This is a genomic window from Streptomyces sp. NPDC092369 (assembly GCF_044755245.1).
In the GTDB taxonomy this organism is placed as follows: Bacteria; Actinomycetota; Actinomycetes; order Streptomycetales; family Streptomycetaceae; genus Streptomyces.
Genome location: NZ_JBIVQP010000001.1, coordinates 1,451,617 through 1,912,989, shown reverse-complemented (window position 1 = coordinate 1,912,989; position 461,373 = coordinate 1,451,617). Strand labels below are relative to the sequence as shown.

At 71.3% G+C, this 461,373-nt stretch carries 388 protein-coding genes and 6 pseudogenes (2 of these 394 cut by a window edge); 210 read left to right on the top strand and 184 right to left on the bottom strand.

From position 1 onward, the window contains the following. The 4 genes from ACIQI8_RS08340 to zapE form a co-directional block, all read right to left on the bottom strand. A protein-coding gene (locus ACIQI8_RS08340) for a SulP family inorganic anion transporter (protein WP_402346141.1) crosses the window boundary here: on the bottom strand, positions 1-504 show its 5' portion. Its footprint begins 963 nt before the window's first position; 504 of the gene's 1,467 nt are visible here — the first part of the coding sequence; it begins with the start codon at positions 502-504; the stop codon falls past the left edge of the window. 8 nt (positions 505-512) lie between these two features. Beyond that, a complete protein-coding gene (locus ACIQI8_RS08335; RefSeq protein WP_402346139.1) occupies positions 513-1,091 on the bottom strand; it encodes a carbonic anhydrase in 579 nt (192 codons plus the stop codon). A gap of 150 nt (positions 1,092-1,241) precedes the next feature. After that, positions 1,242-1,634 carry a hypothetical protein gene (locus ACIQI8_RS08330; RefSeq protein WP_402346138.1) on the bottom strand — a complete coding sequence of 131 codons (393 nt, stop codon included), beginning with the start codon at positions 1,632-1,634 and terminating at the stop codon, positions 1,242-1,244. Between the two features lie 173 nt (positions 1,635-1,807). Then, positions 1,808-2,914 (bottom strand): cell division protein ZapE, encoded by a 1,107-nt coding sequence (gene zapE / locus ACIQI8_RS08325; RefSeq protein WP_402346136.1) that lies wholly within the window; start codon positions 2,912-2,914, stop codon positions 1,808-1,810. Between the two features lie 37 nt (positions 2,915-2,951). Here zapE and ACIQI8_RS08320 point away from each other — a divergent pair, with 37 nt between their 5' ends. The 4 genes from ACIQI8_RS08320 (at position 2,952) to msrB (ending at position 6,775) form a co-directional block, all read left to right on the top strand. After that, positions 2,952-3,917, top strand: a complete 966-nt coding sequence (locus ACIQI8_RS08320) for a pyrimidine reductase family protein (protein WP_402346134.1) — start codon at positions 2,952-2,954, stop codon at positions 3,915-3,917. Positions 3,918-4,051: 134 nt separating this feature from the next. Then, positions 4,052-4,525 carry an indole-3-glycerol phosphate synthase gene (locus ACIQI8_RS08315; protein WP_402346132.1) on the top strand — a complete coding sequence of 158 codons (474 nt, stop codon included), beginning with the start codon at positions 4,052-4,054 and terminating at the stop codon, positions 4,523-4,525. A gap of 440 nt (positions 4,526-4,965) precedes the next feature. Next, the gene (gene murC / locus ACIQI8_RS08310) at positions 4,966-6,354 is read left to right on the top strand and encodes a UDP-N-acetylmuramate--L-alanine ligase (RefSeq protein ID WP_402346130.1); all 1,389 of its coding nucleotides are present in this window, start codon (positions 4,966-4,968) and stop codon (positions 6,352-6,354) included. A 13-nt stretch (positions 6,355-6,367) separates the two neighbouring features. Next, the gene (gene msrB / locus ACIQI8_RS08305; RefSeq protein WP_401721549.1) at positions 6,368-6,775 is read left to right on the top strand and encodes a peptide-methionine (R)-S-oxide reductase MsrB; all 408 of its coding nucleotides are present in this window, start codon (positions 6,368-6,370) and stop codon (positions 6,773-6,775) included. A gap of 428 nt (positions 6,776-7,203) precedes the next feature. Here msrB and ACIQI8_RS08300 read toward each other — a convergent pair whose 3' ends face one another. Continuing rightward, on the bottom strand, positions 7,204-7,659 hold the full coding sequence (locus tag ACIQI8_RS08300) for a hypothetical protein (protein WP_402346128.1): 456 nt from the start codon (positions 7,657-7,659) through the stop codon (positions 7,204-7,206). 469 nt (positions 7,660-8,128) lie between these two features. On the opposite strand from ACIQI8_RS08300, the pseudogene ACIQI8_RS08295 reads away from it, so the two are divergent. From ACIQI8_RS08295 to ACIQI8_RS08265, 7 genes and pseudogenes are all read left to right on the top strand, one after another. Continuing rightward, positions 8,129-8,348 (top strand): annotated as a pseudogene (locus tag ACIQI8_RS08295) (IS5/IS1182 family transposase); the annotation flags it as partial. Between the two features lie 415 nt (positions 8,349-8,763). Then, entirely contained in the window at positions 8,764-9,102 is a 339-nt protein-coding gene (locus ACIQI8_RS08290) for a DUF6461 domain-containing protein (RefSeq protein ID WP_402346126.1), read from the top strand. A 418-nt stretch (positions 9,103-9,520) separates the two neighbouring features. Then, a complete protein-coding gene (locus tag ACIQI8_RS08285) occupies positions 9,521-10,009 on the top strand; it encodes a hypothetical protein (protein WP_402346124.1) in 489 nt (162 codons plus the stop codon). Positions 10,010-10,045: 36 nt separating this feature from the next. Further along, positions 10,046-10,870, top strand: coding sequence for a sensor histidine kinase (locus ACIQI8_RS08280; protein ID WP_402346122.1), 825 nt, complete (start codon positions 10,046-10,048; stop codon positions 10,868-10,870). Further along, positions 10,867-11,565: a response regulator gene (locus tag ACIQI8_RS08275; protein ID WP_402346120.1), complete on the top strand. Its 699-nt coding sequence runs from the start codon at positions 10,867-10,869 to the stop codon at positions 11,563-11,565. Before ACIQI8_RS08280 ends, ACIQI8_RS08275 begins: the two co-directional genes overlap by 4 nt. Before the next feature lie 73 nt (positions 11,566-11,638). Next, positions 11,639-12,181, top strand: coding sequence for a hypothetical protein (locus ACIQI8_RS08270; RefSeq protein WP_402346118.1), 543 nt, complete (start codon positions 11,639-11,641; stop codon positions 12,179-12,181). 440 nt (positions 12,182-12,621) lie between these two features. After that, the gene (locus ACIQI8_RS08265; RefSeq protein WP_402346116.1) at positions 12,622-13,662 is read left to right on the top strand and encodes an alpha/beta fold hydrolase; all 1,041 of its coding nucleotides are present in this window, start codon (positions 12,622-12,624) and stop codon (positions 13,660-13,662) included. Positions 13,663-13,727: 65 nt separating this feature from the next. Here ACIQI8_RS08265 and ACIQI8_RS08260 read toward each other — a convergent pair whose 3' ends face one another. After that, positions 13,728-14,948: a metallophosphoesterase gene (locus ACIQI8_RS08260; RefSeq protein WP_402346114.1), complete on the bottom strand. Its 1,221-nt coding sequence runs from the start codon at positions 14,946-14,948 to the stop codon at positions 13,728-13,730. 365 nt (positions 14,949-15,313) lie between these two features. On the opposite strand from ACIQI8_RS08260, the gene ACIQI8_RS08255 reads away from it, so the two are divergent. From ACIQI8_RS08255 to ACIQI8_RS08245, 3 genes are all read left to right on the top strand, one after another. After that, a complete protein-coding gene (locus ACIQI8_RS08255; RefSeq protein ID WP_402346112.1) occupies positions 15,314-15,700 on the top strand; it encodes a hypothetical protein in 387 nt (128 codons plus the stop codon). A 165-nt stretch (positions 15,701-15,865) separates the two neighbouring features. Then, positions 15,866-18,058, top strand: a complete 2,193-nt coding sequence (locus tag ACIQI8_RS08250; RefSeq protein ID WP_402346758.1) for a glycoside hydrolase domain-containing protein — start codon at positions 15,866-15,868, stop codon at positions 18,056-18,058. A gap of 49 nt (positions 18,059-18,107) precedes the next feature. Continuing rightward, a complete protein-coding gene (locus ACIQI8_RS08245) occupies positions 18,108-18,761 on the top strand; it encodes a hypothetical protein (protein WP_402346111.1) in 654 nt (217 codons plus the stop codon). A gap of 58 nt (positions 18,762-18,819) precedes the next feature. On the opposite strand, the gene ACIQI8_RS08240 is transcribed toward ACIQI8_RS08245, so the two are convergent. Next, complete coding sequence (locus ACIQI8_RS08240; RefSeq protein ID WP_402346108.1) at positions 18,820-19,266, bottom strand: anthrone oxygenase family protein; 447 nt, start codon at positions 19,264-19,266, stop codon at positions 18,820-18,822. A gap of 90 nt (positions 19,267-19,356) precedes the next feature. On the opposite strand from ACIQI8_RS08240, the gene ACIQI8_RS08235 reads away from it, so the two are divergent. Both ACIQI8_RS08235 and ACIQI8_RS08230 read left to right on the top strand, forming a co-directional pair. Beyond that, positions 19,357-19,935, top strand: coding sequence for a TetR/AcrR family transcriptional regulator (locus ACIQI8_RS08235; RefSeq protein ID WP_402346106.1), 579 nt, complete (start codon positions 19,357-19,359; stop codon positions 19,933-19,935). Positions 19,936-20,091: 156 nt separating this feature from the next. Then, on the top strand, positions 20,092-21,081 hold the full coding sequence (locus ACIQI8_RS08230) for an Ig-like domain-containing protein (protein WP_402346105.1): 990 nt from the start codon (positions 20,092-20,094) through the stop codon (positions 21,079-21,081). 24 nt (positions 21,082-21,105) lie between these two features. Here ACIQI8_RS08230 and ACIQI8_RS08225 read toward each other — a convergent pair whose 3' ends face one another. After that, the gene (locus tag ACIQI8_RS08225) at positions 21,106-22,044 is read right to left on the bottom strand and encodes a thaumatin family protein (RefSeq protein WP_402346104.1); all 939 of its coding nucleotides are present in this window, start codon (positions 22,042-22,044) and stop codon (positions 21,106-21,108) included. 321 nt (positions 22,045-22,365) lie between these two features. Between ACIQI8_RS08225 and ACIQI8_RS08220 the strand changes: the two genes are divergently transcribed. Both ACIQI8_RS08220 and ACIQI8_RS08215 read left to right on the top strand, forming a co-directional pair. After that, a complete protein-coding gene (locus ACIQI8_RS08220; RefSeq protein ID WP_402346102.1) occupies positions 22,366-24,345 on the top strand; it encodes a sigma-70 family RNA polymerase sigma factor in 1,980 nt (659 codons plus the stop codon). A 31-nt stretch (positions 24,346-24,376) separates the two neighbouring features. Continuing rightward, positions 24,377-24,610: a CU044_2847 family protein gene (locus ACIQI8_RS08215; protein WP_402346100.1), complete on the top strand. Its 234-nt coding sequence runs from the start codon at positions 24,377-24,379 to the stop codon at positions 24,608-24,610. A gap of 191 nt (positions 24,611-24,801) precedes the next feature. Here ACIQI8_RS08215 and ACIQI8_RS08210 read toward each other — a convergent pair whose 3' ends face one another. After that, positions 24,802-25,941: a YbhN family protein gene (locus ACIQI8_RS08210; protein WP_402346098.1), complete on the bottom strand. Its 1,140-nt coding sequence runs from the start codon at positions 25,939-25,941 to the stop codon at positions 24,802-24,804. Positions 25,942-26,323: 382 nt separating this feature from the next. On the opposite strand from ACIQI8_RS08210, the gene ACIQI8_RS08205 reads away from it, so the two are divergent. Both ACIQI8_RS08205 and ACIQI8_RS08200 read left to right on the top strand, forming a co-directional pair. Further along, complete coding sequence (locus ACIQI8_RS08205) at positions 26,324-27,811, top strand: glycoside hydrolase family 3 N-terminal domain-containing protein (protein ID WP_402346756.1); 1,488 nt, start codon at positions 26,324-26,326, stop codon at positions 27,809-27,811. A gap of 97 nt (positions 27,812-27,908) precedes the next feature. Next, the gene (locus tag ACIQI8_RS08200; RefSeq protein ID WP_402346095.1) at positions 27,909-28,994 is read left to right on the top strand and encodes an N-acetylglucosamine kinase; all 1,086 of its coding nucleotides are present in this window, start codon (positions 27,909-27,911) and stop codon (positions 28,992-28,994) included. A gap of 27 nt (positions 28,995-29,021) precedes the next feature. On the opposite strand, the gene ACIQI8_RS08195 is transcribed toward ACIQI8_RS08200, so the two are convergent. Further along, positions 29,022-30,014, bottom strand: a complete 993-nt coding sequence (locus ACIQI8_RS08195; protein WP_402346094.1) for an NEW3 domain-containing protein — start codon at positions 30,012-30,014, stop codon at positions 29,022-29,024. A gap of 110 nt (positions 30,015-30,124) precedes the next feature. Beyond that, positions 30,125-31,009, bottom strand: a complete 885-nt coding sequence (locus ACIQI8_RS08190) for a MurR/RpiR family transcriptional regulator (RefSeq protein ID WP_402346092.1) — start codon at positions 31,007-31,009, stop codon at positions 30,125-30,127. Positions 31,010-31,169: 160 nt separating this feature from the next. On the opposite strand from ACIQI8_RS08190, the gene ACIQI8_RS08185 reads away from it, so the two are divergent. Continuing rightward, positions 31,170-31,934, top strand: coding sequence for a sugar isomerase domain-containing protein (locus ACIQI8_RS08185; protein WP_402346090.1), 765 nt, complete (start codon positions 31,170-31,172; stop codon positions 31,932-31,934). Between the two features lie 16 nt (positions 31,935-31,950). Here ACIQI8_RS08185 and ACIQI8_RS08180 read toward each other — a convergent pair whose 3' ends face one another. The 7 genes from ACIQI8_RS08180 to ACIQI8_RS08150 all read right to left on the bottom strand — a co-directional run bounded on the left by ACIQI8_RS08180 (position 31,951) and on the right by ACIQI8_RS08150 (position 49,189). Next, positions 31,951-33,057: a class I SAM-dependent methyltransferase gene (locus ACIQI8_RS08180; protein WP_402346088.1), complete on the bottom strand. Its 1,107-nt coding sequence runs from the start codon at positions 33,055-33,057 to the stop codon at positions 31,951-31,953. After that, positions 33,054-34,310 carry a glycosyltransferase gene (locus ACIQI8_RS08175; RefSeq protein WP_402346086.1) on the bottom strand — a complete coding sequence of 419 codons (1,257 nt, stop codon included), beginning with the start codon at positions 34,308-34,310 and terminating at the stop codon, positions 33,054-33,056. The genes ACIQI8_RS08180 and ACIQI8_RS08175 overlap by 4 nt, the downstream gene beginning before the upstream one ends. Beyond that, positions 34,307-35,134, bottom strand: coding sequence for an alpha/beta fold hydrolase (locus ACIQI8_RS08170; protein WP_402346084.1), 828 nt, complete (start codon positions 35,132-35,134; stop codon positions 34,307-34,309). Before ACIQI8_RS08170 ends, ACIQI8_RS08175 begins: the two co-directional genes overlap by 4 nt. Positions 35,135-35,137: 3 nt before the next feature. Further along, positions 35,138-35,479, bottom strand: coding sequence for an acyl carrier protein (locus ACIQI8_RS08165; protein WP_402346083.1), 342 nt, complete (start codon positions 35,477-35,479; stop codon positions 35,138-35,140). After that, a complete protein-coding gene (locus ACIQI8_RS08160; protein ID WP_402346081.1) occupies positions 35,476-40,113 on the bottom strand; it encodes a type I polyketide synthase in 4,638 nt (1,545 codons plus the stop codon). Before ACIQI8_RS08160 ends, ACIQI8_RS08165 begins: the two co-directional genes overlap by 4 nt. A gap of 1 nt (position 40,114) precedes the next feature. Beyond that, the gene (locus ACIQI8_RS08155; RefSeq protein WP_402346080.1) at positions 40,115-47,320 is read right to left on the bottom strand and encodes an SDR family oxidoreductase; all 7,206 of its coding nucleotides are present in this window, start codon (positions 47,318-47,320) and stop codon (positions 40,115-40,117) included. Between the two features lie 456 nt (positions 47,321-47,776). Continuing rightward, positions 47,777-49,189, bottom strand: a complete 1,413-nt coding sequence (locus ACIQI8_RS08150) for a hypothetical protein (RefSeq protein WP_402346078.1) — start codon at positions 49,187-49,189, stop codon at positions 47,777-47,779. Between the two features lie 113 nt (positions 49,190-49,302). On the opposite strand from ACIQI8_RS08150, the gene ACIQI8_RS08145 reads away from it, so the two are divergent. Then, the gene (locus ACIQI8_RS08145) at positions 49,303-50,547 is read left to right on the top strand and encodes a molybdopterin-dependent oxidoreductase (protein WP_402346076.1); all 1,245 of its coding nucleotides are present in this window, start codon (positions 49,303-49,305) and stop codon (positions 50,545-50,547) included. A gap of 52 nt (positions 50,548-50,599) precedes the next feature. Then, complete coding sequence (locus ACIQI8_RS08140; RefSeq protein ID WP_402346075.1) at positions 50,600-51,124, top strand: hypothetical protein; 525 nt, start codon at positions 50,600-50,602, stop codon at positions 51,122-51,124. On the opposite strand, the gene ACIQI8_RS08135 is transcribed toward ACIQI8_RS08140, so the two are convergent. Genes ACIQI8_RS08135 through ACIQI8_RS08125 form a run of 3 tightly spaced genes read right to left on the bottom strand, consistent with a single transcriptional unit; the run spans position 51,058 to position 53,104 of the window. Then, positions 51,058-51,762, bottom strand: coding sequence for a class I SAM-dependent methyltransferase (locus ACIQI8_RS08135; protein WP_402346073.1), 705 nt, complete (start codon positions 51,760-51,762; stop codon positions 51,058-51,060). The genes ACIQI8_RS08140 and ACIQI8_RS08135 overlap by 67 nt on opposite strands. Positions 51,763-51,767: 5 nt before the next feature. Further along, positions 51,768-52,385: a DUF2064 domain-containing protein gene (locus ACIQI8_RS08130; protein ID WP_402346072.1), complete on the bottom strand. Its 618-nt coding sequence runs from the start codon at positions 52,383-52,385 to the stop codon at positions 51,768-51,770. After that, entirely contained in the window at positions 52,382-53,104 is a 723-nt protein-coding gene (locus ACIQI8_RS08125) for a glycosyltransferase family 2 protein (RefSeq protein ID WP_402346070.1), read from the bottom strand. Before ACIQI8_RS08125 ends, ACIQI8_RS08130 begins: the two co-directional genes overlap by 4 nt. 111 nt (positions 53,105-53,215) lie before the next feature. Here ACIQI8_RS08125 and ACIQI8_RS08120 point away from each other — a divergent pair, with 111 nt between their 5' ends. Together ACIQI8_RS08120 and ACIQI8_RS08115 are read left to right on the top strand one after the other, a co-directional pair. Continuing rightward, positions 53,216-53,965: a response regulator transcription factor gene (locus ACIQI8_RS08120; protein WP_402346068.1), complete on the top strand. Its 750-nt coding sequence runs from the start codon at positions 53,216-53,218 to the stop codon at positions 53,963-53,965. A 3-nt stretch (positions 53,966-53,968) separates the two neighbouring features. Then, on the top strand, positions 53,969-55,087 hold the full coding sequence (locus ACIQI8_RS08115) for a sensor histidine kinase (RefSeq protein WP_402346066.1): 1,119 nt from the start codon (positions 53,969-53,971) through the stop codon (positions 55,085-55,087). 33 nt (positions 55,088-55,120) lie between these two features. Here ACIQI8_RS08115 and ACIQI8_RS08110 read toward each other — a convergent pair whose 3' ends face one another. From ACIQI8_RS08110 to ACIQI8_RS08100, 3 genes are read right to left on the bottom strand one after another with little or no spacing between them, the layout of a single operon-like run. Continuing rightward, positions 55,121-56,113, bottom strand: a complete 993-nt coding sequence (locus ACIQI8_RS08110) for an NAD-dependent epimerase/dehydratase family protein (protein WP_402346064.1) — start codon at positions 56,111-56,113, stop codon at positions 55,121-55,123. A 52-nt stretch (positions 56,114-56,165) separates the two neighbouring features. After that, on the bottom strand, positions 56,166-57,626 hold the full coding sequence (locus ACIQI8_RS08105) for a sensor histidine kinase (RefSeq protein ID WP_402346062.1): 1,461 nt from the start codon (positions 57,624-57,626) through the stop codon (positions 56,166-56,168). Beyond that, the gene (locus ACIQI8_RS08100) at positions 57,623-58,312 is read right to left on the bottom strand and encodes a response regulator transcription factor (protein WP_185146008.1); all 690 of its coding nucleotides are present in this window, start codon (positions 58,310-58,312) and stop codon (positions 57,623-57,625) included. Before ACIQI8_RS08100 ends, ACIQI8_RS08105 begins: the two co-directional genes overlap by 4 nt. A 153-nt stretch (positions 58,313-58,465) precedes the next feature. Here ACIQI8_RS08100 and ACIQI8_RS08095 point away from each other — a divergent pair, with 153 nt between their 5' ends. Genes ACIQI8_RS08095 through ACIQI8_RS08085 form a run of 3 tightly spaced genes read left to right on the top strand, consistent with a single transcriptional unit; the run spans position 58,466 to position 61,312 of the window. Further along, the gene (locus ACIQI8_RS08095) at positions 58,466-59,803 is read left to right on the top strand and encodes a ferric reductase-like transmembrane domain-containing protein (RefSeq protein WP_402346059.1); all 1,338 of its coding nucleotides are present in this window, start codon (positions 58,466-58,468) and stop codon (positions 59,801-59,803) included. A gap of 20 nt (positions 59,804-59,823) precedes the next feature. After that, the gene (locus tag ACIQI8_RS08090) at positions 59,824-60,555 is read left to right on the top strand and encodes an FMN-binding protein (protein ID WP_402346058.1); all 732 of its coding nucleotides are present in this window, start codon (positions 59,824-59,826) and stop codon (positions 60,553-60,555) included. A 1-nt stretch (position 60,556) separates the two neighbouring features. Then, positions 60,557-61,312, top strand: a complete 756-nt coding sequence (locus ACIQI8_RS08085; RefSeq protein WP_402346056.1) for an FAD:protein FMN transferase — start codon at positions 60,557-60,559, stop codon at positions 61,310-61,312. Positions 61,313-61,375: 63 nt separating this feature from the next. Here the strand turns inward: ACIQI8_RS08085 and ACIQI8_RS08080 are convergent, their stop codons facing one another. Beyond that, entirely contained in the window at positions 61,376-63,463 is a 2,088-nt protein-coding gene (locus ACIQI8_RS08080) for an ArnT family glycosyltransferase (RefSeq protein WP_402346054.1), read from the bottom strand. 279 nt (positions 63,464-63,742) lie between these two features. Between ACIQI8_RS08080 and ACIQI8_RS08075 the strand changes: the two genes are divergently transcribed. The 3 genes from ACIQI8_RS08075 to ACIQI8_RS08065 are packed head-to-tail and all read left to right on the top strand — an operon-like array spanning position 63,743 to position 66,251. Then, a complete protein-coding gene (locus ACIQI8_RS08075) occupies positions 63,743-64,873 on the top strand; it encodes an ABC transporter ATP-binding protein (protein ID WP_402346052.1) in 1,131 nt (376 codons plus the stop codon). Further along, a complete protein-coding gene (locus ACIQI8_RS08070) occupies positions 64,870-65,586 on the top strand; it encodes an ABC transporter permease (RefSeq protein ID WP_402346050.1) in 717 nt (238 codons plus the stop codon). The genes ACIQI8_RS08075 and ACIQI8_RS08070 overlap by 4 nt, the downstream gene beginning before the upstream one ends. Further along, a complete protein-coding gene (locus ACIQI8_RS08065; protein WP_402346048.1) occupies positions 65,583-66,251 on the top strand; it encodes an ABC transporter permease in 669 nt (222 codons plus the stop codon). The genes ACIQI8_RS08070 and ACIQI8_RS08065 overlap by 4 nt, the downstream gene beginning before the upstream one ends. 60 nt (positions 66,252-66,311) lie before the next feature. On the opposite strand, the gene ACIQI8_RS08060 is transcribed toward ACIQI8_RS08065, so the two are convergent. The 4 genes from ACIQI8_RS08060 to ACIQI8_RS08045 are packed head-to-tail and all read right to left on the bottom strand — an operon-like array spanning position 66,312 to position 70,601. Further along, positions 66,312-66,914 (bottom strand): GTP-binding protein, encoded by a 603-nt coding sequence (locus ACIQI8_RS08060; RefSeq protein WP_402346046.1) that lies wholly within the window; start codon positions 66,912-66,914, stop codon positions 66,312-66,314. Continuing rightward, complete coding sequence (locus ACIQI8_RS08055) at positions 66,901-67,344, bottom strand: DUF742 domain-containing protein (RefSeq protein ID WP_402346044.1); 444 nt, start codon at positions 67,342-67,344, stop codon at positions 66,901-66,903. The genes ACIQI8_RS08060 and ACIQI8_RS08055 overlap by 14 nt, the downstream gene beginning before the upstream one ends. Before the next feature lie 39 nt (positions 67,345-67,383). Then, a complete protein-coding gene (locus ACIQI8_RS08050; RefSeq protein WP_123996961.1) occupies positions 67,384-67,860 on the bottom strand; it encodes a roadblock/LC7 domain-containing protein in 477 nt (158 codons plus the stop codon). Next, a complete protein-coding gene (locus ACIQI8_RS08045; protein WP_402346043.1) occupies positions 67,857-70,601 on the bottom strand; it encodes an ATP-binding protein in 2,745 nt (914 codons plus the stop codon). Before ACIQI8_RS08045 ends, ACIQI8_RS08050 begins: the two co-directional genes overlap by 4 nt. 382 nt (positions 70,602-70,983) lie before the next feature. Here ACIQI8_RS08045 and ACIQI8_RS08040 point away from each other — a divergent pair, with 382 nt between their 5' ends. Then, on the top strand, positions 70,984-71,940 hold the full coding sequence (locus tag ACIQI8_RS08040) for an ABC transporter substrate-binding protein (protein WP_402346041.1): 957 nt from the start codon (positions 70,984-70,986) through the stop codon (positions 71,938-71,940). Positions 71,941-72,037: 97 nt separating this feature from the next. Here the strand turns inward: ACIQI8_RS08040 and ACIQI8_RS08035 are convergent. The 6 genes and pseudogenes from ACIQI8_RS08035 to ACIQI8_RS08010 all read right to left on the bottom strand — a co-directional run. Next, positions 72,038-73,447: pseudogene (locus ACIQI8_RS08035) on the bottom strand (glycoside hydrolase family 43 protein); the annotation flags it as partial. Between the two features lie 114 nt (positions 73,448-73,561). Beyond that, positions 73,562-74,527 carry an ROK family protein gene (locus tag ACIQI8_RS08030; RefSeq protein ID WP_402346039.1) on the bottom strand — a complete coding sequence of 322 codons (966 nt, stop codon included), beginning with the start codon at positions 74,525-74,527 and terminating at the stop codon, positions 73,562-73,564. Next, positions 74,524-76,266 (bottom strand): dipeptide ABC transporter ATP-binding protein, encoded by a 1,743-nt coding sequence (locus ACIQI8_RS08025; protein WP_402346038.1) that lies wholly within the window; start codon positions 76,264-76,266, stop codon positions 74,524-74,526. The genes ACIQI8_RS08030 and ACIQI8_RS08025 overlap by 4 nt, the downstream gene beginning before the upstream one ends. After that, entirely contained in the window at positions 76,263-77,144 is an 882-nt protein-coding gene (locus ACIQI8_RS08020; RefSeq protein ID WP_402346036.1) for an ABC transporter permease, read from the bottom strand. Before ACIQI8_RS08020 ends, ACIQI8_RS08025 begins: the two co-directional genes overlap by 4 nt. Then, positions 77,141-78,100, bottom strand: coding sequence for an ABC transporter permease (locus ACIQI8_RS08015; RefSeq protein WP_402346034.1), 960 nt, complete (start codon positions 78,098-78,100; stop codon positions 77,141-77,143). Before ACIQI8_RS08015 ends, ACIQI8_RS08020 begins: the two co-directional genes overlap by 4 nt. Before the next feature lie 3 nt (positions 78,101-78,103). Beyond that, a complete protein-coding gene (locus tag ACIQI8_RS08010; RefSeq protein ID WP_402346032.1) occupies positions 78,104-79,861 on the bottom strand; it encodes a peptide ABC transporter substrate-binding protein in 1,758 nt (585 codons plus the stop codon). A 182-nt stretch (positions 79,862-80,043) separates the two neighbouring features. Here ACIQI8_RS08010 and ACIQI8_RS08005 point away from each other — a divergent pair, with 182 nt between their 5' ends. Together ACIQI8_RS08005 and ACIQI8_RS08000 are read left to right on the top strand one after the other, a co-directional pair. Next, positions 80,044-81,243, top strand: a complete 1,200-nt coding sequence (locus tag ACIQI8_RS08005; RefSeq protein ID WP_402346030.1) for an ROK family protein — start codon at positions 80,044-80,046, stop codon at positions 81,241-81,243. Positions 81,244-81,317: 74 nt separating this feature from the next. Further along, the gene (locus ACIQI8_RS08000) at positions 81,318-82,826 is read left to right on the top strand and encodes a M81 family metallopeptidase (protein ID WP_402346028.1); all 1,509 of its coding nucleotides are present in this window, start codon (positions 81,318-81,320) and stop codon (positions 82,824-82,826) included. Here ACIQI8_RS08000 and ACIQI8_RS07995 read toward each other — a convergent pair. The 8 genes from ACIQI8_RS07995 to ACIQI8_RS07960 form a co-directional block, all read right to left on the bottom strand. Next, complete coding sequence (locus ACIQI8_RS07995; RefSeq protein WP_402346026.1) at positions 82,807-83,418, bottom strand: GTP-binding protein; 612 nt, start codon at positions 83,416-83,418, stop codon at positions 82,807-82,809. The genes ACIQI8_RS08000 and ACIQI8_RS07995 overlap by 20 nt on opposite strands. Next, on the bottom strand, positions 83,405-83,761 hold the full coding sequence (locus tag ACIQI8_RS07990) for a DUF742 domain-containing protein (protein ID WP_402346024.1): 357 nt from the start codon (positions 83,759-83,761) through the stop codon (positions 83,405-83,407). Before ACIQI8_RS07990 ends, ACIQI8_RS07995 begins: the two co-directional genes overlap by 14 nt. Position 83,762: 1 nt before the next feature. Then, complete coding sequence (locus ACIQI8_RS07985; protein ID WP_123996945.1) at positions 83,763-84,194, bottom strand: roadblock/LC7 domain-containing protein; 432 nt, start codon at positions 84,192-84,194, stop codon at positions 83,763-83,765. A gap of 14 nt (positions 84,195-84,208) precedes the next feature. Further along, positions 84,209-86,599 (bottom strand): nitrate- and nitrite sensing domain-containing protein, encoded by a 2,391-nt coding sequence (locus ACIQI8_RS07980; protein ID WP_402346022.1) that lies wholly within the window; start codon positions 86,597-86,599, stop codon positions 84,209-84,211. Positions 86,600-86,730: 131 nt separating this feature from the next. Continuing rightward, entirely contained in the window at positions 86,731-87,732 is a 1,002-nt protein-coding gene (locus ACIQI8_RS07975; protein WP_402346020.1) for a substrate-binding domain-containing protein, read from the bottom strand. Positions 87,733-87,956: 224 nt separating this feature from the next. Further along, the gene (locus ACIQI8_RS07970) at positions 87,957-88,775 is read right to left on the bottom strand and encodes an SAM-dependent methyltransferase (protein ID WP_402346018.1); all 819 of its coding nucleotides are present in this window, start codon (positions 88,773-88,775) and stop codon (positions 87,957-87,959) included. Positions 88,776-88,980: 205 nt separating this feature from the next. Further along, positions 88,981-89,412, bottom strand: coding sequence for a DUF6114 domain-containing protein (locus ACIQI8_RS07965; protein ID WP_402346016.1), 432 nt, complete (start codon positions 89,410-89,412; stop codon positions 88,981-88,983). Then, entirely contained in the window at positions 89,412-90,065 is a 654-nt protein-coding gene (locus ACIQI8_RS07960) for a DUF6230 family protein (protein WP_402346014.1), read from the bottom strand. Before ACIQI8_RS07960 ends, ACIQI8_RS07965 begins: the two co-directional genes overlap by 1 nt. Before the next feature lie 647 nt (positions 90,066-90,712). Between ACIQI8_RS07960 and ACIQI8_RS07955 the strand changes: the two genes are divergently transcribed. Next, positions 90,713-91,369, top strand: a complete 657-nt coding sequence (locus ACIQI8_RS07955; RefSeq protein ID WP_402346013.1) for a Tat pathway signal sequence domain protein — start codon at positions 90,713-90,715, stop codon at positions 91,367-91,369. 33 nt (positions 91,370-91,402) lie between these two features. Here the strand turns inward: ACIQI8_RS07955 and ACIQI8_RS07950 are convergent, their stop codons facing one another. Next, entirely contained in the window at positions 91,403-92,335 is a 933-nt protein-coding gene (locus ACIQI8_RS07950; protein ID WP_402346011.1) for a lytic polysaccharide monooxygenase, read from the bottom strand. 388 nt (positions 92,336-92,723) lie between these two features. On the opposite strand from ACIQI8_RS07950, the gene ACIQI8_RS07945 reads away from it, so the two are divergent. From ACIQI8_RS07945 to ACIQI8_RS07910, 8 genes are all read left to right on the top strand, one after another. After that, a complete protein-coding gene (locus tag ACIQI8_RS07945; RefSeq protein WP_402346009.1) occupies positions 92,724-93,371 on the top strand; it encodes a ScbR family autoregulator-binding transcription factor in 648 nt (215 codons plus the stop codon). 22 nt (positions 93,372-93,393) lie between these two features. Next, positions 93,394-94,572 carry a damage-control phosphatase ARMT1 family protein gene (locus tag ACIQI8_RS07940; protein WP_402346007.1) on the top strand — a complete coding sequence of 393 codons (1,179 nt, stop codon included), beginning with the start codon at positions 93,394-93,396 and terminating at the stop codon, positions 94,570-94,572. Positions 94,573-94,723: 151 nt separating this feature from the next. Next, complete coding sequence (locus ACIQI8_RS07935; RefSeq protein ID WP_402346005.1) at positions 94,724-95,587, top strand: TIGR03619 family F420-dependent LLM class oxidoreductase; 864 nt, start codon at positions 94,724-94,726, stop codon at positions 95,585-95,587. A 157-nt stretch (positions 95,588-95,744) separates the two neighbouring features. Beyond that, complete coding sequence (gene cyc2, locus ACIQI8_RS07930) at positions 95,745-97,910, top strand: germacradienol/geosmin synthase Cyc2 (RefSeq protein ID WP_402346004.1); 2,166 nt, start codon at positions 95,745-95,747, stop codon at positions 97,908-97,910. A gap of 156 nt (positions 97,911-98,066) precedes the next feature. After that, complete coding sequence (locus ACIQI8_RS07925) at positions 98,067-98,699, top strand: PDZ domain-containing protein (protein WP_402346002.1); 633 nt, start codon at positions 98,067-98,069, stop codon at positions 98,697-98,699. Between the two features lie 100 nt (positions 98,700-98,799). Further along, positions 98,800-99,435, top strand: a complete 636-nt coding sequence (locus ACIQI8_RS07920) for a LysE family translocator (RefSeq protein ID WP_402346000.1) — start codon at positions 98,800-98,802, stop codon at positions 99,433-99,435. A 117-nt stretch (positions 99,436-99,552) separates the two neighbouring features. Next, positions 99,553-100,680 carry an aminopeptidase P family protein gene (locus ACIQI8_RS07915; RefSeq protein WP_402345998.1) on the top strand — a complete coding sequence of 376 codons (1,128 nt, stop codon included), beginning with the start codon at positions 99,553-99,555 and terminating at the stop codon, positions 100,678-100,680. Between the two features lie 50 nt (positions 100,681-100,730). After that, positions 100,731-101,684 carry an aminoglycoside phosphotransferase family protein gene (locus ACIQI8_RS07910; RefSeq protein ID WP_402345997.1) on the top strand — a complete coding sequence of 318 codons (954 nt, stop codon included), beginning with the start codon at positions 100,731-100,733 and terminating at the stop codon, positions 101,682-101,684. Between the two features lie 67 nt (positions 101,685-101,751). On the opposite strand, the gene treZ is transcribed toward ACIQI8_RS07910, so the two are convergent. Further along, a complete protein-coding gene (treZ, locus tag ACIQI8_RS07905) occupies positions 101,752-103,497 on the bottom strand; it encodes a malto-oligosyltrehalose trehalohydrolase (protein WP_402345995.1) in 1,746 nt (581 codons plus the stop codon). Positions 103,498-103,670: 173 nt separating this feature from the next. Between treZ and ACIQI8_RS07900 the strand changes: the two genes are divergently transcribed. The 3 genes from ACIQI8_RS07900 to ACIQI8_RS07890 all read left to right on the top strand — a co-directional run bounded on the left by ACIQI8_RS07900 (position 103,671) and on the right by ACIQI8_RS07890 (position 106,214). Then, positions 103,671-104,222, top strand: coding sequence for an FHA domain-containing protein (locus tag ACIQI8_RS07900; RefSeq protein WP_123996929.1), 552 nt, complete (start codon positions 103,671-103,673; stop codon positions 104,220-104,222). A 214-nt stretch (positions 104,223-104,436) separates the two neighbouring features. Continuing rightward, entirely contained in the window at positions 104,437-105,801 is a 1,365-nt protein-coding gene (locus ACIQI8_RS07895) for a M14 family zinc carboxypeptidase (protein WP_402345993.1), read from the top strand. Next, positions 105,798-106,214 carry an SSI family serine proteinase inhibitor gene (locus ACIQI8_RS07890; protein ID WP_402345991.1) on the top strand — a complete coding sequence of 139 codons (417 nt, stop codon included), beginning with the start codon at positions 105,798-105,800 and terminating at the stop codon, positions 106,212-106,214. Before ACIQI8_RS07895 ends, ACIQI8_RS07890 begins: the two co-directional genes overlap by 4 nt. A gap of 45 nt (positions 106,215-106,259) precedes the next feature. On the opposite strand, the gene ACIQI8_RS07885 is transcribed toward ACIQI8_RS07890, so the two are convergent. From ACIQI8_RS07885 to glgX, 3 genes are all read right to left on the bottom strand, one after another. Then, positions 106,260-107,510 (bottom strand): M14 family zinc carboxypeptidase, encoded by a 1,251-nt coding sequence (locus ACIQI8_RS07885; RefSeq protein WP_402345989.1) that lies wholly within the window; start codon positions 107,508-107,510, stop codon positions 106,260-106,262. Positions 107,511-108,594: 1,084 nt separating this feature from the next. After that, positions 108,595-110,949, bottom strand: coding sequence for a malto-oligosyltrehalose synthase (gene treY / locus ACIQI8_RS07880; RefSeq protein WP_402345987.1), 2,355 nt, complete (start codon positions 110,947-110,949; stop codon positions 108,595-108,597). A 115-nt stretch (positions 110,950-111,064) separates the two neighbouring features. Next, positions 111,065-113,173 carry a glycogen debranching protein GlgX gene (gene glgX / locus ACIQI8_RS07875; protein WP_402345985.1) on the bottom strand — a complete coding sequence of 703 codons (2,109 nt, stop codon included), beginning with the start codon at positions 113,171-113,173 and terminating at the stop codon, positions 111,065-111,067. Positions 113,174-113,356: 183 nt separating this feature from the next. Here glgX and ACIQI8_RS07870 point away from each other — a divergent pair, with 183 nt between their 5' ends. The 4 genes from ACIQI8_RS07870 (at position 113,357) to ACIQI8_RS07855 (ending at position 117,728) form a co-directional block, all read left to right on the top strand. Beyond that, positions 113,357-114,169: a Tat pathway signal sequence domain protein gene (locus ACIQI8_RS07870; protein WP_402345983.1), complete on the top strand. Its 813-nt coding sequence runs from the start codon at positions 113,357-113,359 to the stop codon at positions 114,167-114,169. A gap of 65 nt (positions 114,170-114,234) precedes the next feature. Beyond that, positions 114,235-115,554, top strand: coding sequence for a copper amine oxidase (locus ACIQI8_RS07865; RefSeq protein WP_402345981.1), 1,320 nt, complete (start codon positions 114,235-114,237; stop codon positions 115,552-115,554). Between the two features lie 103 nt (positions 115,555-115,657). Next, positions 115,658-116,896, top strand: coding sequence for an SAV2148 family HEPN domain-containing protein (locus tag ACIQI8_RS07860; protein WP_402346754.1), 1,239 nt, complete (start codon positions 115,658-115,660; stop codon positions 116,894-116,896). 109 nt (positions 116,897-117,005) lie between these two features. Beyond that, a complete protein-coding gene (locus tag ACIQI8_RS07855; protein WP_402345980.1) occupies positions 117,006-117,728 on the top strand; it encodes a 3'-5' exonuclease in 723 nt (240 codons plus the stop codon). Positions 117,729-117,789: 61 nt separating this feature from the next. Here the strand turns inward: ACIQI8_RS07855 and ACIQI8_RS07850 are convergent, their stop codons facing one another. Beyond that, positions 117,790-118,662, bottom strand: a complete 873-nt coding sequence (locus ACIQI8_RS07850) for a phosphotransferase enzyme family protein (RefSeq protein ID WP_402345978.1) — start codon at positions 118,660-118,662, stop codon at positions 117,790-117,792. Positions 118,663-118,855: 193 nt separating this feature from the next. Between ACIQI8_RS07850 and ACIQI8_RS07845 the strand changes: the two genes are divergently transcribed. The 5 genes and pseudogenes from ACIQI8_RS07845 to mgt all read left to right on the top strand — a co-directional run bounded on the left by ACIQI8_RS07845 (position 118,856) and on the right by mgt (position 124,190). Then, entirely contained in the window at positions 118,856-119,764 is a 909-nt protein-coding gene (locus tag ACIQI8_RS07845) for a carbohydrate ABC transporter permease (protein WP_402345976.1), read from the top strand. Beyond that, positions 119,761-120,594, top strand: coding sequence for a carbohydrate ABC transporter permease (locus tag ACIQI8_RS07840; RefSeq protein WP_402345975.1), 834 nt, complete (start codon positions 119,761-119,763; stop codon positions 120,592-120,594). The genes ACIQI8_RS07845 and ACIQI8_RS07840 overlap by 4 nt, the downstream gene beginning before the upstream one ends. Continuing rightward, the gene (locus tag ACIQI8_RS07835) at positions 120,594-121,898 is read left to right on the top strand and encodes an ABC transporter substrate-binding protein (protein ID WP_402345973.1); all 1,305 of its coding nucleotides are present in this window, start codon (positions 120,594-120,596) and stop codon (positions 121,896-121,898) included. Before ACIQI8_RS07840 ends, ACIQI8_RS07835 begins: the two co-directional genes overlap by 1 nt. A 263-nt stretch (positions 121,899-122,161) precedes the next feature. Beyond that, entirely contained in the window at positions 122,162-122,941 is a 780-nt protein-coding gene (gene erm / locus ACIQI8_RS07830; protein ID WP_402345971.1) for an ErmE/ErmH/ErmO/ErmR family 23S rRNA (adenine(2058)-N(6))-methyltransferase, read from the top strand. Beyond that, a pseudogene (gene mgt / locus ACIQI8_RS07825) lies at positions 122,942-124,190 on the top strand (macrolide-inactivating glycosyltransferase). It abuts the gene before it with no gap. Between the two features lie 71 nt (positions 124,191-124,261). Here mgt and ACIQI8_RS07820 read toward each other — a convergent pair. Beyond that, positions 124,262-126,523: an MMPL family transporter gene (locus ACIQI8_RS07820; protein WP_402345969.1), complete on the bottom strand. Its 2,262-nt coding sequence runs from the start codon at positions 126,521-126,523 to the stop codon at positions 124,262-124,264. 418 nt (positions 126,524-126,941) lie between these two features. Between ACIQI8_RS07820 and ACIQI8_RS07815 the strand changes: the two genes are divergently transcribed. From ACIQI8_RS07815 to ACIQI8_RS07800, 4 genes are all read left to right on the top strand, one after another. After that, complete coding sequence (locus tag ACIQI8_RS07815) at positions 126,942-127,496, top strand: DUF1697 domain-containing protein (protein ID WP_402345968.1); 555 nt, start codon at positions 126,942-126,944, stop codon at positions 127,494-127,496. A 70-nt stretch (positions 127,497-127,566) separates the two neighbouring features. Beyond that, entirely contained in the window at positions 127,567-128,589 is a 1,023-nt protein-coding gene (locus tag ACIQI8_RS07810; RefSeq protein WP_402345966.1) for a ketopantoate reductase family protein, read from the top strand. Between the two features lie 67 nt (positions 128,590-128,656). Continuing rightward, positions 128,657-129,286: a DsbA family protein gene (locus ACIQI8_RS07805; RefSeq protein ID WP_402345964.1), complete on the top strand. Its 630-nt coding sequence runs from the start codon at positions 128,657-128,659 to the stop codon at positions 129,284-129,286. Positions 129,287-129,410: 124 nt separating this feature from the next. Then, entirely contained in the window at positions 129,411-132,017 is a 2,607-nt protein-coding gene (locus ACIQI8_RS07800) for a fibronectin type III domain-containing protein (RefSeq protein ID WP_402345962.1), read from the top strand. Positions 132,018-132,131: 114 nt separating this feature from the next. Here the strand turns inward: ACIQI8_RS07800 and ACIQI8_RS07795 are convergent, their stop codons facing one another. The 21 genes from ACIQI8_RS07795 to ACIQI8_RS07695 form a co-directional block, all read right to left on the bottom strand. Further along, positions 132,132-132,869: a sirohydrochlorin chelatase gene (locus ACIQI8_RS07795; protein WP_402345960.1), complete on the bottom strand. Its 738-nt coding sequence runs from the start codon at positions 132,867-132,869 to the stop codon at positions 132,132-132,134. An 8-nt stretch (positions 132,870-132,877) separates the two neighbouring features. Next, positions 132,878-133,768, bottom strand: coding sequence for an ABC transporter permease (locus tag ACIQI8_RS07790; protein ID WP_402345959.1), 891 nt, complete (start codon positions 133,766-133,768; stop codon positions 132,878-132,880). After that, complete coding sequence (locus ACIQI8_RS07785) at positions 133,755-134,540, bottom strand: ABC transporter ATP-binding protein (RefSeq protein WP_402345957.1); 786 nt, start codon at positions 134,538-134,540, stop codon at positions 133,755-133,757. Before ACIQI8_RS07785 ends, ACIQI8_RS07790 begins: the two co-directional genes overlap by 14 nt. 31 nt (positions 134,541-134,571) lie before the next feature. Continuing rightward, entirely contained in the window at positions 134,572-135,684 is a 1,113-nt protein-coding gene (locus tag ACIQI8_RS07780; protein WP_402345956.1) for an aliphatic sulfonate ABC transporter substrate-binding protein, read from the bottom strand. 235 nt (positions 135,685-135,919) lie between these two features. After that, positions 135,920-137,257, bottom strand: a complete 1,338-nt coding sequence (locus ACIQI8_RS07775) for a sulfate adenylyltransferase subunit 1 (protein WP_402345954.1) — start codon at positions 137,255-137,257, stop codon at positions 135,920-135,922. A gap of 2 nt (positions 137,258-137,259) precedes the next feature. After that, positions 137,260-138,195, bottom strand: coding sequence for a sulfate adenylyltransferase subunit CysD (gene cysD / locus ACIQI8_RS07770; RefSeq protein ID WP_402345952.1), 936 nt, complete (start codon positions 138,193-138,195; stop codon positions 137,260-137,262). Beyond that, entirely contained in the window at positions 138,192-138,761 is a 570-nt protein-coding gene (gene cysC, locus ACIQI8_RS07765) for an adenylyl-sulfate kinase (RefSeq protein WP_402345950.1), read from the bottom strand. Before cysC ends, cysD begins: the two co-directional genes overlap by 4 nt. A 2-nt stretch (positions 138,762-138,763) precedes the next feature. Further along, positions 138,764-139,474, bottom strand: a complete 711-nt coding sequence (locus tag ACIQI8_RS07760) for a phosphoadenylyl-sulfate reductase (RefSeq protein ID WP_402345948.1) — start codon at positions 139,472-139,474, stop codon at positions 138,764-138,766. Beyond that, positions 139,471-139,650 carry a hypothetical protein gene (locus tag ACIQI8_RS07755; RefSeq protein WP_123996898.1) on the bottom strand — a complete coding sequence of 60 codons (180 nt, stop codon included), beginning with the start codon at positions 139,648-139,650 and terminating at the stop codon, positions 139,471-139,473. Before ACIQI8_RS07755 ends, ACIQI8_RS07760 begins: the two co-directional genes overlap by 4 nt. Beyond that, positions 139,647-141,344 carry a nitrite/sulfite reductase gene (locus ACIQI8_RS07750; protein WP_402345945.1) on the bottom strand — a complete coding sequence of 566 codons (1,698 nt, stop codon included), beginning with the start codon at positions 141,342-141,344 and terminating at the stop codon, positions 139,647-139,649. Before ACIQI8_RS07750 ends, ACIQI8_RS07755 begins: the two co-directional genes overlap by 4 nt. A gap of 123 nt (positions 141,345-141,467) precedes the next feature. After that, positions 141,468-141,551 carry a putative leader peptide gene (locus ACIQI8_RS07745; protein WP_309474722.1) on the bottom strand — a complete coding sequence of 28 codons (84 nt, stop codon included), beginning with the start codon at positions 141,549-141,551 and terminating at the stop codon, positions 141,468-141,470. A gap of 127 nt (positions 141,552-141,678) precedes the next feature. Further along, positions 141,679-142,251, bottom strand: coding sequence for a GNAT family N-acetyltransferase (locus ACIQI8_RS07740; RefSeq protein WP_402345943.1), 573 nt, complete (start codon positions 142,249-142,251; stop codon positions 141,679-141,681). Between the two features lie 37 nt (positions 142,252-142,288). Continuing rightward, complete coding sequence (locus ACIQI8_RS07735; protein ID WP_402345941.1) at positions 142,289-143,566, bottom strand: hypothetical protein; 1,278 nt, start codon at positions 143,564-143,566, stop codon at positions 142,289-142,291. A 185-nt stretch (positions 143,567-143,751) separates the two neighbouring features. Beyond that, complete coding sequence (locus tag ACIQI8_RS07730) at positions 143,752-145,041, bottom strand: GAF domain-containing protein (RefSeq protein ID WP_402345939.1); 1,290 nt, start codon at positions 145,039-145,041, stop codon at positions 143,752-143,754. A 296-nt stretch (positions 145,042-145,337) separates the two neighbouring features. Next, on the bottom strand, positions 145,338-146,972 hold the full coding sequence (locus ACIQI8_RS07725) for an acyl-CoA dehydrogenase family protein (RefSeq protein ID WP_402345937.1): 1,635 nt from the start codon (positions 146,970-146,972) through the stop codon (positions 145,338-145,340). Positions 146,973-147,037: 65 nt separating this feature from the next. After that, a complete protein-coding gene (sbnA, locus tag ACIQI8_RS07720; protein WP_402345935.1) occupies positions 147,038-148,027 on the bottom strand; it encodes a 2,3-diaminopropionate biosynthesis protein SbnA in 990 nt (329 codons plus the stop codon). Between the two features lie 35 nt (positions 148,028-148,062). After that, positions 148,063-149,091: a 2,3-diaminopropionate biosynthesis protein SbnB gene (gene sbnB, locus ACIQI8_RS07715; RefSeq protein ID WP_402345933.1), complete on the bottom strand. Its 1,029-nt coding sequence runs from the start codon at positions 149,089-149,091 to the stop codon at positions 148,063-148,065. Next, the gene (locus ACIQI8_RS07710; protein WP_402345932.1) at positions 149,088-150,080 is read right to left on the bottom strand and encodes a TauD/TfdA family dioxygenase; all 993 of its coding nucleotides are present in this window, start codon (positions 150,078-150,080) and stop codon (positions 149,088-149,090) included. The genes sbnB and ACIQI8_RS07710 overlap by 4 nt, the downstream gene beginning before the upstream one ends. 15 nt (positions 150,081-150,095) lie before the next feature. Beyond that, positions 150,096-152,177, bottom strand: coding sequence for an amino acid adenylation domain-containing protein (locus ACIQI8_RS07705; protein ID WP_402345930.1), 2,082 nt, complete (start codon positions 152,175-152,177; stop codon positions 150,096-150,098). Next, complete coding sequence (locus ACIQI8_RS07700) at positions 152,174-154,693, bottom strand: Pls/PosA family non-ribosomal peptide synthetase (RefSeq protein WP_402345928.1); 2,520 nt, start codon at positions 154,691-154,693, stop codon at positions 152,174-152,176. Before ACIQI8_RS07700 ends, ACIQI8_RS07705 begins: the two co-directional genes overlap by 4 nt. A gap of 30 nt (positions 154,694-154,723) precedes the next feature. Beyond that, the gene (locus ACIQI8_RS07695; RefSeq protein ID WP_402345926.1) at positions 154,724-155,965 is read right to left on the bottom strand and encodes a heparan-alpha-glucosaminide N-acetyltransferase domain-containing protein; all 1,242 of its coding nucleotides are present in this window, start codon (positions 155,963-155,965) and stop codon (positions 154,724-154,726) included. 498 nt (positions 155,966-156,463) lie between these two features. Between ACIQI8_RS07695 and ACIQI8_RS07690 the strand changes: the two genes are divergently transcribed. Next, positions 156,464-157,606: a YihY/virulence factor BrkB family protein gene (locus tag ACIQI8_RS07690; RefSeq protein ID WP_402345924.1), complete on the top strand. Its 1,143-nt coding sequence runs from the start codon at positions 156,464-156,466 to the stop codon at positions 157,604-157,606. A gap of 58 nt (positions 157,607-157,664) precedes the next feature. On the opposite strand, the gene ACIQI8_RS07685 is transcribed toward ACIQI8_RS07690, so the two are convergent. Continuing rightward, complete coding sequence (locus ACIQI8_RS07685; protein WP_402345923.1) at positions 157,665-158,510, bottom strand: NAD(P)H-binding protein; 846 nt, start codon at positions 158,508-158,510, stop codon at positions 157,665-157,667. A gap of 81 nt (positions 158,511-158,591) precedes the next feature. Here ACIQI8_RS07685 and ACIQI8_RS07680 point away from each other — a divergent pair, with 81 nt between their 5' ends. Both ACIQI8_RS07680 and ACIQI8_RS07675 read left to right on the top strand, forming a co-directional pair. After that, positions 158,592-159,557, top strand: a complete 966-nt coding sequence (locus tag ACIQI8_RS07680) for a cupin domain-containing protein (protein ID WP_402345921.1) — start codon at positions 158,592-158,594, stop codon at positions 159,555-159,557. Positions 159,558-159,733: 176 nt separating this feature from the next. After that, a complete protein-coding gene (locus ACIQI8_RS07675) occupies positions 159,734-160,414 on the top strand; it encodes a helix-turn-helix domain-containing protein (RefSeq protein WP_402345920.1) in 681 nt (226 codons plus the stop codon). 17 nt (positions 160,415-160,431) lie between these two features. Here ACIQI8_RS07675 and ACIQI8_RS07670 read toward each other — a convergent pair whose 3' ends face one another. The 5 genes from ACIQI8_RS07670 to ACIQI8_RS07650 form a co-directional block, all read right to left on the bottom strand. Next, positions 160,432-160,827, bottom strand: a complete 396-nt coding sequence (locus tag ACIQI8_RS07670; RefSeq protein WP_402345918.1) for a VOC family protein — start codon at positions 160,825-160,827, stop codon at positions 160,432-160,434. Positions 160,828-160,902: 75 nt separating this feature from the next. Beyond that, positions 160,903-161,532: a VOC family protein gene (locus tag ACIQI8_RS07665; RefSeq protein ID WP_402345916.1), complete on the bottom strand. Its 630-nt coding sequence runs from the start codon at positions 161,530-161,532 to the stop codon at positions 160,903-160,905. 65 nt (positions 161,533-161,597) lie between these two features. Further along, a complete protein-coding gene (locus ACIQI8_RS07660; RefSeq protein ID WP_402345915.1) occupies positions 161,598-162,623 on the bottom strand; it encodes a DUF5954 family protein in 1,026 nt (341 codons plus the stop codon). A gap of 144 nt (positions 162,624-162,767) precedes the next feature. Then, entirely contained in the window at positions 162,768-163,787 is a 1,020-nt protein-coding gene (locus ACIQI8_RS07655; RefSeq protein WP_402346751.1) for a LacI family DNA-binding transcriptional regulator, read from the bottom strand. A gap of 611 nt (positions 163,788-164,398) precedes the next feature. Then, entirely contained in the window at positions 164,399-165,409 is a 1,011-nt protein-coding gene (locus tag ACIQI8_RS07650) for a hydroxyacid dehydrogenase (RefSeq protein ID WP_402345914.1), read from the bottom strand. Between the two features lie 251 nt (positions 165,410-165,660). On the opposite strand from ACIQI8_RS07650, the gene ACIQI8_RS07645 reads away from it, so the two are divergent. Then, positions 165,661-167,253 (top strand): carboxylesterase/lipase family protein, encoded by a 1,593-nt coding sequence (locus ACIQI8_RS07645; RefSeq protein WP_402345912.1) that lies wholly within the window; start codon positions 165,661-165,663, stop codon positions 167,251-167,253. On the opposite strand, the gene ACIQI8_RS07640 is transcribed toward ACIQI8_RS07645, so the two are convergent. The 4 genes and pseudogenes from ACIQI8_RS07640 to ACIQI8_RS07625 all read right to left on the bottom strand — a co-directional run bounded on the left by ACIQI8_RS07640 (position 167,135) and on the right by ACIQI8_RS07625 (position 172,540). Next, positions 167,135-169,045: a glycoside hydrolase family 127 protein gene (locus ACIQI8_RS07640; RefSeq protein WP_402345910.1), complete on the bottom strand. Its 1,911-nt coding sequence runs from the start codon at positions 169,043-169,045 to the stop codon at positions 167,135-167,137. The genes ACIQI8_RS07645 and ACIQI8_RS07640 overlap by 119 nt on opposite strands. Positions 169,046-169,206: 161 nt before the next feature. Continuing rightward, a pseudogene (locus tag ACIQI8_RS07635) lies at positions 169,207-169,359 on the bottom strand (substrate-binding domain-containing protein); the annotation flags it as partial. A gap of 5 nt (positions 169,360-169,364) precedes the next feature. Continuing rightward, a complete protein-coding gene (mmuM, locus tag ACIQI8_RS07630) occupies positions 169,365-170,312 on the bottom strand; it encodes a homocysteine S-methyltransferase (RefSeq protein ID WP_402345909.1) in 948 nt (315 codons plus the stop codon). 98 nt (positions 170,313-170,410) lie between these two features. Continuing rightward, on the bottom strand, positions 170,411-172,540 hold the full coding sequence (locus ACIQI8_RS07625) for an autotransporter (protein ID WP_402346749.1): 2,130 nt from the start codon (positions 172,538-172,540) through the stop codon (positions 170,411-170,413). 196 nt (positions 172,541-172,736) lie between these two features. Here ACIQI8_RS07625 and ACIQI8_RS07620 point away from each other — a divergent pair, with 196 nt between their 5' ends. Both ACIQI8_RS07620 and ACIQI8_RS07615 read left to right on the top strand, forming a co-directional pair. Further along, positions 172,737-173,831: a family 43 glycosylhydrolase gene (locus ACIQI8_RS07620; protein WP_402345907.1), complete on the top strand. Its 1,095-nt coding sequence runs from the start codon at positions 172,737-172,739 to the stop codon at positions 173,829-173,831. Position 173,832: 1 nt separating this feature from the next. After that, a complete protein-coding gene (locus ACIQI8_RS07615) occupies positions 173,833-175,242 on the top strand; it encodes an RICIN domain-containing protein (protein WP_402345905.1) in 1,410 nt (469 codons plus the stop codon). A 2-nt stretch (positions 175,243-175,244) separates the two neighbouring features. On the opposite strand, the gene ACIQI8_RS07610 is transcribed toward ACIQI8_RS07615, so the two are convergent. Continuing rightward, a complete protein-coding gene (locus ACIQI8_RS07610; protein ID WP_402345903.1) occupies positions 175,245-176,912 on the bottom strand; it encodes a rhamnogalacturonan lyase B N-terminal domain-containing protein in 1,668 nt (555 codons plus the stop codon). A 187-nt stretch (positions 176,913-177,099) separates the two neighbouring features. On the opposite strand from ACIQI8_RS07610, the gene ACIQI8_RS07605 reads away from it, so the two are divergent. The 4 genes and pseudogenes from ACIQI8_RS07605 to ACIQI8_RS07590 all read left to right on the top strand — a co-directional run bounded on the left by ACIQI8_RS07605 (position 177,100) and on the right by ACIQI8_RS07590 (position 180,892). After that, positions 177,100-178,143, top strand: coding sequence for a GDSL-type esterase/lipase family protein (locus ACIQI8_RS07605; protein WP_402345901.1), 1,044 nt, complete (start codon positions 177,100-177,102; stop codon positions 178,141-178,143). 202 nt (positions 178,144-178,345) lie between these two features. Next, positions 178,346-180,085, top strand: coding sequence for a DUF2264 domain-containing protein (locus tag ACIQI8_RS07600; protein WP_402345899.1), 1,740 nt, complete (start codon positions 178,346-178,348; stop codon positions 180,083-180,085). 56 nt (positions 180,086-180,141) lie between these two features. Beyond that, a pseudogene (locus tag ACIQI8_RS07595) lies at positions 180,142-180,401 on the top strand (VOC family protein). Between the two features lie 62 nt (positions 180,402-180,463). Beyond that, positions 180,464-180,892, top strand: a complete 429-nt coding sequence (locus ACIQI8_RS07590; protein ID WP_402345897.1) for an NUDIX hydrolase — start codon at positions 180,464-180,466, stop codon at positions 180,890-180,892. A 12-nt stretch (positions 180,893-180,904) separates the two neighbouring features. Here ACIQI8_RS07590 and ACIQI8_RS07585 read toward each other — a convergent pair whose 3' ends face one another. Next, on the bottom strand, positions 180,905-181,636 hold the full coding sequence (locus tag ACIQI8_RS07585; RefSeq protein WP_402345895.1) for a hypothetical protein: 732 nt from the start codon (positions 181,634-181,636) through the stop codon (positions 180,905-180,907). A gap of 79 nt (positions 181,637-181,715) precedes the next feature. Between ACIQI8_RS07585 and ACIQI8_RS07580 the strand changes: the two genes are divergently transcribed. Beyond that, entirely contained in the window at positions 181,716-183,461 is a 1,746-nt protein-coding gene (locus ACIQI8_RS07580; RefSeq protein WP_402345893.1) for a PHP domain-containing protein, read from the top strand. Next, a complete protein-coding gene (locus ACIQI8_RS07575) occupies positions 183,458-183,973 on the top strand; it encodes a hypothetical protein (RefSeq protein WP_402345891.1) in 516 nt (171 codons plus the stop codon). The genes ACIQI8_RS07580 and ACIQI8_RS07575 overlap by 4 nt, the downstream gene beginning before the upstream one ends. A gap of 45 nt (positions 183,974-184,018) precedes the next feature. Here the strand turns inward: ACIQI8_RS07575 and ACIQI8_RS07570 are convergent, their stop codons facing one another. The 11 genes from ACIQI8_RS07570 to ACIQI8_RS07520 all read right to left on the bottom strand — a co-directional run bounded on the left by ACIQI8_RS07570 (position 184,019) and on the right by ACIQI8_RS07520 (position 198,515). Further along, positions 184,019-184,819, bottom strand: a complete 801-nt coding sequence (locus tag ACIQI8_RS07570; RefSeq protein WP_402345889.1) for an ABC transporter permease — start codon at positions 184,817-184,819, stop codon at positions 184,019-184,021. Between the two features lie 5 nt (positions 184,820-184,824). Beyond that, positions 184,825-185,628: an ABC transporter permease gene (locus ACIQI8_RS07565; protein WP_402345887.1), complete on the bottom strand. Its 804-nt coding sequence runs from the start codon at positions 185,626-185,628 to the stop codon at positions 184,825-184,827. A 1-nt stretch (position 185,629) separates the two neighbouring features. Then, on the bottom strand, positions 185,630-186,631 hold the full coding sequence (locus tag ACIQI8_RS07560) for an ATP-binding cassette domain-containing protein (RefSeq protein WP_402345885.1): 1,002 nt from the start codon (positions 186,629-186,631) through the stop codon (positions 185,630-185,632). Beyond that, positions 186,628-187,803 (bottom strand): MFS transporter, encoded by a 1,176-nt coding sequence (locus tag ACIQI8_RS07555; protein ID WP_402345883.1) that lies wholly within the window; start codon positions 187,801-187,803, stop codon positions 186,628-186,630. Before ACIQI8_RS07555 ends, ACIQI8_RS07560 begins: the two co-directional genes overlap by 4 nt. Then, positions 187,800-190,676, bottom strand: coding sequence for a glycoside hydrolase family 2 TIM barrel-domain containing protein (locus ACIQI8_RS07550; RefSeq protein WP_402345881.1), 2,877 nt, complete (start codon positions 190,674-190,676; stop codon positions 187,800-187,802). The genes ACIQI8_RS07555 and ACIQI8_RS07550 overlap by 4 nt, the downstream gene beginning before the upstream one ends. Positions 190,677-190,710: 34 nt before the next feature. Further along, entirely contained in the window at positions 190,711-191,577 is an 867-nt protein-coding gene (locus tag ACIQI8_RS07545) for a carbohydrate ABC transporter permease (protein WP_402345879.1), read from the bottom strand. Next, positions 191,574-192,542, bottom strand: coding sequence for a carbohydrate ABC transporter permease (locus ACIQI8_RS07540; protein WP_402345877.1), 969 nt, complete (start codon positions 192,540-192,542; stop codon positions 191,574-191,576). Before ACIQI8_RS07540 ends, ACIQI8_RS07545 begins: the two co-directional genes overlap by 4 nt. Before the next feature lie 20 nt (positions 192,543-192,562). Further along, positions 192,563-193,828 carry an ABC transporter substrate-binding protein gene (locus tag ACIQI8_RS07535; RefSeq protein WP_402345876.1) on the bottom strand — a complete coding sequence of 422 codons (1,266 nt, stop codon included), beginning with the start codon at positions 193,826-193,828 and terminating at the stop codon, positions 192,563-192,565. 169 nt (positions 193,829-193,997) lie between these two features. Next, positions 193,998-195,857 carry a glycoside hydrolase gene (locus tag ACIQI8_RS07530; protein WP_402346747.1) on the bottom strand — a complete coding sequence of 620 codons (1,860 nt, stop codon included), beginning with the start codon at positions 195,855-195,857 and terminating at the stop codon, positions 193,998-194,000. An 11-nt stretch (positions 195,858-195,868) separates the two neighbouring features. Then, positions 195,869-197,116, bottom strand: a complete 1,248-nt coding sequence (locus ACIQI8_RS07525; protein ID WP_402345874.1) for an ROK family transcriptional regulator — start codon at positions 197,114-197,116, stop codon at positions 195,869-195,871. Positions 197,117-197,270: 154 nt separating this feature from the next. Continuing rightward, a complete protein-coding gene (locus tag ACIQI8_RS07520; protein ID WP_402345872.1) occupies positions 197,271-198,515 on the bottom strand; it encodes an FAD-binding protein in 1,245 nt (414 codons plus the stop codon). Between the two features lie 186 nt (positions 198,516-198,701). Between ACIQI8_RS07520 and ACIQI8_RS07515 the strand changes: the two genes are divergently transcribed. From ACIQI8_RS07515 to ACIQI8_RS07505, 3 genes are all read left to right on the top strand, one after another. After that, a complete protein-coding gene (locus ACIQI8_RS07515) occupies positions 198,702-199,388 on the top strand; it encodes a pyridoxamine 5'-phosphate oxidase family protein (protein ID WP_402345870.1) in 687 nt (228 codons plus the stop codon). Positions 199,389-199,458: 70 nt separating this feature from the next. After that, positions 199,459-200,799 carry a radical SAM protein gene (locus ACIQI8_RS07510; protein WP_402345868.1) on the top strand — a complete coding sequence of 447 codons (1,341 nt, stop codon included), beginning with the start codon at positions 199,459-199,461 and terminating at the stop codon, positions 200,797-200,799. A 279-nt stretch (positions 200,800-201,078) separates the two neighbouring features. Then, on the top strand, positions 201,079-202,572 hold the full coding sequence (locus ACIQI8_RS07505; protein ID WP_402345866.1) for a cellulose binding domain-containing protein: 1,494 nt from the start codon (positions 201,079-201,081) through the stop codon (positions 202,570-202,572). 28 nt (positions 202,573-202,600) lie between these two features. On the opposite strand, the gene ACIQI8_RS07500 is transcribed toward ACIQI8_RS07505, so the two are convergent. Next, positions 202,601-205,549, bottom strand: coding sequence for a SpoIIE family protein phosphatase (locus ACIQI8_RS07500; protein ID WP_402345864.1), 2,949 nt, complete (start codon positions 205,547-205,549; stop codon positions 202,601-202,603). A 330-nt stretch (positions 205,550-205,879) separates the two neighbouring features. On the opposite strand from ACIQI8_RS07500, the gene rutA reads away from it, so the two are divergent. The 6 genes from rutA (at position 205,880) to ACIQI8_RS07470 (ending at position 212,524) form a co-directional block, all read left to right on the top strand. Beyond that, positions 205,880-206,953: a pyrimidine utilization protein A gene (gene rutA / locus ACIQI8_RS07495; RefSeq protein ID WP_402345862.1), complete on the top strand. Its 1,074-nt coding sequence runs from the start codon at positions 205,880-205,882 to the stop codon at positions 206,951-206,953. A gap of 103 nt (positions 206,954-207,056) precedes the next feature. Beyond that, a complete protein-coding gene (locus ACIQI8_RS07490; protein ID WP_402345860.1) occupies positions 207,057-208,553 on the top strand; it encodes an MFS transporter in 1,497 nt (498 codons plus the stop codon). After that, the gene (locus ACIQI8_RS07485) at positions 208,550-209,176 is read left to right on the top strand and encodes an isochorismatase family protein (RefSeq protein ID WP_402345859.1); all 627 of its coding nucleotides are present in this window, start codon (positions 208,550-208,552) and stop codon (positions 209,174-209,176) included. Before ACIQI8_RS07490 ends, ACIQI8_RS07485 begins: the two co-directional genes overlap by 4 nt. 233 nt (positions 209,177-209,409) lie before the next feature. After that, on the top strand, positions 209,410-210,519 hold the full coding sequence (rsgA, locus tag ACIQI8_RS07480; protein ID WP_402345857.1) for a ribosome small subunit-dependent GTPase A: 1,110 nt from the start codon (positions 209,410-209,412) through the stop codon (positions 210,517-210,519). A gap of 113 nt (positions 210,520-210,632) precedes the next feature. Next, entirely contained in the window at positions 210,633-212,036 is a 1,404-nt protein-coding gene (locus tag ACIQI8_RS07475; protein ID WP_402346745.1) for a bifunctional transcriptional activator/DNA repair enzyme AdaA, read from the top strand. After that, on the top strand, positions 212,033-212,524 hold the full coding sequence (locus tag ACIQI8_RS07470) for a methylated-DNA--[protein]-cysteine S-methyltransferase (protein WP_402345855.1): 492 nt from the start codon (positions 212,033-212,035) through the stop codon (positions 212,522-212,524). Before ACIQI8_RS07475 ends, ACIQI8_RS07470 begins: the two co-directional genes overlap by 4 nt. On the opposite strand, the gene ACIQI8_RS07465 is transcribed toward ACIQI8_RS07470, so the two are convergent. From ACIQI8_RS07465 to ACIQI8_RS07455, 3 genes are all read right to left on the bottom strand, one after another. After that, positions 212,521-212,904, bottom strand: a complete 384-nt coding sequence (locus ACIQI8_RS07465; RefSeq protein ID WP_402345853.1) for a PPOX class F420-dependent oxidoreductase — start codon at positions 212,902-212,904, stop codon at positions 212,521-212,523. The genes ACIQI8_RS07470 and ACIQI8_RS07465 overlap by 4 nt on opposite strands. Positions 212,905-212,993: 89 nt before the next feature. Next, the gene (locus tag ACIQI8_RS07460) at positions 212,994-213,476 is read right to left on the bottom strand and encodes a DUF456 domain-containing protein (RefSeq protein ID WP_402345851.1); all 483 of its coding nucleotides are present in this window, start codon (positions 213,474-213,476) and stop codon (positions 212,994-212,996) included. 91 nt (positions 213,477-213,567) lie between these two features. After that, entirely contained in the window at positions 213,568-214,557 is a 990-nt protein-coding gene (locus ACIQI8_RS07455; RefSeq protein ID WP_402345849.1) for a helix-turn-helix domain-containing protein, read from the bottom strand. 452 nt (positions 214,558-215,009) lie between these two features. Here ACIQI8_RS07455 and ACIQI8_RS07450 point away from each other — a divergent pair, with 452 nt between their 5' ends. Continuing rightward, a complete protein-coding gene (locus ACIQI8_RS07450; RefSeq protein WP_402345847.1) occupies positions 215,010-216,539 on the top strand; it encodes a protein phosphatase 2C domain-containing protein in 1,530 nt (509 codons plus the stop codon). Positions 216,540-216,622: 83 nt separating this feature from the next. Next, complete coding sequence (locus tag ACIQI8_RS07445; protein ID WP_402345845.1) at positions 216,623-218,365, top strand: pyruvate dehydrogenase; 1,743 nt, start codon at positions 216,623-216,625, stop codon at positions 218,363-218,365. An 18-nt stretch (positions 218,366-218,383) separates the two neighbouring features. Here ACIQI8_RS07445 and ACIQI8_RS07440 read toward each other — a convergent pair whose 3' ends face one another. Continuing rightward, positions 218,384-219,676, bottom strand: a complete 1,293-nt coding sequence (locus ACIQI8_RS07440) for a helix-turn-helix domain-containing protein (RefSeq protein WP_402345843.1) — start codon at positions 219,674-219,676, stop codon at positions 218,384-218,386. 230 nt (positions 219,677-219,906) lie between these two features. Between ACIQI8_RS07440 and ACIQI8_RS07435 the strand changes: the two genes are divergently transcribed. Together ACIQI8_RS07435 and ACIQI8_RS07430 are read left to right on the top strand one after the other, a co-directional pair. Further along, positions 219,907-220,521 carry a hypothetical protein gene (locus ACIQI8_RS07435; RefSeq protein WP_402345841.1) on the top strand — a complete coding sequence of 205 codons (615 nt, stop codon included), beginning with the start codon at positions 219,907-219,909 and terminating at the stop codon, positions 220,519-220,521. Positions 220,522-220,649: 128 nt separating this feature from the next. Next, positions 220,650-221,120: a hypothetical protein gene (locus tag ACIQI8_RS07430; protein WP_402345839.1), complete on the top strand. Its 471-nt coding sequence runs from the start codon at positions 220,650-220,652 to the stop codon at positions 221,118-221,120. A 12-nt stretch (positions 221,121-221,132) separates the two neighbouring features. Here the strand turns inward: ACIQI8_RS07430 and ACIQI8_RS07425 are convergent, their stop codons facing one another. Further along, complete coding sequence (locus ACIQI8_RS07425; RefSeq protein ID WP_402345838.1) at positions 221,133-224,141, bottom strand: alpha-mannosidase; 3,009 nt, start codon at positions 224,139-224,141, stop codon at positions 221,133-221,135. Between the two features lie 271 nt (positions 224,142-224,412). Between ACIQI8_RS07425 and ACIQI8_RS07420 the strand changes: the two genes are divergently transcribed. Next, a complete protein-coding gene (locus tag ACIQI8_RS07420; protein ID WP_402346743.1) occupies positions 224,413-224,814 on the top strand; it encodes an ATP-binding protein in 402 nt (133 codons plus the stop codon). A gap of 92 nt (positions 224,815-224,906) precedes the next feature. On the opposite strand, the gene ACIQI8_RS07415 is transcribed toward ACIQI8_RS07420, so the two are convergent. Beyond that, entirely contained in the window at positions 224,907-225,953 is a 1,047-nt protein-coding gene (locus tag ACIQI8_RS07415; RefSeq protein ID WP_402345836.1) for a DUF2637 domain-containing protein, read from the bottom strand. A gap of 303 nt (positions 225,954-226,256) precedes the next feature. Then, positions 226,257-227,102 carry a (2Fe-2S)-binding protein gene (locus ACIQI8_RS07410; protein ID WP_402345834.1) on the bottom strand — a complete coding sequence of 282 codons (846 nt, stop codon included), beginning with the start codon at positions 227,100-227,102 and terminating at the stop codon, positions 226,257-226,259. A gap of 157 nt (positions 227,103-227,259) precedes the next feature. On the opposite strand from ACIQI8_RS07410, the gene ACIQI8_RS07405 reads away from it, so the two are divergent. Beyond that, entirely contained in the window at positions 227,260-228,057 is a 798-nt protein-coding gene (locus tag ACIQI8_RS07405) for a GntR family transcriptional regulator (RefSeq protein WP_402345832.1), read from the top strand. Between the two features lie 129 nt (positions 228,058-228,186). Here ACIQI8_RS07405 and ACIQI8_RS07400 read toward each other — a convergent pair whose 3' ends face one another. Further along, entirely contained in the window at positions 228,187-228,969 is a 783-nt protein-coding gene (locus tag ACIQI8_RS07400) for a hypothetical protein (protein WP_402345830.1), read from the bottom strand. 137 nt (positions 228,970-229,106) lie between these two features. After that, positions 229,107-230,777 (bottom strand): PucR family transcriptional regulator, encoded by a 1,671-nt coding sequence (locus ACIQI8_RS07395; RefSeq protein ID WP_402345828.1) that lies wholly within the window; start codon positions 230,775-230,777, stop codon positions 229,107-229,109. A 301-nt stretch (positions 230,778-231,078) separates the two neighbouring features. Between ACIQI8_RS07395 and ACIQI8_RS07390 the strand changes: the two genes are divergently transcribed. The 5 genes from ACIQI8_RS07390 (at position 231,079) to ACIQI8_RS07370 (ending at position 237,766) form a co-directional block, all read left to right on the top strand. Then, positions 231,079-231,969, top strand: coding sequence for an FAD binding domain-containing protein (locus ACIQI8_RS07390; protein WP_402345826.1), 891 nt, complete (start codon positions 231,079-231,081; stop codon positions 231,967-231,969). Continuing rightward, complete coding sequence (locus tag ACIQI8_RS07385; RefSeq protein ID WP_402345824.1) at positions 231,969-232,553, top strand: (2Fe-2S)-binding protein; 585 nt, start codon at positions 231,969-231,971, stop codon at positions 232,551-232,553. The genes ACIQI8_RS07390 and ACIQI8_RS07385 overlap by 1 nt, the downstream gene beginning before the upstream one ends. A 1-nt stretch (position 232,554) precedes the next feature. Next, positions 232,555-234,951, top strand: coding sequence for a xanthine dehydrogenase family protein molybdopterin-binding subunit (locus ACIQI8_RS07380; protein ID WP_402345823.1), 2,397 nt, complete (start codon positions 232,555-232,557; stop codon positions 234,949-234,951). A gap of 157 nt (positions 234,952-235,108) precedes the next feature. Then, positions 235,109-236,566 carry an NCS2 family permease gene (locus ACIQI8_RS07375; protein WP_402345821.1) on the top strand — a complete coding sequence of 486 codons (1,458 nt, stop codon included), beginning with the start codon at positions 235,109-235,111 and terminating at the stop codon, positions 236,564-236,566. Between the two features lie 48 nt (positions 236,567-236,614). Beyond that, positions 236,615-237,766, top strand: coding sequence for an XdhC family protein (locus tag ACIQI8_RS07370; RefSeq protein WP_402345819.1), 1,152 nt, complete (start codon positions 236,615-236,617; stop codon positions 237,764-237,766). A 36-nt stretch (positions 237,767-237,802) separates the two neighbouring features. On the opposite strand, the gene ACIQI8_RS07365 is transcribed toward ACIQI8_RS07370, so the two are convergent. Then, positions 237,803-240,052 carry a PQQ-binding-like beta-propeller repeat protein gene (locus ACIQI8_RS07365; protein ID WP_402345817.1) on the bottom strand — a complete coding sequence of 750 codons (2,250 nt, stop codon included), beginning with the start codon at positions 240,050-240,052 and terminating at the stop codon, positions 237,803-237,805. Positions 240,053-240,170: 118 nt separating this feature from the next. Beyond that, positions 240,171-240,611: an SRPBCC family protein gene (locus ACIQI8_RS07360; RefSeq protein ID WP_402345815.1), complete on the bottom strand. Its 441-nt coding sequence runs from the start codon at positions 240,609-240,611 to the stop codon at positions 240,171-240,173. 355 nt (positions 240,612-240,966) lie between these two features. Here ACIQI8_RS07360 and urtA point away from each other — a divergent pair, with 355 nt between their 5' ends. The 5 genes from urtA to urtE all read left to right on the top strand — a co-directional run bounded on the left by urtA (position 240,967) and on the right by urtE (position 245,812). Further along, on the top strand, positions 240,967-242,220 hold the full coding sequence (gene urtA, locus ACIQI8_RS07355; RefSeq protein ID WP_402345813.1) for an urea ABC transporter substrate-binding protein: 1,254 nt from the start codon (positions 240,967-240,969) through the stop codon (positions 242,218-242,220). A 74-nt stretch (positions 242,221-242,294) separates the two neighbouring features. Beyond that, a complete protein-coding gene (gene urtB / locus ACIQI8_RS07350; protein ID WP_124001598.1) occupies positions 242,295-243,179 on the top strand; it encodes an urea ABC transporter permease subunit UrtB in 885 nt (294 codons plus the stop codon). Further along, the gene (gene urtC, locus ACIQI8_RS07345; protein WP_402345811.1) at positions 243,176-244,285 is read left to right on the top strand and encodes an urea ABC transporter permease subunit UrtC; all 1,110 of its coding nucleotides are present in this window, start codon (positions 243,176-243,178) and stop codon (positions 244,283-244,285) included. The genes urtB and urtC overlap by 4 nt, the downstream gene beginning before the upstream one ends. Beyond that, positions 244,282-245,085: an urea ABC transporter ATP-binding protein UrtD gene (gene urtD, locus ACIQI8_RS07340; protein WP_402345809.1), complete on the top strand. Its 804-nt coding sequence runs from the start codon at positions 244,282-244,284 to the stop codon at positions 245,083-245,085. The genes urtC and urtD overlap by 4 nt, the downstream gene beginning before the upstream one ends. A gap of 4 nt (positions 245,086-245,089) precedes the next feature. Beyond that, positions 245,090-245,812 (top strand): urea ABC transporter ATP-binding subunit UrtE, encoded by a 723-nt coding sequence (gene urtE / locus ACIQI8_RS07335; RefSeq protein ID WP_402345807.1) that lies wholly within the window; start codon positions 245,090-245,092, stop codon positions 245,810-245,812. 25 nt (positions 245,813-245,837) lie between these two features. Here urtE and ACIQI8_RS07330 read toward each other — a convergent pair whose 3' ends face one another. Continuing rightward, on the bottom strand, positions 245,838-246,317 hold the full coding sequence (locus ACIQI8_RS07330) for an Lrp/AsnC family transcriptional regulator (protein ID WP_402345805.1): 480 nt from the start codon (positions 246,315-246,317) through the stop codon (positions 245,838-245,840). 79 nt (positions 246,318-246,396) lie between these two features. Between ACIQI8_RS07330 and ACIQI8_RS07325 the strand changes: the two genes are divergently transcribed. Next, complete coding sequence (locus ACIQI8_RS07325; protein ID WP_402345803.1) at positions 246,397-247,464, top strand: Glu/Leu/Phe/Val dehydrogenase dimerization domain-containing protein; 1,068 nt, start codon at positions 246,397-246,399, stop codon at positions 247,462-247,464. 36 nt (positions 247,465-247,500) lie between these two features. Here the strand turns inward: ACIQI8_RS07325 and ACIQI8_RS07320 are convergent, their stop codons facing one another. Genes ACIQI8_RS07320 through ACIQI8_RS07310 form a run of 3 tightly spaced genes read right to left on the bottom strand, consistent with a single transcriptional unit; the run spans position 247,501 to position 250,789 of the window. Continuing rightward, positions 247,501-249,072, bottom strand: coding sequence for an FAD-dependent oxidoreductase (locus ACIQI8_RS07320; protein ID WP_402345801.1), 1,572 nt, complete (start codon positions 249,070-249,072; stop codon positions 247,501-247,503). Between the two features lie 35 nt (positions 249,073-249,107). Then, complete coding sequence (locus ACIQI8_RS07315; RefSeq protein WP_402345800.1) at positions 249,108-250,142, bottom strand: amidohydrolase family protein; 1,035 nt, start codon at positions 250,140-250,142, stop codon at positions 249,108-249,110. Continuing rightward, positions 250,139-250,789, bottom strand: coding sequence for a TetR/AcrR family transcriptional regulator (locus tag ACIQI8_RS07310; protein WP_402345798.1), 651 nt, complete (start codon positions 250,787-250,789; stop codon positions 250,139-250,141). Before ACIQI8_RS07310 ends, ACIQI8_RS07315 begins: the two co-directional genes overlap by 4 nt. Positions 250,790-250,933: 144 nt before the next feature. Between ACIQI8_RS07310 and ACIQI8_RS07305 the strand changes: the two genes are divergently transcribed. The 4 genes from ACIQI8_RS07305 (at position 250,934) to ACIQI8_RS07290 (ending at position 256,395) form a co-directional block, all read left to right on the top strand. Beyond that, positions 250,934-252,502 (top strand): bifunctional 3-(3-hydroxy-phenyl)propionate/3-hydroxycinnamic acid hydroxylase, encoded by a 1,569-nt coding sequence (locus tag ACIQI8_RS07305; RefSeq protein WP_402345796.1) that lies wholly within the window; start codon positions 250,934-250,936, stop codon positions 252,500-252,502. Positions 252,503-252,510: 8 nt separating this feature from the next. Then, entirely contained in the window at positions 252,511-253,383 is an 873-nt protein-coding gene (locus ACIQI8_RS07300; RefSeq protein ID WP_402345794.1) for an alpha/beta fold hydrolase, read from the top strand. Next, positions 253,380-254,393, top strand: coding sequence for a VOC family protein (locus ACIQI8_RS07295; RefSeq protein ID WP_402345792.1), 1,014 nt, complete (start codon positions 253,380-253,382; stop codon positions 254,391-254,393). The genes ACIQI8_RS07300 and ACIQI8_RS07295 overlap by 4 nt, the downstream gene beginning before the upstream one ends. A gap of 382 nt (positions 254,394-254,775) precedes the next feature. Beyond that, positions 254,776-256,395, top strand: a complete 1,620-nt coding sequence (locus ACIQI8_RS07290) for a purple acid phosphatase family protein (RefSeq protein ID WP_402345790.1) — start codon at positions 254,776-254,778, stop codon at positions 256,393-256,395. A gap of 4 nt (positions 256,396-256,399) precedes the next feature. Here ACIQI8_RS07290 and ACIQI8_RS07285 read toward each other — a convergent pair whose 3' ends face one another. Continuing rightward, positions 256,400-257,251: a helix-turn-helix domain-containing protein gene (locus ACIQI8_RS07285; RefSeq protein WP_402345789.1), complete on the bottom strand. Its 852-nt coding sequence runs from the start codon at positions 257,249-257,251 to the stop codon at positions 256,400-256,402. A 192-nt stretch (positions 257,252-257,443) separates the two neighbouring features. Here ACIQI8_RS07285 and ACIQI8_RS07280 point away from each other — a divergent pair, with 192 nt between their 5' ends. Continuing rightward, positions 257,444-258,169, top strand: a complete 726-nt coding sequence (locus ACIQI8_RS07280; protein WP_402345787.1) for an alpha/beta fold hydrolase — start codon at positions 257,444-257,446, stop codon at positions 258,167-258,169. A gap of 66 nt (positions 258,170-258,235) precedes the next feature. Here ACIQI8_RS07280 and ACIQI8_RS07275 read toward each other — a convergent pair whose 3' ends face one another. Together ACIQI8_RS07275 and ACIQI8_RS07270 are read right to left on the bottom strand one after the other, a co-directional pair. Further along, the gene (locus ACIQI8_RS07275; RefSeq protein WP_402345785.1) at positions 258,236-259,237 is read right to left on the bottom strand and encodes a LacI family DNA-binding transcriptional regulator; all 1,002 of its coding nucleotides are present in this window, start codon (positions 259,235-259,237) and stop codon (positions 258,236-258,238) included. An 84-nt stretch (positions 259,238-259,321) separates the two neighbouring features. Then, positions 259,322-259,522: pseudogene (locus ACIQI8_RS07270) on the bottom strand (family 1 glycosylhydrolase); the annotation flags it as partial. Between the two features lie 299 nt (positions 259,523-259,821). On the opposite strand from ACIQI8_RS07270, the gene ACIQI8_RS07265 reads away from it, so the two are divergent. Both ACIQI8_RS07265 and ACIQI8_RS07260 read left to right on the top strand, forming a co-directional pair. Beyond that, positions 259,822-262,074: a glycoside hydrolase family 9 protein gene (locus ACIQI8_RS07265; RefSeq protein WP_402345783.1), complete on the top strand. Its 2,253-nt coding sequence runs from the start codon at positions 259,822-259,824 to the stop codon at positions 262,072-262,074. 16 nt (positions 262,075-262,090) lie between these two features. After that, positions 262,091-263,047, top strand: coding sequence for a glycoside hydrolase family 6 protein (locus ACIQI8_RS07260; protein ID WP_402345782.1), 957 nt, complete (start codon positions 262,091-262,093; stop codon positions 263,045-263,047). Between the two features lie 34 nt (positions 263,048-263,081). On the opposite strand, the gene ACIQI8_RS07255 is transcribed toward ACIQI8_RS07260, so the two are convergent. Both ACIQI8_RS07255 and ACIQI8_RS07250 read right to left on the bottom strand, forming a co-directional pair. Beyond that, on the bottom strand, positions 263,082-265,043 hold the full coding sequence (locus tag ACIQI8_RS07255; RefSeq protein WP_402345780.1) for a DUF2264 domain-containing protein: 1,962 nt from the start codon (positions 265,041-265,043) through the stop codon (positions 263,082-263,084). After that, positions 265,040-266,074: a LacI family DNA-binding transcriptional regulator gene (locus ACIQI8_RS07250; RefSeq protein ID WP_402345778.1), complete on the bottom strand. Its 1,035-nt coding sequence runs from the start codon at positions 266,072-266,074 to the stop codon at positions 265,040-265,042. Before ACIQI8_RS07250 ends, ACIQI8_RS07255 begins: the two co-directional genes overlap by 4 nt. Positions 266,075-266,331: 257 nt before the next feature. Here ACIQI8_RS07250 and ACIQI8_RS07245 point away from each other — a divergent pair, with 257 nt between their 5' ends. Genes ACIQI8_RS07245 through ACIQI8_RS07235 form a run of 3 tightly spaced genes read left to right on the top strand, consistent with a single transcriptional unit; the run spans position 266,332 to position 269,706 of the window. After that, positions 266,332-267,819, top strand: a complete 1,488-nt coding sequence (locus ACIQI8_RS07245; RefSeq protein WP_402345776.1) for an ABC transporter substrate-binding protein — start codon at positions 266,332-266,334, stop codon at positions 267,817-267,819. Positions 267,820-267,828: 9 nt separating this feature from the next. After that, positions 267,829-268,824 (top strand): carbohydrate ABC transporter permease, encoded by a 996-nt coding sequence (locus ACIQI8_RS07240; protein WP_402345774.1) that lies wholly within the window; start codon positions 267,829-267,831, stop codon positions 268,822-268,824. A gap of 12 nt (positions 268,825-268,836) precedes the next feature. Continuing rightward, complete coding sequence (locus tag ACIQI8_RS07235; RefSeq protein WP_402345773.1) at positions 268,837-269,706, top strand: carbohydrate ABC transporter permease; 870 nt, start codon at positions 268,837-268,839, stop codon at positions 269,704-269,706. 179 nt (positions 269,707-269,885) lie between these two features. Here ACIQI8_RS07235 and ACIQI8_RS07230 read toward each other — a convergent pair whose 3' ends face one another. Together ACIQI8_RS07230 and ACIQI8_RS07225 are read right to left on the bottom strand one after the other, a co-directional pair. Continuing rightward, the gene (locus tag ACIQI8_RS07230) at positions 269,886-271,154 is read right to left on the bottom strand and encodes a hypothetical protein (protein WP_402345771.1); all 1,269 of its coding nucleotides are present in this window, start codon (positions 271,152-271,154) and stop codon (positions 269,886-269,888) included. Further along, complete coding sequence (locus ACIQI8_RS07225; RefSeq protein WP_402345769.1) at positions 271,151-272,392, bottom strand: glycosyltransferase; 1,242 nt, start codon at positions 272,390-272,392, stop codon at positions 271,151-271,153. Before ACIQI8_RS07225 ends, ACIQI8_RS07230 begins: the two co-directional genes overlap by 4 nt. Before the next feature lie 215 nt (positions 272,393-272,607). Between ACIQI8_RS07225 and ACIQI8_RS07220 the strand changes: the two genes are divergently transcribed. Further along, positions 272,608-272,871, top strand: coding sequence for a hypothetical protein (locus ACIQI8_RS07220; protein ID WP_402345767.1), 264 nt, complete (start codon positions 272,608-272,610; stop codon positions 272,869-272,871). Positions 272,872-273,075: 204 nt separating this feature from the next. Here ACIQI8_RS07220 and ACIQI8_RS07215 read toward each other — a convergent pair whose 3' ends face one another. Next, positions 273,076-273,582, bottom strand: a complete 507-nt coding sequence (locus ACIQI8_RS07215; RefSeq protein WP_402345765.1) for a SigE family RNA polymerase sigma factor — start codon at positions 273,580-273,582, stop codon at positions 273,076-273,078. A 272-nt stretch (positions 273,583-273,854) separates the two neighbouring features. On the opposite strand from ACIQI8_RS07215, the gene ACIQI8_RS07210 reads away from it, so the two are divergent. From ACIQI8_RS07210 to ACIQI8_RS07200, 3 genes are all read left to right on the top strand, one after another. Further along, a complete protein-coding gene (locus tag ACIQI8_RS07210; RefSeq protein ID WP_402345763.1) occupies positions 273,855-276,641 on the top strand; it encodes a carbohydrate-binding protein in 2,787 nt (928 codons plus the stop codon). Between the two features lie 236 nt (positions 276,642-276,877). Next, positions 276,878-280,438, top strand: a complete 3,561-nt coding sequence (locus ACIQI8_RS07205; protein WP_402345761.1) for a choice-of-anchor D domain-containing protein — start codon at positions 276,878-276,880, stop codon at positions 280,436-280,438. Positions 280,439-280,542: 104 nt separating this feature from the next. Further along, positions 280,543-282,516: a discoidin domain-containing protein gene (locus tag ACIQI8_RS07200; protein WP_402345758.1), complete on the top strand. Its 1,974-nt coding sequence runs from the start codon at positions 280,543-280,545 to the stop codon at positions 282,514-282,516. Between the two features lie 48 nt (positions 282,517-282,564). On the opposite strand, the gene ACIQI8_RS07195 is transcribed toward ACIQI8_RS07200, so the two are convergent. Next, a complete protein-coding gene (locus ACIQI8_RS07195) occupies positions 282,565-283,725 on the bottom strand; it encodes a magnesium and cobalt transport protein CorA (protein WP_402345756.1) in 1,161 nt (386 codons plus the stop codon). Between the two features lie 197 nt (positions 283,726-283,922). On the opposite strand from ACIQI8_RS07195, the gene ACIQI8_RS07190 reads away from it, so the two are divergent. Further along, the gene (locus ACIQI8_RS07190; protein WP_402345754.1) at positions 283,923-285,041 is read left to right on the top strand and encodes a winged helix DNA-binding domain-containing protein; all 1,119 of its coding nucleotides are present in this window, start codon (positions 283,923-283,925) and stop codon (positions 285,039-285,041) included. Positions 285,042-285,058: 17 nt separating this feature from the next. On the opposite strand, the gene ACIQI8_RS07185 is transcribed toward ACIQI8_RS07190, so the two are convergent. The 4 genes from ACIQI8_RS07185 to ACIQI8_RS07170 all read right to left on the bottom strand — a co-directional run bounded on the left by ACIQI8_RS07185 (position 285,059) and on the right by ACIQI8_RS07170 (position 290,818). Next, entirely contained in the window at positions 285,059-285,706 is a 648-nt protein-coding gene (locus ACIQI8_RS07185) for a LysE family translocator (RefSeq protein ID WP_402345752.1), read from the bottom strand. A gap of 175 nt (positions 285,707-285,881) precedes the next feature. Further along, the gene (locus ACIQI8_RS07180) at positions 285,882-286,673 is read right to left on the bottom strand and encodes a S1 family peptidase (RefSeq protein WP_402345750.1); all 792 of its coding nucleotides are present in this window, start codon (positions 286,671-286,673) and stop codon (positions 285,882-285,884) included. A 204-nt stretch (positions 286,674-286,877) separates the two neighbouring features. Then, positions 286,878-289,760: an AAA family ATPase gene (locus tag ACIQI8_RS07175; protein ID WP_402345748.1), complete on the bottom strand. Its 2,883-nt coding sequence runs from the start codon at positions 289,758-289,760 to the stop codon at positions 286,878-286,880. A 221-nt stretch (positions 289,761-289,981) separates the two neighbouring features. Beyond that, on the bottom strand, positions 289,982-290,818 hold the full coding sequence (locus tag ACIQI8_RS07170; RefSeq protein WP_402345746.1) for a response regulator transcription factor: 837 nt from the start codon (positions 290,816-290,818) through the stop codon (positions 289,982-289,984). Between the two features lie 116 nt (positions 290,819-290,934). Between ACIQI8_RS07170 and ACIQI8_RS07165 the strand changes: the two genes are divergently transcribed. Continuing rightward, entirely contained in the window at positions 290,935-292,608 is a 1,674-nt protein-coding gene (locus ACIQI8_RS07165) for an AMP-binding protein (RefSeq protein ID WP_402345745.1), read from the top strand. Next, positions 292,605-294,203 (top strand): AMP-binding protein, encoded by a 1,599-nt coding sequence (locus ACIQI8_RS07160; protein ID WP_402345743.1) that lies wholly within the window; start codon positions 292,605-292,607, stop codon positions 294,201-294,203. Before ACIQI8_RS07165 ends, ACIQI8_RS07160 begins: the two co-directional genes overlap by 4 nt. A gap of 22 nt (positions 294,204-294,225) precedes the next feature. Here the strand turns inward: ACIQI8_RS07160 and ACIQI8_RS07155 are convergent, their stop codons facing one another. Next, positions 294,226-294,942, bottom strand: coding sequence for a hypothetical protein (locus tag ACIQI8_RS07155; protein WP_402345741.1), 717 nt, complete (start codon positions 294,940-294,942; stop codon positions 294,226-294,228). 241 nt (positions 294,943-295,183) lie between these two features. Here ACIQI8_RS07155 and gcl point away from each other — a divergent pair, with 241 nt between their 5' ends. Further along, positions 295,184-296,968 carry a glyoxylate carboligase gene (gcl, locus tag ACIQI8_RS07150; protein WP_402345739.1) on the top strand — a complete coding sequence of 595 codons (1,785 nt, stop codon included), beginning with the start codon at positions 295,184-295,186 and terminating at the stop codon, positions 296,966-296,968. 205 nt (positions 296,969-297,173) lie between these two features. On the opposite strand, the gene ACIQI8_RS07145 is transcribed toward gcl, so the two are convergent. The 4 genes from ACIQI8_RS07145 to ACIQI8_RS07130 form a co-directional block, all read right to left on the bottom strand. Beyond that, positions 297,174-297,413 carry a hypothetical protein gene (locus tag ACIQI8_RS07145; protein WP_402345737.1) on the bottom strand — a complete coding sequence of 80 codons (240 nt, stop codon included), beginning with the start codon at positions 297,411-297,413 and terminating at the stop codon, positions 297,174-297,176. Positions 297,414-297,837: 424 nt separating this feature from the next. Then, positions 297,838-298,752 (bottom strand): 2-hydroxy-3-oxopropionate reductase, encoded by a 915-nt coding sequence (locus tag ACIQI8_RS07140; protein ID WP_402345735.1) that lies wholly within the window; start codon positions 298,750-298,752, stop codon positions 297,838-297,840. Between the two features lie 39 nt (positions 298,753-298,791). Next, the gene (locus ACIQI8_RS07135; RefSeq protein ID WP_402345733.1) at positions 298,792-299,640 is read right to left on the bottom strand and encodes a TIM barrel protein; all 849 of its coding nucleotides are present in this window, start codon (positions 299,638-299,640) and stop codon (positions 298,792-298,794) included. Between the two features lie 184 nt (positions 299,641-299,824). Next, positions 299,825-300,706: a helix-turn-helix domain-containing protein gene (locus tag ACIQI8_RS07130; RefSeq protein WP_402345731.1), complete on the bottom strand. Its 882-nt coding sequence runs from the start codon at positions 300,704-300,706 to the stop codon at positions 299,825-299,827. Positions 300,707-300,887: 181 nt separating this feature from the next. Here ACIQI8_RS07130 and ACIQI8_RS07125 point away from each other — a divergent pair, with 181 nt between their 5' ends. The 8 genes from ACIQI8_RS07125 to ACIQI8_RS07090 all read left to right on the top strand — a co-directional run bounded on the left by ACIQI8_RS07125 (position 300,888) and on the right by ACIQI8_RS07090 (position 308,037). Next, complete coding sequence (locus ACIQI8_RS07125) at positions 300,888-302,327, top strand: MFS transporter (RefSeq protein ID WP_402345729.1); 1,440 nt, start codon at positions 300,888-300,890, stop codon at positions 302,325-302,327. Between the two features lie 91 nt (positions 302,328-302,418). Further along, a complete protein-coding gene (locus ACIQI8_RS07120) occupies positions 302,419-302,670 on the top strand; it encodes a hypothetical protein (protein WP_124001641.1) in 252 nt (83 codons plus the stop codon). Further along, the gene (locus tag ACIQI8_RS07115; protein ID WP_402345727.1) at positions 302,667-303,035 is read left to right on the top strand and encodes a helix-turn-helix domain-containing protein; all 369 of its coding nucleotides are present in this window, start codon (positions 302,667-302,669) and stop codon (positions 303,033-303,035) included. The genes ACIQI8_RS07120 and ACIQI8_RS07115 overlap by 4 nt, the downstream gene beginning before the upstream one ends. Positions 303,036-303,157: 122 nt before the next feature. Beyond that, positions 303,158-303,673, top strand: coding sequence for a 2-oxo-4-hydroxy-4-carboxy-5-ureidoimidazoline decarboxylase (uraD, locus tag ACIQI8_RS07110; protein ID WP_402345725.1), 516 nt, complete (start codon positions 303,158-303,160; stop codon positions 303,671-303,673). Further along, positions 303,670-304,071: a hydroxyisourate hydrolase gene (gene uraH, locus ACIQI8_RS07105; protein ID WP_402345723.1), complete on the top strand. Its 402-nt coding sequence runs from the start codon at positions 303,670-303,672 to the stop codon at positions 304,069-304,071. The genes uraD and uraH overlap by 4 nt, the downstream gene beginning before the upstream one ends. 6 nt (positions 304,072-304,077) lie before the next feature. Then, positions 304,078-304,986 carry a factor-independent urate hydroxylase gene (pucL, locus tag ACIQI8_RS07100; RefSeq protein ID WP_402345721.1) on the top strand — a complete coding sequence of 303 codons (909 nt, stop codon included), beginning with the start codon at positions 304,078-304,080 and terminating at the stop codon, positions 304,984-304,986. 48 nt (positions 304,987-305,034) lie between these two features. Continuing rightward, the gene (locus tag ACIQI8_RS07095) at positions 305,035-306,408 is read left to right on the top strand and encodes an 8-oxoguanine deaminase (protein ID WP_402345719.1); all 1,374 of its coding nucleotides are present in this window, start codon (positions 305,035-305,037) and stop codon (positions 306,406-306,408) included. 225 nt (positions 306,409-306,633) lie between these two features. Next, positions 306,634-308,037, top strand: coding sequence for a nucleobase:cation symporter-2 family protein (locus ACIQI8_RS07090; RefSeq protein ID WP_402345717.1), 1,404 nt, complete (start codon positions 306,634-306,636; stop codon positions 308,035-308,037). A 23-nt stretch (positions 308,038-308,060) separates the two neighbouring features. Here the strand turns inward: ACIQI8_RS07090 and ACIQI8_RS07085 are convergent, their stop codons facing one another. Together ACIQI8_RS07085 and ACIQI8_RS07080 are read right to left on the bottom strand one after the other, a co-directional pair. Then, the gene (locus ACIQI8_RS07085; protein WP_402345715.1) at positions 308,061-308,675 is read right to left on the bottom strand and encodes a 3'-5' exoribonuclease domain-containing protein; all 615 of its coding nucleotides are present in this window, start codon (positions 308,673-308,675) and stop codon (positions 308,061-308,063) included. 44 nt (positions 308,676-308,719) lie between these two features. Next, complete coding sequence (locus ACIQI8_RS07080) at positions 308,720-309,520, bottom strand: helix-turn-helix domain-containing protein (RefSeq protein ID WP_402345713.1); 801 nt, start codon at positions 309,518-309,520, stop codon at positions 308,720-308,722. A 96-nt stretch (positions 309,521-309,616) separates the two neighbouring features. Here ACIQI8_RS07080 and ACIQI8_RS07075 point away from each other — a divergent pair, with 96 nt between their 5' ends. Beyond that, positions 309,617-310,513, top strand: coding sequence for an NAD(P)H-binding protein (locus tag ACIQI8_RS07075; RefSeq protein WP_402345711.1), 897 nt, complete (start codon positions 309,617-309,619; stop codon positions 310,511-310,513). An 87-nt stretch (positions 310,514-310,600) separates the two neighbouring features. Here ACIQI8_RS07075 and ACIQI8_RS07070 read toward each other — a convergent pair whose 3' ends face one another. Then, positions 310,601-312,031, bottom strand: a complete 1,431-nt coding sequence (locus tag ACIQI8_RS07070; protein WP_402345709.1) for an MFS transporter — start codon at positions 312,029-312,031, stop codon at positions 310,601-310,603. 96 nt (positions 312,032-312,127) lie between these two features. Between ACIQI8_RS07070 and ACIQI8_RS07065 the strand changes: the two genes are divergently transcribed. Together ACIQI8_RS07065 and ACIQI8_RS07060 are read left to right on the top strand one after the other, a co-directional pair. Continuing rightward, complete coding sequence (locus ACIQI8_RS07065) at positions 312,128-312,529, top strand: winged helix-turn-helix transcriptional regulator (protein WP_402345707.1); 402 nt, start codon at positions 312,128-312,130, stop codon at positions 312,527-312,529. Between the two features lie 70 nt (positions 312,530-312,599). After that, positions 312,600-313,205 (top strand): GNAT family N-acetyltransferase, encoded by a 606-nt coding sequence (locus ACIQI8_RS07060; RefSeq protein ID WP_402345705.1) that lies wholly within the window; start codon positions 312,600-312,602, stop codon positions 313,203-313,205. On the opposite strand, the gene ACIQI8_RS07055 is transcribed toward ACIQI8_RS07060, so the two are convergent. The 5 genes from ACIQI8_RS07055 to ACIQI8_RS07035 all read right to left on the bottom strand — a co-directional run bounded on the left by ACIQI8_RS07055 (position 313,188) and on the right by ACIQI8_RS07035 (position 318,729). Next, a complete protein-coding gene (locus tag ACIQI8_RS07055) occupies positions 313,188-313,829 on the bottom strand; it encodes a hypothetical protein (protein WP_402345704.1) in 642 nt (213 codons plus the stop codon). The two genes, ACIQI8_RS07060 and ACIQI8_RS07055, sit on opposite strands and share 18 nt — an antisense overlap. A gap of 97 nt (positions 313,830-313,926) precedes the next feature. After that, positions 313,927-314,526, bottom strand: coding sequence for a histidine phosphatase family protein (locus ACIQI8_RS07050; protein ID WP_402345702.1), 600 nt, complete (start codon positions 314,524-314,526; stop codon positions 313,927-313,929). Positions 314,527-314,632: 106 nt separating this feature from the next. After that, the gene (locus ACIQI8_RS07045; protein ID WP_402345700.1) at positions 314,633-315,046 is read right to left on the bottom strand and encodes a hypothetical protein; all 414 of its coding nucleotides are present in this window, start codon (positions 315,044-315,046) and stop codon (positions 314,633-314,635) included. A gap of 25 nt (positions 315,047-315,071) precedes the next feature. Beyond that, positions 315,072-317,420 (bottom strand): hypothetical protein, encoded by a 2,349-nt coding sequence (locus tag ACIQI8_RS07040; protein ID WP_402345698.1) that lies wholly within the window; start codon positions 317,418-317,420, stop codon positions 315,072-315,074. A gap of 100 nt (positions 317,421-317,520) precedes the next feature. After that, the gene (locus ACIQI8_RS07035; RefSeq protein ID WP_402345696.1) at positions 317,521-318,729 is read right to left on the bottom strand and encodes a pyridoxal phosphate-dependent aminotransferase; all 1,209 of its coding nucleotides are present in this window, start codon (positions 318,727-318,729) and stop codon (positions 317,521-317,523) included. Positions 318,730-318,816: 87 nt separating this feature from the next. On the opposite strand from ACIQI8_RS07035, the gene ACIQI8_RS07030 reads away from it, so the two are divergent. Beyond that, positions 318,817-319,458: a winged helix-turn-helix transcriptional regulator gene (locus tag ACIQI8_RS07030; RefSeq protein WP_402345693.1), complete on the top strand. Its 642-nt coding sequence runs from the start codon at positions 318,817-318,819 to the stop codon at positions 319,456-319,458. 88 nt (positions 319,459-319,546) lie between these two features. Here ACIQI8_RS07030 and ACIQI8_RS07025 read toward each other — a convergent pair whose 3' ends face one another. From ACIQI8_RS07025 to ACIQI8_RS07015, 3 genes are read right to left on the bottom strand one after another with little or no spacing between them, the layout of a single operon-like run. Beyond that, entirely contained in the window at positions 319,547-320,356 is an 810-nt protein-coding gene (locus ACIQI8_RS07025) for a hypothetical protein (RefSeq protein ID WP_402345691.1), read from the bottom strand. Beyond that, positions 320,356-321,621 carry a VWA domain-containing protein gene (locus tag ACIQI8_RS07020; protein ID WP_401718165.1) on the bottom strand — a complete coding sequence of 422 codons (1,266 nt, stop codon included), beginning with the start codon at positions 321,619-321,621 and terminating at the stop codon, positions 320,356-320,358. The genes ACIQI8_RS07025 and ACIQI8_RS07020 overlap by 1 nt, the downstream gene beginning before the upstream one ends. A 44-nt stretch (positions 321,622-321,665) precedes the next feature. Then, positions 321,666-323,165 carry an IucA/IucC family protein gene (locus tag ACIQI8_RS07015; protein WP_402345689.1) on the bottom strand — a complete coding sequence of 500 codons (1,500 nt, stop codon included), beginning with the start codon at positions 323,163-323,165 and terminating at the stop codon, positions 321,666-321,668. Between the two features lie 93 nt (positions 323,166-323,258). Here ACIQI8_RS07015 and ACIQI8_RS07010 point away from each other — a divergent pair, with 93 nt between their 5' ends. From ACIQI8_RS07010 to ACIQI8_RS07000, 3 genes are all read left to right on the top strand, one after another. After that, positions 323,259-324,878 (top strand): IucA/IucC family protein, encoded by a 1,620-nt coding sequence (locus ACIQI8_RS07010; RefSeq protein WP_402345687.1) that lies wholly within the window; start codon positions 323,259-323,261, stop codon positions 324,876-324,878. Positions 324,879-325,038: 160 nt separating this feature from the next. Further along, positions 325,039-325,944 (top strand): HipA family kinase, encoded by a 906-nt coding sequence (locus ACIQI8_RS07005; RefSeq protein ID WP_402345685.1) that lies wholly within the window; start codon positions 325,039-325,041, stop codon positions 325,942-325,944. After that, positions 325,941-326,219, top strand: coding sequence for a SelT/SelW/SelH family protein (locus tag ACIQI8_RS07000; RefSeq protein WP_124001663.1), 279 nt, complete (start codon positions 325,941-325,943; stop codon positions 326,217-326,219). Before ACIQI8_RS07005 ends, ACIQI8_RS07000 begins: the two co-directional genes overlap by 4 nt. A 47-nt stretch (positions 326,220-326,266) precedes the next feature. Here the strand turns inward: ACIQI8_RS07000 and aceB are convergent, their stop codons facing one another. Next, positions 326,267-327,889 carry a malate synthase A gene (gene aceB / locus ACIQI8_RS06995; RefSeq protein ID WP_402345683.1) on the bottom strand — a complete coding sequence of 541 codons (1,623 nt, stop codon included), beginning with the start codon at positions 327,887-327,889 and terminating at the stop codon, positions 326,267-326,269. A 146-nt stretch (positions 327,890-328,035) separates the two neighbouring features. Continuing rightward, positions 328,036-328,653, bottom strand: coding sequence for an NTP transferase domain-containing protein (locus ACIQI8_RS06990; protein WP_402345681.1), 618 nt, complete (start codon positions 328,651-328,653; stop codon positions 328,036-328,038). 240 nt (positions 328,654-328,893) lie between these two features. Between ACIQI8_RS06990 and ACIQI8_RS06985 the strand changes: the two genes are divergently transcribed. Beyond that, positions 328,894-329,187, top strand: coding sequence for a DUF5955 family protein (locus ACIQI8_RS06985; RefSeq protein WP_402345679.1), 294 nt, complete (start codon positions 328,894-328,896; stop codon positions 329,185-329,187). A gap of 55 nt (positions 329,188-329,242) precedes the next feature. On the opposite strand, the gene ACIQI8_RS06980 is transcribed toward ACIQI8_RS06985, so the two are convergent. Continuing rightward, positions 329,243-330,076, bottom strand: a complete 834-nt coding sequence (locus tag ACIQI8_RS06980; RefSeq protein WP_402345677.1) for a helix-turn-helix transcriptional regulator — start codon at positions 330,074-330,076, stop codon at positions 329,243-329,245. Between the two features lie 115 nt (positions 330,077-330,191). On the opposite strand from ACIQI8_RS06980, the gene ACIQI8_RS06975 reads away from it, so the two are divergent. Then, positions 330,192-331,256 carry an aldo/keto reductase gene (locus ACIQI8_RS06975; protein ID WP_402345675.1) on the top strand — a complete coding sequence of 355 codons (1,065 nt, stop codon included), beginning with the start codon at positions 330,192-330,194 and terminating at the stop codon, positions 331,254-331,256. A 61-nt stretch (positions 331,257-331,317) separates the two neighbouring features. Here ACIQI8_RS06975 and ACIQI8_RS06970 read toward each other — a convergent pair whose 3' ends face one another. Both ACIQI8_RS06970 and ACIQI8_RS06965 read right to left on the bottom strand, forming a co-directional pair. Further along, a complete protein-coding gene (locus ACIQI8_RS06970) occupies positions 331,318-332,019 on the bottom strand; it encodes a DUF6304 family protein (RefSeq protein ID WP_402345673.1) in 702 nt (233 codons plus the stop codon). Next, entirely contained in the window at positions 332,016-332,810 is a 795-nt protein-coding gene (locus tag ACIQI8_RS06965) for an IclR family transcriptional regulator (RefSeq protein WP_402345671.1), read from the bottom strand. The genes ACIQI8_RS06970 and ACIQI8_RS06965 overlap by 4 nt, the downstream gene beginning before the upstream one ends. 270 nt (positions 332,811-333,080) lie before the next feature. On the opposite strand from ACIQI8_RS06965, the gene allB reads away from it, so the two are divergent. Both allB and alc read left to right on the top strand, forming a co-directional pair. Continuing rightward, on the top strand, positions 333,081-334,418 hold the full coding sequence (allB, locus tag ACIQI8_RS06960; protein ID WP_402345669.1) for an allantoinase AllB: 1,338 nt from the start codon (positions 333,081-333,083) through the stop codon (positions 334,416-334,418). 46 nt (positions 334,419-334,464) lie between these two features. Next, positions 334,465-335,622, top strand: coding sequence for an allantoicase (gene alc / locus ACIQI8_RS06955; protein ID WP_402345668.1), 1,158 nt, complete (start codon positions 334,465-334,467; stop codon positions 335,620-335,622). Between the two features lie 32 nt (positions 335,623-335,654). On the opposite strand, the gene ACIQI8_RS06950 is transcribed toward alc, so the two are convergent. Beyond that, complete coding sequence (locus tag ACIQI8_RS06950; protein ID WP_402345666.1) at positions 335,655-336,434, bottom strand: 3-oxoacyl-ACP reductase family protein; 780 nt, start codon at positions 336,432-336,434, stop codon at positions 335,655-335,657. Positions 336,435-336,588: 154 nt separating this feature from the next. On the opposite strand from ACIQI8_RS06950, the gene ACIQI8_RS06945 reads away from it, so the two are divergent. From ACIQI8_RS06945 to ACIQI8_RS06935, 3 genes are all read left to right on the top strand, one after another. Then, positions 336,589-337,404 carry an AIM24 family protein gene (locus ACIQI8_RS06945; protein WP_402345664.1) on the top strand — a complete coding sequence of 272 codons (816 nt, stop codon included), beginning with the start codon at positions 336,589-336,591 and terminating at the stop codon, positions 337,402-337,404. Positions 337,405-337,478: 74 nt separating this feature from the next. Next, entirely contained in the window at positions 337,479-338,105 is a 627-nt protein-coding gene (locus ACIQI8_RS06940) for a dihydrofolate reductase family protein (protein ID WP_402345662.1), read from the top strand. 157 nt (positions 338,106-338,262) lie between these two features. After that, positions 338,263-338,658, top strand: a complete 396-nt coding sequence (locus tag ACIQI8_RS06935; protein ID WP_402345660.1) for a ribonuclease domain-containing protein — start codon at positions 338,263-338,265, stop codon at positions 338,656-338,658. Positions 338,659-338,721: 63 nt separating this feature from the next. On the opposite strand, the gene ACIQI8_RS06930 is transcribed toward ACIQI8_RS06935, so the two are convergent. Then, positions 338,722-338,922 carry a hypothetical protein gene (locus tag ACIQI8_RS06930; RefSeq protein WP_402345658.1) on the bottom strand — a complete coding sequence of 67 codons (201 nt, stop codon included), beginning with the start codon at positions 338,920-338,922 and terminating at the stop codon, positions 338,722-338,724. 169 nt (positions 338,923-339,091) lie between these two features. On the opposite strand from ACIQI8_RS06930, the gene ACIQI8_RS06925 reads away from it, so the two are divergent. The 3 genes from ACIQI8_RS06925 (at position 339,092) to ACIQI8_RS06915 (ending at position 342,539) form a co-directional block, all read left to right on the top strand. Further along, positions 339,092-340,351: a sensor histidine kinase gene (locus ACIQI8_RS06925; protein ID WP_402345656.1), complete on the top strand. Its 1,260-nt coding sequence runs from the start codon at positions 339,092-339,094 to the stop codon at positions 340,349-340,351. A gap of 250 nt (positions 340,352-340,601) precedes the next feature. Further along, positions 340,602-341,282, top strand: coding sequence for a response regulator (locus ACIQI8_RS06920; protein WP_402345654.1), 681 nt, complete (start codon positions 340,602-340,604; stop codon positions 341,280-341,282). A 72-nt stretch (positions 341,283-341,354) separates the two neighbouring features. Further along, positions 341,355-342,539, top strand: coding sequence for a cytochrome P450 (locus ACIQI8_RS06915; RefSeq protein ID WP_402345652.1), 1,185 nt, complete (start codon positions 341,355-341,357; stop codon positions 342,537-342,539). Positions 342,540-342,634: 95 nt separating this feature from the next. On the opposite strand, the gene ACIQI8_RS06910 is transcribed toward ACIQI8_RS06915, so the two are convergent. Next, entirely contained in the window at positions 342,635-343,657 is a 1,023-nt protein-coding gene (locus ACIQI8_RS06910) for a Gfo/Idh/MocA family oxidoreductase (protein WP_402345650.1), read from the bottom strand. 130 nt (positions 343,658-343,787) lie between these two features. On the opposite strand from ACIQI8_RS06910, the gene ACIQI8_RS06905 reads away from it, so the two are divergent. From ACIQI8_RS06905 to ACIQI8_RS06870, 8 genes are all read left to right on the top strand, one after another. Continuing rightward, on the top strand, positions 343,788-344,525 hold the full coding sequence (locus ACIQI8_RS06905) for a GntR family transcriptional regulator (protein ID WP_124002276.1): 738 nt from the start codon (positions 343,788-343,790) through the stop codon (positions 344,523-344,525). Between the two features lie 186 nt (positions 344,526-344,711). Continuing rightward, the gene (locus tag ACIQI8_RS06900; RefSeq protein ID WP_124001679.1) at positions 344,712-345,860 is read left to right on the top strand and encodes an ROK family glucokinase; all 1,149 of its coding nucleotides are present in this window, start codon (positions 344,712-344,714) and stop codon (positions 345,858-345,860) included. Next, a complete protein-coding gene (locus ACIQI8_RS06895) occupies positions 345,857-346,450 on the top strand; it encodes a sugar kinase (RefSeq protein ID WP_402345649.1) in 594 nt (197 codons plus the stop codon). The genes ACIQI8_RS06900 and ACIQI8_RS06895 overlap by 4 nt, the downstream gene beginning before the upstream one ends. A 98-nt stretch (positions 346,451-346,548) precedes the next feature. After that, positions 346,549-349,365, top strand: a complete 2,817-nt coding sequence (locus ACIQI8_RS06890; RefSeq protein ID WP_402345647.1) for an SNF2-related protein — start codon at positions 346,549-346,551, stop codon at positions 349,363-349,365. Further along, complete coding sequence (locus ACIQI8_RS06885) at positions 349,362-351,395, top strand: SWIM zinc finger family protein (protein WP_402345645.1); 2,034 nt, start codon at positions 349,362-349,364, stop codon at positions 351,393-351,395. Before ACIQI8_RS06890 ends, ACIQI8_RS06885 begins: the two co-directional genes overlap by 4 nt. Before the next feature lie 119 nt (positions 351,396-351,514). Beyond that, entirely contained in the window at positions 351,515-352,819 is a 1,305-nt protein-coding gene (gene pcaC / locus ACIQI8_RS06880) for a 4-carboxymuconolactone decarboxylase (RefSeq protein ID WP_402345643.1), read from the top strand. 105 nt (positions 352,820-352,924) lie between these two features. After that, positions 352,925-353,560 (top strand): MBL fold metallo-hydrolase, encoded by a 636-nt coding sequence (locus ACIQI8_RS06875; RefSeq protein WP_402345641.1) that lies wholly within the window; start codon positions 352,925-352,927, stop codon positions 353,558-353,560. 37 nt (positions 353,561-353,597) lie between these two features. Beyond that, positions 353,598-354,380 carry an exodeoxyribonuclease III gene (locus ACIQI8_RS06870; RefSeq protein WP_402345639.1) on the top strand — a complete coding sequence of 261 codons (783 nt, stop codon included), beginning with the start codon at positions 353,598-353,600 and terminating at the stop codon, positions 354,378-354,380. A 50-nt stretch (positions 354,381-354,430) separates the two neighbouring features. Here the strand turns inward: ACIQI8_RS06870 and ACIQI8_RS06865 are convergent, their stop codons facing one another. Beyond that, positions 354,431-356,218: a GDSL-type esterase/lipase family protein gene (locus ACIQI8_RS06865; protein ID WP_402345638.1), complete on the bottom strand. Its 1,788-nt coding sequence runs from the start codon at positions 356,216-356,218 to the stop codon at positions 354,431-354,433. 176 nt (positions 356,219-356,394) lie between these two features. On the opposite strand from ACIQI8_RS06865, the gene ACIQI8_RS06860 reads away from it, so the two are divergent. From ACIQI8_RS06860 to ACIQI8_RS06840, 5 genes are all read left to right on the top strand, one after another. Beyond that, on the top strand, positions 356,395-356,802 hold the full coding sequence (locus ACIQI8_RS06860) for a DUF6278 family protein (protein ID WP_402345636.1): 408 nt from the start codon (positions 356,395-356,397) through the stop codon (positions 356,800-356,802). 126 nt (positions 356,803-356,928) lie between these two features. Continuing rightward, complete coding sequence (locus ACIQI8_RS06855) at positions 356,929-357,672, top strand: amino acid ABC transporter ATP-binding protein (RefSeq protein WP_402345634.1); 744 nt, start codon at positions 356,929-356,931, stop codon at positions 357,670-357,672. A 17-nt stretch (positions 357,673-357,689) separates the two neighbouring features. Then, positions 357,690-358,604, top strand: coding sequence for a glutamate ABC transporter substrate-binding protein (locus tag ACIQI8_RS06850; protein ID WP_402345632.1), 915 nt, complete (start codon positions 357,690-357,692; stop codon positions 358,602-358,604). Continuing rightward, positions 358,601-359,245, top strand: coding sequence for an amino acid ABC transporter permease (locus tag ACIQI8_RS06845; protein WP_402345630.1), 645 nt, complete (start codon positions 358,601-358,603; stop codon positions 359,243-359,245). Before ACIQI8_RS06850 ends, ACIQI8_RS06845 begins: the two co-directional genes overlap by 4 nt. Beyond that, a complete protein-coding gene (locus ACIQI8_RS06840; protein WP_402345629.1) occupies positions 359,242-360,120 on the top strand; it encodes an amino acid ABC transporter permease in 879 nt (292 codons plus the stop codon). Before ACIQI8_RS06845 ends, ACIQI8_RS06840 begins: the two co-directional genes overlap by 4 nt. Before the next feature lie 46 nt (positions 360,121-360,166). Here the strand turns inward: ACIQI8_RS06840 and ACIQI8_RS06835 are convergent, their stop codons facing one another. Continuing rightward, the gene (locus ACIQI8_RS06835; protein ID WP_402345628.1) at positions 360,167-361,732 is read right to left on the bottom strand and encodes an alpha/beta fold hydrolase; all 1,566 of its coding nucleotides are present in this window, start codon (positions 361,730-361,732) and stop codon (positions 360,167-360,169) included. A gap of 116 nt (positions 361,733-361,848) precedes the next feature. After that, the gene (locus ACIQI8_RS06830) at positions 361,849-362,607 is read right to left on the bottom strand and encodes a hypothetical protein (RefSeq protein WP_402345626.1); all 759 of its coding nucleotides are present in this window, start codon (positions 362,605-362,607) and stop codon (positions 361,849-361,851) included. Between the two features lie 129 nt (positions 362,608-362,736). On the opposite strand from ACIQI8_RS06830, the gene ggt reads away from it, so the two are divergent. Beyond that, positions 362,737-364,536: a gamma-glutamyltransferase gene (gene ggt / locus ACIQI8_RS06825; protein ID WP_402345624.1), complete on the top strand. Its 1,800-nt coding sequence runs from the start codon at positions 362,737-362,739 to the stop codon at positions 364,534-364,536. A 97-nt stretch (positions 364,537-364,633) separates the two neighbouring features. On the opposite strand, the gene ACIQI8_RS06820 is transcribed toward ggt, so the two are convergent. Further along, complete coding sequence (locus ACIQI8_RS06820) at positions 364,634-365,410, bottom strand: sporulation protein (RefSeq protein ID WP_402345622.1); 777 nt, start codon at positions 365,408-365,410, stop codon at positions 364,634-364,636. A 63-nt stretch (positions 365,411-365,473) separates the two neighbouring features. Next, positions 365,474-366,241: a type I methionyl aminopeptidase gene (gene map / locus ACIQI8_RS06815; RefSeq protein WP_402345620.1), complete on the bottom strand. Its 768-nt coding sequence runs from the start codon at positions 366,239-366,241 to the stop codon at positions 365,474-365,476. Between the two features lie 32 nt (positions 366,242-366,273). Between map and ACIQI8_RS06810 the strand changes: the two genes are divergently transcribed. The 9 genes from ACIQI8_RS06810 (at position 366,274) to ACIQI8_RS06770 (ending at position 377,568) form a co-directional block, all read left to right on the top strand. Next, positions 366,274-366,525 carry a helix-turn-helix transcriptional regulator gene (locus tag ACIQI8_RS06810; protein ID WP_124001697.1) on the top strand — a complete coding sequence of 84 codons (252 nt, stop codon included), beginning with the start codon at positions 366,274-366,276 and terminating at the stop codon, positions 366,523-366,525. Between the two features lie 169 nt (positions 366,526-366,694). After that, positions 366,695-368,377 carry a hypothetical protein gene (locus tag ACIQI8_RS06805; protein WP_402345618.1) on the top strand — a complete coding sequence of 561 codons (1,683 nt, stop codon included), beginning with the start codon at positions 366,695-366,697 and terminating at the stop codon, positions 368,375-368,377. Positions 368,378-368,556: 179 nt separating this feature from the next. After that, positions 368,557-369,399, top strand: coding sequence for a nitrilase-related carbon-nitrogen hydrolase (locus tag ACIQI8_RS06800; RefSeq protein ID WP_124001699.1), 843 nt, complete (start codon positions 368,557-368,559; stop codon positions 369,397-369,399). Beyond that, the gene (locus tag ACIQI8_RS06795) at positions 369,396-370,682 is read left to right on the top strand and encodes an aspartate aminotransferase family protein (protein ID WP_402345616.1); all 1,287 of its coding nucleotides are present in this window, start codon (positions 369,396-369,398) and stop codon (positions 370,680-370,682) included. Before ACIQI8_RS06800 ends, ACIQI8_RS06795 begins: the two co-directional genes overlap by 4 nt. A gap of 53 nt (positions 370,683-370,735) precedes the next feature. Continuing rightward, positions 370,736-372,301, top strand: a complete 1,566-nt coding sequence (locus ACIQI8_RS06790; protein WP_402345614.1) for a PucR family transcriptional regulator — start codon at positions 370,736-370,738, stop codon at positions 372,299-372,301. 155 nt (positions 372,302-372,456) lie between these two features. Further along, positions 372,457-373,299 (top strand): nitrilase-related carbon-nitrogen hydrolase, encoded by an 843-nt coding sequence (locus tag ACIQI8_RS06785; RefSeq protein WP_402345612.1) that lies wholly within the window; start codon positions 372,457-372,459, stop codon positions 373,297-373,299. Positions 373,300-373,423: 124 nt separating this feature from the next. Beyond that, positions 373,424-374,827, top strand: coding sequence for a dihydropyrimidinase (gene hydA, locus ACIQI8_RS06780; protein ID WP_402345610.1), 1,404 nt, complete (start codon positions 373,424-373,426; stop codon positions 374,825-374,827). An 11-nt stretch (positions 374,828-374,838) separates the two neighbouring features. After that, on the top strand, positions 374,839-375,858 hold the full coding sequence (locus tag ACIQI8_RS06775) for a TIGR03842 family LLM class F420-dependent oxidoreductase (protein ID WP_402345608.1): 1,020 nt from the start codon (positions 374,839-374,841) through the stop codon (positions 375,856-375,858). A gap of 165 nt (positions 375,859-376,023) precedes the next feature. Beyond that, positions 376,024-377,568 carry an NCS1 family nucleobase:cation symporter-1 gene (locus ACIQI8_RS06770; RefSeq protein ID WP_402345606.1) on the top strand — a complete coding sequence of 515 codons (1,545 nt, stop codon included), beginning with the start codon at positions 376,024-376,026 and terminating at the stop codon, positions 377,566-377,568. Between the two features lie 48 nt (positions 377,569-377,616). Here the strand turns inward: ACIQI8_RS06770 and ACIQI8_RS06765 are convergent, their stop codons facing one another. The 3 genes from ACIQI8_RS06765 to ACIQI8_RS06755 form a co-directional block, all read right to left on the bottom strand. Beyond that, a complete protein-coding gene (locus tag ACIQI8_RS06765; protein ID WP_402345605.1) occupies positions 377,617-378,294 on the bottom strand; it encodes a hypothetical protein in 678 nt (225 codons plus the stop codon). A 143-nt stretch (positions 378,295-378,437) separates the two neighbouring features. After that, entirely contained in the window at positions 378,438-379,034 is a 597-nt protein-coding gene (locus tag ACIQI8_RS06760) for a class I SAM-dependent methyltransferase (RefSeq protein WP_402345603.1), read from the bottom strand. Continuing rightward, positions 379,034-380,032 (bottom strand): carboxymuconolactone decarboxylase family protein, encoded by a 999-nt coding sequence (locus ACIQI8_RS06755; RefSeq protein WP_402345601.1) that lies wholly within the window; start codon positions 380,030-380,032, stop codon positions 379,034-379,036. Before ACIQI8_RS06755 ends, ACIQI8_RS06760 begins: the two co-directional genes overlap by 1 nt. Before the next feature lie 165 nt (positions 380,033-380,197). Between ACIQI8_RS06755 and ACIQI8_RS06750 the strand changes: the two genes are divergently transcribed. Genes ACIQI8_RS06750 through ACIQI8_RS06740 form a run of 3 tightly spaced genes read left to right on the top strand, consistent with a single transcriptional unit; the run spans position 380,198 to position 382,828 of the window. Continuing rightward, positions 380,198-381,304 (top strand): sensor histidine kinase, encoded by a 1,107-nt coding sequence (locus ACIQI8_RS06750; protein WP_402345600.1) that lies wholly within the window; start codon positions 380,198-380,200, stop codon positions 381,302-381,304. Further along, positions 381,301-381,963 carry a response regulator transcription factor gene (locus ACIQI8_RS06745; protein WP_124001709.1) on the top strand — a complete coding sequence of 221 codons (663 nt, stop codon included), beginning with the start codon at positions 381,301-381,303 and terminating at the stop codon, positions 381,961-381,963. The genes ACIQI8_RS06750 and ACIQI8_RS06745 overlap by 4 nt, the downstream gene beginning before the upstream one ends. Before the next feature lie 40 nt (positions 381,964-382,003). Further along, on the top strand, positions 382,004-382,828 hold the full coding sequence (locus tag ACIQI8_RS06740) for a class I SAM-dependent methyltransferase (RefSeq protein WP_402345598.1): 825 nt from the start codon (positions 382,004-382,006) through the stop codon (positions 382,826-382,828). A gap of 4 nt (positions 382,829-382,832) precedes the next feature. Here ACIQI8_RS06740 and ACIQI8_RS06735 read toward each other — a convergent pair whose 3' ends face one another. Beyond that, a complete protein-coding gene (locus ACIQI8_RS06735; protein ID WP_402345596.1) occupies positions 382,833-382,979 on the bottom strand; it encodes a hypothetical protein in 147 nt (48 codons plus the stop codon). 282 nt (positions 382,980-383,261) lie between these two features. On the opposite strand from ACIQI8_RS06735, the gene ACIQI8_RS06730 reads away from it, so the two are divergent. From ACIQI8_RS06730 to ACIQI8_RS06690, 9 genes are all read left to right on the top strand, one after another. Next, positions 383,262-385,094, top strand: a complete 1,833-nt coding sequence (locus ACIQI8_RS06730; protein WP_402345594.1) for a gamma-glutamyltransferase family protein — start codon at positions 383,262-383,264, stop codon at positions 385,092-385,094. A gap of 142 nt (positions 385,095-385,236) precedes the next feature. Further along, positions 385,237-386,082, top strand: coding sequence for an inositol monophosphatase family protein (locus tag ACIQI8_RS06725; RefSeq protein WP_402345592.1), 846 nt, complete (start codon positions 385,237-385,239; stop codon positions 386,080-386,082). 194 nt (positions 386,083-386,276) lie between these two features. Next, positions 386,277-387,689: a phytoene desaturase family protein gene (locus ACIQI8_RS06720; protein WP_402345590.1), complete on the top strand. Its 1,413-nt coding sequence runs from the start codon at positions 386,277-386,279 to the stop codon at positions 387,687-387,689. A gap of 20 nt (positions 387,690-387,709) precedes the next feature. Continuing rightward, positions 387,710-388,222: an O-acetyl-ADP-ribose deacetylase gene (locus tag ACIQI8_RS06715; RefSeq protein ID WP_402345588.1), complete on the top strand. Its 513-nt coding sequence runs from the start codon at positions 387,710-387,712 to the stop codon at positions 388,220-388,222. Between the two features lie 38 nt (positions 388,223-388,260). Beyond that, the gene (locus ACIQI8_RS06710) at positions 388,261-389,085 is read left to right on the top strand and encodes an alpha/beta fold hydrolase (protein ID WP_402345586.1); all 825 of its coding nucleotides are present in this window, start codon (positions 388,261-388,263) and stop codon (positions 389,083-389,085) included. 164 nt (positions 389,086-389,249) lie between these two features. Continuing rightward, positions 389,250-389,720, top strand: coding sequence for a hypothetical protein (locus ACIQI8_RS06705; protein WP_402345584.1), 471 nt, complete (start codon positions 389,250-389,252; stop codon positions 389,718-389,720). A gap of 142 nt (positions 389,721-389,862) precedes the next feature. Further along, positions 389,863-391,347, top strand: coding sequence for an AlkA N-terminal domain-containing protein (locus ACIQI8_RS06700; protein WP_402345582.1), 1,485 nt, complete (start codon positions 389,863-389,865; stop codon positions 391,345-391,347). 15 nt (positions 391,348-391,362) lie between these two features. Next, complete coding sequence (locus ACIQI8_RS06695; RefSeq protein ID WP_402345580.1) at positions 391,363-391,863, top strand: methylated-DNA--[protein]-cysteine S-methyltransferase; 501 nt, start codon at positions 391,363-391,365, stop codon at positions 391,861-391,863. Between the two features lie 70 nt (positions 391,864-391,933). Beyond that, positions 391,934-392,581 (top strand): dihydrofolate reductase family protein, encoded by a 648-nt coding sequence (locus ACIQI8_RS06690; RefSeq protein ID WP_402345578.1) that lies wholly within the window; start codon positions 391,934-391,936, stop codon positions 392,579-392,581. Positions 392,582-392,602: 21 nt separating this feature from the next. On the opposite strand, the gene ACIQI8_RS06685 is transcribed toward ACIQI8_RS06690, so the two are convergent. From ACIQI8_RS06685 to ACIQI8_RS06675, 3 genes are all read right to left on the bottom strand, one after another. Then, the gene (locus ACIQI8_RS06685) at positions 392,603-393,337 is read right to left on the bottom strand and encodes an SIR2 family NAD-dependent protein deacylase (RefSeq protein ID WP_402345576.1); all 735 of its coding nucleotides are present in this window, start codon (positions 393,335-393,337) and stop codon (positions 392,603-392,605) included. A gap of 96 nt (positions 393,338-393,433) precedes the next feature. After that, positions 393,434-393,925, bottom strand: a complete 492-nt coding sequence (locus tag ACIQI8_RS06680) for an NUDIX domain-containing protein (RefSeq protein ID WP_402345574.1) — start codon at positions 393,923-393,925, stop codon at positions 393,434-393,436. 105 nt (positions 393,926-394,030) lie between these two features. Next, on the bottom strand, positions 394,031-395,104 hold the full coding sequence (locus ACIQI8_RS06675; RefSeq protein WP_402345572.1) for an ADP-ribosylglycohydrolase family protein: 1,074 nt from the start codon (positions 395,102-395,104) through the stop codon (positions 394,031-394,033). A gap of 212 nt (positions 395,105-395,316) precedes the next feature. Here ACIQI8_RS06675 and ACIQI8_RS06670 point away from each other — a divergent pair, with 212 nt between their 5' ends. Continuing rightward, positions 395,317-396,435, top strand: coding sequence for a glycerate kinase (locus tag ACIQI8_RS06670; protein ID WP_402346741.1), 1,119 nt, complete (start codon positions 395,317-395,319; stop codon positions 396,433-396,435). 85 nt (positions 396,436-396,520) lie between these two features. Here the strand turns inward: ACIQI8_RS06670 and ACIQI8_RS06665 are convergent, their stop codons facing one another. Further along, the gene (locus tag ACIQI8_RS06665; RefSeq protein ID WP_402345570.1) at positions 396,521-397,717 is read right to left on the bottom strand and encodes a PucR family transcriptional regulator; all 1,197 of its coding nucleotides are present in this window, start codon (positions 397,715-397,717) and stop codon (positions 396,521-396,523) included. Positions 397,718-397,895: 178 nt separating this feature from the next. Between ACIQI8_RS06665 and ACIQI8_RS06660 the strand changes: the two genes are divergently transcribed. From ACIQI8_RS06660 to ACIQI8_RS06640, 5 genes are all read left to right on the top strand, one after another. After that, positions 397,896-398,714 carry an ABC transporter ATP-binding protein gene (locus ACIQI8_RS06660; protein ID WP_402345569.1) on the top strand — a complete coding sequence of 273 codons (819 nt, stop codon included), beginning with the start codon at positions 397,896-397,898 and terminating at the stop codon, positions 398,712-398,714. Between the two features lie 92 nt (positions 398,715-398,806). Next, the gene (locus ACIQI8_RS06655) at positions 398,807-399,610 is read left to right on the top strand and encodes an ABC transporter ATP-binding protein (RefSeq protein WP_402346739.1); all 804 of its coding nucleotides are present in this window, start codon (positions 398,807-398,809) and stop codon (positions 399,608-399,610) included. After that, positions 399,607-400,497, top strand: coding sequence for a branched-chain amino acid ABC transporter permease (locus ACIQI8_RS06650; RefSeq protein ID WP_402345567.1), 891 nt, complete (start codon positions 399,607-399,609; stop codon positions 400,495-400,497). The genes ACIQI8_RS06655 and ACIQI8_RS06650 overlap by 4 nt, the downstream gene beginning before the upstream one ends. Next, positions 400,490-401,575: a branched-chain amino acid ABC transporter permease gene (locus ACIQI8_RS06645; protein WP_402345565.1), complete on the top strand. Its 1,086-nt coding sequence runs from the start codon at positions 400,490-400,492 to the stop codon at positions 401,573-401,575. The genes ACIQI8_RS06650 and ACIQI8_RS06645 overlap by 8 nt, the downstream gene beginning before the upstream one ends. Beyond that, positions 401,572-402,843, top strand: a complete 1,272-nt coding sequence (locus tag ACIQI8_RS06640) for an ABC transporter substrate-binding protein (protein ID WP_402345563.1) — start codon at positions 401,572-401,574, stop codon at positions 402,841-402,843. Before ACIQI8_RS06645 ends, ACIQI8_RS06640 begins: the two co-directional genes overlap by 4 nt. 94 nt (positions 402,844-402,937) lie before the next feature. Here ACIQI8_RS06640 and pssA read toward each other — a convergent pair whose 3' ends face one another. From pssA to ACIQI8_RS06595, 9 genes are all read right to left on the bottom strand, one after another. Further along, positions 402,938-403,720 carry a CDP-diacylglycerol--serine O-phosphatidyltransferase gene (gene pssA, locus ACIQI8_RS06635; RefSeq protein ID WP_402346737.1) on the bottom strand — a complete coding sequence of 261 codons (783 nt, stop codon included), beginning with the start codon at positions 403,718-403,720 and terminating at the stop codon, positions 402,938-402,940. Between the two features lie 58 nt (positions 403,721-403,778). Further along, entirely contained in the window at positions 403,779-404,435 is a 657-nt protein-coding gene (locus ACIQI8_RS06630) for a phosphatidylserine decarboxylase (protein ID WP_124002280.1), read from the bottom strand. A 170-nt stretch (positions 404,436-404,605) separates the two neighbouring features. After that, positions 404,606-405,811 carry an acyl-CoA dehydrogenase family protein gene (locus ACIQI8_RS06625; RefSeq protein WP_402345561.1) on the bottom strand — a complete coding sequence of 402 codons (1,206 nt, stop codon included), beginning with the start codon at positions 405,809-405,811 and terminating at the stop codon, positions 404,606-404,608. A gap of 2 nt (positions 405,812-405,813) precedes the next feature. Beyond that, a complete protein-coding gene (locus tag ACIQI8_RS06620) occupies positions 405,814-406,341 on the bottom strand; it encodes a MaoC family dehydratase (RefSeq protein ID WP_402346735.1) in 528 nt (175 codons plus the stop codon). 2 nt (positions 406,342-406,343) lie between these two features. Continuing rightward, a complete protein-coding gene (locus tag ACIQI8_RS06615; RefSeq protein WP_402345559.1) occupies positions 406,344-407,315 on the bottom strand; it encodes an HpcH/HpaI aldolase/citrate lyase family protein in 972 nt (323 codons plus the stop codon). Then, positions 407,312-409,363 (bottom strand): protein meaA, encoded by a 2,052-nt coding sequence (locus ACIQI8_RS06610; RefSeq protein WP_402345557.1) that lies wholly within the window; start codon positions 409,361-409,363, stop codon positions 407,312-407,314. The genes ACIQI8_RS06615 and ACIQI8_RS06610 overlap by 4 nt, the downstream gene beginning before the upstream one ends. Before the next feature lie 8 nt (positions 409,364-409,371). Next, entirely contained in the window at positions 409,372-410,715 is a 1,344-nt protein-coding gene (gene ccrA, locus ACIQI8_RS06605) for a crotonyl-CoA carboxylase/reductase (protein WP_402345555.1), read from the bottom strand. Positions 410,716-411,112: 397 nt separating this feature from the next. Next, positions 411,113-411,925, bottom strand: a complete 813-nt coding sequence (locus ACIQI8_RS06600) for a TetR family transcriptional regulator (protein ID WP_402345553.1) — start codon at positions 411,923-411,925, stop codon at positions 411,113-411,115. A 160-nt stretch (positions 411,926-412,085) separates the two neighbouring features. Next, a complete protein-coding gene (locus ACIQI8_RS06595) occupies positions 412,086-413,891 on the bottom strand; it encodes a 3-hydroxyacyl-CoA dehydrogenase family protein (protein ID WP_402345551.1) in 1,806 nt (601 codons plus the stop codon). Positions 413,892-414,280: 389 nt separating this feature from the next. Between ACIQI8_RS06595 and ACIQI8_RS06590 the strand changes: the two genes are divergently transcribed. Then, positions 414,281-414,856, top strand: a complete 576-nt coding sequence (locus ACIQI8_RS06590) for an adenylosuccinate lyase (RefSeq protein WP_402345549.1) — start codon at positions 414,281-414,283, stop codon at positions 414,854-414,856. On the opposite strand, the gene ACIQI8_RS06585 is transcribed toward ACIQI8_RS06590, so the two are convergent. From ACIQI8_RS06585 to ACIQI8_RS06570, 4 genes are all read right to left on the bottom strand, one after another. Then, positions 414,780-415,400, bottom strand: a complete 621-nt coding sequence (locus tag ACIQI8_RS06585) for a GNAT family N-acetyltransferase (RefSeq protein ID WP_402345547.1) — start codon at positions 415,398-415,400, stop codon at positions 414,780-414,782. The genes ACIQI8_RS06590 and ACIQI8_RS06585 overlap by 77 nt on opposite strands. Next, positions 415,397-415,795: a RidA family protein gene (locus ACIQI8_RS06580; RefSeq protein WP_402345544.1), complete on the bottom strand. Its 399-nt coding sequence runs from the start codon at positions 415,793-415,795 to the stop codon at positions 415,397-415,399. Before ACIQI8_RS06580 ends, ACIQI8_RS06585 begins: the two co-directional genes overlap by 4 nt. An 80-nt stretch (positions 415,796-415,875) precedes the next feature. Beyond that, positions 415,876-417,453 carry an alpha/beta hydrolase gene (locus ACIQI8_RS06575; RefSeq protein WP_402345542.1) on the bottom strand — a complete coding sequence of 526 codons (1,578 nt, stop codon included), beginning with the start codon at positions 417,451-417,453 and terminating at the stop codon, positions 415,876-415,878. A gap of 135 nt (positions 417,454-417,588) precedes the next feature. Then, positions 417,589-418,632, bottom strand: a complete 1,044-nt coding sequence (locus ACIQI8_RS06570; protein WP_402345540.1) for an Rv2578c family radical SAM protein — start codon at positions 418,630-418,632, stop codon at positions 417,589-417,591. A gap of 166 nt (positions 418,633-418,798) precedes the next feature. On the opposite strand from ACIQI8_RS06570, the gene ACIQI8_RS06565 reads away from it, so the two are divergent. From ACIQI8_RS06565 to ACIQI8_RS06510, 12 genes are all read left to right on the top strand, one after another. After that, positions 418,799-419,242, top strand: a complete 444-nt coding sequence (locus ACIQI8_RS06565; RefSeq protein ID WP_124001738.1) for an SRPBCC family protein — start codon at positions 418,799-418,801, stop codon at positions 419,240-419,242. A 180-nt stretch (positions 419,243-419,422) separates the two neighbouring features. Next, complete coding sequence (locus tag ACIQI8_RS06560) at positions 419,423-421,807, top strand: MFS transporter (protein WP_402345538.1); 2,385 nt, start codon at positions 419,423-419,425, stop codon at positions 421,805-421,807. Between the two features lie 207 nt (positions 421,808-422,014). Then, positions 422,015-424,513: a SpoIIE family protein phosphatase gene (locus ACIQI8_RS06555; protein WP_402345536.1), complete on the top strand. Its 2,499-nt coding sequence runs from the start codon at positions 422,015-422,017 to the stop codon at positions 424,511-424,513. Between the two features lie 156 nt (positions 424,514-424,669). Then, entirely contained in the window at positions 424,670-425,395 is a 726-nt protein-coding gene (locus ACIQI8_RS06550; RefSeq protein ID WP_402345534.1) for a class I SAM-dependent methyltransferase, read from the top strand. 192 nt (positions 425,396-425,587) lie between these two features. Continuing rightward, a complete protein-coding gene (locus ACIQI8_RS06545) occupies positions 425,588-426,538 on the top strand; it encodes an SMP-30/gluconolactonase/LRE family protein (protein WP_402345532.1) in 951 nt (316 codons plus the stop codon). A 222-nt stretch (positions 426,539-426,760) separates the two neighbouring features. After that, on the top strand, positions 426,761-427,174 hold the full coding sequence (locus ACIQI8_RS06540) for a DUF6069 family protein (RefSeq protein ID WP_402345530.1): 414 nt from the start codon (positions 426,761-426,763) through the stop codon (positions 427,172-427,174). Between the two features lie 128 nt (positions 427,175-427,302). Next, on the top strand, positions 427,303-428,136 hold the full coding sequence (locus ACIQI8_RS06535) for a M55 family metallopeptidase (RefSeq protein WP_402345528.1): 834 nt from the start codon (positions 427,303-427,305) through the stop codon (positions 428,134-428,136). Beyond that, entirely contained in the window at positions 428,129-429,433 is a 1,305-nt protein-coding gene (locus tag ACIQI8_RS06530; protein ID WP_402345526.1) for a M20/M25/M40 family metallo-hydrolase, read from the top strand. The genes ACIQI8_RS06535 and ACIQI8_RS06530 overlap by 8 nt, the downstream gene beginning before the upstream one ends. A 16-nt stretch (positions 429,434-429,449) precedes the next feature. Next, a complete protein-coding gene (locus ACIQI8_RS06525) occupies positions 429,450-431,402 on the top strand; it encodes an LpqB family beta-propeller domain-containing protein (protein WP_402345524.1) in 1,953 nt (650 codons plus the stop codon). Continuing rightward, positions 431,399-432,322, top strand: coding sequence for an LD-carboxypeptidase (locus ACIQI8_RS06520; RefSeq protein ID WP_402345522.1), 924 nt, complete (start codon positions 431,399-431,401; stop codon positions 432,320-432,322). The genes ACIQI8_RS06525 and ACIQI8_RS06520 overlap by 4 nt, the downstream gene beginning before the upstream one ends. A 129-nt stretch (positions 432,323-432,451) precedes the next feature. Beyond that, positions 432,452-432,697, top strand: coding sequence for a DUF1049 domain-containing protein (locus ACIQI8_RS06515; protein WP_402345520.1), 246 nt, complete (start codon positions 432,452-432,454; stop codon positions 432,695-432,697). 19 nt (positions 432,698-432,716) lie between these two features. Then, positions 432,717-433,304 (top strand): GNAT family N-acetyltransferase, encoded by a 588-nt coding sequence (locus ACIQI8_RS06510; protein WP_402345518.1) that lies wholly within the window; start codon positions 432,717-432,719, stop codon positions 433,302-433,304. Here ACIQI8_RS06510 and ACIQI8_RS06505 read toward each other — a convergent pair. Beyond that, entirely contained in the window at positions 433,276-433,623 is a 348-nt protein-coding gene (locus tag ACIQI8_RS06505; RefSeq protein WP_402345516.1) for a DUF6204 family protein, read from the bottom strand. The genes ACIQI8_RS06510 and ACIQI8_RS06505 overlap by 29 nt on opposite strands. Positions 433,624-433,791: 168 nt before the next feature. On the opposite strand from ACIQI8_RS06505, the gene ACIQI8_RS06500 reads away from it, so the two are divergent. Beyond that, positions 433,792-435,720 (top strand): DUF5107 domain-containing protein, encoded by a 1,929-nt coding sequence (locus ACIQI8_RS06500; protein ID WP_402345514.1) that lies wholly within the window; start codon positions 433,792-433,794, stop codon positions 435,718-435,720. Between the two features lie 162 nt (positions 435,721-435,882). Here the strand turns inward: ACIQI8_RS06500 and ACIQI8_RS06495 are convergent, their stop codons facing one another. Further along, a complete protein-coding gene (locus tag ACIQI8_RS06495) occupies positions 435,883-436,230 on the bottom strand; it encodes a VOC family protein (protein ID WP_402345512.1) in 348 nt (115 codons plus the stop codon). A gap of 221 nt (positions 436,231-436,451) precedes the next feature. Here ACIQI8_RS06495 and ACIQI8_RS06490 point away from each other — a divergent pair, with 221 nt between their 5' ends. Both ACIQI8_RS06490 and ligD read left to right on the top strand, forming a co-directional pair. Continuing rightward, the gene (locus tag ACIQI8_RS06490; protein WP_402345510.1) at positions 436,452-438,320 is read left to right on the top strand and encodes a transketolase; all 1,869 of its coding nucleotides are present in this window, start codon (positions 436,452-436,454) and stop codon (positions 438,318-438,320) included. Then, positions 438,317-439,252, top strand: coding sequence for a non-homologous end-joining DNA ligase (ligD, locus tag ACIQI8_RS06485; protein WP_402345508.1), 936 nt, complete (start codon positions 438,317-438,319; stop codon positions 439,250-439,252). Before ACIQI8_RS06490 ends, ligD begins: the two co-directional genes overlap by 4 nt. A gap of 61 nt (positions 439,253-439,313) precedes the next feature. Here the strand turns inward: ligD and ACIQI8_RS06480 are convergent, their stop codons facing one another. From ACIQI8_RS06480 to ACIQI8_RS06470, 3 genes are all read right to left on the bottom strand, one after another. Then, complete coding sequence (locus tag ACIQI8_RS06480) at positions 439,314-439,484, bottom strand: hydrophobic protein (RefSeq protein WP_402345506.1); 171 nt, start codon at positions 439,482-439,484, stop codon at positions 439,314-439,316. Between the two features lie 42 nt (positions 439,485-439,526). After that, positions 439,527-440,348 carry a class I SAM-dependent methyltransferase gene (locus ACIQI8_RS06475; RefSeq protein ID WP_402345504.1) on the bottom strand — a complete coding sequence of 274 codons (822 nt, stop codon included), beginning with the start codon at positions 440,346-440,348 and terminating at the stop codon, positions 439,527-439,529. Positions 440,349-440,471: 123 nt separating this feature from the next. Beyond that, entirely contained in the window at positions 440,472-441,965 is a 1,494-nt protein-coding gene (locus ACIQI8_RS06470; RefSeq protein ID WP_402345502.1) for a bifunctional phosphatase PAP2/diacylglycerol kinase family protein, read from the bottom strand. A gap of 69 nt (positions 441,966-442,034) precedes the next feature. On the opposite strand from ACIQI8_RS06470, the gene ACIQI8_RS06465 reads away from it, so the two are divergent. The 3 genes from ACIQI8_RS06465 to ACIQI8_RS06455 all read left to right on the top strand — a co-directional run bounded on the left by ACIQI8_RS06465 (position 442,035) and on the right by ACIQI8_RS06455 (position 444,763). Then, the gene (locus ACIQI8_RS06465; RefSeq protein WP_402345500.1) at positions 442,035-442,682 is read left to right on the top strand and encodes a histidine phosphatase family protein; all 648 of its coding nucleotides are present in this window, start codon (positions 442,035-442,037) and stop codon (positions 442,680-442,682) included. 75 nt (positions 442,683-442,757) lie between these two features. Beyond that, on the top strand, positions 442,758-444,377 hold the full coding sequence (locus tag ACIQI8_RS06460) for an ABC-F family ATP-binding cassette domain-containing protein (protein WP_402345498.1): 1,620 nt from the start codon (positions 442,758-442,760) through the stop codon (positions 444,375-444,377). A gap of 155 nt (positions 444,378-444,532) precedes the next feature. After that, positions 444,533-444,763 (top strand): DUF6158 family protein, encoded by a 231-nt coding sequence (locus tag ACIQI8_RS06455; RefSeq protein WP_402345497.1) that lies wholly within the window; start codon positions 444,533-444,535, stop codon positions 444,761-444,763. Position 444,764: 1 nt separating this feature from the next. Here ACIQI8_RS06455 and ACIQI8_RS06450 read toward each other — a convergent pair whose 3' ends face one another. After that, positions 444,765-445,157, bottom strand: a complete 393-nt coding sequence (locus ACIQI8_RS06450) for a DUF2795 domain-containing protein (RefSeq protein WP_402345495.1) — start codon at positions 445,155-445,157, stop codon at positions 444,765-444,767. Between the two features lie 231 nt (positions 445,158-445,388). On the opposite strand from ACIQI8_RS06450, the gene ACIQI8_RS06445 reads away from it, so the two are divergent. The 4 genes from ACIQI8_RS06445 to ACIQI8_RS06430 all read left to right on the top strand — a co-directional run bounded on the left by ACIQI8_RS06445 (position 445,389) and on the right by ACIQI8_RS06430 (position 449,690). Then, complete coding sequence (locus ACIQI8_RS06445; protein ID WP_402345493.1) at positions 445,389-446,183, top strand: RNA polymerase sigma factor SigF; 795 nt, start codon at positions 445,389-445,391, stop codon at positions 446,181-446,183. Positions 446,184-446,401: 218 nt separating this feature from the next. Then, positions 446,402-447,073, top strand: a complete 672-nt coding sequence (locus ACIQI8_RS06440; RefSeq protein ID WP_402345491.1) for a hypothetical protein — start codon at positions 446,402-446,404, stop codon at positions 447,071-447,073. 293 nt (positions 447,074-447,366) lie between these two features. Further along, positions 447,367-448,614, top strand: a complete 1,248-nt coding sequence (locus ACIQI8_RS06435; RefSeq protein WP_402346733.1) for an aminotransferase class I/II-fold pyridoxal phosphate-dependent enzyme — start codon at positions 447,367-447,369, stop codon at positions 448,612-448,614. After that, a complete protein-coding gene (locus ACIQI8_RS06430; RefSeq protein WP_402345490.1) occupies positions 448,611-449,690 on the top strand; it encodes an MBL fold metallo-hydrolase in 1,080 nt (359 codons plus the stop codon). The genes ACIQI8_RS06435 and ACIQI8_RS06430 overlap by 4 nt, the downstream gene beginning before the upstream one ends. A 29-nt stretch (positions 449,691-449,719) precedes the next feature. Here the strand turns inward: ACIQI8_RS06430 and ACIQI8_RS06425 are convergent, their stop codons facing one another. Then, positions 449,720-450,346: a DedA family protein gene (locus ACIQI8_RS06425; RefSeq protein WP_402345488.1), complete on the bottom strand. Its 627-nt coding sequence runs from the start codon at positions 450,344-450,346 to the stop codon at positions 449,720-449,722. Beyond that, positions 450,343-451,116: an MBL fold metallo-hydrolase gene (locus ACIQI8_RS06420; protein WP_402345486.1), complete on the bottom strand. Its 774-nt coding sequence runs from the start codon at positions 451,114-451,116 to the stop codon at positions 450,343-450,345. Before ACIQI8_RS06420 ends, ACIQI8_RS06425 begins: the two co-directional genes overlap by 4 nt. Before the next feature lie 83 nt (positions 451,117-451,199). Here ACIQI8_RS06420 and ACIQI8_RS06415 point away from each other — a divergent pair, with 83 nt between their 5' ends. The 6 genes from ACIQI8_RS06415 (at position 451,200) to dnaK (ending at position 459,312) form a co-directional block, all read left to right on the top strand. Continuing rightward, positions 451,200-451,601 carry a hypothetical protein gene (locus ACIQI8_RS06415; RefSeq protein WP_402345484.1) on the top strand — a complete coding sequence of 134 codons (402 nt, stop codon included), beginning with the start codon at positions 451,200-451,202 and terminating at the stop codon, positions 451,599-451,601. Positions 451,602-451,743: 142 nt separating this feature from the next. Beyond that, complete coding sequence (locus ACIQI8_RS06410; protein ID WP_402346731.1) at positions 451,744-453,762, top strand: phage holin family protein; 2,019 nt, start codon at positions 451,744-451,746, stop codon at positions 453,760-453,762. Between the two features lie 120 nt (positions 453,763-453,882). Beyond that, positions 453,883-454,944: an ATP-binding protein gene (locus ACIQI8_RS06405; protein WP_402345482.1), complete on the top strand. Its 1,062-nt coding sequence runs from the start codon at positions 453,883-453,885 to the stop codon at positions 454,942-454,944. A 62-nt stretch (positions 454,945-455,006) separates the two neighbouring features. Next, positions 455,007-456,740, top strand: coding sequence for a hypothetical protein (locus ACIQI8_RS06400; RefSeq protein WP_402346729.1), 1,734 nt, complete (start codon positions 455,007-455,009; stop codon positions 456,738-456,740). Positions 456,741-456,861: 121 nt separating this feature from the next. Further along, positions 456,862-457,290, top strand: a complete 429-nt coding sequence (locus ACIQI8_RS06395) for an OsmC family protein (RefSeq protein ID WP_402345480.1) — start codon at positions 456,862-456,864, stop codon at positions 457,288-457,290. 141 nt (positions 457,291-457,431) lie between these two features. Continuing rightward, positions 457,432-459,312 (top strand): molecular chaperone DnaK, encoded by a 1,881-nt coding sequence (gene dnaK / locus ACIQI8_RS06390; protein WP_402345478.1) that lies wholly within the window; start codon positions 457,432-457,434, stop codon positions 459,310-459,312. Positions 459,313-459,316: 4 nt separating this feature from the next. Here dnaK and narJ read toward each other — a convergent pair whose 3' ends face one another. From narJ to ACIQI8_RS06375, 3 genes are all read right to left on the bottom strand, one after another. Beyond that, positions 459,317-459,799 (bottom strand): nitrate reductase molybdenum cofactor assembly chaperone, encoded by a 483-nt coding sequence (narJ, locus tag ACIQI8_RS06385; protein WP_402345476.1) that lies wholly within the window; start codon positions 459,797-459,799, stop codon positions 459,317-459,319. Positions 459,800-459,945: 146 nt separating this feature from the next. Further along, on the bottom strand, positions 459,946-460,761 hold the full coding sequence (locus ACIQI8_RS06380) for an SAM-dependent methyltransferase (protein WP_402345474.1): 816 nt from the start codon (positions 460,759-460,761) through the stop codon (positions 459,946-459,948). A gap of 112 nt (positions 460,762-460,873) precedes the next feature. Further along, positions 460,874-461,373: the 3' portion of a helix-turn-helix domain-containing protein gene (locus ACIQI8_RS06375; RefSeq protein ID WP_402345472.1), read on the bottom strand. It continues 364 nt past the right edge of the window; 500 of the gene's 864 nt are visible here — the last part of the coding sequence; its start codon lies beyond the right edge, outside the window; it ends in the stop codon at positions 460,874-460,876.

The window sequence follows — 461,373 nt, the reverse complement described above, 5'->3', positions numbered from 1 at the left end:
CGAGGCCAGGGCGTCGGTGCGGCCGAGGGCGTCGAGGAGTGCTCCGGGGAGCCGGGCTATCTTGTCGAGCCCCGAGGCGGGGGCCTTCGCGTCGGCCATCGCGTACAGCTGCCCGGCGATCAGGACGAGTCCGATGCCGGCCAGCATGCCCTCGACGACCGAGACCGAGATGGCCCTGAAGTAACGCCCCAACTTCAGGACACCCATGGCGATCTGGAGGATGCCGGTCGTGAGCACGATGACCCCGAGAGCCGGCAGCCCGAACTCCCGCACCGCCTCGAAGACCAGCACGGTCAGGCCGGCGGCGGGACCGGACACCTGGAGGCTGCTGCCCCGCATGAGTCCGGTGACGATCCCGCCCACGATGCCGGTGACCAGGCCCAGTTCGGCCGGGACACCGGAGGCGACGGCCACGCCCACGCAGAGCGGGAGCGCGACCAGGAAGACGACCAGCGAGGCGGCGAAGTCCTGCCGCAGATAAGGGTGTTTCGTCGTCAGTGACATGGGCGTGCTCACAGGGCCGCGAAGGTGTCGGACTGCGGGTCGTGCGCCAGGACGGCGCCCGTGTGGACCTCGTAGTACCAGGCGTGCAACGACAGTTGACGGCCCTTCAGCTTCTTGTCGAGGTACGGGTAGGAGCGCAGTCGCAGCAGCTGCGTCAGGACGTGGCTCTGCACGCCCTCCGCGACGGCCGGGTCCTCGACCGCTCCCGAGGGGCGCGGGGTGGCATGCGCGAGCCAGTCGCGCACGGCCGGTACGGCGGTCAGGTCGTCGCCGCGCACCAGGGCGCCGACGGCGCCGCAGTGCGAGTGGCCGCAGACGACGATGTCGCGGACGCCGAGCACCTCCACGGCGTACTCGATGGTGGCCGCCTCGCTGGTGGGGTGCTCGGAGGCGTACGGCGGAACGATGTTGCCCGCGGTGCGCAGTTCGAAGAGCTCGCCGGGACGGGCGCCCGTGATCAGGGCCGGGACGACCCGGGAGTCGGAGCAGGTGATGAACAGCACCTGCGGAGACTGGCCCTCGGCGAGTTTTGCGAACTCCTCAGGGCGTTGTCCGAACGTGCGGGCGTTGTCGATGAGGGGCTGCATGATGGGGTGACTCCTCCTGGCGCGCGGCGGCGCGTCGGTGTGGGGGCAGGACAGAGAAGTGCGCGGACGGACGCGTCGATCGGACGGAAGTGTCGTTCCGACGGATTCAGCCGCAGACAGATGTGTGTGAGTGGGGGGACTGCTCTGCTGTCAGCAGCGGAAGACCTGAAGTGCCGCTGGGGAGTGGGCGGTCGAGGGTCTCGACGTACGCGGCGCCCGGAGTACGACCGGGGGGTGCTCGGCCGCCGGGTCCTGAACCAGCAGCGGGCGTTCGGGGTCTTCCGGTGTGACGTCGACCGCTCGGTGGCGGTCGCGGGTGCGCAGGGGACCGGTCGGGTCCCCCGGGTGATCGCAGTGTCGGAACGTGATCGTCTTGTCGCGAAGTGCCTTGCCGGAGAGGTTGGTTCCGGGTGGAGCCTTGGCCTCGACATGACGGATCGTGTGCGCGGATGCGAAGGAAGCGGTGGGCGCGAAGAACTGGAGGGCGAGCAGGACGGCGGCGAGGGCCGCGATGACGGTCCTGGTCGTCGTACCTCGGAACATGCGCCCCCCTCCGGACACTTCACGCCTCTTGTGCAGACCAAAGCCTGGTCAATGGATGGTCAAGAAACACGGTAACCCTGCGAAGTCGTTTGCAGGGTTAACTTAACGTTTCGAGCTGAAGAGAGCCTGAAATGTGCCGGTGCCTGGCGTGATCAGGCCGGTTTAGGTTGCGGTCAGCGGGCTTCGACCAGCGACTTGCCGTCGCGGGCCAGCGCGGTGAGCCGGGAGATCGCCCGGAAGTACTTCTTGCGGTAACCGCCGTTCAGCATCTCCTCGTTGAACAGCCGGTCGAACGGCTGCCCCGAGGCCAGCACCGGGACCTCGCGGTCGTAGAGCCGGTCCGCGAGCACGACGAGCCGCAGCGCCGTCGACTGGTCGGGGACGGCCTGCACGTCGGTCAGGCAGACCGCCCTGAGCCCGTCGGTCAGCGCGCCGTACCGGCTCGGGTGGACCTTGGCCAAGTGGGCCAGCAGGTGCGGGAAGTCGTCGAGCGAGGCGCCCTCGGTGGCGTACGCGGCCTTCGTCACCTGCTCGTCCGAGAACGGTGTCGGCGCCGCCGGCAGACCGCGGTGGCGGTAGTCCTCGCCGTCGATGCGCAGGGAGCGGAAGCGGGCGGCCAGGCCCTGGATCTCGCGCAGGAAGTCGACGGAGGCGAACCGGCCCTCGCCGAGCTTGCCGGGCAGGGTGTTGGAGGTGGCGGCGAGCGCGACGCCCGCGTCCACGAGCCTGCCCAGCAGGGTGGATACGAGCACGGTGTCACCGGGGTCGTCGAGCTCGAACTCGTCGATGCACAGCAGCCGGTGGCCGGAGAGGGTCTGGACGGTCTGCTGGAAACCGAGGGCGCCGACCAGGTTGGTCAGCTCGACGAAGGTGCCGAACGCCTTGAGGGCCGGCTCGGCCGGGGTGGCGTGCCAGAGGGAGGCGAGCAGGTGGGTCTTGCCGACGCCGTAGCCGCCGTCCAGATAGACACCTCGGGGTCCGGCCGGGGTCTTCGGCGCCTTGGCCTTCCCGAACCCCAGGAACCCGCGCTTGCCGCCACCCACGGAGGGCGCTCCGCCGAGCCCGGCCGCGAAGCCCTCAAGGACTCGTACGGCCTCGGTCTGGCTCGGCTGGTTCGGGTCCGGCATGTACGTGCTGAAGCGGACCGAGTCGAAGCGCGGCGGCGGCACCATCTCGGCGACCAGCCGCTCCGCGGGGACATGCGGAGCGCGGGCGCACAGGGACAGCGGGGCCGGGTCGGCTATCGGGCCGATACCGGGAGCGGCAGGGGAGGACGACACGGTTCACCATGGTAGGCGCCGTGCCACACTGCACGACATGCGACGCCTGTTCCCTGTGACCGACGAGACAACGACGAGTGCCTCCGGCGGTGGGGTGGGACGGGGCGAAGGGGCGCCCGGAGCTTCCGGCGGACCCGGTGGTCCGCCCGGAGGAAACCTCGTCGACCGGGAGGGGAGCCTCGCGGACCGGGAGGGGAGCCTCGCGGACCAGGAGGGGAGCCCTGCGGCACGGGAAGGGAGCCCCGCGGAACGGGAACAGGCCCTCGCCGACCGGGAATGGACCCTCGCCGAGCTCTCCGCTGCCTACGCCTATCCCGAGCCGCCCGCCGACGGGCCCACCGTGCCCTACCTGCGGGGCAACATGGTGTCCACGCTCGACGGGGCCGCACAGCACGACGGGCGGTCGCAGGGGATCTCCAGCGCGGCCGACATGCGCATCTTCGGCACACTGCGCGGCCTCGCGGATGTCGTCGTGGTCGGTGCTGAAACGGTACGCCAGGAGGGTTACCGGCCCGCACGCGCGCGTGACGACTTCGCGGCGGCGCGTGAGGCGGCCGGACAGGGCCCGGCGCCGGCCATCGCCGTGGTCACCGCGAGCCTGGACCTCGACTTCTCCCTCCCGCTGTTCACCTCGCCCCTGGTGCCGACGCTCGTCCTCACGGGCGCCTCGGCCGCCCCGGACCGGGTCGCCGCCGCCGAGAAGGCCGGTGCCCGGGTGGTGATCGCCGGCGACGGCGTCGGCGTGGACCCCGCCCGTGCCGTACGCGCGCTCGGCGAACTCGGCCACACGCGACTGCTGACGGAGGGCGGTCCCCGGCTGCTGGGTCAGATGATCGCCGCCGGAGTCCTCGACGAGCTGTGCCTCACCGTGTCGCCGCTACTCACGGCGGGGGACGCCCAGCGCATCGCGGGCGGCCCGTCCGTCGCGGTTCCACAACGATTCGCACTGGTGTCCCTGCTGACCGAAGAAGGCTTCCTTTTCGGCCGCTACCAGCGCACTTGAAATTCGTTCAACGGTATCGCCGCTCCCGAAATCGGCGGAATCTACCGTTCCGCTTAGTGTTCGGCGGGCACACTGAATCTCGCAAGTCCCCGTGACACCACGGGGCAGGATGGTTTCCGCAGAAGGGGCGCCCGGTGTTCACAAGCGTATTGATGATCGAGAAAGCCCTGACGTCCGCCGACGTGGAGTTCGTCACCTCGCTGCACGGTGACGAGCAGGTCGCCTTTCATGTGCTGCTCCAGCCCCGCGGCGACCAGGCGGACCGCCTGCTGCGGGCCATCGACGACGTAGCGCTCGGCGAGCTGGACGAGGCCGCCCGGGAGAACGAGGTACCCGAGGGCGAGGCCGCGAAGGACTTCGGCGAGCGGGCCCTGGAGGTGTCGCTGCAGGCGCTGCACGCGGCCGGCAACGCGGCCGAGGGCCGGATCGTCGAGGACCACCCGCTGGACGCCCTCAGGGCCCTGGTGGAGGAGATCGGCGCGGACGAGGTGCTGGTGCTGACGGACCCCCACTACGTGGAGGAGTTCTTCCACCGGGACTGGGCGTCCAGGGCGCGGCACAAGGTGGGTGTGCCGGTGCTGAAGCTGTTCTCGCACAGCAAGGCGTGAGGGTGGGCGGGAGGGCGGGTGCGGCACGGGCTGGACGGCGGGCGTGACATCCGGGGGAGGGGGGATGTCGGGTGTGGCGTCGGTGGGACGTCGGGCGTGGCACCCGGGGGGATGTCGGGTGTGGCAGCGGTTGGACGGCGAGTGTGGCTCCGGGGAGATGCTCGGTGTGGCATCGGGGGGGCGGCGAGCGTGACACCGGGAGATGTTCGGTGTGGCATCGGCGGGACGCTGGGTGTGGCACTGGCGGGGTGCTGGGCGTGGCACCGGCCGGACTACGGCTGGACGCCGTGCGTGACACCGGTCGGACCACGGCTGGACGCCGTGCGTGATATCGGCCCGACTCCGGGCGGGACTCCCGGCGGACGTCACTGATTGTCAGCGGCACGGCATAGGCTTGGCCGCTGAACGTCAGCCTCAGCAGCACGCACAGGGAGACACGCATGGCACCCGGCCTTCCCACCGCCCTGGACCGACCGCACTTCATCGGCATCGGCGGCGCCGGGATGTCGGGGATCGCGAAGATCCTCGCGCAGCGCGGGGCCCAGGTGGCGGGCAGCGACGCGAAGGAGTCGGCGACCGCCGAGGCCCTGCGCGCGCTGGGCGTGACGGTGCACATCGGGCACGCGCGCGAGCACCTCGCCGACGACGCGAGCAGCGTGGTCGTCTCCTCGGCGATCCGTGAGGACAACCCGGAGCTGGCCCGCGCCGCCGAGCTGGGCATCCCGGTGGTGCACCGCTCGGACGCGCTGGCCGCCCTGATGGAGGGCCTGCGCCCGATCGCGGTCGCCGGCACCCACGGCAAGACGACCACGACGTCCATGCTGGCGGTGTCGCTGGGCGAGTTGGGCCTGCGGCCGTCGTACGCGATCGGCGGCGACCTCGACGCCCCCGGCTCCAACGCGCTGCACGGCGAGGGCGAGATCTTCGTCGCCGAGGCGGACGAATCGGACCGCAGCTTCCACAAGTACGCCCCCGAGGTCGCGATCGTCCTGAACGTGGAGCTGGACCACCACGCCAACTACGCCTCGATCGACGAGATCCACGAGTCCTTCGAGACCTTCGCCGGACGCATCGTCCCCGGCGGCACCCTGGTGATCTCCGCGGACCACGAGGGCGCGCGCGAGCTGACCCGCAGGCTCGCGGGCGCGGTGCGGACGGTGACGTACGGAGAGGCGCCGGACGCGGACGTACGCGTCCTGTCCGTCGTCCCCCAGGGCCTCAAGAGCGAGGTCACCGTCCTCCTGGACGGCGAGGAGCTGACCTTCACGGTCTCCGTCCCCGGCCGCCACTACGCGCACAACGCGGTGGCCGCCCTCGCCGCGGGCGCCGCCCTCGGCGTCCCGGCCGCCGAACTGGCCCCCGCGCTGGCCGCGTACACCGGCGTGAAGCGCCGCCTCCAGCTGAAGGGCGAGGCGGCCGGCGTCCAGGTCATCGACTCCTACGCCCACCACCCGACGGAGATGACGGCGGACCTGGAGGCCATGCGGGCGGCGGTCGGTGACGCCCGCATCCTGGTCGTCTTCCAGCCGCACCTCTTCTCCCGCACCCAGGAGCTCGGCAAGGAGATGGGCCAGTCCCTCTCCCTGGCCGACGCCTCGGTCGTCCTCGACATCTATCCCGCGCGCGAGGACCCGATCCCCGGCGTGACGAGCGACCTGATCATCGAGGCGGCCCGGGCGGCGGGCGCGGACGTGACGCCGGTCCACGACAAGGCGGACGTCCCCGAGGCCGTCGCGGGAATGGCGAAGCCCGGTGATCTCGTTCTCACCATGGGCGCGGGTGACGTGACGGACCTCGGCCCGCTGATCCTGGACCGTCTCGCGAAGTAAGGGGCTGAGCTTCATGTCGTACGACGTCGAAAAGCCGGACGAGGAATGGCGCGCGGAGCTGAACCCCGCGGAGTACGCGGTGCTACGGCAGGCCGCCACGGAACCGGCGTTCACCGGCGAGTACACCGACTCCAAGACCAAGGGCGTCTACTCCTGTCGCGCCTGCGGCGCCGAACTCTTCACCTCGAACGAGAAGTTCGAGTCCCACTGCGGCTGGCCGTCGTTCTTCGACCCCAAGGACACCGACGCGGTCGAACTGATCGAGGACCGCACTCACGGCATGGTCCGCACCGAGGTCCGGTGCGCCCGCTGCGGCTCGCACCTCGGGCACGTCTTCGAGGGCGAGGGCTACGCGACGCCGACCGACCAGCGGTACTGCATCAACAGCATCTCGCTGCGGCTGACGCCCGACGAGGGCTGAGGCGGGACCGCAGGTTCGAGCCCTGGCGCTCGCCGGACCTCGGTCGTCGGACCGCTCGCGCGCCGTTGCCACCCCCGCGTCCGGTCACGACGCCAAGACGGCGCGCCTGCGCCGGCCGGCAGCGCTGCTACCTCACGTAGAGGTGGCCGCCGGTGGTGGTCGCGGCCGGGCTGGAGGTGCCAGCGAAGAGGTAGCGGTAGCAACCGTCGGCGGTGGCCTTCACAGTGGCTTCAGGTGGTCAGTGGTGATGGCCGCGAGGGTGGTGTAGGTAGTGATGTTACTGGCGGCAGTTTGAGCTCCTGACTGTTGTGGCCTGTGTACGTGTTGGTGGTCCAGTTCGCGCAGGTCAGAGCACCGGTGACGGTGGGGTTCTGCCCTTTGGGGCGATCGGGGCGGCCAGGTCGATCAGGAGCGATTCGGGCGGACGATCACGTGCTGCTTCGTTCGCCGCATACCAGGGCCTCAGCCTCGGCTTCGGCCTTCGGTAGCTCCTCGTCGATACCGCATTTGAACAGCCCTGACTCGGTAGCTGACGACCAGGTGGTGAGGACGCCGCGAACGGATTCACCGGTATGCGTGCCACAGCCGTAGACGAAAGACGCCTCGACCGTGTCGATACCGACGGCGGCCACCAGGACCCCGTCGAACTTCCCGGACGAGGTCTTGAGGGTCTTGTCACCCTTGCTCAGGGTGAAGGTGGTTCCGGCCTTCGCCAGATCGAGTCCGGTCTTGTCCGCGAGGGCGGCGACGGCCGCCTGTGGATCGACCACGTCGTTGGTGCGAGATGGCGTGACGGCTGCCGTCAGGGTGCGGACCGGCACCAGATCGAACGTTGACGTGACGGTTTCGCCCTCTGGGATGTGCAGCTCCTGGGGGTCGGACACGGCGGCCAACGTCTCCCGCTTGGTGATCTTGCCCCAGTGGAACTTCCCCGCAGGGCACGCCCAGTTTGAAGGATGGGCACGGCTCGTCTTCGATGTAGCACTCGCCGACGGACGCGTCTGTGATGCCTCGGCCGTGCACGACGCTGTCGCCAGGACGGCCGCAAGGACGGCGGCACCGCGAAGTGGTCTATTCATGGTCAGCATCCATTGTTGATGGCGATCTTAGCCAGGGCATCCTGCGGTCTCTTGTCGCAGCGGTAGGCTTCCGGCGATATCGCCACCGCCGTCAGTGAACTCACCCATCTTGTGGCGGACCGTGTACTCGGTGCCGAGGTGGATTGGCCTTGATGGCCATATAGGGCAGGGGAGTTGAGCGCTCGGTTCGGTGTGGGGACGTCGCCGTGGATCGTGTGTCGGATGAGCTGTGGGATCACCTGAAGGCCCTGCTGCCGCCGGCCCCGGTTTCGGCTCGGGTGTGACGTGCTGGTGCCGTCTGAGGGACTGGAACGAGGCCGGAGTCTGGCAGCAACTGCACGAGGTCCTGCTCGCCGAACTCAATGCCGCGTCCCGGCGGGACTGGTCCGCTTCGTGGTCGACTCCTCCCGCGTCAGGGCCCAATAGGGAGGGGGCAGCACACGGTCCCGTCGCCAGTCGACCGGGGCCGTGCCGACTCGAAACACCACCTCATCCGGACACGGCACTCCGCTCGCGGTCCTGTTGACCGTCATCGAGCGGCTGGGCCCTGTTGCCGTGCAGATCTGCCCTGGAAAGGATCCAGTGTCCTACCAGATGGCAACACCATGCTGCAGTTCATACCTGTAATGACTCTTTGGCCGAGCAGGCCCACGACCAGAGGCCTGCTCTTGGACCTGGCGCAGATCGACTGGCCGTCCTTGTGACGACGTCGCGCGGCTGTGCGGGCTTGTAAGTGGTTTCCTCTACGGTGCCCGCTATGACGCACTGGATACACGGCCCGCTCCCCCACCACGAGGAGATTAACGTCGTCTTCTTTCGGGGAATCTCGCTGGACGCGCTCACGCAAGACTCCTCGGCCAGCGGCGAAAGCCACTCGCCTACGGCAAGGGCACCGATTGGGGGTTGGTGATGCACGACATGCTCAGCTGGGAGAGCGGTGACTACGACCTTGCCCATTATGGGCAGTTGTGCGCGGCCGGCGGTGAGCTCGCCGTATTCGAGACCGAGCCATGCCTCGTCAAAGCCCATGGCCCCTCGTTCCAGTACCTCCGCGATGGGCGACTGATCACCGCTTTCAGCTTCGAGACTCCGTACTACCGGGCAGGCGAGGAGCCAGACCTGTTGCTGCCCGCCCTCACCGCGGCGAACCTGATCGACCCGGCGGATCTTGACAGGGACGACAACGAGGAACGGACTGTGCAGGCAATCACCGGTTTCCTCTCATTGCCCGAACTCGAAATGCCCTGACCGCGGGACGCTGGCCGCCCTGCCTGACGCGGCCCCGACCGATCAGCGGTACTGCATCAACCATCTCGCTGCCGCTGAAGCCTGAGGAGGGCTGAGAAGCACGTAAGTTGGCACCTGGTCACGCCGGTTGCTCGTTCTTGCCGGACCTGGCGATTGCTCACTGGTCCGCCGACTTCAGCGGATGAAGCAGGTCGGGCCGGTCACCGAGAGCGGCAAAGGACGTGCCGCAGCCACGTATACGCACGCCACCCTGCGCCGTCAGCCGTCAGCCGTCAGCCGTCAGCCGTCAGCCGTCAGCCGTCAGCCGTCAGCCGTCAGCGCACCGCGTCGGTCGTGCTCACCGTAGCCATGGTTACGTGTGAGACTCGCGGTGCGCGGGCGGCGGGAGTCGGCCGATGGCGAACGGAGCGGGGGAGTGGTGAGTATGTGGCCCGACGCGATCCGGTCCGCGGCCGGTCCCGGTCGCCGCCGGATCTTCGATCGTGGTGACGTGATCGGCGCGGGCGCGCTGGTCGCCTGCGTGGTGGTCTCGGTGATCGCGGCTGACGGGACGGCGCTGAAGGTCGTTGTCGCCGTGCTCGGACTCTGCGCGGAGCTGGGCATGGTGCTCAGTGGCCGGGCCCTGCCGACGCCGCTGACCTGGTTCGGCGTCGCGCTGACCATCGGGACCGGCTTCGCCATCATGGCTCTCGTGCCCGACGGGCTCGGCGAGGTTCCCGTGCTGGCCGCCGCCGCCGTGCTGCCGATGTCCATCCCGGCCGGGCCTGTGCGCAACGCCTGCGTCGCGCTGCTGGCGGTCGGCTTCGGCGTCGCGGTCATGGTGATCTTCGGCAGCGTGGCAGGTCTGCTGTCGGCCGTCGGCGTGTGGCTGCTCGCCGACCGTTCGATCGAGCACGCCGCACTCTAGGCGGAACGGGACCGCGCGGTCGCGCTGCTGGCCGAGGTGGAGGCGTCCCGCGCGTCCCGCCAGGAGGCGGCGGCCCTCGAGGAGCGCAGGCGGATCGCCCACGAGATGCACGACGTGCTCGCGCACAGCCTCGCCGGGCTGTCCATGCAGGTACAGGCGGTCAGGGCGATCGCGCGGCGTGACGGTGCTCCGGCGACGCTGACCGGGCCGCTGGACCGCGCCGCCGAGCTCGCGCGCGACGGAGTGCAGGAGGCCCGCGCGGCGGTGGGTGCGCTGCGTTCCGTACCGCTCCGAGGCATCGCCGATATCGACGGCCTGACCAGGGGTTTCCCGGGCGAGGCGCGGCTGCGCGTCAGCGGTCGGGCCGGTCGACTCACACCCGAGGCCGGGCACGCGGTGTACCGGGCGGTGCAGGAGGCCATGACGAACGCGGCGCGGTACGCGACCGGCAGTGCCATCGACGTGGACCTGGTGTGGGAGGGCTCCGAGATGCGCGCTGTCGTGCGGGACCGTGGGCTGCCGGCCGGTCGTGGCCCGTCGGGCGTGCAGGGCAGCGGCACGGGGCTGCGCGGCATGGCCGAGCGGATCGAGGCCGTCGGCGGCTCGTTGACCGCCGGACCCGCGCCCGAGGGACCGGGCTGGCGGATCGCGCTCCGTGTGCCGGTCGTGGAGGACGATGAGGCAGTGGCGGACACCGCTGCCGAAGATGTGGCCGCAGCGGGCGGCGCTGTCGCGAGCGGCACCGACGCACCCGGCACTGTCGCGAGCGACACCGACGCACCCGGCGCTGTCGCGGGCGGCACCGACGCACCCGGCACTGACGCCGGCGGCATTGCGGCAGACGGGAAGGCGGACGCGTGACGATTCGAGTGCTGGTCGCGGACGACCAGGCGGTGGTGCGGGACGGGGTGGTGCTGCTGCTGACCTCGGCGGAGGACATCGAGGTGGTCGGGCAGGCCGGCGACGGGAACGAGGCGGTGCGGCTCGCCGTGGCGGAGCGGCCCGATGTCGCCCTCGTCGACCTGCGGATGCCCGGGCTCGACGGCGCGCAGGTGACGGCCGAGATACTGGCTGCGGGCATGGAGACCCGGGTGCTGATCCTGACGACGTACGCCGACGACGACGCGGTGATGCCCGCGCTGCGGGCCGGCGCGCTCGGCTACCTGACCAAGGACGCGACCGGCGAGGCGGTGCTGACCGCGGTCCGGGACGTGGCGGCCGGTCGGACCGTCCTCGACCCGGCCGTGCAGCGGCGGCTCGTGCAGCTCGTCGTGACGGAGCCCAAGGCGCCCGCCCCCTCGCCCGCCACCGCGCTCGCGTCCTCGCCGGCGGCGCTTCCTCCCGAGGCCGAAGGGCTGACCAGGCGGGAGGTCGACGTCGTCCGGCTCCTGGCGAAGGGGCTGAACAACCGGCAGGTGGCGCACGAGATGGTCGTCAGCCTGGCGACGGTGAAAACGCACCTCAACCACGTCCTGGCCAAGCTGGCGCTTGAGGACCGCGGCGCGCTGATCGCCTGGGCCTGGCGCTTCGGCCTGGTCGACAACACCGAGCAATAGGGGTGCGGACTTCAACCCGGGTTACACCCCAGGGTTGAAGGAGTTCGAGGCGCGTCGGCAGATGCTCTTAGACATGACAACGACCGACTGGTTCATCGACATCGCGCTCCTGCTCATCGTTCTTCGCCAGCTGCGCGAGGAGCGGCTGACCACCCGCACCATCCTGCTCCCGCTCGGCATGATCGCCTGGGCCGCCAGCGACTACCTGACCGACATCCCGACCGCCGGCAACGACGTGCCGCTGGCCGTGCTCTTCGCGGTCACCGGGGTCGTCTTCGGCCTCGCCGGCGGTCTCCTCACCCGCGTCCGGCACGCCGGCGGGCACGTGCTGATCAAGGCCTCCCGCGGCGCGGCCGCACTCTGGATCATCAGCATGGGCTTCCGCCTGGGCTTCGCGGTGTGGTCCACGCATCCCTCCGGCGCCGCGCACCTGACCAGCTTCTCCGCCGCGCACGACATCACCAGCGGGCAGGCCTGGGTCGTCGCCCTGCTCCTGATGGCGGTCGGCGAGGTCGTCGTCCGTCTGGGCACGATCATCGTCCGCGGCCAGCTGCTGCAGGCCCGGGCCGAGCGCAACCCGGACAAGCCGGCCCACCGCCCGGGCGCCTACGTCTGAGCGGCGAAACAGTCAGCGGCACGGTGCTCGCCCCGAAAACAGGCCACGGCACGGCGCTCGACCCGAGTAGCAGCCAGCGGTACGGCGCTCAACCCGAGAACAGGCCGCTGTACGGCACTCGCCCCGAGTAACAGCCAGCGGTACGGCGCTCGCCTCGCGAAACAATCGGCGTCACGGCGCTCCACCCACGAAGCAGTCGGCGGTACGGCGCTCGCCCCACGAAGTAGCCAGCGGTACGGCGCTCGCCCCACGAAGTAGCCAGCGGTACGGCGCTCGCCCCACGAAGCAGCCGACGGCACCGCGCTCGCCCCGCGAAGCCGCCAACGGCACCGCGCCCGCCCCGAGAAACAGCCAGCGGCACCACACCCGACCCGCGCACCGAATCCACAGCTCGTCCTGCTCAACACCCCACCCCCCCATGATCAGCACGGAGGTCCCTCATGTCCGCATCGCACCGCACCCCGCGTGCCCGCACCCTGCCTCGGCTGGCCGTGGCCGTGGCCGTGGCCACGGTGGCCCTCGGAGCGGTCGCCTGTTCGTCCGGCGGCGGGCACGCGACCACCGCTTCGAGCGGCAGGCCGAGTACGCGGGCCACGGCGACGACCGCTACCCCGGCGGCGTCGACCGTCGTGCGGAACTCCGCCCTGAGCGGCCCGGGCGCGTTCCTCGGGCCGGTGCGCCGGCTCCCGGTCGACGGCATCGAGATCGGCTACCGCCAGTTCGGCTCCGGCCCCGACCTCGTCATGGTCATGGGCGACACCGGCACCATGAGCGACTGGACGGTCGATTTGCTGAGCCGGCTCGGCCAGCACTACCACGTCACGATCTTCGACAATCGCGGCGTCGGCTACACGACCGACGACACCTCGGTCCCCGACACCATCCCGCTCATGGCGGACGACACCGTGGGTCTGATCAAGGCGCTGGATCTGCGGGACCCCGCCTTGCTCGGCTGGTCGATGGGCGGCGAGATCGGCCTGACGGTCGCAGCGCTCCATCCGGGTGCGATCAGCGCGCTCGTGAGCACCGGCGGCGACCTCGGCGGCAGCCGGGCCGTCAACACGCCGCCCGCCGTGGCCAAGGAGCTCAACAGCCCCAAGACCACAGGGCCGCAGCTGCTGGACCTGCTCTTCCCCGCCGACGCCACCGCCGCACGGGCCGCGTACATCAAGCAGCTCGGTCTGATCCCGCCGGAGAAGGTCGGCAACGAGACGCTGCTGCGCCAGTACCAGGCGGGACAGGCCTACGAGTCCTTCGAGGGCACCTGGGACAAGCTGCCCGACAGCACCATCCCGATGCTGATCACCAACGGCTCCCTCGACGAGATCACCCCGCCCCGGAACGCGAGCATCATCACTCACCGGGCCAAGCACGCCAAGCAGTTCATGTTCCCTCACGCCGGACACGCGATGCTCGTCCAGGACTCAGGCCGGTTCGTCTCCCTGGTGGTTCGGTTCACCAAGGAGTCGGGCATCGACTGACACACCCCTTGCGGGAGACGCGCGGAACTCGCGGATACGAGCGATGGGTGCTGCCCCGTCCACCCTTACGCCGAGGTGGGCGAGTGGGGGGAGCGGAGCACGAGCAGGGTGATCTCGCTCGGGGCGAAGACGCGGAACGGTGGGCCCCAGAAGCCGGTGCCGCGGCTGGTGTAGAGGTGGGTGCGGGTGCCGTGCCGGCTGAGGCCGGCGAGGGCGGGCTGGTCGAGGCGGACCAGGTGGTGGAAGGGCCAGATCTGGCCGCCGTGGGTGTGGCCGGAGAGCTGGAGGTCGATGCCGGCGGCCGCCGCCCGGTCGACGAACTTGGGCTGGTGCGCCAGGAGCAGGACGGGCAGGTCGGGGTCGGCGCCGGTCAGGGCCGCGGCGAGGTTCGCGCGGTGGCCCGCCAGGCCGGAGGACTCGGCGGTGACGTCGTCCACGCCGGCCACCACGAGGGTGTCGCCGCCGCGTTCGAGCAGCAGATGGCGGTTGCGCAGCGGCTCCCAGCCCAGCTCGCTCATCAGGTCGACCCAGCCCTGGGCCTCGCTGTAGTACTCGTGGTTGCCGGTGACGTACACCCGGGCCTGGGTGGCTCGCACGGTGCCGAGGGGAACGGCCTGGGCGCGGCGGCGTTCGGCCGTGCCGTCCGCGATGTCGCCGGTGTGGCAGACCAGGTCGGCTTCCAGGGTGTTCACCGTCTCGCACACGCGCGCCGACCAGCGGGCGCGGTCGAGTGGGCCGTAGTGGGTGTCGGTGATGAGGGCGACACGGGTACCGTCCAATCCGGCACCCAGGCGCGGGAGTCGGACGTCGAGCCGGCGCACGCGTGGCACTCGGCGGGCCTCGGCGTATCCCCAGGCGAGCAGGACGGCGGTGGTGCCGAGGACGGCCCAGGTGACGATCCGGGCCCGGTCCTGGCTCTCGCCGACGTCGGCCACGGTCAGGGCGAGCCGCAGGAGGATGCCGAGCAGGACGGACCAGGTGAACAGGACCCAGCTGGCGCCCAGCAGGGTGTCACCGACGATCGCCGCCCAGTCCTGCTGGCGCCGGCCGTGGCCGCGCCCCATCGCGAGCGGCATGCCGACGAGGCCGAGGACGAACAGGGCGGTGCCGGCGAGCGTGACGGGCAGCGGCCAGTGCTGGCCGGCGTAGAGGAGCACCCCGCACGGCACGGCCCACAGCAAGACGGGGGCGATCAGGGGGAGGTAGCGCATCACGCGGCGCAGTCGGCTCCGGCGCGGAGCCTGCGCCTCGCTGTCGGCGGGTCGGGTGTCGCTGGTGTCCGTCACGCTCGTCCTCTCTGACCAGGCTGCCCTCTCGCGCACTGTATCCGGTCGTTCCCGGGCGGGCCGGGCGGGCGTTCATGGGCGGGGGCCCGTGGCAGGCGGTTGCCCTGACATGTGTCAGGACCTCAACTCCCGCTGTCTGGCTAGGGTCTGTCCACGTCGCCGGCTGCAGGTCAACGCCGTTGCCTCTGGGACCAGGGGAACACATGAGTCGCTCCTCATGTGTTCCGGGCCGGCTACGGCAGCAACTTCCAAACCGTCGAATTCCGGACCGTCGAACCCTATGTCCGGAGCGGTATGCGGCGACAGCCGTCCGGTGTGGCTGCCGTGCGTGCACCGACCGTCAACACCTCAAGGAGAAGTCACTGATGATCCGTTCCCTGAAGGCCGCCGCCGTGGCCACGGCATCCACCGTCGTCGCCACCGCCGGCCTCGTCGTCGGTGCGGCGGGCGCCGCGCACGCCACCGGTCACGGCGAGGGCTTCTACGGAGTCTGGGCCTCCGGCGTCAACGTCCGTGCCGGCGGCGGGGAGCAGTGCTACCTGTACCCGTCGGCCGCCAACTGTCCGGACGTGCAGACCACGGTGAGCAGTCCGGCCCAGGTGTATGTGTACTGCCAGCAGGAGGGCGCGCAGAGTGTCGGCGGCAACCCGTACTGGGTGTGGGTCCTCACCGCGAGCGGCCACCGCGGCTACATGGCCAGTTACTACGTGGACAACGCCTCCGACTGGATCGACGGCGTCCCGAGCTGCTGACGCGGCGTCACAAGTCCCGGTCGACACAGAGCAGTTCGCGAGCGACTGCCGGTAGGCCGGGGGACAGGGTCCGGACGGATGTCACGGGCGACGGCGGGACGGGCGGCTACGGGGGTGCGGCCCGTCCACTGCCGATGAGTGAAAGGACACAGCGTGGCCGACCAGATGGTCATCGAGGCACAGAAGTTCATCAACTCCTACAACGTGGCCGGAATCCCGAAGGTCGAGGAGAACGGCCGCACCGGTTGGCCCGTCATGTTCGCGCTCACCCGGGCGCTCCAGTACGAGTTGGGCATCGGCTCCCTGTCCGACAGCTTCGGCCCGACGACGCTCGCCACTCTGCAGTCCCGGTACTCCGTCATCAACGCGGGCACCCGGCACGAGAAGATCCTCAAGGTGCTGCAGTCCGCGCTGTACTGCAAGGGGTACGACGGCGGCGGCATCGACGGCACCTACAACGGCTCCGTGGCAGCCGCTGTCCGCGAGTTGACGCAGAACATGGGCGTCGACGGCGTATTCCCCGACGGCGTGGTGCCCAAGGTGTTCAAGGCGCTGCTCACCATGGACGCCTATGTCGTCGTCGAGGGCGGCAGCGAGCTGACCCGTGCGGTGCAGCAGTGGATGAACGGCCGCTATGTCGGCCGCCGCAACTTCTTCGTCGTGCCGTGCGACGGTCACTTCTCCCGGGACGTGCAGAAGGCACTCATGTTCGCGATCCAGTTCGAGATCGGCATGAGTGACGACGTGGCCAACGGGGTCTTCGGCCCCGGCACCCAGCAGGGCATCAGGAACAACCCCCTCTCGGAGGGCTCGTCGGGGACATGGGTGAGCCTCTTCACCGCCGCCATGATCTTCAACAAGCGTGGCGGGGTGTTCTTCGACAGTCACTTCGACGCCGACCTGGCGACCCGCGTGCGCAGCTTCCAGAACTTCGCGAAGCTCCCGGTCACCGGTCAAGGGGACTTCCAGACCTGGGCCTCGCTGCTGGTGTCCACCGGTGACGCCACCCGCAGGGGGACCGCGGCCGACTGCGTCACCGAGGTCACCGACGCGCGGGCGGCGGCGCTCAGGGACGCGGGATACCGGATCGTGGGCCGCTACCTGTCCAACGTCCCGGGCTCCTCACTCGACAAGAACATCAAGTCCGGCGAGCTGGGCCGGATGGCCGCCTACGGTCTGAGCTGTTTCCCGATCTACCAGACCTGGGGCGGGGAGGCCGCCTACTTCCGCCGCGAGCAGGGAGTCGCCGACGCCTTCGCCGCCATCGAGCGAGCCAAGCACTACGGCTTCAAACCCGGCACCCGTATCTACTTCGCCGTCGACTTCGACGCACTCGACCACGAGGTCACCGACAACATCCTTCCCCACTTCCGTGCGATCCGGGACGTCGTCGACGAGCACGGCCAGGGGTACTTGGCGGGCATCTACGGACCGCGCAACGTGTGCAGCCGTGTCGCCGCCGCGGGTTACACCTCGGCCAGTTTCGTCTGCGACATGTCCACCGGGTTCTCCGGGAACCTCGGCTATCCGCTGCCCAACGACTGGGCCTTCGACCAGATCTCCACGATCCCGGTCGGAGCGGGCAGCGGCCTCATCGAGATCGACAACGACATCGTGTCCGGGCGTGACGCCGGCCAGAACACCTACAACCCCGAGCAGATCACCGCCGACCTGGACGTCAACATGGACATGTCCCGGCGCAACTCCCTGCTCGCGGACGTCCAGTCGTACCTCCTCAACACCATGGGTGTGCCGGAGGAGGGCGGGAGCCAGGGCGCCCAGGCGCTCACGTACCGGTCGACCACGCAGGCGTTCGACATTCTGATGGGCTTCGACGGGCTGGTCACCCAGCTCGCGCGCACCCTCCGCATGCGCAAGGCCATCATCCAGAGCCCACTGCTGTGGGAGACACGCATGTACAACAGCCTGGATGTCATCGGCGACGAAGCGGTCATCGATCACTACGACGGGACCGGACTGAGCCCCAAGAACGACGCCAGCACCGGCCTCGCGCAGATCTTCGCCGCCACCGCCATCCGCGGGCGCAACCACTGCGTCCGGGCCGGTCTGATCGGCGGCACCATCATGGACGCCGCCAACGAGGGCGACCTGTGGAACGTCTGGCAGAAACTGCACAACGACAACAACTACAACGTCAGTACGCTGCCGGCGGTTCTGATCGAGGGGGCGGCCGACGTCGGCGTACCCCAGCCGTCCATGGTCACCAGCGAGGAGCAGACCCGGCTCACGCTCGCCCGGTACAACGGCGAGGGTCAGCGAGCTCAGGACTACGGCACCGCGATGCTCGGTCTGCACCGGGTGTTCGAGAAGTACAACGCGCCCCTGCGCGGCCTGTGACGTCGCCGACCGCCACCCATCGCACCTCCCACTCTCAGACGGGACCGGCATGACCCTCTCCTCCTCGCACCCGCCGCGCCGTCGCGTACTGCGCACCGGACTCGGCCTGACCGCAGCGGCCGGCCTGACGACGTTCGTGGCTCCCTCTCCGGCGTCCGCGTCCGCGCGGTCCGCCGAGGAGGGCCCGCGCGCCCTCCCCACCAGCGCCAACGGCTGGCCGATGGAGCCGGAGGCCGATGCCTCGGGAGGCATCTGGACCCGCCAGGTGCCGGGCAGTTCGGTCTCCGTGGCCCTCCGTATCGGTGAAGCGGCCACCGTGCTCGTCCACGTCGTCCGCCGCTACCACTACGAGGTCGACACCCTCGTCCACGGCGAGGTGATCGGTTTCCGCCCGGCGGACAGTGCCTTGAAGGGTTACGCGACCAACCACGCCTCGGGGACCGCGGTCGCGATCCGCCCCACCTGGTACCCGGACGGCGTCAAGGGCGGTCTCTTCCCCCACCAGCTGGCCGCCGTCCGCGACATCCTCAAGGAGTGCCAGGGAGTGGTCGCCTGGGGAGGGGACTTCCGCCGCCCGAACGAGTCCCACTTCCAGATCGACGTACCTCCCTCGGACCCGCGCCTGGAGCGGCTCGCGGCCAGGATCCGCCGCTGGGAGGACAGCCCCGGCCAGGGCGCGGGGACGCTCGCGCTGGGCGCCTGACACATACACGGCGGAGCTTGCGCGGACACGACCATCGCTGCGCGGTGGGCCCGTGGGCTCAGGCGAGTGCCGTCGCCAGCAAGGCGAACGCGGTGACGATGACGGCGACGCGGACGTAGTGGAAGCGGTCCCAGCGGTTCACCTGGTCCTTCCAGTCCGCGGGGCGGTTCTCGGGGGTCCACGTCTTGCTCCGGTTGTTGATCGGGACGAGCAGCAGGACCGACATGACCACGCTGACGATCAGCAGCGCGCCGGCGGTGACGACCAGTCCGGCGCCGTCGTGGTGGCGTCCGGCGACGGCCCAGACCGCGACGAGGACGAGCGAGCCGACGTACCAGACCGGCATGACGGCGCCGAGCATCCGGCCCCCGTGGGCGCGGCCGAGTTGGGCGCTGTCGTCGGGGAGGGCGTCGAGGATCCGGTTGATGACGAAGGCGACGGAGAACTCCACGCCCACCATCAGGCCGACGATCACGGTGGTGACGATCTCAAGCGCGTTCAGCATGACTGCCTCTCTGGAATCTAGTGTTGCTAGGTGATGTGGCAACGCTAGACCTACTGCCGCTTGATTGTCTAGCAGTGCTAGGATCGACTTATGTCGGTACAGGAACGCAAGGAACGCGAACGGGCGGTGCGTGAGAGCCTCATCGTGGCGACGGCCCGCGAACTCGCCGAGCGGCAGGGCTGGGACGCGGTCACCACCCGCCGGCTCGCCGAGCGCATCGAGTACAGCCAGCCCGTCCTCTACAGCCATTTCCGCGGCAAGCGGGAGATCATCGGCGCTGTCGCCCTGGAAGGCGCCGCCGAGATGGCCGCGGCGCTGCGGGCGGCGGCCTCCGGCGCGGAGGGCCCGCGCGCCCGCGTCACCGCCCTCGCCCGCGCCTACCTCGACTTCGCCGGGCGCAACCCGGCGGTCTACGACGCCATGTTCCAGCTCGACGGCGGTCTGGCGTTCGCGCAGGAGGAGACGCCGGAGCCGTTGAAGGACGCCTTCGCCGCGCTGCTGGAGACTCTCGGCGAGGTCGCGGGGGAAGGCGTCCACCCGGGGCTGTTCACCGAGCTGTTCTGGGCGTCCCTGCACGGCCTGGCCACCCTGACCCGAGCGGGACGGCTACCGCCGGGAGACGCCGAGCGGAGGACGGAACTTCTGGTGGACCGGTTGGCCGTGCTCTGAGCCCACTGCCTCGGCGATGAGCGCCCGGCGACCGTGACGCGTACAGAGTCTTGAGACACGTTTTACGTGGTACCTGAAACTGCGGGGTACGCCCCGACCGTCTGACAGGGAGCCGGGTCTGTCAGGGCCGAAGAGCGAGAGAGAGTGGGGCACGCCGTGGGACGGCGCAAGGGCAGCATAGGGATCGCACTCATAACGGGTGTGGTGCTGGTGGGCGCGAGTGCCTGCGGTGGGGGCGGCAGTGACAAGGCGAGCGGGGGCGGGGACGCGAAGGCGTCGGGCAAGGCGAGCGTGAGTGCCTCGCCGTCGGCGACGAAACCGGCCGGGCCGCCGATGCTGCTCGACACGATCACCCCGCAGACCGGGACCACCGTCGGCGTGGCCATGCCGATCTCGGTGATCTTCACCAACCCGGTCGCCGAGAAGGCCCGGGCCGGCGTCGAGAAGCACCTGAAGGTGAGCGCCTCGCAGCCGGTGGCCGGCGCCTGGCACTGGATGGGCGACCGGCGTGCCGACTGGCGCCCGAAGACGTACTGGCCCTCCGGTACGACGGTGAAGATCGACGCCGACATGAAGGGCGTCAGCAACGGCAACGGACGCTACGGCGTGCACGGCTACACGCACACCTTCAAGATCGGTGACGATGTGCGCGCGGACGTCTCCGTGACCGGCCACACCATGAAGGTGACCCGCAACGGCTCCCTGGTGCGCACGCTGTCGATCAACGCGGGCAGCGCCGAGTACCCGACGTGGAACGGCACGATGGCCGTCATCGACAAGCAGAAGAAGGTCCACATGACCTCCTGCAGCGTCGGCATCAGCTGCGACAAGGGCAGCCCCAACTACTACGACCTGACGCTGCCCTGGGACGTCCACCTGACCCAGTCCGGCACGTACGTGCACTACTCGACCGGCGACCCGAACCCGGGCAGCGGCAGCGCCCGCGGCTCGCACGGCTGCGTCCACCTGTCCATGGCGGACGCCAAGTGGTTCTACGGCCAGGTCAAGCAGGGCGACCCGGTCACCATCACCGGCTCGCCCCGCGCCAAGGCCCCGGCCGACAACGGCTACGCCGACTTCAACCTGAGCTGGGACCAGTGGCTCGCGGGCAGCGCCTCCGGGGAGAGCACGACCGCGACCCTGTGACGCGGTGAAGGGGCGGCCGGCCGCTTACGAGCCGGTCGTCCCGAAGGTCACCTTGTAGTAGCAGGCCCCCTTGCAGGGCATCGTCGCCCCGTCGTCGAAAGCGTACGAATAGGCGTACGGGGCGGCCCGCTTGAAGACCTGCGTGTAGTCGACCGGCCACTTCGACGGGACGCAGTTCTCGCGGCCGGCCCAGGCGCCGCGACAGCAGTACGTGTCGCCTCCGAACGCCGCGCACGGCGGCTTGCAGCCGACGACCTGGCCGCTGCGGACCTCCCGCATCGCGGTGGGGCAGGCCACGTCCGTGGTGCACACGCCCTTGTAGCAGCCCGAAGAACTGACCGGGTCGGTGGTCGTGGTGTGCGAGATGTTGATGTACATCGGCAGGTTCGAACCGTCGACCATGCTCACGTCGTAGAAGTCCATCCCCGCGTACGCGTCGAAGGTGAACTCACCCAGTGTGGTGGGCGGGTTGGCGCCGCTGCACACGCTGGTGCAGTCGCCGGTCGCGCAGTACCCCGCGGCCGTCCCGGTACAGCCCGTGCGGCCCCAGACGCGCCCGCCCCAGTTGTTCGCCACGGTCACCGACATGCTCTGGCCCGGGGCCAGCCTGCGGCCCTGCGGGTAGACGGCGGTGTTGGTGACGACCGCCCACACCGTCTTCGGGGTCCGGTTGACGACCGTGATCAACCGCTTGCCCGCCGGTGCCGACGACGGCTGCCCGGCCGGTCCGTCCGCCCCGGCGACCGGCTTGCGCGTGCTCTTCCCCGACGCACCGGCCTTGACCGACGGCGAGGCCGAGACCGAGGCGGACGCAGACGGCGAAGGGGAGGCGGCGGGGCTGTGGCCCGGCGAGGACGGCGAAGGGCCGCGCGGTCCGGACGGGAGCGCGGCGGCGTCCCGGCGGTCCGCCGTGGGGGAGCCGCCGTTTCCGTCCGGCGCCCACGCGCCATACGCGATCAGCACCGTGACGGTCGTCGCGAAGGCCGCTGCCCCGGCGTACCACCACCGGAGCCGGCGGGGTGATCGTGCGCCGTGTCGTCTGCGTCCTCGTGCCATTACCGCGCCCTTCCCAGTGCTCCCTGAATGCGTCCCTGCCTATCGGTGACCTGGTCCACGGCGGCCCGACAACATAAATTGCGAAGCCGATCGGCCGATTTTCTGTTGTACGCGGTTGCGTCGGCGGTCTCCGTTCCAGGGAGCGCGCTCCTCAAGTCCTGTTCCGGAAGTCCGGTTCGGGCCTGGGAAGCCGCCGCAGCCGGACCACACGCGGAGGAACAGACCCACATGCCCAAGTTCCACAGGAGTGGACCCGACTCCGCCGTGGTGACGGCCGCAGGCGCGGGCGACAGACAGGCCCTGGACGCCTTGGTCACGCAGTGCCTGCCGCTGGTCTACAACATCGTCGGCCGGGCCCTGAACGGTCACGCCGATGTCGATGACGTCGTACAGGAGACGCTGTTGCGCATGGTGCGGGGGCTGCCGAAACTGCGGGACCCGTCGGCGTTCCGGTCGTGGCTGGTGGCCATCACGATCCGACAGGTGCGGGACCGCGAACAGTCGCGGGCCACCGACCGCGACCGCAGGGCGCACCTGGAGGACGCCGAGGCGATCACCGATCCCGCGCTCGACTTCGCCGGACTGACCATCCTGCGGCTGGGGCTGACCGAGCAGCGCCGCGAGGTCGCCGAGGCCACGCGCTGGCTGGACGCGGACGACCAGGAACTGCTGTCCCTGTGGTGGCTGGAGGAGACCGGCGAGCTGGAGCGCGCCGAACTCGCGGGCGCGCTCGGGCTGTCCGACCGGCACGCGGCGGTCCGGGTGCAGCGCATGAAGAAGCAGATGGAGATATCCCGGGTCGTGGTACGGGCGCTCGCGGCCACCCCGCGCTGTGCCGAGCTGGACGAGACGGCCGCCCTGTGGGACGGCACGCCGAGCGCCCTGTGGCGCAAGCGGTTCGCCCGGCACATCCGCGCCTGCGGAGTCTGCGAGGGCCTGGACGACGGGCTGCTCCCGATGGACCGCCTGCTGAGCGGCCTCCCGCTGCTGGCCGTCCCCGCCACCCTCGACCCGTCCCGCGTGCTGGTCACCGTCATCGGCCGGCCGGCCGACCCGGGTGCCGGTTCCTCGTCCGGTACGGGGTCCGACGGCGGTTCCTCGTCCGGCTCCGGCACCTCGTCCGCGCACTCCGCGCACCGGGCGGGAGCCGGCCGCGGCCATCGGGCGGCGCGCGGAAGCCACGGGCGCCGCGCGGCTCGTACGGGCCTGCGTGCCGCCCGCGGCCAGGTGATCGGCGGCTCGGCGGCGGTCGCGGTCCTCGCGGTGGCCGCGTTGGTGGCGGCCCGGCTGACCGGGGACACCGCCGCCCCGGCCGCGGAGTCGGCACCGCCCAGCCCGGTGGCCGTCACGTCACCCAGCCCGACTCCGTCCCCTTCGCTCTCCCCGTCCGCGAGCCCCAGCAAGTCCCCGACCCGCAAGCCCAAGCCGAGCCCGTCCAGGCACACCGCCGCCGCCCCCGTGCACATCGCCTCCGGCGCCAAGAAGGGCGTGGGTGTGTGGACCTTCAACGGGGTGAGTCAGGCGCTCGGCGCGAGCGGGGCGAGCTGGTACTACACCTGGAACACCCAGCATCAAGGGGTCACGACACCGTCGTCGGCCTCCTTCGTGCCCATGATCTGGGGCGCGGACTCCGTCACCGACAGCGCGCTGGCCCAGGCCAAGGCGAACGGTCCCTATCTCCTGGGCTTCAACGAACCGGACATGGCCCAGCAGTCGAACATGTCGGTCGAGCAGGCGCTGGGTCTGTGGCCCAAGCTCATGGCGGCCGGCCAGACCCTGGGCAGCCCGGCGGTCGCCTACGGCGGGGACACGGCGGGTGGCTGGCTGGACCGGTTCATGTCCGGGGCGAAGGCGAAGGGGTACCGGGTCGACTTCATCACCCTGCACTGGTACGGCGGTGACTTCCGCACCCCACAGGCCGTGGACCAGCTGAAGTCCTACCTGGCGGCGGTGTACGCCCGCTACCACAAGCCGATCTGGCTCACCGAGTACGCGCTGATCGACTTCTCCCAGGGGACCCGCTTCCCCTCCGCGCAACAGCAGGCGGACTTCGTCACCGCGTCCACCAAGGCGCTCGACGACCTGTCCTACGTGCAGCGTTACGCCTGGTTCGGACTGGGCGCGGACCCGTCGAAGCCGAGCAGCGGGCTGTTCACGAACGGCACGACGACGACGTTGGCGGGACGCGCCTTCCAGGCCGCCGACTGACCTGGAAATGACCTGAGACCGACTCACTCCCGTGGCCCGTGCCACCGGCTCGTTCGAATCCGCGCTGGAAGGGGTGCGCAGAGCGGCGGCCTCGACGCTGAGCCGGATGAGCAGTCTGCCCCAGCGCCCGGACGAGATCACCGTCGAGTTCGGCATCCAGCTCGACGCGGAGGTCGGTGCCGTCCTCGCCCGCACAGGGGCACAGGGACACATCCAGGTACAGGTGACGTGGCGCCGGAAGGAAGACGACGGCCAAGGCGATTGACCCGCAGCGGCGGCGGACGGCCGATCCCCGTCCTGCGTCCCCCGTGCGCTGGGCAACTTGGCCGAAGGCAGCGGTCGTTCAGGCCGCTCGGTCGGTGAAGGCGTCGCCGAGCAGGACCACGGTGAAGGCGCGGTTGCGCGGCGCGGAGCCGGATATCTGCGTGCGGCGCTGGACCGTGCCGTCGGACCCGCTCACAGCACCTTCCGCTGGACGAGCGCCGACAGCACCAACGCGCCCGGCAGCAGCGGCAGCCAGACCGTCAGGACCCGGTAGCCGATGAGGCTGGCCGCGGCGAGGTCCACGGGGGCGCCGAGCGCGGTGAGGGTGAAGACCATCGCCGCGTCGATGGGACCGATGCCGCCCGGCGCGGGCACGGCGCCGACCGCGGTGCTCGCGACCAGGAACGCGAAGGTGACCTGCGCCCAGGTCAGGGTGAGGCCCAAGGAGGAGCCCACGCACATGATCACGGTCGCTTGGAGCACCGGCGCGGCGGCCGCCCCGCCCCAGAGGGCGATGATGCGGGAGGGACGGGTGTGCAGCGTGCGTACGTCGGTGAGGGCGGTGCGTACGCCGTCCAGCAGCGGGCGGCGCAGCGGTCGTACGGTCGTCACCAGGACGACCGCGGTGCCGAGGCCCAGCGTCGCGCTCCCCGTGACCAGGAACAACGTCCGTTTGTCCGGGACCAGTTCGCCCAGGCCCAGCAGATCGGGGTAGGCCACCAGGAAGCCGAGCAGCACCATCGTCTTCGCGATCGGCCTGACCAGGGAGTACAGGGCGAGGGAGGCGGTGGCCCGGGCGAAGGGGATGCCGCGGCCCAGCAGGAAGCGCAGGGTGACGGCGTGGGCGCCGAGGCTCGCCGGCAGTACGTGGTTGGCGGCGCCCGCGGCGAACTGCGACGCGATCAGCAGACCGGTCGGGAGCTTCTCCGGCAGGGCGCCCTGCCGTACGCAGGAGGCGGACAGCCAGCCCAGGCAGGTGAAGAAGAACGCGGCCAGCAGCCACCAGGGGTCGGCGGAACCCAGCCGGGTGGTGCCGTCGTACAGGGTCCGCCAGTCGGCCACCACCCAGGCGGCTATCAGGAGGACGGGGAGCAGGACGAGGGTGCGGCGGGCCGCGCGCGCCCAGGAGCGGGGCAGGCGAGGGAGGGACAGGAACGAGGGGAGGGACGGGAGGGGCGGGGGAGCGAGGGCGGGGGCGGTGGTGCCGGTGGGGGCGCTGGCGACCGCCGGGACGAGAGTTGCGGCGGGGCAGGTGGCCGGGGCGGGGAGCGGCCTCGTGGCGAGCGGGTCGGAGGGGGCGGTGGGTGTGGCGTCGAGCGGCAGCGGGGTCACGGCGCACGTCGTCCTTCCACGTCACTCCCGCGCGCCGCGGGGGCGGCGTGCGAGCGGGACGGATACGGGGCGAGGCAGGAGGGGACGGCCGAACCGTTCCCATCCGGCGTGACGCCATGGTGTCCGGAAACCGACGCGCCGCGGGCGCGTACACGTACGAGTCTTCCCACACCGCCCGGATCCCACCCGCCCCGGCCGGGCCGCCGGTCCCGCGGCCGTCCGGTCGGTGGTCCGGCCCTCCCGTCACCAGGGCACACCCCGGTGACACGGCCACCGCCGGACACGAAACGCAGGCCGTCGAGTCGGTGAATCAAACAATCCTAAGGCATGTTGACTTTCGGCTGAGCGAGCCAGAAGAATTCCGAGGGTGACCTCCGAGCGCGTGTCCGTCGGTCAGGCCTCCGACCCGGCCCTGTCCTCCGTCTCCTCCGACCTGGACGAGGCGGTCCACAGCTGTCTGGTCGCCGGCTTCGAGGGCACCACCACCTTCCCCGACACCCTCAAGCGCCTCATCGACCGCGGCCTCGGCGGGGTCATCCTGTTCACCCGGAACATCCGCGACGCCCAGCAGGTCCGCGAACTCACCGACTCGCTGCGCGCCCTGCGCCCGGACCTGATGATCGCCATCGACAACGAGGGCGGCGGCATCGGCCACCTGGTGAAGGCCGGCGCACCCGAGGTCCCCGGCTCCTACGCCCTCGGCGTCGCCGACGACCCGGATCTGACCGCCCGCTGCGCCGACGCGCTCGCCGGCCACCTGGCCACCCTCGGCATCACCGCCTCCTACGCTCCGGTCGCCGACCTCCAGTTCCGCCCGGACAACCCGATCGTGCGCACCCGCTCCTTCGGCGCCGCCCCCGACCTCGCCGCCCGGCATCTGCGCGCCTGGATCACCGCCACCGAGGCCCGGGGCATCGCCTCCTGCGCCAAGCACTTCCCCGGCCACGGCGGCACCGTGACCGACAGCCACCACGGCCTCGCCGTCGACCCGCGGCCGTACGACGACCTCTGGGCCGATCTCGCGCCGTTCCGCGCGGCGGTCGCCGCCGGGGTGCCGATGCTGATGAGCGCGCACGTCGTGTTCCCCGCCCTCGACGCCAACCGACCCGCCACGCTCAGCCGCCGCATCCTGCGCGACCTGCTCCGGGACGACATCGGCTTCGACGGGGTCCTGGTCAGTGACGCCCTGGAGATGAGGGCGATCGCCGGCCGCTACGGCGAGGCGGCCGGCGCGCGCATAGCCCTCGCCGTGGGCGCCGACCAGGTCGTTGTCGCCGTACCCGACCTGGAGGTCACGCTGGCCTGCCGGGACGCGGTGCTCGACGCCCTGCACACCCGGCGGCTGACCGAGGAGCGGGTCTTCGAGGCCGCGGGGCGGGTACGGAAGCTGGCCGACCGGTACGCGGGACCGGCCGCCGTCGCGGTCGCCGGCTGGGACTCCGGCGCCGGCCTCGCGGCGGCGCGCAAGGCCGTACGCAGCCGCTCCCTGCCGGCTCCCGTACGCGGCGCGCACCTCGTCGACCTCTTCCCGACCCCGCACCCCGCGCTCACCTGGGGCGGCGAGGACCTGCTCACCGAACTCCGCCCGCTCGACCCCACGGCGACCGGTACGGCGGTCACCGGCGAACCGTGCGACCCCGCCGACCTCGTCGACGGCATCCTGCGCGTGGTCGGCACCTCACCCCTGATCGTGGCGACTTGCGACGCCGGCCTGCACCCCTGGCAGACCCACCTGCGCGACGGCCTCCTGTCCCGCCGCCCGGACGCCCTGCGCGTGGACACCGGCCTTCCCGAGGGCGGCGCCCTCTGTTCCTACGGACGCGGCCGGGTCAACCTGCGGGCGACGGCGGAGGTGTTGGCGGGGAGGTAGGGCGAGACCCGCCCGATGTCTGCCGTGAGGGTCGGATACCTGGCCTGGAGGATCGGGTACTTGTCCCGGCTGAATGCATGAACCACCATGGCCGCTGATGACCAACGATTTCAACCAGAGCGAACCGGCGCTCGTCGTCGGCCTGGACGCCGGCGGCACCCGCACCCGGGCGGTCCTCGCCGACGCGGCCGACGGCCGTCCCCTCGGCGAGGGCGCCGCCGGTCCCGGCAACGCCCTGACCGTCCCGCTGCCCGAACTCACCGACCATCTCGTCGAGGCCGTGGCCCAAGCGGTACCGGAGGCCGCGCGGGGGCGAGTGGTCGCCGTGGCCGGCGGTTTCGCGGGCGCGACCGGCGCCTCGGCGGACGACCTGGGCCACCGCAACGCCCAGACCGCCCTCACGGTCGCCCTCCGGCGGCTGGGCATCTTCGCCGGCCCGCCCGCCATCCGCAGCGACATCGAGGCCGCCTTCGCCTCCGCCCCCGGCACCCCGGCCGACGGCCTCGCCCTGGTCGCGGGCACGGGAGCGGTCGCCTTGCGCATCACCGACCGCAACTGCACGGCCACCGTCGACGGCGACGGCTGGCTCCTCGGCGACGACGGCAGCGGCTTCTGGATCGGCCGCGCGGCGGTACGGGCCGCGTTGCGGATGGCGGACGGGAGGGGAGAGGGGACGGCCCTTGCGGGGTTGGTGGGACGGGAGTTGGGGTTGCCGCAGGGGGCGTTGCCGGAGGAGGCGTTGAGTGAAGAAGCCTTGCCGGAGGAGGCGTTGAGTGGAGAAGCCTTGCCGGAGGAGGCGCCCGCGTCTGCCACCCCTGCCCCCTGGTCCCGCCCCCGCCGAGAGGCCTACCGCATGCATCTGCTGCCCGTCGTCATGGCCGGGCCGCCGATCCGGCTCGCCCGTCTCGCGCCGTTGGTCGTCGAGGCGGCCCGGGGCAAGGACGCCGTGGCGCTGGCGATCCTCGACGAGGCCGCCGATCAACTCACCGCCACCGTACGGGCGTTGGAGCCGCGGCCCGGTGAACGGGTCGTGGCGACCGGTGGCCTCCTCGGTCCCGACGGACCCCTCACCGATCTCCTCGCCGCCCGGCTCAACCCGCTCGGCCTGACCCTGGACTGGGTTGCCGACGGCTGCCGGGGTGCCGTGGCCCTGGCCCGGCTGGAGTACGGACGCCGGTCGTGAAGCGGGCGTCGGCCGGCCGCTCCGAGGTCAGGGGGTCACCTCCAGGTCGACGGCCTCGGTGCAGGCGACCCGTCCGTGCCAGGCGGCCTTCGCCAACAGCCAGTAGGAGCCCGGCGCGACGACCCCGCCGTCCACGTCGACGAAAGCCTCCAGCCGCTCACCGCCGGGCACGGTGAAGTCCTGGCGGCCCGGTGCGCCTCCGGGCCAGGTCCCCCACGCGGACACCGCCCACAGGGTGCCCTCGACCGGACCGCGGGTGGTGTTGCGCAGGGTCACCGGAACGCGGACCCGCTCGCCCGCCCGCACGCTGATCCGGTCAACTCCCAGCTCCATCAGCAGAGTTGGCGCGGCGTGGCGCTCGCCCGGAACGTCGAGCGCCACGACATCCTCGTAGTCCCGCCCCTCGTGGGACAGGCGTGCGGTGAGCCGGTGCCGGCCGGGTACGGGGGACGGCGGTGGCGTCACCTCGACCTCGGCGAGCGTGCGGCCGCCGGGGTCGAGTGCGTGCGGCAGCAAGGTGGGCTCGGCGGGCCGGCCGGGCGGGACGCCGACCGTGACGAGGCCCGAGACCGGCGCGCCGGTGGGCTCCGAGGAGACCCGGACGGTCGCGGTGGCCGGGCCGCCGGACGTGGTGAGCGCCCCCGGCGAGAAGCGCACGGCCACCGGCGGGTCGAAGGTGCGGTGCGGCAGGCCGGCCGGGTCGGGTTCGGCGGCCGTTCTCAAGGGCTCGGCCACCGTGAACTGGACCGCGTGCCGGGCGACTTGGGCTCCGCTGACGGCAGTGAGCGTGACCTCGCCGCGGTCGCCCGGCGCGAGACCGTCGACGCTCACGGCTATCTCGACGCACACCCTGCCGTCCTCGCCCGGGGTGGCGACGCCGTCCCCGGATACCCCCGGGCCCTCGACCGTGCACAGGACCGTCCGGCCCGGGACGTCCTCGATCTCGGCGACCACCACCTGGTGCGGGTGCTCGGCGGTCCCGACGAAGAGCTCGGTCGACTCGGCGGCCGTGACACGCATGGGTCTCCTACGAGGAAGCTCGGCGAAGCCCCATCCTGGCACCGCCGGGATGGTTCAAACAACCATCTTCACGTTTCCTCGGTGGTTCATCCACGCAGTCTCGGCCGGACTCACCTCGTCCGGCGGGACTTCACGGCGTGCTGCGGGGTGATGTGGTCGGTCAGCGCCAGGGAGGCGCTCGCGCGCTGGTAGGAGAGCTGGGCGACCCGGACGTACAGGCAGTCGATGAGCATCAGGACCGAGTGCCGGCCGCCGATGCTGCCGGTGCGGAAGCTGGTCTCCGAGGTGGCCGAGACGAGTCGGATGTCGGCGGCCCGGGCCAGCGGCGAGCGCGGGTCCGTGGTCAGCGCGATGGCGGTGGCACCTCGCTCCTTGGCCATCTCGAACGGTTCGATCGTCTCGCGGGTCGCCCCCGAGTGGGAGATGCCGATGGCCACGTCCGCGGGGGTGAGCAGGGCCGCGGAGGTGGCCGCCGCGTGCACCTCGGTCCAGCCGCGCACCGCGCAGCCGATCCGGAACAGCCGGGTCTCCGTCTCCTGCGCCACCGCGCCGCTGCCGCCCACGCCGTACACGTCGATCCGGCGCGCGCGGGCCAGGGCCTGGGCCGCGCGCTCGATCGCGTCGAGGTCGATCCGGTCGATCGTCTGCTGGATGGCGCGCAGGTCGGCCGCGCCGACCACCTGGACGACCCGCTCCAGGTCGTCGTCCGGGGAGATGTCGGGGCCGATCTCCGCGGAGCCCCAGTCGGAGACCTCGCCCCGGCCGCGCTCCTGGGCCAGTTCGATCAGCAGATGCTGGTAGGAGTCGAGCCCGACGGCGCGGCAGAAACGGGTCACCGTGGCCTGCGAGGTACCGGTCCGGCGGCCCAGCTCGGCGGCCGAACAATGGGTCACGGCGGCGGGATCCTCAAGGATCAGCTCACCGACCTTCCGGAGCGATCCGGCCAGCCGCGGCAGCTCGGTGCGGATCAGTGTGGTGACGTCCGTCGAGGGCATGAAGGGAAGGTATCAGCCACCGATGAGAAGGCAGTTTGAATACCAGGACCCGACAGTGCCGCCGACATCGGCTCATTGCCCCGGATCCCGGACATGTGATTTATTGATTCACTAGATGGGTCATACACGAGGTGGTTCGATCCACCAGTGGGGAGGTCGCGTGTCCGTCGAGTCCGTGAGCGCCGAGGGCTTCGCGCGCGAGGGCCTGGCCGTCCTCCAGGACCTCGCCCGGTCCGCACACGACGAGGTGACACGCGCCGCCGAACTGATCGCCGACTGCGTGCGCGGCGACGGCGTCATCCAGGCCTTCGGCACCGGCCACTCCCAGGCGATGGTCCTCGAACTCGCGGGCCGCGCGGGCGGGTTGGTGCCCACCAACCGGCTGAGCATCGCCGACCTCGTCCTCTACGGCGGTGAGGACCCCGGCGTCCTGGACGACCCGCTCCTGGAGCGCCGCGCGGGTGTCGCCGAGCGGATCTACCGGCTCGCCGCTCCACGCCCCCAGGACCTCTTCGTCGTCATCTCCAACTCCGGCGTGAACAACGTGATCGTCGAAACCGCCCTGCTGGCCAAGGAGCAGGGCCACCGCCTCCTGGCCATCACCTCGCTCGCCCACACCCGCGCCGTCCCGGCCGGCCACGCCAGCGGCAAGAAGCTCGCCGACCTCGCCGACGTCGTCCTCGACAACCGGGCCCCGCGCGGTGACGCTCTCCTCGACCTCCCCGGCGGCGGCGCCGTCTGCGCCCTGTCCACGCTCACCGGCGTGATGCTGATCCAGATGGCGGTCGCCGAGGCATCCCGCCAACTCCTCGCCACCGGCGACCGCCCGCCCGTCTACGTCTCGGCCAATGTGCCCGGCGGCTTCGAGGGCAACCTGGAGCTGGAGAAGCGGTACGCCGGCCGGATCCGACGCACCGCGAGCTGACAGTGCCCCGACGGGCTCAGTCCCGGCGAGCCACCAACCGGTAGGCGTTCGACAGCCGCAGCCTGCCCGAGAGCGGCTTCACGGCGAACCGGTCCAGGAGCGTGCCCAGCAAGAACGCCGGGATGCCGGCGATCAGGACGGCGGTCCGCACACAGCGCCGAACCGCGGACGGCGGCTTTGCGTGCCAGGGCACGTCGTCGGGCACGGCCGCGTCCAGACCCAGCCATACGGCGGCCAGCAGATCGACCGGATCGTGGGGCTCGGCGTGCTGCTCCGCGACCACCGTGAAGCCCAACTCCGCCAGTCGGCCCCGCAGGTTCGCCACCGGGACGAAGTGCAGGTGCTGCGGCTGGAGCCAGGGCAGCCACCAGCGGCCGAGCAACCGGGCCAACCGGCTTTCCGGGTCCGGCACTTCGATCAACAGGTGGCCACCGGGACGGATCACCCGGTGCGCGGCCCTGAGCTCCAGGTCGGGCTGCGTGCTGTGCTCCAGGTAGTGGAACATGCTCAAGACGTCGTAGTGGCCCGAGAACTCCGGCGCCAGTTCGGGGAAGCTCCCGCGGTATCCGCGCTCCACCCGCCCTTCCCGCTCGGCGAGTTCGGCGCCGTCCGTGAAGTCGAGACCGTCGAAGGCGGTGTCCGGGTAGACCGTGCGGGCGGACTCGCAGAAGTGGCCGTGACCCGTCCCGACGTCCAGCCAGTTCTTGGGGGTCGGCGAGTGCGCGAGAAGCGACCGCGCGCGCTCCTCGTACATCTTCGTCCGGCCCCCGAAGGTGGTGCCGACCTGCTTCTCGCCCAGGCCGTCGTAGAAGTCCCGGTAGTAGAACTCCAGCCCCGCCTCGCTCAGTCGGGGGTTCTGGAAGGTGTGCCGGCAGCTCTGGCAGTGGTCCAGGACGAAGGCACCGGGCTTGTGCTGGAGCAGGTCCGTGGTGCGCAGCCGGGTCTTCAGCTCCACCGAGTCGCACCAGGGGCAGGTGGTGCGGCGGGGTTCGAAGAAGCGGGCTGTGCCGTCCGCGAGGTCGGCCTGGTAGGCCGGGCGCAGGGCGGCGACCTGTTCGGTGCGCGAGGGGGCAGCGGGTTCGGGTGGCGTCGGTGCTTCGGGTGGCTCGGGGGTGCTGCTCACTGGTCCTCCTTCGAAGGACGCGCCGGCTGTTCCGGCTCAGGACGCGCCAGTCGTTCCAGGTGGGTGGCCGCCGTCGCGGTGCCGCCGGCCGCGCGGAAGGCCGTGGCGATCCGGTCCGCGGCCACGCGGTGTTCCGGCTCGTGCAGCACCGCGTCGATCGCCGCGCCCAGCCTCACCGCGGTCACCCGGCCGAAACGGACCCGGACCCCGGCTCCCGCGGCGGTGACCTGACCCGCGATGACCGGCTGGTCGTCACGGATCGGTGCCACGACGAGCGGGACCCCGTGCCACAGGGCCTCACAGACCGTGTTGTGCCCGGCGTGGCAGACGACCGCGTCGACCCTTTCGAGCAGCGGGAGTTGGGGGACGGAGGGGACGACCAGTACGTCCTTGTCGTCGGTGGGGTCGCCGTGGGTGGCGTTGTCGAGGGCGGTACCGGCGTCGGGTCCCGTGAGCGTGCCGCCCGGGTCCACGATCACCGACTGCACCCGGTCCGCCCGCGCCCGCAGCGCGGTCAGGCACTCGGCGAGGAAACGTCCGCCGACGTCGGTGTTGGCGGTGCCCAGGGTGACCAGGACCCGGTCGCGGGAGGGGTCGAGCCAGTCCCAGGGGAAACCGGGTGCCGCCGGGCGGGACGCGATCGACGGGCCGACCCAGCGGATGCTCTCGCCCTCCAACGCCTCGGGACCGGCCAACTCCCTTGTGCTGAAGGCGAGTACGAGGTGCGGGGAGAACCGGGGGTCGGAGCTTCCCACCGGGTCGCCGACGCGGACGCGCAGGGCGTGGATCTCGTCGTCCAGCCAGCGCCTGACCTTGGGCAAACCCGCCAGCGCGTCGGTGAGTTCGGCCGACGTGGTCGCCGAGGTGGCCCACGGGACGCCGAGCCGCTCGGCCACCAGGCCGCCGGCCAGGGTCTGTTGGTCGGCGACGACCGCGTCCGGCGCGAACTTCGCGACAGCGGCCTCCACTCCGGGCGCCATCTCGACGGCCAGCGGCACCAGGAACCGTTCCCACAGGAACTTCAGCGCCTCCGGGCCGCGCAGCTCCGGCGGCCGTGAACCGTCACCCGAGCCCAGCATCGGTCCCGCGCACGGGTACACCCGGACGCCGTCCCCCGCCAGCCGCCGGACCAGAGCGGGATCGGCGCAGGCCCACGCCGACTCGTGGCCCCGGGCGGCGAGTTCGGCGGCCACACCGACGGTCGGGTTGATGTGCCCCACCAGGGGCGGCACGACGAACAGGAATCTGCTCACCGGACGGCCGCCGGGCTGCTCGCACGGGTCCGCTCGGTGGCGTCCCGGATGTGCTCCAGCACGTGGTCGCCCACCGCACCCGCCGCCTCCACCAGCACCGAGTGCTCGTGCCCCGGCAGGACGACCGTCCGGCAGTCGGGCAGCAGGCCCTCCAGCCACGGGGTCAGCAGCGCGAGTCCCGAGTCGGCGCCGAACACCCCGAGCACCGGGCAGCTCACCGCACCGATCTGATCCTCCGTCAGCACGCGGCTGGCGGCGATGTCCTGCGCGAGGCTGGTCTCACGGGCCAGCCGGGCCGCGCTCTTGGCCAGCCGGGCGGTGTTGTGGCTGCGGTTGACGGCGATCCACGCGAGCGCGTCGGCCTCGTTGAACGCCAGCTCGTGCAGCACCTGTTGGAGGACCTCGTCCATCTTCTCCGACCAGGTCGCGGTCGCCGGCTGGGACTCGATGAGGGAGACGCTCGCCGCCCGCTGAGGGTGGCGGGCCGCGTAGCCGAAGGCGATGGTGCCGCCGTAGGAGTTGCCGACCAGGTGCACTGGGCCCGTCACCTCCAGGGTGTCGAGCAAGGCCTCCAGGTCGTCGAGGTTGTCGTCGAGGGTGTAGCCGCTCGCCGGGCGCTCGCTGCGGCCGTGGCCGCGCAGGTCGTACATGACGACGTCGAGGCCGGCCGCCGCGAACGGCGGCCCGATCGTGAAGTAGTAGCTGGCCAGGCTGTCGGTGAGCAGGCCGTGGACCAGGACCACCGTGGCGTTCGGGGCGCCGCCTTCGCGGGGTCCCATTCTCTGTACGTGCATGCGGAGTTGACCGGTGTCGACCAGTGCCATGACTCAGCCCGCCTCCGCCGACTTCAGGCTCTGCACCACGTACTCGACCAGCCGGCCGACGGTGAGCTCGATGATCTCGTCGAACTCCATGTCGGCCAGGAACTCAGCGAAGTTGACCCGCCTGCCGTACTTCTCCTGCAAGAGCCCGGCGAGCGTCACCAGGTCGATGCTCTCCAGCTCCAGATCGCGGTTGAACGTGGTCGTCATGCCGATCTCGACGTCGTCGAGGCCGTACTCGTCCTCCAGCAGGCGCGCCAGCATGCCGGTGATGTCGGCGAGAACCGCGTCCTCGTCCGTGGGGGTGGACTCTTCCGTGGCGGTGGAAGGGGCGGTGGGATCGGTCATCGGTCGTACGACTCCTCTGCGTGCTGCGGGCCCGTGGTCCAGGCCACGACGTAGTCCCGGTCGGGCAGTGCGGGGGGATTGCCGGTGCGTTCGAGGTGCACGGTGTACGCGCGTTCGAGCCGCCCCGAGACCAACAGCCGCTCTGTGTCGGTGACTTCGAGGATCTCGAAGTCCCGGGGGCGTCCGCCGAAGCCGGTGCCCTCGGCCTTGGCGACCGCCTCCTTGGCGGCCCAGAAGCGGGTGAACCACAGGGCTTCGGACTCGCCCGTGTCGGCGCATACGGCGTGCAGGAGCCGCAGTTCGGCCGGGCCGAGTGCGGTGGTGACGGTCGACGGGTCGCGCTCCACGACCTCTTCGAGGTCGATGCCGGGGCCGGGACCTGGCGTGTGCGGCCGTACGATCGCGACCGCCGACTCGGCTCGGTGCGCCAAGGAGACGTCCAGCGCGGGCAGTTCACGTCCGTGCAGGCCGGTGACGTAGGGGCGGCCCAGGTCGTCGTTGTGCACCCGGATCTCCGCCGGGAAGACGGGCCCCTCGCCCTGGTCCCACAGCCACTGCCGTACCGCGTCCTTGAGCGCGATCCGCCCGAGCAGCCACTGCCTGCGGCCGCGCGGGGCGTGCTCGGCGTACTGCGAACGCTCCGCGCCGCTCAGTGAGTTGCGCATGATCAGGTCGCGCGAGGCGAGGTCGGGCCAGCGCTCGTGCAGCAGACTCCAGCCGCCGGGGCGCGCTTCGGAGAGGGTGTTGCGGTCCGGGAAGCGCTCGACGGGACGGGTCTTGGGGTCGTTGTCGAAGCGCCGGTCCTGCCAGCCGGTCAACTCCGCCCAGACCTGCCCGCCGACGCTCAGCCGGATGTCGGCTTCGAGGACGGCGGCGGTCAGGGAGGTGATCGAGACCACGCACTCCACGTCCGTGCCGGGGCGCGGATGAGGACCGTAGAAGCGCATCTCGCGCATCTGGACCGGGAAGACCACCGTGCGGTTCTTGCGGGTCGCCATGATCCAGTAGCCGAGGATCTGGCCGACGTTGTCGAGGAGCGCACCGGGGGCCGGCGGGGTCGTGATGACCCCGCGGACGTGATGGTCGCCGATGCCGGTCAGTTCGGTGACGCCCTGGAACGCCGGGCCGTGGAACATCCAGCGTTCGCCGTAGAGCTGGGCGGCGGTGTGCTCGGGGGTGCGGTCCCCGCCGGGGTGGGGGTGGTGCGCGGGGGCGGCCGGGTAGGCGGGGGCCAGTTCCACGACGGCTCGGGCGCCGGGGCCGAAGGTGACGGCGAGGCGGTTGGGGCCGTCGGGGGTGACGGTCACCGGCACGTCGACGGGGGGTGTCGCCGTCAGCCACTGGTCGAAGCGTGCGCCGTGGACCGCGACCGCCCGCATGCCGGGAGCGGTTGCCTCGGCCGCGTCCATGATGTGCTGCACGATCGTCGTCGCGGGCACGACCGGCCACCGGTCGGCGACGTCGGGCCAGCCGGGACGCTGCGGGAAGAAGCAGTGGTCGAGCAGGTAGGGCATGGCGTCGGGGGAGACGTGGAGGCTGGTGCGGTGGCCGGTGGGCGGGGGTGTCCGGACATGGTGGCCCTTGGTGGGCGGGGGCGCCTGGACGCGGTGGTCGTTGGTGGGCGGGGCGAATGACGTGGGTGCGGGTGAAGACGAGGACGCGTGACCGACGCTCGCCGTGATCAGCGCGGCGGCGGTGTCGGCGGTGTCGCGGAGGAGGGCGGAGAGTTCGGCGGCGACGGGGGAGTCGGCGACGAGGGCTTCGAGGGTGGGGGAGGTGCCGACTGACGTCTGGGGAGGGGGAGTTGCCGCCGCGGGTGCGGGCGCGATGGTCATCGGCCGTAGCTCCGCGTGGAGTTCCGTGAGGGTTGCGGCATCGAACGACACCAGCGCCCCGCCCAGGTCGAGGTGGATGGGTGGACGGCCGGTTCGTGTACGCCCCAGAGCTGTATGTCCCTGAGATGTACGTCCCTGAGGTGTAAGTCCCCGCGCTGGCAGGTCCGGTGCGATCTCCGCCCCCGTTGTCCACAACGCGGTCGCCACTCGGCGGAGTTGGGCGAGGCCCGTGCGGTGGGGCGAGTTGGCGGCGACGACCAGATGGTCGCGGGAGCCGAGGGTGTCGCCGACCAGGGAGCCTAGCTGACCGGTGCCGACCTGGACGAAGACGCGGTGGCCGGCGGTGTACAGCCCCTCGACGAGCTGCCGGAACCGGACCGGCTCCAGCAGATGCCGGACGAACAGCGCCCGGATGGCGGCCTCGTCCTCGGGGAACGGTGACGCGGTCGTCCCCGACCACAGGGGGACCGTCGGCGCGTGGAGCCGGAAGCGGTCGGTGGCCTCCTCGATGGGACCGAGGTACGGCTTCAACATGGGGGTGTGGAAGCCGGACTGGAACGGCAGCACCTGACTCAGCACACCCTCCGCCCGGAAGGCCCGAACGAACTCCGTCACGGCCTCGACCGGGCCGCACACCATCGACTGGCCCGGCGCGTTTTCGTGCGAGAGGACGACACCGGCGGCCGCCCACTTCCCGTCCAGCGCGGCGAGGACCCGTTCGGCGGACGTGCCGATCGCGCCGAACGCCAGCCCCGGGACGGTCAGTTGGTCCGGGTCGAAGGAGTCCATGAAGGCGCCGACCTCGTCCCCCGCGTACACCCCGGCCGCCACCATCGCGGTCCACTCGCCCACGCTGTGCCCGGCGACCGCGTCAGGGACCACACCCATGCGGCGCAGGGCGGCGTCGAGAAGCCGGCCGACGGAGACGACACCCAGGCCGTGCCGGCCCACGTCCCCGACCCGTGCCGGGCCCGCCGAACGGATCGGCGGCAGCCCGAAGTGGTCGGCCACGTCGTCGACTTGCGGGTCGAAGTCGCCCTCCAGGCCGGGGAAGAGGAAGGCGGTCGTGCCGGTCAGCGGGCGCGGCGCGAACCACACATCACTGCGCCCCTGCCAGGCCCGCCCCTTGGCGACCGCGCGCCGGGCCAGCGCGAGTCGCTTCGCGGTCGGGTCGACGATGCCGAGCCGCGCGCCGCCCGCCGTGGTCGAGGGGCGCGCGGTGTCGAGGCCCGCGGCCAGTACGGCACTGTCGTCGGCGTCGAGCAGAGCGGCGAGGTTTTCGGGGGTGTCTGCGGCGAGGGCGAGGACGCGCTCGGGTTCGGTGACGGTCACCGGACGTGACTGTCCCGGTCGTACCGCACCCGGCGCCTCCTCCAGCACCACGTGTGCGTTGATCCCGCCGAACCCGAACGCGTTGACGGCCGCCCGTCGCACCGGACGCTCGGCCGAGGTCTCCCAGGGCGTCGCCTTCTCCAGCGGGCGGAAGCGGGTCGCCATGAGTGCGGGGTGCGGGTCGTCGCAGTGCAGGGTCGGCAGGAGCATGCCGTGGTGCACGGCGAGGGCCGCCTTGATCAGGCCGGCGACTCCGGCGGCGGGCATGGTGTGGCCGATCATCGACTTCACCGAGCCGATGACCGCGTCGCCCTCGCCCCGACCGGCTGGCTCGCCCCGCCCCGATCTCCCGCTGCGGCCGAACACCTCCGCCAGAGTGGCCAGTTCGGCGCCGTCACCGGCGGGTGTCGCCGTGCCGTGGGCCTCCAGGAGGCCGATCGAACCGGGCTCCGCCGGATCGAGACCCGCCGCCCGCCACGCCTGGCGTACGGCGTGGGTCTGGCCGGCCGAGTCGGGGTTGAAGAGGCTCGCCGCGCGGCCGTCGCTCGCGACCCCGGTGCCCCGGATCACGGCGTAGATCCGGTCGCCGTCGCGTTCGGCGTCGGCGAGACGCTTGAGGACGACCACGCCGGTGCCCTCGCCGATGAGGATGCCGTCGGCGCCCCGGTGGAAGGGCCGGATGCGCTGACTCGGGGAGAGGGCGCGCAGTTGGGAGAAGACGCTCCAGAGCGTGATGTCGTGGCAGTGGTGGACGCCTCCGGCCAGCATCAAGTCGCAGCGGCCGGAGTCGAGTTCGGTCACCGCCTGGTCGACGGCGACCAGCGAGGACGCGCAGGCCGCGTCCACCGTGTACGCCGGACCGCGCAGGTCGAGACGGTTGGCGACCCGGGAGGCGGCCAGGTTGGGCACCAGGCCGATGGCCGACTCGGGGCTGTCCGGGCCGAGCCGCTCGGTGAACGCCGTCCGCACCCGGGCGAGTTGGCCGGGTGTCAGGTCGGGCAGCAACTCGCCCAGCGTGCGCACGAGTTGCCCCGCCGTACGCACCCGCTGGTCGAGCCGGACCAGGCCGGGGGTCAGATAGCCGCCCCGGCCCAGGATGATCCCGACGCGGTCGCGGTCGGGCAGCCGGTCCTCGCCGCCCGCGTCGGCGACGGCCTGCGCTGCCACCTTCAGCGCGATCAGCTGGTCCGGCTCGGTCCCGGCCACCGAGTTCGGCATGATCCCGAACCGGGTGACCTCGACCTCCGCCAGCGAGTCGACGAACCCGCCGCGCCGGCAGTACACCTGGTCGGCGACGGCCGGACCGCCGGCGGAGCCCGGCCGGTAGTACGCGTCCGCGTCCCACCTGCCGTCCGGCACGTCCGTGATGGCGTCGGTGCCGTCCAGCAGATTGCGCCAGTAGGTGTCCAGGTCCGGGGCGCCCGGCAGCAGCACCGACATGCCCACGATGGCCACGGGGCTGGTCATGTCACCAGCCCGACGCGGTGTAGACGACGGAGCGGGCCGACTCCTCGCCCCAGGCGAGTTCGCGCAGCAGCGCCGCGGTGCCCTCCTCCGGGTCGATCAGGCCGATCCCGCGCCGGGCGTACTCGCGGCCCAACTCCGGTGTCACCATGCCGTGATGACCGCCGGTGGGCGCCCACGGCCCCCAGTGCACGGTCAGCGCGCGCCGCCCGGTGCGGGCCGCCCACGCGGTACCGAGGCTCTCCAGCGCGTCGTTGGCGGCGGCGTAGTCGACCTGTCCGCGGTTGCCGAGGACGGCCGAGATGCTGCCGAACAGCACGGCGAAGGCAGGGCCGTTGGGGAGTTCGGCCAGGGCGGAGAGCAGGGTCTCGGCGCCCTCCGTCTTGGTGCCGTAGACCCGCCCGAAGGACTCGGCGGTCTTCTCCGCGATCAGCCGGTCCTCGATCACCCCGGCCGCGTAGACGACCCCGTCGAGGCGGCCGTGCTCGGCGTGGATCTCCTTCACCGCCTGGAGGGCGCCGTCGGGTTCGCGGAAGTCGACGGAGTGGTAGCGCGCCGGGCTGCCGAGCGCGGCGAGTTCCGCAAGGGTGGCCGTGATCTCCCGCTGGGCCAGGAGGAGTTCGGCGGCGCGGTTGATGTCGGCGGGGGAGCGGCCGCCCTGGGCGGCGAGGGCCGCGCGCAGTTCGGCGGGGGTGCCGGCGGCGGCGGTCGCCGGGTCCTCGGGTCCGACCGGGGCGGGTGTACGGCCGAGCAGTTCGATCCGGCACCTGGAGGCCCCGGCGAGTGCGGCGGCGAATTTCGCGGTGATGCCCCGCGCGCCGCCGACCAGCAGCACCACCGCGTCCCGGTCGAGGCCGAGCGCGGCGGCCTCGGCGGCGCCGTCACCGGCCGGTCCGGCCCCGTTGGTGGCGAGCGCCCCGAGCGGCACCTCGGTCAGCTCCAGGCCGTGCCGCCCGGACGCCCCGCGCACCACCACGGGGGCGTCGTCGGCGGCGGTCAGCTCGCCGATGACCGCGTCCGCCACGGCGGCCGGGGCGAGGTCGTCGACGTCGACGATCCGCGCGCGGGTCTCCGGGTACTCCCGGGCGACCGTGCGGAACACCCCGTGCAGGCCCGCGGCGCGGAGGTGCGGCTCGGCGGGGCGTACCGCCAGCAGGTGGCGTGGCGCGCGGCGCAGGACCGCTTGGAGGACGGAGAACGCCTCGGGCAGCACCGGAGGCCGGGCGCTCGCGAGCGGGTCGAGGAACAGGACGCCGTCCACGGTCCCGTCGGCCTCGGTGAGCAGGTGGTCGGCGGCGAGCGGGGTGACCTCGGCTCCGTGCGCGGCGAGCCGGGCGGCGACCGCACGGGCCACGGCCGCGGTGTCGTCGTCACCGAGGATGACGAACCGTTTCCCGGAGAGTGCAAGGGAGTTGGGGCCGACGGAAGCGCCCTCGCCGGCGGGGGCGCTTCCGTGGTCGGGGAGGAGAATGGGCCGGAGCACGAAGCGCCGGGGAGCCACGCCGGCGACGTCCGGGGTGTCCGGCGCGGTCGGAGTGGCGGGGGCACTCGGGGTGTCAGGGGCCGCCGCCGGCTGCTCGGGCGCCGTCGTCGTGGGTCCGCTCAGACGCGCCGCCAGCCAGTCCGTCACCGCGGCCGCCGTGCGGGCCTTCGCCAGGTCCTCCAGCTCGGAGTCGTCCAGCGCGGTCACGTCCGTTCCGGCGCCGATGCCCAGCCGCTTCGCCAACTCGCCCGCTATCTCGGCCCGTTTGATCGAGTCGATGCTGAGGTCCGCCTCCAGGTCGAGGTCGGGCTCGATCATGTCGACGGGGTAGCCGGTCCGTTCGCTGATGATCTCCAGAACGACAGCGAGCACGTCGGCCTCGCCGAGGGCGTCGGTGGCGGGCGCGAATTCCTGCGCGGCCACGGGGAGTTGAGGCAGGGGCGCCGTCTGCGGGACGGCGGCGACGGCTGCCGGAACCGGTGCGCTGGTGGCTCCCGGTACCCACTCCATGGGTGGGGCCGCGGGCGCGGGAACCCACTGACCCGGGGCCGTCGCACCGAAGTACGTCAGCAGGACGTCCCGTTGTGCGGCCACCATCTCCCGGCTGGTGCGCAGGAATTCGGCGATCAGCTCGTCCCGGTTGACCGGGGCGGGGCCCGGCTGGTTCGTCGTCACGGTCGTCTCCACAACGCGTCGAGCCGGTGCGAGCGCACCGGGAAGGGTGTCTCCTGCGGCCGTACGGACCAACTGGCCGTCGACCGTCCAGCCGGGGCGCCTGGGCGCGGTCGCCCGGGTCGCGTCGACGGCGTCACGCCCCTGGAACAGCCATCCGGTGCGCACCGGCACGCCGGCGACGGCCAGTTGGGCCAGCGCGTCGAGCCAGCCGCGCAGCCCGCTGCCGGGCCGGGGCTCGCACGCGACGACCTGATGCGGGCGGTCGCCGAGGATCTGGCCGACCAGTCGGGTCAGTACCGTCCCGGGCCCCGCCTCCACGAAGATCCGCGCCCCGGCCTCGTACATCGCCTCGATCTGCGCGACGAAACGGACCGGCGCGCCGATCTGGGCGGCGAGTTCGGCGCGGATCGCGTCGGCGTCACCGGCGTAGGGGGCGGCGGTGCGGTTGGACCACACCGGGAACTCCGGCGCGTGCACGGGCCGGGCCGCGAGCGCCTGCGCGAACCGCTCGCCCGCGTCCGCCACCAGGGGGCTGTGGAAGGCACAGGCCACGGAGATGCGCTTGGCGCCGAGACCGGCCTCGCGCAGCAGTCGTACGGCGGCGGTGACCGCGTCGGTCGGGCCCGAAATGACTGTCTGGCTGGGCGAGTTGTGGTTGGCGAGGACGACCGACTCGGGGGCGCCGGCCGCCCGCAGAGCCGCCGCGACCTCCTCGGCGCCGGCGGCGACCGCGGCCATGGTGCCGGGGTCGTCCCCGCCGGTGGCCGCGAGGATCGCCGCCGCGCGCTCGGCGCTCAGCTCCAGCAGCGCCTCGGGCTCGATCACGCCGGCCGCGCACAGGGCGGCCAGCTCGCCGTAACTGTGCCCGGCCGCCATGTCGGGCCGCACGCCCGCCGCCCCGAGCAGGGCGTACGCGGCGAGCGAGGTGATGCCGAGGGCCGGCTGGGCGACCCGGGTGTCGGTCAGGTCGGCCTGCGCACGGTCCTGTGCGGCGTCGTCGAACGCGGCCGGCGGATAGAGCGCGGCGGCGTGGTCGCGGCCGAGCTGCAGGTAGTACTGCAGCTCGGGAAAGGCGACGAAGACGTCCGCGAGCATCCCGGGACGCTGGCTGCCCTGACCGGGGAAGAGGAAGGCGACTTTGCCGGGCGACTCCGGGGCAGGCTGTACGCCGGATTCCGTTCCGCTCCTCGCACCGCGCTCCGCGCCGAGCCCCGCGAAGCGCTCCACGCCGGCTTCCGGTCCCTGCTCCGCGCCGGGTGCCGACACGCGCCCCGCGCCGGAAGTCGCGGCGCCGCTCACGCCGGCTTCCGCTCCCTGCTCCGCGCCGGGTACCGACACGCGCCCCGCGCCGGAAGTCGCGCCGCCGCTCACGCCGGCTTCCGCGACGCTCCCCACGCCGGTCTCCGCGTCGCCCCCCACGATGGCGGCCGCCAGATGAATGCCCGCCCCCGGATCGTGCTCACCGGCCAGCGCCCGCCGCAGCTGCGTCACCAGTCCCTCGACGTCCGTCGCGACCACGGCCGCGTGGACGGGGTCGTGGCGTGCGTCCGATCTGCGGGACGCGGCGAGTGCGAGATCCCGTAGGCGCCACGGCAGTCGGCCGTCGGTGCCGGAGGACTCCGCGGTCTTCAGGAGAATCTCCATGCCGCGTCGGGCGGCCGCCTGGTCCGTGCCGCGGAAGGTGAACAGCTCGGCCGGCCAGGCGTTGAGGCCATGGGCCGGCGGTACGGCGTCGGCGTGGGCCTCGATCACGGCGTGGAAGTTCGTGCCGCCGAAGCCGAACGCGCTCAGTCCCGCGATCCGTTCACCGGCCGGCGCCGCCCAGGGACGGGCCTCGGTGTGGAAGACGAAGGGGCTCTCGCCCTCCCGCCAGGCCGCGTTGGGCCGCCGTACGTGCAGCGTGGGCGGCTTGACCCCGGTGTACAGGGACAGCACGGTCTTGATCAGTCCCGCGAGCCCCGCGGCACACTTGGTGTGCCCGATCTGCGACTTGACCGAGCCGAGCGCGCAACTGCCGGGCGCGGCACCGGACTCGGTGAACACCTCGCTGAGGATGGTGAGTTCGGTACGGTCGCCGACCACGGTCCCGGTGCCGTGCGCCTCGACGAGACCGACCTCGGCCGGCGAGACACCCGCGTTGCGGTACGCCCGCTGCAGCGCGGCCCGCTGTCCCTCCGGGCGCGGTGCGGTGAGGCCCAGTGAGCGGCCGTCGCTGGAGCTGCCGACTCCCTTGACCACGCCGTAGATCCGGTCGCCATCGCGCTCGGCGTCCGCCAGCCGCTTCAGGACGACGCACGCGACGCCCTCGCCGAGCGCGATGCCGTCGGCGGAACTGTCGAAGGCCCGGGAGCGGCCGGTGGGGGAGAGGGCGTGCACGGATGAGAAGAGCACGTAGTCGTTGATGCCGTTGTGCAGGTCGGCGCCGCCGCACAGCACGACGTCGCTGGTGCCGCCCACGAGTTCCTTGCAGGCCACGTCCAGCGCGGCCAGCGAGGACGCGCAGGCCGCGTCCACCGTGTAGTTGGCGCCGCCGAGGTCGAGCCGGTTGGCGATCCGGCCGGAGACAACGTTGGCAAGCATCCCCGGGAAGGAGTCCTCGGTGAGGTCCGGCAGCTGCTCGGCCAGCCCGTCGGGGACCTTGCCGTAGTACGAGGGCAGTACGGCCCGCAGGGTGGTCGCGTTGGAGAGGTCGCTGCCCGCCTCCGCGCCGAACACCACCGAGGTGCGGGCCCGGTCGAACTCCCGTCCCCGCTCGCCGTATCCGGCGTCCTCCAGTGCGCGCCGGGCCGCTTCGAGGGCCAGCAGCTGCACCGGCTCGATGTTGCCGAGGGAGGTCGGCGGGATGCCGTAGCGCAGCGGGTCGAAGGGGATCTCGGGCAGGAAGCCGCCCCACTTGGACGGGGTGGCGCCGGTGCCGTCCTCGGACCAGTGCACGGCGGGGTCCCAGCGGGTGGCCGGCACCTCGCCCACCGCGTCGTGGCCGCCCAGGACGTTGGCCCAGAAGGAGGCGAGGTCGGGTGCTCCCGGGAACATGCAGGCCATGCCGACGACCGCGACATCGAGCGGCTCGGGCACGTCCTCCTCGGCCAAGTCCGCTTCCCCGCCCAGGAGTTCACGCGACCTGCCCGCGTAGAACTCGGCGGCGCCCGCCGTCACCGAGCGGTGCAGCGCGCCGACGGTCGTGGTCGCCGAGCGCAGCACGGCCACCTCGCCGGCCATGAACATCCCCTCGGCGAGCTGGCGTTCCTCGTCGACAGGCGCCAACCGACCGCTCTCGTCCCGCTCGACGCCCTTGCTCGCGATGCGCAGGCGGCCGACGTTGAGCCGCTCCAGCTCCTCCCACATCCGCCGGTCGGGCACACCCCGCTCCCGCAGCCGGTCCCCCAACTCCCGGAACCCGTCGCTGAACGGGCTCCGTACGCAGCGGGTCGCATGGCCGGGCGCGGTCTCCAGCAGGGCGGTCCCGGTCGCCCCTACGACCTGTTCCTGGAACAGGGGCCGGATCGCCCCGCGCGCCACCGCCTCCTCGGTGAAGAGGTAGGCGGTGCCCATCAGGACGCCGACGGCCGCGCCGCGTGCCGTCAGTGGAGCGGCGAGTGCGGCCACCATCGCGGCGGACCGCTCGTCGTGCACACCGCCCGCGAAGAACACCTCCAGGCCCTCGGCCTCGGGGAAGTCCTCCAGTACGGCGAGTTGGGCCTCCCAGAGCGGAAAGCTGTTGCGGGGGCCGACGTGGCCGCCGCATTCCGAGCCCTCGAAGACGAACCGGCGGACGCCCGCCTCAAGGAACTGCCGCAGCAGTCCCGGTGAGGGCACGTGCAGGAAGGTGCGGATCCCGGCGCTCTCCAGCGCCTCGGCCTGCGAGGGCCGGCCGCCGGCGATGATCGCGTGCGTGGGCCGGAGTCGGCGTACGGCTTCGAGCTGGGCGTTCCTGGTCTCCTCGGGCGCGAAGCCGAGCACTCCGACGCCCCAGGGGCGACCGGCCACGGCGTCCCGGGTCTCGGTGAGCATCGCCTGCGTCTGCTCGCCGTTCGCCAACGCCAGCGCGATGAACGGCAGTCCGTCCCCTTCGGCGACCGCGGCGGCGAACCCCGCCTGGTCGCTGACCCGGGTCATCGGGCCCTGGGCGATGGGCAGTTCGGTTCCGAGGGCCTGGCTCATGGGGGAGTCGTGGCGCAGTGCCAGGGCGGGCCCGTCGTCCCGCACGGCCTCCCGCACGGCGGCGGTCAGCCCGCGGACCACACCGCCGACGTCCCCCCACCGCTCGGCGAACCGGGCTGCCAGGAAGCCGTCTTGGCCCACGGGGAGGAGCTGGGTGCGGAGATCCTGGGCGCCGAGGGAGCGGGCCACCTCGACCGGGTCCTCGGTACGCACCTTCGGGGCGTCGGGTCCCCGCCGGTGCAGCACCCGGTGACCGGCCACGACCGTCGTCTCGGAGCCGTCCATCGAACGCAGCGCCGCGGCTGCCGCCTCGGGCAGCCCGGACTCGGCCAGCAGCGCGAGCTGACTGTCGAGCACGACCCCGGCCGCCCCGCCGGCCACCGCCGCGGCGGCCGTACGGGGACCGATGCCCCCGCAGGCCCAGACCGGGACGTCCACGCGGGGGTCGGCCAGCACCTGCTGCAGGAGCACGAAGGTGCTCAACTCGCCGACGCGCCCTCCGCTTTCACTGCCACGGGCGATCAGCCCGTGCGCTCCGGAGCGGACCGCGTCCAGGGCCTGGTCCAGGTCGGTGACCTCGACGAGTACGCGATGACTCCCGGCGAGATCCACGGTCCCTAAGGGGGCGTCGGCGGCCAGGATCACGGTCGTCGGGCCGTCCGTGATCTCACCGGCCCGGATCCGGCAGCCGGCCCCGATGCGCACCCCGTAGGGCCCGGGCACCCAGCGGCGCAACCGTGCCAGGGCCTCTCTCGTTCTTCGGTCACCCGCGCCCAGATCCAGTACGCCCAGACCGCCGGCGCGGCTGATCGCCGCGGCGAGTCGGGCGTCCGGTTCACGCAGCGGCGTGATTCCAATGATCAGGTCTTCGGCGCGCAGGGCAGACGTCATGATTCTCCGAATGAACGGCGAAACTGCACGGTGGGGGGAAACGGCCTACGAGCGGCGAACCGGTGCGAAAGGGGACGCCGTTATGCGTGGAAAGTCGTGTGGATAACTAGTGAAAAGCTAGCCCTACGGTTACCCATGGGTCAACAACGCCTACGTGCCTGATCGGCGTCTCGCCTTGATCCAGCCAGTCGCGCCAGCTCATCCCAAACATCCGAAAATCCGGCCATTCCGCGACCAAATTCCCCCGAGCCGCGCTCGCATTCACTCGCGTCACATGCCTCCGAAACGTTACGGACAGGGAGCGGAGCCCACGTAAACATTTCGTATCGCGGTCGGCGTGTGAGTTGTGCGCGGAATTGTTCCTCGCTGAATTCCGTCCATCCGCAGCCAAAAGCCGCTGTTGTAATGTCAGTCGACTACGGCGGAATGTCAGCGCTTTCTCCCCGGCCGCGTTTCTCACCAGCCCGTCAGCAACAGGTGATTGACGAGCAGCGCGAGCACTGCCTGTCCGGCCAGCCACGCACGCGGCGCCGTCAGGAACGCGCCGGCCGGCAGCAGCCACAGGGCGAAGGGCAACCAGATCCGCTCCGTCTCCGCCTTGCTCATACCGGACAGGTCCGCGACGAGCAGGGCGAGCAGTGCGGCGGCGACGAGGAACGCGAGGCGCGCGGCGGACGTCCGGCCGGGGCGCAGGAGGGTCGCCCCGGTACGGCGCAGGCCGGCCGCCGTCGTCGGGCCCACGATGATCGCCGTACCGGCCAGGTTCGCCCACACCCAGTAGCCGTACGGGCGCACCCCACCCGCGCCTTGGTGATAGCGGGTGACCAACAGGCGGTACGCCTCCCACCAGTTGAAGCCCAGTGCGGTGAACACGACGGGTGCGACGGCGAGTCCGGCCAGGACGAAGGGCAGCGGGCGGGCGCGGACGTGGCCCAGGAGAAGCACGGCCGCCGCGATCAGGGCGAAGAGGGTGAGACCGTACGAGAGATAGGCGCTCAGGCCGAAGAGCAGACCGGACGCGAGGCCGGTCCCTCGCGGCCGGTGTCCCGTGACCGCCAGCCCGAGCAGCGCGAGTGCCCACGCGGCGACGGCCGCGAAGTAGCCGTCCGCCGAGGTGCCCACCCATACCGCGGCCGGTGCCAGTACGAGGAAGGGGGCCGCGCGCCGGGCCAGCTCCTCGTCGGCCAGGGCGCGTACGGTGACCAGGACCGCGACCGCCGCGGTGGTGCCGACGGTGATGACGAAGGCGCCGGCCCAGCCACCGCCGCCCAGTCCGATCCGGTCCAGCAGGACGAAGGTGAGGGTGGCGCCCGGCGGGTGCCCGGCGACGTGCGCGGGCCAGTTGTCGGGCGAGTCGATGAGGATGTGACGGGTGAAGTCCCGCAGGGCGTACGGGATGTCGTGGAAGCTGCCGACGGAGCGCAGGTACTCGTTCCGCGTCGTCAGCTGCTCGGCGACACCCCGGTACCAGCCGTCCACCAGAGCCAGGGACCACGTCCACGCCGACCCCGCCGCCCAGACCGCGAGAAGCAGCGGGCGCCAGGGGAGCCGGGCGGCGAGCGCGGGGCCGTAGGCGACGACGCCGACCGCGACGGCGATGGCGGCCGGGGTGCCCGGGCCCACGTGCGGGTCCCAGTCCGCCAGCAGGGGCGGCCAGTTGACGTGAAGGGAGCCGTCGCGGTGCTGGATCGCGCGGCCGACGAGAACGGCGGCAAGGACTAGGAGGACCGCGGCGAGGACAGCGTAGAGATCACGACGGACATCGCGACGGCTGTGGCGACGGTCATCACGGCCGAGGTCGCGGTGCGGGGTATGGGCCGGGGGTCGGCGAAGGACGCGGGACAGGCCGGGGAGAAGGTCGCGGTACACGCGGGAACGCTAGGCCGCCGCGGCCCGTCCGAGGCGCTGACGTGGGCGGACGTCAGACTTTCGTCATGATTCGCAGACCCTCTCAAGGGTGGTCGCGGACCTACCGTCGGGGCATGCCACGCTCTCCCTTCTCGCCCGCGTTCTGGCGCAGCCCGTTGCGCGGACCCCGGTTCACCTCGCTGCTCGGCCTCGTCCTGCTCGGCGGGATCACGGTGCTGTTCGTGACGGGACTGCTGTCGTACGCCGCCTACAACCCGGACCTGTCGCCGGTGAACGACAAGACCCCGGGCAAGGGGCTGCTCGGCTTCTACCTGTTCGCCTGGCCGACCGACCCGCACTGGCTGTACCGGCTCACCCAAGGTGTCCACGTCACCCTCGGGATCACGCTGATCCCCGTCCTGCTGGCCAAGCTGTGGTCGGTCGTGCCCAAGCTGTTCACGCTGCCACCGGCCCGCTCCCTGGCCCATGCCCTGGAACGCCTCTCGCTGTTGCTCCTCGTCGGCGGCGGCCTGTTCGAGTTCGTCACCGGCGTCCTGAACGTCCAGCTCGACTACATCTTCCCCGGCTCCTTCTACACCCTGCACTTCTACGGAGCCTGGGTGTTCTTCGCCGCGTTCGTCGCGCACGCCGTGCTGAAGACGCCGGTGGCCCTGCGGAATCTGCGCGAACTGCGCCGGCCGGGCGGACCGGGCGAACTACGGGGCGACGGCAACGAGTTGACCTCCCCGAACCCCGGTCCCACCACCGTGTCCCGCCGCGGAGCGGTCGCGTTCGTCGGGGGCGGCTCGCTGCTGCTGTTCGCTACGACGGTGGGGCGGAGCTTCGACGGGCTGCGGTGGAGCGCGATCCTCGCCCCGCACGGTGGCGCCGAACCCGGGAACGGACCCGGCGCCTTCCAGATCAACAAGACGGCCGCGTACGCCGGGATCAGCGCGGCCGAGAGGAGCGAGGAGGCCTGGCGGCTGGTCGTGACGGGGCGTGGTGGCACCGTCCGGCTCAGCCGGGCCGAGTTGCTCCGGCATCCCCTGCACAGCGCCGCGCTGCCCATCGCCTGCGTCGAGGGCTGGGCGACCTCCGACCAACTGTGGCGCGGGGTACGGCTGCGGGACCTCGCCGCCCTGGTCGGGCACGACGAGCCGACCGACGTCTTCGTCGAGTCGCTGCAGATGCACGGTTCGTTCCGCCGGGCGGCCCTGCGCGCCAACCAGGTGGCCGACCCGCGCTCCCTGCTCGCCCTCTTCGTCAACGGAGCGGAACTGACCCCCGACCACGGTCACCCGGCGCGGATCATCGTGCCCGCGGCGCCCGGAGTGCTCAACACCAAGTGGGTGGGCCGGTTGACCTTCGGAGACCTGTGATGCCGACGACTTGCCGGCGACCCGCGACGCGACCGACCTCAGGAGTTCTGTGATGCGCCCCCGGTTCCAGTTCGGCACCCCCTTCCGCCCCCGACTGCGGCCAGGCAGCCCCTTGCGCTTGCGCCTCCCGCTCGGCAGCCCCTTCCAACTCCTGCTGCTGGCCTGCTCGTTCGCGCTCGCCGCCTACGCGGTGGTGCGACTCCTCGACCGCGACTGGTTCGACGTCGCGCTGTGGATCGTCGGTGCGGCCCTGCTCCACGACCTGGTCCTGCTGCCGCTGTACGCGGCGGCGGACCGCGCGCTCGTGCGGGTGGCGGGCCGGCACCGGAGCGCGGTGATGTACGTCCGGGTGCCCGCCGCCCTGTCCGGGCTCCTTCTGCTGGTGTGGTTCCCGCTCATCGGCGGCGAGGTGGCGGGGCGTTACACCGCCGCCACCGGCCTGTCCGCCGACGGCTTCGCGACCCGCTGGCTGCTGCTGACGGCGGCGCTGTTCGGCGGCTCGGCCCTGCTCTACGTCCTGCGCTGCACCGTGCGGCTGCGCAGGGCGACGAAGGAGCGGCCGTCGGCCGACCACTGATCGACGGCACGCCAGCCCGCGCGGTCCCCGAGCCGCAGCAGGGCCGGCGTGCCGAGCCGTGCCCACGGGAAGGCGGTGCCGACCGTTCCGCGGGCGTCGGTGACGCGTACGTGGATCTGCTCGTCGACGTCCAGTCCCGCCACCGTCTCGACGATCAACAGGCCGCCGGGGGCGAGAAGTCGGGCGGTGCGGTCGAGCAGGGCGCGCGGGTCGCCGCCGATGCCGACGTTCCCGTCGATCAGCAGCGCGGTGCCCCAGCGGCCCTCAGCGGGCAGTGGTTCGAAGACCGACCGGTGCAGGGCCTGGCCGCCGAGGGCGACCGTGCGGGCCACGGCCGCCTCGCTCACGTCGATGCCGAGCACCCGCCGGCCCCGTCCGGCCAAAGCCGCCACCAGCCGCCCCGGCCCGCAGCCGACGTCCAGCACCGCGCCCTCGCACCGCCGCAGCACCTCCAGGTCGGCCGCGTCGGCGTCAGCGCACCACCGCTCGACCTCCAACGGCAGCAACCAGCCATCGGCCCGCCGCAGGAAGAGCGGGCCCCGACCGCTGCGCAGGGCGTCGGAGTACGGATCCGCGGACCAGGGCCGCCCCTCGACCGAGCCGCCCTGCCGGACGCTCCGCTCGGCCACCTTCGCCACCCCGCTCACCTGACCCCCGCCCCGCTCAACTCGGTCCATCGCGCGGCGAATCGACTCCCGGCCGCCGCTCCCGCCACGACCTCCGCGTCGTACGCGGTGTCCACATCGCGCAGGCACGGCAGCTCCCGTACCCGCAGGCCCGCCAGCCGGGCCCGTTGGGCGGCGCCGGTGTGCGGGGTCGACATGGGGACGCCGAGGAGGAGGGCGGGGTCGGGGGCGGCCAGGCCCAGGGACCAGAAGCCGCCGTCCTCGGCCGGTCCGAAGTACGCGTCGCAGTCGGCGAAGTCGACGGTGAGGAGGTCCGGGGTGATCTGGGGAGTGTCCATGCCGACGAGGAGGGCCGGGCCGGTGCAGCCGGCGAAGGCCGCGGCGAGCCGGACGTCGAGGCCGCCTTCGCACTGCGGTACCACCTCGAAGCCGGGCGGCAGCCAGGGGCCGGGCGCGCCGTCGAGGACCAGGACCCGGCGGTCGGCCGGGGTGCGCGCCACGGTGTCGAGGGTGTCCGCCAGCGCCGCCTCGGCGAGGGACGCGGCCTCCTCCGGGGTGAACGGCGGGGTCAGTCGCGTCTTGACCCGGCCGGGGCGGGGTTCCTTGGCGATGACGAGGAGCGTGGTCGTGGTCATCGCAGGGCTCCCTCGTCGGCGGGACGCTCGGCCAGTACGCGGTTCATGTCCCGTACCGCCTGCCAGGTGCCGCGCCAGGTCCCGGTCACCTTCGAGGCGCCCAGGCGCGGGCGGTAGGGGACGTCGTACTCGGCGACCCGCCAGCCCGACTCGGCGGCGCGCACGACCATCTGGAGCGGGTAGCCGCTGCGGCGGTCGGTGAGGCCGAGGGCGAGGAGGGGTTCGCGGCGGGCCGCGCGCAGAGGACCCAGGTCGTGCAGGCGCAACCCGGTGCGGCGGCGCAGGAGTTGGGCCAGAGCGAGGTTGCCTGCCCGGGCGTGCGGCGGCCAGCTGCCGCGGCCCTGCGGTCGGCGCCGGCCCAGGACCAGATCGGCCTCACCGGATCGGATCCGGTCCACGAAGGGCACCAGGTCGGCCGGGTCGAGGGACGCGTCGCAGTCGCAGAAGCAGACGATGTCCGCCGTGGCGGCCAGCAGGCCCGCGTGGCAGGCGGCGCCGAAACCGCGCCGCTCCTCACGCACGACGGTCGCGCCGAGCGCGCGGGCGAGGTCGGCCGAACCGTCCGTGGAGCCGTTGTCCACGACGAGGGCGCGCCAGCCGGCCGGCACCCGCGCCAGGACGTCGGGCAGCGCCTCGGCCTCGTCGAGACACGGGAGCACGACGTCGACGCCGGAAGGCGCCGTGGCCGGGAAGGGAGAAGGGGAGGGGGTGGTCGTCACGGACTCACCCTACGAATGGGAAACGGGCATTTTGGACTTCGGATCCTTACGAAACACGGACGTCAGAGGCCTGCGGCGGCATCGGCGTGTGCCGGGTGCGAGGCTGGCGGCATGGAGCAGCAGCAGCCGTACGCACCGGACGGGGCGAGGGTCCTCGTCGTGGACGACGATCCCACCGTCGCCGAGGTCGTCTCCGGATACCTCGACCGGGCCGGATACGTGGTCGACCGGGCCGGCGACGGCCCCGACGCGCTGGCCAGGGCCGCCGCGCACTGGCCGGATCTCGTCGTCCTCGATCTGATGCTGCCCGGCATGGACGGCCTGGAGGTGTGCCGGCGGATGCGGGGGCAGGGGCCCGTGCCGGTCATCATGCTCACCGCGCGCGGCGACGAGGACGACCGCATCCTCGGTCTGGAGGTCGGCGCCGACGACTACGTCACCAAGCCCTTCAGCCCCCGCGAACTGGTGCTGCGCGTCGAGTCCGTCCTGCGCCGCGCCCGGCCCGTGTCGGCGCCGCGCGGCCCGTTGCGCGCGGCCGGTCTCTCACTCGACCCGGCGGCCCGTCGCGCCGACAAGGACGGCGCCGAACTCGCCCTCACCATCCGGGAGTTCGACCTCCTCGCCTTCTTCCTGCGGCATCCCGGGCGCGTCTACAGCCGGGAGGACCTGATGCGGGAGGTGTGGGGGTGGGACTTCGGCGACCTGTCGACCGTGACGGTCCACGTCCGGCGCCTGCGCGGCAAGGTCGAGGACGATCCGGCCCGGCCGCGCCTGATCCAGACGGTGTGGGGCGTCGGCTATCGGTTCGACGCGTCGGGGCAGGATGCCGCAGGGCCCGACGCCGCCGGACAGGAGGCCTGAGCCATGCGTGACACCGTCCTCATAGCTCTCTTCGCCTTCCTCGGCGCCGCCGCGGCCGGTCTCCTCGGGGCCGGCGTACTCCTGCTGATCCGGCGGCGCTCGGTCGTCGCGCACCTCGCCGTGGTGGCCGCCGTCGCCGTCACCGCGATGCTCGCGGGCACGCTGGCCGTCGCGCAGGCGATGTTCCTCTCCAGCCATGACCTGAGCGTCGTCACGACGGTCGTCGCCATGGCCACCGTGGTCTCCCTGGCCACCGCGCTGCTGCTCGGCCGCTGGGTCGTCGGCCGCAGCAAGGCCCTCGCGCTCGCCGCCCGCTCCTTCGGCGACGGCGGCGACTTCACCACCCCCGAGGGCCCGGCGACCGCCGAACTCGCCGCCCTCAGCAGGGAGTTGGAGAGCACCAGCGCCCGCCTCGCCGAGTCCCGGGAACGCGAACGCGCCCTGGAGTCCTCCCGGCGCGAACTCGTCGCCTGGATCTCCCACGACCTGCGCACCCCGCTGGCCGGGCTGCGCGCGATGTCCGAGGCCCTGGAGGACGGCGTCGCCGCCGACCCCGACCGCTACCTGCGCCAGATCCGTACCGAGGTCGAGCGCCTCAACGACATGGTCGGCGACCTCTTCGAACTCTCCCGTATCCACGCGGGGGCGCTGGCGCTGAGCCCCAGTCGGATCTCCCTGTTCGACCTCGTCGGGGACGCCCTCGCCGGGGCCGACGCACTGGCCAGCGAGCACGGTGTACGGCTGATCGGGGACCGGGTCGAGCCCGTGCCGGTGGAGGTGGACGGCAAGGAGATGAGTCGCGTGCTGGGCAATCTGCTCATCAACGCGATCCGGCGCACCCCGGCCGACGGCACGGTCGCGGTGGCCGCCGAACGCTCCCCGGAAGGTGTGGTGTTGTCCGTCACGGACGGCTGCGGAGGCATCCCGGAGGAGGACCTCCCCCGCGTCTTCGACACCGGATGGCGCGGCACTCACGCCCGAACTCCCCCTGCGGGGGCGGGCCTTGGCCTCGCCATCGTGCGGGGCATCGTGGAAGCCCACCAAGGCCGGGCCACCGTACGGAACATTCCCGGGGGATGCCGCTTCGAGGTGACACTGCCGGTTCCCGTGCCGGAGGGGTGAGCCGCCCACCTCGTCCCACCCCCTGTACTCCCTTCACTCCGCCGCCGCGAACTCCCGCATCCCCTCCTCGAACCCCACCCCCGCCTTCCACCCCAACTCCGTCCGCAGCCGCGTCGAGTCGGCCGCGATGTGCCGTACGTCGCCGAGCCGGTACTCCCCGGTGACCACCGGCTCCGGGCCGCCGTGCGCGGCGGCCAGCGCGCGGGCCATCTCGCCGACCGTGTGCGGCTCGCCGCTGCCGGTGTTGTAGACCGTCAGCGCACCTTCGGCCGAACTCGCCTCCAGCGCGGCCACGTTGGCCGCCGCCACATCCCGTACGTGCACGAAGTCCCGCAGCTGGCGCCCGTCCTCGAAGACGCGCGGCGCCTCGCCGCGGGCCAGCGACGAGCGGAAGAAGGAGGCGACGCCCGCGTACGGGGTGTCGCGGGGCATGCCGGGTCCGTACACGTTGTGATAGCGCAGCGACACCGCCGAGGCACCGGGGGTGGCACGGGCCCACGCCGCCGCCAGGTGCTCCTGGGTCAGCTTGGTCGTCGCGTACACGTTCCGCGGGTCGACCGGGGCGTCCTCCGCGACCAGTCCGCGCGAGAGGTCCGCCCCGCAGGTGGGACAGGGCGGTTCGAAGCGGCCGGCGTCGAGGTCGGCGACCGCACGCGGGCCGGGCCGGACGACCCCGTGCGCGGAGCAGACGTACCGCCCCTCGCCGTACACGACCATCGACCCGGCGAGCACGAGGCGCCGTACGCCCGACTCGGCCATCGCGGTGAGCAGCACGGCGGTGCCGAGGTCGTTGCGGGAGACGTACTGTGCGGCGTCCGCGAAACCGGTGCCGAGGCCGACCATCGCCGCCTGGTGGCAGACCGCGTCGACGCCTGACAGGGCGCGGCGGACGGCGTCCGGGTCCCGTACGTCGTGGGCGGGGTCGGCGCGGTCGTCGTACACGACGGGCTCGTGCCCGTGTGCCTGAAGTGCCCGCACGACATGGGACCCGATGAACCCGGCACCGCCGGTGACCAGTACACGCATGCGTCCACGCTAGGGCGCCGACCCGGCTCGGCGAGGGCTCACGCCCCGTACGTCACGGGTCCGTAAGACCTGCCGTGCCGCCGAGCGGGAGCCGGACGGTGAACACCGTTCCGCCCGGCCCGCCGCCCAGCTCGATCGTCCCGCCGTGCGCCCGGATCAGCGCGTTCGCGACCGACAGGCCCAGGCCGCTGCCGCCCCGGTCGCGGCTGCGGGCTTTGTCCACGCGGTAGAAGCGGTCGAAGACGCGTTCCCGGTCGGCGGCCGGGATGCCGGGGCCCGCGTCCGTGACCCGGACCACCGCGCCGGAGCCTTCGGCCGCGACCGAGATCGAGACGGGTGTGCCGACGGGTGTGTGGACGGCCGCGTTGGTGAGGAGGTTGTCCAGGACCTGGCGGACGCGTTGCGGGTCCAGGCGCAGCCGGAGCGACTCGGGACCCTTCTCGACCGTCAGCGGATGGTCGGAGTGGCTCGCGCGGAACGCGTCCGACGCCTCCTCGACCAGTTCCACCAGGTCCGCGTCCCGCATCCGCAGCGGGGCCTCGACCTCCGCCGCGTCGAGGCGGGCGAGCAGCAGCAGGTCGTCCAGGAGCACGCCCATGCGGGCGGCCTCGGCACGCAGCCGGGCCAGGTGCTTGTCGCGTTCCTCGGGGGCGTTGGCGGCGGCGTACTGGAAGAGGTCCGCGTAGCCCCGTACCGACATGAGAGGGGTGCGCAGCTCGTGGGAGGCGTCGGCGACGAAGCGGCGCAGGCGCTGTTCCGCCTCCGCGCGGACCGCGAGGGAGTCGTCGATGTGCTCCAGCATCGTGTTGAAGGCCGTACGCAGCTCCTCGACCTCCGGGCCGCCGCCCCGCTCGTCCGCGCGCAGCGGCAGCCGCGCCGCCGACTCGGTCAGGTCGTGCGAGGCGATGCCGTGCGCGGTGTGCGCCATGTCGCTCAGCGGCTGCAGACCGCGCCGCAGCAGCCGGCGGCCGAACACCACCAGGGCCAGCAGCGCGGCCCCGAAGGCGACCACCTGGATGACGACCAGCTGCTGGACGGTGTCGTAGATGTTGTCCATCGGCGCCCCACTGACCAGCACCACCCCGGGCTGCACCTCGCAGGCGCGCAGCCGGTACTCGCCCTCGCCCGTGATGTTCCGGGTGCGCAGCAGTTCCGACTTGGCGGAGGCCTGCGCCTTGGCCAGGGCGGTCAGGTCCTTTATGTCCGCGGGCAGGTCCGAGCTGTCCTCGGGCTTGCGCAGCACCGGGTCGCCGTCCTTGACGTCGTACACCGCGTAGTACCAGCGGTAGTACTTCTTGCCCTCCAGGGTGCCCTTCGCCGCGATGTTCTTGGACTGGGCGGTCTGCGCGAGGCCGAGCTGGTCGTCGAGCTGGGCCGACAGATAGTCCCGCATGTACATCGTCAGGCTCGTGCCGACGACGGCGAACGCCACCAGGGCCAGCGCCCCGAGCCCGAGCGCGAGGCGGGTACCGAGCCGCAGCCTCCCGTACGTCCGGCGCAGCCGCCCGATCACTCCGCGACCTGCCGGACCACGTACCCGAACCCCCGCACGGTGTGGATCAGCGGCTCACCGGTGTCGTCGAGCTTGCGGCGCAGCCGGCTGACGACCAGCTCGACGACGTTCGAGCGGCCCCCGAAGCCGTACTCCCACACATGGTCGAGGATCTGCGCCTTGGTCATCACGGTCGGCGACTTGCGCATCAGGAAGCGCAGCACCTCGTACTCGGTCGGGGTGAGCGTGAGCAGCTTGTCGCCCCGCCGCACCTCGCGGGTGTCCTCGTCCATCGTCAGGTCGGCGACCTGGAGGACCGAGCGCTGGAACCCGGGCCCGGCGCTGCGCCGCAGCACGGTCCGCAGCCGGGCCATCAGCTCCTCCACCGCGAACGGCTTGACCAGGTAGTCGTCACCGCCCCGGGTCAGCCCGGCCACCCGGTCGGCGACCGCGTCCCGCGCGGTCAGGAACACCACCGGCACCATCGTCCCCGAGCCGCGCAGCCGGTCGAGCACGCCGAAGCCGTCCAGGTCCGGCAGCATCAGGTCGAGCACCACGATGTCCGGATGGAACTCGGCGGCCCGCCGCAACGCCTCCTCACCGGAGTTCGCGGTGACCGCCTCCCAGCCCTCGTAGCGGGCGACCGTCGCGACGAGGTCGGCGATCGGCGGGTCGTCGTCCACGACGAGGAGTCGTACTTTTTCCACCCGCACATAGTGCGCCACTCAGGCCTGAATGCCACGGCCGGTGTCCTCGGGCGACCGTATCGATAAGTACTTGAAAGTTGTCCGACAGTAAAACGACAGCTCCCGCCAGCCAAGCTTCGGGTATCCAGGTCCCGATCTAGGAGCTGCCGTCCCGTGACGACCGTCCAATCGCCCCCCGCGCCCCCCACGGCGATACGGCCCAGGGTGGTGGCGCGCACGAGCCTGTACGCCGTGCTGGCCGCGAACGTGGCCGTGGTCGCCTACTTCTTCGCCCAAGCAGGCTTCGCCTCCAACGCGCTGATCGTGATCGGCCGGATCGCCGGCCTCTACGGCGCCCTCCTCATGGCCTTCCAGCTGGTCCTCGTGGCCCGGCTGCCCTGGCTCGACCGCCGCATCGGCATGGACCGGCTGACGTCCTGGCACCGCTGGACCGGCTTCGGCATCCTGTGGACGCTGCTGGCGCACGTCGTCTTCATCACCTTCGGCTACGCGGACGGCACCGGCGTCGGCCCGATCAGCGAGATCATCGACCTGGCCCGGACGACCGAGGGCGTCTTCCGCGCGGTCGTCGCCTTCGGCATCATCCTCGTGGTCGGCGCGGTCTCCGCCCGCTACGCCCGCCGCCGCCTCGCCTACGAGACCTGGCACTTCATCCACCTCTACACCTACGTCGCCGTGGTGCTCGCCTTCACCCACCAGGTCGCGGTCGGTACGACGTTCACGTCCTCGTCCGCCGCGACCACGTACTGGTACGGGGTCTGGGGCGTCGCCCTCGGCTCGGTGGTCCTGGGCCGCGTGGTCCTGCCGCTGTGGCGCAACGCCCGCCACCAGTTCCGCGTCGCGGCGGTCGTGCCCGAGTCCCCCAACGTCGTCTCGATCACCATCACCGGCAAGGACCTCGACAAACTGCCCGCGCAGGCCGGCCAGTTCTTCCTGTGGCGCTTCCTGACCCGGGACCGCTGGTGGCAGGCCAACCCCTTCTCCCTCTCCGCCGCCCCCGACGGCCGCAGCCTGCGCCTCACCGCCAAGGCGGCCGGCGAGGGCAGCGCCGCCCTGCGCCACCTGAAGGTCGGCACGCGCGTCTTCGCCGAGGGCCCCTACGGCGCCTTCACCACCCTGCACCGCACCAAGGCGGAGTCCCTGCTCATCGCCGGCGGCGTCGGCGTCACCCCGATCCGGGCCCTGCTGGAAGACCTGGAGGGCCACGCCGTCGTCCTGTACCGCGTCGCCTCCGACCGCGACGCCGTCCTCTACGACGAACTGCGCGACCTCGCCCTCGCCAAGGGCGCCGAACTCCACCTGGTCACCGGACCGCCCGTACCCGACAAGCTGGCGCCGCGCGAACTGGCCCGGCTGGTCCCGGACATCGGCGACCGGGACGTCTTCCTGTGCGGACCGCCCCCGATGATGAACGCGGTGCTGCGCAGCCTCGGCGACCTGGGCGTGCCCAAGCAGCAGATCCACTTCGAGCGCTTCAGCCTGGCCGGTTGAGAGAGACTGAGAGAGCCATCGTGAAGCGAGCCATACCCGTCGTCGTCCTGAGCATCGCCGGTCTCGTCCCGGTCTGGCGCTACGAGCCGTCCCTCGGCACGACGACCACCGAAGCGAGCGAGCCCGCCTCGACCCCGTCCGCCTCTTCGGGCACCTCGTCCTCCGGCGCGGTCGTCAAGGGCACGCTGGTGAACACCGAGAAGGGTCCCGTCCAGGTCCAGGTGGCCTTCGACGGCGACAAGATCACCGCCGTGAAGATGCTTCAGCAGCCGAACCATCCGCAGACCACGGCCGCCGTGCCGGTGCTGGTCTCGGAGACGCTGGAGGCACAGAGCGCGGACATCGACACGGTGTCCGGGGCGACGATCACCAGCGGCGCCTACAAGGAGTCCCTCCAGGCCGCGATCGACGCGCAGGACGAGGCGGTGTCGGCGTCCCCGTCGGCGTCCGACTCCCCGTCGGCCTCGCCCTCTTCGTCCCCTGCGTCCGTCTCGCAGACCCTCTCCGGTTCGACCGTGAAAACGGACAAGGGTCCCGTGCAGGTCCAGGTGACCCTTGAGGGCGACAAGATCACCGCCGTGAAGATGCTCCAGCAGCCGAACCACCCGCAGACCACGGCCGCCGTACCGCAGTTGATCTCGCAGACGCTGGAGAAGCAGAGCGCGGACATCGACACGGTGTCCGGCGCGACGATCACCAGCGACGGCTACAAGGAGTCCCTCCAGGCCGCCCTCGACGCGAAGGCGGGCTGAGATGCGCCGAGTCGACCATGTCATGGGCTTCCCGGTGTCGCTCCGCATCGATGAAGAGGCCGACGGGGAGGGCGAGTTCGAGGCCGCAGCCGATGCCCTCTTCGCCTGGCTGCGCGAAGTCGACGCCCGCTTCAGCCCGTTCAGGGCGGACAGTGAGGTGTCCCGTTACGACCGCGGTGAGGTGGAGCGCCACGAACTCAGCGCCGACCTCGACGAGATCCTCGCCCTGTGCGAGCACTACCGCCTCGCCACGGGAGGCGCCTTCGACGTCCGGCTGCCCGGCCGCGCCCTCGACCCCTGCGCGGTCGTCAAGGGCTGGTCCGTGCAGCGGGCGGCGGAGCTGCTGACGTCCGCCGGCGCCCGGAGGTTCTGCCTCAACGCCGGGGGAGACGTGGTCGCGTCCGGCGGGCCCTGGCGGGTGGGGGTACGGCACCCCGAGCACGCCGACCGGCTGTGCACCGTCCTGGAGCTGACCGACGGCGCGGTCGCCACCTCCGCCCGCTACGAGCGCGGCGACCACATCATCGACGGCCGCACGGGGCGTCCCGCGACCGGTCTGCTCAGCCTGACCGTCGTCGCCGGCACCCTCACGGAGGCCGACTCGGTCGCCACGGCGGCCTTCGCGATGGGCACGGAAGGCATCGACTGGGCGGCCTCGCTGGACGGTTGCGAGGTGTTCGCGGTCACCGCCGACCGGGGGGTGCTGCGCACGCCCGGCTTCCCGAGCGTCGCGAAGGAGCGCGCCGCGGCGGCCTAGCAGGCGTACGAGCAAGGGCGGGCCGCCGGGTTCTCAACCGGCGGCCCGCCCTTGGCCGTTGTGTCAGCCGACGTCGGAGGCGTCCAGGCGGTACAGCCCGCTGTAGTCGCTCACCGCCGTGCCGTGCTCCTTGACCCAGGTGGAGATCTCGGAGTTGGTGCCCTGTCCGCCGTCACTGCTGACGACGATGTAGTGCAACGTGCCCGACTTCACCAGGCTCTTGAGCTTGGCCAGGGTCATCGCGTTGTCGGAACCGGACCAGCCGCCCATGGAGATCACGGGCTGGCCGGACTCCAGGATGATCGAGGACGCGGTCTGGTCGGTGGCCACGGCCACCAGCCAAGTGGCGCCGTCCTGATGCTTCTTGAGGTACGTGATCTCCGCGGAGGAGACCTGCGAACCACCTCCCATGCCGCCGCCGGTCGCGTCCTCCGTGCCCGAAGTGCTGCCGGACTCCGCCTCGGACGACGAGCCGCCGCTAGAAGACCCGCTTCCCGACGGAGGCGTCCCCGTCGACTGGCCGCCCGAGCCGCTCTTCGCGCTCGAACCGCTGCCGCCGGGACCGCCGTTGCCGCTGGGCCGCTGGCCGCCGCCATTGCCACCGCCGCCGCCCATCCCGCCACCTGTGCTCGGACCGGCCGTCGGGTTGGTGCCGTTGGTGCTGGAGGTCGCCGCCGACACCGAGTACGCGGCGGGCCCGGCGAGCAGCGCCACGATCGCCGCCAGTGCCGCGATCCCCATGAGCCGCCGGCGCTTCGTGAACCGCCCGACCAGCAGGCCGGTCACCGCGGCCGCACCGGCGACCCCGGCCACGACCTCCGCGACCGTGTACAGCGTCCCGGAGCCGGAGACCCGCTGGAGCAGGACGATCGCCCAGACCGAACTCGCCGCGATCGCTGCGGGCAGCACCCAGGCCCACTTCGCCGCCGAGCCTTCCTTGAAGGCGCGGTACAGCATGACCCCGCCGGCGCCGGCCAGTGCCGCGATGCCGGGCGCCATGGCGGTGACGTAGTAGGGGTGGAACGTGCCCTCGGCGAGGGCGAAGGTCAGGTAGTGCAGGACGAACCAGCCACCCCACAGCAGCAGGGCCGCCCGCTTGGCGTCCGTGCGGGGCGCGCGGCCGCGCAGCACCAGGCCGCCGATGAGGGCGATCGCCGCGAAGGGGATCAGCCAGGAGATCTGGCCGCCCATGATGCTGTTGAACAGCCGGTGGAGCCCCGACTCGCCGCCGAAGCTCGCGCCGTTGCCCTGCGAGCCGACCGACGAACTCGCCCCGAAGATACGGCCGAAGCCGTTGTAGCCGATGACCAGGTCCCAGACGGTGTTGTCGGTCGAGCCGCCGATGTAGGGGCGGGAGGAGGCGGGGATCAGGTCGACGACCACCATCCACCAGGCGCTGGAGGCGATCAACGCCACTGTGCCGACGGCGAGGTTGCGGATGCGGCGGCCCAGGGAGATGCGCGTGGCCCACAGATGGACGAGGAAGAACGCGGGCAGGACGACGTACGCCTGCATCATCTTCGTGTTGAACGCGAAGCCGATCGCGACCCCGGACCACACCAGCGGCATCAGCCTGCCGGTGCGGACGGCCTTCATCAGGGCGGCCGCGCCCAGCAGCATCAGGAAGACGAGGATCGGGTCGGGGTTGGTGTCACGGTTGATGGCGACCGTGATCGGGGTGAGGGTGAGCACGAGCGCGGAGATCGTGCCCGCCACGACGCCGAAGTCACGCTTGACCATGCGGTACAGGAGGGCGACCGAGCCCGTGCCGACCGCGACCATCGGCAGCATCAACTGCCAGGTGCCGTAGCCGAACACGCGGGCCGACAGGCCCATCACCCACAGCGCGAACGGCGGTTTGTCGACTGTGATGAAGCTGCCGGAGTCCAGCGCGCCGAAGAAGAACGCCTTCCAGCTTTTGGTGCCGGAGTAGACGGCCGCGTCGTAGAAGGTGTTGCCGGTGATCGAGGAGAGGTTCCACGCGTACAGCGCCGTGGCCAGGATCAGGATCGCCCACAGGGCGGGGCGGGCCCAGCGCGGGTCCTCGGGAGCGCCGAGGAACAGCCTGCGGACACGGGTGGCCGGCGGAGTGGTGGCCCGGTGGCGGCTCCGGTCTGCCGGAGGCGCGGGCGGCGGGGCGAGGGTCGTCATGCCGGTGACCATCCGGCCCGCTTCTGGGGGATCCCTGAGCGACCCCTGAGCGGAGCGTGAGAATCAGGGAACTCACAGGCAGGACACAGTGCGGTGACGGCGGGCTCCAGGAATCCGGCCCCGCGGCGAGGGCGCCGACCCTTTTCGTAACGGGCGGATGAATCTCGTCCGCTCCAGGCGATACGCCGAAACCCGGACGGTTTAGACTCTCCCGGCAACGGCCTGTGACCGTTGGCCAAAGCGGGCATTTTCTGCCAGTCCCGAAGGGTATTCGGCGTTTTGATACGGATAGATTCAGTCACCAAGCGGTACCCGGACGGCACGGTGGCGGTCGATCGCCTCTCCTTGGAGATACCCGACCGCTCGATCACCGTCCTCGTCGGACCTTCGGGCTGCGGCAAGACCACGACCCTGCGCATGATCAACCGGATGATCGAGCCGACCGAGGGCACCATCCTCATCGACGGCAAAGACGTCATGAAACAGCCGGTCAACACCCTGCGCCGGTCGATGGGCTACGTGATCCAGAACGCGGGGCTCTTCCAGCACCGCACGATCATCGACAACATAGCGACCGTGCCCCGGCTGCTCGGCTGGAGCAAGGACAAGGCCCGGGAGCGGGCCCGCGAGCTGATGGGCCGGGTCGGCCTCGACGCCTCGCTCGCCAAGCGCTACCCCTACCAGCTCTCCGGCGGCCAGCAGCAGCGCGTAGGCGTGGCCAGGGCGCTCGCCGCGGATCCGCCGGTGCTCCTCATGGACGAGCCCTTCTCGGCCGTCGACCCCGTGGTCCGCAAGGGTCTGCAGGACGAACTCCTGCGCATCCAGGAGGAGTTGGGCAAGACCATCGTCTTCGTCACGCACGACATCGACGAGGCCGTCAAGATCGGCACGATGGTCGCCGTGATGCGCACCGGTGGAAAGCTCGCCCAGTTCGCACCGCCCGCCGAGCTGCTGTCCAGCCCCGCCGACCCGTTCGTCGAGGACTTCCTCGGCGCGGACCGCGGCATCCGCCGGCTCTCCTTCTTCTCCTCCGCCGGCCTGGACCTGCTGACCACGCCGATCGTGGCCGTCGACGCCACCGCCGAGCAGATCGCCGCCCGCACCACCCCGGAGGCGCCCTACCTCCTGGTCACCGACCTGGACGGCAAGCCGCTCGGCTGGAGCGAGCCGGGCGCGCTGGCCGCGGGCCGGATCGACCCCGCGCGCCTGGTGTCGCACGGCCGGCCCTTCGTGCACGGCAAGGAGTCGCTGCGCGCCGCCCTCGACGGCGCGGTGCTCTCGCCGACCGGCTGGGCCGTCGCGGTCGACACCGAGGGCCGGGCGGCCGGCGTCGTCTCGCAGCAGACCATCGGCGAGGCCATCCGCGCCGCCCACGCCGAGGGCCGCGCCGACGCCAAGGTCGCCGGATGAACGGCTTCTTCGACATACCCAGCGACCTCCAGAACACCTACTGGGGCCTGGTCGGACTGCATCTGCGCGAGGCCCTGATCCCGGTCCTGGCCGGCCTGCTCGTGGCGCTGCCGATCGCCCAGCTGTGTGTGCGGCTGCGCTGGCTGTACCCGCCGGTGCTGTGGATCACGACCGTGCTCTACGCGATCCCCTCGCTCGCCTTCTTCGTCGTCCTGATCGACTACACCGGCCAGACCGAGACCACGGTGATGATCCCGCTGGCCGTCTACAGCCTGGTCGTGTTCGTGCCGGCGATCGTCGACGGCGTCCGCTCGGTGCCGCAGGAGACCCTCGACGCGGCCACCGCCATGGGCCTGGGACCGATCCGCCGCTACGTCCAGGTACAGCTGCCGATCGCCGCGCCCGCGATCATCGCGGGCCTGCGGGTGGCGACCGTGTCGAGCATCTCGCTGGTCAGCGTCGGCATGCTGATCGGCAACCAGGGCGGCCTCGGCAACCTGCTCAACGACGGCATGATCTACCACCAGCCGCGCCTGATCTGGCTGTCCGTCATCGGCACCGCCGTGCTCGCGATCCTCGCGGACGCCCTCCTGGTCGTCATCCGGCTGGTCATCACGCCCTGGATGCCGCGCGGCGGCCGCAGGACACGCCCCGTCGACGAACCGGCCCGGCCCGAACCGGCCGTGCCCGCCCTGGAGGACGCGGTCCGGTGAACGTACTGCACTACGTCAGCGACTTCTTCAGCAACAGCGCCCACTGGCACGGCTACGACGGCATCCCCACCCGGCTGCGCGAGCACATCCAGTACTCGCTGACCGCCCTCGCCATCGCCGCCGCCATCGGCCTGCCCATCGGCCTGCTCACCGGCCACACCGGGCGCGGCGGCAACTCCCTGGCGCTCATCGCCACCGCCGCCCGCGCCCTGCCCAGCTTCGGTCTGCTGGTGCTGATGTTCGTGCTGCTCGGCCTCGGACATCTGCCCGTGATGATCCCGCTGGTCGTCCTCGCCGTCCCGCCGATCCTGGTGACGACGTACGAGGCGATGCGGTCCGTCGACCCCTCCCCGGTGGACGCTGCGCGCGGCATGGGCATGGCGGAGCCGCGGATCCTGTTCCAGGTCGAACTCCCCGTCGCGCTCCCGCTGATCCTCAGCGGACTGCGCTCGGCGGCCATCCAGATCGTCTCGACGGCCACCATCGCCGCCTACGTCAGCCTGGGCGGCCTCGGCCGCTACATCGTCGACGGCCTCTACCAGCGCAACTACGAGAAGGTCGTCGGCGGCGCCACCCTGGTGGCGATCCTCGCCCTGATCACGCTCGGACTGTTCTGGGCGATCAACCGCTTCACGGTCTCCGCGGGCGTACGCCGCGGCGCCTGACGGCACACGAAGCGGGCCTGGAGCGGACGTACCGTCCGCTCCAGGCCCGCTCTCGTGCTGCTACGCCTGCGAACGCGCCAGCGCCAGTTCCAGTACGACGAGCAGGGCGTCGCGGACCGAGCCGCGCTCACGGGCGTCGAAGACCACCACCGGGACGGGATCGGCGACGTCGAGGGCCCAGCGGACCTCCTCCAGCGTGTGCTCGATCTTCCCGTCGAAGGCGTTGACCGCGACCGCGAACGGGATCTGCCGGTGCTCGAAGTAGTCGACGGCCGCGTAGCAGTCGTCGAGGCGGCGGGTGTCGACGATGACGAGTCCGCCGACCGCGCCCTCCACGATGTCGTCCCACATGAACCCGAACCGCTCCTGCCCGGGCGTGCCGAACAGGTACAGCTTCAGGGTCGGGTCGATGGTGAGACAGCCGAAGTCCATGGCGACCGTGGTGGTGGTCTTGCGCGGGGTGTGGCTGAGGTCGTCCACCCCCGCGGCGACCTCGGTGATGGCGGCCTCGGTGGTCAGCGGCTCGATCTCGGAGATCGCGCCGACGGCGGTGGTCTTGCCCACGCCGAAACCGCCGGCGATCACCATCTTCACCGGGAGCGGCGGACGTACGGCGGCCACCGGAGCGGCCGTGCCGCGCGTGGCCGGTTCAGTCGGTGTCACGGACTGCCCCTCGGGAGTCGGGTATGGCGCGCAGGGCGTCGATGACCCTGCGCAGGACGGTGGCGTCATGGGTGACGCCGGAGTCGGGAACGTGCACCGCCAGCTGCCCGGCGGCACGCAGGTCCTCGGCGAGGACCCGGACGACGTTGAGGTGCAGCCGCAGCCGGGCCGCCAGTTCCGCGATGGACTGGGGCACCCGGCAGGCGGCGACGATGTCGTGCTGCTCGAAGGAGAGCGAGTCGAGCACCGCGAGCCCCTCGGCGGTGGCCACCACCTGGGTCTCCACGGGCACCGGACGGCCGACCGCCGCGGTGGGCGCCACCCGCCCCGCGGTGACCAGGAACGGCCGTACGGCGGAGGCGGGGCCGACCGGGGCCGGCCCCGGTCGCTGCGTACCGTCCTCGCCGGCCGGTGCACGGCCGTCCGTCATCAGCTGTCGTCCTCCTCTTCGGACCGGTCGGCGACCGGGTCAGCGCTTCGACGGGACGCCGACGGTGTTCTTCAGTTCGAGCACGAGCTGGGGGCTGAGCGCGGCCCCGGCCCGGTTGGCGAACAGCGTCATCTCGTAGGCGATGTTGCCGAGCTTGGCCTCCTTGTCGGCGACCACGCCGAGCACGGCGCCGCTGCCGATCGCGGAGACGATGACGTGTCCGCCCTCCAGGTCGATGATGACCTTGTTCAGGCCGCCCAGACCGTAGTTGCCGGAGGCTCCGGCGGCCAGGCTGGTGATGCCCGAGACGATGGCCGCCAGCCGCTCGGAGTGGGCCCGCTCGCGCAGCTCCGACACGGCGATCAGCAGCCCGTCGGAGGAGACGGCGATGGCGTCCACGACGCCCGCGGTCTCGGTGGCGAATCGGTTGAGCAGCCAGTTGAAGTCTGCTGCGGCGGCCTGCAGATCGGTCGGCGTGGTGCTTCCCGTCGGAGTGTCACCTGTCGACGTACTCACTGCTCCGCTCCTTCCGGGAGGTGGTTCTGGTCTTGCGGATCGGGGGTCGTGCGTACGCCGGTCCCGGCGCCGGTGCTGTCGCGGTTGGCCCGCTCCACCGCCGCCTCGAACTCGTCGAGCGAGTCACGGACGGCGTCCGCGTCGGCGGGCCGGGGGGCCTGCCGTGCCGACTGCTGGGCGTCGGCGGTGGTGTGCAGCGTCGCCCCGCGGACACGGCGGCGCAGCGGGCGCGTCGCGCCGTCCTCGGCGGACACCGTTGTCGGCGCCGGGGCTGTCTCGGTACGGGCCTTGGGAATGAACGGCGGGTCGGGCTCCGTCGCCTCCCGCTTGGGAACGCGACGGGGGAGCGGGTCCGGCCGCCCGTCGGTCGGGGCGTGATCCGACAATCCGGTGTCCTCCTCGACGCCGGTTGGCTGCCGCCGGCCTGACACGTGATCGACGGCCGAGTCGTCCTGGACGGCCCAGCTGGGAGTGGTGGCCGACGCCGGCGCGGCGCCGTCGCGGGCGGCCGAGGAGCCGTCCCGCTCGGTGGCGCCACCGACGCCGCTGCCGGGCCCGACCGCGTCCCACGCGGCCCGCACGGGGGTGGCCGCCGTCGAGTCCCGCTCGGGCGCACCGAGAGCGGTCGCGGACTCGGGTGCGACGGCGTCGGTGGAACCCACCGGGCCGCTGTCGATCCCGGCCCATGCGTCCCGGCCGCCGCCTGCCGACTGCAGGTCCTTGGCCGCCGAACCGCCGGAGGCCATCGTTCCGACGGGGCTCATCGTCAGCAGCAGGGACGAGGGGACCGTCACCTCGGCCGTGACGCCGCCGCCCGGGGTGCGGGAGAGGGTGACGCCGACGTCCCAGCGGCGGGCCAGCGTGCCGACCACGAACAGGCCGAGGACCTTCGTCGGTACGAGGTCCAGGCGCTCGCGGCGGATCAGCCGGGCGTTCTCCTCGGCGAGCCGCTCGCCGCTCATGCCCAGACCGTGGTCCGCGATGACGATCGAGGCGCCCGAGCCGTCCTCGACGGACGCGTCCCGTACGGCCACCTCGACCGGGCTGCCGGCCGGCGAGAACGACACCGCGTTCTCCAGGAGCTCGGCCACCATCAGGGTCAGGTCGCCGATGATGTCCGGCTCCACCATGATCTCGGTGCGGGCCTGCAGCCGTACCCGCTGGAAGCCCTCGATCTGACCGAGCGCGGCACGTACGACGTTGGTGAGCTCGGTCGGCCCGGAGTCCAGGACCGTCTCGCGGATGCCGGCCAGCAGCATCAGGGAGTCGGCGTTGCGGCGTAGACGCACGGCGATGTGGTCGATGGAGTAGAGGCGTTCCAGCAGCGCCGGATCCGTCTCGCCGCGCTCCACCGCGTCGATCAGGGCCAGCTGGCGGGTGGTGAGGTTGCTGACCCGGCGGCCGACGTTGCCGAACATCTCGGCGACGTTGCGGCGGCTGAGCACCTGACGCTCCAGAAGGGCGATCGAGGTGGTCTGCACCCGGTTGAACACCTCGGCCAGCGTGCCGATCTCGTCGTTCGCCGTCACCGGCATCTCGCGCAGCATCGGCGGCCCGGAGTCCTCGGTGTCGTCGTCGGCCACCCGGGCCAGCTCGCGCCCGGCCACCTCGGCGACCTCCTGCGCGGCGCCGGTCAGGGCCATCACCGGACGGACCACCGAGCGGCGTACCACCACGGAGAAGGCGATCCACAGGACGAAGCCGATCAGACCGATGCCGAGCAGCAGCGCCGCGCGCAGCGAGGCGTCGCCGGAGGCCTCGTCGGCCCGGTCGGCGATGTCACCGATGAGCGAGGCGGTGATCTTCAGCCGGGTCGCGGACTGGTCGCGGTAGTCGGGGTAGTCGGCCAGCGCGGCCGACAGCGCCTTGCCGATCTGCACCGGCGACTGCGCCGACAGCCCGCTCGGGTCGATCTGCAGCTCGGCGTAGTGCTGGGTGATCGTCGCCTGCGCGGAGTTGTGCTCGATGCCGCCCAGCCGGTCGGTCTGCTCCTCCGAGGCGAACCGCGCGAAGCGCTCCGCCTGGTGGCTGTAGAGCTCGTAGGCGCCGACCGCGTTGATGAACTCGATCAGCGCGTTGGTGTCGCCGGTGCGCGCGGAGAACACGCTGGTCTCGAAGGAGCTGTGGGCGGCGTCGGCGCGCAGCAGCGAGTCCAGCAGGTTGCCGGTGAAGGTCGCGGCGAGCGACTCGTTGCGGTCCAGGCCCAGGCCGTCGATCAGACCCTTGGAGGCGTTGGTGTACGCCGGGTCGATGTTGTCGGCGGGCAGATAGCCCTGCTCGATCGTCTCGCGCAGGCTGGTCAGGCCCTCGACCTCGCGCAGCGCCTGTGCCTCGGTGCTCGGCAGCTGGTCGCCGAAGGCGTCGCGCACCTTCTCGACCTGCTGGGACACCGCCTGCTGCGCGGTCCGGTACCCGGACAGCGAGGGCTTGGCGCCCCCGTCCACGGCCTCGAACCGCACGGAGAGGAGGATGGCCTGCTGGTGCTCGGCCTCCACCCGGTCCACCAGCGTGGCGACCTGGGCGCTGTTGCGGACCAGCCGCGCCGCATCGGACGCGGAGGTCGACTGGCCCACCTGGTCGACGACGAGATAGGCGAGCAGGACGGCCACCACGGCGAGTGGAATGCCGACCAGGAGGTTGAGTTTGCGCCTGAACGGCCACCGGTCGGCGAAGCTCCGAATACCGCCCCTCGACGGCGGCGGGGCCTGCCGGGCGGGCGCGTCCACTTCGGTCGTGGACACCGGTCCTCCTTCGTGCATGTTCTCATCGGGCGCGTCGATGCGCGTGACCGATTCTGATCGATGGGCCGGACCCCGGAAATGGTGCCGAAGACACCGAAGCGGCCCCCGCACACCGCTGTGACCGACGCCAACTGCCGTGAGACTACCGCCTCTTTGAACGATCAAGGGTGTCGCCCTACGTCAAGAATCCGTTACAAAGAGCCTCCGGTTCCTCACCTGTCCGTTCGCCGTTCCTTCACAGACGATCACGCATTGAGGCGTAAGCGATCACGCATTGAGTCCAATCGGTGACCAGGCTGCTCTTGACTGAGTGAGAACAGGCTGGATTGGATCAGTTGCAGCGCTCGCTTCACACCAATCCCCAGAGTCCGGAACGGGAATCGTGACTTCCAACGCCCCACGCAGCAGGTCCTTCAGGATTCATCCCGCGGCCGCCGTAGCGCTCGCCGCCACCACGGCCCTGCTGGCGGGATGTTCCTCTTCTTCCGACGACAAGTCCGACCCCCTGGCCGGGGACAAGTCCGACGGCAAGACCGTCGTCGTCGGATCCAACAACTTCGCCGAGAGCATCCTGATCGCCGACATCTACGGCGAGGCGCTCAAGGCGAAGGGCATCAAGGTCACCTACAAGCCGAACATCGGCAGCCGTGAGACCACCTACGGCCTGCTGAAGAACGGCTCCATCACCGTGCTGCCCGAGTACAACGGCGCACTGCTGGCCTACCTCGACCCGAAGGCCACCCCGAAGACGGTGGAGGCCACCACGGCCGCCATCGACGCCAAGCTCGACACCAAGCTGACGCTGCTCGACCCGGCCTCGGCGCAGGACAAGGACTCGGTCACGGTCAACGCGGCCACCGCGAAGAAGTACAACCTGACCGCCGAGTCCAGCATCGCGGACCTCAAGGACATCGCGAAGGACCTGTCGATCGGTGCCTCGCCGGAGTTCCAGACCCGCCAGCAGGGCCTGGTCGGCCTGAAGTCGGTGTATGGCCTGGAGTTCAAGTCCTTCAAGGCGCTGGACGCGGGCGGCCCGCTGACCCAGGCGGCGCTGACGAAGAACACCGTCCAGGCGGCGGACCTCTTCACCACGGACCCGACCATCATCAAGGAGAAGCACGTCGTCCTCCAGGACCCGGAGAACCTCTTCGGCTTCGAGAACGTGCAGCCCTTGGTATACAAGAGCGGCCTGTCCTCGGACGGCGTCGCCGCGCTCAACGCGGTCTCGGCCAAGCTCGACACCAAGGCCCTGCTCGACCTGGACTCGCAGGTCCAGCTCGACAACAAGGACCCGCTGGACGTCGCGAAGGCCTGGCTGAAGACGGTCGGCCTGGGCTGACCCCCGGACCTTCGAGGCGGGCGTCCCTCTCCGGGCCTTTCCGGGAGGGGCGCCCGCCTTCGTCGTGCCGCCTGCGCAGTACCGACGTCTCGTGTCCGTAGCCGACGTAGAAGGTCGCGTCCTGCTGCTCGGTCGACGTCGAGATCGGGTCGATGCGCAGGACGTAGTTGGAGTGCCGGATGTAGCGGGTCGGGTTGTTGTACGAGCGGAACGACGCCCAGCTCGCGTCGGCGAGGCCCGCCGTGCGGTAGAAGGTCGCGTCCCCCGCGAACGTCGACGTGCCGTCGTTCACGTCGAGTCGGAGCGCGTAGTCGTAGTGCCGCAGATACCTGGTCGGGTAGTTCACCGACTGGAAGGACACCCCCGAACTGTCGGCGAGACCGGGGACCAGCTTCCACTGGGAGTCGGCGTACGGATCGAAGGCGTACTCGTCCATCCGGCCGATGTAGTTGCTGTGCCGGACGTACCGGGCCGGGTAGTTGTAGGACTTCAGCCGGTTCCAGGCGGGTGTGCCCCACTTGGCGACCAGATTGCTGTACTGGGCCGTGGTGATCGGCTGGATGCCGCAGTGCTTGGAGTTCAGGGGCTGGGTGTACGTCTTCTGGTCGAGCGCGGTCCAGGTGCCGGCGGCCAGGCTGCTGGTCTGCCAGGCGTAGAAGACGCCGTTCGGCGACCAGGTGTCGCCCCACAGGTACCAAGTCGGGCCGGATGTGAGGGACTTGACCACCGTCGGGGCCTCGGTGCCGTTGTGCGAGACGGCGGTGCTGAACTCGGTGAAGCTGCCCGGGTCCAGTGAGGTGGAGCGGGCGCCGACCAGGGTCGAGTTCTTCTTGAAGTACAGGTAGTTGTAGCCGCCCACGCCGACGGCCATGTCCCCGTCGATGACGTCGTATCCGGGGTCGAAGAAGACCTGCGGGGAACCGGCGGTCACGAAGTCGGTGGTGTAGTTCACCATGATCACGTTGTGACCGCTGGAGTTGACGGCCGAGTAGATCACCGCGTACTGCCCCCGCCCCGCGTCCCAGAACGCCTCCGGCGCCCAGGCGTGGGTGTCCAGGTCGTGCACCTTCATGCGCCGGTAGCCGGTGAAGGTACGCAGGTCGGGGGAGTCCCAGACATGGAGGTACTGGCTGACGTACGTCCAGTCGGTGCCGTTGAGGTCGGTGGCGAGGACCACGAAGGTGCCGTCCTGCTTGCGCAGGATGAAGGGGTCGCGCAGACCGAGGGAGCCGGCGGTCGGCGTGGCCACGGGCGCGTTCTGGTTGAGCGGGGTCCACTGCAGACCGTCGGTGCTGATGGCGAGATGCAGGCCGTAGTTGGCGGCGAGCATGTCCGGCGACTCGGTGAAGTAGGCCATCACGTACGCCGAGTCGGCGGCGTGGGCGGTGCCGGCGCCGAGCGTCAGGGCGCCGGTGGCGGCGAGCGGCACGGTCGCGGCCATACCGAGGAACAGGCGGCGGGAGGGGCGCGGACCGGGGTGGGGACCAGGGTGCGGTCTGGCGTTCATCGGCTCTCCAGAGGCGTGCGGGGGCGCGGGGGTGCCCGAATGTCGATATATCGAACAAGGTTCGATAAACCGATCAGAAGGTAGGGATGTGACGCGTGAGCGTCAATCGCCCGGTCACGCTTGGCTGGATTCGACCGCCCGCTCCCCGTCCGCCGCCCCCACCGCGCCCAGCTCCGCCCATGCCCGGGCCGCCGCCCCGACCGCCACGGCGTCACCGCCGAGGGCGGCGGGCAGCACCCGCAGGGCACGGCCGCTGACGGGCGGCTCGACGGTCAGCGTCCGCTGCACGGCGGGCTCAAGCAGTGACCACGACCGGCTGACACCGCCGCCGATCACGCACGTGGTGATGTCCAGCAGACCCGCCGTGACCAGCAGCGCCCGGGCCACACCGGCACCCGCCGCCGCGTAGACGGCGAGGGCGTCCGCCTCGCCCCGGCCCGCCGCTTCGGCGACCTCGTGGGCGGTCACATCCCGGCCGGTGCGCTCGCGGTACCGGGCGGCGATCGAGCGGCCCGACGCCAGCGTCTCCAGGTGGCCGCGCCCGCCGCAGGTGCACGGCAACTCGCCGAACCCGGGCACATGCCCGATCTCGCCGGCCGCCCCGTGCGGGCCCTCGTAAAGGGCGCCATCCAGCCACAGCGCCCCACCGACCCCGGTGCCCAAGGTCATGCCGAGCACATACGGTTCGCCGGCGACCGCACCGGCCGCCGCCTCGCCGCGAAGGAACGCGTTGACGTCGTTGTCGAGGAACGCCGGTACGCCCAGGGCACCTTCGACCGTCGCCGTCACCTCGAACCCGGCCCAGTCCCGGAAGGAGTCGCTGGCGACCAGGATCCGCCCGGCCCGCACGTCCACCAGCCCGGCCGCTCCGACGCCAACTCCGAGTACCCGCCCAGGAGTTCGCTCAAGCAGCAGCCGTACGGCGTCCAGTGCGGCGCCGACCATCGCCGCCCCGCCCCGGTCCGCGGGGGTGGGCACCTCCAGGCGGTCGGAGATGCCGAAGTCTGCGGCGCACAGCACGACTTGGGTCGTCGTGCCGCCGATGTCGACGCCCGCGACCACCTCGGGAGTGCGCGTCACGCGGTGACCCCCGTCCGCAGGGCTGCCCGGCGGCGGCGCTGCACGACCGGGTCCGGCACGGGCACGGCCGCGATGAGCCGGCGCGTGTACTCCGTCTTCGGACGCAGCAGCGTGGTCATGGTCGGCCCCTGTTCCTCGACGCGTCCGGCCCGCATGACGACGACCCGCTGGGCGAACTGCTGGACCACCGCGAGGTCGTGCGACACGAAGAGACACGCGAACCCGAGTTCGCCCTGCAACTCCGCGATCACCTCAAGGACCGTCCGCTGCACACTCACGTCCAGCGCGCTGGTCGGCTCGTCCGCGACCAGCAGCCGCGGTTGCAGCACCAACGCCCGCGCGAGGCTGACCCGTTGCCGCTGCCCGCCGGACAGTTCACGGGGTCCGCGCCCCGCCAACTCCCGCGGCAGCCGCACCCGTTCCAGCACCTCCGCGACCAGCGCCCGCCGCTCGGCCGCCGACAGACCCCGGCGGTGCATCCGCAACGGCTCGGCCACGCACTCCCCGACACTCATCCGGGCGTCCAGCGAGGCCACCGGGTCCTGGAGCACCACACCGACTCCGGACAGCAGGGCCCGCCGCGCACGCCCCCGCATCCGCCCGAGCTCCCGCCCGAACAGCGACACCGTCCCGCCACTCGGCGCGACCAGCCCGAGCGCCACCCTCGCCGCCGTCGACTTGCCGGACCCCGACTCACCCACCAGCCCGACCGTCTCGCCGGGCCGCACGGTGAGCGACACGTCCTGAAGGGCCTGCACGGCTCCAGGACCACGCCCGAACCGCACGGAGACGCCTCGGAGTTCGACCACGGCGTCCCCCTCCGGGACCGGCGGCTCGGCCTTCGCGACCACCGGCGCACCGACCACCTCCCGGGGCACATCCGAGGCCGTCGCCGTCTCCACGGCCGATTCCGCCACCACCGGCACCTCCACGGCCAGTCGCGGAACGGCCGCCAACAGCCGCTGCGTGTACTCGTGTCGCGGGTGCAACAGCACCTGCTCCACCGGCCCGCTCTCCACGACCTCGCCGCTCAGCATGACGGCGACCCGGTCGGCGAAGTCGGCGACGACGCCCATGTTGTGCGTCACCAGCAGCACGCCGGTACCGGAGTCGGCCGCCAACGCCCGCAGCAGATCCAGGATCTCGGCCTGCACGGTCACGTCGAGCGCGGTCGTCGGCTCGTCCGCGATCAGCAGACCCGGCGAGTTGGCGATCGCCATCGCGATGACGACCCGCTGCCGCTGTCCGCCCGACAGCTGGAACGGAAACGCAGACGCTCGCCGCTCCGGCTCGGGAATCCCGACCCTGCGCAGGAGTCCGACGGCCTCGCGGGCGGCCTCGGCACGGGAGACGGCCCGGTGATTGCGTACGACTTCGGCGATCTGCGCACCGACCCGGGTCAGCGGATCGAGCGCGGTGGCCGGTTCCTGGAACACCATCGACGCGGTACGGCCGCGCAGCCGGGACAGTTCGACCTCACCGGCTCCGACCACCTGCGTGCCGTCGACCGAGATCCGCCCCGACGCACGGGCGTTGGACGGCAGCAGCCCCATCGCCGCGAGCGCCACCGTCGACTTCCCGGACCCGGACTCGCCGACCAACGCCAGTGTCTCGCCGGGCCGGACGTGCAACGACACCTCGCGCACGGCGGGCACGTCACCGGTGTCGGTGGCGAAGGTGACCCCGAGATCCTCGACCTCCAGGATGTTCGCCACCTTCGGCCCCTCTGTTTCCCTCACCCTCGGCCCCTCACGTCGAAGGCGTCGCGCAGCCCGTCGCCGATCGCGTTGAACGCGCACACGACGAGGATGATCGCGAGACCCGGCGGAACGATCAGCCACCAGCGCCCGGAGTACGCCGCCGTCAGTCCGGCGGACAGCATGCCGCCCCAGTCGGTCTTCGGCGGCTGGACGCCCAGGCCGAGATACGAGACGTAGGCGACGAGCAGGATCGCGTCGGCGACCTGGAAAGTGGCCGCCACGACGATCGTCGACACCGAGTTCGGCAGGATGTGCCGCCGGATGGCCCGGCCGTGGGTGCCGCCGGTCGCGCGCAACGTCAACACGTAGTCCCGGCTCTTGAGCGTGAGCGTCTCCGCCCGCACGAGCCGGGACGGCACCAGCCACGACACCAGACCGAGCACGATGATCAGACCGAGCGTGTCCGGGGTCGTGATCGCGGAGACGACCAGCAGGATGAACAACGCGGGAATGGCGATACCGGCGTCCACGATCCGCATCATCACCGCGTCCAGCCAACCGCCGGCATACCCGGCGGTGGCGCCCCACAGCGTGCCGATGACGGTGGCCAGGATCCCGGCCGCCAGCCCGACGAGCATCGAGACCTTCCCGCCGTACATCAACCGCCCGAGCTCGTCGTGCCCGACGGCGTCCGTCCCGAGCCAATGCGAGCCGCCCGGACCGAGGTTGACCTGCGTGAGGTCCGTGTGGGTCTGGTCGGTGGAGTAGAGGAGAGGGCCCACGAAACAGAACAGAAGGAAGAGGACGACCACGGTGAGCCCGGCGACGGCCAGCTTGTTGCGCGTGAACCGTCGCAGCGACAGGCGGTAGTTGGCCACCGGCTCGGCCGTGGGCGTGGTCTGCAGTACGGCTGTCATACCTGGCCCGCCTTCACTCGGGGATCGACGATCCGTTGGACGACATCCGCCAGCAGTGTTCCGACGACCGTCGCCACGGAGATGACCAGCACGCACCCCAGCAGCACCGGATAGTCGGAGGACTGCGCCGCGCTCCAGAACAGCAGCCCCATCCCCGGGTAGTTGAAGAGCTGCTCCACCACCAGCGCCCCGCCGAACAGCACCGGCACGTAGTACCCGAGCATCGCGATCACCGGCGTCAGCGAGTTGCGGAACACATGCCGGAAGAGAATCGCCCCCTGCCGAGCCCCACCGGCCCGCGCGGTGCGGACGTAGTCCTCGGAGAGGTTCTCCAGCGTCGAGGCCCGCATGTACCGACTGAAGACGGCCACCATGGACGCGGCCCCCGTGACCACCGGCAGCACGAGCCCCACCGGATCCGCGAACACGTCGGCCAGCGTGTCCCCTTGGGGCGCCTGGGAGGGGAACCAGTGCAGGGTCTGCGTGAAGACCAGCACCAGGATCAGCCCCAGGAAGTACACGGGCGTCGAGTACGCGACGAAGCTCAAGGTCGTGATCACGTAGTCCGCCGGCTTGTTGCGCCGCACCGCCTGCCACATGCCGAGCGGAATCGCGAGCAGCAGCCCGGCCAGCGCGGACAGCACCGTCAACACCAGTGTCTTCGGGAGCCGTTGCTCGATGAGCTTGGAGACCGCCTCGTTGAGCGTGTAGGACGTGCCGAGGTCACCGTGCAGCAGGGTGCCGAGATAGTGGACGTACTGGACGGGCAACGAGCGGTCCAGCTCCTGTTCGTGGTTGAAGGACGCGATCTGCTGGGCGGTCGCCTGCGGGCCGAGGATCCCGCGTGCGGGACCCCCGGGCAGCGCGTGCAGCAGGCAGAAGACCACGACCGTGACGATGAGGATCACCACGAGGGACTGGAGCACCCGCCGGGCCAGGTAGCCGAGAGTCTCCATGCCTCAGCTGGTCCACTTCCACTGCGCCGGGTGGAAGTTGGCGAGCGAGTCCTGCGAGAAGCCGCCCAGGCCCTTCTTCATCACCGAGATCTGGTAGTCGGGCTCCGGCAGCCAGATCACCGGCAGATCCTTGGCGAGCGCCGCGCTGTACTCCTGGACGGCCTGGTTCGAACTCGACGTCGTGGACGCGGAGATGAGCTGGTCGACCGCCGTGTTGGAGTAGTTGCCGAAGTTCGAGCCGCCCTTGGTCTGGAAGAGCGAGTCGCCGGTCGGGAAGGCGTTGAAGTACCAACTGCCCATCGTGCCGAAGAAGGACAGCTGCCACTTGCAGATCGACTGGCCCGCCGTGCACTGCGGGGTCTGCGAGAGCACCGAGTTGACGGGCGCGGTCTTGATGGAGAACTTGATGCCGGTCTTCGCGAGCGAGGACTGGATCGCGCTCATCATGTTGTCGGTCACCGTCGAGCCCGACTGCGACAGCACCTGCATCTGGAACTTCGTGCCCTTGGCCACCCCTTCACCGCACTGCGAGGCGCCGGTCCCCGGGCCGGTGCAGGTCATGACCCCGCCCTGCTCGGTCCAACCGTGCCCGGTCAGCAGGGACTTGGCGGCCGACGTCGAGAACGGGTACGGGTTGGCCTTCTGCGTCGACGACACGAAGTCGGACGTCTGGGCCTGCGGGACCGGCCCGTAGCCGGGCACCGCCGTGCCGTTGAAGACGACTTTCGCCAACGTGGTCTGGTCGATGGAGCGTTGGACCGCCTGGCGGGCGTACAGCTGCTTGAACACCGCGCCCATCGACGGGTTGTTGAAGTTGTACGGCATGTACGTGATCGCCCAGCCGGACCACGGCTTCACCTCGTAGCCCTGGGCGGTGAAGCTGTCCTTCTGGTCGAGGTCGGTCGCCTCGATGTAGCCGTAGTCCACGGTCCCCGACCGCAGCGCGTTCTTCTCGGCGTCCGCCGTGGTGAAGGGGAGCAGGTTCACCGTGGGGATACCGGGCTTCTCGCCGCCGTCGTACTTCTTGTTCGCGGTGAGCACGACCTTGCCGGCCGTCGAGAAGGACTTCACGGTGTAGGGGCCGTCGGTCGTCTTCCACAGGGCGTTGGAGGCGTAACCGCCTATGTTCTTCGCCGCGTTGTTCAGGTACGTCCAGTCCTGCTTGGCGTCCCCCGCCTTGTCCCAGACGTGCTGGGGCAGGGGGTTGATCGCGCTCAACTCGTTGGCCAGCATCCACTGCGGGTTGTAGGCCTTGTCGAAGGTGATCGTGAAGTGGCGGGCGTCCACCGTCTTGAAGGACGTCCAGTTGTCCGGCGCCTTGCCCGGGTTGTAGCCCGCCCACTCGGACTTGTTCGCCTTGATGAGGTCGAACCAGAACTTCACGTCGGCGGAGGTGATTGGCTTGCCGTCGCTCCAGTGCCGGTCGCCCAGCGTGATCGTGACGCTCTTGTTGTCGGCGGCGAAGTCGGCGGCCGTGGCCACCGACCCCTTCTTGTTCCAGCCGATGGTGCCGGTGGAGCCGTCGTAGGCGACGAGCGGTTCCCACAGCGTGTTCGCGATGGAGATGTTGTTGGTGTTGAGGTGCGCGGCCGTGCCGATCGGCAGGATCCAGTTCGGCGTGAAGTTGGCCGGCAGCGCGTAGTTGATCGAGTCGTGCGACCCGGAGGACGACGTACCGCTCGACCCGGAACAGCCCGCGAGCAGCAGCGTGCCCGCGCTGAGGGCGGCTCCGGTGAGGAGTCTCGTGCGAGCAGGGGACATGGCTCTCCTCGAAGGCAAAGGGTCTGAGGGGCGGAGTGAGCCCAGTGAACGACTCGTGGGGGCGAAGAAACAGGCGTGCCGCTGTAAAAAGCCTGTTACTGCTGTTCTGAAAAAACCCTTGAGGGTGCCCGTGAGGCTTACTCTCGACGCCCCGGCCGTCGAGATCGGAAGTTACTTCGCTCATGGTTGAAAAAAGCCCTGCGCCCCGGCGTCACGCAGCGGGCTTCTCCTCACTGGCCGAGCGGGTCCTCGAACTCCTCGCCTCCGGACAGGCCGCGACCCGCACGGAGTTGGCCGGTCTGCTCGGTGCCGCGCCTTCGACGATCTCGTTCACGGTGGGCCAGCTGCTCGACCACGGGCTCGTCGCCGAGGAGGGCACGGTGGCCTCCGCGGGCGGGCGCCCCCGCAAGGTGCTGCGGCTCGGCGGCAGCGACGGCTTCGCGGTGGCGGCCGAACTCGGCGGCCGGCACGCGCACGTGGGTGTCGTACTGCCGGGCGGCGGGATCACCGACGTCTCCACCGTGCCGTTCCCGACGGCGGACGGACCCGAGGCGGCGCTGCCGGGACTCGCCGAGACGCTGGAGGCGCTCGCCGACAAGCACGGACGGTCCCTGCTGCGGGGCGTCGGCCTCTCCCTGCCGGGCCCGGTCGACGTGGACCAGGGCGTCGTCACCCTCCCGTCCCGGATGCCCGGCTGGAACCGCTTCCCCGTCCGCGCCTGGCTGGACGACCGCTTCGGCGTGCCCGCGGCCATCGAGAACGACGCCAACTGCATGGCCGTCGGCGAGCACACCGTCCAGCCCGTCGGACGCCGTCAGTCGATCATGGTCAAGACCGGCACCGCGATCGGCGCCGGCGTCATCGCCGACGGCCGCCTCTACCGGGGCGGCACCGGCGCGGCAGGCGAGATCACCCACGTCCGGGTCGAGGCCGCCCACGACATCCCCTGCTCGTGCGGGAACACCGGCTGCCTGGAGACGGTCGCCTCGGGCGCGGCCCTGGTCCGCATCCTGCGCGAACGGGGACTGCCGGTCACCTCCACCGAGGACGTCGTACGCCTCGCCTCCGACGCCGACCCGGAGGCGACCCGCGCGGTCCGCCAGGCCGGCCGCTACCTCGGACAAGTGCTGGCCGCCAACGTCAACTTCTTCAACCCGGATGCCGTGTACCTGGGCGGCATCCTCTCCACCCTGGAGCCGTTCGTGGCGGCAGTCCGCAGCCAACTCTACGAAGGCTGCCACCCGTTGGTAACGGAACACCTGGTGATCGACCGGGCCAGCCTCGGCGCGGACGCGGGCCTGGTAGGCGCGGGCCAGTTCGCCCTCCAACGCTCCTTGGCCCAGGCCCTTCAGAAGGTGACTGGCCAATCAGCGCTGCAGTGACCTACTTAGGGGCGCGGGGAACTGCGCGACCAGCCACGACGAACCAGCAGTCAACACGCGACCTGGAGCCCCCTTTGCCTTCTTCTCTTCCTGTCATCGCCATCGCAGGCCTCGGCATCGAATCCTCAACCTTCTCACCAGCCCGCACCGACGCCCCCGCCTTCCACCCACAGCGGGGCCAGGACGTCCTCACCCGTTACCCCTTCCTGAACCCGGGTACCGAACTCCGCACCGCCGCCGAGTGGCGCGTCGCCCTCGTCGGCAAGGCACTCCCCGGCGGCACGGTGACGGCGTCCGCATACGCCGACCTGACGGCCGAACTACTGAACCGACTGCGGGAGTTGGGGCCGATCGACGGCCTCTGGTACGACATCCACGGCGCCATGACGGTCGAGGGCGTGGACGATGCCGAGGCCGAACTCCTCGCCCGGATACGGGAGGTGATCGGCCCGGACGTCATCGTCTCCACCTCCATGGACCTGCACGGCAACGTCTCCCGCGAACTCGTCCACCGCAGCGACCTGATCACCTGCTACCGCATGGCCCCGCACGAGGACGCCATGGACACCAAGGAACGCGCCGCCCGCAATCTCGTCGACCTCCTGACGAGCGGCGCGCCCCGGCCGGTCAAGGCCTGGGTGCCGGTACCGGTGTTGCTGGCCGGCGAGCAGACCTCGACCCGGATCGAGCCCGCGAAGAGCGTGTACGCGGCGGTCGAGGAGGTGGAGGCGGCCGAGGGCGTGACGGACGCGGCGATCTGGGTCGGCTACGCCTGGGCCGACGAGCCGCGCAACCGGGCGGCGGTCGTGGTCACCGGACCGGACGAGGCGGCCGTCGCGGCGGGCGCCGAACGCCTGGCCCGCGGCTTCTGGGAGGCGCGGCGCGACTTCGCGTTCGTCGCCCCGACCGGCACCCTGGACGAGTGCCTCGACGCGGCCCTCGCCTCCGCCGCCCGCCCCTACTTCGTCAGCGACACGGGCGACAACCCGACGGCGGGTGGCGCGGGAGACGTGACGTGGGGCCTCCAACACCTGCTGTCCCGCCCGGAGTTCAAGGACGACACCGGCCCGGTGGCGATCTACGCTTCCCTGCCGGGCCCCGCCGCCGTCGACACGGCCGAGCGGGCCGGCATCGGGGCGACGGTCACCGTCACCGCGGGCGCGGAGGTCGACGACCGCCACGCCGGACCGTTGACCCTCACCGGTGTGGTGCACGCGATCCGGCACGGCGACCGGGACGCCGGGACGGAGGTCGTGCTGAAGGTCGGCAGCGTGCACGTGATCCTGACCCGGCTGCGCAAGCCGTACCACCACGAACACGACTTCACGGACCTGGATCTGAGCCCTCGTCAGGCGGACCTCGTCGTCGTCAAGATCGGCTACCTGGAGCCCGAGCTGTTCGCGATGGCCGCGGACTGGAAGATGGCCCTCACCCCGGGCGGCGTCGACCAGGACCTGACCCGCCTGGGCCACCACCGCATCCGCCGCCCGATGTTCCCCTTCGACCCGGAGATGCCCGAGCCCGACCTCACGGCCCGTCTCGTCGCGCCGTCCGATCAGCCCCTCACGGGCCCTGACGAGTGAGCCGGCCGGTCCCGTCCGACCCCGACGCGGTGGCGATCAACTGGTCGATCAGCGCGATCAACACGTCCCGGCACGACCCGCGTTCCCGCGCGTCGCACAGCAGTACCTGCACATGGTCCGGCAGGGCCAGGGAGTCGCGGATCTCCTCGGCCGGGTAGGGGTGGCTGCCGTGGAAGCCGTTGACGCCGACGACGAAGGGGATGCCCCGGCGTTCGAAGAAGTCGATGGCGGCGAAGCTGGACTCGGGGCGGCGGACGTCGATCAGGACGACCGCGCCGAGGGCGCCGATGGCCAGGTCGTTCCACATGAACCAGAAGCGCTGCTGACCCGGGGTGCCGAACAGGTACAGGACCAGTTCCTGGCTGATGGTGATGCGGCCGAAGTCCAGGGCCACGGTGGTGGCCGTCTTCTCCTCGATGCCGTCGAGATCGTCGATGTGCAGGCCCGCCGAGGTCAGCGGCTCCTCGGTGCGCAGCGGGACGATCTCGCTGACCGCGCCGACCATGGTGGTCTTGCCGACGCCGAATCCCCCGGCGATCAGGATCTTGACCGTGTCGGGTGCCGTCCGGGTGGTGACGTCAGAGCCGGCCAAGGCCGTCCCTCACTTTCTGCAGCAGGTCCAGGTCCGGGGTCCGGGAGACGGGGTGCGGCGGGCGGGCGGTGATCCAGCCCTCCTCCAGCAGGTCGCAGAGCATGATCACGACCACGCTCACCGGCAGGTCGAGCAGGGCCGCGAGCTCCGCGACGGCGATCGGCTCGACGCACCGGCGCAGGATGCGCTGGTGCTCGGGCTGTGACCGGATGGCCCAGGTCGGCGGCGGGTCCACCGTGGTCACGGTCGTGATGAGGGTGAAGTCGGCGCGGCTGGGCGAGGTCCGCCCGCCGGTCAGCGTGAACGGCCGTACCAGCCGGCCCGCCGTGTCGCCTCCGCTCACCTCACGCGCCGGTGTCGGCGGTGGGCCCGATGCCCGCCCGCGGGGCCGCGCTGAGGTGCTCGCCGATCTTCTTCACCAGCATGTTCATCTGGTACGCCACCACACCGACGTCCGCGCCCTGGCTGGTGAGCACGACCAGGTGGGCGCCCGGCCCGGCCGCGGTCAGGATCAGGTAGCTGTGCGCCATCTCGATCAGCGCCTGCCGCACCGGGCCGCCGCGGAAGTCCATGGAGACGCCCTTGCTCAGGCTCATCAGCCCCGACGCGGTCGCCGCGAGGCGTTCGGCGTCGTCGCGCAGGAACCCGGTCGACTTGCTGACCACCAGCCCGTCCTCGGAGAGGACCACGGCGTGGTTCACCTCGGCGACCCGGTCCACAAGACCGGTCAGCAGCTGGTCCAGTTGAGTGTGCGTGGCGGGAATCGGGCGTGTCATGGCGGTGTCCTTCGTCAGCTGTCGGCGGCGGGCGGAGTCGAGGTGACAGGGGTGCCGCCTGCCGGGACATGGGCACCCGGCGGCGGGGACGGTTCCTCCCGGTCGTACCGCTCCTCGGTGTCGTCGTCACGTGCCTGGAGCGTGCCGCGCTGGAAACCGGCGAGCGAGGACGCGGCGCGATCGGCGGTGAACTCGTCGCCGTCTGCGTCCTCTTCGGCGGGCGCGGCCTCCTCGCGCAGCTCGGCGGCCAGACTCGTCTGCGGGACCCGGCGGGGGAGCGGTGTCAGCCCCTCGGCGCGGACGACGGCCGACGGCGCACCGCGCGCCGGAGCGGGACGGGGCTCCCGTACCCCCTCCGAGGGGCTCTCCTCGGCATGGCTGTGGCTCTCCTCCCGGGCGTCGTCCCGCTCCGGGGCCTTCCGCGGGGCGGGCACGGCCGGTGCGTCGGACGTGCCGGGTGCGGCGGTGTCCTCGGGTACGTCCTGTACGACGATGTCGTGCGGGAGCAGCACGATCGCCGTCGTGCCGCCGTACGGCGAGGGGCGCAGGGTGACCTGGATGCCGTGCTGGGTCGCGAGGCGGGCGATGACGAACATGCCCAGGCGCAGGTCGTCGGCGAGCGCCACCACGTCGAACTGCGGCGGCTGCCCCAACTGGGCGTTGAGAGAGGCGTATTCCTCCTCCGACATGCCCAGGCCCCGGTCCTCCACCTCGACGGCCAGGCCCTTGGCGACCAGGGCGGCGCGGACGCCGACCGGGGCCGGCGCGGGCGAGTACACGGTCGCGTTGTCGATCAGCTCGGCCAGCAGGTGGATCACGTCGGCCACCGCCGGCGGCGCGAGGTACACGTCCTCGTCGGTGTGCACCTCCACCCGCTGGTACTCGGCGACCTCACCGACGGCGCTGCGCAGGATGTCGATCAGTGCGACCGGCTCCCGCCAGCTGCGGCGCGGCTGCTCACCGCTGATGATGACCAGGTTCTCCTCGTACCGGCGCAACTGGCTGGCCGTGGAGTCCAGTTCGTACAGGCCCTTGAGGACGTCGGGGTCGTTGTGCCGGCGCTCCAGGGTGTCCAGCTTGGTGAGCTGGAGGTTGACCAGGTTCTGGCTCTGCCGGGCGATGCCCAGGATGACCTTCTGGAACCCGCGCCGGGTGTCGGCGAGTTCGACGGCTGTGTGCACCGCCGTGCGCTGCGCCTTGTTGAACGCCCGTGCCACCTGGCCGAGTTCGTCGTCGCCGTAGTCGAGTGGCGGGGTCGCGAGGTCCGCGTCGACGGTCTCGCCGCGGTCCAGGCGGGCCACCACGTCCGGCAGCCGCTCCTCGGCCAGGCTCAGGGTGGCCTCCCGCAGACCGCGCAGGCGGCGGGAGAGCGAGCGGGTGATCCGCCAGGACATGATCACGCACAGCAGCAGCGCGACCAGGCCGCCCAGGCTCAGTGAGGCGGCGGTGATCAGCAGGCTGTCCGCCTTGTCGGAGCTGCGGTCGAGGAGTCCGGTCGTCTGACGCTGGATCAGCTTCCCGTACTCGTCGCCGACCTCGATCAGCGCGGCCCGCCACTGCTTCGCCTCGTCGGGCAGCGCCACGTTCCCGTCGGCGCCCTTGGGCCGGGCCGCGAGCACGCGGTCCTCGATGCTCTGGAGGGTCCGCCACGAAGGGCTCTGCAGGATCCTCTCGGTCTCCGTCTTCGCGCTGCCGCGCAGCGAGGGGACGATCTGGTCCGAGACCAGCCACCGGCGGGTGTTGACGACCTTGGTGAACACGCTCCATGACGCGGCGTCGAAGTGCCCGGTCGGGAAGGCCAGGGTGAGCTGCGCGTCCTCCTGGGAGACCATCTCCGCCGCGTGCTCCAGCGCGATCAGCGGTCCGGCCTGCGAGGTGAGGTCGCCGTCGTCGACCTGGGAGAGCTCCTGGAAGGCGTGGATCTGGTCGTCGATGATCGAGCTGTACTGGTCGAGGGACTGCGCGGCGGTGATGTCCGCCGGCTTGTCGACCTGACCGCGGTAGTACTCCAGGCTGCCCACCGAACCCAGGACCGAGTAGAGCCGGTCCGAGATGCGTGAGGGCGCGTTCTGGATCGCGTCGGACTGGCGGACCAGCTTGGCGACCGCCCGGTCGGTCTCCGCGCGCTGCTTGTCCAGCGCCTCCCGGGAACCCGCCGGCGCACCGGCCAGCCACACGGCCGACAGACTGCGCTCCCGCTGCAGCGCGAGCGTCGCGTCGGTGCCCATCGCGCCGGTGGAGCGGCTCAGGTCCGTCTGTCCGCGCAGCCGCAACCCCTCGGCGAACATCTGGGTCGTCGTCACGCCCCACACGGCGGCGAGCGTGACGCTCGGCACCAGGGCCAGAAGGATCAGGGAGAGACGTATGGAGCCGAGACGGCGCCGGGCACCTGTCCGTGGAGACATCGTCGTCCTAGGCGATCAGCGGGGCGGGAACGGGAAAGGGGACAAGGGGTGTTCAGGATGCTATCCGCACAAGTGACCGCACGTGGCGCAGGTCACCGAATCGGAGCCGACAACCGGAACGGATGTGTCCGTCAACGGGTGCCCGCGGCCGCGAGCTTCGCCACCGAGGCCACGTTGGTCTTGGTCACGAACGCCGGGCCGGTCAGTACGGGCGACACCCCGCCGCCGCTGACGTTGCCGTTGGTCCTGTAGAGCCACAGCGAATCCACCGCAAGATAGCCCTGCAGATACGGCTGTTGATCCACCGCGAACTGAACGGAGCCGCTCTGCACGGCTTTCACCAGGTCGCTGTTGAGATCGAAGGTCGCGACATGGGCCCTGCTGCCCGCCGACTTCACGGACTTGACCGCGGTGAGCGCGAACTGCGCGCCGTTGGCGATGACTTCGTCGATCGTCGGGTCCTGCCGCAGCCTGGCCGTGATCATGGCCTCGGTCGCGTCGAAGTCGGTGCCCTCGACGTAGAGCATGTCGGTCTGGCCGGCGAAGGTCTTCTTCACACCGGCGCAGCGCGCCTCCAGGGCCACGTTGCCGCGCTCGTGGATGACGCACAGGGCGTGCTTGGCCTTGAGGTCGTCCAGTTTGTCGCCGACCGCCCGGCCCGCCACGCTCTCGTCCTGGCCGAAGTACTCCAGCAGTCCCACCGACTGCCAGGCGTCGATACCGGAGTTGAGGCCGACCACGGGGATGCCTGCCGCCTTCGCCTCGGCCACCGCGCCCGTCATGGCCTGCGGCTTGGCGAGGGTCAGCGCGATGCCGTCGACCTTGTCGCGCACCGCGTCCCGCACCAGTTCGGCCTGGCCCGTCGGGTCGGGGTCGCTGGCGTAGGTCAGTTGGACGCCGTCCTTCGCGGCGGCCGTCTCCGCACCCTTGCGCACCAGGTCCCAGAAGGCGTCGCCCTTGCCGCCGTGCGTCACCAGGGCGACCTTGAGCCCGGCGCCCGCCTTGCCGGCGGAGTCCGTGCCGGAGTCCGACCCGCCGCCGGAGGAGCAGCCAGCCACGAGCAGCCCGACCACGGCCGCCAGGACGGCGGCGCGGGGGAGCCTGTGGGACGCGGGGGGTGGGGGAGTGTTCATGAGGGTGCGGCACCTCGCTGTGCGCAGAGCTGGAGGAACGGCGAGAAGGAGCCTTCCGGACGGCGTCCTTGCGCGTACGCCGACCGGGTGACTCTCGCTCGCCGGAGCCAATCGTGTGTGACCACCGGTAGTCAAGTGAGCAGCCACTTGGAGTGAGTTGTCGACGCCCCATCGTGATGGTGTTCCGGCCGGCGGGACAGTGCGGGTTCCAGGTGGCGGGAACATCACGGCTTACGGGCCACGGCCCCGTACATCGCGATGTCCTCGTCGCGGATCCCGCCGTCGTCCGTGTCGTCCGGGTGCCACTTGTGGACCTGGACGACGCCCGGGTCGACGAGTTCGAGCCCGGCGAAGAACTCGTTCGCCTCGGTGAACGTGCGCAACCGCATCGGCATGCCGCGGGCCGCGTACTCGCGGGCGACCCGGCCGACCTCGGCGGGCGCGAACTCGGCCGTGCCGATGGACATCGCGAGGTAACTGCCGGACGGGAGCGGCTCCATGAGGCGGCGGACGATGCCGACGGCGTCGTCCTCGTCGAGCAGGAAGTGGACGATCGCGACGACGGTGAGGGCGACCGGCTCGGTCAGGTCGAGGGTGTCGCGGAAGGCGGGCGCGTCCAGGACCGCCGCCGGGTCGCGCATGTCCGCCTCGATGTACGCCGTGCGGCCCTCGGGGGTGCCGGCGAGCAGGTCGCGGGAGAGTTCGAGGACGAGCGGGTCGTTGTCGACGTGGACGACCCGGGACGACGGGGCCGCCGCCTGGGCGATCTCGTGGATGTTCGGCGAGGTGGGCAGGCCGGTGCCGATGTCCAGGAACTGGCGGACACCTGCCTCCGCGGTCAGCCGGTGCACGGCGCGGTTCAGCCAGTCGCGGTTGGCGCGCATGTGGATCGGCAGGGCGGGCCACTCGCGGCACATGGCGTCGGCCGCCTCCCGGTCCGGCGGGTAGTGGTCCTTGCCGCCGAGGACGCAGTCGTAGATCCGCGCGGCGTGCGCGGTCCCGGTGTCGATGCGGCCGGGCGGTGGGGCACTGTCGTCGGACACGGCGTTCGCTCCTCTCGTCGGGGGCCGGCTCTCTCGGGTACTTCGTCAACTCCCGCACATCGCAAACCACTTGAGCCTCACCGGACCCGGACCGGAGCGGCTCGACGGGCATGCCTGAGGGACCCTCGGCGAAGAGGGCCCGTGGGAGCGCGCGACCGGCGGGCCCACGGACGTGGACCCGCAGTCGGGGGAGCGGCCTAGGGGGTTACAGCTGGACCGCCGCCTTCGCCGCCCGTGCCTCTTTCCTGCGGCGCCGGCGGCTGACGCGGGGTTCCTGGTCCGGGAGCCAGCCGAAGATCATGCTGGCGCCGACCACCCCGAGGAGCAGGCCGATGAAGAAGCCGCCCAGGTTCGAGGTGACCCAGCTGCCCAGGGCGGCCAGGATGCCGACGATCGAGTAGAACAGGCGCTGGGCGGGGCTGAAGAGCGTCAGCAGCCCGCACAGCATCATCAGCGCGGGCAGCAGGTAGCCGGTCAGGCCCTGCATGCCGATGTGCATGGCGACCTTCAGCGAGATCTTCTCGGTGGCCAGGATCTCGGCGCCGCCCAGGGTGAGCAGCAGCCCGCCCCAGTACGGCCGGGCGGCCCGCCAACCTTGGAAGGCGGACCGCACGTCCTGTATCGAACGGCCCTTCATCAGCAACCCGTGTCGCTGAAGCTGAGCTTCAGGCCCGGCAGCTTGAACACCCCGGCCGTGGTGGCGTAGTTGGTCTGCCGCAGGTTGGCGATGTGCACGGTGTCGGCCTGCTGGCTGAAGACGCCCTTCTTGCCCTGCACCCCGGCCTTGTTCAGCGTGCTGGCGTCGTTGCCGATCTCGATGTTGTTGAAGGCCGCGTCGCCCGACAGCTCGGTCGAGTCGGTGGTGAGATCGCTCGCGGTGACCTTGGTCGCACCGGAACCCGCCTTGATGAGCAGGTTGATGCCGCCGAGGTCGACGCTCTGGCAGAGGCTGTCGAGCGTCGCGTTCTTGATCGCGGACGTGACGATCAGCACCTGACCGCCGGTGTCACCCGCGTTGGGGCTGTTCTCGATCATGTTGTCGAGGTCGCCGAACTGCTCGAAGCCGGTGCCGTCCAGTGACTTGGCGGTGACCGTGAAGGGCATGCCGGAGATCGAGAACTGCACGCCGAGGGCACCCTCGGCGGTGAGGATCGCGAGGCCGGCGGTGACCGCGACGGCGGGAACCGCCAGCACGGCGGCGCGGCGCAACCGGACCCGGCCGCGTCTGGCGGGTTCGGTCGGGGAACCGCTTTCTGGGTTCTCCGGGGTGTTGTCGGCGGACGTGGCCATTTCTGCTCCCATGTGCATAGTCAGTGCGGGTTGGGCATCACGGCACGTTGTCCTGGCGCGGACAGCGGCTGCGGCGCACGCTCCTCACTGCTCCCGGTGGGCGCAAGGGCTTACTCGTACTCCGCAGTAGCCGCCGAGGAAGTTACCGGTGGTTACATCCCGTGGCAAGGGAGTTGTGCAAAAAGAGTGTTGGTTATGTGTCATCTGTGCGTCACGTCATGATGCGCCCCCTCGCCGCTTCTTGAACGAACGTCAACTCCCGTACGGACTATTGACGTTGACGGACCGCCAGGTCTAGAACTGCCCCTGGCTTCCCCCGGATCCGTGGCGCCGGATCCCGCCGCGCGGCACTGCCCGCGTCTCCCGGAACCCTCCTGTCCAGCACGGGCACATCCCCCCTGAGTCCGTGTCGGACGCTCTTCCCGCCCGGCCCCGCCGACGGCCCTCCCCACGGGTCTTCGGCGGGAGGCCGGCCGGTCGTCGTCGCCGGTCCGTCGCGTACGGAGAAGGCGTTACGGACCGGCGACGACGGACGCCCGTCGGCGTCCGCCCACCCCCGATCCCCAGGAAGCTCCCTCGAGCTCCGAGGAAGCTCCCTCGGTCCCCCCAACCCCTTGAGCCCCACTCCTGGAAAGAGGCACGCCCGCATGCGCACTCGCACCCTCATCACCCTCGTCGGAGCCGTCGCCGCCCTCTCGATCCCGGCGGCCGTCGTGCCCGCCTCGGCGGCCGACACCCCCGTCCTGACCACCGGCTCCCTCGGCGGCACCCCCGTCGCCGTCGGCGACGTGCTGACCGCGCCGCTGGCCAGCGGCACCACCGCCACGCTCTACTCGAGCGCGACCGGCACCAGCGGCATCAAGTGCACGTCGTCCCAGCTCACCGCCACCGTCACCGACAACCCGACGGCGCCCGGCACGGCCACCGAGTCGGCCACCGCGCAGACCTTCGCCACCAGCAGCTGCACCAGCAACGTCCTGGGCGTGCTCGGCGTCAGCAGCATCACGGTCGACAACCTGCCCTACAACACCACCGTGGCCTCGGACGGCACCCTGACCGTGACCCCGGCCGCCGGCTCCACCATCCAGACCACGGTCAAGCTGACCACCCTGCTGGGCAGCATCACCTGCGTCTACCAGGCCCCGAGCCTGACCGGCACGACGAGCAACGCCGACGCCAGCATCGCCTTCGCCAACCAGGCGTTCACCAAGACGTCGGGCTCGTCGCTCTGCTTCAGCGCCGGCTACTTCACCGCCAAGTACGCCCCGGTCACCTCCAACGGCGCGACCGTCTACGTCAACTGACGGTCCGTCAATGAGCTTGCGCCGGCGCTGGCTTCAGCGTCGGCGCAGGCGCAGTGCCAGGGCGGCGCCGCCGGTGAGCACCAGCACGGCGGCGGCGCCGCCTGCCACCATGGGCGCGGACGGGCTGGAGTCGGCGGTGGGCGTGGAGGCGAGCGGAGTGCTGTCGGGCGTCGACGCGGCCGGTGCATCCGCGGTCGTGGGCGTGGGACTCGCCTGCGAGGGACGCGGACTGGCCGTCGGCGAAGGGGACTTGCTCGCGGGCTTCCTCGTGCTCTGCCCGCTTCCTCCGGTCGACGACGTGGCCTTCGTGCCCGTACCGCCGGACTTGGCCGCCGGGAACACCACGTCGGAGCAGGAATAGTAGGTGTCCGACGTGCTGGTGTTCTGCCAGATCGTATACAGGACGTGGTGTCCGGTCCGGTCCGCCGGCAGCTTCGCGGTGATGCGGTAGGCGCCGTTGGTCAGGGCCGGGTCGGTGACCGCGGCGAACGGCTGGTCCGGAATCTCGGACCAGGTCAGCGGCTTGCCCGGGTCGTAACCGGGCTTGGTCAGATACAGCTTGAAGGTGCCGGTGTGCGGGATGGTCGAGGCGTACTTCATCGTCATCGTCGCGCCGGGCTTCAACTGGGTCGAGGGCCAGTCGGAGCGGGTCAGGTCGAGGCCCTTGTAGGCGGGCAGGCCGCCGCTGCACAGCTTGCCGTCCGGAATCGTCTGCCGGTCCCGGCCGTTGACGTCCGCCACGCGCAGGTTGTCCCACAGCGTGAAGGGCGCGCCGTTCGCGGCGATCGCCGCCCGGCAGGCCGAGGTGCCCGCCGAACCGCCGTCGGGGGAGCAGGCGTACACCCGGCTGACCGGATCCGTCGGGGCGCCGTGCGCCTGCGCGGGGCCCGCCGCCCACAGGGGCAGCAGGAACGGGGTCACGAGGGCCGCCGCCAGGGCGGTGCGGTGTGCGGTCATCCGGGGCATCCGGAACGTCTCCTCGGCCGGCATGGGAACGGGGTGCTCCCGTGGAGTACGGGAAAAGGGGGCGGCGCGTTCATCGTGTGACACCGGGCGCGAAGAGGGGCGATACCGGTCAACAGGACCGGACCGGCGCCCAGTCGGCGCCGCATTGAAAACCAACCGGTCGCCTCGTACTCTTGGCGGTCAACGGCATGGGAACCCATCCGTCCGGTTTGTCGGCAACGAGTACCGAGGTGACACGTGTCGTCGAACCCCGACGGACGAGCCGCCCGTCCGGGTCGACGATCTTGAGGTGCGCAGGTCGGGGCCGTCGTACGGTGAGCTATCGTGTACGGGGAGTGAAGAACAAACGGCATGACCCGTTCTTTCCAGTCCCAGGAGTGTTCAGTCGATGCCGAGGCAGTTACGCGCCGAGCAGACCCGAGCGACGATCATCGCAGCCGCCGCCGACCTGTTCGACCGGCACGGCTATGAATCGACCAGCCTCAGCGACATCGTCGAACACGCCCAAGTCACCAAAGGCGCCCTCTACTTCCACTTCGCCGCGAAGGAAGATCTCGCGCACGCCATCATGGAGCTCCAGTCCAGGGTCTCGCGCGAGGTGGCGAGCGAGCTGGAGGGCCGGGGCTACTCGTCGCTGGAATCCCTGATCCGCTTCACGTTCGGCGTCGCGCGCCTGTCCGTGGAGGACCCCGTCCCGCGCGCCGGACTCCGGCTCGCCACCGGGGTCGTCGCCATGCCGCCACCCCTCACGCACCCCTTCACCGAGTGGCGCGACCTGGCCGCCCGCAAGCTGCACAGCGCGGTCAAGGAGTCCGACGTCCACCCGGACATCGACGTCGAGGCCGTCGCCCACGCCCTCGTCAGCTGGTTCGTCGGCACCCGCGTGGTCGGCCGCTCCCTCGAACCCGTCGCCCGCCAGCCCCGCCGGGTCGCCGAGATGTGGCACGTGATGATCCGCGGCCTGGTCCCGGTCACCCGCCGCGCCCGCTATCTGAGCCTCGCCTCGCGCCTGGAGCGGGAGATCCGCCCCGCCTGACCCGCGCGATACGGTGAGGCGCATGCCCCCCACCCCGTCCGCGCCCGTGCTCCTGGCCGACGAACCCGGATCGTTCCCGCACAGCGTGCTCGCCGAGCGCCACCCCGCGATCATCCGGCAGGTGCGAGAGGCCTTCCCGTACGGCCCCGCCCAGCACCGCGCGCTCGACGCGCTCCTGGAGAACTGCACCAAGGGCGTCATCGAACCCCTCCCCGCCGACGCGACCGACCGGGAACGCTGGACGGCCTGGGGTCTGCCCGAGTACCTCGGCCGGTCCTGGTTCGACGTGCCGTGGCTGTGGTCGGAGAGCTGGTTCTACCGCCGACTCCTCGACGCCGTCGGCTACTTCACCCCGGGACCCTGGCAGGGCATCGACCCGTTCCGCCCCTTCAAGCTGGCCGAACTGGACGGCCCGGAGACGGACGAGGAGCTCGCCGCCCTCGACGACCTCGCGGACAAGCCGGCCGACGAGCGCGGACGCGCCCTGCTGCACGGCTCCCTCTGGGGCAACCGCGCCGACCTCGGCTTCCGCCTCTCCGACGCGAGCGCGGCCGACGCGGAGGTCGCCCCCGCACTGGTCGCCGACGACAGCGACGCCTTCTGGTCGCTGCTCCCGCCCGCAGGCACCGGCACGCTGCACCTGATCGCCGACAACGCGGGCCGCGAACTCATCCCCGACCTCCTGCTCATCGCCCACCTCCTTGAGGAGGGGCGCGTACGGGGAGCCGTCCTGCACCTCAAGCCGTATCCGTACTACGTCTCGGACGCCACGACCACCGACTTCGTCGACGCCCTGCGCAAGTTGACCGGCGCGAGCGGCGCCGCCGCCGGCCACGGCCGCACCCTGTGGTCCGCGACGGCCGACGGCACCCTCACCGTCCGCGCCCACCCCTTCGCCGCCGCGCCCCTGCCCTTCTCGTCGATGCCCGACGACCTGCGCGCCGAACTCGCCGGCGCCGAGCTGACCGTGGTCAAGGGCGACCTCAACTACCGCCGCCTGGTGGGCGATCGCCGCTGGCCGCCGACCACCCCCTTCCCGGACGTGACCGCGTACTTCCCCGGCCCGGTGGCCGCCCTGCGCACCCTCAAGTCCGATGTCATCACCGGCCTGACCGCCGAGACGGAGGCCGCGCTGGTGGCGGCCGAGGGACAGCGCTGGCGGACCGGCGGCACCCACGCGCTGCTCCAGGTGCGCGTCTGACGTCATGTCAGCAGGCCCTGGGGGAACGCGTATGCGACCGAGATGACGTGGTGCGCGCGCTCAGGTCGCAGAATCCGCACGGGCGCGGACGCGGGCTCTAGCGTGGTCGGTTCAGGAACCGGCACCGCACACCGAGGGAGTACCGAACGACATGCTGCGTATCGGAGTGGCACCGCACCGCCTGTGGCCCGCGCGGGAGGAGGAGGTCGACGGGGTCCTGGCGACCGCCCGCACGGCCGAGGAACTGGGCTTCGACCACGTCTTCGCGAGCGGCCACGCTGTGGCGGGCGACTCCGGCGTGACCCCGGACCCGCTGGTGACGCTGGCCGCCGTGGCCGGGGCCACCGAGCGCATCGGCCTGGTCACCAGCATCCTCGTCCTGCCGCTCTACAACACGATCGTCCTCGCCCACCAGGCCGCCACCCTCGACCGGCTCTCCGGCGGCCGGTTCACCCTGGGCGTCGGCACCGGCTGGGACGCGTCCGAGTTCGCGGCCGTCGGCGTCCCGTTCGCCGGGCGGGGCCGCCGGATGGACGAACAGCTGGGCACCGTGAGGAAGTTGTGGCGCGGTGAGGGCGAGGCGCGGCTCGGGGTGCTGCCGCGCACCGAGGGCGGTCCGCAGGTGTGGGTCGGCGGGGGAAGCGACGCGGCGCTGCGCAGGGCGCTGCGGTACGGCGACGCCTGGCACGGGGCCGGACTCGACGCCGCCGGACTCACCGCCGTACGGGAGCGCCTCGACGGGCTCGCCGAGGGGACAGGGCGCGACCCGGGGACGCTCGCGCTGACCACGGGTGCCTTCCTGGTGCCGCCTGGTTTCGCGCCGTCCGTCCCGGTGCCCGGCCGGCCGCTGGGCGGCGCGGACCCGAGCGCCGAGAGCGTGCGCGACGAACTCGGGGCGCTGGCCGAGGCCGGGCTCGCCGCGTGCTCGCTGTGGCTGCTGGTGTCCACTGACGAGCTGCCGGACGCGCTCGGCTGGGTCGCCGACGAGATCCTTCCGCACTTCGCCAAGGACTGAGGTGGTCGACGCGCGCGTGTGCGGTGGCGGCACGCGCGCGTGAAGGTGAACGCCACAAGAGGGCGTCCTGGCACTCGACTTCGCCCTGATTCACGCGATGGTGTGATCATGTGCCGCCGCGCGGATGCCCCCGGAGGGGCGCGGGTAGGGCCCGGCCATGACGCAGCAGCCCTTTGAACTCCCGCACTTCTACATGCCGTATCCCGCGCGGCTCAACCCGCATGTCGACGAGGCGCGCGCCCACTCGACCGCGTGGGCGCGCGAGATGGGCATGCTGGAGGGGTCCGGGGTCTGGGAGCAGTCCGACCTCGACGCGCACGACTACGGCCTGCTGTGCGCCTACACCCATCCCGAGTGCGACGGCCCCGCCCTTTCGCTGATCACCGACTGGTACGTGTGGGTCTTCTTCTTCGACGACCACTTCCTGGAGATCTTCAAGCGCACCCAGGACCGCGCCGGCGGCAAGGCCTATCTGGACCGGCTCCCGCTGTTCATGCCGATGGACCTGTCCACGCCGATGCCCGAGCCGCAGAACCCGGTCGAGGCCGGCCTCGCCGACCTGTGGACGCGTACGGTGCCGGCCATGTCGCAGGAGTGGCGGCGCCGCTTCTCGATCGCCACCGAGCACCTCCTCAACGAGTCCCTGTGGGAGCTGTCCAACATCAACGAGGGCCGGATCTCCAACCCGGTCGAGTACATCGAGATGCGCCGCAAGGTGGGCGGGGCGCCCTGGTCGGCGGGGCTGGTGGAGTACGCCACCGCCGAGGTGCCCGCCTCCGTCGCGGGGGCCAGGCCCCTGCGGGTGCTGATGGAGACGTTCTCCGACGCCGTGCACCTGCGCAACGACCTGTTCTCCTACCAGCGCGAGGTCGAGGACGAGGGCGAGTTGAGCAACGGCGTGCTCGTCCTGGAGACGTTCTTCGGCTGCACCACCCAGGAGGCCGCCGAGATCGTCAACGACGTACTGACCTCACGCCTGCACCAGTTCGAGCACACCGCGCTCACCGAGGTGCCCGCCGTCGCCCTGGAGAAAGGTCTCACCCCGGTCGAGGTGGCCGCGGTCGCCAAGTACACGCAGGGCCTTCAGGACTGGCAGTCCGGCGGCCACGAATGGCACATGCGCTCCAGCCGCTACATGAACGCACGCGCGCGTGCCACCACCCCCTGGCAGGCCCCGACCGGCCCCGGCACCTCGGCCGTCGACGTCGGCGCGCTGCTCGCGGCGGCCGGCGCGGAGCGGCTGCGCGCGTACACGCACGTGCCGTACCAGAAGGTCGGCCCGTCCCTGCTGCCCGACTTCCACATGCCCTTCGAGGTCGAGCTGAATCCGCACCTGGACGCCGCCCGGCCCCGGCTCGCCGCGTGGACGCACGCCATGGGCATGCTGGAGGAAGGCGTGTGGGACGAGGACCGGCTCGCCGCCGCCGATCTGCCGCTGTGCGCGGCGGGCCTCGACCCGGACGCCACGGCCGACTCCCTCGACCTGAGCTCGGCGTGGCTCGCCTGGGGGACCTACGGCGACGACTACTACCCGCTCGTCTTCGGCCACCGCCGCGACCTGGCTGCCGCCCGGCTGACCACGCTGCGCCTGTCGGACTGCATGCCCGTCGACGGGGAGCCGGTCCCGGTCCCGCTCAACGGCATGGAGCGCGGCCTGATCGACCTGTGGGCGCGCACGACGGCACAGATGTCCCCCGCGCAGCGACGCACCCTCAAGGACGCGGTCGACAAGATGACCGAGAGTTGGGTGTGGGAGCTGTCCAACCAGATCCAGAACCGCATCCCCGACCCGGTCGACTACCTGGAGATGCGCCGCTCCACCTTCGGCTCCGACCTCACCGCGGGCCTGTGCCGCATGGGCCACGGCCCCGCCGTCCCGCCCGAGGTCTACCTCAGCGGCCCCGTCCGCTCCCTGGAGAACGCGGCCTTCGACTACGCGTGCCTGGTCAACGACGTCTTCTCCTACCAGAAGGAGATCGAGTACGAGGGCGAGATCCACAACGCGATCCTCGTCGTGCAGAACTTCTTCGGCATCGACTACCCGACCGCCCTGTCCGTCGTCCACGACCTCATGACCCAGCGCATGGAACAGTTCCAGCACGTCGCCGAGCACGAACTGCCGGTCATGTACGACGACTTCGACCTCTCCGAGGAGGCACGCGAGGTCATGCGGGGCTATGTGGCGGACCTGCGGAACTGGCTGGCCGGCATCCTCAACTGGCACCAGAAGGTGGACCGTTACAAGGCGGAGTACCTGGCCCGCCGCACCCACACCTTCCTGCCGGACCAGGTGCCGGCGCCGGTGTCGTTGCCGGTCGGCTGAGAACACCGGCCCGATCCATCCCTGTTCGCGCCCGCACCCGGACACCGGGTGCGGGCGCGAACCGTATTTTCCGGGTCAGTCTCACTCTTTCGTGGCATGTCGGCCGCCGGTGCCCCGGGTAGATCCCTCCCGGAGGCCGAACCACGGAGGCGATCCATGGCACAGACCGCGTTGCGTCCCAAGCCCATGCCAGGCCAGGAGCCCGGCGGCGGCGCCCCGACCGACCCCGCCCGGCGCCCGCACGCCGCGCGCCGGCGCGGGCGCCGGCTCAGGGCCCTGCTGTTCGCCCTGTTCGTCGGCACGATCCTGGTGCTGTCCGGGGTCGGCCTCGGCACCGTCGGCGCCACCGTCATCGGCATGAGCAAACTCGCCGACATGCAGCGCGAGGCGGCCCAGCATGCGCCGAAGCCCCAGGCGGGCGCGGTCTCCGCACCCCCGGCATCGGGGACGGCACCGGGCTCGTCGGTGACCTCCGACTCCGCGCACGCCTCGGACCCGCCCTCGGCCCCGTCGCGGACCACTCCCGCCGCCACGCTCGGCGTCGAGGCCGTGGACGCCGAGAAGACCGGCGCCCTGGTCGTCGGCGTCCATGTGCCCGGCCCCGGCTACTCGGCGGGCCTGATCCGCGGCGACGTACTCCTCAACGTCGACAAGACCCGTATCGACTCGGCCGCCGACCTCGCCCGAGCCGTCGCCGACGCCCGCCCCGGCCATGAGGTGACCCTGACGGTCCGTCATCAGAGCGGCAACTACCAGCAGTTGACGACCGTACCGGGCATCGTCACCTGACCACCCGGCGGCGGAGGCGAGCCGCCGCGCACGGGCGGCCATGTGCGGGGACCGGGAAATTCGGTGGTCCGGCCCCCGGACGCGGGCCACGATGAGCGCCATGCTGAGCACCCTCCTCGCCTTCCTCGGCGCCTGCACCCTGATCGCGGCCTCACCGGGCCCCAGCACCGTGCTGATCATCAAGCAGTCCCTGCGCAGCCGACGCTCCGGTTTCCTCACCGTGCTCGGCAACGAGACCGGCGTCTTCGTCTGGGGTGTCGCCGCCGCGTTCGGCCTGAGCGCCCTGCTCGCGGCCTCCCGGATGGCCTACGACGTGATGCGGATCGTCGGCGCGGTGGTCCTGGTCGGCTTCGGCGTCCAGGCGCTGCGCCAGGCGCGCCGGGCGAAGGGGACGGCACAGGAGGCGACGGAGGGCGAGTCGTGGGAGGGGGTAGGGGAGAGCGGTTGGGCCGCCTACCGTCGTGGGCTGCTGCTCAACCTCGCCAACCCCAAGGCGGCCGTCTTCGCCCTCTCCTTCCTGCCGCAGTTCGTGCCCCAGGGCGCCCCCCACCTGCTCACGACGGTGGGTCTGGCCGCGCTCTGGGCGGTCTACGAGGTCGGCTACTACGGCCTGTACGTGTGGTTCGTGGGCCGGCTGCGGACCCTGCTGTCCCGCGCGGGAGTGCGCCGGCGTCTGGAGCAGGTCTCCGGCGGTGTGCTGCTGCTCCTGGGCGTCCGCCTCGCCCTGGAGGGCTGACGGCATGCCCGTCGGGCGGGTGCGAGACCCGCGAACCGGCTCGCGCGACCCCCTGTGTCCGGGCAGGATGCTCCCCGTAGGCCCCAGTGGTTCCCGCACCCGTCCAGGGAGGCCCGGATGACCGGCAGCACGCCCGCGCCCTTCACCGCCGACGACTACCGGGCCCGCATGGAGCGCGCCGCCCGGACCGCGGCCGAGGCCGGTCTCGCCGGGCTCCTGGTGGCCCCCGGGCCCGACATGGTGTGGCTCACCGGCTACGCGCCCACGGCGATCACGGAACGTCTCACCCTGCTGGTCCTCGCCCCCGGCCGGGCTCCCGTCCTGGTCGTCCCCACCCTGGAGGCCCCGGACGCGGCCAAGGCCCCGGGTGCGCCCGCGCTGAACCTGCGCGACTGGACCGACGGCAAGGACCCCTACGCCGCCACCGCCGCCCTGCTCGACTCCACCGGCCGCTTCGGCGTCAGCGACAACGCCTGGGCGATGCACCTGCTCGGCCTCCAGCGGACCCTGCCCGGCACCACGTACGCGGCCCTCACCGATGCCCTGCCGATGCTCCGGGCCGTCAAGGACGCGGCGGAACTGGAACTGATGGCAGCCGCGGGCGCGGCTGCCGACGCAACGTTCGAGGAGATCCGGAAGGTTCCCTTCGGCGGCCGCAAGGAGTCCGAGGTCGGCGCCGACCTCGCCGACCTGCTGCTCGGCTTCGGCCACTCCCAGGTCGACTTCACCATCGTCGCCTCGGGTCCCAACGGCGCCGACCCGCACCATGAGGTCGGCGAGCGCGTCATCGAGCGGGGCGACATGGTCGTCCTCGACTTCGGCGGCCTCAAGGACGGCTACGGCTCCGACACCTCCCGCACGGTCCACGTCGGCGAACCCACCGACGAGGAGCGCCGGGTGCACGACCTGGTGCGCGCGGCCCAGGAGGCGGGCTTCCGGGCGGTGCGTCCCGGCGTCGCCTGCCAGGAGGTCGACCGGGCCGCCCGCGCGGTCATCGCGGACGCCGGGTACGGCGAGTACTTCATCCACCGCACCGGGCACGGCATCGGCGTCACCACGCACGAGCCGCCGTACATGATCGAGGGCGAACAGCAGCCCCTCGTACCCGGGATGTGCTTCTCCGTGGAGCCCGGCGTCTATCTGCCGGGCCGGTTCGGCGTGCGCATCGAGGACATCGTCACGGTCACCGAGGACGGCGGCCGGCGGCTCAACAACACCGATCGCGAACTGGTCGTGGTGGACTGACCGGCCGCGTGGACAGCCCCCGCACACCCCCGAGCGACAACGGCGCGAGCATGACCCACACTTCGACACCCCCGCCCACCGCGGACACCGTCCGCCGACTGGTCCGTTCCCTGCTCAAGGACGGCACGGACAGCGGCACGGGCCCCGCCGTGCGGCCCGTCGCCGAGGGCGGCGGGCACTTCACCTGGTGGGTCGGCACCCGCCATGTGCTGCGTCTGGCCCCCGACCGCGAGGCCACCGTCCGCCAGCGCCGCGAACTGCGCCTGCGCGACCTCGTGCGCCCGCACCTGCCCGTCGCGGTGCCGACCAGCGTGGCGCACGGGGAGTGGTCGCCCGGGCTGACGTACACGCTCGACACCCTGGTGCCCGGCGGCACGGCGGGCGAGCACGACGTGTCCGCCGTCGGCGAGGCCGATCTCGCCGGACTGCTGACGGGGCTGCGCGAGGTGCCCGCGCGGCAGGCCGAGGTGTTCGGGGTGCCGCGCGTCGCGCCGCGCTCCCTGGAGGCGCTGCGCCGGATGGCGGTGCAGGACGCCGAACGCCTGGGCGCCGCCGACGAGTTCGACCCGGCACGGCTGCACCAACTGCCCCCGCAGGCCGCCGTCCAGCTGGCTGCGGCCCAGAGCGGCGGCGCCGTCCTCGTCCACCACGCCCTCCGGGGCGAGCACCTCGTGGTCAGCGCCGACGGCCGGGTGCGCGGTGTCCTGGACTGGACCGACGCGGCCCTCGGCGACCCCGCCGAGGACATCGCCGGACTCGCCGTCGCCGTCGGCTCACCCGCCGCCGTCCGCGCCGCGACCCTCGCCGGCTACGGCGCCCGCCCCTGTCTGCGCGGCCTGTGGCTGGCCCGCTGCGACACCGTGATCCGCCTCGCCGCGGCCGTGAAGGGCAAGGACACCGCCTCCTTGCCTCTGCTCGCGCTGCAACTCCGGCACGCCTGGGAGGCGATCCTGCTGGAACGCGTCACGGAACTGCGGGAGGACGGCTCGGACGGGGAGTTCTGACCCGAGGGGCGGGCTCGGACGAGGATTCCGAGGGGCCCGGCGCCCCCCGGCCCTGTCTCCGGCGCACTTACCCCTGCAACAGCACCACAGCCGACTCCCCGGGCAGATTCAGCACCCCGTCCGCGCCCGGCGCCTCGACCGGCTCCCAGGCGGCGAGCACGCGCGCCCGGCGCGGGCCCAGCGGGATCGCCGCGGGCTCCTTGGCGAGGTTCACGGCCACCCGTACGTCCCCGCGCCGGAAGGCGAGCCAGCGTTCGCCCTCGTCGTACGCCACCTTGGTGTCGGCGAGGTCCGGGTCGGTGAGGTCGGGCTGCTCCCGGCGCAGGGCGAGCAGGCGGCGGTACCAGGCCAGTACGCGCGCGTGCGGCTCGTCGTCGAGTTCGCTCCAGTCGAGGACGGAGCGGTCGCGGGTCGCCGGGTCCTGCGGGTCGGGCACGTCCTCCGCGGCCCACCCGTGCGGCGCGAACTCCCGCCGCCTGCCCCGCCGTACGGCATCCGCGAGCTCGGGGTCGGTGTGGTCGGTGAAGAACTGCCAGGGCGTGCCGGCCGCCCACTCCTCGCCCATGAACAGCATCGGTGTGAAGGGCGCGGTCAGCGTGAGGGTGGCCGCGCAGGCGAGCAGGCCGGGGGAGAGAGCGGCGGACAGACGGTCGCCCTGGGCGCGGTTGCCGACCTGGTCGTGCGTCTGGGTGTAGCCCAGCAGACGGTGGGCCGCCACGCGTACCCGGTCCAGGGGGCGTCCGTGGTGACGGCCGCGGAAGCTGGACCAGGTGTTGTCGTGGAAGTAGCCGCCGGTGAGCGTCTTGGCGACCGCGGCCAGCGGGGCGCGCGCGAAGTCGGCGTAGTAGCCCTGCGATTCACCGGTCAGCGCGGTGTGCAGGGAGTGGTGGAAGTCGTCGTTCCACTGCGCGTGCAGCCCGAGGCCGCCCTCCGCGCGCGGGGTGATCAGCCGCGGGTCGTTCAGGTCGGTCTCGGCGATCAGGAACAGCGGCCGGCCGAGGTCGACGGCGAGGGCGTCGACGGCGGTGGACAGTTCCTCCAGGAAGTGGACCGCGCGCGTGTCCGCCAGCGCGTGCACCGCGTCCAGGCGCAGCCCGTCGATCCGGTGGTCGCGCAGCCAGGAAAGGGCGCTGCCCAGCAGATAGGCCCGCACCTCGTCCGAACCCGGCGCGTCCAGGTTCACGGCCGAACCCCACGGCGTGTGGTGCGTGTCCGTGAAGTACGGCCCGAACGCCGGCAGGTAGTTGCCGGAGGGACCGAGGTGATTGTGCACGACGTCCAGGACGACGCCCAGGCCCAGTTCGTGCGCCCGGTCGACGAACCGTTTCAGCGCCTCGGGACCGCCGTACGGCTCGTGCACCGCCCACAGCGACACACCCTCGTAGCCCCAGCCGTTCCGGCCGGGGAAGGGGCACAGAGGCATCAACTCCACGTGCGTGACGCCCAGTTCGGCGAGATGCTCAAGCCGCCCGGCCGCCGCGTCCAGGGTGCCCTCGGGCGTGTACGTGCCCACGTGCAGCTCGTACAGGACCGCGCCCGGCAGCGGCCGTCCGGCCCACTCGGCGCGCCACTCGTAGCTGCCCTGGTCGACGACCGCGCTCAGCCCGTCGGGGCCGTCCGGCTGCCGTCGCGAGCGCGGGTCCGGCAGCACCGGGCCGTCGTCCAGCGCGTATCCGTAGCGCGTGCCGTCCCGCGCCTCCGCCTCGCCCCGCCACCAGCCCTCGCGCCCCGGATCGCGCTCCAACGCGCGCGTGGCGCCGTCGCAATGGAGCGTCACACGATCGGCCTGCGGTGCCCACACCTCGAACTGCACGGACGGTTCCCCTTCGTCTGCTCACCGGGATGTAGCCACACCATCGTGCTTCAAACGCGATCAATCCGCTTTTGGAACCGCCCTTTTGCGGTGGGTGTCGTCAGGTACGCACGCGTGGTGACCGTTTTCTCGTTTTCTGGACACCCGGAGTTCGCTGCCCGACAATCACGAACGTGACGTCGTCCTTCGAGTTCAACACGTACCCCGCGCGGCTGTCCGACGCGGAGCGCGACAAGGCGCTGAAGGTGCTCCGTGACGGCGTCGCCATGGGACGGCTGTCGCACGACACGTTCATCCGCCGGATGGAGGTCGCGCTGGCCGCCCGTCGCTCCGACGAACTGGCCGCGCTCACCGCCGATCTGCCCACCGAGAGCCGCGTCTCGCGCCTGGTGTTCGGCACCGTGGAGGCCGTCTCCGGCTTCACCGTACGGCTGCGCAGGGCCTGGCAGGCCGAGCGGCTGCCCAAGCTGCTGCTGCCCCACCCGGCGAGCGGCTACCCGCTGCGCATCGGCCGCGACCCGGCGAACGGACTGCGCCTGACCCACGAGACGGTCTCCCGGGTGCACGCCGAACTCAGCCGGCAGGGCGGCATGTGGGTGCTGCGGGACCTCGGTTCGACCAACGGCACGACGGTGAACGGACGGCGCGTCATCGGTGCCGCCGTCGTCCGCGAGGGCGACCAGATCGGGTTCGGACGGATGACGTACCGGCTCGCCGTCGACTGACCGCTTCCGCCCCGCTCCACGACGACCTTCGTCCGCTGGTCCCTCCCGCAGGTCCACGACCGTCGGCTTCCGGCCAGCTTTGGCCTGGGCATGACAGGCTGTCGACCTCTCGCGCGGGCCCGAATCCCTTTCCCGGCAGCGGTGTTGACGTACCTCCCCGGCCGTGACTGACTGTGCGTACACCATGCACATCCGGTGAATCGACGGCACCACTATGTGGAGGTGTGCCCTGGTACCCCTCCTCCGCTACCCGACCGTCGACGAACTCGGCGCGCGGGCGGCGGCTCTGGTCGCCCGGCGTCCCCAGGACGCCCGGCTGCGCAGGGTAGGCACCTCACGCGCGGGCACCCCCCTGTGGCTCCTTTCGGTCGGACACGGCGTCAGACAGGCCCTCGTCGTCGCCGGCCCGCACGCCAACGAACCTGTCGGCGGCGCCACCGTGCTGCGCCTCGCCGAACGCGCCCTCGCCGACCCCCGCCTCACCGAGGGCGCCGACGCCACCTGGAACCTGCTGCTCTGCCTCGACCCCGACGGACTGCGCCGCAACGAGGGCTGGCTGCCGGGCCCGTACACACTGGGCCGGTACTTCCGGAACTTCTTCCGGCCCGGCTTCATGGAACAGCCCGAGTGGCTGCCCGACGGAGCGGCCGGCGCCGCCCTGCCGGAGACCCGCACCCTCCTCGACCTCCAGGACGAACTGCGGCCCTTTCTGCAGTGCTCCCTGCACGGCGTCGACGTCGGCGGCGGCTTCGTCGAACTCACCCACGACCTGCCCGGCCTCGCGCGCCGCGTCGCGCACACCGCCGCCCGACTCGGCGTACCGCGCGAACTGGGCCCGTACGACACCCTGTACTGGCCCAGCCTCGGGCCCGCCGTCTACCGCATCCCGCCGCCCCAGCCCGGCGACCTGGCCGCCGCCATCACCGAGGCGGCCGTCGAGTCGACCTGGTTCCACCCCTACCGGCACGGGACCGTGACAGCCGTCGTCGAGGCGCCCATGTGGGCCGTGGACGCCGTGGCGGACGGTTCGCCGCCCGCCGACGGGACCGCCGTCCTGCGCACGGTCAGCCACACCCTGCGCCACGACGCCCGGCGCCTGGCGGACCTCCTCGCCCGCATCCGCCCGCACCTCGCGGGCGTGCCGGACGCGGCACGCCTGCTCGCCCCGGTGGACGACTATTTACTGGTCTGCCCCGGCCTCGCCGACACCTGGGACCCCGACATCACCGCCGGTGCCCGCCCGTTGCCGCCGCTCAGCACCGCCCACCTGGCCGCGCTGCGCATCGCGGGACGGCGCCTGGCGCTGCGCACCGCGGGACTGCTGCACCAACTCGTCACGCGGGCAGGACGCGACCAGGCCCGGGTACGGGCGGACCTCGACCGCCTGATCGACGAGTGGTGCGCCGACTACCGGGACGGGTGCGGGGCGCGCTGGATCCCGGTCTCGCGCCAGGTCGAGTACCAGTCGCGGGTCGTGCTCGCCGCGTTCGAACTCGCCGGACGCCAGGCGTCCGCGCGCTCCCGTTCGGGTGAGCCGGGGTGGGGATCCGAGGCCGCCGTGCCGATGCATCGGGAATGACTGCATCTGCTTCGACCGCGACCCGGTGTGGGCTGTCGGTGGCCGCTCTCCTGCTCCTCGCCTGTGCGGCCCCCGCGGTGGCGGCGCCCACGGACGCCTTCCCCGGCAACCACCTCTACCTCACCGTCACCAAAGGTGACGCCCGTTCCAGCGACACCCGCGGCACCCTGCTGCTGTGCGACCCGCCCCAGGGCCATCACCAGGCGGCCGAGGCCTGCGCCGAACTCGCGGCGGCGGACGGCGACATCACCGCGATCCCGGCGAAGGACGTCTTCTGCTCGATGGTCTACGCGCCGGTCAGCGTGCACGCGCGCGGGGAGTGGCGGGGCCGCCCTGTCGAGTACGCGCAGACCTTCTCCAACGCGTGCGTGATGGCGGCACGGACGGGATCGGTGTTCGCGCTGGACGGTTGAGAGCAGGGGGCGCCGCCACGGCGACGAGCTGTACGCGTGCGTGGTTCACCCGGCCCGCTCGCGCGCGTACAGCGCCGCCGCCACGACCGTGCGGGACTGGTGCTCGATCTGGTGCTCCAGCGGCACCCAGCGGGCGCGGAAGCGGTCCGCGAACGCGTCGCTCCAGATCGCCACGAGCCGGTCCAGGCGCGGTGCCGCGACGTCGTCGGTCTCCCGCAGGACCCGCAGCAGCATGGCGGCGGCGCGCAGCGGCAGCCGCCGGGCGAAGGCGTCCACACTGCCGACGTACGCCATCGTGTTGTCGGCAGGCGGTGTGTGCATCCAGTCGGCGGCCAGGCCCGGTATCAGCTCCAGCGCCCACCTGGCGGCCCGCAGCAGCGGCCCGTCGACACCCGCCAGCCGCGGCAGCGCCTCGGCGAGCACCCGGTCGACCTGCCTGCCGTCCCGCAGCAGCCGGCGCCCCAGTTGACGGATCGCCGCGGCCGGCGCGGGATGCGGGGCCGCGTCGTCCACCAGGTCGCTCGCCCACATCGGCACCTCGACCACCGCGGTCAGGCCGCCGTGGCGATGGGCGTGGTACCAGGTGCTGTGCCGTGCGTCGTCCGGCATGCTCGGGTACGCGGCGCCCGCGCCGGGTGAGGGCATCACGTGCACGCCGGGTCCGGAGGCCGACCAGCCGGCCGCGTCCGAGGCGCCGGTCTCCACCGGGATGTGCAGTTCGGCCGCGGACTTGGCGAACGGTTCGGCGAGCCCCGGCAGGTCCTTGGTCAACTGGACCCAGCTGCCGCCCAGATCGGTGCCGTGCAGGGTCACCTGGAGGTAGGGGCGCAGCTCGTCGATGACCCGGGTCAGCGTCCGGGTCTCGGGCGGCAGCCGGTCCGGCGGCAGCACCGAAGGCGCCCACTCCGGCTGTTCCTCGGCGGCCGGCCGGAAGAAACCGCGGTGGTACTCGTAGAGGCTGCGCGGTGCGGGTGTGACGTGCAGGCTCGCCCCGTCGGGGTCCGCGCAGAGCAGGAAGTGCCAGGACGTGCCGGAGCGCAACTCCCGTTCCTCCAGCACGCGTTCGGCGAGCGCGCGGACGGTGGCACCGCCGGTGGGTTCGTTGGCGTGGGCCCCGGCGACGACGAGTACGGCGCGTCGGGCATGGCCCACGGACAGCAGGTGGAGGGGCCTGCCCGCGCGGGAGACGCCCACTTGTCGCAGCGCGCAGAGGGCCGGCCGGCGTGCGGCCAAATCCTGCGCGAATACTAAGAGTTGGGCCAGGGTGGGGTAGCGCAGCTGCGGCAGGAGACTCACCCCCGTCACGTCCGCCCGGCTTCGCATTCGCAGTACCCCACGGCGGTTCGGGGCCTGTCAAGGACGGCACGGGGGAGGCTCCAGGGGGCGCCCAGAGGCATTTACCGCCAGCGGGAAGGGACGTTGCTGCCAGCGGGGGTGCGGTGCCCGAGAGCCCGGGGGCGTGGGCACCGGCGTGCGGGCGTCGGAGCCCACCGGGTGGGTGCCGAACACCCGGTCGCCGGCCGCCATTTGGTGAACGGCGAGTGGACCGGCCGATTCCGCCGCCGCCCGGCACCGGGAGTGCCGCGGGACGGGGGCGGGCGGCGGCGGGACGGTGGCCGGACGGTGGCGGGGAGCCCGGGCGTGCACCGGCCGTCGCCGCCCGGCACCGCGCGCCGGCCGCCCGGCGCCGGCACCGGGAGCGCGCGCGGACACGAGCCGGTGGCCGGTACGACGTACGGGCGCGCCGCGAGGTTCCGCGCGCGGATCCGCCCGGGCTGCCGACGGCCACGACGGGGGCACGCTGGACCACCCCGCGGCCGCGCGGGTCGGCGGGCTGCCGCAGCCAAACGTCCGGCGGGCCGCCCGCAGTCGCGCCGTCCGGCGGGCCGCCCGCAGTCGCACCGTACGGCGGACTGCCCGCAGTCGCACCGTACGGCGGACTGCCCGCAGTCGCACCGTACGGCGGGCCGCCCGCAGTCGCACCGTACGGCGGGCCGCCCGCAGTCGCACCGTACGGCGGACCGCCCGCAGTCGCACCGGTCGGCGGGCTGCCCACAGCCATGTCCTTCGGCGGGCTGCCGCAGCCAAACGGTCCGCCGGGCTGCCGCAGCTAAACGGTCCGGCTGGCTGCCGCAGCCGCTCCGGTCTGCGGGCCGCCCGCAGCCGCACAGGTCGGCGGACCGCTCGGAGCCGCACCGGTCAGTGGACCGCCAGCAGCCGCACCGCCCGGCGGGCCGCCCGCAGCCCCACCGGTCAACGGACCGCCCGCAGCCGCCCGGGGCGCCCCGGACCGCCCGCGGCCGTCATGCGCCACCTACGGCGGCGAGCCGAAGCGGATCGAGGCCGGGTGCCCGACCGGCCGTACCTCTTCTCCCCCTCCTCAGGCGTCCCCCACCCGCTCCAGCAGCGCCACCGGCAGTCGCTCGAAAAGGTCCTCCACGCGTGCGTGCCCCGTGAACTCCCGGTCCGGGGCCAGGGCATCGGCCCAGCGGCCAGGCGGCAGCGCGAGGGCGGTGTCGCGCCAGCCGCCCGCCTCCGCGAGGCGCAGGGACAGACGGGTCACGGCCGTCACGGTCTCTCCGGAGCGCGTGAACGCCACGCAGTGGGCCGCCGCCGGGCCCTCGGCCTCCAGGGGCGTGTAGGTCGCCGTGTCGCCGAAGGCGCCCGGCCTGCGGGCGCGCAGCCGCAGCGCCGCCGCCGTCACCGCGTCCTTCTCGCCGGGGTCCGTCGCCGGGAACGGCACCGGGCGCCGGTTGTCCGGGTCCACCAGGGCCCGGTACTCGCTCTCCGTGCCCTGGTAGAGGTCCGGCACCCCCGGCATCGTCAGGTGGACCAGGGCGGTGCCCAGCACGTTCGCCCGGATGTGCGGCGCCAGTGCGCGGCGCAGGGCGACGACCTGCTCACCGGGCGGCCCGCACGGGCCCGCCGCGACGAACGCCGCCACGGCCTCCTCGTAGGCCGGCTCCTGCTCGGTCCAGCTCGTGTGCAGCCCGGCCTCTCGTACGTGCTTCAGCAGGGCCTGTCCGACGCGGTCCGCGTCCGTCTCGCCGAGCCCGAACACCGTCTGCCAGGCCGCCCACGCGAGCTGCGGGTCCGGCACGCCGTCGCCCGCCGCGGTCACCTCGGCCACGAGGTCCGCCCAGCGCTGCGGGCCCTCGGTGAGCACGGCCAGCGCGGCCCGCACATCGGAGCTGCGCTTGGCGTCGTGCGTCGACAGGGCGGTCCCGGTCAGCGGCCAGTCGCGCTGCACGCGCGCGCAGTACGCGTGGAAGTCCGCCACGGACACCGCCGGGCTGCCCGGATCGCCGCCCACCTCGGTCGCCGACAGCAGCGGTACGTAGCGGTAGAACGCCGTGTCCTCAACGGACTTGGCGCGCAGCGCCGAGGAGGTCTGCGCGAACCGGACCTGGAACTCGGTGAGCGCGGGCCCCTCACCGGCCCGCCCCAGCACCAGGTCGTGCACCACGTCGACCGCTCCCGCCTCCTCCGGGACGACGAAGGCGAGCTTGGCCTCGGCGGCGGCCTCCTCGGTGACGACGGCCGCCGCGTCACCGGAGGTGTAGGGCCGGTAGACCTCCATGCGCACCAGCAGCTCCTGCAGCGCCGTGCGCAGTGCCCAGGGCGCCCGGTCGCGCAGCGCGGGATCCGGCGAGGTCGCGCACAGCCGGGCGGTCACCCGGGTCAGCCGGTCCATCTCGGCGGCCAGCTCGTGCGTGAGCACCCGGTAGGCGGCCCGCCGCACGGTCGCCGCCCAGTCGCCGCCCCGGTCCGGCTGCGGAGCCGCGAACCGGCGGTACTGGCCCAGCAGTTCACCGAACCCGGCCGGGTCGGTGAAGACGCCGTCGACGTGCCGCAGGGCGTCGTAGCCGGTGGTCCCTGCGACCGGCCAGGAGGCGGGCAGGGTCTCCCCGTCCGCCAGGATCTTCTCCACCACGGTCCAGCGCCCGCCGGTCGCCTCGTGCAGCCGGTCCAGATACGCGTCGGGGTCGGCGAGCCCGTCGGGATGGTCGACGCGCAGCCCGTCGATCACGCCCTCGCGCAGCAGCTGGAGGGTCTTGGCGTGCGTGGCCTCGAACACCTCCGGGTCCTCGACCCGCACCCCGATGAGCTCCGAGATGCTGAAGAAACGCCGGTAGTTGAGCTCGGTGCGGGCCAGCCGCCACCACACCGGGCGGTACCACTGCGCGTCGACGAGCTGCGGCAGCGGGAGCTCTTCGGTCCCCTCGCGCAGCGGGAACTCCTGGTCGTAGTAGCGCAGTACGCCGTCCTCGACCCGCAGGTCCGCCAGGGCCTGCCCGAGCGGCTGCCCGAGCACCGGCAGCAGCATCTGGCCGCCCTGCGCCTCCCAGTCGATGTCGAACCAGCGCGCGTAGGGCGACTTGGGACCCTCCCGCAGCACCTCCCACAGGGCGTGGTTGTGGCGCGGGAGCGCCGCCATGTGGTTCGGCACGATGTCCACCACCAGGCCGACGCCGTGCTCCCGCGCGGTGCGCGCCAGGGCGCGCAGCCCCTCCTCGCCGCCCAGTTCCTCGCGCACGCGCGCGTGGTCCACGACGTCGTAGCCGTGCGCCGAGCCCGGCACGGACTCCAGCACCGGCGACAGGTGCAGGTGCGAGACGCCGAGCGAGGCCAGGTACGGCACGGCCGCCGCGGCGGCCGCGAAGGGGAACTCGGGCTGCAGCTGGAGTCGGTAGGTGGCCGTGGGCACCGCGGGGTCGGGTCGCTCAGGTGTCATGCAGACCTACGTACCCGCCCCGCCGCCTTTCGTGTCATCGCGACCGCCATGCGTGTGCCCGCCCGGCCGACGGGTGGCGGGTGCACGCCGTCGGCCAGGGGGCGCCGGCCGGGTCCTAGACCGGCCGTCGCAGCACCGTCATGCTCCGGTCCACCAACGTCAGCCGGTCCCCGGCCTGCACTTTCTTCTCGCCGTCGGGAGGCATCCCGTCCGAGCGGGCGGTGTCGACCACCACCTGCCACTGCCGGCCGTGATTGACCGGGATCACGAACTCCAGCGTCTTCGGCGAGGCGTTGAACATCAGCAGGAACGAGTCGTCGCCGATCCGCTCACCGCGCGCGCTGGGTTCGGAGATCGCGTTGCCGTTCAGGAACACCGTCAGCGCCGAGGCCCGGGCCGAGTCCCAGTCGCGCTGGATCATCTCCTCGCCCTCGGGCGTGAACCAGGCGATGTCCGACAGCTCGTCGTGGGTGCCCTCCACGGGCCGGCCGTGGAAGAAGCGCCGCCTGCGGAAGACCGGGTGGTCCTTGCGCAGCCACACCATCGCGCGCGTGAAGGCCAGCAGTTCGCTGTCCTCGGTGGGCCACTCCACCCAGGCGACCTCATTGTCCTGGCAGTAGGCGTTGTTGTTGCCCCCTTGCGTGCGCGCGAACTCGTCGCCGTGGCTGATCATCGGGACGCCCTGGGAGAGCATCAGTGTGGCCACGAAGTTGCGCATCTGGCGGGCCCGCAGCCCCTGGACCTCGGGATCGTCGGTCTCGCCCTCCACCCCGCAGTTCCAGGACCGGTTGTGGCTCTCGCCGTCCCGGTTGTCCTCGCCGTTGGCGTCGTTGTGCTTGTCGTTGTAGGAGACCAGGTCGTGCAGGGTGAAACCGTCGTGACAGGTCACGAAGTTGATCGAGGCCAGCGGGCGCCGGCCGTCGTCCTGGTAGAGGTCCGAGGAGCCCGTCAGCCGGGACGCGAACTCCGCGAGCGTGCGCTGCTCGCCGCGCCACATGTCCCGCACGGTGTCGCGGTACTTGCCGTTCCACTCGGTCCACAGCGGCGGGAAGTTGCCCACCTGGTAGCCGCCCTCGCCCACGTCCCACGGCTCGGCGATCAGCTTCACCTGGGAGACCACCGGGTCCTGCTGCACCAGATCGAAGAACGACGACAGCCGGTCCACCTCGTGGAACTGGCGGGCCAGGGTGGCCGCGAGGTCGAAGCGGAAGCCGTCGACGTGCATCTCGGTGACCCAGTACCGCAGCGAGTCCATGATCAGCTGGAGCACGTGCGGGGACCGCATGAGCAGGGAGTTCCCGGTGCCCGTGGTGTCCATGTAGTAGCGGGGATCGTCCGTGAGGCGGTAGTACGACGGGTTGTCCAGGCCGCGGAAGGACAGCGTCGGGCCCAGATGGTTGCCCTCCGCCGTGTGGTTGTAGACCACGTCCAGGATGACCTCGATACCGGCCTCGTGCAGCGCCCGCACCGCCGACTTGAACTCCAGCACCTGCTGGCCGCGGTCGCCCCAGGAGGCGTACGCGTTGTGCGGGGCGAAGAAGCCGATCGTGTTGTAGCCCCAGTAGTTGTTGAGGCCCATGTCCACCAGGCGGTGGTCGTTGACGAACTGGTGGACCGGCATCAGCTCCAGGGCCGTGACGCCCAGCTCGGTCAGGTGCTCGATGATCGCCGGGTGCGCGAGCGCCGCGTAGGTGCCGCGCAGTTCCTCCGGCAGCCCCGGGTGGCGCATGGTGAGGCCCTTCACATGGGCCTCGTAGAGCACCGTCTCGTGGTAGCCGTGGCGCGGACGACGGTCGTCGCCCCAGTCGAAGTAGGGGTTGACCACGACGGAGGTCATCGTGTGCGGCGCCGAGTCGAGGTCGTTGCGCTCCTCGGGGGCGCCGAAGTGGTAGCCGTACACCTCCTCGCCCCAGCCGATCGAGCCGCTGATCGCCTTCGCGTACGGGTCGAGCAGCAGCTTCGCCGAGTTGCAGCGCAGACCGCGCTCGGGGGCGTACGGGCCGTGCGCCCGGAAGCCGTAACGCTGTCCGGGCATGATGCCGGGCACGTACGCGTGGCGCACGAAAGCGTCGCTCTCGCGCAGTTCCACCGCCGTCTCCGAGCCGTCGTCGTGCAGCAGACACAGCTCTACTCGGTCCGCGGCTTCCGTGAAGACCGCGAAATTGGTGCCGGCGCCGTCATACGTGGCACCGAGCGGATATGCCTCGCCAGGCCAGACCTGCATGGTCACGACTCTTTCAGGTGGAGCGCGCCGTCGGAGGCGCCTTGGTCATCAGTCTCCCCGAAAGTGATGGAACCACCTATGACTTACGTCCCTCTTACCGATCGACCAGTGGGCATACGCGGTATGCCGAACAAGTGGGGCAGACACGTACTCCCTGTGACCAAGGGGGAGTAGGGGGAAGAAGTGCGCAATATAGTGCACCGCCATCTGGGCAAGGTGGTGGCCGGTGCGGCCATCGCGGTCGCCGGCACCGCCGTGATGATCGGGATCACCCTGCCGGGCACGGCCGGGGCCGACGAAACCGGAACCGGCAAGAGCGCCGGTAGCCAGGCCGCGCAACAGGCAGGGCAGGACGGGGCGGTTCAGCCCGGCGTCGTCCAGCAGGCGCCGGCCGAGGGCGACAAGGGCACGGGCGGCGACCCGCTCACCGACGACGAGACCGAGCGGGCCGAGCAGATCGCCGCCAACCGGCAGTTGCTCAACTCCACCGAGAACGTGACCGGTCAGCGCGGTCCGCAGCGGCTCACCGTGGATCTCGCCGACCCCGAGAACAACGAGACGGACGACGCGGACGCGCCGCGGCGCGCCGATGTCACGTTCTACGACTACAAGGACGACACGCTCGTCACCAAGACCGTCAACCTCGACACGGGCAAGGTCGAACAGACCGGCACCCAGCACGGCGTCCAGCCTCCGCTGAGCCGCGCCGAGAACGTCGAGGCGGGCAGGCTGCTGATCGCCGATCCGCTCGGCGCGGGCCTGAAGGCCGACTACAAGGACGCCACCGGCAACGAACTCACCTCCCCGGACCAGCTGTTGTTCAACGGCGCGGTGTACCGGGCCACTCCGGGCGCCCAGCCCGCCGCGCTCGACCAGTGCGGCGAACACCGGTGCGTGCGGCTGTTCCCGAAGGTGAAGAACGGGCCCTGGATCGACGCTCGTGAGCTCGTGATCGACCTGAGCGCCCGCAAGGTCGCCCGCCTCGACCGCGGCTGAGTCCCGCCCGCCGAACACCATCCACTTGTCCAACTGACACCTCCTGCAAGGGGAGTTACCTCGTCATGCGCGTGAACAGACTCAGTCGCGCCCGCACCCGTACGGCCATCGGCCTCTCGGTGGCCGCGCTGGCGGCCGGGGCGACCACCGGCGCCGGACCGGCCGTCGCCCAGCCGAAGGCGGCCCCCGCGGCGGCCGCCGAGTGCAGTGCCGCCTACAAGATCGAGCAGAAGCTCTCCACCGGCACCACCTGGCGGATGTGCTACCGCTACGACAGCAAGGCCGGCCTGGTCCTGGACAACGTGTCCTACCAGCCCAAGGGCGAGACCAAGCCGATCAAGGTCCTCAACAGCGCCCGCCTCGCCCAGATCGACGTCCCCTACGACGACGGCAGCGTCGAGTACGACGACCTCACCGGCTTCGGCTTCGCCCAGGGCCTGGTGAACCTGGCGCCCGGCGAGTGCCCCGGCGGCACCATCAAGACCATCAAGGTCCCCGACGCCTGGGACCCGCAGCACCCGAACGTCAAGGGCCTGTGCACCACCACGCGTTCGCGCGGCCACGCCTACCGTATGCAGGGCAACAGCGCCAACCAGGTCTACCAGGCCCAGGGCAAGGACCTGCTCGTCTACACGGTCAACCAGGTCGGCTGGTACGAGTACATGACCGAGTGGCGCTTCCAGGACGACGGCACCATCAACATGAACGTCGGCGCCACCGGCAGCCTCTCCTACGAGGACTACGATGCCGGCGACGGCCGCGGCTGGCCCATCGGCAAGGGCGCCAAGGCATTCGCCACCAGCCACGCCCACAACGTCTTCTGGCGGCTCGACTTCGGCCTGGACGGCTCCTCCAAGGGCAAGGTCGAGCAGTACGACTCGGCCGTCACCGCGCCCGCGCCCGGCCGGCAGGCCCCGAGCACCAAGACCACCCGCACCAGCGTCACCAAGGAGCTGGCGGGCGACGCCAAGACCTATCGCTGGTGGCGCATGGTCAGCGCGACCGGCAAGAACAAGGACAACCACGCGCGCTCGTACGAGATAGTGCCGGGCACCACGACCAAGTACCCGGGGCGCAGCTTCACCAAGCACGACGTGTACTTCACCCAGTACAACAAGTGCGAGCAGTACGCCAGCAACAACCCGGGCAACTGCCCTGCTCCGGCGGGCAAGTCGGTGGACAAGTGGGTCAACGGGCAGACCCTCACCCACCCGATCGTCTGGATGAACGTGGGCTTCCACCACATCGCCCGGGACGAGGACCAGCAGCCCATGCCGATCCACTGGCAGGGCTTCTCGATCTCCCCGCGCGACGTCACGGCTATGAATCCGCTCACTCCCGACGCCCTCGCGTCACAGAACGGCCACTGGCGACCGAGTAGTTGAGAAACGACCCTGTCCAAGCGGCTGCACCGCCGACCGCTCCCGGAGTACCCTTCCTTGATCGTTGACACGGAGAGTGCTCGGGGGAGCGGAAGGCGGTGCGCGGGTGGGCTCGGGAGGGCTGGAGCTGCCCCCTGGTGACGAGGGTCACGAGGGGAACTCCACAGACGTCCCGCCCGGCACGGTGTCCCTGGCCAGGCCCATGGAGACGAGTTCCATCGGGCCGGAGCTGGACTGGGACGCCGACGCCTGGCGCGAGGTGCGTACGCGCGCCCAGCGAGCCGGCCGGGCCTACATCTGGCTGAACCTCGTCGAACAGCGGCTGCGAGCTGTCGTGGCCGCTGTTCTGCGTCCCATCTACGAACCCGTCCACGCCGACGACTGGGTGGTCGCCGCCGCCGGACCGGCCGGCCAGGAGTGGGTCCAGCGGGCCGTCGCCGTCCGCGAAGTCAGCCGCCGCAAGGGCTACTTGCTCGACCCTGCCGACGACAACGTCCTCAGCTTCCTCACCCTGCCCCAGCTGCGTGAGCTGATGGTGCAGCACTGGCCGTGCTTCGAGCCCTACATAGACGACCGCCGGGACGTCGAACTCGCTCTGGATGAGCTGGAGGTGACCCGCAACGTCGTCTCCCGCAACCGGGCCCTGTCCGAGGCCGTCCTCAACCAGGCCGAGCGGGCCTCGGCGAAGCTCCTTGACGTCCTCGGCGCCGGCGGGGACGTGCCGTCCGCGCGCCGGCTGCCCGTGGACGCGGTCGAGGACCTGGTCGGCGACCGGTACGCGGACGTGGTCGCCGTGCACACCGACCGGGTGCGGCTGTTGCGCCAGTTCCCCGCCGAGGACATCTTCGGCGGCGCCCGCCGGCTGGACGCCGTCGGCATCGGCCTCAACCTCCTCGTGCAGAACTTCTCCGGGCGCCGGCTGGTGCGCCTGGCCGAGGCCGGCTGCCGGGTGCGACTGCTCTTCCTCAACCCGGCCTCCAGCGCGGTCAAGCGGCGCGAGCGCGAACTGGGCATGAAACGCGGCGAGTTGAGCCGCGCGGTCGAGATGAACATCCTGCACATGCGCCGGGTCCGCTCCCGGCTGCGCGACCCGGGCGCCTTCGAGATCCAGGTCTACGACGAGACCCCGCGCTTCACGGCCTACCTCGTGGACGGCGACGGCGCCGACGGGATAGCGGTCGTCCAGTCCTATCTGCGGCGCTCCCGAGGCATGGAGGGCCCCGTGCTCGTCCTGCGCAACGGGAACCGGGTGGTCAAGTCGGGCGATGTGGACGACACCGGCCTCTTCCCGACCTACCGCGAGGAGTTCGAGACGTCCTGGGCGGATTCGCGGCCCGTGTCCTGAAGTGTCGTGCACACCTCCCGGTAAGCGGAAGGCGGTCCTCTGATTGTCAGTGGCACATGGGATCGTGGAGACCACTGGGGGAAAGCACCACCAAGAAGGGGGGCCGCCGATGGGCTGGCACCAGGAGCTGCTGGTCGGCTTCGATCTGGAGACGACCGGGACCGATCCGCGCCGGGCGCGCATCGTCACCGGTGCCGTGATCGAGGTCAGGGCGGGCGAGGTCGCCGGGCACCGCGAGTGGCTCGCCGACCCGGGCGTGGAGATCCCGGCGGACGCGGTCGCCGTGCACGGGATCAGCAACGAACGGGCGGCCGGCGAGGGCCGCCCCGCCGACCAGGTGGCGGACGCCATCGCGAACGTCCTTACGGGGTACTGGAAGACGGGTGTCCCGGTCGTCGCGTACAACGCGGCCTTCGACCTGAGCCTGCTCTCCGCCGAACTGCGCAGGTACGCCCTGCCGTCCCTGCGCGACCGCCTGGGCGGTGTCGACCCGGCCCCGGTCATCGACCCGTACACCATCGACCGCTGGGTCGACCGCTACCGCCGCGGCAAGCGCAACCTGGAGGCGGTCTGCACGGAGTACGGCGTCCCGCTCGACTCCGCCCATGACGCCTCGGCCGACGCGCTGGCCGCGGCCCGGCTGGCCGGCGCCATAGCCGACCGCCACCCCAAGATCGCGACCCTCGGCCCGGCGGAGCTGCACCGCCGTCAGATCGAGTGGTACGCCGAGTGGGCGGCGGACTTCCAGAGCTTCCTGCGCGGCAAGGGCGACGAGACGGCGGTGGTCGACGGCGTCTGGCCACTGCGCGAGCCGGCCGACGAGACCGTCTGAACAGCCCTGCCCCACAAGGCTCTAGAAGGGTCCAGAAGGACTCAGCAGGGCTGAGCAAGGCTCAGAACGGATACCAGCGCACCGACTCGTCCCCGTCCCGCAGTGACGCCACCCGGCGTTCGAACTCGGCCCGTGCCGTGGGGTTGCTCGGCGCGTGCTGGGCGACCCAGGCGCAGCTGGCCGTCTCGCGGGCGCCCCGCAGCACCGAGCAGCCCTCCCACTCGCGCACGTCCCAGCCGTACGCCTCGGTGAAGGAGTCGTAGGCCTCGGCCGGCAGGCCGTAGCGGTCGCGGGAGAGGGCCATCACCACCAGGTCGTGCTCACGCAGATCGGCGGAGAAGGTCTCCAGGTCGACCAGGACCGGCCCGTCCGGGCCGACGTGCACATTGCGGGGCAGCGCGTCGCCGTGGATCGGGCCGGGCGGCAACTGCGGGGTGAGCGCGGCCGATGCCGACGCGAAACCGTCCCGGCGCTCGCGCAGATACGCCGCGTCCGCCGGGTCGATCGCGTCGCCCGCGAGCCGCAGCCAGCGCTCCACTCCGCCCAGCAGCTCGCGGGGCGGGAGTGGGAGGGAGCCGGGGGCGGGTGAGGGGAGGGCGTGGACGAGGCGTAGCAGTTCGGCCAAATCCCGGGGCTCGGCGGGGCGTACGGGATCGGGCATGCGGTGCCACACGGTCACCGGATGACCCTCGACCAGCAGCGGCTTCGGCTGTGCCGCGCGCACCGCCGGTACGCCCGACTCGGCGAGCCACAGCGCGATATCCAGTTCGCGGCGCGCCCGGTCCAGGAGTTCGGCGTCGCGGCCCACCTTGACAACCAGGTCACCGGCGGCGAACACCGCGTTCTCACCGAGGGCGAGGAGCCGCGCGTCCCGCGCCGGGCCGGGCAGTACGTCCGCCGCGGCCAGTACGTCCCGCGCCCGTGCCTCGTCCATCGTCCGCCTCCGTGCTCGACCTCGCGTTGGGGTCGGGTTCTCGCCATCGGACGTTCAGTCTCGCATCCATACAGGTGAGACCTGGTGCGTACGCCCTTGACGAGGTGGTTCGCCTTCACGACCATGACCGGGTTTGGCCACGCCGAACAAGGGAGAGCCGGACAAAGGAGAGTCGAGCAAAGGGGAAGATTCCGTGGCGCTGGTGTCGAATGCCGGGAGACCGACCGCGCGCCCCGGCGAACGCACCGCATGGTTCCTCGTGCTGCCCGCCTTGCTGCCGATCCTCGTGCTCAGCGTCGGACCCCTGCTCTACGGAATCCTGCTGGCCTTCACCGACGCCCAGTCGGGCCGGACCCGGTCCACCCAGTGGATCGGCGGTCTCAACTTCCAGGACCTGCTGCACGACACCCTGTTCTGGGAGTCCTTCCGGATCGGGCTGGTGTGGGCCGTCGGGGTGACCGTGCCGCAGTTCCTGCTCGCGCTCGGCCTCGCCCTGCTGCTCAACCAGGACCTGCGGCTGCGTTGGCTGGCCCGCGCCCTCGCCATCGTCCCCTGGGCCATGCCCGAGGTCGTCGTCGGCATCATGTGGCGGCTCGTCTACAACCCGGACGCGGGCGTCCTCAACGAGACCCTGAGCGACCTCGGCCTCGGTGACGGCCGGGACTGGCTCAGCGGCCTGGGCACCGCCCTGCCCGCGGTGATCGTCGTAGGCGTCTGGGCGGGCATGCCGCAGACCACGGTCGCACTGCTCGCCGGGCTGCAGAACACCCCGCGCGAACTCCACGAGGCGGCGGCGGTCGACGGCGCCGGTGCCTGGCGCCGCTTCCGCACGGTCACCTGGCCCGCCCTCAGACCGATCGCCCTCGCCATCACCGCCCTCAACCTGATCTGGAACTTCAACTCCTTCGCCCTGGTCTACGTGCTGACCAGCGGCGGCCCCGGCGGCCGCACCCGGCTGCCCATGCTGTTCGCCTACGAAGAGGCCTTCCGCTACGGGCAGTTCGGCTACGCGGCGGCCATGGGCTGCGTGATGGTGGCCGCGATCTCGGTGCTGCTCGCCCTCTTCCTGGTGGGCCGCCTCAGGGGAGGCGACGACACATGAGGACCCGGACCAGCGCCCGAGTCGGCCAGTACGCGGCCCTGCTCGCCTATCTCGTCTTCCTCGCCTTCCCCTTCCTCTGGCTCATCTCCACCGCCTTCAAGTCCCCGCGCGAGCTGGGCAGTCTGCACCCCACCTGGATCCCCGACCACCCCACCCTGGACAACTTCCGCCAGGCCTTCGACGAACAGCCCCTGCTGCACGCGGCGTTCAACTCCCTGCTCGCCGCGGCCGGTGCCGCGCTGGTCGCCGTGGTCATCGCGACCCCGCTGGCCTACGTCATGGCGCGGCAGCGCGGACCGCTCACCCGGGCCGCGACCGGCTGGGTGGTGGTCAGCCAGGCCTTCCCGCTCGTCCTGGTGATCATCCCGCTCTTCCTGGTGCTGAAGAACCTGCGCCTGATCGACTCCCTGGTCGGACTGATCCTCGTCTACGTCGTCTGGGCGCTGCCGTTCTCGCTGTGGATGCTGGCCGGTTATGTCCGGGCGGTCCCGGCCGAGTTGGAGGAGGCGGCCGCGGTCGACGGGGCCGGGCGGCTGCGCACGCTGGTGTCGGTGGTGGCGCCGCTGCTCATGCCCGGGATCGTGGCGACCGCGCTGTTCGCCTTCGTCACCGCGTGGAACGAGTTCTTCTTCGCGCTGGTCCTGCTGAAGACCTCCGACAAACAGACCCTGCCGGTGGTGCTCACCCACTTCATCGGCGCCGAGGGCGTGGCGGACCTCGGCCCGCTCGCGGCGGCGGCCTTCCTCGCGACCCTGCCCTCACTGGTCGTCTTCGCGGTCATCCAACGCCGGATCACCGGCGGCATGCTCACCGGGGCGGTGAAGAACTGATGCGCGGCAGGACAACCGGCATCCTCCCCGCGGTCACGGCTCTCCTGACCGCGCTGGCCCTCCTGCTGGCCGGCTGCACGAGCGGGGGCGGTGACTCGGCCGACGGGCGTATCACCCTCCGCTTCCAGTCCCTGGCCTGGCAGGAGGAGTCGGTCAAGGCCAACAAGGAGCTGGTCGCGGAGTGGAACAGGACCCACCCGGACGTCAAGGTCGAGTACGTCCAGGGCAGTTGGGACAGCGTCCACGACCAGCTCCTCACCTCCTTCGAGGGCGGTGAGGCGCCCGACATCATCCATGACGCCTCCGACGACCTGGCCGACTTCGCCTACGGCGGCTACCTCGCCGATCTGCGAGAGCTGCTGCCCGAGCGGCTGAAGTCCGACATCCCGCAGCGGAGTTGGGAGACGGCGACCTTCGGTAAGGGCGTCTACGGCGTGCCGTTCCTCCAGGAGCCGCGCGTGCTGATCGCCAACGCGACCTGGCTGAAGGAGTCGGGCGTACGCATCCCGACTCCCGAACACCCGTGGAGCTGGACGGAGTTCAGAGAGGTCACCCGTCAGCTCAGCGGGGACGGGAAGTACGGCGTCGCCTGGCCGCTGAAGGAGCCCGTCTCCGCCACGCTCAACCTGTCCCTGTCGAGCGGCGGACAGCTCTTCCACCGGGGCGCCGACGGCAAGGTGACCGTCCGGTTCGAGCCGAGCGACGAGGTGGTGCCGCGTACGGTGCACGACCAGGTGAACACCGATGACAGCGCGCCGAGTTCGACCCTCGGCAGTGGCGGCTCGGACACCCTGCCCGGGTTCTTCGGCGGCAGGTACGCGATGGTCCCGCTCGGCTTCTCCTACCGCCAGCAGATCGTGCAGCAGGCACCCAAGGGCTTCACATGGCAGGTGCTGCCCGCCCCGGCCGGCGCCGGCGGACTGACTCAGGGCGTCAGCCCGCAGACCCTGTCCATCGCCGAGGACAGCCCGCACAAGAAGGAGGCCGCGCAGTTCATCGACTTCCTGCTGCGGCCCAAGAACATGGTGCGCCTCGCCCTCGGCGACTGGATGCTGCCCACCGGCACCCAGGCCCTCAAGGCCCCGGCCCTGCACACCGCCGAGAACGGCTGGGCCACGGGCACGGCCCTGGCGCGGTACCTGCGCCCGGCGCCCGCGCAGTCCGTGCGGGGCTATCCGGAGTGGAAGGACAAAGTGGCGACGCCCGCGTTCCAGGAGTACTACAGCGGGGCGATCGGCCTGGACGAGCTGCGTGAACGGCTGGAGAAGGACGGGAACCTGGTGCTCACCCGCTATCAGCGTTGACGCGGATATTCCCGTTGCCCGGGCCGTGGGGACCCCATAGCGTGCCGTCCATGGCGGCCTTCAACGCGATTTTCGACTCCGGTCTCGGCCGGGGCTGCACGCATGCGATCCGCATGCGTCGCGGCTCCGGTGCCCTGACCGGCCCGGGCGCCCGCGCCCGCTGACTTCACCGCCGACCCCCAGGGGTCCGTGATTCCTCCTGTCTTCCGGTCAGGGCCTTCGGCTGCCCTTTCCCCTTTCACGGAAGACAAGGACCGCAGGCCATGGCCCGCCCCACCCGGACTTCTCGCGCGCTCTCGCAGAACTTCCTCGCCGACCGCGCCACCGCCGAGTACGTCGCCCGCCTCGCCGTCCCGCGCGGACGACAGGTACCCCTGCTGCTCGAAGTGGGGGCAGGGAAAGGCGCGTTGACCGCGTGTCTCGTGCCCCGCTGCCGGGAGCTGCACGCCCACGAGATCGACCCCCGACTCGTGCGCGAGCTCCGCACCCGCTTCTCCGCCACGCCCCAAGTGCGCGTGGTCGCCGGGGACTTCACGGCCACCCGGCCCCCACGGACGCCCTTCGCCGTCGCCGGGAACGTGCCCTTCTCCCGTACCGCCGCCATCGTCGACTGGTGTCTGCGGGCACCCGCCCTCACCGACGCCACGCTGCTCACCCAGCTCGAATACGCCCGCAAACGCACCGGCGACTACGGCAGTTGGACCCTGCTCACCGTCCGCAGCTGGCCGCGCTTCGAATGGCGCCTGGTCGGTCGCGTCGCACGGACCCGGTTCCGGCCGGTGCCGCGCGTCGACGGGGGGATCGTCCGGATCGAGCGGCGCCGTATCCCGTTGCTCGAACCGGCCGCGCACGAGAGCTGGCGGCACCTGGTCGAGCTGGGCTTCTCGGGCGTCGGCGGCTCGTTGCACGCCTCGCTGCGGCGGGCCCGTCCCCGGCGCCGGGTCGATGCCGCGTTCCGGGCCGCGGGGCTGGATCCGCGGGTGCTGGTGGGGGAGGTGTCGCCCGGGAGGTGGCTGCGGCTGCACGAGGTGCTGGAGAAATGAATAGACGATACGTATCGTCTCGCTTATGGTCACTCCCATGACCGACCGCCCTCGCCCCGCCCACATCGCCATGTTCTCCATCGCCGCCCACGGCCACGTGAACCCGAGTCTCGAAGTGATCCGTGAGCTCGTCGCCCGTGGCCATCGGGTCACCTACGCGATCCCACCGGCGTTCGTGGAGAAGGTCGCCGAGACCGGTGCCGAGCCCAAGGTGTGGCACTCCACGCTGCCGGGGCCCGACGCCGATCCGGCGGACTGGGGCAGCGCCCTCCTCGACCACGTCGAGCTATTCCTGAACGACGCGATCCAGGCGCTGCCCCAACTGATCGAGGCCTACGACGGTGACGAGCCGGACCTCGTCGTGCACGACATCACGGCGTACCCCGCGATGGTCCTCGCCCACCGCTGGGGCGTACCCGCGATCTCGCTCTCACCCAACCTCGTGGCCTGGGAGGGCTACGAGGAGGAGGTCGCCGAGCCGATGTGGGCCGAGCCGAGGAGGACCGAGCGTGGCCAGGCCTACTACGCCCGCTTCCGGGCCTGGCTGGAGGAGAACGGGATCACCGAGCACCCGGACCCGTTCGTGGGGCGCCCCGCCCGTTCGATCGTCCTGATCCCCAGGGCGCTGCAGCCGAACGCCGACCGGGTCGACGAGTCGGTGTACTCCTTCGTCGGCGCCTGCCAGGGCGACCGCGCGGCCGAGGGGGAGTGGCGGCGGCCGGCGGATGCCGACAAGGTGGCGCTCGTGTCGCTCGGGTCGAGCTTCACCGACCGGCCCGACTTCTACCGGGCCTGTGTCGAGGCGTTCGGCGGGCTGCCGGGCTGGCACCTCGTCCTGCAGATCGGCCGGCACGTGGACCCCGCGGTCCTCGGTGACGTACCGGCGAACGTGGAAGTCCACTCGTGGGTCCCGCAGTTGGCGATCCTCAAGCAGGCCGACCTGTTCGTGACGCACGCCGGAGCGGGTGGCAGCCAGGAGGGGCTGGCCACCGCCACCCCGATGATCGCCGTACCGCAGGCCGTCGACCAGTTCGGCAACGCGGACATGCTCACGTCCCTCGGTGTGGCCCGCCGTCTGCCCACGGAGGAGGCGACGCCCGAAGCACTGCGCACGGCCGCCCTGTCCCTGGTCGACGACCCCGAAGTGGCCCGCCGACTCAAGGAGATCCAGACCGACATGTCCCAAGAAGGGGGTACCCGAAGGGCGGTGGACCTGATCGAGGCCGAACTGCCCGCCGTACGCGCATAGGAGAGGGCCCGCTGGCTCCCCCGGGATGCCAACGGGCCCTCCGTGTGCGGGGGTTCGGACCCCGCGGAGGGTCAGACCCTGACCCGCTCGCCCTCGTCGTCCCGCGCCACCGGCGGCGCCGCGAGTTCGGCGGACTCGTCGTGCGTGAGGTCGGGCAGCCGGTTCATCCACTTCGGGAAGTACCAGTTGCGCTCGCCCAGCAGGGCCATCACCGCGGGGAGCAGCACGCCCCGGATGATCGTCGCGTCGATGAGCACCGCGGCCGCCAGGCCGACACCCATCTGCTTCATGGACTGCATGGACAGCGTCCCGAAGATCGCGAACACGGCGACCATGATGACCGCGGCGCTGGTCACGACACCGGCCGTGGTGACCACACCGTGCTGGATCGCGTCCCGCGTGGTGCGCCCGCGCAGCCGCGCCTCGCGGATCCGCGAGACCACGAACACGTGGTAGTCCATCGACAGGCCGAACAGGATCACGAAGAGGAACAGCGGCAGCCAGGTGATGATCGCGCCGACCCCCTCCGCGCCCACCAGGGACGCGCCCCAGCCGTGCTGGAAGACGGCCACGAGGATGCCGTAGGCGGCGCCCACCGACAGCAGGTTGAGCACGATCGAGGTGATCGCGATCGTCAGCGACCGGAACGACAGCAGCATCAGCGCGAAGGCGAAGACCACCACGAACACGAAGACCGGGACGACGGCGCCGCCGAGCTGGTCGTTGAAGTCCTGCGAGCCGGCGACCTGTCCGGTGATCGGCGCCTGGACGCCGTCCACCTTGCCCAGGGTCGCGGGCCGTACCTCGTCGCGCAGCTTCGTCAGGCTCGCGCCCGCCTTGTCCAGATCGGAGCCGCCGACCAGCGGGACGTAGACGTAGGCGATGTTCTGCGCGTTGTGCAGCTTGATCTCGACCGGGCCGCGCGAGGCGCCCGAACTGATCGCCCGCGCACGGAAGTCGGCGAGCGCGGACTTCACCGCGGGTGCGTTGATGTCCTTCGCCTTGACGACCACCTCGGCCGGCTCGGAGCCGCCCGGGAAGGCGTCGTTGACGCGGTTGTACGTCTGCACGATCGGCAGCGAGTCCCCGAACTCCTGGTCCAGCGTGAGGTTCTGGGTCTTCATGCCGAGCGCCGGCGCCGCGATCGCCAGCAGCGCGCCGGCCGCGACCAGCACCGCCACCAGCGGCTTGGCGAGCACCCCGCGCAGGACGGCGGTCCAGAACCGGCTCTCCCCGCCCGTGCGGGCGGCCCGGCGCTCCATGGCCTTGCGCAGGAAGGGGATACGGCCCTTCTCGACCCGCTCACCCAGCAGCGAGAGCACCGCGGGCAGCACCGTCACGGAGCCGACCATGGCGACCGCCACGACCATCAGCGAGGCCAGGCCCATCGCCTCGAACTCGGCGAGCCCGGTGAAGAGCATGCCCGCCATCGCCACGCACACCGTGACACCGGAGACGATGATCGCGCGGCCGCTGGTGGCGGCGGCGATCCGCAGGGCCGTGCCGGCGTCGTGGCCGGCGGCGCGCTCCTCGCGCTCACGGCGCAGATAGAACAGGCAGTAGTCGACGCCGACGGCCAGACCGACCAGCAGCATCACGGAGTTGGCGGTGTCGCTCATCGGCATCACATGGCTGACGACGCCCATCAGACCCATCGTCGCCACGATCGCGGTGATCGCCAGAGCTACCGGCAGCAGAGCGGCCACCAGCGCGCCGAAGGCGATGAGCAGAATGCCGAGGGCCACCGGCACCGCGGAGAGTTCGGCCTTCTTGAAGTCGTCCCCGAAGGCGTCGTCGAAGGTCTTCTGCATGCTCGCGCCGCCGATCTCCTCGATCCGCAGCGTCTCGTGCTCCTTCTGCACCCCCTCGACGGCCTTCAGCACCGGCTCCACCCGCTCGCCCGCGGTCTCGGAGTCGCCGCGCATGTCGAACTGCACCAGCGCGCTGCGCCCGTCCTTGGAGATGGTGTCCGTGTCGTACGGCGACGTCACGTCCGTGGCCTTGCCGGTCCCCTCGACCGCCTTGACGACCGCGTCGACAGCGGCCCGGAAGCGGGCGTCCGTCGCCTTGACCCCGCCGCCCTTCGCCTGGACGAGAACCGTCTCACTGGCCGGCTCGTCGATCCCCGCGTCCTCGATGATCTTCGCTGCGGTGTGTGTCTCCCCCTTGAGCTGGTCGCTGTCCTTGACGTCGACCCGCCCCGCGGCCGAACCGAGCCCCATCGCCAGGACGACGAACAGCACCCATATGCCGATCGCCGCCCAACGGTGCCGAGCGCTCCAGCCACCGGCTCGGGCCGCTACGCCCCGCACCCGCGATTCTCCGTTCCCCATGACGGGCTTGCCCCCTCGTCACGGTGACGACCCCTGCCGCCACCTGTCCTTTCGAAGGTATGGGCCGGGTAAACGCATCTCATCGTGCTCGCCGGTGAGGTGTTCCGGCCGGGGTCCTCCCCACGACCCACCGGTAAACCCCCGGGTGTCACCGTCTGGGAGGACAAGGGGCCCCTACATCTATCCGGGGTGGGGGCCCGGCATCAAGGGCGCGGACCGCCGGGGTGTCCGGTCCGTCGGGCAGGATCCGGTTTGTGATTACGAAACCTCATTGAACAAGTCACAGCTGGGTGGAGGTGTTGCCCCCGGCCCGCCCATCGACGAGAGTTTCGCGCAGCCCGCTCGCGTACTCCGCCCGCGCGGCCTCGGCCGTCGTGCCCACCCCCACGGGGCACGACGGCCGTCTTATGGTGTGCGCATGACGACGACGTACGCGGCGCTGCTGCGCGGGATCAACGTGGGTGGCAGGAAGAAGCTCCCGATGGCCGAGCTGCGTCAGCTCATGGACGGCCTCGGCCACGACGGCGTACGCACCCATCTGCAGAGCGGCCAGGCGGTCTTCACCACCGCCCACGGCGACGAGGAGTCGTTGGCGGCGGAGCTCACGGAGGCGATCGAGAAGCAGTTCGGCTTCCCGGTGGACGTGATCGTGCGCGACCACACCTACCTGGCGGCGATCGCGGAGGCCTGTCCCTTCCCGGCCGCGGACCTCGAACCCAAGCAACTCCACGTCACGTACTTCTCCGCCCCCGTCGACGCCGACCGCTTCGCGGAGATCGGCCGGGACACCTACCTCCCGGAGGAGTTCCGCCTCGGCGACCGCGCCCTGTACCTCTACGCCCCCGACGGTCTCGGCCGCTCCAAGCTCGCCGAACATCTCGCCAAGCCCCGCATCAACAAAGGCCTGATCGCCACGACCCGCAACTGGAACACCGTGGCCAAGCTGGTGGAGCTCACCTCACCGGCGGCCTGACCGGGTCGGACCGATCGGTCTTTCACGAACCTTTGATGAGCGCTACACATTGCTGTGCGAGGCTCGTGCCATGCGCTACATCATCATCGGAGCAGGTGCCGTCGGCGGTGCGATCGGCGGACGCCTGGCGGGGGCCGGACACGAGGTCGCCCTGGTCGCGCGGGGCGCCCACCTCGCGGCCCTGCGGGACGGCGGCCTGCGACTGCGGGTTCCGGACGGCGAGTTCACGTACCGCCTGCCGGCCGTCGAGGGGCCCGACGGACTCGGTGAACTGCGCGCCGACGACGTCCTGATCCTCGCCGTCAAGGCCCAGGACACGGTCGCCGCCCTCGCGGCCTGGGGACCGGCACCGGTCGCCGGCGGCGGCACGGCGGCCGAGCGCCTGCCCCTGTTCTGCGCCCAGAACGGCGTCGAGGGCCAGCGCCTGGCCCTCCGGGTCTTCCGGCACGTGTACGGCGTCTGCGTCTGGCTGCCGGCCACCTTCCTGGAACCCGGCTCCGTCTCCGCGGGCGGCGCCCCTCTCACCGGCATTCTCCACCTCGGCCGCCACCCGCACGGCACCGACGAGACCATCCGCCTGGTCGCCGCCGACCTGGAGAAGTCCCACTTCGAGGCCCCGGTCGTCCCGGACGTCTCCCGCTGGCAGTACGCCAAACTCCTGGGCAACCTCGGCAACGCGCTGGAGGCGGTCGCCGGCCCGGTCACCGGCGAGGAGGCGCAGGCACTCTACGAGCGGGTCCGCGCCGAGGGCGAGTCCGTGCTGGACGCCGCCGGAATCCCGTACGCGAGCCTCGAGGAACAGCGAGCCCTGCGCGGCCACAAGGTGGACCTGGTCCCCTTGGAAGGCGCCCCGCGCGGAGGCGGCTCGACCTGGCAGTCCCTCACCCGAGGCACGGGCACGATCGAGGCGGACTACCTCAACGGCGAGATCGTCCTCCTGGGCCGGTTGCACGGCGTCCCGACACCGCTCAGTGACCTGCTCCAGCGGCTCGCCAACACCTTCGCGCGCGAGCGCCGCGCGGCGGGATCGATGCCGATCGGGGAACTGGTCCGGCGGGCCGACGAGGCTGTCGCGTCTGTGCAAGGTCCCTGAGTGGACCAGTAAATATTCGATCGATTGGTTCAGTACGCCGATCCAATCGCCGCCTAGTGTCGACGGCATGACGACCAACGCATCCGCCGCCACAGTCACCCGTGTCGACTTCTGGTTCGACTCCGCCTGCCCCTTCGCCTGGATCACCTCCCGCTGGCTGCTGGAGGTCGAGCGCGCGCGTCCGCTCGACCTCCGCTTCCATGCCATGAGCCTGTATCTGCACAATGCCGGCAACGAACTCCCCGACTGGTACCGGGAGTTGGTCGACAAGTCCATCGGCCCCGTCCGGGTCGCCGTGGCCGCCGCCGAGCGGCACGGGGAGAAGGTCCTGCGCGATCTGTACACCGCGTTCGGCACCCGCATCCACGAGGACAAGGCCGAGGACTTCGACGCGGTGATCGCCGACTCCCTCGCCGAACTGGGTCTCCCCGCCGACCTGGCCGCCGCCGCGCGCGACGCGGCGTACGACGACGCCGTGCGCCGCAGCCACGAGGCCGGCGTCGAGCCCGACTCCGGCGGCTACGTGGGCACGCCCACCATCCATGTCGACGGAACGGTGTGGTTCGGCCCCGTCCTGCGCGCGATCCCGCGAGGACCCCGCGCGGCCGAACTCTTCGACAGCTTCCGCGTCCTGGCCGGCGACCCCGACTTCTTCGAGCTCAAGCGCACACGCACGGGATCACTTCGCTTCGACTGATCGGATGAATCAAGTTACGGAGGGAGACGGTCTCACCATTTTCTGCCTCCTTCATTGACCGTGCCCCACAAATGCTCCTACCTTTCCCGGCGTTGGGTTCAGGCTGATCCCACGGGAGGGGTATATGCCCACGCACCGAAGAGCCGCCCTCGTCACCCTTGTCACCGCTGTACTGGCCCTCGGGGTCCCGGGTCTCGCGGTCCCGGCCCAGGCCGCGGCCCCCGACCTCTACGTCTCACCGACCGGCGACGACCACGCCGACGGCAGCGCACGACATCCCGTCCGCACCCTGCAGCGCGCCCGCGACCTGGTCCGCACCCGGGCCGGCCGGCTGAGGTCCGACCTCACGGTCCACCTCGCCTCCGGCACCTACCGCCAGTCGGGTCCGCTCACCCTCGACGCCCGCGACTCCGGCACGAACGGCCACCGGGTGATCTGGCAGGGCACCGGAGACACCGAGGTCAGCGGCGGCCGCCAGGTCGTCGGCTGGCGCCAGGTCCCGGACCGCAAGGGGCTGTGGTCCGCCCCCGCACCCCAAGGACTCACCGATACACGGCAGTTGTACGTCGACGGAGTGCGCGCCCAGCGCGCCCGTGGCGCCGTACCCGTCCAACTGACGCAGACGGCGGCCGGCTACACCGCCTCCTCCGACACCATCGCCCACTGGAAGCACCCCGCGGACGCCGAGTTCGTCTACACCAGCGGCGAGGCCCTGTGGAACATCGAGCGCAACGGCCTCGGCCAGTGGACCGAACCGCGCTGCCGGATCGCCTCGGCCGAGGGCACCACGATCACGATGGTCCAGCCCTGCTGGGACAACTCCAACAAGCGGGTCGAGTTCCCCGACATCCCCGGGCGCACGGTCGGCATGGTCGGCCCGGGGCATCTGACGAACAGCGGAAAGGCGACGTACGTCGAGAACGCCTACGAACTCCTCGACCAGCCCGGCGAGTGGTACCTCGACCGGAGTGCCCACAAGGTCTACTACCTGCCCCGCGAGGGCGAGAACCTGGCCCGCGCCGACGTCGAGGCCGCCGCGGCCGAGCAACTCGTCGACGGGCGGGGCACGGCCGACGCGCCCGTGCACGACCTCGCCTTCCGCGGCATCCGGTTCAGCTACGCGACCTGGCTGACGCCCTCCCGGCCCGAGGGCTTCTCCGAGATCCAGGCCGGCTACACCGTCACCGGTGACCAGGGCTGGGCCACACAGGGCCTGTGCCAGTACGTCGAGGGCGGCACATGCCCGTTCGCGTCCTGGACCAAGATGCCCGGCAACGTGTCCTTCGCGTACGGGCAGCGCATCGAGTTCGCCGACGACGTCTTCGCCCACCTCGGCGCCGCTGGACTGGACTTGGGCACCGGGAGCGAGGACTCCTCGGTCCGGGCAAGCATCTTCACCGACATCTCCGGCAACGGCCTGGAGATCGGCGGAGTGGACGGCCGCACGCCGGCCTCGGGCGTGCAGGTGACGAACAACCACCTCTACGGCCTGCCCCGCGAGTACCACGGCGGTGTCGCCGTCCTCAACGGCTACACCCAGCACAACACCATCGCCCACAACCAGATCGACCACGTCGGCTACTCGGCGATCTCGATGGGCTGGGGCGGCTGGCCCGACAAGATAGGGGACCCGGCCACTCCCAACGCGAGCCACGACAACACCGTGCGGGACAACCTCGTCCACGACTACATGCAGATGCTCGACGACGGTGGAGGCATCTACACCCAAGGGCTGACGGGGACATCCATGACGGACGGCGAGAAGGTCACCGGAAACGTCATCCACGACCAGTGGGGCCTGGGCAAGAACGTCTACACCGACAACGGCTGCACCTACGAGACCGTCGAGGGCAACGTCCTCTACCACGCCTCCTACGCCAACGTCGCCTCCCGCCACACGGACTACCGCGACGCCCTCGGCAACAACGACCCGACCCTCGTCAAGGACAACTGGTGGGAGGAGGGCACGGCCGACGGTGACAACAAGGGGCTGGTGACGACGGGCAACAAGACCATGGCCGCCCTGTCCGACGTGCCGTCGCAGATCCTCGACAACGCCGGACTCGAACCCGCCTACCGGGGGTTGCTCGACCGCCGGATCGCAGCGGCGTCCGTCCCCGAGGCGCCGTCCCGGGTCGGGACCAGCACGGCGGGCACGGACGCGCTGTACGTCACCTTCAACCCGACCTTCGCCGACGGGGGTTCGCCGGTGCGTTCGTACACGGCACGGGTGTACGACGCCTCGGGCACACCGGTGGCCCGACAGGACGTGCAGGCAGCCGAGTTCAAGCGGATGGCGCTGGTACGCGTCGATGAACTGCCGTCGTCCGGCGGCCCGTTCACGGTGACGGTCGCGGCGAACAACGCGTACGGCAGCAGCGCCCCGTCCCTCGCCTCGCTGCCGCTGACTCCCACGGCGGCGGTCGCCCTGCCCGGCGCACCCACAAGTCCCAAGCTGCGCACGGCGTCCACGGCGGCCACCCTCGCCTGGACCCCGCCCACCGCGATCGGGGACGCGAAGATCACCGGCTACCGGGTGACCGTCTCCGACGGCCGTGACCCGATCGACGTCACCGGCCGGGACGTCCTGGTCACCCAGCCCTCCGCCAAGAGCATGTTCCGGGTGATCGGCGGCCTGAAGCCCGCGACCTCGTACACCGTGACGGTCGTCGCGGTGACAGCGGCGGGCACCGGGCCGACGGCCACGGTCAAGGCGACCACCAGGTCCTGAAGCCACCAGGTCCGGCAGCCGACACCCCGTCCCGCCGTGCCCCGAGCACGGCGGGACGGCACGACCCGGCTCGCGCACAGGACGGACAGGGCGGTAGGGACCGGCCCCGCTCGATCAGGCGCCGACGGCCGCCAGCCGCGGCACCCGAGCCGCGTCGTACCGCTCCAGCAGCACCCGGGCCACCTCCGGCGCCGGACCGAGCACATCGGCGAGTACGTCCGCCTCCGCCGCGCCCCGCGCGATGCGGTCCGGCAGGAAGCCGGGGGCGAGAACGTAGGGGGCGACGGCCACCCGCGCACAGCCCGACGCCCTGAGTTCCCGTACCGCGTCCTCGGTCCGGGGAAGGGACGCGGAGGCGAACGCCGGCCGCACGGCGCGCCAACCGGTGTCCCGCCACTCCCGCGCGATGTCCGCGATCACCGCGATCGCCTCCGGGTCGCTGGACCCCGCCGAGGCCAGCACGACCCCGGTCGAGGACCTGTCGGCGGGCGTCAACCCCGCCTCGTACAGACGCCGTTCGAGGGCGGCGAGGAGCAGGGGGGACGGGCCCAGCACCTCCGCCTGCCGAATCCGCAACCGCGCCGGCGCGGACCCCAGCACCGCCGGGATGTCGGACTTCGCGTGGAACGCCCGTGTCAGCAGCAGCGGCAGGGCCACGACGTCACGCACACCCTCCGCGTCCAGTGACTCCAACACCCCTTGAACAGACGGGATGTTGAAGTCCAGGAAGCCGGTCTCCACCCGCACCCCCGGCCGCGCCGCCCGTACCCGCCGTACCAGGGCGTGCACGGTCGCCGCATGCCGTGGGTCACGGCTGCCGTGGGCGATGACGAGGAGGACCGGGGAGCGCATGGCGTTGTTCAGCCCTTCACCAGCAGGCCTCGGCTGCGCAGTACCCACCGCTCCAGCGGACTGAAGATCAGCAGGTCGATCGCGATGCCGACGAACAGGATGAGCAGGATCGCCTCGAACACCATCGCCATGTCGCTCGCGGTGCGCGCGTTCTCCAGCAACTGGCCCAGACCCACGCCCAGATCGGGGAAACTGGCGATGATCTCGGCCGCCATCAGCGAGCGCCAGGAGAACGCCCAGCCCTGCTTGAGACCGGCCACATAGCCGGGCAGCGCGGCCGGCAGGGTGACATGCCAGATGCCCTTGAGCCCGGTCGCGCCCATGGTGCGGCCCGCGCGCAGGAACAGCGGCGGCACCTGATCGACGCCGGAGACAAGGCCGTTGGCGATCGAGGGGACCGCGCCCAGCAGGATCACCGCGTACATCATCGAGTTGTTCAGGCCCAGCCAGATCACGGCCGGCGGCACCCACGCCACCGACGGCAGGGACTGGAGCCCGGACAGGATCGGACCGATGGCCGCGCGGATGAACTTCACCCGCGCCACGAGCAGGCCCAGCGGGGTGCCGATGAGCAGCGCGAAGAAGAAGCCGAGCAGACCGCGCGAGACGCTGGTCCAGATGTAGCCGAGCAGATCGCCCGCGAGCCAGGCCTCCTTGAAGGCGCTGCCCACGGCGCCGGGGGAGGGCAGCTTGGAGGGGTCGTCCACGATCGGGTACAGGATGAACCAGACGGCGAGGACCACCCCGAGCGCGATGATCGGCGGCAGGATCTTGTTGACGAAGGTCTGCCGGAAGGTCGGGCGGCCGGTGGTCGCGGTCTCCAGTGCGTCCAGGCCCGCCTCGACGCTGCCGTTGCCGGCGCCGGCGTCCTGGACCGGTGTCGTCTCAGTGCTGGCCATGACGGCGGATCTCCCCACGCAGGACATCGGTGATCTCAAGGGACAGTTCGGCCACGGGCGCGTCCTCGATGCGGCGCGGCTGGGGGATGTCGACCGTCCACTCGCGCGCGATCCGGCCGGGCCGGGAGGAGAGCAGGATCACCCGCTGCGCGAGCCGCACCGCCTCACGCACGTTGTGGGTGACGAACAGGACGGAGATCCCGGTCTCCGCCCAGATCCGGGTGATCTCGTCGTGCATCACGTCCCGCGTGATGGCGTCGAGCGCGGCGAACGGCTCGTCCATCAGCAGCAGGTTGCTCTGCTGCGCCAACGAGCGGGCCAGCGCCACGCGTTGGCGCATACCGCCGGACAGTTCGTGCACGCGCTTGCCGTACGCGTCCGTCAGCCGGACCAGTTCGAGCAGTTCCTCGGCCCTGCCGCGCCGCTCCGGCTTGGGAACTCCCCTGAGCTTCAGGGCGAGTTCGATGTTCTTGCCCGCGGTCAGCCACGGGAAGAGGGCGTGCTCCTGGAACATCAGGGCCGGGCGGCCCTCCGTCGTGATGGAGCCGCCGGTGGGCCGGTCGAGGCCCGCCACCAGGTTCAGCAGCGTGGACTTGCCGCAGCCCGAGGCGCCCAGGAGGGTGACGAACTCGCCCGGAGCGACATCGATGCTGATGTCGTCCAGCACGAGCTGCTGCCCGCCCGGCGTCGCGAAGGACTTCGAGACATGCTCAAGGCGTGCGGCGTACTCGACGGACTCGTCGGCCTTGGCGAGTGTCGTGGTCGTGGCCATGGTCGTCACCTCCTGGGACTCGTCGGGTACGTCAGCTGGTGCCGAGACCGGCGGCGTCGACCGGGCTCTCACCCGCGGCCTTGAGGACCTTGTTCAGGAGCGTGAGGTCGTAGATGCCGTCCAGGTTCGGCTTCTCCAGCAGACCGGCCTTGACCGCGTGCTCCGCCTCGGAGTTGAGGGTGGAGGCCAGCGGGTCGTTGGTGATCTGGATCGACTTCCACGCCGGGTCCAGGACGTCGGCGGGCAGCGCCTTGCCGGAGTCGATCTCCAGCTGCTTGTTCGCCGAGGCCTTCGCCGCGTCCGGGTTGGCGTTGATCCACTTGTTGGTCTCGACGGAGGCCTTCAGCACGGCCTCGACGGCCTTGGGGTGCGCCTTGAGGAACTTCTGCGACACGATGATGTTCGTGATCACGAACTTCTTGTCCGGCCACAGGTCCGACTCGTCGAGGAGCACCTTGGCGCCCTCGGCGACCAGCTTGGACGCGGTCGGCTCCGGCACCCAGGCGCCGTCGATGGAACCGGCCTTGTAGGCGTCCGGCGTGATCTTGTTGTCGGTGCGGACGACGGTGACGTCACCCTTGCCGCTCTGCGCGTCGACCTTCCAGCCCTGGTCGGCGGCCCAGTTGAGGAACGCCACGTCCTGCGTGTTGCCCAGCTGGGGCGTCGCGATCTTCTTGCCCTTGACGTCCTTCAGGGACTTGATCTTCTTCGGGTTGACGACCAGCTTCACGCCGCCCGAGGCCGAACCGCCGATGATCTTCAGGCTCTTGCCGTTGGACTTGGTGTAGCCGTTGATCGACGGCGAGGGGCCGATCCAGCCGATGTCGATGGAGCCCGCGTTCAGCGCCTCGATCTCCGAGGGGCCCGCGTTGAAGATGGCGGGCGCGACCTTGGTGGCGCCCAGCTCCTTCTGGAAGAAGCCCTTCTGCACGCCCACGAGCGCGGTGGCGTGGGTCAGGTTGCCGAAGTAGCCGATCTTGACGGAGTCGAGGCCGTCGATCTTCTTGGACCCGGCGGCGACCTTGGTGCCCGAGGTGTCGTCCTTGGAGTCCGACCCGTAGCCGCAGGCGGCGAGCGCCAGCAGGGGAAGTGCGGCGACCACGGCGATGCCGCGGCGGAGGAATGGTGAGCGGTTGGCAGGCACGGGAGGCGTTCCTCTCGTTGGCCCGGCGGGTCACGGTCTCTCAGGTCGTGGCCGGGAAGTTCGGCGGGGGTCTTCGTCGTGTCCGGGACGTCGGGTGGGGGGATTGGGCGCGCAAGCGGTGCGCGTACGTCAGCGCACACATCGCGCGACTCCGCCCTGCCCGCTGCCGAGGGCGCCGCTGCCGACGCGGCCGCCCTCCTTGGCGAACGTGGAGTAGAAGTCGGGGGAGTTCATGTCAGAAGTCCCAACTGTCGTCGTCGTTCTCGTTCTTGACCGGTTCCGGGGACGCGAACGACTCGCCGACCATGCCGGCGGTGAGCGTGGTGCCGTCGTTCGGGTCGATCAGGATGAACGAGCCCGTGCGCCGGGAGTCGGCGTAGGAGTCCACCGGCAGGGGTTCCGCGGTGCGGATCTTCACCCGGCCGATGTCGTTGGCGACGAGCTGTCCCGGGTGCGGGTGCAGGGACAGGTCGTCGAGCGTGAGACGGGACGGGATGTCCTTGACGATCGCCTTGACCGTGCGGGTGCCGTGCTTGAGCAGCACCCGGTGGCCGACGGTGAGCGGCTGGTCGGCGACATGGCACACGGTCGCCTCGACGTCCTGCGTGGTCGCCGGGGCGTCCTTGCTGGGCACGATCAGGTCGCCGCGCGAGATGTCGATGTCGTCCTCCAGCAGGAGGGTCACCGACTGCGTGGTCCAGGCGGCGTCGACCGGCTCGCCGAGCAGGTCGATGGCGGCGATCCGGGAGGCACGGCCCGAGGGCAGTACGGTGACGGGCTCGCCGACGTGGAAGCTGCCGGCGGCGATCTGGCCCGCGTAGCCCCGGTAGTCCGGGTGCTCGGCGGTCTGCGGCCGGATCACGTACTGCACGGGCAGCCGGGCGTGGCAGTGGCTCAGGTCGTGGGCGACCGGCACTGTCTCCAGGTGCTCCAGGACCGTCGGGCCGCCGTACCAGTCCATGTTCGCGGACGGCTCCACCACGTTGTCACCGGCGAGCGCCGAGATCGGGATCGCGGTGACCTCCGGGACGCCCAACTCGTGGGCGTACGCCGTGAATTCCTCGGCGATCGCGGCGAAGACGGACTCCTTGTACTCGACCAGGTCCATCTTGTTGACGGCGAGCACCGCGTGCGGGACACGCAGCAGGGCCGCGATCGCCGCGTGCCGGCGGGTCTGCTCCACCACGCCGTTGCGCGCGTCCACCAGGATCACCGTCAGCTCGGCCGTGGAGGCACCGGTGACCATGTTGCGGGTGTACTGCACGTGGCCGGGGGTGTCGGCGAGGATGAACCGCCGCTTGGGGGTGGCGAAGTAGCGGTAGGCGACGTCGATGGTGATGCCCTGCTCGCGCTCGGCGCGCAGCCCGTCGGTCAGCAGCGCGAGGTCCGGGCCCTCGGCGCCGCGGCTCGCCGAGGCACGCTCCACGGCCTCCAGCTGATCGGTGAGGATCGACTTGGAGTCGTGCAACAGGCGCCCGACGAGCGTCGACTTGCCGTCGTCGACGGAACCGGCCGTCGCGAACCGCAGCAGGGTCGTCTCGGTGAGTCCCGTGATCTCCGTGGTGGTGCTCATGCTTAGAAGTACCCCTCGCGCTTGCGGTCTTCCATCGCGGCCTCGGACAGCTTGTCGTCGGCCCGGGTCGCGCCGCGCTCGGTCAGCCGGGAGGCGGTGATCTCGGCGATGACGGTGTCCAGCGTGGTCGCGTCGGAGTCGACGGCGCCCGTGCAGGACATGTCACCGACGGTCCGGTAGCGCACGAGCCGCTTCTCGACGGTCTCGCTCGCGCGCGGCCCGCCCCACTCGCCCGCGGTCAGCCACATACCGGCCCGCTGGAACACCTCGCGCTCGTGCGCGAAGTAGATCTGCGGCAGCTCGATGCCCTCACGGGCGATGTACTGCCAGACGTCCAGTTCGGTCCAGTTGGAGAGCGGGAAGACGCGGACGTGTTCGCCGGGCGCGTGGCGGCCGTTGTACAGGTTCCACAGCTCGGGCCGCTGCCGGCGCGGATCCCACTGCGAGAACTCGTCCCGCAGGCTGAACACCCGCTCCTTGGCCCGGGCCTTCTCCTCGTCCCGCCGCCCGCCACCGAAGACCGCGTCGAACTTCTCGGCCTGGATCTTCTCGGTCAACGGCAGCGTCTGGAGCGGATTACGGGTTCCGTCGGGACGCTCCTTGAGCACGCCCCGGTCGATGTAGTCCTGCACGGAGGCCACATGCAGCCGCAGCCCGTGCTTCTCGACCGTGCGGTCCCGGTATTCGAGGACCTCGGGGAAGTTGTGCCCGGTGTCGACGTGCAGCAGCGAGAAGGGAATCGGCGCGGGCGCGAACGCCTTCAGCGCCAGGTGCAGCATGACGATGGAGTCCTTGCCGCCGGAGAAGAGGATCACCGGGCGCTCGAACTCGCCGGCCACCTCGCGGAAGATGTGCACCGCCTCGGACTCCAGCGCGTCCAGGTGGGAGAGGGCGTACGGACTGGCCGTACCGTCCTCCGTCGTGGCGACGGTCGTCATGCCAGGCCCCTCTCGGTGAGCAGCGCGTGGAGTGCGGCCGCGGACTCCTGGACGGTCTGGTGCTGGGACTCGATGCGCAGGTCGGGCGACTCGGGCGCCTCATAGGGGTCGTCGACCCCGGTGAGCCCGCTGAGTTCACCCGCCGCCTGCTTGGCGTACAGACCCTTCACGTCGCGCTCGGAGCACACCTCGACCGGGGTCGCCACATGCACCTCCAGGTACGCGGCACCGCTCTCCTGGTGGCGCTTGCGCACCTCCTCGCGGCTGTCCGCATAGGGCGCGATGACCGGGACCAGCGCCTTCACGCCGTTACGGGCGAGCAGTTCGGCGAGGAAGCCGATCCGCTGCACGTTGGTGTGCCGGTCCGCGCGGGAGAAGCCGAGGCCCGCGGAGATGAACTCGCGGATCTCGTCCCCGTCGAGCACCTCGACGCGGTGGCCCTCCTCGCGCAGCCGGCCGGCCAGCTCGTAGGCGATGGTGGTCTTGCCGGCGCTCGGCAGACCCGTGAGCCAGACGGTGGCTCCGGTCGTCACGTGTGTCTCCTGTATCTCCTGAGTGGTCGTCATGGTCAGCCGTGCAGCCCGCACTCGGTCTTGTTGCGGCCCGCCCAGCGCCCGGCCCGGGCGTCCTCGCCCTCAAGGACGCGGCGCGTGCAGGGGGCGCAGCCGACGGACGCGTAGCCGTCCATCAGCAACGGGTTGGTCAGTACGCCGTGTTCGGCGACGTAGGCGTCCACGTCGTCCTGGGTCCAGCGGGCGATCGGCGAGACCTTGACCTTCTGCCGCTTCTCGTCCCAGCCGACGACCGGGGTGTTCGCCCGGGTCGGGGACTCGTCGCGGCGCAGTCCGGTCGCCCAGGCCGTGTACGCGGTCAGGCCCTGCTCCAGGGGCTGGACCTTGCGCAGCTTGCAGCACAGGTCCGGGTCGCGGTCGTGCAGCCTGGGGCCGTACTCCGCGTCCTGCTCGGCGACCGTCCGACGCGGGGTGAGCGTGATGACGTTGACGTCCATCACGGCCTCGACCGCGTCGCGGGTGCCGATGGTCTCGGGGAAGTGGTAGCCGGTGTCGAGGAACACGACGTCCACGCCGGGCCTGGCCCGGGAGGCGAGGTGGGCGACCACCGCGTCCTCCATGGAGGAGGTCACGCAGAACCGCTTGCCGAAGGTGTCGACGGCCCACTGGAGGATCTCCAGCGCGGAGGCGTCCTCCAGGTCGCGGCCCGCCTGCTCGGCAAGGGCCTTCAAGTCGTCGGTCGTGCGGTCTTCCTGAACGGTGGTCATATCTCGTCCCCTCCCGTTTCGGTGCGCTGAAGCCCTCGGGACAGCAGCCCGAGGAACTTCAACTGGAAGGCTCGATTGCACGCTCCGCATTCCCACGCGCCGTGGCCCTGCTCGCTGGGACGCAGGTCCTCGTCGCCGCAGTAGGGGCAGTAGAAGGGGGCCGCCCGCTCGCTCACGACAGGGCCTCCTCGGAGGCGCGGGTGGCCCAGGTCGCGAACCGCTCGCCGTCCTCGCGCTCGGCCTGGAACCGCTTCAGGACGCGCTCGACGTAGTCGGTCAGCTCCTCCGAAGTCACCTTCAGACCACGGACCTTGCGGCCGAACCCGGCCTCCAGACCGAGCGCGCCGCCGAGGTGCACCTGGAAGCCCTCGACCTGCTCGCCCTTGTCGTTGAGGACCAACTGGCCCTTGAGACCGATGTCCGCGACCTGGATGCGGGCGCAGGCGTTCGGGCAGCCGTTGATGTTGATGGTGATCGGCTCGTCGAACTCCGGGATGCGGCGCTCCAGTTCGTCGATCAGCGCGGCGCCGCGCGCCTTGGTCTCGACGATGGCGAGCTTGCAGTACTCGATGCCGGTGCAGGCCATGGTGCCGCGCCGGAAGGAGGAGGGCCTGGCGGTCAGGTCGAGCGCGGCGAGGCCCTCGACCAGCGAGTCGACCTGGCCCTCCTCGACGTCGAGCACGATCATCTTCTGCTCGACGGTGGTACGGACCCGGCCCGAGCCGTGCGCCTCGGCCAGCTCGGCGATCTTCGTGAGCGTGGCGCCGTCGATCCGGCCGACACGCGGCGCGAAACCGACGTAGAAACGTCCGTCCTGCTGGCGGTGGACGCCGACGTGGTCGCGCCAGCGGGCCACCGGCTGGGCGGGCGCGGGGCCGTCGACGAGCTTGCGCTTCAGGTACTCGTCCTCAAGGACCTGGCGGAACTTCTCCTGGCCCCAGTCGGCGACGAGGAACTTCAGGCGGGCGCGGGTGCGCAGGCGCCGGTAGCCGTAGTCGCGGAAGATGCCGATGACGCCGGCCCAGACGTCAGGGACCTCGTCCAGGGGGACCCAGGCGCCGAGCCGGACGCCGATCTTCGGGTTGGTGGACAGGCCGCCGCCGACCCACAGGTCGAAGCCGGGACCGTGCTCGGGGTGCTCGACGCCGACGAACGCGATGTCGTTGATCTCGTGGGCCACGTCCAGGAGCGGGGAGCCGGAGACCGCGGTCTTGAACTTGCGCGGCAGGTTGGAGAATTCCTTGGTGCCGATGTAGCGGCTGTGGATCTCGTCGATGGCCGGGGTGCCGTCGATGATCTCGTCCTCGGCGATGCCGGCGACGGGCGAGCCGAGGATCACGCGGGGCGTGTCACCGCAGGCCTCGGTGGTGGAGAGACCGACCGCCTCCAGGCGGTTCCAGATCTCGGGCACGTCCTCGATGCGGATCCAGTGGTACTGCACGTTCTGCCGGTCGGTGAGGTCGGCCGTGCCGCGCGCGAACTCCTGCGAGATCTCGCCGATCACCCGCAGCTGCTCCGTGGTCAGCCGGCCGCCGTCGATGCGGACGCGCAGCATGAAGTACTTGTCGTCCAGCTCCTCCGGCTCCAGGATCGCGGTCTTGCCGCCGTCGATCCCGGGCTTGCGCTGGGTGTAGAGACCCCACCAGCGCATCCGGCCACGCAGGTCGTTCGGGTCGATCGAGTCGAAGCCGCGCTTGGAATAGATCGTCTCAATGCGTGTCCGCACATTGAGACCGTCGTCGTCCTTCTTGAACTGCTCGTTGCCGTTGAGCGGGGTGAAGTGTCCCGCTGCCCACTGACCCTCACCGCGGTGACGGCTCACCTTGCGGCGGGGCGCTGCGGCGGCAGGGTTCTGCGGGGTGGCGGCCATGTTTCTGGGTCCTCCGGGACAGACGGGAGCGGCTCTTACCTGCGGGTACGGGCGCATGCGTGTACGTGCGCGTCGTTGCGCGGGGTGAGGCGTATGCAGGAGATGTCGGTGTCGCTGCGGCTCTCAGCTCACCGGACAGATGGCGCTGGACATGCGGCCGAGATCGACGTGCCGCCGACTCACCAAGGCAATTCCAGTTCCGGACATGACGGAAGCGTGTCATGGCGATCTGGACACAGTCCAGCTTCGTCCGACATGCGGACACCCTGGTCTCGAAGTGCGAGACGCGGGTGTCATCGGTCACATGCGCCGCACGCGGTCTTGTCCGCGCAGGTCAGGCGGGGTATGCCCCGGGCCAGGGACCCGGCGTGGCCACCTCCCGCTCCTCCTCGACCTTGGTGTCGAAGAGCGTGAAGCCCCGGCGGAGATAGTTGTCCATGGCGTGCTCCCCGTCCTTGCTGCATGTATGCAGCCAGACCCGCTTGGTCGGGGGGATTCCCGGCCAGCGGTCCGCGAGATCCCAGGCGCGGGCGGCGCCGTGCGCCAGCAGGTGACCGCCGATCCGCCGGCCCCGGAAGGCGGGGATCAGCCCGAAGTAGGCGATCTCCACGACCCCGTCGTCCTGCGGGTCCAGCTCCACGTACCCGGCGGGCGTCCCGCGCTCGTACGCGACCCACGTCTCCACGCCCGGCCGGTCCAGATACTGCTCCCAGCGCGCGTACGGCCAGCCGAGCCGGTCGATCCAGCGGATGTCGCCGCCGACGGAGGCGTACAGGAAGCGGCTGAACTCGGGGGAGGGCAGCTCGGAGCGGACGATCCGCACGTCCCCGTCCGGCGCGGCGGCCGGCAGCAGGTCGGTCGGGGCGGTCTGCTCCAGGGACCAGGTGGTCACGGGGAAGGTGCTCATGCCCGTCAGGGAATCATCCGGCCCGGAGACTTGTCGATTACCGGCCGGCGGATTTGTCGATCGAGGACAGCGGCAGCGCGTACAGCATCCGGCCGGACTGGGACCAGACCTCGCCGGTCTCCGCCCAGTAGGAGAGGGAACCCCCTCTGCCGCTCCAGCACTGGTGCGAGGCGTCCGAGCCGCACTCGGTGGTCTTCGCCTCGTCCGCGTCCTGCCGCCAGAGCGTGCCGTGGTCGCCCGCGGTGCCCGCCGCACGGTCCAGGTACCAGGTCGAGCCGTGCGAGAGGACGCCCGCGACGTCGGTCACCTTCGTCTCGTAGGCCGCGTCCGCGACCGCGTGCCCGGCCGAGTCCGTGGCCAGCAGCCCGGCCCGCGCCGGGTCCGAGCTGAACGCGTAGCGCCACAGCCGGGTGCGCAGATCGTCGTCCGCGGGCACCCGCTCGCTCGCGACCAGACTGTCCGGCACGGTGCTGCGGTCCAGGGAGATCGCCGTGGGACGGGGCGACCCGCTGCCCAGCGTGTACGAGCCGACCGCCGGCAGTACGTACCTGTAGCCGTACGCCGCCCAGCCGCCCCGCACCTTGCCGACCTTGCGGCTGTCGACGGTGGCCCGCTGCACGCGGCGCATGTCGTACGCGTAGAGGCCGGTGGCGGTGGTGACCAGCAGCTTGCCCTGGTACCAGACCATGCCGGAGACCGCGGAGGGCAGCCCTCGGTAGTCGCGTCCGCCGTCCACCGGGACCACGAGGACCGCCCAGGTGTACGTCAGATGCGCGGGATCGTCGGCGTTCACGAAGGCGACCCGGGCGATGCCGGAGCCCTTGCCCCGCGCGGTGTCGTGGCTCCAGCCGGACAGGATCACCCGGTCCCCGCCCCAGCGGCCGTCGTCGTCCGCGTCCCCTGAGGTGGTGACCGCACCGGCCTGCCAGCCGTCGGTGTCGGCGCTGTCCCAGCAGTACGCGCGCGTGGCCGCCGGTTCGACGGGCAGGGCGCCGCGCTCGGAGGTGGTGCAGTCGGCCGCCTCGCGCAGGGTGCGGTCGCTGTCGTCGAGGACCGCGCGGACGCCGACCGGCTTGCCCATGGCGGCGGAGAGGCGGTCGAGGGTGCCCTGCGGGACCAGGTGTTCCTGCAGCCCGAGGTCGGCTCCCTTGGCGTCGGTGGCCAGCGGCTTCAGGCCGCCGGGGCTGTCACTGACGGTGGCCTGTGAAGCGCTGATCATGGTGGCGGCCGCGGTGAGGGCGAGCGCGGTCCCGGCGAGGAAGCCGCGCACCGCCTGGCCGCGCCTTTGCCTGCGGTGTCTGCCGCGTTGCTTCATCGAACCTCCCGAGGCGAGCCAACTGCGGCTGTTGGTCCGAGCGTTGACCAAGGAGCAGGTGGGGTGGCCCGTAGGGGGATGCTACGGCAGGCGAGGGTCACGGGGGACGAAGACCCTGCAAATATGCGGAAGATGCCGTCGCTCGGGCACGCACGGTGACGGAACGGGCATATTCGCGGGTGTATTCAGTGGGTCCCCGTCGGAGTCCGTCCCGCCGTCAGCGCGGGGGCCGTCGAGTACGGCAGCAGGTCCAGCGGGTCGTCGGGGACGAGCACCTCGACCTCGGCCTGCTCGCGGAACCGGTACGGGCGATGCTCCAACAGGCCCCCGAGATACCGGCGTACCCGTGACATCTCGGCCCGCACGGTCACCGTGCGGCCCGCGTCGCCGAACACGTCCTCGGCCAGGCCCGCCGCACTGCGCCCGGCGCGGTGCAGCGCCAGCAGATAGAGCAACTCGGCGTGCCGGGGACTCAGTTCGCGGCTCCATGACCCCGCGCACTCCGTCACCGTCACCGTCCAGCGGCGCGGGCGGGTCAGATCCAGCACGATCCGGGTGGCGCGGCGCGGCGTCGGTTCGTCGGACGCCCTGATCAGCCAGCCGCCGGCCAGCGGCTCCACCGAGCACGGCCCCAGCGGCGGCAGCCATCGGCGGCCCGGCGCCAGGGACTTGGGCAGCGTGATCCGGGTGGGGGCCGGCAGTCCGGTCACCGCTGCGGTCCAGCCGTCCCGGTCCACCACCAGGGCCCGCCCCGACAGCCGGGCCAGCACCGGGGCCGCCACCGCGCGCAGCCGCTCCAGCGACGTGAGATGCAGTTCGCGCAGCCGGGCCTCGGCGAGCTTGGCCACCGAGTCGACCCAGGCGAGTGTGGCCGGGTGCATCGTCTCCAGCGGTCCGCTGACGTCCACGACCCCCAGCAGCCGCCCGTCGCGCGGGTCGGTGATGGGGGCGCCGGTACAGGTCCAGGTGGCCAGCGAGCGCACGAAGTGCTCGGAGGCGAAGACCTGTACGGGCCGGCGCACCACCGCCGGGGTGCCCACGCCGTTGGTGCCGACGACCTCCTCGCGCCAGTCGGCGCCGACCTCGAAGCCCAGTCCGTCGGCCCGGCGCAGCACCGGTGTGCTGCCCTCCCGCCACAGCACCCGGCCGTCCGGGCCCGCCACCACCATGATGTGGTGGGCGACGTCCGCGACCGACAACAGCCCCTCCCGCAGCACCGGCAGCACATGGCGCAGCTCCGACGACTCCCGCCGGCGCCGCACCTCGTCGGCGGAGAGCACCCCGGCCCGCAGGTCGCGTTCGGGATCGACACCGCTGCGCAGGGTGCGCCCCCAGGACTGCTCGATCACCGGTCGCGGCGCGACGGGCGCGCGCTGCCCGGCGAGTGTGGCGGAGCGGACCTCGCTGAGCACACGCGCCGCGCGCGTGGTGTCGACCGCGGCGAGCTGGGTGACGTCCGTCGGCGAGAGCGCCACGGGACCTCCAGGGAGAAGGGGTCGGAACCGCCGGGACACCGTCGCGATTCGGCCACGGAGCCGGCAGTCCGTTGACTGACCGTCTCATAGTGTCGTTCCCGTCCCAAGGACGTGCACGGTCCAGCCACAGAAAGCAGCAAGTTGCAACCCTCTGCAACCCTGGTGAACTGCCAAACCCTGGTTGAAACTTGAGCAACGCCGTCCCGAGCGGCGTGCCAGGCCTGTCTACGGGCCACTGGGCGGGGGTGGTGCCGTGTCGGCGCAGCACCACCCCCGCGTCCGGCCCTCCGTGCAGGTCAGGGCCGTGGCCGGGCCCGTTCCACCACCGACGCGAGGTCGAGCGTGGACGGCAGTGTCCCGAAGGTCGCGCCCCCGTCATGGCCCAACCGTGCGGCGCAGAAGGCGTCCGCGACCTCGGATGGCGCGAACCGGACCAGCAGTGACCCCTGCAGCACCAGTGCGAGCCGCTCCACCAGCCGTCGCGCCCGCCCCTCGATGCCCTGCAGATCGGCGAGTTCGGTCAGCACGCCCTTGATCGCGCCGTCCAGCCGGTGGTCCGCGCCGCGCGCCCGGCCGACCTCCTGGAGGTACGCGTCCAGCGCGGCCGGCTCCCGGCGCAGCGCCCGCAGCACGTCCAGCGCCTGGACGTTGCCCGCCCCCTCCCACACCGAGTTGAGCGGCGACTCGCGCACCAGCCGGGGCAGTCCGGACTCCTCGACATAGCCGTTGCCGCCCAGACACTCTGCCGCTTCGACCGCGACCGGCGAACACCGTTTGGTCACCCAGTACTTGGCGGCCGGCACCGCGATCCGCAGCAGCGCCCGTTCCTGCTCGCCCCCGTCGTCGTAGGCCGCCGCGAGCCGCAGGGCGAGGGTGGTGGCCGCCTCGGACTCCAGCGCGAGGTCGGCCAGCACATTGCGCATCAGCGGCTGGTCGACGAGCTTGGCGCCGAACACCTCGCGGTGGCCGCAGTGATGGACCGCCTGCGCGACGGCCTGCCGCATCAGCCCTGCCGACCCGATCACGCAGTCCAGCCGGGTCGCCGTCACCATGTCGATGATCGTGCGCACCCCCTGCCCCTCCGCACCGACCCTCCGCGCCCAGGTCCCGTCGAACTCGACCTCGCCCGAAGCGTTCGACCGGTTGCCCAGCTTGTCCTTGAGCCGCTGGAGCAGGAACACGTTGCGGGTGCCGTCCGCCAGCACGCGCGGCACCAGGAAGCAGGTCAGCCCGCCCGGAGCCTGGGCGAGCACCAGGAAACCGTCCGACATGGGCGCCGAGCAGAACCACTTGTGCCCGGTCAGCTCGTAGGTCCCGTCCTCGTCGAGCGGCCGTGCGGCAGTGGTGTTCGCCCGCACATCGCTCCCACCCTGCTTCTCCGTCATCCCCATCCCGAACAGCGCCCCGGCTTTCAGGTGGGCGGGGCGCAGCTCGCGGTCGTAGATGGTCGACGTCAGCCGCGGCTCCCACTCCGCGGCCAGTTCCGGGTCGGTGCGCAGGGCGGGCACCGCCGCGTGAGTCATCGACAGGGGGCAGCAGTTGCCGGCCTCGACCTGCGTCCACACCAGGAACGCGGCGGCCCGGCGGACGTGGCCGCCGGGCCGGTTCCAGGCGGCCGTCAGCCCCGCCGCGACGCCCTTGCCGAGCAGCCGGTGCCAGGCCGGATGGAACTCCACCTCGTCGATCCGATGCCCGTGCCGGTCGTGCGTACGCAGCCGCGGCGTGTTCTCGTCGGCCTGAACCCCCCACTCCTGCACCTGCGTCGACCCGGCCGCCCGCCCGAGGGCGGCCAGTTCGTCACCGGCCTCCTCGGACAGCTCCGGATCGAGATGCCGCTCGACCGCCTCCGTCAGGACGCGGTCGGCGGAGTAGACGTCGTACCCGGTCAGAGGCGGGGACTGGTTGGTCACGGTGTGGGTGGTACGTGCCATGCCCGCGAACCTACCCCGCACGGACCCGCACGGACGCACCGGCCGGGCCCGTGCTCGTCTCCCGGTCAGGCCGGGTGGGCCATCGCCACCGCCTCCTCCGTGTCGAGCGTCTCGGCCGTCTCCGGCGCCGGGATCTGCCAGTCCTCGTGGTAGACGGTGTCGAGGTAGCGTTCGCCGAGGTCGGGGGCGATGGCCACCGAGGTGAGGCCGGCGCGGCCGTTGCGGGCCAGCCACTGGCCGGCGCCGCTGACGACCGTGCCCGTCGAACCGCCGAACAGGAAGCCGCGGGCGGCGAGTCGACGGCAGGCGAGCACGGTGTCGGTCTCCTCGACGCGGACCACGTCGTTGACGTAGGTCTCGTCGAGCATGGGCGGCGGGACGCTGGTGCCGAGTCCGGGGATCATCCGCGGGCCCGCCGGGCCGCCGAAACTGACCGAGCCGACGCTGTCGACGGCGACGATGTGCACCCGGCGCCGCCACTGCCAGAACCAGCGGGCGCAGCCCATCAGGGTCCCGGTCGTGCCGGCCCCGACGAACAGGACGTCCAGGTCCGGGAAGCGGCGGGCGATAGCGGGCGCGGTGGTGCGGAAGTGTGCCCGCCAATTGCCCTGGTTGGTGTACTGGTTGAGCCACACGTACCGGTCGTCGGACGCGCACAGCGCCCGTACGTACGCGATCCGCGCGCCCAGGAACCCCCCGTGCACGTCCGGTTCCCTGATGACGTGCACCCGGGTGCCGAGCGCCTCCATCAGCCGGATCGTCGGCAGGTTGCAGCGCGAGTCGGTCACGCACAGGAACCGGTGGCCCCGGCTCGCGGCGATCACGCTCAGGGCGACCCCCAGGTTCCCGGACGACGACTCGACGAGCACCGAGCCGGGCCGCAACAGGCCCTGCCGCTCGGCGGCGTCGACCATCTCGGTCGCCGCCTTCAGCTTGACGGAGCCGGCGAAGTTGAATCCCTCGCACTTCAGGTAGAGCGGCAGCCCCAGCGCCGCCCGCAGGTCGACATAGAGCTCGTCCTCGTTGAACTGTGCAGGTTCAGAAATTACGGGCATGACGCCCCCCTCCTCATGCGCCACGTGCGTGGCCGTCAGCCGTACCGGCGCAGCTCGTGGAAGAACCCGTCGACGACGTGCAGCCCGCCCCTTCGGGCCACTTCGTCATGGACGTACCTGCCGACCGCGAGGTCGAGCACCCCCAGTCCGAACGGCGAGAACACCACCGTCCGGTCACCCGGGACGGTGGCCCGCCCGGTCAGTACGTCGTTCAGCGTCCCGTCCAGGAACTCCCGCCCGCCGGTGAGCTGTTCGGCCAGGTGCGGGGACGTCTCGGCCTTCAGACAGTGCTCGACATCGTCGACGAAGTTCGCCGAGTCGAGCAGGATCTTCGGGTCGAGGTCCCGCAGCGACACATGCAGCACCAGCGGATGGTGGGCGAACCAGGACGGGTCGTGGATGTACGGCGCGGACGCGACGGTCGCGAAGACCACCAGGTCCGAGGAGCGGATCAGGGACTCCGGGTCGTCGTGCACGGTGATCCGGCCCCCGGCTCCCGACCGTTCGAGGTAGCCGCTGAACCCCGCCGCGCTGTCGGCGTTCAGGTCGTGCACACCGGTCTCCTCGAACTCCCAGCCGGTGCCGGTGAGATGAGTGTGCACATAGCGCGCGATGAGCCCCGTGCCGATGAAACCGACCCGCGTCGGACGCGTCCGCGTCCGGCTCAGCCGGTCCGCGGCCAGCGCCGCCGAGGACGCCGTCCGCGTCGCGCTGATCACCGAACTCTCCAGACAGGCGAACGGATAGCCCGTCTCGGGGTCGTTCAGGATCAGCACCGCCGACGCCCGCGGCAGCCCCGACTTGGTGTTCTCCGGAAAACTGGAGATCCACTTCAGCCCGTCCACCGGCAACGGCCCGCCCAGCGAGGCGGGCAGCGCGATGATCCGGGACGAGGGACGGTCCGGGAAGCGCAGGAAGTACGACGGCGGGTTCACCGAGTCGCCCTCCCCGTGCAGCCGGTACACGGCCTCCACGAGTTCGCCGATCTCGGACTCCCGTCCGCTCAACGCCTGTTGGACCTGCTCGCCTGAGATGACGGCGAAGTCCGGTGCGGCCGTGCTCATCCGGCGCTCACCTCGCACTCGGCGCGCCCCACCGGGTTCCCGAACGCGACCAGCACCTCGCGCGGCCCGTCGAACGGCTCCCGCCCGTGCGCGGTACGGAGGTTGTCCACCAGCAGCAGATCCCCCGAGCGCCACGGCTCGCGCACGGTGTGCGCCGCGTAGACCTCGTTGATCTCCCGCACCACGTCCTCGCCGATCGGATCGCCGTCGCCGAAGCGGGTGTTGAACGGCAGCCCGTCGGACCCGTACTCGTCCACCAGGTATTCGCGCACTTCGGGTTCCATGGTCCACTCGCTGAGGAAGGCGATCTGGTTGAACCAGCTGCGCCGCCCGCTCACCGGATGGCGCAGCACCGCACCGCGCCGCTGCCGGGTGCGCAGCGAGCCGTCGCCCTGCCAGGCGAACTCGATGCCCTGGGCCCGGCAGTAGCGCTCGATCGCGCCGCGGTCGTCGGTGCCGAAGGCCTCCTGGACCGAGGCCCCGATCTCGTCGTTGTACGAGCGGGTCAGCAGCCAGCCCTCCCGCTCGAACCGCTCGACCAGCGCGGCGGGCAGGTCCCGCAGCACCGCCGACGCGTCGGCGACCGCGGTCGCGCCGCCGGACTCGGGCGCCTCCAGACAGGCGAACAGCAGCAGGCCGGGGAACTCCAGGCCGTAGCTGACCTCGTGGTGCATGCACATCTGCTGGTTCGGCGGCCACTTGGTCGACGAGTACACGCCGTCCGCGTAGCCGCGCCGGGGCGCGAAGGGCTCCCGGTCGGACATCAGCCGGTCGGCCAGCCGGCGCGCGACGGCCTCGGTCGCGTCGGGGTCGGCGAGCCCCAGCCCGCGCACCAGCACACAGCCGTGCTCAAGGAGGACGGCGTGCAGCGCGTCCCGGTGGGCGGCGACCCAATTGGCGGGGTGGAGATCGGACTTGGCGTGCAGCAGCGGTGGAGCGCCGGGCGCGAGTTCCAGGCCCGGAAGCGTGGCTTGAGACGTGTACGACATTGCGGGTTGTCCCTTTCAGTGGTGCTGGTCGAGCAGCCCGGCCAGGTCCGCGAGGACCGGGTGACGGGTGACGTCCTTGAGGGTGATCGCCCGGTCCAGGACGATCGCGAGCTTCACGGCGGACATCGAGGTGCCGCCGCGGTCGAAGAAGTGGTCCCGGCGGCCGATCCGCTGCTCCGGGATGCCCAGCACCTCGGCCCAGGCCGCGGCCAGCCGCCGCTCACCGGGCGTGCCCGGGGTGCCGGACCCGGAGTCGTCGAGGTCCGCGGCGAGCGCGGTCAGCGACTTGCGGTCGGTCTTGCCGTTGGCGGTCAGCGGCAGCGTCTCCCGCCAGTGCACGAGGGACGGGACCATGTAGGCCGGGAGCGAGGCCCCCAGTACCTCCCGTACCTTCTCGGCGTCCACCGGGTACGGCCCGGTGCAGAACGCGACCAGGCGCACCCCGCCCACGACCACCACCGCGCCGTCCCGCACGCCGGGCACCCGCAGCAGCGCGTTCTCGACCTCGCCGAGTTCCACGCGGAAGCCGCGGATCTTCACCTGGCTGTCGCGCCGGCCGAGGAACTCCAGCTTCCCGTCGGGCCGCCAGCGCCCGTGGTCGCCGCTGCGGTACAGCCGCTCGCCGGGCCGGTAGGGGTCCTCGGTGAAGGCGGCCCGGGTGCGCTCGGGGTCGTTGACGTAGCCGCGCCCGACGCAGACCCCGGAGAAGACGATCTCGCCGGGCGCGCCCAGCGGTACGGGCACCAGGTCCTCGTCGACGACGTACACCCGCACATTGCGGATCGGTCGCCCCAGCGGCACCCGGTCCCCGGCCGGCACCTCGTGCATGACCTCGTGGTTGGTGTCGTCCGAAGTCTCCGTCAGGCCATAGGCGTTGACGAGCCGGATGCCGGGCATCGCGGTGAACCAGCGCTGCACCAGCTCCTGCTTGACCGCCTCGCCGGTGACCGACACACAGCGCAGGTCCGGCAGTTCGCGCGGTCGCTGCTCCAACTCCGCGAGCACGGCCTCCAGATACGACGGCACGATCTGCACCACGTTCACCCGGCCGCGCGCGATCGTGTCCACGAAGGCCGACACGTCGAGGATCGTGTCCTGCCCGACCAGCAGCGTGCGCCCGCCGACCAGCAGCGCCGAGACCAGCTGCCACAGGGAGATGTCGAAGCACTGCGGTGCCGTCTGCGCGACCGTGCCCCCGCCCTCGAAGCCCAGGTCCTCGATCTTGGCCAGGACGTGGTTGACGAACCCGGCGTGCTCGCACATCGCACCCTTGGGCTCGCCCGTGGAGCCGGAGGTGAAGTAGATGTACGCGGCCTGGTCCGCGGTGACGGGCACGCCCAGATCACCGTCGGCGTGGTCCTCCGCGTACGCCGTCTCCACGAACAGCCGGTCCAGCGCCGCCAGGTTGGTGTCGCTGCCCCGCTCGGTGAGGACGAGGCCGCAGCCGGCCCGGCCGAGAGTGCGGGCGATGCGGTCGGCCGGGAAGTGCGGCTCGACCGGCAGATACACCCCGCCCGCCTTCAGGACGGCCAAGACCGACGCGAGCCAGTCCAGGTTGCGCTCCATCACGACGGCGACCACGCCCTCGCGCTCCAGACCACGGGCGAGCAGCGCCCGACCGACTTGGTTGGCCCGGGAGTTGAGCTCCCGGTACGTCCACTGCCGGTCGCCCTGCACGGCGGCGACGGCGTCCGGGTGGGCGGCGACCCGCTCCTCGAACAGCTCGTGCACCCGCCGGTCCGGCAGTTCCCGGACGGGTCCCGCCAACTCGTCGAGCTGGAACCGGAGTTCCTTCTCCGACAGCAGCGTGGGCCGGTCGGGTTCGGCGAGCGCGGTCAGGTGGTAGCCGGCGACCCGCGCGGCGGCCTCGGCGTCCAGGACGTCGGTGCGGTAGCGCAGCCGCAGTACGCCGTCCGCGACGCTCACGTCCAGGTCGTGGTCCTCGGCGCCCGGCTCACCGGTCAGCGCGGCCAGCACCTTGGCGTGCGCGGACGCGAGCGCCCTCGGCCCGATCGGCTGTCCCGGCGGCAGCGGGACCTCGTACTCCGCCGTGCCCGGCACCGGAGCCAGCGTCCAGTGCGGGATCGGTTCCCTCATGTCTTTCCCCCCTTGGCGGGCACCCCGTTGCGGGACGCCCCGTTCACAGGCACCGCTCGCGCGGACCCCCCTGTCACCGGCGCCGCCGTCACGGGCACCGCCGGATTCCCGCCCCAGGCCGCGCCCGCCGGCATCTCCTCGCCCTTCATCAGGAAGGAGTCGGGTGCCAGCAGGGCGCCGTCGCCCATCGAGACGCCGTAGTGCACCAGCGCGCCGGTGCCGAGCGTGCAGCCGGCGCCGATGGTGATGCGCTCGGACTTGTAGGTGCCGTCCTCCTGGGAATGGGCCTGCACCTTGGTGTGCGCGGCGAGCGTGCAGTCGTCGCCGATCGCGGTCAGCGTGCGCTCGGTGATGTAGGCGCCGTCGTCGAAGACCCGACGGCCCATGCGGACGCCCAGCAGCCGCCAGACGAAGCTCTTGAACGGCGTCCCGTTGAAGACGACCAGGTGGTTGTCCGGCACCTTCCACAGGCGCTCCTGCCACCAGAACCACGGGTCGTAGATCGAGCACAGCGTCGGCTCCAACGCCCGGAACCGCCCGATCAGCCGCTCCACCAGCACGTAGTAGCCGGTGCTGAACACCAGGCCCACCACGAGCGAGGCGCCGATCAGCAGCCCGCCGAGCGCACCGCCGGCGCCGTAGAGGTCGACGGCGGCGAAGCCGAGGACCGTCATCGCGAACCAGTGCAGCCAGCGCACGAACAGGAACAGGCCCATGGAGCGCAGGTTGTAGCGGTTCTTCGCGGCCAGCCGGCGCGCCAGCTCGGGCCCCTCGCGCAGGTGGTCGAAGCGGGAATCCCGCTCCACCGAACGCGGGATCTCGAAGGAGGGCGAGCCCAACAGGCCCACGCCCTCGCGGAGTTCGCCGTCCAGCGGGACCATCACCTTGGTCGCCAGCAGGCAGTTGTCGCCGGTGCGGCCGCCGCTGGGGTAGGCGATGTTGTTGCCGAGGAAGTTGTGCGGTCCGATCGTCGCCCGGCTGACCCGGAAGGAGGTCGCGGAGAAGTCGGCGTTCACGATCGACAGACCGTCCGCGACCATCGTGCCGCTGCCCACGGTCGCCAGGTACGGCGTCTCGTGCGACACCTCCGTACCGAAGTTGGAGCCGGTCTGCTCCACGTGCGAGAGGTCGTAGCCGATGGCCCGCAGGTAATGGACGATGTACGAGCTGTCACCGCACAGCCACTTGAAGAACTTGATGTTGGTCATGCGGGCGATCGCGCGCTGCACCGAGTAGTGGAAGCCGTAGAGCGGATAGACGCGGTCCGGGCGCAGGAACGGCTTCAGCAGGCGCGGGATCAGGGACACGGCGGCGAGGCCGACGACGAGGGAGCCCACGAACAGGCCGACGGACAGACCCAGTGCCTCGCTGTAGAACTCGGCCGAGTCCAGCTGCTGGCTGGTCGGGTCGAGCAGGGTGTCCAGGGCGGGCACCAGGGTGAGCAGCAGATACGAGCCTCCGACCGCGAGCGGGACGTACACGAACAGCGTCTGTAGCAGACCGCCGAGCCCGAACAGGGTGCGGCGCAGGGTGGTGCAGCGGGCCGGGGGTACGCGGACGTAGTCGACGTCCGTGCGGACGGCCGGGGAACCGTGCCAGTGCTCGCCCGCCGGGACCGCGGCGCCGCCGTACAGGGCGGAGGAGTGGCCGAGTTGGGCGCCGTCGCCCATCGTCGTGCTGATCTCCAGGACGGTCTTCTCGCCGATGTACACGTCGCTGCCGAGGGTCACCCGACCGGTGCGGATGCGGCCGGCCTCCGCGCGGTAACAGAGGACGTACGAGTCCTTGCGGATCACCGAGCCGGCGCCGACCGTCAGCAGGTCGGTGCAGACCGGCACCGAGTGGGACAGGATCGTCACGCCCTTGCCGATGCGCGCGCCCAGCGCCCGCAGGTACAGCACGTACAGCGGGCTGCCGGTGAACAGGATCAGCGGGTTGGCGTGCAGCAGCGCCTTGACGGTCCAGAAGCGGACGTAGGCCAGGCTCCAGACCGGGAACTCCGTCTCCTTCCAGCGGCCCACCAGCAGCCACTTCGCGACCACCGGCAGCACGCACGCGCCGGCGAACACCGCGGCGCCGAAGACCAGCGACCGCAGGTAGACCGAGACCACGGCGTCGGTGGCGGAGATCCACTCGTAGCCCTTGCCCAACACCAGTCCGGCGAGCAGACAGTAGGCGGCGAAGACGAGCAACTGGAGCGTGCCGCACAGGAGATAGCGCGGGGTGGAGCCGAGCGGAGTCGTCGGGACCGCGATCTCCGCGGTCGGCGCGGCGGCCGGTGCGGTGTCGAGGGCCGCGGCCAGGCGGCGGATGGTGGGATGACCGTAGACGTCCTTCATCGAGACCGACGGGAGGTCGTCCCGCTTCCTGACGCGGGCACAGAAGTGGGCCATGACCAGGGAGTTGGCGCCGAGATCGTCGAAGAAGTGGCTGTCGACCGGTATGTGTTCCTTGCGTACCACCCCGGCCAGCACCTCCGCGAGGACGCTCTCGGTGACGGTGTCGGTTTTTCCCACCACGTGTGCTCCTTACTGGTTTTACATGCTTTACGAGCTTTGTGAGCTCTGCGGTTCCGCCGACGGCCGGGTAACTTGGCGCGCCTTTCCGGCGATCACCGCGATGCCCGCTTCCAGCGGTCCGCGGCCCACCACGCGCCGCCAGCAGACGGCGAAGAGCAGGGAGCCGAGGGCGAGCAGGCCGTAGAGGAGGTCGGGGGAGTCGCCGAGGGCGCCCGTGGCGAGGAGCAGGACGTGGGCGCAGTAGAGGGTGAGCGGCATGGTGCCCGCCGCGGTGAGGGGACCGAGCAGCCGGCGGGTGGGGGTGAGCCGGGTCAGCAGCAGGGCGGCGCCGACCAGGGCGCACGCCGAACCGAGGGTCTGGAGCAGGTCGAACGGTGAGGTCGAGTGCGGGGCGCGGGAGATGAGCGACCACCACGTGGCGTCGTCGCCGGTGTCCCACAGCACTTCGGGCCGCGCCTCACGCCAGGGCGTGTCCGGGAACTCGGCCCGCCACAGGTGCCACAGGCCGTCGAATCGGGTGAGCCAGGCGGTGGCGGTGAGCCAGGCGCCGGCCGCCAGTGCCAGCCCGCCCAGGAGCAGCCGTCGTGCGATCCGTACGGACGTCAGGTCCAGCCGGCCTACGGCGAGTCCCGCGCACAGATACGTCATCCATGCGAGCACCGGGTAGTTGCCGTGCACCAGCAGGAACGAGAGCAGCCCGAGCGGATCGGTGAACAGGTCGGTGAAAACGGGATCGCCCTCGAAGGCCGGTTCGGGCAGCACACCGCGCAGGAGGTGCACGGCGACGGGACCGGCCAGGGCCAGGGTGAGGGAGAGCGCCGCCAGGGTGCGGGGGCGCAGGCGCAGTAAGGGGACCGACAACAAGAACAGCAGGGCGTAGAACGCGAGGATCACGTCCACGCCGAGGTCCGCGGCCCGCGAGGCATAGCCCAGCAGGAGCCCGGTGAGCCCGATCAGCGCCGCCCGGGCGGCGACCGCCGCGTACTGCGGGCGCCCCACGACCGGCCGGCGCCCGCCGGTGGTGAACGCCAGGCCCACCCCGGCCAGCAGCGCGAACGTGGCCGCCGAGCGGCCGCCCGCGAACATCCAGGCCGGGGTGGGCGAACCGTCCGACGCGAAGGCGCCGTACACGTGTACGGAGAACATCCCGAGCAGCGCGAGGCCGCGGGCGGTGTCGACCCCGACGATCCGCGGCGCGGCGGCGTGCGCGCCGTCCGGCGGTGACTGTGGCGGCGGTGGTGTGCGTGTCAACGGATACGGAACAGGCATACGAATTCCCCGAGAAGGAGTACGAAGGAATTCGCTCCGCTGTTCAGGGCAGGGCGGAATTCCGGAAGATTGGGAAAGGGTGGGATTCGAGTTCGAAATGATGCGGGTGTGCGTCGAGTGGTCGCGTGAAAATGGCGCAGGGCAGCACGGCGCGATCCGCATGGATCCCATGCGGACCACGGGTAACGCGACTGGATCGGGTCCTGGTCAGAGACCCTCGATGTCCCCCGTGTCGTGTGCGTCTGAGTCGTCCTCAGCGAACGCAACGAATGCAAGGCGAATTCTTTCGGAAACTTCACGAATGGTTCAAGGGGGTTTCAGCCATTGGCTGGTTTAAGACCCTCGGGAATTCGTGATCAAGTCGCCGACGTGTGGCGTTTACAGAAAGGGCCGATTGGGCGAGTGAACAAACCGGCCATCACGGGCATGACAGAAAATTCGTTCGTTTCCGTCGGGCCGGGGATGAGTGCACTCAGCCACGGCGGATACCTTTAGGTCGTGCAGCCAGCAAGTGACTCCCCGCAACGGCCCTCCGGTCGTCTCCACCGGGTGCGTGCCCTCTATCGGAACGTCTCGAAGCGCAGGACCGCCTGGCTGCTGCTCAAGGACACCGTCAACTCGTGCATGGAGTACCGGATCCTCGGTCTCGCGGCCGAGGCCGCGTTCTTCACCCTGCTGTCCGTGCCACCGCTGCTGCTCAGCCTCATCGGCCTGCTCGGCTACGTCGACGACTGGACCGGCACCGACACCATCACCAGCCTCGAGAACAACATCCTGGAGGCGTCCCGGACCGTCCTGTCCGACAAGGGCGTGGCCGAGATCGCCCAGCCGATCCTGCACGACGTGGTGAAGGGCGGCCGGCCCGACGTCATCTCCGTCGGCTTCCTCTTCGCCCTGTGGTCGGGCTCCCGCGCGGTGAACGTCTTCATCGACACCATCACCGTCATGTACGGCCTCGACGGCGTCCGCGGCATCGTCAAGACCCGCGTGATGTCGTTCCTGCTGTTCATCGTGGGCCTGCTGATCGGCTCGGTCGCGCTGCCGCTGATGGTGGCGGGACCCGACGCGGTGGTCGGGATCGTGCCGTGGTCGGAGACGCTCGTCCAAGTCCTGTACTGGCCCGTGGTGATCGTCCTGTCCGTCGTCTTCCTGACGACGCTCTACCACGTGTCCGTCCCCGTGCGCTCGCCCTGGATCGAGGACGTGCCCGGCGCCCTGGTGGCGCTGGCCATGTGGGTGCTCGGCAGCTTCCTGCTGCGCATCTACATCACCGGCACCATCGAGGGCGCCACGATCTACGGCTCGCTCGCCGCGGCCGTCGCCGTGCTGCTGTGGATCGGCGTGTCCGCGTTCGCCGTCCTGGTCGGGGCCGCGGTCAACGCGGCGATCGACCGGATCTGGCCGACCGCCGCCACGGCCGCGGCGCGCGCCTCCAACGAGCGGCTGCGCGAGGCCCAGGTCGCCGAGTACGCGGCTCGCGCCGCCACCCACCGCGACCCCGACCAGGACCCCGAGGACCCGGACATGCCCTCGGAGTTCCCCGAACGCTGGTCCCGCTTCCTGCCCCCCGAGGACGTGACCTCCCGCCTGCGCACCCACGCGAAGAGCACGCATCCACCACGCAAGCGCGAGGGGTCTTGAGCGGTCGGTCGGCTCAGAGTTCGTCGGCCCAGAGTCCGTCGGCTCGGAGTCCTTCGGCTCAGGCCTTCCAAGTGCCGGCCGCCGCGGCCTCCCGTGCGAAGTCCGCGAAGTCGCGCGGCTCGCGCCCGAGGATCTCCTGGACGCCGCCCGACAGACGGGAGTTGCGGCCGTCCAGCAGCGTGCCGAACAGCTCCACCAGGAACTCCACCTCCGGCTCCGGCACCCCGAACCCGGCCAGCCGCGCCCCGTACTCGCGCGGTGACACCGCCCGGTACGTCAGCTCACGCCCCGTCGCCCGCGCGATCTCGGTGACCCCGTCCCCGAAGGTCAGCAGCCGCGGCCCCGAGATCTCGATCTCCTGCCCCACGTACCGCCCGCCCGCCGTCAGCACCGCCAACACCACGTCCGCGATGTCCCGCACGTCGATGAACGGCTCCCGCACCTCACCACCGGGAAACACCAACTCCCCGCTCCGGCGCAGCTCCTCGACCAACGGCCCCTCGCTGAAGTTCTGCGCGAACCACGCGGCCCGTACGACCGTCCACTCCGCCCCGGACTCCCGCAGCGCCTCCTCCGTGGGCCGCGCCTGGTCCTCGCCACGCGACGACAACAACACCAGCCGCCGCACGCCCAGTTCCACCGCCTCGCGCGCCAACAGCTCGACGTCCCGGGCCGCGTCCGGCGAACCCACATCCGACGGATAGGCCAGATAGGCCGCGTCCGCGCCCCGCAACGTGCTCGCCCACGTCGACCGGTCCTGCCAGTCGAACCCCTGCGCCCGCGACGCCCCCCGCACCGTCAGCCCCGCCGCCTCCGCGGCCTGCGCCACCCGGCTCCCGGTCCGCCCGGAGGCGCCCGTCACCACGACCGTCATTGCCTGCTCGTTCCGCGTGTCCTCTGTCATACCGGCCAGTCAACTGGCGCACTTCACAAGGAACCATCGCTGAACGGCTCATTCCCATAATCGCGCGTCTACGCTGACTTCATGGACGCACTCGCAGGCCTGCTGGAGGGTCCACGCGCGCGTGGCGCCTTCATGATCCGTGCGTGCTTCGACCCGCCCTGGGCGATCCGGGTCGAGGACCGCGCCCCGCTCACCGTGATGCTGGTGGTGCGCGGCGACGCCTGGATCACCCCGGACACCGGACCTCCGTTGCGGCTGCACGCCGGCGACCTCGCCATCGCCCGCGGCCCCGACCCGTACACCTGCGCCGACGACCCCGCCACGCCCCCGCAGGCACTGATCCTGCCGGGCGCGGAGTGCTCCTACCCCGACGGCCGCCCCCTCCAGGGCTCGATGGACCTGGGGGTACGCACCTGGGGCGACAACCTCGGCGGTTCCACCGTCATGCTGATCGGTACGTACCTGATGCAGGGCGAGATCAGCGGGCGCCTGCTCGACGCGCTGCCCCCGCTGCTCTCCCTCCCCGGCGACGTCTGGGAGTGCCCGCTCACCGCGCTCCTCATGGAGGAGATCGGCCGCGACGAGCCGGGCCAGGAGGTCGTCCTGGACCGCCTCCTCGACCTGCTGGTCATCGCCGCGCTCAGGGCCTGGTTCTCCCGCCCCGAGGCCGCGGCACCCGCCTGGTACCAGGCACTCGCGGACCCCGTGGTCGGCCGCGTCCTGCGGCTCCTCCAGGACGACCCCGCCCACCCGTGGACGGTCGCGTCCCTCGCCGCCAAGGCCGGCGTCTCCCGCGCGGCCCTGGCCCGCCGCTTCTCCGAGCTGGTCGGCGAGCCCCCGATGACCTACCTGACCGGCTGGCGCCTGGCCCTGGCCGCCGACCGCCTGCGCGCCTCCGACGCCACCCTCGACAGCATCGCCCGCCAGGTCGGCTACGGCAGCGCCTTCGCCCTGTCCAGCGCCTTCAAACGGGTCTACGGCGTCAGTCCCCAGGAACACCGGGCCCGCGCGGCGGAGGACGCACCACTGATCGGCGCCGGGTCCTGATCCCGGGAGTGGCTTGACCGACGGGTAGCTGGAACGGCCGTCCCACCTGACCGGCGCGGCGCGTGGGCGGGCGGGCCGCCTCCGGGCAGGGGGTCGGGTCAGGTGCTGCCTTCCCGGCCGCGGGTCCGCCCCGTTCGTCGCCGCCCGCCCATGGCACCAGGCGTAGCCTGGCCCCCGTGTACACGGAACGGGCATCCGCGCTGACCGGCGCGGTCGTCTGGACGAACACGCCGTCCCCGGCCGCACCGGGGCGGGTGCTGCCCGACGGCTGCATGGACCTGCTGTGGCACGAGGGCCGGCTCCTGGTCGCGGGGCCCGACACCCGGGGATACGTCACCGAGGGCGCACCCAGCACCTGGGCGGGCGTCCGCTTCTACCCCGGTACGGCGCCCGCGCTCCTGGGCGTGCCCGCGCACGAACTGCGCGACCGGCGCGTGGAGCTCACCGACCTGTGGCCGACCGCCCGCGCGCACCGGCTCACCGCACGCGTGAACGCGGCGCCCGACCCGGCACACGGCCTCGACGAGGCGGCCCTGCGCCTGGCGGCGGACGCCGAAGCCCCCGACCCGCTCCTCGGCCACCTCGTCACGGCGCTCGACGCGGGCCGGCCCATCGCCGCCACCGCCGACGAACTCGGCCTGGGCGCCCGCCAGTTGCACCGCCGCGCCCGGTCCGCCTTCGGCTACGGCCCCAAGACACTGGCCCGGGTCCTGCGGCTGCAACGCGCCCTGCGGCTGGCCCGCCGGGGCATGCCGTTCGCGGAAACCGCGGCCGAGGCCGGCTTCGCCGACCAGGCCCATCTGGCGCGGGACGTCAAGGAGTTGGCGGGCCTGCCACTGGGCGAGCTACTGAAATAGGGTCCGCGAGAGCGGGTCTACCGAGGCAGCGGCGCGAACAGATCGACGCCGTTTCCGTCCGGGTCGTGCACCGTCGCGTACCGCTGCCCCCAGACCGCGTCCCACGGCTTGAGCTCCCCGTGGTACCCGGCGCCGACCAACTCCTCGTACACCGAGTCGACTTCGGCGGGCCCCGCGCACAGGAAGGCGAGCGCGACCCGCCCACCCCCGGTCGGCGCCCGCCATCCGGCATGGAATGACCGGACGGTCTCCTCCGTGTCCAGGGCCAGCTTCAGCCCACCGGGCAACTCGGCCTCGACATGGGGCAACTCCTCGGCCCCGTCCGGAAAGACGAGCCCGAGCCGACGGTAGAAGGCGAGCGAGGCGGCCAGGTCGGAGACGACAAGGCCGATCACAGAGAATTGTGGAGTCATGCGATCACCGTAGGCAGGTCACGGGCGCCTGGTCTTGAAGGAATCGGACACGCCGACTCGACCTCGGCCCTGCCCTCAGAACGTGACCGGCCCCCGAGGCGTGTCCACGGTGAACGAGATACCGAACGGACCCTCGGACAGCGCGAGTTCCGCCTCCACCGCCGCCAGCAGCGGCCGGATCTCGTCCGGGTCGGGGGCCGTCGCGGACAGCGTCAGCAGGGGAGTGGCGGGCAGGGAGGACGCCGTCGGGTGGTCGGATTCCTGCCAGTCGATGAGGAACGGGACCAGCCCTGACGGATGCGCGGTGTCGCCGTCGGTCAGCCGCCACTCCAGCAGCGTGCCGTCGGGCCGGCGCCGGCTCATCGAGTGGACGCGGCCGGGATCGTAGCCACGCGCCCGCGCACCCGCGACCGCCGCGTCGAGGTCGGCCGGGCTGATCGCCCAGGTCACCGTCCGCGCGACGGCCAACGCGTCGACGTCGAACGGGCGGGGACCGCTCGGCTCCGGCTGCTCCGGGTCGGGCCCGATGATCTCCAGATAGCTGCGCCCGCCCAGCGACACAAGGTAGTTGCGGGTGCCGAAGCCGACATGGACACCGCCGGGCGCGGGCGCCACACCGGTGCGCCGCGTGAAGTCGGCGACCGTCGCGGCCAGATCGGGGGTAGCGAGGACGAGATGGTCCAGTCGCGCGGGAATGGCGTTCATCGCAGCCGAGGCTACGGGCAGCGGTGGCCTGAATGGAACACCTGTGTGGCGGGGAGCGGAGGCTTCTAATCGCCGTGCGTGAGCGTGCCGTCCTCCGACATCCTCGGGTGCAGCTTCATGGGGCCGTACGCGTCCACGTCCGAAGGGCGAGGCGACTCCGGGCCCCTGGGTCCGGTGCGGAGGATGCGTTCCACACGGCAGATCCGGAAGAGACGGTCGTCGACGCGGAACTCGTTCGCACGCCCGAGGGCGCGGAACTCCTCGGCCGCCGCCGCGTACCTGGCCCTGGTCCTGTCGTCGAGGCTGTACAGCAGCGCCCACACCTCGGCCAGACCGTCGTACAGCATCTGGCGGGCCGCGTGCGGGGTCGGTGCCAGCACGCCGAGCGGTCGCCAGCCACCCTCCCGCTCGACCCGCTCGACCACCCCGAAACCGGTGGGGAGCAGGACCGGCTCCGGGTGGGTGGCGACGGACTTCTCGGAGTCCGTGCGGACCTCGACGGGGAAGTGGGCGCCCGTGTACGTGAAGGCGCGCAGCCCGAGTTGGATCGCCCCCGCGGACGGGCCCTCGGCGAGCCCCGGATCGATCGTGAAGCCGATGTCCCGCAGCTTGTGGTCGCGCGCCTGCCGGTCCCACAGCCGGATCGTCGGCTCGGGATCGGTGGGCCGCGGCGGCTCCGGACCATCGTCGCCGATCCGCGCGAACTCGTCCCCGCGCACGACGCGGTAGCGCACCCCGCAAGCCGTCACCTCGTCCGCCCGCTCGCGCTCCAACACGGCGACGCCCGCCAGCAGTTCACGCCGTACGGCCCGGTCGTCGGTGTGGTCCTTCGCGGTGAAGAACAGATACGACTGCAACCCGTCCCGCGCCATCTGCGGCACCCGGTCCACGACCGGCTTCAGCACCCGCCACTGGGGACCCACCGCCGGATCCTGGGCGGCGATCCCGAACACCGGTCCCCGCAGGGCGAGTCGGGGATAGCGCCGCGCCCCCTCCATCGCGTCGGCCTCGCGCACCCAGGCGGCGGGGTCGTCCCGACGGATCAACTCCTCGTGGAGCGCGTCGATCTGTTGCTGCCAGTCATCGGACATGAACGCATTGTGCCGAGCCTGCCGGGCACAGGCACCCGAACCGACGCAACTTCCACCGAGGTTGGAAAGGAAGCAGGCACAGGAGCCGGAAAGGAGGTAATGGCCTCGCCGACATCACACGTGCCGACTGAAGTCGCCGCCGGGCTACGCCGCTGGGCGAGCCGTGCTGCTCCGCTCCACCAACCGCGTCGACAACTCCGTACGCGTGCTCTCCGGGCGCTCGCCCTGCATCATGCGGACCAGCAGCCGCAGGGCCGTCGCCGCCATCTCGGCCAGCGGCTGGCGGACCGTGGTGAGGGCCGGGGCGATCCAGCGGGACTCGGGCAGATCGTCGAAACCGACCACGCTGACGTCGTCCGGCACGCTCAACCCCCGTTCCGCCAGGGCCTCGTAGACACCCAGCGCCATCCGGTCCGAGCACACGAACACCGCCGTCGGCGGCTCGCGCAGATCGAGCAGCTCCAGCATCCGGCGCCGGGCCACGCTCTCGTCGAAGCCGGCGTGCCGGACGTACTCCGCGCGGTGGCGCACCCCGGCCGCCGCGAGCGCCGAACGGTAACCGGCCACCCGCGCGCCGGAGCACATCTTGCGCGGGTGGCCCGCGACGACCGCGATGCGCTCATGGCCGAGGGCCAGCAGATGCTCGGTCGCGGTGACCCCGCCCTGCCAGTTGGCCGCGCCCACCGACACCACGCCCGGCGGCGGTTCGAGCACCGGGTCGATCAACACGAACGGGATCCGGCGCTGTTCGAGCCAGGAGTACTGGGCGGGCGTCAACTCGGCCAGATCGAAGAGCACTCCGGACGAGCCGCGCACGACGAGCTTGTCCAGCCAGCCGCGTTCCGGATGCCCCGACCTGGTCCGGTTCAGGGCCGCCGAGACCACGACCTCCAGGCCCGCGTCGTGCGCCGCCGCTTCCACGCCGTGCAGCACCGCCCCCGACCAGGAGGTGTCGAGCGCGTGGACCACGAGGTCGACCAGACCGGGCACCTTCGTCGTGTCGAAGCGGGGTCTGCGCACGTAACCGAGCCGGTCGAGCGCCTCCGTCACCCGCCGACGCGTCTCGGGCGCCACATCCTCCCGCCCGTTGACCACCTTGGACGCGGTCGGCACGGACACCCCCGCCTCGCGGGCCACGACCGCGAGCGTCGGCCCGGCGGCCACGCTCGCATTCCCCGTACGGACCATCGGGAACCACCTCTCCGGCCCGCCCGAGGGCCAGCGAAAATTTCGACCAGCGACGAAGCGGTAAGCGCTTCCTACCCTAGGTTCACCGCAAGGCGCCGGGAAGAGGTTGGACTTCGCAGGCTTGGAACGTCCCTGACTTTCGAAACTTCGAACAGGCCGGCTACCGACAGTTGAGCCGAAACCCGGCGAAGTCGGCGGTGAACGGAACCCGTATCCCATCCAAAACCCGGTCCCCCCAATCCACCACAGGCCAACGGCAAGGGCCCACCAACGGTTTGTGTGCCAACGCGCCGGCCGCGAGGGAGCCGTAGGGGCGCGCCGGTGTCGAGAGATCGAACGCGCGGAGGCGCGAAGCGCTGAGCACGATCGAGCTCTCGACACCGGCATAGAGCGCCCCGAAGGCGACCGAGCAAGAAATTCGGCACGGCACATCTAGAAGTCACAGCCAAATGCCGTGCACGCAAACCCTGTTCAGTCCCCCTCGCCCAACTCACCTCACCCTCACCCTCACGCCCACCCAAGCCGCCCTCGCCCAACTCACCTCACCTCAAGCCACCCTCACCCACCTAACCCTCCCTCAGCTCACCTCAAGCCACCCGAACCAAATCCGCATACCGCACCTCATGCCCCAACCCCACCCCCTCCGCCACCCGCTCCAACTCCTCCACCACGATCAGCCCGAGCCGCTCCAGCTCGTTCCCGAGGGACCCGGCGATATGAGGCGTGAGAAAGACATTGGGCAGCCGGTACAAGGGCGACTCCCCCGGCAGCGGCTCAGGCTCCGTCACATCGAGCACCCCGCACAACCGCCCGGAAACCAACTCCTCCACCAGCGCGTCGGGATCGACCAACGCCCCCCGAGACGTATTGATCAGCACACCCCCGTCCCGGATCAACGCGAGCCGAGACGCGTCGAGCATCCGATACGTCTCCGGGATGTCCGGCGCATGCAGCGTCACGATGTCGCTCCGCCGCAACAGCTCCTCCAACCCCACCGACTCGGCCCCCAACTCCGCGGCCTCACTCACCCCCACATACGGGTCGTACAGCAGCACCGAGAAGTTGAACGGCCGCAACAGCTCCAGCAACCGCCGCCCCACCCGCGAAGCCCCGATGACCCCGACCCGCCGCCCGACATTGCCCGTGCCCGCGGTCTCCGCATGCGAGGGAAACCGGTGCTCCGCGCGGAACCGCTCCCGGTGGGCGAACGCGTCCTTCCCGGTGAGCAGGATCATCGCCAGCGTGTACTCCGCGACCGGCAGCGCGTTGCCGGCCACCGCGCTGGAGACGGTGATCCCGCGTTCCCACACCGCGTCCCCGACGAGTGAGCGGACGGAGCCGGCGGCGTGCAGGACGGTGCGGAGTCGCGGCGCGGCGGCCAGCACATCGGCGTCGAGGCGGGGGCAGCCCCAGCCGGTGATCAGGACCTCGGCGTCGGCGAGGGCGCCGGCCGCCGCCGGGTCGGTGAAGTCCCGTACCACGAGCGTGGGGTCGAGGTCGGCGGCGTGCGTCAGCCGGGCCATGAGCGGCGGCGGGAAGAGCAGGGGAAGGTGCACCGGATCCATCGCGAACACGGCCCTGGGCTGCGGGTTGGGCATGACTCTCCTGACCACGAGATCTGAGCACGGGGGCAGAAACATTTTCAGAAAGCGCCTTCTATCGTAGATCGCCGTAGGTCTCCCGAGAAGGACCGGTCAATCACTCGGGCTCGCCCACCGACCGGTTGCCAGATACGGGCCGCGTGTACGCCAAGTAGCCCTCCGGCCGTGCTCTGCACCGGAATACCCGAGCGATCTGTGGTGCTCTGTTGTTCACGGTGCGGTAGCGCGGTGGGAAGGCTGGTGGGCAGATGACAGCAGTCAGGGCAGAGGTGCAGGCGGACCCCGTGGTGAGCACGCCGTACGGGGCCGTGCGCGGCCGGTACGAGCGCGGGACCGCGGTCTTCCGGGGCATCCCCTACGCGGCGCCCCCCTTCGGTCCCCGCCGGTTCCGGCCGCCCGTGCCGCCCGAGCCCTGGGACGGGGTGCGGGACGCGGGCGCCTTCGGGCCGACGGCGCCGAAACCGCCGTACTCCGAAGCCTTCGCGAAGCTGCTCGCCGACCCGGTCGTGCCCGGCGACGACTGCCTGAACCTCAACGTCTGGACCCCGGAGCCGGGCCCGGGAGCCAGACTCCCGGTGCTCGTATGGCTGCATGGCGGCGCCCTGACCAGGGGTTCCTCGGCTGTGCCGGTGTACGACGGGCACACCTTCGCGCGGGACGGCGTGGTCTTCGTGTCGGTGAACTACCGGCTGGGTGTGGAGGGCTACGGGCTGTTCCCGGACGCCCCCGCCAACCCCGGACTGCGTGACCAGCTGGCCGCGCTGGAGTGGGTGCACCGGGCGATCGGCGCGTTCGGCGGCGACCCGGACCGGATCACGCTCGCCGGACAGTCGGCCGGAGCCATCAGCATCGGCGCCCTGCTCGCCGCCCCGCAGGCGCGGGGCCTGATGCGGCGGGCGGTCCTGCAGAGCGGGCCGCCCGAGGCGTTCGACCGGGACAAGGTACGGCGGATGGTGCGCCGTATGGCCACCCGGCTGAAGATCCCCGCCACCGCCGCGGCCTTCGCCGAGGTCGACCGTGAGCTGCTGCTGCGCGTCCAGGCCGACGTCGGCCGACTCAGCAGTCCCGTGCTCGGCGGCCCCACCTTCGGGCTCGTCGTCGACGGCGACCTCGTCCCGCGCGACCCGCTGGAGGCGCTCGTCGACGGCGACGCCTCGAAGGGCGTCGACCTGATGCTGGGCTGGACCCGCGACGAGTACCGCCTCTGGCTGGTCCCCGGCGGGCTCCTGGAGCGTGTCGACCGGCTCGGCGCGGTCGCCCTGGCCGGGGCCATGGCCCGTTGCCACTGCGCGGCCGAGGTGCCGCGCGGCTACCGCGCCCTGCACCCGGAGGCCGGCACCGCCGAGATCGTCGGCCAGCTCGTCACCGACCACCTGCTGCGCCTCCCGCTGCACCGCCTGGCCGAGGCCCGCCCCGAGCGGTCGTACGTCTACGAGTTCGCCTGGCCCTCCGGCCTGCCCGACCTCGGCTCCTGCCACGGCCTGGAGCTGGGCTTCGTCTTCGACACCGGGGACGTGCCCGAGTCCCGCAAACTGGCCGGCGACCACGCCCCGCAGGCGCTGGCCGACGCCATGCACGGCGCGTGGGTGCGGTTCGCGACCGACGGGGACCCCGGCTGGCAGCGCTGGGACGACTCCCACCCGGTGCGGATCTTCGACGCGGGCGAGCCGCACACCGCGTACGGGCCGCGCGACGCCGAGTTCGCCCTGTGGGCGGCCGACCTCACTCCCGCGGAATCCACACCCGCATCGGTCCCGCCCCTCGGTTCGCCCACACGTGGTACGGAACTGCGGTCAGTGGTACGACGTCTGCGCCTCCCCGGCTCCGTCCGTCGGCCGTGACCACGGTGACCCCACCCAGCAGCTCCGGCTCGTGCCGGACGCCGAGGTGGGTGTCGTGCGGGAGCGTGAGCTCCTCGAACGGGATGCCGGCCCGCTGGTCCTCGCCCTCCAGGCAGTGCACCAGCGGGCCGCGCTCGATCGCGACACAGCCGCGTACGCCGTCCACGCGCGGGTCGGGCCGGGTCAGCCGGGGGCTCAGGTCGAGGTCGACGGTGAGCGTGTCCCCGGGGTGCCAGCGCCGGCGCAGCCGCAGCCAGCCCGGCACCGTCTCGGCAGGCGAGTCCCCGTTCGGGGCGGTCGCCGTGAAGTCCGGGCACCAGGACGGGATGCGCAGCGACAGCGTCCAGTCGGCGTCGGCGGGCGCCGCCTCGACGGTCACCTCGATGCGGCCCCGCCAGGGATAGTCGGTCTCGACCCGGACCCGGCCGCCGCCGGCCTCGTACACACCCGTCGCGTACTGGTGCAGCTGCAGTCCCTCGGCGTCGCCGCTCGCCATGTAGTGGGGGAGCGAGGCCAGCAGCCGCATCACGTTGGGCGGGCAGCAGGCGCAGCGGAACCAGGGTGTGCGGCGCACCGAGTCGTCACCGCCGAACTCCTCGTGCGCTTCCCGGACTTGGAGCGGATTGACGTACAGCCAGCTGTCGCCGTCCAGGCCCACGCCGGACAGGAATCCGTTGAACAGCGTCCGCTCGACCAGGTCCGAGTACTTCGCCTCGCCCGTCAGCAGTGCCATCCGCCACGACCACTGGACGGAGGCGATCGCGGCGCAGGTCTCGGCGTAGGCGCGGTCCGAGGGCAGTTCGTACGGGTCACCGAAGGACTCCCGGTCGCAACGCGCGCCGAGCCCGCCGGTGAGGTAGGTCTTGGTGCCCGCCATCGCGGCCCAGATCCGCTCCAGCGCGGCCCGCAGCCCCGCGTCCCCGGTCTCCACCGCCAGATCGGTCGCGCCCGCCAGCAGATACAGCTGCCGTACGGCATGACCGGTGACCGTCGTCGCCTCGCGCACCGGGACGTGGTCCTGCCAGTAACCGGCGCCCGGGTCGCGGCCGGGACCCTCGCTCAACAGGCCCTGTCCGCGCCGCTCGACGAAGTAGGCGGCCAGGTCGAGCCAGCGCTGCTCCTCGGTCTCCCGGTACAGCTCGATCAACGCGGTCTCGATCTCGGGGTGACCGCACACCCCGTCGATCGCCCGGTCCGGCCCGAAGAGCGCGTCGACGAGAACCGCGAACCGCACGCCGATGGCGAGGAGTTCGAACTTCCCGGTCGCCCGGTGGTGTGCCACGGCCGCCTGGAGGAGATGGCCCGCGCAGTACAACTCGTGCCCCCAGCGCAGGTCCTGCCACCGCTGCTCGGGCCGGGCGAGCCGGTAGTACGTCTGCAGATAGCCGTCGGCTTCCTGGGCGCCGGCCAGCAGGCCGATCAACTCGTCGACGCACGCGGTCAGTTCGGCTGCGTCGTGGTCCTCGTAGTCCTCGTGGGTCTCGTGGTTTTCGTGGTTTTCGTGGTCTTTCTCGGACCGGTCGGCGAGTTGCCAGGAGGCGGCCTCCAGCCACTTGTGCACATCCGAGTCCTGGAAGGGGTAGTCGCCGACGAAGGTGCCCTTGCCGTCGGCGGCGGCCCGGAAGTTGGCGAGGTTCCCGGCCGCCTCCAGCCGCGCGAGGCCCTTCGGAATGCTCGCCTCGGCGTTGGTGCGGCGCCGCGCGGCCCAGAAGCCGCCCGTGATCCGCGCCGCGGAGGCCGGGCGCAAGGCGGTGTGCGCGCGGCCGGTGGGACGGATCGGGCCAGTGCTCATACTGGGCGCTCCGGGATGAGAAGCCGTTTTCCGACGGCGCGAGCCTAGGAAACGGGGACGATGCGGACAAGGGGGCGCTCGGGGCGAGGGGGTTGTACAAGCCGCCTGCTTCGAGCTGCTCGCCGCCGCCCCGGGACTGCCCCGGGACTGCTCCGAGGCTGTTACTCCTTGCGCGGGGCCACCGCACCGCGCACCACCACGTGCGTGCCCAACAGCAGGTGTTCGTCAGGGGTTTCGGGCGTCCGACCCAGGGCCGTGCGGACGGCCGGACGGCCCAACTCCTCGTAGGGGACATGGACCGTTGTCAGCGCGGGGTCGCCTACGCCCCCGCCAGCACCTTCCTGATCCCCGAGATCCCCTCCGGGCCCACCCGGCAGCACCCGCCGATCAACCGGGCGCCCGCGTCCCGCCAGCCCGTGACCTGCTCCGGCGCGAAGGTGGCGCGGCCGTTCCAGGCGCGGGCCTCGGCGTCCCAGGTCTCTCCGCTGTTGGGATAGGCGACGACGGGCTTGCCGGTGACGCGGGCGGCGGTGGCGACGGCGTTGTCGACGTCCTCGGGGGTACAGCAGTTCACGCCGACCGCGATCACCTGGTCGCTGTCGGCGGCCAGGGCGAACGCCTCCTCCAGGGGCTGACCCGCCCGCGTACGGTCGCCCGCGATCGAGTACGACAGCCAGACGGGTACGTCGAAGTCGCGCACCGCCCCGAGCAGCGCCTCGGCCTCGACGGTGTCCGGGATCGTCTCCAGAGCCAGCACGTCGGGACCGACGGCGGCCAGCGCCTCCAGGCGGGGCCGGTGGAAGTCCGCGAGCTCGGCCACGCTCAGCCCGTACCGGCCCCGGTACTCGGAGCCGTCCGCGAGCATCGCGCCGTACGGGCCGACCGAAGCCGCCACGTAGAGGGGCCGGTCGACCCCCCGCCGCCACGCCTCGGTCGCCGCGTCCAGTGCCAACTCCACACTCAGCCCGATGAGTTCGAGCGCCTTGTCGCGCTTGACCCGGCGCCGCGCGAAGCCCTCGACGGTGGCCTGGTAGCTGGCGGTGATCGCCACGTCCGCGCCCGCCTCGAAGTAGGCGAGGTGCGCTTCGGTGATCGCCTCGGGCGAGTCGGCCAGCAGCCGCGCCGACCACAACTCGTCGCTCAGGTCGTGCCCGGCGGACCTCAGCTGGTTGGACATACCGCCGTCGAGCACGAGCGGCCCGGCCGCGACCGAGTCGGCGAACGAGCGGGAGAGATGGGCAGGCGGGAACGGGGCGTCGCTGGTCATGCCCCGACGCTAGCCGAAGGGGCGCGCGAGGGCGGAGTCCGTCCGATGACTGAACAAATCGCCCAGTATGTGGGACGTCGGGAGCGGGGCTTCGTCACCTACTCGTGCGGAGCCGCATGCCGACCGCCCCCGCCGCCCCGGTGCCCTCCGCGCCGCACCGCCGGTATCGCCAGTCCGATGAGCAGGCCCACCGCGAGGACGTAGGGCCACCAACCGAGCCTGGAGTTGGCGGTGTTGGTGGTGTGGAGGGTGACTGCGGCGGTCGGGGTGCCGGAGGTCGTGTCGGGGTGGTTCGCCGACCGTGCGGGAGTGGCCGTGGTCGCGGTGAGGACGACGTCGTTGCCGTCGCCGGCCTCGTAGCTGATGCGGTAGGTCGTGTCGGCGAGTTTCAGGCGGGCGCCCTCCTTGAGGCCCTTGAAGGCGCCCGTCGTCTTCGCCGTGCCGGTGTTGTTCAGGACGGTGATCGTGCGGGTGGGTGCGGTGCCGGCCGCCGAGAGGTCGAGGTCGCCGGTCAGTCGGACGGAGCCGCCTACCGTCAACGGGTGTTGCGCGAGGACCAGTTCGCCCTTCGCGCTCTGCGTGTAGTCACCGGCCACGGTGACCCCGCCCGCGACCACACCGTCGTTGGTCACCGCTCCCTTCACCGTGCCCTTGCCGCTCAGCGTGGTCTCCACCCGTAGCCCGGCAGGGCCCGGGTCGAGGCGTGCGTCCGTCGACGTGAGCCGAATCGCCGTGCTGTGGGCGAGAGTCGCCCCGCCGCGCAGCGCCAGGGTGCCCTTGGTGACCGTCGTCTTCCCGGTGTACGTCACCGCGCTGCCCGTCAGCGTGGTCGTCGCCGTGCCCGACTGGACGAGCGAGCCGGAGCCGCCGATCCGGGACAGGGAGACGGCGGTGGAGGCGTTGCGTACGACCACGGTTCCGTTGTTCACCACCCGGCGGCGGTCCGTCCCCGTCAGCAGGGAGCCGTCGCCCTGGGCCGAGGTGCCGAGCCCCAGCCGGAGTGTCGCCCCCTTCTCGACGGTGGTCGAGCCGTCGTAGTACTGCTTCGCCGCGAAGGTCACGTCGTTCCCGCGCGTCCCCGCGATGACGACGTCCCCGGCGCCGGGCGCGGCCAGCGTGTTGTGGTAGCGGCCGCCGCCGATCGGCGCACCCAGCGTCACCCGGCCGTTGTAGTCGAAGGTCAGCCTGGAGCGGCGCCCGCTCGCCTCGTGCAGGTTGATGTAGACGGTGTCCTTCGTGCCCGGCATGAAGATCTGGTGCGTCGTGCCGTCGCCCCAGTGCACGTCCGCGCCCTCGATGTTGGTGCCGCGCTTGTTCAACTGATGGGCGACGGCAGTCCAGTTGAGGTTCGGGTCGCTGAGTGAGGGGTTGGTGTCGCCGCCCCCGTCGCTGTAGCTGTACTGGCCGGTGAGCACGACCTTGCTGCCCGGCCGGGTGCGGACGTTGACGTCACTGCCGTACGCGCGCTGGTAGAAGTTCTGGCGCAGGGTGATCGTCCGGTGGAGCGGGGTGTCGATGATCCAGGAGCCCTGGTTGAGGATCGCGCGGGCGTTGGGCAGGGCCACCGGGTACTCGGGACGGCCGACAGCCATGCCGGTGCCGTTGTCGATCACTCCTGAGAACGGGTGGGTTCCGGCGAGGTCGAGGGTGCCCCACATGTCGCGCGGCTGGGTGACCAGGCCCGAGCCGCTGATGGTGCCGATGTTGAAGGTGCGGGTCAGCGACAACCGCAGGGTCCCGTCGACCCGGACGTTGAGCTGATTGAGCCGGTAGCCGGGGGTGCTGTACGGGAAGTGCCCGATGAGGCCGGTGCCGCCGCCCGTGCCGTACTGGAGGGTCGCCCCGCGCTGCACCGTGATCGCCGGCGGGTCCGGGTGGGTGACCGTGGTGTACGGGTGGTTGCCGCCCCGCGTCTTCACGACCTGCCGCTGCCGCGCCTTCGGGAGCGTGAAGTCGCTGTCCTTGGTCAGCACCAACGTCCCGCTGCCGCGCACGGTGAGCGTGCCCTCACCGCGCAGGACACCGTCGTACGTCGTCGTCCCGGACGGCACGGTGACCACCGTGTCGCCGGTCAGCGAGACGTCCCGGTCGGCCAGGACGTCGGCGGTCACGTCCCGGGGACCGGAACCGGTACCGGCCGCCGCGGCCGGGGGAGCGGTGGCGAGAAGGGCGGCGATCGCGGCGAGGGCGCCGGCGGCTGCTGCTGTCGTGTGGATATGGCTGCGCACGGGAGTGGAGACGGGTCGGGGCACCCCGGGATAACAGAAAACTCGGCCCGAGATGAAAGAGCGGGGGAAAGCGCTCTCTCTTTGTCTCGTCGGACCCGTTGACCTCGCGGTGCCACCCCCTTACCTTTTCGGCGTTCGAGCCGTTCGTAATGACAGATGGCGTTCGCCATCTCGAACGTTCCCGAGAGGCAGCCGTATGAGCCGCAACGACGACCTGCCCCATGCCCCCGGCCGAAGGTCGGTGCACGCCCCGAGCCGAAGGCTGATGCTCAAGGGAGCCGCCCTGGCCGCGGGCGCCCTGGCCATCCCTTCGACCCCGGCGACCGCGTCCCCGAAAGCAGCCCCCTTCGTGAACCCGCTCGTCCGCCAACGTGCCGACCCGTACATCCACCGGCACGCCGACGGCCACTACTACTTCACCGCCACCGTCCCCGAGTACGACCGCATAGTGCTGCGCCGCTCCCGCACCCTCAACGGCCTTGCCACCGCCGCCGAGTCGGTGATCTGGACCAAGCACGCGACCGGTGTGATGGGCGCCCACATCTGGGCGCCAGAGATCCATCGCATCGGCGGCAAGTGGTACGTCTACTTCGCCTCAGCGCCCGCCGAGAGCGTCTGGGACATCCGCATCTGGGTCCTGGAGAACGCCAACCCCGATCCCTTCCGGGGCACTTGGCAGGAGAAGGGCCAGCTCAAGACGGCCTGGGAGACCTTCTCCCTGGACGCCACCACCTTCACCCACCGGGGCACCCGCTATCTCGCCTGGGCCCAGCACGAGCCCGGCATGGACAACAACACCGCCCTGTGGCTGTCGAGGATGGCCAACCCGTGGACCCTGACAGGTCCTCAAATACGCCTGTCCACACCGGAGTACGACTGGGAGACCGTCGGTTACAAGGTCAACGAGGGCCCGGCCGTCATCGCCCGCCAGGGCCGCCTGTTCCTGTCGTACTCGGCCAGCGCCACCGACTGGCACTACTGCATGGGCCTGTTGACCGTGGACGCGAACGCCGACCTCATGGACCCCGCGAACTGGTCCAAGTCGCCGACCCCAGTCTTCACCAGCAACGACACCACCCGGCAGTACGGCCCAGGCCACAACTGCTTCACGGTCGCCGAGGACGGCCGCAGCGACGTCCTCGTCTACCACGCCCGCCAGTACAAGGAGATCACCGGCGACCCCCTGAACGACCCCAACCGCCACACCCGGATCCAGAAGCTCGGCTGGCACCCGGACGGCACCCCCGACTTCGGCGTCCCCGTGGCAGACACGGTGAAGGAGAGTGTGTGAGATGAGACGTGCGTACGCCGTTCTGCTCGCCCTGGTCTGCGCCCTCGCCGCCGCCCTGGTGACGGCGGGCCCGGCCCAGGCCGCCGCACAGACCGTCCCCAACGGCACCCAGTTCACCGACACGTCGGGCAACGTCGTGCACGCCCACGGCGGCGGGGTCATCAAGGTCGGCTCCTACTACTACTGGTTCGGCGAGGACCGCAACGCCGACAACACCTTCAAGTACGTGGACGCCTACCGCTCCACCGACCTGAAGACCTGGGAGTTCAGGAACCACGTCCTGACCCAGTCCAGCGCCTCAGAGCTCGGCACCGCCTACATCGAGCGGCCCAAGGTCATCTACAACGCCTCCACCGGCAAGTTCGTCATGTGGATGCACAAGGAGAACGGCGTCGACTACAGCGAGGCCCGCGCGGCCGTCGCCGTCTCCGACACCGTCGACGGTGGCTACACCTACCAGGGCAGCTTCCGGCCGCTCGGCCAGTACATGTCCCGGGACATCACCACCTACGTCGACACCGACGGCACGGCCTACATGGTCTCCGCCGCCAACGAGAACTACGACCTGCACATCTACAAGCTCAACTCCGCCTACACCGGCATCGACAGCCTGGTCGCCAACCCCTGGGCGGGCGGCCACCGCGAGGCCCCGGCTCTCTTCAAGCGGGGCAGCGTCTACTTCATGCTGACCTCGGGGGCGACCGGCTGGAGCGCCAACCAGCAGCAGTACGCCACCGCCACCAGCCTCGCCGGCCCCTGGACGTCCTTCACGAACGTCGGCGACTCCACGGCGTACAACTCGCAGACCGCCTACGTCCTGCCGGTGACCGGCACTTCGGGCACCTCGTACCTGTACATGGGCGACCGCTGGGGCAACTCCTTCGGCGGCACCGTCAACGACTCCCGTTACGTCTGGCTGCCGTTGACCTTCCCGACCTCCACCACGATGTCCATGTCCTGGTACCCGGAGGTCACCGTCGACACCACCGCCGGGACGATCAGCGGGACGAGCGCCACCTACAACACCCTGATCGCCCGCAACAGTTCGAAGTGCGCGGACGTCCCGAGCCAGTCCCTGTGGCAGGGCGTCGCGATCAGCCAGTACACCTGCAACAGCGGAACCAACCAGAAGTGGTGGTTCAAGGACCTCGGCACCGGCTACTACGAACTCGTCGGCCGGGGCAGCTCCTTGTGCCTCCAGGAGAACGCCACGAACGTCACGCAGGAGAACTGCACCGGAGCCACCACCCAGCAGTGGAGCCTGACGACGTCGGGCAGTTACGTCCTCGTCAAGGCCCGCGCCAGCGGCGAGTGCCTGGACGTGTCCGGCGCGTCCACCGCCAACTCCGCCGCGATCATCACCTACACGTGCGGCGGAGCGACCAACCAGCAGTGGACACGCGGGACCTGACGTCACGCCAGCAGGTCGATCGCGTCGATCGCCGTGCCCGCGCTGAGGAAGGACGTCGAACCCGAGCCACTCGCCACATAGATCTTCAGCGTGTTGTACGCGCCGGTGTCCGTCAGCCAGGCGGACGCCGGGACGTTGTAGGTGAACGTGTGGTTGTTGCCCCGGTAGGAGCCCACGGTCAGCGACCGGGTGCTCGGCTGGGTGGGCGGAGAGGGGACGGCGGAGGTCCAGGTGTCGTTGACGACGACCTGCGGCCGGCCGTTGGCGTAGGCGGTCGTCACACCGATGCGCAGGGTGTGCGCGGCGGCGGCCTGCGCCGCGGTCAGCTTGAAGTAGACGACGATCCCGCTGTTGACGTCCTTCCAGAGGTAGCAGGGGAACGCCGAGGTCTCGCTGCCGCTGCCGATGACGACATTGCCGGTCCAGGCCGCGGCCCGGACGTCGGACGGATGGGCGTACGTCATCAGGGCCGCGTTCTTGAAGCCGCCCGGCGTGCCGTCCCAGTCGTTGATCCGCCAGATCGCGCTCGCGTTGGACGGGTCGTTCGAGGACGGGATCGCGATGGTGTTCAGCGTGGTCGTGCTCCCGGCGGTTACCGTCACCGACCCGGTGTAGACGGCGAGTTCACCCTTGAAGACAGTCAACGTGTACGTCCCCGGCAGGACTCCGCCGACGGTGAAGTAGCCGTCCGAGGAGCGGGCCGAACCCCAGTACTGGGCAGCCGAGTTGGCGAGCCCGACCGTGTACGCGTACGCCGTGTTCCGGCCGCTGATCCCGACGCCCGCGACCCGGCCCCGGCCGCTCGCGGCGACGTAACCGGAGATACCGAGCGCATCGGCCCAGGAGGTGGTGAGGTTGGCGTGGTACAGCGCGGAGGAGGGCGCGCCGCCGTCCGTGAAGGCGATGACGTACGGGCCCTGGAGACCGAAGCGCTGGGCCTCCGTCTGGTTCTCGCCGTAGTACAGGATCTCGTACAGACCGCCGCCGTCGGCGCTCTGGTGGCGCAGCAGGGAGCGGTAGAACGGGCCGCCGGAGGCCTTCTCGTGGTTGGAGCGGACGACGTAGAGGCCGACGCTGCCGGTGCTCCAGCCGATGTAGTCGTAGTCGGCGACCCGCAGTTTCGAGTAGTGCTTGGAGCGGGTCTGGCCGTCGGACTTCTCGAAGACGTCCGAGGCCTCGATGGTGGTCGGCGCGTAAGTGTAGGAATCCGGCTCGTCGTTGAGGAACAGGCCGGCCTTGACGCGCACGATGTAGCGGGTCGCGCTGACCGAGGTGTCGGCCTTGTTGGTCCACAGGTAGACGTTGTTCTCGCCGCTGCGGGCCGCGTAGTAGTGCTTCAGCGTGCCGTGCGTGACGGAGATCAGGATGGTCGTGCCGGACTGTGCGAGGGTCACCGTGGAGGCGCCGAGGCCGGACTCGACATGCGAGTTCATGCCGCCGTAGCCCTGGTACTCGGTGCCCTTGTAGACCAGCGAGGTCAGGTCGCCGGTCGTCTTGCTGACCTTGAACACGAGGCTCGCGCCGGTGTCGACGACGTAGTTCGAGCCGTCGTCGGTGTAGCCGAAACTCGCGGCCGAGGCTGTCTTGGCGAGCGCCGCCGTACCGGCAACGGCAGCCGTACCGAGGACGAAGGTGCGGCGACGGACCGGTCTGTTCACAGAACCGGACATGGGGGTGCCTCCTTCGGGAGGTGGGGGTGCGGGTGCTTTGGAGGGTGACAGTTGAATCGATTTCGCGAAAGGGCTTTCACAGCCCGGGGGTTGGCAATGCTGTGAAACATGGCAGGGGACTAGAAAGCGCTTGTCCAGAGCGGTACGGTCCACCGCCAGGCCTTGTCGTCGGACGGAGGAGCCACGGATGAGACGTTTCACCATCGCCCTGCTGGCCGCGGTGACCCTGAGCACCGCCCTGTCGACCGCACCCGCACAGGCCCACGACCGCACGCCCCCGCTCGGCATCGCCAACTGCACCGCGACCGCCTGCCACTTCGACGTCGCGCCCGGCACCTACGACGTCATGGTCCGTCTCGGCGGCGAGGCGGCGGCGAGTACGGCCGTCACCGGTGAGACCCGGCGCGCCCTGCTCCCCGAGACGGCCACCGCCGCCGGGCAGACCGTGACCCGCGGCTTCACCGTGAACGTCCGCACCCCCGAGGGCGAACCGACCGGCCCCGACGGCACGCCCGGCCTCGACCTCGTCCTCGGCGGCACGGCCCCGGCACTCGCCGACATCCGCGTCACGCCCGCCCGGCACGCCCGGCAGATCCTCCTGGTCGGCGACTCCACCGTCTGCGACCAGCCCGGCGACCCCTACTCCGGCTGGGGTCAGCAACTGCCCCAATACCTGCGCGCGGGCCTGTCCGTGGCCAACTACGCGGACTCCGGCGAGAGTACGGTTACCTACCTGGGGAACCCGCAACTGTGGGGCACGGTGCGGTCGTTGATCCGCCCCGGCGACCTCGTCCTGATCCAACTCGCCCACAATGACAAGACGACCGACGAGGCGACGTACCGCGCCAACTTGGAGACACTGGTGGCGGGCGTACGGGAGAGGGGTGGACGGCCGGTGCTGGTGACACCTGTCGTGCGGCGCTGGTTCAATGCGGACGGCACCCTGAACAACGACACGGCGCTACTGGTCAACGGGCTCGGCGTGAACCATCCTGCCGTCATCCGCTCGATAGCGGACGAACAGGACGTTCCGCTGATCGATCTGACGGACAGGACGAAGACTCTGGTCGAATCCCTCGGCGTGGAGGGCTCCAAGGCGATCTACTTGTACAACGAGAAGAGAGACAACACCCACACCTCCGTGCACGGCGCCACCGTGTACGCGGGCCTGGTGCGCGACGAACTCGTCGCACGGCATCTGGTGCCCGCGGCCCTGGTGCGGGTGGGATGAAACCCTGGGGCGTCCCGACCGGAACCGGGGCGCCCCAGGCCTCGACCGCCGCCCCCGCGCGGCGAGTCCCGGCGCGGCGCGCAGGGCCCGAGTGCGAGGCCCTGCGCGCGGAGCCGTAGAGAGAGCCGCCGTAGAGAGCCGTAGCGGAGAACCTTCGTGGACGACCGTCGTAGTTCGTAGCCAACCGTCGTAGAGAGAGCCGATGCAGCCGCCCACCGAAGACCGCGCCCTCAGCCCGCGCACCGGCTACACCCGCGCCCACTGGGAGGCCGCCGCCGATGCCCTGCTCGCCGCGGTCGAGCCGTACGCGGTCGAGGGCGGCGCGCTCTACGACCTGCCCGGCGAGCACACCAGTTGGTCCGGCCGGCTCTCCGACGGCCTTGAGGGCTACGCCCGTACGCTGCTGCTGGCGGCCTTCCGCCGGGACGAGACGGTCCTGCAGCGGTACGCCGACGGACTCGCGGCCGGCGTGGGGGGCGTCTGGCCCCGTATCGAGGACCGCAGCCAGCCCCTGGTCGAGGCCGCGTCCATCGCCCTCGCCCTGCGCCTGACCCGCCCCCTGCTGTGGGACCGGCTCGACGACGGCGTACGGCAGCGGGCGGCGGCCTGGCTCGGCGACGCGCTGAGCGCCGAACCCTGGCCCTGCAACTGGGAGTTGTTCCCGGTCACCGTCGGCGGCTTCCTCCAGGAGATCGGCCACGAGCCCGACGAGTCCCGCAAGGCGATCGACCGCGGCCTGGAGCGCATCGAGGAGTGGTACGTCGGCGACGGCTGGTACACCGACGGCGACGGCCGAAAGTTCGACTACTACAACGGCTGGGCGATGCACCTCTACCCGGTCCTGCACGCCTGGCTGGCCGACGACCCCCGCCTGCTCGCCCACTACGGCGACCGCCTCTCCCGCCATCTCGCCGACTACGCCCGCCTGTTCGGCGCCGACGGCGCCCCCATGCACCAGGGCCGCTCCCTCACCTACCGCTTCGCGACGACGGCCCCGCTGTGGCTGGGCGCACTGGTCGGCCGTACGCCGTTGCCGCCGGGCGAGACACGGCGGCTGGCGTCGGGCGCGTTGAAGTACTTCCTGGACCGGGGCGCGGTCGACGAACGGGGCTTGCTGACCCTGGGCTGGCACGGCCCCAACTCAGCTCTGCTGCAGGGCTATTCGGGCCCGGCCTCCCCGTACTGGGCCAGCAAGGGCTTCCTCGGTCTGCTCCTCCCGCCGGACCACGAGGTGTGGACCGCACCGGAGGAGCCGGGCCCGGCGGAACGGGCGGACGCGGTCACCCCGATCGCCCCCGCCAACTGGCTGCTCCAGTCCACCCGTTCGGACGGCCTGGTCCGCCTCCACAACCACGGCAGCGAGGACGTCCGCTACGACCCGTACTACACGCGGCTCGCGTACTCGACGGCGACGGAGCCCTCGTCGTCGTACGACAACAGCGTGATCGTCGGCGACGACCCGAGCCGTACGGAGATCGAACCGCTTGGCGTGGGCGAGGGCTGGGTGGCGTCTCGGCATGTGGCGGGTGGTGGCGCTCGGGTGACCAGCGTCGTGCTGGCGCGGGGGGCCGTGGAGGTGCGGGCGTTTCTGATCTCCGGAGCCGAGATCGGGACCGCGGTGCGGGTCACCGGGTGGGCGGCGGGCGAGGGTCTGTGCTCGCGACTCCTGCCTGTGGTGGGGCTGTCGAGTCCGGAGGCGCTGTCGCCGCCGGACGGTGCCGGCGAACAGGGCGCGCCTGCCGCCGAGTTGACCGGCGTGATCGACACCGAGCCGACGCTCTTCATCGCGCTGGCCGGGCTCACCGCCGATACGGATCCGGCGCCGCCGACGGAAGCGGTCAGGGTCGACGTGACCGGGCCGGACGCGTTCGTCGTCGGCTGGACGGACGGACCTGTGTGTGAAGTGCGGCTGGCGGCTGGGCGGGTCACGGTCTCCGGCTGAACCGGAACGGGCTTCGCGCTCTCCGGGGCTGGCGCAGGTCTTCTCCTCATGGTCACGTGACCATCGACTGCGCCGACGCCCACGCGGTCGCCCGCTCGTCGAGGACGCGGGACTGCTCTTCGTCACCGTCCCGGAGGTCAAGACCGTCAAGAGCCGTCTGCATTTCGACCTCCAGCCCGAGGACCGCACCCGGGAGGAGGTCCAGCGGCTCCTCGGTCCGGGCGCCCCGGTCCTCGACGACCGGCGCACGGTCGACGGCGCGGGGGCACTGACCCAGCGACCTGTCTCACAGCGCTCCGATGGGCCATCCTGGTAGAGTCGAGACTTTCTTGGGTATCAGAACCTTTGGACTCATCACCGGCGAGGGACCGAGGAACCATGGACATGGAGATCCCCGGCGACAGGCGCCTCGCGGCGGCCGTCGTGATGGACGACGACGACCGGGTGCTGCTCGTGCGCCGGAGCGAGAAGGAACGGTTCCTGCCACGGGTGTGGGGTGTTCCCTGCGGCAAGCTGGAGCCGGGGGAGAGTCCCGAGGCCGGTGTGCTGCGCGAGCTGAAGGAAGAGACCGGGCTGCGCGGCGAGGTCGTGGCCCGCATCGGCGAGTCGTCCTTCGTGAGCGAGTACCGCGGGCACGAGATCAAGAACTGGCAGCAGAACTTCCGCGTGCGATTGCTGTCCGACCCCGGCGAGATCAAGCTCCCCGAGGCCGATCAGGACAGCAAGTGGCTCAGCCTCGGGCGGCTGACCGAGGTCGACATCGACGACTACAACCTCGACGTCGTCCGCCAGGCGTTCTCGTACTGACCCCTCGACCGCTCATGTGCTCCTGAGCAGCTCGGCCAACCCCCGCAGCGCCGCCAGATACTCCTCCGTGTCCAACGGCACCTTCGGCACCGCTCCCGGATGCGGCCCCGCCGCCGTGAACACGTCGGTGTGCTCGCGGCGTCCGCTGCCCGTCTCCAGGAACAGCGTCACCGTCGGCTCGTCCGTCTCGCACCAGGCGCGGTGCAGGGTGTGCGCCGGCAGGGCGTAGGAACTGCCCGCCGCGTACTGGCCCACGTGGGTCAGCCGCAGCCGCGCCGGGCCGGTCGGTTCCAGCAGCCAGTCCGCCGAACCCTCCTCCAGGGACTCCTCGTAGCGGGCGGCGGCGATACCCTCTCCGCCGCCGCGCTCGACCTCGTACAACTCCATCGCGAGCCGGCCGAGGACGATGTAAGAGGCCAGCGGCGAGCGGTGGTTGTGGATGTCCTCCTCGCCGATCGCGCCCGATCCGCGGTGCCACAGGTGGGCGCGGAGCATGTGGCGCGGTCCGCCGTCGATCAGCAGGAGCTTGTCGAAGCCGAGGACATGGCGGTACGACAGCCGGGCGCACCACTCCGGATCGCCCTCACCGCAGGCGAGTTCGGCGATCAGCTCCAACAGCCGCTCCCGCGTGCCCAGTTCGGCAACGACCGAGCGGGCCGCGTCGGCCAGCCGGCGCTCCGGCAGCTCCCCGTCCAGCGTCCCGGTCAGTAAGCGCCGTGCCGCCAGAACCTGCCGACCGCCCATGCACTCCAATTCTCCTCACGCGACGTGGTCGCGTCGCGAAGGCAGCCGCTCTGTCAGGCAGCGGCATCGGGAGGGTTCCATGGGGCACGGGCACACACACGGACCGCACCATCACGGTCACGACCACGGGCACGGCCACGGGCACGATCACTCGCACGACGGGGTGACGGCACCGCTGCCCGCCGCCTTCGACACCTCCGTGCCCGACGAGGCCCTGTCCCCCGAGCAGTCCTCGCGCCGCGCGATGCTGCGCCGGGCCGGTCTGCTCGGCGCGGGCCTGGCCGCCGGTGGTGTGCTGGCCGGTGCCGCGGGTGCCGCGCCCGCCTACGCGTCGTCCGCTTCCTCCGCCTCCAACGGCCGCCGCAAGAACGGCTTCCTGTGGCTGGCCGGGGATCACCACATCCACACGCAGTACAGCAGCGACGGCAAGTACCGCGTCGTCGACCAGGTCCGTCAGGGTGCGCGGCACGGCCTGGACTGGATGGTCATCACCGACCACGGCAGCGTGGCGCACGCCAAGATCGGCGTGGACAAGGTGAATCCGGACATCCGCGCCGCCCGTGACGCCTACGACGACACCCTCGTCTTCCAGGGCCTGGAGTGGAACATCCCGGGCGCCGAGCACGGCACGGTGTTCGTGCACCCCGGCACGAACGAGGTGTCCGTCCTCAAGCAGTTCGAGAACGACTACGACGGCAGCGTCAAGAACGCCTCCGGCTCCTCGCCCGCCAACGAGGCCCTCGCGATCGCGGGGCTCGCCTTCCTCGGCGAGCAGGTCAGGCGGCGCAAGGTCAAGGACGCGCTGATGCTCGCCAACCACCCGGCGCGGCGCGGTGTCGACTCCCCGCACGAGATCCGCGCCTGGCGCGACGCGACCTCCGCGGACCACCAGATAGCCGTCGGCTTCGAGGGCGCTCCGGGCCACCAGGCCGCCGGTCTCCCCGCACCGCTCGGCATGGGCCGGGCCCGGGGCATCTACGACAACAACCCCAGCGTCGACTCCTTCGCCGGCTACCCGCCGGAGAGCTACCGCACCTGGGGCGGCTTCGACTGGATGACCGCCACCGTCGGCGGCCTGTGGGACAGCCTGCTCGCCGAGGGCCGGCCCTGGTGGATCACCGCCAACTCCGACTCCCACCAGATCTACGCCGACACCGCGGCCCGTGGCACCGGCGGCAACTTCGACACCGACGGCCGCCACCCGGACCCGATCTACAACGGCCAGATCGACATCACCCAGGGCGACTTCTGGCCCGGCCACTACAGCCGCACGCACGTCGGCTCCGACGGCTTCTCCTACGGCGCCGTCATGGACGGCATCCGCGCCGGCCGCGTCTGGGTCGACCACGGCCAGCTGATCAGCGGCCTCGACGCGCGGCTGTCGGGCGGCAGCCGCTGGGCCACGCTGGGCGGCGCGCTGCACGTCCGCAAGGGCACCCGCGTCACCCTCACCGTGGACGTGGCACTGGCCGGCGGCCCCAACTGGGCAGGTTTCACGCCGTCGTTGGCCCGCGTCGACGTCATCCAGGGCGATGTGACGGGACCGGTCGCGGACAAGGACACCTTCACCGCGCCGACGGCCAAGGTCGTCAAGACGTTCGAGGTGAACAAGTCCACCGGCACCGTCCGGCTCAGCTACGACCTCGGCCGCGTCGACACCCCGCGCTACGTGCGACTGCGCGGCAGCGACGGCAACCGGTCCGCCGCCGGCGCGATGGGCGCGGCGGTCGACCCGGCCGGTCCGGCGATCGACGTCGTCGGCTCGGCCGACCCGTGGAAGGACCTGTGGTTCTACTCCAACCCCGTGTGGGTCCTGCCCTCGTGACCTCGTACGCCTTCACGGTGGACGCCGGCCTGCGCGACCTTCCCGCCGCGGACCACCTGCTCCGCACGCTGGCCGCCGAACTCGCCCTCCCGGAGGGCGTGTTCGGCTGCACGCACCTGGTCCGCGACGACCGCCCACGGGTCGCCGTGTCCCTCACCCTCCCCTCGGAGCCGCTCCTGCGCACCGCCCTTGAGCGGCTCACGGGGGCGGGCCTTGAGGTGACCCCCGGCACCCCGGACGACCTGGGCCGCGCGGTCCTCTTCCCGGGCGCCGGGGCCCTCACCGGCACGCTGACGGTCGCGGACCTGCTGTCCGACTCCGCGATCGACCGGGTCACGGTCCTGGGCTCACCCGACGAACCCGCCCCGGACACCCGCCTGGTGACCCGGGACCACGTCCGCCCGCAATGGACACCGTCCGGGGAACTCGTCCTCACCGCGATGCCTGCGGCGGGCGACGCGCTCGTACCGTTCGAGGTGCCGGATCCGACACCCTGCTGCGCGGACCACTGAACGTGCGGACCACTGAACGTGACGACGCCGGAGCCACCCGCGCCGTTATCCGTTCACCCCCGTGTAGTGGTTCAGGCTCCAGCGCCACAGGAGTCGTGCGGCCAGGTAGCCGACCAGGCCCAGCAGCGGTGACGCCGCCGCCAGCCAGTACGGCGTTCCCGTGGAGTGGCCGTGGCCCGTGAGGACCGCTGCCGGGAAGTAGGCGACGAACGCGAGCGGGAGGCCGAAGGTCAGGAAGCCGCCCACCGCTCTCGGCAGGACGTTGAGCGGGTAGCTGCCGAAGGTGCCGAGGAGTTCCTCCAGCCAGCGGCCCCAGTAGTCCGCGGCCGGGAAGCGCAGGGACGCCGACGCGACCACCGTGAACAGGGCCGCCTCCAGGAGCATCCCGCCCAGCACGGCCGCGATCAGGTACGCGATGCGGCCTGCCGTCCAGTCCAGGTCGCTGCGGCTGATCGCGCCGACCATCAGGCCGGTCGCCACGGTCAGGTCGCCGATCGCGTTGGTCGGGAAGTACTGGAGCTGGATCTGGCGGTACACCGGCATCGGGCGCAGGAGGTACGCGTCGATCTTGCCCTCCTGGATGTGCCGGCCGAGGCCGTGCACTCGCCCGAGGAACAGGACGAACAGGCCGTGCGCCAGCATCCGGGTGGCCGGGATGAGCAGTACGTCCGAGCTGTCCCAGCCGCCCATCCCGGTGAACCGGGTCAGCAGCACGGTCGCGAAGACGATCACCGAGACCTGCCAGATCGCGCCGATCGCGATCATCATCATGAACTCGGTGCGGTACTCCAGCTGGGCACGGAAGTTGAGACGCGTGACGCGCCACATGATCCGGACGGCGTTCATGGGCCTCAACCTCCCTGGGAGACGACACGGCGGGCGGCCCGCCGCCAGAGGAATCTGGTGAGCAGGCCGAGGACGACGACCCAGGCCGCCTGCAGGGCCAGTTGGGCGCCCGCGTCGGACAGCGGGATACGGCCCACGTACAGCGACAACGGCACGCTGAGCGTGGCCTGGAAGGGCAGGAAGGCGCTCAGCGTGAGGAACCAGTCCGGGAAGAACCACAGCGGCGCGTACACCCCGGACAGCAGGTTCTGCGCGAAGATCAGGATGAGGATCGCGGCGTCGTTGCGCAGCGTCCAGAAGCACAACTGGTCGATGAGCAGCATGACGTAGTGCAGGACCCACTGGCCCAGGAGGAGGCTGAGCGCGAACACCCCGGTCACGGCGGCCGACCTGGGCGGTTCGACCACTCCGACCGCCAGGCAGATCACGTAGCCGGTGAACGCCCAGGCGAAGCCGTACAGTTGCTCGCCGAGCGCCCGCAGCGCGTAGTAGCGGTGCGGTGGGAGCGGGCGCAGGTACCAGTAGACGATCGTGCCGTAGTGCAGGTGCTGCACGACCGTGTCCCGGGCCGCGTACTGGTCCAACTCCCGCAGCCGGGAGGCCAGTACGGCCAGCACGGCGTACGTGACCGCCTGGTCGCGGGTCAGGCCTGCCGTCGTGCCGGTGTGCGCGTACAGGCCGTGCCACAGGGACGCGACCAGCACGATCTGCACCGTCAGCCGGAGCACGGCCGCGGTGATCCGGGGCGGTGTGTACAGCTCGCCGAGCGGGGTGACGCGCATCGCGCGCCAGGCGTACAGGCTCGCCATCTCAGACCGCCTCGGCCCGGGCCTGCACGTACGCGGCCCGCATCACGTCCTCCAGGTCCGCCTCGTCGACGGCGACGCCGGTCACCTCGTACCGCTCGATGACCAGCTTCAGCGCCTTGTGAACCGTCGGCGCGGCCGGCCCGTCCGGGCCGAACACCACCTGCGGGCCGTCCCGGCGCACCAGCGCGATGCCAGGGAGCGGGCCGACCGGCGTGTGCGGATCGGCCAGCGTCGCCCGCACCTGCCAGGTCGAGCCGAACCGGCCGCGGATCTCGTCGAGCGTGCCGTCGAGCACCAGCCGCCCGTGGTTGATCAGCACCACCCGCTCGGCGAGCCGCTCGACCTCCGTCATGTCGTGCGTGGTGAGCAGGACGGTCCGCCCGCGCTCCTCCACCTGGTGCCGCAGGAACTCCCGCACCTGTTCCTTCACCACCACGTCCATGCCGATGGTCGGCTCGTCGAGGAAGACGACCATCGGGTCGTGCAGCAGCGCGGCGGCCAGGTCGCAGCGCACCCGCTGGCCGAGGGAGAGATGGCGGACCCGGGTGTCCCAGAAGGCGGACAGTTCGAGGATGTCGTCGAACTCCCGCAGCCGGGCCGCGTGTTCGGCCCTGGGCACCTCGTAGATGTCCCGCAGGATCGCGAACGACTCCCGCACCGGCAGGTCCCACCACAGCTGGGTGCGCTGCCCGAACACCGCGCCGATGTTACGGGCGTTGCGTTCCCGTTCCCGGTACGGCACCACGCCCGCCACCCGGGCCTCGCCGGAGGTGGGCGTGAGGATGCCGGTGAGCATCTTGATGGTGGTGGACTTGCCGGCGCCGTTCGGGCCGAGCAGGGCGAGGAGTTCGCCCCCGGCCACGTCGAAGGTGATGTCGGAGACGGCGTGTTTGACGGCCCGCTCCGGATTGACCAGGGAGCGGAGCGCGCCCGTGAAACCCGGGCGGCGGACGGTGGTGTGGAAGGTGCGGGACAGCCCGCGGACCTCGATGCTGCCGATCACTCGACGAACCTCCGGGTGAGCTGGATCAGCCAGACGGTGGCCGCGAGCGAGGCGGCGGAGAGCGCGGCAAGCAGCCAGGGGACCGCGTGGATGCCCCAGGCCTCGATGCCCACGCCCAGCAGTGGCGGCGCTGCCACTCCGCCGATCATCGACGCGGCGATGACCCAGGCACCGGCACGCCTCGCCTGGGGAAGCGCCCTGTTCAGCCAGGGCAGTCCGGTCGGGAAGACCGGCGCGATGAACAACCCAACACCCGCGTACGCCACGGGCGCCACTCCTTTTGTCAGCGTCAGGAGCAGGCACACCGTCATGCCGGTCGCGCAGATGGTCAGGATGCGCTCGGGGGAGTACGTGAGGGCGAGCGGTACGACGAGGAAGCGGCCCACCGTCATCATCAGCCAGTACACGGAGGTGGCCGAGGCGGCGGCCGTCGCGCTGTGACCGACGGTCTCCAGGTGGGTGGGCTCCCAGCCCCCGACGCCCAACTCGACGGCCACATTGAGGATGTAGAGTGCGAGGAACCCGACGAGGACGCGGGAGAGACCGAGACCGGGTGCCGTCCCGGCGGCAGGCGGTGTCCCGTCGACCACCTCTGTCCGTACGCCACTCGATCCCGGCACGATCAGCGCCACCGCCAGCACCGCGCACGCCCCGAAGGCGTACGGGTACGAGTCCGGCCCCAGCCATGCCACCACCGCCGGACCGAGTACCGCCCCGATGCCGAAGTGGGCGTTCAGGACGTTCAGCATGGCCGTGGAGCGGTCGCCGAAGCCGGCCGCGAACAGGAGGTTGAGGCCGTAGTCGACACCGCCGAAGCCGAGGCCGCCCAGGAAGGCGGCGGCCAGGGCGAGCGGCCAGTTCGGGGCGAGCGCGAAGCCCGCCGCGCCCAGCGCCATCAGGATGTAACTCGCCGACAGCAGGGTTCTGTTGCTGATCCGGGAGTGGATCGCGTTGAAGGCGAGGACGCCCGCGACCCCGCCCGTGAAGTGCAGGCTCAGGCCGAGTCCGGCGCCCGAGGGGGACAGGCCGAACTCCGCGCGCAGGCCCGGGACGGACGGGCCGTACAGCGCCTGGAACATGCCGATGAGGACGAAGCCGACACAGGACGCGACCGCGGCCGGCCGGGTGAACAACCGGCCGGCCGCGGGGGTCCCGAGGGCTGTGTCGCTCAACTGACGTCCGAGAACACGAACGAGAACTCGGCGGGCTCCGCACGCAGGTAGTACTGCGGCAGCGGGCCCGGACCGCAGGACTGCGAACCGATGCCGTGCAGCCCGTGGTCGAGGTTGACCCACACGGTGTCGCCCGGTGTGAGGTCCGGGAGGTGGGTGGCCGCCGCCAGCTGCTCGGTCGTCCAGCGCCTGGCGGTGAAGAAGAACTCCGGGTCGCCGTCGATCCGCAGCCCGCCGATCTCCGCCCACCGGACGTCGGCCCGCGCGCCGTTCTCCTGCGGACGCACGTACGGCGTCTGGAGCTCGTCGACGGTCGCATTCCAACGGGCCAGCCGCGAGGCCGATTTGGTGTCCGGGTAGCCCTCGCCCGGACCGCCGCCGAACCACCGCACCCGGTCCGCCGAACCGTCGATCCCGAAGCGCACGCCGAGCCGCGGCAGCGGCACGGTCCAGTCGCCCTCGGGCCCCACGGACACCGTCAGCCGCAGCCGGTCGCCGTCGGAGGTCCAGCGGTACACCGTGCTCAGACCCACCTCCCAGGCGGCCGGCGCGACCCGGGTACGCACGGTCAGCGCGTCCTCGCCGACCTCCACCGCGTCCAGCCGGTGCCGCATCCGGTGCAGGCCCAACTTGCGCCACAGCAGCCCGTAGCGCGTGTCCGACTGCCACTCGGCGCCGTCGTCGTTGTCCGTCGGCGCCCGCCACACGTCCAGCCGCAGGCCGTTCACCTGCACCCCGCCGATCGTGCGCAACTCGCCCGTGCGCGCGTCGAAGGTGGCCGGGCCGAGGGTGATCAGCCGTTCCCCGACGACAGGTGCGTCGGACGCGGCGATGGACGGCAACGGGCGCGCGGTGACGGCCACTTGGCCCCATGCCACCTCGTGCCCCTTCGGCGCCCAGAGGGTGTCCTCGGCGAGCACCGCCCGTACCGTCCAGCCCGTCTCGGCGCCCCGGCCGTCCGGAGCACCGGGCAGCTTGACGTCCGCGGACTCACCGGCCGCGAGCTCAGGCACGGACAGACTGCCCAACTCGACCGTTTCGCCGTCCACTTGGTAAGACCACTCAAACGCGAACGCGGACAGATCGGCGAAGTCCTGCTTGTTCGTGATCCGTACGGTGCCGTCCGAACCGTCGCCCTCGATGCCGACCGGCTCGATGACCTTCTTGAACTCGACGAGCCCGGGGGAGGGTTGCCGGTCCGGGAAGACGAGGCCGTCGCAGACGAAGTTGCCGTCGTGCAGTTCCTCGCCGAAGTCGCCGCCGTAGGCGAAGTCGTACCGCTCGTCCTTGATGCCGTGGTCGATCCACTCCCAGATGAAGCCGCCCTGGAGCCGCTCGTGCGCCTCGAACAGCCGCTGGTAGTCGGCGATCCCGCCCGGACCGTTGCCCATGGCGTGCCCGTACTCGCACAGGATGAAGGGGAGTCCGCGCCGCTTGTGCGTGCCCCCGTCCAAGTCCTTCCCGATCCGGTCGACTTCCTCGTGAAAGGCGTACATCCGCGAGTACATGTCCGTGTCGCGGCAGTCGATGTCGCCCTCGTAGTGCACGAGCCGTGAGCGGTCACGGTCGTGGATCCACTCGGCCATCGCGGTCAGCCCGCGACCGGTGCCGGCCTCGTTGCCGAGCGACCAGATGACGACCGAGGGGTGGTTCTTGTCCCGCTCGACCATGCGCGCGGCCCGGTCGAGGAGGGCCGGTGTCCAGCGGTCGTCGTCGACGGGGTTGTCGCGCCAGGCCTGCTCCACGAAGCCGTGGGTCTCCAGGTCGCACTCGTCGATCACCCACAGCCCGTACTCGTCGCACAGGTCCAGGAAGGCCGGGTGCGGCGGGTAGTGCGAGGTGCGGACGGCGTTGAGGTTGTGCCGCTTCATCAGCAGCACATCGGCGCGCATGGTCTCCAGGTCGAGGGCGCGGCCTTTCTCGGGGTGCCACTCGTGCCGGTTGACTCCCTTGAAGAGCAGGGGAGTTCCGTTGACCTTGATCAGACCGTTCTCCAGCACGACGGTACGGAAACCGACGCGCAGCGGCACCCGCTCGCCCTCGGTGACCAGCTCACCGTCGTACAGCACCGGGCTCTCGGCGGTCCACGGCCGCACCGCCACCGTGACCGTCTCCCCGGTCGCGACATCGATGTCCAGGCCGGGCACGGACACCCGGCCGTCGACGTCGGAGTCGACACGCAGGGTGCCCTCGCCGCTGACATGGTCGTAGGAGGCGTGCACGAAATAGTCGAGGACACTGCCCGCCGGGCGGTGCAGCAGGGTCACGTCACGGAAAATGCCGGGCAGCCACCACTGGTCCTGGTCCTCCAGGTAGGAACCCGCCGACCACTGGTGCACGCGGACGGCGAGCACGTTGCCGCTCGCCTTCAGCAGATGCCCGACCGCGAACTCGTGCGGCAGCCGGGAGCCCTTGAACTCCCCGATGTCCGTGCCGTTGAGCCAGACCCGGGCACAGGACTCGACGCCGTCGAAGCGCAGCACGACACCGCCCTCGGACAGGTCGGGCCAGTCCGCGGGCAGGTCGAAGACGCGCAGGTGGTCGCCGGTCGGGTTCTCCGTCGGCACGCGGGGCGGGTCGACCGGGAAGGGGTAGAGGTGGTTGGTGTAGATGGGCGAGCCGAACGCGCCGTCGCCCTGGAGGACCCAGTGACCGGGGACCTGGACCTCGGCCCAGTCCCCGGCGTCGAACCCGGGCTCGGCGAACGCGTCGTCCTCGGCGTCGGCGGTCGCCGACACCCGCAGGCTCCACGCGCCGTTCAGGGAGAGGGACGCGGCGTCCGAGGACGCGTACCAGGCGCGGGGCGGGAGGGCGCCGTTGCCGGGCGACACGTCCTCGACGTAGTCGACGGCCGTTGTTGTGCGGAAAGACATCGGACTCCAGGTCTTGGGTCTTGGGACGGGTGTGTCAGCCCTTGATACCGGTCTGCGCGATTCCCTGCACCAGCCAGCGCTGGAGGAAGAGGAAGACGAAGACCAGGGGCAGGATCGAGACGGCGGTGGCCATGAAGATCAGATGGAAGTTGACGGTCTGGTTGGTCATGAACGAGGACAGCGCTATCTGCACGGTCCAGGAACTCGGATCCTGCCCGATGACCAGCGGCCACAGGAAGGCGTTCCAGCCGCCGATGAAGGTGATCGTGGCGATCGCCGCGAAGAAGTTCAGCGAATTGGGTACGACGATCCGCCAGTACGCGCCCCAGTAGCCGAGCCCGTCCACGCGTGCCGCCTCCTCCAGTTCCTTGGGGAACCCCAGGAAGTACTGCCGGAACAGGAAGCAGGTGAAACCACTGAAGAGGCCCGGGATGATGAGGCCCCGGTAGGTGTCGACCCAGCCGAGGGAGGAGACGAGAACGAAGCTCGGCACGAAGGTGACGGCCGTGGGAACCATCAGGGTCGCCAGGACGGCGTAGAAGACCTTGTTGGCGTGCCGGTAGGGGATGCGGGCCAGGCCGTAGCCGGCCAGCGAGCACACCAGGAGGGTGCCGACGGTCATCAGGACGGCGACGACGGTCGAGTTCCACAGGGCGCGGCCGAACTGGACGGTCTGGTCGTCGAAGAGTTCGGAGACGTTGCCCCACTGGAAGGAGGGGAGCAGCTTCCAGTTCTCGCCGGTGATCTCCGGGTCCGTGGAGAGGGCGTTGCGGACGATCAGGTAGAAGGGGATCAGGAAGAGCAGGGCGGCGACGCCGACGGCCAGGTACAGGCCCGTGTTGCCGAGGACGCCGCCGCGCTTCCTGCGGCCCTTGCCGACCTGCGGTGCGGTGGTGGTCACTTGGACTCCTCCCCCCTTCCGAAGCCCAGGATCCGGCCCTGGGCGAGGGTGACGACGCAGATCAGCAGCGACAGGATGACCGCTCCCGCGCTGCCGGCGCCGTAGTCCTGGCTGTTGCCGAGGGCCGTCTTGTAGAGCTCCATGAGCGGGGTCTGGGCCCAGGTGGCCTTGGTGCTGATGATGTTGAAGAACTCGTCGAACGCCTGGTACGCCGCGACGAGCAGCAGCAGGACCACCGCCGTGGAGGTGGCGCGGAGCTGGGGCAGCGTGATGTAACGGAAGGTCTGCCAGCCGGGCTTGGCGCCGTCGATCTCGGCGGCCTCGTACAACTCGGCCGGGATGTTCTGCAGCGCCGCCAGGAACAGGATCATGTAGAAGCCGGCCTGGATCCACAGGCGCAGGGTCACGATGACCAGCCAGTACCAGGGCGGGCTCGGGTTGGCGAGGTAGGCGATGTTGTCGACGCCGAACCAGCCGAGGACCGTGTTCATCAGGCCGAAGCGGACACCGCTGAAGATGGACATCTTCCAGATCAGCGCGGCGGCGACGTAGGAGACGGCGGTCGGCAGGAAGAACACCGACCGGAAGAACGCCCGCATGAACCGCAGTTGGTTCACCAGCAGCGCGAGGCCCAGCGACAGCGCCCAGGTGGTCGGCACGATGAACGCGGCGAACACCGTGAACGTCAGCAGCGACTGGGGGAAGTTGCTGTTGGTCAGGATCTGCTTGTAGTTGTCGAAGCCGATGAAGTGGCTCGGCGTGACGGTGTAGCGGGCGTCGAAGAAGCTGAGCCAGATGCTCCATCCGATGGGGACGAAGACGAAGATCACCAGGCCGATGAGGAACGGGCCGGTGAAGAGCCAGAAGTTCAGGGTGGCGTTGGACCGCAGGCCGCGCCGCGGCCGGGCCTGGGAGGCCTTGGCCGCGGCGGGCTGGGCGACCCCGCGCGTGGTGGTGGTCGACATCTCGGGTTCCGTCCGCCGGCCTATCCGAACAGCTTCTTGAGCTCGACGTTGACCTTCTTGTCGCAGGCGTCGAGCGCGGCCTCCGGGTTGCCGTTCTTGCGGACGGAGTTGGCGATCACGTCGGCGAACGCGGTGAGCATGGTCTGGTCGAAGCCGATGTTGTCGAAGTGCCCGTAGTCGGTGAAGAGCTTGACCCCCTCCGCGGGGAGGCCGGACTTGAGCTTGGTGGCGCCGGCGGCTATCGAGGACCGGGGCGGGATGTGGAAGCCGTAGGACAGCGCCCAGTCCTCCTGGTACTTCTTCTGGTCGATCCACAGCCACTTGACGTACGCCTTGGCCGCCTCGACGTTGTCGCCCTTGGCGTTGACGAACATCGACCAGCCGCCGTTGTAGACCGACTGCTTGCCGCTGCTGCCGATGCTCGGGAAGGGGAAGACGCCGAGGTCGTCGCCGAGCGCCTGCTGCATGGCCGGCATGGACCACATGCCGCCCCACTGGATGGCGCACAGGCCCTGGTTGAGCGAGGACGGGTCCCAGAAGTCGGTCGGGGCGTCCAGGAGCACATGACCGCTGGTGAACAGCTGGCGGAGCTTCTTGAGGCCCTCGACGACGCCGTCCGTGTGGTAGGCGATCTCGTTCTTGTCGTCGAGTGTGTCGGCGCCGGCCGACCAGATGATCGGGTTCTGGATCGCGGTGAAGTCGTTGCCGAGGAAGGCGCCCTTGACCTTGCCGGTGGTGAGCTTGGCGGCGGCCTCCAGCAGCTCGTCCAGCGTGGTCGGGACCTCGACCTTGGCCTTCTCCAGCATCGACTTGCGGTAGTAGAAGAACTGCGGGTCGTCGATCATGCGGACCCCGTAGATCTTTCCGTCCACGGTGTGCGACTTGATGTCGGCCGGGTTGAAGTCGTCCTTGACCGGATCGATGATGTCGCTGAGGTCGGCCACCTGACCGCTCTTGACCAGCTGCAACTGCGGGTGGAACTCGAAGACGTCGGGTGCCTGCTTGGTGAGCAGTGACGAGAACAGCTTGGCCTCGAAGTTGTTGCCGGTGATCCAGTTCGTGGTCACGTCCGCCTTGGAGTACGCCTTCGCGTACCGCTTGATGGCCTGCTCGGTCCCGGCCTCGCCGTACGCGTGGAAGTACTGCACGAGCTGCTCGCCCGAACCGCTCCCGCCCCCACGCCCGTTGTTCCCCCCGCACGCGGCCAGCGTCCCCGCCGCTGCCATGCCCGCGGCGGCCCGGAAGATCGATCGGCGGGACCAGTTGCTGTTGCTCATTGCCGACATGCTGACGTCCTTGTCTGTCGAGTGCGGCTGGGGCTCCACGGCTCAGCGGCCAGGTGGCTGAAATCAGGTGCGGTGCGGGACGTTAACCTTCGGCTAAGCCTTCGGCAAGGGGTTGGACGAAGTCTGTTCGAAGCGTTGCCCACGGTTCGGGATGCCGAACAGGCGAAAGCTAACCGCTCCTGGTCCAGACCTCGTTGGACCCGCCGTTGCAGCTGTAGAGGATCACCTTGCCGCCGTCCCCGGTCGCCTGTCTGCTGACGTCCAGGCACGTGCCGGACGCCTCGCTGAGGACCTGCCCGTTGGCGTTCAGCAGCCAGCGCTGCGAGGCGTCACCGGTGGCGTCCGCGGTCGCCGTGAGGCCACCCGAACTCCCCGCCGTCAGATAGCCGTTCACGCCCTTCAGGCGGCCCTTCGCGTCGTACGACCAGGACTGCCCCACGTCACCGGTGCAGGTACCGATCGTGGCCCCTGAGGCGTCCGCGAGCAGGCACTTGCCGGACTGCTTCCCTACCAGCGCGCCCGTGACCGCCGTACTGCCGTGGCCCTTCTGGTCGAGGACGTACGTCGTGATCGAGCGGGCGGCGAGCGTCGCGTCGACCGTGCCCGAACTCACCGACGGCTTCGCCGCCTTGGCCCAGTCCTCGGTGGCCGAGGTCCGCACGGCCTGTGAAGTCCGCACCGGGGTACGGCTGTTGAAGTGCAGACTCAGGGGCGTGTCCGTGGCGTTGTGGTTGTTGACCACGACCACCCACGTGCCGTCCCGGTCGTACGTCGACACCTCGACGCCGGCCGGCACGCCGGTCACGTTGTGCGCGACCGAGCCGGGTTTCACGAACCGGCTGTACTGGCCCAGCGCGTAGTACCGCTTGGTGAAGTACAGCGACTGGTCGCCGTTGGCCGCGTAGTCGGGGTCGTAGTAGATCAGACCGTCGTTCCAGCCCTCGTCGTTCCTCGTGTACGGGTCGCTGCCGTAGCCGCTCGCGAGCGCCACCCACCACTGGAACGCGGAGTCGTGGGAGCTCGCGAAGTCCTTGTAGATGATCCGGGACATCAGCAGGGCGTTGTCGATGCCCGGGTCGTACTCCTGGTTCCAGCCGGTCGTGCCCTTGCCGAAGCAGCAGATCTCGGTGGCCCAGGAGGTCTTCCCGACCGACTTCGCCGTCTCGTAGACGTTGCCCAACTGGCCGTCGCCGGGGTTGTTGTACGTGTGGTGGGCCAGCTTGTCGACGTACTGCGCGGTGTCCGGCTGGTTGATCCACTGCGGGACCTCGGTGCTGAACTGGACGGTGCTGCTGGACTCGTCGGCGATGATCCCGGTCCGCTGGTGCCGGGCCGTCTGCTCGGCGCCCAACGCCCGCACGATGTCGTCGCGTTGGTCGACGGTGACCTGCATGCCCTCCTGGCCGCAGGAGCCGAAGTCGTTGTCGGGTTCGTTGAAGGGGCTGATGTAGTCGAACCTCGCGCCCTCCTTGGCGAAGTGCGCGGTCACGTCGGCCACGTACTCGGCGAAGTCCCGCACGTTCTCGGCCTTCAACTGCCCGCCGCAGCTCTGCCCGTTGGTCGTCCACCGGGCCGGCGCGCTGTTGACGAAGCCGATCAGGTCCCGGACGCCGTACTTCGCCGCGTACTTCAGGAACGTACGGCCGCCCTTGTCCTTGCTCCAGTCGTAGCTGCCGTCGGAGTTCAGGAAGTCCTCGGCGGCGCGGGCCGGGGTGGTGACCGCGGCTCCGCCACCGCCGATGTTGTAGCGGTACGAACTCAGGTCCAGGCCCTGCTCGGAGAAGAGCAGCTTCGCCACCCGGGCCTGCGCCTTGGGCGAGAAGTGCTGGAGGTCGTTGACCCACCAGGCGCCGGACGCGCCGATGTCGTCGATGGTCTGGGCGGCGTGCGGGGAGACCTGGGCCGACGTGGTGGCGGCCGAGGCGGGCGGGGCCGATACGAGGGGTCCCGCGACGGCGAGTGCGGCCGCCGCCGTCAGCAGGAACGGTCTCCTGGGGTGGGGGCGCGGGTGGGGGTGGGTCATGTGCATCCCTTCCGTCGTCATGAAGGCGGTGCGGTACGACTCCTTGCGGGGGTGGCGCGTTTGGTGCCGGTCCTCTGCCCCACGGACTGCAGCGCCCCTTCGAGCGCGAACGTGGCCGCGCCCAGGCAGACCGGGTCGGTGGGGATGGGGGAGAGGACGATCTCGGTGGCGGCGAACGGGCGGGGCAGCGCGTGCCGGGCGACGGCCTCGCGCACCTCCGCGACCAGGGGTTCGCCCAGGGCGGCCGCGACCCAGCTGCTGAGCACGACCACCTCGGGGTTGAACAGGTTGACCAGGTCGGCCACTCCGGCGCCGAGGTACTTGACGGTGTCGCGGATCGCCTTCACCGCGATCGGGTCCCGCGTGCGCAGTCCCTCGGCCAGCGCGGCGATGGTGGCCGTCTGGTCCTCCGGGTGCAGCAGAGTGCTGTCGGGGCTCAACTCCCGCAGATTCAGCATGATTCCGGACGCGCCGACATAGGCCTCGACGCAACCCTGCTTGCCGCAGCGGCACAGCCGGCCGTCCAGCACGATCGTGGTGTGGCCCCACTCGCCGGCGCTGTTGCTCACGCCCCGGTGCAGCGCGCCGCCCAGGACGAGCCCGGCGCCCACGCCCGTGCCGAGGTTGACCACCACGGCGTCCCCGCGTCCGCGCGCGGCCCCGAACCAGAGCTCGGCCACCGCGGACGCGCGCAGCGGGTTGTCCAGGTAGAGCGGGTAGGCGATGTGCTCGGTGAGCAGGTCGAGCAGCGGCACGTCGTGCCAGTTCCAGTTCGGCGCGTACTCCGAGAAGCCGGTCTCACGGTCGACCTGGCCCGGCACGCTCACCCCGACGCCGAGCACCCGGGCGCCCTCGATGCCGGCCTGCGCGACCACCGAGCCGACGGCGGCGGCGACATGGCTGACCACCTGCTCGGGCAGGCTCTCGCCGGGGCGCATGTCCTCGTCGGCGCGGGCCAGCACGTTCAACGCCAGGTCGAACAGCTCGACATGGACGTACGTCTCCGCGATGTCGACGCCGATCAGCGCGCCCCCGGACGCGTTGACGGCGACCAGGCCCCGGGGCCGGCCGCCCGCCGAGTCCTCGAACCCGACCTCCGTGATCATCCGCAGGTCGAGCAACTCGCCGACCAGGGTGGCGACCGTGGCCAGGCTCAGTCCGGTGGCGGCCGCCAACTCCTGCCGGGAGGTGGGGGAGGCGGCGATGATCTGACGCAGCACCTCGTATCGGTTCGCCGTACGGATGTCACGTGATGTGCGCTTCACCGAGTCTGTCCCCCGTCCCTTCGCTCCTGCGGACCGGGACACGACGGCACCGGCGCGGCGCAAGGCTATGGGCTGCCGACGTCTTTCGACAAGGGGTTAGGAAAGGGGCTTTATAAAGTCTCGGTCCAGGGAGCGGGCCCAAGGGGGCGGAGGCTCAGTCGCCGAGTACGTCCCGCACGAAGGTGTTGGCGAACTTGCCGCCGGGGTCCAGCGTACGGGCCAGCTCCCGGAAGTCGCCGAGCCGGGGGTAGCGCTCGCGCAGCACCCGCGCCTCCGTCGTGAACACCTTGCCCCAGTGCGGCCGGGCGTCGAAGGCGTCCAGCGCCACCTCCACCGCGCGCACCACCGGCAGCACGGCCTCGGTGTCGTCGACCCAGGTGAAGTGCAGGGCCACCGTGTCCCGCCCGTACGCCGGGCTGAGCCACTGCGCGTCGGCGGCCACCGTGCGCACCTCGCAGACCTGCAGCAGGGGCGCGATGGTCGCCCGGATCACGTCCAGCGCGCGCAGCGCGTCGCGGGCGTGCGGCCTCGGCAGCAGGTACTCGGACTGCAGCTCGGAGCCGCTGCTCGGCGTGAACTCCGCCCGGAAATGCGGGAGTCGCTCGTGCCACGGGCCCGGTACGCCGAACTGCTCGGTGCAGTTGCGGGCGGGCATCCCCGGCACCGGGTGCATCTTCTCGGTCGCCGGGGCGGCCCACGGGAAGTCCGCGAGCGGCTGGTCGGAGCGCCGCTTCAGCCACACCTGCCGGAAGCCCGGCGCGCGCCAGTCGGTGAACAGGCTCACGCTGTACGCCGTCGCGGCGACCGTCTCGAAGTCCAGGCCTTCGAGGGGGAGTTCGGTGAACACGTACTGCTCGACGTCGAAGCCCGGCTGCAGGTCGAGAGTGAGGGTGGTGACGACGCCGAGCGCGCCCAGCGAGGTGACGGCGCCGTCGAAGCGGTCGTCGCCGCGTCCGATCGTCACGGTGGAGCCGTCCGCGGTGACGATCTCGACCTCGCGCACGGCCGACGCGAGGGAGCCGTTGGCCACGCCCGAGCCGTGGGTGCCGGTGGCCACCGAACCGGCCACGGAGATGTGCGGCAGGGAGGCCATGTTGGGCAGGGCGAGGCCGTGCGCGTCCACGACCCGGGCCAGTTCCGCGTATCGGACGCCGCCCGAGACCCGTACCGTGCGGGCCGTGGTGTCCACGTCGATCACCGGGGGCAGTCCGGCGGTCGACAGCAGGACGCCGTCGGGACCCGGTTCGGCGATCTCGTTGAAGGAGTGCCCGCTGCCCAGCACGCGCACCCTCGCGCTGTCGGCCACCAGGGCCTTGAGCGCGTCGAGCGAGTGCGGGCGGTGCAGTTCCTTGGCGGCATAGGTGATGTTGCCCGCCCAGTTGGTGACGGTCCCGGTCATCCCGTTGTCCCTCCCCGTGGCATCGAGAGCCACGACCTCACAGGGGAACCTACCTCGCGCGTCCGGGAGTCGCGCAGCGGGTACCCGGCGGGGCTGCGCGACGAATTTCGTTGCGCTGGGCGTTCACGGCAACGGATCACGTCGCCCCCTATCCGTCCGGGGTGCGCTTTCGTTAGCTTTGCGTCCATGACGTCGAGCCCGCCGCCCGCCCTGCCCGCCGCCCTCCCGCAGACCGAGCTGACCCGGCACCGCCGTCTGCGCGAGCAGGGCAGCCTCGACCGGGCGGACCTGGACGCGATCCTGGACGCCGGGTTCGTGTGCCACCTGGGTGTGCTGGTCGAGGGCCGGCCCCTGGTCGTACCGACGGTGTACGGCCGTGACGAGCGGCAGCTCTATCTGCACGGTTCCGTGGCCAGCCGCAGCCTCGCCGCCGGCACGCCGGTCTGCGTCACGGTCACCCATGTCGACGGCCTGGTCCTGGCCCGGTCGGTGTTCGAGCACGGCGTGAACTACCGCAGCGCGATGATCCACGGCGTCCCGCGCAAGATCACCGACCCCGACGAGAAGCTGGCCGGCCTGCGCGCCCTCACCGAACACGCGACACCCGGGCAGTGGACGTACGCCCGCCGCCCGAGCCGCAAGGAACTCGCCGCCACCACCCTGCTCGCCCTGTCCCTGGAGGAGGCATCGGTCAAGATCCGCACGGGCCCGCCGGACGACGGCGAGGGACCTGACGCGGAGCTGGGGATATGGGCGGGCACGCTGCCGCTGACGTCGACGTGGGGTACCCCGGTCGCGGACCCGGCCCTGCCGTCGAACACTCCCGTACCGGAACATATCGCCCGTCGTGGAGGGACCCGGCACGGGGAATGAACGAGCGGGGGCATACCGTGAAGAGTCGTACGCCTGAAGCAGGGCGCCTGAGCCGGGAGGAGATTACGGGATGGGCAGCCGCACCGCGCTGGTCGAGGATCTGATGGAGCGCTTTCCGCATGTGCCGCGGGAAGCCGTCTTCAAGGAGGACCTGCTGCGCGGCGGTGTCGCCTTCGACCCCTCCGCGCTGAGTGACAACGAGGGCGGCGAGGTCAAGCCGAAGTCGTACTTCATCTTCTCCTTCGACCACGGCACGCTGCCGGAGCTGGGCGAGGCCGCGCTGCGCCGGCCCCCGGAGGAGATCATCCTCACGGGCGGCCCCTACGACCTGCGACGGACCGTCGTCTCCGTGCGCGTGAACCCGGCCTCGCCGTACCGCGTCGCCTCCGACGACGACGGTGTCCTCGGGCTGTATCTCGACGGCAAGCGCATCGCCGATGTCGGTGTGCCGCCGATGCCCGAGTACTACCGGCACAAGCTCGCCAACGGGAAGTCCGTGATGGAGGTGGCCCCGACCATCCAGTGGGGCTACCTGATCTACCTCACCGTCTTCCGCGTCTGCCAGTACTTCGGCGCCAAGGAGGAGTGCCAGTACTGCGACATCAACCACAACTGGCGCCAGCACAAGGCGGCCGGGCGGCCGTACACGGGCGTCAAGGACGTGGAGGAGGTGCTGGAGGCGCTCGAGATCATCGACCGCTACGACACCGCGAAGGTGTCCACCGCCTACACCCTCACCGGCGGCGCGATCACCAAGACCGTCGCGGGGCGCGACGAGGCCGACTTCTACGGGCACTACGCCAAGGCCATCGAGGAGCGCTTCCCGGGCCGCTGGATCGGCAAGGTCGTCGCCCAGGCCCTGCCGAAGGACGACGTGCAGCGCTTCAAGGACTACGGCGTGCAGATCTACCACCCCAACTACGAGGTGTGGGACGAGTACCTGTTCAAGCTGCACTGCCCGGGCAAGGAGCGCTACGTCGGCCGCGCCGAGTGGCACAAGCGGATCCTCGACTCGGCGGAGATCTTCGGCGCGCGCAACGTGATCCCCAACTTCGTGGCGGGCGTGGAGATGGCGGAGCCGTTCGGCTTCAAGACCGTCGACGAGGCCATCGCGTCGACCACCGAAGGCCTGCGCTTCTTCATGTCGCAGGGCATCACGCCCCGCTTCACCACCTGGTGCCCCGAGCCCACCACCCCGCTCGGCAAGGCCAACCCGCAGGGTGCCCCGCTGGAGTACCACATCCGGCTGCTGGAGGCCTACCGCGCCACCATGGAGGACTTCGGGCTCCAGTCCCCGCCCGGATACGGCGAACCCGGCCCCGGCCGCGCCGTGTTCTCCGTCAGCTCCTTCATGGACAGCCTGCCGGCCCGCGAGGACAGCACCTCCACGCCGGAGCCGACCCAGGTGTGACTCCCGGGGTCCCGGGGTCCCGGGGGACACGGAGTGGCATCGCATCGATACTTCCTGGCGTTCCTTCCGTATAACTCTCGTAGCAACGAGGAGTGGACGCAGGAGCGGCAGCGGGGGGTGCACCGGCGGTCGTCGTCAGGCGACCGCCGGTAACCGGAATTGAAACGGGCGCTTGTCAGTTGTGTCGAGAACGTGAAAGGCTCGGGCCCTGCCGCGAGGCTCCCCACAACTCCGTTGCCAACATGGTGAGTTGACCTCGCTTGTGGATGCAGGAGACCCATGCCCGACCTGCCGACCCCGAAGGACGCCGCCGAGGCCGCGCTGTTCTCGGAGTGCTGGGACGCCGTGCTGTCCTACGCCGATCTGTGCACCGCGGGCTCCACCGCGGCCACACAGCTGGCCACGGAGGCATTCGCCCTCGGCATACGCGAAGCACGCGCCGCGGAGAGCGGCCATGCCAGGAGCACCGGCCGCCGCGCGCCCAACCTCCCCGTGATTCCCCTGCTGCTGACCGCCGTACGCACCACTGCGGCGGCCTGGGAAGCGGGTGGACAGGGTCACGACCTCGACTCCGATCTGCGGCTGTGGCTCAACTCCGACAACGCCGCGCGCTACACCGGACCGCCGCTGCTGCGCCCGATCGCCCTGCGCGGTCTGCGTGACCTGCAGGAAGCGGACGCCACGCTGCTGTGGCTGGCCGAGGTGGAGGCGCTGCCGCTGCCCGTGGTGGCCCGGCGCCTGGGCCTGGACCCGGCCCTCGTCGCCGACGAACTCGCCCAGGTGCGCGGCCTGTTCCGGGACCGCTGCCACCGCAACCACGTCGACACACCGATGGACGCGCAGTGCCGCAGCTATGTGCGGCTGCTCGACGCGGTCACCCGGTCGCCCACCGCCGACATCCCCGAGGACCTCTCGCACCACCTCGCCCGGTGCGTGGGCTGTGCGGAGGCCGCCGCCTGTCTGCGGCCCACCAGCGGCGGGCTGCCCGTGGCGCTGGCCGGCGGGGTGATCGGCTGGGGCGGCCTGGCCTATCTGGAGCGCCGCCGCCGGGCCGCCGAGGTGCGACTGGGCGTCGGACGCCCGGAGTTGACCGCCGGCTCGGGCGGTGAGCCGCAGGAGGGTGCCAAGCGGGCGAAGGCCGTGCGCAACGGTCTGCTCGTCGCCGCCGTCCTGGTGTCGCTGCTGGCGCTCGCCGTGTCGATGATGCCGATGGGCGGTGGCATGGACGACGACGCGTCGGGCTCCGGCGGCCCCTCGGCCGACACCGGCCCGGTGGCCGCGCCGCAGCCGTCCCGGCCGTCCTCGGTACCGCTCCCGAAGACGGCCTCCCCGACCCCGTCCGCCACCACGACGGCGACGCCGACCGGCCGGGGCAAGAAGGCGGACCCGGACCCGGAGCCCCAGGGCGCCTCCTCGTCCACGGCCGACGACAAGTCGTCCCCGGGCAAGAGCGCCTCGCCCACCTGCGCGTTCGAGTTCGACCTCGTCAACCAGTGGCCCGACGGTTTCCAGGCCACCATCAGCGTCACCACCGGGAAGGCCATCGGCGACTGGCGGGTGGCCTGGTCCTTCAAGGACGGCCAGCGGGTCGGCCAGATGTGGGACGCCAACTTCGCCCAGAACGGCTCCCGGGTCACCGCCACCGCCGCCGACTACAACGAGTCGGTCCCCGCGAACGGCACTCTCTCCTTCGGCTTCATCGCCACCTGGTCGGGCAAGAACTCCCCGCCGTACGACGTCACGCTGAACGGGCAGAGCTGCGCGAAGTCCTGACCTCGCGACACCCTCCGGACGAGGACCGCTAGCGGTCCTCGTCCCCCAGGAGCAGGGCGTCCAGGTCCCCCGTGAAATCACCCGTGTTGAGGAACATCAGGTCCAGGGGGTCGGACGTCGGCTCCGGCCGGTTCTCCGGTGCGAGCAGTGCCTGTTCCGTCCAGATGCACTTGCCCGTGGCCGTGTAGCGCGTGCCCCACCGCTGGGAGAGGGCCGTGATCAGCTGCAGGCCGCGACCGCCCTCGTCCGTGTCCGTCGCACGGCGGATCCGGGGCATCGTCAGACTGCCGTCGAAGACCTCGCAGATCAGCTCGGCGCCGTGCAGGAGCCGTAGCCGCAGCGGGCCCCTGGCGTGGCGGATCACGTTGCCCACCATCTCGCTGGCCAGCAGTTCCGTGGTCGGGATCAGGTCGTCCAGACCCCACAGGACGAGCTGTTCACGCACGTGGCGGCGGGCCTGGCCGGCGGCTCGCGGGTCCTCGGGCAGCGACCAGGACGCCATGCGGTCGCCGGTGAGGGCGTGCAGGCGGGCGACCAGCAGGGCCGCGTCGTCCGTCGTCGCGCTCTCGGCGGGCAGCAGCCCCGCCGTCAGGGTGTCGCAGAGGCGCTCCAGGTCCATGTCCGTGCCCGGATCGGCCTGGTGCGCCTCGTGCAGCAGCCGCGCCAGGTCCGCCATGCCCTCTTCCATCTCGCGCTTGGACGACTCCACCAGGCCGTCGGTGTAGAGCACCAGCAGGCTGCCCTCCGGAACCGTCAACTCGACCGTCTCGAAAGGGGGTTCGGCCGCGCCGAGCGGCGGGTCCGCCTCCAGGGGCGGGAAGTGGACCGTGCCGTCGGGGTGGACCACCGCGGGCGGCGGATGCCCGGCCCGTGCGATGGAGCAGATCCGCGAGGTCGAGTCGTAGAGCGCGTACAGACAGGTCGCGTACGACTCCTCGCCCATGCCGGCGACCAGGTCGTTGAGGTGGCTCATGATCTCGTCGGGCGGGAGTTCCAGGTCGGCCAGGGTGTGGACCGCCGTGCGCAGGCGGCCCATCGTCGCCGCCTCCGGCAGGCCGTGGCCCATCACATCGCCCACCACCAGGGCGACCTGGCCGCCCGAGAGCGGGATGATGTCGTACCAGTCGCCGCCCACGTCCATGCCCTGGCCGGCCGGAAGGTAGCGGGCGGCCGCGGTGCACGCCGGCAGATCGGGCAGGTCCCGGGGGAGCAGACTGCGCTGGAGTTCGCGGGAACGGGTGTGCTCGGCGTCGTAGAGCCGGGCCCGCTCCAGGGCCTGGGCGACGAGGGCGCTGATCGTGGTCAGCAGCGTGCGCTCCTCGTCGGAGAGCCGGCGGGAGCGCTCGAAGGCGACGACGCAGACGCCGAAGGTCTTGCCGGACGCCGTCAGCGGCAGGAACGCCCACGCCTGCTTCTCGGCCCGGTCCGGCCTGCCGGTCAGCGCGGGGTAGCGGGCCGTGTACTCCTCGACCGAGGAGAGGAACAGCGGCAGACCGGACGCGATCACGTCCCAGGACGGCTCACCGGATGTCCGGGAGTGGCCGTCGACGGTGGCGAGGAAGTCCTCGGGGTAGCCGTCCGCTCCCACGGTGTGCAGCCGGTCGCCCTCGACGGCCTGCACCAGGAGACCGGCCGCGGCGAACGGCGGCAGCACCCGGCGGGCGACCGCGGCCACCACGTCCTGCGAGGTCGTCGCCTTGGCCAGGGCCGTCGTCAACTCGCCCATCCGGGCCGCGCGTTCGACCGCGGCGCGCTCGGAGGCGCGGCGCTCCTCCTCGTGCTGCCGCTTCTCGGTGACGTCGGTGAAGTAGAGGGTGCGGCCGTCGGGGCCCGGCACCAGGCGCACGTGGTGGCGCCGGCCGCTGTCACCCATCCGCACGTCGAACCCGACGGACCTCTCCTCGGCGGCGGCCTCCCGGCAGCGGCTCTCCATGCCGGGCACCTCGCGGGTGGCGGGCAGCTCCCACAGCAGCTGCCCGAACAGCTCCTCCTCGGAGAAGCCGAGCGTGCGCTCCGCCTCCAGGTTGGCGAAGGTGATCCGCCACTCGTCGTCCACCGCCAGGAAGCCGTCGCTCATGTGGCGCAGGGCGCGGCCGAGCGCGTCCCGGGCGGACCGGGACTCGTTGCTCTCCCAGCCCACGCCGATCATCCGGTGAGGCTCGCCGTTCTCGTGGTACGTCACCCGCGCGCGGGCCTGCGTCCAGCCGTACGTGCCGTCCAGCCGCCGTACCCGGTACTCGGCCTCGAACACGCCGTGGTCGCGGATCGCCCGGTCCACCGCGTCGAGGGTCGGCGCCAGGTCGTCGGGGTGGACGCACACCATCCAGTTCTCGACCCGCGCGGTGTAGTCCTCCGGCCGGAAGCCGTACAGCTCCATGGCCGCTTCGTCCCACAGCAGTTCGCCGCCCTGGATGTCCCAGTCCCACGAGCCGACGCTGACCTCCTTCAGGGCCTGCCGCAGACGGTCGCGGGAGCCGGTCAGGTCCGTCCGGGAGGGGGTGGAGGGCGGCGCGGCCTGGCTCATCCGCTCCTCGGTCCAGGCGGTCAGATCGTGGAGGAAGTCCCACTGCTTCGCGGTGGGTTCGCCCTGGTCACCGGCCAGGACCGTGAGCGCGCCGATGCTGCGGTCGCCGCCGAACAGCGGCAGGGCGGCCAGGCCGGTGCCGGGCCAGCTGAGATCCGGGGCCGCCGTGTCCTCGGACGTGGACTCCAGCGGCACCCACACGCCACGGCCCTGGTACAGGGCCCGGGCCTGCGCCGACGGGCCCTCCTGGTTGATGATCTCCCAGGAGCGGGCGAGCGCGGGCGGCAGACCGGTCGACGACACCAGCCGGAGCATGGACATGGGGCCGCGCAGGTGAATCGTTCCCCCGAGGGCGCTCAGCTCGCCCACGGCGTGCTGGAGCGCCAGCCGGAAGACCTCGCTCTCCGCCACGCCGGGGTCCACCGTGCCGAGGAGAGCCAGACGCGCGTTCATACCGTGGACTTTACCGTTCCGGCCTCAGGTGACGTACAGCTTCGCATGATTCCCACCAGCGGTCCCGAGCACCGCCGCACGCTCAACTGACGTAAATTCAGGGAGAGTTACCGGCAAGTCACACTGAGATCAAGATCCGTCACGCTGTGTGGCGCGCGCCCTGCCGTGCGGCGGGTCGGACGCCGTGTAGCGCGGCGTTCACGGACCGGGCGGGGGGCGGTAATGATCGACGAATACATTTGAGGGCATCCCGGAATTCCTGGAACTCCGCGATCACGTAAGGGCGTTGTCACCCCGTCAGATCCACCCCACCCGCCAGCGAGGAGCGGTATGGACATCGGCGTCTTCATCCCCATCGGCAACAACGGCTGGCTCATATCGAAGAGTTCACCCCAGTACCTGCCGAGCTTCGAGCTGAACAAGGCCATCGTGCAGAAGGCGGAGGAGCACGGGCTCGACTTCGCGCTGTCGATGATCAAGCTCAAGGGGTTCGGCGGCGAGACGGAGTTCTGGGACCACAACCTGGAGTCGTTCACGCTGATGGCGGGCCTGGCCGCCGTGACCGAGCGCATCAAGCTGTACGCCTCCACCCCGATCCTCGCGCTGGAGCCCGCCATCGTCGCGCGCATGGCGGTGACGATCGACTCGATCGCCCCCGGCCGCTTCGGCATCAACATCGTCACCGGCTGGGCCCCCGGCGAGTACTCCCAGATGGGCCTGTGGCCCGGCGACCAGCACTTCGGCAACCGCTACGCGCGCGCCGCCGAGTACGTCACGGTGATGAAGGAGCTGTGGAGCGAGGGCGTCAGCAACTTCAAGGGCGAGTTCTACCAGATGGACGACTGCGTGCTGTCGCCGCGCCCGACGGACGGGCACATCGACATCGTCGCCGCCGGCCAGAGCAGCACCGGCATGAAGTTCGCCGCCGAGCACGCCCAGTACAACTTCATCCTCGGCAGCGGCGTCAACACCCCGCTCGCGCTCTCGGACACCACGGCCGGTCTCGTCGAGGCGGCCGAGCAGACCGGCCGGGACGTCGGCGCGCTCTCGCTGTTCATGGTCATCGCGGACGAGACCGACGAGGCCGCCCACGCCAAGTGGCAGGACTACCACGACAACGCCGACCACGCGGCGCTGGCGTACATGGCGGGCGAGACGGCCACGGACACCACCTCCGACGGCACCTCGACCGCCCGGACCATCGCGCTGCCCGAAGGCGCGGTGAACTTCAACATGGGCACGCTGGTCGGGTCCTACGAGACCGTCGCGAAACTGCTCGACGAGGTCGCCGAGGTCGAAGGCACCAAGGGGATCATGCTCGTTTTCGACGACTTCCTCGAAGGCCTGGAGAACTTCGGAACGCGCATCCAGCCGCTGATGAAGTCGCGCTCGGTCCCGCGGTGAGAACCGCCCCCGTACCGGACCCGCCGGACGCCTCCCTCGGTGGGCCGGACGTGTGGCCGGCCTGATGCCCGGGGCGGGGTCCGCCGGCCGTGACCCGCGGTGGGTGTTCGCCGCCACCGCCGTGGGCGTGGTCGCCGTGTTCCTGAACATGAGCGGCCTCGCCGTCGCGCTGCCCACGATCGCCCGGGAGTTGGGTGCGGGCCCCGGGCAGGCCGACTGGATCCTGCTCGGCTACATGCTGGTCACCACCGCTCTGATCCTCGTCTTCGGCCGGATCGCCGACCTGGTCGGCCGCCGCAGGCTCTATCTCGCCGGGCTCGTCGTCTTCACCGCCGCGACCGGGCTGGCGGCGCTCGCCCCGACGGCGGAGTTCCTGATCGCGGCCCGGGTCGTGCAGGGGGCCGGGGCCGCCGCCGTGATCACCAACAACACCGCCCTGCTGACCGACGTCTTCCCCGCGCGGAGCCTGGGCCGGGCCCTCGGCTGGAACGTGACCGTGGCCGCGCTGGCCCAGCTCGCCGGACCGCTCGTCGGCGGCGCGGCGACCCAACTCCTCGGCTGGCGCGGGCTGTTCGTCGTCTGCGTGCCGATCGGGCTGCTCGCGATCGTCGCGTCGGCGCTGGTCGTTCCGGTGAGCGCGGGCGGCACCGCCCAGCGGGCCGGCGGCGCCCGCGAACCGTTCGACCTGCCGGGCGCGCTGCTCTCCACGGCGATGCTGACCGCGCTGGTCCTCGCCCTGACGCCCGGCGCCACGGCCACCGTCTCCGGCCGGCTGCCGTGGATCTGCGCCGGCGCGACCCTCGCGCTGTTCACGGCCTTCGTCGTCGTCCAGGCACGGCGGTCGCACCCCCTGGTCGACGTCGCGTTGCTGCGCACCCGGGCGATCGCCCTGGTGCTCGGCGCCGTGCTCGCCAACGCGATCGGCTCCTACGCCGTCGTACTGCTGGCCTCCCTGCACGAGCAGGCGGTCGCCGGCGCCACGTCCCTGCGGGCGGGAGTGTTGGTGACACCGGTCGCGGTCGGCACGCTGACGACCTCGGCCGTCGCCGGTTCCCTGTTCGGCCGCTTCACCCCGCGCGCGCTGACGACGGCGGGCACCGCCATGACGGCGTGCGGACTGCTGGGCTTCTCGCTGACGCTCTCGACGACGGCGGTGCCTTTCCTGGCGGTGGCCCCGTTCCTCTTCCTCGTCGGGGCCGGCACCGGGCTGTTCATGACCCCCAGCACGAGCGCCCTGATGCTCAGCGCGCCGGCGGACCGGCGCGGGATGGCCAACGGCCTGCGGTCGACCACACAGAACGTGGGTTACCTGCTCAGTACGGCGCTCGCGCTCGCGTTCACGACGACCGGGCTGAGCGAACCGGCCCGGCACGCCGCGTACGACGGGACACTGAACACGCTGAACGTCCTCGGGTCGGGCGAGCTGAACCGCTTCGTCGCCAACATCCGCGTCACGGGGTTCGTCCTCACGGGCATCGTGGTGGCGGGCGGAGTGATCTGCCTGGCGTTTCCGCGGTCGCTGCGAGCGCCGCGTACGGCCGACGCGGTCGCCGTCAACGCCCGCCCGGAGTCCGCCACTTCACGAAGGGGATCGCCATGACCGCCTCCCGGCAGCAGGACTACGAGCACGCCGGATTCGGCGGCCGGCTCACCCCCGGCACCTCCCCGGCCCTCCTCCTGGTGGACCCCGCCCGCGCCTACGTCGACCCGGACTGCCCGCTCTACGCGGGGGTCGAACCGGCGGTCGAGGCGATGGGACTCCTGCTGGCCGACGCGCGCCGGGCCGGGATTCCGGTGATCATCACGAGGGTGCTGCTGCGGGCGGACGGCAGTGACGGCGGCCTCTTCTTCCGCAAGGTGCCCGTCCTGCGGGCCTTCGTCGAAGGCAGTCCCTTCGGCGAATTCATCGACGGGCTGGCCCCGACGGCGGACGAACTGACCGTGACGAAGCAGTACCCGAGTGCCTTCTTCGGCACCGGACTTGCCGCTCACCTCACGGCGAACGGCATCGACACCCTGTTCATCGGCGGACTGTCGACGAGCGGCTGCGTCCGCGCCAGCGCGCTGGACGCCATGCAGTACGGGTTCGTGCCCATCGTGGTCGAGGAGGCCGTCGGCGACCGGGACGCCGGCATCCACGCGGCGAACCTCTTCGACATCAAGCACAAGATCGGCGAGGTGTGGCCGATGGGGCGGGTGCGGGAGCATCTCGGTGCGCTGTGATCCGGTGCGCTGCCATGTGGGCCGCTGTAATTCGGTGGCGTCGTGGCCCGAGTGCCCCTAAGGTCGTGCTCGTTCCGATCGTGTCCGTTCACGAGGAAGACCTGGGAGGTGTTGACCGATGACTGCCGTCGCGCCGGGCGCTGCCCGCATCCACGAGTTCATCAAGTCCACCTCCCTGGCAGCCGGCTGACCTCAACTTCGTCGGCCGGGGCCGTCCTTGTGAAGGATCTCCCTTGACTTCCAGCAGTTCCAGCTCCGTTTCCCCTGCTCTCTCCGTGCTCGCTCCCTACGGCTGGGACGAGGCATGGGCGGACGAGTTCGCCCGCTATGACAGCGAGGGCCTCCTGCCCGGGCGGGTCGTCCGCGTCGACCGCGGGCAGTGCGACGTCGTCACCCCCGTCGGTACCGTGCGGGCCGACACCGAGTTCGTCGTCCCCCGCGATCCGATGAAGGTCGTGTGCACGGGGGACTGGGCCGCCGTCGACCCGGAAGGCAGCGATCCGCAGTATGTGCGAGCGCTGCTGCCACGCCGTACCGCCTTCGTCCGTTCCACCTCCTCCAAGCGGTCCGAGGGGCAGATCCTCGCCGCCAACGTCGACCACGCGATCATCGCGGTCTCGCTCGCCGTCGAACTCGACCTCGGCCGCGTGGAACGCTTCCTCGCCCTGGCCTGGGAATCGGGCGCCCAGCCCGTCGTCGTGCTCACCAAGGCCGACCTCGTGCCGGACCCGGTGGGCCTGTCGTACCTCGTCGAGGACGTCGAGTCCACCGCCCCCGGCGTCCCCGTGCTCACGGTCAGCGCCGTACGCGGTGAAGGCCTCGACGTCCTCGTGGCCCTCGTCTCCGGCGGTACGTCCGTGCTGCTCGGCCAGTCCGGCGCGGGCAAGTCCACCCTCGCGAACGCGCTCCTCGGCGACGACGTCATGGACGTACGCGCCACCCGGGACGCGGACGGAAAGGGCCGCCATACGACGACCACCCGCAACCTCCTCTCCCTGCCGGGCGGCGGTGTCCTCATCGACACACCCGGACTCCGGGGCGTCGGCCTCTGGGACGCCGGGACCGGGGTCGGCCAGGTCTTCGCCGAGATCGAGGAACTGTCCGGACGCTGCCGTTTCCAGGACTGCGCGCACGAGAGCGAGCCGGGGTGCGCGGTGCTTGCCGCGCTCGACTCGGGGGAGCTGTCGGTGCGGCGGCTGGAGAGCTATCGGAAGTTGATGCGGGAGAACCAGTGGATCGTGGCCAAGACCGATGCGCGGGTCCGTGCGGAGCTTCGGCGGGAGTGGAAGCGGAAGGGTTCTGACGGGAAGGCGGCGATGGAGGCGAAGCGGGGTCGGTGGTGACCGGGGTTGTCGTGGCCGTCCGGGGGCTGCCGCCCCCAGGCCCCCGCTTTTCCGGCTCGACGTCTGATTTCCGCTAGCCCGGTGGCTCCTCCCGGCGGAGACTTGGACACGTGATGGACGACGACAGCAGGTACGAGGCCGTGCGGAGCAGGGACGGGCGGTTCGACGGGGAGTTCTTCTTCGCCGTGCTGACCACCGGGATCTACTGTCGGCCCAGCTGCCCGGCGGTGACGCCGAAGCGGCGGAACGTGCGGTTCTTCGCCACGGCCGCCGCCGCGCAGGGGTCGGGGTTCCGGGCCTGCCGGCGGTGTCGGCCCGACGCCGTGCCGGGGTCCGCCGACTGGAACGTGCGGGCGGACGTGGTGGGGCGGGCCATGCGGTTGATCGGCGACGGTGTCGTTGACCGCGAAGGGGTCGCCGGGCTCGCCACGCGGCTCGGGTACAGCGCTCGGCAGGTGCAGCGGCAGCTCACCGCCGAGCTCGGTGCCGGGCCCGTCGCGCTTGCCCGGGCCCAGCGGGCGCACACCGCGCGGGTGCTCGTGCAGACCACCGACCTGCCGATCACGGAGATCGCGTTCGCGTCCGGGTTCGCCAGTGTGCGGCAGTTCAACGACACGGTGCGGGCCGTGTACGCGGCCACGCCGAGCGGCCTGCGGGCCGCCGCGCCGCAGACCGGCAGGGGTGGGCCGCGGGTGGCCACCCCGACGGCCGGGATCCCGTTGCGGCTCGCCCATCGCGGGCCCTATCAGGCCGGTGCCGTCTTCGATCTGCTCGCCGCCGAGGCCGTGGCCGGGGTGGAGGACGTCAGTGGGGTGCCGGGGCGGCGCGTGTACCGGCGCACCCTGCGGCTTCCGCACGGCACCGGCATCGTCGCCGTCGACGAACGGGGCGGTACCGTCCGGTCCGCGACCGGCGCTCACCCGGGCGGGTGGCTCGATGCCCGGCTGCACCTCACCGACCCCCGCGACCTGACCACCGCCGTACAGCGGCTGCGGCTGCTGTTCGACCTCGACGCCGATCCGTACGCGGTCGACGAGCGGCTCGGCGGCGACGAGCGGCTCGCGCCCATGGTCGCCGCCCGGCCGGGGATACGGTCGCCCGGTGCCGCCGATCCGGCCGAACTGGCCGTGCGGGCACTCGTCGGGCGGGACGCGGCCGAGCGGCTCGTCCAGCGGTACGGCAAGGCGCTCGACGCGCCCTGCGGCAGCCTCACCCACCTCTTTCCCGAACCGGCGGTCCTCGCCGAGGCCGAACCGCACGGCACCCTGGGCGCGCTCACCGCCGCCCTCGCCGACGGTGCCGTACGCCTCGATGCCGGCGTCGACCGTGACGACGCGGCGGCGGCCCTGCTCGCCCTGCCCGGCATGGACGCGGCCACCGTCGCCACGATCCGGGCCCGCGCCCTCGGCGACCCCGACGTCGCGCCGCCCCTCCTCGACACACCCGACAGCTGGCGCCCCTGGCGCTCGTACGCCTTGCAACACCTGCGTGCCGCAGGGGAGTTGGAGTTCCGATGAGTGACCCCGTGCGCTATGCGTATGTCGACAGCCCCGTCGGCGCGCTGCTGCTCACCGCCGACCCCGACGACGGCGCACTGACCTCCCTCACCGTGCCCGGGCAGAAGAACGGCCGTACGGTCCAGGAGGGTTGGGTGCACACGCCCGACATCTTCCGTGCCGCCGGCGAACAGCTCGCCGCCTACTTCGGTGGTGAACTGAAGGACTTCGAGCTGGAGTTGCGCAGCGACGGGAGTGAGTTCCGGGAGCGGGTGTGGGGGGCTCTCGGGTCGGTGCCGTACGGGGAGACCACGACCTACGGTGAGATCGCCGCGCGAATCGGCGCCTCCCGGGCGGCCGTTCGGGCCGTCGGTGGTGCGATCGGCGCCAATCCCCTGCTCATCGTGCGGCCTTGCCATCGGGTGATCGGCGCCGACGGTTCACTGACCGGGTATGCGGGCGGTCTGGAGCGCAAGACCGCACTGCTGTCCTTGGAGGGCGTGCTCTAGGGCTCCGTGTCCACCTGGTCCAGGCCCCAGCTGTGGATCCGGCGCGGGTGGACGCGGATCACCTCTTCGCTGAAGTGCGGGCCCAACTCGTGCGGGCCGCTGAGGAGTTCGGCGGCGCCGCGGATGTCCACGCCGCGTACCCGCCAGGGGTGCAGGCTCGCGATGTCGTCGACGACCAGGGCTGCCTTCGGGTTCTTCAGGAGGTTGCGCCACTTCTTGGTGGAGCCCATCGCGTAGCCGCCGATCAAGATGGTGCCGTCGTCCTGGAGGAAGAAGCCGACCGGGTTCGCCTGCGGCTGCCCGTGCGGGTCGACGGTGGCCAGTCGGCCCAGCCGCTGCGACCTCAGATACGTACGCTCCGCCTCGCTGAATTCGGTCATGGCAGCAAGCCAAGCACCCGGGGCGGGCCCGCACATCGGCCGCACGGACCAGGACCGTGGGCTTACGCCCCCGCCGGCCGTCCGTGCCGTCAGCCCCAGATCACCGCCCCCAGCCACGCCCCCGCGATCAGCAGGCAGGTGAACAGCTCCGCCAGCACACTGGACCCGCCCGAGCGCATCGCCGTCCGCAGGGCCGCCCGCGCCTCTCCGTGGCCGCCCAGGCGGAGCCGTTCGCCGACGTAGATACCGGCCATGAAGCCGGGTATCGCGCCCAGCACGGGGATCAGGACGAAGCCCAGCAGCGCGCCCGCCCCCGCGTACACGCCCATCCGGGGGGTGGCTCCGCTCGCGCGCAGCCTTCTCGGGGGCAGCATCCAGCGCACCACCTGGCTGAGCAGGAGCGCGATCGTGGCGCCCACCAGGACACCCCATGCCACCGGCTGCGGGTCCTTCAGCGCCCACCACAGAACCGCGGCCCATACGAGCCACGATCCCGGCACCCCGGGCACGAGTACTCCACACAGGCCGAGCAGGAGGACCAGGCCGACCAGCAGGAGGTCCCACACTCCCATCTGACCAGAGTGCCGGAGGGGAGACGAAGCCGCAGATCAGGACCGGCCGGCAAGGGGCGGTCGGGGGTCGGGAGGGCCGGGCGGGCGCGGGTCACAAGGACCCGTCCCTGGTCACCCAGCCCCGCTCGTAGGCGTGCCAGCCCAGCTGCAGGCGGGTCGTCACGCCGGTCAGTTCCATCAGGCGCTTCACCCGGCGCTGCACGGTCCGCAGGCCCAGGTCCAGCTGTTTGGCGACGCTCGCGTCGGTCAGGCCGGCCAGCAGCAGGGACAGCACCTCCAGGTCGGTGGTGTCGGGGCCGTCCGGGGTCTCCTCGGTGACCCCGGACGCGCCGAGGCGCAGCGGCAGCGCGTCCCGCCACACCGACTCGAACAGGCCGGAGAGCAGTTCGAGGAGGCCGCTCGCGTGGACCACCAGCGCGGCGGGTTCCGAGGTGTGCGAGGTGAGCGGCACCAGGGCCGTCGTCCGGTCGGCCACCACCAGCTTGGTCGGGACCCGCTCCACCACCCGGATCCGCTCCTCGCGGGCGAGCGCGGCGGACAGCTCGGTCATGCCGTCCGGCAGGTCGAGGACGGACCGCTCCACCACCACCCGGTAGACCACACCGCGGTCGGTGGCCTGCTCCTCCGCCTCGTTCTCGCCGCCGGAGACGACGGCCGGGTTGCCGGTGACCAGGGCGCAGACCTCCTCGCTCGCGCCGAGCTGGAGCTGCAGGAAGCGCTGGGCGACCGCCGCCGCGCCGATCACCACCTCGACCAGGTCGTGCACGGCGGGCTCGGCCGCCGTCGCCCGGTACTCCTCGGCCAGCAGGGCCGCCGCCAGTTCCGCCTTCTCCAGTTCGTGCCGTTGCTGGGTGAGGAGGGCGCCCAGGGCCACGCCGGGCGGGGCGGCGACCCAGCGGCCCGGTCGGGCCGAGGACTGGGCGGCCAGCCCGTGCCGCTCGAGGCGGCGCAGCGCGCGCTCCGTGTCGTGCTCGCCGAGCGTCAGTCGCCGGGCCAGGGCGGACACGTCGGCGGCGCCCACGGACACCAGTGCGCGGTACGCCGACTCGTGCGTCTCGTCCAGCCCCAGTACTCCCAGCATCAGCTGTCGCCCTCCCCGTCGAACCGGCCTCGCGCGTGCCCGCGTATGGCGGAAAACAGCCATGGCGCAAACCCGCCTCCGCACATCATCGCCGTACCACCCGTCCCTCTGCCAAGGTGGCGCCACCGCGGACGCATTCCTGGATCACAGCTGGTCTTCAGGGTGCGGGGGCACAATCAGGCCGGTCCGGCAGACGCGGAGCGGGACGCGGTCACTCAGAACGTGATCCGGGCCCGAGACGTGTCGTCGGCACGCAGGGGATCCGGGCCCGGGTCACCTCGCTGTCGCCGGGCGGTTCTCCCGTGGGGGGTGGAACCGTCCGGCGGCTCCAACTCGCCACTCCCGCATCACTGTTCGACAGTTCACTCGACACGCCGTTCGATGCGCGATGTCGTACCGGTTTTTGCTGATGCCCCGTTTTCATCCGGCCCGCGCGGTGGACAATTAGGGGCATGAGCCAGCAGGGGGGAAGTCCCACCGGTCACGAGGACGACTGGTGGGGACAGCTGTACGACGACTCCACCGAGGACACGGGCCCGGCGGGCGCCGCCGACTCCCTCGACGACCGTTTCGCGTCGGCGACGGAAGCGGTGACGGACGGTTCCGGTGGGAACGCGGGTGCGAGTGCCGGCGCAGGCGGCAATGGCGGTGCGGACGTCAGCGGCGGTGCCGTGGCGTGGGGTGCCGGCGACCGGGCGGGGACCGGCGTTCCCGCGCAGCGGCCGGCGATCACCGGCACCGACGCCCCGGAGGCTCCTCGCACGGGCCACGTCCAGGACCGCGTTCCATGGGAACCACCGCTCGCCGCACCCCAAGCTCCGGAGCCTGCGGTGGCGGCCCCACCGGCCCCCACCGCACCACCCCCCGAACCCCGCACACCGCCCGGCACCCCGCCGACCCCGCTCGGGCCCCCGCCGGCCGGCTTCATCGCTTCCGTCCAGGACGCCCCACCCGCCCCCTCCACCTCCCCGGTCCTCCGCACCGCCACCCACCTGGACCTCCCGACCCTTCCCCCGCCCCACGTCGACTACGTCGGCTCCGGGCCGCCCACCTACGACGCCGAGCCCACCGCGCTGCCGCCCGCCGATCCGGACGATCTCGACGATCTGGTCGCGGACACCGTGCTGGACGGCGCCCGGTACGGGGCCTGCACGCTGCGGGCCGTGTCCGTGCGCGGGGACTCCGCGCGGTTCCGGGGCGAGCCGCGCCGCGACTCGTTGCTCACCGCGCGGTTCGGCACCGGCGCGGACGCGCTGGTGCTGGTGGCGATGGCGACCGGCGCCCGGGCCACGCCGGGGGCGCACCGGGCCGCCGCCGAGGCCTGCCACTGGATCGGGCGGGCCGTCGGCCGCAGCCACGCCCGGCTCGCCGAGGACATCAGGTCCGGCCGGCGCGGTGACCTGAAGTCGGGGCTGCACCGGCTGACCGACCGCAGCCTCGGTAAGCTCCGGGCGGGCGCCGCCGAGCAGGGCGTCGACCCGGAGGAGTACTCCGCGACCCTGCGCTGTCTGTTGCTGCCGGCGGACCCCGAGTGCCGTACGCGTGTCTTCTTCGGTGTCGGCACGGGCGGGCTGTTCCGGCTCAGGGACGGCGAGTGGCAGGACATCGAACCGCGCGTCACCGATGTCACCGGCGACGCCGTCGTCGGCTTCGGCTCGCTGCCCTCCGAGACGCCCGAGGGCGACCGGCTCACCATGGACCTGGGCATCCCGACCCCGCCGAGCCCGTACGAGCCCGCTCCCGAGCCGCCCCACGAACCCTTCCGCTTCCGCGCCTCGGTGGCCCAATCGGGTGACACGCTCCTGATGTGCACGGGCGGACTGGCCGAGCCGCTGCGGGGCGAACCCGATCTGTGCCGGTATCTGACCGGCCGATGGGCCGGAGGCGGTGCGCCCGGGCTCGCCGCCTTCCTCGCCGACACCCAAGTCAGGGTCAAGGGTTACGCCGACGACCGGACCGCCGCGGCCGTTTGGGAGGCGTGAGGCGTCGGGCTGTGAATTCATGGAACCCAGGGGGACCGGAAAGATCGCGAGATCCAGCGGAGACCTAAGGGGCACCCAGAACCATGGCCAAGCAGAACGTCGCCGAACAGTTTGTCGACATCCTCGTCCGTGCCGGAGTCAAACGCCTCTACGGAGTCGTCGGCGACAGCCTCAACCCCGTCGTCGACGCGATCCGCCGCAACTCCGCCATCGACTGGGTGCACGTGCGCCACGAGGAGACCGCCGCCTTCGCCGCCGGCGCGGAGGCGCAGATCACCGGGAAGCTCGCCGCCTGCGCCGGTTCCTGCGGGCCCGGCAACCTCCACCTCATCAACGGCCTGTACGACGCCCACCGTTCGATGGCGCCCGTCCTCGCCCTCGCCTCGCAGATCCCCTCCAGCGAGATCGGTCTGGGCTACTTCCAGGAGACCCACCCCGACCGGCTGTTCACCGAGTGCAGCCACTACAGCGAGCTGATCTCCAGCCCGAAGCAGATGCCGCGGCTGCTGCAGACCGCGATCCAGCACGCCGTCGGGCAGTCGGGCGTCAGCGTCGTCTCCCTCCCCGGTGACATCGCCGCCGAACCCGCCCCCGACAAGGCCGTCGAGACCGCCCTCGTCACCTCCCGGCCCACCGTCCGGCCGGGCGACGCCGAGATCGACAAGCTCGTCGACCTGATCGACCGGGCCGAGAAGGTCACCCTCTTCTGCGGCAGCGGCACGGCGGGCGCGCACGCCGAGGTGATGGAGTTCGCGGAGAAGATCAAGTCGCCCATCGGCCACGCGCTGCGCGGAAAGGAGTGGATCCAGTACGACAACAAGTTCGACGTCGGCATGAGCGGTCTGCTCGGCTACGGGGCCGCCTACGAGGCCACCCACGAGTGCGACCTGCTGATCCTGCTCGGCACCGACTTCCCCTACAACGCCTTCCTCCCCGACGACGTGACGATCGCTCAGGTCGACGTCAGGCCCGAGCACTTGGGGCGCCGCTCCAAGCTGGACCTGGCCGTGTGGGGCGATGTGAAGGAGACCCTGCGCTGTCTGACCCCGCGGGTGAAGCCCAAGGAGAACCGGCGCTTCCTCGACAAGATGCTCAAGAAGCACGCGGACGCGCTGGAGGGGGTGGTCAAGGCCTACACCCGCAAGGTGGAGAAGCACACCCCGATCCATCCCGAGTACGTGGCGTCCGTACTGGACGAACTCGCCGACGAGGACGCCGTGTTCACGGTCGACACCGGTATGTGCAACGTCTGGGCCGCCCGCTACATCACCCCCAACGGCCGCCGCCGCGTGATCGGTTCGTTCTCCCACGGCTCGATGGCGAACGCGCTGCCCATGGCGATCGGCGCCCAGTTCACCGACCGGGAGCGACAGGTCGTGTCGATGTCCGGGGACGGCGGATTCTCCATGCTGATGGGGGACTTCCTGACGCTGGTGCAGTACGACCTTCCCGTGAAGGTCGTCCTCTTCAACAACTCCTCCCTCGGCATGGTCGAGTTGGAGATGCTGGTCGCCGGGCTGCCCTCCTACGGCACCACCAACAAGAACCCCGACTTCGCGGCCGTCGCCCGCGCCTGCGGTGCCTACGGCGTGCGGGTGGAGAAGCCCAAGGATCTGGCAGGCGCCCTGAAGGACGCCCTCAAGCACAAGGGCCCGGCCCTCGTCGACGTCGTCACCGACCCCAACGCCCTGTCCATCCCGCCGAAGATCAGCGCCGAGATGGTGACCGGCTTCGCCCTGTCCGCCTCGAAGATCGTCCTGGACGGAGGGGTCGGCCGCATGCTCACGATGGCCCGCTCCAACCTGCGCAACGTGCCCCGGCCGTAAGGGCGGTCCGATCGCCGCTCAGTAGCCCACTGTCGGCACCCACGCCCGCGCGCCGGCGTCGTTCGTCCCGTACCAGTAGCGCGGCAGACCCTTGGCGCTGGTGGTACGGAACGGACTGCCGTGGTCGTCGATGCGGACGGTGCCGGTGCGGCCCCCGGAGGACCACTCCAGCTCCAGGTACCAGCTGCAGTCACAGGTCGAGGTCGTCGCGTCGACCAGCAGCACCTCGGGGTCCTGGGCGGACACCTTGTACGGGAACTTCACCGCCGGGATCGGCGACCCGGTGTCGTTGCCCGCCTGGGCATGGGCGACCGGGCGGTCCTTGTCGAGGTTCACGGAGAAGTAGCGGGGGGTGAGCCCGCCGCCGCAGCCCTGGTCCATGGCGTAGTCGATGCCGGCCATCGGGGCGGCGCGGCCGACGACACGGACCCGCAGGCCTTCGAGGACCACCGCGGTCGAGGACCGTCCCTGCACCGTGATCTGCACCTTGGTCAGCCGCCCGTGCACCGCGCCCTGGGTCGCCGCCCACACACCGGCGTCCTGCTGGGCCGGCGGCGGCGGGACCTCGGTGATCGGCTTGTCGATGACGTAGTCGTGACCGCAGGTCCCCTCCCAGATCTGGTCGTCGGCCGTCCAGGTCAACGGCGTACCGCTGCCGCCCGAGGCGGGTCCGCTGGTGCCCTTGCCCGTCGGCCCCTCCTTCCTGGGGGTCGGGGACGCCGAGGACTTCTTGCCGGACGACGGCGACGACGAGGCCGAGCGGCTGGGGGAGGGGCTGCCGCTCGGGGTCGCCGAGCGGGTGGCGGTGCCGGCCTCCGTCGTACGGGAGGTGTCCGGCGTACTGGCCGACTTGGCCGGGGGACGGTCGTCCGACAGAGCGGACAGGCTGCCCAGCGTGAGCATCAGGACGGAGGCCGCGGCGGCGCCGACCAGGATGCGGCGCTTGCGGTACCAGGGGTGGGCCGGCGCGGGGGCGGAGGCCGGCCCGGGCAGCCCGCCCTCGGCGTTCGCGCTCTCCTCCGTGTTCTCGGCCGACGCCGGTTCGGCGGCTCGCGGACGCTGCCGGGCCGCCACCGCGAGCAGCCACAGGCGGTGCAGTTCGTGCCGCTCCTCAGGCGTCGCATCACAGAAGGCGGCGAACCGCTCCACAGGAGCGAAGTCCGTCGGCACCGCTTCGCCCGCGCAGTAGCGGTGCAGCGTGGAGGTGTTCATGTTCAGCCGCCGGGCCAGTGAGCCGTAGCTCCGGTCCGTGCGCGCCTTCAGCCGCCGCAGCAGCGCCGCGAACTCCTCGACGTCGTCCCGAGTCGACACCGTACCCCCGTCATATGTCGGATCCCAGGCTCGGACCCGTATCCCAGGCACTCCATATACCTGCACGTCAGATGGGCTGGGATGGTTCCATCATGACGCATCCGGCGTCGGCGCTTGCGGCCGGCTCCGGTGACGGCCGATGCTCTTGGTGTCGCACCGACCAGGGCCGGACCGACCATCCGCCGCCGGTACGACTCCGACACTCATGCACTCATCCACGGGGGACACCCATGCCCAAGCGCACCAGAGCCGGCGCGCTCACCGTACTCGCCATCGCGGGTCTCGCTCTCGGTACCTCACTCGCCGCACCGGCGAGCGCGGCTCCGAAGGCGCCCGGCTTCCTCGCGGCCAAGGAGCTGCCGCCGCACCCCAGCTCCATCTGGACGGCCGACAAGGTCACCGCCGGTGTGCCGGAGGAGACGGAGTGGGACACCTGCCTGCGGGCCCTGCCGGGCCAGAAGAACGCCTGGCACCGTGACTTCCGGACCGACCTGGACACGAACGCCCGCCAGATCAGCGTCACCCTGGCGAACACCAAGGCCGCCAAGGCCTTGGTCTCGAAGCTGAACAAGGACCTCAAGTCCTGCCCGACGCGGCTCGACGCCGACCCGGACCTCAAGGCCTCCGGCAAGGACTACGGGACGGTGGCCGTCGAAGAGGGCGCCCACGTCTACGGCGTGCACACCGAGGCCTCCTGGGGCGCCAGCGACGTCCGTCTCGTCTCGGTCGGCCGGGACGGGAAGACGGTCACGGTCGTGAACTGGGCCCAGATGGGCGACCTCAAGGACGCGCCCGTGAAGGCCTTCAAGAAGACGACCGTCACGGCGGTCAACAAGCTCCACTGACCGCCGCCACCAGCTGGGGCCGCCCTCCCGCACGGGGGTCGGGCGGGCGGCCCCATACCTCTCATCGCACACAGCACACGACAGCGACGCACGACCAGCGACGCACGACAAAAAACGGGGAAACAGACATGACCAGCAAGAAGAGCATCGCCCGCCGTTCCACCGTGGCCGCCGGCCTCGCCCTGGCCCTCGGCCTCGGCATCACCGCTCAGGCCTCCGCCGGAGCGCCGCGCAGCGTCAGCGGGACGCCGTCCGACAACATCACCCGCATCGCCGACTTCTACGGCGCCTACATCGACGCCGTGACCGACGAGGGCAGCGGCGACCTCGGCGACTCGCTGCGGGGGCACTACCTGACGGCCGCCTACCAGAAGCAGCTGTCCGCCTGGGAGGACAGGGAGCACGCCGACGGCGTCCTGCGCGCCCAGAACGTCCCGCTCTCCTGGAAGGTCACCGACAACGGCTCCACGAAGAAGTACACGGAGGCCGTGGTCACCCTCACCTGGAGCAAGAACAGCACCACCAAGGTCGTCGTCGACATGGCCCGCGACAGCCGCGCGATCTACCACATCGGTGCGAAGGGCCTGGCCAAGAAGTAGGCCGGGAGGGAGTCACTCCGGGCGCAGTCGCAGGGTGAGGATCCGGAACGGCCGCAGTTCGAAGGTCAAGTCGCTTTCGTGCAGCGGCCGTTCCAGCAGGTCCGTCACCTCGGCCCGGGCCACCGGGAACCCGGCGCCGAGCGTGGCCCGCGCCCGGCCGCCCCGGCACTCGTAGAGCCGGACCACGACATCGCCGCTGCGGTCCTCCGCGAGCTTGACCGACTCGACGGTCACGCCCGGGTGGTCGACCCGCACGAGGGGTGCCACGACCGGCGCCTCGGCCACCCGCAGCGGGAGGTTCAGGGCCAGCCCCTCGGCGACCGCGTGCACGACGTCGCCGCCGGGCAACAGGGCATAGGTGAGGCGGTGTCGGCCCAGGTCCGTCTCCGGGTCCGGGCTGTGTGGGGCGCGCAGCAGGGTCAGGCGTACGGTCGTGCCGAGGCCGTCGGCGTGGGGGGTGCGGGTCACGTCGTGGCCGTACGTCGAGTCGTTGAGGACCGCGACGCCGTAGTCCTCCTCGGCGACCCGGATCCAGCGGTGCGCGCAGATCTCGAAACGGGCCGCGTCCCAGGACGTGTTGGCGTGGGTGGGACGGTGGACGTGCCCGAACTGGATCTCCGCGGTGGAGCGTTCGGCGTGCACGTCCAGCGGGAAGGCGGCCTTGAGGACCTTCTCCGACTCCTGCCAGTCGACGTCCGTGACGATGTCCACCCGGCGGCCCGCCGCGGCCAGCCGGATCTCCTGCGTGATCCGCGACGTCCCGAAGGTCCGCGTCACCCGCACCGATGCCAGCAGCGGCCCGTCCGCGACCAGTTCCACCGACTCGACGTCCGTCAGGTCGGTGTGCCGGCGCCGGTAGTGCCGGTCGATGTCCCAGGCGTCCCAGGCGTTGGGGTGGTCGGGATGCAGCTGGAGGAGGTTGCCGGGTCCTGACAGCACCTCGCGGCCGGCGCGCAGGTCCCGGACCGAGGTGAGCAGACCCCGTGCGTCCACGGTGACCCGGAGCCGGGAGTTCTCCAACACGTGGGTGTCGCCGACCCGTTCGGCCCGGACGCTCTCGTCCGCCGTCTCCGGCACCGGCGCGCTGCCCAGCCCCGGCACGGTCACCAGACCGTCGCCCACGACCTCGGTGCGCGCGTACGGCGAGGCGTTGAGGACACTCGGGCCGCCCGATCCCAGCGCGGCCACCGACGCCGCGGTGATCTCCTCGATCTCCGCCAGCACCCGCGTGTACGTCTCCCGTGCCTCCCGGTGCACCCACGCGATCGAGGAGCCGGGCAGGATGTCGTGGAACTGGTGCAGCAGCACCGTCTTCCACAGCCGGTCCAGCGCCTCGTACGGGTAGGCGTACGAGGGATCGCGCACCGCCGCCGTCGCGCACCACAACTCGGCCTCACGCAGGGCGTGTTCCGAGCGCCGGTTGCCCTGCTTGGTCTTGGCCTGGGTGGTGTAGGTGGCCCGGTGCAGCTCCAGATACAGCTCGCCCGACCAGACCGGTGCCTGGGGGCCGTACTCCTCCTCGGCGGCGGCGAAGAAGGCGGACGGCTTGTCGACCGTGACCCGCGGTGAGCCCTCCAGGGAGCGCAACCGCCGTGCCTTCTCCAGCATTTCGCGGGTCGGACCGCCACCGCCGTCGCCCCAGCCGAAGGGGACCAGCGAGCGGGTGGCGCGGCCCTTGTCGGCGAAGTTGCGCTCCGCGTGCGCGAGTTCGCGACCGTGCAGTTGCGAGTTGTACGTGTCGACCGGCGGGAAGTGGGTGAAGACGCGGGTGCCGTCGATGCCCTCCCACCAGAAAGTGTGGTGGGGCATCCGGTTCGACTGGTTCCAGCTCAGTTTCTGGGTCAGGAACCAACGGATTCCGGCCAGTTTCGCGAGCTGCGGGAAGGCGGCCGTGTAGCCGAAGGAGTCCGGCAGCCAGACCTCCTCCGTCTCGGTGCCGAGCTCCTCGGCGAAGAACCGCTTCCCGTGCACGAGTTGGCGGGCCAGTGCCTCGCCGCCGGGCATGTTGGCGTCCGACTCGACCCACATCGAGCCCACCGGTGCCCAGTTGCCCTCCCGCACGGCCTTCCTGATCCGCTCCCAGATGTGCGGCTGGTGCTCCTTCACCCACGCGTACTGCTGGGCCTGCGAGCAGGAGAAGACCAGCTCGGGGTAGTCGACGGCGAGCGCGGTGACGTTGGCGAAGGTGCGCGAGGCCTTGCGGACCGTCTCGCGCAGCGGCCACAGCCAGGCCGAGTCGATGTGCGCGTGCCCGGTCGCGACGACCCGGTGCGCGCTCGCCGACGCCGGCCGCGACAGCACCTCCGCGAGCGCCGCGCGAGCGTCCCGCGCCGTGCCGGACACGTCGTGCAGGTCCAGCGCGTCGAGCATGTCCTCCAGGGCGCGCAGCACCTCGTGGCGCCGCGCCCGGTCCATCGGCAGCTCGTGCATCAGCTCCGAGAGCACCTCGATGTCGAGGCCCAACCGCCACACCTCTTCGTCGAGTACGGCCAGGTCGGCAGCGCGGAATCGGTAGATGGGCGCATCGCCGGCGGTCAGGACGTCGCCCAGATGCGTAGGCTCGAAGCCGTGCAGTACGGCCGGATTGGCGGCCGCCTCCAGGAGCAGATGCACCGGTTCACCTCCGCCCGCCGGGGCGCCGAGGGTCAGGTGGCGGTTGCGCGGGTGAATGCCTTTGAGGGGGACGCCCGCGGCGTCGTACAGCAGTCCCTCCGCCTGGAAACCCGGCCCGTCGCCGGTGAATCCGGGGTCGATCACCGCCTCGACCCGACGTCCCGCCCACTCCTCGGGCACCCGTCCGGCCAGCCGGAACCAACTCGTCGACCAGGGCTTTCCCCACTCCGTCCCGGTCGTGAAGGGCTCGTAGGCGGCCTGCAGCGCCTGGTCCACCGGGACCGGCTCGCCGGGCACATGCCACACGGACAGAGCCAGGGGCACCCGCGCCGCGTACTGCGCGGGCCGCACGAACTGCCGTACCGCGCGCTCCAGTCGGGCCTCAACCAACAGTCGGTCGTCGTGCACGGCGGCTCCCTCCACGCTCGGACGGCTCGGTCCAGGGTGTCATCCACCCGTCGGGCGGGGCCGCATCCGTGGCCGAACACCCGGTCGTCCAGGATTGGACATGACTGGCGCGTGTCCCAGAGGGCATGGATCCCCGTGAACGTGTTCGACAAGGAGGGGAACCGACATCGGCACGCGGGCGGGGGTCATGAAGAGGTACGCACGAGGGGGCGGTCCTGTGGCGATCGGGGCCTCCTCGGCCAGGACAGTGGAGGAAGAGGACGACGGTGCCATGGAAGAGGCGCGGTCGCCACAGCTTCGGCGCCGACTCGGGCGCGCCGATCTGAAGGAAGTGCCCGAGGCACGCCGGGCGTTGCGTGAACTGCTGAGGCAGTGGGGCCGGCCCGGACGATCGGAGATAGCGGAGCTGCTCACCAGCGAGCTCGTCACCAACGCACTCGTCCACACCGACCACGACGCGGTCCTGACGGCCACCGTCGGACCGCACGGACTGCGGGTGGAGGTACGGGACTTCGTGGCTCGCAGGCCGAGGCTGCGGGTACCGAGTGCCGACGAGGGCACGAACGGCAGGGGCCTGATCCTGGTGCAGTCCCTCGCGGACGCCTGGGGTGTGCGGTCGCACGCGGTGGGCAAGGCGGTGTGGTTCGAGCTGGACGATGCCGAGGCCGCCTGAGGTCCGCGGGCACGCGTCCGACGTGTCCGGACACGCGGAAGGGGCGCGACCCGTGGGTCGCGCCCCTTCCGCCGTTGCAAGAGCCCGCTCGGCTAACCGAACTGCTGCTCCAGGTCCTTGAGCTTGCGCTCCAGGGAGTCAAGGCGCGGCAGGGCCATTGTGTCGTCCTCCGCGGTGAGGTCGACGGTCACCTGTTCGGCGCCGGCCTTGCGGACGGGCTGGAGCGAGGGCCGCGTGCGGACGGGCAGGGGCTCGGGCGCCGATATGGCGTTCTCCGCGGGCACCGGGGCGGACACCCGCTCCAGGGCCTCGATCTGGCGCCCGCCGTTGCCGCCGCCGCGGCCGACGAAGCCGCGGTGGCCCCGGCTGATGGCCTTGAGCTGAGCGCGCTCCAGACGGTCCTGCTCCCGGCGGCGCAGCCGGTTCTGCTCCTTCATCCGCTTGTCCTCGCGCACCTCGTCGACCGCCTCGTCGAGACTGCGCACGTTCTCGAGGAGCATCAGCGACCAGGCCTTGTAGGTCTCGCGCGGTGCGCGCAGCCAGCGCACGATACGGATCTGCGGCAGCGGACGCGGCACCAGACCCTGCTCGCGCAGCGCGGCCCGGCGGGTCTGCTTCAGCGCGCGGTCGAACAGCACGGCCGCGGACAGCGACATGCCGGAGAAGAACTGCGGAGCGCCGTCGTGACCCAGACCCCTGGGCGCGTGCACCCAGTTGAACCAGGCCGCGGCACCCGCGAACGTCCACACCAGTATCCGGGAGCCGAGCGCCGCGTCACCGTGGCTGGCCTCGCGCACCGCGAGGACGGAGCAGAACATGGCCGCGCCGTCCAGGCCGAACGGCACCAGGTACTGCCAGCCGCCGGTGAGGCTCAGGTTCTCCTCGCCGAAGCCGACCAGGCCGCGGAAGGAGAGGGCGGCCGCCACCGCCGCACAGCAGAACAGAAGGACGTAGGAGGCGGTGCCGTATATGGCTTCCTTCCGCCTGCGGCGCTCCTCGCTGCGCTCCCACGAGTCGTCTTTCGCGTGCTCCCCGCCGGACCGCTTGCTCCGCGCGAGCACCGCTACCGCCGCCAGCATGCCCAGGAGCAGTACGGCGCCCGGAAGCAACCAGTTCAGCGATATGTCGGTCAGTCTCATCTGGGGTCCCTTGCATTGGGATAGGGCGTAACGCCCGCCATAGTGGCCCAATCCCAACGGCCCTCAGGCGTTTTCGGGGCAAGAGGCCGCCAAGGAAGTGCAAGGGGATGCCCAGGGCGACATTCTGCTCGAACTGCCACTTGAGGGGCGGGAGTTGAGTTCGAATAAGACTACCCGTACGGGTGGTTCCACGGAAAGTTCCTGCGGCAAGTGAGGAAATTGTGAATCCCCTGTAACCCGCCGGAAGCCTCGTTCGCGGGTGATCTTACGGGACGGCTCGCGGGCCCCGTGCCTGAGGGTCCCTCAACTCGCCTGCGGCAGCAGCCTGGTGACCCGCTCGGCGTCACCGGTGCGGGGGCAGGTGACGCAGGTGTCCTCCGGGCGCAGCGTGTAGAACATGCAGCAGCTCGCCCGGTCCCGGGTGGACAGCGACTCCCCGTCGGGGCCGGTGAGTTGACGGAACGCCGCCGAGCCGACGTAGGGCCGGGTGGCCCCCGGCAGCAGCTCCTCCAGCTCGCGCTTGGCCCGCTGCTCCTCGCCGACCAGATGGCCGACGTACCAGAGCCCCTCCACGATCTCGTCGGTCGCCATGCCCCACAGGGCCCGGCCGCGCCGCCGCATGCGCGGGCCGAAACCGGCGAGTACGGGTTCGAGGTGCTCGGCGACGGCGGCCCGCACCTCGGCCCGCAGCGCCTCCTCGTCGGCGACCACCCGGGCGCCGGGCAGGGCCGCCGCCGGATCGCCGGGCAGACAGGCGAAGCCGGCCGCCCGCACCGACAGGCGGCCCATGTCGAGATCCGGCACGGTGCGGTCGTACGAGACGTGGGTCACGGGGTAGCGCGGCACCCGGCGCAGCAGGAACCACGGCACGGTGATCAGGAGGCAGGCCGGCCAGGCGTACCGGTGCAGTCCGAAGCTCGCCACGACATCGGGGCGGGCGCGCTGCCCGTAGTCCCGCACCACCTGGTCGTCGTCCCAGGCCAGGAACGCGTCAAGCCCGGCCCCGCCCGCCGCGAGCGATTCGGCGGCGATCCAGCCGTCGGTCCGCGGGACGGGCTCCCCGGCGGGCCGTTCCACGACCTCCAGACCCGGAAGGACCTCGCTGAGGCGGGCGTACGCGGCAGTGAGCGGCGAGCCGGACACCGGCATGCGAGGACCACCCCATCCGCGATCGTCTAGAGGTAAGGCTTACCTTACCCAAGATCATCGGTGTTTGAACTGACGGCTTGTGCGCTTATGGTGCTTGACGGACGAGTAACATCGCGCCGTTAATGACCCCAAGTACCGAAACGTCCGAGGAGGACCCGTGAGGCAGAGCACGCCGAGCTCCGCGGAGACGGGAATCCCTCGGACCTGGACCGGCGCGACCAGGGTGCCGCCCCAGGCGGGCGCGGCCGACGTGCGACGGGAGCGGGCCGTCGCCGCCGGAGCCACCCGGGGCGAGCACACCCACAGCGAACTGCCGATCCCGGCCCCCCGCCCCGTCCAGCGGGCCTCCGTCCGCGGCCAGATCCTCGACGCCCTGCGCACCGCGCTGGTCGCCGGCGACCTCATACCCGGCGAGGTGTACTCCGCCCCCGCCCTCGGCGACCGCTTCGGCGTATCGGCCACACCGGTCCGCGAGGCGATGCAGCAACTCGCCCAAGAGGGCGCCGTGGAGGTCGTCCCCAACCGAGGCTTCCGAGTCATCGAACGCGGCGCCCGGGAACTGGCCGAACTCGCCGAGATACGCGCCCTCATAGAGGTCCCCGTCATGCTCCGCCTCGCCCGCACGGTCCCGCCGGAACGCTGGTCCGACCTGCGCCCTCTCGCCGAGGCCACGGTCCGCGCGGCCACCTCCGGCTGCCGGGCCACCTACGCGGAGTCCGACCGCACCTTCCACCGCGCGGTCCTCTCCCTCTCCGGCAACGGCCAACTGGTCCAGATCGCCGACGACTTGCACCGCCGAGCCCAATGGCCCCTGGTGGGCGGCCCCCCGACCCGAGGACGAGCCGACCTCCTGGCGGACGCGTCGGAACACACGGTCCTGCTGGAGGCACTGATCGCCAGGGACGTGGAGGCGGTACGGGGCTTGGTGGGCGAGCACTTCACGGGGATGGCTTGAGTGGGCGTGGCCGCCAACGTCCCTAGGGGCGCGGGGCTGTATCGACATGCGGCTCCGCCGCGTGGGCGCAACCAGCCACGACGGCGCCGCACCAAGCACCCAACGCAGCGCGGCACTGCCTCCGAAGCTCTAAGCGCTGGCCGCATCCGGCGCCGGCGGGGCCAACTGCCGCGCCAACCACGTCGGCACCCCACCCAGCAACCGGAACAACCGCCGAGCCTCCTCCCGCAACCGCGAGGCCTCCGGCTCGGACTCGGCATCGGCAAGGGACGCCAACGCAGGCGCGGTCCCCACCAGATACCCCAACTCCTCCCGGATCCTCAGCGATTCGGCGAAGCCGTGCCGCGCCTCGGCCAACTCCCCGTCCCGCAACGAGAGTCCGGCCAGGTGCCGCCAGGTGAACGACAGCAACAACGGATCCCCCAACGCGGTGGCTCCCGCATGCGCCCGCCGATAGGCGGCCCGCGCGGACTGAGGCGACCCGGTCAGATTCTCCGCGAGCAGCCCCCGCCGAAAGTCCAGCAGAGCCCTCCCCTGAGCCCCCGGAGGGATCAGCGCGGCCGCCCGACCCAGCGCGGCCCGCGCCTCGTCGGCCCGGTCCCGCACGGTGTGCAGCGTGGCCGCGTAGGCAAGGTACCCGCGTTCACAAGCGGCGGCGCCCCGCTCCTCGTCGGCATGGGCCAGCGCCTCGGCCGTCCGCAGCGCGTCCTCGGCGTCCTCCCAGCCCTGCTCGGTGTACAGACACCGTTCGACCAGCAGCGACGCCCGCTGCAGCGCGGCCGGCGCCGTGACCGGTTGGAGCAGGGCCGCCGCGTCGGCCCAGCAGGCCCGCGAGCGCAGCCGCCATACCGCGGTCTGGAGGGGATCGTCACCTGCGGTCGTTCCGGTACCAGACATGGCGGTATGCGCCACGTTGCCCTCCCCGAGCACGCCATCGAGCTTTGAGTGGTGGCCGCATCTCAGCACGAATCCAGGTACCGGGCCAAGGGGGTAGGTGAAGGATTTCACAAAGTCGTGGGTGTCGGCGGAGCCCGAGGCCCCGCCGGAGATCAGCTCATCCGCAGTGCCAGGAAGAAATCCAGCTTGTCCTCAAGGCGGGAGAGATCACGGCTCGTCAACTGCTCGATCCGGCCGACGCGGTAGCGCAGCGTGTTGACGTGCAGGTGGAGCCGGGTAGCGCAGCGGGTCCAGGACCCGTCGCAGTCCAGGAAGGCCTCAAGGGTGGGGATCAGCTCGGCGCGGTGGCGGCGGTCGTACTCGCGCAGCGGGTCCAGGAGGCGGGCGGTGAAGGCGCGGCGGACGTCGTCCGGGACGAACGGCAGCAGCAGGACGTGCGAGGCCAGTTCCTGATGACCGGCCGCGCTGACCCGGCCCGGGCGGGCCGCGGCCACCCGGCGGGCGTGCCGGGCCTCCTCCAGAGCGCCGCGCAGTCCCTCCGCCGAGTGCACGGCCGCGCTCACGCCGAGCGTGACCTGTCCGTCGTCGTCGAGACCGGCCGACAGCGGCTGCCGTACGGACTCCAGGAGCGCGTCGGCGACGATCCCGGACTCCGAGCCGTCGTGCTCCGCGGAGACGGCGGGCAGCGGGACCAGGGCGACCGCCTCGTCGCCGGTGTGGGCCACGGCGATGCGGTCGGAGGGCTCGGGCCCGGTGGCGAGCGGGTCGACCAGGATCTCCTCCAGGAGGGCCTGCGCGACCGGTCCCGGCTCGATGTCGGTGCCCGCCCAGTCGACCCGCGCCACGACCACCTGCCAGTGCGGGGCCGCGCCCAGGCCAGGCAGCAGCACCGGGGCCGCGACTCTCAGCCGGGCCGCGATCTCGCCGGGGGCCGCGCCGGCCTGGACGAGTTCGAGGACCTCCTGGGCCAGGCGCCGGCGGACCGTGCGCGCCGCGTCCCGGCGGTCCCGCTCGACCGAGATCAGCTGGGTGACGCCCTGGAGCAGGTCGAGGCGCTCCGCCGGCCAGTCGCCCGCGTCCGCCTCGACGGCCAGCAGCCAGTCCGACAGCACCGTCTCGCGCACGTCCCGGCCGGCCGGCGCGGGGCGGCCGGTGCTGCGGATCGGGAAGAGGCTGTACGTCGCCGGGCCGAGCGTCACCCGGTGGGGGCCGCGGCGGCCGGTGCGGGCGGCGGCGAGCTGCGCGCCGGCGAGCTTGGCGCAGGTGTCCGCGGGCAGCGCGCCGCTCACCTTGGGGCCCGCGATCAGGCGGCCGGTGGGGGACAGGACCCAGGCCCGCAGGTCCAGGTCGGAGCCGAGCAGGTCCAGGACCACGTCCGGGCCGCCGCCCGTCGGGCCCGAGGTCATCATCCGGCGGTGCCGGTCGACGACCGCCGCCAGGTCCCCGGCGCGCTCCCCGCTGACCTGCCGTACGACATGCTCGGTGATCGTCGCGAAGGCGACCGACTCGTGCACCGCGAACAGCGGCAGCCGGTGCCGGGCGCAGGCCGCCACCAGGTCGTCCGGGATGGCTCCGAGCTCCGCCTCGCCGGCCGCCAGGCCCGCCACCCCGGCCTGCGACAGGAGCCGTACGAACGGTTCGGAGTCGGTGGCGTCGTGGCGCCAGGCCAGACCGGTGAGGACCAGCTCGCCGCCGGACAGATAGCGGCTGGGGTCCCTGAGGTCGGTGGTCATGACACCCCGTACGGTGCGATCCAGCTCGTCCGCACCGCCGAGCAGTCTGAGGCCCAACGCATCCGTGTCCAGAAGTGCGCGCAGCCGCATCTCGTCGCCGCCGTTCCGTGTCTCGAAAACTACGATGAATCCTGAGGGGTCGTGGGCGCGGGACCGGGTCCCACGTTTCCACAGGAAATCGGAGAGGTTGCTGATGACCTCTATTCATACGAATCTACAAGATGCCCGCGTTGGCCAGCCAACTCCTTCATGGTTTCGGTGACTGACCCTGGTGGAGTACGGCGCTGTGTACTGAGCCCACTCCGCGTAAACAGCACATGAACGAGCCGGGGCCGCCGCACACGATCTGGCTCATTCCGTACGACCCACGAGACGAAGAAGAGAGCCGGTCATGGACTTCCTTCGCCCCGCCAGCTGGGAGGAGGCGCTCGCCGCGAAGGCCGAGCACCCCACCGCTGTGCCGATTGCGGGCGGCACCGACGTGATGGTCGAGATCAACTTCGACCACCGTCGGCCCGAGTACCTGCTCGACCTGACCCGTGTCGCCGACCTCTACGAGTGGGAGGTCGGCGAGGACAGCGTGCGGCTCGGCGCCTCCGTCCCGTACACGAGGATCATGGAGCACCTGCGGCCCGAGCTGCCGGGGCTCGCCCTCGCCTCGCACACGGTCGCCTCCCCGCAGATCCGCAACCGCGGCGGCGTCGGCGGCAACCTCGGCACCGCCTCCCCGGCCGGCGACGCCCACCCCGCCCTGCTGGCGGCCGGCGCCGAGGTCGAGGCCGAGTCGGTGCGCGGCACCCGACTGATCCCCATCGACGCCTTCTACACCGGCGTGAAGCGCAACGCGCTGGCGCCCGACGAACTGATCCGCGCCGTCCACATCAAGAAGGCGGACGGCCCGCAGCAGTACTCGAAGGTCGGCACCCGCAACGCCATGGTGATCGCCGTGTGCGCCTTCGGCCTCGCCCTGCACCCCAAGACCCGCACGGTCCGCACCGGCATCGGCTCGGCCGCGCCCACCCCGGTGCGTGCGAAGACCGCCGAGGAGTTCCTGAACGCGGCGCTCGACGAGGGCGGCTTCTGGGACAACGGCAAGGTCATCATCCCGTCGCTCGCCAAGCAGTTCGCGGACCTGTGCGCCGCCGCCTGCAACCCGATCGACGACGTCCGGGGCACCGCGAGCTACCGCCGCCACGCGGTCGGCATCATGGCCCGCCGCACCCTGACCTGGACCTGGGAGTCCTACCGCGGCGCCCGCCGCGCCTCGGAGGGAGCTGCGTAATGCGCGTCAACTTCACTGTCAACGGCCGCCCGCAGGAAGCGGACGACGTGTGGGAGGGCGAGTCCCTGCTGTACGTCCTGCGCGAGCGGATGGGCCTGCCCGGCTCCAAGAACGCCTGTGAGCAAGGCGAATGCGGCTCCTGCACGGTCCGCCTGGACGGCGTGCCGGTGTGTTCCTGTCTGGTCGCGGCCGGACAGGCCGAGGGCCGGGACGTGGTGACCGTGGAAGGCCTCGCGGACTTCGCCAAGCAGCGTGCCGAGCACGGGAATTGCGGGACGGGTGCCTGCGGTACGTCACTTGACGAAGCCAAGGGTTGGAACGCGAAGCCGCTGGACTCGCAGACCGGCGAAGGCGTCGAACTCGCCCCCATCCAGCAGGCTTTCATCGACGCCGGCGCCGTCCAGTGCGGCTTCTGCACCCCCGGGCTCCTCGTTGCGGCCGACGAGATGCTGGAGCACAACCCGACTCCGACCGACGCGGACATCCGCGAGGCGCTCTCCGGCAACCTGTGCCGCTGCACCGGCTACGAGAAGATCATGGACGCGGTCCGCCTGGCAGCGGCCCGGCAGGGAGAGGCGGTCTGACATGCCCGTCAAAGGCACCCCCATCGGCACTCCCACCAAGGTCACCCAGGGTTCGAAGACCAAGGGCGGCATCGGTGAGTCCACACTCCGCCCGGACGGCACGCTCAAGGTCACCGGCGAGTTCGCGTACTCCTCGGACATGTGGCACGAGGACATGCTCTGGGGCCAGATCCTGCGCTCCACGGTCGCGCACGCCGAGATCGTCTCCATCGACACCGTCGAGGCGCTGAAGACCCCGGGCGTGTACGCCGTCATGACGTACGACGACCTGCCGACCGACGTGAAGAACTACGGCCTGGAGATCCAGGACACCCCTGTTCTCGCGCACGGCAAGGTCCGCCACCACGGCGAGCCGGTCGCGATCGTCGCCGCCGACCACCCGGAGACCGCACGCCGTGCGGCCGCGAAGATCAAGGTCGAGTACCGCGAACTCCCGGTCATCACCGACGAGTTGTCGGCGACCGCGCCGGACGCGATCCTCGTCCACGAGGGCCGCGACGACCACCACATCGGCCATGTCCCGCACCCGAACATCGTGCACCGCCAGCCGATCGTCCGCGGAGACGTCGAAGCCGCCCGCGAGCGCGCCGACTTCATCGTCGAGGGCGAGTACACCTTCGGTATGCAGGACCAGGCGTTCCTGGGCCCGGAGTCGGGTCTCGCGGTGCCCGCCGAGGACGGCGGCGTCGACCTCTACATCGCCACCCAGTGGCTGCACTCGGACCTCAAGCAGATCGCGCCCGTCCTCGGCCTGCCCGAGGACAAGGTCCGCATGACCCTGTCCGGCGTCGGCGGCGCGTTCGGCGGCCGCGAGGACCTGTCGATGCAGATCCACGCCTGTCTGCTGGCCCTGCGCACCGGCAAACCCGTGAAGATCGTCTACAACCGCTTCGAGTCCTTCTTCGGCCACGTCCACCGCCACCCCGCCAAGCTCCACTACGAGCACGGCGCGACGAAGGACGGCAAGCTCACGCACCTCAAGGCCCGGATCGTCCTGGACGGTGGCGCCTACGCGTCGGCCTCCCCGGCGGTCGTCGGCAACGCCTCCTCGCTCGGCGCCGGCCCCTACGTCATCGACAACGTCGACATCGAGGCCATCGCCCTCTACACCAACAACCCGCCCTGCGGCGCGATGCGCGGCTTCGGCGCGGTCCAGGCGTGCTTCGCCTACGAGGCCCAGATGGACAAGCTCGCCGACAAGGTGGGCATGGACCGGGTCGCGTTCCGTCAGCTCAACGCGATGGAGCAGGGGACGGTGATGCCGACCGGGCAGGTGGTCGACTCCCCGGCGCCCGTCGCCGAACTCCTGCGCCGCGTTCAGGCGATGCCCATGCCTCCGGAGCAGCAGTGGGTCACGGCCGGAGAGGCCGCGGATGTACGGCAGTTGCCGGGCGGCCTGTCCAACACCACGCACGGCGAAGGCGTCGTCCGCGGGGTCGGCTACGCGGTCGGCATCAAGAACGTCGGCTTCTCCGAGGGCTTCGACGACTACTCGACGGCCAAGGTCCGTATGGAAGTCGTCGGCGGTGAACCGGTCGCGACCGTGCACACCGCGATGGCGGAGGTCGGCCAGGGCGGTGTCACCGTCCACGCGCAGATCGCCCGCACCGAGCTGGGCGTCACGCAGGTGACGATCCATCCGGCCGACACCCAGGTGGGCAGCGCCGGTTCGACCTCGGCCTCCCGCCAGACCTACGTCACCGGCGGCGCCGTCAAGAACTCCTGCGAGCTGGTCCGCGAGAAGGTCCTGGAGCTGGGGCGCCGCAAGTTCGGTACGTATCACCCCGCTTGGGCCACCGCGGAACTCCTCCTGGAGGGCGGCAAGGTCGTCACCGACGGCGGCGAGGTCCTCGCCCACCTGGTCGACGTGCTCGACGGAGAGGCCGTCGAGGTCGAGGCGGAGTGGCGGCACCGGCCGACCGAGCCCTTCGACCTCCGTACCGGGCAGGGCTTCGGGCACGTCCAGTACACCTTCGCCGCGCACCGGGCCGTCGTCGAGGTCGACACCGAGCTCGGCCTGGTCAAGGTCATCGAACTGGCCTGCGCCCAGGACGTCGGCAAGGCGCTCAACCCGCTCTCCGTCGTCGGCCAGATCCAGGGCGGCACGACCCAGGGGCTCGGCGTCGCGGTGATGGAGGAGATCATCGTCGACCCGAAGACCGCGAAGGTCAGGAACCCCTCCTTCACGGACTACCTCATCCCGACCATCCTCGACACGCCGACCATCCCGGTCGACGTCCTCGAACTCGCCGACGACCACGCCCCGTACGGGCTGCGTGGCATCGGCGAGGCGCCGACCCTGTCGTCGACGCCGGCGGTCCTGGCCGCCATCCGCAACGCCACCGGTTTGGAACTGAACCGGACGCCGGTACGCCCCGAGCACCTCACGGGCACGTGACCCTCCGGGAGTTGTGACCGGCGCCTATTTTCCTGGGGGATCGTCCCCCGGGTCCCAGCTGTTCGTCCTGGGCCGTCCCCCGGGTCGTGCACATCCCAAATCCCGCTGAACGCAAGGTCGTTCACGGGTGCACCTTTGAACCTTGGGAGACGGCACCATGACCCAGCAGTCCCTTGAGCCCAGGACCACAGCCGAAGACGCGGGCGAAGGCACCCGCGTCCCGGCCGGCAGGTCCTGGCTCGACCGGTACTTCCACATCACCCAACGCGGATCCTCCGTCGCACGCGAAGTGCGCGGCGGCGTCACCACCTTCATGGCGATGGCGTACATCCTCCTGCTCAACCCGCTGATCCTGTCCGGCAAGGACGTGGCGGGGCACACCCTCGGCCAGAACGCGCTCATCACCGCGACCGCGTTCGCCGCGGCCTTCAGCACGCTCCTGATGGGCTTCTTCGGCAAGGTGCCGCTCGCCCTCGCCGCCGGCCTGTCCGTCTCCGGTGTGCTCTCCTCGCAGGTCGCCCCGCAGATGACCTGGCCGCAGGCCATGGGGATGTGCGTGATGTACGGCGTGGTCATCATGCTGCTGGTCGTCACCGGCCTGCGCGAGCTGATCATGAACGCGATCCCGCTCGCGCTGAAACACGCGATCACCATGGGCATCGGCCTGTTCATCGCGCTCATCGGCTTCTACAAGGCCGGCTTCGTGCACCAGGGCAAGGCGACCCCGGTCACCCTGGGCCCGACCGGTGAACTGGCGGGCTGGCCCGTGCTGTTGTTCGCCGTCACCCTCCTCGCGATCTTCATGCTCCAGGCGCGCGGCATCCCGGGCGCCATCCTGATCGGCATCGTCGGCGGCACCGTGCTCGCCGTGATCCTGAACGCGGTCGGCGCCATCGCGCCCAAGCAGTGGGCGAGCGGCGCTCCCGAACTGCACGGCAGCGCGGTCTCCATGCCGGACTTCTCGATCTTCGGCAGGGTCGAGTTCGGCGGCTGGGGGCAGGTCGGCGCGATGACCGTCGGCATGATCGTGTTCACGCTCGTGCTGGCCGGCTTCTTCGACGCGATGGCGACCATCATCGGCGTCGGCACCGAGGCGAAACTGGCGGACGCGCAGGGGCGGATGCCGGGTCTGTCCAAGGCGCTGTTCATCGACGGCGCGGGCGGCGCGATCGGCGGCGTCGCGGGCGCCTCGGGGCAGACCGTGTTCGTCGAGTCGGCGACGGGGATCGGCGAGGGGGCCCGTACCGGACTCGCCTCCGTCGTCACGGGTCTGTTCTTCGCGGCCTGTCTCTTCTTCACCCCGCTCACCGCGATCGTCCCGGGCGAGGTCGCGGCCGCCGCCCTGGTGGTCATCGGCGCCATGATGATGATGAACGCGCGGCACGTGGACTGGTCCGACCGGGCCACCGCTATCCCGGTCTTCCTGACCGTGGTGATCATGCCGTTCACGTACTCGATCACGGCGGGTGTCGCGGCCGGCGTCGTCTCGTACGTCGCCATCAAGATCGCCCAGGGCAAGGCGCGGGAGATCGGTGCTTTCATGTGGGGCCTGACAGTGATCTTCCTGGTCTATTTCGCCCTCAATCCCATTGAGAGCTGGATGGGCGTGCACTAGCGCCCCGCCAACCGCCCGCCACGCAACCGCTGTCAAGGAGACCGAGAGATGCTGGACATCGCCGACGAGTTGAACCGGTGGGTCGAGCGCGGCCGCGACTTCGCCGTGGCCACCGTCGTGGCCGTCGGCGGCAGCGCCCCCCGTCAGCCGGGCGCCGCCCTCGCGGTGGACGCCGACGGCACGGCGATCGGCTCGGTGTCCGGCGGTTGCGTGGAGGGCGCGGTGTACGAGCTGTGCCGACAGGCCCTGGAGGACGGCGAGACCGTCCTGGAGCGCTTCGGCTACAGCGACGAGGACGCCTTCGCCGTCGGTCTGACCTGCGGCGGAGTCATCGACATCCTCGTGACCCCGGTACGGGTCGGCGATCCCGCCCGGCCGGTGGTCGCCGCCGCGCTGGCCGCCGCCGCGAACGGTGAGGCAGCGGCGGTCGCGCGGATCGTCTCCGGCCCCGCGGACCTGGCCGGCCGCGCGCTCGTGGTCCGCCCGGACGGCTCCTACGAGGGTGGCTTCGGCGCCCACCCGGAACTGGACCGCACGGTCGCCGCCGAGGCCGGCGCCTTCCTGGACGCGGGCCGCACCGGCACCCTGGAGATCGGCGAGCAGGGCTCGCGCTGCGGGGCGCCGCTCACGCTCCTCGTCGAGTCCTCGGTGCCGCCACCCCGGATGATCGTCTTCGGCGCGATCGACTTCGCGTCCGCGCTGGTCCGGATCGGCACGTTCCTGGGCTACCGCGTGACGGTGTGCGACGCGCGTCCCGTCTTCGCGACCCGTGCCCGCTTCCCGGAGGCCGACGAGATCGTCGTGGAGTGGCCCCACAGGTACCTGGAGCGGACGCGGGTCGACGGCCGTACCGTCCTGTGCGTGCTCACCCACGACGCCAAGTTCGATGTCCCGCTGCTTCAACTGGCGTTGCGCCTGCCGGTCGCCTACGTCGGCGCGATGGGCTCCCGCCGCACCCACCTCGACCGCAACGAGCGGCTGCGCGAAGTCGGCGTGACCGAGGTCGAGTTGGCGCGGCTGCGCTCGCCCATCGGTCTCGACCTGGGCGCCCGGACGCCGGAGGAGGTGGCGCTGTCGATCGCCTCCGAGATCGTCGCCGACCGGCGCGGCGGCAGCGGGATCTCCCTCACCGGCGCGCACACGCCGATCCACCACGACCCCGCGTCGACGCCACCCCGGCGGATCGGGTCGGTGGCCTGAACGGACCTCACGGGCCAGGGGGTTCGAGCGGGAAGGTCACTTCGCCACGGCCTTCGGCCTGTCCGGGCGCACCGAGAAGGCCGTGTCGCCCGCCACGGCCACGATCGCGTCCTTGACGAGCAGGAGCGAGGGAGTGGTGTCGCTCGCGGAGTCACCGGGGTCCTGGAGCGCGGAGGTGCGCCAACGCACCACGCCGGTACGGGCGTTCAGGGCCAGCAGCCGGCCGTACTGGTTGGCGAGGTACAGCGTGCCGGACTTCGCCGAGTACACCGGCGTCGACAGGTTCTCGGTGTCCGTCTCCCGCTGCCACAGGCGCTTGCCGTCGCTCACCCGCACGGCGGTGACCGTGCCGTTGGGGCGGACGAAGTGGACGACACCCCCGACCAGCGTGGGCGTGCCGCGTGTCGCGCCGGGCAGCGGGATCCGCCGGCCCCCGCCGAGAGGGTCCACCTGCACGAGGGTGGTGTACGGCTGGTCCTCACCGCTGCCGAAGGAACCCTCCGGCAACTGCGGTACCGCGAACAGCGGCCGCCCTTCGGCCATGCCCAGCGGCACGGCCCCCGTGGGCAGGGTGGCGATCTCCTTCGCCGTGCCGTCGACGGGGTCCAGGTGCACCAGGGCGACCTCGCCCTTGGAGGGATCGTCCGCGGGTGTGCACAGGCCGTACGGGGTACCGCCGAGGACCGCCGGGGTGCAGGCGTCGCCGACGCTCGACGAGGCGCGCGTAGTCCACAGCCGACGGCCCCTCTCGTCGTAGGCGACGTACTGCGTCGCCTTCTCGTCCATCGCCACGACCCCGCCGTCGAAGAGGACGGCGTCACGGTCCTCGCTGACCGGGTGGGCCCAGAGCTGGGTGCCGGTCCCCGTGTCCAGGGCGACCAGGCGCCGGGGGATGTAGGTCTCGGTCGAGTCCGGCTTGACGTAGGTGTAGACGTGGCCGTCCCGGACGCCGATGGGGCGCGAGGTCTCGGGGCTGGTGCCCTCGCGCCACTCGACCCGGCCGGAGGCGGCGTTCAGCCGGACGGTCGTGAAGCCGGTGCCCGCGCAGTACACGGCGGTCGAACCGCCCGCCACGCAACCGGACTTGAGTTCGTCGAGGGGGTCGCCCTTCTTCTCGGAGAGCAGGCTCGCCCGCCAGGGGCGCCAGTCGGCGGGCAGGCTCACGGCGGGAGCGGACGGGCTCGCGGAGGCACCCGAGGCGGGCGAGCCGGTCCCACCGCTCGACGCGAGATGCGCCGTGGTGATGCCGATCGCGGTCACGGCCAGGACGGCGCCGAGGCCGAGCAGGACACGCCGGGTCGGACGGCCACGCCCCGCGGACGCACCGGATCCCGTACCCGTCGCGGTGTCCGCCTGGTGGGCCGCCGCTCCGGGACCCGGACGGGAACCACGGCCGGACCCCACCCCCGTCACGCCGTCCGGCACGGTGAGGTGGGAGGCGACGTCGGCCTGGGACTCCGCGGACTCGTCCACCGGCAGCGCCAGCAGGTCGCGGTGGAGTTCGTCCAGACCGGGCCGGGCCGCCGGGTCCTTCTCCAGGCAGCGGGCGGCGAGGGAGCGGAGGGGTTCGCGCACCCCGGCCAACTTCGGCGCCTCGTACATCACTTGATAGCCCGTCAGGTACGGACTTCCGCCCTCGAAGGGGCGGTTCCCGGTGGCCGCGTACACCAGGAGCGAGCCGAGCGAGAAGACGTCCGAGGCGGCGGTGACGTCCTTGGGGGAGGAGAACTGCTCCGGCGACATGAAGGGCGGGGTGCCGATCAGCCGGCCGGTCACGGTGAGGTCCTCGTTGTCGGCGGCGCGCGAGATGCCGAAGTCGATGACGCGCGGACCGTCCTCCGCGATCAGGACGTTGCTCGGCTTCAGGTCCCGGTGCACGACCCCCGCCCGATGGATGTCCCGCAACGCCTCGACCAGGCCCAGCGCGAGGGTGCGCAGCCGGCGCCCGCTCAACGGGCCCTGCTCGGCGACCACTTCGCTCAGCGTGCGGCCGGGCACGTACAGCGTCGCCATCCACGGCTGCTCGGCGTCGGGATCGGCGTCCACGACGGGCGCGGTGAACGCGCCGCTCACCCGTCTCGCCGCCGCGACCTCCTGCCGGAAGCGGGCCCGGAACTCCTCGTCGAGCGCGTACTGCGCGTGCACGACCTTGATCGCGACCTGTCGCCCCGAGGCCGAGAGCCCCAGGTGCACCACGCCCATACCGCCGCTGCCCAGCCGGTCGATCAGGGTGTAGCCGGCTATGGACGCGCCGTCGGACCCGGCACTTCCGGAGCTCAGCGACATGCGCCGGTCACCTTTCCCCACTCCCTGGCCTGGACGGACCGCTCAAGGGGTTCAGACTAGGGCGTCGGTTCACGGGCCCTTGCACCGACCGGGGAACCGACCGGTCGGTCACCTCCGGTCACTCCATCCTGAGCAGTCGGTTGACCGCCCGCCCGAACACGAACCGGGCCGCCCGCACGAGCACCGGGTCGAAGAGCCCAGGCAGCAGCCGCACCCCCAACTCCTCTCGCCACACCACCCGGCTGCGCCCGCCGGGCCCGGGCCGCACCTCGATCTCGGCCCAGCCCCGCACGACCCGCCCCCGCTTCTCCAGCCGGCACAGGCCCGGCTCGTCGTCCGACGGGGGCCGCCACAGCGTGACCTCCATCCGGTCGTCGAAGCCGAGCGGGCCCAGCCCCGAGCGGGCCACGAACACCGTGCCCACGTGCGTCGGTGAGGGGGTGGCCACGGTGACCCGGGTCAGCGGGACCACCTCGCCGTGCCGGGGCCACTCGGTGAGGCGGCGCCATGCCTCGGCCAGCGGGAGGGGTGCCGTGCGTTCGAGCTCGAAGGTGACCACGACACGATCGTAGGGAATCGCGGCTGCTCAACGGCGTGTTCACCGGCCCGTCACGCACTTGGCCCAGCAGCGCAATCATCCACCCGCGGGACTCGGTGAAGTGGATAGTTTCCGCAGGAAGTAATAATTGCCCTTACTGAGATGCCGCCAACCATGCATCTCCAGACGGTTGTTGATTCTTTTGCCGTGCGTCAAGCGCAACGGTTCATCAATCGCCGCGAAACGCGAAGGAAACAGGCCCGGCGCAGTCTGTGGTCCGCGCTTCCGCAGCTCAGGCCGGTGCGTGGGCGGTTCGTATTTCCCTTCCCGAATTTCACGATCTCTTTTCATCCGCCTTCGGGCAAGGAGGTATTGCATGTCCGGCTTCAGCCTCAGCCGACGTGGTCTGCTGGTCGGCGCCTCGGCCGTCGGCGCGTCCGCCGCGCTCAGCGCCTGTGGCGCCAAGACCGGTACGGAGAGCTCGTCCGGCGCCGGTGCCAAGGCCGACACCTCCGGCAGCACCGTCAAGGTGGGCCTGCTGAACTCGCTCTCGGGCACCATGGCCATCAGCGAAGTGACCGTCCACAACGCCCTGCTGCTCGCCGTGAAGGAGATCAACGCGGCCGGCGGTGTGCTGGGCAAGACGCTCAAGCCGATCAGCCAGGACGGCGCCTCCGACTGGCCGACCTTCGCCGAGAAGGCGGAGGCCCTGATCAAGGACGACAAGGTCGTCGCCACCTTCGGCTGCTGGACCTCGGCCAGCCGCAAGGCCGTCAAGCCGGTCTTCGAGCGCTACAGGTCGCTGCTGTTCTACCCGGTGCAGTACGAGGGCCTGGAGCAGTCGCCGTACATCTTCTACGTCGGCGCCACCACCAACCAGCAGATCGTGCCCGCCCTCGACTACCTCAAGAAGCAGGGCCTGACCCGCCTCTACCTGGTCGGCAGCGACTACGTCTTCCCGCGCACCGCCAACAAGATCATCAAGGCCTACGCGAAGGCCAAGGGCATGACCGTGGTCGGCGAGGACTACGCGCCGCTGGGCTCCACCGAGTTCAGCACCATCACCAACAAGGTCAAGAGCGCCGGCGCGGACGCCGTCTTCAACACCCTCAACGGCGACAGCAACGTGGCCTTCTTCAAGGAGTACAAGTCCGCGGGCCTGAGCGCCAAGAGCCTGCCGGTGCTCTCCGTCTCGATCGCCGAGGAAGAGGTCAAGAGCATCGGAACGCAGTACCTGGAAGGCCAGTTGACCGCCTGGAACTACTACGAGACCACTCCCGGCGCCGCCAACACCACGTTCGTGAAGGCCTATCAGGCCGCCTACGGCAAGGACAAGCCGACCTCCGACCCGATGGAGGCCGCCTACATCTCCCTCTACCTGTGGAAGGAGATGGTCGAGAAGGCCGGCTCCTTCGACGTCGCCAAGGTCAAGGCGGCGAGCGACGGCATCCTCCTCGACGCCCCCGAGGGCAAGGTCACCGTCGACGGCGCCACCCAGCACGTCTACAAGACGGCCCGCATCGGCAAGGTCGGCTCCGACGGCCTGATCGAGGAGGTCTGGAACTCCGGCAAGCCGATCAAGCCGGACCCGTACCTGAAGGGCTACTCCTGGGCGAGCAGCCTTTCCTGAGTGTCCGTCAGTTCGCTGTCGCCCGCACCGGCACCCGCACCCCCGTCCCCTCCCGGAGCCCCCGGAGCCGCTTCATGACGGTCGTCCTCAACCAGTCGTTCACCGGCATCAGCATCGGTGCCGTCCTGCTTCTCATCGCCCTCGGCCTCACCCTGACGTTCGGTCAGATGGGCGTGATCAACATGGCCCACGGCGAGTTCATCATGGCCGGCGCCTACACGACGTACGTCCTGCAGAAGTCCATCAGCAGCGCCGGCGCCTCCCTGCTCGTCGCTCTGCCGCTGGCCTTCCTCGTGGCCGGCGCCATGGGCGCACTGCTCGAATGGCTGCTCATCCGGCGCCTGTACACCCGCCCCCTGGACACCCTGCTGGTCACCTGGGGTGTCTCCCTGATGCTCCAGCAGCTGGCCCGGGACGTCTTCGGCGCCCCCAACGTGCAGACGGCCGCGCCCGATCTGCTCACCGGCAACATCTCGGCCGGCGGGGTCACCTTCGCCAACAACCGCCTGTTCATCCTGGGGTTGGCGCTCCTGTGCGTCCTCGGCCTCACGCTCGTCCTGCGGTTCACCCCGCTCGGCCGCCGCATCCGGGCCGTCGTGCAGAACCGCGACCTCGCCGAGGTCTCCGGCATCGCGACCGGCCAGGTCGACCGGATCACCTTCTTCATCGGCTCGGGCCTCGCGGGCGTGGCCGGCGTCGCGCTCACCCTGGTCGGCCCGATCGGTCCGACGATGGGTACCAACTACATCGTCGACGCCTTCCTCGTCGTGGTCGTCGGCGGCATCGGACAGCTCAAGGGCGCCGTCATCACGGCCTTCGCGCTGGGCGTGCTGCAGTCGGTCCTCGAATACTCGACCACGGTCAGCGTCGCCAAGGTCGGCGTGCTGGTGGCGATCGTCGCCTTCCTCCAGTGGCGGCCCCAGGGCCTGTACACCCTGCGCACCCGGAGCCTGGCATGACGACGACCCTCACCCGCCTCCGCGTCCCGGGCGCCTTCCTCCTCGGCGCCGTCCTGCTGCTGGGCGTCGCCCCGCTCGCCCTCTCCGACTTCCGCCTCTCGCTGTTCGCCAAGTACCTCTGCTACGCCATCGTCGCCGTCGGCGTCAGCCTCGCCTGGGGCCGTGGCGGACTGATGGTGCTGGGCCAGGGCGTCTTCTTCGGCCTCGGCGGCTACGCCATGGCCATGCACCTCAAGCTCACCGACGCCGCCGCCAGCGGCGAGAAACTCCCCGACTTCATGCAGCTGTACGGCACTTCGGACGCGCTGCCCTGGTGGTGGGAACCGTTCACCAACCCGCTCTTCGCGCTCGCCATGACCGTGCTGCTGCCCATGGCCGTCGCCGCGGTGCTCGGCTTCTTCGTCTTCCGGCGCCGGGTGAAGGGTGCGTACTTCGCGATCCTCAGCCAGGCGCTCGCCGCCGCCCTGTCGATCTGGCTGATCGGCCAGCAGGCCACCACCGGCGGCACCAACGGACTCACCGACATCCAGGGCTTCTTCGGCTACTCGCTGGACGACCCGGTCAATCAGCGGATGGTGTACTTCGTCATCGCCGCCGTGCTGCTTCTGCTGATGGCCCTGGCCCGCCAGCTGTTCGTCAGCCGTTACGGCGAACTCCTCGTCGCGGTACGGGACTCGGAGGAACGGGTCCGCTTCCTCGGCTACGACCCCGCCAACGTGAAGCTCGTCGCGTACGTCGTCGCGGCCGGCATGGCGGGACTCGCGGGCGCCCTGTTCGTACCGGCCGTCGGCATCATCTCGCCCGCGCTGATCGGGATCGTGCCGTCCATCGGCTTCGTGATCGGCGCGGCCGTCGGCGGCCGGGCCTCGCTGGTCGGCGCGGTGCTCGGCGCGATCGCCGTGGCCTGGGCGCAGAGCACCCTCTCCGACGCCTTCCCGGCCGCGTGGACCTACCTCCAGGGCCTGCTGTTCGTGCTGGCGGTCGGCTTCCTGCCGGGCGGACTCGCGTCCCTGTGGGTGGTCCTGCGCAGGCGGCGCACGCGTCCTGCCATGCCTGTGACCCGTACGGAAGAACCGGTTGCCGTGACGGTGGGGGAGACGGCATGAGCATCGAGGGACTGAAGGGCGAGGGTACGAACGACGGAGGCCTGACCGTTCGCGACCTGCGGGTCACCTTCGACGGCTTCACCGCGGTCGACGGCGTCGACCTCGACATCCGCCCCGGCGACCTGCGTTTCCTCATCGGCCCGAACGGCGCGGGCAAGACGACGCTCGTCGACGCGGTCACCGGCCTGGTGAAGGCGACCGGGTCGGTGCGCTTCGGCGGCGACGAGCTGCTGGGCAAGCCGGTGCACCGGATCGCCCGCCTCGGGATCGGCCGTACGTTCCAAACGGCCACCGTCTTCGAGCAGTTGACGGTGCTGCAGAACCTGGACATCGCCGCCGGCGCCGGGCGCGGACCGCTGACCATGCTGCGGCGGCGTACCGGAATCCCGGAGTCGGTCACCAAGGCGCTGGAGACCACCGGCCTGACCGACCTGCGCGACCGCCCGGCCGGCGTTCTCGCGCACGGCCAGAAACAGTGGCTGGAGATCGGCATGCTGCTCGTGCAGGACGTCCAACTCCTGCTGCTGGACGAGCCGGTGGCGGGCATGAGCCACGAAGAGCGGGAGGCCACAGGCGAGTTGCTGCGCCGGGTCAGCGCCGAGCGCACGGTCGTCGTCATCGAGCACGACATGGACTTCATGCGCTCCTTCGCCCGCAGCGTGAGCGTCCTGCACGCCGGCAAGGTCCTGAGCGAGGGCACGGTGGCCGAGGTGCAGGCCGACGCGAAGGTGCAGGAGGTCTACCTGGGCCGCGCCTCGGAACCGGAACCCGCCGCTGTTTCTGTCACCGAGGAGGCGTGACGCCATGCTGGAGTTGAGCGACGTCCGGGCCGGTTACGACCGCAGCCCCGTCCTGCACGGCGTGACCGTGTCCGTCCCCAAGGACGGTGTCGCGGCCGTCCTCGGTCACAACGGTGCCGGCAAGAGCACGCTGCTGCGCACGGCGATGGGCCTGTTGAAGCCGAAGTCGGGGACCGTGCTGCTGGACGGCGAGGACATCACCCGCCTCGCCCCGCACCAGCGGGTGGCCCGCGGGATGGCCTATGTGCCGCAGGGCCAGCAGTCCTTCCCGCACCTGACCACCGCCGAGAACCTCCAACTCGTCGCCGACGGACGCCTGGGGGTCCCCCCGCGCCGTTCGCGCAGTGGGGGAGGGAAGGAGGCGATCGCGGAGGCCCTCGACCTCTTCCCCGTCCTGCGTGAACTCTCCGGCCGCCGGGCCGGGTTGCTCTCCGGCGGCCAGCGCCAGCAACTCGCCCTCGCCCGCGCCCTGGTGACCCGGCCGAGGCTGCTGCTGCTCGACGAACCGACCGAGGGAATCCAGCCCTCCGTGGTCGCCGAGATAGAGGAGACGATCCTGGCGCTGGCCCGGCGTGGCGGCCTGTCGGTCCTGCTCGTCGAGCAGTACGTGGGGTTCGCCATGCGCGCGGCCGAGCGGTACTACGTGCTCGAAGCGGGCCGGGTCACCTCCACGGGCGAAGGCGGCGCGGAGTCGGAGCGGGCGGTGCGGGAGGCGCTCAGCGTGTGACCTGCTCAGCGAGGACGCGCGGCCCTCAGCGGGTGAGGTCGGCCCCGGGGACCGGCAGCGGCTCCAGAACCGGGTTGGCCAGATGCTGGTAGATGATCATCGTGCGGAAGCTAAGGATCTCGCGGCGGTTGGTGAGCCGGTCGAGCAGGAAGGCGTGCAGGTGCTCGATGTCCTGGACCGCGACATGGACCAGGAAGTCGTCGTTGCCCGCCATCGTGTAGACGGACAGGACTTCGGGCAGCCGGGACACCGACTGCTCGAAGGCCGCCACCACCTCACGGCTCAGCGGCCGGACCGTCGCGGCCACCATCGCCTGCACCCCGCGGTTCAGCGCCGGCAGCGCGACCTGCGCGCGATAGCCCCGGATCACCCCGCGCTGCCGCAGCAGCCGGATGCGCTCCAGACAGGTGGAGGGGGCGATGCCGACCTTCTCCGCGATGGCCCGGTTGGACTGCCGTGCGTCCTCCTGCAGATGCCGCAGGATCGCCGTATCAAGTTCGTCCACGATCGCCTCCGCGTCGGCGTTGCCGAATTTCGTTCGGGATCTTCACCAGGGTCCGGTACATCGCCCTAGCTTCTCGCCCATGACGCAAACATTCGAGCACGAAGAGGTGACCCTCCGCCGAGGCCCCCGCTCAGGGCTCCCGATCATCGTCGCGATCCACTCCCGCGCCCTGGGCCCCGCCGTCGGCGGCTGCCGGATGCGGCGCTACGGCAGTTGGCGCGACGGACTCACCGACGCGCTGCGGCTGTCCGAGGCCATGACCTACAAGTGCGCCGCGTCCGGGCTGGACTTCGGCGGCGCCAAGAGCGTGGTCGCCCTCGACGAGCACACCGAACTCACCCCGGAACTACGGGAGTCGGCTCTGGTCGACCTGGGCGAGGTCATCGCCTCCTTCGGCGGCTCCTATCGCGCGGGCCCCGATGTGGGCACCACGCCCGACGACATGGTCGTGCTGCGCCGCTCCTCCCCGTACGTCTTCTGCCTCCCCGAGGAGCAGGGCGGCACCGGCGACTCCGGTGTCCCGACGGCCGGCGGTGTGCTCGCCGCCCTGCGGGCCGGTGCGGACCACGTCTTCGGGGCGCCGTCCCTCGCCGGCCGCACCGTCCTGGTCAGCGGCTTCGGCTCGGTCGGCAGCCGGGTCGCGGCCGGCCTCGCCGCGGACGGCGCGCGGGTGCTGGTCTCCGACGTGGACCCGGCGAAGCGGGCGGTCGCCGCGCGGTCCGGCCTCGACTGGGTCGACCCCGACGCGGTGCTCGGCACACGGGCGGACGTCCTGGTCCCGGCCGCCGTCGGCGGGGTGCTGAGCCCGCGGACGGCGCCCCTGCTCGATGTACGGCTCGTGATCGGCCCGGCGAACAACCAGCTCACCGACGACTCGGTCGCCGACCTCCTCGCCGAACGGGGCGTCGTGTGGGTGCCGGACTTCGTCGCGAGCGCGGGTGGCGTCGTCCACACCCTCGGCCGCGAGATCGACCGGCTCGACCGGCAGGAGGCGGTACGACGGGTCGAGGGCATCGGGGACACGGTCGCCGTGCTGCTGGACGCGGCCCGCAGGAACGGCACGACGCCGCTGCGCGAGGCTCAGCGGCTCGCCACGGAGAGGTTGGCACAGCAGGGCGGGAGGGTCACCGCGGGGCAGCGGGCCTGAGCCGGCATCCGGCGGTGATGGGCCCTGGCTCCTCGGTCAACAGCCCTTCGGCGCCCAGATGTCGGTGTCCCAGTCCAGGTGCCGGACGAGGTCGTCCTCGCCGGGACGGGACGGGGGAGCCGGGGGACCGGGGCGCGTCGGCGGTGCGCTCGGGTCGGGCCGGTTGGGCGGCGCGGCCTTGTCCGGTCGGGTGGGTGGGGCGCTCGGGGCCGGTCGGGGCGGAGGTCCCCCGGCGCCCGGCCTGGACGGAGCCCCCTCGGCACCCGGCCGCGACGGGGCCTGCGCACCTCGGGAGATGTTCCCGCTCACGGTGATGTTGTGCTCCACGCGCGGACGGCGAAGCGTCTCGTACAGGGAGAGCGCGGAGTCGGTGTCCGGGGCGTCGCGCAGGCACTTGGCGAGGATGACCGCGTCCTCCATGGCCATCGACGCGCCCTGCCCGGTCGCGGGGGAGGCGGCGTGGGCGGCGTCGCCGATGAGCAGGGTCCGGCCGGAGCGCCAGCGTGTGCCCGTGGGGATCTCGGTGGCGTTGGTGACCATGAGCTCGTCGGAGGTGGCAACGACCAGGTCGGCGGCGGGCGTGGTGTCCTTGCGCAGCAACGGCACGAGCTGCTCGCGCCAGTCGGCGGGCGTGCCCTGCGCCAACTCCTCGGCGGACAGCGGGTCGCCGGCCACACGCGCGAACCAGAAGGTCTCCCCGGCGGGCGACACCGCGTAGCCGAAAGCGACGGCGCTGCCGCGCACCATGGTGATGCGGGCGTCGTCCGCGGAGGCAGGGGAGGATGCCGAGGTGCTGGACGCGGGGTCTGCCGAAGCGGCGGGTGCCGGGTGCGCCGAAGCGGCGGGTGCGGGATCGGCGGAGGTGACGGGTGCGGCTTCCGCCGAGATGACGGAGTCGGGATCCGCCGAGGTGCCGGGGTCGGGATCCGCCGAGGTGACGGGGTCGGGATCCGCCGAGGTGACGGACTCGGGATCCGCCGAGGGCTCGGCCCCCGCCCCACCCCGGCCCCCCACATACCCGTAGAACACCCGCTGCCCCGCATAAACCGGCCGCACCTCCGGGGCGAACGTCGTCCGGACCGTGGAGTTCAACCCGTCCGCGCCAAGGAGCAGGTCGCCCGAGTCCGTGCTGCCGTCGGTGAAGCGGACCGTCACTCCGGCCGGGCTCTCCTCGACGCCGGCGAGCCGTGTGCCGTGGCGGATGTCGATGCCCCGGCGCCGCGCCTCCTCCTGGAGGGCGGTGTTGAGCTCGCCGCGGCGCAGGCACCGGTATCTCAGCGGCGGGTCGTTCGCCTCGCCCAGGGGCACCTGCGCCACCTGCGCACCGCTGTCGTCGAGTACGCGCATCGAGGTCAGCGGGAAGCCGGCCGCGCCGACCGCCGCCGACGCGTCGAGCTGCGCGAGGGCCCGCATGCCGTTGCTCGCCAGGGTCAGGAACGCGCCGATGTCCTCGGCCGAGTCGGGGTGCGCCTCGTACACGACGACGTCGAGTCCCGCCTTGCGCAGGGCCAGCGCCGCCGTCGTACCGGCGATACCGCCGCCGATGACCAGTACCCGTGCCATGTAGCTCCCCGTTCCGGCTGCACCACGACCGTCCTGATGATCCAACGGCCGAGCCGCCCCTCGGGTTCCTCGGCCGGTGCTCAGCCGGTGCCGGGCTGGACGAGCTTGAACAGGAGGCGGGCGGCCGCTCGGCGAGCGGTCTGCCGCAGTCGCACGGGAGGAACGGGGGCCGGTGTGCCGCCCAGGCGAGGGAACAGGGCTTCGGCGTTCGTGCGGTTGACGGCGTGCAGGAGCTCGGGCGTCACGCCGGTGTCGAGGCCCTGGGCGAAGTACTGGCCGGCCGGTGCGGGTGCGAAGGGCCAGTCGCTGCCGAACAGGACGTGCCCGGGCCGGGCGAAGGCCAGCAGCGTCGGCAGCGCGGCCGGGCTGGAGGACAGCGCGGTGTCGAAGTGGAAGCTTTGGAAGTCGTCCAGGGTGTCCAGCGGGCTGCGTCCGACGTCCCCGGCGAGGGAGACGGCCATGCGGTGCGAGGCGTACGGCATGAAGCCGCCCGCGTGGCTGAGGACGAACCGGATGTTCGGGTACGTGCGCACCACGCCGTTGCGCACGAGGAGGTAGGCGGCCCGCGTGGTGTCCAGGAGGAAGTCGGCGGCGAACGGCGGGATGCCGTCGACCGGCGGGGCGGGCAGCTCGGCCGGGTGGACGAACACCACGGCAGCCCGCTCGTCCAGGACCCGCCACAGCGCGTCCTCGCCGCCCGTGCCGAGGTAGACGCCCTGATTGTTGGCGAGCAACGTGACCCCGTCGGCGCCGAGTTCGTCCAGCGCCCGCACGGCCTCCGCGGCGGAGGCGGTGACATCGGGCATCGGGAGGGTGGCGAAGTACCCGAAGCGGCCCGGGTGTTGGGCGGGCAGGGCGGCGGAGTGGTCGTTGAGCCGGCGCGCCAGATCGGCCGCCTCGGTCGGCGAGTCCAGGAAGGCGGTGCCCGGCGTGGAGACCGACACGAAAGCCGTCTCCGTACCCAGCAAGTCCATTGCCTCCAGCGCGGATTGAGCACTCCACTCCGGCAACGCCCGCCCACCGGCCTCGGTGAGACCCGCCTCGGCGAGCAGATCGCGGTAGAAGGGCGGTACGAGGTGCTGGTGCACGTCGATGCGACGGACGGCCGCGGTCATCCCTGGTTCCCCTCCGCCGTGCTCGCCGTGCCTGCCATGCGGACGGCCGCGTCGTGGACCAGCCGGGCGTGCAGTTCGAACATCGCCACGAGGTCCACGGAGTCGCCGTTGATCTCCCGGTGCACGAACAGCCCGTCGGCACCGGCGACGGCATAGGCGGTGAGCGTCTCGACGTCCTTCGCGCCCAGGTCGGGGAAGAGGGTCGCGGCCACTTCGGCGATCCGCTGCCGGGAGATCTCGCGGACCTGGAGGAACACCGTCCGCCCACGGGGTTCGGTGGGCCGGCGTTCGAGCGCGAGCATCAGGCCGAGGCGGAGGAAGTCCGGTGCGTCCACAAGCGAGTTGGCGATGTTCGCGGCCATGACCAGGACACGTTCGAGAGGAGTTCCCGTGTCCTCGCCGGGGAGTTCGACCGCGGTCAGCCAGGTCTCGAAGCTGCGCTCGATGACGGCCGCGATGAGGTCGTCCTTGTCCTTGAAGTGCCAGTAGATGGAGCTGGCGGGCAGACCGCACTTGGCGCTCACGGCCGCGATGGAGGTGCCCTCGTAGCCGCGCTCGCCGGCGATCTCCACGGCCGCGTCCAGGATGCGCCGTCGCGACTCCACCCCGTTGGCGCGCTGCTTGCGCGTGGTGCTCCCGCTGTTCATGGGATGCGCCCTCCTGTCCTGCTCGGCTCCCGCCCGGCCCTTGACCGGCTCTGACGACGAGCTTACCGTATCGACCATTCCAATTGGAGTGAGCGTTACATCAATGAGCCGCGGCAGTGCAGCACGACCACAGTGAGGTGGCTGATGGACACAGACGGTGCCTACGACGTGGCGGTGATCGGCTACGGGCCCACGGGCGTCACCGCCGCGAACCTGCTCGGGGCGACGGGTCTGCGGGTGGTCGTCCTGGAGCGGGACGCCGAGGTCCACTCCCGGGCCCGAGCGATCTCCACCGACGAGGAGGTCGTACGGATCTGGCAGCGCGCGGGCCTCGCCGAGCGGCTGAAGCGGGACATGCTCGCCGAGCGGCCGGTCGACTTCGTGGACGCGCGGGGCCGGTCCTTCCTCAGCGCCTGCCCGACGCCGCGCGGCCACGGCCATCCGCCGCAGATGTTCATCTACCAGCCCGCGTTGGAGCAGGTCCTGCGCGAGGGCGTCGACCGCTACCCGAACGTGGAGGTGCTGCTGCGGCACGAATGCCTGCGGCTGCGCCAGGACGCCGACGGCGTGGAGCTGACCGTGGTCTCCATCGACGACGACTCGGTACGACGGATCCGCGCCGCCTACGTCATCGCCGCCGACGGCGGATCCAGCCTGACCCGCGCCCAGTTGAACGTCGGCTACGAGGGACGGACCTACGAGGACCGCTGGGTCGTCATCGACACCGAGATGCTGAAGCCGTGGCCCGGCCACGACCGGCTGCGGTTCCGCTGCGACCCGGCCCGGCCCGCGGTGGACTGTCCGACCCCGCTCGGCCACCACCGCTGGGAGTTCCCGATCCTGCCGGGCGACGACGAGACGTATCTGACGACCGACGAGGCGATCCATGAACTGGTCGCGCGGTACGGCATCGGCGAGGACGACATCAGGATCCAGCGGGCCACCGTCTCCAGCCATCACGTCCGCTTCGCCCACCGCTTCCGGGTGGGCCGGGTCTTCCTCGCGGGGGACGCCGCGCACGCCATGCCGCCGTGGATCGGGCAGGGGATGGCGGCCGGGGTGCGGGACGCGGCGAACCTGTGCTGGAAGCTCGACGCGGTAGTGCGGGGCGAGTTGGGCGAGGACGTGCTCGACAGCTACGAGGCCGAGCGGAAACCGCATGTCAAAGAGGTCACCGGGCGCGCGGTGTTCGTCGGCCGGGTCATCACCGAGCGCCGGCGCGCGGTCGCGGCCGTCCGCGACCGCGGGCTGTGGGTGCTCGGGCGGGTGCCCGGCTTCGGTGACCGGCTGCAGGACTCCCAGTGGATACCCGTCGCACGCTACGAGTTGGGACTCCAGGCCCGTCCGCGCACCAAGGCGTCCGGCAACCAGATCCCCCAGCCCTGGGTGACCGCGCCCGACGGGACGCGCGCCCGGCTGGACGACGTACTCGCCGGCCGTTGGCTGCTGCTGCACGCACGTACTCCCACGGCCCAACCCCGCTGGAACGTCCTCGCGTTGACCGTCACACCCGCCGGATCCCGTCCCGCCGAGGGCACGGTCGTCGACAGCGACGGCGTGCTGCTGCCGTGGCTGGCCGAGCACCGCGCGACCGTCGTCGCCCTGCGCCCGGACGGCTATGTCTACGCGGCCGCCCGGGCCGGGGCTCAACTCCCGCCACCACCGGCCGGTTTCACCCCGGCACTCCGTCCGACCGTCACGACCACGGGATGAGGACCGTCATGACCACACACACCGAACTGCCCGCCATGCAGGAGTACCTGCTCGACGTCTCCGGCAAGGAGATCTTCGTCGCCGAGACCGGTGACGGCCCGCCCGTGGTGCTGTTGCACGGCGGCGGGCCGGGCGCCTCCGGCGTCGCCAACTACGCGCGCAACATCGCCGAGCTGGCGAAGACGTACCGGGTGATCGTGCCCGACCTGCCCGGCTACGGCCGCAGCACCAAGGGCGTCGACGCCACCGACCCCTTCGGACACCTGGCCGGCGCGATACGCGGTGTGCTGGACCGACTCGGCCTGGACCGCGCCCACTTGGTCGGCAACTCCTACGGCGGGGCCTGCGCGCTCCGGCTCGCGCTCGACACCCCCGACCGGGTCGACCGTATGGTCCTGATGGGGCCGGGCGGTGTCGGCACCACGCGAGCCCTGCCCACGCCGGGTCTGCGCAGCCTCCTCAACTACTACTCGGAGGACGGGCCTTCACGGCCGAAGCTGGAGAAGTTCATCCGGCAGTACCTCGTCTTCAACGCGGCCGACGTGCCCGACAGCGTCATCGACGCGCGCTACCGGGACAGCGTCGACCCGGAGGTCGTCGCGGCGCCGCCGCTGACCCGCCCGTCGGGGCCGAACGCGCTGCGGACGCTGTGGAAGATGGACTTCACACGCGACGAGCGCCTGGCCCGACTGCCCGTGCCCACCCTGGTTCTGTGGGGCGCCGCCGACCAGGTCAACCGGCCCTCCGGCGGCCGCATGCTGGCCGAGCGGCTGCCCGACTGCGATCTCTATCTGGTCGCCAACACGGGCCACTGGGTGCAGTTCGAGCGCGCCGCACTGTTCAACCGCGTCTGCGCCGACTTCCTGGCGGGCCGGCGATGAGCGCCCCGGGAGAAGCGTCCGTCTTCGGCTCCGTGCACCTCGGCTACATCGTCGTGGAGACCGAACGCCTCACGGACTGGCGCCGCTTCGGCACCGACGCCATCGGCATGCACCACGACGCCCTCGACACCGGCCTGATGCGGTTCCGACTCGACGACCAGGAGTGTCGCTTCCTGCTGCGGCGCGGCCCGGCCGAGGACGTCGTCGCCACCGGCTGGCACATCGACGACCACGTCACCTTCGAGCGGATCGAGGCACGGATCCGGGCCCACGGCGTCCCCGTCTCCCAAGGGACCGCGGAGGAGGCGCAGTTGAGAGGTGTCGAACGCCTGCTGCGCTTCCCGGGTCCCAAGGGCATCGCCCAGGAGATCTACACGACCCCGCTGACCTCGCCCGAGCCGCTGCGCATGCTCGCGTCCGGGTTCGTCACCGGAGACTCCGGTATGGGGCACATCGCGCTGACTTCCACTCGACCGGCCGGGATCCGCGGCTACTTCGCGACCGTCTTCGACGCCCGCCTGACCGACTGCATCGAGGAGACGATCAGCGGCGTCAAGCTCAGGATCCGCTTCCTGCGCGTCAACGAACGCCACCACTCCATCGCGGTGGCCGCACTCAAGGGGTTGCCCGTCGACCCCGTCCGCACCCGCGTCCAGCACCTCAACATCCAGGCGGCCACGCTCGACGACGTGGCCCGCAGCTACCAGCGCGTGCACGAACTCGGCTTCGGCATGGCCCTGTCCGTGGGCCGGCACACCAACGACAAGGAGCTGTCGTACTACGCCGTCACGCCCTCGGGCTTCGAGTGGGAGGTCGGCTGGAACCCGGTCGTCGTCGACGAGTCCACCTGGCAGCCCAGCACCCACCAGGGCATCAGCATCTGGGGCCACACCCCGGTCGGACAGACCATCGTCGACAGACTCGCCCAGTTCCGCATCGGCGCCCGCTCCCTCGCCCGCACCGAGGAGACCGTCACCGCGCTGAGCGGCGCCGGCGTCCCGGACGACTGAGCGGGGCGGTCACGGCGTCGGCCTCGCCCTCGTGCGGACGGTCGCGGCCGGGTGCGCCGGGGTGATCAGCCGGCCGCGCCCCGGCGTGACGCGGGGATGGGGTGGCGCATGAGCCCGACGTCCTGAAGTAGCCGACCGGACCTTCCGTGAAGTAGCCGACCAGCCCTCCCGTGCAGTAACGAACAAGCCCTCCCGGCGCGCCGGTTCACCCCCGGTCGTGCCAACAGCTGGGCGACCGTCGGCAAAGGCACGGGCAAGGTTCTCCTCCCCGGCCCGCCACACGCGGCGCAACGACCCACTGGCCACGCAACGTTCACTCAGGGGTCTTTGTGGCCCGCCAGGGTGCGGTCGTTCAGCTCAACTGCTCGTCAGGGAGGGCACCATGACCGCACATGCGGGGACATCGGACGGGTCGACCAAAAATTCCGAATCCTCCGAGGGGTTCAGCCGTCGGCACGCGCTGGGTCTGCTCGGCAGCGCGGGGGCCGGCGCCGCCGTCACTCCGTTGCTGGGGGCGGGCAGCGCGGACGCGGCTCCGCGCGCCGACCCGGCCTTTCACCTCACCGCCGACTCCTCCGGCGCACCCCCGGTCCAGGGGCTGCACCTGACCTTCGGCGCGGATCCGCGCACCCAGATGACGGTGTCGTGGATCACCGACAGACCGGTGTCCAAACCGCTGGTGCGCTACGGCACCCTGGAGCACGGCTTCGGCTCCAGCGCGAAGGCCCGGACCGTCACCTACGCGGACGGCACCTCCAACCGCACCGTCTACGTCCACCACGCCGCGCTCAACCGGCTCACCCCGGACACCGACTACCTCTACCTCGCCACGCACGAGGGCACGACACCGGACAGCGGTACGTTCCGCACGGCCCCGCGCGGACGCAAGCCGCTCACCTTCACCAGCTTCGGCGACCAGTCCGCGCCGCAGGTGACCTGGGCGGCCGACGGCACGGTCGCGCTGGACGCGAACTCCACCCCCGCGACCAAGGACATCGTCACCGGAATCGAGCAGGTCGCCCCGCTCTTCCACCTGCTCAACGGCGACCTCTGCTACGCCAACCTGGACGTCGACCGGGTGCGCACCTGGAACAACTTCTTCACCAACAACACCCGTTCGGCGCGCTTCCGCCCCTGGATGCCGGCGGCCGGCAACCACGAGATCGAGAAGGCCAACGGCCCGATCGGCCTGGGCGCCTACCAGACCTACTTCGACCTCCCCTCGACCGAGACCGACGATGAACTCGCGGGCCTGTGGTACGCGTTCACGGCCGGTTCCGTCCGCGTGATCGTGCTGCAGAACGACGACAACTGCCTCCAGGACGGCGGTGACGTCTACATCAGCGGCTACTCCGGCGGACGCCAGCTCGCCTTCCTGGAGAAGGAGTTGAAGGCGGCGCGGGCCTCCCGTGACGTGGACTGGGTGGTCGTCGCCATGCACCAGGTGATGATCAGCTCCTCCGACGCCAACGGCGCCGACCTCGGCCTGCGGCAGAAGTACGGCCCCCTCTTCGACCGCTACGGCGTGGACCTGGTGCTGTGTGGCCACGAGCACAACTACGAGCGCTCACTGGCCGTTCGTGGTGTGGTCAACGGCAGCGAGACGCTCACCCCCAACCCGGTCTCACACGCCACCGACTCCATCGACACCGGCCTCGGCACCGTCCACATGATCCTCGGCGGCGGTGGCGTCTCCGGCACCACGAACCAGGCCTTCTTCAAGGACGGCACCGGCAAGGTCATCACCGCCGTGTCGGCGACCCCCGGCTCCAACGGCAAGCGCACCTCCACGTACGTCAAGGAGGACGCGGTCTGGATCGGCGTCCGCGACACCGAACACCCCTACGGCTTCGCCGCGTTCACCGTCGACCCCGGCCGCCACCCCGGCGACACCACCCGCATGCACGTCACCTACTACAACGTGAACAAGCCGCACGGCGAGCTGTCGGTCTTCGAGAACTTCACTCTCCACCGCAAGCGCTCCGACGGCCACGGCAGGTAATACCTCAGACGGATCCGGCGCCGGCGGCTGGTGTCTGCGCGGCCGAGGCGAGCAGCGCCAGTCTGTCGGCGCTGTCGGTGCCGGGGTCCGGGTGGTAGACGACGAGCGTCTGACCGGCCGCGCCGTCGATGCTCAGCCGCTCCCGGTTCAACCGCAGCCCCCCGACCTGCGGGTGGTCGATGTACTTGGGCGCGGCTTCGCAGGCCAGTACGTCGTGCCGGGCCCAGAGCCGGCTGAACAGGGGGCTGGCGAGGGAGAGTTCACCGACCAGCTCGATGAACCGGGGGTCGTCCGTGTCGGTGCCGACCGACTCGCGGAAGCCGGCCACCATGCCCCCGGCCGCGCCTTCCCAGTACGGGTAGAGCGCCTGCTCGGCCGGGTCGAGGAACAGCGACCGCAGCCGGTTGGCGCCCGCCGTGAAGCGGGGCGACAGCGCCGTCGCCAGGGAGTTGGCGGCGAGGACGTCGAAGTAACGCCCCTCGACCAGCGCGGGGAGCGGGAGCGTGGCGACGAGCTTGGCGATGCCCGGCGGGACCGCCTCCTGCCGCGGCCGGGGCCTGGTGCGATGCCGCCGGGGCCGGTCTGCGCCGAGCAGCAGCAGGTGCGCCGTCGCGTCGGCGTCGAGCAGCAGCACGCGCGCGATGGACTCCAGGACCTGTACGGAGGGGTTGCGGTCGCGGCCCTGCTCCAGGCGCAGGTAGTAGTCGGCGCTGATACCGGCGAGCATCGCGACCTCTTCCCGGCGCAGCCCCGGCACCCGCCGTACCCCGATCACGGGGATACCGACCTGCTCAGGGGTGACGAGCTCGCGGCGGGCGCGCACGTACTCGCCCAGCGGATTCGATGCGTCCGGCATCTCCCCACTGTAGGTCGCGCGCTCGCGCGCCTGCCTGGTCCTGTCACCCCCAGGATCGCGGGGGCCCTGGCTCGGGTGGCGCCCGGGCGCCAGCGTGAGCGGTGGCCGGCCGAGGGCGCGCCGATCAGCGGCGCCGCCCACTCCCGCCACGACGAGGCGCCGGCCACCCCACCACGACGAGGAGTGACAGCCATGTCCACGTATCTACTGGTCCACGGAGCCTGGCACAGCGGACAGGCCTGGGAGCGGGTGGTCCCGCTGCTGACGGCGGCCGGACACCGGGTGCTCGCGCCGTCGCTGACCGGCCACGGCGACAAGGCACACCTGCTCGGCCCCGAGGTCGGCCTCGACACGCACGTCGACGACGTGGTCGGCCTGATCGTCGAGGAGGACCTCACCGACGTGGTCCTCGTGGGACACAGTTACGCGGGGCTGGTCGTATCGTCCGCGGCGAACCAGGTCCCCGACCGGATCGCCCACCTGGTCTACCTCGACGCGATGGTCCCCCGGGACGGCGAGAGCGCGAGGGATGTCCTGCCCGTGACGCAGACGCTGATCGACCTCGCCGCGCGGTCCGGCACCGGCTGGCGGATTCCCCCGATGCCCGAACTCCCGCCGCCCGGCGGCCTGTTCGGCGTCACCGACCCGGCGGACATCGCCTGGCTGCGCACCACGCTGTCGGACCAGTCGGCCCTCTGCCTCCAGCAGCCGGTCCGCCTGGACAACCCCGCCGTGAACGCCATCCCCCGAACCCACATCCACTGCGTGGGAAGCGAACCGGAAGGCTTCGAGCGGCGCCCCGTCCCCGCGACCCAGCCGGGCGGCACCCCGGCCCAGGTGTGGGAACTGACCACCGGCCACGACTGCATGATCACCGCACCGGCCGAACTCACCGATCTGCTGCTCAAGCTCGCTTGACCGGCCCGCGCGCTGCCGCGGCGAGGTTCAGGGCGCAGGTGGTCCCCGCCGTGCCGAGGGACCCCGTTACGCGGATTCCCGGATCACCAGTTCCGTCGGCAGAATCAGCGGTGTCGGTTGCTCGCCGTCCAGGACGCGCACCAGCATGCGGGTCATCTCGCGGCCGAGGGCGACGATCGGCTGGTGGACCGTCGTCAGGGCCGGCCGGGTGTGCTGGGCCGTGAGGACGTCGTTGAACCCGACGACCGCGATGTCCTCCGGGACGGACCGGCCGCGCTCGCGCAGGACCTGCAGCGCACCCGCTGCCATGGCGTCCGAGGCGACGAACACCGCGTCCACATCAGGGTGTTCGTCGAGGAGCCGGGCGGTCGCCGTGGCACCGCCCACCTCGCTGAAGTCGGCGTGGACCACCCGGTGGTCCGACAGACCGGCCAGCGCGACCGCTTCGCGGAAGCCCAGATAACGGGAGACACCCGCGTGCATGTCCTGCGGGCCGGTGACGGTCCCGATGGCACGGCGGCCCGTCGAGATCAGGTACTCCACGGCCTGGCGCGCCCCGCCGCGGTTGTCGGCGTCCACGTACCAGCGCGGGGCCCGGTCCAGGGAGCGGCCGCCGTGCACGACGGGCACGCCTCCCGCCTCGGCCACCTTCGCCAGCGGATCGTTCTCGCGCAGGGCCAGCAGCATGACGCCGTCCGCGCCCCGGGACCGGAGGATGCGGGCCAGCCGGGTGCGGCCGCGCTCGGAGGCGGCCAGGACCAGCAGCAGTTCGAGGTCCGTCTCCTCGATGACCGCGTTGACGCCGGTGATCACCTCGGCGAAGAAGAGGTTGGCGAAGAGCGCGGGGTCGTCACTGGAGATCGCCAGTACGACCGCGCCGCGACGCTGGGAAGCGAGCGAACGGGCGGCCATGTTGGGCACGTAGCCCAGCTCCGCCACGGCACTCTCCACCGCCTGGCGCGCCTTCTTGCTCACGTGCTGACGGTTGTTGATCACCCGCGAGACGGTCCCGACCGACACCCCGGCGCGCAGCGCCACCTCGTCGAGCGTCGGCGGCCGTCTGGTCATGTGGGGCGGCTCCTGTTCCTGCGGACGGGACGGGCGGTAGCAGCACTGTAGGCGCGCACGGAGTCCGGGGCGTCACAGGCCGCCGCGGTGGTAATGGTCGGCCGCTACGGCTCCGGTGTCACCGTTCCGGACGGCGCCCGGGGTGGCCGCGAAGGTGTCCCAGATGGAGGGAGACCGGCCGTCCTCCTCGACCGCGCCCTCGATCTGGTAGCTCGATGTGGCGGCGCCCCACAGGAAGCCGGGAGCGAACGTACTCACTGCGTTGAACCTCCCTCTGCGGGATATCGGAGAGCGATAACAATCGGAGCGCCCTCGTTCTCGACCTGCATATGCCTTCTGAACTGGGGTGAAGCTGGGTTGACGCCACAGCTCGGCCGGTACCTGTGCGAGGTTTCCAGGGAAGATTGGAAGCGCTTACAGTCGCAGAGTAGGAGCGGCATGTTCAGTCTGTGAAGGGTCTGGACGCGGAAAAGACTTCCGAAGGACCGCTGTGTGCGACGTCTTGACAGCCTCGCCGCCCCCACCCACCATCTGGCACTGACGCCGCACCGAGCCGGGAACCCTGTCACCGAGAAGGGTCCGGTATGTTCCGCAAGACCAGATTCCGCAGGACCAGATGGGGCGCGGTCCTCCTCGCGCCCGCCCTGACCGCCGCCACCCTGGCCGCGACCCCCGTAACGCCCGCGCACGCCGCGGAAGCACCCTACGAACGCGTGCTCAACGGCACGTTCGACAGCGTGAAGACCCCGTGGTGGAGCAGTGGCAACACGCCGTCCACCGTCGACCTGGGCCGCCTGTGCGCGAACGTCCCCGCGGGGACCGTCAACGTATGGGACTCCATGATCGGCCAGAACGACATCCCTCTGGAGGCAGGTCAGCCCTACACGCTCCGCTTCACCGCGTCCGCCACCCGGGACGTGTCGATCCATGCCGTGCTGCAGGTGCCCACCGCCCCGGTCACGACCACCCTGAACAAAACGGCCGCCGTCACCACCGCGCCCAAGACCTTCCAGTTCACCGGCACCTCCACGCGCGCCGACCTGCACGCCCAGCTCTCCTTCCAACAGGGCGGCGCCACCCAGCCGTTCACCCTCTGCCTCGACGACGTCTCCCTCACCGGTGGCGCCACACCCCCGGGCGGCGGACGCGACTTCGGCTCCCCGGTGCGGACGAACCAGTACGGCTACGCGGTCCACGGCCCCAAGAGGGCGTCCATCGTCAACTCATCGGCAGATCCGGTCCGTTGGCGCCTGCTGGACGCCTCCGGCGAGGTCGTCAGGACCGGGCGCACCCACGTCCAGGGCACCGACCCCGCCTCGGGTGACCACGTGCACCTGGCCGACTTCAGCTTGGTGCACAGGGCCGGTACGGGATACACGCTCGCGGTCGGCGACGCGACCAGCTACCCGTTCGCCATCGCGGACAACCCGTACCCCTCCCTGCGCAAGGACGCGCTCGGCTACTTCTACGACGTCCGCAGCGGCACGCCGACAGAAGCCCGGTACGCCGGCGAGGCCTACGCCCGCCCCGCCGGACATGTCGGCGTGGCCCCCAACAAGGGCGACACCGACGTGCCCTGCCTGCCCGGTACCTGCGGCTACGCCCTGGACGTCCACGGTGGTTGGTACGACGCCGGCGACCAGGGCAAGTACGTCGTCAACGGAGCCGTCGCGGCATGGCAGTTGATGGACTCCTACGAACGCTCCCGCGCTCAGGGCGACATCGCGGGCCTGCGGGACGGACTGCTGAGCATCCCCGAGAACGACAACGGCGTACCGGACGTCCTCGACGAGTCCCGCTGGGAGACGGAGTTCCTGCTGAGCATGCAGGTGCCGGCGGGCGAGCCGCTGGCCGGCATGGCCCACCACAAGATCCACGACCTGGCCTGGAGCGCCCTGCCCACGCAGCCCGACCAGGACTCCCAACCCCGTTACCTGCACGCGCCGTCCACGGCCGCCACCCTCAACCTCGCCGCCGCGGCCGCCCAGTGCGCTCGCGTCTGGGCCCGCTACGACGCGGACTTCGCGCACACCTGCCTGACCGCCGCCGAGACCGCCTGGAAGGCCGCGCTCGCCCACCCCGACGTGTACGCCCCGAACGGCGACAGCGTCGGCGGCGGAGCGTACGCCGACACGGACGTGAGCGACGAATTCTCCTGGGCCGGGGCGGAGTTGTACGCCACCACGCACGACCGTGCCTACCTGTCCCGGATCGACACGGAGATCACCCCGGCCGGGTTCTCCTGGCGGGACACCGGCGCGCTCGCCGACCTGACCGTCGTCCGGCTGCCGGACCGCTTCCCCGACCGCATGGTCGCCGCCGCCCGCAAGCGGGTCCTCGCCGTCGCGGACGGGTTCGTGCGGGACGAGCGGTCGCAGGGCTACCCCAACCCCAGCCTGCCCGCCGACGGCGCCTACGCCTGGGGCTCCAACAGCGTCACCGCGAACAACGCCGTGGTCATCGCGACCGCCTACGACCTCACCCACAGGGACGTCTACCGCGGCGCCGTACTGGAGTCATTGGACTATCTCCTCGGCCGCAACGCCCTGAACCAGTCCTTCGTCACCGGCTACGGCACTCAGTTCAGCCACAACCAGCACAACCGCATCTGGGCCCACCAGATCGACCCCAAGTTGCCGAGCCCGCCGCCCGGTTCACTGGCCGGCGGCCCCGACTCGGCCCTCCAGGACCCGGTCGCGCAGCAGAACCTGGTCGGCTGCGCCCCCGCCACCTGCTACATCGACGACATCTACTCGTACTCGACCAACGAGATCGCCATCAACTGGAACTCCGCGCTCGCCTGGGTGGCGAGCTTCGCCGCGGACTCGGCCCGCTGAGAGGAAGGGATTCCCTATGCGCTGGAAAGCCCTCCGAACCGCCCTGATCTGTCTGCTCGTTGCCCCGCTGCCGCTCCTGACGGCCGGTCCGGCGGCCGCCGCCAGCCCCGTCTCCCTGACGAGCGGCTTCTACTCCAACCCCGACTCGGGCCCGGCCGTCTGGGTCCGCGACAACCCTTCCGACTCCCGTGCCGCGCGCATCCAGTCGGCCATCGCCTCGCAACCGATCGCCCGCTGGTTCGCCGCCGAGAGCGGGGGCATCGGACCGGCCGTCTCCAGTTATGTCGGCGCGGCCGACAGCCACGACAGACTGCCGGTCCTCGTCGCGTACAACATCCCGCTCCGGGACGCGTGCGGCGGTCACTCGTCCGGCGGCGCGGGCAGTGTGGCGGAGTACCGCACCTGGATCTCCACCTTCGCGGCGGCGGTCGGCGACCGCCCCGCCGTGGTCGTCATCGAGCCGGACGCCCTGTCGGACTTCAGCTGCCTGACCGCCGCGCAGACCGGCGACCGCCTCGCGATGCTCGCCTACGCCGCCCAGATGTTCCAGCAGAAGGCACCCAACACCTGGGCCTATCTGGACGCCGGACACACCAACTGGGTCGCCTCCGCGACCATGGCGAGCCGGCTGAGGTCCGCGGGCGTCGCCAACGTCCGGGGCTTCTCCGTGAACGTCTCGAACTTCTACACCACCTCGTCCTCGGAGACCTACGGCAACTCGATCAACTCGGCGCTCGGCGGCGGCTCCCACTTCGTCGTCGACACCAGCCGCAACGGCAACGGCTCCAACGGCGAGTGGTGCAACCCGGCCGAGCGCAGGCTCGGCGTCACCTCCCGCGTGGGCGGTGGCGAGGACCTGCTGCTGTGGGTCAAGACACCGGGCAACTCCGACGGACAGTGCGGCATCGCCCCGACCGTCCCGGCCGGTCAGTTCAGCCCCGCGCTCGCGGTCCGGCTCATCGACGGCACGTGAACGGGACGTACGGCACCTGACCTCGGCCTGCGGGTCAACTCGGCGGCTCCAGGCGGACGTTGTCCTGGGTGCCGTCGGGCCAGGTGACGCCGGCGAGGGCGGTGCCGTCACCGTCGTGGACGACGTCCAGGCGTACGGCTTCGGCGGCACCGGGTCCCTCGACCACTCCGGAGAGACAGACCAACGCGGCGTACACCGCGCCGGGTTCGACCTCCGCCGTGGTGGCCAGCCAGGGTGTCGCCGAGTGCGGGCCGAAGGCGTTGGCGTCGCGTGCGGTGGCGATGCCCGCCTGGTCGAAACCGCGCAGCCCGACCACCGTGCTGGACAGGCCCGTTGAGTGCCGGACCCAAGCGGCAGGCCAGCTCTCCTCGTACCCGAGCGGCGGTTCGGCGGCGGCCAGGCAGTAGCCGCCGAGCCGCAGCCGCAGCGGTTCGTCGAGCGGGCCGTCGACGCGTGCGAGCCGCACTTCCAACGGGCCGTTCAGCATGGACGCCGTCGTGATCCACGGTCCCGTGCGGAAGGAGGGTGCGGGGTCGTGGGCGTACGGGGTGGGTACCGGGCCGAGCGGCCAGTGGGCGCGGTGGCGGGAGACGGCGGTGCGGACGCCGAGGTGGAGCCGGGTCAACGGGCGGCGGTGGGAAGGGCGTTCGTCGGCGTCGAGCAGGGCGATGTGCGAGTCGAGCGGGTCGTTCAGGCTCGCCTCCGTGCTGTCGGGGGCCGCGTGGGTGGCGTAGGCGAGGCGGGCGTACGTCGGGTCGTCCGCCTCGGCGTCGACGCCGTCGCCGGAGGCGTGGTCGCTGCCGTGGTTGACGACGCGTACGACCCCGTCCGCGGCCGTGCCGGAGACGAGCCACCCCGGGGCGGTCAACGTCCGCCGCACGTCCCGGGTCTCGATCGGCAGGGCCTCCTCCTTCTCCGTCCACACCGGGTGTTCCGCCGGCAGCACCAGTCCGGCGAAGCCCTTGCTCGACCAGTAAGGCGAGCCAGGACCCGAGTAGGGCTGCCGGACGGCCGTGAACTCCCCGTGCCAGCCCAGTGGTTGGAGCCCACGTTCGTCGAAGCAGCCGGCTTCGGCGAAGTGCCGCAGCACTCCGCTCGCCAGGCGACGGGTGCGGCCCGCCGGCAGGGGAGTGGCGTCGAAGACGGCGCCCACCCACAGCGGGCAGAGCATCGCGTAGCGGTAGGTGAGGGAGCGGCCCTGGTACAGCGGGGCGCCGTCGGCCGCCACGAGGTGCTGGGCGTCGTCGAGGTAGCGGCGCAGCCGGGCCCGGTAGCGGGGGAGCAGGTCGGGGTGGGCGGCGGTGCCCGAGATGCGGCAGTACCAGAGGGGGTAGTACTGCATGGCCCAGCCCGAGTAGTAGTCGAAGTGCCGGAGTGGACCGGCCGTTCCGCCGCCGTCGGCGTACCAGCCCTCGCCCGCGTACCAGGCCTCCGTCCGCGCGATCGCGTGGTCGATGTCGGGCGCGCTCCACGGGGCGCCGACCGAGCGCAGGAACGCCGACGTGATCGCCCTGAACCAGACCCAGTTGTTGTCCGGCACGTCACTGCCGAGCAGGTCCGTCATCCAGGCGACGATCCGTTGTCGTACGCCCTCGTCCAGCCGGTCCCAGATCCAGCGCCGTGTCTCGTGCAGCGCGATCGCCACCGACGCGCACTCCACCTTGGCCTGCCCGCACTCACGCATGCTCGGCCAGTGGTCCGGCGAGCTCGGGTCGGTGCCGGCGGTCAGGCCCTCGGCGTACCAACTGGCTTGATTTCCCGGGTCGTTGTCGCCCGATTGGGCCAGACGGAAGCCGGCGAGCAGGAAGGTGCGGGCGAACCCTTCGAGGCCGTCGCTGTGCCGGCCCGAGCGGCTGGCCGGGCCGGGCAGGTGGAGCAGGGCGTGCCGGTCGGTGGCGTACGGGCGGACGGCGGCCAGCTGGGCGTCGGCCAGCGCCTCCCAGTGCGTACGCGTCCAGCCGGTGTACGGGGAGAGGAACCGGTCTTCAGGTATCAACTGTCCGCCTTTCCGACGGTGTTGAGGCGGGCCGGGGGTGCCACCGACTGACGTACGACGACGTGCGAGCCGAGCACCACACGGCGGTTCGGCGGATCCGCGGGGCGGCGGTGCAGGGCCAGGCGGGTGGCGGAGCGGCCGAGTTCCTGCTGGGGGACGTGCACGGTGGTCAGACGCGGGTAGAGGTCCTCGGCGAGCGGGATGTCGTCGAAGCCGACCACGGAGAGGTCGTCGGGGACCGTACGGCCCAGGTCGCGGGCGGCGGCGATGGCGCCGGCGGCGCTCATGTCGCTGGCGCAGAAGATCGCGGTGGCGTCGGTGTCGGTCAACAGACGGGAGGCCGCCTCGTATCCGGACTCGCGTGTCATGTCGGTCTCGGCGACGAGCGCCGGGTCGGGCTTGATGCCGTGTGCGCGCAGTGCCCGTTCGTATCCTTCGAGGCGCTGACCGGCCACGCTGAACTCGTGCGGGCCCGCCAGATGGGCCACGCGGGTGTGGCCGGCGGAGAGCAGATGGCTGGTGGCGGCGAAGGCGCCGGCCTCCATGTCGCACTCCACCACGTCCACCGGCGCCTTCGGGCCCTTCCACGGCCGGGCACAGAGCACCAGGCGGGCGCCGGCCCGGTCCATCCCCTCGGCGGCGGCGGCGAGTTGGGTGAGATGCTCCTCGGTCTCGGCCATGCCGCCGACCAGGATGATCGCCTCCGCGCCACGCTGGCGCATCAGGTTGATCACCGACAGCTCGCGCTCCGGGACCCCCTGGGTGGAACAGACCAGGCAGACCCGGCCGTCAGCGACGGCCTGCTCCTCCACCCCGGAGGCGACGTTCATGAAGAACGGCGAGGTGATGTCGTTGACCACCATCGCCACCAGCCCCGAAGTCGTGCTGAGGGTACGGGCGTTGGCGTTGACCACGTAGTCGAGGTCGCGCACGGCCTGCATCACGCGCTCGTGCGTGGCCGGAGGCGCCGTGTACGCCTCGCTGAGGATCCGCGACACGGTGGCGACGGACACGCCCGCGCGCGACGCCACGTCACGGATCGTCGCCCGACCTGCGGAACCCCGACCTTGAGCCATGCTCTGCTTCTCCTCGCCCCGGTGAACGGCCGATGTAAGTAACACCGATGAAAAAGTTACACAACCGGCCAGGGATTCTCTACGCCCAGGTGCAGGCGCCTGTCCGGAGTTTCCATAGCGGTGCCGAACCTCTTGACGGCCGGGAAGTGCCCCCCTAACGTCCCCGTTACTGTAAACGGTTCAGTGAACGTTACATGCCGGAGGAACACCAGATGACTTCGTCGAACGTCTCCAGACGCGCCCTCCTGCGCACCGCCGCACTCGGCGCCGGCACCCTCGCGGTGGGCGGCGGCCTGAGCGCCTGCGGGTCCGGCTCGTCCTCCTCGGCGGCGGACGCGCTCACCTACTGGGACTGGTACGTCACCCAGGCCCCCTGGGTCGACAACGAGATCGACCTCTTCGAGAAGGGGCACAGCGGAGTCAGCGTCAAGAAGACGACCCAGCAGAACGCCAAGTACGCCGACCTGGTCGCGCTCGCCAACCGCAGCGGCAACCCGCCGGACGTCTTCATGATCCCGCAGGTGCCGAGCGTCGCCGAGCAGGTCGCCAAGGGCTGGCTGCACCCGCTCGACGAGTGGGCGACCCCGAAGTGGCAGGCGCGCTTCCCCGAGGGCACCTTCCTGGAAGGCGCCAACGTCTTCGACGGCAAGGTGTATTCGGCCCCGCTGAAGGGCTCGGGCCCGCAGTACCAGCTCTATGTCCACAACGGCGTCTTCAAGTCCGTCGGCCTCACCAACCCGGACGGGAGCGTGAAGGTGCCAAGGACCTGGGACGAGGTGACCAGCGCCGCTCAGACGATCACCAAGAAAAGCGGCGGCAAGTCCTACGGCCTCGGCTTCGGCAACGCCGACGGCATCGGCGTACTCGCCTGGTGGCTGGACCTGTTCGTCCGGGGCGCGGGCGCACCCGGCGGCGCCCCCACCCTCCCCGGCGCCGGCCTGGACTACCGCGTCGGCAAGTGGACCTTCGCCACCGACCGGGCGTATGCCGACTTCCTGGAGCTGTTCGTCGAGTGGAAGAAGCGCGGTTTCTTCCACCCCAACTCCGTCAGCCTCTCCGACGAAGCGGCCCGCGCGTTCTTCGAGCGGGGCAAGTTCGGCATGACCGTCGGCGGCGTGTGGAACCAACCCGAGTGGACCCAGCACAAGTTCACCGACTACAGCCTGGTCACCCTGCCCTCGCCCACCGCGACACCCAAGGGCTACTACTACGCCGATCCGGTCGGCAACGGCTCCTTCGCCGCCGTCTCCGCCAAGAGCAAGAAGGCGCACGAGGCGTTCCAGTGGCTGGACGCGCTGACGTCCCCCGCCGCAGGGCGCCGCTGGGTGGAGGATCTCAACGGCGTCTCGGCCCACCCCGCGAACAACGACCCGGACGGCATCGACTCCAAGCCCTTCGCCGCCTTCGTCGGTATGACCAGGCAGGTACTGAGCGGCCCGGTGCCCCTCGTGCGCAACCCGGAGCTGGCCGCCGTCGCACCCAGCGTCCCCAAGCCGGACATCAGCGACGTGGTGACCGGCGTCTACACCGGCCAGATCAAGGACGTACAAGGGGAGTTGAGCAGCCTGGCGGACAAGAAGTTCCAGCTCCTGTCCGACGCGGTAGCCGCCGTGGCCAGGAAGGGCAAGAAGGTCAGCACGGCCGACTACGTCTTCGCGGACTGGAATCCCACCAAGCCGTACACGACGAAGAAGGCCTGAGCCGCCGCCATGTCACTCCTCGCCACCCGCCGGCGCCACCCGCCGTCCCGTACCGCACCACCGGTCGCTCCCCGGCCCGGCCTCGGCCGCCGCATCCGCGCCGCCACGTGGTCGTACGTCTATCTCGCCCCGATGGCCGTGCTGTTGCTGGCCTTCGTGGTCTATCCGATCCTCGCCTCCTTCGGCTACACCTTCTACCGCTGGAACGGCATCGGTGAGCCCGGCGACTACGTGGGCCTCGCCAACTTCCGGCAGATCCTCCAGGACCGCATCTTCTGGGGCGCCGTGGAGCACACCTTCGTGTACGCGTTCGTGCTCGTCCCGGTGCAGCTCCTGCTGGCGTTGGCGCTCGCCCTCGTACTGAACAACCCGAAGCTCAGGTTCGCTCTGTTCTTCCGGACCGTCTACTTCATCCCCGTCGTCACCTCGGCGGCGGTCGTCGGCGTCGTCATCCAGCTCATGCTCGCCAACTTCGGTGACTCGGCGGGCAGTCTGCTCGCCAGGACCGGGGTGAGCGACGGGCAGATCGACTGGCTCGGCGACCCGCACACCGCTCTGGCCGTGATCATCGCGATCGGGATCTGGCACACCCTCGGGTACAACCTCGTCTACTTCCTCGCCGGACTGCAGACCATCCCGGCCGAGTTGTACGAGGCGGCGAAGCTCGACGGCTGCGGGCCGGTGCAGTCCTTCTTCCGCATCACCGTCCCGATGCTGCGCCAAGTCGGCGTCGTCATCGTGGTGTTGGCGTTCATCGGGAGCTTCCAGGTCTTCGACCTGGTGCAGGTCCTCACCGGCGGCGGCCCCTACTTCGCCACCGAGGTCGTCAACACCTACATCTACCACCTGGCCTTCGGCGGCTCGGCCGGCGCCGCCGCCCAGCCCGACGTCGGCCTGGCCTCCGCGGCCTCCTTCCTCTACGGACTGCTGCTCATCGTCTTCTCCGCGCTGCAGGTCCTCGCCCTGCGCCGGCTCACCCGTCGGCGCACGGCCGCCAACCAGTAAAGGGTTACGTCGATGTCCACACTGTCCCAACGTCCCCGCCCCCGAACGCGGTTGAGTCTGCGCCAAGGCCGACGCGGCCTGCTCTACCTCGCGCTGCTCGGCGGCGGGCTCGTCTGGCTGTACCCGTTCCTGTGGGCGCTGGGCAGTTCGCTCAAGAGCACCGACGGCTTCTTCGACGGCGGGCTGAACCCGATCCCCTCCGAGTTCCACTGGTCCAACTACAGCGAGGCCTGGACGCAGGCGGACTTCAGCCGGTTCTTCGTCAACACGGTCCTGTTCGCCATGGGAACGGTCGTCGTCACGCTCCTGGCCACCTCGATGGCGGGCTATGTCCTGGCCCGCACCGATTTCCCCGGCAAGAAGATCTGGCTGGGCCTGATCGGGGTGACGCTCTTCCTGCCGCACGGCTACACGATCATCCCGGTCTTCGACCTGATCCAGCGCCTCCATCTCCTCAATACCCTCTGGTCGGTGGTCATCGTCCAGTCGGCGGGCGGGATGGTCTTCGGCACCTTCCTCTTCATGGGCTACTTCACGACGATCGACCGGGGGTTGGAGGACGCGGCCCGCGTGGACGGGGCGAACTTCCACCAGATCTTCTGGCGGATCATGCTGCCGCTGTCCGGGCCCATGCTCGCGACCGTCGGCCTGTTCGCCTGCATCACCGCCTGGAACAGCTTCTTCATCCCGCTGGTCTTCACCCTCTCCCGCCCCGAACTGCACACCCTCTCGGTGGGCATGTTCAACTTCATCGGCCAGAACTCCACCGCCTGGACCCTGGTGTGCGCGGGCTCGGTCATCACCCTGCTGCCCATCGTCGTGATCTTCATCGTGCTGCAGCGGTTCTTCATCAACGGCCTGGCCGGCGCGGTCAAGCAGTAGCGTCCCGCGAGGTCGACGCGGACGGCCCGTTCACCGATCCCTCTCAGCCACCGACATCGAACAGCCCGCGCCGGACCGCCTCGGGCACCGTGCCCGCCCTGTTCTCGGTGTCGAGTTCGCGGGCCGGAGTGCCTGGTGGGTGCCGGCCCGGCCGGACCGGACCCTGCCGAGCCCGTTTCCTACGGCACCCCCACCTCGAACAGCACATACCCGGCGTACGACCCCGACGCGACCGCCGCGATGCCGAGCAGCAGGCACAGCGTGGGCAGGCCGAGGGTGCGGAGTTTGACCGCCAACGGGATGAAGAGGGGGAAGCACGGGAGCAGATAGCGGGAGACGTTGCCGAATATCTGCCGGCTGCCGAGGACCAGGGCGATGGTGAGCACCGTGTGGACGAGCAGGACGGCCGGTGGGCGGAGCCGGATCAGGAGAGGAAGCAGGAGCGCGGTCAGCAGGACGACGGCCACGCCGACGACGTCTTCGAGGGGGTACGCGAACAGGTAGTCGTAGCGGCCGGTCGCGAGGGAGCCGACGACGTCGACGGTGTGCTCGCCGTAGTCGAAGGTGTGCGCCCAGGCGCCGGTCTGGAGCTTGAAGTAGCCGGTCAGGTCGCCCATTTGGTCGCCGACCCACAGGAGGTAGCCGAGCAGACCGAGCGGGGCGATCGCCATCGCGATCCATGGACCCGTGAGGTTCTCCCGGCTGCGGTGGAGCGTCCGCAGTGCGGCCACGGCGAGGGCGGCGATGAGTGCGACCGCGGTGGGTCGGCCCAGACCGGCGGCGAAGGTGAGGACGCCCGCGGTGAGCCAGCGGTCGGTCATGACGGCGTGGCAGGCCCAGACGGCGAGGGCGATGTAGAGGGAGTCCGAGTAGGCCGACCACTCGGTGCCCGAGCCGGGCCAGACGGCCCACAGTCCGGCGGCGGCCAACCCGGCCCGCCTGCCGCCGAACCGGGCGGTGACGGCGTAGATGCCGAGCGCGGCGGCGAACGAGGCGACGACCGAGACCAGCATGCCGGAGCCGTACAGACCCAGGCCCGTGCAGTCGGAGACCAGTCGCATCGTCGCGGGATAGAGCGGGAAGAAGGCCGCCGAATTGCCTTCGAGGGTGATCAGTCCGGCGGCGCCGGGGATCTTGACGAGCGCGGGGTGGTAGCCGTCCGCCGCGATCTGCTGGTACCACCAGCCGTCCCAGGTGGCGAGTACGTCCCAGACGTGGGCGCCGCCGCCGAAGCGCGGATCCCTCGTCCGGAAACCGCCGTCGGAGTCCAAGAGGTACATGAAGACGGCGAAGCCGATCAGCTTCAGCACGCCGTACAGCGCGAGCACGGGGCCGTAGTACCTGACCGTGCGGAGGAGGTGGTCGCCGATCTCCTCACGTGACAAGGCAGTTGCGGCGTCTCGCGTGGCTTCGGCGGCGGGTGGCACCAAGGTCGTCGTGTCGCTCACTTCGCGGTCGCCTTCCCCTCGCGGCGGCGCGCTGTGGGGAACACCCAGGCCCGGAAGAGCAGGAAGCGGACGAGAGTGGCGGCGAGGTTGGCGGCGACCAGGACCCCGATCTCCGTGCCGCGCGCGGGAGTTGGGGTCGTGCGGTGCAGGAGTGTCAGTGAGCCGCTGGTGAGGGCCAGGCCGACCGTGAAGACCAGGAGGCCCTGGGCCTGGTGGCGCAGTGCGCCGCCGCGCCCGCGCAGTCCGAAGGTGAGGCGGCGGTTCGCGGCGGTGTTGGCCAGCGCGCAGATCAGCAGGGCCAGCGCGTTGGCGGCCTGTCCTCCCGTCTCCGGGCGCAACGCCACGTACAGCAGCACGTATCCGACGGAGCTCACCGCGCCCACGGCGGCGAAGCGCGTCAGTTGGCCGGCCAGACCGCCCGCGGGCGAACCGTCCGTGCCCCGCCGCAGCTCGGCCGTCGGGAGCGTGCCGCGCGCCAACTCCCGTCCGATGCGGGCGATTCCGCGCAGGTCGGCCAGGGCCGTGGACAGGATGTCGACCCGGCTGTCGGGGTCGTCCACCCAGTCGACCGGCACCTCGTGGATGCGCAGTCCGGCCCGCTCGGCGATCACCAGCAGCTCGGTGTCGAAGAACCACCCCGAGTCCTTCACCAGGGGCAGCAGCCGTTCGGCGACATCACGCCGTACCGCCTTGAAACCGCACTGCGCGTCGGAGAAGCCGACGCCCAGGGTGGAGCGCAACAGGGCGTTGTAGCAACGGGAGATGGCCTCCCGTCTGGGGCCGCGCACCACCCGGGAGCCACGGGCCAGGCGGGTGCCGATCGCGATGTCGGAGTGGCCGGAGATCAGCGGGGCGACCAGCGGCAGGAGCGCCGCCAGGTCGGTCGACAGATCGACGTCCACGTAGGCGAGCACGGGCGCCCGTGACCCGGACCAGGCCGCGTGCAGCGCCCGGCCGCGGCCCTTCTCGTCGAGCCGCAGCCACTCCAACTCGGCCAGTTCGGCGGCCAGTCGGGCCGCGATGCGCGGGGTCTCGTCGGTGCTCGCGTTGTCCGCGACGGTGATGCGGAACGGGTACGGGAACGTCTCCCGCAGGTGTGCGTGCAGCCGCCGTACGCTCCGTTCCAGGTCCCGCTGCTCGTTGAACACGGGGACGACCACGTCGAGGACGGGCTCGCGCTGGTGTGCCGACAGCGGTGTGCGGAACGGCAGTTGGCTCATCTGGCTCGTCTGACTCATCAGCATTGTCACGTTCTGTCCAGGTCGTTGGGCCGTCGCGGGGCATGCCGGCATCGCCTGAGGGCGGTGCCGCGGTCAGGGGTGCGGGTGGGGGTGAGGGTGGGGGGTGAGGGTGGTCGGCGGTGCCCGGTTACCCGGAGCTCGCCGTGCCCCGGGTCGCGGATCTCTCCGTCGCCGGCGGTGTCGTGACCGACCCCGACGAAGTGCTCTGACCCGTGGGCGAGTCGGTCGTCGCGGTGCCGGACGGCGGCGCCGCCGAGTTGGTCGCGGGTGGGCCCGAGGACCCGATGGACGAACCTCCGGTCGGGGTCGAGGTCGGGGTGCCGGACGACCCGATGGATGACCCGCTGGTGCCTGTCGGTGTCGGGCCGGTGGTCGTGCTCGAGGACGCGTCCGGTGTCAGGGTCGGGCCGACCGTCGGGAGCGTCGGGCTCACGGCGGGTCGGGGCAGCGGGGACTGTGGCCCGTTGTCCACCTGAGCATGGGGCACCAGGAAGAAGCCGAGGCCGAGTCCGGCGACGGCCAGGACGGAGCCGACCGCCCTGCGTGCCGCACGGACGCGGCGCCGGGCCCGTACGCCGTCCCGGAGACGGGTCCGGTGCCGTGGCTCGAAGGGGGTCGTTTCCTGGGCGTCGCGCATCATCCGCGCGAGCTCCCGCTCGAAGTGGTCCATCAACGCCCCCTCATCCCACCGTCTCGATGACATCGCCGAGGATCCGGCGCAGCCGCGCCACGCCCCGTGACGCGTGGGACCGGGCGGTGCCGACCGGACACCCCAGCACTTCGGCGACCTGCTTGTCGGGCAGGTCCTGGTAGTAGCGCAGGACCACGGCGGCCCGCTGCGCCGGCGACAGCTGGGCCAGCGCCGCCTCCAGCCGTGAGCGTTCCGCCACGGCGGCGGACACGTCGTCCACCTGCGCGAGGTCCGGCAACTGCTCGACCGGGCGCTCACCCCACCAGCGCCGCCGCGCCGAACGGGCCGCAGCCCGCGCCAGGATCTTGCGCACGTACGGTTCAGGTGCCTCCTCGCCGACCTTCGGCCAGGCGAACCAGAGCTTGACCATGGCCTCCTGGAGCAGGTCCTCGGCGCGGTGCCGATCGCCTCCCGCGAGCAGACAGGCCAGATGGAACAGCGTCGACCAGCGCGCTGCCACGAAGCCGTCGAACCCCTCGGCCCGACTCTGTTCCATCCGTACCGTCCACCGTCCCCGTGCGGGCAAAGCCCCTTACACAGAGAGAAAGGCTCTGGACCCCACCCCGCGCTGCACTTCAGGGCTGTGATCCGGGTTACATGCCGCTGCCGGACGGCACATCCGCGCTGTTCTGAAATTGCGTATCTTTAGCAAGAAACTTGCAGTGACTTGCGCGGCACATTCTTTACTTCGTCGGAATCTAGCGGAGTGGAAGAGGGCTCAGTACGGTCGGGGCGCCGGTCTCCCCCCACCCCCTGAAGGAGCCCCACATGCTGACGATCCTCAGACCCCGGCGACTGGCGGCGGTCGTCGTCGCCGTCGGCGCGGTCGGCGCGATGTGCGTGTCCGTTCCACCGGCCGTCGCCGCACCCACCACGGGCGCTGCCGCACCCACCGCGGCCGTGGGTGCGACCACGTCGTTCAAGATCTACGAGGCCGAGGCGGGAGTGCCGGCCGGGGGCGCGGCCGTCCGGTCGCTGACCTCGGCGCCGACGACCCAGTACTCGAGCGCGAGCCTGGAGGCTTCGGGCCATGCGTACGTCCACCTGGACGGCACGGGCCAGTCGGTGCAGTGGACGAACACCACCGGGCAGCCGATCTCGTTCCTCAACGTCCGCGCGAGCATCCCGGATTCGGCGTCCGGCGGCGGCATCACCGGAACGCTGGACCTGTACGTCAACGGGGTGTTCCGGCAGGCGCTGAACCTCAACTCGAAGCAGACCTGGGTGTACGAGGGCAACGGCAACTACAACACGAGCGACAACCAGAACCCGGCCGACGGCGACCCGAGGGTCTTCTGGGACGAGTCGCACACCTTCGTCACCGGCGCCCCGATCCCGGCGGGCGCCACGTTCTCGCTGCGCAAGGACGCCGCCAACAGCGCGTCCTTCTACGACGTGGACTCCGTCGACGTGGAGAACCCGCCGGCGCCGCAGGCGCAGCCGGCGAACTCGATCTCGATCACGAGCTGCGGCGCGGTGGCGTCCAGCGCCCCGACCAACGGCGCGGCCGACAGCCAGGCCGTGGACAGCCGGGCCGCCATCCAGACCTGCATCGACCAAGCTCAGACGCAGGGCAGGATCCTGTGGATCCCGCAGGGCACCTTCTACGTGAAGGGCACCGCCGGACTGAACGCGCAGGGCATCACCATCGCGGGCGCGGGCCTCTGGTACAGCACGATCTACCGAGACGTCCCGGTCCCCAACACCACACCACTGGCCGCCCTGTTCGACCTGACGTCCTGCACGGTGCGCAACTTCCACATCGACGCCAACGCCGTCAGCCGGAGCACCATCGGCGGGGACGGCGGCGCGATGGACACCACCGGCACCGACTGGCTGGCCGAGGGCATCTGGACCCAGCACACCATGTCCGGCTTCTGGGCCTCCGGTACTGGTGGGACGGTGAAGAACAGCAGGCTGACCTCGATCTGGGCGGACGGGATCAACGTCAACAACGTCTCGCTGAACGCGGATACAGGCAACGACCTGACGGTCACCAACAACTTCGTACGCGGTACGGGCGACGACGCGATCGCCATCAACTCGGTGAACTACAACACCAACGGTGACGGCTCACAGACCTTCTACCACCCGATGACCAATGTCACCGTCAGTGACAACACCTCGATCGCGCCCTGGGGCGGCAAGGGCGTCGGGATCTACGGAGGCAGCGGTCACCAGGTCAGGAACAACTACATCAGCGACACGGCCCGTTACATCGGTCTGGGCGCCGGGCGCTTCGGAGTCAACGGCAGCGACCTGCTGTCCGCGACCGTGACCGGCAACACCGTGGTCCGCTCCGGCGGCAACGCCTACAGCCAGGGCCAGCCCGCCCTGCACATCGGCAACGGCGGCGACGGCCAGAACACCGGGATCGTCGACAAGGTCACGGTGACCGGCAACACCGTCAACGACTCCCTCTACGACGGGATCGCCTTCTCCACCTCGACCAACACCCTGCTCCAGGACAACACGGTCAACGCCCCGGGCCGCAACGGCATCGCGATCTCACCGTCGTTCTATCCGGCGCCCACCGGCTCCGCGACGATCACCGGCAACACGGTCACCGGGCTCACCGCCGGTGCCTCGGCCTTCGTCAACAACTCCACCGGATTCACCGCCACGTTGAGTGACAACCACTGGCCGCCGCCCGCTCCCGAGGCCCCTTACGGCGGCACCCCGGCCGCCGTGCCCGGCACGGTGCAGGCGGAGAACTACGACACCGGCGGCCAGGGGGTCGCGTACAACGTCACCTCCGTCAACGGCAACGCCAACTCCTACCGCGCCGACGGCATCGACCTGGACAACACCTCGGACACCGGCGGCGGTTACAACCTGGGCTGGACCGGCGCCGGACAGTGGTTCCGCTACACCGTCGACGTCGCCACGGCCGGCACCTACACCCTCGACCTGCGCGTCGCGGTCCCGACCGCGGCGCCCGGGGCACTGCATCTGTCGGACGCCTCCGGTACGAACCTCACCGGACCGGTGGACCTGCCCGCCACCGGCGACTGGCAGACCTGGGGCACCGCGACCACCCACGTCACCCTGCCCGCCGGCCGACAGATCCTGACCCTCCATCAGGACACCGGCGGCTGGAACATCAACTACCTGAGTTTCACCGGGAGTACCGACACTCCCGCGACCAATCTCGCCGCAGGCAGACCCACCAGCGAGTCCAGTCACACCGACGTCTACCCGTCCTCGAACGTGACGGACGGCAACCAGGGTTCCTACTGGGAAAGCGCCAACCACAGGTTCCCGCAGTGGGTCCAGGTCGATCTCGGCGCGGCCCGCAGCGCCTCGCGTGTGGTTCTGCAACTGCCCACCACCTGGGGCGCCCGCAGTCAGACCCTCACTCTCGCGGGCAGCACCGACGGCACCACCTTCACCACCCTGAAGCCCTCGGCCGCCTACGCCTTCGACCCGAGCACCAAGAACACGGTCACGCTCACCTTCCCCGCCACCGCTCAGCGCTACTACCGCGTCACCGTCACGGCCAACAACGGGTGGCCCGCCGGCCAGGTCTCGGAGTTCCAGATCTGGGCCGCCTGACCCCACGCTCCCCACGGTGCCGCCGGACGCTGCGTCCGGCGGCACCGCCATGCGCGCGGACGCCTTAGATCTTGCAGGCCGCATTTTTATTTGTTGCAGAGTTCTGTCTTGTTATTGCGTGATCATGCCAACGATATTACGGTCCCCCATGCATCGTCACCAACCCCCTGCCTCCCCTCCCTCCCTGGCGGCGCTAGCGGGACATTTTCGGCATTTGGTTACGTAAGGAGTGGCACGTGTTCCATTCCATCCGAGATCTGAGACGCGTCCTCGTCTGGGCGGTGAGCACCGTGATGCTGGCCGCCGTCGGCGTCGTCGTGCTGACCGTCCAGCCCGCCCTGGCGGCGTCCACCGCCACCGGCGGCAGCGGCGCGAGCCTGCCCTACGTCGAGGTGCAGGCGGAGAACTCCGACACCAACGGCTCCGACATCGGCCCGAGTTACACCCAGGGCCAGCTGGCCGACGAGGCGTCGTACCGCAAGGCGACGACGCTGCAGGGCACCGGCAAGTACGTCACCTTCACCACGCCGGTGGCGACCAACTCGATCAACTTCCGCTACAGCATCCCCGACACCTCGAACGGCTCGGTGTACACCGCCGCGCTGTCGCTGTACGTCAACAACGTCAAGCAGCCCGACTTCACCCTGACCAACGCCTACAGCTGGTACTACGGCAGCTACCCCTTCACCAACACCCCGGGCAGCAACCCGCACCACTTCTACGACGAGGCCCACCGCCTCTTCTCCACCACGTATCCGGCGGGCACGACCTTCAAGCTGCAGGTCGACGCGGGGAACACCGCCTCCTCGTACACGATCGACTTCGCCGACTTCGAGCAGGTCGGCGCCGCCCTGACCGCGCCCTCGGGGGCGGTGTCGGTGACCAGCAAGGGCGCCGACCCCACCGGTGTGGCCGACGCGACCAGCGCCTTCAACGCCGCGATCAGCTCGGCGGGCCCCGGCGGCACGGTGTGGATCCCGCCGGGCAGCTACAACATCCCCGGCCACATCAGCGTCAACAACGTCACGATCGCCGGCGCCGGCATGTGGTACTCGACCGTCATCGGCACGGCCCCCGGCTTCTACGGTAACTCCGCGCCCAACGCGAGCACCGGTGTGCGCCTGCAGAACTTCGCGATCTTCGGCAACGTGCAGGAACGCGACGACAGCGCGCAGGTCAACGGCATCGGCGGCGCGATGAGCGACTCGACCGTCTCCAACCTGTGGATCGACCACATGAAGGTCGGCGCCTGGATGGACGGTCCGATGGACGGGCTGACCTTCACCGGTCTGCGCATCCGGGACACCACCGCGGACGGCATCAACTTCCACGGCGGCGTCACCAACTCGAAGGTGACCAACAGCGACATCCGCAACACCGGCGACGACGGCATCGCCACCTGGGCGGACGCCGCCATCGGCGCCGACGCCAACGACACGATCTCCAACAACACCGTGTCCCTGCAGATCCTCGCCAACGCCATCGCGATCTACGGCGGCCACGACAACACCGTCAGCGGCAACCGCGTGGTCGACACCGGCATCGCCCAGGGCGGCGGCATCCACGTGGGGCAGCGCTTCACGTCGACACCGGTCGGCCTCACCACGATCTCCGACAACACCATGATCCGGGCCGGCAGCCTCGACCCCAACTGGCAGTTCGGCGTGGGCGCGTTGTGGTTCGACGGCAGCCAGGGCGCGATCAACGGCCCGATCAACGTGACCAACGCGCTGATCCAGCAGAGTCCCTACGAAGCCGTCCAGTGGGTCGAAGGAACCATCAGCGGCGTCAACCTCAACAACGTGACCATCGCCGGCACCGGCACGTTCGCCCTCCAGGAACAGACCGGCGGCGCGGCGAAGTTCACCAACGTCACGGCGACCGGCGTCGGTTACTCCTCCCCGGTCTACAACTGCTCGGGCGGCAACTTCGTCGTCACCGACGGCGGCGGCAACTCCGGCATCGGCGGCACCCCGTACTGCGGCGGATGGCCGGCCCCGGTCTTCCCGCCCTATCCGCCCGAAGGCGTGACGGCCACCCCCGGCGCGCTCAACTTCGGTTCCGTGGCGACCGGTTCGACGAGCGCCGCGCAGACCGTGACGGTCTCCAACCCGACCAACGCGGCCGCGTCCGTGTCGTCGGTCTCCACCAGCGGCGACTACTCCCAGACCAACACGTGCGGTTCGTCGATCCCGGCGAACGGCTCGTGCACCGTCAGCGTGAAGTTCGCGCCGACGGCGACCGGCAGCCGTAACGGATCGCTGACCGTCAACGCGGGCGGCACCACCAACACGGTCAGCCTGTCCGGTACCGGCACCGCGCCGGGCCCGGTGCTGAACACCGACCCGTCGAGCGTCTCCTTCCCGGCCACGGTGGTCGGCTCGTCGGCCGGCACGCAGACGGTGACGGTGACCAACTCGGGCACCGCGTCGGCGAGCGTCTCGGCCGTCGCCGCGAGCGGTGACTTCAGCCAGACCAACAACTGCTCCACCCTCGCGGTCGGCGCCTCCTGCACGGTCACCGTCGGCTTCAAGCCCACCACGGGCGGCACCCGGGGCGGCACGCTGACCGTCACCAGCAACGCCAACAACAGCCCGACCACCGTCTCCCTGACCGGCAGCGGTATCGACAGCACCACCAACATCGCCGCCGGGCGTCCTGCGACGGCGAGTTCGGGCAACAGCCCGTACGTCGCGTCCAACCTCACCGACCCGGACGCCTCGACGTACTGGGAGGGCACCAACGGTTCGTTCCCGCAGTGGGCCCAGGTCGACCTCGGCCAGAACTACAGCGTCGGCAAGGTCGTGCTGAAGCTCCCGCCCGCGACCGCGTGGTCGGCCCGCACCGAGACCCTGTCGGTACAGGGATCCACGGACGGCTCCAGCTTCTCCACCATCAAGGCCTCGGCCGGGTACACCTTCGACCCCAACTCCAACAACAACACGGCGACCATCACGTTCAGCGCCGCCACGGCGAGATACGTACGGGTGAACATCACCGCCAACACGGGCTGGAACGCTGCCCAGTTGTCGGACCTGGAGGTCTTCCCCAGCGGCGGCGGCTCCTCGCCGGCGACCCTGTCGGCCGACCCGACGTCCCTGTCGTATCCCACCCAGGCGCTCAACACCGACAGCAGCGCGCGGACGGTGACGGTGACCAACACCGGTACCGCCGCCGCGACCGTCTCCGGCGTCACCGTCACGGGCGACTTCTCGCAGACCAACACCTGCGGTACGTCGATCGCGGCGGGCGCCTCCTGCACGGTGAACGTCACGTTCAGGCCCACCGCGTCCGGCACCCGCACCGGTGATCTCACCATCGCGAGCAACGCGTCGAACGGCACAACCACCGTCGCCCTCACGGGTGTCGGGGCCGGCACGGTGAGCCGGAACCTGGCGGCGGGCGCGGCCACCACCGAGTCCAGCCACACCTCCGTGTACCCGTCGTCGAACGTGACGGACGGCAACCAGGGCACCTACTGGGAGAGCGCCAACAACGCCTTCCCGCAGTGGGTCCAGGTCGACCTCGGCTCCGCGCAGAGCGTCGGCCGCGTGGTCCTCCAACTCCCCGCGGCCTGGGGTGCCCGCAACCAGACGCTGTCCGTCTCGGGCAGCACCGACGGCTCGTCCTTCAACACCCTCAAGTCGTCGGCGACGTACACCTTCGATCCCACCACCAACAACACGGTCACCATCACGTTCACCGCGGCCACCCAGCGCTACGTGCGGGTGAACATCACGGCGAACAACGGCTGGCCGGCGGGTCAGGTCTCGGAGTTCCAGGTCTGGAGCACCTGATCCGACCCGATGGTGCCGCCGAGCGCGAGCGTGAGCGCGCTCGGCGGCACCGACCACCGAAGCGGGGGGCCAAGAGGAGCCAACAAGAGCCCGGAGGAGTGCAGATGGGTGTCACACGCAGGGTGTTCCTGAGGGCCGCGGTCGCGGCCGGCGCGGTGGGAACCGTGGGAGCGGCCGAGACCGTACTCGCCGCGAGCGCGTCCGCGGCCAGTCCGCCGGGCGACGTGGTCGGCAAGATCACCGTCGGCTACCAGGGCTGGTTCGCCTGCATCGGCGACGGCGCGCCCATCAACGGCTGGTGGCACTGGACCCAGAACTGGGGCCAGCCGCCGTCCCCGACCAACACCGGCATCAGCTGCTGGCCCGACGTGCGGGAGTACACCACCACCTACCAGACGTCGTACGCCGCCCTGGGCAACGGGCAGCCGGCCAAGCTGTTCTCCTCCTACGACCAGCAGACCGTGAACACCCACTTCCTGTGGATGCAGCAGAACAACATCGACACCGCGGCCCTGCAACGCTTCAACCCCACCGGCGGCGAGGGCCCCACCCGCGACGCCATGGCGACCAAGGTGCGCAGCGCGGCCGAGTCGTACGGCCGGAAGTTCTACATCATGTACGACGTCTCCAACTGGACGAACATGCAGTCCGAGATCAAGACGGACTGGACGAACAAGATGTCGGCGCACACCGCGAGTCCGGCCTACGCGAGGCAGAACGGCAAGCCGGTCGTCTGCATCTGGGGCTTCGGCTTCAACGACCCCAACCACCCCTTCACCCCCGCCGCCTGTCTCGACGTCGTCAACTGGTTCAAGGGCCAGGGCTGTTACGTCATCGGCGGCGTCCCGCGCGAATGGCGGACCGGCACCGGGGGCTCGCAGCCCGGCTTCCTGGGCGTCTACCACGCGTTCAACATGATCTCGCCGTGGATGGTCGGCGCCATCGGCAACGTGAACGAGGCCGACAACGCGTACAACACGTACACCGTCCCCGACCAGGCGGACTGCAACGCCAACGGCATCGACTTCCAGCCCTGCGTCCTGCCCGGGGACGTCTCGGGACGGCAGCGCGCGCACGGCGACTTCATGTGGCGGCAGTTCTACAACATGGTGCGGGCCGGGGTGCAGGGCATCTACATCTCGATGTTCGACGAGTACAACGAGGGCAACCAGATCGCCAAGACCGCCGAGACGCAGGCGTGGGTGCCCACCAACTCCGGCTTCCTCGCCCTCGACGAGGACGGCACCGCCTGCTCGTCCGACTACTACCTGCGCCTGACCGGGGACGGCGGCCGCATGCTCAAGGGCCAGATCGCGCTGACCGCGACCCGTCCCACCCAGCCGGTGGTTCCCACCGGGGGCGACACCGCACCGCCCACCGCGCCGAGCGCCCTGACGGTCACCGGGCACACCAGCAACTCGGCCTCGCTGAACTGGAATCCGTCGACGGACAACGTCGCCGTGACCGGCTACCGGATCCTCCAGGTGTCCGGGTCGACCAGCACCCAGGTGGGCACGACCGGGTCAACCTCCTTCACTGTCACGGGACTTGGCGCGTCCACCGCGTACACCTTCGCGGTCGTGGCCGTCGACGCCGCGAACAACGTGTCGCAACCGTCCCCCCAGGTCACCGTCACCACCGACCCGCCGTCCGGCACCACCAACCTCGCTCTCCACCGCCCCACTTCGGAGAGCAGCCACACCCAGACCTACGGCTCCGGCAACGCGACCGACGGCGACACCAACACCTACTGGGAGTCCGCCAACAACGCCTTCCCGCAGTGGATCCAGGTCGACCTGGGCGCCGCCACCGGGGTCAAACGGATCGTCCTCAACCTCCCCCCGGCCACCGCCTGGGCCACCCGCACCCAGACCATCTCCGTCCAGGGCGGCACGGACGCCGGCACCTCCACGCAACTGCTCGCCGCGGCGGCGTACACCTTCAACCCGGCATCGGGCAACACCGCGACTCTCACGCTCCCCACCACGACCAGCACCCGGTATGTACGGCTCACGTTCACCGCCAACACCGGTTGGCCGGCGGGTCAGGTCTCGGAGCTGCAGGTGTTCGGCGCCTGATGAGCTCCGGGAGGGAGCGGTCGGGGAACTGAGCGTCACCTCAGGGTTCTAGAGCCAGTCCCGTCGCTTGAAGATCACGTACAGACTCGCGCAGACAACCCCCATCAACCCGATCGCGAAGGGGTATCCGAAGCTCCAGCCCAACTCGGGCATGTGCTCGAAGTTCATCCCGTAGATCGTCCCCACCAGCGTCGGCGCGAACAGGATGGCGGCCCACGAGGAGATCTTCTTGATCTCCTCGTTCTGCTCGAACCCCGCCTCCGCCAACGCCCGCATCTCCGCGTTCTGTTGCTGGGTGACCAGGGTCGCGTTCACCGTGAGGATGTCCTGGAGGGCCTGGCGGAAGCTGTCGACGCGTTCGCTGGTGTGGGTGACGTGGTCGGCGACGTCGCGCAGGTAGCGCTGGAGTTCCTCGTCGGTGTCGTACTTGGAGAAGCCGGCGATCAGGCCGTGCAGCATGCCGACCAGGGGACGGGTGGCGCGCTGGAACTCGACCATCTCGCGGGAGAGTTCGTAGATGCGGCGGGAGACCGCCGGGTCGCCGCGGAAGACCTCGGTCTCGATCTCGTCGATGTCGTTCTGCACGCCGGAGACGACGGGCGCGTAGCCGTCGACGACGGAGTCGAGGATGGCGTAGAGGACCGCCTCGGGGCCGAGCTTCAGCAACTCGGGTGTCTCCTCCATGCGTTGGCGCACCGCCGACAGGTCGGGGGCCGCGCCGTGCCGGACCGTGATCACGAAGTCGGGGCCGACGAACACGTGCAGTTCGCCGAAGTCGACCTCCTCCGGGGCGTCCAGATAGCGGGCGGCCCGCAGGACGACGAAGAGGGTGTCGCCGTAGCGCTCCAGCTTGGGGCGCTGGTGGGCCTCCATCGCGTCCTCGACCGCGAGCGGGTGGAGGTCGAACTCGGCGGCGAGGGAGAGGAGTTCGGCCTCCGTCGGGCGGGCAAGACCGATCCACGCCATGCCGGACGGCTGCTCCCGCAGTTCGCGGAAGGTGTCGGCGAGGGAGTCCGGGGCGGAGACGCGTACGCCGTCGCGGTACAGGGCGGCCTGGACGATGCTGTCCGGCTCGGCCGGGTTCTGGGGCGCCGGTTCGGCCGACGGGGGAGAAGGCTGCGCCTCGGGCGGCTGCGGCGGGGTCAGGGCCCGGCGCCAGGCCGACTTCACCGGGTTCCTGGAGGCGGGACGGGCGCGTCGCTCGGACATACGACTGCCTCTCGGGGTCGAGCCCGCGGCTGCGGGACGCGGGGCCCGGGGCAGGTCGGGCCGGGACGGGACGGGCCGGCACTGGCGTGATCAACCGCAGGATATACGGGGCAAACGGCGCTCGGGTGGCCTGCGGAACCGGATTCGGTGAGAGTTGCGGACCGTAGCTGTCCGCGATGGCCGTTAGCGTGCGGGGTATGACGAAGACGACAGGGACGGCCGCGGCGACGGCTCCCGTGCTCGGCATCCGCGAGCTCAACCGCGCGACCCTCGACCGGCAGCTGCTGCTGCGCCCCGCCCGGCTCGGCGCCGCGGCGGCCGTCGAGCACCTCCTCGGCCTCCAGGCCCAGAACGTCAAGCCGCCGTACTACGCCCTCGCCGCCCGCCTCGACGGGTTCGCCCCCGAGGAGCTCTCCGCGCTGATGGCCGGCCGCGAGGTCGTCCGCATCGTCACCATGCGCTCGACCATCCACACCCACACCGCCGACGACTGCCTCACCCTGCGCCCGCTCGTCCAGGCGGCCCGGGAACGCGAACTCACCATGTTCCGCAAGGGACTTGTCGGCGTCGACCTCGACCGCCTCGCCGCCCTCGCCCGCGACCTCGTCGAGACCGAGCCGCGCACCCTGAAGCAGTTGCGTGAGGCGCTGCTCGTCGAGTGGCCGGACGCCGACCCGCAGGCCCTCGGCATCGCCGCCCGCTGCCGGCTCCCGCTCGTGCAGGTCACCCCGCGCGGACTGTGGGGAAGCAGCGGCCAGGTCGCGCTCACCACCGCCGAGCACTGGCTGGGCCGGCCCGCCGCGCCCGCGCCCGCCCCGGACGCCACCGTGCTGCGCTACCTCGCCGCCTTCGGTCCCGCCTCCGTCAAGGACATGCAGACCTGGGCGGGCCTGACCCGGCTGCGCGAGGTCTTCGAACGCCTCCGCCCGCAGCTCGTCACCTTCCGCGACCCGAACGGCGTCGAGCTGTTCGACCTCCCCGACGCCCCGCGCCCCGACGCGGACACCCCGGCCCCGCCGCGCTTCCTCCCCGAGTTCGACAACCTGCTCCTCTCCCACGCCGACCGCAGCCGTGTCGTACCGCCCGAGTACCGGGGCCGCAGCTGGCTGGGCAACTTCGCCTACTCCACCTTCCTGGTCGACGGCTTCCTCGCGGGCGTGTGGAAGCTGACGGAGGACGCGCTCGTCGTCGAGCCCTTCGGAAAGCTGACCAGGGCCGAGCGGGCGGACGTGGTCGAGGAAGGCGCGCGGATGCTCGGCGTCATGCACCCGGGGACGTCGTACGACATCCGGTTCGGGACCGTCGTAGGACAGTGAACGTGTCTGTGGCGGGCTCAGTCCGCGCGGCCCGTCACCGCCACCGTCACGCCCAGGCCGATCATCGTGAAGCCGCCCGCGCCGCCGATCATGGACAGGCGGCGGTCGGAGCGGGCGAACCAGCCGCGGGCGGCCGAGGCGGTCAGACCCCACAGGGTGTCCGTGACCAGGCCGATCGAGATCGGGATCAGGCCCAGCACCAGCATCTGCAGCGGAACGTGGCCCGCCGAGTGGTCCACGAACTGGGGGAGTACGGCGGCGAAGAACACCACGCCCTTGGGGTTGGTGACCCCGACGAGCGCGCCGTCGAGCACCGTGCGGAGATCGCCGCGGGCCGGCTGGGTGGAGTCGGCCGCCATCGCCGATGCCCTCAGCTCCTTGCGGTGCCGGAAGGCCTGGACACCCAAATAGACGAGATAGGCCGCGCCCGCCAGTTTCACCGCCAGGTAGAGCGTGACCGACCGCTCCACCAGCGAGCCGATGCCCACCGCGACCGCCACGACCAGCAGATACGAGCCGAAGACGTTGCCGACCGCCGTCGCGACGGCGGTGCGGCGGCCGTGTGCCAGGGCCCGTCCGATGACGAACAGGACGCTCGGCCCGGGGATCACGATCACCAGCAGCGACATGGCCGCGAAGGCCAGGAAACGGTCCGTGGACACCATGCGTATCAACTCCCTCGGCCGTCATTGAAACAGGCGGAGGGCAGGCTCCTCTAGGGCCGATCCCAGGGAGATCGAAGTGGATACGGACATGGATAGGGGGCGTTGCGAGCTGCTCGTGGAAGCTCGCAACGCCCCCTGGTATTTCACCTGAGGGGTGCTCAGGAGATCTTCTGGGCTACGAGTTGACCTGCGCGGTCACCAGGCTGGAGAAGGTGGTCAGCCGGGTGTAGACACCCGGGTAACCGGCCTCCGCGCAGCCCTCGCCCCAAGAAGTGATCCCTGCCAGGACGCCCCCGATGAGCAGGGGACCGCCGCTGTCGCCCTGGCAGGTGTCTACGCCGCCGGATGTGTATCCGGCGCAAACCATGTCGGTCGCGACGTAGTCGGAACCGTAGGAGGAGCGGCAGCTGGAGTCGGACACCGTCGGGACGGTCGCGGTCCGCAGCTGGTTGGAGGAGCTGCCGTTCTCCGAGGTGGTGCCCCAGCCGATGATGCGGGCCGTCGTGCCGGCCGCGTACACCCCGGTCTGGGAGGAGGAGACGTATGAGGCCTTGGTGTACGGCATCGACGTCGAGAGGGTCAGAACGGCCACGTCGTCGCCGTTGGTGGCGTCCGTGTAGTCCGGGTTGATCCAGATCTTGCTGACCCGGCTGACCGTGCCGTTGGTGCCGTTCAGGTAGGTGCGGCCGCCGACGACTCTGACGCTGCTGGTGGTCTCGCCGACCATACAGTGGGCCGCCGTGACGACCTTGGTCGCGGATACCAGGGTGCCGCCGCAGAACTGGTTCTGCGAGGCGTCCGTGATCTGCATCATGAACGGGTACGTCGTCGTCGTGGTCGTCGTGCCGCCCACGATGGGCTGGGGGGCTGCCACAGCGGTGGGGGCGCTGAGCAGTGCGGTCGCCGCGGCGGCCGCGGTCGCCGCGAGCACGGCGGCGGTCTTCTTTGCGCGGTTGAGCCCGAACATGAGTCTCCTCAGTGGGGGTTGCCGGTGGGGGTTCGCGCGGGTGTGGGGGTGGTGCACGGGGGCCGCGGGACCGGCCCCCGTGTGCCCGGGCGAGCGGCACGTCCTCACGCTAGAACCCGGCACACCTCGCGCCCAATGAGGGAACCCCCTAGGGGAGTTGGGCAGGGAAAACCCTCGGTCGCCCTCAGTAAACCCGGGCCGGCCTCACTTCGTACGGCGCCCCGCCGCCAGTCGGACGATGTCCACCCGGGAGCGGATCCCCAGCTTGCGGTAGACCCGGGTGAGCGTCGCCTCGACCGTCTTCACGCTGATGAACAGACGTGCGGCGATCTCCCGGTTGGTCGCGCCCTCCATGACAAGTGCGGCGACCTGACGCTCCATCGCGGCGAGCCCCTCCAGTGCGGTGAGTCCCTCCGCGCCCTCTGACGCGGCGGAGGGGGTGATCGGTTCCCTCGGTCCCGCGGAGGCCGCCGCGTCCACCTGACGCAACCACGGCAGCGCCCGGCAGCGCCGGAACAACCGGGCCGCCTCGTCGTACGTCGTCGGTCCCGGCACGAGGGTCCCGCCCGGTCTCGCGAGGTCGCTAGGTCCGGCGAGGCCGAGCACGTGCGGGGCGGTGCGCAGGCCGGCAAGCGCGAACGCGGCACGCGCCTCCTCGAGTCCGTACCCCAGCTTGGCGAGCCGGTCCTGAACCGACGTCAGCTGGGCGAGCGCGGCCTCGTGCTCGCCGCGCGCGGCCCGCACCAACGCCTCGGCCCGGTCCAGTACGGCGAGCACGCTCTCACGGCCCAGACGCAGCGCGTGCTCGCGCGTCACGGCGACCAGCTGGCGCGCCTCCTCGACCTCGCCGATCCGGACGAGAGCCTCGGCGAGGTCGCCCTGCCAGCGTCCGCGCGCCGGGTCGGTGATGCCGAGGCCGTGCTCCAACTCCCGCACCCGGCGCAGCGACCGCGCCGCGCCCTCGGCGTCCCCGGCGACCAGCTGGGCGAACCCGAGCGCGGTCAGTCCCCGGGAGACGTACATCTGGTCGCCGACCTGCTCGGCCTGCTCGACGGCCTCGTGGGCGAGGGCGAGGGCGCGCTCCGGGTCGCCGCCGGAGGCCTCGGTGAGGGAGTTGAGGACGGCCGAGGGGATCTCGCCGATCCCGGAGTCGCGGGCCAGCCGCATGCTCTCACGGGCCAGGTCGAGGGCGCGTCCGCAGTGCCCGGAGCGCAGTTCCGTCTCGGCGAGCAGCCGGACGAAGTGCACCTCGCTCTCGACCATGCCGCGTCGGCGCGCCTCACGCAGCAGCGCGGTGACGGTCGAGCGGGCGTCGGGCAGCTGGTCGCTCATGATCAGCCAGCGGTACCGGGCGGCGCCCGGCCCGTTGTGATGGCAGGAGATGGCGGGATCCTGCGGTTCCCTGAGCGCCCGTTTGATGGTCGCGGGGGCGTCCGGGTGGCCCATCAGGTTCTCGGTCTGCGCCTGGAAGGCGAGCGCGAGCAGCTCCGTGCGCCGGTCGCCGGCCCGGGCCGCCAGCTCCGCCGCGTGCGCGGCCTCCTCCCGGCCGATGGCGAAGTCGCCCTCCACCACCAGTCCCCGCCAGGCCAGTTGGTAGTGGACCAGGCCGAGCAGCCGGGGGTCGTCGCCGGCGTCGGCGAGCACCTGCGGGTAGACGGTGTCGACCTCGCCGATCGCCTGTCCGGCGGCCTCGATCACCACCATCCAGGCCCGCACCCGGTCGGCGGGCGCGGTGGCACGGGTCAGCACCTCGCGCGCGATGTCCCGGGCGAGGTCCACCTCGCCGGCGGTGATCGCGTCCTCGGCGGCCTGCAGCCGGTGCTCGTCGGGGCCCGGGGTGTCGTCGGCGGGTGTGTGCCGGGCGGCGAGCAGGCCGAGGGAGGCGGCCACCGAGGGCGCGCCGCGGTCCCGGGCCAGTGCTGCGGCCTCGGCGAGCCGGGCCGCGGCCTCCGGGTCGGTGCCGGTGGTGGCGAGGGCGAGATGCCGGGCCCGCTCGATGGGGTCGGAGGCCGCCGTGGACAGCGCGGCGTGCGCGGCCCGCCGCTCCTGTGCGGGCGCCTCCGCGTACAGCGCGGCCGAGATCAGCGGGTGCGCGAAGCGTACGGCGGGACCCTCGGGTTCCGTGGCGAGCAGCCCCAGTTCGGCCGCCTGCGCGGTCTCGGCCTCGGCGTTCTCCCGGCCGGCCGCGTGCAGCAGGGCCAGGGTGGGGCGGGCGCCGGCGCTGGCCACCAGGAGGGTGTGGCGGGCCGCGGCGGGCAGCATGTCCAGCCGGTTCAGGACGAGGGCGCGCAGCGAGGTCGGCACCGGGAGCGGCTCGCCGGGGCGGGGCGGGGTGGGGTTCTCGGCGAGGGCGCGGCCGAGCTCCAGGGCGAAGAGCGGGTTGCCGGCGCTGGTGCGGTGGATGTCGCGGACCGTGGAGCGGGGCAGACCGGTGTAGCCGCGGTGGTCGAGCAGCGCCGAGACCTGGGCGCGGGAGAGCGCGCCGAGCCGGACGGCGAGGGTGTCCGGCGGGGACGCGCGTAGATGACGGTCGTACTCCTGCCCCTCGGTCCGTACCGCGCACAGGAGTTGGACGGGGGTGTCGCCGAGACGGCGGGCGGCGAAGCCGAGCAGCTCGGCGCTGGCCGGATCCAGCCACTGGAGGTCGTCGGCGACGATCAGCACGGGGCCCTGGGTGGCCAGGGCGCGCAGGGTGGACAGCACGGCCAGGCGCAGGGCGAGACCGTCGCGTTGCAGAGTCGATTCGCCGCGACCGGTGAGCGCCGATTCCAGGGCGGTGCGCTGGGCGGCGGGCAGCCGCTGGGAGACCTCGTCGGCGACCAGGCCGAGCAGGTCGGCCAGGGCCAGGAAGGGGAGATGGGATTCGGACTCGGTGGCCGAGCAGCGCAAGACGGTACGTGCATGCGCCCCGTATTCGGTGGCCAATGCCCGCAGCACGGTCGACTTTCCTATTCCGGCGGGGCCGTGGAGCAGCACACTGCCGCCGTGGGCGAGCTGCTCGTGCGCCGCGCCGAACAGCTCCTCCCTGCCGATGACCAGGTCGGAGCGGCATCTGGCAGGCTCCTTGAAGTCCCGTGGCACGGTCACCGCTCCCCTCCGTGTGTCGTGTCCGGGCCAAATTCTAGGCAACATCTCATTGAAATTCGGACGGACCAGGTGGTGAGGGATATAACAACAGCGGGGCATAAGCAAATTCAAAGCGTGGCTGAATGAATAGATTGCCCACCTGGGAAGCCCGGCACACCTGGACCGGCACACCTGAGTCGGCACACCTGGACCGGCATACCGGGCCCGCCCGCCGGGCGGTCCTAGGGCAGCAGTCCCGCGCGCCGCGCCGACGCCACCGCCTCTCCCCGGGTGTGGGCACCCAGCCTGCGCATCGCCGAGCGCAGATAGCTCTTCACCGTCTCCGGCCGCAGTCCCAGCCGCTCGGCGGCCGCCGCGTTGGTCGCCCCCGCCGCGAGACACGCCAGCACGTCCAGTTCCCGGGGTGCGAGCCGTACGTCCTCGGCCGAGGTCCCGGACGCCAACAGCTCGCAGGCGTCCAGGAGTTCGGCCCGCAGTACCGGGTCGGTGATCCGCGGCGCCAGCGCCCGCAGCGCCGCGTGCGCCTGCCGAACCTGCTCCACCGCGGCCCCTCCCGCCGGGTCCCGGTCCGGCTCGGTCCGCGCGGCCACCGCGATCAGACCGCGCACCTCCTCCTGGACGACCAGCGCCTGTTCCACGTCCCGCGCGGCCTCCATCGCCAGGCTCAGCGTCCGGTCGCCCAGCGGCTGGGCCGAGCGCAGGGCGCCGTACAGCACACCGCGCACCCGGCGCCGTACGACCACGGGCACCGCCAGCATCGAGCGCAGCCCCTCGGCTGCCACCGGGGCGTCGTACTCGTGGCTGATCTGCGGCGAGGACGAGTAGTCCGCCACCGCGCACGGGCGGGCCAGTGCGACCGCCCGGCCGCCCAGACCGTTGCCGGAAGCCACCGCGAGGGCCCGCAGGGCGGGCGTGGCGGTGCCGCTGAGCTCGCTGATGCGCACCTGTCCGCGCCCCGCCTCGACCAGGCCGCCGAAGGCCACCGGCAGCCCGGTCAGGCGCCGCATCCGCACCAGCGCACCCTGAATCTCCACCGACCCGGTCGCGTCCGTCGTCACCTGATCGCCCTTTCCCGCAGCGCACACCCCCGTTCGGGGGTAGTGAGACCTGCATCACGGATTACACGATGGCAGAGAGCCGCCCGGCAATGGTCCGGTAACGAGGAGGACGCAAGATGACGACGGCGACGGAGCTCTTCCGCGGCGCGCGGGATTTCCTGCTGGAGCACCGCGAGGACTACGCGAAGGCGTACGAGGGGTTCAGCTGGCCCCGACCCGAGCGGTTCAACTGGGCGCTCGACTGGTTCGACGTCATCGCCGACGGCAACGACCGTACGGCCCTGCACATCGTCGAGGAGGACGGCACGGAGGTCCGCCTGTCCTTCGCGGAACTCTCCGAGCGCTCCGACCGGATCGCGAACTGGCTGCGCGACCGCGGAGTCGGCCCCGAGGACCGCATCCTCGTCATGCTCGGCAACCAGGCCGAACTGTGGGAGACCGCCCTTGCCGCGATGAAGCTGCGCGCGGTCGTCATCCCGGCCACCCCGCTGCTGGGCCCCGCCGACCTGCGCGACCGCGTCCAGCGCGGCCATGTGGCCCACGCGATCGTGCGCGCCGAGGACACCGCCAAGTTCGCCGACGTACCGGGCACCTACACGCGCATCTCCGTCGGCGGTCTGCCGGAGGAGGGCTGGGAGCCGTACGAGGACGCGTACGTCGCCCCCGCCGAGTTCCTCCCGGACGGGCCCACCCTCGCCGACGACCCGCTGATGCTGTACTTCACCTCGGGAACCACCGCCCGCCCCAAGCTGGTCGAGCACACCCACACGTCGTATCCGATCGGGCACCTCGCCACCCTGTACTGGATCGGCCTCAAGCCCGGCGACGTGCATCTGAACATCTCCTCGCCCGGCTGGGCCAAGCACGCCTGGTCGAACCTGTTCGCGCCGTGGAACGCCGAGGCGACCGTCTTCATCCACAACTACACGCGCTTCGACCCGGCCCGGCTGATGGCCGAGATGGACCGCGCCGGCGTCACCACCTTCTGCGCCCCGCCGACCGTGTGGCGCATGCTCATCCAGGCCGACCTGACCCAACTGCGCACCCCGCCGCGGGAGGTGGTGGCCGCGGGGGAGCCGCTCAACCCCGAGGTCATCGAACAGGTGCGGCGCGCCTGGGGAGTCACCGTCCGGGACGGCTTCGGACAGACCGAGACCGCCGTGCAGGTCGCCAACAGCCCGGGCCAGCCGCTGAAGACCGGTTCGATGGGACGGCCCAGCCCGGGCTACCGGGTCGAACTCCTGGACCCCGTGAGCGGCGCGCCCGGCGTCACCGAGGGCGAGATCTCCCTCGACCTGTCCGCCCACCCGGTCGGCCTGATGACCGGCTACCACGGGGATCCCGACCGTACGGCGGAGGCGATGGCCGGCGGCTACTACCGCACCGGCGACATCGGCTCCCGCGACGCGGACGGCTACATCACCTACGTCGGCCGGTCCGACGACGTCTTCAAGGCCTCCGACTACAAGATCAGCCCCTTCGAGCTGGAGAGCGCGCTCCTTGAGCACGAGGCGGTGGCCGAGGCCGCGGTCGTGCCCGCGCCGGACGAACTGCGCCTGGCCGTACCGAAGGCGTACATCGTCCTCGCCGAGGGCTGGCAGCCGGGACCCGACACCGCGAAGGTGCTCTTCGAGCACTCCCGTGAGGTGCTGGCCCCCTACAAGCGCGTCCGCCGCCTTGAGTTCGGGACGCTGCCCAAGACCGTCTCCGGCAAGATCCGCCGGATCGAGCTGCGAGAGGCCACGGCCGCCGGCTCGGCGGACGAGTACCGCGAGGAGGACTTCCGGTGACCCCACAACCCTCGTACACCCACGGCACGAGCGGGACGACCCTGCTCGGTGACACGATCGGCGCCGACCTCGACCGGACCGTCGCCGCCTGGCCCGAGCGCGAGGCACTGGTCGACGTGCCGTCGGGGCGCCGCTGGACGTACACCGAATTCGCCGCCGACGTGGAGCAGTTGGCGTCCGCGCTGCTGGCGAGCGGGGTCGTCAAGGGCGACCGGGTGGGCATCTGGGCGATCAACTGCCCGGAGTGGGTGCTCGTTCAGTACGCCACCGCCCGCATCGGCGCGATCATGGTGAACATCAACCCGGCGTACCGCACCCACGAGGTCGAGTACGTCCTCAAACAGGCGGGGATCTCCCTGCTGGTCGCCTCCCTCAGTCACAAGACCAGTGACTACCGGGCGATGGTCGACCAAGTGCGGGGCAGGTGCCCCGAGTTGCGCGAGGTCGTGTACATCGGCGACCCGAGCTGGGAGGCGCTGCTGGGGCGGGCGACGGATGAGGTGTCGTATCCCGAGCTGTCGTGCGACGACCCCATCAACATCCAGTACACCTCGGGCACGACGGGCTTCCCCAAGGGGGCCACGCTCTCCCACCACAACATCCTCAACAACGGTTACTTCGTGGGCGAGTTGATCGCCTACACCGAGCAGGACCGGATCTGCATCCCGGTGCCCTTCTACCACTGCTTCGGCATGGTGATGGCCAACCTCGCGGCCACCTCGCACGGCGCCTGCATGGTCATCCCGGCCCCGTCCTTCGACCCGAAGGCCAGCCTGGAGGCGGTCCAGCAGGAGCGCTGCACCTCCCTGTACGGCGTACCGACCATGTTCATCGCGGAGTTGAACCTCCCCGACTTCGCGAGCTACGACCTCTCCACCCTGCGCACCGGCATCATGGCGGGCTCGCCCTGCCCGGTGGAGGTGATGAAGCGCGTGGTCGCCGAGATGCACATGGCCGAGGTCTCCATCTGCTACGGCATGACCGAGACGTCCCCCGTCTCCCTCCAGACCCGCAGGGACGACGACCTCGAACACCGCACCGGCACGGTCGGCCGCGTCCTGCCGCACATCGAGGTCAAGGTCGTCGACCCGGCCACCGGGGTGACCCAACCCCGGGGCACCGCGGGGGAGTTGTGCACCCGCGGCTACAGCGTGATGCTCGGCTACTGGAACGAGCCGGAGAAGACCGCCGAGGCCGTCGACCCCGGCCGCTGGATGCACACCGGCGACCTGGCCATGATGCGCGACGACGGCTACGTCGAGATCGTCGGCCGCATCAAGGACCTCATCATCCGCGGCGGCGAGAACATCTACCCGCGCGAGATCGAGGAGTTCCTGTACGCCCATCCGAAGATCGCGGACGTCCAGGTCGTCGGCGTCCCGCACGAGCGCTACGGCGAGGAGGTCCTGGCCTGCGTCATCACCCGCGACCCGGCCGACCCGCTGACCCTGGAGGAACTGCGCGCCTTCTGCGAGGGCCGGCTCGCCCACTACAAGATCCCGAGCAGGCTGCAACTGCTCGACGCCTTCCCGATGACGGTGTCCGGGAAGGTACGCAAGGTCGAGCTGCGGGAGAAGTACGCGGACGGTTCCTGAGCTGGCTGCCGCAGGACGCCGGTCACGCGCCCGCCGCGTCCAGGTCGTCGGCCACCGTGTTGACCGGCTGCGGGGTGCCCGTGAGGTCGAGGACGAACAGGGGCATGCCGAGGGAGTCGGCGCAGGTGCGGGCGTCGGTGTCGTAGCCCGCGAGGGAGAAGTAGACGCAGGCCGACGACTCCGTCATGGCCGTCAGCCACAGGCACTCCACGTCCCGCAGCGCGGCCGGGCGGACGGTCGGGTCCACCTGGGCCAGCAGGCCGCGGGCGGCCAGCCCGATGCCGGACGGGGGTCTCTGGTCGGCCCGACGGATGTCCTCGTAGCCGAGCCACCGCAGGTACAGCGCGGCGGCCGTCACCGCGTCCCGCGCCGTACGGATCGTCACCGGCTGGAAGGCCCGGCGCGGCGGTGTCTCGCCGCGTGGTGGCGCGGTGGGGATCGGATGCGGGGGCCCCGCGGGCGGCGCGGACCGGCCGTCCGCCTCGGCCACCGGAATCCGCAGCAGGGTCCCGCACGGGCAGCCCAGTTCCGGGTGCGGCCACTGGTCGAGGCGGTCGCAGGAGGCGCAGCGCACGCCGATCCACTCCTCGTCCCAGACCCGGTGCGTGACGGCCGTCGGCGTGCCGGCCGGGTCCAGCGGCGGGGTGACCGGCGCACCGCACACGCACGGATAGGACGGTGCGGTGTAGCGGTGCTCGCGCCGGCAGGCCGGGCAGCGCACCGGCACGCTCTCGGGCATGGCCACTCCAAGGCGTCGCATCGGGACGGCGGTCCCATAGTGCTCCTGCGCACCCGCGCTTGTCCGACGCTTCGCGCCGCCCGATGGACGTGCGTGCACTGCTCGCCGCTCTCTTGACGGCCTCCGCCCCTCCACCTACATTGCTTCCAGATAGTAGAAAATACTTTCCGCATTACGGAAGAGCTGCTACCCGCGGGGCGCGACGGGAGTGCCATTCCGACAGCCGAAGCAGGAGTACGCAATGGCTCGAATGACCGCTGCCCGCGCGGCAGTTGAGATCCTCAAGCGCGAGGGCGTCAGCAACGCGTTCGGTGTGCCCGGCGCGGCGATCAACCCCTTCTACGCGGCGCTCAAGGCCTCCGGCGGCATCCATCACACCCTCGCCCGCCACGTGGAGGGCGCCTCGCACATGGCCGAGGGCTACACCCGCACCCACGCGGGCAACATCGGCGTCTGCGTCGGCACCTCGGGCCCGGCCGGCACCGACATGATCACGGGGTTGTACTCCGCGATCGGCGACTCCATCCCGATCCTGTGCATCACCGGCCAGGCCCCGACCGCCGTGATCCACAAAGAGGACTTCCAGGCCGTCGACATCGCCTCGATCGCGGGGCCGGTCACGAAGATGGCGGTCACCGTGCTGGAGGCTGCCCAGGTCCCGGGCGTCTTCCAGCAGGCCTTCCACCTCATGCGCTCCGGGCGTCCAGGGCCGGTCCTCATCGACCTGCCGATCGACGTCCAGCTCACCGAGATCGAGTTCGACCCGGAGACATACGAGCCGCTGCAGGCGTACAAGCCCGCCGCGACCCGCGCCCAGATCGAGAAGGCGATCGGTCTCCTCAACGCCTCCGAGCGCCCGCTGATCGTCGCCGGCGGCGGTGTCATCAACGCCGACGCGGCCGAACTCCTCGTCGAGTTCGCCGAGTTGACCGGCACCCCGGTCGTCCCGACGCTGATGGGCTGGGGCGTGCTGCCCGACGACCACGAGCTGAACGCCGGCATGGTCGGCCTGCAGACCTCGCACCGCTACGGCAACGCGACCTTCCTGGAGTCCGACTTCGTCCTCGGCATCGGCAACCGCTGGGCCAACCGCCACACCGGCAAGCTGGACGTCTACACCGCCGGCCGGAAGTTCGTCCACGTCGACATCGAGCCCACCCAGATCGGCAAGATCTTCGCCCCCGACTACGGCATCGCGTCCGACGCGAAGGCGGCCCTGGAGCTGTTCGTCGAGGTGGCAAGGGAGTTGAAGGCGTCTGGCCGGCTGCCCGACCGCTCGGCCTGGGCCGCGGCCGCACAGGAGAAGAAGGCGACTCTCCAACGCCGTACGCACTTCGACGACATCCCGATCAAGCCGCAGCGCGTCTACGAGGAGATGAACAAGGCCTTCGGCCCGGAGACCCGGTACGTCTCCACGATCGGCCTCTCGCAGATCGCCGGCGCCCAGATGCTGCACGTCTTCCGGCCGCGGCACTGGATCAACTGCGGCCAGGCCGGCCCCCTCGGCTGGACGATCCCGGCCGCGCTGGGCGTCGCCAAGGCCAACCCCGAGGCGTCCGTGGTCGCCCTGTCCGGCGACTACGACTTCCAGTTCATGATCGAGGAGTTGGCGGTCGGCGCGCAGCACAAGATCCCGTACGTGCACGTCCTGGTCAACAACGCCTACCTGGGCCTGATCCGCCAGGCGCAGCGCGCCTTCGACATCGACTTCCAGGTCAACCTGGAGTTCGAGAACATCAACTCGCCCGAACTGGGCGCCTACGGCGTCGACCACGTCAAGGTCGCCGAGGGCCTGGGCTGCAAGGCGATCCGCGTGACCGACCCGGCCGAACTCGGCGCCGCCTTCGAGCAGGCGAAGAAGCTCGCCGCGCAGTTCCAGGTCCCGGTCGTCGTCGAGGCCGTCCTGGAGCGCGTCACCAACATCTCCATGTCGACCACGAACGACATCTCCAACGTCGTCGAGTTCGAGGAGATCGCGACCGAGCCGGGGCACGCGCCGACCTCGATCAGGACGCTGAAGGTCTGACACGCCCCGAACGACACAAGAGCGGCTCACCCTGCGGTGAGCCGCTCTTTCGGTACGCGCGAGGCCCGCCGCCCCCGTGCCGACGGGCTTCACGCGTGACCAGAATGTGCCCACCCGTGAGGGTGGTTGAAGCATCTTGAATTATATTCAGTGCTTGATGTGAGGATAGCGTACACGTCCTACGTCCCCAGGCGTACGCGCACGGTCATGCCTCCTCGTGGTGCTCCGACAGCCCCGGCCAGTCCTCGGGGCCGCCGCCCTGCCAGTCGATGAGCTCGCTGCTCTCGACGTCGGTGACGTAGTGGTCGGCCCGGCGCAGGATCTCGGCGACGTCGTCGATGTGGGTCGCGATGCCCAGCGTCTCGTCGCCCGAGGTCACGCGCCGGGAGCCGTCGAGGGCCGGCGCGTGGACGACGATGTGCGGGTTCTCGGTTGGATGTGCCATGCCCCCAGCCTGCTGGGGAAGCAGGGGCGGCGCACCCGGAAATGCCGAAGGCGCCGGATGCGGGATCTTCCGCATCCGGCGCCTTCTGCTCTTCGGTTGTCGTTCCTACGGGCTGGGACCGCGGCGGAGGCGACGGAACCGTGGCCGCCCCTCCCTCTGGTCGGGACGGCGGCACCCGGATCCTTCACCACCGCACTGGCTCGCACTCCGCCGCGGTCCTCGCCCTACCCGCACCGTGTCCCGTCCCGTAAGGCCACCCCTCATCCGGGCCGCCGGGCGGGACACGGCCGGGGGCTCGGTCCTCACACGCCTCTTCGATTGGTTTCCGGGCGGCGCCTCGCCTGGGCGCGACAGGACAGTTGTCGGCGTCGGCGCCGCCCGGAGCTTGTGCGGCCGACCCCTGGAACAGGGCTCGGCCCCCGCGTCAGACCTGGGCGCCGGAGAGGCGCTCGACGGCGCGCAGCAGCGCCGAGTGGTCGAGCCCGCCGTCGCCCTGCGCCCGCAGGCTCGCGACCAGTTGGGCGACCACGGCGCCGACCGGCAGGGCCGCGCCGACATTGCGGGCCGCGTCCGTGACGATGCCCATGTCCTTGTGGTGCAGGTCGATCCGGAAGCCCGGCTTGAAGTCCCGGCTGAGGAAGTTGTCCTTCTTCCGCGTCAGCACGGTGGAGCCGGCGAGTCCGCCGTTGAGGACGTCGAGGGCGGCCGCGAGATCCACGCCCGACTTCTCCAGGAAGACCACGGCCTCGGCGCACGCCTGGATGTTCACGGCGACGATCAGCTGGTTGGCGGCCTTCACGGTCTGCCCCGAACCGTGCGGACCGCACAGCACGATGGTCCTGCCGAGCGCGTCGAAGATCGGCTGGGCCTCCTCGAAGTCGGACTGTCCGCCGCCGACCATGATGGACAGCACAGCCTCGATGGCACCCGCCTCGCCGCCGGAGACGGGGGCGTCGAGCACGCGGATCCCCTTGTCCCGGGCGGCCGTCGCGAGGTCCACCGAGGTCTGCGGGGTGATCGAGGACATGTCGATCAGCAGGGCGCCCGAGCGCGCGTTCTCCAGGATGCCGTCGGGGCCGTACGCGATCGCCTCGACCTGCGGTGACGCGGGCACCATCGTGATGACGACGTCGGCGTCCCGCACGGCCTCCGCGATCGAACCGGCGGCTGTGCCGCCGGCGGCGGTGAGCCGGTCCAGCTTGTCCTGTTCCAGCGTGAAGCCGGTGACGTCGTAACCCGCCTTGATCAGGTTCTCGGACATGGGGGAGCCCATGATGCCGAGGCCTATCCAGGCGATCGCGGGGAGCGGCGGGCGGGAGGTGTCTGCGAGGTTGCTCATGAAGGGGCCTCTCTAACTGCTCAGCAAAGTCAAGGAAGTTCAGCGCGCTTCGCGCGGGAGCCAGTCGAAGGCCTCGGCGCTCGGCCGGTCGCCGGGCTTGTACTCCAGGCCGACCCAGCCGTCGTAACCGGCCTTCGCCAGCTGCCGGAGGAGGTCTTCGAGGGGGAGCGAGCCGGTGCCCGGGGCGCCGCGGCCGGGGTTGTCCGCGATCTGCACGTGCCCGGTCTTCGCCGTGTACCGCTCGATCACCGCCGGCAGGTCCTCGCCGTTCATGGACAGGTGGTAAAGGTCCATCAGGAAGCGCGCGTTGCCGAGGCCGGACGCGTCGTTGACCTTGTCGACGATCCCGACGGCGGCCGGAGCCGACACCAGCGGGTACAGGGGCGACTCGGGCTTGTTGAGCGCCTCGATCAGGAGGATCGCTCCGATGCGGTCGGCCGCTCGCGCGGCGAGGACCAGGTTCTCCAGCGCGAGCGCGTCCTGCTCGGCCGGGTCGACGCCGTCCACGCGGTTGCCGTAGAGCGCGTTGAGCGCCGTGGCGCCCAGGGAGTGGGCGAAGTCGGCGGCCACGTCGATGTTCGCGCGGAACCGCTCCGACTCCGCGCCCGGGATCGACAGGGCGCCGCGGTCGGGGCCCGGCAGCTGCCCGGCGTAGAAGTTGAGGCCCGTGAGCCGGACGCCCGCGTCCTCGATCGCCTTCTTCAGGCCGTCGAGCTCGGAGCGCTCCGGTGTGGGCGAGTCGACCCAGGGCCACCACAGCTCGACCGCGGTGAAGCCCGCCGCGGCGGCCGCCGCGGGGCGCTCCAGGAGCGGGAGTTCCGTGAAGAGGATCGACAGGTTGACGTTGAAGCGCTGGTCTGCGGCGGTGCTGAATCCAGAACCTGGCATCGGGGGCCGCGCTCCCTTCCGTATCGAGATTCCGTGTCTGTACTGCGCGTCCGTATTTCGTATTGTGGAAGTTTGTTTCTGCTTAATGGAAGATTGCCGTCGAGGGGTGAGGCTTGTCAAGGGGGTGGGGCACACGAAGGCGCCCACGTCAGGGAAGCCGTGGGTCGCCGTACGAGGTGCTGGGTCAGAGCCTGTCGGCGGTGGCCGTGGGCGCGGTGAGGCTGCTCAGCAGGCGCAGTGCGGCTTCCGAGGGGGAGTCGGGGGCGGCCGTGTAGGCGATCAGCCGCTGCCCGGAGGTGCCGGGTATGCAGAGGTTCTCGAAGGCGAGTTCCAGCGCGCCGACCGTCGGGTGGTGCAGCCGCTTGCTGCCCGAGGTGCAGGTGCGCACCGGATGCCGGGACCAGAGGGCGGCGAACTCGGCGCTCTGGATGGACAGTTCACCGACCAGCGCGGCGAGGGCGCGGTCGTCGGGATGCCGGCCGGCCACCAACCGCAGCGACGCGACGGCCAGTTCGGCCTCCGTGTCCGGATCCTCGTACAGCGCCCGGTACCGCTCGTCCAGGAACAGCATCCGGACGAGGTTCGGGCGCGCCCCCGGCCGCTCCGGCCCGTCCGGCGCCAACTGCCCCGCGAGCAGGGCGTGTCCGAGCCGGTTCCAGGTCAGTACGTCGCCTCGGCGGTCCAGGACGAGGGCCGGTACGTCGGTCATGGCGGCGACCAGCCGGCGGGCCGAGGCGCTCGCGTGCTCGGCGCGGGGCGGTGCGGGCGGCCGGGGTGCGGACGCACCGGCGGGGCGGGCGAGGGCGAGCAGGTGGGCGGTCTCGTCGGCGCCGAGCCGCAGGGTGCGGGCGATCGCGTACAGGACCGAATCCGAGACGCCTTTCGCGCGGCCCTGTTCGAGGCGGGTGTAGTGGGTGATGCTGACGCCCGCCAGCGTGGCCAGCTCCTCGCGCCGCAGCCCCGTGACCCGACGGCGGGTCGGGTGCGGGGTGAGGCCGAGCTGCTCGGGGCGCAGCGCGGCCCGGCGGGATCTGAGGAACTCGCCCAGCTCGGACCGGGTGTCCATGCCTGCCTCCTCGGTGCGGGTGCCGCCTCTCCATCATGCCGGTGACCGCCCGCGAACGGGATCCGTGAGGGTGGTCATGCCGTGACCACCCTCACGCCGCCTGCCCACCTCCCGGTGCTGGCTGCGCATTCGAGGGCGGACGAGCCTTTCCTGCATCACCGCGAGGAAGGAACACGACGTCATGACCGTCACCGACACGAGGGCGGCCGGCACCGGGCCGACCGCCCTCACCCCAAGGCTCCGGCTGGTCCTGGTGCTGCTGCTCGCGGCCCAGTTCATGCTGGCCGTCGACTTCTCCATCCTGAACGTGGCCCTGCCCGTGATCGGCGAGGGCCTGCACTTCTCGCTGGCGCACCTGCAGTGGATCGGTACGGCGTTCGCGCTGTGCGCGGCCGGTTTCACCCTGCTCTTCGGCCGGGTCGCGGACCTGTTCGGGCGTCGGCGGATCTTCCTCGGCGGCCTCGCCGTGCTGGCCGCCGCCTCGCTGCTGGGCGGCCTCGCGCAGAGCCCGGAGGCGCTGATCACCGCCCGCGTCCTGCAAGGCCTCGCGACCGCGGCGGTCACCCCTGCGGGCCTGTCCCTGCTGACCACGTCGTTCCCGGAGGGCCCGCTGCGGGACCGGGCACTGGGTCTCAACGGGGCGCTCATGTCAGCGGGGTTCACCACCGGTGCGATCCTGGGCGGCCTGCTCACCGACCTGCTGTCGTGGCGGTGGGCGTTCTTCCTGAACGTCCCCGTCGCTCTCGCCGTCCTGGTCGTCGCCCCCGCGGTCGTCAAGGAGTCGCGGCCCGCCGAGCGCCCGCGGCTCGACCTGCCCGGCGCGGTCACCGTCACGCTCGGCCTGCTGGCCGTCGTACTGGGCATCACGCAGGCCGGTGAGCGCGGCTGGGGCTCGCCGCTCGCGCTGGGGGCGCTGGGCCTGGGCGCGGTTCTCCTGCTCGCGTTCCTCGCCGTGGAGCGCCGGGCCCCCGCTCCGCTGGTGCCGCCGAGCGTGCTCCGCAGGCGGTCGGTCGCCTGGGGCAACGCGGCCGGTCTGATCGCCTTCCTGACCGAGACGTCACTGGTCTTCCTGGTGACCCTCTACCTCCAGGAGGTGCTCGGCTTCTCCCCGCTGGCCGCGGGCCTGAGCTTCGGCGTGCTCGGCCTCGGCACGGTCCTCGGCGGTCTCGCCGCGTCCCGGATCATCGGCCGGATCGGCAGCCGGTGGACCCTGGTCCACGGCGGACTCGTCCAGGCCGTCGCGACCGCCGCGCTGCTCGGCCTCGGCGCCGACCGGTCGTGGCTGTGGCTGCTCCTGACCGGCACCTTCCTGGGTGGGGTCGGCAACATGCTGGCCATCGTCGGCTTCATGGTCACCGCCACGTCGGGTCTGGCCGACCGGGAACAGGGGCTGGCCACCGGGCTCGCCACGATGACCCAGCAGATCGGCATCACCGTGGGCACGCCGGTGATGAGCGCGGTGGCCACGGCGGCCATGGTGGGAACCGGACCCGCGGCGGTCCTCGGGGGCCTGAAGACGGCCGTCGCGGTGAACGCCGGTGTGGTGCTGCTCGGGGTGGTCGGCAGCCTCGTGTTCCTGCGCGGTGAGAAGCCGGCCGCTGTCGTGTACCCGGCGAGCTGATCCCCCGGTCCGTTAGAGTCGCCCACGGGCGGACCGACCGGCGTCGCCGGTGCCCGGAGTCACGCAGGTCAGGAACGTGTCTGGGGGCAGTATGCGACTGAGAGTGGAGTTCACCACCGAACCCTTCGACCTCGACGAGGCGCCCGCGCACGCGGTCGTCGCCCGTGAGGTCATCGAGGCCGGTGAGCTGGACGCGGTGGACGTCGGACCGTTCGGCAACACGGCGGAGGGCGCGTCCGACGCCGTACTCACCGCCGTGGACGCGCTGCTGCGCAAGACCCTGGAAGCCGGCGCCACCCGGATCTCGCTGCAGGTCAACGTGATCGGGGAGGGCGACGCGTGACCGGCACCGGGGACGAGCCCTTCATCACGGCGGTGAAGCCGCTGATCGACGCCATGGGCGGGGAGATGGTCCCACCGGACGAGGCGGGCCCGGACGACGTCGTGCTCGCCTGGGAGGGCGTGGACGTGGTCGCCGTACGCCTGCCGCAGCTCGCCGACTCGCTGGACCACATCCTGGCCGCCATGGAGCGCAAGCAGGGCAAGCCGCTGGCGGAGCTGGACCGCAAGGCCAAGCAGGAGGTCGTACGGATACTGGAGGCGCGCGGCGCCTTCTCGGTACGGCACGGCGTGGAGACCGTCGCGAGCGCGCTCGGGGTGAGCCGCTTCACCGTCTACAACTACCTCAACCGCGAGAAGGAGAGCTGAGCCGCTCCGCCCGGTTGTTACGCCGAATTTTCAACAAAGTGTTGACGTGGTGTCGCGTGGAGGCGTTAGCTGTCGCCCAGCCCGTTCAGCACGAAGGCCGTTCCGCGGCCACGGAGGCACCCGTGACGTCGACTTCCACGCCCCCGGGGCTCGCCCGGTTCAACGCCCTGGAGGAGCACGCGGCCTACGCCGTCCTCCACGAGGCGTGCGCCTCGACGGCGTGGACGAAGCGGCTGCTGGCCGCCCGTCCGTACGCCGGTCCCGAGGATCTGTACTCCGCGAGTGACGCCGCGATGGCCGACCTGAGCGCCGAGGACCTGGCCGAGGCGATGGCCGGGCACCCGCCGATCGGGCGCCCCAAGCCCGGCGATCCGACCTCCGGCCGGGAGCAGCGCGGTATGTCGGGCGCCTCCGAGGAGCTCAGGGCGGAGATGCTGGAGTTGAACCTGGCCTACCAGGAGCGGTTCGGTCATGTCTTCCTCATCTGCGCCACCGGCCTGACCGGCGAGCAGATGCGGGACGCGGTCAAGGAGCGGATCGGCAACTCGCCCGAGCAGGAGCGCGAGAACGTCCGCGCCGAACTCGGCAAGATCAACCGCATCCGGCTCGGCAACCTCGTACAGGAAGAGCAGGCATGAGCACGAGCACCACCGCCTCCGTGTCCACCCACATCCTGGACACCTCCGTCGGTCGTCCCGCCGAGGGCGTCGCCGTCCAACTCGCCGCGCGCAGCGGCCCGTTGGGGGAGTGGCAGCCGCTGGGTGGCTCCGCGACCGACGCGGACGGGCGGTGCAAGGACCTGCCGGCGTTGCCGACGGGAACCACACACGTACGGCTCGACTTCGCCGTGGAGCCGTATTTCGAAAAGAAGCAAGCCGATGCGCAGCAGGACGCCCCCGCGAATCGGGACAGCGGTGCGAGCACCGGAGTGTTCTTCCCGGAAGTGGCGATCACCTTCGCCGTGAAGCCGGGCGAGCACTACCACGTACCGCTGCTGCTCAACCCGTTCGGCTACTCCGTTTACCGAGGGAGCTAGCAGAAGATGGCAGACAATGCCCGCCCGGGCCACTCCGTGGTCCTTGGCCAGAACCAGTACGGCAAGGCCGAGAACCGAGTCGTCAAGATCACGCGGGACGGCGCCACCCACCACATCAAGGACCTCAACGTGTCCGTGTCGCTGAGCGGCGACATGGACGAGGTCCACTACTCCGGCTCGAACGCCAACGTGCTGCCGACCGACACCACCAAGAACACGGTGTACGCGTTCGCCAAGGAGCACGGCATCGAGTCCGCCGAGCAGTTCGGCATCCACCTCGCCCGGCACTTCGTGACCTCGCAGGAGCCGATCAGGACGGCGCGCATCCGCATCGAGGAGTACGCCTGGGAGCGCACGACGGGCGGTCACTCCTTCGTCCGCAAGGGCCAGGAGACCCGCCTCACCCAGATCACGTACGACGGCCGGAGCTGGGAAGTCGTCTCCGGGCTCAAGGACTTGACGGTACTCAACTCGACGGACTCCGAGTTCTGGGGCTATGTCAAGGACAAGTACACGACGCTGCCCGAGGCGTACGACCGCATCCTGGCGACCGAGGTGTCCGGACGCTGGCGCTTCAACTGGTCGGACGACGCACAGGAGATGCCGGACTGGGAGGAGTCCTACGAGCGGACGAGGCAGCACATGCTCCAGGCCTTCGCCGAGACGTACTCGCTCTCGCTCCAGCAGACCCTGTACCAAATGGGTTCGCGGATCATCGACAACCGCGGCGAGATCGACGAGGTCCGCTTCTCCCTCCCCAACAAGCACCATTTCCTTGTGGACCTGGAGCCGTTCGGGCTGAAGAACGAGAACGAGGTGTACTTCGCCGCCGACCGGCCCTACGGCCTGATCGAGGCGACCATCCTGCGGGACGGCTGCGAGCCGCGGATCCCGGTGGACCTCACCAACCTCTGACGCGAACTCGGACCGGAATCAAGGAAGTTGAGACGAACGATGGTAACGATGGTTCAGCGCGTCGTCATCGAGAACTGCGCGATCGCGACAGTGGACGCAGCCGACACCGAGTACGCCACCGGGTACGTGGTCATCGCCGGCAACCGCATCGAGTCGCTCGGTGCGGGCAAGGCGCCCGAGGGGCTCACGGACGTGGTCCGGCGCATCGACGCGACCGGTCACCTGGTCACCCCCGGCCTGGTCAACACCCACCACCACTTCTACCAGTGGATCACCCGGGGCCTGGCCACCGACCACAACCTCTTCAACTGGCTCGTCGCCCTGTACCCGACCTGGGCGCGCATCGACGAGCCGATGGTCCGCGCCGCCGCGCAGGGGTCCCTCGCGATGATGGCCCGCGGCGGGGTGACCACCGCGCTGGACCACCACTACGTCTTCCCGGAGGGCTCCGGCGACCTCTCCGGAGCCATCATCGGCGCCGCCCGCGAGATGGGCGTCCGCTTCACGCTGGCCCGCGGCTCCATGGACCGCAGCGAGAAGGACGGAGGGCTGCCGCCGGACTTCGCCGTCGAGACCCTGGAGGGTGCCCTCGCCGCGACCGAGGCGACGGTACGGGAGCACCACGACGCCTCCTTCGACGCGATGACCCAGGTCGCCGTCGCACCCTGCTCGCCCTTTTCCGTCTCCACCGAACTCATGCGTGAAGGCGCCGAGTTGGCCCGCCGGCTCGGTGTCCGGCTGCACACGCACGGGTCGGAGACGGTCGAGGAGGAGCAGTTCTGCAAGGAACTGTTCGGCATGGGTCCGACCGACTACTTCGAGTCCACGGGCTGGCTCGGCGAGGACGTGTGGATGGCGCACTGCGTCCACATGAACGACTCCGACATCGCCGCCTTCGCCCGCACGAAGACCGGCGTCGCGCACTGCCCCTCCTCCAACGCCCGGCTCGCGGCCGGTATCGCCCGCGTCCCCGACATGCTCGCCGCCGGCGTCCCGGTCGGCCTCGGCGTCGACGGCACCGCCTCCAACGAGTCCGGCGAACTCCACACCGAACTGCGCAACGCCCTCCTCATCAACCGCCTCGGCACCCACCGCGAGGCCGCCCTCAACGCCCGTCAGGCGCTGCGCCTGGGCACGTACGGCGGTGCCCAAGTCCTGGGCCGCGCCGCCGAGATCGGCTCCCTGGAGCCCGGCAAGCTGGCCGACCTGGTGCTGTGGAAGCTGGACACCCTCGCCCACGCCTCCATCGCCGATCCGGTGACCGCGCTGGTCTTCGGCGCGGCGGCCCCGGTCACCGCGTCCTTCGTGAACGGCCGTCAGATCGTCGACGCGGGCCGCCTGTTGCATGTCGACGAGGACGCCATCGCCCGCTCCACGCGGGAAGAGGCCCAGCGCCTGGCACGGATCGCCGCGCAGGGTTGACCGGTCGGCCGGTCGACCAGCCGGCGGGCCGCAGTTCAAGATCTCCGGTCGAGGGGGACGGCCCTCGTCCGGTGGCCGTGGCCGGGGCGTGCATGGACTGTGCGCGCCCCGGAACGGCCCTGTTCATCCCCTTTGCTGGGTTCCGTCCCCCGGTCCCGCACGACCGCGCATCACCTCCTGAAACCCACGTCGGAGCCGACGTGTTACCCGCCCGGAGGAGCCGCCGTGACCACCCGACCCACCACCCAGGCCGTCGCCCCGCCCGCCGTTCATCCGGTCGACGAGAAACTCCCCGCGCTCAAGATGGCCACCACGGGCCTGCAGCACGTGGCCGCCATGTACGCGGGAGTCGTCGCCCCACCGCTCATCGTCGGGGCGGCCATCGGCCTCTCCGGCACCGAACTGACCTTCCTCACCGGAGCCTGCCTCTTCACCGCGGGCCTCGCCACCTTCCTCCAGACACTCGGCATCTGGAAGATCGGTGCCAGGCTGCCGTTCGTCAACGGCGTCACCTTCGCCGGCGTCGCCCCGATGACCGCGATCGTCGCCTCCACCGAGGACAGGTCCGACGCGCTGCCGATCATCTTCGGCGCCGTCATGGTCGCGGGGCTGCTGGGCTTCATGGCGGCGCCCTTCTTCAGCAAGGCGATCCGCTTCTTCCCGCCGGTCGTCACCGGCACAGTGATCACGCTCATCGGCGTGTCCCTGCTGCCCGTCGCCTTCGGCTGGGCGCAGGGCCCCAACCCCGCGGCGGACGACTACGGTTCGACGAAATTCCTGGGCCTCGCGGGCCTGACCCTCCTCATCGTCCTGCTCCTGCGCCGCTTCACCACCGGTTTCGTCAAGCAGATCGCCGTCCTGCTCGGCCTGGTCGCGGGCACGCTGGTCGCGATCCCGTTCGGCGTCACGGACTTCGGGCCGGTCACCGACGCGGACGTGGTGGGCTTCCCGACGCCGTTCCACTTCGGGGCGCCGCAGTTCCAGCTCGCCGCGATCGTGTCGATGATCGTGGTGATGGTGGTCTCGATGACCGAATCCACCGCGGACATGCTGGCGTTGGGCGAGATCGTCGAGCGCCCGGCGGACGAACGGACCATCGCCGCAGGGCTGCGCGCCGACACGCTCGGCTCGGCGCTGAGCCCCCTCTTCAACGGCTTCATGTGCAGCGCCTTCGCCCAGAACATCGGCCTGGTCGCCATGACCCGCATCCGCAGCCGGTTCGTCGTCGCGACCGGCGGCGGCTTCCTCGTCCTGATGGGCCTGTGCCCGATGGCGGCCTCGCTCATCGCCGTCGTCCCGCGCCCGGTGCTCGGCGGTGCCGGTGTCGTCCTCTTCGGCTCGGTCGCCGCGAGCGGCATCCAGACCCTCGTCCGGGCCGGCCTCGACAAGGACAACAACGTCCTGATCGTCGCCGTATCGCTGGCCGTCGGCATCGTCCCGATCACGGCGCCGGACTTCTACCACGCCTTCCCGGAGACCGTGCGGATCGTCCTCGACTCCGGCATCTCGACGGGCTGCGTGGCCGCCGTCGTGCTGAACCTGCTCTTCAACCACCTCGGCAGGCACCGGGACGCACAGGACGTGACCCATCCGATGGAGGCGGGCGAGGAGATCGCGGCGGCGCACTGAGCGCGGCGCGTCACGGCGAGGGGTCAGTGCGGGGCGGTGGGTGAACCGCCCTGCCACGCCATGAGGTTGGCCAGCAGTTCGGCCTGCTCGACGGCGTCGTCCAGGGCGTGATGCGTGTGCCGGCGCCTCGACAGCAGCCGGCGCGGCATCGTGCCCTTCGCCACCGCCCGCAGCGGCACCCCCGCCTTGGTCGCGTACAGCGTCTTCATGTCCAGGCACCCCGAGTGCCCGAAGGGACTCGAACCGGTGAAGCGGATCAGGTACCAGTACAGAAAGGTCCAGTCGTACGAGGCCGGATAGCCGCACATCACGGGCTGCGCGCCGGCCTCCGCGCCCACCTCACGGACCCACTCGGTGAACTCGCCCAGCGCGGTGGCCGGTTCGGCGCCCTCGGTCCGCAGCCGCTCCCGGTCGAGGCCGCTGACCGCCAACGCCTCCGGGACGAACTCCTCGCTGATGGGCCGCAGTTCGCGGTAGAAGGTCCGCCGCTGCGGATCCACGGCCGTGAACGTGTCGGCGTCCTGCACGCCGGCGACAGCGGCACCGAAACTGAGCATGGAGTAGGGGCCGGGGATCGGGCCGTCGGCCTCGATGTCGACGGAGATGTAGAGACTTGCCTTGACGCGTCGTGCGGACATGATCCGGAGCATCCCAGTCGCTCGGGCACCACCGCAGCCGATTTTCAGAGCCGCGGGAGCGCCTGGCAGGGCGTTGCCTGCGGCAGCCGGCCCGTGAAGTACGAGCGGGGCGGGACCCCCATCAGGGTGCGGAAGTCGGTCGTCATGTGCGCCTGGTCGTAGTAGCCGGTGGCGGCCGCGAGGTCGGCCCAGGGGCGGGTGGCGGCATGGTCGAGCACGGTCCGGACGCGGCTGATGCGGGCGAAGTGCTTGGGGGAGAGGCCGACGCCCTCGGCGAACAGGTTGCGCAACTGCCGCTCGCTGACGGCCAGTTCGCGGGCCACGTCACCGACGTGCGCGGGGGCGCGCCCGGACCGGATCGACATCGCGTCGACCCCCGCCCGCACCAACTCGGTCCGCGCCCGGTCCGCCGTGGAGGCGAGCCGCTCCGGCAGCACCTGCGTGAGGTGCTCCAACGACTCCTCGGGGTCCAACCGGCGCAGTTCCGCCGCCAGTCGGCGCGCCGTGACACCGGGCAGGTCGCCCAACGGCACCGCACGGCCGACGAGTTCGACGGCCCGGACGCCGAGCAGGGGGCGGACCAGACCGGGGGCGAGGCGCAACTCCACGCAGGAGATGAAGCGTTTGCCCCGGTGGTAGGAGGCGCGGGCGCGCGGGCCGACGACCAGGATGCTGCGGTCGCCGCTCGCCTCGCCGCGGATGACGACCTTGGTGGCGGCCTCCGGGAGATGGATGAACGTCTCCGTGGGCACGTCGTCGACCGTCACGGTCCCGATGCCCGCGATCCACGGGCGCAGCGTCTCGGGCGTGGGCAGGATCCGGCGGGACACGGCGGCATACGTCACCCCTCCACGGTAGGCGCCCCGCGCACCTTCGCGGGCCGTGGAACCGTGCCGGAATCTCCAAGAGATCCGGGGCGCCCACCGCCCACCGTGGTGGACATGATCCTTGTGACCGGTGCCACGGGCACCATCGGCAGTGAAGTCGTACGACAGCTCGCGGCGCGCGGCGAGAAGGTGCGCGCCCTGAGCCGGGACCCGGCGGCGGCCCGGGTGCCCTCGGGGGTGGAGACCGCGCCGGGCCATCACCGCGACCGGGCCTCGGTCGAGGCGGCGATGGCCGGAGCGGAGGCCGCGTTCCTGGTGGGCGTGTTCGGACCGGAGGACGCGGAGTACGACCGGGGACTGGTGGCGGCGGCGCGGGAGGTCGGCGTACGGCGGATCGTGAAGCTCTCCGCGATCGGCACCGGCGACCCGCGTCTGACCGGGGGCGAGGCCCACGTGGACGAAGGCGGCCCGCGCGTCGGCGCATTCGGTACCTGGCATCTGCACGGCGAGGAGGCGGTCCGGGCGAGCGGCCTGGAGTGGACGATCCTGCGTCCCTCCAACTTCGCCTCCAACACGTTGAGTTGGACGCAGAACATCCAAGAGGGCACGCCCGCGCTGAACATGATGGGCGACGGGAAACAGGGCGTCGTCGACCCGCGGGACGTGGCCGAGATCGCGGTGGCCGCGCTGCTCGATCCACGGCACTCGGGACGGACGTACACCCTGACCGGTCCCGAAACGCTCTCCGCGCACGAGCAGGCCGCCGTCCTCGGCGAGATCCTCGGCCGCCCGGTGCCGCTCCGCGACCTGTCACCGGAGCAGCGGCGTGAGCAGCTGCTCGCCGCCGGGCTGGGCGAGGCGTACGCGGACGGCCTCGTGATCGCCGCCCGCTTCATCCAGGAGGGCGGGAACGACGTCGTCACCGGGGATGTGCCCCAGGTGCTGGGGCGGGCGGCGCGGACGTACCGGGAGTGGGTGGTGGATCACCGGGAGGCGTTCGGGGTGTCGTGAGCCCTGGGCTGGCGGCGGGCGGTGCCTGCCGGAGGAGCGGCGGGAACGGGGGTCCCGCCGCTCCTCCCCGGCGAGGTGTCGTGCCGGTCAGTCCCGCCGCGGCCGCAGCACGACCGCCGCCAGCACCAGGGCCCCCGTCGCGAGCGCCGCCCCCACGCCGAACGCCAGCCGGTAGCCGGCGGCCGTCGCCGCGACCAGTTCCTCGCCTCGGCCGAGGAGCGTGTCCGTGCGGTCGGCGGCCAGGACCGACAGCACCGCCAGACCGAGCGAACCACCCACCACCTGCGTGGTGTTGAACAGTCCCGACGCGAGGCCCGCGTCCTCCTCCAGGGCACCCGACATGGCGAGCCCGGTCAGCGCGGGCATCGCGGCGGCGAACCCGGCGGCGAGCAGCAGGAGCGCCGGCAGCACGTCGACGGCGTACGAACCGTCGTCGGGGGCGCGGCTCAGCAGCGCCATCCCGGCGACGACGAGGACGAGCCCGGCCAGCAGTACGCGGTACGGGCCGAACCGGCCGATGGTCCGCGCCGACAGCCCCAGCATCAGCACGCCGATCGCGATCGGTGCCGGCAGGAACGCCGTGCCGGTGAGCAACTCACCGAATCCGAGGACGCGTTGGACGTAGAGCGCGCCGATGAACTGGAAACCGAACATCGCCGCGATCATCAGGATCTGGACGGCGTTCGCGCCGCTGAGCAGCCGGGAGCGGAACAGGCGCAGGCGCAGGAGTGGACGGGCCGCGCGGGCCTGGCGGAGTGTGAACGCCAGCAGCAGGGCGAGGGCCAGGGCGCCGAGGAGGAGCGTGGCGGTGAGCGAGCGGTCGCCGGAGCCGACGATCACGAACACCGCCAGCATCAGCGCGCCGGTGACCAGCACGGCACCCGGGTAGTCGGCGCCCTTGCCGAGGCCGGCGCCCTGTTCGGGGGCGAGGACACGCAGGGCCGCGACGAGGGCGACGGCGCCGATGGGGAGGTTGATGAGGAAGATCCAGTGCCAGTTCAGGGCCTGGGTCAGCGCACCGCCGAGGAAGGTGCCGAGCGCCCCGCCCGCAGCGCCGACCGCGCTGAACACCGCGATCGCGCGGGCCTGTTCGCGCGGTTCGGGGAAGAGCGCGACCAGCATGCCGAGCACCACGGCCGCGGTCATCGCGCCGCCGACGCCCTGCACGGCGCGCGCGGCGATCAGCATGCCCTGGCTGGTGGCCACCCCGCACAGCACGGACGCCGCGGTGAACACGGCGAGCCCGGTCGCGAACATCCGCTTGCGCCCCACGAGATCGCCGAGCCGGCCCACGAGCAGGAGAAGGCCGCCGAAGGGGATGAGGTAGGCGTTGACGACCCAGGCGAGTCCCGGCGCCGAGAAGCCGAGGTCGCTCTGGATGGCCGGCATGGCGACCGTGACGATGTTGCCGTCCAGGATCGTCATCAGCGTTCCCGCGCACAGGACGACGAGAGACGCCCAGCGGGAGTACGTTCGGGACGGCACGGCCGGTGCCGTCGACTTGATCGTGGTCGACATGACCTTCGCTCTCCTCGCGGATGGGTAACTGAGTGCACGACTTGTAACTGGGTGCATCGTCAGTGACCATGAGGAGAGGTGTAAGGAGGCAGTTCGATGTCCCAGAGGAACACCGGTGTAACGGTCCAGGCAGTGAACGCGCACGCGTGCCCGGTCCGCGAAGTTCTTGACAGGGTCGCCGGCAAATGGAGCGTCCAGATCCTCGTCGCGGCGGCCCACGGCCCCATCCGTTTCACCGAGTTGGAGCGCGGCATCGAGGGCATCAGCCGCCGCATGCTCACCCTCACCCTGCGCAACCTGGAGCGCGACGGTCTGGTCACCCGCACCGTCCACCCGACGGTCCCGCCCAAGGTCGAGTACGAACTCACCCCGGTGGCACGCGAGTTGCACGAGACTCTCCAACGCCTCACCGACTGGGCGGAACGCAACCGCCACTACGTCGCCGACGCCCGCGCCAAGTACGACACCGAGCACGCGCCGGAGTTGGTGGACGGGTAGGCCGGGTGGGCAGGGTGGGCCGCCGGCGATCGAGCGAGGCGCGGGCGCGGGCGCGGCATACGCTCGTGCCATGAAGAGGATCACCGCCTGGCCGACGGCACCGGCCACGGCCACCGCCCCCGAACTGGCCCTCCGCCCTTGGCGGTTGGAGGACGCCGCCGCGCTGGTCGACCTGTACCGGGACGAGGCCCTGCGTCGCTGGACGACCGCGGCCCTCGACGACGAGGCGGGCGCCGACCGCTGGGTGCGGGAGCAGCAGCGGGGCTGGTCGGAGGGGAACCGCTTCGGGTTCGCCGTGGTGGAAGTCCGTGCGGGCGAGAGCGCGGAAGCGTTCGACGGTCCGCCTCTCGGCCATGTCGTCCTCAAGGACGTCTCCCCGGACTCCCCGTCCGCCGAGGTCGGCTACTGGACGGCCGCCCCCGCACGCGGTCGCGGAGTGGCGCCCCGGGCGCTGAGCGCCCTGACGGACTGGGCCTTCGCCACCTTCGCCGCCGACGGACTGACCCGCCTGGAACTGCTCCACCAGGTCGACAACACCGCCTCCTGCCGGGTCGCCCACAAGTGCGGGTACGACCTCACCGCGCTCCTTCCCGCCGCACCACCGGTCTTCCCGCTCGACGGCCATGTGCACGTGCGGGCGGCCGAGCGGACGGGTCCCTCACACCCGGCGTGGTGACGCCAGCAGATAGCGGGCCCGCGTCCGCGGCTCCGTGTACTCGCCGACCTGCCATCCCGCCCCCTCCAGCGTGCCCGCGCACGCCCGCAGCGCCTCGGGATCCGGCTCGTGGACGGCTACGGCCTCCGGCTGCGGGGTCGCGCGCACCCGGTAGCCGGGCCCGTCCGGGCCCGCCGGACGGTGACCGGCCGCCTCCAGGGCGAGCGCGGCGGCCGGCACCAGATGGCTCCGCTCCCAGCCGCACGGCCGGCCCGTGGACCCGTCCGGATTGGTCATCCGGCGCAGCTCCAACAGGCCCTGCCAGGCGCTGTGCACCTCGCGGACGCGGGCGGGCGAGGCGACCGCGCCCTCCGGCTCACCGCCCACCCGCGCGGCGAACACACCCGTGGCGGCGGGCGCCGCGGGCTCGGTCGGCGACGCAGGCGGCGGCTCGGTCGGCTCCGACTCCCGTATGCGGTGCCCGGCAGGGGTGAGGAAGTGGTCGTGCGGCGGTCTCGGGTGGCGGAAGGCGAGACCGTACTTGACCAGGGTCGCGAGCTGCGTCTGCGTACCCCTCAGGCGCCCGGTGACGGGATCGGCGGCGTCGATGACACGCCGCTGGGCGGCGGTCGGCGGTCGGGTCACGGCGTGCTCCTCCCCAGGGTGTCGACCATGGCCGGACCGTGCTGAGACGGTCCTTTCGAAGCGTACGACCGGGGTCTGACAGTGCGGTCGGCGGCGACTACGACGGGGGCCGGACGTTCCACCCCGAGATCACCGGCCGGCCGTGCTCCGTGCCCAGTCGGCACACCGTGCCGGTCGCCAGCTGGAACAGCGCCCCGGCCGACGGGGCGAGCCCCAGCCGCCGGGCCGTGAGCACCCGTAGGAAGTGACCGTGGGCCACCAGCAGGACGACGCCCTCGGTGTTGGCGTGCGCCGCGTCCACCTTGGCCAGCATCCGGTCGGCGCGTGCTCCGACCTGTTCCGGGGTCTCCCCGGGATGGTCCGGCGGGCCTGCCGCGACCCCGTCCGTGAACAGGAACCAGCCGGGGCGGGTGCGCTGGATCTCGACGGTCGTGATGCCCTCGTAGCCGCCGTAGTCCCATTCGCGCAGGTCCATGTCGACCCGGGCGTCGCTCACGCCGATCAGTTCCGCCGTCTCGCGGGCCCGCTGCATCGGGCTGACGAAGGTGGCGCCGATGCGGTGCGAGCGGATCAGCGGGATCAGCCGCCGGGCCTCCTCCCGCCCGTGCTCGGTCAGGGGCACATCCGTCGAACCCGTGTGCCGGCCGGACCGGGACCACTCGGTCTCCCCGTGCCGGACCAGAAAGAGATCACCCACGTGCGCGCCCTTCCCGCTCGCCTACCGGCACCGTGCCACAGGGTTCCGGGGACCCGCAGGACGGGCTGGGCCGGACGGCCGTCCCGAGGCCCCTGCCCTTCGGGTCTCAGTGCCCCGACAGCCCGGGCAGCCCCTGTACCGACTGGGTGAGCTGGCCGACCGCCACGACCAGCGGGGTCACCGGCTGGACGAACGCGTTCAGGCGGTCCAGGGCGCGCTGGAGGACCGACGGCTGCGGTTCGGGCTCCTCCAGTTCCTCGCGCAGGCGTCGCAGCTCCCTGGTGGTGGCCTCGGGGTCGGCGAGGGCCGCACGGTGCTCTGTCAGCAACTGCTCTACGTAGGCCAGGAGTTGGGCCGTTCGGGCGGACTGTTCCGCGTCCTGCGGCTGGAAGGAGACCGAGCCCGAGAACGCCTGGGCGCGGTGTCCCACGGCCTGGTTGCCCACGTACTGCGTACCGCCGTTGATCACGACACCGTTGTTGACGGGCGGATCGAGTCGCCCGTCGTCGTCGCTTGTCATGAGGAACCCCTGCCTGCTGGTCGGACTACTTGTCGGAACCACCGGCGGCACTGAGGGTGGCCGCGCCGGGCTGCTGCGGGATGTTCTGCGTGGCGGTCGCGCCCGTGCCGATCGCCTGGTTGCCGATGATGCTCGTCCCGCCCTGCTGGATCAGGCCCTGGTTGAGGATGGTCTGCTGCTGGGCGCGGAAGTCGTTGGTGTCGTAGCCGTGCGCGTCGAGGAACTCGCGGATGGCGGCGAAGGTGTGGCGTTGCACCAGGGACGTGATCCGCTCGGCGTCCACGACCTGGAAGTAGTTGTGGTAGTCGGGGCTCAACGCCAGCTCACGGACGCTGAGTCGGGCGCCGTAGTCGTAGACCGGGTCCTGCGCCATGGCCTTGATCTCGTCGGACATGCGCCGGTTGTGGCGGCTCTCGAAGCGGGCGTGGCGCAGGGCCCGGAAGGGTGCGGCGAAGAACGCCGGGGCGGTGCGGAGGAGGGCGGTCGCCAGCAGGCCCCGGCGCCGCTCGGGCGTGAGCGGGTCACGCAGGCGGTCCACGACGTGGTACGCGGCGTTCACCGGACCGAGCACGTGGACGTCGATGTTCAGGTGCAGCGTCCTGCCCAGGGTCGAGAAGTGCAGGAAGACGCTCGGTACGACATCCCCGCCCCACAGCGGTACATGGATCGCCAGGTAGTGGCGGACCGCGCCGGTCGGGCGCAGCATGATCCGCTCGACCGCCTCGGGCGACAGACGGGTCGCCGGGGCGAGCGTCGTGTTCCTGATGAACCGAGCGTCGTCACCGATGGCGGTCCCGCTCGCGAAGACCCGGTCCTCGATCACGAGGGAGCCCAGGCTCTCCCCGCCGGCCGAAGCCACGGCCGGGGTGGCGACCGAGTCCGCCGGTGTCCCGTCGGCGGTGCCGCGCGCGGCCACCGCGTGGAGCTGTTCGCGCACGTGGCCGACGAGTTCGGTGACCGTGAACGGCCGTGGCTCGGCGGTGCGTCGGCCGATCCCGGTGGGGTCCTCGGCGGGCAGCAGCGGTACGGCGAGGGCCGACTTGGCGCTGGTCGCCGAGTAGCCGATGAAGGGGTTGTAGCCGCTGTAGAGGGTGACGTTGCCGTCCCGCGCCTCCTTGACTGCCGCCAGCCGCGCGGCGATCCACTTACGCCGGGGGACAGTCGGGCGGGGCTGTCGGGCGAAGGTCTCGCGGGTCATGGTGGTGCGCAGCAGGCGGTCGACGTCGAGGTCGTGCCGTACGACGGTCGCGTACGCGAATCCCGCGGCGCCGACGGACGCGAGCACGGCGGGCACCCCGGCCAGATAGGAACCGAGCAGCCAGCTCGCGAAGCCGCCCACGGGCAGGGACGAGAAGACGACACCGAGGTAGAAGGCGAAGACCACCACCACCCCGACCGTGATGGCGGCGTTCACCAACGCCCGGCTGCTGGGCTGGCGTTGGCCGCGGGTGGCGAAGCTCTGCTGTACACCGCCTCGTTGGGCGACCGACAGGAACACCATGACGAAGACGAGCCACAGCGGCGCGAGCAGGGCCACCGCCCCGAAGGCCGTCGCCAGCCGCAGATCACGCTGGTGGCGGATCTCCTGGGCCGACAGACAGTGGCGCACCACCGCCAGGAGGTCGACACCGGGGGAGGGGGCCACGGCGGCGGCCTCGTCGGCCAGGACGTCCTCCACCACCCGGTCGGCGAACCCCTCGTCGACGTAGGCCGCGGCGCACAGATAGCGGGTGACGTCACCCGGTGCGCTCCCGACCGGCATGTAGCCCGGCGCGGTCGTCATACCCAGCCCTCCCTTTCTCCTCCGACGGAGCGACGCCTTCGTGGCGTCAACGGACGTGGCGGTACGGGATCTTGGGGAACGGGCGGTGAGGAGGGCGAGCAGGACGCCGACCGCCAGGCCGAAGACGAGGCCCGAGCGCAGCAGGTTCTTCGTCAACTCGCCCGAGAACGCCAGGTCCCAGGAGTCCGGGACGAAGGCGCCGGGCAGGGCGCACTGGAGCAGGGCCACGAACTCCGCGGCCAGCACGCCCGCGAGGAGACAGCGGATCAACCCGGGTCCCCGACGGGCCGACAGCCGCGTGGTGAAGAAGACGATCCCCGCGAGCAGGAGCACGGTGGCGACGTCGTTCACGAGTAGGTAGCCGACGCCACCGAAGTCGTCGGGGGCGTACCCCCAGCTCGGCACGAACACGGCCTGGACGAACCAGCGTCGGGGCCCGTCCTCGACCTGGAGGGCGTAGTACTGCCGGAAGTAGTAGTCGCTGACCGGCCGTTGCACCCACGGGCTGCCCACGACGACGATCAGCAGGAGCAGCGGTGCGAGCCGGTTGCGTAAGTCCGACGGCGTGCGCGCGGCACGCCGAGAAGACATGAACATCTGGGGTTCCCCCATCCCCCGATCCCCGAGATCAGTGGCGGCACTCTATGGCATCCCCCCTCGCCGCGACCGCGAATCGGCGAACAGGCGGCGACTACTGCCGGTATCCGCTGAGGAACCGCCCGATCCTGCCGATGGCCGCCTCCAGGTCGTCCGCGTACGGCAGGGTGAGGATGCGGAAGTGGTCGGGGGTCGGCCAGTTGAAGCCCGTGCCCTGGACCACCTGGATCTTCTCCCGCAGCAGCAGGTCCAGGACGAACTTCTCGTCGTCGTGGATCTTGTGCACCTTGGGGTCGAGCCGCGGGAACGCGTAGAGCGCGCCCTTGGGCCGCACACAGGACACACCGGGGATCTCGTTCAGCTTCTCCCAGGCCACGCTGCGCTGTTCGTTCAACCGGCCGCCCGGCGCGGTCAGTTCGTGGATGGACTGGCGACCGCCGAGCGCGGCCTGGATGGCGTACTGGGCGGGCGCGTTGGCGCACAGCCGCATGGAGGCCAGCATGGTCAGGCCCTCCAGATAGTTCTTCGCGTGCTGCTTGGGGCCGGTGACCACGAGCCAGCCCGAGCGGAAGCCCGCCACGCGGTACGTCTTCGAGAGGCCGCAGAAGGTGAGGACCACCAGGTCGGGGGCGAGCGCCGCGGCCGAGTGGTGCACGGCGTCGTCGTAGAGGATCTGGTCGTAGATCTCGTCGGCGAAGACCATCAGGCCGTGCCTGCGGGCCAGATCGAGGATGCCCTCGATGATCTCCTTCGGGTAGACCGCGCCGGTGGGGTTGTTCGGGTTGATGATGACGACGGCCTTGGTGCGGTCGGTGATCTTCGACGCCATGTCGTCCAGGTCCGGGTACCAGTCGGACTGTTCGTCGCAGAGGTAGTGCACGGCCTTGCCGCCGGCCAGGGTGGTGACGGCGGTCCACAGGGGGAAGTCCGGGGCGGGGATGAGGATTTCGTCGCCGTCCTCGACCAACGCCTGTACGGCCATGGAGACCAGCTCGGACACGCCGTTGCCGAGGAAGACATCGTCCACCCCGACCTCCAGGCCCCGTTCCTGGTAGCGCTGGGCGACGGCGCGGCGGGCGGAGAGGATGCCGCGCGAGTCCGTGTAGCCGTGCGCCTGCGGGAGCATGCGGATCATGTCCTGGAGGATCTCCTCCGGCGCCTCGAAGCCGAACAGGGCGGGATTGCCGGTGTTCAGGCGCAGCACGCTGTGGCCCGCCGCCTCCAACGCGTTGGCCTGCTCGATCACCGGGCCGCGGATCTCGTAGCAGACCTCGCTGAGCTTGTTCGACTGCCGGAACTCCATGCGCGCTCGCCCCTCCGGTTACGTGTGTTGCTTGGTTTTACCAAGTTCGAGCTTGGAAAGTCCAACGACATGTCTAGACTGCGTCGCATGTCACCACGCCGAAGCTACGACCAGTACTGTTCCGCAGCCCGAGCCCTCGACGTCGTGGGCGACCGCTGGACCCTGCTGATCGTCCGGGAACTGCTCGCAGGACCGCGCCGCTACACGGACCTGCACGCCGACCTGCCCGGTGTGAGCACGGACGTACTCGCCTCCCGGCTGAAGGACATGGAACGTGACGGCCTCACCACCCGCCGCCGACTGCCCCCGCCCGGTGCCGCCTACGTCTACGAACTCACCCCGCGCGGACGGGAGTTGCTGCCGGTGCTGCAGGCGCTCGGGGCATGGGGGCAGGGTGAGATGGGCGAGCGGCGCCCCACGGACGCGGTACGCGCCCACTGGCTCGCACTGCCCATGCTGCGCTCCCTGCGGGCGCTGGGCGACGTGGGCGAGGGGCTCGTCGAAGTCCGGCTGGAGGAGGGGGACTTCCACCTGCACGTCGGTGCCGAGGACGGCCCGGTCTACGGCGACGGACCCGCGCCCGGCGAACCCGACGCCCGGCTGGTCCTGGACGCCGGAGCGGGCGCGGCCCTCGGCGCAGGGGAGTTGAGCGTGGCCGACGCGGTGCGGGGCGGGCGCATCGAGGTGACCGGGGACGGCACGTTGGCGAAGGCGCTGCGGGACCTGTGAACGGAGCGGGGGCGCTGCGGAGGGCAGAGCCTGCGAGCATGCAAGAGGCCCGCCGTACCCCAGGTTCGGCGGGCCTCCTGACGTACCGTCAGGCGCCCGGTGGCACCCGGGACGGACGTCCCGAACCGCGCGTCAGCGCGTACCCGCCGACGCCGGCCAGCGCGGCCAGCACACCGCCCAGCGCGGTCCACACCCAGCGGTCGGACCACCAGCCGGAGGACCAGCCGTCATCGGGCTCGATGCTGGACAGCACGGCGGACGTCGACGCATCCTTGTCGTCGTCCTGGGAGCCGGACGTCACCGCGATGCCCGGCACCAGTGGCTTCGCCAGCGAGCCGTCCACCGCGGCCGAACCGCCGACGTCCTTGGAGTCGACCCGCACCTCGGTGGTCACGGGCAGACCCAGGTCGGCCGTGGCGAGGTTCACCGCGGTCAGCCGGAGGTAGTACGTGCCCGGCAGCGGGTCGTTCGCCCAGGTCTCCGACCAGGCGCGGACGGTCCGCAGGGTGCAGGACAGGTCGACCGTGGTCGCGCCCTGGGCCGCGGTGCGGGTCTGCGCCCCGTACTGGCAGGCCTGGCGGCGGCGCAGTCCGTCGTACACGTCGAGCTGCCAGGTCTGGGCGGTGTGTGCGTCCGGCAGCTTCACCGTCGCCTTGACGGTGGGGCGTTGGCCCGCGTCCGCCGGGAACGACCAGTACAGGTAGTCGCCGGTTGAGGCGCCGGCGGTGGCCTGCTGCCCCTGCTCGAACTCGGCCGCCGTGCGGAACGACGTGCCCGCCGAGGTCGGTGCCGAGCTGTCGTCCGACGCGCTCGGCGACGGGGTGGAGTCGGCAGCGGCCGGCCAGGCGGCAAGGCCCAGCGTCAGCAGGGCCGCGCCCAACACTCGTGTGATGCGCATCAGTTGGTCCTCCAGACCGCGAGCCGCCAGCGGGACAGCCAGCCCCAGAGCACACCGGCCAGGAAGCCGACCAGCACAAGCAGCCCGAGCAGCCACCAGCCGCGTCCGAGGCCGAAGGAGGCCACGTCGCTCGCCTTCGAGGGCGCGTCGACCACGTCGACCGTCAGCTCCACCGGCATACCGGGCGTGGTCTTCACCCCGGCCGCCGCCGAGTAGGAGTTGGTCACCTGGATGCACACGGCCTCGGCCGGCGCGTCCTCGTCGTCGCTCTCCGCCTTCGGATAGCGCAGCCCCGTCGAGATCACGTCCGTGCGGCCGGTGCCAGAAGCCTCGCCGCGCACGATCTCCCGGCCGTGCGTCGTCACCGCGCGCAGCAGTACGCCGTAGTCCGGGTTCATCGCCCGGTCCGCCGACACGCTCACCGAAGTGCGCAGCTCCTGACCGGGGTTGACGTCCACGCGGTACCAGCGCTGCTGGCCGAACTCCTCGCGGTCCGTGTAGAGACCGGACTTGAGCGTCGGCGCCTTCGCGCAGGAGTCGGCGCCCTCGGTGGCCACCGGTGTGACCACCGGATCGGCCGCCCTGTCCACCAACTGGTTGACCTTGTCGGTGAGTTCGTCGGTGTGCTCGACCGAGGTGTACGTCCCGCCGGTCGCCTCGGCGATGCAACTGAGCTGCTTGCGCAGCTTGGTGCTCGGCACCAGGCCGAGGGTGTCGATGGTCATGCCGATGCCCTTGGCCGCGATCTCGCGGGCCACTTCGCACGGGTCGAGTGGGGCGCAGGTGTCCTCGCCGTCACTGATCAGCACGATCCGCTTGGAGCCCGCGTCCTCGCCGAGGTCGTCGGCCGCCTTGAGGAGGGCGGGGCCGATCGGCGTCCAGCCCGTCGGCGAGAGGGTGGCCACCGCGGTCTTCGCCTCGGTGCGGTCCAGCGGGCCGACCGGGTAGAGCTGCGCGGTGTCCTTGCAGCCCGTCTTCTGGTCGTCGCCCGGGTAGTTGGCGCCGAGGGTGCGGATGCCGAGCTGCACCTCCTCGGGCGTCGCGTCGAGCACCTCGTTGAACGCCTGCTTCGCCGCCGCCATCCGGGTCCCGCCGTCGATGTCCCGGGCCCGCATGGACCCGCTGACGTCGAGGACGAGATCGACTTTCGCGACGCTCTCGCCCGTGGGTTCGCCGGCGGCTGCCGCGGCCGGGAACGCGAGCCCGGCCGCCATGGCGGCGAGCAGGGCGCACACTCCTGCCGCCAGCCGTTGAGTTCTGATCATCGGCGGATCCTATTGATCAAAGGTGCCGTGCTCCAAAACGGCGGTCAGTGAAGGGGGTTGGGCAGCGCCGTCCACTGGTCCCCGGGAGTGCCCGGCGACAGCCGCATCAGCGTCAACGCCTTCGCGGGCAGCGGCTCTTGGAGCAGCGCGGCCACGTCGGGGGTGCGCGGCAGATCCCGTACGGCGCTCTCCAGCGCGGTCCGCAGTGCCGGTGCGGAACCCGCGGTGGCCGCGAGCGCGCCGGCCACCAGGGAGCCGAACAGCTTGCGGCGCAGAGACGTTTCGTCGTCGGTGACGACCCGGCCGGTCAGTCCCGGGTCCGGAATGCCGTGCCGGGCCAGCCGAACGGGGCTGACCCGGATGTCGGCGAGATCGCGGTAGACCAGGCGCAGGGGGGCACCCGAGTCCGACAGGACGACCAGGAGGTTCTGACCGTGTGCCTCAAGGGCCACGCCCTGTTCCAGGAGGCGCAGGCCGACCGTGAGGGTGAGGCGGGTGAACTCGGCGAGCCAGGCGGGGGAGTCGGGCAGCTCGGTGGTGGCGAGCGCGGCCACGGGCACGATCCGCTCGCCGCGTTCGGTGGCCGCGTACGTCTGCGGCGACTCCCGCAGCACGGCCGCGAGGTCGGGGGAGTCCGCGGTGGCCGCGCCCAGCGTGCGGGTGACGTGCAGCAGCCCGTGCGAGCGCGCCGCCAGCGACTCCGCGAACGCCGACAGGGTCGCCGACATGCCGATCGAGTAGACGGAGATGTCCCGCACCGAGGAGGTCAGCCGGGCGCTCAGCGCGGTCTTGACGTGCGGGCCGCCCGGTACGGCGAGCGTGCGCAGCGACATCAACGGGTGGGCGCGCGGCCCCTCTTGGCAGGTCCGCTTGAGCACGTGGTGCGCCTGCCAGGGGTGCACCGGCAGCGACAGCCGCTCCCCGTCCCGCATCTCGGCCGGCCAGACGCCCGTCACCAGGCACTCCGACGCCGGCAGGGACGCCATGCCCAGCTCGACGACCGGCCGGTGCTCGGGACCGTAGGCGAGCTGCTCGGCCACCGAGAAGCCGGGCCGGGAACGGCAGTTGGGGTGGTACGGATGCCCGTCCACCACCCGCTGCTCCCACTCCCAGTCGCTCGTCGGCCACTCCTTGGCGAGCTCCCCCTGGTCGGCCCGTGACAGCGCCAACGAGGCCACGCTGTGCGCCAGTTCGGCCGCGAAGCCGGTGCCGTGGGGCACACCGAGGTCGGTCATCAACCGCGCCGGATCGTCGTAGGCGCTCTCGTCCAGTCGTACGACGGTGACGTACGCGGACGTGGCGTACGGGTCGGCGACCGGACCGTGCAGCCGCCGGCCGTCGCGCAGGCGCAGGGTGACCCCCTCGCGGTTCGGTACGCGGCCGGTGATCCACGGCAGCGGCTCATGGGCCAGCGCCCGCCACAGCCGGGTCAGCACGGCCGCCCGGGCGCCCGGCAACTCGGCCGCGTACCGTGACAGGAGGTCGGGACGTACCACAGCCAGCTCGTCGGCGACCACGGCCTCCGTGGGGTGGGGACGGTGCACGGGCGGGCTCCTCGGGTACGAGTAGGGCGTCACGAACGGGGAGTGACGGCATACATACTGATCATCTTCGCCTGTACGGACCTCTGGGCACGAATGGATCGAGTGGATCGCGTGGTTCTCATCCCCCCGCCTTCCGGTGACGACGCCGCGGCCGGCGCCGATGTCCCGGCCCGCGCCGACGCGTACGCCGCCGCACCGCTCCTGAACTGCCTGCTGCGCGAGGTGGCCGAACCGCTCACCGAGCGCGACGGGCGCCACGAGTACCGCCTGCCCGGCGTGAATCGTCTCCTACGCGTGCGTGGCGCACGACGACCGGCCGAGCCCGAGGTGTACGCGGCCGGCCGCTGGCACCGCGTCGGCCACACCGAGCTGGTCAAACTCGTCGCCGAGGAGCTGCGCCGCACCACGGGTCTGTCCAACCACGAGCTGCCCGCCGAGATGACCGACAGCCGGGACGCGGTCGCCGCGCTGCTCACCGCCCGCGCCGCAGCGACGGCGCCCGAGGACCCGTACCGACGCTCCGAGCAGTCCCTGATCACCGGCCACCCCTACCACCCGGCGCCCAAGGCGCGCGGCGGCGGCCCGGTGGCGGGCTGGCTGCCGTACGCCCCCGAGGCGTACGCCGACTTCCCGCTGACGCTGCTCGGGGTGCGCGCGGACACGGTCGTCGAGGAGGGCGACACCTCGGCGCTCGACACCCTCGGCGAGGCCCCGCCCGGCTACCGTCTGCTTCCGGCCCATCCCTGGCAGCTCGACCTGCTCGGCGCCGACCTCGCGCCCGCCTTCGCGGACGGCCGGCTGGTCCGCCTCGGCACGACCGCCTTCGACACCTGGCCGACGGCCGCGATCCGCACGGTGTACGCCCCCGAGCGCGACCTGTTCCTGAAGTTCAGCCTCGATGTGCGCATCACCAACGACATCCGCCGGCTGTGGCGCCACGACCTGCTGAAACTGCGCCGTACGGACACGGCGGTGACCTCGGCGTTCGCCGCGATGAGCACGGGCGATCCGGTGGCTTCGGCGTCCGCCGCGACGGATTCGGGCGTCGCGGTGGCTTCGGCGTCCGCCGTGACGGACACCCCGGCGGCCTGGCTGAGCGACCGCGGCTACCGCACCGCCGACTTCGCCTTCGAGGAACTCGCCGTCCTCGTGCGTGACGGGCTGCACGGCCATCTGCCGCCCAGGACGACACCGCTGCTCGCGGCGGGCCTGGTGGAGGGCTTCGCGGGCAGTCCGATGGCCACCCTGTCGGATCCGGCGGCCTGGTGGGAGGCGTACCTGCGGGCGGTCGTCCCGCCGTGCCTGACGGCCTTCGCCGAGTACGGCGTCGTACTGGAGGCGCACCTTCAGAACACGCTCGTCGCGGTGGACGCCGACGGCATTCCGGTGCAGGCGCTCTTCCGGGACGCGGAAGGCGTGAAGCTGCTGTCGGACGTGACGCGGGAGGCCGGCTGGGAGCGACTGGTGTACTGCCTGGTCGTCAACAACCTCATCGAGGTCGCCGGCGCCCTGGCGGAACCGCGTCCCGGCTTCGACCCGTGGCCCGCCGTGCGCCGCGAGTTCGCCCGCCACGACCTCCCCGAGGCCGCCGCCCTGCTCACCGCGCCCCAACTGCCCGGCAAGACCAACCTGTTGCTCCGCTGGACGGGCGCGGACGGCGCCGACGCGCGCTATCTGCCGCTGCCCAACCCGCTGCGCACGGTCGGGAGTTGAGGTCCGCGTCCACCGTACCGCGCACACCCGTCGGCTGCTCGGCTCGCCGCTCCGCCTCGCGGACAGGACGGCCGCCGACCGACCGCCGCCACGCCGACGATCACCCTCGGTTACCATAATTACTTCAGCCGGACGCCGGACGAGGGGGTGACCCGAGAACATGCTGCGAGAGGTCACCGCGACCCACTACGTCGCCCCCCTGACGTCCGGCGGTTCCGTCCCCGGCATCGTCGAGGCCGACGACCTGGGCACCTACGTCGTGAAGTTCACCGGCTCCGCGCAGGGCCGCAAGGCGCTGGTCGCCGAGGTGATCGTCGGGGAGCTGGCACGTGCCCTGGGGCTGCGCTTCCCCGAACTCGTCCTGGTCCACTTCGACCCGGCGATCGCCGACGACGAGCCGCATCATGAGGTGCGCGACCTGCACGCGGCGAGCGCGGGCGTCAACCTCGGCATGGACTACCTGCCGGGCGCGAAGGACTTCACCCCGGACATCGCCGAGCACTTCCGTGTCGAGTCCCTGGAGGCCGGCCGGATCGTCTGGCTGGACGCCCTGACCGTCAACGTCGACCGTACGGTCCACAGCTCCAACCTGATGATCTGGCCGACGCTGGGCACCGTACCGGCCCGCCTCTGGCTGATCGACCACGGCGCCGCCCTCGTCTTCCACCACCGCTGGGACACCTCCGACCCCGCCAAGGCCTACGACTTCCGCCACCACGCCCTGGGCCACTACGCCCCCGACGTGCGCGCCGCCGACGCCGAACTGGCGCCCAAGGTCACCGAGGACCTGCTCCGCGCGGTCGTGGCCGAGGTCCCGGACGCCTGGCTGACGGAGTTCGGCACGCCCGACGAGATGCGTGAGGCATACGTCGGCTACCTCCACGCGCGCGTGCAGGCGTCCGCCGCGTGGCTGCCCACCGACTTCCCCACCCGGGAGGAACTCGCCGCCGAGCAGGCCCTGCGCGCGGCGCGGACGGAGCGAGGCCGGCCCAAGTGGCTGAAGCGGGTCCCCGACCTGCACGGCAGGCCGGCCGTGGAACACGATGGGACGGTGCACCTCGAATGAGCGGCCGGGTCGAGATCGAGTACTGCACGCAGTGCCGCTGGCTGCCCCGCGCCGCGTGGCTGGCCCAGGAACTCCTGACCACCTTCGAGACGGAACTGTCCGAACTGGCCCTCAAACCGGGCAAGGGCGGGGTCTTCATCGTCCGCGTCGACGACGAGGTGGTCTGGGACCGCCGCGACCAGGGCTTCCCCGAACCGACGGCGGTCAAGCAGGTCGTACGCGACCGAGTGGCCCCGGGAAGGTCCCTGGGCCACTCGGACAAGCCTGCCTCCTGAACTGCTCCCCGGCGGCCGGCCGTTCAGCCGCCCCCGCTCCGTGACGGTCAGCCCTTCAACTGCTCGTACGCCGGCAGCGTCAGGAAGTCCGCGTAGTCCGCGTCCAGGGACACCTGGAGCAGCAGGTCGTGCGCCTGCTGCCAGTGGCCGGCCGCGAAGGCCTCCTCGCCGATCTCCGCGCGGATGTCGGAGAGTTCCTCGGCGGCGACCTTGCGCGCCAGCTCCGGAGTGGCGAGTTCGCCGTTCTCGAACTCGACGCCCGCGTTGATCCACTGCCAGATCTGCGAGCGCGAGATCTCCGCGGTGGCCGCGTCCTCCATGAGGTTGAAGATGGCGACCGCGCCGAGACCGCGCAGCCAGGCCTCGATGTAACGGATGCCGACCTGCACGGCGTTGACGAGACCTGGGTACGTCGGCTTCGCCTTGAGCGAGTCGATCGCGATCAGGTCGGCGGCCTCGACGTGGACGTCCTCGCGCAGCCGGTCCTTCTGGTTCGGCCTCTCGCCCAGGACCCGGTCGAAGGACTCCATGGCGATCGGAACCAGGTCGGGGTGGGCGACCCAGGAGCCGTCGAAACCGTCGTTGGCCTCGCGGTCCTTGTCGGCGCGAACCTTCTCGAAGGCGACCTTGTTGACCTCGGCGTCCCGACGGGAGGGGATGAAGGCCGCCATGCCGCCGATCGCGTGCGCGCCGCGCTTGTGGCAGGTGCGCACGAGGAGTTCGGTGTACGCCCGCATGAACGGGGCCGTCATCGTCACCGCGTTGCGGTCCGGCAGGACGAACTTGGTGCCGCCGTCACGGAAGTTCTTCACGATGGAGAACAGGTAGTCCCAGCGGCCCGCGTTCAACCCCGAGGCGTGGTCGCGGAGTTCGTAGAGGATCTCCTCCATCTCGTACGCCGCCGTGATCGTCTCGATCAGGACGGTCGCGCGGACGCTGCCCTGCGGGACGCCGACGTAGTCCTGCGCGAAGACGAACACGTCGTTCCACAGGCGCGCTTCGAGGTGCGACTCGGTCTTGGGGAGATAGAAGTACGGACCCTTGCCGAGGTCGAGCAGGCGCTGGGCGTTGTGGAAGAAGTACAGGCCGAAGTCGACGAAGGCGCCCGGGACTTGCTCGCCGTCCACCTGGAGGTGGCGCTCGTTCAGGTGCCAGCCGCGCGGGCGCATGACGACGGTGGCGAGCTCGGCCTCGTCCTTGAGCGCGTACGACTTACCCGAGCCCGCGTCCGTGAAGTCGATGTTCCGCGTGTACGCGTCGATCAGGTTGACCTGACCGAGGATCACGTTCTCCCAGGTCGGCGCGGAGGCGTCCTCGAAGTCCGCGAGCCAGACCCTGGCGCCCGAGTTGAGGGCGTTGATGGTCATCTTCCGGTCGGTGGGGCCGGTGATCTCGACCCGGCGGTCGTTCAGGGCCGCGGGGGAGGGGGCCACCCGCCAGGAGTCGTCGGCGCGGATCGCGGCCGTCTCCGGCAGGAAGTCGAGCGTGGAGGTGCGGGCGATCTCGGCGCGGCGCTCCGCACGGCGGGCGAGGAGTTCCGCGCGGCGCGGTGAGAACCGCCGGTGCAGCTCGGCCACGAAGGCGAGGGCCGCGTCGGTCAGGACCTCCTCCTGCCGGGGCAGGGGCTCGGCGTCGACGATGGCCAGCGGGGACGGCGCTGGTGCGGACATGAGCTGTCACTTCCTTCTCAACGTGTTTCTGAGCAGTGGATACTAGTTTCCTCATTGTGGAACTTCAATGGTTTGTTGATATCGAGATTCTTCGGATCGAGGGAACGTGGCGCTCAGTGCCACCGTGATCACTCAAGGTGGGCCGCTCACTCAGGGTGAGCCGTTCGGTCAAGGTGGACCAGGTCGGCCTCGGTGTCGATGTCGTACGGCTCGGCCACATCCCCGCACTCGACGAGCGTGATCGCCTCCTCGTGCGCCCTGAGGTAGGCGCGCGCACCGCGGTCCCCGGTCGCGCTCGCTGCGACACCGGCCCAGTGGGCCGCGCCGAACAGCACGGGGTGGCCGCGCACACCGTCGTAGGCCGCCGAGACCAGCGACGTAGGGCCGTGGTGGGCCGCCAGCACACGGGCGACCGCCGCCGGGCCGATCCCGGGCTGGTCGACGAGCGACACCAGCGCGGCCGAAGCACCAGTTCCGGCCAGCGAGTCGAGTCCCGCCCGCAGCGAGCCGCCCATGCCCTCGGCCCAGTCCGGGTTGTCCACCAGGACACAGCCCGCCAGATCGGCACGCGCGCGTACGTCCGCCGCCCGCGCGCCGAGGACCACGTGCACGCGTGCGCAACCGCCGGCACGCAGCACGCCGACCGCGTGTTCGACGAGCGGCCGGCCCCCGTGTTCGAGCAGCGCCTTGGGCCGCCCGCCGAGCCGCCGGCCGCCGCCCGCGGCGAGCAGAAGTCCGATCACGTCGTCTTCCTTCTCCGTCATGCGTCCTGCATACCTGAGGCCGGGGCCGACCCCCTACCTGACGCCCGCGCGAGTGCCCGGTTTCCAACGGTTGAATTTCGGTCCGCGCAGTGGCGCGCCCCGCATCGGTTGGCGTTTACTGACCCGCGTCTCCCGGCGCCCGACCAACGCCACGGGTGAACTCGGTGGGATCACGACGTTCAGGCGCACGACGGCGTGCGCGGGGGGAGAGCTGTGTTGCGGAGCTTGGGGCAGAGACCAGTGACCGGCAGCGGTGAGGACCCTAGAGTGGCGGGACTGCGGACCGCGGTGTCCCGGCTGCGCCGCCAACTCGCGGCGCATCCGGCGGAGTTCCCCGACCGCGGCATCGCCGAGGACGAACTCGCCGCCCTCGCCGCGATGACGATCGACGGCACCCCCGAGGTGCCGCGGCTGCGCCGTTCCCTCTTACTCATCGCGGGGTCGATCGGGTCGGTCAGCGCGCTGGCGCGGGGACTGTCGGACGTACGGGACGCGGTGGAGCTGTTCGGCGAGCCGCCGCGCGGGCGGGGCTGAGGCCCGTATCCGGGGTCCCTGTACGCGTGCGCCCATCACCGTGATCGCTCCACCGTCATCGTGCGCGGAGCCGGTCCAGGGCCGACTGGCTCTCCGCGTCCGCCGCGCGGTGGATGACGAGCAGTTGGTCGGGGTCCTGCAGCGGCTTGAGGGTTTCGAACTGCACGGTGATCACACCGACTTCGGGGTGCCGCATCACCTTTCGTCCGCGGCCGTTGACCTTCACGTCTCCCTTTGCCCACCATCGCGCGAAGTCCTCGTCTCCCGCGCTGAATCGAGCGATGAGTCCGGTCAGCGCCCGGTCGTCCGGATGCGCGGCCCACGCGGCGCGCAGATGGGCGATCCCCTCCCGCACCACGCGTTCGCGGTCGAGGTAGAGCTCACGCACCTGCGGGTGCATCAGGCACAGCCACATCGAATTGCGCTGCGCCGGCGGCAGGGTGGCGAAATCCACCAGCAGTCCCGCCATTTCGCCGTTCCAGGCCAGGATGTCGTAGCGGTGGTTCAGGAGCATGGCCGGCAGCGGTGACAGGTCGGCCACCAGGTGGGCCAGCGGCTGCGCCGCGGCGGTGGCGAGCTTGTCGGCATCGCGGGGGCGCCGCACGGTCAGGTCGAAGAGGTAGGCGCGCTCGTCGGGAGCCAGGCGCAGCGCGCGGGCCAGCGCCTCGACCACGTCCGCGGAGGGCCGCAGTCCGCGCGCCTGTTCCAGCCGGACGACGTAGTCGACGCTCACCCCGGCCAGTTCGGCGACCTCCTCGCGGCGCAGCCCCGGGGTCCGCCGGGACTGCCGACGCGCCGGCAGTCCGAAATCGCGCGGATCCAGGCGTTCCCGCCGGGTCCGCAGGAACGCGGCCAGCTCCTGGTTCCTGTCCACCGTGGAGATCGTCATGACCGGTCCAACAGCCGGGGTAGGACGGCTCTTCCCAGGATGGTCCTTCCCTTACCCCCGCCTCGCGGCGGTCACAGACTCGCTGTCGACAACGGATCACAAGCAGGAGGACACGATGTCGCTCACTCTCGACAGCCACCGGCTACTGGGCCGCTCCGGGCTGCGGGTCTCACCGCTCGCGCTGGGCACGGCGACCTTCGGCACCGAGTCCGGCTGGGGCGCCGACAAGGACGAGGCACGCCGGCTGTTCGACACCTACGTCGAGCGCGGCGGCAACTTCATCGACACCGCCAACACCTACACCGACGGCAGCTCCGAGCGTCAGCTGGGCGAATTCACCCGCGGCAACCGCGAGAGCCTGGTGCTGGCGACGAAGTACACGACGCTGCGCCGACCCGGCGACCCGAATTCCGCGGGAAGCCACCGCAAGAGCATGTTCGCCTCGGTGGAAGCAAGTCTCCGGCGGCTGAACACGGACTACCTCGATCTGCTCCACCTGCACGTGTGGGACTTCACCACGCCGGTCGAGGAGATCCTGCGCGGCATGGACGACCTGGTCCGCCAGGGCAAGATTCTGTACGTGGCGATCTCCAACACGCCGGCCTGGGAGATCGCGCGCATGCAGGCGATCGCCGACCTGCGTGGCTGGTCGCCGCTGGTCGGGCTGCAGATCGAGTACAACCTCGTCAACCGGGCCGCGGAACGCGATCTCATCCCCATGGCACGGGCGATGGGGCTGGGCGTGACCCCGTACTCACCGCTGGCGGGCGGCGTGCTCACCGGCAAGTACAGCCGCGCCGACCTGACCGCGACGACGGCCGCGCCCGGGGAGAGCACCCGCAAGAGCTTCAACGCCGGCCTGGGCATGGTCACCGAACGCAACCTCGCGATCGCCGACGTGGTCACGGAGGTCGCCACGGAGCTGGGCCGCACACCCGCGCAGGTCGGGCTCGCCTGGGCCCTGCGGCAGCCGGGCGTGACGGCACCGATCATCGGCGCCCGCACCGTCGAGCAACTGGAGGGAAACCTGGGCGCGTTGGAGGTCGAGTTCACCGCCGCCCAGTCGGCCCGCCTTGACGAGGCGAGCGCGATCGAACTCGGCTACCCGCACGACCTGCTCGCCAGTGCTCACATCCGCAAGGTGACGAGGGGCGACCTGAAGATCGAAGCCAGGGCCTAGGGGCTGCCGTCTGGATCAGCCCGGCGTCGCGGCCCTGGCACGCACATCTGCCGCGTTGCCCCTAGGGCCGCCTCGGATACGGGAAGGGGCCCCGGTAGCCCCGGTCCCCGATCCTGTGCTCGAACTCCTCGCAGAGCCAGGTCTCCTGGACGAACTCGGTGCGCTCGGGCCAGATCGCGAAGATGCCGTGCGGACCCTTCTTCCCGTCGACCAGGCGGTAGCGGTCCTTGACGTCGCGGAAGCAGGCGAGTCCGCCCATCAGGCTGTGGCTGCCGGCGGAGTAGTCGGACCAGGCGCACGAGATGCACGCCTTGAGCCGTGCCGCTCGCGGCAGTTGACGCTGAACCTCGGACAGGGCCTCCTCCAGGTCGTCCTGGCCGGCCACGTTGAAGTAGTCGTACCCGTCGAGGTGCAGCCTGGTGGTCAACGTCTCGGAGTCCAGGCCTTTCCTGGGGTCGGCGGAGGGCGACCCCATCCGCAGCGCGCAGTGCAGCACCGCAGGGCGTACACCGCTGCCCTTGACCTCGACCGGTACCGGCACCTCCCACTCCAGGAGGCAGGAGCACAGGCCCCCGTCGAAGAAGGAGAAGGCCCGCTCGGGCGGCTCGCCGCTCAGCGCGCCCAGGTCGTCCATCGTGTCGCCCTCGAAGCGGACGCCCCGGATCGTCGTCCGGATCACGTCCCGGCCGTCCGTCTCGAAGACGACGTCCTCCGAGCCGTGCCGGTCGGTGTACCGGCCCGGCCAGTACACCGGTTCGGTCATCCCTGGGCCTGGCTGGCCAGCGCCTGGGACAGCTCCCCGGCCACCTGCTGGAGCACCGGCACGATCTTGTCCGTCGCCGCCTCGGTGACCCGTCCTGCCGGCCCTGAGATCGAAATGGCCGCGGCGGTGGGGGAGTTGGGCACGGAGACCGCGAGGCAGCGGACGCCGACCTCCTGCTCGTTGTCGTCGACCGCGTAACCGAGGCCGCGCACCTCCGCGAGGGCGGCCAGGAAACCGTCCGGCGTGGTGATCGTCTTCTCCGTCGCGGCCGGCATGCCGGTACGGGAGAGCAGGGCGCGCACCTCGTCGTCGGGGACCTCGGCGAGCAGGGCCTTGCCGACGCCCGTGGAGTGCGGCAGGACGCGCCGGCCGACCTCGGTGAACATCCGCATCGAGTGCTTGGACGGCACCTGGGCGACGTAGACGATCTCGTCGCCGTCCAGCAGCGCCATGTTCGCCGTCTCGCCGGTCTCCTCGACCAGGCGGGCCAGATACGGGCGGGCCCAGGTGCCGAGCAGGCGCGAGGCGGACTCGCCGAGGCGGATCAGGCGCGGGCCGAGCGCGTACCGGCGGTTGGCCTGCTGGCGGACGTAACCGCAGGCCACCAGGGTGCGCATGAGACGGTGGATGGTGGGCAGCGGCAGCCCGCTGCTCGCGGAGAGCTCGCTCAGTCCGACCTCACCGCCCGCGTCGGCCATCCGTTCCAGCAGATCGAAGGCGCGCTCGAGTGACTGGACCCCACCGGTCGTGGACTTGGCGGAGTCGGTGGTGCTGGCGCTGGACGTCGGCACGGCGCGTTCCTTTCGGGACTGGCAGGAAGGGCTGAAGCCTACCCGTCGGTCGGTTGACTCCCTGGTGGTGCGTAGCTACGTTCTGCTTGCCGGAATTCTAATTCCGCTTTGTGGAAACGTCCAGAGTGTGAGCCCAGGCATCCTTGTCGACAAGTGTGCCCTTGACGGCTCGGGGGCGGGAGTGAAGACTCCTTCAACAGAAAGTTGAATTCCGTTACGCGGAAGTAAACGCCGACGGACGGAATGACACGGCGGCAGAGAGGGGTCCGGGTGTCCGACGTAGAACTGGTGCTGCGCTCGACGCGCGTCATCACACCCGAGGGGACACGCGCCGCTTCGGTCGCGGTCGCCGCCGGCACGATCACGGCCGTCCTCCCGTACGACGCCGAAGCGCCCTCCGGTGCCCGGCTGGAGGACCTCGGCGACGACGTCCTGCTGCCCGGCCTGGTCGACACGCACGTGCACGTCAACGACCCCGGCCGCACCGAGTGGGAGGGCTTCTGGACCGCCACGCGCGCGGCGGCGGCCGGCGGCATCACCACCCTCGTCGACATGCCCCTCAACTCCCTCCCGCCGACCACGACGGTCGACAACCTCCGTACGAAGCAGGCGGTCGCCGCCGCCAAGGCCCACATCGACGTCGGCTTCTGGGGCGGGGCCCTGCCCGACAACGTCAAGGACCTGCGCCCGCTGCACGAGGCCGGCGTCTTCGGCTTCAAGGCGTTCCTGTCGCCGTCCGGCGTGGAGGAGTTCCCGCACCTCGACCAGGACCAACTCGCCCTGTCCCTGGCCGAGATCGCCTCCTTCGGCGGCCTGCTCATCGTGCACGCCGAGGACCCGCACCACCTGGACGCGGCACCGCACCAGGGTGGCCCGAAGTACGCCGACTTCCTGGCGTCGCGGCCACGGGACGCGGAGGACACGGCGATCGCCCAACTCATCGCCCAGGCGAGGCGGTTGGACGCGCGCGTGCATGTGCTGCACCTGTCCTCCTCCGACGCGCTGCCCCTGATCGCCGCCGCCAAGGCGGACGGCGTGCGCCTCACCGTCGAGACCTGCCCGCACTACCTCACCCTCACGGCCGAGGAAGTCCCGGACGGGGCCAGCGAGTTCAAGTGCTGCCCGCCGATCCGTGAATCGGCCAACCAGGACCTGCTGTGGCAGGCACTGGCCGACGGCACGATCGACTGCGTGGTCACCGACCACTCGCCGTCCACGGCCGACCTGAAGACCGACGACTTCGCGACCGCGTGGGGCGGTATCTCAGGGCTCCAGCTGAGCCTCGCGGCGGTGTGGACGGAGGCCCGCAAGCGGGGTCACGGTCTGGAGGACGTGGTCCGCTGGATGTCGTCAAGCACCGCCGGACTGGTGGGACTTGACCGCAAGGGCGCGATCGAGACGGGCCGCGACGCGGACTTCGCGGTCCTCGCGCCCGACGAGACCTTCACCGTGGACCCGGCGGCCCTCCAGCACCGCAACCGCGTCACGGCGTACGCGGGCAAAACCCTGCACGGCGTCGTGAAGTCCACCTGGCTGCGCGGCCAACGCATCGTCGCCGACGGTGAGTTCACCGACCCGAAGGGACAACTGCTGACCCGTACCCCCTGATTCACCGCACCCGCAGCGGCCGACTTCGAAAGGACACCAGATCATCGTGACGGCGCAGAGCCAGTCCTCCCCGGCTTCCTCGACTCACTTCACCGGCGACGCGAACCCCTACGGAGGCGGCGACCCGTACGCGGACTACCGCACCGCCGACCTCCCCTTCACCCAGTACGCCAACCTCGCCGACCGGCGCCTCGGCGCCGGTGTGATCGCCGCCAACGACGAGTTCTTCGCCCAGCGTGAGAACCTCCTGGTGCCCGGGCGGGCCGAGTTCGACCCCGAGCACTTCGGGCACAAGGGCAAGATCATGGACGGCTGGGAGACGCGCCGGCGCCGTGGCGCGTCCGCCGAGCACCCGTGGCCGACGGCCGAGGACCACGACTGGGCGCTGGTGCGCCTGGGCGCGCCCGGTGTCATCCGCGGGATCGTCGTCGACACCGCCCACTTCCGGGGCAACTACCCGCAGGCCGTGTCGGTCGAGGGCGCGTCCGTGGCGGGTTCCCCGTCGCCGGAGCAGCTGCTGTCGGACGACGTGAAGTGGACCACGCTGGTGCCGCGCACGCGGGTCGGCGGACATGCGGAGAACGGTTTCTCCGTCTCGGCCGAGCAGCGCTTCACGCACCTTCGCGTCAATCAGCACCCCGACGGCGGCATCGCCCGCCTGCGCGTCCATGGCGAGGTCGTGCCGGACCCCAACTGGCTCGCTGTCCTCGGCACGTTCGACGTCGTCGCCCTGGAGAACGGCGGCCAGGCCGAGGACGCGTCGAACCTCTTCTACTCCCCGGCGACCAACACCATCCAGCCGGGCCGCTCCCGCAAGATGGACGACGGCTGGGAGACCCGGCGCCGCCGCGACCAGGGCAACGACTGGATCCGCTACCGCCTCGCAGCCCAGTCCCAGATCCGCGCGATCGAGATCGACACGGCGTACCTCAAGGGCAACAGCGCGGGCTGGGCGTCGGTGTCGGTGCGGGACGCCGAGAGCGGCACGGAGGCCGGGGACGGCGGCTGGACGGAGATCCTCCCGCGCACCCGCCTCCAGCCCGACACCAACCACCGCTTCGTCCTCCCGACCCCCGCCATCGGCACCCACGCACGCGTGGACATCTATCCGGACGGGGGCATCTCGCGACTGCGGCTGTTCGGGTCGCTGACGGAGACGGGGGCGACGAGCCTGGCGGCACGCCATCGGGAGCTGGGCGGCTGACCGGCCCCGGTCCGAAGACGCTCACTCGGCCGTCATGCGGCGTGCCCGCCGTCCACCGCGAACTCGGCCCCCGTGACGTAGTCCGCCCCCGCCAGATACGCCACCGTGGCCGCCACCTCGTCCGCCGTCCCGAAGCGGCCGAGGGCCGTCATCCCGGCCTGGGCGGGGGCGTAGGGGCCGTCGGCCGGGTTCATGTCGGTGTCGGTGGGGCCGGGGTGGACGATGTTCGCGGTGATCCCGCGGGCGCCGAGCTCGCGGGCGAGGGCCTTGGTCAGGCCGATCAGGGCCGACTTGCTCGTCGCGTAGAGGGTGCCGCCCGGGCCGGGGACCCGCTGCGTCATGCACGTGCCGATCGTGATGATCCGGCCGCCCGCCGGCATCCGCGCGGCGGCCGCCTGCGAGGTCAGGAACACGCCCCGGACGTTCACCGCCAGCACCCGGTCCACGTCGGCGAGCGAGAGGCCCTCCAGCGGGCCGAGCACCCCCACGCCCGCGTTGTTCACCAGCACGTCGAGCCCGCCCAGCTCCTCGGCCGTACGCTCCACCGCGCCGGCCGCCTCCGCCGGATCCGCCGAGTCCGCGCGCAGGGCCACCGCCCGCCGCCCGAGCGCCTCGACCCGGCGTACGACGTCCTCGGCCGCCTCCTTGCCGTTCACGTAGGTCAGGGCCACGTCCGCGCCTGCCCGTGCGAGCCGTACCGCCGTGGCCGCGCCGATGCCCCGGCTGCCGCCGGTCACCAGGGCGACCTTGTTGTCGAGGGTTCCGTGAGTGTTGTCGAGGGTTCCGTGAGTCGTGCTCCGTGTCGTCGTCATGGGTCCATCCCAGCCGCCGCGAGCCCCGGGTACCGGCGGCGAACGGACACCGAGGTGGCACCGAGGTCGCGCGGCCGAAATCGTGTGGCCGGAACCGGACGATCGAAGCCGAATGGACGGAACCATTCGCTCCACCTCACGCGTTGTGAGGGGCGTGACTCTTCAGCAAGAGATTGTCGGCAACGCCATGCAGATGGCGGTCGTCAGCCTGCGCCCCGGTCAGACCGTGTACTGCGAGGCGGGCAAGTTCCTGTTCAAGACGACGAACGTGACCATGGAGACACGCCTCTCCGGTCCGTCGAACAGCGGCGGCGGCCAGCCCCAGGGCGCCGGCGGCGGCATGGGCGGCATGCTCCGCCAGGCCATGGGCACCGCCATGCAGGTCGGCCAGCGCGCCCTCGCGGGCGAGTCGCTGGCCTTCCAGTACTTCACCTCCCAGGGCGGCGAGGGCACGGTCGGCTTCGCGGGCGTGCTGCCCGGCGAGATGCGCGCCCTGGAGCTCAACGGCACGCGCGCGTGGTTCGCCGAGAAGGACGCGTTCGTGGCGGCCGAGTCGACCGTCGACTTCGGCATCGCCTTCCAGGGCGGCCGCACCGGCATGAGCGGCGGCGAGGGCTTCGTCCTGGAGAAGTTCACCGGGCAGGGCACGGTGATCATCGCCGGCGCGGGCAACTTCATCGACCTCAACCCGGCCGACTTCGGCGGCCGTATCGAGGTCGACACGGGCTGCGTCGTCGCCTTCGAGGAGGGCATCCAGTACGGCGTCCAGCGCGTCGGCGGCCTCAACCGCCAGGGCTTGATGAACGCCGTCTTCGGTGGCGAGGGACTGTCCCTGGCGACCCTGGAGGGCAACGGCCAGGTGATCCTGCAGTCCCTCACCATCGAGAGCCTGGCCAACGCCCTCAAGAAGGCACAGGGCGGTGACAAGCAGGGGCCGACGGGCGGCCTCTTCTCGACGCACGCCGGATAGGCCGATGAGTTGCGGGGGCCCGCGGGGTCTGAGGTGATGACAACAGACCCCGCACCAGGAAGCAGGCACCCACCATGGGCAAGCTCGTCTCCACGATCTTCGTCACCCTCGACGGCGTCTACCAGGCACCCGGCGGCCCCTCGGAGGATCCCAGGGGAGGCTTCGAGCACGGCGGGTGGAGTTTCCCGTTCGGCGACGACGACTTCGGCAGGTTCGTCACCGAGGTCTTCGAACGCCCCGGCGCCTTTCTCCTCGGCCGCCGCACCTACGACATCTTCGCCTCGCACTGGCCGAGGGTGACCGACCCCGAGGACCCGATCGCGGCCAAACTCAACGCCCTGCCGAAGTACGTCCCCTCATCCACCCTGACGGACCCCGCCTGGTCCGGCACCACCGTCCTCGACGGCGACCTCGCCAAGGAGGTCACGGCCCTCAAGGAACGCACCGACGGCGAGGTCCAGATCCACGGCAGCGGCGCCCTCGTCCAGTCCCTCCTCGCTCTCGACCTGGTCGACACCCTCCACCTGCTGACCTTCCCGGTCGTCCTCGGCTCCGGCTTCCGCCTCTTCGCGGAGGGCGCGGTGCCGACGACGTTCACGCACGCGGGCGGCAGTGTCACCTCGACCGGCGTCTCGATCCAGTCGTACGACCTGGCGGGCCGGCCGGAGTACGGGTCGTACGAGCTGCCGGAAAACGCCTGACGTCGGTCCGGGGCGCTGCCCTCCGGGGTGTCGGTGTGGGGACCTTGTGCGCACCCCCGGCGGCACGTTAACTCGCGGAAAACTCATCGGACTTGATGGGAAAATCTCCGGAGTTGTCATTGACATGCCACTGTCTACGCGCGTCATCATGGGGGGCATGAGATTCCCCCCACGAATCACCCGCATCGGTGCCGCTGCCGCCGTCCTGTCCGCGCTTCTGGTCGGCGGCACCGTCTCCGTCACCACGGCGGACGCCGCCGCGACCTCGGTCGGCAGCATCTGCTACAGCGGCCTGCCCTCCCAGGCGTACGACACGCTGGACCTGATCGACGCGGGCGGCCCCTTCCCGTACTCGCAGGACGGCACGGTCTTCCGCAACCAGGAGGGCGTGCTGCCCACCCAGTCCTCCGGCTACTACCACGAGTACACGGTCAAGACGCCGGGCTCGTCCACACGCGGCGCCAAGCGCATCGTCACCGGCCAGCGGACCCAGGAGGACTACTACACCGCTGACCACTACGTCACCTTCCGCCTGATCAACTTCGGCTGCTGAGCGACTTCCCCCGCTCGGCCGCCGTCGAGGAACAGCGCGACCCGTCAGGGGCCCGGTCCGCGGTCAGCCGGACTTCAGACTCTCCGCGGCGGCGAACAGCGCGATCGCCAGCACCACCAGCGCGACGCTCGCGTAGACCCCGTAGCCGTCGAGGAAACCGAGCTTCTGTACGAGGCCCACGTGCCAGCGGGTGAACTCGTGCAGCAGGCCCAGCACACCCTGTACCAGCGCGAGAAGACCGAGTAGTTCCAGCAGCTGTTTCATGGCACCACCCTCGCCCCGCGGTCCCCCCACCCACATCGGCCGCGGGGCGAGGCATGCCCGCCGCAGGATGGTCCTTGACGCCCCTCGGCGCGCCGAAAGTCCATGGCGGCGAGACTTTGGTCGCCGATCCCGTACGGAAGGCGGTGGCCCGGCCCCGCCGCGCATAGATTTGTCGACCGTGAGCTCAGACAAGCCGGCCCCGACACCGCAGACGATCACCGGCCGCCGATGGCTGTTCCCGTCCGCGGTGCTCCACGACCTCGATCCGGACGCCACGGCGGCAGGACGCCGTCCACGGCGCACCGCACGCGACTGGGTGGTCGACTTCAGCGCCTTCCTGCTGGCCGCCCTGATCGGCATCGCGGGCGCGCAGAGCGTGGCCGACGACCCGAACCTCTCGCCCGGCCTCGTCGTCGTCGACCAGCTGTTCGGCGCGCTCGCCTGCGCCGCCGTCTGGGGGCGCAGGCGCTGGCCGGTCGGCTTCGCCGTCGCCATGATCCCCGTGGGTCTGCTGTCCAACTCCGCGGGCGGCGCCGCCATGGTCGCGCTGTTCACCGTCGCCGTGCACCGGCCGTTCCGCTACGTGGCCTGGATCGGCGGCATCAGCCTCGTCCTGATCCCGTTCTTCTTCTGGCTGCGCCCCGACCCCGACCTGCCCTACGCGGGCATCGTCGCGTTCACGACCCTGTTCACGGTCACGGTCATCGGCTGGGGCATGTTCGTACGGTCGAAGCGGCAGCTGATGCTCAGCCTGCGCGACCGCGCCCAGCGCGCCGAGACCGAGGCACGGCTGCGCGCGGAACAGGCGCAACGCCTTGCGCGCGAGGCCATCGCCCGGGAGATGCACGACGTGCTCGCCCACCGGCTGACGCTGCTGAGCGTGCATGCGGGTGCCCTGGAGTTCCGCCCGGACGCGCCCCGCGAGGAGATCGCGCGGGCGGCCGGTGTCATCCGGGAGAGCGCCCACGAGGCGCTGCAGGACCTGCGGGAGATCATCGGCGTACTGCGCGCGGGCGAGAACGAGGAGAGCGGCCGGCCCCAGCCGACGCTCGCCGCGATCTCCGCGCTGGTCGCCGAGTCGTGCGAGGCCGGCATGAAGGTCGTCCTCGACAACCGCGTCGGCGACCCCTCCGCCGTCCCCGCCTCCGTCGGCCGCACCGCGTACCGCATCGCCCAGGAGGGCCTGACCAACGCCCGCAAGCACGCGCCCGGCACGGAGGTCACGGTCTGCGTCACCGGCGCTCCAGGGGAGGGGCTCACGGTGACCGTGCACAACCCCGCCCCCGAGGGCGACGTACCGGCCGTCCCCGGCTCGGGACAGGGCCTGATCGGCCTCACCGAGCGGGCGACGCTGGCCGGCGGACGGCTGGAGCACGAGACCGGGGCGGACGGGGGGTTCCGGGTGCGGGCCTGGCTGCCGTGGGGGTGAGGGCGGTCCCGGAGAGGAGCCCGGGGCACCGGCCGCCTTCTCGCCGAGCCGACTCCCGCCTTCGACCCCGTAACCACCCGCCGGCCCCGCGGCCAATTCCCGAACCTGCCTCCACCCCGCGTTACTTTCCAGACTTGCCTCCACCCCGAGTCCACTTTCCAAACCCGCCTCCACGCGCGCGTGTTGACCGGAGAGCGGTCCTGTCCACACCCGTGCCGTGCGCCCGGCGCAACCGTGATTACGTAGGCCCATGACTGCGATCAGACTGCTCCTCGTCGACGACGATCCGCTGGTGCGGGCGGGCCTGTCCCTGATGCTGGGCGGCGCGGACGACATAGAGGTCGTCGGCGAGGCCGCGGACGGCGGCGAGGTCGAGGCCCTCGTCGACCGCACCCGGCCGGACGTCGTCCTCATGGACATCCGGATGCCGACGGTGGACGGGCTCACGGCCACGGAGCGGTTGCGCACCCGCAAGGACGCGCCCCAGGTCATCGTCCTCACCACCTTCCACGGCGACGAACAGGTACTGCGCGCCCTGCGCGCGGGCGCCGCCGGATTCGTCCTCAAGGACACGCCGCCCAAGGAGATCGTCGAGGCGGTGCGGCGGGTCGCGGCCGGCGACCCCGTCCTGTCGCCCGCGGTCACCCGCCGGTTGATGGAGCACGCGATGGGGAACGCCGCCGACACCCGGCGCGCACGCGCGCGCGAGCGGATCGCCGCGCTCAACGACCGCGAACGCGAGGTCGCCGTCACGGTCGGCCGGGGTCTGTCCAACGCCGAGATCGCCGCCCAGCTCTTCATGAGCGTCGCCACCGTCAAGACCCACGTCTCCCGCATCCTCGCCAAGCTGGACCTCAACAACCGCGTACAGGTCGCGTTGCTCGTGTACGACGCGGGGCTGCTGGAGGAACCGGGAGAGGGCGGCAACTAGCGGACGGGAACGGGGATTGGGGCACTCGCGGCGGCCGCCGGACGTTGTCCGGGTGGAAGGACGGGGGAGTCCATGGTGGAAGTGATCGACCTGGGGGAGTTCGGGGACGGGTTCCGCAGTGACCCGCATCCCGTGTACGCGCGACTGCGCGAGCGCGGACCGGTGCACCGGGTGCGGCTGCCCCCGCCCGACGAGCACCACGAGACCTGGCTGGTCGTCGGGCACGAGGAGGCGCGCGCGGCGCTCGCCGACCCGCGGCTCGCCAAGGACGCCACCAAGATCGGGGTGCGGTTCCTCGACGACGAGCTGATCGGGAAGAACCTGCTGACCACCGACCCGCCCCAGCACACGCGTCTGCGCGCGCTGGTCTCACGGGCCTTCACCATGCGCCGGGTCGAGCAACTGCGGCCCAGGATCCAGCAGATCACCGACGAACTCCTCGACGCGATGCTGCCGCTGGGCCGGGCCGACCTGGTGGACTCCTTCGCGTACCCGCTGCCGATCACCGTGATCTGCGAGCTGCTCGGCGTGCCCGAGATGGACCGCACGGAGTTCCGGAAGATCTCCAACGAGGCGGTCGTGCCGACCGACGCGGACAGCGGCTACACCGCGTTCACCCGGCTCGCCGACTACCTCACCGAGCTCATCGAGGACAAGCGCTGCGCCGGGCCGAGCGACGACCTGCTCAGCGACCTCATCCGCACCACCGCCGAGGACGGCGACCGGCTCTCCCCGGGCGAACTGCGCGGCATGGCCTTCGTGTTGCTCATCGCGGGCCACGAGACGACGGTCAACCTGATCACCAACGCCGTCCACGCCCTGCTCACCCACCCGGACCAACTCGCCGCTCTGCGGGCCGACATGAGCCTCGTCGACGGCACGGTCGAGGAGACCCTGCGCTACGAGGGACCGGTGGAGAACGCGACGTTCCGTTTCGCCGAGGAGTCCTTCGACATGGGCGGCACGCACATCGAGAAGGGCGACGCGGTGATGGTCGGCCTCACCGCGGCCGACCGCGACGGACTGCGGTACCCCGCCCCCGACCGCTTCGACATCCGGCGCGACACCCGCGGCCATGTGGCTTTCGGCCACGGCATCCACTTCTGCCTGGGCGCTCCCCTGGCCCGCCTGGAAGGCCGTACGGCGATACGGACCCTGCTGGAGCGGGCCCCGGGCCTCACTCTCGACGGCCCGCCCGGCGACTGGCTGTCGGGAATGCTGATGCGAGGGGTACGGAGCCTGCAGGTGCGCTGGTAGGACTGCCCGGTGCGGGGGCGGGTGCGGGTGCGGGTGCGGGTGCGACCGGTCTGCGGGTGCGGGGTGCCTGGATGCCGGCCCGGCCCCGCTGCGAACTACCGGTACGCCGACTCGGTCCAGCCGGGGATCTCCGCCAGGGCGACCGGTCTGCGGTCGCGTCTGGACACCTCGCAGGCCTCGGCGATGCGCAGCGCCTGCAGGGCCTCCCGCCCGTCACAGGGGTTCGCCCGGCGGCCGAGGACGACCTCGACGAACGCAGACAGTTCCGCCTCGTAGGCGGGTCCGAAGCGCTCAAGGAAGCCGGCCCACGGCTTGTCCGCGGCCGGCGGCCCGGTCGGTTCGGTGGAGGCGATCGGCGTGCGGTCGTCCAGGCCGACGACGATCTGGTCGAGTTCCCCGGCCAGTTCCATGCGGACGTCGTACCCCGCGCCGTTGAGCCGGGTCGCGGTGGCCGTGGCGAGGGTGCCGTCGTCGAGCCGCAGCAGCGCGGCGCCCGTGTCGACGTCGCCCGCCTCGCGGAACATCGAGGGACCGGCGTCGGACCCGGCAGCGTAGACGTCGACGACCTCGTGGCCGGTCACCCAGCGCAGGACGTCGAAGTCGTGGATCAGGGTGTCCCGGTACAGCCCGCCGGACAGCGGCAGCCAGGAAGCGGCGGGCGGGGCCTGGTCGCTGGTGAGCGCCCGGACGGTGTGCAGCCGCCCGAGCCGTCCCGAGCGCACGGCCTCCCGCGCGCCCGTGTAGCCCGCGTCGAAGCGGCGCTGGAAGCCCATCTGCAGAATCGTCCCGGCGGTCTCGACCTCGGCGATCGCGCTTAAGGTGCCGGGCAGATCGAGCGCGATGGGCTTCTCGCAGAACACGGGCAGGCCCGAGCGCGCCGCACGGCCGATCAGTTCGGCGTGCGCCGAGGTCGCCGTCGTGATCACCACGGCGTCCACGCCCCACCGGAAGATCTCGTCCACCCCCGGCGCCGCGGTCTCCCCGAGGCGGAAGGCGAGTTCCTGGGCCCGTGCCGGATCCACGTCCGTGAGGATCAAGGAACCGACCTCGCGATGACGGCTGAGCGTGTTCGCGTGGATGGTGCCGATGCGGCCCGTACCGATGACCCCGATGCGCATGGAACAAAACATGGGGGTCAGGACCGTACGCTGTCAATGCGTATGTCCGGACAATCGAACTACACAACTTCCCGTCAACAACTCACGGAGCTACGCTCGGCCCGTGCCGAAACCAGAAGTGGACCCCACTGTGTCGCTCGACCTCAGCGTGGACCGGAGTTCCCCGGTGCCGTTGTACTTCCAGCTGTCGCAACAGCTGGAGGCCGCGATCGAACACGGAGCGCTCACCCCCGGCAGCCTGCTGGGCAACGAGATCGAGCTGGCCGGCCGGCTGGGTCTGTCCCGGCCCACCGTCCGCCAGGCCATCCAGTCGCTCGTCGACAAGGGTCTGCTGGTGCGCCGCCGAGGCGTCGGTACGCAGGTCGTGCACAGCCAGGTCAAGCGACCGCTGGAACTCAGCAGCCTCTACGACGACCTGGAGGCGGCAGGGCAGCGCCCGGCCACGAAAGTACTGGTCAACGCCATCGTTCCGGCGACCGCCGAGATCGCCGCGGCCCTGGGCGTCGCCGAGGACAGTGACGTGCACCGGGTGGAACGGCTGCGCCTCGCGCACGGCGAGCCGATGGCGTACCTCTGCAACTTCATCCCGCCCGGCCTGCTCGACCTGAACACCGACCAGCTGGAGGCCACCGGTCTCTACCGCATGATGCGCGCCGTCGGCATCACCCTGCACAGCGCCCGCCAGACCATCGGCGCCCGAGCCGCCACCGCCGCGGAGGCCGACCGCCTGGCCGAGCCGGAGGGCGCCCCCCTCCTCACCATGCAACGCGTCACCTTCGACGACACGGGCCGGGCGGTCGAATTCGGCACGCACACGTACCGCCCGACGCGCTATTCGTTCGAGTTCCAGCTGCTCGTACGGTCTTGAAGTCGCCCATTGCCCTACGGTTAGTTCTAATGTCAGTACATTTAGGGGCCGTCGGCTGTATGCCGAGAAGGGACGCGGGGAACTGCGCGACAAGCCACAACGAACCGGCACTCGGCACACCTCGCGCACCCCCCATCGCTCCCCCGTTCGGCACTCAGCGTGAGCATGCGGCAGAATCATGCGTTGATGAGCACCTACGGCAACTTCACCGCCCCCATAGGCTCCCGCCGCGCGCCGGCGCTGCGCACGGTCGGGACAAGGGAACGCCGGTCACACCTGACCGCTCCCCGCGTCCCCACCGTCGGCATCGACATCGGCGGCACCAAGGTGATGGCCGGCGTCGTGGACGCCGACGGCAACATCTTGGAGAAGCTCCGCGCGGAGACGCCGGACAAGTCCAAGAGCCCCAAGGTCGTCGAGGACACCATCGTCGAACTGGTCCTGGACCTGTCCGACCGTCACGACGTGCACGCGGTGGGCATCGGCGCGGCCGGCTGGGTCGACGCCGACCGCAACCGCATCCTGTTCGCGCCCCACCTCTCGTGGCGCAACGAGCCGCTGCGCGACCGTCTCGCCGGCCGCCTCGCCGTGCCCGTCCTGGTCGACAACGACGCCAACTCCGCCGCCTGGGCCGAGTGGCGCTTCGGAGCGGGCCGCGGCGAGGACCACCTGGTCATGATCACGCTGGGTACCGGTATCGGCGGCGCCATACTGGAGGACGGCCAGGTCAAGCGCGGCAAGTACGGCGTCGCGGGCGAGTTCGGCCATATGCAGGTCGTGCCCGGCGGCCACCGCTGCCCGTGCGGCAACCGCGGCTGCTGGGAGCAGTACAGCTCCGGCAACGCGCTGGTCCGCGAGGCCAAGGAGCTGGCCGCCGCCGACTCCCCGGTCGCCTACGGGATCATCGAGCACGTCAAGGGCAACATCGACGACATCACCGGCCCGATGATCACCGAGCTGGCCCGCGAGGGCGACGCGATGTGCATCGAACTGCTCCAGGACATCGGGCAGTGGCTCGGCGTCGGAATCGCCAACCTGGCCGCCGCCCTGGACCCCTCCTGCTTCGTCATCGGTGGTGGCGTCAGCGCGGCCGACGACCTGCTGATCGGCCCCGCGCGGGACGCGTTCAAGCGCCAGCTCACCGGCCGCGGCTACCGCCCCGAGGCGCGCATCGCCCGTGCCCAGCTGGGCCCCGAGGCAGGCATGGTCGGCGCCGCCGACCTCGCCCGCCTGGTCGCCCGCCGCTTCCGCCGCGCCAACCGCCGCCGGGTCGAGCGGCACGAGCGCTACGAGCGCTACGTCCAGGCCCGCCGTTCGACCAGGGACACCGCGTGACCGCATCGCTGCCGCGGCAGGCGGCACCCCCCGACGAACCGCCCGGACCGCCGGAGGACCCCCGCCACAAGTTCCGTCGGCGGGCCCTCACCCTGCTCATCATCGTGCTACTGATCGGCGTCCCGGCCGGCTACCTGGTGATCTCCGCCGACCAGAGCAGGCAGAGCGGCAAGGACAAGGAGGCCAAGTACTCCGCGACCGGCCTCACCGAGGGCTGGCCCTCGAAGGTCCAGCGCCGCCTGTACGAGGTACCGATCCCGCACCCGTCCAACCAGGTCGCCTACTACGAGACGAACAACTGGAAGACCAGCCGTCTCTACGCCCAGTTCCAGACCACGAACGCGGGCCTGGACGCCTTCCTCACGGAGATGGGCGTCACCCGCGCCGACCTGAAGAAGGGCGACGTCACCATCGGCGCCCGCGACCGGAAGATCACCGGCTGGAAGTTCTCGGGCCCCGGCTCCCGCGGCGGCGACTACTTCGGGCTCGTCCACCGGCAGAAGAACCCGAAGCCGACGCAGGACGTGGTCGTGAACACGTACAACGCGATCTACCCGATGGTGTACGTCGTCTCCCGCGCGGTGCCGTAGGAGCCGGGCCCCGGCCGGTCGCCGGGGCCGATTGTCAGAGGCCGCCCGTAGAGTCGAAGACGTCTGATCCGACACACGGGCGGGAGGTGACAGGTCGTATGAGCGACACGGCTGCGGTGGCCGAGCGGACGGGGGAGGAGATCCCCCTCCGGTTGGCGGCCGTCTTCCTGCCCGCGCCCCTGCCGCGCGACGGACGGGTCGCCTTCTGGGACCCGGAGGGCGCCGAGCTGCCGGCCCCCGCGGACACCGAACTCACGGTCGTGCGACCGCACGGCGCGAGCGTACGGCGCAGGACCGCACCCGCCCTCACCCTCCCGGTCGGCGAGGCCCTGCCCCTCCTCGTCCGGGCCCGGCGCGACCCGGCCGCCCACCCCGCCACCGCCTGCTGGGGCGCGGCCACCCTGCACGCGCTGCGGCTCACCGCGCGCGGCCGACTGCTGCCCGGACTGACGGCCACCGGTCATGACGCCTGGCGGGCAGGGCCCCTGGACCAGGCCGACATCGCGCACCTCAGGGCGGTCGCCGCGGCCCTGCCCTACGAGGGTCACGCGGTCCCGTTGCCCGGGGCCGGTCCGCTCCGGCTGCCCGAGCCCGAGGCGCTGATGCGCTCCTTCCTGGACGCGGTCGCGGACACCCTGCCCCGCACCCCCGCCGCGCCGTACGTCTCCGGCCGGCCCTTCGCGGACCGCCGCCCGCAGCGCCTGCCCGACGCGCAGGACTGGGCCGCCGAGGTCGCCGCCGGCATGGACGCGGGCGTGCGCGTCTCGCTCCGCCTGGACCTGTCGGCGTACGAGCTGTTCGACGGGGGCGAGCGGGTGCGTACCGCGGGCGCGGCGATCGTCCAGGTGCACAGCCTCGCCGACCCCACCCTCGTCGTCGACGCGGCGGCGCTGTGGGCAGGGGAGGCGGACGCGGCGTTCGGGCCACGCGCGCGGGTGGACGCGGCCCTCGCCGTGCGGCGCGCGGCGCGCATCTGGCCGCCGCTCGACCGGCTCGCCGAGCAGGACGTGCCGGACGTACTGGCCCTGTCCGACGAGGAGCTGGGTGACCTGCTGGGCGTGGCGGCGACCCGGCTCGCGGCGGCCGGGGTCGCGGTGCACTGGCCGCGGGACCTGGCGCAGGACCTCTCGGCGGCCGCGGTGGTCCGGTCGGCGCCCGGCTCGGCGACCGACGGCACGGGCTTCTTCGAGAGCGAGGAACTCCTCCAGTTCCGCTGGCAGTTGGCCCTCGGCGGTGATCCGCTCAGCGAGGCCGAGATGGACGCGCTGGCCGAGGCGCACCGCCCGGTCGTGCGGCTGCGGGACCAATGGGTGCTCGTCGATCCGGCCCTGGTCCGCAAGGCCCGCAAGCGCGAACTGGGCCTGCTCGACCCGGTCGACGCCCTCTCCGTCGCGCTCACCGGCAGCGCCGAGGTGGACGGCGAGACCGTCGAGGCGGTGCCGGTCGGCGCCCTGGCCGCCCTGCGCGACCGCCTGACGACCGGAGTGCGGCCGGCCGAGCCCCCGCCGGGACTCGACGCGCGGCTGCGGGACTACCAACTCCGGGGCCTGGCCTGGCTCGACCTCATGACCACCCTGGGTCTCGGCGGCTGCCTCGCCGACGACATGGGCCTCGGCAAGACGATCACCCTCATCGCCCTGCACCTCAAACGCGCGCGCAGCGAGCCGACGTTGGTGATCTGCCCGGCCTCCCTGCTGGGCAACTGGCAGCGGGAGATCACCCGTTTCGCCCCCGGCGTCCCCGTCCGCCGCTTCCACGGCCCGGACCGCTCACTGGACGAGGTGACCGGCGGCTTCGTCCTGACGACGTACGGCACCATGCGGACGGCGGCACCGCGCCTGGCCGAGCAGCGCTGGGGCATGGTCGTCGCGGACGAGGCGCAGCACGTCAAGAATCCCTACTCGGCGACGGCGAAGGCCCTGCGCACGATCCCGTCCCCCGCGCGCGTGGCCCTCACCGGCACACCGGTGGAGAACAACCTCTCCGAGCTGTGGGCCCTCCTCGACTGGACGACCCCGGGGCTCCTTGGCCCCCTGAAGTCCTTCCGCGCCCGGCACGCGCGCGCGGTGGAGAACGGCGAGGACCAGGAGGCGGTGACCCGCCTTGCCCGTCTCGTCCGTCCGTTCCTCCTGCGCCGCAAGAAGTCCGACCCCGGCATCGTCCCCGAACTGCCGCCCAAGACGGAGACGGACCACCCGGTGCCCCTCACCCGCGAACAGGCGGCCCTGTACGAGGCGGTGGTGCGGGAGTCCATGCTGGCCATCGAGACCACCGAGGGCATCGCGCGCCGCGGCCTGGTGCTGAAGCTCCTGGGCGCGCTGAAGCAGATCTGCGACCACCCCGCGCTGTACCTGAAGGAGGAGGCGCGCGTCGACGGACTGCTCGCCCGCTCCGGCAAACTGGCCCTGCTCGACGAGCTGTTGGACACCGTGCTCTCCGAGGACGGCTCGGCGATCGTCTTCACGCAGTACGTCGGGATGGCCCGCCTGATCACCTCCCACCTGGGCGCCCGCGCGGTCCCGGTGGAACTCCTCCACGGCGGCACGCCGGTGCTGGAGCGCGAACGCATGGTGGACCGCTTCCAGGAGGGAGCGACACCGGTCCTCGTCCTGTCCCTGAAGGCCGCGGGCACCGGCCTGAACCTCACCCGCGCGGGCCACGTCGTCCACTTCGACCGCTGGTGGAACCCGGCGGTGGAGGAGCAGGCCACCGACCGCGCCTACCGCATCGGCCAGACCCAGCCCGTCCAGGTGCACCGCCTCATCACCGAGGGCACGGTCGAGGACCGCATCGCCGAGATGCTGGAGGCCAAGCGCGCCCTGGCCGACGCGATCCTCGGCTCCGGCGAGTCGGCCCTGACGGAACTGACCGACCGCGAGCTGTCCGACCTGGTGTCCCTGCGGAGGCCGTCATGACCCCCAGCCCCGCCGACAAGGTGCGGCGCGCGCTGCGGACGGCACGCGAGGAGCGCGAAGCACAGGAGGAGCGGGAAACGCGGGAGGCGGTCCCCTCCGAGGACGCTCGGCCGCAGCCCGGTGCGGAGCCGGAACCGGACGCCGCTGAGCCCGCTCCGGACGCCGAGGCGGCACGGCCCGGCGCCGCCGCGCGGGAGGCACTGCGGCAGGCGGTCTCCGCCAAGCGCGGCCTGGGGGAAGGCGACCCAGAGGCAGTAGCGGACGCCTCGTCCGACGGCCCCGCCCCGAATACGCGTCCGGATACGCGTCCGGATACGAGTCCGGATGCGCGCCCGGCCGATGCCGTGCGCGAGGCACTGCGGGCCGCTCGGAGCGAGGCACGGCAGGCTCGGACGGCGGCCGAGCAGGCGGGAGTTGAGGGCGGACGCCGGCACCGCTACCCCGCTCCTTCGTCCACGAGCCGCCGGTCCACCGGCGTACAGGCGCGTGACGTACGAGAGTTGCTCGCCGGGGCCTTCCGTATGCCCGATGACGAGACGGAGTACGACGACGCGGAGCCGGAGCACGACGCCAACGAGCGGACGGAAAAGGAGAGTTCGGAACCCCGGCGGGACGCTGACCGTGCCGCCTCTGCCTCTGCCTCTGCCTCTGCCTCTGCTTCCGCTTCCGTCTCTGCCTCCGCATCTGTGTCCCCGCCCGACACGCTCGCCCCCGACACCACCGCACCCCTTCTCCTCCGCTCGATGGCCGCCCCCACCCGCGACGGAGATCTGCGCCGCACCTTCCCGGCCCTCCCGAACCGTGCCGAGACCAAAGCCGATGCCGAGGCCCACACCGGCGCCGGCTTCGCGGAGACGTGGTGGGGCAACGCGTGGGTCACGGCGTTGGAAGAAGGCGCGCTGGACGTCAAACGGCTGGTGCGCGGGCGGGGTTACGCCGCGCAGGGGCATGTGGACGCCATCACGGTCACGCTCGGGCTCGTCCTCGCGTACGTGCAGGGCAGCCGGCCGCGCCCGTACCGTGTACAGGTGCGGCTGCGCACGCTGTCCGACCAGGACTGGGAGCGGTTCCTGGACGCCGCCGCCGAGCGCCCCGGGCACATCGCCGCGCTGCTGGACAAGGAGTTGCCGCACTCGCTCGCCGACTGCGGGGTGCCGCTGCTGCCCGAGGCGGGCGATCTCGAACCGCACTGCAGCTGCCCCGACCGGGGTCACCCCTGCAAGCACGCGGCCGCCCTCTGCTACCAGACGGCCCGGTTGCTCGACGCCGACCCCTTCGTACTGCTTCTGCTGCGCGGGCGCGGCGAACGCGAGCTGCTCGACGCGCTCTCCCGGCTGAGCGCCACCCGGGCGGCCCGCGCCGCGCGGGAGCAGGAACCCGCGCCCGTGCCCGGCGTACGCGCCAGTGAGGCCATCGCGCGCCGCGAACTCCCGCGCCTGCCGCACCCGTTGCCCGCGCCGGCGCATCCCGAACAGCCCCCGGTCTATCCGGCGGCCCCGGGCGGCCCGGACCCCTTCGCGCTGGACCAGTTGGCGACCGACGCGGCGGCGCGTGCCCACGCCCTGCTCAGTACCGGCCGTGATCCGGTGGCGGAGCTGACGCTGTGGCAGGACGCGGTCCGGCTCGCCGCCGCCCGTCCCGGCTCCGGCCTCACCGCGGGCACCCGCGCGCTCTACGCCTCCCTCGCCAAGGCCGCCGACCGGACCCCGGCCGACCTGGCGCGAGCGGTCGCCGCCTGGCGGCAGGGCGGGCTGGAAGGACTCGCCGTCCTCGAAGAACCCTGGGACCCGCCGGCCGGCCGCTTCGACCGGGCCCGCCCCCTCCTCCTCGCCGCCGACCTCCCCGCGTTCCGCCCGTGGCACAACCACCTCACCCACCCCCGCGGCCACGTCCAGCTCCGCCTGGGCCGCGACGGCCTCTGGTACGCCTATGAGTCCGAACCCGGCGACGACGACTGGTGGCCCCGAGGCACCCCGGACCTGGACCCGGTGGGCGCTCTGACGGGCCTGGGCTCACCGAACGACCTCTGAGCGCGGCGGCAGCCTCCCGTGAAGGCGATGTGTGGGTTCGTCGGTGATGTTCGGCGGTGAGGTGCAAGGACTGGGGGCTTCACGACCGGGCACCCAGGAACGGCGGTTAGCGTGGAGCGGTGAGTGAGACGAAGACCCCCGCCCTTCAGTACCGCTTCGACGGCCCGGAAGACGCCCCGGTCCTCATCCTCGGTTCCTCCCTCGGTACTACATGGCACATGTGGGATCGCCAGGTCCCCGAGCTGGTCAAGCAGTGGCGCGTGTTCCGCTACGACCTGCCCGGACACGGCGGGGCGCCCGCCTACCCGGCGGGCTCGGTGTCGGATCTCGCGGCCCGGCTGCTGGCCACTCTCGACGCGCTCGGCGTGCAGCGCTTCGGCTACGCGGGCTGCGCGTTCGCAGGGGCGGTCGGCATGGAGCTGGCGCTGCGCCACCCGGAGCGGGTCGCCTCGCTCGCGCTGCTCGCGGCCTCGCCGCGCTTCGGCACGGCCGACGAGTTCCGGCAGCGGGGGGTGATCGTGCGCACGAACGGGCTCGACCCCATCGCTCGTACGTCCCCCGACCGCTGGTTCACCAGCGGGTTCGCCGCCGCGCAGCCCGCGATCACCGACTGGGCCGTGCAGATGGTGCGGACCACGGACCCGGGCTGCTACATCGCCGCCTGCGAGGCGCTCGCCGCGTTCGACGTACGGTCCGAGCTGTCGCGGATCGGCGTGCCGACCCTGGTCCTGGTCGGCTCGGACGACCAGGTCACCGGACCCGCCGAGGCCCGCACACTGGTGGCCGGGATACCGGACGCCCGGCTCGCCGTCGTCCCCGGTGCCTCCCACCTGGTTCCGGTCGAACAGCCCGCCGCGGTCACCGACCTCCTGGTCCGGCACTTCTCCACCGCCTGGCAGCCCGCCTTCGACTCGTCCACCGGCCAGATGGCCATCCCGCCGGTCCCGGTCAAGCCCGTCCTGAGCGCGCCGCCGCTGCAGGCCACGCCGATCGCCGAGATCGCCCCCGCCGTCGTACCGCCGCAGGCCGTGCCGATGGGCCGGCCCGATCCGTACGACGCCGGGATCAAGGTCCGCCGGGAGGTGCTCGGCGACGCGCATGTCGACCGGGCGCTGGCGCAGGCCGACGAGTTCTCCGGCGACTTCCAGGAGTTCATCACCCGGTACGCGTGGGGCGAGATCTGGGACCGGCCCGGCCTCGACCGGCGCTCCCGCAGCTGCGTCACCCTCACCGCCCTGGTCGCGGGCGGCCACCTGGACGAGCTGGCCTTCCACACCAGAGCCGCGCTGCGCAACGGTCTGACCCCCGTCGAGATCAAGGAGGTGCTCATGCAGGCGGCCGTCTACTGCGGAGTGCCCGCCGCGAACAGCGCCTTCAAGGTGGCGCAGCAGGTCATCCGGGAGGAGACGACCCCGACGGAGTGACGGGGCTGTGGCCACCACCGTAGGCACCGGCTCGGACGCGGCCTGACAGTGAAGCCGCCAGCCTCGACCGCCCACCCCCGCGCGCGAAGCGGCAGGATGGGAACCATGAAGCTCACGAAGAAGTCGCACGCGTGCGTACGTCTCGAAAAGGGCGGTCGGACGCTCGTCCTGGACCCCGGAGTGTTCACCGAGGAGGACGCCACCGCGGGCGCGGACGCGATCCTGGTCACGCACGAGCACCCCGACCACTTCGACGAGGGCAAGCTGCGCGCGGCCCTGGACGCCGACCCGGCCGTCGAGATCTGGACCCTCGCCTCCGTGGCGCAGCAGCTGTCGGCCGCGTTCCCCGGCCGTGTGCACACCGTCGGCCACGGCGACACCTTCACCGCCGCAGGCTTCGACATCCAGGTCCACGGCGAACTGCACGCGGTGATCCACCCGGACATCCCGCGCATCACCAACGTCGGCTACCTGGTCGACGGCGGCCAGGTCTTCCACCCCGGCGACGCCCTCACCGTCCCCGACCAGCAGGTCGAGACGCTGATGCTCCCCGTGATGGCGCCCTGGAACAAGATCTCCGAGGTCATCGAGTACGTCCGCGAGGTGAAGCCGCAGCGCGCCTACGACATTCACGACGCCCTCCTCACCGACCTGGCCCGCCCGATCTACGACGGTCAGATCGGCGCGCTCGGCGGCGCGGAGCATCTTCGGCTCGCGCCCGGGGCCTCCGCGGAGGTCTGAGACCGGGTTGTCAGACCCGCCCGGTAGGTTGTGAGGCATGCGTATCGCGACCTGGAACGTGAACTCGATCACCGCCCGCCTGCCGAGGCTGCTGGCCTGGTTGGAGAGCAGTGGCACGGATGTGCTGTGCCTCCAGGAGGCCAAGTTGGCCGAGGCGCAGTTCCCGTTCGAGCAACTGCGCGAGCTGGGGTACGAGGCGGCGGTCAACGCGACCGGCCGGTGGAACGGCGTGGCGGTGCTCTCCCGGGTGGGCCTGGAGGACGTGGTCAAGGGTCTGCCCGGTGGTCCCGAGTACGACGGCGCGGAGGAGCCGCGCGCCGTCTCGGCGACCTGCGGCGGGGTCCGTGTCTGGTCGGTGTACGTGCCGAACGGACGCGAGGTGGACCACCCGCACTACGCCTACAAGCTCCAGTGGTTCGAGGCCCTGAAGGCGGCCGTCGCGTCCGACGCCGCCGGCAGCCGCCCCTTCGCGATCCTGGGTGACTACAACGTGGCGCCGACGGACGACGACGTCTACGACGTGGCCGCCTTCGAGGGCCTCACCCACGTCACCGTCCCCGAGCGCGCCGCCCTCGCCGCCCTGCGCGAGGCCGGCCTCTCGGACGTCGTGCCGAGGCCCCTCAAGTACGACCACCCGTACACGTACTGGGACTACCGCCAGCTCGCCTTCCCCAAGAACCGGGGCATGCGCATCGACCTGGTGTACGGCAACGAGCCGTTCGCGAAGGCGGTCACCGACTCCTACGTCGACCGCGAGGAGCGCAAGGGCAAGGGCGCCTCGGACCACGCGCCCGTCGTGGTCGACCTGGATGTGCAGTAGTCGACCCGCAAGTGCGGTAGCGACAGCGGCCGGCGGACCCCCTCCGCTCGCTACAGGAGCGTTAGGTCCACCGCCCCCGCCAGCGCGGCCAGGCCCGTCTCTCCCGGATGCAGGTGGTCGCCGCCGTCGTACGCGGGCAGCAGCCGCGCAGGCTGCCCCGGGTCGCGCAGTGCCGTGTCGAAGTCGAGGACGCCGTCGAACACGTCGTTGGCCCGGATCCAGGCGTTGACGGCGACCCGCTGGGTGTCGACGGCGGCCGTGCACCGCGCCTCGCCCGCGCAGGGCAGGATCGTGGCCACCAGCATCCGCAGCCCCCGTTCGTGCCCGCGCTCCGCGATCTCCCGCAGTCCCGCGACCACTTGCGCGGCCGTCGCCTGCCAGCGGACGTCGTTGATGCCCTCGAAGACGATCACCGTCCGCACCGAGGTCTGGGCGAGGACGTCCCGGTCGAGCCGGTTGAGGGCGTCGACCCCGGTGGAGTCCGTGGAGATCCCCTCGCCGTGATAGATCTCGGCGACCACGCGGTTGCCGGAGATCCCCTGGTTCAGCACCCCGTACCGCGGCACCGCGCTCTGCGCGAGCAGCCGCGTGGCCAGCGCGTTGGGCCATCGCCGGTTGGAGTCCGTGGTGGACCCGGCGCCGTCGGTGATCGAGTCCCCGAGCAGCACCAGGGAGCCGGGCCCGCCGCTCACGTCCACACCGGTCAGCAGCGGCCAGGTGGTCAGGGTAGTGGTGTACGCCGTCGACGCGCTGTCCGCCGTGTGGTCGCCCGGAGTGCTCAGGTACGAGCGCTGCTTGGCGAGCCGGTGCTCGGCCACCGCCGCCACCGTGTCCGGGAGATGAAAACTCACCAGCAGGTTGGCGTCGGCGGGCACCTCGAAGCCGAGCGGATCGGTGAACGCCTGGGCCCCCGCCGGGACTTCGACGCCCGCCGCGCCTCCGAAGGACAGCGCGACCGGCACGTCGCGCGCGGTCGCCCCCGCCGACTGCACGGCCACCGTCGCGCTCCCGATCCGTACCGGCGCTGCCGCGAAGGTGTTGTCGAACCGCAGCCGCACCCGCGGCCCGCCCGCCGAGGTGTGCACCACGAGCCGCAGTGTCCGGTCGGTCCACGGACCCACCGCCGGATACCCGGACGTCGAGGCCGACCAACTCCCCGTCCAACCGGCGGACTTGGCCCGCACGGTCAGCGCGAACACATGCAGCCCTGCCGCGCTCGGCAGGCGCACCGAGACGACCTCGCGCCCCGGCGCGATCGGCACGGTGACGACGTACAGCCGTGCCTGCGTGGTGAGTTGGCCGGTGGGCGTGTTCACGTGGGGGAGCGTGACGGCCTTGGTGGCGAGGGGGCCGGTACGCCAGTCGGGGGCGGTCAGCCGGTACGCCGATGAGCTGCCGTCGGCGTACGAGACCGTGCCCGAGCCGCTCACCGCCGTCCCGCCCGTGGCCGTCACGAGGAAGGCGAGCGCGTCGCCGGTGCCGGTCAGGAGGACGGACTGGCCGGCGGCGCGTACGTTGTCCGGCTCGCCCGGCCTGCGGGCGGGCCAGGTGAGGTCGGCGCCCTGCACGGTGAGCGCGCGGCCGGGCGTCCAGCCCGCGCTCGTGAGGTCGGACGCCGACAGCGAGGCGCCCGAGCCGTCGAAGTCCGCCGAAGCCGGAAGGGTGTCGTCGCTGACGGCCGTGTTGTCGAAGAGCTGCTCCAGTGGGAGCGGCTCCTCGGCCCGAGCCGACGCCGAGTGGCCCGTGGCCTGTGCACTCGCGGGCCCGGCCACCGCGACCAGACCGAGCAGCACGACCGCGACGGCGGTGATTCTTCGTCCCTGCGACCGTCGGCGCACGCCCGGTCTCCCTTCACACAGTGATCAGTGACGTGCAGACGGTAAGGGGAGGTCACAGCGATGCGTGGGCGACACTCGCGGGCCGGTCGCCGCTCGGTGGCACACCCTCCTTCTTGCCGAATCCATGGCCCGCGCGCCTGTGGTGCCCGGGCGGTACCCGGTGCGAGGCTGAACGTATGAACATCCCTTTCCTGGGCAAGCGTCGCGAGGTCCCACCGGTGCATGACGCGGAGGGCGTCGGCGAACTCCTCTCCGAGTGCGAACTGCTCCGCTCACAGGCGTCCCAGGAGGGCGTGCGGCTCGACGACACCGTCGCCTCGCTGGAGGCGCTTGACCAACTGCTGCCGCGCTGGCGGGACGACGCGGAGACGCTGCCGTGGCTCGGCAACGACGCGGGCCTCTATCTGGGCACCGTCATCGTGCGCACGGTGGCCGGCGCGGCCTGGGAGATCCGGGAGGACGGCCAGCCCGTTGTCCGGCTCGAGTCCGGGCGCGAGTTCGACGTCGTCGAGTCCGGCCACGACTGGGCGGACACCGGAGTTCCGGAACTCTCCCAGCTGTACGCGGAGGTCGCCGAGGTGTGAACCTTTGACCCGTAGTTCGACGTAAATACGGCTAATGCCCGAAAAGTGCGTGTCGTGCGTTAACTCCTCTCCGGTGTGGATAGTTTGCGGCAACCACGACACAGCTGAGAGTGAGTAGGGCTGCGAATGGCCGTCGATCCGTTGATCGAACTGCGTGACGTCAACAAGTACTACGGGGAGCTGCATGTCCTGCAGGACATCAACCTCACCGTCGGCAAGGGGGAGGTGGTCGTGGTCATCGGCCCCTCGGGGTCGGGGAAGTCGACCCTGTGCAGGACGGTCAACCGCCTCGAGACCATCCAGTCCGGCACCATCCTGCTGGACGGGCGGCCCCTCCCCGAGGAGGGCAAGGCGCTCGCCAGGCTCCGCGCCGACGTCGGCATGGTCTTCCAGTCCTTCAACCTCTTCGCCCACAAGACGGTGCTGCAGAACGTCTCGCTGGCCCAGACGAAGGTGCGCCGCCGCAAGCGCGAGGACGCCGACCAACGCTCCCTCGACCTGCTCGACCGCGTCGGCCTCGCCTCCCAGGCGCCCAAGTACCCGGCCCAGCTCTCCGGTGGCCAGCAGCAGCGCGTGGCCATCGCCCGTGCTCTCGCCATGGAGCCCAAGGCGCTCCTGTTCGACGAGCCCACCTCCGCCCTCGACCCCGAGATGATCAACGAAGTGCTGGAGGTCATGCGGCAGTTGGCGCGCGACGGCATGACGATGGTCGTCGTCACCCATGAGATGGGCTTCGCCCGCTCCGCCGCCCACCGCGTCGTGTTCATGGCCGACGGCCGGGTCGTGGAGGACCGCACCCCCGAGGAGTTCTTCACCGATCCGCGCAGCGAGCGCGCGAGGGACTTCCTGTCAAAGATCCTCAAGCACTGAGCGGGGGAGCGCGATCCATGTTCCGTACCACACGTGTGCGCACGGCCCTCGCCGTGTCCGCGGCGCTGCTCGCGGCGGCCTGCGGCAAGGAGGGCAGTCCGCCCAGCAAGGGGCCGGCGGCCGACAGGCTCCCCGACTACCGGGTGGCGCAGGGCTTCGAGCTGAGCTCGTCAAAGACCTGGAAGCGGGCCGAGAAGCGCGGCCACTTCGTCGTCGGCGCCAAGGAGGACCAGCCCTACCTCGGCGAGAAGGACCCGGCGACCGGCACCTACTCCGGCTTCGACATCGAGATCGCCAAGATGATGTCGGCCTCCCTCGGCCTCGCCCCGAAGTCGGTCCGCTTCAGGACGATCGCCTCCGCCAACCGTGAAACCGCCCTGCAGAACGGCCAGATCGACTACTACGTCGGCACCTACACCATCAACGACAACCGCAGGAGGCTCGTCGGCTTCGCCGGTCCCTACTACATGGCCGGTCAGTCCCTCCTGGTCCGCACCGACGAGCACGACATCCACGGCCCCCAGGACCTCGACGGCAAGCGCGTCTGCTCGGCGGCCGGTTCGACGCCGTACCAGCGCATCAAGGACGACTACCCCAAGGCCGAACTCGTCGCCTACGACACCTACTCGGTCTGCGTCGACAACCTGCTGACCTACCAGGTCGACGCGGTCACCACCGACGACGCCATCCTCATCGGCTACGCGGCGAAGGTGCCCGACGAACTCAAGGTCGTCGGCAGGCCGTTCTCGAAGGAGCCGTACGGCATCGGCGTCCCGCACTCCGACAACGCCCTGCGCCTCGCCCTCGACGACGCCCTTGAGGCCCGTGAGAAGAACGGCGACTGGACGAAGGCGTACGAGGCCACGCTCGGCCTGTCCGGCGTCCCCGCGCCGACCCCGCCCGCGATCGACCGCTACCAGGCCGGCTCATGAACGTACTCACAGACAACTTCTCCACCTACGGCGACGGCTTCCTCGGCACGGTCGAACTCACCGTGTACTCCTCGGTGTTGGCGCTGGTTCTCGGTTTCGTCATGGCGTCCTTCCGGGTCGCGCCCGTCGGGTCCTTCCGGGTCTTCGGCACCGCGTGGGTGACCGTCCTGCGCAACACCCCGCTCACCCTGCTGTTCTTCGCGGTGCTGCTCGGCCTGCCGCGCTTCGGACTCGTGCTGCCCTTCCAGGTGTTCGCGATCCTCGCGCTCGGCTGCTACACCTCGGCGTTCATCTGCGAGGCGCTGCGCTCCGGCATCAACACCGTGCCCAAGGGGCAGGGAGAGGCGGCCCGCAGCCTCGGCATGACCTTCGGGCAGACGCTCGGCCTGGTGGTGCTGCCGCAGGCGTTCCGCGCGGTGATCCCGCCGGTCGGCTCCACGCTCATCGCGCTGGCCAAGAACTCCGCGATCGCCGGCGCGTTCAGCGTCACCGAACTGCTCGGCACGTACAGGACGCTCAGCGAGCTCGGCTACAACATCGTCTGGACCTTCGTCTGGATCGCCGTCGGCTACCTGATCATCACCCTCGCCATCAGTGCCCTGTTCAACGTGCTGGAGCGGAAGTGGGGTATCGCCCGATGACCGAAGCCTCCGCCCTCTACGACATCCCGGGCCCCAGGACCCGCGGGCGGCACTTCGCCTACGGTGTCCTGTCCACCGTCGTGATCCTCGGCCTGCTGGGCTGGATCCTCTATCTCCTGTTCGACACCGGCCAGTTCACGTACGCGAAGTGGATGCCCTTCGAGTACAAGGGAATTCAGGAACTCCTGCTGCGGGGTCTGGGCAACACGCTGAAGGCCTTCGCGATCGCGGGCGCCCTGTCGCTGGCGCTCGGCGGACTGCTCGCGGCGGGGCGGCTGTCGGACCACCGTCCGGTGCGCTGGCTGGCCACCGTGCTCGTGGAGTTCTTCCGGGCCATGCCCGTCCTGGTCATGATCTTCTTCGTCTTCGTGGCACTGAAGGTGCAGCCGCTGCCCGCGCTGGTCGCCGGACTCACCCTCTACAACGGCTCGGTGCTCGCCGAGGTCTTCCGCTCGGGCATCGGCAGCGTCGAACGCGGCCAGCGGGAGGCCGCGTTCGCGCTCGGGATGCGCAAGTCCCAGGTCATGACCCATGTGTTGGTGCCACAGGCGGTGCGCGCGATGCTGCCCGCCATCATCAGCCAGTTGGTGGTGGCCCTGAAGGACACCTCCCTCGGTTACCTCATCACCTACGAGGAGTTCCTCCATGCCGGCAAGCTCATCGCCTCCAACCTGGACTACGATTTGCCGTTCATCCCCGTGGTGCTGGTGATCTCGCCGATCTACATCGGGATGTGCATGCTGCTCTCCTGGTTCGCGGGATGGGTGTCCCGGCGGGAGCAGCGCAGTCCCAAGACCGAGGCCGTGGACGTCGCCGCGGTCGCGCCCGGAACGCTGCTGCCGGGTGGGGATCCCCCCACGGCCCCTGGACCGTAAGGGGGCAGCAGTCACAGAGCCATACCCGCCCGGCGTCGGCCGGAGATCACTGCTCGCGCAGCGGAATCGACACGTACGACGGGTCGTCCGCCGGTGAGGAGAAGGTCAGCCGCGCGCCGGACGGGTTGTGCTCGATGTAGAGCGGGTCGACCGTGTCGACGACCAGGGCCAGCCGGTGCCCTGCCGGAACGTCGTAGGCCGTGGAGTACAGCTCCAGGTCGACGCCGAACGGCTCGCCGGGTGTCAGCCCGTGGAAGGTGTACGGCGCGTTGCTGACCAGCTTGCCGAGGCCGAGCGGCCCCACGTCGTACAGGTAGGCGACGAGGGTGCCGCTCTCCTCGGTCGGAGTGACGGTGGTGTGCACCTTCGCGGTGCCGCGCACCTGTTGGGCGGTGGCGTACTTCTCCGACTGCCACACGGCGGCCCAGCGGCGGGGGAGCAGGGGGATCGAGGCGACCGGGGGCAGGTGGGCCACCTGGTCGAGGAGGCTGGACAGCAGGACGATCCCGCCGTCCGCACCCGAGTCGACGTTGGTGTGGATCGTGGTCGTGCCCGCGAGGGCGATCTTCCGCTCGGTCGCGGCGACCGACTTCCAGTCCGGGTAGCCCTCGTAGCCGCCGGTGGAACGGGACTTGAGCCGTACCGGCTGCTCGCGGTCGACGCCGTTGTCGGTGCCCTTGAGGTAGTGGTCGAACCAGCGCTCGGTGTCGCTCCACACGTCGTTGGGCAGACCGAACAGCCCGGGCAGTTCGGCGGTGGCGTGGTCGCCGGGGCGCAGCTCCAGCCGCTTGGGGCCGGTGAGCTTCTCGTAGAAGTCCACGTACGAGTTGGGCGGGAAGATCGTGTCGCCCCACGCGTTGGCCATCATGACCGCCGTGCCGTTCTTGTTGAATTGATCCAGGTATGTGGCGGCCGAACGTTTCTTCCCCCAGTTGATGATGTCCTGTTCCCGGGTCAGGTCGGAGGCGTAGAAGTCGTCGAAGATCGACCGGATCTCGGGGCTCTGGCGGCCGGTGACCAGGCTCGCGCCGTCCAGCAGGGCGGCGGCCTGGACGTGCTGGGTTCGGCCGGAGTAGATCGAGCCGATCAGGTCGGACCAGCCGCTGAGCGAGGCAACCGCCTTGACCCGCTTGTCCTTTGCCGCGGCGAGCAGGCTGATGCCGGCGCCGTAGGAGACGCCCGCCATGCCGATGTGCTGCGCGTCGGACGGGGTGTTGGCCAGTGCCCAGTCGATGACCTTGGACGCGTCGGCCGTGTCGGACGGGCCCGCCACGTCGATCTCGCCGCCCGACTGCCAGAAGCCGCGGACGTTGTAACTGACCACGACATAGCCGGAGTTCGCGAGCTGCTGGGCCTGGGCGAGGTACTCGACCTGGGGCAGGCCCCAGCTGGTGGGCAGCACCAGCAGCGGGTAGCGGTGCGTGCCGTCGGCGCCGGTGGGCGTGATGACGTTCGCCTTCAGGACGGTACCGCCGTCACCGCTGATGTCCACGAAACGGATGGCGTCCGCCGCCTGGGCGGTGGGGGTGAGCCCGAGGGCGCTTGTGGCGGCCAGAGTCGCGGAGACTGCGCCCACGGCGGTCGTACGCAGGGCCTTGCGGGGGAGACCCACGGGTCACTCCTCACTCGTGTCAGTGGAAAGTGACCCGACGGTAACCGCGGCTGCTTACCGCAAGTAACCCGTCGGTAAGTTACGTGCGAGTAACGATTGTTGAAATGTGCGCGAACTCAGGAGGCGCGGTGGGAGTTGGGCGTAGGAGTGGGCGTCGGCAGAGGGGCCTGGGCCGCCCGGGTCACGTCCGCGACCAGCTCGGCCACATCGGGGCCGTACGCCTGCGAGTTGACCACCTTCAGCAGGAGGACGAACGTGTTGTTGCCGTACTTGCGGGCCAGCCGTTCGTGGTTGCGGGCGAGATAGCGGGTGGCGGCCTGGTTGGTGATCGCGGTCTGGCCGCTGAACAGGAACACGGGTCTGGTCATGCCGGGCTGTCCGGCCGTGAGCCGGGCCAGCAGTACGTGCTCGGACACGCCCTTCTCCATGCGGTAGCGCTCGCTGCCGATCTGGAACGCCAGCTTGTCCGGGCCGGGTTCCGGCGCGATGTTCACCCGCACCCCGGGCAGCATCGCCTGCATGTGGGCGGCCATGCGCCGGTTCGACCCCGGGCCGCCGACGCAGAACTCCGTCCGCTCGCCGAACCCCTGCCGGGCCACGTCCTGGGTGATGACCTCGGCGTGTGCCCCGCAGTCCTTGATGAGCGCCGACAGCTCCAGCAGGGCGAACACGTCGTAGCGGTGCACCGACAGGTCGGGGCTGCCGGCGTCCCGGTTCACGACGAGCAGCGACTCGGAGTTGTCGGGCAGCCCGAAGAAGGCCTGTTTGCGGCGGAGCTTGCGCTTCCACAGGTAGGTACGGGCCACCCAGCCGAGCGCGGCACTGATGCCCGCCGCGAGCACGCCCAGGACGATGTTGCGCACGTCGTCATTCATGGGCGCGCATGTTAGCGGCCCTGGGCAAACCCGTGTTCGAGCCATCGTGTCAACCATGCTTCCGCGCGCTCCTGACGTGGCCATGGTGATGGCATAGGCTGCCCGGACGGCCTTTTACTGGAGGTACGGATGCGTCGCCCTGTCGCACGGAAACTGTCGGTCCTGGCGGTCTCGGCCGCCGTGGTGTCGGTGGGGGCGGCAGCGCCGCCCGCCGCCCAGGACACCACCGCTCGGAAGGTCCCGGTGGCCGTCGGCTACGGCGGCGCGGTCTCCAGCGTCGACGCCGACGCCTCGGCCGCCGGCATCGAGGTCCTGAGGAAGGGCGGCAACGCGGTCGACGCGGCCGTCGCCACGGCCGCCGCCCTCGGCGTCACCGAGCCCTACTCCTCCGGCATCGGCGGAGGCGGCTACTTCGTCTACTACGACGCCAAGTCACGTACCGTGCGCACGATCGACGGCCGCGAGACCGCGCCGCTGACCGCCGACTCCGGGCTCTTCCTGGAGAACGGCAAGCCGCTCGCCTTCGCCGACGCCGTCAGCAGCGGCCTGAGCGTCGGCACGCCGGGCACGCCCGCCACCTGGCAGACGGCGCTCGACAAGTGGGGCAGCAGGAGACTCGGCACGGTGCTCAAGCCCGCCGAGCGGATCGCCCGCGACGGCTTCACCGTGGACGACACGTTCCGCACGCAGACCGCGTCCAACGAGACGCGGTTCCGCTACTTCCCGGACACCGCGAAGCTCTTCCTGCCGGGTGGACAGCTCCCCGTCGTCGGATCCACCTTCAAGAACCCCGAACTCGCCCGCACCTACGAGGAGTTGGGCAAGAAGGGGGTAGGGGCGATCTACCGCGGCGACCTCGGCGAGGACATCCTCGACACGGTCAACAACCCGCCGGTGGACCCGGGTTCCGGCTGGAACGCCCGCGCGGGCAAGCTCTCCGCCAAGGACCTCGCGGCCTACCGCGCCAAGCTCCAGGCGCCCACGGAGACCTCGTACCGCGGTCTCGGCGTCTACTCCATCGCGCCCTCCTCCTCCGGCGGCACGACCGTCGGTGAGGCGCTCAACATCCTGGAGAAGACGGAACTTTCGAAGGCGAGCGAGGTCCAGTACCTGCACCACTTCATCGAGTCGACCCGGATCGCGTTCGCGGACCGCGGGCGCTGGGTCGGCGACCCCGCCTTCGAGGACGTACCCACGAAGGAACTGCTGTCGCAGAAGTACGCCGACTCGCGCGCGTGCCTGATCAAGGACGACGCGGTGCTCACCAGCCCGCTTGCGCCCGGCGATCCGCGTCACCCGGCGGCCTGCGGGGCGGGTGGCACGGCGGCGCCGACGACGTACGAGGGCGAGAACACCACGCACCTCACGGTGGCCGACAAGTGGGGGAACGTCGTCTCCTACACGCTCACCATCGAGCAGACCGGCGGCAGCGGGATCACGGTCCCCGGGCGCGGGTTCCTGCTCAACAACGAGCTGACCGACTTCTCCTTCGCCCCGGCCAACCCGGCCGTGCACGACCCGAACCTGCCGGGACCGGGCAAGCGTCCGCGCTCGTCGATCTCGCCGACGATCGTCCTCGACAAGCACAACAAGCCGGTGGTGGCGCTCGGGTCGCCGGGCGGCGCGACCATCATCACGACCGTGCTGCAGACGCTGACCGAGTTCCTCGACCGCGGGCTGCCGCTCGTCGACGCCATCGCCGCGCCGCGCGCCAGCGAGCGCAACGCGGCCAAGACCGAACTCGAACCCGGCCTCTACAACAGCGACTTGAGGACCAAGCTGGAAGCCATCGGCCACTCCTTCTCGCTCAACCCCGAGATCGGAGCCGCGACGGGCGTGCAGCGACTGCCGAACGGGAAGTGGCTGGCGGCCGCGGAGACGGTACGGCGGGGTGGCGGCTCGGCGATGGTGGTGCACCCCGCGCCGTAACTCTCACACTTCGGGGACGGGCGGCCCCTCAGCCTCCTCCGTGTGGGCCGGGCGGCCCGCACGGAAGGCGAGCCGCCCGTCCTCGCCGCCCGGTTCGTCAGTGCTCGTCGAGCAGTACGAGGGCGTCGAGCACCCTGCGTATCCGCGGACGCCAGTCGGCGTCGCCGACCTCGTGGTGGGCGGCCGGGAAGCGGCGGGCGGGGGGCTTCCTGCGCCAGTCGCGCACGTCGAGTGCCGCGCGGCGGACATGGATCATGGCGCCCACGGCATTGTTCTGGAACACGACCTCCAACTGCTGGGGCCGACCCTGGCCGGGGGCGTGGCCGGTGAGCACGAAGGCCTGATGGAACCCCAACTGCTGCTCGGTGTCCGGCACGTAGGAGTTGACGACATACGCGGAGTCGCAGAGGTATCCCTCCTCCGCGAACGCGTCCAGGACGCTCTCGTGCAGTGGAGGCGCGGAGACGTGCAGCAGATCGACGTCGACGTCGGTGGCGGTGCCGTCGGCGAGGGTCAACTCGCTCTTCACCGAGAGCACCACTCCCAGGGCCCGCCCGCCGAGTTCGCTGACCGGTGTCTCCCACGGCAGCGGTTCCGAGAACGTGAGCCGCTGCTCCGCGCCCGCGCGCAGGGTGAAGTAGCCGGGCTCGGCGGAACAGGAGTCGAGTGCGTACTCCTCCTCCTTGCCGTCGTAGCCCGTCAGGCGGACGCGGACCCGCAGGGAGACGTAGTGGATGTCGGTGTCCCGGCTCCCGCCCCGCAGCAGGACCTCGCCCCGCACTTCCCCGCCGGGGTACGTCGGCCCCAGGATCTGCGTGTCCACCTCGATCACTTCGTCCGGATCCCCGATCCCGAACAGCCGCTTCAGCCCCACGTGTGCCCCTCCCCGAGCCCGCGATGATCAGGCGGGCAGGCTAACAGTGGGCTTCGCCCCCGCTCAGCGGGCCGTCAGGATGCGGGGGCCGTTGTTCGTGATCGCCACCGTGTGCTCGACGTGGGCCGCGCGGGAGCCGTCGTTCGTGCGCAGGGTCCAGCCGTCGGGTGCCGCGTGGTAGTCGTCGCGGCCGCCGGCGATCAGCATCGGCTCGATGGCGATGGCCATGCCGTGGCGCAACGGGAAGCCGCGGCCGGGGCGGCCCTCGTTCGGGACCCCCGGGTCCTCGTGCATGCGCCGGCCGATGCCGTGGCCGCCGAAGCCCTCCGGGATGCCGTAGCCGCCGGCCCGGCAGATCGTGCCGATCGCGTGGGCGATGTCCCCGATGCGGTTGCCGACCACGGCCGCCTCGATGGCCGCCGCGAGCGCCCGCTCGGCCGTCTCGATCATGCGCACGTCCGCCGGGCGTGGTTCACCCACGATGAAGCTGATCGCCGAGTCGCCCACCCAGCCGTTGAGCTCGGCACCGAAGTCGGCCGAGACCAGGTCGCCGTCGCGCAGCCGGTAACCGGTCGGGATGCCGTGCACGATCGCGTCGTTCACCGACACGCACAGCACGGCCGGGAACGGGGTCGGCGCGAAGGAGGGGCGGTAGCCGAGGAACGGGGATCCGGCGCCCGCGGCGCGCAGCACCCCGTGCGCGACCTCGTCCAGCTCCAGCAGGGAAACGCCCACGTCAGCGGCGTCCCGTACGGCTGTCAGGGCCTGTCCGACGATCTGTCCTGCCGCGTACATGGCGTCGAGCGATGTGTCTGTCTTGAGTTCCACCATGCCAATTACTATACCGGTATTAGAATGACGGCATGGTACGCACCCCTCTCACCACCGAAGAGCGCGAACGCGGCGAGCGGTTCGGGCGGCTGCTCCGCGAGGCCCGCGGCGGTCGCAGCATGACGGACGTGGCCGCGAGCGCCGGCATCTCCGCCGAGACCCTCCGCAAGATCGAGACCGGACGGGCCCCGACGCCGGCCTTCTTCACGGTCGTCGCGCTGGCCCGCGCCCTCGGTCTGTCGATGGACGAACTGGCCACGCGCTGCGAGTTGGTGATCGTCTGACGCGCATCGGCCGTCCGCGGCCCGGGTGTTGGTCGCGCCCCGGTCGCACATTGGTCAAGATCCTGCAATGAGGTGGCTGCGCGCCGACGGAAAACCTACCGTAGCAACCCCGTAACACGGCTGGTGTTGCCTACGAACCGGAGTGCTCCGGTCTGGCGGGAGTTGGGCGATGGCTGTGGATCAACTCCCGGGGCGGGTGCGGGAGTTCGCGAACTACCTGAACGGCCTGTTGGCGCGTCTTGACCAGGCCGGCGGTTGGTGCGCGGTGTTCTGGCAGCGCGATCCCGACGGCATGCAGGCCTGCCTCGACGGGCGTGAGATGCCGCCCTGGGACGTACTGGAAGCGCTCCTCCAGGATTTGGCCGCGGCATACGGCCCCCGCGCCGCCGCCCAGGAGCAGGAACGGGTCCGCGCCCTGCACACCGCCGCGATCCTCGACTACGACGCCCGGCCCGGCGCCCGCGACGCACTCGGTGACCGCCTCGACGTCATGCTCCGCGAACAGCGCTACGCGGCCGAACGGCAGGCGGAACTGGGCCGATTGCTCTCCTCCGCCGCCACCCGCGAGGACGCCGACGCCCTCCGCCTCGACCTCGCCTGGGCCCACGACGACCACGAACGAGCGACCGCCCGCTGCGCCGAACTCCGTTCCCGCATGGCCGAGTTGGACCGGCGCGCGAGCGGCGACCGGACGACGGAGAGCCACCGCGGACAGGCCGAAGAAGGACAGGCGGGGCAAGGGCAGGCGGGGCAAGGGCGGGTGGGAGAAGGGCACGCCGGTCAGAGGCCCGTGCGCTGGGTCGACGACACCTCCGCCGGGGGAGAGGGCTGGGGCGCGCGCGAGGCCTCCGCCGGTGACGAGGGGTGGGGTGCCCACGGCGCCGGCTTCCCGCAGCAGCGGGGCGCGTACGACCCCGGATGGGAGGAGACCGTCCCGGAACAGCCCACCGCACAGGACCGGACCGCCCACGACTGGCCCGCCGAGGAGGACTCCGCGCAGGACTGGCCCGCCCAGGACCAGCCCGCCTTCGATGACCCGTTCCCCGAGCAGCAGGCCCCCGCCGACCCGGCCCCGGCCGAGCAGTCCCCCGCCGAGCCCACGCCCCGCGCCCCCAAGCAGCGCAAGCGGCGCCGGGGCAGTGCGCGGTTCGCCGGGATGGCCGGGGCGGACGCCGCCCCCGTCGTCGTACCGCCGACCGCCCAGCCGGACGAGCAGGCGCCGGCCGCGACCGGTCGCAAGACCCCCCGTGGCGCCCGGTTCGCCGGGGCCGCCGCCGGGAACGAGCGGGCGAAGGCGCAACCGAAGACCGAGCCGGTGGACGACGGGGCCTCGCGGGAGGTGGTCGAGGCCGTCCGGCGGCTGGTGCGGCTGCGTGCCGAGGGCCACAGCGGCGAGGCGCACGCCCTGCTCGTCGAGGCCGCCTACTGGCCCGCCGCCCGTTACCCGGTGCTCGCCGCCGAACTGCACCGCGCCGGGCTCGGCGCCGACTGGGCGACCCTGCTCTGGGAGGCCGCCTCCCTGCCCGCCGACCGGCTTGTCGCGGCGGCCGACGCCCTGGTCGCCGCCGGCCGCGACACCGACGGGGAGCAGATGCTGCGGCAGGGCGTGGCACGGCCCGCCGTCGAGGTGGGGCAGGCCGTCCTGGAGCTGGTGGCGCAGGGGCGCCGGCGCGAGGTGCGCGCCCTGCTGGACGCCTACGTCCGCGTCCGCACCCCCGAGGAGGCGGCCCGCAGCGCCGAACCCGACCCGCAGGCTCTCGCTCCGCTGCTGCTCGAAGCTGCGCAAGGCGTGTCCGAAGAGCGACACTGGGACCTGGTGCACGCCCTCCGGGTCGCCGGTTTCGCCGCCTGAGGCATCCCCGTCCCCACGCTGACCGGCCGCGCGGCTCACCCACCGGAGTGTGAAACGTGATCGACTCCGCGGGTTAACGACGATGGTCCTGGCAAGGCTCTCCCGGAGGCTTACGTTCATCCCTCTACGGCCTGTTCTACGGGCGTAGAGAGACGGACGTCCCGTCGAAGGAGCAGCTCATGGCCAACGTCGTACGTGCCGCTCTGGTCCAGGCCACCTGGACCGGCGACACCGAGTCCATGGTGGCGAAACACGAGGAGCACGCCCGCGAGGCGGCCCGCCAGGGCGCGAAGATCATCGGGTTCCAGGAGGTCTTCAACGCCCCTTACTTCTGCCAGGTCCAGGAGCCCGAGCACTACCGCTGGGCCGAGCCGGTGCCCGACGGGCCGACGGTGGTTCGTATGCAGGCGCTGGCGCGTGAGACCGGCATGGTGATCGTCGTTCCCGTCTTCGAGCTGGAGCAGTCCGGCTTCTACTACAACACCGCCGCCGTGATCGACGCCGACGGCACCTTCCTCGGCAAGTACCGCAAGCACCACATCCCGCAGGTCAAGGGCTTCTGGGAGAAGTACTACTTCAAGCCGGGCAACGCCGGCTGGCCCGTCTTCGACACCGCCGTCGGCAGGGTGGGCGTCTACATCTGCTACGACCGGCACTTCCCGGAGGGCTGGCGGCAACTCGGCCTCAACGGCGCCCAGTTGGTGTACAACCCGTCGGCCACCTCGCGCGGTCTGTCCGCCTATCTGTGGCAGCTGGAGCAGCCCGCGGCCGCCGTCGCCAACGAGTACTTCGTCGCCGCGATCAACCGGGTGGGACAGGAGGAGTACGGGGACAACGACTTCTACGGGACCTCGTACTTCGTCGACCCGCGTGGACAGTTCGTCGGCGAGACCGCGAGCGACAAGGGCGAGGAACTCCTCGTCCGGGACCTGGACTTCGACCTGATCGACGAAGTGCGACAGCAGTGGGCGTTCTACCGGGACCGCCGACCCGACGCGTACGAGGGGCTGGTGCAGCCGTGACCAAGGATCTGCTGGGACGCCACCGCGCGGTGCTTCCCGACTGGCTGACCCTCTACTACGAGGACCCGCTGGAGATCACCCACGGCGAGGGCCGCCACGTCTGGGACGCCCAGGGCAACAAGTACCTCGACTTCTTCGGCGGCATCCTCACCACGATGACCGCGCACGCGCTGCCCGAGGTCACCAAGGCGGTCAGCGAGCAGGCCGGGCGGATCATCCACTCCTCGACCCTGTACCTGAACCGGCCGATGGTCGAACTCGCCGAGCGCATCGCCCAGTTGAGCGGCATCCCGGACGCTCGCGTCTTCTTCACCACCTCCGGCACCGAGGCCAACGACACCGCCCTGATGCTGGCCACCACTTATCGGCGCAGCAACACGATCCTGGCGATGCGCAACAGCTACCACGGCCGCTCCTTCAGCTCGGTCGGCATCACCGGCAACCGCGGCTGGTCACCGACCTCCCTGTCACCGCTGCAGACGCTGTACGTGCACGGCGGCGTCCGCACCCGCGGTCCGTTCGCCGCCCTCAGCGACGACGAGTTCATCGCGGCCTGCGTCGACGACCTCAAGGACCTGCTCGGCCACACCCGCCCGCCCGCGGCCCTGATCGCCGAGCCCGTCCAGGGCGTCGGCGGCTTCACTTCACCCCCCGACGGCCTGTACGCCGCCTTCCGCGAGGTGCTGCACGAGCGCGGCATCCTGTGGATCGCCGACGAGGTGCAGACCGGCTGGGGCCGCACCGGCGACCACTTCTGGGGCTGGCAGGCACACGGCCGCAGCGGCCCGCCGGACATCCTCACCTTCGCCAAGGGCATCGGCAACGGCAGCTCGATCGGCGGTGTCGTGGCGCGCGCCGACATCATGAACTGCCTGGACGCCAGCAGCATTTCGACGTTCGGCGGCACCCAGATCACCATGGCGGCGGGCCTCGCGAACCTCACCTACCTGCTGGAGCACGACCTCCAGGGCAACGCCCGGCGCGTCGGCGGCCTGCTCATCGAGCGACTGCGGGCCGTCGCCGCGCAGCTTCCGTACGTCCGTGAAGTGCGCGGACGCGGGCTGATGATCGGCATCGAGCTGGTCAAGCCGGGCACCGACCAGGCCGATCCGGACGCCGCGTCCGCCGTGCTCGAAGCGGCGCGCGCGGGCGGCCTGCTGGTCGGCAAGGGCGGCGGCCACAACACCAGCGCCCTGCGGGTCGCGCCGCCGCTGTCCCTCACGGTCGCGGAGGCCGAGGAGGGCGCCGCCGTCCTCGAAGACGCGCTGGGGAGTCTGCGCTAGCGCCGGTCCGCCGGACAGGTCCCGGCCGCGAGCCGAACAAGGGAAACACCACCATGACCACCACCTTCGGAACCCTGGAACCCGCCCTGTCGGTGCGCCAGGTGCTGACCATGGAACGGGTCCTCGCCGGGGAACCCGAGGTGGTGGCCGGCGCGGCCCAGCTCGACCGGGCCGTGCGCTGGGTGCATGTCGCCGAGGCACCCGATGTGGGCGTGATGCTCACCGGCGGCGAGATGGTACTCACCACCGGCGTACTCCTCGCCGGCGACGAGGAGAAGCAGGCCGAGTACATCCGCTCCCTGCACCGCGCGGAGGCCGCGGCCGTCGTCCTCGGTCTGGGACGCGCCTTCCCGGCCCCGCCGGACGTGATGCGCCGGGCCGCCGAGCGGTGCGGCCTGCCGATGATCGTGCTCCACCGCCCCTTCCCCTTCGCGGAGTTGACCGAAGAGGTCCAAGCGCGCTTGGTGCGGCGCAAGTTCGCCGCCGTCAGCCTGTCGGAGTCCGTGCGCACGGCCCTCACCGGCCTCATCACCGCGGACGCCCCGCTGCAACGCCTGCTCGACGAGATCGCCTCGCACAGTGCCTGTCCTGTCGTCGTCACCAATCTCGCCCACCGCGTCCTGGCCACCGCGGGGGAGCGGCCGGCCGTGGACGACGTGCTGCGCGACTGGGAGCGCATCGCCCGGCAGGCAGGCGGCAGCGAGGGCGACGGCTGGATCCGGGCCGAACTCACCGGGCGCGGCGAACGCTGGGGCCAGATCGTGCTGTGCGGCTACCGCGGCGACACCACCACCGGGCGCCTGCTCGCCGACCGGGGCGCCGAGGCCCTGGTCCTGCACCGCATGCTCGCCGGCAACTCGGCGCACACCTGGGAGGAGCAGTCCGCCCAGGGCCTGTTGACCGACCTGGTCTCCGGGGTCGTACCGGCCAGGCAACTGCTGCCCCGGGCGCGGGCCGCCGGACTGCCGGTGAACCGGCGCACCTTCGTGCCGCTGGTCGTACGCGAGAGCGAGGTGGGGCAACTCGACCGCGTACTGCGGATGTTGGGCCTGCCGGGACTGGTCGCCGAGCTCGCGGACGGCGCGACGGCGGTGCTGCTCAGCCTGGCCCGCGACCAGGACGCCGAGGCGCTCACCGCGCACTTCGCGGCCCGGCTGCGCGACGAGTCCGGCTCGATCAAGGCCGTGGTGGCCGCGGCCGACCCGCGCATCGCCTGGGACGACGTGCCCGCCGGACTGCGCGAGGCCCAGCACGTGGCCGACGCGGTCGCGGACCACTCGGCCGCCCTCGACCTCCCGGCCGTCGTACGCCTCAGGGACGTACATCTGCGCGGCCTGGTACGGCTGTTGCGGGACGACCCGAACGTCCAGTCGTTCGCGGAGCGGGAGTTGGACGGGCTGCTGTGCGCGGCAGACGAGGAGCTGCTGTCCGTCCTGCGGACCTATCTCGCCACCGGCCGCAACAAGTCCCGCACCGCCCAGCTCCACCACGTATCGCGGCCCGCGCTCTACCGCAGGCTGGAGGCGATACAGGGCCGGCTCGGCGTGGACCTCGACGACTTCGAGCAGGCCGCGTCGGTGCACATCGCGCTCCTCGCGCACGATGCGCAACAGGGGTGAAACATGCGACGACCTGGGAAAACGGCGGTGAAACATGGGGCGAGCAAGGCGTGACACGGTGGCACGCCGTGCGCCCGCAGACGTGACACCGTGCAACTCAAAGCCTGCTTCCGGACTTCCTAGCCTTCTGGCACACCGAGTGACCGGAGGCCCCGATGAGCAGAGTGATTCGCGCCGCCCTCTTCCAGACCGCGTGGACGGGCGACAAGGAATCGATGATCCAGGTACACGAGCAGGCGGCCCGCGACGCGGCCGCGCAGGGTGCTCAGGTCCTGTGCTTCCAGGAGCTTTTCTACGGACCGTACTTCTGCCAGGTCCAGGACAAGGCGTTCTACGAGTACGCCGAGCAGATCCCGAACGGGCCGATCGTCAAGCGCTTCCAGGCGCTCGCCAAGGAACTGGGCATCGTCCTGATCCTGCCGATGTACGAGGAGGAGCAGCCCGGCGTCCTCTACAACACCGCGGCCGTGATCGACGCGGACGGCTCGTACCTCGGCAAGTACCGCAAGCACCACATCCCGCAGGTGGCCGGCTTCTGGGAGAAGTTCTACTTCCGTCCCGGGAACAGCGGTTGGCCGATCTTCGAGACGGCCGTCGGCAAGATCGGCGTCTACATCTGCTACGACCGGCACTTCCCGGAGGGCTGGCGGGCGCTGGGCCTCGCGGGTGCCGAGATCGTCTTCAACCCGTCGGCGACCTCCCGCGGACTGTCCGCCTACCTCTGGCAGTTGGAGCAGCCTGCCGCCGCGGCCGCCAACGAGTACTTCGTCGGTGCCATCAACCGGGTCGGTGTCGAGGAGTTGGGCGACAACGACTTCTACGGCACGACGTACTTCGTCGACCCGGAGGCCCAGTTCGTGGGCGAGGTGGCGAGCGACAAGGAGACCGAACTGGTCGTCCGGGACCTCGACCTGGAGAAACTGCGCGAGGTACGGGACCGCTGGCAGTTCTACCGCGACCGCCGCCCGGACGCGTACGGCCCGCTGACCGCACCGTAGAACGCCCTGGGTTCCCGCGCCCCGTTTTCAGGGGCGCGGGGCAGCGTCCATCAGCGGCTTCGCCGCGGGGCGCGACCAGCCCCCACAGACCCGCACCAGACCACAATCCAGCGGAGTCAAAACAATGAGTACCCGTACCGTCATCCGCGGCGGCCTAGTCATCACCGCGTCCGACGAACTCCACGCCGACGTCCTGATCGAGGACGGCCGTATCGCCGCACTCGCCACGTCCGGCACGGCCGCCGCCGAAGCCTGGACGGCCGAGCGGGTCATGGACGCCACCGGGAAGTACGTCATCCCCGGCGGCGTCGACGCCCACACCCACATGGAGATGCCGTTCGGCGGCACCAAGGCCGCCGACACCTTCGAGACCGGCACCCGGGCCGCCGCCTGGGGCGGTACGACCACCATCGTCGACTTCGCCATCCAGAGCGTCGGCGGAGCCCTCCGCGAGGGCCTCGACGCCTGGCATGCCAAGGCCGAGGGCAACTGCGCCATCGACTACGGCTTCCACATGATCGTCTCCGACGTCAACGAGGACACCCTCAAGGAGATGGACCTGCTGGTCGAGGAGGGCGTCACCTCCTTCAAGCAGTTCATGGCCTACCCGGGCGTCTTCTACAGCGACGACGGCCAGATCCTGCGCGCCATGCAACGTGCCGCCGACAACGGCGGGTTGATCATGATGCACGCCGAGAACGGCATCGCCATCGACGTGCTGGTGGAGCAGGCCCTGGCCCGCGGCGAGACCGATCCCCGCTACCACGGTGAGGTCCGCAAGTCGCTCCTCGAAGCCGAGGCCACCCACCGCGCCATCAAGCTCGCGCAGGTCGCGGGAGCACCCCTCTACGTCGTGCACGTCTCGGCGATGGAGGCGGTCGCGGAACTGGCCCGGGCGCGCGACGAGGGTCTCCCCGTCTTCGGCGAGACCTGTCCGCAGTACCTCTTCCTGTCGACGGACAACCTCGCCGAGCCCGACTTCGAGGGCGCGAAGTACGTGTGCAGCACGCCCCTTCGGCCGAAGGAGCACCAGGCCAAGCTGTGGCAGGGCCTGCGCACCAACGACCTCCAGGTCGTCTCCACCGACCACTGCCCCTTCTGCTTCGTGGGCCAGAAGGAGCTGGGCCGGGGCGACTTCTCGAAGATCCCCAACGGTATGCCGGGTGTCGAGAACCGCATGGACCTGCTCCACCAGGGCGTCGTGGACGGGCACATCAGCCGCCGCCGCTGGATCGAGATCGCGTGCGCCTCCCCGGCGCGGATGTTCGGCCTCTATCCGAAGAAGGGCACGATCGCCCCGGGCGCCGACGCGGACGTCGTCATCTACGACCCGCACGCCGAGCAGACCGTCTCCGCCGAGACCCACCACATGAACGTCGACTACTCGGCGTACGAGGGCAAGCGCCTCACCGGCCGGGTCGAGACCGTCCTCTCGCGCGGCGAACTCGTCATCACCGAGCGGGAGTACACCGGGCACGCGGGCCACGGCGTCTACACCCCGCGCTCCACCAGTCAGTACCTCAACTAGGAGTGGCGACAATGGACTTCGGACTCGTCCTGCAGACGGACCCGCCGGCCTCGAAGGTCATCAGCCTGATGAAGCGGGCCGAGCGCAACGGCTTCACCTACGGCTGGACCTTCGACTCCGCCGTGCTGTGGCAGGAGCCGTTCGTGATCTACAGTCAGATCCTGTCGAACACCACCAAGTTGACGGTCGGCCCGATGGTCACCAACCCCGGCACCCGCACCTGGGAGGTCACCGCCTCCACCTTCGCCACCCTCAACGACATGTTCGGCAACCGCACGGTGTGCGGCATCGGCCGCGGCGACTCCGCGATGCGGGTCGCGGGCCGCACGCCCAACACGCTGGCCCGGATCAGCGGCGCCATGAAGGTCATCCGGTCGCTGGCCCGCGGCGAGGAGGCCGACCTCGGCGGCACGGTGATCAAGTTCCCGTGGATCAAGCCGGGCGCCGAACTCCCCGTCTGGATGGCCGCGTACGGCCCCAAGGCCCTGAAGATGACCGGCGAGGAGGCCGACGGCTTCATCCTCCAGCTCGCCGACCTCTACCTCACCGAGTACATGGTGAAGGCGGTCAAGGACGCGGCCGTCGCCGCCGGACGCGACCCGTCCGAGGTGAAGATCTGCGTCGCCGCCCCGGCCTACGTCACCGAGGACGACTCGCCCGAGGCGCTGGCCCACGCGCGCGACCAGTGCCGCTGGTTCGGCGGAATGGTCGGCAACCACGTGGCCGACCTCGTCTCCAAGTACGGCGAGCACTCGGCCGCCGTACCCGACGAACTCACGGAGTACATCAAGGCCCGTGAGGGGTACGACTATTCGCACCACGGACGCGCCGACAACCCCGACACCCAGTTCGTGCCCGACGAGATCGTCGACCGGTTCTGTCTGATCGGCCCGGTCGAGAAGCACATCGAGAAGCTGGGCGCCCTGCGCGAGCTGGGCGTCGACCAGTTCGCCGTGTACGACATGCACGACGCGCAGGAGAGCGTGATCGACGCGTACGGGACGAAGGTCATCCCGGCCGTCAACGCCTGACCCACCCACACCGGCGCTGCTCGACTCCCCGTCCCCCACTCCGGTACCGCCCGACTCCCCGTCCCCCCACTCCAGTTCTCCCCCTTCCCCGCCGTCCCGGGGGAGGGGGGCCGGAGCCACCCGCACGGCCTCTCCGGATCCGCCCCTCGTTTGATTGGCCTGCCCATGACCGACACCGCTCCCACGGCCATACCGCCGACCTCTCAAGTCACCCTGGCCGACGGCCGGGTGGAGATCGCCCCTGGTTCGCCGCAGCCCAGCGGCCCCTACGCCAACGAGGACCTGCTGCCGGTCCCGGTGGAGAAGCGCACCTGGACCACGTACAACTTCTCCGCCCTGTGGGTCGGCATGGCCCACAACACGGCCTCCTGGACCCTGGCCTCCGGTCTGATCGCCGTCGGCATGGACTGGAAGCAGGCGGTGTTCACCATCGCCCTGGCCAACCTGATCGTGCTCGTCCCCATGCTGCTCACCGGGCACGCGGGACCGAAGTACGGGATCCCCTTCCCGGTCTTCGCCCGCGCCTCCTTCGGTGTGCGCGGCGCCAACCTGCCCGCCGTCGTACGGGCGTTGGTGGCGTGCGGCTGGTTCGGCATCCAGACCTGGATCGGCGGCGAGGCGATCTACTTCCTCGCCGGGAAGCTGATCGGGGACAGCTGGGCGAACGCCTCGCACATCGGCGGGTACGCCTGGACGATGTGGCTGTCGTTCGCGATCTTCTGGGTGATCCAGGTCGCGATCATCTACCGGGGCATGGAGACGATACGCCGCTTCGAGAACTGGGCGGCGCCCTTCGTGCTCGTCGGCGCGGTCGTCATGCTGATCTGGATGAGCAACAAGGCGGGCGGTTTCGGCCCGTTGCTCGACCAGCCCTCCAAGCTCGGCTGGGGCGGCGACTTCTGGAAGCTGTTCTGGCCCTCGCTGATGGGCATGATCGGCTTCTGGTCCACGCTGTCGCTGAACATCCCCGACTTCACCCGCTACGGCAAGAGCCAGAAGGCGCAGACGTGGGGGCAGGCTCTCGGTCTGCCCACGACCATGACGCTCTTCGCGCTGCTGTCGGTGATGGTCACCTCCGGTTCGCAGGCCGTGTACGGCGAAGCGGTGTGGGACCCGGTCCAGTTGGCGGCGAAGACCGACAACGTGGTGGGCCTGCTCTACGCGTTGGTGACCGTCCTGGTCGCGACCCTGTCCGTGAACATCGCGGCCAACCTGGTCTCCCCGGCCTTCGACTTCTCCAACATCGCGCCCCGGAAGATCAGTTTCCGGGCCGGCGCACTCGTCACCTGTGTGCTCGGCGTGGTCATCTTCCCGTGGAAGCTGTACTCCGACCCGCAGGGCTACATCTTCACCTGGCTCGGCCTGGTCGGCGGTCTGCTCGGCACGGTCGCGGGCATCCTCATCGCCGACTACTGGATCCTGCGCCGCGGCAAGCTCGATCTGACCGACCTGTACCGCGCGGGCGGCCGTTACTGGTACGACGGCGGCTGGAACTGGCGGGCCGTGGTCGCCTTCGTGGTCGGTGGCGTCCTCGCCATCGGCGGCGCCGACTTCCATCCGCTGATCGACGGCCGGCCCATCCCGGCCCTGTCCTCGCTCGCCGACTACGGCTGGGCCGTGGGCCTGGGCACGTCGATGGTGCTCTACGTGGCGCTGATGCTGTTGCGCGGAAAGGAGCCGGAGCCGACGCCGGAGACGGTCAAGGTCTGAGACTTCGGCGGGAGGAGGGCGGCCGGGCCAGGGGTTGATCCACACTCCCTAGCTGGCCAGGCCGCCCTTCAGCGCGGAGACCGCCTCCTTGGCGGCCTTGATGGCGCCTTTGTTGATCTCGTCCGTGCTCGGGGCCTTCTTCGACTCGAAGTCGCTGCCGTTGTAGGTGACGACGACCAGCGCGTTGGACACCTGGGCCACCACCTCGCCCTCGCGGGTCTGCTGCTTGTCCTCGGTGGTCAGGTTCACCACCGAGTAGGCGGTGTCGCCGAGCCCGGGCACCGCGCCGCCGCCGCTCTTCTCCGTGAGCCGCTCCTTGTACGACTTCTGCGCCGCCGCCTCGGAGTCCATGATCTCGAAGGACACGTCGAGCCAGCGGTAGTCGAAGCCCTTGAGCGCGTTCCACGAGCAGGTCCGGCGGATCTTCGCGTCCGTGGACTTGATCTCCTTGCCGGCCGTCTTGGCGCCGGGCACGAGCGAGGTGATCGTCTTCTTGGACAGGCTGCCGCAGGGCGCGGGAGAGGCCCCGTACGACTTGGACACCGCGGCCGTCGCGGGCGCGGTGGGCGACTGCGTGCTCGTCTGCCCGCTCTCCTGCTTGTTCTGGGAGTCGGCGGACGACGTGGTGGCGAACGGCCCGGACGACAGGGCCCAGCCGGCCGCGGCCAGCACGACGACAGGGGACAGACGCGCCGTCAGAGCGAGCGGCAGAGGAAAATCGCGCACGGCACACTTTTCGGTGGGGGACGGTGTGCGGACGGGTCCGCACTGCGGACGGGGGCGCCAGTTTCACACGAGTCCCTGTGAGACGGAAGTGCCAACTCGCTCCGTACCCGCCCGGTCACCCGGGCCTCACGGCTGACGGCCCCTCAGCGCGGGCGTTTCGCGGTGACCAGCCAGACATCTCCCGGTGGGCGCACGCCGTCGGGGTCCGTCGTGTCGCCGCCCCATACCGTCGCCACGGGTACGGGCCTGACCGCGATGTTCTCGTAGCTCCGCAGGATTTCGCGGATGCGGTCCGGGTCCCAGAGGGACCGCGGGCACACGAACGCCAGCCGCCCGCCCGGCAGCAACGTCCGCCACAGGTTCCCGAATCCGGCCACAGGGTCGGTGAAGAACATCACGGCGCCACCACTCACGATGACGTCGAACCCGGCGCGCGGGAACGGATGGATTTCGGCGTCCACCTGCATGTATGAGGCATTCCGGAGCTTTTCGGCGCCCGTGCGCTCGCGTGCCCGGCGCAACAGCGGTGCCTCCGTGTCGACGCCGACGACATGACCGCGGACGGCGATCCGCGCGGCGATCCGGGTCGTGACCCCGGTGCCGCAGCCGACGTCGAGGACACGGTCGGCCAGTTTCACGCCGGCACCGGCGAACAGGGCGTCGTTGGCGCCGCTGCCGAGGATGTCGTAGCGCTCTCGACGGGTGTCAGTGGTTTGCTGCATTTCGGCCGTTTTGCTCATCAGATCTCCCGGGCGATCGGCAGGGTGAGTGCGCTCTCGATGCGGTCCACGGCTGCGAACGCGCCGTACGCGACGAGGCGGACCAAGCGGTGGTCGGTGTGCTCCGGGCGCCGCCAGGCGGTGACGTCCGCGTCCGTGATGCGGTACGGCGCGAGCGCGGCCAGCAGCGCCAGGCGTGCGCCGGGACGCTCACGGCGGTCGGGGACCCCGGGCAGGTCGAGCGGCGGATGCGAGCCGTCCCACCCGCCCACGGTCCGTCGTACGAGGGCCTGGTCGTCGGCGTCGAGCAGACCCCCGCCCGCCGGCGCGGCCTCGCGCAGCGCGCCGTACGCCGGACCGACCGCCGTGCCGGCCGCCCAGGACGGTCCCGGGGGAGGGGCGTCGAGCAGCGGGAGGGAGGCGCCGCGTACGGCGGTACGGCGTACCGTCCCGGCCAGTGAGCGGCCCGCCAGGCTCCGGACCGGTCGCAGACGCTGGGCGTTGCCCGGCAGCAGACGCTCGGTCAGCAGGGCCGACACGATGCGGTTGATGAAGTGGAAGGCGAACGCCGTGCCGAGGTAGGCGGGCGCGTGCTCGCGCGGGAACGGGTACGGGTGCAGATCGGCGCCGGGCACGCGCGTGTGCTCTCCCCAGTGGAGCACACGCGCGTGCACGTCGTTCTCCGGCCGTTCCCCGCGCGCCAGTTGCTCGGCGAGCGCGTGGTCGCCGGTGGCGTGCAGCAGGACGGTGTGCGCGGACACGCAGAACGGGCACCGGTTGGCGCGGGACACCCCGTAGGCGGTCAGCTCCTTGCCGGTCCTGCTGCCCGCCCCGGCGATCAGCGACTCGCGCATCAACGCCCAGGCGGGAGCGAGGAGTTCGGGCGCCGAGGAGAGGACCACGAAGGTGGCCGCCTTGTCGATGCCGAAATCGTGGGCGAGTTGCGCGTACACCTCGGCGACGCGGCCGGTCGCCGCCCTGGGCGCCGGCGGGTCGGTGAAACGGAAGGCTGTGGACATGGCAGCAGCGTGCGCCTCGGGGGTGTCCGCGGTCGTCGTACGGCCGGAGGGAGTTCGGGGGACGCCGGTGGGTGTGCCGGGGCCGCGGACTACTGCGCCGGGAGTAGCCCGAGAGCCGTCCACAGGGCTGACGCCGGTGTCGGCGGTGCCGTCTACTGTGCGGACATGGGGAGTGGGAATCCGGTCGTACGCAGGAACCTCGCCGACGCGGCCCTGGCGGTCGTCGTCGGCGCGCTCGTCGTGACCACGGCCGCCTTCGACGCGGACACCGCGCCCGTCGACTACGCGTTCATCGCCGTGTCCTCGGCCGCCCTGGCGTTCTACCGCACGGCCCCGCGCGCGGTGCTGGCCGTCGCCACGGTCGCGGGCGGGGCGTACGTGGTGCACGCGCACCCGGGCCCACTGGCCGCCCTGCCCGTCCTCGCCGCCGTGCACACCGCCTCACGCGCGGGACACCGGGGCTACGCGGCGGGCGCGGGCGCGGCCTTCCTCGCGGCCTACGTCGCCACCGGCCCGACGACCGAGGAGGTGGCCGAGAAGGCCGCGCTGCTCGCGGGCTGGTTCCTGTGCGCCGTGGTCACCGGCCTCGCCGACCGCAACTGGCAGGCGTACCTGCGCCAGACGGAGCAGCGCGCCCTGGAGGCCGAACGCACCCGGGAGGAGGCGGCGCTGCGCCGGGCGGGCGAGGAACGTCTGCGCATAGCCCGGGAGTTGCACGACTCGCTGACCCACAGCATCTCCATCGTCAAGCTCCAGGCGGGCGTCGCCGTCCACCTGGCCCGCAAGCGCGGCGAGGAGGTGCCGCCGGCCCTGCTGGCCATCCAGGACGCGAGCGGCGAGGCCATGCGGGAACTGCGCGCCACGCTGGAGATCCTGCGCACCGACGAACCCACCGGCACACCCGCGCTGTTGGTCGAGCGGGCCCGCGCCGCGGGGCTCGCCGTCGAACTCACGGTGACCGGCGAGGAACGGCCGCTGCCGGCGACGGTCGACCGAGCCGTGTACCGCATCGTCCAGGAAGCGCTGACCAACGCGGCCCGGCACGCGGGCCCGGCCAAGGTGAACGTCCAGCTCGCCTACGACAAGGCCGACTTGACGATACGCGTCGAGGACGACGGCACCGCCGACCCGGCCCGGCCGCCGACACCCGGCGTGGGGCTCACCGGCATGCGCGAACGCGTCGCGGCCCTCGGCGGCACCTTGGACGCGGCCCCGCGCACGGAGGGCGGCTTCGCGGTGCGGGCCCGGCTGCCGTTGGGGGAGACGGGATGATCAGGGTCGCGCTGATCGACGACCAGGCGCTGATGCGGGCCGGTTTCCGGGCGTTGCTGGAGGCCGAGGACGCCGTCGAGGTGGTCGGCGAGGCGGCGGACGGCGCGCAGGGCCTGGCTCTCGTCCGCGCCGTCGTGCCCGACATCGCGCTGATCGACGTACAGATGCCGGTGATGACGGGCATCGAGACGACCCGCCACATCGCGGCGGACCCCGCCCTCGCGGCCGTGCGCGTCGTGATGCTCACCAACTACGGCCTCGACGAGTACGTCTTCGAGGCCCTGCGCGCGGGTGCCAGCGGCTTCCTCCTGAAGGACACCGAACCGGCCGACCTGCTCCAGGCCATCGAGGTGGTCGCACGCGGCGAGGCCCTGCTCTCCCCGGCCGTCACCCGCACGCTCATCGGCGAGTTCGTGTCCCGGCCGCCGGACCGGGCGACGGCGCCCGGCCTGGACTGTCTGACCCGCCGCGAGCGCGAGGTGACGGCCCTGGCCGCGCGGGGTCTGACCAACGAGGAGATCGCCGCCCACATGGTCATCAGCCCTTTCACGGCGAAGACCCACATCAGCCGTGCGATGACGAAGCTGGGTGCCCGGGACCGGGCCCAACTGGTCGTGTTCGCCTACGAGTCGGGGCTCGTGGTCGCGCGCGGCGCATAACCCTTTGCGCGCCGCGGCGGCAGGTCAGCACGCTGGTGCCATGACGGAGACGACACGCCCGCAGGAGCCCACCGTGCGCGAGGAGATCCTCGCCTACTACGGCCGTGGCGAGGAGGACGGCCGCCTCAGACAAGGCGGCGCCGGGCGACTGGAGTTCTGGCGCACGCAGGACGTGCTGCGCCGCATCCTGCCCCCGGCTCCCGCGCGCGTGCTGGACGTCGGCGGCGGCAGCGGGGTGCACGCCGAGTGGCTCGCCCGGGACGGGTACGAGGTCGAACTGGTCGACCCCGTACCGCTGCACGTGGAGCAGGCCGCTCGACTGCCCGGTGTGACGGCAGGATCCGGGGACGCGCGGTCGCTGCCCGTGGCCGACGCCGGCTTTGACGCCGTGCTGCTCCTCGGCCCGCTGTACCACCTGCCCGAACGGGCCGACCGGGTTCGGGCGTTGGCGGAGGCGCACCGAGCGGTCCGTCCCGAGGGGCCGGTGGTGGCGGCCACCATCAACCGGTTCGCGGGTCTGCACGACCTGCTCCACCAGGAGCTCTACTTCGACCCCGCGCGGCGCGCCCGCACCGACGCGGTCAGCGATCACGGCCGGCACGGACCCGAGGGCGGCCTGTTCACCACCGCGTACTTCGCAGAACCCACCGAGGTGCCGGGCGAGTTCACCGACGCCGGTCTCGTCCCGGAGGGGCAGTACGGCCTGGAGGGCGTCGCCTGGCTGATGGGCGGCCTCGACGCGTGGCTGGAGGACCCCGACCGCCGGGAGGCCGTCCTGGCGGCCACCCGGCGCATCGAGTCCGAGCCGACGCTGATCGGCACGAGCGGGCATGTGCTCACGGTGGGCAGACGCTGCTCCTCGTAGAGCCCTACGCCTCCTGGGTGGACAGACCGTAGTCCGCGACCATGGCCTTGGCATGGATGTAGAAGCCGTCGGGGTCGGAGTAGCCGACGACCGTGCCGCCCGCCGCCTTGATCGCGGAGACCTGACTGGAGTAGTCGCCCGGGGTCTCCAAAACATGTGTGGCTCCTGGTCGAGTTGACGCCCACCTGGGGGGATGTGAGTGCGTGCATGACACCACGCGCGTAGAACGACGAGGAAGGGAAGCCCGGTGAACTCGGGATTACCGGGCCTTCAGCCAACCGGGCAAAGAGGACTTCGCACAGGTGGGAGGTGGTTCAAGGGATGCCCGTGAGGTCGCAAAACCTTCGTGGGCCGCCCGGTTGGGCATAGCCTGCTGCAAGATCCGGAGCGCCGGTCGGAGCGACCGAGGCGCGCGACCAGCGAGAGGTGAGAGATGCCGTTCACGACCCGGCCGACCCTGCAGGGCACCTTCGGCATGGTGTCCTCGACCCACTGGCTGGCCTCGCAGTCCGCGATGGCCGTCCTGGAGGACGGCGGGAACGCCTACGACGCAGCCGTGGCGGGCGCGTTCGTCCTGCACGTCGTCGAACCGCATCTGAACGGCCCCGCCGGCGAGGTGCCGATCCTGCTCGCCCCTGCGGGCGGCGAGGTACGCGTGCTGTGCGGCCAGGGCGTCGCACCGGCCGGAGCGACGGTCGCTCACTACAAGGCACTCGGCCTCGAGCTCGTCCCCGGCACGGGACCGCTCGCCGCCGCCGTGCCGGGCGCCTTCGACGCCTGGATGCTCCTCCTGCGCGACCACGGCACCAAGTCCCTCGCAGACGTCCTCAAGTACGCCATCGGGTACGCCGAGGACGGCCACGCGCCCGTGGAGAACGTCGGCGCCACGGTGGAGGCGGTACGGGAGCTCTTCGAGACCGAGTGGACGTCCTCCGCCGAGGTCTACCTGCCGGGCGGAAAGGCCCCGCGCCCCGGCGAACTGCTGCGCAACCCCGCCCTCGCCGCCACCTGGAAGCGCCTGCTCGACGAGGTGGCCGGGGCCGGGGACCGGACCGCGCAGATCGAGGCCGCGCGCGAGGTGTGGCGCTCCGGCTTCATCGCCGAGGCACTGGTACGGCAGTCCGGGCGCCCCACCATGGACACCAGCGGCGAGCGCCACACCGGCACCCTCACGGCCGCCGACCTCGCCGGCTGGTCCGCGACCTACGAGGCGCCCGCGACGTACGACTGGCACGGCTGGACCCTGTGCAAGGCCGGCCCGTGGAGCCAGGGCCCGGTCCTGCTCCAGCAACTCGCGCTGCTCCCGGCGGAGTTGTCCGAGCTGCCGGAGTACGGCTCCGCCGACTACGTCCACCTGCTGATCGAGGGCTGCAAACTCGCCATGGCCGACCGGGAGGCCTGGTACGGGGACGCGGACGGCGCGGACGAGGTGCCGCTCGGCGAACTGCTGTCCGCCGACTACAACGCGGCCCGGCGTCTGCTCGTCGACGACAAGGCATCGTACGAACTGCGCCCCGGCAGCCCCGGTGGGCGCGCACCCCGACTCAGCACGCACGCGTGCGTGGTCACCACCGTCGATGCCGGCTTCGACCCGATGGGGGCCGGTGAGCCGACGGTGGCGAGGACGGGCGGGGAGCCCGAGGTCGGTTCCGACGGTGCCACCCGGGGCGACACCTGCCATATCGACGTCGTCGACCGCTGGGGCAACATGGTCGCGGCCACCCCGAGCGGCGGCTGGCTGCAGTCCAACCCCGTCGTGCCCGAACTGGGCTTCCCGCTCGGCACCCGGCTTCAGATGACCTGGCTGGAGGAGGGCCTGCCGAACTCCCTCACCCCGGGCCGCCGGCCCCGCACCACCCTCACGCCCTCCATCGCCCTGCGCGGCGGCGTCCCGGTCATGGCCTTCGGTACGCCCGGCGGAGACCAGCAGGACCAGTGGCAGCTGCACTTCTTCCTGGCCGTCGCCCTGCGCCCACCGATGCGCGGCGGCCTCGACCTGCAGGGTGCGATCGATGCCCCGAACTGGCACAACGACGGTTTTCCCGGGTCGTTCTACCCGCGCGGGATGCGGCCGGGGAGCGTGACCGTGGAGTCCCGTACGGATTCGGAGGTCGTCGCGGAACTGCGGCGGCGCGGGCACGACGTGACCGTCGCAGACGCCTGGTCGGAGGGGCGGCTGTGCGCGGTCGCGCGGGATCCGGGGACCGGGATCCTGTCGGCGGGGGCGAATCCGCGAGGCATGCAGGGGTATGCGGTGGGGCGCTGAAGGGGCGCCTTGAGTGTGCTGAGGGAGCGCCCTCGGCATCGTGATCGCCGACAGAGCATGGCCTGCCGGGATTTCATGCCGATTCCACCCGGAGTGCACCGGGCGGGTGGGGATTGTCAGTGGCGCGTGCTCTCATGGAGGCATGATCGAAGACACGGAAACCATCGAAGAGTTTCTCGAAAAGAACTCGGCCGACGTCGAGCAGGCGGTCCGTGAGGCCGCCGCGAAGGAGATCACCCCCCGCTTCCGTCGGCTCGCCGCGCACGAGGTCGACGAGAAGGCGGGACCGCACGACCTGGTGACGGACGCCGACCGCCTGGCGGAGAAGTACCTGACCGGGGCGCTGAGCGCCCTGCTGCCGGGTTCCGTCGTGGTCGGCGAGGAGGCGGTGCACGCCAATCCGGCGACGTACGAGGCGATACAGGGCGAGGCGCCGGTCTGGATAGTCGACCCCGTCGACGGGACCCGCCAGTTCGTGCACGGCGAACCCGGATTCTCCACGCTGGTGGCCCTCGCGCACCACGGAGTCCTGCTCGCCTCCTGGACCTACGCCCCGGCCCTCGGCCTGCTCGCCACGGCCGTGAAGGGGCAGGGCGCCCACCTCAACGGCGAGCGGCTCCACGCGGGACCGCCCGCCCCCGGCCGCGACCTCGAAGTGGCCACCTCCCACCCGGACTACACGACGGACGACCAGAAGCGCTCCCTGCTCGGCCTGTGGACCGAGGGCGTCGCACCGCGCGCGTGCGGCTCGGCGGGACTGGAGTATCTCGCCATCGCCCGCGGCGAGTTGGACGCGACGGCGTTCTCCTGGGAGGCCGCCTGGGATCACGCGGCGGGCCTCCTGCTGGTCGAGGAGGCGGGCGGCACCCACCTCACGGTGACCGGGGAGCCGTTCCGCGTCACGGGCGGCAACGCGCTGCCGTTCACCGCCGCCCGGGACGCCGCCACGGCGCGCCGGATCGTGGGACTGCTGTCGGGCACGGCCTGACGAAGAGGACTGACGAAGAGGACTGACGAGGACCGAGGAGACCAAGGAGGTCGGGGACGGTGGGCGGCACGGCCGGGGGCACGCCGTCTCCCGACGACCGCCCGATGTGCAACACCCGTGGCCCATAGGTGTCAGTGCCCCGTCATATCCTGACCCCGCAGGCCATCTGACGAAGGGGTCCGAAGGTGCCGTCGATGCTCGATGTGGTCGTGGTGGGAGCGGGGCCCAACGGGCTGACCGCGGCCGTGGAGCTGGCCCGTCGTGGCTTCTCCGTGGCGGTCTTCGAGGCCCGTGACACCGTGGGCGGGGGAGCCCGTACGGAAGAGCTCACCCTTCCCGGCTTCCGTCACGACCCCTGCTCCGCCGCCCACCCGCTCGGGATCAGCTCCCCGGCGTTCCGCGCCCTGCCCCTGGAGCGGTACGGCCTGGAGTGGCTCCAGCCCGAGCTGCCCATGGCGCACCCCTTCACCGACGGCACCGCCGCCGTGCTGTCCCGGTCGGTCGCGGAGACGGCCGCCTCCTTCGGACCCCGGGACGCGGGACCGTACCGCAGGCTGGTCGAGCCCTTCCTCCCCCAGTGGGACACCCTGGTGCGCGACTTCATGTCCCTGCCGCTCACCGCGCTCCCGCGCGACCCGGTGACCCTCGCCCGCTTCGGTCTCGTCGGTCTGCCGCCGTCCACCTGGCTGACCCGCCGCTTCCACGACGAGCGGGCCAAGACCCTCTTCGCGGGCCTCGTCGCCCACGTCATGGCCCCCCTCTCCGGCTTCGCCACCGGCGCCATCGGCCTGGTCTTCGCCCTCGCCGCGCACGCGCGCGGCTGGCCGGTCGCGCGCGGCGGCTCGCAGTCCATCTCCGACGCGCTCACCGCCTACCTCAAGGACCTCGGCGGCACGGTCCACACGGACTACGAGGTCAAGCGCCTCGACGACCTTCCGCCCGCACGCGCGTACGTCTTCGACACCTCGCCCACCGCCCTGGCCCGCATCGCGGGCTTCGGCCGCTACTACGAGGGCTACCGGTACGGCCCCGGTGTCTTCAAGGTCGACTACGCGCTGGACGGCCCGGTGCCGTGGACGGCCGAGCAGGCCAGGGTCGCCGGCACGGTACAGATCGGCGCCGACAGCGCGGAGATCGGCATCGCGCTGCGCGCGGCCTCCCGGGAGGGCCGGGCCCCCGACAGGCCGTTCATGATCACCGTGCAGCCCAGCGTCGTCGACCCCGGCCGCGCACCCGAGGGCAAGCAGGTCTTCTGGGCCTACGGACACGTCCCGAGCGGCTGGACCGGCGACCTGACGGACGTGATGGAACGCCAACTGGAGCGCTTCGCACCGGGGTTCCGCGACCGCGTCCTCGCCCGCGCGATCGCCGGACCCCCCGAACTCGCCGCGCGCAACGCCAACTACGTCGGCGGCGACATCGGCTCCGGCGCGGTCTCCGGTCTGCAGACCCTGCTGCGCCCCAAGCTCTCCCTGTCGCCCTACACCACCCCGCACCCCGCCGTCTTCATCTGCTCCTCGGCCACGCCGCCGGGTCCCGGCGTGCACGGCATGTCGGGGCACAACGCGGCGAAGGCGGTCTGGAGCAGGCTGCGTGAGCAGTCCTGACCTGTTCTGGAGGTGTACGTATGACCCCCACCATCACCCTCGTCCAGGGCGACATCACGCGCGAGAGCGTCGACGCGATCGTCAACGCGGCCAACTCCTCCCTGCTCGGCGGCGGAGGAGTCGACGGCGCGATCCACCGCCGTGGCGGCCCCGCGATCCTGGAGGAGTGCCGGAAGCTGCGCGCCTCCCACTACGGCAAGGGTCTGGCGACGGGCCACGCGGTCGCCACCACGGCGGGCAATCTGGACGCCCGCTGGGTGATCCACACGGTCGGCCCGGTGCACAGCGGGACCGAGGACCGCTCGGCCCAACTGGCCTCCTGCTACCGGGAGTCGCTGCGGATCGCCGACGAACTCGGAGCGCGTACGGTCGCGTTCCCCGCGATCTCCACCGGCATCTTCGGCTGGCCGATGGACGACGGCGCCCGGATCGCCGTGGAGACGGTCCGGGCCGCCGACACCGCGGTCGAGGAGGTCAGGTTCGTCCTCTTCGACCGGCCGGCCTACGAGGTTTTCGCGGCGCAACTGGACTGACCTGCACCGCAATTCGGTCCATGAAGGGGAAGAGTCGCATGTCACGAGTCGAAGTGAACGGCGTAGACCTCTACTGCGAAGTCGTGGGCGACGGCGACCCGTTGGTGCTGGTGCACGGCTCCTGGGACGACCACTACGCATGGCTGCGCGTCGTCGACGCCTTCGCGGAGCGGTTCCGGGTCCTGGTCTACGACCGTCGCGGGCACAGCCGTAGCGAACGCCCGCCCGGGCAGGGGACCCGCTTCGAGGACGAGGAGGATCTGGCCGCGCTGATCGCGACGCTCGGGTCCGGGCCGGTGTACGTGGCGGCGAACTCCTTCGGCGCGTCCACCGCGCTCGGCCTGGCCGCCCGACGCCCCGAACTCTTCCGGGGGCTCACCGTGCACGAGCCGCCGCTCGTGGACGTCGTCGCCGACGATCCCGTACTGCGCCCGATGATGACGTCGATCCGGCAGGAACTGGCCGCCGTCCTCGCCCACCTGCGGGCGGGCGAGGACCTGGAGGGAGCGCGCCGGTTCATGGACAGGATCGCGCTGGGCCCGGGGGAGTGGGACAAGCTCCCCGCCAAGGCGCGCGACACCTTGGTCGCCAACGCCCCGACCTTCCTGGACGAGCAAGGCGACCCGGCCTGGGCCGCCCTCGCCCTCGACCGCCTCGCGGGCCGGTCGGTTCCCCTCCTGGTCACGCACGGCACGACCAGCCCCGCATGGGTGCACCCGATCACGGCCCGGCTGACCGAGGCGCTGCCGCAGGCGCGGGCTCACACTTTCGAGGGCTCCGGACACGTCCCTCATGCGACGAGTCCGCAGGAGTACGTGGACGTCGTGACCGGCTTCGTGGAGGAGATCCGGCGGGCGGGCTGAGGCAGGCGCGGACCGGAGCCGCTGACCTGGTCTTCTTCGCGGTGTCCGGGCTGGTCGAGAGCCCCTCCCGTTCACCCGTTCGGCGCACTCGGGATGGCGCCCCCCTGCCGTCGGCCGAAGGCTCGGTCTCACCGAAGCGGGGGCCTCAGAAGGGACCAGCACCCATGAGCCAGCAGGCAGCGCACCCGACCGGCACGCCCGCCGGCACCCCGTCCTCCCCGCGTTCCGCGCGCCCCGGAGGGGGCGGCGACGGCTGGATGTCCGGCGGGGTCGTCTTCGCCGGTGTGCTGATGCTGTGCAACGGTGTCCTGGCCGTCCTGGAGGGCATCGCGGCGATCGCCAAGGACGACGTCTACGGCGGTGTCGGCAGCTACGTCTACGAGCTCAACCTCACCGGCTGGGGCTGGATCCACGTCATCCTCGGCGCGCTGGTCGCCGTCACCGGCTGGGGCGTGCTCAGGGGCGAGTCCTGGGCCCGGCTCACGGGCATTTTCCTGGCCTCGCTGAGCCTGGTCGCGCAGTTCCTGTTCCTGCCGTACTCGCCGCTGTGGTCCCTGATCATGATGGCCATCGACGTGTTCGTCATCTGGGCGCTGGCCTCGCAGCAGGAGACGGCGGGCCGCAAGGTGGCGTGACGTGAGCCGCGGGGGTGGCGCGGCCGGCGGGTAGGGTCGGCGGAAGAGAGGGGCGCCCGGTGATCCGAGGTGCCCCAGCGCACGCAAGGCTGATGTCGCATTCTCGCCAGCCCCGCCCCCGCGCATCGCCGATGCTGGACGCATGCAGAACGGGATGCACACCGACCGAGAGCGCTGCGTACGCGCCGTCCAGTCCAAGGACGCGCGCTTCGACGGCTGGTTCTTCACGGCGGTCCTGACGACCCGGATCTACTGCCGGGCCAGTTGCCCCGTGGTCCCGCCCAAGGCCCGGAACATGGTCTTCTACCCCAGCGCGGCGGCCTGTCAGCAGGCCGGTTTCCGGGCCTGCAAGCGCTGCCGGCCCGACACCAGCCCCGGTTCTCCGGAGTGGAACCGGCGCGCTGACCTCGTCGCCCGTGCGATGCGGCTGATCGCCGACGGTGTCGTGGACCGCGACGGCGTCCCCGGCCTCGCCGCCCGCCTCGCCTACAGCACCCGGCAGGTCGAACGCCAGCTGCTCGCCGAGGTCGGCGCCGGGCCGCTCGCGCTCGCGCGGGCCCAACGCGCCCAGACCGCACGCCTGTTGATCGAGACGACCCCCCTCCCGATGGCGGAGCTCGCCTTCGCGGCCGGTTTCTCCTCGATCCGCACCTTCAACGACACCGTGCGCGAGGTCTTCGCCCTCTCCCCGACCGAACTGCGGGGTCGCCGCCCCAAGAGAGCCACGGCGGCTCTCACCCCCGGCGTGCTGACGCTCCGCCTCCCCTTCCGCGCCCCCCTCAACCCCGACAACCTCTTCGGCCACCTCGCGGCGACCGCCGTACCGGGGGTGGAGGAGTGGCGGGACGGCGCCTACCGCCGCACGCTGCGCCTGCCGTACGGCCACGGCATCGCCGCGCTCACCCCGGCCGCCGACCACATCGCCTGCCGCCTGACCCTCAGCGACCTGCGCGATCTCACGGTCGCCATCAGCCGCTGCCGCCGCATGCTCGACCTGGACGCCGACCCGGTCGCCATCGACGATCAGCTCCGCACGGACCCGTTGCTCGCGCCGCTCGTCGACAAGGCCCCCGGCCGACGCGTCCCGCGCACGGTCGACGAGGCGGAGTTCGCCGTACGCGCCGTGCTGGGCCAGCAGGTCTCCACCGCCGCCGCCCGCACCCATGCGGCCCGACTGGTCACCGCGCACGGCGATCCGGTGGAGGACCCCGAGGGTGGCCTCACCCACCTCTTCCCGACTCCCGAAGCACTCGCCGCACTCGACCCCGAGTCCCTGGCGATGCCCCGCACCCGCCGCACCACGTTCACCACACTCGTCCGCCAACTGGCCGACGGCACGCTCCACTTGGGCCCGGAGAGCGACTGGCCGGAAACCCGGTCCGCGCTCCTCTCCCTCCCCGGCTTCGGCCCCTGGACGGCCGATGTGATCGCGATGCGTGCCCTCGGCGACCCCGACGCCTTCCTCGCCACCGACCTCGGAATCCGGCGCGCAGCCCAGGAGTTGGGCCTCCCGTCCACACCGGCGGCCCTCACGGCCCGAGCGGCGGCCTGGCGCCCCTGGCGGGCGTACGCGACCCAGTACCTGTGGGCGACCGACAGTCACCCGATCAACTTCCTCCCGGTATAAGGGTATTTGGAGAAAATGAAGCAGCACACCGTCATCGCCAGCCCCTACGGCCCCCTCACCCTCGTCGCTGACGACGGTGTCCTGTGCGGCCTCTACATGACCGAACACCGCCACCGCCCGCCCGAGGAGACCTTCGGCTCGCGCGACGACACCGTTTTCGGTGAGGCGGAGGAGCAGCTGGAGGCTTATTTCGCGGGCGAGTTGAAGGAGTTCACCCTCGACCTGAAGCTGACCGGCACCCCGTTCCAGCGCAGCGTCTGGGACCAACTCGCCCTGATCCCCTACGGCGAGACCCGCTCCTACGGAGACCTGGCCGAAGCCCTCGGCAACCCGGGCGCCTCGCGCGCGGTCGGCCTCGCCAACGGCAAGAACCCCATCAGCATCATCGTCCCGTGCCACCGGGTCATCGGCGCGAGCGGCAGCCTGACGGGCTACGGCGGCGGCCTGGACCGCAAGCAGCGACTGCTGGCGTTCGAGGGCGCGGGCGGCTCCGAGAGCGGTACGACACTGTTCTGACGTACTTCTCCCTGCGGGACCGAGCGGATTCGACCAGACTGTGCCAACAGAAGGAAAGGGGTCATCGCTCATGTCTCTCGCCCGTGTCCACAACTTCTCCCTCTCGCTCGACGGCTTCGGTACCGGTGACGTCCAGAGCAAGGACGCGCCGTTCGGCCACGCCGGCGAGCGGTTGCACCAGTGGATGTTCACCACTCGTTTCTGGCACGACATGACCGGCGGGGCCGGCGGCACCGCCGGTGTCGACGATGCCTTCGCCCGGCAGTTCGCGCCCGGGATCGGTGCCGAGATCATGGGCGCGGGGAAGTTCGGGCCGCCCGGCTGGCACGAGGACCCGGAGTGGAAGGGGTGGTGGGGACCCAACCCGCCGTTCCACACGCCGACGTTCGTCCTCACCCATCACCCGCGCCCGTCGATCGAGATGGAGGGCGGTACGACGTTCCACTTCCTCGACACGTCCCCCGACAAGGCGCTCGAGACGGCCCGCGAGGCCGCGGACGGCCAGGACGTGCGCATCGGCGGGGGAGTCACGGTGGTCCGCGACTTCCTCGCCGCCGGCCTCATCGACCGTATGCACGTCGTGGTGGTGCCGATCCTGCTCGGCCGGGGCGTACGCCTCTGGGACGGCCTTGAGGACGTGGAGAAGGACTACGCGGTCGAGGCCACCTCGTCGCCCACCGGAGTCACGCACGTGACCTTCACCCGCGCCGGCCTCTGAACGGACCTGTCCAGCCCGCCGTCACGCGTTCTGCGTGCTCAGCCGGCGCAGGAGTGCCGGCAGGGCCGTGCCGATCGGTTCCCGTACGACCTCGTCGGCCCGTTCGTCGTACGGGGTCGGCTCGGCGTTGACGACGACGAGCCGGGCCCCGTGGTCGGCGGCGACGCCGGCCAGTCCCGCCGCGGGGTGCACCTGGAGGCTGCTGCCGACGGCGATGAACACCTGGCAGGCCTTGGCGATCGCGGCGGCCTCGCCGAGGACCACCGGGTCGAGGTGTTCGCCGAAGAAGACGGTCGCGGACTTGAGGATGCCTCCGCAGTCGAGGCAGGGCGGGTCCTCCTCCCCGGCCTCGACGCGGGCGATCGCATCCTCCATCGGCCCGCGCGCGGCGCACTTGGTGCACACGAAACTCCGTGCGCTGCCGTGCAGTTCGAGCACTTTGCGGGCGGGCATCCCGGCCCGCTGGTGCAGCCCGTCGACGTTCTGCGTGAGCACCCGCACCGGCACGCCGTCCCGCTCCAGCTCGGCCACCGCCACGTGCGCGGCGTTCGGCTCGGCCGTCAGGGTGCGGTTCTTGCGGCGCATCTGCCATGAACGGCGGCGGATCTCCGGGTCGTTCATGTAGTACTCGTAGGTGACGAGCTTCTCGGCGTCGGGGTCGCGGCGCCACAGGCCGTTGGGGCCGCGGTAGTCGGGGATGCCGGAGTCGGTGGAGATACCCGCGCCGCTGAGAAGGGCGACCAGTGGTCTGCTCATGGCGTCGAGCGTAGGTCGGCGCGTCCGCGTGCGGCCAACGGATATCGCCGGACCCCCGGCCTCCGGCCTCTTGCCGTCGCCGCCCCCGGATCCCCGTCAGCCGACCCGCTGCCCGTTCTCCAGTTCCGCCGTGCCCGAGCCGCTCGCCAGGACGTCCAGGGCGATCAGGACGCGGTGGCCGAGGGTGCCCAGGAGGTACTCGCCGAGGTTCTCGGGCTCGACCAGGCGCCAGGACAGCAGCTCCTCCTCCTGGAGGCGGATCGCCTTGAAATCGTCCTCGGTGAGGACACCGCCGTCGTACAGGTACGCCACCAGCGGCGGCCAGGTGGGCTTGTACACCCAGTCCACCGCGAGCAGTTGTCCCAGTTCGCGGTCGAGGCCGATCTCCTCAAGGGTCTCGCGGCGCGCGCCCTGGCGCGGGGTCTCGCCGTCGTCGGACTCGATCGTGCCGCCCGGAAGCGCCCAGCCCTCACGGTAGTTGGGCTCGACGAGCAGGACGCGGCCCGCGGCGTCGCGGAAGAGGGCGGCGGCCCCGGCGAGCACACGGGGTAGACCGGCGATGTACGTGGCGAAGTCTTGGGTGGTCACTCAGGAAGGGTAACCAGCTCGCGCGCCCGTACATCGGACCCACCGCCCGGCCGAGGCAAGCGGCAGATCAGGCTCGGCCGGAGCCCGTTCACCCACGCGCGGCGATCAGGCTTCGACGCCCGCCAACTGCAGGGTCCGCTCCGCCAGTTCACTGATCCGGGCCCGGTCGAAGCCGAACACCGCGCTGCGTACCGTGTCCTCCAGCGGTTCCTTCCACTGTGCCGGGATGGCGTCCGCGCCGGTCAGTACGCCCGCCACCGAGCCGGCGGTCGCGCCGTTGGAGTCGGTGTCCAGGCCGCCGCGGACGGTGAGCGTGATGGTGCGGGTGAAGTCACCGTCGCCGTACAGCAGCCCCGCGGTGAGCACCGCCGCGTTCGGGATGGTGTGGATCCAGCCGAGGCCGGTGGTCTCCTCGGACACCGTGGTCAGGGTGTCCTCCCAGGTCATGCGGGTGGCGTGGAGCGAGACGACCCGGCGCACGGTACGGGCGAGCCGGCTGCTCGCCGGGATGACGGCGAGCGCCTGGTCCACCGCGTTCCGCACGGTCGGTGCGGTGAAGGCCGCCGAGATCAGCGCCGCCGCCCACATGGCGCCGTAGACACCGTTGCCCGTATGGGACAGCACCGCGTCCCGGCGGGCCAGGGAGGCGGCCCGGCGGGGGACGCCCGGGCAGGTCCAGCCGTAGATGTCGGCGCGGATCAGCGCGCCGATCCACTCCTGGCAGGGGTTGTCGAACGTCGCCGTCAGCGGCGGCTTGAGCCCGTTGGCGAGGTTGCGGTACGCGGCCCGCTCCGCCGTGTAGGTCTGCAGATACGGCAGCCGCAGCAGCCACAGGTCGCCCACCTGCTCGGTGCTGAAGCCGAAGCCGTGCGTCTCCAGCAGGTGGAGGCCGAGGATCGCGTAGTCGACGTCGTCGTCACGGCAGCTGCCGTGGATGCGGCCGCGCACGCACTGGCGCCACTCGGGGCGCAGCTCGAAGCCGTCGCTCTCGTCGGCGGGCGCGGGGAGGTAGTCGGTGAGCGGCAGGGCCGCGGCCTGCCGCAGATAGCGGTCGATCCGGTCCCGCGTCCACAGGTCGCCCTGCTCGACCGGCTTGCCGAGCATGTTGCCCGAGATCCGGCCCAGCCAGCCCCCGAGGACGCGGTCGGCGAGCTCTGGTGCGGTGCCCACAGGGGTCATGGTCCCGGTTTACCCGAATCCGGCCCGTCCGTCCCCCCTTCGGCGGTCCGCACAGGGGTTTCCCACCGCGCTCGTACGTTGTTCCCACCCCGTTCTCAGGGAACGGTCGGGGCATGACGGCGAGGCCGTCCTCCGGTTAAGGTCACAGCGGCGCGACTGGTCCTGACATGTGCGGGGCCCGGAGAGCAAGGGGATAACTGGTGACACAGCGGGTGCTCATCGCCGCGGACAAGTTCAAGGGCTCGCTGACGGCCGTACAGGTCGCCGAGCGGGTGACGACCGGGCTGCGCCGGATCGTCCCGACGCTCCAGGCGGCGTCGCTCCCCGTGGCCGACGGCGGTGACGGCACCGTGGACGCGGCGGTCGCGGCCGGTTTCGAGCGGCGTGAGGTGCGGGTCGCGGGCCCGCTCGGGCACGAGGTGACGGCGGCCTTCGCGCTGCGCGACGACACGGCGGTCGTCGAAATGGCCGAGGCCAGCGGGCTGCAGCGGCTGCCTGCGGGCGTCTTCGCGCCGCTCACGGCCTCGACGTACGGCTCCGGGGAGCTGCTGCGGGCCGCACTGGACGCGGGCGCCCGGACCATCGTCTTCGGGGTCGGCGGCAGTGCGACGACCGATGGCGGCGCCGGCATGCTGTCCGCGCTCGGCGCGCGGTTCCTGGACGCCGAGGGGGAGCCGGTCCCGCCGGGCGGCGGCGGTCTGGCCGAGCTCGCCTCCGCCGACCTGTCGGCCCTCGATCCCCGCTTCGCCTCCGTCGAACTGGTGCTCGCCAGCGACGTCGACAACCCGCTCACCGGTCCCAAGGGTGCCCCGGCGGTCTACGGGCCGCAGAAGGGCGCCTCGCCGGACGACGTGGAGACCCTGGACGCGGCCCTCGCGCACTACGCCAAGGTGCTGGAGGACTCGGCCGGCGCCAAGGCCGCCGAGTACGCCTCCGCGCCGGGCGCGGGTGCCGCGGGCGGCATCGGCTACGGCGCCCTCCTGCTCGGCGCCCGCTTCCGCCCCGGCATCGAGGTCATGCTCGACGTCCTCGGCTTCGCGGCGGCCCTTGAGCACGCGGACCTGGTGATCACCGGCGAGGGCTCCCTCGACGAACAGACCCTGCACGGCAAGGCCCCCGCGGGCGTCGCCACGGCCGCGCGGGCGGCCGGCAAGGAGGTGGTCGCGGTGTGCGGCCGGCTCGCCCTGCAACCGCAGGCGCTGGGACAGGCCGGTTTCCGGCGCGCGTACCCGCTGACCGATGTCGAACCGGACATCGCCAAGTGCATCACGGAGGCCGGGCCGATCCTGGAGAAGGTCGCGGAGCAGATCGCGCGGGACTTCCTGGTCTGAGATCCGGTCCGGTCACGTCCCGGGCTCGCCCGACGTCCGTCGCAGGCGCACTCGTTCGCCCAACTCGCTTCCATCCCAGCCCCGTTCACCTCCGCATGCCCGACAGCCGATACGCGTCCAGCGCGAGCGTCATCTCGATCAGGTCCCGAGGCCTGGCCAGCGATCGGGACGTGAGCTGTTTCAGCCGCCGTAACCGGTTGAAGACCGTGTTGCGGTGGCAGTACAGCCTTGCCGCGGCCCGGCCCGCCGAGCCCTCGCAGGCCAGCCACCCGTCGAGGGTCTCCAGGAGCACGGCCCGGTCGGCGGGCTCCAGCTCCAGGAGCGCGCCGAACACGTCCGCCACCAGCCGGTCCGCCAGCTCCGGCTGGCTCACCACCAGCGCGGTCGGCATCCGCTGATCCAGGCGTACGACCGCGGTCCCGTCCGGCGGGCAGGTGCGCAGCGCCAGTTCGGCCAGCCGCCGGGCCCGCCCCAGCTCGGCGAGCCCGGGCACCACCGGGCTGATACCGCCGGGACCCGAGCAGCGCCCGGCGAGCACGCGCGCGACGCCGTCCAGGCCCTGACCGGGCGCCAGCGCCACGACCCCCACCTCGCCGTCGGCCCGCATCCGCCAGATGAACCGGAACCCGGCACCCCGCACCGGCCGCTCGGCCGGCTCGCGCCGCTCGGCCCGCAGCACCACCACGGCGTACGGCCCGTGCTCCGGCAGGTCGAGCCCCGCCGCCGCCCGCGCCGCGAGCCCGGGCGTGGCCTGTCCCTCCAGGAGCGCGTCGAGGAGTGCCTGCAATTGCTCGTCCGTGCGTCGGCGTAACTCCGCCTCCGTGGCCCGGTAGGCCTCCGACGCGGTCTGGGCCTGCGCGTCCACCGCCGACCACACCATCGTCGTCGAGCGCATCAGCGCCGTGAGCCGCTCGGGCTCGCGGCCCGCCGTCCCGTCCACGAGCGCGTCCCACAGCAGATAACCGGCGCTGCGGTAGGCATGCACGAGGAGGTCCAGCGGCAGCCCCTGCCGGGCCCGGCGCCGGCCGGCGTCCTCGGCGTACTCCAGGTCCCGGCGCGGCGAGTCCCGGGGCGCGGAGAGCGTCTCGATGCCGATCCGCATCGCCTCCTCCGCCTCCCGCCACTGCTGGTCGTGCGGGAGCACCTGCCCGTAGACGGGGGAGTACTCGGTGAGCTGCCGCAGGTGTTCGTCGACGAGTTGCGGCAGCCGTTCCAGCAGAGTCGTGCAGGACTCCGCGAGCAGCTTCCAGTCATGACCGGTCCGCGGCCTTCGCGCTCCCATGGCCGGAGGATGCCATCGCGGGACGGTCCCGCACAGGCCCCTGACACGCGGTGTTGTGCGCGTGCACAACGGCCGGCCCGACCCGCTGGGCACTCGCAGCGATTCCGCCACGGGCCGTGGACGGGCGCCCCCGCCGGTGCTGGGGTGAGCGCCACACCGAGTCGAACAGGGGGTGTTCATGGGCGGATCCGGACTGGTCGTACGTGAGCTGTCGGTCGGATACGGACCCGTACGGGCGGTGCGCCGGGTGTCCCTGGAGGTGCCGGAGGGGGAAGTGGTGACCGTGCTCGGCAGCAACGGCGCGGGCAAGTCCACGCTGCTCAGGGCGGTCAGCCGGACGCTGTCCTTCCACGGCGGCGCGATCACCGAGGGCAGCGTGCGCCTCGGCGACCGCCGCCTCGACAAGCTCGCGCCGGACCGGGTGGTCGCCGCCGGGGTGTCCCAAGTGCCGGAAGGCAGACGGGTGTTCGCGCGGATGACGGTCGCCGACAACCTGCGCGCGGGCGCCCTCGGCGCCGCCCGCTCGGGCCGGGCCGCCGCCCTCGCCCGCGTCCACGAACTCTTCCCCGTCCTCGCCGAACGCGCGGGACAGCGCGCCGGCCTGCTCTCCGGCGGCGAACAGCAAATGCTCGCTGTCGCCCGTGCGTTGATGGCGGCACCGAGAGTTCTGCTCCTGGACGAGCCCTCCCTCGGCCTCGCCCCGCTCATGGCCCAGCGCATCGCCGACACCGTCCGCGAGATCAACGCCCAGGGCACCTCCGTCCTCCTCGTCGAGCAGAACGCGGCTCTCGCCCTGCGGCTCGCCACGCGCGCGTACGTCCTCGAGGTCGGCGAGGTCACGCTGTCCGGCTCGGCCGAGGAACTGGCCGCCTCCGACGAGGTGCGCCGCCGCTATCTGGGCGTGGTCGACGAGGACGCGGCGGCGGACGCCGACACGGTGGCCGCTGCCGAACGGGCGGGCGGCGTACGGCGGACGCTGACCCGGTGGCGGGGGTGAGACGCCAGATGGAACCGCGCGAAGAGCCCCGAAGCGACCCGATCGATGAATCCCGGGCGGACGAAGAGCTCGACTCACCCCGGACCGCTCCCCTGGACGCGTCCCCGACCGCTTCCCTCGACCCGCCCCCGACCGACCCGCTCGAAGTCCGTGGTCTCACCGTCCGGTTCGCCGGACTCACCGCCCTGGACGACGTCGGCTTCACGGTCCGCCCCGGTACCGTGCACGCGCTCATCGGGCCCAACGGCGCGGGCAAGTCGACCTGTTTCAACGTGCTGTCCGGGGTCTACCGGGCCACGGCGGGCAGCGTCCGCTTCGGCCCACACGAGCTGACCGGCATGCCCGCGCACCGCATCGCGGGACTCGGCGTCGCCCGCATCTTCCAGAACCTCGCGCTGCCGCCCCGCGCCTCGGTCGAGGACTGTCTGCTCCTCGGCCGCTACCGGCTGACCCGAACGGGCTTCCTGGCGGCCGGACTTGGTCTGCCGTCGGCAGCTCGTGAGGAACGCCTGCACCGCGAACGCGTCCGGGAGATCGCGGAGTTCGTCGGCATCGCCGACTGCCTCCACCGCCCGGCGGGTTCGCTCCCGTACGGACAGCAGAAGCTCGCCGAACTCGCCCGCGCGCTGTGCATGGAACCGCGCCTGCTGCTCCTGGACGAGCCGGTCGCGGGCATGACCGCCGACGAACGGCGCCGAACCGCCGCCGTGATCAAGGGAGTCAGGGACGGGCTCGGCATCTCGATCGTGCTGGTGGAACACGACATGGGGGTGGTGATGCGGCTCGCGGACGCGGTGACCGTACTGGACTTCGGGCGCCTGATCGCGGACGGCGCCCCCGCCGACGTACAGAACGATCCGGCCGTCGTACGCGCCTACCTGGGGGCCGGAGCATGAGCACCTTCGCCGAAGTCCTGCTCAACGGCGTCTCGTTGGGCTCCGTCTACGCGCTCATCGCGCTCGGCTTCGTGGTCGTCTTCCGGGCCACCGAGGTCGTCAACTTCGCCCATGCCTCGCTGCTGCTCGCGGGCGGCTACATCACCGCGTCCCTGCACGACGACATCGGCTTCTGGCCCGCGCTGCTGGTCGGGATCGCGGGGGCCGCGCTGGTCGGCGCGGGCGTGGAGTTCCTGGTGATACGGCGCTACCGGGGCAGCGACCACAGTGTGCTGGCCATCGTCACCATCGGCGTCGACATCCTGCTCACCACCGAGCTGACCCGCCGGATCGGCACGGACGTCATCCCGCTGGGCGACCCGTGGGGCGACGCCGTGCTCAAGATCGGGCCGGTGTCCCTGGCGCACACGCGGATCGCCGCGTTCGTGGCCGCCGCGCTGCTCATCACGGCGTTCCTGCTCGCCTTCCGGTACACCTCGTGGGGCGTGGCGATGCGGGCGGCGGCGGAGAGCGGGGAGACCGCGGCGCTGATGGGCGTGCGGCTCGGGCGGGTCTCGCTGGGCGCGTGGGCCGTGGCCGGGGGCCTTGCCGCCGTGGCCGCGCTCTTCCTCACCGTTTTCCCCACCCCGGGCCTGGAACGGGCCACCTCCCTGGCCGCGCTCAAGGCGTTCCCGGCGGCGATCCTCGGCGGCCTCGACTCCACGACGGGAGCACTGGTGGGCGGCCTGCTGGTCGGCATCACGGAGTCCCTGGCCACCGGGTACCAGAGCGATCTGACCTTCCTGGGCCGCGGCCTGGGCGACCTCGCGCCCTACCTCGTGATGGTCGCGATCCTGCTCATCCGGCCCGCGGGACTCTTCGGCACGAAGGAGCTGGCGCGTGTCTGAGGTCCTGGTCAAGCCGTTGCGGGTGATCCGGTCACGCGGACACGTCTGGGCCGCCGCCGGGGCCGTCCTTCTCCTCGCCCTTCCCTTCTACCTCGACCGGTTCTGGCTCCAGGCCGGCCTGTTCGCGATGGCCGCCGCCATCGGGGCGATCGGGATCAATCTGCTCACCGGCGCGACCGGTCAACTCTCCATGGGACACGCCTTCTTCCTCGCCGTCGGCGCCTACGGGTACTGCGTGTTCGCGGCGGACGGCGGCGACGGGCTGACCGGGCTCGGGCTGCCGACCTGGCTCGCGGCCGTGCTCGCGGTGCTGGTCGCCGGTGTCGCGGGCGGCCTGTTCAGCCCCATCTCCGGGCGGCTCGGCGGCGCGTACCTGGGCATCGCCACGCTCGCCCTGGTCTTCATCGGCCAGCACGTGATGTTCAACGCCCACGACCTGACCGGCGGGGCGAACGGCCGTGACGTACCGCCCCTGAATCTGTTCGGCCTCACCTTCGACGACCGTGAACTCCTCGTCGCCGCCGTGCCGTTCGGGTCGGCGGAGAAGCTCTGGTACGCGGGCCTGGTCGTGCTGCTCGGAGGTGCGCTGTTCGCCCGTGGAGTGCTGCGCGGGCGTCCGGGGCGGGCCATGAACGCGATCCGGGACCACAGCGTCGCCGCAGGTGTCCTCGGCGTGCCCGTCGCCCGCCATCGCGCCGCCGTCTTCGTGCTGTCCTCGATGTACGCGGGCCTCGCGGGCGTCCTGCTCGCGCTGGTCTTCCAGCGGACCGTGCCCGACTACTTCGGCATCACGCTGTCCCTGGAGTACCTCGCCATGATCGTCATCGGCGGGCTCGGCTCGGTCTCCGGCGCGGTGGCCGGGGCCGTGTTCGTGTCCCTGCTGCCCCAGCTGCTGACCCGCTACAGCGATGCGCTGCCGTTGGTATCCGCCCCCGGGACGGGCGGGATCGCACCGGGCGAGGCGTCCCGGTACCTCTACGGCGCCGCCGTCGTGCTGGCGGTGCTGTTCCTGCCCGGCGGTCTGGTCGGTACGGCCGCCCGGCGTCGCGTCAGAACCGATCCAGGGGAGGAACGATGAACAGGACGTACGGGGCCAGAGCCGCGGCCGGTGCCCTCGCGGCACTGCTCGTGCTGGCCGGGTGCAGCTCCAAGGCCAAGGACAGTGACAGCGGTGACGGCGACAAGGCGGGCGCGGGCGGGATCAAGACCGGCCAGGGGATCTCCGGCAAGACGATCACGCTGGGCGCGCTCACCGACATGACCGGCGTCTACGCGACCCTCGGCAAGAGCGTCACCCAGGCCCAGCAGCTCTACGTGAAGCAGCTGAACGCGGCCGGGGGCGTCTGCGGCTACAAGGTGGCCCTCACGGTCCGCGACCACGGCTACGACCCGCAGAAGGCCGTCTCCGGCTACACCGAGCTGGCGCCGAAGGTGCTGGGCTTCGCGCAGTTCATCGGCTCGCCGTTCGTCGCCGCGGTCAAGCAGCGCGTCGACGGCCAGGACAAGGGTCTCGTGCTGCCGCAGGCGTGGTCGGCCGCGCTGCTGGGCAGTCCGTACATCCGGGTCATCGGATCGACGTACGACATCGAGACGATCAACGCCGTCGACTTCCTGATCAAGGAGAAGGGGATCAAGAAGGGCGACAGGATCGGGCACGTGTACTTCGAGGGCGACTACGGCGAGAGCGCCCTGGTCGGCTCGGAGTACATGGCGGGCAAGGCGGGTCTTTCCGTCGTCGAGCAGAAGATCAAGCCGACCGACAACGACATGACCGCTCAGGTCACCGCCCTCAAGAAGGCCGGCGTCAAGGCGATCGTGATCAGCGCCGGGCCGCGGCAGGCGGCCTCGCTGGTCGGCGTCGCGGCGGCGAGCGGCTTCGACGTGCCGGTGATCGGCAACAACTCCGCCTTCGCGCCCCAACTCCTCGCCACCCAGGCGGGTCCGGCCCTGATGAAGAACTACTGGGTGGCCTCGCCCTCGCTGCCGATCGGCGCGGACACCCCGCAGGCGACCAAGCTCGTCAGCGACTACAGGGCGGCCTATCCGAAGGACTCCCTCGACAACGGCATCGTCGCCGGCTGGACAGCCGCGTCGGTTTTCGGTGAGGCCCTCAAGAAGGCCTGCGCGAACAAGGACCTCACCCGCGAGGGCGTCGACAAGGCCCTGCTGACGCTCGACGCCTTCGACTCCGGCTTCGGCACCGTCCAGGACTTCACCGACCCGGCGGTCGCGTCCTCCCGGCAGAGCGTGATCCTCCAGCCCGACAAGAGCGCCACGGGCGGCATGAAGGTCGTACGGGAGGCAGGCGCGTCCGAGGAGGCCGAGGCGTACACACCGAAGGCCTGAGACGGCCGAGACGCGCGGGCGGACGCGTGGGACGGCCGAGGGGCCCGAACCGGAATCGGTTCGGGCCCCTCGGGAGTGTTACGGCTGAGACGTCCTACGGGAGCTGCGCCGCCCGCGCCTCGCGACGGTTGTCGCGGAAGTTGTTCACCCGGCGGGCCGTGGCGAACAGCGGGATGACCGCGCCCGTGACCAGCTGCAGGGCGCAGCCCGTCTGGAGCAGGAGCTGACCGCTGGGGGCGTCGAAGGCCCAGGCGGCCAGCAGGCCCATGGAGACGACGATCCAGGCCAGCATCGCCACGGCGAGGCGGCCGCGCGGCTTCGGGTACTCGACCCGGCTCACCATCAGCCAGGCGGTGCCGAGGATGGCCAGGAGCGTCGCCACGAAGGGCAGCTCCAGGAGCACGATCGAGACGACCGTCAGCGCGCCGAACGGGGAGGGCATGCCTTGGAACATGCCGTTCGGCACAGTCACGCACGAGAAGCGCGCCAGCCTCAGCACCACCGCCAGCAGCACCACTACGGCACCGACCGCGGCCACCTTCTGGTACGCGTCGTCCGCGACCATCCCGTAGACCAGGACGAAGTACGCCGGGGCCAGGCCGAAGCTGATCAGGTCGGAGAGGTTGTCCAGCTCGGCGCCCATGGGGGAGGAGCGGAGCTTCCGTGCGACCAGGCCGTCGAACAGGTCGAACACCGCCGCGCACAGCATCAGGATCACGGCGGTGGCCGCGCTGTTGCGCGCCATGCCGGATTCCTGGCTGTCGGTGAGGTGCGGGATCAGGATGCCGGTGGTGGTGAAGTACACCGCCATGAAGCCACACGTGGCGTTGCCGAGCGTGAGGGTGTCCGCTATCGAGAGGCGGAGAGAGAGGGGCATCTCCTCCTCGTCGTCCACCTCGTCGGCCTCCGGAACCCAGCCGGCCTGCGTCTCAGGATCAATCACGGTCAATGCGAGTCACCCCAGCCACGGTCTTCTGACCGACCTCGACCGCCACCTCCACGCCCTCGGGCAGGTAGATGTCGACGCGCGAGCCGAAGCGGATCAGACCGATACGGTCGCCCTGCTCGACCTTCGTCCCCTGCGGGATGTAGGGGACGATGCGGCGGGCCACCGCGCCGGCGATCTGGATCATCTCGATGTCACCGAGTTCGGTGTCGAAATGCCAGACTACGCGTTCGTTGTTCTCGCTCTCCTTGTTGAACGCCGGTACGAACCCGCCGGGGATGTGCTCGACCGACGTCACCTCGCCGGAGAGCGGCGCGCGGTTGACGTGGACGTTGAGCGGGCTCATGAAGATCGCGACGCGGGTGCGACCGTCCTTCCACGGCATGATGCTCTGCACCACACCGTCGGCGGGCGAGATGACCCGGCCCGGGCCGATCTCTCGCTCGGGGTCGCGGAAGAACCACAGCATGCCCGCCGCGAGCGCGGTGGCGGGCACGGCGACGGCCTTGGCGGCGCCGGACTTGCGCGCGCGTACCAGGCTGAGGGCTGCGGTGGCGACGGTCGGGAGAAGCCACGGCGATGCTCCGCGCGCGAGGCGTACGCCGGCCCGGCTGTCGCGTGGTGCAGAGGTTTGGCTGTGGGGCATGGATGACCTTCGTAGCGGATGATGCCGCGCTGTAACGGGGGACGGCGGCTTTCCCGGGATCGTACCGGTCGTCGGCCACAACTGGGTAAGCCAGGAAGCCGAGTCGGCGGCTGAAGGGCGCTGACGGGGTGTGATCTTCTTCTCCAAGAAAACACCCCGTATCCGGACATCTAGCCCTGGAATCGATACTCTTCGAGCAGCCTGCGACCGATGATCATTTTCTGGATCTCGGCGGTACCTTCACCGATCAGCAGCATCGGCGCCTCGCGGTAGAGGCGCTCGATCTCGTACTCCTTGGAGAAGCCGTAGCCGCCGTGGATACGGAACGAGTCCTCCACGACCTCCTTGCAGTACTCGGACGCGAGGTACTTCGCCATACCGGCCTCAAGGTCGTTTCGCTCCCCGGAGTCCTTTTTGCGTGCCGCGTTGACCATCATCGCATGGGCGGCCTCGACCTTGGTAGCCATCTCCGCCAGCTTGAACTGGATGGCCTGGTGCTGGGCGATCGGCTTGCCGAACGTGTGCCGTTGCTGGGCGTAGCGGACGCCCAGTTCAAAGGCACGCTGAGCGACCCCGCAGCCACGTGCCGCCACGTTGACGCGGCCCACCTCGACGCCGTCCATCATTTGGTAAAAACCTCGGCCCGTGGACCCGCCGAGCACGCGATCGGCCGGAACACGCAGGCCGTCCATGATCAACTCGGTGGTGTCGACGCCCTTGTAGCCCATCTTGTCGATCTTCCCGGGGATGGTGAGCCCGGGACGGACCTCACCGAACCCGGGCTCCTTCTCGACCAGGAAGGTCGTCATCGACTTGTGGGGCGCGGTCCCTTCGGGGTGTCCTTCGTCACTTCGGACGAGTACGGCGACCAGATGTGACGTGCCACCGTTCGTCAGCCACATCTTCTGGCCGGTCAGGACGTAGTCGTCGCCGTCCTTGACCGCCTTGGAGGTTATGGCCGAGACGTCCGAGCCGAGACCCGGCTCCGACATCGAGAAGGCGCCGCGGATGTCGCCCGCCGCCATGCGCGGCAGGAAGTGCTCCCGCTGCTCCTGGGTGCCGTGCTGCTTGAGCATGTAGGCCACGATGAAATGGGTGTTGATGATCCCGGACACCGACATCCAGCCGCGGGCGATCTCCTCGACGCACAGGGCGTAGGTGAGGAGCGACTCGCCGAGACCCCCGTACTCCTCGGGGATCATCAGACCGAACAGGCCCAACTCCTTGAGCCCGTCGACGATCTGCTGCGGATACTCGTCGCGGTGCTCCAGCTCGGTCGCGACCGGGATGATCTCCTTGTCCACGAAGTCGCGGACGGTGGACAGGATCTCCTGCTGGACGTCGGTCAGACCGGCGGTCTGGGCGAGGCGCGCCATGGCTACTTCTCCGTGTTCTTTTCCGCAGGTGCGGACAGCTGTGGGCGGCCGGGCTGCTCACCGCCGCGCTCCTTGATGTACGTCTCGGTCGGCACCATCACCTTGCGGCGGAACACGCAGACCAGCGTGCCGTCCTGCTTGTAGCCCTTGGTCTCGACATGGACGATTCCGCGGTCGTTCTTCGACTTCGACGGCGTCTTGTCGAGCACGGTCGTCTCGCCGTAGATCGTGTCACCGTGGAAGGTCGGCGCCACGTGCTTGAGCGACTCGACCTCCAGGTTGGCGATCGCCTTGCCGGAGACGTCCGGTACGGACATGCCCAGCAGGAGCGAGTAGATGTAGTTCCCGACCACCACGTTCTTGCCGAAGTCCGTCGTGTTCTCGGCGTAGTTGGCGTCCAGGTGGAGCGGGTGGTGGTTCATGGTGAGGAGACAGAACAGGTGGTCGTCGTACTCCGTGACCGTCTTGCCCGGCCAGTGCTTGTACGTCTCCCCGACCTCGAACTCCTCGTAGGTGCGCCCGAACTGCATGCTCACGCCTCCGGAATCTCGAACTCGGTGGTGCGCTTCATGCCGGCCGCGCGCCCCTTGCCGGAGATGACCAGCGCCATCTTGCGGCTGGCCTCGTCGATCATCTCGTCGCCGAGCATCGCCGAGCCCTTCTTGCCACCCGCCTCGGACGTGTAGTAGTCGTACGCGTCCAGGATCAGCTCGGCGTGGTCGTAGTCCTCCTGGGACGGCGAGAAGATCTCGTTGGACGCCTCGACCTGGCCCGGGTGCAGCACCCACTTGCCGTCGAAGCCGAGCGCGGCGGCGCGCTGCGCGACCTCGCGGTAGCCCTCCACGTTGCGGATCTGGAGGTAGGGGCCGTCGATCGCCTGGAGGTTGTTGGCGCGGGCGGCCATCAGGATCTTCATCAGGATGTAGTGGTAGGCGTCCGCCGGGTAGCCGGGCGGCTGTTCGCCCACGACGAGCGACTTCATGTTGATCGACGCCATGAAGTCGGCCGGGCCGAAGATGATCGTCTCGACACGTTGACTGGCTTGAGCGATCTCGTTGACGTTGTTGAGTCCCTGCGCGTTTTCGATCTGCGCCTCGATGCCGATCTTGCCGACCTCGAAGCCCATCGTCTTCTCGATCTGCGTCAGCAACAGGTCCAGCGCCACGACCTGCTGGGCGTCCTGGACCTTCGGCAGCATGATGCAGTCGAGGTTGGGACCCGCGCCCTCGACGACCGTGACGACATCGCGGTACGTCCACTCGGTCGTCCAGTCGTTGACGCGCACGACCCTCGTCTTGCCCGTCCAGTCACCCTCGTTGAGGAACTTGACGATCGTGTGCCGCGCGTCGGGCTTGGCGAGCGGGGCGCACGCGTCCTCCAGGTCCAGGAAGACCTGGTCGGCGGGGAGGCCCTGCGCCTTCTCCAGGAAGCGCGGGTTGCTCCCGGGGACCGCGAGGCAGGAGCGCCGCGGACGGAGCCGGTTCACGGGGGCGGGCGTGGTCATGCGGGGACCTCCAGAGGGTCGAGCTTGTTCGCTTTCCGGATCTCGTCGACGATGCGGCCGATGATGCCGGTGATGTCGAAGTCCTTCGGGGTGAAGACCGCGGCCACTCCGGCGGCCCGCAACTGCTCGGCGTCACCATTGGGGATGATGCCACCGGCGATGACGGGTATATCTGTGGCACCGGCCACACGGAGCCGCTCCAGCACGTCCGGGACCAGCTGCGCGTGCGAGCCGGACAGGATGGAGAGCCCGACCGCGTGCACGTCCTCGGCGACGGCCGCGTCCACGATCTGCTCGGGCGTCAGCCTGATGCCCTGGTAGACCACTTCGAAGCCCGCGTCACGCGCGCGTACCGCGATCTGCTCGGCGCCGTTGGAGTGCCCGTCAAGGCCCGGCTTGCCGACCAGGAAGCGCAGCTTGCCCACGCCGAGGTCCTTGGCCGTGAGGTCCACCTTGCGGCGCACCTCGCTCATCGCCGAGCCCTCCTCGGCCGGCACCGCCACCGGCGCGGACGAGACGCCCGTGGGCGCCCGGAACTCCCCGAACACCTCGCGCAGGGCCCCGGCCCACTCGCCGGTCGTGACACCCGCGCGGGCGCACTCCAGGGTGGCCTCCATGAGGTTGTCGGTGCCCTTTGCGGCCTCCTTCAGCCGCTCCAGCGCCTTGCACGGGCGCGGGTGGTTGAAGGGCGGCTGGTAGCGCGTGTCGCGCCAGTGCTGGAGCGAGGCGATGACCCGGGCCTCGACAGCCGGATCGACTGTCTGGATCGCTGTATCGAGATCGGCCGTCAGTGGATTGGGCTCGGTCGTCTCGAAGATGTTGACGCCCACGATCTTCTCTTGACCGGATTCAATACGAGCCCGCCGCTCGGCGTGCGAGGAGACGAGCTGCGACTTGAGGTAGCCCGACTCCACGGCGGCCATCGCACCGCCCATCCCCTCGATCCGCTCCATCTCCGCGAGCGACTCCTCGACGAGCACCGCCACCTTCGCCTCGATGACGTGCGAGCCGTCGAAGATGTCCGCGTACTCCAGCAGGTCGCTCTCGTGGGCGAGTACCTGCTGGATGCGCAGCGACCACTGCTGGTCCCAGGGGCGGGGCAGGCCCAACGCCTCGTTCCAGGCCGGGAGTTGCACGGCACGCGCGCGTGCGTCCTTCGACAGCGTCACGGCCAGCATCTCCAGGACGATCCGCTGGACGTTGTTCTCCGGCTGCGCCTCCGTCAGACCGAGGGAGTTGACCTGGACGCCGTACCGGAAGCGCCGCTGCTTGGCGTCCTCGATGCCGTACCGCTCCCGTGTGACCTGGTCCCAGATCCGGCCGAACGCCCGCATCTTGCACATCTCCTCGATGAACCGCACACCGGCGTTCACGAAGAAGGAGATCCGGGCGACCACGTCACCGAACTTCTCGGCCGGCACCTGGCCCGAGTCGCGCACGGCGTCGAGGACCGCGATCGCCGTGGACATCGCGTACGCGATCTCCTGCACCGGCGTGGCGCCCGCCTCCTGCAGGTGGTAGCTGCAGATGTTGATCGGGTTCCACTTCGGCAGGTGAGAGACCGTGTACGCGATCATGTCCGTCGTCAGCCGGAGCGAGGGCACCGGCGGGAACACGTGCGTGCCCCGGGACAGGTACTCCTTGACGATGTCGTTCTGGGTCGTGCCGGAGAGCTGGGTGATGTCCGCGCCCTGCTCCTCGGCGACGACCTGATAGAGCGCCAGCAGCCACATCGCGGTGGCGTTGATCGTCATCGAGGTGTTCATCTGCTCCAGGGGGATGTCCTGGAACAGCCGGCGCATGTCACCGAGGTGCGCGATCGGCACGCCGACCCGGCCGACCTCGCCGCGGGCGAGGACGTGGTCGGAGTCGTAGCCGGTCTGCGTCGGCAGGTCGAACGCCACCGACAGACCGGTCTGGCCCTTGGCGAGGTTGCGCCGGTACAGCTCGTTGGACGCCTCGGCCGTGGAGTGACCGGCGTACGTGCGCATGAGCCACGGCCGGTCCCTTACCTTTTGCGCCTGCGTGGTCTGACGCTCGCTGCTCATGGGTGCCCTCAGACGTTCCGGAAGCGGTTGATGGCGTCGACGTGCTGCGCGCGCTTCTCGTGGTCGCGCACGCCCAGGCCCTCCTCGGGAGCCAGACACAGCACTCCGACCTTGCCCTGGTGCAGGTTGCGGTGCACGTCGTAGGCGGCCTGACCGGTGTCCTCCAGGGAGTACACGCGCGACAGGGTGGGGTGGATCTTGCCCTTCGCGATCAGCCGGTTGGCCTCCCAGGCCTCGCGGTAGTTGGCGAAGTGCGAGCCGATGATCCGCTTCAGGGACATCCACAGGTAGCGGTTGTCGTACTCGTGCATGTAGCCCGAGGTGGAGGCGCAGGTGGTGATGGTGCCGCCCTTGCGGGTGACGTAGACGCTCGCGCCGAAGGTCTCGCGGCCGGGGTGCTCGAAGACGATGTCGATGTCCTCCCCGCCGGTGAGTTCACGGATGCGCTTGCCGAACCGCTTCCATTCCTTCGGGTCCTGGGTCCGCTCGTCCTTCCAGAACTTGTAGCCCTCGGCGTTGCGGTCGATGACCGCCTCGGCGCCCATCGCCCGGCAGATGTCGGCCTTCTCCGGGCTGGAGACGACACAGATCGGCGTGGCGCCGCCGGCCAGCGCGAACTGGGTGGCGTACGAGCCGAGTCCACCGCTCGCGCCCCAGATGAGGACGTTGTCGCCCTGCTTCATGCCGGCGCCGTTGCGGGACACCAGCTGGCGGTACGCGGTGGAGTTGACCAGCCCCGGGGAGGCGGCCTCCTCCCAGCTGAGGTGGTCCGGCTTGGGCATCAGCTGGTTGGACTTGACCAGGGCGATCTCGGCGAGGCCGCCGAAGTTGGTCTCGAAGCCCCAGATGCGCTGCTCGGGGTCGAGCATCGTGTCGTTGTGCCCGTCGGAGGACTCCAACTCGACGGACAGACAGTGCGCGACGACCTCGTCGCCCGGCTTCCAGGCGTTCACGCCCGGGCCGGTGCGCAGGACCACGCCCGCGAGGTCGGAGCCGATGATGTGGTACGGCAGGTCGTGCCGCTTGGTGAGCTCGCTGACCTTGCCGTAGCGCTCCAGGAAGCCGAAGGTCGACAGCGGCTCGAAGATCGAGGTCCACACGGAGTTGTAGTTGACCGAGGAGGCCATGACGGCCACCAGAGCCTCGCCCGGGCCCAGTTCGGGCAGGGGCACGTCGTCCAGGTGGAGCGACTTGCGCGGGTCCTTGTCGCGGGTCTGCATGCCCGCGAACATCTCCGTCTCGTCCTTGTGCACGGTGATCGCGCGGTACGAGTCGGGGAGCGGCATGGCGGCGAAGTCGGCGGGCGTCGAGTCCGGCGACTGGATCGCGTCCAGGATGTCCTTCACGGTCACGGTGATGCCTCCGGCGAATGGCGTCTTGAGGGGAGACGCTGAGGGTTACGTCGGTGCTGCTGAGGGCGCTTTGTGGCGCGGGAGGTTGCCTGTGACGCAGGCGTCCGGGCGGGCAGGTCGATGACTTGCTGGGACAGCCGGCGTACGTGAGGTCTCTGCACGCCGGCCGCCCGGACTCCTTCAACGTATGACACCGCGTGTCACCTCGCAAGGCACTGAGTGCCAGGAATTCCTCTCAGGTGAAATCTTTACGTAACAAATGAGCGATGATCGATCGAACGGGCTCTGAAATCCACGCGAAAAGGTGCCCTGACATGCCAAAACGGCCACCCCGAAGGGTGGCCGTCATCACAGGGGAGCTGACAGGGGTGCGCTGTGGGGGGGGGGGTGCTGCCGCTCAGCGGTCCCTGAGCGCCTCTTCGATCGTCCGCATGACCTCGTCCAGGGGGGCGTCCGTGCGGGCGACGGTGACCAGGACCTCGCCCTGGGTGGAGACCGCGGCGAGCGCCGGCGGCTTCGGCGGGGCCGTGCGCCCGGCGCCGATCCCCGACCCGAACGTCTTGCGCACGATCGCGAAGGCGTGGTCCAGCTGGGCCTCCACGTCCCCCTGGCCGCCGGCCCGCAGCCAGCGCCGCAGGACGTGGTTGTGGGCCGTGACCACGGCGGACGCGGCGACCTCGGCCAGCAGCGGGTCGTCGTTGGCGTCGTCGTCGTGCGCGTGCTCGTCGAAGTGGCCGAGCAGATAGCGGGTGAACAGGCGCTCGTAGCGGGCCACCGACGCGATCTCCGCCTCGCGCAGGGTGGGCACCTCGCGCGTGAGCTTGTAGCGGGCGACCGAGATCTCCGGCCGGGCCGCGTACATCCGCATGACTTCCTTGATGCCCCGGCACACCGTGTCCAGCGGGTGTTCGTGCGCCGGTGCCGCGTTGAGCACGGCCTCCGCGCGGATCAACGTGTCGTCGTGGTCCGGGAAGATCGCCTCTTCCTTGGAACGGAAGTGACGGAAGAAGGTGCGGCGGGCCACGCCGGCCGCCGCCGCGATCTCGTCGACCGTGGTCGCCTCGTACCCCTTGGTGGAGAACAGCTCCATCGCCGCGGCCGCCAACTCGCGGCGCATCTTGAGCCGCTGGGCCGCCGCGCGAGTGCCTGCGGCGCTCTCCGGCGCGTCGGGCGTAGCTGGTGTACGTGAGGACTTGGCGGGCTGGGACATGTCCCGAACGTACTGCATGTGCGCAGCTTGGTGCGCACGTCGGGGGTTTCCCCCGACCGGCACGGGCGGGGGCGCGCCGGGCCGGTGGGGCGGATGCGGGCCGCCCGGATCGAGCAGCCCGCCCCAGTCCCCGTCGGTCACGAACCAGTCGCCGGCGCCCTCAACGCCGGGCATATTCGCGGAAGCCACGGCCCGTCTTGCGGCCGAGGCAGCCCGCGGCCACCAGATGCTCCAGGAGCGGCGCGGGAGCCAGGCCCGGATCGCGGAACTCGCGGTGCAGGACCTTCTCGATCGCCAAGGAGACGTCGAGCCCGACCACGTCGAGGAGTTCGAAGGGACCCATCGGGTAGCCGCCGCCCAACTTCATGGCCGCGTCGATGTCGTCAAGGGTCGCGTAGTGCTCCTGCACCATCTTGATCGCGTTGTTGAGGTAGGGGAAAAGCAGGGCGTTGACGATGAATCCGGCCCGGTCACCGCAGTCGACGGCGTGCTTCTTGATCTTGACGCAGACCTCGCGGACCGTCGAGTGGACGTCCTCGGCCGTCAGCACCGTACGGACCACCTCGACCAGCTTCATCGCCGGTGCCGGGTTGAAGAAGTGCATGCCGATCACGTCCTGCGGGCGTGAGGTGGCGCGGGCGCAGGCGACGACGGGCAGCGACGAGGTCGTGGTGGCCAGGACCGCGCCCGGCTTGCAGACCTTGTCCAGGGTGGCGAACAGCTGCTGCTTGATCTCCAGGTCCTCGGCGACCGCCTCGACGGCCAGGTCGACGTCGGCGAAGGAGTCGTAGGAGCCCGCCGCGGTGATCCGGTCCAGGGTCCCGGCGGCGGCCTCGGCCGTCAGCCGTCCCTTGTCGACGGAGCGCGAAAGCGACGTGCCGATACGGGCCTTGGCGGTCTGCGCCTTCTCCTCGCTGCGGGCGGCGAGCACGACCTCGTACCCGGCCTTGGCGAACACCTCGGCGATGCCGGACGCCATGGTGCCGGAGCCGGCGACACCGACCGAGCGGACCGGACGGCCGGGGGTGAGGGCGGAGCCGTCCAGCGGTGTCAGCGCGTCCCGCACGACCACGGCGCTGCCCGGGGCCTCGTAGGTGTAGAAGCCGCGGCCCGACTTGCGGCCGGTCAGGCCCGCCTCGCTGAGCTGCTTGAGGATCGGGGCGGGGGCGTGCAGCCGGTCGTGGGACGCCGCGTACATGGCCTCCAGGACCGTGCGGGCGGTGTCGACGCCGATCAGGTCGAGCAGCGCGAGCGGGCCCATCGGCAGTCCGCAGCCGAGCCGCATCGCCGCGTCGATGTCCTCGCGGGAGGCGTACTTGGCCTCGTACATCGCCGCTGCCTGGTTGAGGTACCCGAACAGCAGCCCGTCCGCGACGAACCCGGGCCGGTCGCCGACCGCGACGGGTTCCTTGCCGAGATCGAGGGCGAGGTTGGTGACCGCGCCGACGGCCGTGGGCGCGGTCAGCACGGACGAGACGACCTCGACCAGCCGCATCGCGGGCGCCGGGTTGAAGAAGTGCAGGCCCAGCACCCGCTCCGGGCGCGCCGAGTCGGCGGCGAGCCGGGTCACGGACAGGGCGTTGGTACCGGTCGCCAGGATCGTCTCCGGGCGCACGATCCCGTCCAGCTCACGGAAGATCTGCTGCTTGATCTCGTACGACTCCGGCGCCACCTCGATGACGAGGTCGGCGTCGGACGCGGCCCGCAGGTCGGTGGAGGTACGGACCCGGGCGAGCAGTTCGGCGCGCTCCGGCTCGGTCAGCCGGCCCCGCGTCACGGCGCGGGCGGTGGCGGTCTCCAGGGCGGCGACGGCCTGCGCGGTCGCGGCCTCGCTGACGTCGATGCCGACGACCTCGCGGCCGGCCTTGGCGAGGACCTCGGTGATTCCGGTGCCCATCGTGCCGAGGCCGACGACGGCGACGGTTTTGATCGGGGAGAGAGAGGTGTGGGACAGGGGAGTGGCCATCGCGGGACTCCAGGAATGAGGGGTGACGGCTGGGAGCACGCCCGGGTGCGCCGAGGGAACCGGGCCGAAGCCGGACCGGTGGCGCACCGGGTGCGTGAGGAACGCGGATGCGGGTGTTACGGGCTACGAGCGCACACGCCCGGGAAACGGTGAAGAGCGACCGGCCCTGTCCCAAGCCGGGTCGTACCGCGGTGCCTGAGGCACCGAACCGCTTGCTCTCACGGTGGCTGCGTCACCAGGCCACCGCAAGGAATGCCGCGAGTGGGTAACTCGCTCGTCTGAGCTTAACCGGTGAGTAACGAGCGCGCCAGCCCCTGTCCGGTTTTCATCCCTGTACGTCTTTGTGATGTAGGTCCCGGCAGATCGCGGCCGCCCCTACGCTCGCTGTCATGGACGAAGAGTTGCGATCGCTCACGGAGCGTTTACGGACGGAGGCGGCAGGGTCCGCCGGGTACGAGCGGCTCGTGGCGACCGAGGACCCCGACGCACTGGCCGATGTGCTCACCGAGCCCGGACAGCCGCTGTGGGCCAGGGAGTTGACCGCCTTCAAACTGGGACTCGCGGGCGACCGGCGGGCCTTCGAGTCCCTCGTCCTGTTCCTGAACCACCGTGATCCGCAGCGCTGCTCCTCCGCCGCGTACGCCCTCGCCCGGCTCGGCGACCCGCGTACCGCCCGCGCGGCGGCCGCCCTCGCCACCAACGAACTGCGCGTCGCCTACGCCCTGCACCCGATCCGGCTGCTGACCGAACTGCGCGCCCCCGAGTCCGTGCCGGCGCTCATCACCACCCTGGAGCGGCGGCTGCGCCCGCACGACCCGTACCGGCGCGTGGCCCTCGCGTGCGTGGAGGGACTCGGCAGCCTGGCGGACGCCCGCGCCCGGCCCGTACTCACCGAGGCGTTGGCCCATCCGACCCTCGCGGAGGCGGCGGTGGGGGCGCTGGGGCGGATTCCGAGGCAGCGCTGATGTCGGATCGGACGGCGAGGTCGCGCGCGTACCGCACTTCCGGCACCTCGACCCCGTCCACCTCGAAGGGTTCCTCGGTGCCGTCCGCCCGGAATCCGGCGCGCTCGTAGAAGCGCCGGGCGTGGGTGTTGCCCTCGAGGACCCAGAGGTACATGCGTGTGTGGCCGGCGGCCGCGGATCGCCGTATCGACTCGTCGAGCAGGGCGCGTCCGGCGCCCGTGCCCTGGTGGTCCGGGTCCACATAGATGGCGTACAACTCGACGCCCCCGGCAGGTACTTCACCGTCCCGGTAGGGGCCGTGGCAGGCCCAGCCGACGACTTTGCCGGCCCGCTCGGCCACCACGTTCACCACGCTGCCGTCGCCTCGGAGCAGGCGCGCGCGGTGGCGGTCGGCGTCCTTCCGCACGCTCATCGCGTCGAGGTACGACCGGGGGATCAGCCCGCGGTACGCGCTGCGCCAGCCGCGGACGCGGATCCCTGCGACCGGGTCGCAGTCGGCGAGCGTCATGTCCCGGACCTGAAGACCGGCCGAGGGCGCGCTCATTCGGCCACGACCGCGAACGCCTCGACCTCCATCAGGAACTCCGGCCGCACCAGCGCCGCGACCTGGACCGCCGAGGCGGCCGGGAGGCGGTCGTCGGGTATGTGGGCGGCGCGGGCCGCGCGGATCGCCGGCATGTGGGCCATGTCCGTGACGAAGTGGGTGAGTTTGACGACGTCGTCGAAGGTCGCGCCGGCCGCGGCCAGACAGCGGCGGAGGTTCTCGAAGACCTGGCGCGCCTGGGCTTCCGCGTCACCCTCGCCGACGAGCTTGCCGTCCTCGTCGAGGGCGAGCTGGCCGGAGACCGCGACGAAGCGGCCGGTGCCGGTGACGACGTGGCTGTACTGGGCGGCGGGGAAAACCCCGTCGGGGGCGGGAATCCGGGTCGTCTCACTCATGCGTCCATCGTGGACCATGGGTCTGACAACCGGGATCTCCGCCCCCGACGGGGACTGGTGTCCGGGTATCCGGTGAGTGTTCAGCCGCGGAAGCCGACCAGGCCGTGCAGAGTCGAACCGCGCGTGGCCTTCGTCGCCGCCGCGGAGCTCAGCGGTGCCGGGTCCGGCAGCTTCCGGCAGACCGCGTCGACCTCGCCGTGACCGCGTGGCACCTTGCCGGTGCTCAGGTAGTCCGCCAGGTACTTGTCCAAACAGGCGTTCCCGCTCAGCGTGATGCCGTGGTTCCCGCCGCCCTGCTCGACCACGAAACTGGAGCCGGCCAGCAGCCGGTGGACCGTCGCGCCGCCCTCGTACGGGGTGGCCGCGTCGTCGGTCGCCTGGAACAGCAGCACCGGCGGCAGCTTGCCGTTGGCGATGTTGATCGGGCGCTTTGTGTCCGTCGGCCAGAACGCGCACGGCGCGTTGTACCAGGCGTTGTTCCAGGCCATGAAGGGCGCCTTGTCGTACACCGCCCAGTTGTCCTTGCGCCACTGGTTCCAGTCGCGCGGCCAGGAGGCGTCACGGCACTGCACCGCGGTGTAGACGCTGTAGCCGTTGTCCCCGGAGGCGTCGATGGCGGCGAAGTTCTCGTACGCCTCGACCAGCGGAGCGGCGTTCTTGTCGTTCACGTAGGCCGCGAACGCCTCGGCCAGGTAGGGCCAGTAGCCGTTGTAGTAGCCGCCCGGGATGAAGGTGTCCTCGAACTCCGAGGCGCCCACCTTGCCGCCCGCCGGCTTCTTGGCCAGCGCCTTGCGCGCCCCGTACCACTTGGCCTCGATCTTCTCCGGATCGGTGCCGAGCTTGTACGTGGAGTTGTACTTCGCGATCCACGCCATCAGGGCGCGATGGCGGTCGTTGAAGGCGTAGTCCTGCCCGATGTTGTCGTCGTACCACACACCCGTGGGGTCGACGATCGAGTCCAGGACCAGGCGCCGCACGCGCTCCGGGAAGAGCTTCGCGTAGACCGCGCCCAGGTAGGTGCCGTACGAGTAACCGAAGTAGTTGATCTTCTTGGCGCCGAGTGCGGCCCGGATCGAGTCCATGTCCCGTACGGCGCTGATCGTGTCGATGTACGGCAGCAGGCTCGCGTACTTCTTGCCGCAGGCGTCGGCGAAGGACTTGGCGCGCTTGAGGTTGGCCTTCTCGATCGCCGGCGTGCTCGGCACGGAGTCCGGGCGCACCGGGTTGAAGTAGCCCGGCTTGCAGTCCAGGGCCGGCTTGCTCGCGCCGACCCCGCGCGGGTCGAAGCCGATGACGTCGTACTGGGACGCCACCGCCTTGGGCAGGGAGGACGCGACGAAGCCGGCGAGCGACAGGCCGCTGCCGCCGGGACCGCCGGGGTTCACCAGCAGGGGACCCTGGCTCCTGCTCGCGGTGTGCGGCACGCGCGAGAGGGCGAGGGTGATCTGCCGCCCGTGCGGGTTCGCGTGATCAAGGGGCACCTTGAGGGACGCGCACTGGAGCGTCGGATAGTCGGTGGTGCCGCATTTCTTCCAGGTGAGCTTCGCGGCGGTGGCGGTCGCCGCGCCGCTCGGGGCGCTCGCGTCGGCGGGGACGGCCGTGAACGTTCCGGCCACCACGACGGCGACGCCGCACAGTACGGCTGCGCGTTTTCTCATGGAGTCCTCCCAGGACGGAGGGTTTCGGACCGACGGGCTCGTGGTCCTCGCCGCATCGTCCCGGAAAGCCGCACCGGAGGAACGCGTTCTGCCGATACTTGACCCGATCGGATCGAGAGATGCGCTCGAACGCTCTCAAATCAGCGTGAGTTGGGTCGGTTCGGACACTGCCTCCTCGACCGGCTCCGGGGGCGTGATCCGGCGGGGCATCCCCGCGCGCGTGGGACCGATCCCGTACTCCTGGGCCAGCTCGTGGACCTGACGGGTGATCCGGCGCTGGTACCACTTCGGGGCGTACGCCCCGTCCGCGTACAGCCGCTCGTAGCGGCGCACGAGATACGGGTGGTGCCGGTCGAGCCAGGCCATGTACCACTCGCGGGCGCCGGGGCGCAGATGCAGCACCAGAGGTGTGACCGAGGAGGCCCCGGAGGCGGCGATCGCGCGCACGGTGGCGCGCAGTTGGGCCGGGTCGTCGCTCAGGAACGGGAGCACCGGGGCCATCAGGACCCCGCAGTCGATGCCGTGCTCGGCGAGGGCGCGGACGACGTCCAGGCGGCGCTCCGGGGCGGGCGTGCCCGGCTCCACGGTGCGCCACAGCTCGGGGTCGGTGAAGCCGACCGAGACGGAGATGCCCACGTCGGTCACCTCGGCGGCCTGCCGCAGCAGATCGAGATCGCGCAGGATCAGCGTGCCCTTCGTCAGGATCGAGAAGGGGTTGGCGTGGTCGCGCAGGGCGGAGATGATCCCCGGCATCAGGCGGTAGCGGCCCTCGGCGCGCTGGTAGCAGTCGACGTTGGTGCCCATCGCTATGTGCTCGCCCTGCCAGCGGCGCGATCCGAGCTGGCGGCGCAGCAGCTCCGGGGCGTTCGTCTTGACCACGATCTGGGAGTCGAAGTCGATCCCCGTGTCGAGGTCCAGATAGCTGTGCGTCTTGCGGGCGAAGCAGTACACGCACGCGTGCGAGCAGCCCCGATAGGGGTTCACCGTCCACTCGAACGGCATCCGGGAGGCTCCCGGCACCCGGTTGATGATCGACCGGGCGCGCACCTCGTGGAAGGTGATCCCGCGGAACTCGGGGGTGTCGAAGGTACGAGTGACCACCGCGTCCGCGCCGAACAGCGCGGCGTCGCTCGGCCGGCTGTGGCCGCCGGACTCGACGGTGAGATTCTCCCAGCGCATGACGCCTCCTTCGGTAGGCCTGCCCCCAGAGTGAAACACTTGTTCGAATTACTGTGCAAGTGCTCTTCCCGATCGCCTCGAAGGCCCCCGACCCCCGATTTGGGCGGCCGCGCGCGGGGGTGGTTGGCTTGCCCCGACACCGAGAACCCAGTCCTGGAGGAAATCGATGGCGCAGGTCGAGGCCACTACGGAGCGCATCGTCGCGGCGGACGCGGAGACGGTGTTCGACGCGCTCGCCGACTACAGCGGCACGCGCGCGAAGGTGCTGCCCGAGCAGTTCAGCGAGTACGAGGTGCGCGAGGGCGGCGACGGCGAGGGCACCCTCGTCCACTGGAAGCTCCAGGCGACCAGCAAGCGGATCCGGGACTGCCTCCTGGAGGTGAGCGAGCCCACCGACGGTGAGCTGGTCGAGAAGGACCGCAACTCCTCGATGGTCACCACCTGGCGGGTCACCCCGGCCGGCGAGGGCAAGTCCCGCGTCGTCGTGAGCACCGTCTGGAACGGCGCCGGAGGCATCGGCGGCTTCTTCGAGAAGACCTTCGCGCCCAAGGGCCTCGGCAGGATCTACGACGCGATCCTGGAGAAGCTGGCCACCGAGGTCGAGAAGTAGGCCCCCGCGCCGGAAAGCCTCCCCGTCGGGCAAGTCCCCGGCGTTCCGGGGGCGTTGACGCCCCTCACCGGTTCGAGTGGATCTCCACTCGCGGGGCCGGTCTGCCGTAACTCGTCGCGCTTGCTCGCAGTTGTCGCCTTAAGCGGGAATTGTGCGGCAGTGCGACGAGGGGAGCGGTAGGTGGGCGGAACGACTCTGGTACGGGACGAACCGGTCGTGGCGGCTGCGGAGAGCCACGCTCCTGCGGCGGCCGGTGGCGCCGAACTGAGCCCGCGCCGGGTCCGGTTGGTCTTCCTCGGGCTGATGCTCGCGCTGCTGCTCGCCGCCCTGGAGCAGATGATCGTCGCCACCGCGCTCCCGAAGATCGTCGGCGAGCTGCACGGTCTGGACAAGATGTCCTGGGCGATCACCGCCTATCTGCTCACCTCCACCGTCGGACTGCCGATCTACGGCAAGCTCGGTGACCTGCTCGGCCGCAAGGGCGTCTTCCAGTTCGCCATCGTTGTCTTCGTCATCGGCTCCGCGCTCGCGGGCCGGGCGCAGACGATGGACCAGCTGATCGCCTTCCGCGCGGTGCAGGGCGTCGGCGCCGGCGGCCTCATGATCGGCGTCCAGGCGATCATCGCGGACATCGTGCCGCCCCGGCAGCGCGGCCGGTTCATGGGCCTGATCGGCGCCGCCTTCGGCCTCGCCTCCGTCGCAGGACCGCTGCTCGGCGGTTACTTCACCGACCACCTCACCTGGCGCTGGTGCTTCTACTTCAACGTGCCCTTCGGCCTGCTCACCCTGGCCGTCGTCACGGTCGTCCTCAAGCTCCCGAAGCCGAGGACCAAGCCGCGCCTCGACGTCCTCGGCGCGCTCCTGCTCGCCGCGGCCTCCACCTGCCTTGTCCTGCTGACCAGTTGGGGCGGCACCGAGTACGCCTGGGACTCACGCGTCATCCTCGGGCTCGCCGCGGGCGCCGTGGCCGCCGCCGGCCTCTTCCTCGTCGCCGAGCACCACGCGGCCGAACCCCTCATCCCGCTGCGGCTGTTCAGGGACTCCGTCTTCAACGTCACCGGTCTGGTGGGCCTGGTGATCGGCGTCGCGCTGTTCGGCGCCGCCAGCTATCTGCCGACCTTCCTGCAGATGGTCGACGGGGCCACCGCCACCGAGTCGGGCCTGCTGATGCTGCCCATGATGGGCGGCATCGTCGGCGCCTCGATCATCGCGGGACAACTCATCAGCCACACCGGGCACTACCGGATCTACCCCGTGCTCGGCAGCGCCCTGTCCGCCGTCGGCATGTGGCTGCTGTCCCGCCTCGAAGTCGACACGTCCCGGCTGCAGTACAGCATCTGGATGGCCGTTCTCGGCGCGGGCATCGGCATGGTGATGCCGGTGCTGGTGCTGGCCGTGCAGAACTCCGTGCGCCCCGCCGACCTCGGCACCGCCACCAGCGCCAACAACTACTTCCGGCAGATCGGCGGCAGCGTCGGCGCCGCGATCTTCGGCACCCTCTTCGCCGACCGGCTCGCCGACTCCCTCGCCGAACGGCTCTCCACGCGCGCGGGATCCGCGCTGCCCGACCCGGAGTCCCTCACCCCGCAGCTCGTCCACGCGCTGCCCCCGGCGCTGCGCGACGACTACATCGCGGCCTACGCCGACGCGATGCCCCGGATCTTCCTCTACCTCGTGCCGGTGCTCGTCCTCGGCCTGCTCATCGCCTTCTTCCTCAAGGAGAAACCGCTGGTGTCCCACCACGCCACCGAAACCGAGACCGCGCCCGTGAACGCCCCGATCCCGCAGGCCCGTTCGTCGTACGCCGCCGGCATCCCGGTCTGCGGCACGGTGCAGCACCCCGACGGGACCGTCGTACCGCGCGCCGCGCTCACGCTCATCGACGTGACCGGACAGCAGATCGGGCGGGGCGCGAGCGGCGAGGACGGACGGTACGCGCTGTCCACGCCCGGGTCCGGGGCGTACGTCCTGATCGCCGCGGCCGGCGGCCACCAGCCGCAGGCGGTCTCCGTCACCGTCGGCGAGCGCCCCGTCGAGCTCGACGTCGTCCTCGGCGGCGCCGGACGCCTCGCGGGCAGCGTGGTCACCGCCGACGGCACACCCGTACGGGAGGCCGCGGTCACCCTCACCAACGTGCACGGCGAGGTCGTGGCGAGCACCCGCAGCGGGCGCGAGGGCGGCTACGTCATCACCGAGCTGGTGGCCGGCGAGTACACCCTCGCCGCCAGCGCCCCCGCGTTCCGCCCGGCCGCCCTGCCCGTCAGCGTCCAGGCCTCCCGGGAGACCCGCCAGGACATCGAACTCGCGGGCGGCGCCGTGCTGCGCGGCACGGTGCGGGCCGGCGGCGGCCGGCCCGTCGAGGACGCCCGCGTGACGCTGCTCGACGCGGCCGGCAACGTCGTGGACACGCTCACCACGGGAGCCGACGGAACGTTCCGGTTCGTCGACCTGTCCTCGGGCGAGTACACCGTGATCGCCGCGGGCTACCCGCCGGTCGCCACCGTGCTCCAGGTCGCGGGCGGCGGCCGCACCGAGCGGGACCTGCAACTGGGGCACGAGGACTGAACCGGCTTCAGCGGCCCGGGTGCCCGAACCGATCGAACGGGCGCAGCGGTTGAGCGCCCCCGGCGTGCCTTTCCGGCGCACGTCCTCGAACCGGTGCGCCCGCGTGCCACCAATTCCCCCGTTGCCGCACATCACCACCTGGGGGCGCCGTACGGTGGTGACGGCGGACAGATCTTGCGGAGCCGTGGGGAAAAGAGGGCCTGGGTCATGGACCGTGGCACCGAGAGGGAAGCACCTCCCAGCCGCGGAGCCGGGGGCGGAGCGGTGGAGGACACCGCGGTCGGCCGTGTGCCGCTGGCCGTCGTCGTGGTCGACCGCGACGGCCTGGTGTCCCACTGGAGCACCGGCGCACGCCGTCTGTTCGGCGTCCCCAAGGAGGACGCGATCGGACACGCGGCGGTCGATCTGCTGCCCGTCTCCGGCGTGCTGCCCGAGGAGCAGGACGTCACGCCGTACGGGACGTACGCCGACTACGACGGGCTCGGCCCCGGCCTGGAGTCCTCACTCGACGGCGGGCTGTCCTACCCGGCCGCTGGCCGGGCCCGGCTCACCGTCCCCGAGCGGAGCGAGGCGGGGGTCCCCCCGGCCGAAGGGTGGGGGAGCGACCGCGTCGACGTCCTGTGGTGGGCCTACCCGCTGGTGGGCCCCGGCAAGGAGCGGCTGCTCGTGCTCGCCGCGGACACCGGCGGACTGCGGCCCGACGACCCCGAGCACGACATGGCGTACGAGCGCATCGCGCCCGGCTTCGCCCTGCACACCGACTTCCCCGGCGCCCAGGAGCTGGCCCGGCGGCTGCCCGAGATCCTGCCCAGCATGAGCGTCGACGAAAGCGCCCGCATCGTCGCGCAGATCCTCGAACTGGGCTATCCCGTCCTGGAGTTCAGCCAGAACGACCGGGTGCCCGTCACCCCCGACTGGGGTGTGCCCCGGCGGGCGGAGCGCAGGGCCCGGCGCGAGCAGGCGGCCCGGGCGGTGGCCGAGGGACTGCCCACGCCGCAGGAGGCCGCCGACGACGCCGAGGACCTGGAGTACGCGGCCGTCCGTGAACACTTGGAGTTCCTGAACGAGGTCAGCGGCCGCATCGGCACCTCCCTCGACCTGACCCGCACCATCGTCGAGGTCAGCAGAGCCGTCGTACCGCGCTTCACCGACGTCGCCGGTACCTATCTGCGCGAACAGGTCGTCGCGGGCGAGGGGTTCCCCGACGGCGTGCCCGACACGACCACCATGTGGCACCGGGTCGCCCTCGAACACACCGACGAACCGGGCCGCTGGGACGACGTCGTGCCGGTCGGCGAGGCCATGCCGTTCCCGGCGCACACGCCGTTCTTCCAGTGCATGACCAGCGGCGAGCCCGTCCTCGTGCCGCGGATCAGCGAGGAGATGGGCCACGCCATCGCCTCGCAGTTCGAGAAGCGGGACATCCGGCCGCTGATCACCAACCGCTCCATGCTGGTCGTACCGCTCAAGGCCCGCAACGTGGTGCTCGGGTTCATGATCCTGCTGCGCCACCCGGAGCGGCCCGTCTTCAACGACATGGACCGGGTCACCGGCGCCGAACTCGCCGCCCGCGCTGGCCTCGTGCTCGACAACGCGCGCATGTACACCTACCAGGAGAACGTCGCCGAGACGCTCCAGGACAGCATGCTGCCGGTCATCCCGGCGCGCATGGCGGGCTGCGACATCGCCACCCGCTATCTGCCCGGCACGCTGCTCGGCCGCGTGGGCGGTGACTGGTTCGACTCCGTCAAGCTGCCCGGCGCCCGCACCGCTCTGGTGGTCGGCGACGTCATGGGCCACGGCCTCAACTCGGCCGCCATGATGGGCCAGTTGCGGACCGCCGTGGAGACCATGGCCGCCCTGGACCTCCCGCCCGCCCAACTGCTGCGCAACCTGGACGACCTCGCCCAGCGCCTCGGCGACAGCTACCTCGCGACCTGTCTGTACGCCGTCTACGACCCGATCGCGGGCGAACTGCATATCGCCAACGCCGGGCACATCCCGCCCGTCCTGGTCCGCGCCGAGGACGGCCGCAGCGAGCTGCTCGACCTGCCGACCGGAGCGCCGATCGGCGTGGGCGGGGTGCCTTTCGAGGCGGTACGCGTGCGCGTGGAGCCCGGCGACCGGCTCGTGATGTGCACCGACGGTCTCGTCGAGGTGCGCGGCGAGGACATCGGCGTGGGTCTCGCGGCGCTCTCCGAGTCCGCCGCCCACCCTGCCGCCTCCATGGACGAGGCCTGCGACACGATCATCCGCGCACTGAACGTCACGGGCGGCCGCAAGGACGACGTGGCCCTTCTGATGGCCCGGCTCAACGGCGTGGAGCCCGAGGACGTCGCCGAGTGGCGGCTCGCCCTCGACCCGGCCGAGGTCGGCCGCGCCCGAAGTGCCGTGCGGGAACAGCTCCATGACTGGGGGCTGGCCAAACTCGCCGACAACGCGGGGCTGATGGTCAGCGAGCTGGTCACCAACGCCGTACGGCACTCCCATGCCCGTCCGGTCGCGCTGCGCCTGGTGCGCGGCGACACCCTGCTGTGCGAGGTCGAGGACGACGACCACGAGCTGCCCAACCTGCGCAGTGCCGGCGAGAGCGACGAGTTCGGGCGCGGTCTGCGGGTGGTGAGCACCCTCGCGCGCGAGTGGGGCACCAGCCGGACGCGGCGCGGCAAGACGGTCTGGTTCGAACTGACGCTGCCGCGCCGCTGATCGGCGTCTGGGGCGCGAGAGGCGCACAGGGGGAGTGCGTCCGTCGAATGCGGAGTGAAGGTATGCGCCGCGCGCTTGTCGCCGTGACCAGGGCGCGATAGACCGTACTCGCCCGTCACTTGCGACGGACGGCCTTCACATCCTGGGGAGTTGGGCATGAGTGTGACGAGTCGCTACCGGGAGGCCTGGGAGGGCTTCTGGCGCGAGGCTCCGGAGGAACAGGGGGCGGTGTTCTGGGACGCGGAGCCGCCCCTGACCGCCGGACTGCACCTGGCGCTCTTCGAACCGTACGTGACCGACCCCGGCCTGGTCATGGTGGACCTGGGCTGCGGCAACGGCACCCAGACCCGGTTCCTCGCCGACCGTTTCCCGCGCGTCGTCGGCGCCGATCTGTCGGAAGCGGCCGTCGAGCACGCACAGCACGCCGACCCCGCGGGACAGGCGACCTACCGCGTGCTCGACGCCATGGAGAAGGACGAGACCGAGACGCTGCACGCCGAACTCGGCGACACCAACGTCTACATGCGTGGCGTCCTGCACCAGGCCGACCCGGAGGACCGCCAGGCACTCATGGACGGGATCGCCACGCTGGTCGGCGAACGCGGCCGGGTCTTCCTCGTCGAACTCTCCGAGCGGGCCAAGCCCGTGCTGCTGGGCCTGGCGCAGAGCCCCGAGGGCCCGCCGCCCAAACTCGCCCCGATCTTCCGGCACGGCATCGCGCCCGGCGAGGTGTCCGACGACGCCGTGCCCGCGTACGTGCGCTCGGCGGGCCTCACCATCATCGCGAGCGGTGAACTCCCGCTCACCACCACGGAGTTCACACCCGATGGCAGGCGCATCGAGCTGCCCTCGAAGTGGCTGGTCGCCGGCCGCCCGGACTGAGGGGCACCTCTGGTCAAGGGGCGGTTTCCGTGAGTTGAGGGTGGGACGCGGGGGAACTCCCGCGTCCGGCGGTTCGTTTGCTACGAACAGGATTCGAAACCTCGGCCAAGGCCAGGTCATCGGATCCTCAAGGTTCGTACAGCTGTCGAGTTCGCCGCGTCCCCTCTCCCCACCTCACGGAGGCCCGAGCCCATGACCCCGAACCACCCCCACCCGTCCCGGCGCGCCCTGCTCGGCGGAGCGGCCCTGGCCACCCTCGCGGTGGCGGCCGGCACCGGCACGGCCACCGCCGCCCCGGCCGGCACCGGAGCGACCTGGCCGACGGAGTTCCCCCTCCCCGACGGCTGGCTCCCCGAGGGCATCGCCATCGGCCGCAAGCCGTACGCGTACATGGGCTCGCGTGCCAACGGCGCGATCCACCGCACCGACCTGCGCACCGGCGAGGGCCAGGTCCTCTACGCGGGCGCCACCGGCCAGGTCGCCGTCGGCCTGAAGCTCGACACGGACGGCCTGCTGTACGTCGCGGGTAACACCGGAGTCGCCCGCGTCCACGACTCCCGCACCGGCGACATCGTCACCACGTACCAACTCACGGAAGCCACAGGCCACTTCATCAACGACGTCACCCTGCTCGGCGACCGCGCCTGGTTCACCGACTCACGCGCCGCCGCCCTCCACGGCGTACCGCGCGGCTGCGAGGGCACCGTCCGCACGCTCCCGCTCACCGGCGACTGGGTGCAGACCCCCGACGTCAACAACGCCAACGGGATCGTCGGCGCCCCCGACGGCCGCGCCCTGATCGTCGTCAGCAGCACACCCGGCAAGCTCTACAACGTCAGCGTCAGGACCGGCTTTGCCACCGAGATAACGCTGGTCGGCGCGGACTCGGTCGCGGCCGGCGACGGCCTGTGGCGCATCGGCCGCACGCTGTACGTCGTCCAGAACCGCCTCAACCTGATCAGCGTGTTCGACCTCGACGCCAGGGCGACGACGGCCACGTTGCGCCGCACGATCACCGACCCCCGCTTCGACGTGCCCACCACGGCGGCACAGTTCGGCGACCGGCTGTATCTCGTCAACGCCCGCTTCACCAGCCCGCAGACACCGGAGACGACGTTCAACGCGGTCGCGGTGCCGATCTGAGCCGGCGAGTGAACTGCTGAGTCCGCCCTTCGGGACGGTGCTACCGAAGGGCGGACTCACTGGCGCGGGGTCGTGCTCTCTGAACCTTGAAGTTTCAAACGGACTCGGTCAGACTCTCGTTTGAGACTTCAATCATCCGGTTGGGGTATCCGCCCGATCCCCGCCTGATCTCTGCCCGGTCTCCGTCCGGGTTCTCTCCGCAGTCGCCCCCCTGGAGTGGTCATGTCCGTTGCCTCTGATGCCGTCGCCGTCCGCCGTGGTCCGCTCGTCGTGGTGGGAGGTGTGCTGGCCGCGATCGTGGTCGCCTCTGCGGCGGACACGGTGATCGCGCTGCTCGCCCTGGCCGCGGGCGCGCCCGATGACTTCGAGCCGCTGAAGGCGTCCTCGTACATCTTCCTGACGGCGGTCGGGGTGGTGGCGGGAGCGATCGGCTGGGCCGTCGTGCGCAAGGTGTCGAAGGACCCGCAGGCGCTGGTGCGATGGCTGGTGCCGACCCTCGTCGTGGTGTCCTTCGTGCCCGACTTCCTGCTCTTCGGCGACGGTGGGGCGCGGGGCGTCGGGGCCCTGCTGCTGATGCACGTGGCGGTCGCGGCGACCGCCGTGTTCGCGTACCGCAAGGTCATGCCCCTGACGTAGGCGCGCATGCTCGGACGCCGGGTGACCAGGGTCCCGTCGACGGACTGCACGCGGTAGGACGGGAAAGTGGTTGAACCTCCGCACCACTTCGTGGCAGGTTCCCTCGTCGGCGCGTAACGTGACGCAGCATGAAGATCCTGATCAGCGCCGACATGGAGGGTGCCACGGGCGTCACCTGGCCGGCCGACGTGCTGCCGGGGACACCGCAGTGGGAGCGCTGCCGCTCGATGTTCACCTCAGACGTCGACGCGGCCGTGCGGGGCTTCTACGACGGAGGCGCGGACGAGGTCCTGGTCAACGAGGCCCACTGGACCATGCGCAACCTGCTCCTCGAACGCCTCGACGAGCGCACCGAGATGCTCACCGGCCGGCACAAGTCCCTGTCCATGGTGGAGGGCGTGCAGCACGGAGACGTCGACGGCATCGCCTTCGTCGGCTACCACGCGGGCGCCGGCATGGAGGGCGTCCTCGCCCACACCTACCTCGCCAACTCCATCACCGGCGTCTGGCTGAACGACGTACGCGCCAGCGAGGGCCTGCTCAACGCCCGCGTCGTCGCCGAGTACGGCGTCCCCGTCGTCCTGGTCACCGGTGACGACGTGGCCTGCGAGGACGCCCTCGGCTACGCGCCCGAGGCGCTGAAGGTCGCCGTCAAGGACCACGTCTCGCGCTACGCCGCCGTGTGCCGCACGCCGGCCAGAACCGCCGCCGACATCCGGGCCGCCGCCAAGGAGGCCGCACGGCTGGCCGTCCGTCAGGAACCGGTCCAGGCAGGGCCGTTCACCATCGCGCTCGAGTTCGACGCCGAGCACCTCGCCATGGCCGCCACCGTCGTGCCGGGTGTGGAGCGGATCGGCGAGCGGAAGGTGGCGTACACCAACGAGACCATGTACGAGGGCATTCGTACCTTCAAGGCGGTCACCACGATCGTCTCGGCCGCCGTGGAGGAGCAGTATGGCTGACCAGCAGGCGTTGGACGAGGTAGTCCGGTTCACGTCCGACCTCATCCGCATCGACACCACCAACCGCGGGGGCGGGGACTGCCGGGAACGGCCGGCCGCCGAGTACGCGGCCGAACAACTCGCCGGTGCGGGCCTGGAACCCGTGCTGCTGGAGCGCACCGAGGGGCGGACGAACGTCGTCGCGCGGATCGAGGGGACGGAGCCCGGCGCCGACGCGCTGCTCGTCCACGGTCACCTGGACGTCGTGCCCGCGCAGGCCGACGACTGGACCGTGCACCCCTTCTCCGGCGAGGTCCGCGACGGGGTCGTCTGGGGGCGCGGCGCGGTCGACATGAAGAACATGGACGCCATGATCCTCGCCGTCGTACGGGACTGGGCGCGGAACGGCATACGGCCCCGGCGGGACGTCGTGATCGCGTTCACCGCCGACGAGGAGGCCAGCGCCGCCGACGGGTCGGGGTTCCTCGCCAAGCAGCACGCAGGGCTCTTCGAGGGGTGTACCGAGGGCGTCAGCGAGTCGGGGGCGTTCACCTTCCACGACGGCAGCGGGCGGCAGATCTATCCGATCGCGGCCGGTGAACGCGGCACGGCGTGGCTGAAGTTGACCGCGCGCGGGCGGGCCGGGCACGGCTCCAAGGTGAACAAGGAGAACGCGGTCACCCGCCTCTCCGCCGCGATCACGAGGATCGGCGAGTACGAGTGGCCGCCGCGGCTCACCGCGACCGTACGGGCCGCCCTCACCGACCTGTCCGCGCTCTACGGCTTCGACCCGGACTTCGGCGATGTGGACGGGCTCCTTGAGAAGCTGGGCCCGGCCGCCAAGCTGGTCGAGGCCACCGTGCGCAACAGCGCCAACCCGACCATGCTGGACGCCGGTTACAAGGTCAACGTGATCCCGGGGGAGGCCGTGGCGTACGTCGACGGACGCTATCTCCCGGGCGGCGAGGACGAGTTCCGCGCCACCCTCGACCGGCTCACCGGGCCCTACGTGGACTGGGAGTTCGCACACCACGAGCGGGCCCTGGAGGCGCCGCTCGACTCACCGACGTACGCCAACATGCAGGCCGCCATACGGGAGTTCGCGCCCGAGGGGCACCCGGTGGCGTACTGCATGTCCGGTGGCACCGACGCCAAGCAGTTCTCGCGCCTCGGCATCACCGGGTACGGATTCACACCGCTGAAGATGCCCGAAGGCTACGACTATCAGGCCATGTTCCACGGGGTCGACGAGCGGGTCCCGGTCGAGGCGCTGCACTTCGGCGTCCGGGTCCTCGACCGTTTCCTGCGGACGGCCTAGCAAGGTGGGGGAGAACGTGCAGTCCCTGGCGTACGGTTCGTGGCCCTCGCCCATCGACGCGGCGCTCGCCGCCGCGCACGACGGGCAGCCGGAGTTCGTGGGATTCGTCGGCGACGAGGCGTGGTGGACCGAGCCGCGGCCCACCGAGGGCGGTCGGCGCACGCTGGTGCGGCGGCGCGTCGACGGGCGCGAGGAGTCGGTTCTGCCGGCTCCGTGGAACGTCCGCAGCCGGGTCATCGAGTACGGCGGCAGACCCTGGGCCGGGACCGTGGTGGACGGCGAACCGCTCGTGGTGTTCGTCGACTTCGCCGACCAGCGGCTCTACCGCTACGAGCCCGATGGCGACCCCCGGCCGCTCACCCCCGTGTCCTCGGTGGGCGGCGGACTGCGCTGGGCGGAACCGCAGTTGAGGCTCGACCGCGGTGAAGTGTGGTGCGTGCTGGAGGAGTTCACCGGTGAGGGCCCCAGCGATCTGCGCCGCGTCCTCGCCGCGGTCCCGCTGGACGGCTCGGCCGCCGAGAACCGGGACGCGGTGCGCGAACTCGCCGAAGAGCGGCACCGGTTCGTCACCGGACCCCGGATCTCGCCCGACGGGCTGCGTGCCGCCTGGCTCGCCTGGGACCACCCGCGCATGCCGTGGGACGGCACGGAGCTGATCGTCGCCGACGTCACCGACGACGGAACCCTGCGACAGCCGCGTACGGTCGCCGGCGGCCCGGACGAGTCGATCGCGCAGGCGGACTGGGCGCCCGACGGCACCCTGCTGTACGCGAGCGACCGCAGCGGCTGGTGGAACCTCTACCGCGACGGCACCCCGGTGTGCCCGCGCGAGGAGGAGTTCGGCGGGCCGCTGTGGAAGCTCGGGCAGCGCTGGTTCGCCCCGCTGGACAGCGGACTGATCGCCGTCGTGCACGGCCGCGGCGCCAGCGCGCTCGGCATTCTGGACCCCGAGACCGGCGAGGTCGTCGACGCCGCGGGCCCCTGGACCGAGTTCTCGGCCACCCTCGCCGTGCACGGCGAGCGGGTCGTCGCCGTCGGCGCCAGCCCGCGCAGCGCCCAGGAAGTCGTGGAGCTGGACACCCGCACCGGCCGGGCCCGGGTGATCGGCGCGGAGCACGACGACGCGGTCGACCCCGCGTACTACCCCGAACCCCAGATCCGCACCTTCACCGGACCCGCCGGACGCGACATCCACGCGCACATCTACCCGCCCCACAACCCGGGTTGCGTGTCCCTCGGCGACGAACTGCCGCCCTACGTGGTCTGGGCGCACGGCGGCCCCACCAGCCGGGTGCCGCTCGTACTCGACCTGGAGATCGCCTACTTCACCTCCCGGGGCATCGGCGTCGCCGAGGTCAACTACGGCGGCTCGACCGGGTACGGCCGGGAGTACCGCAACCGGCTGCGGGAGCAGTGGGGTGTCGTCGACGTCGAGGACTGCGCGGCCGTCGCCCAGGCCCTCGCCTACGAGGGCACGGCCGACCCCGCCCGCCTCGCCATCCGCGGCGGCAGCGCGGGCGGCTGGACCTCGGCCGCCTCCCTCGCCTCGACCGACGTCTACGCCTGCGGCACGATCATCTACCCCATCCTCGACCTGACCGGCTGGGGCACCGGGGAGACCCACGACTTCGAGTCGCAGTACCTGGAGTCCCTGGTCGGGCCCCTCGCCGAGGTGCCAGGACGGTACGCGGAACGCTCGCCGGCCGAGCACGCCGACCGCGTCACCGTGCCCTTCCTGCTGCTCCAGGGGCTGGACGACGTGATCTGCCCGCCCGCGCAGTGCGAACGGTTCCTGGAGCGGATGGCCGGCCGCGAGGTGCCGCACGCCTACATCACCTTCGAGGGCGAGGGCCATGGATTCCGGCGCGCGGAGACCATGATCCGGGTGCTGGAGTCCGAACTCTCCCTGTACGCCCAGGTCTTCGGGCTGCACCCACAGGGCATTCCGACACAGGAGCTGTCCACGTGAGGGAACTCGTACGGCCGCACCGACTCGCCCCCGGCGCCCGCGTGGCCGTCGTCGCGCCCAGCGGGCCCGTGGCCGAGGAGCGGCTGCAGGCCGGGCTCGACGTACTGCGCGGCTGGGACCTGGACCCGGTCGTGGCACCCCATGTGCTGGACCGGCACGGGGAGTTGGACTTCCTGGCCGGTACGGACGCGGACCGCGCCGCCGATCTGCAACGGGCCTGGTGCGACCCGTCGGTGGCGGCGGTGCTGTGCGCGCGGGGCGGGTACGGGGCGCAGCGGATGGTGGACCTGCTCGACTGGGAGGCGATGCGGGCGGCCGGGCCGAAGATCCTGGTCGGCTTCAGCGATGTCACGGTGCTCCACCAGGCGTTCGCCACCCGGCTGGGTCTGGTCACGCTGTACGGACCGGCGGCCGCGGGCGTCGACTTCATCAAGGACCCCCGGACGCAGGACCACTTGAGGGCCACGCTCTTCGCCCCGGAGACGGTCCGCTCGATCGCCTCGCGCGGCACCGCCCTGGTCCCCGGCCGGGCCCGGGGCGTCACCGTGGGCGGCTGTCTGAGCCTGCTCGCCACCGACCTCGGCACCCCGCACGCCCATCCCGGTGCGCGCGGCGGACTGCTGCTGATCGAGGACGTGGGGGAGCGGGCGTACCGGATCGACCGGATGCTCACCCAACTCCTGCGCGCCGGATGGCTCGACGGTGTCACCGGTGTCGTGCTCGGCTCCTGGGACAGATGCGGGCCGTACGAGGAGGTGCGCGCGGTTCTCGTCGACCGGCTCGGGGGACTCGGTGTGCCCGTCGCGGAGGAGTTCGGATTCGGGCACTGCGCGGGGGCGTTGACCGTGCCGTTCGGTGTGCCGGCCGAACTCGACGCGGACGCGGGCGTGTTGACGTTCGACGACCCCGCCCTTCGCTGAAGAGGGTTGCCGACCACGACCCATGGTGGCAATGAGTGACCGAATAGTCCGTTTCCGTGGCCGGTGTCCGGATCACCCGGAGGGCGGCCTCACCGTGCGTGACGGCCGGTTCGGGCGCACCCTGGTGCCATGAGCACGAAGACTTCCGAGCGCGGCGCCAGGAGCGGGGGCCGGGTGAGAGAGGTGATGACGCCCGCCCGGGTCGTCGTCGTCCTGCTCGCCGTTCTCGCCCTGATCTTCATCTTCGAGAACACCCGCGACACCAGGATCCGCCTGCTGATCCCCGAGGTCACGCTGCCGCTGTGGATGGCGCTGCTGGCCACGGGGCTCATCGGCGCCCTGTGCGGGGCCTATTTCATGAGGCGCAGGGACTGACCCGTCGTAGGGTGTCGGGATGCCGCACACCGCGTCCCGCTACCTCGCCGAAGGCCCCCGCGTGGGCATACGTCACTTCGCCTACGAGGACGGTGCCGAGTTCACCGCCCGTGCCCGGGAGAGCAAAGGGCTGCACCAGCCGTGGCTGTTCCCGCCGGACAGCTCGGACGGATATCTCGCCTACGCGAACCGGCTGATCAAGGACCCGACCAAGGCCGGGTTCCTGGTCTGCGAGAAGAGCGACGAAGCTGCCGGCGACGGGGAGACCGGGCGCGCCGACGGGGCCATCGCCGGATTCATCAACATCAACAACATCGTCGAGGGCGGTTTCCAGTGCGGCGCGCTCGGCTACGGCGCCTTCGCGCACGCCGCCGGGCGCGGGCTGATGCGCGCGGGCCTCGAACTCGTCGTGGCGTACGCCTTCGGGCCGATGCGGCTGCACCGTCTGGAGATCAACGCGCAACCCGGCAACGCCGCCTCGATCGCCCTGGCCCGGTCCTGCGGATTCCGCCTGGAGGGCTTCTCGCCGAACATGATCTACATCGACGGCGCCTGGCGGGACCACGAGCGCTGGGCGCTCACCGCCGAGATGCGGGCTTCCGGTTGATCTTCATGGTGTCGAGGTCGGTGACGGTCGACTTCAGCTCCCCGAAGCCGTAGCCGAGCCCGCGCAGCAGCGTCTCCGCCCGGTCCTCCGCGATCGCGCCCGCCATCTCCTCGCCGTCCGCCGCGTCCGACACCACCACGAACCGCATCGAGAAGTGCTTCAGCGGCGCCGGTTCGTACGACAGCGAGCCCTCCTCGGTGAAGCGCATGCTCGTCATCCCGTGGTCGCCGGCCTCGGCGAGGAGCCGCTCCCGGGCCGCTTCGGTCAGCCCGTCCCACGTGCCCCGCACGATCACCCGGTACGTGTGCTGCTCGCCCATCCGTCTGCTCCTACGTCGTTCTCCTGCGCTGAAGGGTCGACTGTACGGCGACGAGGATCTCCCGCCCACGGATTTTCCGCGCCCCCGATCCACCGTCCCCGCAGGTCGGCGCTTTTGCGCAATCCTGACCGGCAGGGACCCTGGCCAGCTCACCGGCGAGCGGCTTCCATGGTGATCGTGACGACGATCCGACGTGAGGTAATCACCCTGCCCGCAGCGGACCTTGGTCCGGACAACCCGCTGCCCCCGCTCCGGCCGCTCGACGAGGTGCACCGCGTCGAGGTACGGGACCGGGACGAGCTGCCGCGCGACATGGCCCGGCAGGTCGGACTCGCGCCCCTGCGCAGCCTGTTGCCGGTGCGCGTCCGGGACGGGTACGGCCGAGAGCGCGCGCCCCGGGACATCGACGCCCTCGTGATCGAGAACGACCGGCTGCGTGCCACCGTGCTGCCCGGACTCGGCGGCCGGGTCGCCTCGCTGTTCCACAAGCCCACCGGTCGTGAACTCCTCTACCGCAACCCGGTGTTCCAGCCCGCCAACTTCGCCCTCAACGGCGCCTGGTACTCCGGTGGCATCGAATGGAACATCGGCGCCACCGGCCACACCACCCTCTCCGTCGCCCCCTTGCACGCGGCCCGCGTCCCCGCCCCCGACGGCGGCGAGATGCTCCGCCTGTGGGAGTGGGAACGCCTGCGAGACCTGCCCTTCCAGGTCGACCTCTGGCTGCCGGAGGACTCCGACTTCCTCTACGTCGGTGTCCGCGTCCGCAATCCGCACGAGAAGCCCGTGCCCACCTACTGGTGGTCCAACATCGCCGTGCCCGAGGAGCGCCGGGTGCTGGTGCCTGCGCGGGAGGCGTGGCGGTTCGGGTACGAGCGGCGACTGCGGAAGGTGCCCGCGCCCGAGCACCCGGAGGTCCAGCAACTCCCTTGCGCGGCCGACTACTTCTACGACCTGCCCGATGAGCGGCGGCGCTGGATCGCCGCCCTCGACGAGGACGGGTACGGGCTGGTGCAGACCTCCACCGACGCGCTGCGGGGACGCAAGCTCTTCGTCTGGGGGAAGGGAACGGGCGGCAGGCGCTGGCAGGAGTGGCTCACCGAGCCGGGCACCGGCGGCTACTGCGAGATCCAGGCCGGGCTCGCGCGTACGCAGTTGGAGCATGTGCGACTGGACGCGGAGAGTGAGGTGTCGTGGCTGGAGGCGTACGGTCCGCTGAGCTCCCCGGGCACCGCCGACGAGGTGGAGGAGCACCTCGCGGCGGTCCTGCCGCGCGCCGATGTCGACGCCGCGTACGAGGCGTGGAAGCCGCACGCCGACGCCGAACCCGGTGAGATCCTCGCCGTCGGCTCCGGCTGGGGCGCGCTCGAAGTCCTGCGCGCCGACTGGAAGTTGCCCGGCACGCCCTTCGACGAGAGCACGCTGGGCGAGGACCAGGAGCCCTGGCGGCAGTTGCTGCGCGCCGGGTCCTTCCCCGACCCCCGCCGGGTGCGGCCGCCCGGCGAGACGCTGGTGGCCAGGCACTGGCGGGACATGCTGGAGACCGCACCCGCCACCCCGCTCACCGAGTACCACCTCGGCGTCGCCCAGTGGCACGACGGCGATCAGGCGCAGGCGGTGCGCAGTTGGGAGCGGGCGCTCGAACTCGCCCCCTCCCTCTGGCCGTTGCTGCGCTGCCTCGCCGTCGCCGACCACGAGGCCGGCAACCACGAGCGAGCCGCCGACCGGTACGCGGAGGCCTTCGACGACCTGTGCCACGAGCGGCGCGACACCGGCGCTTCCTGGACAGCCGCCACGGCCGCGCTGGGCCGCGAGGCGATCGAGGCGCTGCTCGCGGTACGCCGTACCGAGCAGGCGCGCGCCGTCTGGGACCGCCTGCACCCCGCGACCCGGGAGCGCGGCCGGTTCCGCCTGATCGAGGCCAGCCTGCTCCTGGCGGAAGGCCGGCGCGAGGAGGCACGGGCCGTCTTCGACACCGGCTTCGAGGTCGCCGACCTGCGGGAGGGCGCGGAGGCCATCGGACGCCTGTGGGCCCGGGTCGCCGAGGAGCCGCTGCCGGACCGCTACGACTTCCGGATGCGACCGCAGGAGGAGTGAGGAGCGGGGCGATCGCTGCGTGCCTGCCGGGGCCGCCGGCGTACTGATCCGGGCGGTTCGGACGGGAGGGGCGCTCGCTCGGCGGAGCCCGGACGGGGCGCTCACCGCGGCGGCGGCCTGCGCTGCCGTTTTCGGTCCGGGCTCGGCCGGGGTCCGGCGTCGCTATACGTTGCGGTCCACGTACTCGTACACCACACCGTCCGGGTGCACCGCGATCAGGTTGCGGCCCGCCGGGGTGGCCACCGGGCCCGCGACGACGCGGGCGCCGAGTTCGGTGAGTACGCGGTTGGCCTCGTCGACGTCCTTCACGGCGATCGTCGCGGAGACCTTGCGCAGTACTTCCAGCTCGGCCTCGGGGCCGCTCATCAGCAGGAAGCAGCCGACGGCGGCGACCTGGACGCCGGCGCGTTCGAAGCGCAGGGCGGTGCCGCCCGCGAGCCGTTCGTAGAAGGGGACCGCGGTCTCCAGGTCCTCGACGCAGATCCGCAGCGTGGCTCCCAGAATGTCCATACGGACGAGCCTAGTTCGCACCGGCGGGAGACGTGATCGCTTCCGGCGATCGGTTTCGGCCGGGGCCCGTCTCGGCGCGCGCCGGAGCGCGGCCGCACGTTTGGCCGCGCCGACCAGGGGGACGCGGACAGTCCGGACCGAGGTGCAACGACCACTTCCGTGACGCTTTTCCAACCGACCGACTACTTTCCGTATCTGCCTCCGTTGCCCCAAGGAGAGTCATGAACACCGCCGAACTCGCCGAACTGGGCCAGCAGTTGCGCGTGGACAGTGTGCGGGCCGCCGCAGCCGCGAACTCCGGACACCCGACGTCGTCGATGTCCGCCGCCGATCTGATGGCCGTCCTCGTCGCGCATCACTTCCGCTACGACTTCGACCGGCCCGCGCACCCCGGCAACGACCGTTTCGTCCTGTCCAAGGGACACGCCTCACCGCTGCTCTACGCCGCTTACAAGGCCGCCGGTGCCATCGACGACGCCGAGCTGCTGACCTTCCGTACGCGGGGCAGCCGGCTCGAAGGGCATCCGACGCCGCGCAGGCTGCCGTGGGTCGAGACGGCCACCGGCTCGCTCGGCCAGGGCCTCCCCGTCGGCGTCGGCATCGCGCTGTCCGGCAAGAACCTGGACCGCGTCGGATACCGCGTGTGGGTGCTGTGCGGGGACAGCGAGCTGGCCGAGGGCTCCGTGTGGGAGGCCGCCGAGCACGCCGCGTACGAGCATCTCGACAACCTCACCGCGATCGTCGACGTCAACCGGCTCGGGCAGCGCGGACCGACCCGGCACGGCCACGACCTGCACGCCTACGCGCGCCGCTTCGAGGCGTTCGGCTGGCACACCGTCGAGGTGGACGGGCACGACGTCGACGCGATCGAACGCGCCTACGGCGAGGCCGAGTCGACCATCGGCCGGCCCACCGTGATCCTCGCGCGCACCCTCAAGGGCAAGGGCGTCGCCTCCGTCCAGGACCGCGAGGGCCTGCACGGCAAACCGCTGCCGGAGCCCGAGGAGGCCATCGCCGAACTCGGCGGGCAGCGCGGCCTGCGCGTCCACGTACAGGCACCGCCCGCCGCGCGCATGCTGCACTCCGTGGACGGCGGCGGGGTGCTCGAACTGCCCCGTTGGGACAAGGGGGACGACGGCAAGAGCGGCAAGGGCGTGGCCACCCGCGACGCCTTCGGGCAGGCGCTCGTCGCCCTCGGCACCGCACGCGGCGACGTCGTCGCCCTCGACGGCGAGGTCGGCGACTCCACCAAGGCCGAGCTCTTCGCCAAGGAGCACCCCGAGCGCTACTTCGAGTGCTACATCGCCGAACAGCAGATGGTGGCGACGGCCGTGGGCCTCGCCGCGCGCGGCTGGGTCCCGTACGCCACCACCTTCGCGGCGTTCCTCACGCGCGCGTACGACTTCGTGCGGATGGCGTCGATCAGCGGGGCCGGTATCAACCTCGTCGGCTCGCACGCGGGCGTGTCGATCGGACAGGACGGGCCCTCGCAGATGGGCCTCGAAGACCTCGCGATGATGCGCGCGGTGCACGGCTCGACCGTGCTGTACCCGTGCGACGCCAACCAGACCGCGCAGCTCGTCACGCAGATGGCGGGCCTGGACGGCGTCCGCTATCTGCGTACCTCGCGCGGCGAGACCCCGGTGATCTACGGCCCCGACGAGCAGTTCCCCGTCGGCGGCAGCAAGGTGCTGCGCTCCTCCGACCGGGATCGGCTCACGATCGTCGCCGCGGGCGTCACCGTCCACGAGGCGCTGGCCGCCGCCGACGCGCTGGCGGAGCACGACATCGCCGTCCGGGTGATCGATCTCTACTCGGTCAAGCCCGTCGACCGGCTCACTCTGCGCCGGGCCGCCGAGGACACCGGCTGCCTGCTGACCGTGGAGGACCACCACGAGGAGGGTGGCCTCGGGGACGCCGTCCTGGACGCGTTCCTCGACGGACGGCCGGTGCCGCGGCTGGTGCGGCTTGCCGTACGGACGATGCCGGGCTCGGCGTCCCAGGCCGAGCAGCTGCACGCGGCGGGCATCGACGCCGAGTCGATCGCGGCGGCCGGCCGCCTGCTGGTCGAGGAGGCGGTCGTGCGGTGAGCCGCGACGAGGTACGCAGGGTCCGGGCCGGACACCGCACGGTCGAGGTGCACCGGCCAGGCAAGGTGCTCTTCCCCGGCGACGGGAAGGCGAAGGAGTACACCAAGGGCGACCTCGTCGACTACTACCGCTCGGCGGCCCCGCTCATGGTGCCGCACCTGCGCGGCCGTCCCCTGATGCTGGAACGGCATCCGGACGGGCTCGACGGGCCCCGCTTCATGCAGAAGAACACCCCGGAGAGCTACCCGGACTGGATCACCCGCGTCGAGGTGCCGAAGGAGGGCGGGACGGTTCTGCACACCGTGTGCGACGACTCCGCCACCCTCGTGTACCTCGCCGACCAGGCCTGTCTCACCGTGCACCGGTGGCTGTCGCGGGTCGGGCGGATCGAGCTGCCCGACCGGATGGTCTTCGACCTCGACCCGGCCGACGACGACTTCGCCGCCGTGCGCGAGGCGGCCTGGCTCCTCGGGGAGCTGCTGGACCGCCTGAAACTGCCGTCCGTTCTGATGACCACCGGTTCCCGGGGCCTGCACGTGATCGTGCCCCTCGACGGCCGCAGCGACGTCGACGAGGTCCGCGTCTTCGCCCGCGACCTCGCCGACCATCTCGCGGACGCCCACCCGGACCGGCTCACCACCGCCGCGCGCAAGAAGGACCGCGGGCACCGGCTCTACCTGGATGTGGGGCGCAACGCCTACGCGCAGACCGCGGTCGCGCCGCTCTCCGTCCGCGCCCTGCCGGGCGCCCCCGTGGCCACGCCCATCGCCTGGACGCAGCTCGACGACCCGGGCCTGGGCGCCCGCCGGTGGACGATCGCCGACGCCCTGGAACAGGCCCGCACCGACCCCTGGGGCGGGATCATGCGGACGCGCCGCGCCCTGGGACCGGCGCGGCGCAGGCTGGACGCGGTACGGGGGCGCGGCGCGTGATCGCGCCGCGCCCCCGGCTCATCGCGAGTGACAGGTCAGGCGCACTGTCATGGGCATCGACTCACCATCGATACCAGCGGCCGCGGCCGCCGGCCGATGTCGTGCCGCGCATCAGGAAGCCGAGCAGCCACAGCACCAGAACCACCAGCGCGACCCACCACAGCAGCTTCAGTGCGAAGCCGGCGCCGAAGAGGACCAGGACCAGAAGCAGGACAAGCAGAATCGGAACCATGTTGTGAACCTCCTGCCCTCCGAGTAACCCGAAGACGGAGATTCAGACGTCCTTCCGGCACAAGATCTCCGCATGCAGGACGGAGAACCATCCATCCTCCTGCCGCCCCCACTCGCGCCATGCCTCCGACACGGCCCGCAGCTGCTCCGGGGTCGCGTGACCGCCCCCCGTGGCCCGCTCGGCGTAGGCCGACGCCAGCGTCCGGTCCGCCCACAGGCCGCTCCACCAGGCCCGTTCCTCCGCGGTGGAGAAGGTCCAGGTGGACGAGGTCGCCGTGATGTCGGTCAGTCCCGCCGCCAGCGCCCAGGACTTCAGCCGCCGTCCGGCGTCCGGTTCGCCGCCGTTGGCCCGGGCCACCCGCCGGTACAGGTCCAGCCAGTCGTCCATCCCTCGGGACGCCGGGTACCAGGTCATGGCCGCGTAGTCCCCGTCGCGGACGGCGATGAAGCCGGTCGGTCTGGTGACCCGCCTCATTTCCCGCAGCGCCTGCACCGGATCGCTGACGTGCTGGAGCACCTGGTGGGCGTGGACCACGCAGAACGTGTCGTCCGGGAAGTCCAGCGCGTGGACGTCTGCGACCGCGAAGTCCACGTTGTCCAGGCCCCGTTCGGCCGCCGTCGCCCGCGCCTGCTCCAGGACGCCGGGCGCCTGGTCGACGCCGGTGACGTGCCCGTCGGGGACCAGCTCCGCCAGGTCGGCGGTGATCGTGCCGGGGCCGCAGCCGATGTCCAGGATCTTCATGTGCGGCTTGAGCGAACCGAGCAGGTAGGCCGCGGAGTTGGCGGCGGTCCGCCAGGTGTGCGAACGCAGCACCGACTCGTGGTGGCCGTGCGTGTAGACGGCGGTCTCCTGCTGCCTGGACATGGCTGGTCCCCTCTCGACGTACCTGCTCGCGGGGCGCGCACGGCCCCGTCGGCGGTACGCCTCACGGTACGCGCGCATGCCGAATGATGAGACCCGCGTATTGAGATGTGGACTGATGGATCGTCAGATGCTGGGCAGCGGTCGGTAGACCCGCAGGGCGTGCGGCAGCTTCTCCACCGTCACCCGGCCGGCCACCTCGGTGACCTCGCCGTCGTAGGCGAGGAGCGTCCCGGGGGCCACGCCGTCCAGGCGCAGGCGGGTGACCTGGACCGCCGCGTGCGCGGGGGAGCGGGTCAGCGGGCCCGCGGCCGCCGCCGCGAGCAGCCGCAGCGCCGGGCGCCGGCCACCGTGCACCACCCGGACGTCGAGCCGGCCGTCCGCCAGGTCGAGCCGGCGGGCCGGGGCCAGGCCCATCCGGTGGTAGGTGCCGTTGCCGACGAACAGCAGCCACAGCGGGTGGGCCTCGCCGCCGACCTCGGCCTGCAGCGGGTGCTGGTCCGACCGCAGCACGCGCAGCGCCCCGAGCACCCCGGCCGGCCAGCCGCCGATCCGCTCCGACCAGCGCTCCCGTTCCCGCACCAGCTGCGGATAGACGCCCAGGCTGAACGTGTTGAGGAAGATGCCCTTGATGGCGCCCGCGTCGAACCGGGCGACGTCCACCCGCACGCCCTCACCGCCCTGGATCGCGCGGGCCAGGGCGCGGGCGTCCTCCACGCCCAGGTCGTAGGCGAAGTGGTTGAGGGTGCCGCCGGGCAGCACGGCGAGCGGCAGGTCGTGGCGCAGGGCGATCCCGGCCGCGGTGTTCACCGTGCCGTCGCCGCCGCACACACCGAGCACCGTGGCGCGGGCCGCCGCCTTCTCCAACTCCGCCTGAAGGTCGACCGGTTCAGACTCGATGATCTCGGCGAGCGGCAGCAGATCACGCAGCGCGCGCACCCGGTCGGCGGTGCCCGAGGCGGTGTTGGCGACCATGACCAGACCCTCGCCGTCCGGCAGCGTCGGCAGCTCGGTACGGGGCCGGGCCGGCGACACCGACCGGACCCGGGTCGGCACCAGACCCCGTACGGCGAATCCGGCGACCGTGCCGAGGACCGCGCCCGCGAGCACGTCGCTCGGGAAGTGGACGCCGGTGTACACGCGGGACATCGCCACCGAGAAGGCGACCGGGCCGACCGCGGCGCCCCAGGCCGGCGACTCCAGGGCCACCCCGGTCGCGAAGGCCGCCGCCGACGCGGCGTGACCGGAGGGGAAGGACGTGGTGATCGGCTGCCGCTTCAGCTGCCGGGCGACCGGTACGGGATCCAGGACGGGACGCGGTCGCCGTATCGACCGCTTGCCGACCGTGTTGATGGTCAGCGAGGCCACGCTGAGGGAGGCGAGTCCCCGGACGGCGGCGCGACGGGACCGTGGGGTGCGGGCCGCGGCCATCGCCGCCGCCGCGGCGAACCACAGCACACCGTGGTTCGCGGCCCGGCTCAGCCGCGGCAGGACGGGCTCCGCCGCCGGCCAGTTCCGCTCGGCCGCGAACTCGAACAGCCGGGAGTCGAGCGCGAGCAGCCGGTCCCGCAGCGGATGCAGGCCGGGCTTGGGAAGGGTGAGGTCGACGTCAGGGCTCATATGCTCCCGTTACCCTGAACTCGCCGTTTCTTGTCCGGCGGACGGCAACGACACCCGGAGGGTCCCCGCATGCGTCTGATTCTCGTCCGCCACGGCCAGACGCCGTCCAACGTCGCCTTCGTCCTGGACACGGCGATCCCAGGTCCGGGCCTGACCGACCTGGGCGAGCAACAGGCCGCCGCCCTGCCCGAGGCGCTCGCCGACGAGGACATCGAGGCCCTCTACGCCTCCACCATGGTCCGTACGCAGCTCACGGCCGCCCCGCTGGCCGCCGCGCGGGGCCTCGACGTGGTCGTCCGGGCCGGTATCCGCGAGCTGTCCGCGGGCGATCTGGACATGCTGCCGGGCGACTCGGAGCGGGCCCGGATCTACATGCGCACCGTGTTCGCCTGGGCCGCCGGGGACACCGAGCTGCGGATGCCGGGCGGTGAGAACGGTGTCGAGGCGCTCGCCCGCTACGACGCCGTCGTCGCCGAGGCCGCCGAGAGCGGCGCCGGGACGGTCGCCATGGTCAGCCACGGCGCTGCCATCCGCATGTGGACCGCGGCCCGCGCCGACAACGTCGACGTGCCCTTCGCCGCCGCCCACCCGCTCGACAACACCGGCGTGGTCGTCCTGGAGGGCTCGCCCGCCGACGGCTGGAAGGCCCTCTCCTGGGCGGGCGCGGTCGTGGCCCCGGCAGGCGAGGGCGGACCGGCCGGGCAGGCGCTGGGCTGAGGCCGCTTTCGAGAGACGGGCCGGGCGGGATAACGGTTTGCCCGACCCGCCGGAGGGCCCGCAGAATGCCTGTTCATGGGACACCTGGAAGCCGCACACCTCGAGTACTACCTTCCCGACGGGAGGGCGCTGCTCGGCGATGTGTCGTTCCGGGTGGGCGAAGGGGCCGTCGTGGCCCTGGTCGGGCCCAACGGCGCGGGCAAGACGACCCTGCTGAGGCTGATCTCCGGCGAGCTGAAACCGCACGGCGGGACCGTCACCGTCAGCGGCGGCCTCGGCGTGATGCGGCAGTTCGTGGGGTCCGTACGGGACGAGACGACCGTACGCGACCTGCTGGTGTCGGTCGCCCCGCCGCGCATCCAGGAGGCGGCGGGGGCCGTCGACCGGGCCGAGCACCTCATCATGACCGTCGACGACGAGGCGGCCCAACTCCAGTACGCGCAGGCCCTGTCCGACTGGGCCGAGGTGCACGGCTACGAGTTCGAGACCCTGTGGGACATGTGCACCATGGCCGCGCTCGGCGTGCCGTACGACAAGGCGCAGTTCCGGCAGGTGAGCACGCTGTCCGGCGGTGAGCAGAAGCGGCTCGTCCTGGAGGCGCTGCTGCGCGGTGCCGACGAGGTGCTGTTGCTCGACGAGCCGGACAACTACCTGGACGTGCCGGGCAAGCGGTGGCTGGAGGAGCGGCTGAAGGAGACCCGCAAGACGGTGCTCTTCGTCTCCCACGACCGTGAACTCCTCTCCCGTGCCGCCGAGAAGATCGTCTCCGTCGAGCCCTCGCCGGCCGGCGCCGACGCCTGGGTGCACGGCGGCGGCTTCGCCACGTACCACGAGGCCCGGCGTGAACGCTTCGCCCGCTTCGAGGAGTTGCGGCGCCGCTGGGACGAGAAGCACGCACAGCTGAAGAAGCTGGTGCTGAACCTCCGTCAGGCGGCGTCCATCAGCCATGAGTTGGCCTCCCGCTACCAGGCCGCCCAGACCCGGCTGCGCAAGTTCGAGGAGGCGGGCCCGCCGCCGGAGCCGCCGCGCGAGCAGGACATCACGATGCGGCTCAAGGGCGGCCGTACCGGTGTAAGGGCGGTCACCGTCAAGGGACTTGAGCTGACCGGTCTGATGAAGCCCTTCGACCTGGAGGTCTTCTACGGCGAGCGCGTCGCCGTCCTCGGCTCCAACGGCTCGGGCAAGTCGCACTTCCTGCGGCTGCTGGCCGGCGAGGAGGTGGCGCACACGGGGGAGTGGAAGCTGGGCGCGCGGGTCGTGCCGGGCCACTTCGCCCAGACCCACGCCCACCCGGAGCTGCGGGGCCGCACGCTCCTGGACATCCTGTGGTCGGAGCACTCCCAGGACCGGGGCGCGGCCTCGTCCCGACTGCGCCGCTACGAGCTGACGAACCAGGCCGAGCAGACCTTCGACCGCCTCTCCGGCGGCCAGCAGGCCCGCTTCCAGATCCTCCTGCTGGAACTGGAGGGCGTCACCGCCCTCCTCCTCGACGAGCCCACCGACAACCTCGACCTGGAGTCCGCCGAGGCACTCCAGGAGGGCCTGGAGGCCTTCGACGGCACGGTCCTCGCGGTCACCCACGACCGCTGGTTCGCCCGCTCCTTCGACCGCTACCTGGTCTTCGGAAGCGACGGCCGGGTCCGCGAGACGCCGGAGCCGGTGTGGGACGAGCGGCGGGTGGAGCGGGTCCGGTAGGCGCGGTGCCGGGTGGGGCCGCGCCCAGCGGTGCGGTCCGGGCGGCTGTGCCGCTTCGGAGGACCGCGGGCGGGGTTGTTCGTACAGTGGGTGAGGAGACGCCGGCTCCACGGGCACCCTTCCGGAGCCGTACCCACGACGAGCGGGGCACCACGATGACCGGAGTCGAGCCCAGCCGACTGGACGACCAGCAGCTCATGAAGGAGCTGGAGACGATCCACCGCACGCGCCACGACACCCTGCTGCACGGCTCCGTCGACGCCCTGCGGGCGCACAACGTCCGCATGGCGTCACTGGAGGGCGAGTTCCTGCGCCGCAATCCGGAGCGCATGGTCGCCGCGGGCCGCACCCGCGAGGGTGCGCGGGAGCGGTCCGCCGGCAACTGACCTACCCGCGCCGCTCGGCGGCCGCGCCGACGAGGGCGTCGGTCAGTTCCTGGACGCTGGTGTAGCGGGCCGTGTGGGGCAGGCGCGCCACCGGGTCGGCCAGGGCATCGGGCGCGTGCGCGTCCTGGAGGGTGAGGGCCAGGGCGAGCGGGTCGGCCGGGAACGAGTGGCGGCCCAGATAGCGGGAGAGTTCCAGGCGGATCGCCTCCGGGGGTGCGGACGGACTGCCGGGTGCGATCGGACCGCCCGCGTGCTCCGGGTCGTCCTCGGCGGCCGGCTCGGAGCCGTGCCGCTCCTCGGCCCGGGTGGGGTGGCCGGACCTGAGCAGGTCCCGCAGTTCGTGCTTCAACTCCTCGTCGCGGTGGGCGCTGAGCCGGTTGCTGCCTCGCTGCATGTGTCCCTCCTGAGTCGTCGGACCGGATCTTCGGCGCCTACCCGAACAGCGGTCGCCGACACGGGTGTTTGCGCGGAGAAGTCGAGGGCAGGCGGAGGTCAAGTGCTTCGGACCGGAGGCACGTCCGTGGGAACGGCTCCATCGCCGCCACGGCCGTGTCCGTCCGGATATCGGCCGCATTTCCCACGGTGACCTTCATCCGAAGCACCACTGAGGGAGTTGCGACGCAACATGCCCACCAAAGCGAGCGCGAAGCACCACCCGCACGACGACGCCCCCGACACCGCGGAGGCCTTCCGCAGGCTCGCCGCGCTACCCGCCGGCCAGCAACGGGACACCCTGCGCGAGAAGGTGGTCGAGGCCTGGCTGCCGATGGCCGACCGGCTCGCGGGACGGTTCCGCAGCCGTGGCGAGAGCCTCGACGACCTGCGCCAGGTCGCGGCCCTCGGCCTGGTCAAGGCCGTTGACCGCTACGACCCCGCCCTCGGCAACGCCTTCGAGAGCTATGCCGTACCCACCATCACCGGCGAGATCAAGCGGCACTTCCGGGACCACATGTGGACCGTGCACGTGCCGCGCCGGGTCCAGGACCTGCGCAACCGTGTCCGGTTCGCCAGCCAGGACCTGTCGCAGACCGTCTCCGGCCGCCGCCCCACCGTCGCGGAGATCGCCGAGCAGGCGAACATGAGCGAGGAGGACGCGCAGGCCGGCCTCGAGGCGCTGGAGAGCTTCACGGCGCTGTCGCTCGACGCGGAGCTGCCCGGCAGCAACGACGGCTACTCGCTGAGCGACGCGCTCGGCGCGCCCGACGGCCGACTGGACACGGTGGTGGACCGCGAGGCCGTCGCGCCCCGCCTCGCCGCCCTGCCCGAGCGCGAGCGGACCATCCTCTACATGCGGTTCTTCGACGACATGACGCAGAGCCGCATCGCCGAGCAGCTGGGTATCTCCCAGATGCACGTCTCCCGGCTCATCAACCGGTGCTGCACCCAGGTGCGGGACCAGGTCCTGAGCGGCGCGGCCTAGGCCCCCGCGGGGCACGGGCTCGCGGGGGGCACGGGGCCACGGGGCCAAGGGGCCAGGAATCCATGGGCCCCGGGGGAGTCCTCCGCATGTCACCCGGTCGGCCGTGCGCGTCCCGCGAATGGTGTCCGGCCGCGCGCGCGGCGCCGTCGGGCGGGCTGTGATGGCTGCGGGGCACGAACTCCGTGTCCCCGCAGCCGCCGGCCGAAGGAGCCCTTCCCATGCGCCGCACCGCCCGTGTCCTGTCCGCCGCCGCCCTGGCCGGTGCCGCGCTCGGCGCCGCCGCCTCGGACGCCTTCGCGGACCCGGCCGCGGAGGTCAGTCCGGGCAACGTCTCACCGGGCGGCAGCGTCACCGTCTCGGTCTCCTGCGACGCCACGAGCGGCTCCGCGCCCGCCACCCTCGACGCCACCTCGCAGGCATTCGACGACGGCACCGTCCAGCTCCAGCGCGTGGCCGGCAACGACGACGCGATCGCCGGGCCCGCCTACCGCGGCACCGCCCGCATCGCCCCCGCCGACGACTTCCCGGACCGCGGCCCCGATGCGGTGACCCGGGACTCCGCGTGGACCGTCGACGGCACCTGCCCGGCGGCACCCGGCGGCCAGGGCAAGGCCTGGAGCGCCACCTTCACCGTGACCCGCGGCAGCGGCGGTGGCGGCGACGGCGGCGATGGCGGCCGGACCTGCGCCGAACCCCACGCCCGGACCCAGGTCGAGCCGCACACCGAGGATTGCGCGGCCGCCCCGGTCCAACGGGGCGTCGAGGCCGGCGAGGGCGGCACCTTCACCGACTCCGTGCCTGCCCTGGTCGCCGGCGGTGTCCTGATCGCGGGCGGTCTGGGCGCCGCCGCGTACCGGCTGCGCCACCGGGACGCCGCCGTGGACAGGTGACCGGGCGGACCGCGTCCGGCACCGCCCGGGTGACCGGAGCAACCCTGCCGACCCCCATCGGCGTCAGTCACCCCGGGTACACGGAACCCGACGGCACGACCTGCCTCGTAGGCACCGGTGACCACCGGGCATGGCGGCGGGGACAGCGAGAGGGACCGGGACTCGGAGGCGGCTCACCGGGCGCGGGCGCACCGGACAGGGGGACGGGGATGGGGACGCGGTCGGGGGAGTACGCACGCCCCACGGTCTCCGAGGGCGACGGACACGGCAGCAGGCACGGCGCGGAGGTACGTATGCGGCGGACGGCCCCGGAAGGCCACGGCCCCGTCCGCTACGGGCCGCACCTCCCCGAGGACGGGCTGCCCGTGCTGCCCGAACTCGGCGCCGCACTCGCCGCCGCGGCGACCACCGCCGACGGGGAGCCGGTCGGCGGCGGCACCGCGCTGCGCGAGGCGGCCTGCGGCTACTGGCAGCGCCGCGGACTGCCCGTCGAGCCCGCCGGCGTGGCCGCCGGACCCGGCGCCCCCGCCCTGCTGCTCGCGCTGACCGCCGCGCTCGGCGGCGACGTCCTGGTGCCCCGGCCGTGCGCCGCCTGGTGGGCACCGTACGCACGACTGCTGGGCAGGCCCGTCTTCCATGTGGCGACGCCGGCCGAGTGCGGGGGTGTGCCGGATCCGTACGCCTTGTTGGAAACCGTGCGCCGGGTACGGGACGAGGGCGGGGATCCGCGACTGCTGGTGCTGTCCGTCGCCGACGACCCGACCGCGACCGTCGCGCCTCCCGACGTGCTGCACGCGTGCGTGGAGGCCGCCGTCGAGGAGGGGCTGCACGTGGTCAGCGACGAGACCTGGCGCGACACCGTGCACGCCCCGCACGACTCCGTGCAGCTCAGCCCCGCCGAGATGCGGCCCGACCGGGTCACCGTCGTCACCGACCTGGCCGGCGCCCTGCTGCCGGCGGGCTGGCCGGCCGCGATCGCCCGCTTCCCGGCCGGCGAGGACGGAACCGCCCTCCACGCGCGCGTGCTCGACGTGCTCACCGCCATGGGCGCCCGCGTCGCCGGCCCGATCGCCGCCCCGGCCGCGTACGCCCTGACGGAACCCGCGCCGGTCACCGCGCGCCTCGCCGCCGCCGTACGCCTTCACGCGCGCGTGGCCGCCGCCGCGCACCACGCGGTCGTCGCGGCCGGCGCGGTGTCCCGTCCCCCGCAGGCGGGCCGCCACCTGTACGTCGACCTGGACCCGCTGCGCCCCGCGCTCACCGCGCACGGCGTGGGCGACGCCCAGGAGCTGGAGGACTTCCTCGCCGCCCGGCTCGGCATGCCCGCGCCCGGCGGTCACCGCTTCGGCGACGAACTCGGCGCGCTGCGCGTCCGGTTGTCCACCGGCCCGCTGCTGGGCCGTACGGACGGCGAACGCGCGGAATGCCTCACGTCACCCACGCCGTTGGAACTGCCACACGTGCAACGCGCGTTGATCCGACTGAAGTCGGTCTTCAACGATCTCCGCGACGACGCTCAGCGATGGGAGCCTCCTCGATGACGCAGCAGTCAGAGTCGACCACCACGAGTACGACACCGCAGACGACCATGCCCTCCCCGCTCCCGATGACACCGTTGTCCCCGCTGGCCCCGCCGCCGCCCTCCCCGCCCCTCGCCGAGCCCCGTCCGCTGGGTGAACGGCGGGTGTGGCCGCGGACCTTCCACGACCGTCTGACCGCCCCGTTGCCCGGCCTCAAGGCCACGGCCCGTTTCGCCCGCGAGGGATCCGTGCGCCCCGGGCGCGAGGGCCTCGCCGACATTCCCCGGCTCCCCTTCGAACCCGGCCCGCTGCCCCGCGTCGACGCCCGCACGGTCGCCGTCTCCTGGGCGGGACACGCCAGTTGGGTCGTCCGGATCGGTGGCCTCACCGTGCTCACCGACCCGGTCTGGTCCCGCCGCATCCTCGGCACGCCCGCGCGTATCACCCCGGTGGGCGTCGCCTGGAGCGCCCTGCCGCGCATCGACGCGGTCGTCATCAGCCACAACCACTACGACCACCTGGACGCCCCCACCCTGCGCCGACTCCCGCGCGACACCCCGGTGTTCGTGCCGGCCGGACTCGCGCGCTGGTTCCGACGCCGCAGATTCACCGCCGTGACGGAACTGGACTGGTGGGAGGCGGCCGAACTCGACGGCGTCCGCTTCGACTTCGTCCCCGCCCACCACTGGTCCAAGCGCTCCCTCACCGACACCTGCCGCACCCTGTGGGGCGGTTGGGTGCTCACCGCCCGCGACGGACAGCGCGTGTACTTCGCCGGCGACACGGGCTACGGCCACTGGTTCGACCGCATCGGCCGCCGCTACCCGGGCATCGACCTCGCCCTGCTGCCCATCGGCGCCTACGACCCCCGCTGGTGGCTCAGCGACGTCCACTGCGACCCGGAGGAGGCGGTCCGCGCCACCCAGGACCTCGGCGCCCGCCGCATGGCGCCCATGCACTGGGGCACCTTCGTCCTCTCCGCCGAACCGGTCCTGGAACCCCTGACCCGGGTGCGCACGGCCTGGGAGAAGGCGGGCCTCGCGCGAGAGGACCTGTGGGACCTGCCGGTGGGAGGGTCGCGCGTGCTGGGGGAGTGAGCGCCGGCCTGAGCGAACGTCGGCGCGCTCTAAGCCGGCCGAGGCCTCCGCACCCGTTTCCACAGGCTCGGCGCCAGGCTGATCACCACGGTCAGGGCGACCGCGGCGACCACGCCCTCCCAGGGCTCGTTGAAGAGGGAGCCGCCCAGGACGCCGATGAGCTGGTAGGTGACGGCCCAGGCGAGACAGGCCGGGAGGTTGCCGCGGGCGAAGCGGCGCATCGGCCAGCGGGCCAGGAGACAGGCCAGCATGACCGGAAGGCGGCCCGCCGGGACCAGGCGGGACAGGATCAGTACCGCCACCCCGTGGTCGGCCAGTTTCTCCTGTGCCTGGGTGAGGCGGTCCTCCGGCGCCCGGGAGCGGATCGCCTCCAGCCAGCGCGACCCGTTCTTCGAGTGCAGGCCGCGCCTACCCAGCCAGTACAGCGTCGCGTCCCCGAGGAACGCGGCCAGCGAGGCCGTCACGAAGACCAGCACCATCGCGAGCGGCGCCTCCTCGTGGAAGGCCACCACGGCCGCCGAACTCACCAGCGCCCCCGTCGGGACCACCGGCACCAGCGCCCCGAGCAGCACCAGCAGGAACAGCGTCGGATAGCCGATCGCCTGCTGCGCTGTCTCGGGCGCGGTCGTCGTCGAGGCCGCGGCCAGGGCTATCACCGGGCGACCCCCACACGAACGCTCTCCCCGTGCCCGAGCAGATGCACGGCCACGTCGGGCACGCGCTCGGCCGCGATGCGCACGAACTCCTCGCCGGGGGCGTGGAATTCATGCGGGCGAACCGCGTCCATCCCTATCGGCCAGTACGTGCCGTAGTGCACAGGCACCGCACTGCGCGGCGCGAGCCGGGCCAGCGCCTCGGCCGCCCGCCCCGCGTCCAGATGCCCCTCGCCGAGATGCGGGCCCCAGCCGCCGACCGGCAGCAGTGCCACGTCGATGGGCCCGACCTCCTCGGCCATCGAGTCGAACAGGCCGGTGTCCCCGGCGAAGTACGTCCGTGCCTGGCCCTCGACGACGTAACCGAGCGCGGGCGAGCGGTGCGGGCCGACCGGCAGCCGCCGTCCGTCGTGCCGCGCCGGCACCACTCGTACCACCACATCGCCCACCGGGATCACGTCCCCGGGCGCCACCTCGGTCACCGACAGCCGCGTGAGCCGGCGCAGCCCCGGCACCGCCCGTGGTGCGCCCCGGGGCACCAGCAGGCGCGTGCCCGGATCGAGCCGCTCCAGCGAGGGAACATGCAGGTGGTCGGCGTGCAGATGGGAGATCAGGACCAGGTCCGCACGCCGCGCGTCGGCCGTCGGGACCGCCCCGCGCCGGCGGCGCAGATGCGCGAGCCGGCGTGCGAACAGGGGATCGGTGAGCACACGTACGCCCGAGTCCGCGACCGTGCAGGTGGCGTGACCCCACCAGGTGATCTCCACCGGCACTTCTTTGCCTCCTTCGCGCGACTCCCCGAAGCCTACGGGCTGGAGTAGGGTCGGCGGCGAAACCCGGAGGTGAGGGGGACGCCATGGGACCGGTGCGGGTCACTGCGATCGCGAGTCTGACGCCGCTCGAAGAGCTGGACGACGACCCCTTCCTCGTGGACTCCCGCAGCCAGCACGCCATGTGCGCCCGCTGGGCCGCCGAGCGGGGCTACAGCGTCAGCCGGGAGCTGCTGGTCCGGGGACTGCGGGCCGACCACTGCGTGCTGTGGGACGGGGTCCGCCCCGGGTCCGACCTGTTCGTGGCGCCCAGCCGACGGGTCCTGGAGAGCGCGCTGTCGTCCGTCGAGGAGTTCACCGCGGAGTGCGCGCGACGCGGGGTGCGGGTGGAGACCGTGGGATCCGCGGAGCCCGCCTACGACGCGCAGATGAAGGCGCGGGTGCACCGCCGCCTGTCGATGCCGACGGCCGGATACGACGGCCGCTGACCCGGTACAGGCCTGCTGTCGGGAAACCGGTCGGTCCGGGCCGTATGACAGGGTAGGGAGACAGGGGCCCGCTCCGGCGTCGGGCCGGGACGTGAGGTGGCAGGGCGTGCGTGGCGGGCGTTGGCGGCGGATCGCCAGTCAGATGGGGCGCAGCGTCGCCGTGTGGGCCGTCTCCACGGTCACCATGCTCGTGCTCGCCGGGATCCTGCCCGACTTCCAGATCCAGTCACCGAGCGGCGACAGCGCGACCCGGATAGCGGTCACCGCGGCGTTCGCCGCCGGCGCGTTCGGTCTGCTGTCGGCGCTGGTGTGGCCGCTGCTCGTACGGCTGCTGCTGCTCGTACCCGCCCTGGTTCTCGGCCTGTTGGTGTTCGTGCTCAACGGGTCCCTGCTGCTGATCGCGCTGCGGATCAACCCGTCGGGCCGGGGCGAGGTGGCCCCGGAGACCGCCGTCGTGGTGGCCGCGGTGATGTCCGCCGTCGCCTCCGCCACCGGCGGTGCGCTGGCCGTGCGCGACGACGACGCCTACCGCCGCCGCCTCTACCGCCTCGCCGACCGTCGCAGCGGCCCCGGTCCGACCGGCCCGTCCAGCCCCGGCACCGTCTTCCTGCAACTCGACGGCGTCGGACACGACGTGCTGCTCGCCGCCGTCGGCAAGGGCCTGATGCCCACCGTCGCCGGCTGGCTGGAGGGCAGCCACCGGCTCACCCCGTGGCGCACCGACTGGTCCAGCCAGACCGGCGCCAGCCAGCTCGGCATCCTGCACGGCAGCAACTTCGACGTGCCCGCCTTCCGCTGGTACGAGAAGGACACCCGCGAGGTCATGGTCTGCAACCGGCCGACCAGCGCCGCCGAACTCCAGCGGCGGGCCGTCGAGCGCACCGGCGACGGCGGCCTGCTCAGCGCCGACGGCGCCAGCCGCGGCAACCTGTTCAGCGGCGGCGCCGACGAACAGGCCCTCGTCCTGTCCATCGCCACCCGCAGGCGCGGGCGCGAGAACCGCTCCAGGGCGGGCTATTTCGCCTACTTCTCCGACCCGGCCAACGCCGTGCGCACCGCGATGTCGTTCGTCGCCGAGGTCGGCCGCGAGATCGGCCAGTCCACCCGCACCCGCGTCTGCAAGCAGCGCCCGCGCGTCAAGCGCGGCGGCCTCTACCCCTTCATCCGTGCCTTCGCGACCGTCGTCGAACGTGACGTCGTGGTCGCCGCGGTGATGGGCGACATGTTCGCCGGGCGCACCTCCGTCTACGCGGACCTGGTGGCGTACGACGAGGTGGCCCACCACTCCGGGCCGCGCAGCCGGGACACCGAGAAGGTCCTCGCCCGCCTCGACCGCTCCCTCGCGCTGATCCAGAACGCCTCGGAGCACGCCCCGCGGCCGTACCGGATCGTGCTGCTGTCCGACCACGGCCAGAGCCCCGGCGAGACCTTCCGGTCCCGCTACGGCCTGGGCCTGGGGGAGTTGGTGCGGGCCGGCTGCGGGCTGCCCGTGCCGCGCAAGGCGCAGCGCACGCACAGCGGGGCCGAGGCGCGTGCCGCGGTGCGGGCCGCGCTGCGGCGGCCGGTCGAGGAGGGCGGCGAACAGCACCGGCCCTCCCGCCGCTCCGAGCCGATCGTCCTGGCCTCGGGCAACCTCGGCCTGATCTCCTTCCCGGACGTGCCGCACCGGATGAGCAAGGAGGAGATCGACGCCCGCCACCCGGCCCTGCTGACCACCCTCGCCAACCACCCCGGCATCGGCTTCCTGCTGGTGCGCAGCGAGGAGCACGGCGGGGTCGTGCTCGGGGCATACGGCGCTGAGATCCCGTTGGACCGACTCGACGGGGATCCGGGGCCGTTGGGGGCGTTCGGGGCCGGCGCGGCCGACGCCGTGCGGCGCACGCACGGCTTTCCGCACACCGCCGACATCATGGTCAACTCCGCCCACGACCCGGCCGACGGCGAAGTCCTGGCGTTCGAGGAGCAGATCGGGTCGCACGGGGGGCTCGGCGGGGCGCAGGGCAGGCCGTTCCTGCTCTCCCCGGTCGCGTTCTCCCCGCCGGTCCAGGAGGGCTGCGAACTGGTCGGGGCCGAGTCGGTGCACCGGGTGCTGCTGCGCTGGCTGCGGGAGACGGACGGGCCACAGGTGCCGTTGCCCGCTCGGGAGGACCGCGCGGCGTAGCGGCTCGCGTGGAACGGGCGGCGGAAAAATCGGCTGCGTCGCATCGGCTCCCCGCACACACTGGTCGTATCGGACGTCGCGGGTCCCGCGCGCCACTCGACCCTTCCCAGGAGCCACTGCGTGCAGGCAGCCGTCACCGTCACTCCCGCCCGGATACCCGAACTGCTGCTCGGCCTCGCCACCGTGCGGCCGGTCTTCCTCTGGGGCGCGCCCGGCATCGGAAAGTCCTCCCTGGTAAGGGAGTTCGCCGCGTCGCTGGGTCTTGAGTGCGTGAGTCTGCTCGGCACCCAGCTCGCGCCCGAGGACCTGATCGGGGTGCCGCAGATCCGGGACGGGCGCTCGGTGTTCTGCCCGCCGGAGGCCATCGCCCGCGACGAGCCGTACTGCCTGTTCCTGGACGAGCTGAACGCGGCCTCGCCGGACGTGCAGAAGGCGTTCTACTCGCTGATCCTGGACCGCCGCATCGGCACCTACGAGCTGCCGAGGGGCTCGATCGTCATCGGCGCGGGCAACCGCGCCACCGACAACGCGCTCGCCCGTCCCATCGCCTCCGCCCTGGTCAACCGGCTCGCCCACGTCCACCTGGAGGCCTCCGCCACGGACTGGCTGATCTGGGCCGCGAACAACGGCATCCACCCCTGGGTCCTCGACCACCTCACCGACCGGCCCGACCACCTGTGGTCCAAGCCGCCGAAGACCGAGGAGCCGTTCTCCACGCCCCGCTCCTGGCACATGCTCTCCGACGCGCTGCACTCCTTCGGCCGCGACCTCGACGAGGAGACCCTGAAGGTGCTCGCGCACGGCACGCTGACGCCCACGCACGCCACCGCCTTCTGCGGCTACGTCAAGATCGTGCGCAGCCAGTACGGCATCGAGGCCATCATCAAGGGCGACGCCGGCTGGCCGCACCGCATGCAGGACCGCGACCTGCTTTACTACCTCGCCGAGTCCTTCCGCGGCCGCCTGGTCAAGGAACTCCCGGTCAGCAAGGACCACATGTCGGCCACCGGCCGCCAGACGGCGTACCGCGCCAAGTCGTTGCTCGTGCAGCTCGCCGAGATCTCCGTCGAGGTCGCGCAGACCGTCATCGCCTCCGACGCCGACGGCAACCCCGTGCTGCCCTCGTGGTTCCTCGTCGAGGCGGCCCGGGACATGCCGCGCCTGGTGGAGGCGCGTCGGTGAGCCGGGCCCGGACCAAGGGCGAGAGGAAGCGGGACCTCGCGGCCGAGGCCTTCGCCGAGGGGATGCGCCTTGTCGGGGCCAACCCGGCGCTCGCGGCAGTGGAGTTCACCGTCTGCCGGCACGAGGACTGCCGACTCGCGCCCCGGGACGGCCTGGTGCGCGTCGACTCCGACGGCGACCTGCACGCCCACCCCCAGCGCCTCGCCGAACCCGCCGACTGGGCCTGGGCGGTGGCGCACGCCGTGCTCCACCTCGGCTTCGGACACGTGCCGGCCGTCAAGGGCGAGCGCACCCAGCCGGACCGCTTCGACCTCGCCGCGCGCTGCGTCATCGTCAACCGCTTCCTGCTCGGCTTCACCATCGGCCGCACCCCCGAGGAACTGCCCACCGCCTACCCCGACGGCGACGAGGAGCAAGTCGCCGCGCGCTGGCGGCGGGACGGCCTCCCGGCCGCGTACGAGCACTGCGGTACGGCGGGCGGCGAGCCCGACCAGCTGCTCCTGCCCTGGCACGGCTGGCTCGGTCAACCCCCGGACTGGCAGCTGGCGTTCGCCACCGCGCTGACCCGGACCGTGTCCGCGGCGATGGACATGGCGGGCGGCCGCCGTGACTCCCTGACCGGACAGACCGCCGAACTACGGCCCTGGCAGCGGGCGTTGAGCTGGTTCGTCTCCTCCTACCCGCTGCTCGGCGGCATCGCGGCCGGCATCAAGCTGGTCGCCGACGCCGAACTCGCCCGTGCTCACGGCATCGCGGTGGCCGCCGTCAACACCGAGGCCGGCGAGATCTACGTCAACCCGCTGCGGACCTTCGACGACGAGGAGTGGCGGTTCATCCTCGGCCACGAGATGCTGCACGCCGCCCTGCGCCACGGCGACCGCTGCGGCACCCGCGACCCCTATCTCTTCAACATCGCCTGCGACTACGTCGTCAACGGCTGGCTGAGCGAGATGCAGGTCGGCACGATGCCCGAAGGACTGCTGTACGACCGCGAGTTGAGGGGCCTGTCCGCCGAGGAGGTCTACGACCGGATCGCCGGCGACCTGCGCCGCATGCGCCGCCTGGCCACCCTGCGCGGCAAGGGCGTCGGTGACGTGCTCGGCGCCCCGCTGGGCCCGCCCGGCGACTACGTCGACCTCGACGAGTTCTACCGGCGGGGCCTGTGCCAGGGCCTCGACCTGCACCAGCAGCAGGAGCGCGGCCACCTGCCCGGCGGCCTGATCGAGGAGATCCGCGCCCTCAGTCACCCGCCACTGCCCTGGGACGCCCAACTGGCCCGCTGGTTCGACGAGTTCGTGCCCCGACCCGAACCGGTCCGCTCCTACGCCCGTCCCTCGCGCCGTCAGTCCTCCACCCCCGACATCCCGCGCGCGGGCCGGTACTTCCCGCCCGAGGAGATCGCCCGCTGCACCTTCGGCGTGGTCCTCGACACCTCCGGCTCCATGGACCGCGTCCTGCTCGGCAAGGCACTCGGCGCGATCGCCTCGTACGCCGAGGCCCGTGACGTACCGGCCGCCCGCGTCGTCTTCTGCGACGCGGCCGCGCACGACGCCGGTTTCGTGCCGGTGACGGAGATCGCCGGCCGCGTCCGGGTGCACGGCCGCGGCGGTACGGTCCTCCAGCCCGGCATCGACCTCCTGCACCGCGCCGACGACTTCCCGCCCGGCGCCCCGATCCTGGTCATCACCGACGGCTGGTGCGACGTCCTGCGCGTGCGACGCGAGCACGCGTACCTGATCCCGCAGGGCGCCCGACTGCCGTTCAGCGCGCGGGGGCCGGTGTTCCGGGTGCGCTGACCTCACGGCGTGGACGACCGTCCTACCGGTCATGTGGGTGCACCGGCCGAAGGTGTGATCGGATGGTGCCCTGGCACCCGGATACGGGTCCCGCACGGGACCCCACCCGAAAGGAACAATCGTGGCAACCACGCGCTCCGCACACACCGTCTGGGAAGGCAACCTGATCGAGGGCCAAGGTGTCGTGAACTTCGACTCCTCCGGTGCCATCGAGGCGCAGCCGGTCACGTGGGCTTCGCGCTCCCAGGACGCCAACGGCAAGACCAGCCCGGAAGAGCTGATCGCCGCCGCGCACTCCAGCTGCTTCTCCATGGCGCTGTCGCACGCCCTCAACGGCGCCGGCACCCCGCCCACCAAGCTCGTCACCTCGGCCGACGTGAACTTCCAGCCGGGTGAGGGCATCACCGGCATCCACCTCACGGTCGAGGGCACGGTCCCCGGCATCGACGACGAGACCTTCGTCGCCGCCGCCGAGGACGCCAAGAAGAACTGCCCGGTCAGCCAGGCGCTCTCCGGCACGACCATCACGCTGTCGGCCAAGCTCGCCTGACCCCGTAGTCGGTCCCTTCTTCGGTGCCGCGTTTCCCGATCGGAGGCGCGGCATCGTCGTTTCCGGGTAGGCGGCATTGACAACAGCGCACTCAAGTTTTGTGCTGTAGTCGGGGAAGTGCCCTGGCGGAAGGGGACCGAAATGGCACGTGCGGTCGGGATCGATCTGGGGACCACGAACTCGGTGGTCGCCGTCCTGGAGGGCGGCGAACCCACCGTCGTCGCCAACGCGGAGGGAGCCAGGACCACACCGTCGGTGGTGGCCTTCGCCAAGAACGGGGAAGTGCTGGTCGGCGAGGTCGCCAAGCGGCAGGCCGTGACGAACGTGGAGCGCACCGCGCGCTCGGTGAAGCGGTACATGGGCGACGCGGAGTGGCGTTTCCCCGCGGAGGGTTCGATCGACGGGACCCGCTACCGGGCGCAGGAGTTGTCAGCCCGGGTGCTGCAGAAGCTGAAGCGGGACGCCGAGGCCTACCTCGGTGAGGACGTCACGGACGCGGTGATCACCGTGCCGGCGTACTTCGACGACTCGCAGCGGCAGGCGACCAAGGAGGCCGGGGAGGTCGCGGGCCTGAAGGTGCTGCGGATCATCAACGAGCCGACGGCGGCCGCGCTCGCCTACGGTCTGGACCGGGGCGAGGAGCAGACCGTGCTGGTCTTCGACCTCGGCGGCGGCACCTTCGACGTGTCGTTGCTGGAGATCGGCGACGGTGTCATCGAGGTCAAGGCGACCAACGGCGACACCCACTTGGGCGGTGACGACTGGGATCAGCGGGTCGTCGAGTACCTGGTCAAGAAGTTCAAGGGGCAGCAGGGCATCGACCTCGGCACCGACAAGATGGCCCTGCAACGGCTGCGCGAGGGCGCCGAGAAGGCCAAGATCGAGCTGTCGAGCTCGACCGAGACCACCATCAACCTGCCCTACATCACGGCCTCCGCGGCCGGGCCGCTGCACCTCGACGAGAAGATGACCCGGGCGCAGTTCCAGGAGCTGACCGCCGATCTCCTCGACCGCTGCAAGACGCCCTTCCACCAGGCGATCAAGGACGCGAACGTGCCGCTGGCGGCGATCGACCACGTCATCCTGGTCGGCGGCTCGACCCGTATGCCCGCGGTCACCGACCTGGTCAAGGAACTCACCGGCAAGGACCCGCACAAGGGCGTCAACCCGGACGAGGTCGTCGCCGTCGGCGCGGCCCTCCAGGCGGGCGTCATCCGCGGCGACGTCAAGGACGTCCTGCTGCTCGACGTCACCCCGCTGTCCCTCGGCATCGAGACCAAGGGCGGCATCATGACCAAGCTGATCGAGCGCAACACCACGATCCCGACCCGGCGTTCGGAGATCTTCACGACCGCCGCCGACAACCAGCCCTCGGTCGGCATCCAGGTCTACCAGGGCGAACGCGAAATCGCCGCGTACAACAAGAAGTTGGGCGTCTTCGACCTCACCGGTCTGCCGCCCGCGCCGCGCGGGGTGCCGCAGATCGAGGTCGCGTTCGACATCGACGCCAACGGCATCATGCACGTCTCCGCCAAGGACCTCGCGACCGGCCGCGAGCAGAAGATGACGGTCACCGGCGGCTCCGCGCTCCCGAAGAACGACATCGACCGCATGATGCGGGAGGCCGAGCAGTACGCCGACGAGGACCGCAAGCGCCGGGAGGCCGCCGAGACCCGCAACCAGGCCGAGCAACTCGTCTACCAGACCGAGAAGTTCGTCCGCGAGAACGAGGAGCGCGTCCCGGCCGAGACCCGGACCGAGGTCGAGGCCGCGGCCACGGAGCTGAAGGCTCTGCTGGAACAGGACGCCGACACGGCCGCGTTGCGCGCGGGCGTGGAGAAACTCGCCTCCGTCAGCCAGCAGATGGGCCAGGCGATGTACGCCCAGGCCGACCGGCCCGGGACGGACGACTCCGGCGCCAGTACCGGTACCGAGCAGGACACCTCACCGCAGGACGACGAGGGAGTGGTGGACGCGGAGATCGTCGACGAGGACCGGGACCAGAAGGGCGGCGCGGCCTAGGCGCCTACGTGTGCGCGGTCGGGAGGGTGGCGCAGACGGCGTCCAGGACCGACGCGTACGGGGTGCCGAAGCCGGTGAGCCGGGTGCGGAGCCGGTCCAGGGCGGCGCGGTACTCGGTGAGCAGGTCCAGGTTGCCCGTGCGGGCCGTGAACTCCAGGACCGCGGGCAGGAAGTCGGGCAGTTCCTCGTCGGCGAACTCAAGCCCGTGCGTGCGGTACAGCTCCCTGAAGTGGTCCAGGGTCATGCCGCTCCGCCGGGCACCGCCGTCGTGCCACGAACGGAGATACAGGCTGTGCCGGTCGTCGAGGTCGAACACCTGGACGTAGTGCGTGGCAAGCGTCCGGGCCGGGGTGAGGGCCGCGTGGTCGACGAACTCCCTTAGCTGCGGGGCGGCTTCGCGCAGCAGGGGAAGCCGGGCGCGGAAGTCCTCGTCGGGATAGGTCAGGCAGAGCGCGGCCGCCTGGTACAGCACGGCGTCCGAGGGCATCAGGTCTCCTTCCCTCGTCGACCGGGCCGAGAGAGCCACTCGTTTCTCCGCGAGTCCGTGTCCGTCACCTGCGCTCCCTTGCTCGCCCGTGTGTCGAACCTAGGGCGGGGCGGGGGAGCGCACCCGTTCACCGCAGCCGTACGGGTTCAGGCCTTGCGGGCGACCGCGCCGTACAGGGGCACGATGCCCTCCGCCTGGGCCGCCACGTCCTCCGGGTCCGGCCGCCAGCCGTAGACCGAGATGACGCCGGGGCCGAGCAGCTCCAGTCCGTGGAAGAACCGCGAGAACTCGGCCAGGTTGCGCGGGAAGAAGGGGGTGCCGCTGCGCCGGAAGTGGTCGGCGGCCTGCGCGATGGCCTCCGGGTTGAGGTCCGGGGTGACCTGCGACATCACCAGGTAGCTGCCCGGGACGAGGACGTCGACGTACCGCTTGATCAGCCCGTACACGTCGTCGCCCGCGGGGTCCTCGCCCAGGTAGTGGGTGAGCGCGACCAGCGACAGCGCGATCGGCTGCGTGAAGTCGAGGCTCTCGCCGGCCAGCCGCAGGATCGTGTCCGGGTCGCGGACGTCCGCGTGCACGTACTCCGTGCTGCCCTCGGCCGAGCCGTGCAGCAGCGCCTCCGCGTGCCGCAGGACGATCGGGTCGTTGTCCGCGTACACCACCTTCGAGTCCGGGGCGATGCCCTGCGCCACCTGGTGCAGGTTGGGCTCGGTGGGGATGCCCGTGCCGATGTCCAGGAACTGGCGGATGCCGGCCTCGGCGACGGTACGGGTCGCCCGGTGCATGAAGCGGCGGTTGGCGCGCGCCCCGCGCACCGCCGTCCCGTCCGCGGCGAGGATCCGGCGGGCCAGCTCCTCGTCCACCGGGTAGTTGTCCTTGCCGCCCAGCCACCAGTCGTACACCCGGGCCGGGTGCGGCCGGCTGGTGTCTATCTGGACGGGTGCGCCGTCGGATCCGGTCATGCGGAGTCTTCTCCTCGGTGTGGGAAAGGTGCGGTGCGTGACGCAGGAGGTGCCGTGGGGGGAGAAGTGCGGGTGGTTCCGGGCTGTGCTGTGCCGCTCAGGGACGGGCCGCTCAGAAGTCCTCGCGGCACTCCCGCAGCAGCTTCTTGGTGCGCTCGGCCGAGGCCGCGCGCGCCGTCATGTGGTCGAGGACCTCCAGGTGCGCGGAGACCTCGCTGCGGGAGTCGAGGTACAGGGCACCGGTCAGGTACTCGGTGAAGACCATGTCGGGCAGCTCCGGCTCGGCGAAGCGGAACAGGGTGAAGGGCGCGTACGTCCCCGGGTGCGGACCGTCCTCGAACTCGGCGATCTGGAGCGTGACGCGGTCGCGCTCGGCGTACTCCAGGAGCTTGTCCAGCTGTCCGCGCATCACCTCGCCGCGGATGCTCACCGGCCGCCGCAGCACCGTCTCGTCCATGATCACCCACAGGTGGGGCGGGTCGGGCCGGTCAAGGAGACGCTGGCGGGTCATGCGCAGGGTCACATGCCGCTCGATGGCCCCCGGCTCGGTCTGCCCGACCGTGCCCGCCTCCATGACGGCTCGCGCGTAGTCCTCGGTCTGCAGCAGGCCGG

Coding starts and splice junctions, on each gene's coding strand:
- ACIQI8_RS08335 (WP_402346139.1), bottom strand. CDS start 1,091: ATGCAGCCCCTCATCGACAACGCCCGCACGTTCGGACAACGCCCTGAG.
- ACIQI8_RS08330 (WP_402346138.1), bottom strand. CDS start 1,634: ATGTTCCGAGGTACGACGACCAGGACCGTCATCGCGGCCCTCGCCGCC.
- ACIQI8_RS08320 (WP_402346134.1), top strand. CDS start 2,952: ATGCGACGCCTGTTCCCTGTGACCGACGAGACAACGACGAGTGCCTCC.
- murC (WP_402346130.1), top strand. CDS start 4,966: ATGGCACCCGGCCTTCCCACCGCCCTGGACCGACCGCACTTCATCGGC.
- msrB (WP_401721549.1), top strand. CDS start 6,368: ATGTCGTACGACGTCGAAAAGCCGGACGAGGAATGGCGCGCGGAGCTG.
- ACIQI8_RS08290 (WP_402346126.1), top strand. CDS start 8,764: ATGCACGACATGCTCAGCTGGGAGAGCGGTGACTACGACCTTGCCCAT.
- ACIQI8_RS08270 (WP_402346118.1), top strand. CDS start 11,639: ATGACAACGACCGACTGGTTCATCGACATCGCGCTCCTGCTCATCGTT.
- ACIQI8_RS08265 (WP_402346116.1), top strand. CDS start 12,622: ATGTCCGCATCGCACCGCACCCCGCGTGCCCGCACCCTGCCTCGGCTG.
- ACIQI8_RS08255 (WP_402346112.1), top strand. CDS start 15,314: ATGATCCGTTCCCTGAAGGCCGCCGCCGTGGCCACGGCATCCACCGTC.
- ACIQI8_RS08250 (WP_402346758.1), top strand. CDS start 15,866: ATGGTCATCGAGGCACAGAAGTTCATCAACTCCTACAACGTGGCCGGA.
- ACIQI8_RS08245 (WP_402346111.1), top strand. CDS start 18,108: ATGACCCTCTCCTCCTCGCACCCGCCGCGCCGTCGCGTACTGCGCACC.
- ACIQI8_RS08240 (WP_402346108.1), bottom strand. CDS start 19,266: ATGCTGAACGCGCTTGAGATCGTCACCACCGTGATCGTCGGCCTGATG.
- ACIQI8_RS08235 (WP_402346106.1), top strand. CDS start 19,357: ATGTCGGTACAGGAACGCAAGGAACGCGAACGGGCGGTGCGTGAGAGC.
- ACIQI8_RS08220 (WP_402346102.1), top strand. CDS start 22,366: ATGCCCAAGTTCCACAGGAGTGGACCCGACTCCGCCGTGGTGACGGCC.
- ACIQI8_RS08200 (WP_402346095.1), top strand. CDS start 27,909: ATGACCAACGATTTCAACCAGAGCGAACCGGCGCTCGTCGTCGGCCTG.
- ACIQI8_RS08195 (WP_402346094.1), bottom strand. CDS start 30,014: ATGCGTGTCACGGCCGCCGAGTCGACCGAGCTCTTCGTCGGGACCGCC.
- ACIQI8_RS08190 (WP_402346092.1), bottom strand. CDS start 31,009: ATGCCCTCGACGGACGTCACCACACTGATCCGCACCGAGCTGCCGCGG.
- ACIQI8_RS08170 (WP_402346084.1), bottom strand. CDS start 35,134: ATGGCACTGGTCGACACCGGTCAACTCCGCATGCACGTACAGAGAATG.
- ACIQI8_RS08165 (WP_402346083.1), bottom strand. CDS start 35,479: ATGACCGATCCCACCGCCCCTTCCACCGCCACGGAAGAGTCCACCCCC.
- ACIQI8_RS08160 (WP_402346081.1), bottom strand. CDS start 40,113: ATGACCAGCCCCGTGGCCATCGTGGGCATGTCGGTGCTGCTGCCGGGC.
- ACIQI8_RS08155 (WP_402346080.1), bottom strand. CDS start 47,320: ATGACGTCTGCCCTGCGCGCCGAAGACCTGATCATTGGAATCACGCCG.
- ACIQI8_RS08145 (WP_402346076.1), top strand. CDS start 49,303: ATGCCACGCTCTCCCTTCTCGCCCGCGTTCTGGCGCAGCCCGTTGCGC.
- ACIQI8_RS08140 (WP_402346075.1), top strand. CDS start 50,600: ATGCGCCCCCGGTTCCAGTTCGGCACCCCCTTCCGCCCCCGACTGCGG.
- ACIQI8_RS08130 (WP_402346072.1), bottom strand. CDS start 52,385: ATGACCACGACCACGCTCCTCGTCATCGCCAAGGAACCCCGCCCCGGC.
- ACIQI8_RS08120 (WP_402346068.1), top strand. CDS start 53,216: ATGGAGCAGCAGCAGCCGTACGCACCGGACGGGGCGAGGGTCCTCGTC.
- ACIQI8_RS08115 (WP_402346066.1), top strand. CDS start 53,969: ATGCGTGACACCGTCCTCATAGCTCTCTTCGCCTTCCTCGGCGCCGCC.
- ACIQI8_RS08110 (WP_402346064.1), bottom strand. CDS start 56,113: ATGCGTGTACTGGTCACCGGCGGTGCCGGGTTCATCGGGTCCCATGTC.
- ACIQI8_RS08085 (WP_402346056.1), top strand. CDS start 60,557: ATGCGCCGAGTCGACCATGTCATGGGCTTCCCGGTGTCGCTCCGCATC.
- ACIQI8_RS08080 (WP_402346054.1), bottom strand. CDS start 63,463: ATGACGACCCTCGCCCCGCCGCCCGCGCCTCCGGCAGACCGGAGCCGC.
- ACIQI8_RS08070 (WP_402346050.1), top strand. CDS start 64,870: ATGAACGGCTTCTTCGACATACCCAGCGACCTCCAGAACACCTACTGG.
- ACIQI8_RS08055 (WP_402346044.1), bottom strand. CDS start 67,344: ATGACGGACGGCCGTGCACCGGCCGGCGAGGACGGTACGCAGCGACCG.
- ACIQI8_RS08020 (WP_402346036.1), bottom strand. CDS start 77,144: ATGACAGCCGTACTGCAGACCACGCCCACGGCCGAGCCGGTGGCCAAC.
- ACIQI8_RS08015 (WP_402346034.1), bottom strand. CDS start 78,100: ATGGAGACTCTCGGCTACCTGGCCCGGCGGGTGCTCCAGTCCCTCGTG.
- ACIQI8_RS08010 (WP_402346032.1), bottom strand. CDS start 79,861: ATGTCCCCTGCTCGCACGAGACTCCTCACCGGAGCCGCCCTCAGCGCG.
- ACIQI8_RS08005 (WP_402346030.1), top strand. CDS start 80,044: ATGGTTGAAAAAAGCCCTGCGCCCCGGCGTCACGCAGCGGGCTTCTCC.
- ACIQI8_RS07985 (WP_123996945.1), bottom strand. CDS start 84,194: ATGACACGCCCGATTCCCGCCACGCACACTCAACTGGACCAGCTGCTG.
- ACIQI8_RS07980 (WP_402346022.1), bottom strand. CDS start 86,599: ATGTCTCCACGGACAGGTGCCCGGCGCCGTCTCGGCTCCATACGTCTC.
- ACIQI8_RS07975 (WP_402346020.1), bottom strand. CDS start 87,732: ATGAACACTCCCCCACCCCCCGCGTCCCACAGGCTCCCCCGCGCCGCC.
- ACIQI8_RS07965 (WP_402346016.1), bottom strand. CDS start 89,412: ATGAAGGGCCGTTCGATACAGGACGTGCGGTCCGCCTTCCAAGGTTGG.
- ACIQI8_RS07960 (WP_402346014.1), bottom strand. CDS start 90,065: ATGGCCACGTCCGCCGACAACACCCCGGAGAACCCAGAAAGCGGTTCC.
- ACIQI8_RS07955 (WP_402346013.1), top strand. CDS start 90,713: ATGCGCACTCGCACCCTCATCACCCTCGTCGGAGCCGTCGCCGCCCTC.
- ACIQI8_RS07950 (WP_402346011.1), bottom strand. CDS start 92,335: ATGCCCCGGATGACCGCACACCGCACCGCCCTGGCGGCGGCCCTCGTG.
- ACIQI8_RS07945 (WP_402346009.1), top strand. CDS start 92,724: ATGCCGAGGCAGTTACGCGCCGAGCAGACCCGAGCGACGATCATCGCA.
- ACIQI8_RS07940 (WP_402346007.1), top strand. CDS start 93,394: ATGCCCCCCACCCCGTCCGCGCCCGTGCTCCTGGCCGACGAACCCGGA.
- ACIQI8_RS07935 (WP_402346005.1), top strand. CDS start 94,724: ATGCTGCGTATCGGAGTGGCACCGCACCGCCTGTGGCCCGCGCGGGAG.
- cyc2 (WP_402346004.1), top strand. CDS start 95,745: ATGACGCAGCAGCCCTTTGAACTCCCGCACTTCTACATGCCGTATCCC.
- ACIQI8_RS07925 (WP_402346002.1), top strand. CDS start 98,067: ATGGCACAGACCGCGTTGCGTCCCAAGCCCATGCCAGGCCAGGAGCCC.
- ACIQI8_RS07920 (WP_402346000.1), top strand. CDS start 98,800: ATGCTGAGCACCCTCCTCGCCTTCCTCGGCGCCTGCACCCTGATCGCG.
- ACIQI8_RS07915 (WP_402345998.1), top strand. CDS start 99,553: ATGACCGGCAGCACGCCCGCGCCCTTCACCGCCGACGACTACCGGGCC.
- ACIQI8_RS07910 (WP_402345997.1), top strand. CDS start 100,731: ATGACCCACACTTCGACACCCCCGCCCACCGCGGACACCGTCCGCCGA.
- ACIQI8_RS07895 (WP_402345993.1), top strand. CDS start 104,437: ATGTGGAGGTGTGCCCTGGTACCCCTCCTCCGCTACCCGACCGTCGAC.
- ACIQI8_RS07890 (WP_402345991.1), top strand. CDS start 105,798: ATGACTGCATCTGCTTCGACCGCGACCCGGTGTGGGCTGTCGGTGGCC.
- treY (WP_402345987.1), bottom strand. CDS start 110,949: ATGACACCTGAGCGACCCGACCCCGCGGTGCCCACGGCCACCTACCGA.
- glgX (WP_402345985.1), bottom strand. CDS start 113,173: ATGCAGGTCTGGCCTGGCGAGGCATATCCGCTCGGTGCCACGTATGAC.
- ACIQI8_RS07865 (WP_402345981.1), top strand. CDS start 114,235: ATGCGCGTGAACAGACTCAGTCGCGCCCGCACCCGTACGGCCATCGGC.
- ACIQI8_RS07855 (WP_402345980.1), top strand. CDS start 117,006: ATGGGCTGGCACCAGGAGCTGCTGGTCGGCTTCGATCTGGAGACGACC.
- ACIQI8_RS07850 (WP_402345978.1), bottom strand. CDS start 118,662: ATGGACGAGGCACGGGCGCGGGACGTACTGGCCGCGGCGGACGTACTG.
- ACIQI8_RS07840 (WP_402345975.1), top strand. CDS start 119,761: ATGAGGACCCGGACCAGCGCCCGAGTCGGCCAGTACGCGGCCCTGCTC.
- ACIQI8_RS07835 (WP_402345973.1), top strand. CDS start 120,594: ATGCGCGGCAGGACAACCGGCATCCTCCCCGCGGTCACGGCTCTCCTG.
- erm (WP_402345971.1), top strand. CDS start 122,162: ATGGCCCGCCCCACCCGGACTTCTCGCGCGCTCTCGCAGAACTTCCTC.
- ACIQI8_RS07820 (WP_402345969.1), bottom strand. CDS start 126,523: ATGGGGAACGGAGAATCGCGGGTGCGGGGCGTAGCGGCCCGAGCCGGT.
- ACIQI8_RS07815 (WP_402345968.1), top strand. CDS start 126,942: ATGACGACGACGTACGCGGCGCTGCTGCGCGGGATCAACGTGGGTGGC.
- ACIQI8_RS07810 (WP_402345966.1), top strand. CDS start 127,567: ATGCGCTACATCATCATCGGAGCAGGTGCCGTCGGCGGTGCGATCGGC.
- ACIQI8_RS07805 (WP_402345964.1), top strand. CDS start 128,657: ATGACGACCAACGCATCCGCCGCCACAGTCACCCGTGTCGACTTCTGG.
- ACIQI8_RS07800 (WP_402345962.1), top strand. CDS start 129,411: ATGCCCACGCACCGAAGAGCCGCCCTCGTCACCCTTGTCACCGCTGTA.
- ACIQI8_RS07795 (WP_402345960.1), bottom strand. CDS start 132,869: ATGCGCTCCCCGGTCCTCCTCGTCATCGCCCACGGCAGCCGTGACCCA.
- ACIQI8_RS07790 (WP_402345959.1), bottom strand. CDS start 133,768: ATGGCCAGCACTGAGACGACACCGGTCCAGGACGCCGGCGCCGGCAAC.
- ACIQI8_RS07785 (WP_402345957.1), bottom strand. CDS start 134,540: ATGGCCACGACCACGACACTCGCCAAGGCCGACGAGTCCGTCGAGTAC.
- ACIQI8_RS07775 (WP_402345954.1), bottom strand. CDS start 137,257: ATGAGCACCACCACGGAGATCACGGGACTCACCGAGACGACCCTGCTG.
- cysD (WP_402345952.1), bottom strand. CDS start 138,195: ATGACGACCGTCGCCACGACGGAGGACGGTACGGCCAGTCCGTACGCC.
- cysC (WP_402345950.1), bottom strand. CDS start 138,761: ATGACGACCACTCAGGAGATACAGGAGACACACGTGACGACCGGAGCC.
- ACIQI8_RS07760 (WP_402345948.1), bottom strand. CDS start 139,474: ATGACCACCGTTCAGGAAGACCGCACGACCGACGACTTGAAGGCCCTT.
- ACIQI8_RS07750 (WP_402345945.1), bottom strand. CDS start 141,344: ATGGCCGCCACCCCGCAGAACCCTGCCGCCGCAGCGCCCCGCCGCAAG.
- ACIQI8_RS07745 (WP_309474722.1), bottom strand. CDS start 141,551: ATGTCCGGAACTGGAATTGCCTTGGTGAGTCGGCGGCACGTCGATCTC.
- ACIQI8_RS07740 (WP_402345943.1), bottom strand. CDS start 142,251: ATGAGCACCTTCCCCGTGACCACCTGGTCCCTGGAGCAGACCGCCCCG.
- ACIQI8_RS07735 (WP_402345941.1), bottom strand. CDS start 143,566: ATGAAGCAACGCGGCAGACACCGCAGGCAAAGGCGCGGCCAGGCGGTG.
- ACIQI8_RS07725 (WP_402345937.1), bottom strand. CDS start 146,972: ATGGCACGTACCACCCACACCGTGACCAACCAGTCCCCGCCTCTGACC.
- sbnA (WP_402345935.1), bottom strand. CDS start 148,027: ATGCCCGTAATTTCTGAACCTGCACAGTTCAACGAGGACGAGCTCTAT.
- sbnB (WP_402345933.1), bottom strand. CDS start 149,091: ATGAGCACGGCCGCACCGGACTTCGCCGTCATCTCAGGCGAGCAGGTC.
- ACIQI8_RS07710 (WP_402345932.1), bottom strand. CDS start 150,080: ATGTCGTACACGTCTCAAGCCACGCTTCCGGGCCTGGAACTCGCGCCC.
- ACIQI8_RS07705 (WP_402345930.1), bottom strand. CDS start 152,177: ATGAGGGAACCGATCCCGCACTGGACGCTGGCTCCGGTGCCGGGCACG.
- ACIQI8_RS07695 (WP_402345926.1), bottom strand. CDS start 155,965: ATGCCTGTTCCGTATCCGTTGACACGCACACCACCGCCGCCACAGTCA.
- ACIQI8_RS07685 (WP_402345923.1), bottom strand. CDS start 158,510: ATGACAGAGGACACGCGGAACGAGCAGGCAATGACGGTCGTGGTGACG.
- ACIQI8_RS07680 (WP_402345921.1), top strand. CDS start 158,592: ATGGACGCACTCGCAGGCCTGCTGGAGGGTCCACGCGCGCGTGGCGCC.
- ACIQI8_RS07670 (WP_402345918.1), bottom strand. CDS start 160,827: ATGACTCCACAATTCTCTGTGATCGGCCTTGTCGTCTCCGACCTGGCC.
- ACIQI8_RS07665 (WP_402345916.1), bottom strand. CDS start 161,532: ATGAACGCCATTCCCGCGCGACTGGACCATCTCGTCCTCGCTACCCCC.
- ACIQI8_RS07660 (WP_402345915.1), bottom strand. CDS start 162,623: ATGTCCGATGACTGGCAGCAACAGATCGACGCGCTCCACGAGGAGTTG.
- ACIQI8_RS07650 (WP_402345914.1), bottom strand. CDS start 165,409: ATGCCCAACCCGCAGCCCAGGGCCGTGTTCGCGATGGATCCGGTGCAC.
- ACIQI8_RS07645 (WP_402345912.1), top strand. CDS start 165,661: ATGACAGCAGTCAGGGCAGAGGTGCAGGCGGACCCCGTGGTGAGCACG.
- ACIQI8_RS07640 (WP_402345910.1), bottom strand. CDS start 169,045: ATGAGCACTGGCCCGATCCGTCCCACCGGCCGCGCGCACACCGCCTTG.
- mmuM (WP_402345909.1), bottom strand. CDS start 170,312: ATGACCAGCGACGCCCCGTTCCCGCCTGCCCATCTCTCCCGCTCGTTC.
- ACIQI8_RS07620 (WP_402345907.1), top strand. CDS start 172,737: ATGAGCCGCAACGACGACCTGCCCCATGCCCCCGGCCGAAGGTCGGTG.
- ACIQI8_RS07615 (WP_402345905.1), top strand. CDS start 173,833: ATGAGACGTGCGTACGCCGTTCTGCTCGCCCTGGTCTGCGCCCTCGCC.
- ACIQI8_RS07610 (WP_402345903.1), bottom strand. CDS start 176,912: ATGTCCGGTTCTGTGAACAGACCGGTCCGTCGCCGCACCTTCGTCCTC.
- ACIQI8_RS07605 (WP_402345901.1), top strand. CDS start 177,100: ATGAGACGTTTCACCATCGCCCTGCTGGCCGCGGTGACCCTGAGCACC.
- ACIQI8_RS07600 (WP_402345899.1), top strand. CDS start 178,346: ATGCAGCCGCCCACCGAAGACCGCGCCCTCAGCCCGCGCACCGGCTAC.
- ACIQI8_RS07590 (WP_402345897.1), top strand. CDS start 180,464: ATGGACATGGAGATCCCCGGCGACAGGCGCCTCGCGGCGGCCGTCGTG.
- ACIQI8_RS07585 (WP_402345895.1), bottom strand. CDS start 181,636: ATGGGCGGTCGGCAGGTTCTGGCGGCACGGCGCTTACTGACCGGGACG.
- ACIQI8_RS07580 (WP_402345893.1), top strand. CDS start 181,716: ATGGGGCACGGGCACACACACGGACCGCACCATCACGGTCACGACCAC.
- ACIQI8_RS07570 (WP_402345889.1), bottom strand. CDS start 184,819: ATGAACGCCGTCCGGATCATGTGGCGCGTCACGCGTCTCAACTTCCGT.
- ACIQI8_RS07565 (WP_402345887.1), bottom strand. CDS start 185,628: ATGGCGAGCCTGTACGCCTGGCGCGCGATGCGCGTCACCCCGCTCGGC.
- ACIQI8_RS07550 (WP_402345881.1), bottom strand. CDS start 190,676: ATGTCTTTCCGCACAACAACGGCCGTCGACTACGTCGAGGACGTGTCG.
- ACIQI8_RS07540 (WP_402345877.1), bottom strand. CDS start 192,542: ATGTCGACCACCACCACGCGCGGGGTCGCCCAGCCCGCCGCGGCCAAG.
- ACIQI8_RS07535 (WP_402345876.1), bottom strand. CDS start 193,828: ATGTCGGCAATGAGCAACAGCAACTGGTCCCGCCGATCGATCTTCCGG.
- ACIQI8_RS07530 (WP_402346747.1), bottom strand. CDS start 195,857: ATGCACATGACCCACCCCCACCCGCGCCCCCACCCCAGGAGACCGTTC.
- ACIQI8_RS07520 (WP_402345872.1), bottom strand. CDS start 198,515: ATGACCGGGACCGTCACCAACTGGGCGGGCAACATCACCTATGCCGCC.
- ACIQI8_RS07515 (WP_402345870.1), top strand. CDS start 198,702: ATGACGTCGAGCCCGCCGCCCGCCCTGCCCGCCGCCCTCCCGCAGACC.
- ACIQI8_RS07510 (WP_402345868.1), top strand. CDS start 199,459: ATGGGCAGCCGCACCGCGCTGGTCGAGGATCTGATGGAGCGCTTTCCG.
- ACIQI8_RS07505 (WP_402345866.1), top strand. CDS start 201,079: ATGCCCGACCTGCCGACCCCGAAGGACGCCGCCGAGGCCGCGCTGTTC.
- ACIQI8_RS07500 (WP_402345864.1), bottom strand. CDS start 205,549: ATGAACGCGCGTCTGGCTCTCCTCGGCACGGTGGACCCCGGCGTGGCG.
- rutA (WP_402345862.1), top strand. CDS start 205,880: ATGGACATCGGCGTCTTCATCCCCATCGGCAACAACGGCTGGCTCATA.
- ACIQI8_RS07485 (WP_402345859.1), top strand. CDS start 208,550: ATGACCGCCTCCCGGCAGCAGGACTACGAGCACGCCGGATTCGGCGGC.
- ACIQI8_RS07475 (WP_402346745.1), top strand. CDS start 210,633: ATGGACGACGACAGCAGGTACGAGGCCGTGCGGAGCAGGGACGGGCGG.
- ACIQI8_RS07470 (WP_402345855.1), top strand. CDS start 212,033: ATGAGTGACCCCGTGCGCTATGCGTATGTCGACAGCCCCGTCGGCGCG.
- ACIQI8_RS07465 (WP_402345853.1), bottom strand. CDS start 212,904: ATGACCGAATTCAGCGAGGCGGAGCGTACGTATCTGAGGTCGCAGCGG.
- ACIQI8_RS07460 (WP_402345851.1), bottom strand. CDS start 213,476: ATGGGAGTGTGGGACCTCCTGCTGGTCGGCCTGGTCCTCCTGCTCGGC.
- ACIQI8_RS07455 (WP_402345849.1), bottom strand. CDS start 214,557: ATGCTGGGAGTACTGGGGCTGGACGAGACGCACGAGTCGGCGTACCGC.
- ACIQI8_RS07450 (WP_402345847.1), top strand. CDS start 215,010: ATGAGCCAGCAGGGGGGAAGTCCCACCGGTCACGAGGACGACTGGTGG.
- ACIQI8_RS07445 (WP_402345845.1), top strand. CDS start 216,623: ATGGCCAAGCAGAACGTCGCCGAACAGTTTGTCGACATCCTCGTCCGT.
- ACIQI8_RS07435 (WP_402345841.1), top strand. CDS start 219,907: ATGCCCAAGCGCACCAGAGCCGGCGCGCTCACCGTACTCGCCATCGCG.
- ACIQI8_RS07430 (WP_402345839.1), top strand. CDS start 220,650: ATGACCAGCAAGAAGAGCATCGCCCGCCGTTCCACCGTGGCCGCCGGC.
- ACIQI8_RS07420 (WP_402346743.1), top strand. CDS start 224,413: ATGGAAGAGGCGCGGTCGCCACAGCTTCGGCGCCGACTCGGGCGCGCC.
- ACIQI8_RS07415 (WP_402345836.1), bottom strand. CDS start 225,953: ATGAGACTGACCGACATATCGCTGAACTGGTTGCTTCCGGGCGCCGTA.
- ACIQI8_RS07410 (WP_402345834.1), bottom strand. CDS start 227,102: ATGCCGGTGTCCGGCTCGCCGCTCACTGCCGCGTACGCCCGCCTCAGC.
- ACIQI8_RS07395 (WP_402345828.1), bottom strand. CDS start 230,777: ATGCGGCTGCGCGCACTTCTGGACACGGATGCGTTGGGCCTCAGACTG.
- ACIQI8_RS07390 (WP_402345826.1), top strand. CDS start 231,079: ATGGACTTCCTTCGCCCCGCCAGCTGGGAGGAGGCGCTCGCCGCGAAG.
- ACIQI8_RS07385 (WP_402345824.1), top strand. CDS start 231,969: ATGCGCGTCAACTTCACTGTCAACGGCCGCCCGCAGGAAGCGGACGAC.
- ACIQI8_RS07380 (WP_402345823.1), top strand. CDS start 232,555: ATGCCCGTCAAAGGCACCCCCATCGGCACTCCCACCAAGGTCACCCAG.
- ACIQI8_RS07375 (WP_402345821.1), top strand. CDS start 235,109: ATGACCCAGCAGTCCCTTGAGCCCAGGACCACAGCCGAAGACGCGGGC.
- ACIQI8_RS07370 (WP_402345819.1), top strand. CDS start 236,615: ATGCTGGACATCGCCGACGAGTTGAACCGGTGGGTCGAGCGCGGCCGC.
- ACIQI8_RS07365 (WP_402345817.1), bottom strand. CDS start 240,052: ATGTCGCTGAGCTCCGGAAGTGCCGGGTCCGACGGCGCGTCCATAGCC.
- urtA (WP_402345813.1), top strand. CDS start 240,967: ATGTCCGGCTTCAGCCTCAGCCGACGTGGTCTGCTGGTCGGCGCCTCG.
- urtB (WP_124001598.1), top strand. CDS start 242,295: ATGACGGTCGTCCTCAACCAGTCGTTCACCGGCATCAGCATCGGTGCC.
- urtC (WP_402345811.1), top strand. CDS start 243,176: ATGACGACGACCCTCACCCGCCTCCGCGTCCCGGGCGCCTTCCTCCTC.
- urtD (WP_402345809.1), top strand. CDS start 244,282: ATGAGCATCGAGGGACTGAAGGGCGAGGGTACGAACGACGGAGGCCTG.
- urtE (WP_402345807.1), top strand. CDS start 245,090: ATGCTGGAGTTGAGCGACGTCCGGGCCGGTTACGACCGCAGCCCCGTC.
- ACIQI8_RS07325 (WP_402345803.1), top strand. CDS start 246,397: ATGACGCAAACATTCGAGCACGAAGAGGTGACCCTCCGCCGAGGCCCC.
- ACIQI8_RS07315 (WP_402345800.1), bottom strand. CDS start 250,142: ATGACCGCGGCCGTCCGTCGCATCGACGTGCACCAGCACCTCGTACCG.
- ACIQI8_RS07310 (WP_402345798.1), bottom strand. CDS start 250,789: ATGAACAGCGGGAGCACCACGCGCAAGCAGCGCGCCAACGGGGTGGAG.
- ACIQI8_RS07305 (WP_402345796.1), top strand. CDS start 250,934: ATGGACACAGACGGTGCCTACGACGTGGCGGTGATCGGCTACGGGCCC.
- ACIQI8_RS07300 (WP_402345794.1), top strand. CDS start 252,511: ATGACCACACACACCGAACTGCCCGCCATGCAGGAGTACCTGCTCGAC.
- ACIQI8_RS07295 (WP_402345792.1), top strand. CDS start 253,380: ATGAGCGCCCCGGGAGAAGCGTCCGTCTTCGGCTCCGTGCACCTCGGC.
- ACIQI8_RS07290 (WP_402345790.1), top strand. CDS start 254,776: ATGACCGCACATGCGGGGACATCGGACGGGTCGACCAAAAATTCCGAA.
- ACIQI8_RS07285 (WP_402345789.1), bottom strand. CDS start 257,251: ATGCCGGACGCATCGAATCCGCTGGGCGAGTACGTGCGCGCCCGCCGC.
- ACIQI8_RS07280 (WP_402345787.1), top strand. CDS start 257,444: ATGTCCACGTATCTACTGGTCCACGGAGCCTGGCACAGCGGACAGGCC.
- ACIQI8_RS07275 (WP_402345785.1), bottom strand. CDS start 259,237: ATGACCAGACGGCCGCCGACGCTCGACGAGGTGGCGCTGCGCGCCGGG.
- ACIQI8_RS07265 (WP_402345783.1), top strand. CDS start 259,822: ATGTTCCGCAAGACCAGATTCCGCAGGACCAGATGGGGCGCGGTCCTC.
- ACIQI8_RS07260 (WP_402345782.1), top strand. CDS start 262,091: ATGCGCTGGAAAGCCCTCCGAACCGCCCTGATCTGTCTGCTCGTTGCC.
- ACIQI8_RS07245 (WP_402345776.1), top strand. CDS start 266,332: ATGACTTCGTCGAACGTCTCCAGACGCGCCCTCCTGCGCACCGCCGCA.
- ACIQI8_RS07240 (WP_402345774.1), top strand. CDS start 267,829: ATGTCACTCCTCGCCACCCGCCGGCGCCACCCGCCGTCCCGTACCGCA.
- ACIQI8_RS07235 (WP_402345773.1), top strand. CDS start 268,837: ATGTCCACACTGTCCCAACGTCCCCGCCCCCGAACGCGGTTGAGTCTG.
- ACIQI8_RS07225 (WP_402345769.1), bottom strand. CDS start 272,392: ATGAGTCAGACGAGCCAGATGAGCCAACTGCCGTTCCGCACACCGCTG.
- ACIQI8_RS07215 (WP_402345765.1), bottom strand. CDS start 273,582: ATGGAACAGAGTCGGGCCGAGGGGTTCGACGGCTTCGTGGCAGCGCGC.
- ACIQI8_RS07210 (WP_402345763.1), top strand. CDS start 273,855: ATGCTGACGATCCTCAGACCCCGGCGACTGGCGGCGGTCGTCGTCGCC.
- ACIQI8_RS07200 (WP_402345758.1), top strand. CDS start 280,543: ATGGGTGTCACACGCAGGGTGTTCCTGAGGGCCGCGGTCGCGGCCGGC.
- ACIQI8_RS07195 (WP_402345756.1), bottom strand. CDS start 283,725: ATGTCCGAGCGACGCGCCCGTCCCGCCTCCAGGAACCCGGTGAAGTCG.
- ACIQI8_RS07190 (WP_402345754.1), top strand. CDS start 283,923: ATGACGAAGACGACAGGGACGGCCGCGGCGACGGCTCCCGTGCTCGGC.
- ACIQI8_RS07185 (WP_402345752.1), bottom strand. CDS start 285,706: ATGGTGTCCACGGACCGTTTCCTGGCCTTCGCGGCCATGTCGCTGCTG.
- ACIQI8_RS07180 (WP_402345750.1), bottom strand. CDS start 286,673: ATGTTCGGGCTCAACCGCGCAAAGAAGACCGCCGCCGTGCTCGCGGCG.
- ACIQI8_RS07165 (WP_402345745.1), top strand. CDS start 290,935: ATGACGACGGCGACGGAGCTCTTCCGCGGCGCGCGGGATTTCCTGCTG.
- ACIQI8_RS07155 (WP_402345741.1), bottom strand. CDS start 294,942: ATGCCCGAGAGCGTGCCGGTGCGCTGCCCGGCCTGCCGGCGCGAGCAC.
- gcl (WP_402345739.1), top strand. CDS start 295,184: ATGGCTCGAATGACCGCTGCCCGCGCGGCAGTTGAGATCCTCAAGCGC.
- ACIQI8_RS07145 (WP_402345737.1), bottom strand. CDS start 297,413: ATGGCACATCCAACCGAGAACCCGCACATCGTCGTCCACGCGCCGGCC.
- ACIQI8_RS07140 (WP_402345735.1), bottom strand. CDS start 298,752: ATGAGCAACCTCGCAGACACCTCCCGCCCGCCGCTCCCCGCGATCGCC.
- ACIQI8_RS07135 (WP_402345733.1), bottom strand. CDS start 299,640: ATGCCAGGTTCTGGATTCAGCACCGCCGCAGACCAGCGCTTCAACGTC.
- ACIQI8_RS07130 (WP_402345731.1), bottom strand. CDS start 300,706: ATGGACACCCGGTCCGAGCTGGGCGAGTTCCTCAGATCCCGCCGGGCC.
- ACIQI8_RS07125 (WP_402345729.1), top strand. CDS start 300,888: ATGACCGTCACCGACACGAGGGCGGCCGGCACCGGGCCGACCGCCCTC.
- ACIQI8_RS07120 (WP_124001641.1), top strand. CDS start 302,419: ATGCGACTGAGAGTGGAGTTCACCACCGAACCCTTCGACCTCGACGAG.
- uraH (WP_402345723.1), top strand. CDS start 303,670: ATGAGCACGAGCACCACCGCCTCCGTGTCCACCCACATCCTGGACACC.
- pucL (WP_402345721.1), top strand. CDS start 304,078: ATGGCAGACAATGCCCGCCCGGGCCACTCCGTGGTCCTTGGCCAGAAC.
- ACIQI8_RS07095 (WP_402345719.1), top strand. CDS start 305,035: ATGGTTCAGCGCGTCGTCATCGAGAACTGCGCGATCGCGACAGTGGAC.
- ACIQI8_RS07085 (WP_402345715.1), bottom strand. CDS start 308,675: ATGTCCGCACGACGCGTCAAGGCAAGTCTCTACATCTCCGTCGACATC.
- ACIQI8_RS07075 (WP_402345711.1), top strand. CDS start 309,617: ATGATCCTTGTGACCGGTGCCACGGGCACCATCGGCAGTGAAGTCGTA.
- ACIQI8_RS07070 (WP_402345709.1), bottom strand. CDS start 312,031: ATGTCGACCACGATCAAGTCGACGGCACCGGCCGTGCCGTCCCGAACG.
- ACIQI8_RS07065 (WP_402345707.1), top strand. CDS start 312,128: ATGTCCCAGAGGAACACCGGTGTAACGGTCCAGGCAGTGAACGCGCAC.
- ACIQI8_RS07060 (WP_402345705.1), top strand. CDS start 312,600: ATGAAGAGGATCACCGCCTGGCCGACGGCACCGGCCACGGCCACCGCC.
- ACIQI8_RS07045 (WP_402345700.1), bottom strand. CDS start 315,046: ATGACAAGCGACGACGACGGGCGACTCGATCCGCCCGTCAACAACGGT.
- ACIQI8_RS07040 (WP_402345698.1), bottom strand. CDS start 317,420: ATGTCTTCTCGGCGTGCCGCGCGCACGCCGTCGGACTTACGCAACCGG.
- ACIQI8_RS07035 (WP_402345696.1), bottom strand. CDS start 318,729: ATGGAGTTCCGGCAGTCGAACAAGCTCAGCGAGGTCTGCTACGAGATC.
- ACIQI8_RS07030 (WP_402345693.1), top strand. CDS start 318,817: ATGTCACCACGCCGAAGCTACGACCAGTACTGTTCCGCAGCCCGAGCC.
- ACIQI8_RS07025 (WP_402345691.1), bottom strand. CDS start 320,356: ATGCGCATCACACGAGTGTTGGGCGCGGCCCTGCTGACGCTGGGCCTT.
- ACIQI8_RS07020 (WP_401718165.1), bottom strand. CDS start 321,621: ATGATCAGAACTCAACGGCTGGCGGCAGGAGTGTGCGCCCTGCTCGCC.
- ACIQI8_RS07010 (WP_402345687.1), top strand. CDS start 323,259: ATGGATCGAGTGGATCGCGTGGTTCTCATCCCCCCGCCTTCCGGTGAC.
- ACIQI8_RS07005 (WP_402345685.1), top strand. CDS start 325,039: ATGCTGCGAGAGGTCACCGCGACCCACTACGTCGCCCCCCTGACGTCC.
- ACIQI8_RS07000 (WP_124001663.1), top strand. CDS start 325,941: ATGAGCGGCCGGGTCGAGATCGAGTACTGCACGCAGTGCCGCTGGCTG.
- aceB (WP_402345683.1), bottom strand. CDS start 327,889: ATGTCCGCACCAGCGCCGTCCCCGCTGGCCATCGTCGACGCCGAGCCC.
- ACIQI8_RS06990 (WP_402345681.1), bottom strand. CDS start 328,653: ATGACGGAGAAGGAAGACGACGTGATCGGACTTCTGCTCGCCGCGGGC.
- ACIQI8_RS06980 (WP_402345677.1), bottom strand. CDS start 330,076: ATGACGATCTCCACGGTGGACAGGAACCAGGAGCTGGCCGCGTTCCTG.
- ACIQI8_RS06975 (WP_402345675.1), top strand. CDS start 330,192: ATGTCGCTCACTCTCGACAGCCACCGGCTACTGGGCCGCTCCGGGCTG.
- ACIQI8_RS06970 (WP_402345673.1), bottom strand. CDS start 332,019: ATGACCGAACCGGTGTACTGGCCGGGCCGGTACACCGACCGGCACGGC.
- ACIQI8_RS06950 (WP_402345666.1), bottom strand. CDS start 336,434: ATGACGACGACACGGAGCACGACTCACGGAACCCTCGACAACACTCAC.
- ACIQI8_RS06940 (WP_402345662.1), top strand. CDS start 337,479: ATGGGCAAGCTCGTCTCCACGATCTTCGTCACCCTCGACGGCGTCTAC.
- ACIQI8_RS06935 (WP_402345660.1), top strand. CDS start 338,263: ATGAGATTCCCCCCACGAATCACCCGCATCGGTGCCGCTGCCGCCGTC.
- ACIQI8_RS06930 (WP_402345658.1), bottom strand. CDS start 338,922: ATGAAACAGCTGCTGGAACTACTCGGTCTTCTCGCGCTGGTACAGGGT.
- ACIQI8_RS06920 (WP_402345654.1), top strand. CDS start 340,602: ATGACTGCGATCAGACTGCTCCTCGTCGACGACGATCCGCTGGTGCGG.
- ACIQI8_RS06915 (WP_402345652.1), top strand. CDS start 341,355: ATGGTGGAAGTGATCGACCTGGGGGAGTTCGGGGACGGGTTCCGCAGT.
- ACIQI8_RS06910 (WP_402345650.1), bottom strand. CDS start 343,657: ATGCGCATCGGGGTCATCGGTACGGGCCGCATCGGCACCATCCACGCG.
- ACIQI8_RS06900 (WP_124001679.1), top strand. CDS start 344,712: ATGAGCACCTACGGCAACTTCACCGCCCCCATAGGCTCCCGCCGCGCG.
- ACIQI8_RS06890 (WP_402345647.1), top strand. CDS start 346,549: ATGAGCGACACGGCTGCGGTGGCCGAGCGGACGGGGGAGGAGATCCCC.
- ACIQI8_RS06885 (WP_402345645.1), top strand. CDS start 349,362: ATGACCCCCAGCCCCGCCGACAAGGTGCGGCGCGCGCTGCGGACGGCA.
- ACIQI8_RS06875 (WP_402345641.1), top strand. CDS start 352,925: ATGAAGCTCACGAAGAAGTCGCACGCGTGCGTACGTCTCGAAAAGGGC.
- ACIQI8_RS06870 (WP_402345639.1), top strand. CDS start 353,598: ATGCGTATCGCGACCTGGAACGTGAACTCGATCACCGCCCGCCTGCCG.
- ACIQI8_RS06860 (WP_402345636.1), top strand. CDS start 356,395: ATGAACATCCCTTTCCTGGGCAAGCGTCGCGAGGTCCCACCGGTGCAT.
- ACIQI8_RS06855 (WP_402345634.1), top strand. CDS start 356,929: ATGGCCGTCGATCCGTTGATCGAACTGCGTGACGTCAACAAGTACTAC.
- ACIQI8_RS06850 (WP_402345632.1), top strand. CDS start 357,690: ATGTTCCGTACCACACGTGTGCGCACGGCCCTCGCCGTGTCCGCGGCG.
- ACIQI8_RS06845 (WP_402345630.1), top strand. CDS start 358,601: ATGAACGTACTCACAGACAACTTCTCCACCTACGGCGACGGCTTCCTC.
- ACIQI8_RS06840 (WP_402345629.1), top strand. CDS start 359,242: ATGACCGAAGCCTCCGCCCTCTACGACATCCCGGGCCCCAGGACCCGC.
- ACIQI8_RS06830 (WP_402345626.1), bottom strand. CDS start 362,607: ATGAATGACGACGTGCGCAACATCGTCCTGGGCGTGCTCGCGGCGGGC.
- ggt (WP_402345624.1), top strand. CDS start 362,737: ATGCGTCGCCCTGTCGCACGGAAACTGTCGGTCCTGGCGGTCTCGGCC.
- map (WP_402345620.1), bottom strand. CDS start 366,241: ATGGTGGAACTCAAGACAGACACATCGCTCGACGCCATGTACGCGGCA.
- ACIQI8_RS06810 (WP_124001697.1), top strand. CDS start 366,274: ATGGTACGCACCCCTCTCACCACCGAAGAGCGCGAACGCGGCGAGCGG.
- ACIQI8_RS06805 (WP_402345618.1), top strand. CDS start 366,695: ATGGCTGTGGATCAACTCCCGGGGCGGGTGCGGGAGTTCGCGAACTAC.
- ACIQI8_RS06800 (WP_124001699.1), top strand. CDS start 368,557: ATGGCCAACGTCGTACGTGCCGCTCTGGTCCAGGCCACCTGGACCGGC.
- ACIQI8_RS06790 (WP_402345614.1), top strand. CDS start 370,736: ATGACCACCACCTTCGGAACCCTGGAACCCGCCCTGTCGGTGCGCCAG.
- ACIQI8_RS06785 (WP_402345612.1), top strand. CDS start 372,457: ATGAGCAGAGTGATTCGCGCCGCCCTCTTCCAGACCGCGTGGACGGGC.
- hydA (WP_402345610.1), top strand. CDS start 373,424: ATGAGTACCCGTACCGTCATCCGCGGCGGCCTAGTCATCACCGCGTCC.
- ACIQI8_RS06775 (WP_402345608.1), top strand. CDS start 374,839: ATGGACTTCGGACTCGTCCTGCAGACGGACCCGCCGGCCTCGAAGGTC.
- ACIQI8_RS06770 (WP_402345606.1), top strand. CDS start 376,024: ATGACCGACACCGCTCCCACGGCCATACCGCCGACCTCTCAAGTCACC.
- ACIQI8_RS06760 (WP_402345603.1), bottom strand. CDS start 379,034: ATGAGCAAAACGGCCGAAATGCAGCAAACCACTGACACCCGTCGAGAG.
- ACIQI8_RS06755 (WP_402345601.1), bottom strand. CDS start 380,032: ATGTCCACAGCCTTCCGTTTCACCGACCCGCCGGCGCCCAGGGCGGCG.
- ACIQI8_RS06750 (WP_402345600.1), top strand. CDS start 380,198: ATGGGGAGTGGGAATCCGGTCGTACGCAGGAACCTCGCCGACGCGGCC.
- ACIQI8_RS06745 (WP_124001709.1), top strand. CDS start 381,301: ATGATCAGGGTCGCGCTGATCGACGACCAGGCGCTGATGCGGGCCGGT.
- ACIQI8_RS06740 (WP_402345598.1), top strand. CDS start 382,004: ATGACGGAGACGACACGCCCGCAGGAGCCCACCGTGCGCGAGGAGATC.
- ACIQI8_RS06730 (WP_402345594.1), top strand. CDS start 383,262: ATGCCGTTCACGACCCGGCCGACCCTGCAGGGCACCTTCGGCATGGTG.
- ACIQI8_RS06725 (WP_402345592.1), top strand. CDS start 385,237: ATGATCGAAGACACGGAAACCATCGAAGAGTTTCTCGAAAAGAACTCG.
- ACIQI8_RS06720 (WP_402345590.1), top strand. CDS start 386,277: ATGCTCGATGTGGTCGTGGTGGGAGCGGGGCCCAACGGGCTGACCGCG.
- ACIQI8_RS06715 (WP_402345588.1), top strand. CDS start 387,710: ATGACCCCCACCATCACCCTCGTCCAGGGCGACATCACGCGCGAGAGC.
- ACIQI8_RS06710 (WP_402345586.1), top strand. CDS start 388,261: ATGTCACGAGTCGAAGTGAACGGCGTAGACCTCTACTGCGAAGTCGTG.
- ACIQI8_RS06705 (WP_402345584.1), top strand. CDS start 389,250: ATGAGCCAGCAGGCAGCGCACCCGACCGGCACGCCCGCCGGCACCCCG.
- ACIQI8_RS06700 (WP_402345582.1), top strand. CDS start 389,863: ATGCAGAACGGGATGCACACCGACCGAGAGCGCTGCGTACGCGCCGTC.
- ACIQI8_RS06695 (WP_402345580.1), top strand. CDS start 391,363: ATGAAGCAGCACACCGTCATCGCCAGCCCCTACGGCCCCCTCACCCTC.
- ACIQI8_RS06690 (WP_402345578.1), top strand. CDS start 391,934: ATGTCTCTCGCCCGTGTCCACAACTTCTCCCTCTCGCTCGACGGCTTC.
- ACIQI8_RS06685 (WP_402345576.1), bottom strand. CDS start 393,337: ATGAGCAGACCACTGGTCGCCCTTCTCAGCGGCGCGGGTATCTCCACC.
- ACIQI8_RS06675 (WP_402345572.1), bottom strand. CDS start 395,104: ATGACCCCTGTGGGCACCGCACCAGAGCTCGCCGACCGCGTCCTCGGG.
- ACIQI8_RS06665 (WP_402345570.1), bottom strand. CDS start 397,717: ATGGGAGCGCGAAGGCCGCGGACCGGTCATGACTGGAAGCTGCTCGCG.
- ACIQI8_RS06660 (WP_402345569.1), top strand. CDS start 397,896: ATGGGCGGATCCGGACTGGTCGTACGTGAGCTGTCGGTCGGATACGGA.
- ACIQI8_RS06650 (WP_402345567.1), top strand. CDS start 399,607: ATGAGCACCTTCGCCGAAGTCCTGCTCAACGGCGTCTCGTTGGGCTCC.
- ACIQI8_RS06640 (WP_402345563.1), top strand. CDS start 401,572: ATGAACAGGACGTACGGGGCCAGAGCCGCGGCCGGTGCCCTCGCGGCA.
- pssA (WP_402346737.1), bottom strand. CDS start 403,720: ATGCCCCTCTCTCTCCGCCTCTCGATAGCGGACACCCTCACGCTCGGC.
- ACIQI8_RS06630 (WP_124002280.1), bottom strand. CDS start 404,435: ATGCCCCACAGCCAAACCTCTGCACCACGCGACAGCCGGGCCGGCGTA.
- ACIQI8_RS06625 (WP_402345561.1), bottom strand. CDS start 405,811: ATGGCGCGCCTCGCCCAGACCGCCGGTCTGACCGACGTCCAGCAGGAG.
- ACIQI8_RS06620 (WP_402346735.1), bottom strand. CDS start 406,341: ATGCAGTTCGGGCGCACCTACGAGGAGTTCGAGGTCGGGGAGACGTAC.
- ACIQI8_RS06615 (WP_402345559.1), bottom strand. CDS start 407,315: ATGACCACGCCCGCCCCCGTGAACCGGCTCCGTCCGCGGCGCTCCTGC.
- ACIQI8_RS06610 (WP_402345557.1), bottom strand. CDS start 409,363: ATGAGCAGCGAGCGTCAGACCACGCAGGCGCAAAAGGTAAGGGACCGG.
- ACIQI8_RS06600 (WP_402345553.1), bottom strand. CDS start 411,925: ATGTCCCAGCCCGCCAAGTCCTCACGTACACCAGCTACGCCCGACGCG.
- ACIQI8_RS06595 (WP_402345551.1), bottom strand. CDS start 413,891: ATGGCCACTCCCCTGTCCCACACCTCTCTCTCCCCGATCAAAACCGTC.
- ACIQI8_RS06590 (WP_402345549.1), top strand. CDS start 414,281: ATGGACGAAGAGTTGCGATCGCTCACGGAGCGTTTACGGACGGAGGCG.
- ACIQI8_RS06585 (WP_402345547.1), bottom strand. CDS start 415,400: ATGAGCGCGCCCTCGGCCGGTCTTCAGGTCCGGGACATGACGCTCGCC.
- ACIQI8_RS06580 (WP_402345544.1), bottom strand. CDS start 415,795: ATGAGTGAGACGACCCGGATTCCCGCCCCCGACGGGGTTTTCCCCGCC.
- ACIQI8_RS06575 (WP_402345542.1), bottom strand. CDS start 417,453: ATGAGAAAACGCGCAGCCGTACTGTGCGGCGTCGCCGTCGTGGTGGCC.
- ACIQI8_RS06570 (WP_402345540.1), bottom strand. CDS start 418,632: ATGCGCTGGGAGAATCTCACCGTCGAGTCCGGCGGCCACAGCCGGCCG.
- ACIQI8_RS06565 (WP_124001738.1), top strand. CDS start 418,799: ATGGCGCAGGTCGAGGCCACTACGGAGCGCATCGTCGCGGCGGACGCG.
- ACIQI8_RS06555 (WP_402345536.1), top strand. CDS start 422,015: ATGGACCGTGGCACCGAGAGGGAAGCACCTCCCAGCCGCGGAGCCGGG.
- ACIQI8_RS06550 (WP_402345534.1), top strand. CDS start 424,670: ATGAGTGTGACGAGTCGCTACCGGGAGGCCTGGGAGGGCTTCTGGCGC.
- ACIQI8_RS06545 (WP_402345532.1), top strand. CDS start 425,588: ATGACCCCGAACCACCCCCACCCGTCCCGGCGCGCCCTGCTCGGCGGA.
- ACIQI8_RS06540 (WP_402345530.1), top strand. CDS start 426,761: ATGTCCGTTGCCTCTGATGCCGTCGCCGTCCGCCGTGGTCCGCTCGTC.
- ACIQI8_RS06535 (WP_402345528.1), top strand. CDS start 427,303: ATGAAGATCCTGATCAGCGCCGACATGGAGGGTGCCACGGGCGTCACC.
- ACIQI8_RS06530 (WP_402345526.1), top strand. CDS start 428,129: ATGGCTGACCAGCAGGCGTTGGACGAGGTAGTCCGGTTCACGTCCGAC.
- ACIQI8_RS06515 (WP_402345520.1), top strand. CDS start 432,452: ATGAGCACGAAGACTTCCGAGCGCGGCGCCAGGAGCGGGGGCCGGGTG.
- ACIQI8_RS06510 (WP_402345518.1), top strand. CDS start 432,717: ATGCCGCACACCGCGTCCCGCTACCTCGCCGAAGGCCCCCGCGTGGGC.
- ACIQI8_RS06505 (WP_402345516.1), bottom strand. CDS start 433,623: ATGGGCGAGCAGCACACGTACCGGGTGATCGTGCGGGGCACGTGGGAC.
- ACIQI8_RS06500 (WP_402345514.1), top strand. CDS start 433,792: ATGGTGATCGTGACGACGATCCGACGTGAGGTAATCACCCTGCCCGCA.
- ACIQI8_RS06495 (WP_402345512.1), bottom strand. CDS start 436,230: ATGGACATTCTGGGAGCCACGCTGCGGATCTGCGTCGAGGACCTGGAG.
- ACIQI8_RS06490 (WP_402345510.1), top strand. CDS start 436,452: ATGAACACCGCCGAACTCGCCGAACTGGGCCAGCAGTTGCGCGTGGAC.
- ACIQI8_RS06480 (WP_402345506.1), bottom strand. CDS start 439,484: ATGGTTCCGATTCTGCTTGTCCTGCTTCTGGTCCTGGTCCTCTTCGGC.
- ACIQI8_RS06475 (WP_402345504.1), bottom strand. CDS start 440,348: ATGTCCAGGCAGCAGGAGACCGCCGTCTACACGCACGGCCACCACGAG.
- ACIQI8_RS06470 (WP_402345502.1), bottom strand. CDS start 441,965: ATGAGCCCTGACGTCGACCTCACCCTTCCCAAGCCCGGCCTGCATCCG.
- ACIQI8_RS06465 (WP_402345500.1), top strand. CDS start 442,035: ATGCGTCTGATTCTCGTCCGCCACGGCCAGACGCCGTCCAACGTCGCC.
- ACIQI8_RS06460 (WP_402345498.1), top strand. CDS start 442,758: ATGGGACACCTGGAAGCCGCACACCTCGAGTACTACCTTCCCGACGGG.
- ACIQI8_RS06455 (WP_402345497.1), top strand. CDS start 444,533: ATGACCGGAGTCGAGCCCAGCCGACTGGACGACCAGCAGCTCATGAAG.
- ACIQI8_RS06450 (WP_402345495.1), bottom strand. CDS start 445,157: ATGCAGCGAGGCAGCAACCGGCTCAGCGCCCACCGCGACGAGGAGTTG.
- ACIQI8_RS06445 (WP_402345493.1), top strand. CDS start 445,389: ATGCCCACCAAAGCGAGCGCGAAGCACCACCCGCACGACGACGCCCCC.
- ACIQI8_RS06440 (WP_402345491.1), top strand. CDS start 446,402: ATGCGCCGCACCGCCCGTGTCCTGTCCGCCGCCGCCCTGGCCGGTGCC.
- ACIQI8_RS06435 (WP_402346733.1), top strand. CDS start 447,367: ATGCGGCGGACGGCCCCGGAAGGCCACGGCCCCGTCCGCTACGGGCCG.
- ACIQI8_RS06430 (WP_402345490.1), top strand. CDS start 448,611: ATGACGCAGCAGTCAGAGTCGACCACCACGAGTACGACACCGCAGACG.
- ACIQI8_RS06415 (WP_402345484.1), top strand. CDS start 451,200: ATGGGACCGGTGCGGGTCACTGCGATCGCGAGTCTGACGCCGCTCGAA.
- ACIQI8_RS06410 (WP_402346731.1), top strand. CDS start 451,744: ATGGGGCGCAGCGTCGCCGTGTGGGCCGTCTCCACGGTCACCATGCTC.
- ACIQI8_RS06400 (WP_402346729.1), top strand. CDS start 455,007: ATGCGCCTTGTCGGGGCCAACCCGGCGCTCGCGGCAGTGGAGTTCACC.
- dnaK (WP_402345478.1), top strand. CDS start 457,432: ATGGCACGTGCGGTCGGGATCGATCTGGGGACCACGAACTCGGTGGTC.
- narJ (WP_402345476.1), bottom strand. CDS start 459,799: ATGCCCTCGGACGCCGTGCTGTACCAGGCGGCCGCGCTCTGCCTGACC.
- ACIQI8_RS06380 (WP_402345474.1), bottom strand. CDS start 460,761: ATGACCGGATCCGACGGCGCACCCGTCCAGATAGACACCAGCCGGCCG.